The 461,373-nt window shown below is 42.0% G+C and carries 361 protein-coding genes, 2 tRNA genes, 3 rRNA genes and 5 pseudogenes (1 of these 371 running past the window's edge); 127 read left to right on the forward strand and 244 right to left on the reverse strand.

From position 1 onward, the window contains the following. Positions 1-10 precede the first annotated feature (10 nt). The 4 genes from cdd (at position 11) to CXF80_RS05720 (ending at position 5,092) form a co-directional block, all read left to right on the forward strand. Complete coding sequence (gene cdd, locus CXF80_RS05705) at positions 11-907, forward strand: cytidine deaminase (protein ID WP_101031969.1); 897 nt, start codon at positions 11-13, stop codon at positions 905-907. Between the two features lie 428 nt (positions 908-1,335). Continuing rightward, the gene (locus CXF80_RS05710) at positions 1,336-4,521 is read left to right on the forward strand and encodes a YdbH domain-containing protein (RefSeq protein ID WP_101031970.1); all 3,186 of its coding nucleotides are present in this window, start codon (positions 1,336-1,338) and stop codon (positions 4,519-4,521) included. 64 nt (positions 4,522-4,585) lie between these two features. After that, complete coding sequence (locus CXF80_RS05715; protein ID WP_101034683.1) at positions 4,586-4,744, forward strand: YnbE family lipoprotein; 159 nt, start codon at positions 4,586-4,588, stop codon at positions 4,742-4,744. 15 nt (positions 4,745-4,759) lie between these two features. After that, the gene (locus tag CXF80_RS05720) at positions 4,760-5,092 is read left to right on the forward strand and encodes a YdbL family protein (RefSeq protein ID WP_101031971.1); all 333 of its coding nucleotides are present in this window, start codon (positions 4,760-4,762) and stop codon (positions 5,090-5,092) included. Positions 5,093-5,143: 51 nt separating this feature from the next. Here the strand turns inward: CXF80_RS05720 and CXF80_RS05725 are convergent, their stop codons facing one another. The 4 genes from CXF80_RS05725 to CXF80_RS05740 all read right to left on the reverse strand — a co-directional run bounded on the left by CXF80_RS05725 (position 5,144) and on the right by CXF80_RS05740 (position 9,004). After that, positions 5,144-5,533, reverse strand: coding sequence for a hypothetical protein (locus CXF80_RS05725; protein WP_232772196.1), 390 nt, complete (start codon positions 5,531-5,533; stop codon positions 5,144-5,146). A gap of 33 nt (positions 5,534-5,566) precedes the next feature. Beyond that, positions 5,567-6,157, reverse strand: coding sequence for a GNAT family N-acetyltransferase (locus tag CXF80_RS05730; protein ID WP_101034684.1), 591 nt, complete (start codon positions 6,155-6,157; stop codon positions 5,567-5,569). Positions 6,158-6,353: 196 nt separating this feature from the next. Further along, on the reverse strand, positions 6,354-6,977 hold the full coding sequence (locus CXF80_RS05735; RefSeq protein ID WP_101031973.1) for a 2OG-Fe(II) oxygenase: 624 nt from the start codon (positions 6,975-6,977) through the stop codon (positions 6,354-6,356). 230 nt (positions 6,978-7,207) lie between these two features. Then, the gene (locus tag CXF80_RS05740; protein WP_443018995.1) at positions 7,208-9,004 is read right to left on the reverse strand and encodes a SulP family inorganic anion transporter; all 1,797 of its coding nucleotides are present in this window, start codon (positions 9,002-9,004) and stop codon (positions 7,208-7,210) included. Between the two features lie 405 nt (positions 9,005-9,409). Between CXF80_RS05740 and CXF80_RS05745 the strand changes: the two genes are divergently transcribed. After that, a complete protein-coding gene (locus tag CXF80_RS05745; protein ID WP_101034686.1) occupies positions 9,410-10,576 on the forward strand; it encodes a multidrug effflux MFS transporter in 1,167 nt (388 codons plus the stop codon). Between the two features lie 127 nt (positions 10,577-10,703). Here the strand turns inward: CXF80_RS05745 and CXF80_RS05750 are convergent, their stop codons facing one another. Then, on the reverse strand, positions 10,704-11,039 hold the full coding sequence (locus tag CXF80_RS05750; protein ID WP_101031974.1) for a hypothetical protein: 336 nt from the start codon (positions 11,037-11,039) through the stop codon (positions 10,704-10,706). A 423-nt stretch (positions 11,040-11,462) separates the two neighbouring features. Between CXF80_RS05750 and CXF80_RS05755 the strand changes: the two genes are divergently transcribed. Next, positions 11,463-13,181, forward strand: coding sequence for an acetolactate synthase 3 large subunit (locus CXF80_RS05755; RefSeq protein WP_101031975.1), 1,719 nt, complete (start codon positions 11,463-11,465; stop codon positions 13,179-13,181). Continuing rightward, positions 13,181-13,675, forward strand: coding sequence for an acetolactate synthase small subunit (gene ilvN, locus CXF80_RS05760; protein WP_101031976.1), 495 nt, complete (start codon positions 13,181-13,183; stop codon positions 13,673-13,675). Before CXF80_RS05755 ends, ilvN begins: the two co-directional genes overlap by 1 nt. 222 nt (positions 13,676-13,897) lie before the next feature. Here ilvN and CXF80_RS05765 read toward each other — a convergent pair whose 3' ends face one another. The 3 genes from CXF80_RS05765 to pdsO all read right to left on the reverse strand — a co-directional run bounded on the left by CXF80_RS05765 (position 13,898) and on the right by pdsO (position 17,626). Then, entirely contained in the window at positions 13,898-14,524 is a 627-nt protein-coding gene (locus tag CXF80_RS05765; RefSeq protein ID WP_101031977.1) for a class GN sortase, read from the reverse strand. Positions 14,525-14,538: 14 nt separating this feature from the next. Further along, positions 14,539-16,764: a marine proteobacterial sortase target protein gene (locus CXF80_RS05770; RefSeq protein ID WP_101031978.1), complete on the reverse strand. Its 2,226-nt coding sequence runs from the start codon at positions 16,762-16,764 to the stop codon at positions 14,539-14,541. 100 nt (positions 16,765-16,864) lie between these two features. Beyond that, positions 16,865-17,626, reverse strand: coding sequence for a sortase-associated OmpA-like protein PdsO (gene pdsO, locus CXF80_RS05775; RefSeq protein WP_101031979.1), 762 nt, complete (start codon positions 17,624-17,626; stop codon positions 16,865-16,867). A 247-nt stretch (positions 17,627-17,873) separates the two neighbouring features. Here pdsO and pdsR point away from each other — a divergent pair, with 247 nt between their 5' ends. The 5 genes from pdsR (at position 17,874) to CXF80_RS05800 (ending at position 23,264) form a co-directional block, all read left to right on the forward strand. Further along, entirely contained in the window at positions 17,874-18,563 is a 690-nt protein-coding gene (pdsR, locus tag CXF80_RS05780; protein ID WP_101031980.1) for a proteobacterial dedicated sortase system response regulator, read from the forward strand. 3 nt (positions 18,564-18,566) lie between these two features. Continuing rightward, positions 18,567-20,738, forward strand: a complete 2,172-nt coding sequence (gene pdsS / locus CXF80_RS05785) for a proteobacterial dedicated sortase system histidine kinase (RefSeq protein ID WP_101031981.1) — start codon at positions 18,567-18,569, stop codon at positions 20,736-20,738. A 165-nt stretch (positions 20,739-20,903) separates the two neighbouring features. Continuing rightward, positions 20,904-22,094 carry a cystathionine beta-lyase gene (locus CXF80_RS05790; protein WP_101031982.1) on the forward strand — a complete coding sequence of 397 codons (1,191 nt, stop codon included), beginning with the start codon at positions 20,904-20,906 and terminating at the stop codon, positions 22,092-22,094. Positions 22,095-22,242: 148 nt separating this feature from the next. Beyond that, entirely contained in the window at positions 22,243-22,668 is a 426-nt protein-coding gene (locus CXF80_RS05795; protein WP_101031983.1) for a hypothetical protein, read from the forward strand. Between the two features lie 332 nt (positions 22,669-23,000). After that, positions 23,001-23,264 (forward strand): hypothetical protein, encoded by a 264-nt coding sequence (locus tag CXF80_RS05800; protein ID WP_101031984.1) that lies wholly within the window; start codon positions 23,001-23,003, stop codon positions 23,262-23,264. A gap of 78 nt (positions 23,265-23,342) precedes the next feature. Here the strand turns inward: CXF80_RS05800 and CXF80_RS05805 are convergent, their stop codons facing one another. Then, the gene (locus tag CXF80_RS05805; protein WP_101031985.1) at positions 23,343-24,227 is read right to left on the reverse strand and encodes a hypothetical protein; all 885 of its coding nucleotides are present in this window, start codon (positions 24,225-24,227) and stop codon (positions 23,343-23,345) included. 405 nt (positions 24,228-24,632) lie between these two features. Next, positions 24,633-24,887 (reverse strand): annotated as a pseudogene (locus tag CXF80_RS05810) (IS4 family transposase); the annotation flags it as partial. Here CXF80_RS05810 and CXF80_RS05815 point away from each other — a divergent pair. Next, positions 24,888-25,333 (forward strand): annotated as a pseudogene (locus CXF80_RS05815) (transposase); the annotation flags it as partial. It abuts the pseudogene before it with no gap. 358 nt (positions 25,334-25,691) lie between these two features. Here the strand turns inward: CXF80_RS05815 and CXF80_RS05820 are convergent. The 7 genes from CXF80_RS05820 to CXF80_RS20065 all read right to left on the reverse strand — a co-directional run bounded on the left by CXF80_RS05820 (position 25,692) and on the right by CXF80_RS20065 (position 37,464). Beyond that, positions 25,692-25,958, reverse strand: coding sequence for a YihD family protein (locus CXF80_RS05820; protein ID WP_101031986.1), 267 nt, complete (start codon positions 25,956-25,958; stop codon positions 25,692-25,694). A 901-nt stretch (positions 25,959-26,859) separates the two neighbouring features. Beyond that, positions 26,860-27,543, reverse strand: a complete 684-nt coding sequence (locus tag CXF80_RS05825; RefSeq protein ID WP_101031987.1) for a DUF5677 domain-containing protein — start codon at positions 27,541-27,543, stop codon at positions 26,860-26,862. A 375-nt stretch (positions 27,544-27,918) separates the two neighbouring features. Then, the gene (locus CXF80_RS05830) at positions 27,919-28,965 is read right to left on the reverse strand and encodes an oxidoreductase (protein ID WP_101031988.1); all 1,047 of its coding nucleotides are present in this window, start codon (positions 28,963-28,965) and stop codon (positions 27,919-27,921) included. A 565-nt stretch (positions 28,966-29,530) separates the two neighbouring features. Next, positions 29,531-31,282: a PTS glucose transporter subunit IIBC gene (gene ptsG / locus CXF80_RS05835; RefSeq protein WP_101031989.1), complete on the reverse strand. Its 1,752-nt coding sequence runs from the start codon at positions 31,280-31,282 to the stop codon at positions 29,531-29,533. Between the two features lie 47 nt (positions 31,283-31,329). Continuing rightward, the gene (gene ptsP, locus CXF80_RS05840) at positions 31,330-33,912 is read right to left on the reverse strand and encodes a phosphoenolpyruvate--protein phosphotransferase (RefSeq protein WP_101031990.1); all 2,583 of its coding nucleotides are present in this window, start codon (positions 33,910-33,912) and stop codon (positions 31,330-31,332) included. A 497-nt stretch (positions 33,913-34,409) separates the two neighbouring features. After that, positions 34,410-35,705, reverse strand: coding sequence for a carbohydrate porin (locus CXF80_RS05845; RefSeq protein WP_101031991.1), 1,296 nt, complete (start codon positions 35,703-35,705; stop codon positions 34,410-34,412). A 937-nt stretch (positions 35,706-36,642) separates the two neighbouring features. Further along, positions 36,643-37,464 carry a hypothetical protein gene (locus tag CXF80_RS20065; protein ID WP_157822187.1) on the reverse strand — a complete coding sequence of 274 codons (822 nt, stop codon included), beginning with the start codon at positions 37,462-37,464 and terminating at the stop codon, positions 36,643-36,645. Positions 37,465-38,393: 929 nt separating this feature from the next. Here CXF80_RS20065 and CXF80_RS05855 point away from each other — a divergent pair. The 6 genes from CXF80_RS05855 (at position 38,394) to CXF80_RS05880 (ending at position 48,562) form a co-directional block, all read left to right on the forward strand. After that, positions 38,394-38,804, forward strand: coding sequence for a hypothetical protein (locus CXF80_RS05855; RefSeq protein WP_101031993.1), 411 nt, complete (start codon positions 38,394-38,396; stop codon positions 38,802-38,804). Between the two features lie 115 nt (positions 38,805-38,919). Further along, positions 38,920-40,302, forward strand: a complete 1,383-nt coding sequence (locus tag CXF80_RS05860) for a TolC family protein (RefSeq protein ID WP_101031994.1) — start codon at positions 38,920-38,922, stop codon at positions 40,300-40,302. Continuing rightward, positions 40,299-41,309 (forward strand): efflux RND transporter periplasmic adaptor subunit, encoded by a 1,011-nt coding sequence (locus CXF80_RS05865; protein ID WP_101031995.1) that lies wholly within the window; start codon positions 40,299-40,301, stop codon positions 41,307-41,309. The genes CXF80_RS05860 and CXF80_RS05865 overlap by 4 nt, the downstream gene beginning before the upstream one ends. 11 nt (positions 41,310-41,320) lie before the next feature. Beyond that, entirely contained in the window at positions 41,321-44,470 is a 3,150-nt protein-coding gene (locus CXF80_RS05870) for an efflux RND transporter permease subunit (RefSeq protein WP_101031996.1), read from the forward strand. 1,370 nt (positions 44,471-45,840) lie between these two features. After that, complete coding sequence (locus tag CXF80_RS05875) at positions 45,841-46,587, forward strand: HAD-IIA family hydrolase (protein WP_101031997.1); 747 nt, start codon at positions 45,841-45,843, stop codon at positions 46,585-46,587. Between the two features lie 316 nt (positions 46,588-46,903). Next, complete coding sequence (locus tag CXF80_RS05880) at positions 46,904-48,562, forward strand: M28 family metallopeptidase (RefSeq protein ID WP_101031998.1); 1,659 nt, start codon at positions 46,904-46,906, stop codon at positions 48,560-48,562. A gap of 134 nt (positions 48,563-48,696) precedes the next feature. Here the strand turns inward: CXF80_RS05880 and CXF80_RS05885 are convergent, their stop codons facing one another. Further along, positions 48,697-49,095 carry an ACT domain-containing protein gene (locus CXF80_RS05885; RefSeq protein ID WP_101031999.1) on the reverse strand — a complete coding sequence of 133 codons (399 nt, stop codon included), beginning with the start codon at positions 49,093-49,095 and terminating at the stop codon, positions 48,697-48,699. Between the two features lie 583 nt (positions 49,096-49,678). On the opposite strand from CXF80_RS05885, the gene asnB reads away from it, so the two are divergent. Both asnB and CXF80_RS05895 read left to right on the forward strand, forming a co-directional pair. Then, the gene (gene asnB, locus CXF80_RS05890; protein ID WP_101032000.1) at positions 49,679-51,343 is read left to right on the forward strand and encodes an asparagine synthase B; all 1,665 of its coding nucleotides are present in this window, start codon (positions 49,679-49,681) and stop codon (positions 51,341-51,343) included. A gap of 129 nt (positions 51,344-51,472) precedes the next feature. Further along, positions 51,473-51,988 carry a GNAT family N-acetyltransferase gene (locus tag CXF80_RS05895; RefSeq protein WP_101032001.1) on the forward strand — a complete coding sequence of 172 codons (516 nt, stop codon included), beginning with the start codon at positions 51,473-51,475 and terminating at the stop codon, positions 51,986-51,988. Between the two features lie 29 nt (positions 51,989-52,017). Here CXF80_RS05895 and CXF80_RS05900 read toward each other — a convergent pair whose 3' ends face one another. The 4 genes from CXF80_RS05900 to CXF80_RS05915 form a co-directional block, all read right to left on the reverse strand. Further along, positions 52,018-52,221 (reverse strand): DUF1289 domain-containing protein, encoded by a 204-nt coding sequence (locus tag CXF80_RS05900; RefSeq protein ID WP_164839495.1) that lies wholly within the window; start codon positions 52,219-52,221, stop codon positions 52,018-52,020. Continuing rightward, positions 52,196-52,546: a VOC family protein gene (locus tag CXF80_RS05905; RefSeq protein ID WP_101032003.1), complete on the reverse strand. Its 351-nt coding sequence runs from the start codon at positions 52,544-52,546 to the stop codon at positions 52,196-52,198. Before CXF80_RS05905 ends, CXF80_RS05900 begins: the two co-directional genes overlap by 26 nt. Before the next feature lie 190 nt (positions 52,547-52,736). Continuing rightward, the gene (locus CXF80_RS05910) at positions 52,737-53,438 is read right to left on the reverse strand and encodes a DUF445 domain-containing protein (protein ID WP_101032004.1); all 702 of its coding nucleotides are present in this window, start codon (positions 53,436-53,438) and stop codon (positions 52,737-52,739) included. Positions 53,439-53,596: 158 nt separating this feature from the next. Continuing rightward, positions 53,597-53,986: a GNAT family N-acetyltransferase gene (locus tag CXF80_RS05915; RefSeq protein ID WP_101032005.1), complete on the reverse strand. Its 390-nt coding sequence runs from the start codon at positions 53,984-53,986 to the stop codon at positions 53,597-53,599. A gap of 322 nt (positions 53,987-54,308) precedes the next feature. On the opposite strand from CXF80_RS05915, the gene CXF80_RS05920 reads away from it, so the two are divergent. The 4 genes from CXF80_RS05920 to CXF80_RS05935 all read left to right on the forward strand — a co-directional run bounded on the left by CXF80_RS05920 (position 54,309) and on the right by CXF80_RS05935 (position 59,212). Beyond that, complete coding sequence (locus CXF80_RS05920; protein WP_101032006.1) at positions 54,309-57,608, forward strand: DUF748 domain-containing protein; 3,300 nt, start codon at positions 54,309-54,311, stop codon at positions 57,606-57,608. Positions 57,609-57,727: 119 nt separating this feature from the next. Then, positions 57,728-58,084: a glutathione S-transferase N-terminal domain-containing protein gene (locus CXF80_RS05925; RefSeq protein WP_101032007.1), complete on the forward strand. Its 357-nt coding sequence runs from the start codon at positions 57,728-57,730 to the stop codon at positions 58,082-58,084. Between the two features lie 169 nt (positions 58,085-58,253). Then, entirely contained in the window at positions 58,254-58,703 is a 450-nt protein-coding gene (locus tag CXF80_RS05930) for a hypothetical protein (protein WP_124011710.1), read from the forward strand. A 308-nt stretch (positions 58,704-59,011) separates the two neighbouring features. Continuing rightward, positions 59,012-59,212 carry a DUF2986 domain-containing protein gene (locus CXF80_RS05935; protein WP_101032009.1) on the forward strand — a complete coding sequence of 67 codons (201 nt, stop codon included), beginning with the start codon at positions 59,012-59,014 and terminating at the stop codon, positions 59,210-59,212. 120 nt (positions 59,213-59,332) lie between these two features. Here the strand turns inward: CXF80_RS05935 and CXF80_RS05940 are convergent, their stop codons facing one another. Continuing rightward, the gene (locus tag CXF80_RS05940; RefSeq protein ID WP_101032010.1) at positions 59,333-60,871 is read right to left on the reverse strand and encodes an MATE family efflux transporter; all 1,539 of its coding nucleotides are present in this window, start codon (positions 60,869-60,871) and stop codon (positions 59,333-59,335) included. A gap of 60 nt (positions 60,872-60,931) precedes the next feature. Then, positions 60,932-61,762: an ion transporter gene (locus CXF80_RS05945; protein WP_101032011.1), complete on the reverse strand. Its 831-nt coding sequence runs from the start codon at positions 61,760-61,762 to the stop codon at positions 60,932-60,934. A gap of 166 nt (positions 61,763-61,928) precedes the next feature. On the opposite strand from CXF80_RS05945, the gene CXF80_RS05950 reads away from it, so the two are divergent. Both CXF80_RS05950 and CXF80_RS05955 read left to right on the forward strand, forming a co-directional pair. Beyond that, positions 61,929-62,432, forward strand: a complete 504-nt coding sequence (locus tag CXF80_RS05950) for a L,D-transpeptidase family protein (RefSeq protein ID WP_101032012.1) — start codon at positions 61,929-61,931, stop codon at positions 62,430-62,432. 51 nt (positions 62,433-62,483) lie between these two features. Next, positions 62,484-63,047, forward strand: coding sequence for a VOC family protein (locus CXF80_RS05955; RefSeq protein ID WP_101032013.1), 564 nt, complete (start codon positions 62,484-62,486; stop codon positions 63,045-63,047). Positions 63,048-63,220: 173 nt separating this feature from the next. On the opposite strand, the gene CXF80_RS05960 is transcribed toward CXF80_RS05955, so the two are convergent. Both CXF80_RS05960 and CXF80_RS05965 read right to left on the reverse strand, forming a co-directional pair. Continuing rightward, positions 63,221-63,823 carry a class I SAM-dependent DNA methyltransferase gene (locus tag CXF80_RS05960; protein WP_101032014.1) on the reverse strand — a complete coding sequence of 201 codons (603 nt, stop codon included), beginning with the start codon at positions 63,821-63,823 and terminating at the stop codon, positions 63,221-63,223. Positions 63,824-64,229: 406 nt separating this feature from the next. Continuing rightward, positions 64,230-65,111 (reverse strand): MYG1 family protein, encoded by an 882-nt coding sequence (locus CXF80_RS05965; RefSeq protein WP_101032015.1) that lies wholly within the window; start codon positions 65,109-65,111, stop codon positions 64,230-64,232. 574 nt (positions 65,112-65,685) lie between these two features. Between CXF80_RS05965 and CXF80_RS05970 the strand changes: the two genes are divergently transcribed. Continuing rightward, positions 65,686-66,513 (forward strand): MFS transporter, encoded by an 828-nt coding sequence (locus tag CXF80_RS05970; RefSeq protein ID WP_198554735.1) that lies wholly within the window; start codon positions 65,686-65,688, stop codon positions 66,511-66,513. Between the two features lie 9 nt (positions 66,514-66,522). Beyond that, entirely contained in the window at positions 66,523-66,921 is a 399-nt protein-coding gene (locus CXF80_RS20255; RefSeq protein ID WP_332871099.1) for an MFS transporter, read from the forward strand. Positions 66,922-67,163: 242 nt separating this feature from the next. Here the strand turns inward: CXF80_RS20255 and CXF80_RS05975 are convergent, their stop codons facing one another. From CXF80_RS05975 to CXF80_RS05985, 3 genes are all read right to left on the reverse strand, one after another. Further along, positions 67,164-67,820 (reverse strand): glutathione S-transferase family protein, encoded by a 657-nt coding sequence (locus CXF80_RS05975; RefSeq protein WP_269801256.1) that lies wholly within the window; start codon positions 67,818-67,820, stop codon positions 67,164-67,166. Positions 67,821-68,599: 779 nt separating this feature from the next. Further along, positions 68,600-70,546 carry a M48 family metallopeptidase gene (locus CXF80_RS05980; protein WP_101032017.1) on the reverse strand — a complete coding sequence of 649 codons (1,947 nt, stop codon included), beginning with the start codon at positions 70,544-70,546 and terminating at the stop codon, positions 68,600-68,602. A gap of 21 nt (positions 70,547-70,567) precedes the next feature. Beyond that, positions 70,568-71,164, reverse strand: coding sequence for a LemA family protein (locus CXF80_RS05985; protein WP_101034687.1), 597 nt, complete (start codon positions 71,162-71,164; stop codon positions 70,568-70,570). A 776-nt stretch (positions 71,165-71,940) separates the two neighbouring features. Between CXF80_RS05985 and norV the strand changes: the two genes are divergently transcribed. From norV to CXF80_RS06000, 3 genes are all read left to right on the forward strand, one after another. After that, a complete protein-coding gene (gene norV, locus CXF80_RS05990) occupies positions 71,941-73,446 on the forward strand; it encodes an anaerobic nitric oxide reductase flavorubredoxin (RefSeq protein WP_101032018.1) in 1,506 nt (501 codons plus the stop codon). After that, on the forward strand, positions 73,443-74,588 hold the full coding sequence (gene norW / locus CXF80_RS05995) for an NADH:flavorubredoxin reductase NorW (RefSeq protein ID WP_101032019.1): 1,146 nt from the start codon (positions 73,443-73,445) through the stop codon (positions 74,586-74,588). Before norV ends, norW begins: the two co-directional genes overlap by 4 nt. An 84-nt stretch (positions 74,589-74,672) precedes the next feature. Further along, complete coding sequence (locus CXF80_RS06000; RefSeq protein ID WP_101032020.1) at positions 74,673-75,008, forward strand: DUF1971 domain-containing protein; 336 nt, start codon at positions 74,673-74,675, stop codon at positions 75,006-75,008. 377 nt (positions 75,009-75,385) lie between these two features. Here the strand turns inward: CXF80_RS06000 and CXF80_RS06005 are convergent, their stop codons facing one another. Next, the gene (locus tag CXF80_RS06005) at positions 75,386-76,252 is read right to left on the reverse strand and encodes an endonuclease/exonuclease/phosphatase family protein (RefSeq protein WP_269801257.1); all 867 of its coding nucleotides are present in this window, start codon (positions 76,250-76,252) and stop codon (positions 75,386-75,388) included. Positions 76,253-76,519: 267 nt separating this feature from the next. On the opposite strand from CXF80_RS06005, the gene cls reads away from it, so the two are divergent. After that, the gene (cls, locus tag CXF80_RS06010; RefSeq protein WP_101032022.1) at positions 76,520-77,974 is read left to right on the forward strand and encodes a cardiolipin synthase; all 1,455 of its coding nucleotides are present in this window, start codon (positions 76,520-76,522) and stop codon (positions 77,972-77,974) included. A 66-nt stretch (positions 77,975-78,040) separates the two neighbouring features. Here the strand turns inward: cls and CXF80_RS06015 are convergent, their stop codons facing one another. From CXF80_RS06015 to CXF80_RS06025, 3 genes are all read right to left on the reverse strand, one after another. Next, positions 78,041-78,403, reverse strand: a complete 363-nt coding sequence (locus tag CXF80_RS06015) for a hypothetical protein (RefSeq protein ID WP_101032023.1) — start codon at positions 78,401-78,403, stop codon at positions 78,041-78,043. 144 nt (positions 78,404-78,547) lie between these two features. After that, positions 78,548-79,213, reverse strand: a complete 666-nt coding sequence (locus CXF80_RS06020) for a DUF3047 domain-containing protein (protein WP_101032024.1) — start codon at positions 79,211-79,213, stop codon at positions 78,548-78,550. A gap of 700 nt (positions 79,214-79,913) precedes the next feature. Beyond that, positions 79,914-80,165 carry a GlsB/YeaQ/YmgE family stress response membrane protein gene (locus CXF80_RS06025; protein ID WP_101032025.1) on the reverse strand — a complete coding sequence of 84 codons (252 nt, stop codon included), beginning with the start codon at positions 80,163-80,165 and terminating at the stop codon, positions 79,914-79,916. 800 nt (positions 80,166-80,965) lie between these two features. Between CXF80_RS06025 and CXF80_RS06030 the strand changes: the two genes are divergently transcribed. From CXF80_RS06030 to CXF80_RS06050, 4 genes are all read left to right on the forward strand, one after another. Next, on the forward strand, positions 80,966-81,412 hold the full coding sequence (locus tag CXF80_RS06030; RefSeq protein ID WP_101032026.1) for a c-type cytochrome: 447 nt from the start codon (positions 80,966-80,968) through the stop codon (positions 81,410-81,412). Positions 81,413-81,415: 3 nt separating this feature from the next. Beyond that, positions 81,416-82,804: a cbb3-type cytochrome c oxidase subunit I gene (locus tag CXF80_RS06035; RefSeq protein ID WP_101032027.1), complete on the forward strand. Its 1,389-nt coding sequence runs from the start codon at positions 81,416-81,418 to the stop codon at positions 82,802-82,804. Positions 82,805-82,907: 103 nt separating this feature from the next. Continuing rightward, positions 82,908-84,749, forward strand: coding sequence for a nitric oxide reductase activation protein NorD (locus CXF80_RS06040; protein ID WP_101032028.1), 1,842 nt, complete (start codon positions 82,908-82,910; stop codon positions 84,747-84,749). 267 nt (positions 84,750-85,016) lie between these two features. Then, the gene (locus CXF80_RS06050; RefSeq protein WP_101032030.1) at positions 85,017-85,385 is read left to right on the forward strand and encodes a hypothetical protein; all 369 of its coding nucleotides are present in this window, start codon (positions 85,017-85,019) and stop codon (positions 85,383-85,385) included. Between the two features lie 124 nt (positions 85,386-85,509). On the opposite strand, the gene CXF80_RS06055 is transcribed toward CXF80_RS06050, so the two are convergent. The 5 genes from CXF80_RS06055 to CXF80_RS06075 all read right to left on the reverse strand — a co-directional run bounded on the left by CXF80_RS06055 (position 85,510) and on the right by CXF80_RS06075 (position 88,281). Continuing rightward, entirely contained in the window at positions 85,510-85,797 is a 288-nt protein-coding gene (locus tag CXF80_RS06055; RefSeq protein ID WP_101032031.1) for a cytochrome C oxidase subunit IV family protein, read from the reverse strand. A gap of 41 nt (positions 85,798-85,838) precedes the next feature. Continuing rightward, complete coding sequence (locus CXF80_RS06060) at positions 85,839-86,471, reverse strand: cytochrome c oxidase subunit 3 family protein (RefSeq protein ID WP_232772051.1); 633 nt, start codon at positions 86,469-86,471, stop codon at positions 85,839-85,841. 11 nt (positions 86,472-86,482) lie between these two features. Beyond that, complete coding sequence (locus CXF80_RS06065; protein WP_101032032.1) at positions 86,483-87,292, reverse strand: CbbQ/NirQ/NorQ/GpvN family protein; 810 nt, start codon at positions 87,290-87,292, stop codon at positions 86,483-86,485. A 110-nt stretch (positions 87,293-87,402) separates the two neighbouring features. Continuing rightward, positions 87,403-87,660 (reverse strand): cytochrome C oxidase subunit IV family protein, encoded by a 258-nt coding sequence (locus CXF80_RS06070; protein ID WP_232772052.1) that lies wholly within the window; start codon positions 87,658-87,660, stop codon positions 87,403-87,405. Positions 87,661-87,663: 3 nt separating this feature from the next. Then, on the reverse strand, positions 87,664-88,281 hold the full coding sequence (locus CXF80_RS06075; protein ID WP_101032034.1) for a cytochrome c oxidase subunit 3 family protein: 618 nt from the start codon (positions 88,279-88,281) through the stop codon (positions 87,664-87,666). 405 nt (positions 88,282-88,686) lie between these two features. On the opposite strand from CXF80_RS06075, the gene CXF80_RS06080 reads away from it, so the two are divergent. Further along, complete coding sequence (locus CXF80_RS06080; protein WP_101032035.1) at positions 88,687-90,306, forward strand: NAD(P)/FAD-dependent oxidoreductase; 1,620 nt, start codon at positions 88,687-88,689, stop codon at positions 90,304-90,306. 168 nt (positions 90,307-90,474) lie between these two features. On the opposite strand, the gene CXF80_RS06085 is transcribed toward CXF80_RS06080, so the two are convergent. The 6 genes from CXF80_RS06085 to CXF80_RS06115 all read right to left on the reverse strand — a co-directional run bounded on the left by CXF80_RS06085 (position 90,475) and on the right by CXF80_RS06115 (position 96,656). Beyond that, positions 90,475-90,714, reverse strand: a complete 240-nt coding sequence (locus tag CXF80_RS06085) for a CDGSH iron-sulfur domain-containing protein (protein ID WP_101032036.1) — start codon at positions 90,712-90,714, stop codon at positions 90,475-90,477. Between the two features lie 498 nt (positions 90,715-91,212). Continuing rightward, entirely contained in the window at positions 91,213-91,614 is a 402-nt protein-coding gene (locus CXF80_RS06090; protein ID WP_101032037.1) for a GFA family protein, read from the reverse strand. A 242-nt stretch (positions 91,615-91,856) separates the two neighbouring features. Continuing rightward, positions 91,857-92,681 carry a M23 family metallopeptidase gene (locus CXF80_RS06095; protein ID WP_198554809.1) on the reverse strand — a complete coding sequence of 275 codons (825 nt, stop codon included), beginning with the start codon at positions 92,679-92,681 and terminating at the stop codon, positions 91,857-91,859. A gap of 126 nt (positions 92,682-92,807) precedes the next feature. Next, positions 92,808-93,680: a 6-carboxytetrahydropterin synthase gene (locus CXF80_RS06100; RefSeq protein ID WP_101032039.1), complete on the reverse strand. Its 873-nt coding sequence runs from the start codon at positions 93,678-93,680 to the stop codon at positions 92,808-92,810. Between the two features lie 769 nt (positions 93,681-94,449). Beyond that, on the reverse strand, positions 94,450-95,154 hold the full coding sequence (locus CXF80_RS06110; RefSeq protein WP_101032041.1) for a response regulator: 705 nt from the start codon (positions 95,152-95,154) through the stop codon (positions 94,450-94,452). Beyond that, positions 95,151-96,656 carry an ATP-binding protein gene (locus CXF80_RS06115; protein WP_198554737.1) on the reverse strand — a complete coding sequence of 502 codons (1,506 nt, stop codon included), beginning with the start codon at positions 96,654-96,656 and terminating at the stop codon, positions 95,151-95,153. The genes CXF80_RS06110 and CXF80_RS06115 overlap by 4 nt, the downstream gene beginning before the upstream one ends. A 136-nt stretch (positions 96,657-96,792) precedes the next feature. On the opposite strand from CXF80_RS06115, the gene CXF80_RS06120 reads away from it, so the two are divergent. Next, positions 96,793-97,056 (forward strand): hypothetical protein, encoded by a 264-nt coding sequence (locus tag CXF80_RS06120; RefSeq protein ID WP_101032043.1) that lies wholly within the window; start codon positions 96,793-96,795, stop codon positions 97,054-97,056. Between the two features lie 64 nt (positions 97,057-97,120). Beyond that, positions 97,121-97,483 carry a hypothetical protein gene (locus CXF80_RS06125; RefSeq protein WP_101032044.1) on the forward strand — a complete coding sequence of 121 codons (363 nt, stop codon included), beginning with the start codon at positions 97,121-97,123 and terminating at the stop codon, positions 97,481-97,483. A gap of 67 nt (positions 97,484-97,550) precedes the next feature. On the opposite strand, the gene CXF80_RS06130 is transcribed toward CXF80_RS06125, so the two are convergent. Next, on the reverse strand, positions 97,551-100,070 hold the full coding sequence (locus CXF80_RS06130) for a sensor domain-containing protein (protein ID WP_101032045.1): 2,520 nt from the start codon (positions 100,068-100,070) through the stop codon (positions 97,551-97,553). A 294-nt stretch (positions 100,071-100,364) separates the two neighbouring features. Further along, entirely contained in the window at positions 100,365-101,228 is an 864-nt protein-coding gene (gene htpX / locus CXF80_RS06135) for a protease HtpX (protein WP_101032046.1), read from the reverse strand. A 265-nt stretch (positions 101,229-101,493) separates the two neighbouring features. Between htpX and pepE the strand changes: the two genes are divergently transcribed. Continuing rightward, positions 101,494-102,201 carry a dipeptidase PepE gene (gene pepE, locus CXF80_RS06140; protein WP_101032047.1) on the forward strand — a complete coding sequence of 236 codons (708 nt, stop codon included), beginning with the start codon at positions 101,494-101,496 and terminating at the stop codon, positions 102,199-102,201. A gap of 103 nt (positions 102,202-102,304) precedes the next feature. Here pepE and CXF80_RS06145 read toward each other — a convergent pair whose 3' ends face one another. Next, positions 102,305-102,730, reverse strand: coding sequence for a VOC family protein (locus CXF80_RS06145; protein WP_164839497.1), 426 nt, complete (start codon positions 102,728-102,730; stop codon positions 102,305-102,307). Between the two features lie 97 nt (positions 102,731-102,827). Here CXF80_RS06145 and soxR point away from each other — a divergent pair, with 97 nt between their 5' ends. Further along, entirely contained in the window at positions 102,828-103,271 is a 444-nt protein-coding gene (gene soxR / locus CXF80_RS06150) for a redox-sensitive transcriptional activator SoxR (RefSeq protein WP_101032049.1), read from the forward strand. A 140-nt stretch (positions 103,272-103,411) separates the two neighbouring features. Here the strand turns inward: soxR and CXF80_RS06155 are convergent, their stop codons facing one another. Beyond that, the gene (locus CXF80_RS06155) at positions 103,412-103,858 is read right to left on the reverse strand and encodes an Hsp20 family protein (protein WP_101032050.1); all 447 of its coding nucleotides are present in this window, start codon (positions 103,856-103,858) and stop codon (positions 103,412-103,414) included. Positions 103,859-104,232: 374 nt separating this feature from the next. On the opposite strand from CXF80_RS06155, the gene CXF80_RS06160 reads away from it, so the two are divergent. Next, positions 104,233-104,463 (forward strand): hypothetical protein, encoded by a 231-nt coding sequence (locus CXF80_RS06160; RefSeq protein ID WP_101032051.1) that lies wholly within the window; start codon positions 104,233-104,235, stop codon positions 104,461-104,463. Between the two features lie 592 nt (positions 104,464-105,055). Here CXF80_RS06160 and rrf read toward each other — a convergent pair. The 20 genes from rrf to CXF80_RS06270 form a co-directional block, all read right to left on the reverse strand. Next, positions 105,056-105,171 (reverse strand): 5S ribosomal RNA (gene rrf, locus CXF80_RS06165). Between the two features lie 192 nt (positions 105,172-105,363). Beyond that, positions 105,364-108,267, reverse strand: a 23S ribosomal RNA gene (locus tag CXF80_RS06170). Between the two features lie 352 nt (positions 108,268-108,619). Then, a tRNA-Ala gene (locus CXF80_RS06175) sits at positions 108,620-108,695 on the reverse strand. Positions 108,696-108,832: 137 nt separating this feature from the next. After that, positions 108,833-108,909: transfer RNA gene (locus CXF80_RS06180), tRNA-Ile, on the reverse strand. A 217-nt stretch (positions 108,910-109,126) separates the two neighbouring features. Then, positions 109,127-110,669: ribosomal RNA gene (locus tag CXF80_RS06185) — 16S ribosomal RNA — on the reverse strand. The 16S, 23S and 5S rRNA genes sit together here with 2 tRNA genes alongside, the layout of an rRNA operon. A 1,212-nt stretch (positions 110,670-111,881) precedes the next feature. Next, on the reverse strand, positions 111,882-112,880 hold the full coding sequence (locus CXF80_RS06195; protein WP_101032053.1) for a tetratricopeptide repeat protein: 999 nt from the start codon (positions 112,878-112,880) through the stop codon (positions 111,882-111,884). A gap of 43 nt (positions 112,881-112,923) precedes the next feature. Next, positions 112,924-113,892, reverse strand: a complete 969-nt coding sequence (locus CXF80_RS06200) for a type II secretion system F family protein (protein WP_101032054.1) — start codon at positions 113,890-113,892, stop codon at positions 112,924-112,926. Position 113,893: 1 nt separating this feature from the next. Continuing rightward, positions 113,894-114,871, reverse strand: a complete 978-nt coding sequence (locus tag CXF80_RS06205; protein WP_101032055.1) for a type II secretion system F family protein — start codon at positions 114,869-114,871, stop codon at positions 113,894-113,896. An 11-nt stretch (positions 114,872-114,882) separates the two neighbouring features. Further along, a complete protein-coding gene (locus tag CXF80_RS06210) occupies positions 114,883-116,211 on the reverse strand; it encodes a CpaF family protein (RefSeq protein WP_101032056.1) in 1,329 nt (442 codons plus the stop codon). Between the two features lie 3 nt (positions 116,212-116,214). After that, positions 116,215-117,459 carry an AAA family ATPase gene (locus CXF80_RS06215; protein WP_101032057.1) on the reverse strand — a complete coding sequence of 415 codons (1,245 nt, stop codon included), beginning with the start codon at positions 117,457-117,459 and terminating at the stop codon, positions 116,215-116,217. An 86-nt stretch (positions 117,460-117,545) separates the two neighbouring features. Continuing rightward, a complete protein-coding gene (locus tag CXF80_RS06220; protein ID WP_101032058.1) occupies positions 117,546-117,980 on the reverse strand; it encodes a TadE/TadG family type IV pilus assembly protein in 435 nt (144 codons plus the stop codon). Next, positions 117,977-118,450: a TadE/TadG family type IV pilus assembly protein gene (locus CXF80_RS06225; protein ID WP_101032059.1), complete on the reverse strand. Its 474-nt coding sequence runs from the start codon at positions 118,448-118,450 to the stop codon at positions 117,977-117,979. The genes CXF80_RS06220 and CXF80_RS06225 overlap by 4 nt, the downstream gene beginning before the upstream one ends. Before the next feature lie 9 nt (positions 118,451-118,459). Then, the gene (locus tag CXF80_RS06230; protein WP_101032060.1) at positions 118,460-119,764 is read right to left on the reverse strand and encodes a pilus assembly protein TadG-related protein; all 1,305 of its coding nucleotides are present in this window, start codon (positions 119,762-119,764) and stop codon (positions 118,460-118,462) included. Positions 119,765-119,800: 36 nt separating this feature from the next. Then, a complete protein-coding gene (locus CXF80_RS06235) occupies positions 119,801-120,085 on the reverse strand; it encodes a hypothetical protein (protein WP_232772053.1) in 285 nt (94 codons plus the stop codon). A 15-nt stretch (positions 120,086-120,100) separates the two neighbouring features. Next, entirely contained in the window at positions 120,101-121,558 is a 1,458-nt protein-coding gene (locus CXF80_RS06240; RefSeq protein WP_101032061.1) for a type II and III secretion system protein family protein, read from the reverse strand. A 51-nt stretch (positions 121,559-121,609) separates the two neighbouring features. Beyond that, positions 121,610-122,446, reverse strand: coding sequence for a Flp pilus assembly protein CpaB (gene cpaB / locus CXF80_RS06245; RefSeq protein WP_101032062.1), 837 nt, complete (start codon positions 122,444-122,446; stop codon positions 121,610-121,612). Between the two features lie 44 nt (positions 122,447-122,490). Further along, positions 122,491-123,879 (reverse strand): AAA family ATPase, encoded by a 1,389-nt coding sequence (locus tag CXF80_RS06250; protein WP_101032063.1) that lies wholly within the window; start codon positions 123,877-123,879, stop codon positions 122,491-122,493. A gap of 1 nt (position 123,880) precedes the next feature. Continuing rightward, positions 123,881-124,453, reverse strand: coding sequence for an A24 family peptidase (locus CXF80_RS06255; RefSeq protein WP_101032064.1), 573 nt, complete (start codon positions 124,451-124,453; stop codon positions 123,881-123,883). A gap of 73 nt (positions 124,454-124,526) precedes the next feature. After that, positions 124,527-124,730 (reverse strand): Flp family type IVb pilin, encoded by a 204-nt coding sequence (locus CXF80_RS06260; RefSeq protein ID WP_101032065.1) that lies wholly within the window; start codon positions 124,728-124,730, stop codon positions 124,527-124,529. A gap of 920 nt (positions 124,731-125,650) precedes the next feature. After that, entirely contained in the window at positions 125,651-127,090 is a 1,440-nt protein-coding gene (locus tag CXF80_RS06270; RefSeq protein ID WP_198554738.1) for a L,D-transpeptidase family protein, read from the reverse strand. Between the two features lie 507 nt (positions 127,091-127,597). On the opposite strand from CXF80_RS06270, the gene CXF80_RS06275 reads away from it, so the two are divergent. Next, the gene (locus CXF80_RS06275) at positions 127,598-127,927 is read left to right on the forward strand and encodes a hypothetical protein (RefSeq protein ID WP_101032068.1); all 330 of its coding nucleotides are present in this window, start codon (positions 127,598-127,600) and stop codon (positions 127,925-127,927) included. 58 nt (positions 127,928-127,985) lie between these two features. Continuing rightward, positions 127,986-130,061: a sulfatase-like hydrolase/transferase gene (locus CXF80_RS06280; RefSeq protein ID WP_101032069.1), complete on the forward strand. Its 2,076-nt coding sequence runs from the start codon at positions 127,986-127,988 to the stop codon at positions 130,059-130,061. Positions 130,062-130,409: 348 nt separating this feature from the next. On the opposite strand, the gene gmhB is transcribed toward CXF80_RS06280, so the two are convergent. Beyond that, the gene (gene gmhB, locus CXF80_RS06285) at positions 130,410-130,961 is read right to left on the reverse strand and encodes a D-glycero-beta-D-manno-heptose 1,7-bisphosphate 7-phosphatase (RefSeq protein ID WP_101032070.1); all 552 of its coding nucleotides are present in this window, start codon (positions 130,959-130,961) and stop codon (positions 130,410-130,412) included. 202 nt (positions 130,962-131,163) lie between these two features. Here gmhB and CXF80_RS06290 point away from each other — a divergent pair, with 202 nt between their 5' ends. Together CXF80_RS06290 and CXF80_RS06295 are read left to right on the forward strand one after the other, a co-directional pair. Next, positions 131,164-131,838, forward strand: coding sequence for a GntR family transcriptional regulator (locus tag CXF80_RS06290; protein WP_101034690.1), 675 nt, complete (start codon positions 131,164-131,166; stop codon positions 131,836-131,838). 124 nt (positions 131,839-131,962) lie between these two features. Further along, on the forward strand, positions 131,963-133,039 hold the full coding sequence (locus tag CXF80_RS06295) for a ketoacyl-ACP synthase III (protein ID WP_101032071.1): 1,077 nt from the start codon (positions 131,963-131,965) through the stop codon (positions 133,037-133,039). 64 nt (positions 133,040-133,103) lie between these two features. On the opposite strand, the gene CXF80_RS06300 is transcribed toward CXF80_RS06295, so the two are convergent. The 4 genes from CXF80_RS06300 to CXF80_RS06315 all read right to left on the reverse strand — a co-directional run bounded on the left by CXF80_RS06300 (position 133,104) and on the right by CXF80_RS06315 (position 137,769). Then, complete coding sequence (locus CXF80_RS06300) at positions 133,104-133,793, reverse strand: exonuclease domain-containing protein (RefSeq protein WP_101032072.1); 690 nt, start codon at positions 133,791-133,793, stop codon at positions 133,104-133,106. Then, a complete protein-coding gene (locus tag CXF80_RS06305) occupies positions 133,793-135,640 on the reverse strand; it encodes a DUF294 nucleotidyltransferase-like domain-containing protein (protein ID WP_101032073.1) in 1,848 nt (615 codons plus the stop codon). Before CXF80_RS06305 ends, CXF80_RS06300 begins: the two co-directional genes overlap by 1 nt. A gap of 131 nt (positions 135,641-135,771) precedes the next feature. Continuing rightward, positions 135,772-137,490, reverse strand: a complete 1,719-nt coding sequence (locus tag CXF80_RS06310) for a sodium:solute symporter family protein (protein ID WP_101032074.1) — start codon at positions 137,488-137,490, stop codon at positions 135,772-135,774. A gap of 12 nt (positions 137,491-137,502) precedes the next feature. After that, complete coding sequence (locus CXF80_RS06315; RefSeq protein ID WP_101032075.1) at positions 137,503-137,769, reverse strand: DUF4212 domain-containing protein; 267 nt, start codon at positions 137,767-137,769, stop codon at positions 137,503-137,505. Positions 137,770-138,130: 361 nt separating this feature from the next. Here CXF80_RS06315 and CXF80_RS06320 point away from each other — a divergent pair, with 361 nt between their 5' ends. Beyond that, a complete protein-coding gene (locus CXF80_RS06320) occupies positions 138,131-140,293 on the forward strand; it encodes a diguanylate cyclase (protein ID WP_232772054.1) in 2,163 nt (720 codons plus the stop codon). Here CXF80_RS06320 and CXF80_RS06325 read toward each other — a convergent pair. Further along, positions 140,280-141,782: an alpha/beta hydrolase gene (locus CXF80_RS06325; protein WP_101032076.1), complete on the reverse strand. Its 1,503-nt coding sequence runs from the start codon at positions 141,780-141,782 to the stop codon at positions 140,280-140,282. The two genes, CXF80_RS06320 and CXF80_RS06325, sit on opposite strands and share 14 nt — an antisense overlap. 103 nt (positions 141,783-141,885) lie before the next feature. Between CXF80_RS06325 and CXF80_RS20260 the strand changes: the two genes are divergently transcribed. Beyond that, positions 141,886-142,548 (forward strand): DUF6942 family protein, encoded by a 663-nt coding sequence (locus tag CXF80_RS20260; RefSeq protein ID WP_198554846.1) that lies wholly within the window; start codon positions 141,886-141,888, stop codon positions 142,546-142,548. A 3-nt stretch (positions 142,549-142,551) separates the two neighbouring features. Here the strand turns inward: CXF80_RS20260 and nadE are convergent, their stop codons facing one another. The 6 genes from nadE to recR form a co-directional block, all read right to left on the reverse strand. Then, positions 142,552-143,382 carry an ammonia-dependent NAD(+) synthetase gene (nadE, locus tag CXF80_RS06335; protein ID WP_101032077.1) on the reverse strand — a complete coding sequence of 277 codons (831 nt, stop codon included), beginning with the start codon at positions 143,380-143,382 and terminating at the stop codon, positions 142,552-142,554. A 115-nt stretch (positions 143,383-143,497) separates the two neighbouring features. Continuing rightward, positions 143,498-144,802, reverse strand: a complete 1,305-nt coding sequence (locus tag CXF80_RS06340) for an inosine/guanosine kinase (protein ID WP_101032078.1) — start codon at positions 144,800-144,802, stop codon at positions 143,498-143,500. A 474-nt stretch (positions 144,803-145,276) separates the two neighbouring features. Continuing rightward, positions 145,277-145,921 carry an adenylate kinase gene (gene adk, locus CXF80_RS06345; RefSeq protein ID WP_101032079.1) on the reverse strand — a complete coding sequence of 215 codons (645 nt, stop codon included), beginning with the start codon at positions 145,919-145,921 and terminating at the stop codon, positions 145,277-145,279. Positions 145,922-146,056: 135 nt separating this feature from the next. Beyond that, complete coding sequence (locus CXF80_RS06350; protein WP_101032080.1) at positions 146,057-146,920, reverse strand: tetratricopeptide repeat protein; 864 nt, start codon at positions 146,918-146,920, stop codon at positions 146,057-146,059. A gap of 66 nt (positions 146,921-146,986) precedes the next feature. Continuing rightward, on the reverse strand, positions 146,987-148,900 hold the full coding sequence (gene htpG, locus CXF80_RS06355) for a molecular chaperone HtpG (RefSeq protein ID WP_101032081.1): 1,914 nt from the start codon (positions 148,898-148,900) through the stop codon (positions 146,987-146,989). A 281-nt stretch (positions 148,901-149,181) separates the two neighbouring features. Beyond that, the gene (recR, locus tag CXF80_RS06360; protein WP_101032082.1) at positions 149,182-149,781 is read right to left on the reverse strand and encodes a recombination mediator RecR; all 600 of its coding nucleotides are present in this window, start codon (positions 149,779-149,781) and stop codon (positions 149,182-149,184) included. A 571-nt stretch (positions 149,782-150,352) separates the two neighbouring features. Here recR and CXF80_RS06365 point away from each other — a divergent pair. Both CXF80_RS06365 and CXF80_RS06370 read left to right on the forward strand, forming a co-directional pair. Continuing rightward, entirely contained in the window at positions 150,353-151,189 is an 837-nt protein-coding gene (locus CXF80_RS06365) for a GGDEF domain-containing protein (protein WP_101032083.1), read from the forward strand. A 1,250-nt stretch (positions 151,190-152,439) separates the two neighbouring features. After that, entirely contained in the window at positions 152,440-152,916 is a 477-nt protein-coding gene (locus CXF80_RS06370; RefSeq protein ID WP_101034692.1) for a hypothetical protein, read from the forward strand. Positions 152,917-153,293: 377 nt separating this feature from the next. Here CXF80_RS06370 and CXF80_RS06375 read toward each other — a convergent pair whose 3' ends face one another. The 9 genes from CXF80_RS06375 to CXF80_RS06420 form a co-directional block, all read right to left on the reverse strand. Further along, positions 153,294-154,415 carry a zinc-binding dehydrogenase gene (locus CXF80_RS06375; protein WP_101032084.1) on the reverse strand — a complete coding sequence of 374 codons (1,122 nt, stop codon included), beginning with the start codon at positions 154,413-154,415 and terminating at the stop codon, positions 153,294-153,296. A gap of 407 nt (positions 154,416-154,822) precedes the next feature. After that, a complete protein-coding gene (locus CXF80_RS06380; RefSeq protein ID WP_157822189.1) occupies positions 154,823-155,485 on the reverse strand; it encodes a glutathione S-transferase family protein in 663 nt (220 codons plus the stop codon). Between the two features lie 613 nt (positions 155,486-156,098). Next, positions 156,099-156,431 carry a YbaB/EbfC family nucleoid-associated protein gene (locus CXF80_RS06385; RefSeq protein WP_101032086.1) on the reverse strand — a complete coding sequence of 111 codons (333 nt, stop codon included), beginning with the start codon at positions 156,429-156,431 and terminating at the stop codon, positions 156,099-156,101. Positions 156,432-156,576: 145 nt separating this feature from the next. Beyond that, on the reverse strand, positions 156,577-159,417 hold the full coding sequence (gene dnaX / locus CXF80_RS06390; RefSeq protein WP_101032087.1) for a DNA polymerase III subunit gamma/tau: 2,841 nt from the start codon (positions 159,415-159,417) through the stop codon (positions 156,577-156,579). Between the two features lie 150 nt (positions 159,418-159,567). Next, on the reverse strand, positions 159,568-160,119 hold the full coding sequence (apt, locus tag CXF80_RS06395) for an adenine phosphoribosyltransferase (RefSeq protein ID WP_101032088.1): 552 nt from the start codon (positions 160,117-160,119) through the stop codon (positions 159,568-159,570). A 132-nt stretch (positions 160,120-160,251) separates the two neighbouring features. Then, positions 160,252-160,617, reverse strand: coding sequence for a YbaN family protein (locus CXF80_RS06400; RefSeq protein WP_101032089.1), 366 nt, complete (start codon positions 160,615-160,617; stop codon positions 160,252-160,254). Between the two features lie 374 nt (positions 160,618-160,991). Beyond that, positions 160,992-161,753 carry an HvfC family RiPP maturation protein gene (locus CXF80_RS06410; RefSeq protein WP_101032090.1) on the reverse strand — a complete coding sequence of 254 codons (762 nt, stop codon included), beginning with the start codon at positions 161,751-161,753 and terminating at the stop codon, positions 160,992-160,994. Next, positions 161,753-162,610: an HvfB family MNIO-type RiPP peptide maturase gene (locus CXF80_RS06415; RefSeq protein WP_101032091.1), complete on the reverse strand. Its 858-nt coding sequence runs from the start codon at positions 162,608-162,610 to the stop codon at positions 161,753-161,755. Before CXF80_RS06415 ends, CXF80_RS06410 begins: the two co-directional genes overlap by 1 nt. A 124-nt stretch (positions 162,611-162,734) precedes the next feature. Further along, positions 162,735-163,196: an HvfA family oxazolone/thioamide-modified RiPP metallophore gene (locus CXF80_RS06420; protein WP_101032092.1), complete on the reverse strand. Its 462-nt coding sequence runs from the start codon at positions 163,194-163,196 to the stop codon at positions 162,735-162,737. Between the two features lie 326 nt (positions 163,197-163,522). Between CXF80_RS06420 and dusC the strand changes: the two genes are divergently transcribed. Both dusC and CXF80_RS06430 read left to right on the forward strand, forming a co-directional pair. Next, a complete protein-coding gene (gene dusC, locus CXF80_RS06425) occupies positions 163,523-164,467 on the forward strand; it encodes a tRNA dihydrouridine(16) synthase DusC (protein WP_101032093.1) in 945 nt (314 codons plus the stop codon). Positions 164,468-164,939: 472 nt separating this feature from the next. Then, on the forward strand, positions 164,940-165,245 hold the full coding sequence (locus CXF80_RS06430; RefSeq protein ID WP_232772055.1) for a TraR/DksA C4-type zinc finger protein: 306 nt from the start codon (positions 164,940-164,942) through the stop codon (positions 165,243-165,245). A 200-nt stretch (positions 165,246-165,445) separates the two neighbouring features. Here the strand turns inward: CXF80_RS06430 and CXF80_RS06435 are convergent, their stop codons facing one another. The 13 genes and pseudogenes from CXF80_RS06435 to trmJ all read right to left on the reverse strand — a co-directional run bounded on the left by CXF80_RS06435 (position 165,446) and on the right by trmJ (position 181,118). Beyond that, the gene (locus CXF80_RS06435; protein WP_101032094.1) at positions 165,446-167,974 is read right to left on the reverse strand and encodes a TonB-dependent receptor plug domain-containing protein; all 2,529 of its coding nucleotides are present in this window, start codon (positions 167,972-167,974) and stop codon (positions 165,446-165,448) included. Between the two features lie 813 nt (positions 167,975-168,787). Next, a pseudogene (locus CXF80_RS06440) lies at positions 168,788-169,029 on the reverse strand (nucleoside-diphosphate kinase); the annotation flags it as partial. 290 nt (positions 169,030-169,319) lie between these two features. Then, on the reverse strand, positions 169,320-172,085 hold the full coding sequence (locus CXF80_RS06445) for a TonB-dependent receptor (RefSeq protein WP_101032095.1): 2,766 nt from the start codon (positions 172,083-172,085) through the stop codon (positions 169,320-169,322). Positions 172,086-173,082: 997 nt separating this feature from the next. After that, on the reverse strand, positions 173,083-173,514 hold the full coding sequence (ndk, locus tag CXF80_RS06450; protein WP_101032096.1) for a nucleoside-diphosphate kinase: 432 nt from the start codon (positions 173,512-173,514) through the stop codon (positions 173,083-173,085). Between the two features lie 381 nt (positions 173,515-173,895). Beyond that, on the reverse strand, positions 173,896-174,231 hold the full coding sequence (gene fdx / locus CXF80_RS06455) for an ISC system 2Fe-2S type ferredoxin (protein WP_101032097.1): 336 nt from the start codon (positions 174,229-174,231) through the stop codon (positions 173,896-173,898). 8 nt (positions 174,232-174,239) lie between these two features. Further along, complete coding sequence (hscA, locus tag CXF80_RS06460; protein ID WP_101032098.1) at positions 174,240-176,099, reverse strand: Fe-S protein assembly chaperone HscA; 1,860 nt, start codon at positions 176,097-176,099, stop codon at positions 174,240-174,242. Between the two features lie 69 nt (positions 176,100-176,168). Beyond that, entirely contained in the window at positions 176,169-176,693 is a 525-nt protein-coding gene (hscB, locus tag CXF80_RS06465) for a co-chaperone HscB (protein WP_101032099.1), read from the reverse strand. 54 nt (positions 176,694-176,747) lie between these two features. Beyond that, positions 176,748-177,071 carry an iron-sulfur cluster assembly protein IscA gene (gene iscA / locus CXF80_RS06470; RefSeq protein ID WP_101032100.1) on the reverse strand — a complete coding sequence of 108 codons (324 nt, stop codon included), beginning with the start codon at positions 177,069-177,071 and terminating at the stop codon, positions 176,748-176,750. Positions 177,072-177,085: 14 nt separating this feature from the next. Further along, positions 177,086-177,469: a Fe-S cluster assembly scaffold IscU gene (gene iscU, locus CXF80_RS06475; protein ID WP_101032101.1), complete on the reverse strand. Its 384-nt coding sequence runs from the start codon at positions 177,467-177,469 to the stop codon at positions 177,086-177,088. Positions 177,470-177,540: 71 nt separating this feature from the next. After that, positions 177,541-178,755, reverse strand: coding sequence for an IscS subfamily cysteine desulfurase (locus CXF80_RS06480; protein WP_101032102.1), 1,215 nt, complete (start codon positions 178,753-178,755; stop codon positions 177,541-177,543). Positions 178,756-178,836: 81 nt separating this feature from the next. After that, the gene (iscR, locus tag CXF80_RS06485; RefSeq protein ID WP_101032103.1) at positions 178,837-179,298 is read right to left on the reverse strand and encodes a Fe-S cluster assembly transcriptional regulator IscR; all 462 of its coding nucleotides are present in this window, start codon (positions 179,296-179,298) and stop codon (positions 178,837-178,839) included. A gap of 257 nt (positions 179,299-179,555) precedes the next feature. Beyond that, on the reverse strand, positions 179,556-180,377 hold the full coding sequence (gene cysE, locus CXF80_RS06490; protein WP_101032104.1) for a serine O-acetyltransferase: 822 nt from the start codon (positions 180,375-180,377) through the stop codon (positions 179,556-179,558). Positions 180,378-180,401: 24 nt separating this feature from the next. After that, positions 180,402-181,118, reverse strand: a complete 717-nt coding sequence (trmJ, locus tag CXF80_RS06495; RefSeq protein WP_101032105.1) for a tRNA (cytosine(32)/uridine(32)-2'-O)-methyltransferase TrmJ — start codon at positions 181,116-181,118, stop codon at positions 180,402-180,404. Positions 181,119-181,268: 150 nt separating this feature from the next. Here trmJ and suhB point away from each other — a divergent pair, with 150 nt between their 5' ends. From suhB to CXF80_RS06540, 9 genes are all read left to right on the forward strand, one after another. Continuing rightward, positions 181,269-182,072 (forward strand): inositol-1-monophosphatase, encoded by an 804-nt coding sequence (gene suhB / locus CXF80_RS06500; RefSeq protein ID WP_101032106.1) that lies wholly within the window; start codon positions 181,269-181,271, stop codon positions 182,070-182,072. A gap of 316 nt (positions 182,073-182,388) precedes the next feature. Next, positions 182,389-182,793: a phosphate-starvation-inducible protein PsiE gene (locus CXF80_RS06505; protein WP_101032107.1), complete on the forward strand. Its 405-nt coding sequence runs from the start codon at positions 182,389-182,391 to the stop codon at positions 182,791-182,793. A gap of 241 nt (positions 182,794-183,034) precedes the next feature. Next, positions 183,035-183,337 (forward strand): PilZ domain-containing protein, encoded by a 303-nt coding sequence (locus tag CXF80_RS06510; RefSeq protein WP_101032108.1) that lies wholly within the window; start codon positions 183,035-183,037, stop codon positions 183,335-183,337. Between the two features lie 100 nt (positions 183,338-183,437). Beyond that, positions 183,438-184,106, forward strand: a complete 669-nt coding sequence (locus tag CXF80_RS06515) for an AAA family ATPase (protein ID WP_101032109.1) — start codon at positions 183,438-183,440, stop codon at positions 184,104-184,106. Continuing rightward, positions 184,093-184,443: a replication protein RepA gene (locus tag CXF80_RS06520; RefSeq protein WP_101032110.1), complete on the forward strand. Its 351-nt coding sequence runs from the start codon at positions 184,093-184,095 to the stop codon at positions 184,441-184,443. Before CXF80_RS06515 ends, CXF80_RS06520 begins: the two co-directional genes overlap by 14 nt. 436 nt (positions 184,444-184,879) lie before the next feature. Continuing rightward, positions 184,880-186,556 carry a sensor histidine kinase gene (locus CXF80_RS06525; RefSeq protein ID WP_101032111.1) on the forward strand — a complete coding sequence of 559 codons (1,677 nt, stop codon included), beginning with the start codon at positions 184,880-184,882 and terminating at the stop codon, positions 186,554-186,556. Then, entirely contained in the window at positions 186,553-187,263 is a 711-nt protein-coding gene (gene btsR / locus CXF80_RS06530; RefSeq protein WP_101032112.1) for a two-component system response regulator BtsR, read from the forward strand. The genes CXF80_RS06525 and btsR overlap by 4 nt, the downstream gene beginning before the upstream one ends. A gap of 131 nt (positions 187,264-187,394) precedes the next feature. Next, positions 187,395-188,867 carry a carbon starvation CstA family protein gene (locus tag CXF80_RS06535; RefSeq protein ID WP_101032113.1) on the forward strand — a complete coding sequence of 491 codons (1,473 nt, stop codon included), beginning with the start codon at positions 187,395-187,397 and terminating at the stop codon, positions 188,865-188,867. Positions 188,868-188,976: 109 nt separating this feature from the next. Continuing rightward, on the forward strand, positions 188,977-189,378 hold the full coding sequence (locus CXF80_RS06540) for a VF530 family DNA-binding protein (RefSeq protein WP_101032114.1): 402 nt from the start codon (positions 188,977-188,979) through the stop codon (positions 189,376-189,378). Between the two features lie 28 nt (positions 189,379-189,406). On the opposite strand, the gene CXF80_RS06545 is transcribed toward CXF80_RS06540, so the two are convergent. The 3 genes from CXF80_RS06545 to CXF80_RS06555 are packed head-to-tail and all read right to left on the reverse strand — an operon-like array spanning position 189,407 to position 191,365. Beyond that, positions 189,407-190,342, reverse strand: coding sequence for a hypothetical protein (locus tag CXF80_RS06545; protein ID WP_101032115.1), 936 nt, complete (start codon positions 190,340-190,342; stop codon positions 189,407-189,409). A gap of 20 nt (positions 190,343-190,362) precedes the next feature. Next, positions 190,363-190,971 carry a GTP cyclohydrolase II gene (ribA, locus tag CXF80_RS06550; protein WP_101032116.1) on the reverse strand — a complete coding sequence of 203 codons (609 nt, stop codon included), beginning with the start codon at positions 190,969-190,971 and terminating at the stop codon, positions 190,363-190,365. A gap of 37 nt (positions 190,972-191,008) precedes the next feature. Further along, positions 191,009-191,365: a YibL family ribosome-associated protein gene (locus tag CXF80_RS06555; RefSeq protein ID WP_101032117.1), complete on the reverse strand. Its 357-nt coding sequence runs from the start codon at positions 191,363-191,365 to the stop codon at positions 191,009-191,011. Positions 191,366-191,811: 446 nt separating this feature from the next. Between CXF80_RS06555 and CXF80_RS06560 the strand changes: the two genes are divergently transcribed. Further along, positions 191,812-194,289 carry a TonB-dependent receptor gene (locus CXF80_RS06560; RefSeq protein WP_101032118.1) on the forward strand — a complete coding sequence of 826 codons (2,478 nt, stop codon included), beginning with the start codon at positions 191,812-191,814 and terminating at the stop codon, positions 194,287-194,289. A 170-nt stretch (positions 194,290-194,459) separates the two neighbouring features. Continuing rightward, complete coding sequence (locus CXF80_RS06565) at positions 194,460-195,698, forward strand: NADH:flavin oxidoreductase/NADH oxidase family protein (RefSeq protein WP_101032119.1); 1,239 nt, start codon at positions 194,460-194,462, stop codon at positions 195,696-195,698. A gap of 34 nt (positions 195,699-195,732) precedes the next feature. Here the strand turns inward: CXF80_RS06565 and nrdG are convergent, their stop codons facing one another. From nrdG to rssA, 3 genes are all read right to left on the reverse strand, one after another. Continuing rightward, a complete protein-coding gene (gene nrdG / locus CXF80_RS06570) occupies positions 195,733-196,200 on the reverse strand; it encodes an anaerobic ribonucleoside-triphosphate reductase-activating protein (RefSeq protein ID WP_101032120.1) in 468 nt (155 codons plus the stop codon). Further along, positions 196,200-198,317, reverse strand: a complete 2,118-nt coding sequence (nrdD, locus tag CXF80_RS06575) for an anaerobic ribonucleoside-triphosphate reductase (protein ID WP_101032121.1) — start codon at positions 198,315-198,317, stop codon at positions 196,200-196,202. The genes nrdG and nrdD overlap by 1 nt, the downstream gene beginning before the upstream one ends. A 512-nt stretch (positions 198,318-198,829) precedes the next feature. Further along, a complete protein-coding gene (gene rssA, locus CXF80_RS06580; RefSeq protein WP_101032122.1) occupies positions 198,830-199,768 on the reverse strand; it encodes a patatin-like phospholipase RssA in 939 nt (312 codons plus the stop codon). Between the two features lie 185 nt (positions 199,769-199,953). Here rssA and CXF80_RS06585 point away from each other — a divergent pair, with 185 nt between their 5' ends. From CXF80_RS06585 to CXF80_RS20745, 4 genes and pseudogenes are all read left to right on the forward strand, one after another. Continuing rightward, positions 199,954-201,309: a DEAD/DEAH box helicase gene (locus CXF80_RS06585; protein ID WP_101032123.1), complete on the forward strand. Its 1,356-nt coding sequence runs from the start codon at positions 199,954-199,956 to the stop codon at positions 201,307-201,309. Positions 201,310-201,426: 117 nt separating this feature from the next. Continuing rightward, entirely contained in the window at positions 201,427-201,864 is a 438-nt protein-coding gene (locus tag CXF80_RS06590; RefSeq protein WP_101032124.1) for a DUF3010 family protein, read from the forward strand. A 116-nt stretch (positions 201,865-201,980) separates the two neighbouring features. Continuing rightward, positions 201,981-202,583 carry a YgjP-like metallopeptidase domain-containing protein gene (locus tag CXF80_RS06595; protein WP_101034695.1) on the forward strand — a complete coding sequence of 201 codons (603 nt, stop codon included), beginning with the start codon at positions 201,981-201,983 and terminating at the stop codon, positions 202,581-202,583. 339 nt (positions 202,584-202,922) lie between these two features. Beyond that, positions 202,923-203,157, forward strand: a pseudogene (locus CXF80_RS20745) (transposase); the annotation flags it as partial. A gap of 333 nt (positions 203,158-203,490) precedes the next feature. On the opposite strand, the gene CXF80_RS06605 reads toward CXF80_RS20745, so the two are convergent. The 6 genes from CXF80_RS06605 to CXF80_RS06630 form a co-directional block, all read right to left on the reverse strand. Continuing rightward, positions 203,491-203,997, reverse strand: coding sequence for a hypothetical protein (locus tag CXF80_RS06605; RefSeq protein WP_101032125.1), 507 nt, complete (start codon positions 203,995-203,997; stop codon positions 203,491-203,493). A 12-nt stretch (positions 203,998-204,009) separates the two neighbouring features. After that, positions 204,010-204,948: a C-GCAxxG-C-C family (seleno)protein gene (locus tag CXF80_RS06610; protein WP_232772056.1), complete on the reverse strand. Its 939-nt coding sequence runs from the start codon at positions 204,946-204,948 to the stop codon at positions 204,010-204,012. A gap of 1,057 nt (positions 204,949-206,005) precedes the next feature. Next, positions 206,006-207,289, reverse strand: a complete 1,284-nt coding sequence (locus tag CXF80_RS06615) for a peptidoglycan DD-metalloendopeptidase family protein (protein WP_198554810.1) — start codon at positions 207,287-207,289, stop codon at positions 206,006-206,008. Between the two features lie 326 nt (positions 207,290-207,615). Then, the gene (locus CXF80_RS06620; RefSeq protein WP_101032127.1) at positions 207,616-211,314 is read right to left on the reverse strand and encodes an AAA family ATPase; all 3,699 of its coding nucleotides are present in this window, start codon (positions 211,312-211,314) and stop codon (positions 207,616-207,618) included. Continuing rightward, positions 211,311-212,654, reverse strand: a complete 1,344-nt coding sequence (sbcD, locus tag CXF80_RS06625) for an exonuclease subunit SbcD (protein WP_101032128.1) — start codon at positions 212,652-212,654, stop codon at positions 211,311-211,313. Before sbcD ends, CXF80_RS06620 begins: the two co-directional genes overlap by 4 nt. 120 nt (positions 212,655-212,774) lie before the next feature. Beyond that, positions 212,775-213,536: a TSUP family transporter gene (locus CXF80_RS06630; RefSeq protein WP_101032129.1), complete on the reverse strand. Its 762-nt coding sequence runs from the start codon at positions 213,534-213,536 to the stop codon at positions 212,775-212,777. 276 nt (positions 213,537-213,812) lie between these two features. Here CXF80_RS06630 and CXF80_RS06635 point away from each other — a divergent pair, with 276 nt between their 5' ends. Then, on the forward strand, positions 213,813-214,490 hold the full coding sequence (locus tag CXF80_RS06635) for an SDR family NAD(P)-dependent oxidoreductase (protein ID WP_101034697.1): 678 nt from the start codon (positions 213,813-213,815) through the stop codon (positions 214,488-214,490). A gap of 83 nt (positions 214,491-214,573) precedes the next feature. Here CXF80_RS06635 and CXF80_RS06640 read toward each other — a convergent pair whose 3' ends face one another. Beyond that, entirely contained in the window at positions 214,574-214,777 is a 204-nt protein-coding gene (locus CXF80_RS06640) for a hypothetical protein (RefSeq protein WP_101032130.1), read from the reverse strand. A 94-nt stretch (positions 214,778-214,871) separates the two neighbouring features. On the opposite strand from CXF80_RS06640, the gene CXF80_RS06645 reads away from it, so the two are divergent. Next, positions 214,872-215,078 carry a hypothetical protein gene (locus CXF80_RS06645; protein WP_101032131.1) on the forward strand — a complete coding sequence of 69 codons (207 nt, stop codon included), beginning with the start codon at positions 214,872-214,874 and terminating at the stop codon, positions 215,076-215,078. 105 nt (positions 215,079-215,183) lie between these two features. Here CXF80_RS06645 and CXF80_RS06650 read toward each other — a convergent pair whose 3' ends face one another. The 8 genes from CXF80_RS06650 to smc form a co-directional block, all read right to left on the reverse strand. Beyond that, positions 215,184-215,570, reverse strand: a complete 387-nt coding sequence (locus CXF80_RS06650; protein ID WP_101032132.1) for a ribonuclease E inhibitor RraB — start codon at positions 215,568-215,570, stop codon at positions 215,184-215,186. A 10-nt stretch (positions 215,571-215,580) separates the two neighbouring features. Then, positions 215,581-215,814 carry an RNA-binding S4 domain-containing protein gene (locus CXF80_RS06655; protein WP_101032133.1) on the reverse strand — a complete coding sequence of 78 codons (234 nt, stop codon included), beginning with the start codon at positions 215,812-215,814 and terminating at the stop codon, positions 215,581-215,583. Positions 215,815-215,863: 49 nt separating this feature from the next. Next, positions 215,864-216,670, reverse strand: a complete 807-nt coding sequence (locus CXF80_RS06660; RefSeq protein WP_101032134.1) for an SDR family oxidoreductase — start codon at positions 216,668-216,670, stop codon at positions 215,864-215,866. A 27-nt stretch (positions 216,671-216,697) separates the two neighbouring features. Then, positions 216,698-217,897, reverse strand: coding sequence for an HD-GYP domain-containing protein (locus CXF80_RS06665; protein ID WP_101032135.1), 1,200 nt, complete (start codon positions 217,895-217,897; stop codon positions 216,698-216,700). A 166-nt stretch (positions 217,898-218,063) separates the two neighbouring features. Then, the gene (locus tag CXF80_RS06670; RefSeq protein WP_101032136.1) at positions 218,064-218,573 is read right to left on the reverse strand and encodes a DUF2919 domain-containing protein; all 510 of its coding nucleotides are present in this window, start codon (positions 218,571-218,573) and stop codon (positions 218,064-218,066) included. A gap of 54 nt (positions 218,574-218,627) precedes the next feature. Continuing rightward, a complete protein-coding gene (gene ligA / locus CXF80_RS06675) occupies positions 218,628-220,640 on the reverse strand; it encodes an NAD-dependent DNA ligase LigA (protein ID WP_101032137.1) in 2,013 nt (670 codons plus the stop codon). A 101-nt stretch (positions 220,641-220,741) separates the two neighbouring features. Next, a complete protein-coding gene (gene zipA, locus CXF80_RS06680; protein WP_101032138.1) occupies positions 220,742-221,791 on the reverse strand; it encodes a cell division protein ZipA in 1,050 nt (349 codons plus the stop codon). Between the two features lie 21 nt (positions 221,792-221,812). After that, on the reverse strand, positions 221,813-225,247 hold the full coding sequence (gene smc, locus CXF80_RS06685; protein WP_101032139.1) for a chromosome segregation protein SMC: 3,435 nt from the start codon (positions 225,245-225,247) through the stop codon (positions 221,813-221,815). A 160-nt stretch (positions 225,248-225,407) separates the two neighbouring features. On the opposite strand from smc, the gene cysZ reads away from it, so the two are divergent. Continuing rightward, the gene (cysZ, locus tag CXF80_RS06690) at positions 225,408-226,181 is read left to right on the forward strand and encodes a sulfate transporter CysZ (protein WP_101032140.1); all 774 of its coding nucleotides are present in this window, start codon (positions 225,408-225,410) and stop codon (positions 226,179-226,181) included. 1,151 nt (positions 226,182-227,332) lie between these two features. On the opposite strand, the gene CXF80_RS06695 is transcribed toward cysZ, so the two are convergent. Beyond that, positions 227,333-228,454 (reverse strand): beta-ketoacyl-ACP synthase III, encoded by a 1,122-nt coding sequence (locus CXF80_RS06695; protein ID WP_101032141.1) that lies wholly within the window; start codon positions 228,452-228,454, stop codon positions 227,333-227,335. Between the two features lie 398 nt (positions 228,455-228,852). Here CXF80_RS06695 and cysK point away from each other — a divergent pair, with 398 nt between their 5' ends. The 6 genes from cysK to pflA all read left to right on the forward strand — a co-directional run bounded on the left by cysK (position 228,853) and on the right by pflA (position 241,441). Next, positions 228,853-229,818, forward strand: a complete 966-nt coding sequence (gene cysK / locus CXF80_RS06700; RefSeq protein ID WP_101032142.1) for a cysteine synthase A — start codon at positions 228,853-228,855, stop codon at positions 229,816-229,818. 733 nt (positions 229,819-230,551) lie between these two features. After that, complete coding sequence (locus CXF80_RS06705; RefSeq protein ID WP_101032143.1) at positions 230,552-233,422, forward strand: TonB-dependent receptor domain-containing protein; 2,871 nt, start codon at positions 230,552-230,554, stop codon at positions 233,420-233,422. A 635-nt stretch (positions 233,423-234,057) separates the two neighbouring features. Next, complete coding sequence (locus tag CXF80_RS06710; protein WP_101032144.1) at positions 234,058-234,948, forward strand: LysR substrate-binding domain-containing protein; 891 nt, start codon at positions 234,058-234,060, stop codon at positions 234,946-234,948. Between the two features lie 1,461 nt (positions 234,949-236,409). After that, on the forward strand, positions 236,410-237,942 hold the full coding sequence (locus CXF80_RS06715; protein WP_101032145.1) for a DUF3360 family protein: 1,533 nt from the start codon (positions 236,410-236,412) through the stop codon (positions 237,940-237,942). Between the two features lie 401 nt (positions 237,943-238,343). After that, a complete protein-coding gene (gene pflB / locus CXF80_RS06720; protein WP_101032146.1) occupies positions 238,344-240,626 on the forward strand; it encodes a formate C-acetyltransferase in 2,283 nt (760 codons plus the stop codon). 77 nt (positions 240,627-240,703) lie between these two features. After that, positions 240,704-241,441 (forward strand): pyruvate formate lyase 1-activating protein, encoded by a 738-nt coding sequence (gene pflA, locus CXF80_RS06725; protein ID WP_101032147.1) that lies wholly within the window; start codon positions 240,704-240,706, stop codon positions 241,439-241,441. Between the two features lie 52 nt (positions 241,442-241,493). Here pflA and yfbV read toward each other — a convergent pair whose 3' ends face one another. Continuing rightward, entirely contained in the window at positions 241,494-241,931 is a 438-nt protein-coding gene (gene yfbV, locus CXF80_RS06730; RefSeq protein ID WP_198554811.1) for a terminus macrodomain insulation protein YfbV, read from the reverse strand. Between the two features lie 225 nt (positions 241,932-242,156). On the opposite strand from yfbV, the gene ackA reads away from it, so the two are divergent. Both ackA and pta read left to right on the forward strand, forming a co-directional pair. Beyond that, the gene (ackA, locus tag CXF80_RS06735; protein ID WP_101032149.1) at positions 242,157-243,359 is read left to right on the forward strand and encodes an acetate kinase; all 1,203 of its coding nucleotides are present in this window, start codon (positions 242,157-242,159) and stop codon (positions 243,357-243,359) included. 61 nt (positions 243,360-243,420) lie between these two features. Continuing rightward, positions 243,421-245,568: a phosphate acetyltransferase gene (gene pta / locus CXF80_RS06740; protein ID WP_101032150.1), complete on the forward strand. Its 2,148-nt coding sequence runs from the start codon at positions 243,421-243,423 to the stop codon at positions 245,566-245,568. A gap of 275 nt (positions 245,569-245,843) precedes the next feature. Here the strand turns inward: pta and topA are convergent, their stop codons facing one another. Further along, complete coding sequence (topA, locus tag CXF80_RS06745) at positions 245,844-248,483, reverse strand: type I DNA topoisomerase (RefSeq protein WP_101032151.1); 2,640 nt, start codon at positions 248,481-248,483, stop codon at positions 245,844-245,846. Positions 248,484-248,861: 378 nt separating this feature from the next. Here topA and astB point away from each other — a divergent pair, with 378 nt between their 5' ends. The 4 genes from astB (at position 248,862) to xthA (ending at position 252,896) form a co-directional block, all read left to right on the forward strand. Continuing rightward, a complete protein-coding gene (gene astB, locus CXF80_RS06750; protein ID WP_101032152.1) occupies positions 248,862-250,196 on the forward strand; it encodes an N-succinylarginine dihydrolase in 1,335 nt (444 codons plus the stop codon). A gap of 1,007 nt (positions 250,197-251,203) precedes the next feature. Next, the gene (locus tag CXF80_RS06755) at positions 251,204-251,755 is read left to right on the forward strand and encodes a septation protein A (protein WP_101032153.1); all 552 of its coding nucleotides are present in this window, start codon (positions 251,204-251,206) and stop codon (positions 251,753-251,755) included. Between the two features lie 35 nt (positions 251,756-251,790). Then, positions 251,791-252,090 (forward strand): YciI family protein, encoded by a 300-nt coding sequence (locus tag CXF80_RS06760; protein WP_101032154.1) that lies wholly within the window; start codon positions 251,791-251,793, stop codon positions 252,088-252,090. Continuing rightward, positions 252,090-252,896 (forward strand): exodeoxyribonuclease III, encoded by an 807-nt coding sequence (gene xthA / locus CXF80_RS06765; protein ID WP_101032155.1) that lies wholly within the window; start codon positions 252,090-252,092, stop codon positions 252,894-252,896. The genes CXF80_RS06760 and xthA overlap by 1 nt, the downstream gene beginning before the upstream one ends. Positions 252,897-253,708: 812 nt before the next feature. On the opposite strand, the gene CXF80_RS06770 is transcribed toward xthA, so the two are convergent. From CXF80_RS06770 to CXF80_RS06795, 6 genes are all read right to left on the reverse strand, one after another. After that, entirely contained in the window at positions 253,709-255,154 is a 1,446-nt protein-coding gene (locus tag CXF80_RS06770) for a methyl-accepting chemotaxis protein (protein ID WP_101032156.1), read from the reverse strand. A gap of 284 nt (positions 255,155-255,438) precedes the next feature. Continuing rightward, the gene (locus CXF80_RS06775; protein WP_101032157.1) at positions 255,439-257,682 is read right to left on the reverse strand and encodes a xanthine dehydrogenase family protein molybdopterin-binding subunit; all 2,244 of its coding nucleotides are present in this window, start codon (positions 257,680-257,682) and stop codon (positions 255,439-255,441) included. 2 nt (positions 257,683-257,684) lie between these two features. Beyond that, positions 257,685-258,137, reverse strand: coding sequence for a (2Fe-2S)-binding protein (locus CXF80_RS06780; RefSeq protein ID WP_101032158.1), 453 nt, complete (start codon positions 258,135-258,137; stop codon positions 257,685-257,687). 331 nt (positions 258,138-258,468) lie between these two features. Further along, positions 258,469-259,074, reverse strand: a complete 606-nt coding sequence (locus CXF80_RS06785) for a nucleotidyltransferase family protein (protein ID WP_101032159.1) — start codon at positions 259,072-259,074, stop codon at positions 258,469-258,471. Between the two features lie 28 nt (positions 259,075-259,102). Continuing rightward, positions 259,103-260,122, reverse strand: a complete 1,020-nt coding sequence (locus CXF80_RS06790; RefSeq protein WP_101032160.1) for an XdhC family protein — start codon at positions 260,120-260,122, stop codon at positions 259,103-259,105. Positions 260,123-260,245: 123 nt separating this feature from the next. After that, complete coding sequence (locus CXF80_RS06795) at positions 260,246-260,890, reverse strand: MBL fold metallo-hydrolase (RefSeq protein ID WP_101032161.1); 645 nt, start codon at positions 260,888-260,890, stop codon at positions 260,246-260,248. 269 nt (positions 260,891-261,159) lie between these two features. Between CXF80_RS06795 and CXF80_RS06800 the strand changes: the two genes are divergently transcribed. Continuing rightward, the gene (locus tag CXF80_RS06800; protein WP_101032162.1) at positions 261,160-262,449 is read left to right on the forward strand and encodes an alpha/beta fold hydrolase; all 1,290 of its coding nucleotides are present in this window, start codon (positions 261,160-261,162) and stop codon (positions 262,447-262,449) included. Positions 262,450-262,569: 120 nt separating this feature from the next. On the opposite strand, the gene CXF80_RS06805 is transcribed toward CXF80_RS06800, so the two are convergent. From CXF80_RS06805 to CXF80_RS06825, 5 genes are all read right to left on the reverse strand, one after another. Continuing rightward, positions 262,570-263,226 carry a nitroreductase family protein gene (locus CXF80_RS06805; RefSeq protein WP_101032163.1) on the reverse strand — a complete coding sequence of 219 codons (657 nt, stop codon included), beginning with the start codon at positions 263,224-263,226 and terminating at the stop codon, positions 262,570-262,572. Between the two features lie 240 nt (positions 263,227-263,466). Beyond that, the gene (locus CXF80_RS06810; RefSeq protein WP_101032164.1) at positions 263,467-264,012 is read right to left on the reverse strand and encodes a thioredoxin family protein; all 546 of its coding nucleotides are present in this window, start codon (positions 264,010-264,012) and stop codon (positions 263,467-263,469) included. 219 nt (positions 264,013-264,231) lie between these two features. Next, positions 264,232-265,701, reverse strand: a complete 1,470-nt coding sequence (locus CXF80_RS06815) for an ATP-binding cassette domain-containing protein (RefSeq protein WP_101032165.1) — start codon at positions 265,699-265,701, stop codon at positions 264,232-264,234. Positions 265,702-265,839: 138 nt separating this feature from the next. After that, entirely contained in the window at positions 265,840-266,130 is a 291-nt protein-coding gene (locus tag CXF80_RS06820; RefSeq protein ID WP_101032166.1) for a putative quinol monooxygenase, read from the reverse strand. Positions 266,131-266,193: 63 nt separating this feature from the next. Continuing rightward, the gene (locus tag CXF80_RS06825; RefSeq protein ID WP_101032167.1) at positions 266,194-267,219 is read right to left on the reverse strand and encodes a zinc-binding alcohol dehydrogenase family protein; all 1,026 of its coding nucleotides are present in this window, start codon (positions 267,217-267,219) and stop codon (positions 266,194-266,196) included. 122 nt (positions 267,220-267,341) lie between these two features. Here CXF80_RS06825 and CXF80_RS06830 point away from each other — a divergent pair, with 122 nt between their 5' ends. From CXF80_RS06830 to CXF80_RS06840, 3 genes are all read left to right on the forward strand, one after another. Next, positions 267,342-268,277, forward strand: a complete 936-nt coding sequence (locus CXF80_RS06830; RefSeq protein ID WP_101032168.1) for a LysR family transcriptional regulator — start codon at positions 267,342-267,344, stop codon at positions 268,275-268,277. Positions 268,278-268,672: 395 nt separating this feature from the next. After that, positions 268,673-270,097, forward strand: a complete 1,425-nt coding sequence (locus CXF80_RS06835; RefSeq protein WP_101032169.1) for a GMC oxidoreductase — start codon at positions 268,673-268,675, stop codon at positions 270,095-270,097. A gap of 5 nt (positions 270,098-270,102) precedes the next feature. Beyond that, positions 270,103-270,552, forward strand: coding sequence for a hypothetical protein (locus CXF80_RS06840; RefSeq protein WP_101032170.1), 450 nt, complete (start codon positions 270,103-270,105; stop codon positions 270,550-270,552). 583 nt (positions 270,553-271,135) lie between these two features. Here the strand turns inward: CXF80_RS06840 and CXF80_RS06845 are convergent. The 10 genes from CXF80_RS06845 to fabB all read right to left on the reverse strand — a co-directional run bounded on the left by CXF80_RS06845 (position 271,136) and on the right by fabB (position 286,913). Continuing rightward, positions 271,136-273,112, reverse strand: coding sequence for a DNA topoisomerase III (locus CXF80_RS06845; protein WP_101032171.1), 1,977 nt, complete (start codon positions 273,110-273,112; stop codon positions 271,136-271,138). A gap of 643 nt (positions 273,113-273,755) precedes the next feature. After that, the gene (gene purF / locus CXF80_RS06850; protein WP_101032172.1) at positions 273,756-275,270 is read right to left on the reverse strand and encodes an amidophosphoribosyltransferase; all 1,515 of its coding nucleotides are present in this window, start codon (positions 275,268-275,270) and stop codon (positions 273,756-273,758) included. Positions 275,271-275,303: 33 nt separating this feature from the next. Further along, on the reverse strand, positions 275,304-275,792 hold the full coding sequence (locus tag CXF80_RS06855) for a CvpA family protein (protein WP_101032173.1): 489 nt from the start codon (positions 275,790-275,792) through the stop codon (positions 275,304-275,306). A gap of 152 nt (positions 275,793-275,944) precedes the next feature. After that, the gene (locus CXF80_RS06860) at positions 275,945-276,559 is read right to left on the reverse strand and encodes an SPOR domain-containing protein (RefSeq protein ID WP_101032174.1); all 615 of its coding nucleotides are present in this window, start codon (positions 276,557-276,559) and stop codon (positions 275,945-275,947) included. 71 nt (positions 276,560-276,630) lie between these two features. Continuing rightward, a complete protein-coding gene (folC, locus tag CXF80_RS06865; RefSeq protein WP_101032175.1) occupies positions 276,631-277,908 on the reverse strand; it encodes a bifunctional tetrahydrofolate synthase/dihydrofolate synthase in 1,278 nt (425 codons plus the stop codon). A 93-nt stretch (positions 277,909-278,001) separates the two neighbouring features. Then, positions 278,002-278,787 (reverse strand): tRNA pseudouridine(38-40) synthase TruA, encoded by a 786-nt coding sequence (truA, locus tag CXF80_RS06870; RefSeq protein ID WP_101032176.1) that lies wholly within the window; start codon positions 278,785-278,787, stop codon positions 278,002-278,004. A gap of 142 nt (positions 278,788-278,929) precedes the next feature. Then, the gene (locus CXF80_RS06875) at positions 278,930-282,313 is read right to left on the reverse strand and encodes a FimV/HubP family polar landmark protein (RefSeq protein ID WP_101032177.1); all 3,384 of its coding nucleotides are present in this window, start codon (positions 282,311-282,313) and stop codon (positions 278,930-278,932) included. A 290-nt stretch (positions 282,314-282,603) separates the two neighbouring features. Continuing rightward, positions 282,604-283,620, reverse strand: coding sequence for an aspartate-semialdehyde dehydrogenase (locus CXF80_RS06880; RefSeq protein WP_101032178.1), 1,017 nt, complete (start codon positions 283,618-283,620; stop codon positions 282,604-282,606). A 178-nt stretch (positions 283,621-283,798) separates the two neighbouring features. Continuing rightward, on the reverse strand, positions 283,799-284,935 hold the full coding sequence (locus CXF80_RS06885; RefSeq protein ID WP_101032179.1) for a 4-phosphoerythronate dehydrogenase: 1,137 nt from the start codon (positions 284,933-284,935) through the stop codon (positions 283,799-283,801). A gap of 763 nt (positions 284,936-285,698) precedes the next feature. Continuing rightward, entirely contained in the window at positions 285,699-286,913 is a 1,215-nt protein-coding gene (fabB, locus tag CXF80_RS06890; RefSeq protein ID WP_198554739.1) for a beta-ketoacyl-ACP synthase I, read from the reverse strand. A gap of 132 nt (positions 286,914-287,045) precedes the next feature. Between fabB and mnmC the strand changes: the two genes are divergently transcribed. Further along, positions 287,046-289,136, forward strand: a complete 2,091-nt coding sequence (gene mnmC, locus CXF80_RS06895) for an FAD-dependent 5-carboxymethylaminomethyl-2-thiouridine(34) oxidoreductase MnmC (RefSeq protein WP_157822190.1) — start codon at positions 287,046-287,048, stop codon at positions 289,134-289,136. Positions 289,137-289,357: 221 nt separating this feature from the next. On the opposite strand, the gene CXF80_RS06900 is transcribed toward mnmC, so the two are convergent. The 18 genes from CXF80_RS06900 to CXF80_RS06985 form a co-directional block, all read right to left on the reverse strand. Continuing rightward, complete coding sequence (locus tag CXF80_RS06900; RefSeq protein ID WP_101032182.1) at positions 289,358-290,434, reverse strand: acyltransferase family protein; 1,077 nt, start codon at positions 290,432-290,434, stop codon at positions 289,358-289,360. Between the two features lie 150 nt (positions 290,435-290,584). Further along, the gene (gene galU, locus CXF80_RS06905; RefSeq protein ID WP_101032183.1) at positions 290,585-291,475 is read right to left on the reverse strand and encodes a UTP--glucose-1-phosphate uridylyltransferase GalU; all 891 of its coding nucleotides are present in this window, start codon (positions 291,473-291,475) and stop codon (positions 290,585-290,587) included. 57 nt (positions 291,476-291,532) lie between these two features. Next, a complete protein-coding gene (locus CXF80_RS06910) occupies positions 291,533-292,906 on the reverse strand; it encodes an O-antigen ligase family protein (RefSeq protein WP_101032184.1) in 1,374 nt (457 codons plus the stop codon). Next, a complete protein-coding gene (locus CXF80_RS06915; RefSeq protein WP_101032185.1) occupies positions 292,887-293,606 on the reverse strand; it encodes a hypothetical protein in 720 nt (239 codons plus the stop codon). Before CXF80_RS06915 ends, CXF80_RS06910 begins: the two co-directional genes overlap by 20 nt. Before the next feature lie 3 nt (positions 293,607-293,609). After that, positions 293,610-294,344 (reverse strand): tyrosine-protein phosphatase, encoded by a 735-nt coding sequence (locus tag CXF80_RS06920; RefSeq protein WP_101032186.1) that lies wholly within the window; start codon positions 294,342-294,344, stop codon positions 293,610-293,612. Next, positions 294,341-296,608 carry a GumC family protein gene (locus tag CXF80_RS06925; RefSeq protein WP_101032187.1) on the reverse strand — a complete coding sequence of 756 codons (2,268 nt, stop codon included), beginning with the start codon at positions 296,606-296,608 and terminating at the stop codon, positions 294,341-294,343. Before CXF80_RS06925 ends, CXF80_RS06920 begins: the two co-directional genes overlap by 4 nt. After that, complete coding sequence (locus CXF80_RS06930) at positions 296,608-297,144, reverse strand: polysaccharide biosynthesis/export family protein (RefSeq protein WP_198554740.1); 537 nt, start codon at positions 297,142-297,144, stop codon at positions 296,608-296,610. The genes CXF80_RS06925 and CXF80_RS06930 overlap by 1 nt, the downstream gene beginning before the upstream one ends. 7 nt (positions 297,145-297,151) lie before the next feature. Continuing rightward, entirely contained in the window at positions 297,152-298,357 is a 1,206-nt protein-coding gene (locus CXF80_RS06935) for an outer membrane beta-barrel protein (protein ID WP_101032188.1), read from the reverse strand. A 310-nt stretch (positions 298,358-298,667) separates the two neighbouring features. Next, complete coding sequence (locus CXF80_RS06940) at positions 298,668-300,068, reverse strand: undecaprenyl-phosphate glucose phosphotransferase (protein WP_101032189.1); 1,401 nt, start codon at positions 300,066-300,068, stop codon at positions 298,668-298,670. Positions 300,069-300,081: 13 nt separating this feature from the next. Next, positions 300,082-301,518: a phosphomannomutase gene (locus tag CXF80_RS06945; RefSeq protein WP_101032190.1), complete on the reverse strand. Its 1,437-nt coding sequence runs from the start codon at positions 301,516-301,518 to the stop codon at positions 300,082-300,084. Next, positions 301,511-302,944 (reverse strand): mannose-1-phosphate guanylyltransferase/mannose-6-phosphate isomerase, encoded by a 1,434-nt coding sequence (locus tag CXF80_RS06950; protein WP_101032191.1) that lies wholly within the window; start codon positions 302,942-302,944, stop codon positions 301,511-301,513. The genes CXF80_RS06945 and CXF80_RS06950 overlap by 8 nt, the downstream gene beginning before the upstream one ends. A 461-nt stretch (positions 302,945-303,405) precedes the next feature. After that, on the reverse strand, positions 303,406-304,143 hold the full coding sequence (locus CXF80_RS06955; protein ID WP_101032192.1) for a WecB/TagA/CpsF family glycosyltransferase: 738 nt from the start codon (positions 304,141-304,143) through the stop codon (positions 303,406-303,408). Continuing rightward, a complete protein-coding gene (locus CXF80_RS06960) occupies positions 304,144-304,458 on the reverse strand; it encodes a hypothetical protein (protein ID WP_157822191.1) in 315 nt (104 codons plus the stop codon). A 2,323-nt stretch (positions 304,459-306,781) separates the two neighbouring features. After that, on the reverse strand, positions 306,782-307,105 hold the full coding sequence (locus CXF80_RS06970; RefSeq protein WP_157822192.1) for a glycosyltransferase family 2 protein: 324 nt from the start codon (positions 307,103-307,105) through the stop codon (positions 306,782-306,784). Positions 307,106-307,819: 714 nt separating this feature from the next. After that, positions 307,820-308,032, reverse strand: coding sequence for an acyltransferase family protein (locus CXF80_RS20750; RefSeq protein WP_157822193.1), 213 nt, complete (start codon positions 308,030-308,032; stop codon positions 307,820-307,822). A gap of 347 nt (positions 308,033-308,379) precedes the next feature. Further along, positions 308,380-309,699 (reverse strand): lipopolysaccharide biosynthesis protein, encoded by a 1,320-nt coding sequence (locus tag CXF80_RS06975; RefSeq protein ID WP_101032196.1) that lies wholly within the window; start codon positions 309,697-309,699, stop codon positions 308,380-308,382. Between the two features lie 892 nt (positions 309,700-310,591). Next, positions 310,592-311,551 (reverse strand): phosphoribosyltransferase family protein, encoded by a 960-nt coding sequence (locus CXF80_RS06980; RefSeq protein WP_101032197.1) that lies wholly within the window; start codon positions 311,549-311,551, stop codon positions 310,592-310,594. A 177-nt stretch (positions 311,552-311,728) separates the two neighbouring features. Further along, positions 311,729-312,895, reverse strand: a complete 1,167-nt coding sequence (locus tag CXF80_RS06985) for a nucleotide sugar dehydrogenase (RefSeq protein WP_101032198.1) — start codon at positions 312,893-312,895, stop codon at positions 311,729-311,731. Positions 312,896-314,442: 1,547 nt separating this feature from the next. Between CXF80_RS06985 and CXF80_RS06990 the strand changes: the two genes are divergently transcribed. Genes CXF80_RS06990 through CXF80_RS20075 form a run of 3 tightly spaced genes read left to right on the forward strand, consistent with a single transcriptional unit; the run spans position 314,443 to position 317,630 of the window. Next, positions 314,443-315,060: a transglutaminase-like cysteine peptidase gene (locus CXF80_RS06990; RefSeq protein ID WP_101032199.1), complete on the forward strand. Its 618-nt coding sequence runs from the start codon at positions 314,443-314,445 to the stop codon at positions 315,058-315,060. Positions 315,061-315,102: 42 nt separating this feature from the next. Then, entirely contained in the window at positions 315,103-317,178 is a 2,076-nt protein-coding gene (locus CXF80_RS06995) for a bifunctional diguanylate cyclase/phosphodiesterase (RefSeq protein WP_269801270.1), read from the forward strand. Next, positions 317,178-317,630, forward strand: a complete 453-nt coding sequence (locus CXF80_RS20075; RefSeq protein ID WP_157822194.1) for a hypothetical protein — start codon at positions 317,178-317,180, stop codon at positions 317,628-317,630. Before CXF80_RS06995 ends, CXF80_RS20075 begins: the two co-directional genes overlap by 1 nt. A gap of 257 nt (positions 317,631-317,887) precedes the next feature. Here the strand turns inward: CXF80_RS20075 and megL are convergent, their stop codons facing one another. The 6 genes from megL to CXF80_RS07030 form a co-directional block, all read right to left on the reverse strand. Continuing rightward, entirely contained in the window at positions 317,888-319,072 is a 1,185-nt protein-coding gene (gene megL / locus CXF80_RS07005; protein WP_101032201.1) for a methionine gamma-lyase, read from the reverse strand. A 384-nt stretch (positions 319,073-319,456) separates the two neighbouring features. Then, positions 319,457-320,506, reverse strand: a complete 1,050-nt coding sequence (oleD, locus tag CXF80_RS07010) for a 2-alkyl-3-oxoalkanoate reductase (RefSeq protein ID WP_101032202.1) — start codon at positions 320,504-320,506, stop codon at positions 319,457-319,459. 43 nt (positions 320,507-320,549) lie between these two features. After that, on the reverse strand, positions 320,550-322,247 hold the full coding sequence (gene oleC, locus CXF80_RS07015; protein WP_101032203.1) for an olefin beta-lactone synthetase: 1,698 nt from the start codon (positions 322,245-322,247) through the stop codon (positions 320,550-320,552). A gap of 86 nt (positions 322,248-322,333) precedes the next feature. After that, positions 322,334-323,209, reverse strand: a complete 876-nt coding sequence (locus tag CXF80_RS07020) for an alpha/beta fold hydrolase (protein WP_101032204.1) — start codon at positions 323,207-323,209, stop codon at positions 322,334-322,336. Between the two features lie 59 nt (positions 323,210-323,268). Continuing rightward, complete coding sequence (locus CXF80_RS07025; protein WP_101032205.1) at positions 323,269-324,318, reverse strand: 3-oxoacyl-ACP synthase III; 1,050 nt, start codon at positions 324,316-324,318, stop codon at positions 323,269-323,271. 252 nt (positions 324,319-324,570) lie between these two features. Next, entirely contained in the window at positions 324,571-325,890 is a 1,320-nt protein-coding gene (locus CXF80_RS07030) for a methyltransferase (RefSeq protein ID WP_101032206.1), read from the reverse strand. 79 nt (positions 325,891-325,969) lie between these two features. On the opposite strand from CXF80_RS07030, the gene CXF80_RS07035 reads away from it, so the two are divergent. Further along, positions 325,970-326,197: a DUF1289 domain-containing protein gene (locus CXF80_RS07035; protein WP_101032207.1), complete on the forward strand. Its 228-nt coding sequence runs from the start codon at positions 325,970-325,972 to the stop codon at positions 326,195-326,197. Positions 326,198-326,724: 527 nt separating this feature from the next. Here CXF80_RS07035 and CXF80_RS07040 read toward each other — a convergent pair. From CXF80_RS07040 to CXF80_RS07065, 6 genes are all read right to left on the reverse strand, one after another. After that, positions 326,725-327,081, reverse strand: coding sequence for a YajD family HNH nuclease (locus CXF80_RS07040; RefSeq protein WP_101034699.1), 357 nt, complete (start codon positions 327,079-327,081; stop codon positions 326,725-326,727). Positions 327,082-327,329: 248 nt separating this feature from the next. Further along, on the reverse strand, positions 327,330-327,917 hold the full coding sequence (locus tag CXF80_RS07045; RefSeq protein WP_101032208.1) for a DUF502 domain-containing protein: 588 nt from the start codon (positions 327,915-327,917) through the stop codon (positions 327,330-327,332). Positions 327,918-328,061: 144 nt separating this feature from the next. After that, positions 328,062-328,766, reverse strand: coding sequence for a phosphate signaling complex protein PhoU (gene phoU, locus CXF80_RS07050; protein ID WP_101032209.1), 705 nt, complete (start codon positions 328,764-328,766; stop codon positions 328,062-328,064). 49 nt (positions 328,767-328,815) lie between these two features. Next, positions 328,816-329,634, reverse strand: coding sequence for a phosphate ABC transporter ATP-binding protein PstB (gene pstB / locus CXF80_RS07055; RefSeq protein WP_101032210.1), 819 nt, complete (start codon positions 329,632-329,634; stop codon positions 328,816-328,818). Positions 329,635-329,661: 27 nt separating this feature from the next. Next, complete coding sequence (gene pstA / locus CXF80_RS07060; RefSeq protein WP_101032211.1) at positions 329,662-331,323, reverse strand: phosphate ABC transporter permease PstA; 1,662 nt, start codon at positions 331,321-331,323, stop codon at positions 329,662-329,664. 58 nt (positions 331,324-331,381) lie between these two features. Then, complete coding sequence (locus tag CXF80_RS07065; RefSeq protein ID WP_101032212.1) at positions 331,382-333,637, reverse strand: ABC transporter permease subunit; 2,256 nt, start codon at positions 333,635-333,637, stop codon at positions 331,382-331,384. Positions 333,638-333,889: 252 nt separating this feature from the next. Between CXF80_RS07065 and CXF80_RS07070 the strand changes: the two genes are divergently transcribed. From CXF80_RS07070 to CXF80_RS07085, 4 genes are all read left to right on the forward strand, one after another. Continuing rightward, a complete protein-coding gene (locus CXF80_RS07070) occupies positions 333,890-334,396 on the forward strand; it encodes a glycine cleavage system protein R (RefSeq protein ID WP_101032213.1) in 507 nt (168 codons plus the stop codon). A 107-nt stretch (positions 334,397-334,503) separates the two neighbouring features. After that, complete coding sequence (locus CXF80_RS07075) at positions 334,504-335,322, forward strand: DUF2797 domain-containing protein (protein WP_101032214.1); 819 nt, start codon at positions 334,504-334,506, stop codon at positions 335,320-335,322. A 267-nt stretch (positions 335,323-335,589) separates the two neighbouring features. Next, positions 335,590-336,195, forward strand: coding sequence for a LysE family translocator (locus tag CXF80_RS07080; protein ID WP_101032215.1), 606 nt, complete (start codon positions 335,590-335,592; stop codon positions 336,193-336,195). Between the two features lie 29 nt (positions 336,196-336,224). Next, the gene (locus CXF80_RS07085) at positions 336,225-336,767 is read left to right on the forward strand and encodes a DUF1415 domain-containing protein (RefSeq protein WP_101032216.1); all 543 of its coding nucleotides are present in this window, start codon (positions 336,225-336,227) and stop codon (positions 336,765-336,767) included. 208 nt (positions 336,768-336,975) lie between these two features. Here the strand turns inward: CXF80_RS07085 and CXF80_RS07090 are convergent, their stop codons facing one another. The 14 genes from CXF80_RS07090 to metA all read right to left on the reverse strand — a co-directional run bounded on the left by CXF80_RS07090 (position 336,976) and on the right by metA (position 352,010). Beyond that, on the reverse strand, positions 336,976-337,803 hold the full coding sequence (locus CXF80_RS07090) for an alpha/beta fold hydrolase (RefSeq protein ID WP_101032217.1): 828 nt from the start codon (positions 337,801-337,803) through the stop codon (positions 336,976-336,978). A gap of 27 nt (positions 337,804-337,830) precedes the next feature. Beyond that, positions 337,831-338,196: a hypothetical protein gene (locus CXF80_RS07095; protein WP_164839502.1), complete on the reverse strand. Its 366-nt coding sequence runs from the start codon at positions 338,194-338,196 to the stop codon at positions 337,831-337,833. A 159-nt stretch (positions 338,197-338,355) separates the two neighbouring features. Beyond that, complete coding sequence (locus tag CXF80_RS07100; protein WP_101032219.1) at positions 338,356-339,948, reverse strand: ABC-F family ATPase; 1,593 nt, start codon at positions 339,946-339,948, stop codon at positions 338,356-338,358. Between the two features lie 505 nt (positions 339,949-340,453). Next, a complete protein-coding gene (locus CXF80_RS07105) occupies positions 340,454-341,377 on the reverse strand; it encodes a M14 family metallopeptidase (RefSeq protein ID WP_101032220.1) in 924 nt (307 codons plus the stop codon). A 38-nt stretch (positions 341,378-341,415) separates the two neighbouring features. Continuing rightward, entirely contained in the window at positions 341,416-342,351 is a 936-nt protein-coding gene (locus CXF80_RS07110) for a DMT family transporter (protein ID WP_198554742.1), read from the reverse strand. 8 nt (positions 342,352-342,359) lie between these two features. Continuing rightward, positions 342,360-342,566 carry a hypothetical protein gene (locus tag CXF80_RS07115; protein ID WP_101034701.1) on the reverse strand — a complete coding sequence of 69 codons (207 nt, stop codon included), beginning with the start codon at positions 342,564-342,566 and terminating at the stop codon, positions 342,360-342,362. Positions 342,567-342,701: 135 nt separating this feature from the next. Continuing rightward, positions 342,702-343,460, reverse strand: a complete 759-nt coding sequence (locus CXF80_RS07120; protein ID WP_101032221.1) for an SDR family oxidoreductase — start codon at positions 343,458-343,460, stop codon at positions 342,702-342,704. A gap of 12 nt (positions 343,461-343,472) precedes the next feature. After that, positions 343,473-344,372 carry a 3-hydroxyisobutyrate dehydrogenase gene (gene mmsB / locus CXF80_RS07125; RefSeq protein WP_101032222.1) on the reverse strand — a complete coding sequence of 300 codons (900 nt, stop codon included), beginning with the start codon at positions 344,370-344,372 and terminating at the stop codon, positions 343,473-343,475. A gap of 14 nt (positions 344,373-344,386) precedes the next feature. Then, entirely contained in the window at positions 344,387-345,505 is a 1,119-nt protein-coding gene (locus CXF80_RS07130; RefSeq protein ID WP_101032223.1) for an enoyl-CoA hydratase/isomerase family protein, read from the reverse strand. Next, entirely contained in the window at positions 345,505-346,287 is a 783-nt protein-coding gene (locus tag CXF80_RS07135) for an enoyl-CoA hydratase (protein ID WP_101032224.1), read from the reverse strand. Before CXF80_RS07135 ends, CXF80_RS07130 begins: the two co-directional genes overlap by 1 nt. A gap of 74 nt (positions 346,288-346,361) precedes the next feature. Beyond that, positions 346,362-347,519: an acyl-CoA dehydrogenase family protein gene (locus tag CXF80_RS07140; protein WP_101032225.1), complete on the reverse strand. Its 1,158-nt coding sequence runs from the start codon at positions 347,517-347,519 to the stop codon at positions 346,362-346,364. A 211-nt stretch (positions 347,520-347,730) separates the two neighbouring features. Beyond that, positions 347,731-349,224, reverse strand: coding sequence for a CoA-acylating methylmalonate-semialdehyde dehydrogenase (locus CXF80_RS07145; RefSeq protein ID WP_101032226.1), 1,494 nt, complete (start codon positions 349,222-349,224; stop codon positions 347,731-347,733). A 181-nt stretch (positions 349,225-349,405) separates the two neighbouring features. Beyond that, positions 349,406-350,596: a thiolase family protein gene (locus CXF80_RS07150; RefSeq protein ID WP_101032227.1), complete on the reverse strand. Its 1,191-nt coding sequence runs from the start codon at positions 350,594-350,596 to the stop codon at positions 349,406-349,408. 469 nt (positions 350,597-351,065) lie between these two features. Next, a complete protein-coding gene (metA, locus tag CXF80_RS07155; RefSeq protein ID WP_101032228.1) occupies positions 351,066-352,010 on the reverse strand; it encodes a homoserine O-acetyltransferase MetA in 945 nt (314 codons plus the stop codon). Positions 352,011-352,454: 444 nt separating this feature from the next. On the opposite strand from metA, the gene CXF80_RS07160 reads away from it, so the two are divergent. After that, positions 352,455-353,210, forward strand: coding sequence for an SDR family NAD(P)-dependent oxidoreductase (locus tag CXF80_RS07160; protein ID WP_101034702.1), 756 nt, complete (start codon positions 352,455-352,457; stop codon positions 353,208-353,210). Between the two features lie 101 nt (positions 353,211-353,311). Here CXF80_RS07160 and ompW read toward each other — a convergent pair whose 3' ends face one another. The 7 genes from ompW to phhA all read right to left on the reverse strand — a co-directional run bounded on the left by ompW (position 353,312) and on the right by phhA (position 359,806). Continuing rightward, a complete protein-coding gene (ompW, locus tag CXF80_RS07165; RefSeq protein WP_101032229.1) occupies positions 353,312-353,959 on the reverse strand; it encodes an outer membrane protein OmpW in 648 nt (215 codons plus the stop codon). Positions 353,960-354,270: 311 nt separating this feature from the next. Then, positions 354,271-354,930: a nucleotidyltransferase family protein gene (locus tag CXF80_RS07170; protein WP_101032230.1), complete on the reverse strand. Its 660-nt coding sequence runs from the start codon at positions 354,928-354,930 to the stop codon at positions 354,271-354,273. Beyond that, positions 354,917-355,567, reverse strand: coding sequence for a maleylacetoacetate isomerase (gene maiA / locus CXF80_RS07175; protein WP_101032231.1), 651 nt, complete (start codon positions 355,565-355,567; stop codon positions 354,917-354,919). The genes CXF80_RS07170 and maiA overlap by 14 nt, the downstream gene beginning before the upstream one ends. A 90-nt stretch (positions 355,568-355,657) precedes the next feature. After that, complete coding sequence (locus CXF80_RS07180; RefSeq protein WP_101032232.1) at positions 355,658-356,644, reverse strand: fumarylacetoacetate hydrolase family protein; 987 nt, start codon at positions 356,642-356,644, stop codon at positions 355,658-355,660. Positions 356,645-356,881: 237 nt separating this feature from the next. After that, positions 356,882-358,420, reverse strand: coding sequence for a transcriptional regulator TyrR (gene tyrR / locus CXF80_RS07185; RefSeq protein ID WP_101032233.1), 1,539 nt, complete (start codon positions 358,418-358,420; stop codon positions 356,882-356,884). 169 nt (positions 358,421-358,589) lie between these two features. Then, positions 358,590-358,925, reverse strand: coding sequence for a 4a-hydroxytetrahydrobiopterin dehydratase (locus CXF80_RS07190; protein ID WP_101032234.1), 336 nt, complete (start codon positions 358,923-358,925; stop codon positions 358,590-358,592). An 83-nt stretch (positions 358,926-359,008) separates the two neighbouring features. Continuing rightward, positions 359,009-359,806, reverse strand: coding sequence for a phenylalanine 4-monooxygenase (phhA, locus tag CXF80_RS07195; protein WP_101032235.1), 798 nt, complete (start codon positions 359,804-359,806; stop codon positions 359,009-359,011). Between the two features lie 311 nt (positions 359,807-360,117). Between phhA and galE the strand changes: the two genes are divergently transcribed. The 3 genes from galE (at position 360,118) to CXF80_RS07210 (ending at position 362,153) form a co-directional block, all read left to right on the forward strand. Beyond that, complete coding sequence (galE, locus tag CXF80_RS07200) at positions 360,118-361,140, forward strand: UDP-glucose 4-epimerase GalE (RefSeq protein ID WP_101032236.1); 1,023 nt, start codon at positions 360,118-360,120, stop codon at positions 361,138-361,140. A gap of 68 nt (positions 361,141-361,208) precedes the next feature. Then, positions 361,209-361,694 carry a ferredoxin-type protein NapF gene (gene napF, locus CXF80_RS07205; protein ID WP_101032237.1) on the forward strand — a complete coding sequence of 162 codons (486 nt, stop codon included), beginning with the start codon at positions 361,209-361,211 and terminating at the stop codon, positions 361,692-361,694. Between the two features lie 111 nt (positions 361,695-361,805). Further along, positions 361,806-362,153, forward strand: coding sequence for a bactofilin family protein (locus CXF80_RS07210; protein WP_101032238.1), 348 nt, complete (start codon positions 361,806-361,808; stop codon positions 362,151-362,153). 292 nt (positions 362,154-362,445) lie between these two features. On the opposite strand, the gene CXF80_RS07215 is transcribed toward CXF80_RS07210, so the two are convergent. The 7 genes from CXF80_RS07215 to fucP form a co-directional block, all read right to left on the reverse strand. Beyond that, positions 362,446-363,126, reverse strand: a complete 681-nt coding sequence (locus tag CXF80_RS07215) for a DUF2982 domain-containing protein (RefSeq protein ID WP_101032239.1) — start codon at positions 363,124-363,126, stop codon at positions 362,446-362,448. 129 nt (positions 363,127-363,255) lie between these two features. Beyond that, complete coding sequence (locus tag CXF80_RS07220) at positions 363,256-364,008, reverse strand: ElyC/SanA/YdcF family protein (RefSeq protein ID WP_101032240.1); 753 nt, start codon at positions 364,006-364,008, stop codon at positions 363,256-363,258. 172 nt (positions 364,009-364,180) lie between these two features. Then, the gene (gene mak / locus CXF80_RS07225; protein WP_101032241.1) at positions 364,181-365,086 is read right to left on the reverse strand and encodes a fructokinase; all 906 of its coding nucleotides are present in this window, start codon (positions 365,084-365,086) and stop codon (positions 364,181-364,183) included. Positions 365,087-365,159: 73 nt separating this feature from the next. Further along, positions 365,160-365,960: a 3'(2'),5'-bisphosphate nucleotidase CysQ gene (cysQ, locus tag CXF80_RS07230; protein WP_101032242.1), complete on the reverse strand. Its 801-nt coding sequence runs from the start codon at positions 365,958-365,960 to the stop codon at positions 365,160-365,162. A 344-nt stretch (positions 365,961-366,304) separates the two neighbouring features. Next, a complete protein-coding gene (locus CXF80_RS07235) occupies positions 366,305-367,396 on the reverse strand; it encodes a glycoside hydrolase family 16 protein (RefSeq protein ID WP_101032243.1) in 1,092 nt (363 codons plus the stop codon). Between the two features lie 136 nt (positions 367,397-367,532). Beyond that, on the reverse strand, positions 367,533-370,172 hold the full coding sequence (locus tag CXF80_RS07240) for a glycoside hydrolase family 3 protein (RefSeq protein WP_101032244.1): 2,640 nt from the start codon (positions 370,170-370,172) through the stop codon (positions 367,533-367,535). A gap of 10 nt (positions 370,173-370,182) precedes the next feature. Beyond that, the gene (gene fucP / locus CXF80_RS07245) at positions 370,183-371,490 is read right to left on the reverse strand and encodes an L-fucose:H+ symporter permease (RefSeq protein WP_101032245.1); all 1,308 of its coding nucleotides are present in this window, start codon (positions 371,488-371,490) and stop codon (positions 370,183-370,185) included. 353 nt (positions 371,491-371,843) lie between these two features. Here fucP and CXF80_RS07250 point away from each other — a divergent pair, with 353 nt between their 5' ends. The 7 genes from CXF80_RS07250 to CXF80_RS07280 all read left to right on the forward strand — a co-directional run bounded on the left by CXF80_RS07250 (position 371,844) and on the right by CXF80_RS07280 (position 382,937). Continuing rightward, positions 371,844-373,175, forward strand: a complete 1,332-nt coding sequence (locus CXF80_RS07250) for a GH1 family beta-glucosidase (protein ID WP_101032246.1) — start codon at positions 371,844-371,846, stop codon at positions 373,173-373,175. Positions 373,176-373,273: 98 nt separating this feature from the next. Then, entirely contained in the window at positions 373,274-374,602 is a 1,329-nt protein-coding gene (locus CXF80_RS07255; protein ID WP_101032247.1) for a glycoside-pentoside-hexuronide (GPH):cation symporter, read from the forward strand. A gap of 55 nt (positions 374,603-374,657) precedes the next feature. Continuing rightward, positions 374,658-375,659: a LacI family DNA-binding transcriptional regulator gene (locus CXF80_RS07260; protein WP_101034703.1), complete on the forward strand. Its 1,002-nt coding sequence runs from the start codon at positions 374,658-374,660 to the stop codon at positions 375,657-375,659. Between the two features lie 931 nt (positions 375,660-376,590). Then, positions 376,591-379,569, forward strand: a complete 2,979-nt coding sequence (locus tag CXF80_RS07265) for a TonB-dependent receptor (RefSeq protein ID WP_101032248.1) — start codon at positions 376,591-376,593, stop codon at positions 379,567-379,569. A 109-nt stretch (positions 379,570-379,678) separates the two neighbouring features. After that, positions 379,679-380,413, forward strand: a complete 735-nt coding sequence (locus CXF80_RS07270; RefSeq protein ID WP_101032249.1) for a SapC family protein — start codon at positions 379,679-379,681, stop codon at positions 380,411-380,413. Between the two features lie 9 nt (positions 380,414-380,422). After that, entirely contained in the window at positions 380,423-381,430 is a 1,008-nt protein-coding gene (locus CXF80_RS07275; protein WP_101032250.1) for a cupin-like domain-containing protein, read from the forward strand. A 16-nt stretch (positions 381,431-381,446) separates the two neighbouring features. Continuing rightward, the gene (locus CXF80_RS07280) at positions 381,447-382,937 is read left to right on the forward strand and encodes a tryptophan halogenase family protein (protein ID WP_101032251.1); all 1,491 of its coding nucleotides are present in this window, start codon (positions 381,447-381,449) and stop codon (positions 382,935-382,937) included. Positions 382,938-383,205: 268 nt separating this feature from the next. On the opposite strand, the pseudogene CXF80_RS07285 reads toward CXF80_RS07280, so the two are convergent. Continuing rightward, positions 383,206-383,445, reverse strand: a pseudogene (locus CXF80_RS07285) (transposase); the annotation flags it as partial. A gap of 134 nt (positions 383,446-383,579) precedes the next feature. Then, positions 383,580-384,050: a DTW domain-containing protein gene (locus tag CXF80_RS07290; RefSeq protein WP_101032253.1), complete on the reverse strand. Its 471-nt coding sequence runs from the start codon at positions 384,048-384,050 to the stop codon at positions 383,580-383,582. Positions 384,051-384,272: 222 nt separating this feature from the next. On the opposite strand from CXF80_RS07290, the gene CXF80_RS07295 reads away from it, so the two are divergent. Together CXF80_RS07295 and CXF80_RS07300 are read left to right on the forward strand one after the other, a co-directional pair. Then, the gene (locus tag CXF80_RS07295; protein WP_101032254.1) at positions 384,273-384,887 is read left to right on the forward strand and encodes a LysE family translocator; all 615 of its coding nucleotides are present in this window, start codon (positions 384,273-384,275) and stop codon (positions 384,885-384,887) included. A gap of 9 nt (positions 384,888-384,896) precedes the next feature. Beyond that, entirely contained in the window at positions 384,897-385,910 is a 1,014-nt protein-coding gene (locus CXF80_RS07300; RefSeq protein ID WP_101032255.1) for an oxidoreductase, read from the forward strand. Between the two features lie 12 nt (positions 385,911-385,922). On the opposite strand, the gene CXF80_RS07305 is transcribed toward CXF80_RS07300, so the two are convergent. From CXF80_RS07305 to CXF80_RS07325, 5 genes are all read right to left on the reverse strand, one after another. Beyond that, positions 385,923-386,309 carry a hypothetical protein gene (locus CXF80_RS07305; RefSeq protein WP_157822195.1) on the reverse strand — a complete coding sequence of 129 codons (387 nt, stop codon included), beginning with the start codon at positions 386,307-386,309 and terminating at the stop codon, positions 385,923-385,925. A 59-nt stretch (positions 386,310-386,368) separates the two neighbouring features. After that, on the reverse strand, positions 386,369-389,584 hold the full coding sequence (locus CXF80_RS07310; protein ID WP_101032257.1) for a DEAD/DEAH box helicase: 3,216 nt from the start codon (positions 389,582-389,584) through the stop codon (positions 386,369-386,371). Positions 389,585-389,827: 243 nt separating this feature from the next. Next, on the reverse strand, positions 389,828-390,118 hold the full coding sequence (locus CXF80_RS07315) for a hypothetical protein (RefSeq protein WP_157822196.1): 291 nt from the start codon (positions 390,116-390,118) through the stop codon (positions 389,828-389,830). Positions 390,119-390,263: 145 nt separating this feature from the next. Next, complete coding sequence (locus tag CXF80_RS07320; RefSeq protein ID WP_101032259.1) at positions 390,264-391,388, reverse strand: HupE/UreJ family protein; 1,125 nt, start codon at positions 391,386-391,388, stop codon at positions 390,264-390,266. 633 nt (positions 391,389-392,021) lie between these two features. Then, positions 392,022-393,974: a monovalent cation:proton antiporter family protein gene (locus CXF80_RS07325; RefSeq protein ID WP_101032260.1), complete on the reverse strand. Its 1,953-nt coding sequence runs from the start codon at positions 393,972-393,974 to the stop codon at positions 392,022-392,024. A gap of 161 nt (positions 393,975-394,135) precedes the next feature. Between CXF80_RS07325 and dgcS the strand changes: the two genes are divergently transcribed. Beyond that, the gene (gene dgcS, locus CXF80_RS07330; RefSeq protein WP_101032261.1) at positions 394,136-395,017 is read left to right on the forward strand and encodes a diguanylate cyclase DgcS; all 882 of its coding nucleotides are present in this window, start codon (positions 394,136-394,138) and stop codon (positions 395,015-395,017) included. Positions 395,018-395,097: 80 nt separating this feature from the next. Here the strand turns inward: dgcS and CXF80_RS07335 are convergent, their stop codons facing one another. After that, the gene (locus tag CXF80_RS07335) at positions 395,098-396,558 is read right to left on the reverse strand and encodes a RimK family protein (protein ID WP_101032262.1); all 1,461 of its coding nucleotides are present in this window, start codon (positions 396,556-396,558) and stop codon (positions 395,098-395,100) included. Between the two features lie 74 nt (positions 396,559-396,632). Here CXF80_RS07335 and CXF80_RS07340 point away from each other — a divergent pair, with 74 nt between their 5' ends. Beyond that, positions 396,633-397,724 carry a GNAT family N-acetyltransferase/peptidase C39 family protein gene (locus CXF80_RS07340; protein WP_101032263.1) on the forward strand — a complete coding sequence of 364 codons (1,092 nt, stop codon included), beginning with the start codon at positions 396,633-396,635 and terminating at the stop codon, positions 397,722-397,724. 796 nt (positions 397,725-398,520) lie between these two features. Then, the gene (locus CXF80_RS07345; RefSeq protein ID WP_101032264.1) at positions 398,521-398,808 is read left to right on the forward strand and encodes a hypothetical protein; all 288 of its coding nucleotides are present in this window, start codon (positions 398,521-398,523) and stop codon (positions 398,806-398,808) included. A 362-nt stretch (positions 398,809-399,170) separates the two neighbouring features. Here CXF80_RS07345 and CXF80_RS07350 read toward each other — a convergent pair whose 3' ends face one another. The 18 genes from CXF80_RS07350 to rpsB all read right to left on the reverse strand — a co-directional run bounded on the left by CXF80_RS07350 (position 399,171) and on the right by rpsB (position 421,151). Continuing rightward, positions 399,171-400,787 carry a M28 family metallopeptidase gene (locus tag CXF80_RS07350; protein WP_101032265.1) on the reverse strand — a complete coding sequence of 539 codons (1,617 nt, stop codon included), beginning with the start codon at positions 400,785-400,787 and terminating at the stop codon, positions 399,171-399,173. Positions 400,788-401,347: 560 nt separating this feature from the next. Continuing rightward, a complete protein-coding gene (tilS, locus tag CXF80_RS07355) occupies positions 401,348-402,820 on the reverse strand; it encodes a tRNA lysidine(34) synthetase TilS (RefSeq protein WP_101032266.1) in 1,473 nt (490 codons plus the stop codon). 9 nt (positions 402,821-402,829) lie between these two features. Continuing rightward, a complete protein-coding gene (dnaE, locus tag CXF80_RS07360; protein ID WP_101032267.1) occupies positions 402,830-406,306 on the reverse strand; it encodes a DNA polymerase III subunit alpha in 3,477 nt (1,158 codons plus the stop codon). A gap of 109 nt (positions 406,307-406,415) precedes the next feature. Continuing rightward, on the reverse strand, positions 406,416-407,054 hold the full coding sequence (rnhB, locus tag CXF80_RS07365) for a ribonuclease HII (protein ID WP_164839506.1): 639 nt from the start codon (positions 407,052-407,054) through the stop codon (positions 406,416-406,418). Between the two features lie 20 nt (positions 407,055-407,074). Further along, positions 407,075-408,223 (reverse strand): lipid-A-disaccharide synthase, encoded by a 1,149-nt coding sequence (gene lpxB / locus CXF80_RS07370; RefSeq protein ID WP_101032268.1) that lies wholly within the window; start codon positions 408,221-408,223, stop codon positions 407,075-407,077. Between the two features lie 9 nt (positions 408,224-408,232). Continuing rightward, the gene (lpxA, locus tag CXF80_RS07375; protein WP_101032269.1) at positions 408,233-409,003 is read right to left on the reverse strand and encodes an acyl-ACP--UDP-N-acetylglucosamine O-acyltransferase; all 771 of its coding nucleotides are present in this window, start codon (positions 409,001-409,003) and stop codon (positions 408,233-408,235) included. Continuing rightward, positions 409,000-409,461 (reverse strand): 3-hydroxyacyl-ACP dehydratase FabZ, encoded by a 462-nt coding sequence (gene fabZ, locus CXF80_RS07380; RefSeq protein ID WP_101032270.1) that lies wholly within the window; start codon positions 409,459-409,461, stop codon positions 409,000-409,002. The genes lpxA and fabZ overlap by 4 nt, the downstream gene beginning before the upstream one ends. 31 nt (positions 409,462-409,492) lie before the next feature. After that, positions 409,493-410,518: a UDP-3-O-(3-hydroxymyristoyl)glucosamine N-acyltransferase gene (gene lpxD / locus CXF80_RS07385; RefSeq protein ID WP_101032271.1), complete on the reverse strand. Its 1,026-nt coding sequence runs from the start codon at positions 410,516-410,518 to the stop codon at positions 409,493-409,495. Positions 410,519-410,523: 5 nt separating this feature from the next. Then, positions 410,524-411,021, reverse strand: a complete 498-nt coding sequence (locus CXF80_RS07390; protein ID WP_101032272.1) for an OmpH family outer membrane protein — start codon at positions 411,019-411,021, stop codon at positions 410,524-410,526. A 65-nt stretch (positions 411,022-411,086) separates the two neighbouring features. Beyond that, positions 411,087-413,576: an outer membrane protein assembly factor BamA gene (gene bamA / locus CXF80_RS07395; protein ID WP_101032273.1), complete on the reverse strand. Its 2,490-nt coding sequence runs from the start codon at positions 413,574-413,576 to the stop codon at positions 411,087-411,089. A gap of 31 nt (positions 413,577-413,607) precedes the next feature. Next, the gene (gene rseP / locus CXF80_RS07400) at positions 413,608-414,978 is read right to left on the reverse strand and encodes a sigma E protease regulator RseP (protein ID WP_101032274.1); all 1,371 of its coding nucleotides are present in this window, start codon (positions 414,976-414,978) and stop codon (positions 413,608-413,610) included. A 12-nt stretch (positions 414,979-414,990) separates the two neighbouring features. Continuing rightward, positions 414,991-416,181 (reverse strand): 1-deoxy-D-xylulose-5-phosphate reductoisomerase, encoded by a 1,191-nt coding sequence (ispC, locus tag CXF80_RS07405; protein WP_101032275.1) that lies wholly within the window; start codon positions 416,179-416,181, stop codon positions 414,991-414,993. Between the two features lie 5 nt (positions 416,182-416,186). Further along, complete coding sequence (locus tag CXF80_RS07410) at positions 416,187-417,044, reverse strand: phosphatidate cytidylyltransferase (protein WP_101032276.1); 858 nt, start codon at positions 417,042-417,044, stop codon at positions 416,187-416,189. Positions 417,045-417,064: 20 nt separating this feature from the next. Then, a complete protein-coding gene (gene uppS, locus CXF80_RS07415; protein ID WP_101032277.1) occupies positions 417,065-417,889 on the reverse strand; it encodes a polyprenyl diphosphate synthase in 825 nt (274 codons plus the stop codon). Positions 417,890-417,970: 81 nt separating this feature from the next. Continuing rightward, positions 417,971-418,513, reverse strand: a complete 543-nt coding sequence (gene frr, locus CXF80_RS07420; RefSeq protein WP_283107434.1) for a ribosome recycling factor — start codon at positions 418,511-418,513, stop codon at positions 417,971-417,973. 133 nt (positions 418,514-418,646) lie between these two features. Further along, positions 418,647-419,384, reverse strand: a complete 738-nt coding sequence (gene pyrH / locus CXF80_RS07425) for a UMP kinase (protein WP_101032279.1) — start codon at positions 419,382-419,384, stop codon at positions 418,647-418,649. A gap of 68 nt (positions 419,385-419,452) precedes the next feature. Continuing rightward, on the reverse strand, positions 419,453-420,304 hold the full coding sequence (gene tsf / locus CXF80_RS07430; protein WP_101032280.1) for a translation elongation factor Ts: 852 nt from the start codon (positions 420,302-420,304) through the stop codon (positions 419,453-419,455). A gap of 118 nt (positions 420,305-420,422) precedes the next feature. Next, positions 420,423-421,151 (reverse strand): 30S ribosomal protein S2, encoded by a 729-nt coding sequence (gene rpsB / locus CXF80_RS07435; RefSeq protein ID WP_101032281.1) that lies wholly within the window; start codon positions 421,149-421,151, stop codon positions 420,423-420,425. A 349-nt stretch (positions 421,152-421,500) separates the two neighbouring features. Between rpsB and map the strand changes: the two genes are divergently transcribed. The 4 genes from map (at position 421,501) to CXF80_RS07455 (ending at position 426,382) form a co-directional block, all read left to right on the forward strand. Beyond that, positions 421,501-422,298, forward strand: coding sequence for a type I methionyl aminopeptidase (gene map / locus CXF80_RS07440; RefSeq protein WP_101032282.1), 798 nt, complete (start codon positions 421,501-421,503; stop codon positions 422,296-422,298). A 24-nt stretch (positions 422,299-422,322) separates the two neighbouring features. Continuing rightward, complete coding sequence (gene glnD / locus CXF80_RS07445) at positions 422,323-424,896, forward strand: bifunctional uridylyltransferase/uridylyl-removing protein GlnD (RefSeq protein WP_101032283.1); 2,574 nt, start codon at positions 422,323-422,325, stop codon at positions 424,894-424,896. A gap of 50 nt (positions 424,897-424,946) precedes the next feature. Continuing rightward, the gene (gene dapD, locus CXF80_RS07450) at positions 424,947-425,771 is read left to right on the forward strand and encodes a 2,3,4,5-tetrahydropyridine-2,6-dicarboxylate N-succinyltransferase (RefSeq protein ID WP_101032284.1); all 825 of its coding nucleotides are present in this window, start codon (positions 424,947-424,949) and stop codon (positions 425,769-425,771) included. Between the two features lie 266 nt (positions 425,772-426,037). Beyond that, the gene (locus tag CXF80_RS07455) at positions 426,038-426,382 is read left to right on the forward strand and encodes a DUF3718 domain-containing protein (protein WP_101032285.1); all 345 of its coding nucleotides are present in this window, start codon (positions 426,038-426,040) and stop codon (positions 426,380-426,382) included. Between the two features lie 394 nt (positions 426,383-426,776). Here CXF80_RS07455 and purU read toward each other — a convergent pair whose 3' ends face one another. The 5 genes from purU to CXF80_RS07480 all read right to left on the reverse strand — a co-directional run bounded on the left by purU (position 426,777) and on the right by CXF80_RS07480 (position 431,342). Beyond that, a complete protein-coding gene (gene purU / locus CXF80_RS07460; RefSeq protein WP_101034705.1) occupies positions 426,777-427,628 on the reverse strand; it encodes a formyltetrahydrofolate deformylase in 852 nt (283 codons plus the stop codon). Positions 427,629-427,815: 187 nt separating this feature from the next. Then, positions 427,816-429,294: a PTS transporter subunit EIIC gene (locus tag CXF80_RS07465; RefSeq protein ID WP_101032286.1), complete on the reverse strand. Its 1,479-nt coding sequence runs from the start codon at positions 429,292-429,294 to the stop codon at positions 427,816-427,818. After that, the gene (locus CXF80_RS07470) at positions 429,246-429,710 is read right to left on the reverse strand and encodes a flavodoxin (protein WP_101032287.1); all 465 of its coding nucleotides are present in this window, start codon (positions 429,708-429,710) and stop codon (positions 429,246-429,248) included. The genes CXF80_RS07465 and CXF80_RS07470 overlap by 49 nt, the downstream gene beginning before the upstream one ends. A gap of 329 nt (positions 429,711-430,039) precedes the next feature. Beyond that, the gene (truC, locus tag CXF80_RS07475) at positions 430,040-430,921 is read right to left on the reverse strand and encodes a tRNA pseudouridine(65) synthase TruC (protein ID WP_101032288.1); all 882 of its coding nucleotides are present in this window, start codon (positions 430,919-430,921) and stop codon (positions 430,040-430,042) included. A 58-nt stretch (positions 430,922-430,979) separates the two neighbouring features. Continuing rightward, positions 430,980-431,342 carry a YqcC family protein gene (locus CXF80_RS07480; protein WP_101032289.1) on the reverse strand — a complete coding sequence of 121 codons (363 nt, stop codon included), beginning with the start codon at positions 431,340-431,342 and terminating at the stop codon, positions 430,980-430,982. Positions 431,343-431,390: 48 nt separating this feature from the next. Here CXF80_RS07480 and CXF80_RS07485 point away from each other — a divergent pair, with 48 nt between their 5' ends. Next, on the forward strand, positions 431,391-432,404 hold the full coding sequence (locus CXF80_RS07485; protein ID WP_101032290.1) for a DUF3549 family protein: 1,014 nt from the start codon (positions 431,391-431,393) through the stop codon (positions 432,402-432,404). Further along, positions 432,401-432,787, forward strand: a complete 387-nt coding sequence (locus CXF80_RS07490; RefSeq protein ID WP_101032291.1) for a DUF3301 domain-containing protein — start codon at positions 432,401-432,403, stop codon at positions 432,785-432,787. The genes CXF80_RS07485 and CXF80_RS07490 overlap by 4 nt, the downstream gene beginning before the upstream one ends. A gap of 182 nt (positions 432,788-432,969) precedes the next feature. Here the strand turns inward: CXF80_RS07490 and CXF80_RS07495 are convergent, their stop codons facing one another. From CXF80_RS07495 to CXF80_RS07515, 5 genes are all read right to left on the reverse strand, one after another. Continuing rightward, positions 432,970-433,677 carry a hypothetical protein gene (locus CXF80_RS07495; RefSeq protein WP_101032292.1) on the reverse strand — a complete coding sequence of 236 codons (708 nt, stop codon included), beginning with the start codon at positions 433,675-433,677 and terminating at the stop codon, positions 432,970-432,972. Between the two features lie 1,308 nt (positions 433,678-434,985). Further along, positions 434,986-435,567, reverse strand: a complete 582-nt coding sequence (locus tag CXF80_RS07500; protein ID WP_101032293.1) for a beta-class carbonic anhydrase — start codon at positions 435,565-435,567, stop codon at positions 434,986-434,988. Positions 435,568-435,752: 185 nt separating this feature from the next. Continuing rightward, positions 435,753-436,346 (reverse strand): peptide-methionine (S)-S-oxide reductase MsrA, encoded by a 594-nt coding sequence (msrA, locus tag CXF80_RS07505; RefSeq protein ID WP_101032294.1) that lies wholly within the window; start codon positions 436,344-436,346, stop codon positions 435,753-435,755. 1,117 nt (positions 436,347-437,463) lie between these two features. Further along, positions 437,464-437,781: a DUF962 domain-containing protein gene (locus tag CXF80_RS07510; RefSeq protein ID WP_101032295.1), complete on the reverse strand. Its 318-nt coding sequence runs from the start codon at positions 437,779-437,781 to the stop codon at positions 437,464-437,466. A 66-nt stretch (positions 437,782-437,847) separates the two neighbouring features. Continuing rightward, positions 437,848-438,477, reverse strand: coding sequence for a GNAT family N-acetyltransferase (locus CXF80_RS07515; protein WP_101032296.1), 630 nt, complete (start codon positions 438,475-438,477; stop codon positions 437,848-437,850). A gap of 174 nt (positions 438,478-438,651) precedes the next feature. On the opposite strand from CXF80_RS07515, the gene CXF80_RS07520 reads away from it, so the two are divergent. Continuing rightward, on the forward strand, positions 438,652-438,888 hold the full coding sequence (locus tag CXF80_RS07520) for a DUF2789 domain-containing protein (protein ID WP_101032297.1): 237 nt from the start codon (positions 438,652-438,654) through the stop codon (positions 438,886-438,888). Positions 438,889-438,922: 34 nt separating this feature from the next. Here the strand turns inward: CXF80_RS07520 and CXF80_RS07525 are convergent, their stop codons facing one another. Further along, positions 438,923-439,306, reverse strand: a complete 384-nt coding sequence (locus tag CXF80_RS07525; RefSeq protein WP_101032298.1) for a DUF3192 domain-containing protein — start codon at positions 439,304-439,306, stop codon at positions 438,923-438,925. 157 nt (positions 439,307-439,463) lie between these two features. Here CXF80_RS07525 and CXF80_RS07530 point away from each other — a divergent pair, with 157 nt between their 5' ends. After that, the gene (locus tag CXF80_RS07530; protein WP_101032299.1) at positions 439,464-439,832 is read left to right on the forward strand and encodes a hypothetical protein; all 369 of its coding nucleotides are present in this window, start codon (positions 439,464-439,466) and stop codon (positions 439,830-439,832) included. Beyond that, on the forward strand, positions 439,833-440,606 hold the full coding sequence (locus CXF80_RS07535) for a Zn-ribbon-containing protein (RefSeq protein ID WP_101032300.1): 774 nt from the start codon (positions 439,833-439,835) through the stop codon (positions 440,604-440,606). Positions 440,607-440,682: 76 nt separating this feature from the next. Here the strand turns inward: CXF80_RS07535 and syd are convergent, their stop codons facing one another. Beyond that, the gene (syd, locus tag CXF80_RS07540) at positions 440,683-441,333 is read right to left on the reverse strand and encodes a SecY-interacting protein (protein ID WP_101032301.1); all 651 of its coding nucleotides are present in this window, start codon (positions 441,331-441,333) and stop codon (positions 440,683-440,685) included. Between the two features lie 54 nt (positions 441,334-441,387). Between syd and queF the strand changes: the two genes are divergently transcribed. Then, on the forward strand, positions 441,388-442,245 hold the full coding sequence (queF, locus tag CXF80_RS07545) for an NADPH-dependent 7-cyano-7-deazaguanine reductase QueF (protein ID WP_101032302.1): 858 nt from the start codon (positions 441,388-441,390) through the stop codon (positions 442,243-442,245). A 98-nt stretch (positions 442,246-442,343) separates the two neighbouring features. Here queF and CXF80_RS20600 read toward each other — a convergent pair whose 3' ends face one another. Further along, on the reverse strand, positions 442,344-443,252 hold the full coding sequence (locus CXF80_RS20600) for a 4'-phosphopantetheinyl transferase family protein (protein WP_101034706.1): 909 nt from the start codon (positions 443,250-443,252) through the stop codon (positions 442,344-442,346). A 751-nt stretch (positions 443,253-444,003) separates the two neighbouring features. Here CXF80_RS20600 and CXF80_RS07555 point away from each other — a divergent pair. The 5 genes in view from CXF80_RS07555 to pfaD are tightly spaced (at most 28 nt apart) and all read left to right on the forward strand, a layout consistent with a single transcriptional unit that may run on beyond the window. Further along, positions 444,004-444,885 carry a helix-turn-helix domain-containing protein gene (locus tag CXF80_RS07555; protein ID WP_101032303.1) on the forward strand — a complete coding sequence of 294 codons (882 nt, stop codon included), beginning with the start codon at positions 444,004-444,006 and terminating at the stop codon, positions 444,883-444,885. After that, on the forward strand, positions 444,869-452,791 hold the full coding sequence (locus CXF80_RS07560; RefSeq protein WP_101032304.1) for a type I polyketide synthase: 7,923 nt from the start codon (positions 444,869-444,871) through the stop codon (positions 452,789-452,791). Before CXF80_RS07555 ends, CXF80_RS07560 begins: the two co-directional genes overlap by 17 nt. Next, positions 452,788-454,926 (forward strand): PfaB family protein, encoded by a 2,139-nt coding sequence (locus CXF80_RS07565; protein WP_232772057.1) that lies wholly within the window; start codon positions 452,788-452,790, stop codon positions 454,924-454,926. The genes CXF80_RS07560 and CXF80_RS07565 overlap by 4 nt, the downstream gene beginning before the upstream one ends. Continuing rightward, entirely contained in the window at positions 454,923-460,826 is a 5,904-nt protein-coding gene (locus CXF80_RS07570; protein ID WP_101032305.1) for a hotdog fold thioesterase, read from the forward strand. The genes CXF80_RS07565 and CXF80_RS07570 overlap by 4 nt, the downstream gene beginning before the upstream one ends. A 28-nt stretch (positions 460,827-460,854) precedes the next feature. Then, positions 460,855-461,373 carry the 5' portion of an eicosapentaenoate synthase subunit PfaD gene (gene pfaD, locus CXF80_RS07575; protein ID WP_101032306.1) on the forward strand. 1,107 nt of this gene lie beyond the right edge of the window, so the window shows 519 of its 1,626 coding nt (coding positions 1-519); it begins with the start codon at positions 460,855-460,857; its stop codon lies beyond the right edge, outside the window.

The following is a 461,373-nucleotide window of genomic DNA, read 5'->3' on the forward strand; positions in this document are numbered from 1 at the left end:
GATTAAGGGAATGCAAAATCGTTTTTTAAACAGCATTACTCAACTAGACAAGCCTTTGGCTACAGCACTTGTGCCATTATTACATGACCAATTTTGTGGTCATATTGATGCCAGCCAATTTGCAGGCCTTGTCAAGGCAAGCGGTAAACCAGAACAGCAAGTGCTCATGGACTTATTGCCCATTGCAGCAGCACTTGCAAACCCACCAATAAGCGAGTTTTACGTCGGCGCCATTGCAAAAGGAGCCAGTGGTGACTTGTACATGGGCGCCAATTTAGAATTACCCGGTGAAGCGCTATTCCACAGTGTACATGCAGAACAAAGTGCCATCAGTCATGCGTGGTTAAGCGGTGAAGCAGAAGTTGTTGATATTATTGTTAATTTCAGCCCATGCGGCCATTGCCGTCAATTTATGAACGAACTGGTCAATGGCAGTAAGATTAACATTCACCTACCAGAGCAAGAAACCCAAACGTTAGCCCATTATTTACCCTATGCTTTTGGACCGGCAGACTTAGATGTCACCATGCCACTATTAAGTAAACGTGAGCTAGAATTTAATTGTGATTCAGATGACCCAATGATCATCGAAGCCATTGACCAAATGGGGCTAAGTTATGCGCCATACACCAATAGCAATGCAGCTGTCGTGTTAGAAACCAACGATGGCGCCACTTTCTGCGGCCGCTATGCTGAAAGTGCGGCATTTAATCCATCAATGCAACCGATGCAAATGGCTTTATCCAATCTAATTCGCAACAATCGTCAATACAGCGAAATAAAGCGGGCAGTATTAGTGGAATCATCTGTAGGAAAGATTACCTTAGTCGGTGCCGCAATGGATGCCCTGCATGCCATTGCGCCAATTGAACTTCAACACGTGGTTGTAGAACCTTTGCTGAAATAAATAACATCATATTGATTATCTTAAAATGGTAATAACGATGTTTTGACAAAAAAAGGCGCTAATCAGCGCCTTTTTTATTAGGATTAACACTAGATTACACCTAGATTAATAATGTAATAGATTTAAACAATTTGATGTTAATACCATGCTAAGCTAATCAATTTATGGGTATAACATTTAATAAGTCACTCTTTGTTAGTCACTAATTATTAGTCACTTACTGATGAATTGAATTGTTTACCCCCATATGTTTTCATCTTAAGTTGCACTGGATAAACAATGTTTAATACCACTTACAAAGTGTTTGTCAGAAGCTAAGATAATGAATAGCATTGTTGTAATGAGTGATGTTATGAACCTCATACAACCAATTCATTATAACGAGCACCTTGTTACCATTGAACAAGCAAACGTAAAGCGAGTTACTATTGCGCATATCTAGCCTTAACAAGATCTTACTCTTTATCCTGTTTTGCACAGCCGCTTTAGTGTGGGCCATCATCGAAAATGCCAAGCCTCTTGCGGTCAAAATACTGAATAACTTATTGGCTGATAACCATATCGAAGTCCTTAACTTTGATGCGGAATATGTCTCATTCAATCATCTTTATATTCCTAGACTGGTATTGAAAATTGAAGACAGTCATATCGCGATTCAAGAGTTTAACCTTGAACTGCGAGACAGCCTGCAAATCCTTAAAAACCAACAAATCAGCGCTGACGATATTGTAAGTATCAAAACACAAAGTGTTTATGTTGATTTGGGTGACAGTTTTTTCATTCGTCAATCACAACAAACTGAAGAATCACCGGCTGCAATGCAACTCAACCTGGCTAAATTGCCGATGATTGAGTTAGGTGAAATTAACATTAAGCTTCCTGTGCTAGATAAAAATACCCCACAGCAACACACTTTAAAAATGGACCAGCTCACATTGACCCAAAAAGGTCAGCTAAATACTTTGTGGCGTTTTAATGACTTCCCGCTATTTAGTCTCAATGCCACCTTAGACAAACGTGTATGGCAATTTACCACCCTGGTTGATTTAGGCTTAAGCTATCAGGGGCTTGAGTCGTTAGAACAATATTTAAGTTTATTAACCAGCAAAGCGCACTCACAACAAGCGCAAACCAATAATATGCTTCATGGTTTACACAAACAGTTATCACAAATACTGCAACCCATTCGTCAGCAGCAAGTGACCATTGACGGCCTGTGGACAGCCAAGAGTAAAATAGATTTAATCAGCGGCGAGATGAGCAGTCAACAATCGATAGACGAGTTCTCCTTGCACTCTCCACTGTGGCCCAGTGTCTATTTTGCGCCGCAGCAACCGGTTAACGTCGTGCTTAATGTGGGTAACTACCCAATAACGGCATCGTTAGACAACAACAAAACCACTGACACATTCGCGATAAAAATCGACATTGCCCCAATAAACTATCAACTGTCACCCTCTGAGCACGACAGAAACCAGTTAATTGCATTATTAGCCGATGATCATGCTAGTCAAATAGTACACATCATTGAACAATTAACCCCTAAATCGGCTTCCCAGCCAGCCCACATTAATGTGCAGATGGCCTATCCTATTGAAGTTGTTCTTCCTCTGCAAAATGATGTTTTACCGCTGCAGATGTCAATCCCTGATCTGGCGGTCAGCATTGAAGGGTTATTGCTACAAAGCAAGCTGAAACTGGCACATACTATATTCAACAGCCATCAACAATTTCGCAGTGATGTCGACTGGGATCTAACCTTAGCGACGAGTAAAACGGCCAACAACAAGAGCGAACAACTAGTACAAAAATCTACCACCGACAAGGCTACGGTCATAAAACCAGTAACCGCCAGCGTAAATAAAAATGCATCCGTACTAGTCGCCACGCCTGCGCCAAGTGCTATAGATATTAAAGCCTTATTCCCTGAGCTCCCCTTAGATCAGCTTTCGTTGTCAGATGCAAAAGTGCATTTAGTCGGTCAAATATCACAGCAACAACATCAATTAACACTGTCATTACACCCGAGCTCCAGCCTAGCCGTCAACCACACAAGCTTCTCGCGCAGCATATCCAGTGATAATGAACAACACACCAAACAGACCAAAAACACCTCTACACAATTGGGTTCATTCGGGTTTACTATCAACGACACATCGACCATGACATTCAAACAACATAATACTCAAATCAACCTATCACCGTTTACCGTGCAAATTAGCCAACTTATCGCCCAACAAGCAATCCATTCGGACAAAAGTAAACTATCGACCACACAGGCCTCGGTGAGTAAAGCCGATATTAGTATCAACCAAGGTTTATCCTTAGCGTTAAATCAACATGATGCCATCGAAAAGTCGCTAGCACATTGGCTACAAATCCCGGCGACTAATGACATAAGCTGGCGCATCAATAAGCTCGACATAACAAAACAACTGGGCAAAAATCGCCGCCAACCTCTGCTTGCGCTGGATAAGCTTAACGTCACTCAGCAGCTTACCTTGTCCAAAGGATTACTGGTGGGTAGTGAGCAATGGCAACTCGATACACTTAACTTAAGCAGTTATCACTTACTCAAATTTGCCGATAAAAAAAGTCCATTATCATTAGCGGGTCAATGGACGTTTGATACCGACATTGAAGCAGCAATGAAGACATTACAAAAAGTCCAACCGTTACCCAGTGATTTGTCTATTCAAGGCCACAGTAAACTTGTAGCAGGCTTTGCATTAAGTGAAATAGACAACACCAGTCAGTTTGAAATGAAAATTCAACAGCAGTTATCATCCTTGTCAGGTCAATGGCAAGATAAATCATTTACCGGTGGAGACGTGTTTGCCCAATGCCAATATAACTGGCAGCAAACTCACGATGGTCCTAATACTCCTGCTGCTGAAAAACACTTTGCCCACAGTCAATTAGTCTGCCCACAAACCGCAATCAGTTTACAGCAAGCTAAGCTTGGGTTATCGCTAACAAACTTGAATCTAAATGCCGATATCGAACTCAATAAAGATGGCAACAAAACGCCGACCAACTGGTTACAGCAAGTCACAGGGCTAAGCGAAACCAACATTAATCTTACCGCCAGCGGTGACATGCTTGATGGACGCTTTTTATTACCTGAGTTTGTGCTAAAACTACATGATAAATCTTATGGATACTTGTTATTACAAGGGCTCAGTTTAGAGACGTTTTTACAAGAGCAACCGCAAGTGGGTGTTAAAGCCAATGGCTTATTTGATGGCGTATTACCTGCTGAGCTCGTTGACGGTAAAGTGACTATCGAAGGCGGGAAACTCGCCGCACGAGCACCTGGCGGATTAATTGAAGTTGCCGGAAATCCTGCAATGGATCAGCTAGAATTATCTCAACCTTATCTTGGATTAGTCTTTACCGCACTTGAGCATCTTAACTACAGTGAATTGGCGAGTACATTTGATATGACGCCAAGCGGAGAAGCGGTAATAAATATTGGTGTAAAAGGTAATAGCCGTGGAATTGAGCGCCCTGTTCATCTCAATTACACTCACCAAGAAAACTTAATTCAATTATACAAAAGTACCCAGATCAGCAATCAACTCCAAAACAAAATTGAAACAAAAGTCCAATAGCAGCATAAAAAGGATAGTCCACGTGAAATATTCATCGATATATTTAGTTAGTCTTAGCACCATAATGGCATCGTTATGGCTCTCAGCCTGTACGCCCACGGTAAAGATAGAACCACCCGATAAGCCTATTGTAATTAATTTAAATGTTAAAATTGAGCATGAAATTAAAATTAAAGTGGAAAAAGAGCTTAATAATCTACTTGAAAATGATGAGTTATTTTAAGCTGAGGTGATCAACATGAAATCGACATTCACTCTAGCAACTGCAATATGCTTAACCAGTCTATTATGGTGTGCCACCGCGTGGGCAATGACATTGCAAGAGGCCAAAACGGCCAGAATAGTGGGTGAGCAACCCAATGGTTATTTAGGCGTTGTCATTGAATCACCCGAAACGCAACAGCTAGTACTCACCATTAATGCCAAACGCAAACACTATTATCAAATCATCGCTAATCGCCATAATATTAGTCTTGATAAAGTCGCGACACTCGCGGCACAAAAAGCCATTGAAGCAGCCGAACCTGGGCATATGATCCAAACACCACAAGGGCTGTGGCTAAAAAAATAACCACGCGAGTTACCTCAACGTGGTTATGTCTTTTTACAAAAAATAAGCGGATTACATGGTCGCCATGGTCCAATAATCTAAGCGTTTTTGTGGGTTGGTTACGATCGATTTACAGCTATCTTTGTATTTTGACATCAATGCGCCTAAATTATTCGACCCAGCTAATTTATCAATTTGCTGTTGTTTAGCTTCGCTAACATCTGTTTCAACTTTTGCGGGTGCACGATACTTGCCCGCTATAGCGACAGCATCAATTGCAGATATTTTTAAACGATCTCCCACCGCTTTCATTTGTGGAGCGTTCATCGCACCAATCGCTTCTGAACTTATTTGATAATAAGCAGCACATTCTATTAACTCATCAGTAAATGCTTTTTCTGCAGCATCTTCTGCATATGCAGACATACTCACACACATAGCCGAAGCAGTAAAAATCCACATAGCAGATTTGTTCATGGTTGTTTCCCTTCATTTTTAGAAATTTGTAGATAATGTTAACGATTGATAATGCGCTAAACGAGAGCTTAAAAACTGTTCAACTTGAGGCCATTCCGTTTCAATAATCGAAAACACGACCGTGTCGCGAATGGTACCATCTGCTTGAATTTTATGATTTCGTAATATGCCATCTTGCTTGGCGCCCATCCGCGAAATAGCATTTCGAGAGGCATGATTATGCCAGTGAGTCCTAAATTCAACCGCAATGGCATCTAAGGTATTAAATGCATAACGCAGTAACAATAACTTGGATTCTGTATTAATAGCACTTCGTTGATAGGATTTAGCGTACCAAGTGTAGCCAATTTCAAGCCTACGATGGGGTTGTTCCCAATGACAAATACGAGTACTACCAATGATATTGCCTGATATTTTATCACGCACCGCAAACGCGACCGCTTCGCCTCTTTTTTCACAGGCTAGAGCATACTCGACATACGCTTTCATACCCTCGAAATTGGGGATTTGTGTATACCATAATTTCCACAACTCACCATCGTTAGCCGCCAGAATTAAGCCTGGAACATGCTCTAAAGATAACGGCTCTAAGATGACATGTTCACCCATCAAGCAATCTTGCCTATTAATCCAGCTCAAATTAACGCTCCTTTCGTTAAAAGGTTACATTACCTTAACTGCATATAGATTTACAGTCAGTACCAACAATGTTTATATCCATCCCCAAAAAACATTGTTTTGGGTTTGTTGCTAAAATGCGAGCTAAAAGCGCTTGCTAAATGCGGAGTTCATCACAATAGAGTGATTAAAAACCGTGATTGGCGTTACTCACCCTAAACCATCCGGCAATACTATTACGGGTTTTCATTGTTGGCCTGACTTCATGGGGGAAGCGTTCACTTAAAAACAGTACCAAGGTACCAATATTCGGATTAACGACTTCTAGTGGTAAATCAGACTCATCATAAAGAATCAATTCACCGCCGTCGTTTTCTTGCCAATCAGGGTTTAAGAAAAATACTGTCGATAAAATACGATTTTGGCTGCCATGAAGTGAATCAAGGTGTTTTTTATAAAACGCACCCGGCTCATACACGGCATAGTGACTTTCAAAATCAAATAGTCCCATAAACAAACGTCGATTTAGGCCATCTTTCAATTGGTTCATAACCAATATATATTCTCGGTCAATATGATCTTGATTGTCCAGCCAGCTAATTTTATCGCAACGAACTTCAGTATTGATTTGCTGTTCTATACCTCGACCGATAGCCGCTTTTTTAAATTCAATATTTTGCTCAGCTTGCATTTTTTCAAGCAAGGCTAAACTTACATAATCAGGAATGATATCTGATAAAAGGATATACCCTTTATCGACTAACGCATCGGCGATCACATCCAGCATTGCTTCACTTATTTGCGAAACCATACATGCCACATCCAATAGAAAGACTACGCTTTTTACTTTACTCAAGGGCCCATAAATAAAATTAAGGCCCTTATTTTCGAGGGGGCGTCATTACAAAGTATGATTACCATACCCTAGTTATTTGGGCGATGTTATAGAACAACATCGTCGTCGACACTATTTGTAAACATAAATAATTTGTAAAAAATTAAACAAAAAACCACAAGAGTATTTAACCCAAAGGGATAAATTTAATTGTGTGTCAATACGATCTCCGTTGATTCATCAGTATGACCACTATCGAGCTTTTGTGCTTCATTAGCCGCAATATGGCTTTGATGCATCTTCAATGCAAGATATAAATCAGACCGAATAGTGATCCCCTCATCCCCTGACACCATCTCTGTTTGTTCAAACCAACTCAATAATTGCCTTTTACGCCCAGCCAACACTAAACTAACCCCGCGCTTTTTGAGCAACACATCAATATCGGATAACATTGCCATCACACTCAAATCTAAATGTGTAAAGCAAGGTACAGCATCGATAATCACGCAATCGACCGTTTCAAGCTGATTTTGTCGTGCAAAACGCTCTAATAAGCGACGCTTAAAATAAGTAGCATTAAAATAGGTTAGTGGAGAATTAAATCGATAAATAAATATCCCGGGGATGGGAGCCGCTTTATCACTGCTGTCTAGGCTACGGATAATGCCTTTAGAATCAAGTCCAAGCACTTGGTCTGTAGGCCGCATTACCGTGCGAAGGAACTGAAACAAGCCTAATAAAACCGCCAGAGTAATCCCAGGGATAACCCCAATAAAAAGTACCGCAAGGAAAGTCGTTAAGGCTAAATAAAATGCTTGGCGATCGCGTAAACGTAAACCCCAAATAGCGTTTAGATCAATGAGGTGTACTGACGCAATCACTAACACCACCCCCAATGCTGCGCTGGGAATAAATTCTAATGGCGCCGTTAAAAACACTGCAACAATGGCAATCAATACTGCGGCAATCACGGACACTAATTGGGTTTTACCGCCATTGGCATCGTTTACTGCGGTGCGGGAATCAGCACCACTCACGGCAAATCCTTGCGATAAAGCGGAAGCAAGATTGGCTAACCCTAGTGCTTTAAACTCTTTGTCAGCATCAATGTCGTAACCGTTTTTGGCCGCAAAACTGCGGGCTGTCAGCATCATACTCACAAAACTGACCATGGCTAAATTCAGTGCCGGCATAACTAACTCACGCGCAATACCAATGTTAAACACTGGTGCTTGAAATGATGGCAAGCCTCCAGCCACGCTACCAATCACCGCAACATCATAATCGGTTAAATGAAAAATCCACACCAACCCGCCGCTCACAGCAATAGCAAACATTGATGCTGGCCATGTTGGTTTTAAGCGTTTCATCAAAAAATAAACTATCACAGTGAGAATGGCCATCAATAACGTCGGAACATGAGTTTGTGATAAATAACTCGGCGCACCGCCTAAACGCTCAAGTAAGTATTTTTCATCAAAGGTAAAGCCGAATATTTTTGAAAATTGCCCAACAATAATGGTAATCGCGACACCGTTTAGTAACCCCATTAAGATCGGTTTTGACAAAAAGTCCGCTAGCACACCTAATTTAAACCGACTCGCAATCAAGCACCAAAACCCCGTCATCACGGTCATGGTCATGACTAATTGCCAATGCTTAAGACTATCCCCAGCCGCAAGAGGTGTTACAACAGCAGCAATAACCGCACATGTTGCGGCGTCAGGCCCAACGATAAGTTGTCTTGATGTGCCAAATAAGGCATAAATTAGCATAGGTAACACACATGAATACAAACCTACCGCAGCATTGACGCCCGTCAACTGCGCATATGCAATTGCCACGGGCAAAGCGACGGCGGCAACAGATAAGCCTGCGCGAACATCATCTTTAAGCCAGCTTCGCTCGTAACGAGAAAAAGTCTCTAAACCAGGCATAAATCCATATAACCGACTCAGTAGCACAGTAACCTCAATAAAAATAATGTAGGCATTTATCATAGTTTTATTTCAAATTAATTACGACATATTCACGAGTGATAAATAAATATTTTGTAAACAAAAAACGCCAAGCGAATTAGGCTTGGCATTTTGTACAACAAGTCAGTCAGTAAACTAAAATTCGGTTACTCACCAAAGGGAGTGATTGGACCCATTAGAGTGGCGGGTTAATGACCTAAATACTGACCCTATGTATTCAAAAAAATTCCCTATTTGACTCTAATGCAAACACCATCCACCTATATTATTCATTACAAAATCAGCCTCAGTAAATGCCTAATAGCATGGTAGACTAATGTTGATTTAGCATTATCTGCAGCAACACCTAAAGTACACGAGGTTCACGTGGTATCGCCATCAAAGTTTAATTCATCTCCTGTATCAGCGGGTATCCCCCATTTAGCGATGCTAATCCCCATGCTTGCCGCCATTGTCGCCATTACACCTCTCGCTATCGACATGTACTTACCGGCAATGTCCACATTGGCATTAGGGTTTGATACCGACATCACCACGGTGCAACAATCACTCAGTATTTATTTGGCGGGCTATGCATTGGGCATGCTGATTTTTGGTCCACTGGCCGATAAAATTGGTCGTCGACCACTGGTTATTTTTGGGTTGTTAGGCTTCACATTGATAAGTTTGTTAATTGCACTGAGTACCAGTATTGAACAGTTTTTGATGCTGCGCTTTGCCCAAGCATTCATTGGCGCGGCGGCCACGGTTGTGGTTCCGGGCTATATTAAAGAAATTTATGGCGACAATACGGCCAAAGGTATGTCGTATGTCAGCCTCATCATGATGTTGGCACCATTACTCGCCCCGACGATGGGCAGTTTGATTATGGAACTCGGCGATTGGCACCTGATCTTTTTAAGTCAAAGTTGCTATGCCATTACGCTACTGGCTTTAGTGTTATTTAAACTTAAAATGCCCAGCGATAAGGACTTAGGCGGGCGCAGTCAAAAATCATTTTTACGCGCCTACTACACCGTATTTTCCCGTAGTGGGGTCAAACTGAATTTATCTAGCGGCGTATTAACCTCATTTGCCTTCTTTTGCTATTTAACCGCTTCGCCATTTATTTACATGGAAGTGTTTCATTTAGATAAATCGTTATTTGCTATTTTATTTAGCACCAATGTGGGCGCCTTGATGCTGGCTAACATTGTTAATTCCAGAATTGTGACTCGATTCGGGTCAAAACGCATGTTGCATGTAGCCACCTTTTTTTGCTCCATTGCCGCAACAGGCTTGTTAGCGGTTAATTTACTGGAGTTAAGTTATCACTTTACCGTGCTGATGCTAATCCCATTAATGGGCTCCCTAGGTGTAATGTCGGTCAATGCTGACGCCATCGTATTAATGAAATTCAAGCAAGAAACTGGCACAGCAACAGCCGTTATCGGTACCCTCAGATTTGGTTTTGGTGCTGTCGCGGGGCCATTACTGGCGTATTTTTATGACGGTAGCGCAGTGCCTTTTTCGGCGTTGATGCTTAGTGCAGTATTATTAGTTGGGGTGTGCCAGTTTTTTCAAAGTACCTTACCGAAAAATGATGCCGGCTAACTAACACTGCGGTAAACAAGGATAAGGCCATTAATATCGATGGTCTTGTCCTTATGTGAACGCCAAAATATTGAACCCTACCCTTCACTTAAATCAGTTCCATGAATAGCTTATCTAACGCTACAAATCACTTATCAGAACGACTTACTAATACGGAAAATCTACCCGTTACTCTGTGGCCTTTTTGTTTAGCACATATTAGTGAATAAATAACAAACGAAATCGCTGAACTAATCAAGCTGGTAATAAAAAAGCCTACAAACATGTAACCCATTATCCAGGTGTCTAATGTTGATCCGTCAATACCCGGCTCTGCGCCAATTATAACCACGGCTCGAAGTAAAATCGTTATCACAATGGCAAAGGTAAAACTAATCAATGCGGCTATTTTCATGTAAGAATTGAAACTCAATTGAACTCGAGCTTCATATCCATAAACTTGATTAAATTTCTGCGATTCCATGTCCGCCCTCTTAGTAACATTACCACCCCCCCCCCTTTACAGCAGTTCAGAGGCAGAGTTCATTAACCGACCTCACCCTACATTTGCAGTTTATCTAGTCTAAAACCGTTAGATTTTGATTATAGGTCTTATGGCGCCTTGCGATTACTTGTACATCTTATATACCGCCCCCAAATAAGTTCATAAACATGAAACTATTTCAAGCTTGAAAAATAATTAACTAAAGTAGTTGCAGTAAAAATAAATTTACATAAGATGGAAGGAAGAGCTAAGTCAGTCTCTGATGGACAAGTTGTTGAATTTAACTGCTGTTAATTCAATCCTCGAGTTTGAATTACCCTTCAAACTTATTTATTCAAACGATTACCGTCGTTGTATACAAGATACTGTTTACCATACGGTAACTTAACAAGGATTTATTTCATGGAAAAGCTTTCTGGCGCGAATATGATCGTGCGCTCATTAATTGATGAAGGTGTCAGCCATATCTTCGGTTATCCCGGCGGTTCAGTATTAGACATCTACGATTCTCTGCATACAACATCTGGTATAGAACACATCTTAGTTCGTCATGAACAAGCTGCGGTGCATATGGCTGATGGCTATGCACGAGCCACGGGTAAAGTGGGCGTAGTGTTAGTGACTTCCGGTCCTGGTGCAACCAATGCCATCACAGGTATTGCCACCGCTTACATGGACTCCATTCCATTAGTGGTGTTGTCTGGTCAAGTGCCAAGTAATTTAATTGGTAATGACGCCTTCCAAGAATGCGACATGATTGGTATTTCACGCCCTATCGTAAAGCACAGTTTTTTAATAACCGATGCTAAAGACATTCCAGAAACGGTCAAAAAAGCCTTTTTCATTGCCGCGACAGGTCGTCCCGGACCCGTCGTTATTGACTTGCCAAAAGACTGCTTAAGCCCAGATATACTGCATGAATATGTTTACCCAGACAGCGTTAAAATGCGCTCGTACAATCCAACGACAGCAGGTCATAAAGGCCAAATTCGTCGAGGCTTGCAAGCTCTACTGGCCGCTAAAAAGCCGGTGTTATATGTCGGTGGTGGCGCGGTTATCTCAGGTTGTGATGCACAACTCCTTGCCCTTGCGGAACGCTTGAACATTCCCGTAGTCAGCACCCTAATGGGATTAGGCGCCTTTCCTGGCACCCATAAGCAGAGTTTAGGCATGCTAGGAATGCATGGTTTATATGAAGCCAATATGGCGATGCACAACACCGATTTAATTTTTGGTATTGGGGTCCGTTTCGATGACCGCACCACCAACAATGTTGAAAAATATTGCCCCAATGCAACCATTTTACACATCGATATTGATCCATCGTCTATTTCTAAAACCGTCAGAGTCGATATTCCAATTGTTGGCTCTGCCGATAATATTCTAGATGGTATGTTAGATCTACTTGATGAGTCTAAAGCCACTAATGATGTTGCCGCTATTACCGCATGGTGGGGCGATATCGAAATTTGGCGCTCACGTAAGAGTTTAGAGTTCGATCGTACAACCGATAGGATCAAGCCACAGCAAGTTATTGAAACATTGTACAAACTCACTAATGGTGACGCTTATGTGGCTTCTGATGTAGGTCAACATCAAATGTTTGCCGCCTTGTATTATCCTTTTGATAAACCCCGCCGTTGGATTAACTCAGGTGGATTAGGCACCATGGGCTTTGGTTTACCTGCGGCGATGGGCGTTAAGATGGCCTTCCCAGAGGCAACCGTAGTGTGTGTCACCGGTGATGGCTCTATCCAAATGAATATTCAGGAGCTTTCAACGGCACTACAATATGATACTCCTGTTAAAATCATCAACTTAAATAACCGTTTCCTTGGTATGGTAAAACAATGGCAAGACATGATTTACTCTGGTCGTCATTCCCATTCTTATATGGATTCTGTGCCTAATTTTGCCAAAATTGCAGAAGCCTATGGTCATGTTGGTATGAACATTAATCATCCAGATGAACTTGAGTCTAAGCTGGCTGAAGCGTTAGCGATGAAGGACAAGTTAGTGTTTGTTGATATCAGCGTAGACGAGACCGAACACGTCTACCCTATGCTCATTCGCGGCGGTGCGATGAGCGACATGTGGCTAAGCAAAACGGAGAAAAGCTAATGCGTCGTATTATTTCTGTATTACTTGAAAACCAACCGGGCGCATTGTCACGAGTGGTGGGGTTATTTTCTCAGCGCGGTTACAACATTGAAAGCTTAACCGTTGCGCCCACTGAAGATATTACCTTGTCACGCTTAAATATTACCGTGATTGCCGATGCAAATATTCTTGAGCAAATTGAAAAACAATTGCATAAGCTTATCGATATTTTAAAAGTGGCTAACATTACTGAGTCGCCCCACATCGAACGTGAAATTGCCTTAGTTAAAGTTAAAGCTCAAGGCGATCAACGTGAAGAAGTTAAACGCACGGCGGATATTTTTCGCGGTCAAATCGTCGATGTCACCGCCAATATTTATACTATTCAAATGGTCGGAACCAGCGATAAAATTGATGCCTTTATCCATGCGATCACCGATATGACCAAGGTGATTGAAATATCACGTTCAGGTGTGGTCGGTTTAGCCCGGGGTGAAAAATCAATGAAAGCTTAATGGCAGCTTGGCTAATAGAAAAGCAGAGTCCTTTTGGGCGCTGCTTTTTTATTGACGATAAAGCGAAGTTACCGATAATATTTCACTGACTTCGCTTTAATTTGTACATTAGCCTTCAATCAAACATTTGGCTTCAACGCTAAAGACTTTCATGCCTCTGAACGTCCAAAACCGTCAAACTTTCCAGTCTCCACTATCAGCAAGTCATTAACCGCATTATCGCTAGCTGTATAACGGTTTTGCCTCCAAGGGTTTAGCTTCAACAATATATCGATATTCAGCATTACCGCTGAGTTGATCAAATGGATAACAGGTTATCAAGGTTAAGTGACTCTCTGGCGTGGGGGCAAGCACCTCAATGTCGGTTTCATGTACTACTTGTGTCGCGGTTATTTGATATAACACCCGTTCGCCAGCAGTACTATAAAGCTCAATAATATCGCCTATTTTAACGTATTGTAAACGCATAAAATGGCTGTCACGATGGCCCGCAATGATCATATGTCCCTGATCCCCCAACGCCGCGCCGCCTAACATCAACCCAGGACCAAAGGCTAAATTGCGCCCAGATGCCCCCGCTAACACATATAAGTCACTCCCCAATGGTTGTAAACCATCGGTTTGTTGTTGCAACACGCGCATTTTAGCCACCGGGTGGGTGTCAGCCCAAGACCAAGGTTTATGCGGTTGATTATCCACCAACGTTTTTTCAAATGCTCGCTCAATCAAAAATTGGGCAAAATGGGCCTTAGCTTGCATATAACCTCCCTGTATCAATAGTCCACACCCCAACACACTTGTCAGCACAATAACAATCCAGTGCTTGGCCGGTGATATTGTTCGCTGCATATTCTACCTCCAACTTACTCATTTGATTCAATCACTAACAATTGGCCCGGTAAGCATTGTCTTAACCATAAATAGTGCAGTAATCCTAAGCTCAGCATGCTAAAACCAATTAATAACCATAACCGACTGCTGGTCCCCGTTTGTGGCAACACTTGCGAAGACGACGGTGCAGCTTGTAAACCATGGGGCATATGAGGCTGCAATTTGACATCAATGGGGCTATCAATCAATGGATTCACCGGAGTGACATCCACTGCGACTAAACTCGTTTGGCTGGTCACTAAGTGATACAAGATCCCTAATGCTTCCACTTGTTTATTGACGCGGTCGCGGCTGGCATTGTCTTTATAAAGCTCAAGTGATGTTATTTGCGCATTTGCCCATAACAAATCAATGCCCTTAGCAGCTTGGTTATCTTCAAAATCAAGCTGTTGCTGCCAATACTGGCCATTAATATTGCCCGACACTATGATGGGTTGCTGTTGATGTGATGCAGATTTAATGCTTACCCAAATCGGTTCGTTTTGATATAAATCGCTAATCGTCGTCGGCCAATAATCTGGCACGCTGCCATCAAGGTAGTGCAAGCCAATATTGGTCAACACCGGCTGCTCAATTTTATTCAGCAATTGCTCAATTTTTTGCTGCACTTCTGACTCATCACCAATGTAGGTAAATGTGCCACGTCCCATAGTCGCGGCTCGGCGCATAAAATCTGAATTTGGCGCCGAGCCAATACCCACGGTGAATAAGCGGCTGTCACCCAATTGATCGTTAATAAGCTGATACAACTCATGTTCGTTGCCAACAGCGCCGTCGGTCATAAAAATCACTTGGCGCAACATATTACTGCGTATATCGGTTTGATCAGAATCTTGCTGCACACTATCCACCAGCGCGGTTTGAAGTGCACTGCGCATTTCGGTGCCACCATCAGCCTCTAATGCATAAATAAACCGCTTGGCTCGATCAATATTACGACTATTGGCTGGCAATGGTGTCGCTGACAACATGCTCACGTCACTATTAAATTCGATAATATTAAAGGTGTCGATATCACGCAGCCCCGCAAGCGCAAATGGCAACGCTTGTTTGGCTTGAGTGATTGACTGACCTGACATTGAACCTGAGGTATCGATCACCAAAATCAGTTCTCGAGCAATAAGATGTTGCTCACTGACCTCGACACTGGGCGGCATTAACATCACCAGCGAGTACAAACTGTTGTCGACGGGATGGGATTGTCCTTGCAATGGATCGGTGCCATTAACCTTGTTGATTTCAAAATAGCTTTTAACATCGGCTTCATCATGGGTTTTACCGGTTTGATAAAAGGTTGCCGCTTGCGGTAATGCGCCAACATTGGCTTGCCATTGCAACACAAAATCGCGGTCGGCAATTTGCTTACCAGCAAAACTCACACTGTATAGATGATCCTTGTTAGATTGTTTAATCGGATGATACAGACTGCTAAGGGATGTCAATTCAAAACCAGCATCAATGCTCACTTGCATATTGACCTGCGTATCGATCTGCGTGTTGATCTGCGTGTTGGCCATTAATTCAGGCTGAGCTTGCACAACGGGCATAGCCTCAATATGGCTAGCAGGCTGAGCTAGCGGCTCTGCACCATGATTATCTTGCGGGTTATAACGCGGAGTAATCGCTAATGGGAAACGTAAACTAAATACTCCATCGCTATATTCAATCTTTTGCTGATAACTGATTTCAACCACTAATTGTCCGTGCGGCGCTAAGTTAGCTACCTCTGATATAAACAAGTTACGTCGCTGTTGCTGTAACAAGCTAGCCTGTTTGCCTTGCTTTTTTGCGGTTTCAAAAGTGTGTAACGCTTGTTTTTTAGGTTGGATTTGTCCGCTAATGACTTTGTCACCGATGCGTAACGCCATGCTATCGACTGCTGCCGTTTCAGGTAACGGAAATAAATAGCGCCCATTAACCCATAGATCCGAGTCATTAATAAAAACTTGTTTAACCGTGACTCGATTAAGTAAGCCCGATACTTTCATACTGACTTGCGTGTCCAAAGCCAAGGCTTGTATCACCTGGCCTTGTTGAAAATACACTAAGCTGCCTTGGGTGATATCGTCATCTTGATATCCTGCCGGTGATGCATGCACAGTTGTAAAACTGGCATTAACAACAATAAATAGACATAAGTACAGCAACTTACCGACATGATGTACAGACAAACGTGTTACAAAAAAAAATGGCTGCATAGCGGATCCTTACCCATAGGCTGCAACACCATTGTTTGCGCCTATGGGTCATATTCAAAACAACAAAGAAAATTGACTGGGTATTTAACTCGTGGTGAGTTTAATTCGCGGCTAATTCAGCACCCGGCGCCATTAACTTGATCGTAACGCGACGATCAAAAAAGTCATTTTCAAAATTTTGTTGTTGGTGCATTGGCAAACTAGCGCCATAAGCTTGTCCGTGCAGACGTTGCCGTTCAATACCCTGTGCAACCAAATATTGAGTTACTTCAGCCAAACGTTGCTCAGACAAAGCTTGGTTAAAATCATTATCGCCACGGCGGTCGGCATAACCGGTTAAATCAATGGTCAGTTCTGGTGACAAGTTCATCATGTAAGCCACATTATCTAACTGCTGCTCGAATAATGGTTCAATATGGCTCGATCCTGTCTTAAACTGCACATGCATCCCAATAGTTAACTCATTAAGTGTTCGTTGTTGATTGGCTTTTTGTTCTGCTAAGCTCGACTGTAATTGATAGTATTTATCTGACACCTGCTCCAATGTTTGCTGTTTAGTGTTGAGTGCTATTAATTGCTCGTTGGTTTGAGCCAACTGTTGATTTTTCGCCACTAACTGTTGTTTTTGTTGGGCTAATTCGGCATCGTCTCCAACCGTTTTACCAATAAATGTGCCAGTTAATGCACCAATAAAGGCACCAACAGGGCCGCCAATCACAGCACCCAGTACAATCCCAGAACTTAACCCCACCAGTTCTTCAGTGTGTTCACGTTCAGCAGAAATGTCAGCGTCATTCGCCCAGCTCATATTTGAAACCATCATAGTGCTGATCATTGTTGCGGCAATAAGTTGCTTTTTCATAAAGAATCCCTTTTAGCGGTAGTTTAAAAATGAATGTCATCATCAATACATGAGTTAATGTGTGGCTGATTAACTCTATGTCGCTATTAAACACCCCATACATGGCTTTATTTGGGTTCAAAAATGGCAATGTGGCGATCAAATGTGGCAACAATATGGCAATTGCCGCTGACGGCTTTTTTGGTCGATAAAATCCTGTATAGTCAGCACTGTATCCATTTACCAGCTTATTGATTGAAATCAACTCATGAAACGAATTGCCATTGTTGAAGACGAAACCGCTATCCGCGAAAATTACAAAGATGTCCTGCAACTGCAAGGGTATAGCGTGCAAGCCTATGCAAATCGGCCAGCAGCCATGCTCGCCTTTAATGCACGTTTACCAGACTTAGCCATTATTGATATTGGTTTAGAGCATGAAATTGACGGCGGTTTTACCCTATGCCAAGCATTACGCGCGATGTCGAGCAGCTTACCGATTATCTTTTTAACCGCTAGAGACAGTGACTTTGACACCGTTTGCGGCCTACGTTTAGGCGCCGACGACTACTTATCAAAAGAGGTCAGCTTCCCTCATTTAATGGCCCGTATTGCAGCCCTATTTCGCCGTTCTGAATTGATCGGTTCAAGCCTAGTTGAAGACAACTTACTCGAGCGCGGTCACCTCACCATTGATGGCAACCGTATTCAGGTATATTGGAAGTCGCAACCGATAGAACTGACGGTCACCGAATTTTGGATGGTTCACGCAATGGCAAAACACCCAGGCCATGTGCGTAGCCGGCAAGATTTAATGCAAGAAGCCAAAATTTACGTCGACGACAGCACCATTACCTCACACGTTAAACGCATTCGAAAAAAGTTCATCGCCATCGACCCTGAGTTTGACTGTATCGATACCGTTTATGGCATGGGTTACCGCTGGGACAATATCTAACAGATGAATTTACCGATAGGGCTGCGTGCCAAAGTCGTCATTTTATCGCTGTTTTTACTCTGCCTACCTTGGTTAGGGTATGAATATGTATGGGAAATGGAAAAGTACCTCCGTTATGGTCAAGAAAAAACCCTCGAAGGCACCACCCAAGCCCTTGCGACTGCCCTGCATGAACGGCCTAAGTTATTTGACAACCAAGCCAGCTTTTTAAACCAAGTTGAAAAAGGTCGCGACTTATATGCCTACCCACTCGCAGGTCCTATTCAACTCGATGGCAAACTGGCTGATTGGGATTTATATCAACATCGCATCCTTAACTACTCTGATGAACATGTTATTTATCAACATAATGAAGCCGACCCTATTGATATTAATTTTACTCACATGGTGGGAAAATATGGCGGTTATCTCTATGGATTTTTTAACGTCAGTGACCAAAGCCTGATTTTTCGTAGTCGTAATAGTTTGCGGATTGATAGAAATGATCACTTAGTGATGGCAACTCAATCACCCGATGGTCAGTTCAGACGCTATATCATTGCCAATAGTAAAAGTGGTTGGTTAAGCGCATTTGAATTACCCGCCGATCCCAGCCAATCGATGCCCGTCAGCCCAGAAGTCCGCATTCAAGGCCAATGGCTAACAACAAACAAAGGTTACAATATCGAATTTAGACTGCCACTCGATATGGTTGGCAGTAAATTAGGGTTTGCGATTCATAATGTTAACGATGCTAAAACTCGTCAACTGGTCAATGTTATTGGCACATCCGCCACCGATTCAGTCGCCAGTTTAGGCACGGTATTAGTGCCCTCTCCTGAAATTGAAAAAATCATTAAAGGCATGAGCCATAACAGCTCACGGATCTGGGTGGTCGACAATCATGGCCGCGTATTGGCAAAATCGGGCGATATTCGTTCATCATCTAACACCTGGGCCGATGACCTTAACGTCAATCAACCAGACTCACTTTGGCTGCATTTTAAACAGCAATACATATTGCCGCTGTACTACAAAATATTGACTCGTCCACCGCAAAATTTTATTGATTCACTGCAAGACTCAACCGAGCTCACTGGTAGCCACATTGAAAAAGCCTTAAGCGGTAAACAAGGCTCAACATGGCGCCTAACCCCAGACAATAAAGCCGTGGTACTGGCGGCTGCTAGTCCTATCTGGATTGACGATAAAGTGATGGGAGTGGTGATAGCAGAAGAAACCACACACGGTATTCGTAGTTTACGTAATCGCGCGCTGGAAAAGCTGTTTAACGTCATTTTAACCGTGATGAGTATGGGCACATTAGCCTTGTTTATCTTTGCCTCGAGCATTTCAAGTCGCATTCGTCGTCTGCGCGACCAGGCCGAATTAGCTATCGACAGCCAAGGTCGAGTGAGACAACAAATTGTGGCATCAAAGAACCGCGATGAAATTGGCGACTTGTCACGCAGCTTTTCAAGTATTGTAAGCCGCTTAGGTCAATACACTCATTATTTAGAAAACATGTCGTCACGCTTGTCACACGAACTGCGCACCCCCGTTGCCGTAGTACGTAGCTCGCTTGAACATTTAGGCTTGCAGCAACTTGACGAGCAATCACAAAAGTACGTTAATCGTGCGCAAGAAGGCGTCAGCCGATTGCACCTTATTTTAAATAATTTAAGTGAAGCAACCCGTCTAGAAGCCAGTTTAACTCAAGCAGAAAATTGTCGTTTTTCATTAAAAAAAGTCATCAGCGGTTGCATCCAAGGTTATCAGATCACTTACCCGGACCAACGCTTTAGCGTCCACATTGAAGATAAAGCCATGTTTTGCGATGGCGTAGCTGAATACATTGCCCAATTAATGGATAAACTGATCAACAACGCAATTGAGTTTCACCACCCCGATAGCGCCATCACCGTCAGTCTGAGCCAATATCAAAAACAAGCGATATTAAAAGTCAGTAATATTGGCCCTTTACTGCCCAAAGACATGAACAGCCAAATTTTTGAATCTATGGTGTCAATCAGGCCTCAAGGCATTAATGGCAAGCCCCATTTAGGCTTAGGACTGTATATTGCGAGATTGGTAACCGACTTCCATCATGGCACCATTAAAGCAACCAACATCATAGAGGATGGCATCGAAGGGGTCGAAATGTGCCTCAGTTTACCGCTAAGTGATGAAAAATAATCAACCTCAGCATTTAGGCGCTATTAAATGTGCTCGTTGGTGCTAGGATGACAATCAATCGCAAACCGCTCACCGCAGCGCATTTATCCATGTCATTGATATTTGGTTAATAAATATTAGCTAAAGCACATACCATAGACGCTGCTAAAAAATGGAAATAACGATATGAGTAAAGACGATAAATTAGCGACCAAAATTATTAGCCTAGGTCGTGATAAAAAATTCACTAAAGGCATTATTAACCCACCGGTTTTTCGTGCCTCTACCGTGGTGTTCGACACGATGGACGAGATGCGCTTTGCGATTAAAAACAAAACCAATGGCGAAATGTTTTATGGTCGTCGTGGTACCCCAACCCACTTTTCGTTTCAACAAGCCATAAGCGAACTTGAAGGCGGCGCAGGCACCGCTTTGTACCCTTCTGGTACAGCCGCTATTAGCAGCGCATTATTATCATTCTTAAAAAGTGGCGACCACTTATTAATGGCTGACACGGCTTACGAACCCACTCGCGATTTATGCGACAAAATGCTGGCAGGGTTTGGCATCGAAACCACCTATTACGACCCCATGATTGGCGAAGGAATGAGTGATTTAATCCGCCCAAATACCAAAGTATTATTTCTAGAATCACCGGGCTCAATCACCATGGAAGTGCAAGATGTGCCTACGCTCAGCCGCATCGCCCACCAACATAATATTATTGTGATGCTGGACAATACCTGGGCATCACCGATTAACTCTCGCCCATTTGATATGGGTGTCGACATCTCCATTCAAGCAGCCACCAAGTATATTGTTGGCCATTCCGATGTGATGATGGGCACCGCCACAGCCAATGAACAATACTGGCCACAGCTACGTGAAAACAGTTATGTAATGGGCCAAACCACCTCACCTGATGACGTCTATTTAGCCGCTCGCGGTTTACGTACCTTAGGGGTTCGTATGGCACAGCATGATAAAAATGCCCTAAAAGTGGCAAACTGGTTGGCCTCTCGCCCAGAAGTGGATCACGTGCGTCACCCTGCGTTTGATACTTGTCCTGGCCACGCGTTTTTTAAGCGCGACTTTAGTGGTGGCAATGGCCTATTCTCATTTGTGCTAAAACAAGGCGACTTAGCGTCAGTCACTGCTTTTGTTGAAAATATGGACCATTTTAAAATGGGCTTTTCATGGGGCGGTTTCGAAAGCTTAATTTTAGGCATATTTGGCATTAACAAGATTCGCACCGCCACCCAATGGGATAGTAGCAAGCCCTTGATAAGGCTGCATATTGGGCTAGAAGATGCCGACGACTTGATTGCCGATTTAGACGCTGCATTTGACCGCTATAATGCAGTAATTAATCTGTAGCTTAAGTTTCGAGATAATAGCTTTGGGATGATAGCGTCGAGATAATAAGCGCTTATCAAACAGTCTATTATCCTGCTAACCTACTGTATTAATAGTGTATAAATAACGACAACAATATCTTATGGAATGTGGGTGTTAAAGGAATTAAATGAATTTTATCAAATTAGTACTATTTAGTCTGTGCATTAGCATTGGCTACTATGCGTTGACTATATTGGCAATAGGCCAGTCCGCTGCCGGCAACTTATTATGGTGGTTAAATAGCAGTCAATATCCTACCGCAATGCACTTAGCGCAAAACTTTGTTGGCATTGGCCTAGCCGCGTTAATTCCAACCTTTGTGGTGCGCAGCTATGAGCCTGCAAGACAATGGATTGCCATCACAATTATGATTGTGGCCACCATGTTTTTGCACGGCAATAGCCATTACATGCCATGGGATCCTATGGGCATTGTAAGATTTGTTAACAACACACTGTTTTATGGTGATATCGGCGCCAAAGCATTGTTTTTCTATATCTTACTGCTGCCTATATTGTGGTTGTTATTACTTAAGCGTATGGCGCGGATCTAGCCTCTGCCGAGTCAAGACACAGTAACTAGCTGTAGCCGGTAAGTATGATCATTACTCTAGAGCCCTGAGTCGTTGCGATTCTGGGCTTTTTTATTGTCGATTGTTGATTGTTGATTGTCTGTATTTGGCTAAAAACAACAGAATGACAATGTTTGCGCGCAATCGCTATAATTAGGTGTCAAAAACCTCTCACCCAATCACAGAACCAATCTCTGAACCAAATGTATAAGCAATAGCGACTCAACAGAACATGGTCATCATCAAGTGAAATATAATCCCCCTCAGCTCGGTCTATTAAGCACCCAATAGTCATTTAGCCGAAGTGAATCAGTATGTGCAGTTCACCCAAAAGCAATCTAGCTGCTGCTACGCCAAAAGTGCCCTTTCGCAGCTTTATGGCCAGCATGACATTAGCGCAGAGACAACATTTTGCACAAGTCGCTAACCGCGCCGATGACCATCGTCAAATAAGAGAAGATAGACTAAAAGGTCAACACAATATGCCAGAGGCTAAACCTGTAAACGTGACCGGACATAACAACAACTCATTCATCAATAAGTTGATTCACTTTTGTCAGCAACACTTAGTGGTGTGACGGCAAGCTTGCCGAGCTTTTTTTGATGAAGATAGGATAAAAAAGATAAAGGAAGGGTGAAAATAAAGTTTTACTAAATTACTCCTCTAATACTGAAATAAATATCCGCTCAGCATTCCACAGCTCGATTATTTTGCGCGTCTTCTTGGCATTCCAAAAACATTTACCAAATACAATAATCCCAGCGCCTTCCAGTTGCCTTGGTTCGGATATGTTAAAGTGGGATAATATTGTTGATTTATATTTAGACAAAGGTATGCCTACATCGTTGCAATCAGATGGGTTTAACCAATCAAGATCTTTGTCTAGATGGGAAATGGTGCCCCAGTACATTTTAGGTTTAGCCTGTTTTACGCTGTCACTGGGTTCGGCATCGGCAAAGTTAACAAACAAATTTTTGGCTTTGAATGTATAACCAGCATCAAGCTCAATCAAGGTACTAGACTGGGCTAAATCGCTACCCCGCATTAGGCTGTTGAGTATTTTTTCTAAGCCTAACCTCTTGATATTACTTTTCGGTTTTTCTTCAGCGTCTATTCGACTGCTAATGTCAGGCTTAGGATTTACTTTAGGATTGAGTACTGAGGCAGTGGTTTGCTCAGCGGTGCTTTTCTTATAGGTGCTTAGCTTGTCTTTAGATTTTTTGATCGCCTTTGATAATAGGAAATCAATACTAATTACATCAGCGCCCGCAATAATTTGATTCACTTCAAGACTATGGCTAACTTCCCGCTCCCGCTGCGTTGATGGCGAGCCTTCATCGCATCCTACTATATGATATCGAGAACCAAAACACGCCGCTTTACCGTCTGAGCTTCTCTTACGATAATACGCTTTGCCTTTGCACTCAGGGCATTCTAAAAATTGCCTAAATTGTTCAATTTCTATTTCGGGTAACGCCTGAAATTTCAAAATTGAGAAAGTGTGCCTTTCATCACCATAAGTACAAACTGCATCAATCATTTAATATCCACATTTCCTGTAATAAACTATCTATAAAAACTAGCCATAAAAAAACCTTTAAGTCCAACTGAACCATACCAAGTTATGAATAAAATGACTACTTTGCAATAGCGCTAACCGCTGTCGACAGACATGATCAATTAAATCACTTTTAAACGCGTTTTTTTGGAAATAAACGAGTTTAAGCTAACCTTTTAACATGATGATTTATATTGGGAAAGCATGCCAATCTGATATGTACTAACCCTGTCAGTAACAGCAGATGAAATGTCATTACTTTTGTCAGTTTTGGGAATAAAGATAGGCCTTTATGACTATCAGATTAAGGGCTGGAAATAAAGTCTACCCTGACCCTGAGGGATCCCCACGAATTTAACAGCATGTTTGTGGATCCTTGATTAAATCTTATAGCATCTTGATCCCTGTTAGCCAGTGAGACTTCAGCTGCTTCAAATGCCTATCTCTGTAGGCTCTTATTCCTATAAATTGGTTTGATAAAACATTACGATGTTTGATCGAATTCGCTTGGTATTACCTATGCTTATCAGCCACTTTGACTGCCAATCCTAGCAGGTACAACATAAATTGAGATAGACAGGCGATGAGCAGTAGAACGCTTAGTTTATGCATAATCCTTGAGCCACTCTCATTCATTTTTAGTGGGTGGCAGACTGCCAGCATGTGGGCAAGACTTACCAGCGCTACAATATCTATCGCGCTACCTTTATCGCGGCGTACTTCCCGACAAAAACATCATTAGTAATGTCGATGGACAAGTCAGCTTTGAGTATCAAGACATCAAACTAAGTCTACAAAAATACGCACGTTACCTACCACTGAATTTCTATGGTTAGTGCTCCAACCTGCTTTACCTAAGGGATTACGACGAGTGCGGGACTATTGTAACAAACAGTGGATGGTTCAGAGGTATCGCCAAGAAGCTCAGGTTACAGATACAGCTTATGTTGGCGATTGCTGGTGCGACATTTCCAATATTGACCGAGGTAAAGCGCAGATTAGCGACACGCAGTTGTCCATGTTGCCATCAATCCATGCGCTTTATGGGCATACACAAACGACCAACACAGTTAATACCCATCACCTAACACTGAAAATGATGGCTTAGGAAATGACTTAACGGATACTAAGGAGAAATTAGCTCAATACACTGATCTTTATATTCTTTAAATGATTAGCAATAGTGTTAAGGGGACGTGCTGGCTCAAGAAAGAAAGCGCAATAACTGTCACTTCAAACAGAACGTAATCTCGATCTGTTATTTACTTAATAAAGAGTAACATCGCAAGTGTTCGGGCTTGTTCAACACTTGCGATAAGGACACGGCTTCGCGCGGCCTATCCTTATTTGTATGAATCATTAATATAGTGGATAACTACATAAGATTGGCCACTTAACTACACGCCTCAAATTTACAGTGTAATATTGCTATAAAAGTGTAACTTTTTATTCAATTATACCTCTAGCCTTGAGTAAGGCCGTTTTGAAGTCATCCACCTGATCTTTTGCTAGCCCTGGAATCATTTCATCTTTTGGGCTATTGCGCATTTTTAAGTGATAGATGAGAACATCATCCGTTAGTTTTTCGATAGCATCTTTATATCCAGCTTCTTTGGATAGTTTAATAATGAATTGCATTAAGCTCAGATCCGAATCTTTTTGCCATTCAGGATTCATTAACTCGATAAGTTCATCAACACGGTGACACTTCATAAGATTCTCCGTTTTTAATTCATAAACTAAAGTATCAAACTTCGAGATAAACACCTAGGAAAGGTTTTGTAATAAATAACGACAGCCTATTAACAATTATTTTCTTGTTATATGTTCTTGTTATTTATTGTTTAATAGCGTGTTCTGCAAGGATTAATAGACCATAAGTAAATACATAGCCGTATATGGACGCTCCAAGTGAGTCAAGACAATAGAATGCTCACCGAAGGCCTTTGGCCTTCGTTTTTATTTCAACAGATCACTCTTGTCATTGCTTTTGATGCGACTCATTTACCGCTAAAGCGGTTGTACTGCTCTGATGTTTATAAAAAACGGGCTTAACAGTCTAGCTGCGCCCCTAATGAAATCCGTACCACTGCGCCTGTATATGTGAAACCCCCATGCGGATTAGGATTACTTATCATTGGCCTATTCGGGCTAGCACTGGTTGGACTGAGCCATTTCTATAAAGAATAATTAAAGCGTTGTTGAGTGTATGATATTTATCCAATTGGAATGGGTGGCCATATTTCACGCTAATAAAAAGACATGTAAAAATCCGAAATGCTGCCACCCCATTCCATCCCGAATTTGCTGACTACTTAAGGAAGCGAAAACAGACTAAGGAAAGCAGAAAATCGTGGTTTGAACCTGTCCCAACTGCTTTGTAGGTTACTGAGTAGCTAAAATGCCTTAGTGGAGGCTTGAGCCTAGTGCAGTGAAAGTTGCACGCTGGGTTCTTAGGAGGACGGCACTTGGCAACAAGTGTCGTCTATCCGACATAAATGATTTAGCCTCCTAACCCGTTTCTGGACAGTGACGAGCTAGACTTTCTGTTCTAGCTCACTGAACAGGGATTAGTAAAAGTATCTTGAAGCCTTAAACGTTTGTTATCTTGGAATTACTCCGTACTTTGACACTCTAAAAAAGCTTCACCTACTTCATCAGCATATCGCTTCAGTAAAACGAGGAAGAACATTGAATTCTGGTAATCAATTTCGGTCTCTTCGTTAATGTATGCTGTAACAAAGCTAGCAGTTATTTGAAGAAGAGAAATGACTGTTAAATGGGCAGGATAAGTAATACCTGAATTTGACTGTCCCACTAACAACACTTCTTCTGATGCTTCAGACATACCTAGTAGAGAGCGCATTTCGGTATAGTCAGCGTGGATATTTCGACTTGCCAATTTATAGTTATGAGACCAAGCCCCTAATCCTATGTATTCTCGTAACTTTTCGATTTTACTTCCATTTGCGTATTTTCTTGCCCAGTGGAAGGATTTCTCATCACCTGCAAGTTCAGCTTTCAAGGCAAGAGCTTGATTTAAATACTCATCAGAATAAGGTTCAAGATTCATGTCTTGTGCCGTTTTTTGATACTCTTCAATGCCTTCGACATTTTTGATTTGCCCATGACGTACAAAGTCGATGGCTGCATCCTTTCCATGCTTGTTAATTATTAAGCAATTTACCGATATTTCGAACAAGGTTCTCCAACGAGCAAGAGCTCCATCAGCATAGCCACCTTTCAGTAGATGAATTATTTCGGAAGTGATTCGACAAGCATGAGCGTGTTGTCGCATTAACACACCAAGTAGCGGATCGTTCTCTAAATCAGGAATAGATGTAAAATTCTCTTGGAATACAACTCCTGCCTCTTGAGCTGTAATATAAAATAGATCTAACTTATCAAAGCCACCTTCCCAACGGGCTAAATTTCGCTCGATAAAGCTTTGATGGTTTGCACCATGTTGAGCTATTTGAGCTTTTTCATTTGCTCGACTTTAATCGAGAAACAAACCTACGGCTTTATCTAACACATCATTAACGTTGTACTCTTTGCCATCTTTATTCAACAGGCTTTCTGCATATTTAATGACTTCATCAAACACTGTAATCTCTCCTTAATTGAGCAAGTATTCTTGCTCTAAAATAATATAAAAATTTAGTGCGTATACTCAGAGATCAAACACTCTCAACTTACGACCTTCTTCAGCGCTGTCAATGCCGAGTCCAATAAGTCTCATGACCAAAAGGGCCTGCTCTGCCATTACTGGATTTGGGCTGCCAAGACAAATCGCATCGCGAATGCCTTCATAATATGCTTGGTAATTGCCTGGTGTCGTTATGATGTCTTGATCGATAATCGCGTCTTTGTGTTTCAGCGATAATTTGCAAGAAAGTGGATCGTTTCCCCACCCCGGAGTTCCAGGCTGCTGACCTGACTTAAGCGCATTCTCCTGCGTATCAAGACCAAACTTAGTAAAGCTGCCACTAGTACCATGCACTGTCATACGTGGGCCAGGGTTAGCAACCAATGCACTACCATGAAGAATTACCCGCTTTTCGTCATATCCCAGCACGGCATGAAACCAGTCATCTGCGACTGCTCCATCACGTTGTTGGGCCAGATCTAACCACATTGTTTTTGGTGTACCAAACAACTGCAGTGCCTGATCGAGTAAATGCGATCCCAAGTCAAACCACAAACCTCCGCCTAGAGCAGCCGACTCACGCCAGCGCGTTTGAACTTCAGGCCTATAGCGGTCAAAGTGTGATTCAAAATGTGTCACACGGCCTAGTGAACCTTCGCGCAACACCTTCTTTAACGTCAAAAAATCGGAATCCCAACGGCGATTATGAAATACTGATAGCAGCCGATCATATTGATGAGCGAGCTTAATAAGCTCCTTACCTTCACTAGTAGTGAGAGTGAATGGCTTATCCAAAACTACGTGTTTACCGGCTGCTAGAGCCGCTGCCGCAAGAGGAAAATGCGTATCATTGGGAGTTGGAATAACCACCAAATCTATATCAGCGCAGGAAAATAACTCTTCGGGGGATGAGAACACAGCCAAATCAGGTTGGTCTATATGCACCTTTGCCGGATTGCTGGAGGATATTGCGGCGAGTTGTAGGCCCGATACAGCCTTAATCAATGGTGCATGAAACGTTTTTGCGGCATAGCCGTAACCAACGATGCCTGTTTTGAGTATCTTTGTCATAAATTAATTCCTAGCATGAGCAACCAAAATTTGATCATCGTCACAACCTATAAAAATTGCTCTATTTTGTGAGTTCCGTTACATAACAATTTGCTGACCGAATTTTTAATATTATAAAAATGAATCTGCCTTATTTATGTAAATGCATTTTTAACCTGTCGGTGTCACAATACCACTGCATAAATATTGTAGTTTGTAAAACTTCAGACTGGGGGGTTCTAGTGGTGTGAGGTATCGATAATTTAATGTTAGAACGTTGTCTTTATTACTGACACCCGGCAACTTACCAACAAGCTTACAAAGTCTTCAAACCATTTAAATTAATTTTTCAATAACTTACCCTCACCCGCTTCGGTGGGTTCATCGACATATTACTCATATAAACCTTGAGTATAAAATTATTAAAAAACCCCATCATTTCTGATGAGGCTTATTCTGTTCTACGCTAATCGAACACTTTCCTAAAAAGCCTTTTCAAATTCAATTGTTGGCTATTAACATGTGGTCAATACTGTCATCATATTGTAATACTCATATCTGACTGCATCACCTCTTCTTAACAGCTTCAGTCGGCAAAAGTCTCATTTAACACGCTGGCTAGTCCTGTTGTTTTCATACTAAAAATTAAATGAACCAAGTTCGGATTTAAAACCAACACAGCTTCAATGCCATGGGCTTGAAGGGCGGTACTGTCTAATAGACTGCCATCTTTCACTTCTAAGCGTAAACGATTATCGGCAATAGCACGACATGAACTCACGTCACCCAATAGTGGCAGGATGGCTTGAGCTTGCTCGCGATCCTTTGCTGAAATGTTAACCGTTGCTGTTGCTATTACAGGCGTGGGAGTCGCAGCAAGATAGCCACCTGACGCGAGCATTTCATCAATTTCGGTACGTGACACTTCGGCGATAGTCCCCACAATAGCTTGTACCGCATTTCCCGAAATCAACACGCCACTGGCGCCTAACTGCTTCAATCTAGCCTGATCCACTTTACTGGTATCGCGCACATCCATCCGTAAGCGGGTAATACAAGAATCCACATTGACTAGGTTCTCTGGTCCGCCGAAGGCTTCGATAAAGTTACGCGCTCTTTCTGTCCCTTCTGATGATACAACCTCTAATTCAATATCCATACGTCCAGGCGTTTTCAAGTCGAACTTTAAGATTAAGAATCTAAATACCATGTAATACAGCACAGCATAAATGAGGCCTAAAACAACCAATAACCAGATTTTTTGCGAATGACCTGAAAGAACAATGAAATCGATTAAGCCGTGAGAAAACGAGGTTCCATGAACCACACCCAACATATTTACTAGCACATAAGCAAGACCAGCCATTAACGCATGTACTACATAAAGTAATGGTGCGGCAAATAAGAATGCAAACTCAATGGGTTCAGTAATTCCGGTTAAAAATGCAGTTAACGCCGCCGAAATCATGATACTGCCTACCATCACTCTATTTTCTGGGCGCGCAGTATGCCAAATCGCCATTGCAGCAGCTGGTAAACCAAACATTTTAAATAAGTAACCGCCGGCTAATTGACCAAAACCATTACCCGCAGCTCGACTCGCATCGTCTGCTTGCAAATAACATGTCAGTACGCCTGTTGCAGGTTTACCTAAACTGTCAACACAATTACCCGCTTCGAAGAAGAAAGGCACGTTCCATACATGGTGCAAACCAGCTGGAATTAACGAGCGTTCTACCACACCGTAAATACCAAAGGCTAATGTTGGGTTTTGATCTGCCGCCCAATGAGAAAATTCAGCAATGGCATTGCCTATCGGAGGCCAAATAAACGATAAGATAACGCCAGCAAAAATCGCTCCAAAACCGGTAATAATAGGTACACTTCGTTTACCGGAGAAGAAGCCAAGATAAGAAGGCAATTGAATTTTAAAGAAGCGGTTAAATGTCGAAGCTGCAATTGCACCTGCAATCATACCGCCAAACACCCCTACATCTGTGCCTGGTTCAAGTACACCAATGGTTCTAACCATGATGGCGTATCCAACCAACGCCGCCATAGCAGCCACGCCATCATTTTTAGCAAAACCTAACGCAATACCTATCGCGAAAAGTAATCCCATGTTGCCAAAGATAGCTTCCCCAGCTTGGACCATTAACACATTGACGATATCGGGTAATACGCTAAAACCTGCGCTCCCAACACCTAACAGAATACCCGCTACAGGTAATACAGAAACCGGCAACATAACCGATTTGCCCACTTTTTGTAATACCGAAAATGCGCCACTCATCATGGCCTTCTTCGGCTTAGCTGTTTTTATTGTTTTAGATGTCATAATACAACCTTAGAAATTTCAATAGATAACCAAGTGATCAACGCTTTTTAGATATCGCCTTTAACGGCGATTAGCGTATTAGGATCTCGCATTAATGCTCGAACATCTTTGGCATCTGCGCAGCTCATCGCTTTAGCAGCGATAAGCTGACAAGCTTGCTGATTTAGATGACGTACTTGATGTTTCACTTCAGGGATCGAAGGCACACTCACAGACAATTCATCAATGCCTAAACCAACCAATATAGGCACTGCATCTTTTTCGCCAGCCAAACCACCACAAATACCAGCCCATTTACCTTTGGCATGCGCGGCCTTAACCGTCATATCGATCAGGCGTAATACTGCAGGATGCAATCCATCAGCAATGGCAGCTAACTTAGGGTGTCCACGATCAATCGCTAAGGTATATTGAGTCAAATCATTAGTACCAATAGAGAAAAAGTCGACATGTTCAGCCAACACATCTGCCATCACGGCAGCCGATGGCACTTCAATCATGATGCCAATTTGGATCCCACTAATATCGATAGCCAATTTTTCGGCTTCTTCTTTTACAACTTGTTTGGCTAACTTAAGCTCAAACAAAGACGCTACCATCGGGAACATAATGCGTAAGTTGCCCGCCTCAGCCGCTTTTAATAGCGCACGAACTTGTTGTCGTAATACTGCGGGCTTATCTAAACCGACACGGATACCACGCTCACCGAGGAATGGATTGTCTTCTTTCGGCAAAGGTAAATAGGCCAACGGCTTATCTCCTCCTACATCTAGCGTACGCACAACTAGAGGACGCTGTCCTAACGTTTGCAGTACCGCACGATAGACTTGTTCCTGATCATCCTCTGAAGGTGCAACTGATTGGTCTTGATAAAGGAATTCAGAACGCAATAAACCAACCGCTTCGCCTCCCATTTCAACTAATTTTTGGGCATCACTGACTTTAGCGATATTGCCGGCAATTTCAAATCGCACTCCATCTAAGGTAACGGCTGTCTCATCTTTGTGCGCGAAAGCCAAGGCTTTCTGCTGCTCAGCGGCATTTTTAATCACATCAAGTTGCGCAATTTCAGCTTCAGTTGGCGACAATAATAGATAACCTTTTGCTGTATCGAGTAACACCTCAGTACCGTGCAAGGTCATGATCTTAGCTTCAACACCAGCCATAGCAGCAATACCCATTGCTCTAGCTAAAATAGCACTGTGGCTCGATGCCCCTCCTAAAGTGGTGCAAATGCCTTTAACGAATGCGGGGTTTAGTTTGGCAGTATCTGAAGGGGTTAAATCTTTAGCGACTAAAATAGTATTTTCGGGGAGTTCAGCCGGAATAGTATCTTGAGACAATCCTGCCATAATGCGTGAAACCCGATTGCCAACGTCGATAAGGTCTGTGGCACGTCCTGCGAGTAATGGGTTTTCCATTCCAGCAAGTTTGTCCGCTTGGCGACAAATACTCTTACTCCAAGCATAAGGGGCCGACTTACCTTGCTGTAATTCAATAATACAGTCATCGTACAAATCAGGATCTGACATTAGCTCTTGGTGGGCTACAAAAATATCGGCTTTTTGCCCCATATCCTTGTTATGCAGCTCTTCAACCAGTTCGACTAAGGTTTGATTAGCCACCTTCATTGCATCGTCTAAAGTTTGCTGTTCAACCTGTGCATCGTCGGCAAAAGTGTCAAACTTAGGCACTTCAGCTTTAATCACGTATAAACGCCCTTTAACTTGACCGGGAGATGCCTCCACACCAATCAGCTGACGTGGATCTTGGCTCGTTTGTAGTAGTAGTGATGGTTCGGAAAAAGGATCGAAGTCGCTTTTAACGTTCTTAGTCACAAGTGAAGCATCGGCGCCCTCTTCACCTAAACCAGTGCTTATCGCCTCAGATAATGCTGCTATTGCCGCTTGCTGATCTTTACCTTTAGCGAGAATAACAATCTGCTCACCAAAAGCGATGTCTAACCCCATAAGACCAACCACACTTCGAGCATTTGCTTGCTTGCCTGCTTTATCAATCATCACGTCACAGTCAAATGCTTTAATCGCAGTGACAATGGCAGCAGCAGGCCGAGCATGAATACCGGTTGGATTAATAACCACTATTGGCGCAGAACTAACCATGTCATCTGACTTTGTTACAGCACGAGCTGCCGCTGATACCTCTGCACTAAATAACAGATCGCCCGCGTTGACAAATTGTTCAGTCGTTGGTGTTAATGTAATAATTCTGGTCATATCCGTGAGCAGTATGACGGTACGCAAACTTTTTACACCGCAACCCACTTTATCTAAATCCAGCTCAATCAGTGGCGTTTTAGCTTTTACAGCATCACCCACTTTCACTAATTCCTTAAATCCTTCGCCTTTCAATTTAACGGTATCGACACCTATATGAAGCAGAATTTCGATGCCAGTCGCCGTTAATAAAGTCACGGCATGCTTAGAAGGATGTATTTGAGTAACGGTGGCGTCACATGGGGCGTGAAGAATGTTTTCTGTAGGGTCTATCGCTAATCCATCACCCACCATCTTTTGAGAAAATGCGGCATCAGGAACCTGACTCAGTGGACAGCACACCCCCGTAAAAGGGGCCAGCAAATGAATTGTGGTTGAAGTTTTTTTATTCATTGGAACTCCGAATTAAACACTTAACTGAATAATATTAATGTTTTTTGTTTTTTGCAGTGAAAATAGTAAAAATGAAAAGCTGCTGCTTACATGATTACCCACTACTCCCTTATCAATCTGACTATTAGCACAACTAAATGAACGTTTTTAAGGAGACCAACGATTGCCACTCCTTAATGTGTAGGGACGACGATATTCTTTAGGTAAATATCACGGATAATCGCAGTGAATACCTTAGTGATCTGGCACTAATTTACCAAAGGTAAGATGTGATGTCCCAACCAGATCTCCAAGATATGATATTGGTAACAAAATTACTTAATTGTTACCAATATCCCAAAATGTTAACAACCCCCAGCGCAGATTGAAAACGTTACCTCTGTATTTAGCCTTGCGTTTATTCATCTATAATCGAATCTAAAACATCTACAATAACGGTTACTTATATTAGCGTTAATTTAAGCTGTTTTAGAGTGCATGTTGTATTTCAGCTTTAGTTAAAATGCAATATCACCTTTGAGAGTGACTACCCAAGCATCATTATTCTCACTGATACCACCTGGATTATGTATGTACTGAATTTCAGGACGAATAGCAGAATACTTAGTCACTTGAAATTTGTAATAGCTAGCAATGACCGTCTCTGTTTCCTGGATAGGCATATAAAGTGCGTGATTGTCATTATAAAGCTGAGCGCTATCAGCTATGCTATCGTTCACATGTAGGTATTTAGCGGCTAAGCCCCATTTATCTGTCGGACGAGCAGCAAATGGACCTTGATAATTCACCCCCAATGCCAATGATTTATCCACAGTAGTGATATCTTGATCGTTCAACGTCCCCATAAGGAACACACTAAGACCGCGGGCAGAATCACCATCTACAGAAGTAACCTGTTGCTCTGCGACAAAATAAGCGCCATCTTTACTGTCATGTTGACGTGCTTTGCCACCATCAATAATCAAGGGATTACCATCTTGATTGTAGTAAAGATCTTCACCTCCAACGGTATCATGCCAATAACCCAGTTTATAAGTACCTGGTAAGTCATTGAGGTTGGGCATCCAAGCAAGTTCTACAGGAATCGTCATTCCCAAAGTGCCATGAGGTCTGCCTAAATTAATATTTTGACTATTTTTAAGCCAGCTTGGGTTCATTTGGTAAACCCCGGTCTTTACATACCATACTGGCGCTAGCTGATACTTGACGACACCCGCCCATTGGCTTATAGGCCAGTTGTAAACCGTGGAATTAAAATTACCGAATTGGGATCCACAGAATCCAAGATAGGCAAATTCACATTGGAAAGCACCAAATTCAGCGCCAACATTCATACGGCCTAACTTAATATTGAGGTCGTCACTAAGTAGTTTTTGCTCATAATAAAACTCAGAAATACGGGTCACTCTGCCGCGGCCAAACACTTCTATAGATTGCATTAACTGGCCGATTTCAGCTTTATCATTAATATTCTGGCTCTGCCCACCTCTATTGGTCAGTGCAAAATGGAAGTTGGCATCGGATAAGTCTAATAATTTTTCGAGGTCGAAGTTAACACCAAGAACGGTTTGATCGGCATAACTAGTGGCATGATGTTGGCCACCTGTTAAGTTACCTCCGGTTTCGAAGGTATAACCTAAGCTAACGTCGATACCGGCATTATGCATCTGGCTACGAATACCACCAATATCACCGAACAAATAGTTATCCGCAGAGAAATTGTCGGCTTGTACTGAACTACTGCAAATAAGTAACAGTACTGAGGCTGTTATGAGAGAATTTATACTTTTCATTGAATACTTCTTTTAGTCAATAGGAAAGCGCAATGCATCGTCAAAAATAAATGCACTATTTGATGTAGCAAAATTGTTATTTTTTTTCAAAAAATAGTAATTACAAAACGAGAATACAGTAATTAATTTACATACCAATCTGAATGTGTTGATTATGAGCGCGTGATCTCATGTTGAAAATTGCCACTGTTCTTTCAGACACTCTTGAATTTAGTTGGCTTTTAGTTTGCATAACAAACAATGTTTCTAACGCAATATAGATTCTAGTGGGAGCGCATAGATGAACAGGATTGCCAACGGATACGTTGGCAGAAAAACTCACTTGGAAGGAGTTACAGGTGCTAGTGAGGCTATATATACCCGTGAGATGGAGTGATGGAGAGTTTGCGGTTATGAGTACCACTTACAAAGAATAAAACGCAACCTTACATCTGAGGCCATATCATCATGCCAAATATGTGGGTTTTATTGCTCTTATTGCGGACGATATTGATTGACTGATTAACCTGGGCAGTTAACTCACCAACAATTGTGTCGCTTCTACCATAATAATGCATAATGACAACAGTAAAATCAAACACTTATTATATTTTATAAACATAACCTTACATAAAATTAAAGCATAAACCCGCATAAAACTAAAACCATCAATTAGTATCATCCGGCGTATAGTTTTATTACAACATATTAATAGATCATTTTAAGTGTTGGCTTTAATCTAGCAAAGTAAGTATAGCAAGCTTTCTGGAAGTTAATACACACTGTTAATAAGTGTGGCTTAACTCATTTCTGGACATTTCCGAGTTAAAGCCTTAACTCTAACTCCTCAGTTTCGGATAAAAAATTCTATGGTTAACGCCTTTAGCAGCGGCACGAAAAACTGCTAGGCTTTTTGTGTCCGTTGCCTAAACTTGTTAAGTGTTTATCAAAACTAAAATTATATGGCTGCATCTCTCTGTTTCTTTATATTGAGGAGTTCGTGCTTTGAGTTCTTAAAACCGATAGCACCAAAGCACAACCCTTTTATTTCTTCTTTGAGTGCATAGCAAACTTTGGATTTTTTCTCAAACTCTTTAAGTATATATTCTTTTCCTTTTTGGCTTTTAGCAAAAAATATGGACTGCATGTCGCCATTGCATACATAGCCAAACTTAACGAGAGTTTTATTTACATACATAAAAGACTCACCTTGCTTAGGTTTGCTCTTTAGGTCGCAGTTTGAATTAACTGTAAGCAATGATATTTCAGGAGAATTTCCATCATTAATACTCAGAATTGCTTTTGAACCACCATTTTGGCTATAAAATACTGGATTGTTAGAAGGTAATTTCTTCCAGTCTAATGCCGCAGTAGTTTTTTGGGTTTTTGGATATTTTGGATATTTTGGATATTTTGGATATTTTGGATATTTTGGATATTTTGGATATTTTGGATATTTTGCCAAAATTGCATTTTTATTTGAATGTACCATATCAATAACAGAGGCTAAGACAGTGCAGTCGAATGGCTTTAGCTCTGTAGATTTTTTAGATAGATTATTTTCATGCTTGTCGTCTAGTCCTTCGCTGCCCAGAAAGGCAACTACTTTTCTTTGAGTGGCATTGGAGTCCCAGCAATTCTTATCTAAGCCATTATCATAAGCCGCCTTTATATATGCAGCAGCATCAGAATAGCTATTAATGCTCACATTCAGCTCATTAGCCCTAGCATAATGAGTAGATAAACTGATTAGAAATAGAATTAATAATATTCTGATCATGATGAATACTCTTTTTTACACTTAACGTCTTAGTATTTATGCGCTGCGCGTTTACCTCATTAGACCAGTGAAAGCGCGCACAGTTAACTACCTGTATTCCAAAGAAATTATCAGCTTTCTATCAAATACACCATCCTGAAAAACGCGCATGCGCGTTTTTCAAACCTATTAACTAATTTGGCAAAGATATATCCCAATGATTTTAATAGACTTTATTAATTTAAGGCTGGAAAAACACGCAAACGAATAAGCTTGGAAACACTCAAAACCCATTCGTTTTTAATACGACTGTATGCCTATCCAGTTTTGAACAATCAAATAATCAGATAAAGCGCTAAGAGCAGGGTTTATATATGAGATTTTGTAGGGCAACTCATTCGTCAGTTCGCGATTGTTTAAAGGTGTTATAACAAGCTTTGGGGCAGATATGTGTTAGCAAAGCTAACTTGAAAATGGACATTTACGAGTTTCACTAATCTAGGCACGGTGTTTTTTAGGATTAGCTTTAGTGCGACAATATGTACTACTTACTGACAAATAAATGGCCAGTTTTGCTAATCCACTATATTATGACCACTGGTATTAATCTCTTAGTTTGTGACCAAAATAACTATGCCACGACAATTTGTGATGGCTTAAACCGATCTCTGATTATTTACATATTTTTGGAATCAATAATTAGTTGGATAAATGACTATGATATGTAAACTTTTCTAGAGAATATCTCAATTTAAGCCGAGTTAAATATACAACTTAAAACGTGATGTTATAGATATTTTGGGATCTTTTAAGCATTTATAGCTGGTCATGCAAGCAAATGCATAGTGTTTTAAGTTTGGTTCACTTAAACTAGATGTATTCAACTTTTGTTAACGAGTAATTAAGTCAAAAATGTACAGCAATAGAGTTAAAAGGTGCGCTAAGGCCTAATGTCTAGTTTCTCGCGTTATTTACGAGTATTTATAACCTCTGCAGCGATGTTAGGGCGGATGGGGCTGATCATTATTTTAACGCTACAATCTGTTGCAGTTATGGCTGATGACTGTGGTTTTGCGCATAATGATTGCGATACTGATGTGATGCATTCTGTTCTGCAAACCGCTGAGCTTGACAACAATGTTGAGAAATGTAATGAGTCCAATACGGAAAGTCATGTAGAAGATAATTGCACTGAATGCGGTAATAACTGCTGTTCTTGTTGTTTGACCTTAATGCATCCGGTTGCGCTTATGCAAACCGTTACCGCAAGTCCTAAGTCTTTTGTGTTTAGCTTTAACTCAACCTCAGTTGAAGCCCCCTATTTTGCTTTTCTACGCCCTCCCAAAGCCTTAATCGTTTAATCAAAATTTTATTCCGTTAGCGAGTTTTTAAAGCTTGCTCAAGATCTGTTGCTCCTTTGAAGGTTTAGTAATCAACAGGTCTGGTATTTTGTATTAAATCGAGGCTTATTGTCTGATGTTTTATAATACGTATTGCACGAAGGCTGCCACTAAAATCGGCATGCTTTGTGTTTGGCGAGGTCTTTATTGCACCTTGTTACTTGTCACTTTGTTAGCGGCAGGCTCACTTGCTGCTGCGCCTACAGAACAATCTAATACCTTGTCATTAACCATGGTTATTGAGCGTGTACAGCAGCAACATCCTTCACTTAAAGTGTTTAAGTTTAGGCAACAAGCGCTCGACGGTGTAGCGCAAACTCAGGCGCTTACTCCTGGTTATGAAATTGGCTTTGATGCCGACAATATTGTCGGTTCGGGTGAATTTCAAGGGACCGATAGCGCAGAGTTTAGCGTGTCTTTATCGTCTGTTATTGAGTTAGGTGACAAACTTGATGCCCGCAGCACAGTGGTTAACGAGCAGCGTGCCTATCTAGAGGCTGAGCGTAAAATCGCAGCGCTGAATTTATTGGCTGAAACCACACGTCGCTATATTGATGTGCTAGCTACGCAATCACAATTACAACTGGCGATTGATTCATTATCGCTGGCCGAGCAAACCCTTAACGTTGTCACTACACGCGCCCAAGCGGGCATCACGCCTGACGCTGAAGTTAAGCGTGCCCAAGCTGCGGTGTTTAATGCCAAATTAGTTGCAGAAAACCAATTGCATCAACTTGATTATGCCAAGTTGGCGTTAAGTATGATGTGGGGCGAATCTCAGGTCAGCTTTGGTACGCTTGCTGGTAGTTTATTTGAGTTTACCGACGATGTAGCCTTAGCGCCGTTATATGAAAAGGTAAAATACAGTCCTGCAATTGCAGCCTACCTAACACAAGCTCAGTTGAAAGAAGCTGAACTGCGTTTTGCTAAAACCCAGTCGGGCACAGACATCAAGTGGTCAGTAGGAGTTAAACAGCTGCAACAAACCAATGATATAGCATTAATCGCAGGCTTTAGTATGCCGCTGTTTAGTGGTGAGCGTAATCGTGGTGCGATATTGTCAGCTCAAGCTGAAAAAGAGGCGGTATTTGCCAACCGAGAGGTTGCTTTGCTCGAGCTTTATAGACAACTATATCGCGCTTATGCCAGTCGTAAACAAGCAATATTAACCGTTAATCGCTTACAAGCCAGTATCATTCCGACTTTAACCTCAGCCCTTGAAGATACCGAAAAATCCTATGAGCAAGGATTATACAGCTACCTTGATTATCTTACGGCTAGAGAAGAATTGCTATTTGCTCGCCGGGCATTGATTGATGCGGCAGCCTCTGCGTTGCGTTACGGCGTGGATATAGAGCAGCTAATTGCTGAGCCTTTACCCGCTTCTCAACATACCTTTTTTAATGATTTTTCCAAGACTGCTGAAGTATCAAAAACAGCTACAGGACACGCAAAATGAATTTTGCCTTATTAAATAAATTCTCTTTGGCTCACGTTGCGGTAGTTGCTGCTGCATTAATGGTTAGTGGTGCAGTGAGCGCGTCATCAGAACATACGGTTCAAGATAAGCAACATGTAGAGCACGATGCTCACTCAGATAAGCCTGAAAATGAACATGCAGATGAACATGGCGATGAGCACGGCAATGAAGAATATGAAGAGGGACAAGTGCACATTAGCGCCGAACAGATCCTAGCATCGGGGATTACTACCCAATTAGCTCAAGCGGGCGATATTAAGCAAATGCTGATGCTATATGGCCGAGCTGTGTTGCCAGAGTCAGCGACGAGTCAGGTTAAAGCGCGCTTTGCAGGGCTTATTACTGCAATGAATGTCGAGGTTGGTGAGCGCGTTACGGCTGGGCAAGTGATTGCTGAAGTCGAGTCAAACTCAAGCTTAAAACGCTATTTAATCACAGCGCCTATCTCGGGTGTGGTTGAGAGTCGCAGTGCCAATGTGGGTGAGTTAGCAACCGATAATGTGCTGCTGAGTATTATTGATGATAGCCAGTTATGGGCACAGTATCAGGTGTTTGCTGGCCAATTAAGTCAAGTCCGCGCTGGGCAGGCGTTAACTATTGCCGCAGAGCAAAACCAAGTGGCATCAACCATCCAATATCTGCTTAGCGCACCTACTGCACAAACCTACAAATTGGCACGTGCACCGCTTGATAACACCAAAGGTCTGTGGGCCGTGGGTAAGTTATTGTCTGGCAATGTCACTCTTAGTACAGAAGCGGTCGCCTTGGTTATTAATAATCGTGCCGTGCAGATAATGGAAGGTGAGCAAGTCATTTTCATTCGTAACCAAGAGGGCTTTGAAAAGCGGGTTATTGAATTAGGCCAAAGCGATAGCCAAATGAGCCAAGTGTTTTCGGGGCTTGACGTCGGTGAGGAATACGCCATTAATAACAGCTTTGTACTAAAAGGCGACCTTGAGAAATCAAGCGCTGGACATGGGCACTAAAGGAGACACAAATGATTGAATCAGTTTTGCGTCTTGCCATAAATAGACGCTGGATGATGATGTTCCTCGCCATGCTGTTAGTTGCAGTAGGGCTCTGGAGTTATCAAAAATTACCGATTGATGCCGTGCCTGATATTACCAATGTGCAGGTGCAAATTAGCACGCGCGCCGAGGGATATTCGCCGTTAGAAACAGAACAGAGAATTACCTACCCAATTGAAAATGCACTAATGGGGATCCCGCATCTTTCTTACACTCGATCGCTGTCGCGTTATGGTTTGTCGCAGGTAACAGTGGTGTTTGATGAAGGCACCGATCTATATGTTGCCCGCAATCTTATCAGTGAACGCTTAAACGGTATTGAAGGTAAGTTACCAGCAGAGATTGAGCCCGAAATGGGGCCGATATCAACTGGGCTTGGTGAAATCTTCATGTACACCATCGAAGCATTGCCTGATGCTAAACAGGCTAATGGCAGTGATTACGATACAACCGTACTGAGGGAGATCCAAGATTGGATAATTAAGCCACAGTTAGCGCAGGTTGTTGGTGTTACAGAAATTAATACTATCGGCGGTTTTGATAAGGAATACCACATCACGCCAATACCGACGAGAATGCTGGCTTACGGTATTTCATTTGCTGATATTAAATATGCGCTGCAAAACAGCAATAGTAACCGCGGCGCCGGCTATATCGAACGTGATGGTCAGCAATTAACAGTGCGCTCAGCTGCGCAGTTAAAGACCATTAGCGACATTGAGCAAGTTGTGGTTAAGCATATTGATAACGCGCCAGTCTTTATTGCTGATGTGGCCGAGGTTGGCATTGGTAAAGCGCTGCGTACAGGTGCGGCTACCCGTGATGGCAAAGAAACTGTATTAGGCAGCGCCATGATGCTGGTGGGCGAAAACTCGCGTCAAGTATCACTCGCCGTTGCCGCTAAGCTTGAAGATATCAAAGCCTCTTTGCCATCGGGGATTAAAGTTGAGGCGGTGTATGACCGCACCACCTTGGTCGATAAAGCCGTTTACACCGTGCAGAAAAACCTAGTCGAAGGTGCGCTATTAGTGATTTTGGTGCTGTTTATATTGCTGGGTAATGCCAGAGCGGCATTGATTACCGCAGCGGTGATCCCACTGGCGATGTTGGCGACCATGACGGGCATGGTGCAAGCAGGTGTATCGGCTAACTTGATGAGCTTAGGCGCATTAGATTTTGGCCTGATAGTCGATGGCGCAGTGATTATTGTGGAAAACGCCATTCGTCGCTTAGGTCAGGCGCAGGTAAAGAATGGTGGCCATGTGCTGCCACGTAAACAACGTTTGCAGCTGGTGTTTGAAGCTACCAATGAGGTGATCCGCCCAAGCTTATTTGGCGTGTTGATTATTACTGTCGTGTACATTCCGCTGTTTAGCTTAACGGGTGTCGAAGGCAAGATGTTCCACCCAATGGCGGCGACGGTTGTGATGGCGCTATTGGCGGCATTAGTGCTGTCGTTTACCCTGGTTCCTGCTGCGGTTGCCCTATTTATGACAGGTAAAATTAGCGAAAAAGAGAGCCGTGTTATTACTGCGACTAAGTCGCTGTATAAGCCGTTACTGATTGGTGCGATGAAACTGCGTTGGTTGGTGTTAAGCGCCGCAGTGGCATTGGTTGGCTTCTCTATCTGGCTAGCAACGACCTTAGGCTCTGAGTTTATCCCGCAGCTCAATGAAGAAGATATCTTGTTGCAAGCTATCCGTATTCCGGGCACAGGACTTGAACAATCAGTTGATATGCAAATTTTGCTAGAAGAGCGCATCAAACACTTCCCGCAGGTGTTGAATGTGTTTTCTAAGATTGGTACCCCAGAGGTGGCGAATGATCCAATGCCGCCAAATATCGCCGACACCTTTATTATGCTTAAGCCCCGCAGTGAGTGGCCTAATCCTAAAATGAACCATGACGCGTTAGCGGCCGATATTGTGGCAGCTGTTGCAGGTCAGCCGGGCAATAACTTTGAGTTAACTCAGCCAATTGAGATGCGATTTAATGAGTTGATCTCAGGTTTGCGAGCAGACTTAGGCATAAAAGTGGTGGGTGATGACCTACAGCAATTACTGACTTCTGCTAATGCTATTCGCGAAGTGTTAGAGCAAATAGATGGCGCTGCCGACTTACAAGTCGAGCAGGTAACAGGCCTGCCTATGTTATCGATTCAGCCAGATCGTCTCGCGTTGGCGCATTATGGTTTAACGGTTAATGAACTGCAAGACTTTGTCGCGACGGCAATCGGTGGTGAAGAGGCCGGACTTATTTTTGAGGGTGATCGTCGCTTTAAAATGGTAGTGCGTTTGCCCGAACAGATTCGTCTGGATATTGAGCACTTGCATCAACTGCCCATCGTCTTGTCATCAGGTGAATTCGTACCCTTGTCTGAAGTCACTAAGTTAGCGATTGCGCCGTCACCAAATCAAATTGGACGAGAGAACGGTAAGCGCCGTATTGTTGTCACGGCCAATGTGCGTGGCCGCGACTTAGGCTCGTTTGTTAGTGAAGCCAAGCAGCAAATTAGTCAGAAGGTCCATATTCCTGCGGGTTACTGGCTAGAGTATGGTGGCACCTTTGAGCAGCTTGAGTCAGCAAGTCAGCGTTTATCTATTGTGGTGCCGCTAACGTTGGCGCTGATTTTAGGGTTGCTGGTGATGGCTTTTAGCTCGGTGAAAGATGCGCTGATTATTTTTACCGGTATTCCCTTAGCCCTAACTGGCGGGGTGATTTCACTGTGGCTACGGGATATGCCGTTATCTATCTCTGCAGGGGTAGGTTTTATAGCACTTTCTGGCGTCGCTGTACTTAATGGCTTAGTGTTGCTGAGCTTTATTCGCCAACTGTATCAAGAAAAAGGCGAGCTTGTGTCTGCGATTATTGATGGCGCGCTCACTCGACTGCGGCCAGTATTGATGACGGCACTGGTGGCTGGTCTTGGCTTTGTACCTATGGCGCTGAATATAGGCACTGGTGCTGAAGTGCAGCGCCCAATTGCAACGGTAGTGATTGGCGGGATTATCTCATCAACGATACTGACGCTGTTTGTACTGCCTGTCTTGTATGTTATGGCGCATCGGCGCAGTGAAAAAGCAAGCGACTTAAGAGGCCCGCGCGAGCTAATTAGTTGAGCTTTATTGCCATAAAAAATCTGCCTTCTGCAGAAGGCTTTGATTGAGCCCCCTTTAAAGGGGGCATTGTTTAATTCAACTATAAATGAGCTTGTTCTTACTGCTCTATCTAGTCCTGTAAAATAAACACTTCACCCAGATTGCTAGTGATACCAATGCGTTATGAAAAAATATTGGTATCGACCTGTTTTAGAGTCGTCTCCCAAAACAGTCCCGTCAGGCAACGTAGAAGACGATATAGCTATATTTTCTAGCCCAAATGGGCAATCGAATATCGTAATTATGGTAGTGGTCATTAGAGTGGGATTTCCAAAACCTAGTTCTCACTCTCGCTAAGAGCTCATGAAACTTTCTATCATAGACATTGGATTTATGTAAGCTTACTAGCGATGACTATGTAACCCTTGCATAAATATGTGACAGAAACAGTGCACAGATTCAAGTCCTGCTCAATAGTTCAAGTATTGCAAAGTAGCCATACTTAAATCAGGGCAAGCATCGGTGCCAACACGTTTTGGGGCAAAAACGAGTTGGTTTTTGATTTAAAAATGTACAAATTCAACTTTAAACTTGAGGGCGTTGAAGAAAATAGCGTGAAGCTCACATGGATGTGAGCTTAGCTTTCGCGGTACAGGATGTACCATCGGAAGCGTTAGCATTTTCGAATAAGTCCGAAGAACACTAAATGAAGTTAAAAGCTAGATCAATCCCCATGGCGACCTTTTCGCTGTTCAGAAAATGTTGCGGGGCGGCTGGGAGTTCCAAGAGGGAATAGCCGTTGATTTCCTCTTGGTCTGGTGTGGGTGAAGCGCCACGACGTTAGTGGCCGCAGGCCATATCTTAAAAACACTTCGGGGCATAAATGATTTGGATACCTAGCTTGCAATTGGTGTGATTCAACTCTGAACTTGAGGCCGTTGAAGACTCTTTTCAACAGAATGCGTTAGCCTGACAGGCTTTTCACGCACATCTGACCTATATGGATATTGGTAATGTCATTATGATGTCGGGAACATCATTGACCATGTGCTTCAACGCATCCTACCTATCAGAGTCAGGCTAGCTTCCGCGGTACAGATTGTTCATTGGCATCTCACCCATATGGATATGGGAAATATCATTATGATGTAAGGAACAGCGTTGACCATGCCGCCACAACGTTAGTGGCCGTAGGCCATAGCGTTAAACAACCCAAGGACTCGGTTAACACGATGACCGAATAAACGCTAAGCGGCAATCTATCGGCAACAAAAAGCTCACAAGGTGTTAAATCAAACTCTAAACAGCCCTTTTTTGGATTTAATCATTGTTTTCTCACCTGAATGAGCATTAGATATACAGAGGTTGTATTTGAAGGAAGAAATCATTGAATGAAAAATATTATTTGCGACATTGATGGTGTATTACTGCACGACAACAAGCTCATTCCCGGAAGTGACAAGTTTATTCACCGTGTGCTTGAACAAGGCAACCCGCTGGTCATCCTCACCAATTATCCGGTGCAAACCGGCAAAGACTTACAAAACCGTCTCGGCGCGGCAGGCATTAATGTGCCAGAAAGCTGTTTTTACACTTCAGCTATGGCCACTGCCGACTTTCTTAAACACCAAACCGGCAATAAAGCCTTTGTGATTGGCGAAGGTGCACTTACCCATGAGTTGTACAACGCAGGTTTCACCATAACCGATATTAACCCAGATTTTGTTATTGTCGGTGAAACCCGCGCTTACAACTGGGACATGATCCATAAAGCATCTCGCTTTGTTGCTGGCGGCGCACGCTTTATTGCCACCAATCCAGATACTCATGGCGCAGACTTTAGCCCTGCATGTGGCGCGTTATGCGCAGCGATTGAACGTATCACAGGTAAAATGCCATTTTATGTGGGTAAACCAAGCTCGTGGATTATTCGCTCAGCCTTGAATCATATTCAGGGGCACTCTGAAAACACCGTAATTATTGGCGACAACATGCAAACCGATATTCTCGCAGGCTTTCAAGCAGGACTTGAAACCATTTTGGTCACCAGTGGCGTGAGCCAAATGATTGATATTGACAAAGAACCTTTTAGACCTAATCACGTGTTTGCATGCGCCGCTGATATTGATGTCGTTTAATCGATATCTTTACTCAGTGACAGTTTGATTGTCTCGCCATTAAATTAATGCTCGATACTGATACGCGAGACACTATTTTATCGCAAGGTAAACCCTTTAATATAGAATAGTACTCATATGATTGCGGGAGTAAAACGTCCAATATCGCTTAAGCACTATTGATTCACGTCAACAAGATCAAATAGTTAATAAGATGAGTGTCAACGACACAATTTACATTAGGTAACACAATTCCAAGCCAGCAACCTTGTTTTCAAGCACTGGCTTGCCTCATTATGCTCGTCTGAAATAACAAATAATAATAACAGGACATAGCATGAAACGATTGTTGCCTTTTTGCGCCATTGCCTTGCTGACAGCATGCAATAGTGACGATGCTAAACACGCTTCGACCGAACAAATTGCCCCAGCTAAAGTCACTGCTGTGACGTTTAATGAACAACGCTTTAGAACCGACATTGAAACATTATCGTCTGATAAGTTTGAAGGTCGGGCGCCCACCACCCAAGGTGAAAAACTTACCCTAGAATATTTATCTGCCGCATTCACTCAAATGGGGCTTAAAGGCGCCTATAACGGCAGTTTTCTGCAACCAGTTCCAATGGTGAGCTACACCGCCAGCGAGCAACAACGAATTAATTTAGCTGGCATGGACATGCAGTATCGCCAAGATATTGTGCTAGGCAGTCGTCATGATAACCACCAAGTCAGTATTAAAGATGCGCCATTAGTGTTCGTCGGTTACGGTATTAATGCACCAGAATACGGCTGGAATGATTACCAAGACCTCGACATGAAAGGCAAAATTGCCATCATTTTAGTTAATGATCCAGGCTTTGCTCATCCTCAAGGGGCGAAGTTTAATGGTAAGGCGATGACTTACTATGGCCGTTGGACTTATAAGTTTGAAGAAGCCAGTCGCCAAGGAGCATTGGGCGCTATCATCATCCATGATACTGAACCCGCTTCCTATCCCTGGTCGGTAGTCGAAAATAGCTGGATTGGAGCTCAACAAGACTTAGTCCTTAGCCAAGCAGAACAAGATCAACGGGTTCAAGTTGAAGGATGGTTAACCCTAGACACTGCAACTGCCTTGTTTGACAAAGCCGGTCTATCATTAACATCGTTAATGGATCGCGCGGCCAACAGTTCACTCAATGTCAATTTAGCCCAAACTGCCAGCATTGAATTTGCTAACAAAACAGAGTATGCCGACAGTTATAATGTGGTTGCAACATTAGCCGGCAGCACGGCAGCCGAAGAACAGATTTTATTCACGGCCCACTGGGATCATCTCGGTAAAGATGACACCAAAGACGGTGACCAAATTTATAATGGCGCATTAGATAATGCCTCAGGCACTGCGGGCATTTTAGAAATTGCCCGCCAGTTTGCGCAGCAAGCCGAACAAGGTCAAGGCTTAGCCCGCTCATTAACCTTTATTGCCACTACGGGTGAAGAACAAGGCTTATTAGGCTCACGTTACTATGCTGCTAACCCTATTTATCCCATTGATAAAACGGTCGCTGTTTTTAACCTAGACAGCACCAATGTGTATGGCAAAACCAAAGACTACACCATAGTTGGCAAAGGTCAGTCTGAGTTAGAAAACTATTTAGACCGCGCTGCAGCTAAACAAAATCGGATTAGCAAGGGCGAACTTAACCCCGCATCAGGCGGTTTTTTCCGTTCAGACCACTTCAGTTTTGCCAAATTAGGTGTACCGGCAGTATTTGCCGGTGGAGGTAACGAACCGCTTGATGAAGCAACAGCACAATACAAAACCGCAATGCTGGTGAAAATGAAAGGCTGCTATCATAACGTCTGCGACGATTACCGTCCTGAATGGGACTTATCCGGATCATTACAAGATTTAGGCGTGTATTACCAAGCCGCAGCTGAGCTAGGTAATAATCAAGATTGGCCAGGATACTTTGCCGGGTCTGAATTTAATCAATTACGTCCTGCAGATTAATACAACACCACCCTATTCCGCCCCCCCAAACAAGGATTGGCCCATCATGTATTTGATGGGCTTTTTTATTGGTATTTGGTGCTATTAGCATTTATGTCATTAGTCTTTGAGTTAATCCTCTGGATAAACGGTACTCACACTTTACTAAATTCATTTAGCGCTTCGATGGCTAAAGCCGCCTTTTCTGTTTGCACAAAAATATGGTCATGATAATACGCGGCAATAACATTAGCGCTAATGCCTTTTTCGGTGAGTTTATTGGCCACTGCAGCCGTTAAACCGACGGCATCAAGGCTAGAGTGTACCGTTAAGGTAATGCCTTTAAATACTGATTCAAATGACAAACCGCCCTCAATAGCAGCCGCTTTGGTTAATACTAATGTCAGCCCTTCAGATTCGCGAAACGTCGCCAGTGGCGATAAAGTTTGGTAATCACCATATTGCCCCTGCACTGAGCAAAAAACATATTCGTCATCTAATAATACCGGTGACATCGATGCGAGTAGTGCCGTTAAATTTGTTTCACCAAGCATACTTTTTCCTTAAATAATTTCCGTTATAAGGCGATTTTATGAATCAAGGTATTCTTTTGCAAATAAAAAGGGGCTGCCTGACTAAAATGTCGCCTAACTTAAATGCAGCTTATGCCACCCAGCCACAACATAAGTGACCAAGGTAACCCTATCCAGTCTTAATATACTTAACAAGTTAAGCCTTGCTTGGTTGGCTATCACCGAGTGAACGGGAGCCCCAATATCGCGCATAAATAATCCTATTAAGCTTGGATATGGCTAACCAACAGCACAAAAACGACTATTCAACCTTCTTTTTGCTCAAATAACGATCAGGCGCACTGCCTTAGTGCAATTATCGTTTTAGTTGTATTTGATTATGGAATATCAAAATAAATCATCATAATCGCAGTAAAAATAAAGATATCTCATAAAAATAGAAGTTATTATTAGTAATGTTTAAATAAAAAGATATTTCGAAGAGAAAAAATCATTAAAACAACCAATTTTATGATGTTATCTTAAAAAACAAACTTGGCAGTTAACCAAAATGCTGGCAAAGTAGTGGTAGAAAAAGATTAGCCAACGCTGCTGGAGCCGTACTATGTGTTCAATATTTTCGATTTTAGATATCAAAACTGATGCAAGCCAACTTCGTCATGTGGCCTTAGAAATGTCAAAATTACTGCGTCACCGCGGTCCAGATTGGTCTGGTATTTATGCTGATGAACATGCCATTTTAGCTCATGAACGTTTATCCATTGTTGACGTTGACCATGGAGCGCAACCGCTTATCAGCACTGATGGCAACTTAGTATTAGCCGTAAACGGTGAAATTTATAACCACAAGCAATTAAAAGCTCAGCTTGGTGACAAATACCAATATAAAACTAACTCAGATTGTGAAGTGATTTTGTCACTTTACCAAGAATACGGTTGTGACTTTTTAGACAAACTGAACGGCATCTTTGCATTTGTACTGTACGACAAAGCCAAAGGCACTTACTTAATCGGCCGCGATCATATGGGTATAATCCCACTTTACACTGGCTTCGATGCATCTGGTAACTTCTATGTTGCCTCTGAAATGAAAGCATTAATGCCGGTATGTAAAACCGTTGCTGAGTTTTACCCTGGACAGTATTTATATTCTGCCGACGGTAAACCAACCCAGTATTATCAACGTGATTGGCGCGATTTTGATGCGGTTAAAGACAACCCTGCAAGCATTGAAGAGTTGCGTGAAGCATTAGAAGCCGCAGTAAAACGCCAATTAATGTCAGATGTACCTTACGGGGTATTATTGTCTGGTGGGTTAGATTCATCAGTGATATCTGCCATTACCCAAACTTACGCCAAACATCGTATTGAAAACGACGGCGAAACAGGCGCATGGTGGCCACAACTGCATTCATTTGCCGTAGGGTTAGCGGAATCTCCAGACTTAGTTGCCGCACAAAAAGTGGCTGACGCCATTGGCACCATTCATCATCCTATTGTCTATACCTTCCAAGAAGGCTTAGATGCGATTAAAGAAGTGATTTATCATCTCGAAACTTACGATGTCACCACGATTCGAGCGGCAACGCCAATGTATTTAATGGCACGTAAAATTAAAGCCATGGGCATTAAAATGGTGCTGTCTGGCGAAGGTGCTGACGAGTTATTCGGTGGTTATCTGTATTTCCATAAAGCGCCTAACGCGCAAGCATTTCATGAAGAGTTAGTTCGTAAGCTAGATAAACTTCACTTATTTGACTGCTTGCGTGCCAACAAATCCATGGCGGCATGGGGACTTGAAGCTCGGGTGCCTTTCTTAGATAAAGAATTTATCGACGTAGCAATGCGTATTAATCCAGAAGCCAAAATGTCTAAAGATGGCCGCATCGAGAAGCACATTTTACGTCAGGCATTTGAGGATAAATTGCCAAAAGAAGTGGTATGGCGTCAAAAAGAACAGTTCAGTGATGGTGTAGGTTACTCTTGGATTGATGGTTTAAAAGCACACGCAGCAGAAAACGTCGGCGACGTGCAATATGCTAACGCAAAATTCCGTTTCCCATACAACACGCCAGAGTCAAAAGAAGCCTATTTTTACCGCAGCTTCTTTGAAGAGTTTTTCCCATTAGCCAGCGCAGCTGAAACAGTGCCCGGAGGAAAAACAGTGGCTTGTTCAACCCCTGAAGCACTATTGTGGGATGCAAGTTTGCAAGGCCTTAACGACCCATCGGGCCGCGCAGTTAAAAACGTTCACGCTAGCGCTTACTAATTTTTCCTCGATAGCTAAACACCACCCTATTGGGTGGTGTTTTTGTTTGCCTCCATCTTGTAAGATAATGACAACAGCGTCCAGAGGCATAATGCTTAGCGTATTAATTGAGCAACAATAAGGTTTCCCATGACAGATATCAGTATTTTCAATCTTGAAATGACCGACCCTAGTCAATTAAAGCCTAAAAATGATCCCAACGGATTAACCGTGGTTGAGGTAAAAATAAAACAATATCAATTTAATCGGTTTCTATATCAATTTGTCGGTGCGGGGTGGGAATGGACAGATAAACTGACCTTGACCGATAGCCAGTGGCAAGAATATAGCGAAGCGGACAATTTACATTTGTTTGTGGCCTATAAAGATGGCGCACCAGCGGGATACTTTGAATTACAGCAGCAAGATGATGCGACTGTAGAGATTATGTATTTTGGCTTAGGCGAACGCTTTATCGGTAAAGGATTTGGCGGCTATTTACTGACCCAAGCCATTGAGCAGGCTTGGTTGTTACCCAACACCCGCCGAGTTTGGGTACATACTTGCTCGTTAGATCACCCCTGCGCATTACAAAACTATCAAGCACGCGGATTCAGTTTATTTAGAACTGATACCGAACCAAGAATGAACCCAAACTCTGCGTAGCGAAAAAAAGGTCATTGATAACTGTCGTACTAACGGTTTTTACACGCGATACTGCGTTGTTGTAATATTTCAAGTAACGCGCTTTTTTGTTGCTCGTTCATTGAGTGCCAAGCCAGAATTTCGTCGAGCGAGCGATGACACCCTAAGCAGACATCCTGTGCATCTAAACAACATTGCCTCACGCAAGGTGAGGCAATTTGATTAACGTTACTCTGACCATACGCCATATTCATTACCATTGGTGTCAGAAAAATGAAAACGTCTACCCCCAGGAAAACTGAATACGGCTTTGGTTATCTGTCCACCAGCCTGAATAATTTTGGCTGCGGTCGCGCCTAAATCTTGGCTATAGAGCACAATTAACGGGCTGCCTTTAGCTAAGGTAAATTGACACTCAGCTCGATAAAAACCACCATCAATTCCGACCCGCAAAAAGCAGCTGTATTCAGGACCATAGTCTTGAAACTGCCAACCAAAAACCTGAGTAAAAAAGGCTTTGGTTGCAATGATGTCTTTCACGGGTATTTCTAAATAATTAATACTATGATGTTGACTCATGCTCACCTCTATTACTCAGGGCTAAAACTAAGAACTAATGCTAGGAACGGATGCTAGGTACAATCACTCAGTACTCATATTTAGTACTCATATTTAGTACTCATATCCAGTACTCATACGATAGCGCAATACTATGGCTTACGACATTAATATGATGAATGATACGATAGCTTGATTATAGTCTGTCGCCCTATTGTTGCACCAATGCCGCAACGGCACCAATAACACCGCCAAACACACCACCCCATACAACTAACCAACCTAAATGGGTTTTAATCATATCTTGGATGATTTGTTTAACTAATTCAGGCGTAAGTTCATTTAAACGCTGTTCGACAATATTGGCCACCTTCGCTTGCATATCAGCGATGATATTTGGCTTTTCAAGTTCATTGACTAAAATCGCATTAAACTCTTCACTTTGAGCCAGTTCAACTAAAGACAGTTTCATTTTTTCAATAAAAGGCTCTTTTAGTGGGATCAACGCCTCTGTGCCACCAAACATTGCTATCATGGCACCAAATGATGACTTTTCGATGGTCGACACCAATGCATCGAATGACGGCGCCAAATCAATTTGTTCAATCACAGGTGTTAAATCAATACTGCTGGCACTGCTGGTTGTCAAAAAGCGATCGATATTCTCTTGGGTAAAAAATTGCTTCATCATTAAATGTTTAATGCCCAATTTAAACTCTTCGAAACGCGATGGAACCACTCCAGAGCCATACAAACCGGGGACCTTTTCAAACAACATATGGATCGCCAACCAATTTGTTAACGCACCCGATAATGCAAATAATCCTATCGTCAGCACAATCTGTTGTTCTAACACATACCCGACCAGCATAAGAATGGCCGCAATAAGGTTGGTTAATACACTCTTATTCAATCTTTGTTCCTTAACATCTACGATGAAAAAATAATAAAAAACCTCAGCTATTTTACCAGAAAAATAACTGAGGTTTAAAATAACTAACGCTTATATTTTGATAGTTTGAGCTAGCAAGGTCAAACAGCCGTCAATCGAGTTCACATTGGTGATTTATGCTAAAAACTAACTGATTCCGACTCAACAATGCCCTCTATATCGTGGCGATTAATTAATAATACTCCGGTACTTTGTGCCAATGCTTGTGCTTTTTGATACATCTGACTGATAATATCTAGCTGCTGATCCTGTGGTGAGACAAACACATCCTCTAAATACCACACAGGCGCCAGTCGTAATGAAGAAAACGACGGATACAGTTGAATAAAACCCATCATTTTATCTTCTTTGAACGACACAAAAATCATCGAATCATTTTCAGCCAAGCGATGTTTTAAAAAAGCATGGCAGGCACGATAGTCTGAGGCTTGGTGTAATTGCTGCCGATATTGATCAAATAGCAGGCTCAACGGTTCTAAATCTATGCTCGAAGCAAGACGAATTTGCATTTGTCATCCTTGAAAATTGAGGTTAAATCCGCGAATGGATACTGCAGATATTATGCTAAATAAATGATGCCATCACGCCATAAGGGCCAAGGATAACATCCCGCTATAACGACTTAACACTCCTAGTTAAAGTCAGATACGAAAATAAGTTAACAATAAGATAAAATAAAACCTATTAATTACATAAACTTAAACATAAAGCTACCATCAATAAACCTAAATGTAAATTAATCAGTTTTGCGGCCAAAATAATGATTTGCAAAGATAGTTTTTTTGCTAAAATAGCTACCTGTTACCATTGTTTGTATCAAGACTACTCCATATGACCTCGTTTTTTGCTCAGTTGCGCTCAGCGGTTAAACCGCGCTCTCGTATTCAAAAATTAACCCTTTATGGATTAACCATTTACCTATTGTCTTGTGCTGTACTCGGTGGATTAATTCCGTATATTGCCAAACAACAAGCACCAGAGATATTAGCCGAGCAATTAGGTAGAGACGTTAGTCTACAAGACATTAGTATCAATCCTTTTACGCTAGAACTAACGGTATCGGGTTTGGTTATCAATGAAGCTAATAGTCAGCAAACCTTTGCATCACTAGCCACGCTGTATGGCAACATTCAATTGTGGCAATCCATCACATCTTGGACATTAGTGATTGAAGATATCCGTCTAGCACAACCCACCATCCGAGTGTCGCGTACTCAAACCGATGATCAACAGGTTGTATTTAACTTTAGCGACATTATCAAGCGCCTAGGTAAAGACACTCAATCAACACCAGCCAATGCTGCACCGACGAGTCTACCGGCGATAAACATCGGTAGAATTGAGCTGCTACAAGGTGTGTTCACCTTAGATGACAACGTCACCGATACTCATATCAACTACCCAAATATCAATCTGTCATTGACACAATTTAGCAGCTTGAGTACCGCGTTAGAGGATAAACAAGACCAGGTTAATCGCTATAATCTGAGCATAGAAGATCAATTTAACGGCTCGGTGGCACTGCAAGGACAATTTCAATTATCGCCATTAGCAATACAAGGCGATCTCGACGCTGCTGGCGTTGATTTATCTCGTTATTGGGCTTTTGTTGATCAACTGTTTGCGATTAACTTATCTGAAGGCATGCTCAGCGTAAACGGCCAGTACACTGTGACGTTACAAGATAAAAACTTAGCCCCAATAAGCCACATTAATGTCACCAAAGCGCAGATAGTGATTAACCGTTTTAAAGCGCTACATCAGCAAGATGAAAAAATCGCCATTGATGTGTTAGCGTTAAAAAATATCAATGTAGATAGCCAGAAAAAACTTGTTAGCATTGATGAGTTTCATACTGAAAATGGTAAAATCAAACTCAACATCACCCCTAAAGGAGCTGATTTAGTCGCGTTACTGTTACCTCAAAATACTCAACTTCTCGACGATGCTGCTTCGAGCCAAACTGATACTAATGACACCACAGATACAACAGAGGTTGCAAAGGTCTCAAATATCACTGACGCCAGCATAGAGGCAGAGTCTGACATAACCACTGAACAAGTCACCCAAACCTCTGACGCTATTGTGACCCAAACACCGCAAACAAACGCAGGATCACCCCGCCCGTCACAAACTGAAATGACAAGCCAAAATGTTGATCCTAATGCTGTTGATGAGGTTGATTCTCCATGGTTAGTCAATTTACATAAAATCACTGTGGCACAGTACCAAGTAGACCTTGGGGAAGGCATTGCCAGTGATAACATCATCCTTTGGCAACTCGGTCCCATTGATTTCTCAACCGGCTTGGTAAAATCTGATTTATCCACCCCTATTGATTACCAATTCTCGACCGGCATCAATGCGCAAAGTCTATTAACGTCAACGGGGCAAGTCGATGCATTAACACAAACGATTAATGCTGATATCGATTTTAGTAATATGTTGTTGTCACGCTTGCAACCCTATATCGCGCCATACATTAATATCACAGTAGAAGACGGGGTATTTTCCACTAAAGGTAATTTACATGCCGATGCTAAAGATACCCTCACCTACACAGGCAGCGCTAACATCAACCAGCTGCACATTAACGATAATGTGCTAAATAAACCATTGCTGACATGGGAAACCATGGACATCAACCAGTTATCGTTTGATCGCCAACAAGCCATCATTGACATCGATGAAATAAACTTCGATAAGCTCTTTAGTCGCATCATTATTTCACCCGATCGAGGCACTAATATCAGCCAGCTGATCCACACAAAAAAAGCCTCAACCGATCCCGTGGAGATAAAGCAAGCTGTTGATAGCGTTGATCCGAGCAAATTGATAGTCGATCAGCGCAAAGCTGATGCCTCAACACTGAATTCATCAGCAGGCAGTGAACCGCCAATGACAGATTCACCGCAAATGCAGCTCAACATTAATAAAATAGGCATTAAAGACAGCTCAGCTTTTTTTGCGGATAACTCATTAACACCTAATTTTGCTTCAGGCATAGAAATGCTCAATGGCCAAATTAGCCATCTTTCATCGAAACCACAGACCACTGCATCGGTTGATTTGGCGGGTAAAATCGATAGATATGCTCCGGTGACGTTAAAAGGTGAGATCAATCCGTTACTCGACCAACCGTATCTTGATCTTAACTTGAATTTTGACAACGTAGAGTTAACCTCGGTCAATCCCTATTCAAGTACTTATGCCGGCTATTACATTGATAAAGGCCAATTGTCATTAGACCTAAACTACCAACTTAAAAACACTGCATTAGTTGGCAGTAATCACGTCGTCATTGATCAACTTAAACTGGGCAAACCCAGCAATAGCAGTTTAGCAACCAGTCTACCGGTGACGTTGGCGGTGGCATTATTGCAAGATCGCCACGGTGTGATTGATTTGGGCGTCGATGTATCAGGGGACCTTGATTCTCCCAACTTCAGCTTTGGAAGCATAATCGTGAATGCTTTGGGTAATATTATTACCAAAGCCGTGACCTCACCGTTTTCATTCTTAGCAGGCCTTGTGGATGGTGATGAGGAAATGGATAAAATCAGTTTTGATTACGGACTCAGCAGTCTTTCACTTAAACAAAAAAATACCCTCGACAAACTGGCTAAAGCATTAATAGACAGACCGCTGCTGAATCTAAATATTAAAGGCAGTATTGACTTAATTAACGATAAACAAGCGTTAGCTGAAATCAAACTGCATAAACAACTGGCTATAACAGCAGGGATAAAATTTAACGCGTTACCAAAAAGTTTATCTGCCAGCCAGTTCCCTGCAACAGGGCCATTAGCTGATGCACTGTATCAATTAGTTGAGCAAGAATTGTCGCAGCCACCATTAGCGATAAAACAATCTTTACAACAAGAAACTCCAGAGCTGACAGAAGTAGAGCTCGTTACTCGCTGGCACATTGGCTTATACAATATGCTTAAAAACCACCAGCAGATCACTACAGATGAATTTGGCCAATTAGCACAACAGCGGGCCAGCGCAGTTAAAGCGTATTTAATTGATCAAGCAGGCATTGATGCGGGAAAAGTTTTTGTACTAGAAAGCCGCATCAACACCGTAGAAGATGCCGCAGAGGCATTGCTTGAACTACAAGTAAATTAACCCGTCATAGCTATTAACGGCTCTCGACATCGGGTAGACTGCGCATACATTGTAAACGAGGAATAACAGGCGTTTGCAATCATGCCGTATCATTAATATTGTTAAGATTGAGGTTTTATATGTTTATCGTTCGCTGGATTTTAGGTCGAATTATTTTGTTGTTAAATTTTGTGTTTGCTCCTAAAAAGCGCCAACGTCCGCAAGATCAACAAGTCATTGTCGATCAACAGACTCAATCGCTGGCATTGTATCAATACGCCGCCTGCCCTTTTTGTGTCAAAGTTCGTCGTGAAATGCGTCGTCAAAACTTAACCATTAACTTAGTTGATGCCAAACAAGATGAGCACAAAAGCCTGCTAACCGAGCAAGGTGGCAAACTCAAAGTCCCTTGTCTACGTATCGAGCAAGATGGCAAAACCCAATGGCTATATGAATCAAAAGCCATTATGAGCTACCTCAACGAGCGTTTTGCGTAAACCACAATTCGTATTATTTCGCCACAGTTTAGCTTAATGCTGTGGCTAACAGATTGCTGTATATATTCTTTTGTTTTTTAGACCATTGTTGTATCAATAAATGGTTGATAATTATCTTCTGCAGCTTTTTCCAGATATCATTTAGGATAAAAAACTGATGAGGTTATGTGTGTCAAAAATCGGCTTAATCATTTGTAGCGCCATACTTCTAAGCGCCTGTAGCACCAGCGAACCAGACCCAATGGACTATGTTGGCCAGTTTCGCGACGCATTCAGCACGCAAATTAAAGGTAAAGGGATTAAGTTATTTGTCTATAAAGCCAAATTAGCTACCGCCCTTGATCGCAGCATTCCCGGTGATGCTCCTCGAGATAGAGTCATTCGCCGCAGTAAACAAGATGCCCAAAGCTATCAAATAGAACTACGTAAAGCTGAAAATCGCCTAGAACTGTGGCATCAACAAATCGATCTTGGCCTTAAAAAAACCATCGAAATGAACGGTTATTGTAAAGCCGGATTTATCGAATTAAGTCGTTATGTTGAAACTGAACGCGGTGAAATTCGTGGCGAATGTAACGATGGTGCTACCGCTGAAGATATCAAAAAATTCGGGGTTTAATGAGTAAACCCCGTTCGGGATACTAAACGGTTGTTAATCAGGTAAAATATTCTGATATTTACCGCTTTATCTCATCTTTTAACCCGAGTTGAGGTAATTTAGCTGATGATGTTTTACCTGACTTGAAAGACTAATACTGTCGCTGACGGATAAAACACTATATCCAGCTAAGCAATTAAGCTAAAATAGCATCCAAATTTTCTCGTGATGTTGCCGTTGGCTCTAAGACCAGTGTCATCACGCTTTGATAAGCTGTTTATCATCAAAAATGATATCAATAGCTTGTCGTTTACAAAGTAAGAAATCAGATGAATAGAAAGCAAGAGATGATCAAAAAGCTGGCTAAACGTGCCAAGGCTCGCCAAAACAAAGTGGTGCCGTCTAACCCTAGCAGCAAGGCTGTTGAGCGTTATATCTCTAAAGCTGAACGCGAAAAAATCGCGGTAACAGAAGCCGCAGAACAAGCCGCAGCAACAGAGACCAGCAACACTGAAACTGATAAAGACTAACGCCGCCTCACAAGGGTGTTAGTGACAAAAAGCCCCTATTTTGTTGGCCTTAGCCAATATAATAGGGGCTTTTTATTGCCTGTTAAATAGGTATTCATGATGTGTTAAATGCTGACTAGATCAATTAGTTTTATCGGCGCTCGTTTTGTCAGTATTGGTTTTGTCAGCAATAGTTTCATCGGCATTATCTTGTTGCGCAAATTGCTTACAAAAGGGCTCTTCATCCAATTGGGCCATCTGAGTGCGTCCTGGCATAGGTGATGGTGCTGCAACCATATCAATGTTTATCGCATCGTCTTCTAACAGTTGTTGGTTGGCACCAGCCGGCAACAAACCTTGGCGACTAATTTTGTCGACTAATCGGTATGCACAGAAAATACCTATCACACCGAAGATAATCGCTCCAATAACCTGGCCAATTAACACCCCAAACACGCCGCCCCACTGCGCGCCAAAATAGACAAAGGGTATGGTGCCGACGGTTGCTTTTCCGACGTTAAAAAAGGTGGAATATTTGGCCTTACCTAAATTATTAAATGAGGCGTTGGCAATAAACAAAATGCCCGAAAAGATAAAGAACACGGCAATGTACTGACAGAAAAATAAAATAAGCTCTGCCGCATCACCTTTCATAGCAAAGCTGCTAATAATGACATTGCGTAATAGATACAGACCAAGTGACATCACCAGCACATAAACCACACAAAATTGAATCGCTTTGGTCAAACTCAATCTAACTCGCTCAATTTCATTGGCACCAAAGTTTTGCCCCACAATCGGTCCAACGGCCCCCGACAGTGCAAAAATCATCCCAAACGATACGGGGATCAAACGACCTAATACAGCCCAACCAGCCACATAGCTATCACCAAAATCGGCGATAGCTCGCGTTACCACCGCATTACCAATGGGAGTTGCCACATTGGTCAGCATTGCCGGTGCGGCAATTGAAAAAATAGTCCCGAGGTCTTGTTTAAACTCATCAAGCGAAAATCGACCTAACAGCTTATGTTTTATCACTACGCCGCGGGCGGAGATAATAAACACAACAATACGAGCCAATACCGAAGCCGCGGCCGCGCCTTCTATCCCCATTGATAAGGAAAAAATGAAGATAGGATCTAATATGGCATTTACACCACCACCGGCGAGCGTCGACATCATCGACAATTTGGCATCGCCCACCGCGCGTAATGCACCGCCAAGTGCCATTGCTAAGCAAATAAACGGTAATGATGGCACCAGAATATATAAATAGCTTTGCGCTAATTCCGCCGTGCGCCCTGTTGCACCCACCAAGGCTAACAGTTCTGGAATAAACGCAATCACTACCGCAGCCACCAGCACACTGGTGATTAACGTCACGATGGCACTGTTTAAAAACAATCGTTTAGCTAACTTAATATTTTTAGCACCCACTGCTTTTGACACTAATGCACCCAGAGCAATAGATAAGCCGATGCCTATTGATGTGGTAAAAAAAGAAATCGTGCTGGCATAACCTGCCGCAGCGGCAAGTTCAACTTCGCCGAGCAGACTTAAAAAGAAAATATCGAGTAAGTCGACCACAAACAGTGCCGAAATCCCTACTGCAGCAGTAGAGCTCATCACTAGGATATGGCGTAAAATCGAACCCTCAACAAATTTAGCAGTGGTCATTAGTATCCTTGAGTGTAAATATATATAAGCAAACCCAAGCTCGCTTTATGGCCGATAACCCTAGAGTTTTTCCAGTTCGCTACCACAATGATTACAATATTCAGCATCGTTATCGTGGCCTTTCTTGCCACAATTACTGCATTTACGTAAATCACGGGTTCTGACCATTTCATGTGTAATTTCAGCGGTTAAAATGCCTGTTGGAATGGCAATAATCGAATAACCAATGAGCATAGTCAGTGCCGCAATCGCCTGACCTAATGGTGTTTGTGGCGTAATGTCTCCATAACCCACCGTGGTAATGGTCACCACGGTCCAATACATGGACTGAGGTATTGAAGTAAAGCCATTATTTGGGCCTTCGACTACATACATAATCACACTTAATACCATGATAATCAGGCTTACTGCGAAAAAAAACATAAACACTTTTCGACTCGACTGCATCATGGCTTTGAGTAATATATGACCATCTCTTAAATATCGAAGTAACTTTAATACCCTAAACACACGAAATAAACGCAGTACCCTTAGCGCTAACGCCACATTGGCACCTGGGAAAATCAAGTCTAAATAACTGGGTAAAATGGACACTAAATCCACTACACCAAAAAAGCTGCGTGCATAGTGTAACCGATTAAGCGAACAATAGATCCTTAATATGTACTCAACGGTAAAGATTACCGTAAAGGTCCATTCAGCAATTTGAATATAGTCACCGTACGGCGAATTAACTCGTTCTATCGTATCGATAAAAATTAATAACACACTCAGTACAATACAGACCATAAGGGCAATATCGAAGCGTTTTCCTGCTAAGGTTTCGGTACCAAAAATCACACTTCTAAGGTATTGTTTCAGTGGGCTGTCGGGTTTTTCTTCGGTATTCATCTTAATATTCACTGTCTTGGGCAATAAATTGCAAATAAACTTGGTTAACTAATATCAATTAACCCTTGTTGTCGTTAAAATCTAACATTGACTGTCGGATGTTAACATTCGAAATAAGGTCATTTTACAATAAAAATCAAAAAGGTCATTGGTTTACGGAGTTTTCATGCGCGCGTTGTACATATTATTTATAGCCTTAATTTTCTGCCCGTTATTAGCGCTTGCTTCGACAAGCCAAACAACAGCAAAAGTGGATTTAGTTGTGGTCAATAAATCCGAATCTCGTTTATCTGTCATGCGTGACGGAAAAGTGGTTAAAAGTTACCTCATTGCCATGGGCGATGTGCCCAGTGGTCATAAGCTTAAAGAAGGTGATCAACGCACTCCACAAGGCCGTTACGTTTTAGATTATAAAAAATCTGATAGTGCATTTTATAAATCGATTCATATTTCGTATCCCAATGAAGAAGATAAATTAAGAGCTGACGCATTAGGGATCCGAGCCGGTGGCATGATCATGATCCACGGTGAAAACCCTCGTTCAACGCTGCCGCCAAAAGAAGCACAAAAGTACAACTGGACCAATGGTTGCATTGCCGTCACCAACAAAGAAATGGATGAATTATGGCAAATGATTGATGCCGGTACACCGATTGAAATATGGCCATAGGCTGATTTAATCTCAACCATACCATTTTTGCTTTGTTTTTTGGGTCACAAAATGAATTACCAACACCTACAACATACTTGGGTCGACTTTGGTCAGCGCATTACGGCATTTATTGATCAGTTAGGCCTAGAGAACTTATCACTATACTGCGATCATGCCGCCTTACGTGTGAACGACAACCACATGGCGCAGTTATTAGCTGATGAATTTAGCCAACATGGCAAAATAATCTCCAATAATATCATTAACGGTCGGCCAATTTTAATCATTAAATTAACCGAGCCATTAGTTATTGGCGCAATGCACATTCAATGTGTTGAACTGCCCTTCCCATCCGACAAAGCTTATCCAGTTGAAGGCTGGGAACATGTCGAGTTAGTGTTTCCGTCACAGGCACAAACCTGCCAAGCACTCGCGGCTGAGCTTATCGAAAAAGTGCCACAACTGGCTGATATTATTGCGGGCAATAGTGACATTAAGGTTAAGCAAAGTTCGCCAAAAGGCGATAAAGAGCGCTTAGCCAACCCAACCATAGCGTTTAAGGCCAATGGCATTTGCGTTAAAGTACACCCGCACGATATTCAAAAGATTGTTGAAAGTGAACAAGCCTGCTAAGCATAGTACTAATAACGCTTTATCTGGAAACGGCAGCACTGATATAAAACAAGCCAAACCTCGATATGCCAATGCCATAACTGAGTTTGGCTTGTTTAGATCAATGACAAGAAAATGAGTAAGTAACGAACAACAGTCAACGGTGTTGTTCGTTTGATCAACTTGATACCTGCTTATTTCTTAGCCGTTAATAAAAATACCGCAAACTCTCCTTGTGACTTGTGCATCATACTAGCATCAACGACTTTAACCTCTCGAAAACAAGCTTGTTTTGCTGCAAGAGCAATCGCATCTCGGTCAAAACCGAAATGGTAGACACCAGTATCTTCTGTATGGAAACTTCCATCTTCCTTGTCAAGATCAGATATAGCGATTATTCCGCCATCATTTAGCAGAGAATAAAACTTAACGAACATTGCCCCAATATCTTTCACATGATGCATTGTCATTGAAGATATAATGCCATCAAATTTATCTGTGATATCTGTAGATTCTAAATCAATGGCCAATATATCAATTTCACAACTAAGACTGACTCGCTTCTTTTCAAGCTGATCATTCATCGATTTTGAAATATCAATCGCAGTAATTTTTCGTACAGACGGCGCAATGCGCTCAAGTAGCAATCCGGTACCTGAGCCAAAATCCATTAAGTGCATTTTTCGATCAAGGCTTACATTTTTAATGACAGCATTGGCAATGTTTTCGACATTTGAAACTCTATTATCATCGCTATCGAAAATATCTGCTTTATGCTCAAAAAAATCTCTACTCATCTTTGCTTCCTACTTCGGTAAAACGTTGAGCTCAGCCGCGATGTTGGCTACTGGATTGTTGAGGTTATCTAGACTTGTTATCGCCAATGAAGAGCGAATATATTCGTGTGATATTGAATGTCTCAGAATGATTTCGAATGTCTATAAACTAATAACATCTTTTGAATCGTTTACAGGCTCGCATTAGCATGATGTCATTGCGTTTAAAGATAACTCGCTAGTCTTTTTACTAACGAGTTTACGTAATGATGCTATGGCGCAGCAAATCCTTTTGATGCCGCCAACAATCTTGGCCATGTTTTGAGTACTACATTGGTTCACAGCCCTACGTTCAAGCTCGTTTAGGTCTTCACCTTTTACTGAGCACTGCTTACCAAATACAAACATTTATCATGGCGTTGTCGGTTTAGGCTTTAATGGCATCAGCGACTAACTTCATAGTTGACTGAAGTGAACCTGTTGCACAGATAAATAAGCCATGATGACAGAATACGCCATCGGGGATCTGTGCTACTTTTGAAAACGCTTCATCACTCAAACCAGCCCATGATGTTGGAAAATCTTTACGGTTAGAGAATTCTCCAGGAGCGGATGGAACGGTGCGGGCGTACCATTTTTCACCATTTGGAAATATTGCATAAAGTATCGTTTCATTTCCATTGCTGTTAAACAGGTGTTCTATCCACTTACAATCTTCAGGCACAATGATATATGAACGTTTTTCATTGTGAGCCACGTTAAGAGCAAGTTCCACCCCTTCCCGACTATCAATCCAGTGCTTCGCTTGTGCGATGGCAGTCTGAAGCATTAAACGAGCGCGCAATACTTCACCCTCAAAAACGTCATCTGTTTTAGAGTGGTCCTGAGGGTTCATCATAGAAATTGACCCCGATAGTGATATTTCGCGCACATCAGAAAAGTCTTCAATATGATGTGTTAATGTCACTCCATTATCAATTGCATCAAACTGCCTAATCAAACGTCGACTAATCCTATCTGCAATATCAGGACAGCCACAAATCTCAGTACCATAATGAGACCAAATAAGGCCGATAGATGACATTTTTAAACCATCATCGTATGTCGGACCGTTCTTAAAATGGTGGTCATATACCTTTTCATCGTGATTGTAGTAACCACCAACATCAACGAGGTAATCGCATTTTGCCCATACTTTGGGGTCACGTGAGCGATGTATTTCATACTCCGGATGCAACATCGACAACGCCGCAATGGCAAAAACATCATCGGCATGAAATGCCCCGCTGTGTGTTCCTAATATCTTCATCAAAATAATATATCCATTTACGTTATCACCAAAGCGCGCATTATTTATACGATACTTCAGTTAAGTGTTAGAAATTATAACGTTTCACTCATCAACAAGAAAACCCATTTCTGTAAAGAAAAAGTTTGCGCCGTATAGAGAGAGTAAAATCTATTTACGAAAAAATACTGCTTTGAACACAATCATTCATTCTGCTTCGTATACATCGCTTTTTTTATATCGGCTTTTACCAGATTGGCAGCAACAATCTAGCGTTGACGCTATGGCTCCTTTGATGCAAGGGCATTTAAAAAGATAGTTTATTATCCATCAATCAAGCCCCGTTGTGGCGGTGTGCTATCTTCAGATAAAAGCGACATAGAAACCTGCCATGCTAACATGCACATAAACAAAAATGACAAAGCCGCCTATCCTACAAAGGCAATAGAGTAAAAAGGAAATAGGTTCATTTGGCTATTTGGACTTGGAAACATAGCTAAATGTGAATAGCATAATAGTCATCCGCATTTCCCTTTGTTGACAAACCATCAAAAAAGTCAATTGTGTGAATTTTTTTAGGGAGCTTATATAATACATGATCCGCGAATATTTACTTTTTATAAGCCACAGCTGGCCAATTCTCATTTTTGGCGTGATGACCGTTTTCATGGGCAACTTCGGTCAGTCGTTTTTCATTAGCTGGTTCGGAGACAGCTTTAAAGAAAGTCTTGGTCTATCAGCCACAAGCTATGGAACCGCCTACTCTATGGCAACACTTGCCAGTGGCCTACTTATCATGTGGATTGGTGGGAGTATTGACAAGGTCTCGTTAGAAAAGTTTATCCTATTCTGCACAATTGGACTTTCTCTGGCAGCGCTCACACTCTGGCAGACCAATAACCTAACAACGCTTGTTGTCGGACTTTTTCTCCTGCGTTTTTTTGGTCAGGGACTTTTTCCACACACCGCCATAACCACAATGATGAAAAGGTTTTCTTTGAATCGTGGCAAAGGTGTAAGTGTAGCAACCACAGGGGTTCCCTTAGGTGAAATCATACTGCCTTCCATTGCAGTATTTTTTATTGCACAATTCGGGTGGCAACAAAGTTGGTTGATCATAGCAGTATCAGTCCCCTTACTTTATCTTCCTCTGGCACTTTTTCTTATTAAACGTGCGAGAAATCAAAAATATGCCGAACATGATCCAACTTTAGACTGTGAACCTTCTAAACCACTCAAAGAGGATGGATCGAGAAGAACATTACTTGCCGATTATCGTTTTTGGTTGGTACTACCCACAGTCCTTGCGGCACCATTCATCGTGACAGGAATATTTATTCATCAGGGATTTTTTCTTCCTCAGATGGGCTGGACACCCATGCTTTTTGCCAATTGCTTCGTCTTTTATGGGATAGCCCATTAGCTTTCATCAATGTATACGGGCGCATTGGTTGACAGATTCAGCGGGAGACAATTGTTAAAATATTACCCCATCCCAATGCTCATGGCTTTGTTGTTGGCCTCGCAACTAACAGGCAACTGGGTTGCTTACGCGCTACTTATTTTACTCGGCATCGCCATGGGCTCCGGTAGCCCAATCATTAATGCGCTTTGGGCTGAAGTCTATGGCACCAAGTATCTTGGGAGAATACGCGCACTCATGGTCTCTCTTGGTGTAATATCGACCTCGATTTCTCCGATTTTATTTGGTTATCTCATTGATAATGGGATCACAGGCTCTCAGCTTTTCTTCTGGCTCTCCATGTACATATTACTGGCAATGTTTCTCGCTTTTTTTTCATACTCTCACGAGAAGAAACTGAAAATTTAATTATGTAACCAACAAATAGACACCAAAAACAGTAATCACAGCCCTACAATTGCCTAATGGAAACATGCTCTTTATGAAGAAAAATGGGCCACTACCTTAAAATTATTTTCACCCTAGTTCTATCTCGCGTTGTGCCACTTTGCGTATATGGACTCCACGAGTGTTAAACATAATGAATTAATGGCCATAGGTACTTATTCACTGCAAAATTCTATTAAGTGCGCGAACCATCCCCCCTCGGATCAGCATTCCAATGTCAGTCCCTCCTGAGACATCATCTGTTGGATAGAGTCGCGTTGAAGCATGGCTTGCATGTGGCGGCGTAGGTTTGGCCAGTCTTGCGCTCGACTGCTATAGCGGCTGCTCCAGTAGGCCACCATAAACAAATGAAAGTCGGCGCCGCTTAGTCTGTCACCTAGAAGCCATGGGCCTTTGTTGCCCAGATCATCGTTGAGGATGCTCCAGCAGCGGCTCAGGTCTTGGGTTGCTTTATCCACCACGGGGGTCAAATCGATATCGCCTGCGACGTAGTGCTCCGGGTGGGCCCAGCGGTTAGCCGCTTCCTGCAAGGTATTCGACATCCAAGTGAGGTATTGGTAATAATGCCCTCGTTGCGGCGAATGCAGTGTGGGGGCCAAACCGGCATTCGGGTGCTGGTCAAGCAGGTACATCAGGATCGCCGCCGATTCATAAATGATTTCGCCCCGGTGCTGTAATGTGGGCACCTTGCCGTTCGGGTTGATCGCCAGGTACTCCGGTGTACGTTGCATTCGTTTAGCCAAATCGATCTCGATCAACTCGTAGGCCACGCCCAACTCTTCCAGTACGGCGTGAGTGGCCATGTTGGCCCCACCGCGATCCCAATACAGTGTGTAAATAATATGTCTCCTGTTGTGCAACGAAATTAACCAACTATACCACTGGGAGGCGGTTTTTATACTTCACCTTGCCGTTGGCCACCGATAATCCTCTGCCTACATCGACAGTGACTGCATCTGAGAATAAAAACGAAGACGCTTAATGCCCCGGGGCGCCTTAAAATAGCCTCTTTTGTTGGCCTTTACTTAACGACGCGCCAAAGCACCAATTGAGACAAGTATTGACGTCAAGCAATAGCCGATGGCTAGTGGGTTAATGGAGGGCTGCATTCCCTTTTACCTAAAAAGCATAAGCCACTATTTTTATTATTTTTTATTATTATTATTTTATTATTTTTTGTCTAAAAAATTGACTTAATCTCGCTATGGTACAGTAAATCATTGCGATGCCAGCAACACTCTTAATTCATCATTCTTGTGTCATTTCCATCTCAAATGTAATGGCTCTGACTTAAGCTAACCGTTACCCGTTTTTAAAATGGTGACCTTCAATTTAGCTTTTAGCTAAATTCTTATCAGCCCCAACCTATTTCCCATTAAGTAATGTTTCATTGCCGGTGCGCCGCGGCACATTTTCCCAAATGAATTCGATCTTTTTTTGTAGGTTTCGATCCATTTATCTAGATGGGTTTATTGCAACGCCGTTAATAATATGGCGGGAGATGCATTTAATTTGATGATCTAGTCGCTTATTAAAAAGACGAGCAAACGGTAGGTCCATTCCATTATTGGTGCATATTCTTATGAGTTAAGGCTAACGAGTGCAATCCATACTCAAGGTAAATTGAGCGATACAATGCTTAAGCATAAGAGATCAGTGGTGGCATTGGACAAGCCAGAACATCGGCAAAAGCCCGTAATAATTCAACCTCAACCGGATCTATCTTTTGATCGCGCATGATGCAAACGGCACAGGCGTGCAATAACATCGGTTTGGCCATAGGAGTTAACTTTTCCAGTTTTTGTAGCGCTGTGTCCAGATCTGATAGCTTGACTGCATTTTCGTTAACTAATTTGAGCTCGCTCATTCCCAATGCTTCTACCGCGGTGATAAAAACGTCCTCTCTGACAACCTGTTCTTGCTGACCGGCATAGGTCAACACTGATAGCAGCAATGCAATTTCGGGCTTAAGTTGCTCGCTATCTACGCTAGCCAGTAGGCTGCGCGGATGTTTGAAGAAGTGAGCATCCAGATGAATGAACAGAATTTTACGTAAGGTCCACTCCTTTAAGACAAGTTTAAAATCCATGTCAATCAGAGCATCCATATTGACTCTGAAAATCTGGTACTGAGACAGTGATAACTGTTTGAGAGCTGGGATGGCAATATCAATTAATGGAAGCCGAGAGCCAGCTTCTAACCTATCTATTTCAGACAGCAGTTTACGGGTAAAAACGGCAACATTTGCGTCGGCATATTGGTGTAAATAAGCTAATTGTTTAAGCCGAATTTGCTGATCCTTATCCAATAGCAGGGCATAAACAACAGCCCGAGCCCCATAGGGTTCACGAGCAGCATCCTTGATGACAGTGGGTAACTGCGCAATTAACGCCCGAACATAATCGACCGTTTCCCGCGTAGGATTGCCTATTTGACTAATACTATTGGCAACATCAACTATGGACGCCCCGGCAGCAATTGTGCTCATTTTTTTCGCCAGTTCTGGCTGAGCCTTGGATACTTTTCCATCGCCAGATTGCACACTTTGGTCTATTTCGAGCTTGTCGACAGTGGCAAATTTGCCATCCCAATGGGGATCGATGTGTAAGATACGCTTTGCCAGTGGAGGATGGGTAGCAGACAACGTTTGCATGAAACCTGAAACGCCTTGAGCAAAAAAAGCATGGCTGATTTCAGGTGCCCCTGGATCCTCTATCAAAGATCCAAACTCAAGCCCGCCGATGCGTTTCAATGCACCCGCAATGCCTTCTGGGTTACGGGTAAACTGAACCGCTGAGGCATCTGCTAGGTATTCTCTTTGTCGACTCACGGCCGCTTTTATTAAGCCGCCAAAAAAAGTCCCGGCAAAGCCGATGACAATGAGCCCAATCGCCAGGGCTAATATTCCTGCGGTCCCTTTACCATTGTCCCGTCCACGCCTAGAACGAGAAGTGGAATACAGTAAGTGGTAACCAATAATACCGAGGATCAGTATCCCGTTAAGAACACCGATCAAGCGGATATTTAGGCGCATATCACCGTTAAAAATATGACTAAACTCATGAGCTATGACACCTTGAAGTTGATCGCGACTTAGGTGATCAATCGCTCCTTGAGTCACGCCAATAACAGCATCTTTGGGGGAGAAACCGGCGGCGAATGCATTGATACCGTTCTCGTCAGCCAACAAATATACCGGTGGTGCTGGCGTACCAGAAGCGATAGCCATTTCCTCTACCACATTTAATAATTTTCGTTGATTCAGAACAGTGGTATTTTGTGCGATTAATTGTCCCCCTAGCCCTTCGGCAACAATCTTGCCACCAGCCGACAAAGCCATGATTTTATAAAGACTGCCTCCCAAGACCACCAGAACGACTGCCGAACTGATAGTGGCAAAAGTGCGCCAATCCATTTGCTGCCAAAAAGACTGACCCGCTGACATTTGCGCGTTGTCGATAAAACCGAACGCCAACATAACCAGCAGATTAACCATCACGATCAGGATGATCACCGCCAAGCTAAACAGCAAAATCAACTGAAAAGTGTTTTTACGTGCTCGGTCCTGGGATTCAAAAAAATTCATGTTGCATACCTAGAAAAATGACTAAAATGAGACTTTGGGTGCCGCCTGGATGGCCACAGTATCTTCAAACTCCAACAATGTTGCATCTTGCCCATGACCAAATCGCGCCGCAAAAAACACCGGAGGAAAAGTTTGTTTATAAGTATTATAAGCCATCACCTGATCGTTAAAGGCCTGCCTGGAAAAAGAGACCTTATTTTCCGTGGAGATAAGTTCCTCACTTAACTGCAGCATATTCTGATTGGCCTTAAGATCGGGATAGGCCTCCATCACCATGTTAAAGTTCATCATGGCCTCCCCCAGTTTACTTTCAGCGCCACTCAGTCCTTTTATGGCATCAGTGTTACTGGGATCGGCCGCCGCCTTTGACAACATATTCTGCGCCGTATTACGTGCCTCTACCACGGCTTCCAAGGTTTCCCGTTCATGTTTGATATAACCCTTGGCGGTCTCGACAAGATTAGGTATCAAGTCATATCGACGTTTTAATTGCACCTCGATCTGTGCGAAGGCATTTTTGTAGCGATTTTTCAGCGTAACCAGTTTATTAAATACCCCGGTCACATAAAAAAACACCAGTGCCACCAGAACCAGAATAACTATCAATGTGATTGACATATTTTTCACCTTTATCCAAATATTTACGCATCCTTTCGATGCTATTAGTCTTGTATACGCGTTGTAATTGAGTTTATAAACACTAGGCTCATCTAAAGCTTGTGCCAAATGAGCTATCACTAAAACCGAAATGAAAGACTCGAGTAACATTCAGACAATAGCCAAATCCATACATTAAGTACCTAATTACTAAAAAATCATCCAGTCTCAACAGTTGATAGGCATAGGCTGTCATTGTACAGCGACCTTTTCTAGCCTTGCTAGTCACTAACCCAAGCCATTCTTATAATCAATAACATAGCCTCTTTCAGCATTCATTACGATAGCCTTTTATAACTATACCAGCACATAAATTGGGTATTTTTCTCAATAGGTTTAGCTCTAGATAATGAGCGTTGAGTAATATGACCGGTTTACATCAGTAAAAGCGGCCTGCTTACTCATGGTTATTACCATAAGGAGTCTCTTCTAAGCTCACTATCATGTGCCTTGGTCTAGCCATGATTCATTACCACTAAGCGAATAAGGGTGACCAAAGACTAGGCGGCCAGTGATCAGGTCTTTATTAGACTCTTGAGAGGATGCCACCTTAAACATGTCATTTTGACACGCAAGTGTTATTAAGACACCTTTTAGGATTGTTAATATGACAATTACTCAACTTTAATTGAAATAATTAACTATTTAATCAGCTATTTAACTAGTTGGCATGCAGTCTGCATTAATATATTTAACTTTATGAATTTGTAACTTTTCAATTTAATACAGGTGTAAATATGACAATTCACATTAAAAATAATATCGACTGGGTTGGCCAACGTGATTGGGAAATATTGGACTTTCATGGCACTGAATATAAAACCACCAAAGGGACGAGTTACAATAGTTATCTTATTCGTGAACAAAAAAATGTCTTAATCGATACCGTTGACCACCGTTTCAGCCTGCAGTTTATTCAAAATCTTGAGATGGAAATTGACCTAGATAAGATTGATTACATTGTTATTAATCATGCTGAAGAAGATCATTCAGGCGCGTTAGCGGCTCTGATGGCTAAAATCCCCAACACCCCGATTTACTGTACCGAAAATGCTATCGATTCCATTACAGGCTTACATCATCATCCAGAATGGCATTTCAATATCGTCAAAACCGGCGACACGCTAGATATCGGTAACGGCAAGCAGTTGGTGTTTATTGAAACACCTATGCTGCATTGGCCAGACAGTATGATGACTTATCTAACCGAAGATGCCGTATTGTTTAGTAACGATGCATTCGGTCAACATTACTGCGATGAGCATTTGTTTAACGATGAGGTTGATCAGATTGAATTGATGGACCAATGTTTACGTTATTACTCCAATATTTTAACTCCGTTTAGCTCACTGGTTACCGCTAAAATTAACGAGGTGCTGAGCTTTAATCTGCCAGTTGATATTATTGCCACCGCCCATGGCGTAGTGTGGCGCGATGACCCTACCCAGATTATTCATCAATATCTGAAATGGGCAGACAATTATCAGGAAGACAGGATCACTATTTTTTATGATTCAATGTCTAATAATACCCGTATGATGGCTGATGCCATTGCTCAGGGGATCCACGATGTTGATCCTGGGGTGTCAGTTAAAGTCTTTAATGTGGCCCGCCATGATAAAAATGACATCTTAGCCAATGTGTTCCGCTCTAAAGGCATATTAGTGGGTTCATCTACCATGAATAATGTGATGATGCCGAAAGTCGCTGGGATGCTAGAAGAGATCACCGGCCTGCGTTTTAAAGATAAAAAAGCCGGTGCCTTTGGCAGCTACGGTTGGAACGGCGGTGCGGTCGATCGTATTCACACCCGTCTTACCGATGCCGGATTTGATACGATTGTGGGCCTAAAAGCAAAATGGCGACCTGATGGTAAAGCCATGCGCGAATGCCGCGACCATGGGCGACAGATTGCCAAAAACTGGGCATGGCATGATCTTAGTAATGTTAAATCCATTTCACCAGCATCCCTAGCCAAAAACAACCAAGCCACTGCCACCGCTAAGCCAGCAACTAAGTCTCGGGAAAGTAAACCTGAATGCGGTGCTGCTTCGGCAATTGATGATTCACAAAATATGTTATGCACTGTGTGTAACTGGGTTTATGAGCCAGTATTGGGCGAACCTAATCAAGATGTTGAACCAGGAACACCGTGGAGCGAAGTACCAGATGTCTTTCTCTGTCCAGATTGCGGCCTTGGCAAAGAGGTATTTATCCCTATTGAAGCAAGGAAAGTATCATGAGTGCACCCATCATCATTATTGGTAGCGGCTTTGGCTCATATCAGTTAATCAAAACCATTAGGCGCATAGATCAGCACATACCCATAACTGTTTTTACCCTCGATGAGGGCCACGATTATAATAAGCCTGATTTGAGCCATGTATTTAGTAATCAACAAAGCAGTGCGGATTTAATTCGCCTCAGTGCGCAGGAATTTGCCTCTGAGAATAATATTACTCTGCATGCTTTTACTCAGGTTGACTGCATTGATAGCGATCAACAGGCGGTATTTGTTAAAGGTGTCGCCTACCCTTACACAAAATTGGTGCTGGCAACGGGGGCAAAAACATTTGTTCCACCGATGCTTGGTAATGCAACAGACAAGGTGATCACCTTAAATAGTTTGCGCGAGTTTGAAACTGCGCAGCTGCAGCTACAGAATGCGCAGCGGATTTTAGTGATTGGCGCCGGCATTATCGGTACTGAAATAGCGATGGATCTTAACCGTTGCGGTAAAAGCGTAGTAGTTGTAGATCCAAGCAACGGCCTTATGGCAACGATGCTGCCAGATATAGTCGCCAGTGTATTACAAAAGAAGATGACCGAAACAGGTGTTGAATTTGAGTTTGGCCGCACCATTAGCTCCTTAAACCAAACCGGATCAGGAATTTGTGCCACACTCAGCTCGGGTAAAACACATATTGTTGATTGTGTCATTTCAGCGGCGGGGTTAAAGGCTAATGTGGGTTTAGCCCAAAAGTCGGGATTCAAGGTCAACAACGGCTTGGTGGTTAATCAGCAGCTGCAAACCTCAGTTAATAATGTGTATGCCTTGGGAGACTGCGCCGAGATAAACGGCAAGGTGATGTCCTACCTGCAGCCGATTATGTTAAGCGCCAATGCGTTAGCGAAAACCTTATTAGGCCAACCGACAGATTTGAAACTGCCTGCTATGCTGGTCAAAGTTAAAACGCCGCAAATGCCTATCCAATTAGGCGGTAATACCGTCATAGATGTTGCATCCTGGCAGGTTGATATTGATGCTTTAGGTTGCTCAGTAAAAGCGTATAACGAGCAAAAAGAGATCATCGGCTTTGTGGTAACAGAAGGACATATGAAAAACACCTTCCCACTACTGAGAGCCTTGCCAGCTAATCTTTAGAATTTAGTATTTAGTATTTAGTATTTAGTATTTAAACCAGTAGGCTCAACTAAGCCTGCTAATGTATCAATTTAGGAGAGAATTATGTCTCATCAACGTATTCCAGCAAACTGGACCATTCAACGCTCTACCCCATTTTTCACCACTAAAAATGTGCCTGATGCGCTACTTAACCACCACAATACCGCCGAAGGTGTCTTCGGCCAATTATGTGTGATGGAAGGTGTAGTCACGTATTTTGGTTTTGCAGACAGCGAAGCGACTGAGCCAGAAGTGAAAGTAGTGATTAATGCTGGCCAGTTTGCCACCAGCCCGCCAGAGTACTGGCACCGCATTGAATTAAGCCCTGATGCACAATTCAATATTAATTTTTGGTCCGATAAGGATAAAACTGGTCAAGCTATGTTTAATAAGAAGTAATAGGGTGAATTCCCCCGCGACTTCGCTTAGCTCTGATCACGGGGTTTTCTCTACAGATTAGATAAAGCAGTGACCCAACACTTTTTTACTCGAAAAACGACTTAAAGATAAGATTCAGATGTACCAAAATGAAGAGAATAGCAGGGAGAGCATAATGTAATATTATGCTCTTACCGTGCTAACGTGAGCAAAAAATGATGCGCCATAGGTAAACTTTGTAGGCGTTCCCTATTGAGATTTAAACGTGAACGATTTAGAGCGCTGTGTTTTCTACATTCGAATTTTTAATTTTAATTAAGTTTTATCAATACGTTAATAATTTAACCATAGTGAGCACTGTTCGCAAAAAAAACCAAAATCACCATAAGCTATGTGGTTTAACTTTCGCCTAATCTAAACTGTGCCAACAAAGGATGATGATCCGATGTTTGGGTGGTGATCACCCTTGCAGACTCTAACGTCAGTCCCCGGAAATAAAGGTGGTCAATGGGGTAGCCCATCACAGTTGTTCGGGTGTCTTCTGCTGGTGTTACCTCTTTCAACCCTAATGCCTTCGTCGTCTGAGCTAACATGGACAATCTAGCGGAGCGCCATGTATTTAAATCACCACCGAAAATGATTGGGCCTTTGTGGGCTCTCAATGCCGGTAACAGCTGCTGTAACTGCTCAGTGTAACTATCTAGAGCGTATTCAAAGTTAATACTGTGTAGATTTGCCACTAGCAAGGTTTCACCATTGGACAAGGGGAAGTAACTTAACAGACTCGACTTTGGAAATTGAATTAGGGGTTCGGCCGTCAAATATCCACAACTTTGACTCGCTGCAACGTCAGACATATTCATTACACCAAGCGGTATATCACCTTGACGAAAGGCTTGTACCATCGCCAATTGCTGCTGGTTTTGTTGGCGCCACTGTTGAAACTTGTCAGATAACTTGACCTCTTGCAGCAACAATAATTGATTCTGCTTGGCCAGTTGGCTTAACAGCGTTTGCCAGCCTGCATTTTGCTGTTTATAGATATTCCAGCTCGCGACAGCCAGTTGACCATCCATATCCAAATTGGCTTTAGGTATGGCATCAACACATTGAGCAGCAAACGACTCTTGCTCACTATTAATCACCTGAGGTTTAGTCGCAAATTGAATAAAAAATGGCACAACCACTACTGTCGTCATTATTAATATGACGATAACAAGACTCCCCCATCGAGTAAGCCCTAGCAGCTTGTGCTTTGGTTGCAATCTTGTTGTTGATGTTGGCTTTGAGCGAAAAATGCCGATTGACGATACCTCTATTCATTTTACGGGTGATGTTTGAACGTTATGCTTGAGCTTGGTTAACATTAGTTTGATTAAGACTAGCACCTTTATAATAAAACAAACTGTTTGATATACCCAGCCGTACAGATGGCAGGTGGTAGATGGTAGATGGTAGATGGTAGATCAAATAGTTTGAAACCTGATATGATAAATATATCTTTTTCTGCATGATTGATCCACTGGCTTGCTATGGTTGAGCTTTACAAAGTATTAACGTTAATCAGCGTGTTAGCCTATTGGCTGATCATTGCCGGGATCACCACTCGTATTGTCTATAAACGGCGCTCTGTGGGTGTATCCTTAGCTTGGATGATGCTTATCTATGTGGTCCCCATCATAGGCATTGTGCTTTATTTTCTCGTTGGCGAGCTGAACCTTGGTAAGAAGCGCGCAGCCAGAGCCAAAGAAATGTATATCCCCTATCGGAAATGGCTTAGCGGGCTTTTCACTACCCAGCAATATCGTCCGCAAAATTTAAATGATTACACCATTACCATAAGCCAATTATGCGAAAAACGCCTCGGGATCCCGACATTATCCAATAATCAACTCACGCTTAAATCATCACCCGACACAATTTTAACCACCCTGATCCAAGATATCCAACAAGCACAGACGTCGATTCATGTAGAGTTCTATATTTGGCATCCCGGTGGACTTGCTGACCAAGTTGCCCAAGTCCTTATCCAAGCCGCTCAACGTGATGTGGCAGTAAAAATCTTATTAGATGCAGCAGGAAGCCGAACATTTTTTAACAGCAAGTGGCCAAAATTGATGCGCGATGCAGGCATAATTATTATTTCGGCGCTATCCGTTTCTCTTGTACGTATGTTATTCCGCCGGCTCGACATCCGACTTCACCGTAAAATAGTCGTGATAGACAACCAAATCGGTTATACCGGTTCAATGAATCTCATTGATCCCAAGTTTTTTAATCAAAGTGCCGGAGTGGGTGAGTGGATAGATGTTATGGTCAGGATCACCGGCTCCAATGTGCCAGTGCTTAATTGTATTTTCGCGTGGGATTGGGAAACCGAAACCGACCAAAGAATGTTACCTGAGCCTCCAAAATGTTATCCCCATGAAGATAAAGCATCCGACATGGTTCAAGTCATCCCTTCTGGACCTGGCATGCCTGAGGACATGATCCAGCAAGTTTTATTGCTGAGTATCTATCAAGCGAAACACAGTATCACCATCACCAGCCCTTATTTTGTGCCCAGTGAAAACCTACTCTTTGCGTTGACTGCTGCATCCTTGCGTGGTGTACAGGTTAATTTAATCATACCCGACAAAAACGACTCACTGATGGTGGAATGGGCAAGCAGGCCTTTCTTTGGTGAATTACTTAATGCGGGCGTAAATATTCATCGTTTTGGTGGCGGCTTGCTGCACACAAAGTCAGTCGTAATTGATCTGCACCATAGTCTAATCGGTACTGTTAACCTTGATATGCGCAGCCTGTGGCTTAACTTCGAAGTCACTCTTTCTGTAGACAATGTAGAATTTACTCAGTCCCTCAGTCAAGTCCAACATCAATATATGGCCAACTCGATAAAAATGGATGCTCGTCAGTGGCGCAAAAGACCTTTGATCAAACGATTAGTGGAACAGTTTTTTTACTTATTCAGCCCACTGCTTTAACGATAAAACAAGCAATGCGGCTCACTAGAGGCCGCATAGCCAGTTCTAGCTTTCAACAATAGTAACTTAACAAATATCACCCGTATCAATCACAGGTTTAACGACTGTTGCACCGATAATGAGCAACATTAAAAAGGGCACTGCATGGCACAAAATCATCGGGTACTTGGCAACTAAAGCCCTTGTTGGGATGAAAAAGTAAGGGTCCACGTTACCTAATAACTTATAGGCAGGCATCAATATTGACTTAAACCAAGTTTGAAAATAATAGCCACTAACAGCCACTATCTGTACTTCAATAAGTAATAACAATAAATCAAGCCCAACAGCATCAACAAACACAGCTAAAGACACTAACTCTGGGTTAAGTAACAATACACAGATAACCGATATTGTGACTATCTTCCAAATCCACTTTTTGATGTTCATAAATCTTCCATGATTAAGCAAATCAATATTTTAAATGTAGTCAAATTACCCATAACATTACCGGCTGACTCGCTAGCTAAACGTAAGTACAAAATATTGTATTGATTTAATTTTATGCTATTTCAATCGCTGATTAACCGGTTGCTACATTGCACTGAATACTATGTCACCATAATAAGATTCAGCTTGTTTGCCACTATTATCGGTATCGGTCATAATCGCGATAATGTCTATATATTGATAAGCTTTCTGGTTAGCTTGCTCACTGCCTTTGTCACCAAAAATATCAATCAAGTCTTGGTATACATTACGTTTTTCTTGGTACCACTGACCCTGTTGCGCTTCCTTTCCTCGAACAGACATCATTTTGACACTTGAGCCAGCAAACGCATTATCCCAAACCAAGTCTTTATCTTGATTACTCGACCAAACATAGTTTAATGATTTGGTTTTCCACACCATAAAACCACCATCGATAACCACGTAAATTCGAGCGACAAAGTCATCACCATTTTTACTGCGCTCATCTAACTGCAGCAGCGTTTTTTCGACTAACCAACTCCAGTTTAGGTAAGGCGTTGCAGTAAGATCAATTTGCTGTTCTAACACTAACCCTGATGCGGCATTATGACTGAGTGCTTTTAGCGCCAAGCGCCCTTTATATTCATCTATGGTGTAAATTGATTCACCTGAGAATTCTTTGGGTTCCCAGCTATCAATCCCCTTGTCACTCAATGAGGTCAGGTTAGTAGCAGCGGTCACATTCAAGCAAACGATTATGCTAAAAAGTAAAATAGTCCATCGAAGCATGTGGTCCTCCTATCACTACACTAAGTGGTATAACGCCGAACACTGAGAAATTTATCAGTGAGTCTGATCTAAGCCATAATGATAACTAAAGACGACCAAGTCACATTTATAATCAATAACATAGTCTCTTTCAGTATCCATTGCGATAGTCTTTGTTTATTCAGGCACATACATAGGGCTCATTTCTCAGTAAATTGAGCCCTAGATAATTAACCATGACCACTATGGCTGGAGTAAACCAACAAAAGAGGCCGATTTACTCATACACATATTCATATTCATATTCAGAACAATACTCATAAGGCGTGTTGTATCGGCTCACAATAGTGTTGTCATGGTTATGCTATAGCAGTTTGCGTTTTTGAGTACTTATACCCAAGCCACTTCAACATGCTCTTTTCAGCGCTCCCGAAGGATAACTGGACAAGACAGTGATTGAAGAGACTGTATAGCAAGAGCCTAGATCGCTACGCTGCTAGGACGCTGCGCGGCGAGATCCTATAAAATCTTAGCAGCGAAGCTGTCGCTAGCCCTGAGATGACAAGCCAAGGGCCTAGGTGCCAGACCGCTCTATCCGTGAGGGCAGCGACCCTAGAACCTAGCAGACCGAAGGCTGCCCTATTCCTAGCACCTTGAACTCGGTCTCTTCTGGACATACACAACCCTGCATTTCGAGGTCGTTTGGGTATATGTTAGCTTGCTATAGCTTTTTAATAAGGCCAACAACAAATAACAAGATGACAGCACCCGCCGTTGCGGTAATAATTGAACCCAGTAGCCCTCCCATAGAAATGCCCAGTAAACTAAATACAAAACCCCCGACCACGGCCCCTACAATACCGACTACGATATTACCGAGTAGACCAAAGCCCATCCCTTTCATTAACGTCCCAGCCAACCAGCCAGCTAATGCGCCAATGGCTAACGTAATCAATAAGCCTGTTATATCCATAATTCACTCCTGTTAATAACCCATGTTGATATTTTTTTACAATCTAACACTTCCAACACAGAGGCAGCGTTACTGAGTCCCTGAGTTAACTTATTGACCACCTCTTTTACCTGAAGTCGCAGGCTATGGCGGCAACGTCAGTTTTGAAGGCTTATTCCTTGGCATAGGTGCTCCATCACACCATCAGCCGAATGGATAAATGACCTTTAAAAATTTATGCTCTATTGTTCAGCGATCAAATACTAAGATCCACTCTCAGCTACGACCTTCACGCCCCCCCCCTTATATTGGAAAAGTAAAAAGAGGAAAAGCAAAAAGAGGAAAAGCCAAAGGAGCATTTTTCTCGCTTTGTGTCATTTTTACGCTTAACCAAGTCACCCATTTTCATTTTATAAAAAAGCTTATTGAACAAGACCAAAGTGACACGTTTCTATTGAGTATTGTAGATACCCCTCCATCATCGCATCAACTTTAGCAGTATCAATTAGCATTTAACAGTCCCCAAAAACTTGCTATGTGGCTGGTGATGAACAAAGTCATAGGATCATCAAGCCTGTTCCCCTGGTGGTTAATTCTTAGAGTATCCAAATAACTGGGAGAGCAGCCCGGGATAGGCTTTTTTAGGGAGATATTTGATCAAAAAAATCAAGCTAAACAACTCTGGTTACAAATAGTGTCATGTCCCTGTGTCGATTATGTCTAATAACTCAAGTGAATAATTCAGTGTGCACTACACTTAGTTGACCTTTTAGCTAATCTTTGACCAAAAGTTAAAGTAAGTAAGTATAAGGGATAGCAATATGTCAGACACTTTTACGAAAGGTATGGCTCGAAATATCTACTATGGCGGCAGTGTGTTTTTTATACTATTGTTTGCCGGCCTCGCTATGCACACCACCAGAGAAATGCCCAAATCTGATCATCGAGAGAACCTCACCCAAGCTGTTGCAAACGGTAAAGCCGTATGGGAAGACAACAACTGTATAGGTTGCCATACACTCATTGGTGAAGGCGCTTATTATGCGCCAGAGTTGGGAAATGTTTTTTATCGCCGCGGTGGCGGTGATCTCGATGCATTTAAAGGCTTTATGCAAGGTTGGATGAAAATTCAACCTCTCGGTATCCCTGGACGTCGACAAATGCCTCAATTTAACTTAACGGAACAACAGGTTAACGATTTGGCAGAGTTCTTAAAATTCACCGCTGAAATAGACGTTAACAGCTGGCCACCGAACATTGAGGGTTAAGCAATGAGCACTTTAAAATTTCAATCACAATCAGTTGCGACACCTTACTTTATATTTGCGCTTATTTTGTTTACCGGACAAATTCTATTTGGCTTGGTGATGGGCTTGCAATATGTCGTAGGAGATTTTCTCGCGGGGATCATTCCCTTTAACGTTGCTCGAATGGTGCATACTAACTTACTCATCGTTTGGCTATTATTTGGCTTTATGGGTGCCGCTTATTTCCTTGTACCCGAAGAGTCTGAAACCGAATTGTATAGCCCTAAACTCGCTATCCTGCTTTTCTGGGTATTTGCAGTCGCTGCCACACTCACCGTGTTGGGTTATTTGTTGGTGCCCTATTCAAGATTGGCTGAGATCACGGGAAATGAGTATTTCCCGACGATGGGGCGGGAGTTCTTAGAGCAGCCCACAATCACTAAAATTGGCATTGTTATCGTCTGTCTCGGTTTTCTGTTCAATATCGGCATGACCATGTTGCGCGGCCGAAAAACGGTGATAAACATGGTACTGCTCACCGGGCTTATTGGTCTGGCTGTCTTTTTCCTATTTTCTTTCTACAATCCGTCCAACATTGCTATGGATAAGTTCTATTGGTGGTTTGTGGTCCACCTCTGGGTGGAAGGCGTGTGGGAATTAATTATGGGTGCGATCCTCGCCTTTATACTGATCAAGATCACTGGTGTTGACCGGGAAATTATTGAGAAATGGCTGTATGTGATTGTGGCGATGGCATTGATCTCCGGACTACTGGGAACTGGGCATCACTTTTTTTGGTTAGCCACCCCAGAATACTGGCAATGGGTGGGTTCGGTATTCTCCGCGTTAGAACCTTTACCTTTCTTTGCCATGGTGTTGTATGCATTCAACATGGTCAATAACCGCCGCCGAGAACATCCAAACAAAGCCGCCACGCTGTGGGCGTTAGGAACGGCAGTGATGGCATTTCTTGGCGCTGGTGTGTGGGGATTTTTACATACATTGGCACCAGTTAATTTCTACACTCACGGTACCCAAATCACTGCAGCACATGCTCATATGGCGTTTTACGGTGCCTATGCGATGATAGTACTCACCATTATTTCCTATGCTATGCCGAAGTTACGCGGTATCGGCGAAGCATCGAGTAAAAAAGCGCAAGTGCTCGAAATGTGGGGATTCTGGCTAATGACGGTTGCCATGGTCTTCATTACGCTGTTCTTAACTGGAGCTGGGATATTGCAGATCTGGTTACAACGTCTACCTGAAAGCGGCGAAGCACTCAGCTTTATGGAAACCCAAGATAAATTATCAATTTTCTATTGGGCACGAGAAGCGACGGGGGTCATATTTTTGATAGGCTTAATAACCTATATGTGTAACTTTATTGTCGATAGAAAGGTCGCTAAATAGCGAACTGAACAATGGACTGCTTTAATCGAATAGAGTTATCGCGGAGTCGTTATTGCCGCTAATTCCCCCCTATTTTTATCACCATGGAGGCACATAAACTAAAATGGAAGAATGGGTGGGAAGTATTTGGCATAAGTTCATTGTGCAAAAGAGCAACACTGAATTTGATCATGCCCGAGTTCAATTTGATGATATCAAGAAATCCGTTGGGGTGATTTTTCGCGCACTAGGAGGCTCACCGACAAAACGCGTCGAAGCCGCAGTGCCGCGTGATTATTATGCTCATAGAAATTTTATCGATAAAATTTCTGGCGCCAAACAACAAGTCAGCCTTGCTTGGCAAGACGAAACCAGCCTTCGTCTGCCGCAATCCATCGCTATTTTTGATACACCACAACTCAATAAAGAACTCTACCTCTGGCTTGCTGCCCTTGCTCCGCATTACCCAGAGCAGTTCACCCACTGGGCCAGAGACAATCAAGCTGTCGTAGCCAAAGTACTCAATAAATGCCCCGCTCTAAGGCCTCGTTATCAACGACTGGTGACAGCAATACTCAAGCAACGAGTTCCTGTTGAAGCATTGCCTAAATCCTTACAACCGCTCGAACGGGCAGTGATCCAAGCAATAACCCACCCTGGATCTATTATTGAATTTCCGGTAGCACACTATGCACCTCAAGCCATTCATATCTGGTTGTACCCCAATGAGAACGTCAAAGATAACCCCTTTAGCGCGGCAGATATTGATTGCCAAGAAGAGCAAGGTTCATCCGCGGCAACTAAGCAGCAAAGCGTACAGGCTAGAAAAAAATCACAGCGAATAGAAGAAGATGACACCAAAGACAGTCTGATGGTTTTTCGCTTAGAAAACTTGTTCTCGTGGAGCGAGTTTTCTAGGGTGAATCGCGCAGAGGACGACACCGAAGACGATGATGCCCAAAGAGTGGCTGAAGACCTTGATATTATTACGGTGGCAAAGGGCTCAAAGCAAAAAACCGCCAAGCTTAAAATAGATCTCGACTTACCTTCTGCAATTGAGGATGACTTGCCCTTAGGGAAAGGCATTACGCTGCCAGAGTGGAATTACAAATCGAATCAACTGGTGGCTGAGCGTTGTCTATTACAACCTATGTTGCCCCGCGACAGTAAGCCACAGCCATTGCCGCGGTCATTAGACTCAGCTGCCAAAAAGATCCGCCAACAATTCCAGCAACTGCAAAGTATTAAAAACTGGCAAAAATCTCAGCCGAGCGGAGATGAAATTGATTTAACCGCTTGGTTGGATTTCCATATTGAAAGTCAGACCTCTATGGCGCAAGAAACTGGACTCTACCTTAGGTTTCAGAACTGCCAGCGTGACATAAGCTGCTTGTTACTCTCGGATCTGTCTATGTCGACAGATGCCTACATCAATAACCAACTTAGGGTCATTGATGTCATCAAGGACAGCATGCTGCTATTCAGTGAAGCTTTGGCGGCTGTGGGCGATCCATTTGCGCTGTATGGTTTCTCATCGGTAAAGCGCCATCACGTTAGGTTTACACTATTAAAGAACTTTGCCGAACCCTACAATGATCATATTCGTGGCAGGATCCTAAGTTTGCGGCCAGGCTTTTATACCCGAATGGGTGCCGCCATCCGCCAAGCGAGCAATATTTTGGCGGAACAAACACACCACCGAAAGTTGCTGCTTATTTTGACTGATGGCAAGCCGAATGATATCGATAATTACGAAGGTCGATATGGCATTGAAGATACCAAGCAAGCGATTATTGCTGCCCGCCGCCTTGGACTCATTCCATTTTGTATCACCATAGATCAAAAGGCTGACCAATACCTGCCTTATATTTTTGGCCATAATGGCTTCAGCGTTATCTTTGACCCAAGCCAGTTACCGACAAAATTGCCACACTTATATCATCAGCTCACCCAATCTTCTTACTAGACTTTATTGAGCAAAGGAGACCTAAATGATTGAAAAAGTTCCCTGTTTGTATTGCCAGACTGAAAATACACTTGATAGTAAAACGGCGAGGTATTTGACCGACCCCGTGCCGGTCTGTTGCCACTGTGGTATGGCTTTACCAAAAGCGCACCCTAGTAGCCGTGTCTATAAAACCAGAGTTTTTTTATGGGCTTTTGTATTCATTGCGTTATTTTGCTTACTGATGATCATTTATTTACCCAGATAACCGCAGGCAGGTATGTAAACATGAAACTAAATAAATACGATCAAAAACAAATAAAACAAGCGTCTGCAATCGCCTTGTGGTCTCTGCTCAATCTCACCTTTTTACCCCTGCTATCGTTTATCGTGCTGCTTAGCAAAATCAATCAATTTGCATCCGACTCGTTTTCCGCTTATCACCTCAATTTTGCCATCAAGCTTAATTTAGCCGCTGCAACGGCATTAATACTGGTAAGTGCACTGATGATTTTATTTGGAGGCTTCAATTCGGGCATGACTTGGGTATTTGTGATTACCTATTTTATCTCTGTGCATGCCTTCTTTATTTTGATTGCGGTATGGATGTTAGTGCGGGCGTGGGCGGGTAATAAAATGGGCTACAAACAAGTTTAGTTGTTCATGTTATGGCGAAAAGACATCAACAAGTAATGCAAATATTATTAAATAACTTATTAAAAACTCATTAAAAACTCATTAATCATATTAATATGAGATTCAAGAGTGAACCACTGGGCACTCAAAATAAATAGTAAATCAATCCAATACCTATCGGGAGCAAGGTAACATAAGCCCGTAATAAGTTGCGCCACAATGCTGGCGCCGGTTTCAATTCCATATAGACATCAACAATCAGTAGTCCCTTTATCAAGGTCACCAGCAGAATGCTAGCTAACACAATATCTTCTACACCTTGCAACCAGGCATTACTTGCGCCCAGCGCAACACTGCCCACATAAGCAGAAGCGGCAGTCAGGATAATCAGATAGAGATATACCCGAAGAATGAGACCTTGATGATTGTTCATATTTTGCAGCCTCACATTAGCCTAGTTATGATTAGTTATGATTAATTAATGACGTACAACAGCGGGAAAATAATGATCCACACGAGGTCTACCATATGCCAATAACAAGCTCCTGACTCAAAACCCGAAAGGCTCTTGCCCTGATAGGCTCCTCTTGTTGTTTTGTATGCCATGGAGCCCAAGATAATCATTCCGAGAATGACGTGCATAAAGTGGAATGCTGTGATAAAAAAATACAAGGTAAAATAGGTATTGGTCGACAAACCAAATCCTTGTTGGATGAGCTCGTTATACTCCCATGACTTTACCGCTAAATAGACTCCCGCCGTGAGTAACGCACCGCCCAATAGCGCCGCAGCATAATCTTGGCGTGAATGCTTTACCGCATTTAAGCTGAGGGCGACCAAACAACTACTGGAAATTAACGAAATGGTGTTAATCCCACCGGCGACGGGATGCAGGTAGGTTTGTCCCTGTTGAAACATATCGGGATACAGCTGCCGTGTTACTGCAAAACCAATAATAAAAATAGCGAATACCGTTAGCTCTGCCAAAATGAAAAACCACATTGCCAAATCACCCGGCAAATGTGGCCGCTGGCTTGATGTCACACCCGCGACATCACCGGTTGGTACTTGATTGGATCCGGTATTGACCATATTATGACTTTTCATCTGCAAGGGCATTAACAATCAAAATACAGGCGTGCGACATCCATGAGCGCTTCAACGGTACTGAGATCATCAGACAATGGCTCCGCAAGGCAACTGCGACACGCGGCCAGTGGCGACATACCACTGGATATCATTCGCGCCGCATAAATTAATAAGCGCGTAGAAGCCACTTCATCTAAGTCACAGTCCAGTCTGCGCAGTGACCCGGCCAATTCAATCAGTTTACCCGCTAAATCTTGATCTATTTGACATTCCGTCATCAGTATTTGGATCTCGAGCTGAGGATTTGGATAGCCAAGCCGCAATGCGACAAAGCGCTGCCGAGTACTCGCCTTCATTCCTTTAAGAATATTTTGATAACCAGGGTTATAGGACACCACCAACATAAAACCTTGTGCTGCAGCGAGTTCTTCTCCGGTTCGTTCGATCGGTAATATGCGACGATCATCGGCAAGTGGGTGCAATACCACTGTGGTATCTTTACGTGCCTCGACGATTTCATCGAGATAACAAATACCGCCTTCTCTCACCGCCCTCGTTAACGGTCCGTCTTGCCAATAGGTACCCTTTGGACCAATCAAATGACGTCCCACTAAATCCGCGGCAGTTAAGTCATCATGACATGCCACAGTGTATAAAGGTCTGCCTAGTTTCTCCGCCATATAAGCCACAAAGCGCGTTTTACCACAGCCCGTAGGCCCTTTAATTAACAATGGCAGTTGATGAGAAAACGCGTACTCGAACAGTTGTATTTCGTTGTCTTGCTGCTGATAAAATATCTGTTCATTAATAGCAATTGCAGTGGTAGTTGATAAGGTCATATGGGTCCCTAGTATTCGACACTACTCGAAAAGAAAGCTATTTAAATATAGCATTTATTAACATTTTGGCTGAAAAACTCCCATCGCTGTTGGTTAATAACAAAGTTGATTCATAATAAAGTCGTCACCATAATCAAGGATGGGAAGAAAATAAGATAAGCTCGCATCAATAATCGCAAGTATCGATGGGCATGACGCAACTCCATAAAATGATCGATGATCATTAATCCCTTACACATCACGGTCAATGCAACCAAAATGCTAACCAGCGCTGAAGAGTTAAATTTTTCACCCAAAAACGTATTAAATAGCGTTATTCCAATCAGCGCCCACCAGCAATACTCCATTTTTCCAAAAAATTTCATCATGGCCTACCTTAGAACATACAAGAGTGGAAAAATAAGGATCCACATCAAGTCAATCGTGTGCCAGTACATGGCTAATGCTTCTAGACCTGAATGTTGTTTCGCTGAATAGGCTCCTCTGCGCACACGAAAAATCACCCATAAAACCGCGCATGCAGCCCAACCCACATGGAGGAAATGATTAAAAGTCATATAGTAATAAACAGTAAAAAACTCACTGCTACTGGTTCGAAAACCCTGCTGATGATTCCAATAGAATTCGCCCGATTTCACCAATAGGTACAAGCAACCACAAGCCAGAGTGAGCCACAGATAGACTTCACACTTGGCTCGATTGTCTAACCGAATATTGATCATGGCTTTTGCAATAAAGTAACTACTTGAAAGTAATATCAATGTGTTTGTTACCCCCGCGAGGGTACTTACACTTTGGGGGCCTTGAGAAAAAACTTCTGGGTAATGGTATTTGGCAATAAAATAAGCGACGAAAAAAATGCCAAATTCGGTGAGTTCAGATAGGATCCCCACCCATATCGGAATATTACCGGGGATTCGACCGGCCCGCTGCTCACTCCAGGAACGGGGGAAAATGCCCAAAGGTGCTTTGGGGGGCTCACTATTCATCGGGTAATAATCATCATAAGCCCTTTTGGCCAATGGTTGTCGGTTTACCTAAGTTTAGTTCAATAATACACAACAGGCGTGAGATCCCTTTTATTGACAGGGCTTACCCAAGACATAAATATAATCTAGCTATATAGCATGTTGTTAATGATGTTATTGACAGGACAACGATTGGGGCAGTTAAACGACATCCTGATAGTGACGAAAATAAAGGCCTAAAATTGGCCGCTTAATTAACCAATCGGCGCAAGAAATGTTAAAAACACCCTTTAACCTGTCCAGTAGCGATGATGAGCGTTCGCCAATCGCAGCCTAAATGGCATATGACATCGATAGATAATTTCATTTTAGAGCTAAATCACGTAAACTATGCGCTGTTTTTTAAGTCTCTTTTTTAGGTAAATCATGATCCGTTTAAACCAAGTACAATTGCCTCTCGACCATAATGAAGATGCGCTGCAAGATGTGGTATTGCAAAAGCTATCTATCTCCGCGGAGCAGCTGGTTGACATACATGTGTTTAAACGTGGCTACGATGCCCGTAAAAAGAATTTAATTTGGTTAATTTATACATTGGATGTGACGTTAACCAATGTAGACGAAGTGGCGTTATTGGCGTCGCTTGTTGATGATCACAACATCCGTGTTTCACCAGATACCGATTATAAGTATGTTGCTTGTGCTCCAGAAGGGTTAACGGAGCGCCCATTGGTGATAGGTATGGGACCATGTGGCTTGTTTGTCGGACTTATATTGGCGCAAATGGGCTTTAAGCCCATTATTTTAGAGCGCGGTAAATCAGTGCACGAACGCGCTAAAGATACCTTCCGTTTTTGGCGTACCAGTGAGCTAAACACCGAATCCAATGTGCAATTTGGTGAAGGTGGTGCGGGCACATTCTCTGATGGTAAGTTATACAGTCAAGTCAAAGACCCTGGTTTTAAAGGCTTAAAAGTAAAACAAGAATTTGTTGCCGCGGGCGCACCGGCTGAAATCATTTATGTCAGCAAACCACACATTGGTACCTTTAAGCTGGTGACTATGGTGGAGAAAATGCGTAGTGAAATCATCCGATTAGGCGGTGAAGTTCGCTTTGAAACCCGTGTCGATGAAATCAATATTAGCGATCGTCAGGTGACGGGTGTCACACTTAGAAATGGCGAAGTGCTGCATTCTACACATGTCATTGCTGCGATTGGCCACAGTGCCCGTGATACATTCCAAATGTTGCATGATAAAGGCGTGTATATGCAGGCGCAGTCATTTTCGATTGGTTTTCGTATTGAACACAAACAAGACATGATTGATAAAGATCGCTTTGGCAGTAACGCGGGCCACCCAATGTTAGGTGCTGCAGATTACAAGTTGGTCCATCATTGTAAAAGTGGTCGCAGTGTGTACAGCTTTTGTATGTGCCCTGGTGGTGTGGTTGTGGCGGCAACGTCAGAAGAGCATGCGGTAGTCACTAACGGTATGAGCCAATATTCGCGTAGTGAACGTAATGCTAACAGTGCCATTGTGGTGGGGATAGACCCAAGTGATTTTGATAACGATCCACTGCAAGGGATCGCGCTGCAACGTAAATTGGAACGCAATGCCTATGTTATGGGCGGCAGTAATTATGATGCACCTGCGCAAATGGTAGGCGACTTTTTAGCCGCGGGGGTGGGTAAACCGTTTGAAAATGTTGAGCCATCTTATAAACCCAATGTGAAAATGACTGATTTAAGCGATGCATTACCCCAATTCGCCATCGATGCGATCCGCGAAGCCATTCCCGCATTCGGTAAGAAAATTCGAGGTTTTGACAGTAAAGATGCCATGTTAACGGGCGTTGAAACGCGTACCTCTTCACCAGTGCAAATTAAACGTGGCGCAGATTATCAAAGTCTTAATACCAAAGGTTTGTACCCTGCAGGTGAAGGTGCCGGTTATGCAGGCGGCATTTTATCGGCGGGTATCGACGGCATCAGTATTGCCGAAGCCGTTGCATTAGACATGCTAAAACAGATAGCCAACCGTTAATGTCGTCTTAAATTAACAGCGCAACAACGCCACATATGGATAATCGCTTAATTGCCACTGCCGCAAGTGCTGAAATGTCCGCGCAGATTTAATGTTAATATCACTGGAAAACTCCCGCGTTTTGGCCCCGCCCCGCGAGTGATTTTCCTGTTGATGTTCCTGTTGATGTTATGTTTGTTTATGGCTTCCATCACACATTGGCTGAGTTCTTGTTGATTTACAGCCACAAAAGAACACTTTATTAGACTCTTTGGCAGTAAATTTCACTGGTGTAAATTCAGAACCTTTATGAGAACCATCACAAAAAGGCTGTTTTTTACTTTCCCCACATGAACACCAAAAATAATTTTTACCCGCTTCTACCTCGACGGCATAAGGGGTATCTGAAGCACGTATTGGTTTACTCATAATATATTCTCCATAACTAGCTAATAAACATAACAACGAAACTAACAACGAAACTAACAACGAAACTATAGAACGAAACTAAGCCACCCATTCTTATAATCAACAACATAGCTGCTTTCATCATTCATTTCGATAGCCTTTGATTATTCCAGCACATAAATTAGCAACATTGCTAATAAGATTGAGCCGTATGACCTGGTCAACTGTAATCGAAATAATCCCGATAACCTCAATGTAGATCCATGCTTAAACATCTTCAGTTGTAGTCTTATTCTCATTATATTGACCATAAACCTTAACCGTCCCATTTCACTCTTCTGACAACACCAGCGACCTAGTGGCTCAATCTCTTTGTGTTCTTACTATATACATGACATTGCGAGCGGTACCCTGACTTGACTGAGCTTTGAACGTCGGCAGCTATTGGCTGGGAAAACGTCTCATGCGAACAAATGAATGTGACACCCACGATTACTGTTAGTCAAATTTTACTTGTTGTTAAGCAGTCCGATCGGTTGGGTGATTGACACCATCGCCGGTGACCACGTTACCTAAATCAAATGGATTGACGCCGTCTAAACAGCCAATGTTAAAGCCATATTCGCTCGGGTTTGAGCGTCGTTGATGATGGGTATAGATACCACAGTGAGAACAGAAGAAGTGTTTCGCGGTGTTGGTATTAAATTGATATAGCTTAAGCACATCTTGGCCTTTTACCACTCGAATTCCATCGAGTTTAACCGAAGCAACAATGGCACCTTTTCTACGACAAATTGAACAATCACAGCGTCTCGGGTTTTCGATGCCGTTTGGTAAAGTGAGTTCAAGTTCAACCGCTCCACAATGACATGTCGCTTTGTGTTTCAGTTCAATGTTGGTATTGCCAACTCGTTTGATCATGCCAAGACCCTTTGTGCTTTATAATGTAACGATTGACTCGTGCTATCTATGTCGGTAACTCGAGGTAACATTAAAATATCACCAGACTGATGTGGCCAAATAACTACCGTTATCGTCTATTGACGTCCAGAGTGGTTCATTTAAACCGAAAATCGCGCCAGCTATAGTTCAAAAAAATGTAAACATAAACAAACTCTTCCAACTTAATCGCATTACTGGAACGATAAAATATAAGCTAAAAACTATTCTGCCGCTTTCTCCGCTGCCAACACGCTGGCCATTGACGGCACTATTGACACTGGATCTAGGCGCATTTGGAACCAATTTAAGCGCCAATCTAAATGCGGACCCGTAACACGACCGGTTGCACCAATTTCAGCAACTTTATCGCCCTGCACAACTTTGTCACCGACGGTTAAATACAATTTACTTAAGTGCAAAAATGTTGAATTAATCCCATAACCGTGATCGATAATCACAGTGCCACCAGAATAGAACATATCAGGCTCGGCTAAGGTAATAACGCCGTCTGCTGGCGCGACGACGACCGTGCCTGTTGGACGTGCAACATCAACACCAAAATGTGGGTTACCGGGAACGTCGTTATATACCCGTTGGCTGCCATAAACGCCTGAAATCCTGCCCGTAACTGGCCAAATAAAGGGCTGCATAAATGCCTGTTGCTGACTGAATAAGCCTCTGGCGGCGCGAGTCTGTTTGGCATCTTTAGCCGCCCTTTTTTGGGCGACAGGATCGGGTTTCATTATTTTTTGGCTAATGCCAGTGACCCGATCAATTTTGTACTGCCTCGCGGCAATTTTTAGCGGTTTAATTTCGGTTAATCCGTCTGGGTAAATGACTTTAAACACTTGCTCTGCTTTCGCATCTCTATCAAACCCAATGGCAAATTGACCATTTGGGGTGATTTTTACCGGTTGGCCATTAAGTAAAATTTTACTGCCTGCTGGCACGGCGCCGCGCACTAGTGCACCTTGTTCAAACTGACCTTGAAATGTCACCGCTGCAGCAGCGTTAGTACTGAGTCCGCATAGACTGATCACCAGCATTGTGGCCGTTGAAATAGATTGTAAAAGTGTCTTTTTTAATAACATAATCGAAATGCATTCCTTGTTAATTGCGACAAAAAACATAAAAAAAGGGCTACCGTATGGCAGCCCATTAATAATACTTGATTAACCTCTTACTGCAATGGCTCCTTTGCCAATACCTTCGAAAGCGATGACTTTAAAATGACTTTTGGGCTCTTTACTCGACAATGTTTTAGCCATGTATTCAGCCAATAACTCGACGGTGGTGTCATGGGGAATTAAGTCACAACAATGCTTAGGAATCGCTAATTGAAAATCACCTTGAGGGGCAACATAGTGAAAACCAAAATGCGTTTCGTCGCTGACTTTCGTTTGCTTAGACAAATGAAGTGTTTTGATAGACACTAAGTCTTCTTCGGTGCCAAGGTAAATATCTTGCCAACGTTCAGCCCAATAGTGGTCCCATTTAGGTGTCGCGATGCCATTTTCAAATACCGTTACCGGGCTCCGATGACCGTGAGCAATACGCTGACAATTACCGTCATGTTTACGTAGACCATGACTGTAATGATAAAACGGTGTATCAAGTGCTTCGTGGCGTAATGTCAGGCTGATACCTTGGACATTTTCTGGCAACACTTCACGTAAGGCTTTTTTCAAAAAGTCATTAACACTTTCATAGTCGATAACTTCGGTTGGGATCAGTGCAAAAGCTTGTGATGGACACGCCAGGTGGATATCACCTTTTTGGCTGCTAAAGTCCATCCATACTCGGTCGCCCTTTTGCTGCCAGCGCACTTCGCTGCAAGCAGTAGGGATTAACAAACGATGATCGGCAACATCATCGATGGTGTTTTTGATGGTACGCTTGACTTTGGCAAAGTCGAGCACCATATTTTGCTCATCTAAGCCGCCATCTAATAGCACATCGACAATCCAGCTTTCACCTACCATGCCGCGAATGGGGCAAAGATAAGAAAAATCAATAACAGTTAAATCTTTTACAAACAGTTGCATTAATGCTCCTAGGCAGAAAAACAGTCCACCTCAGTATAAATGTATTCCAAATAGCACATGCCAGTGGAAGCACTATCTTACCTGATCCACCTTGGTCCGACTATCAACTCTTAGTCTACAACCAATTGCGCTAATACCAATAGTTAAATACCGATAGTTAAATACCGATGCTCCACTGCCGATCGCCTAAATCAATGTCTCGTCAGTGTGTTCGATGTCAAAATAAGACCCAAATGAGATCAAAATGAGACCGCATTGATACCACATTAATACCGCGAATTATTTCAATGCCATATAAAACAAAAGCGAAGCGATGAGCGAGCAAATATCCTTGTAGATATAATAAATAAAAGTAAGTCGACTCAATAATATTTAATAACCAGATGACTACCGAAGAAGCGGAAAGTGGAGCGTTAATGATCTCAGTTAAGCATTGGCTAAACCGAGTTGACTGATGAATAAGGCGTTGTAGCGCACAGATAGTACCAAGTTATGATAGCTCTTAACGGCCCAACATAAATAGCACCAGTAAACTAAGCGTCATAAGTGAAGGCATACCACTGTTGCTTGTCAAAGCCCACCGCTATGGGCATCGCGGATAGCGATGTTCGCAAAAACGGGGCAGATTGAGGGCGTTTTATGTCGACAATACCAGGCCGTTTATCAATAAGGTGAGCAGCTAACAAGCTATATTCATCATAGCCAAACGGACTTACCACACGCTCAGCATGCCTCGAGCTAGCCACATGCGCTGGTATTATTTACCAGCTCATTCCACCTTATAGCCTACCCCATAAATTGAATGTAATAGTTCTTTTTGTTGACTTGCTTGGGCCAACTTATGACGTAGATTTTTGACATGACTATCTATGGTACGCGAGCTGACAATACGATCGTCAACATAGCAAACTTGCATTAGGCTGTCGCGAGAGTGCACTACTCCGGGTCTTTTTAGCAAAGTGTGCAGTAATCTAAATTCAACCGGTGTTAATTCAATCTCTTGTTGGTCGACCTGACATTTGAAACGTTCGATATTGATCTGCAGATATTTATAACGAATAATCTGTTCACTTTGACTGCCATAGGTATTTTCAACTCGTCTTAAAATCGTTTTGACCCGAGCGACGACTTCCCTAGCCGAAAATGGTTTACACACATAATCGTCTGCTCCAATATCTAAGCCCATTAAGCGGTCAATTTCATCTACCCGCGCCGTTAACATTAATACTGGCAGCATTGAAAATTGCCTCAACTCACGGCAAATGGTTAAACCGTCTTTATAGGGCAACATCAGATCTAAAATCATAAAGTCAATTTGTTGAGACTTAACCGTTTCAATCACTTCACGACCATCGTGTTGTACCAAGGTGTTAAAACCTTCAAGGGTTAAAAAGTCGACTAAAATCTGCGCTATTTTAGGCTCGTCCTCCACCACTAATATGGTCAAGGGTTGTTGATGAACATGTCCACTCATAATGATTCCCTGTGCATAGGTAATTGTACTTCAATACAAAGTCCACCCTGTGGTGATGGGATGGCCTTAATGGTGCCATCATGCGCTTCGACAATATTCTTACAGATGGTTAAACCAAGACCTGCACCACTACCACGGCGTGTGCGGGCACTGTCTTGGCGATATAATGGCTCAAACAGGTGTTCACACTCTTCAATGCTGGCACTGGGCTTGGTGTCATTAATGGTTAATATCATCGTTTTATTTTGTTGTGATAATCGCACATCAATTACCCCAGGACTGTCTGTGTAAGCCATAGAATTCATTAATAAATTAATAAATAGCTGTTCAAGACGAAGCATATCGGCAGATAAATACACCTCAGGCTGGAGCTTACTTTGTAGCGTTAGGCCTTTATCTTGTAGGCTGGTAGCCATACTATTAAGCGTGCTTTGTAGTGATTCACTGACGTTCACCCGCTGGAAATGATAACGTAATCCACCAACATCAGATAAAGATAGTTCATACAAATCATCGACTAAGTGCTTCATACGCAGCACTTCTTGTTCAAGTGAGATTAACTGAATGTGATTAAATGTTCTGATCCCCGCTTTAATCGCATCAATTTCACCGCATAAAATACTCAAAGGGGTACGCAATTCGTGCGAAATGTCCGCTAACCAACGATTTTTGGCACTACGATTTTTAGATAATGTCAGCGCCAGATGATCAATATTAGCCATTAGTTGGCCTAATTCATCGGTGCGCTGAGGCGATAAACGTTGATCATAATTACCCTGAGATAAATATGACACGCCCAGCATAACTTGCTTTACCGGAATAAGCAGAAAACGAGATAACCACCAAGCAATCGCACTCGCAAGCAGTAAACACAATAAACCAATTCCCATACTGGTCCAGCGTTGTTGCTGAGAAAATGCCGTAGCCGAAGAAGATTCAATGTCTCTAATAGGGCTGCTGTATAAATAACCGACGACCTGATCATCAAATATTAGCGGTAAGCTAATGAGAACGTCCGCATGGTCAATGTCGGCGCCGACGATAAATTGTTGCGCTGCTGAATATAACCCTGTCGGTGGACCAGAAGGTGGTGAAGCAAACGGAGGCCGTCGTCTAGGAGGACCTAATTGTGATCCCGGTCCCAGAGGAGGATTATCACCAATCGGTCTTGGGGGGGGCATTGCGCTGCCGTCTGGACGATATTTTTGTGGACGTGGCGCATGAAGCGCAATGGCTTGTGTTAATGCTTTTTGATTAATAGACTGCCACACTCGTGTAGATTGTTGCTCTGTCATTACTGATGGATCAGTTTGTGATACCGGATTAGCCGCATAAAGTGCCAATAGTTCATTCGATAAATACTGTAGACGCTCTTGTTCTAATCCGTTGATGTAGTCTAAAAAACCTTGGTCAAAACTCCACCTCGCTAATGATAACGTGGCGATAAGTACAATACTGGTAAGGCCAACGAAGGCTAAGAAAAGCTTTTGAGATATTTTCATAAAAGACATTATAACCAGCTATATACGCACAAACTAGTCGCGATAAATAACTGATAAAAATCTCCTCCAATTCTGCACAATTACTCCACATTGTTAGGTTATATTGCCATGAGTTACCTAACCAAGGAGTGTCACCATGACTCTTAAGCCAATCAGTATTGGTCTACTTAGCTTTATGTTATTAGTATCTGTCGGTGCTAATGCTAACCCACATGATAGAAAACCACCTAAAGAAGCTGTTGAAGCGTGTGCTAACAGTGCTGAAAATGATCAGGTTAGTTTTGACACCCCCCGTGGCGACACCCTTGAAGCAAGCTGTCAAATTATCGATGGCGAGCTTGTCGCTGTACCCGCCAATGGTCCTGACGATATGAAACAACCGCCAAAACAACGCAAATAACACTCGTGTGGTTAAGGGGTATTCTTGCCTAAAATAATTAATAATCAATGCTTAAGGAGTAAATATGCAAGTGACTAGTGGTAACAATTCGATGCAAATGACATCGGCCGAGAACACCCAAAGACCTCCGAGTCCTGATGGTCCGCCACCACCAAAAGGCGGTGTACCGCCTGGGTTAGATACAGCGGTGTCGACCTTGTCTGATGATCAACAGCAATTAACAACTGACATGTTGTCATCATTGACCGACGAGCAACAAGAGTCGCTGAAGTCTATGTTGGATGAATTAAAACCACTTACAGAAGGCTTATCTGACGAGGACATCGGCAGTATTTTCTTTGAGGCGTTGAGCAGTATTTATAATGGTGAAAACACCGAAACGGCTAACAGTAATTCAACCTCTGTGAACGTAGATATTTACGCTTAATACAGTACTAAAAAGTCGTAATGGTGATATAAAAGCAGCTTACATATTGTGTAAGCTGCTATTTTATTTACTTTAAGTTAATTTCAGTGGGCAGGTTAATGCTGTTACGGATCATAGGTAAAAACTCGTTAAGATCTTGTGGCAATTGCGGTTTGCTGTACAAATATCCTTGAGCAAAATCACAGCCATTGAGCCGCAGAAAATCTGCTTGATCGACGGTTTCTACTCCTTCAGCAATAATCTGCAAATTCAGTGCATGCCCAAGTGCAATAACAGCCTTTGCAATGACGGTGTTATTAGCATCATGAGGGATATCACGCACAAACGACTGATCGATTTTCAACGTATCAATCGGTAACTTTTTCAGATAATTGAGTGAAGAATAACCGGTACCAAAGTCATCGATGCTCAAGGCAATTCCCATAGCACCTAATAATTTCAAATCATGAATAATCGCATCGGGATCGATCATCATACAAGACTCGGTTACTTCTAATTCCAAATGTTTGGCAGGTAATCCGGTTTCTAATAAAATGGAGCGCACTTTATCGACAAAATCATTTCTTTGCAGCTGTAAGCTAGCCACATTAACTGAAATACGCTCAAACATTTTACCTTGAGTTAGCCATTCAACCCCTTGCAGGCAGGCTGCCTTTAATACCCATAAACCAATATCCCAAATCAAGCCAATCTTCTCAGCTAATGGAATAAACTCTGCCGGAGAAATATTGCCAAAGACAGGGTCATGCCAACGAATGAGCGCTTCAAAGCCACTGGGTGTCAGATCAGACAGTTTCAACTTCGGTTGATAAACTAAATAAAAATCTTCATTCACCAGCGCTTGGTGCAATGCTGTTTGCAGTTTTAATTGCGCCACAGCCTGTTTGGTCATTGACTCAGTATAAAAGGCATAATTGTTTCGCCCATCTAATTTTGCACGGTGCATTGCAGCATCAGCATTACGCAATAAGCTGTCATGATCATCACCATCACTTGGATATATCGCCACCCCCATACTGGCAGTAAGACGTACAGATTGGGAATTATCGAGAATAAATGGCTGTTCAAACACACTTCGAATACGGTCTACCGAAGAGGTAACGGAATCCGTGCCCGTGATGCTAGGCAACATAACCACAAACTCATCGCCACTTAAGCGTGCTAATGCGTCAAAATCAGATAATGCATAAGATAAACGATTGGCCAATTCAACTAAAACTTCATCGCCAATAACATGACCTAAACTGTCATTAATATGCTTAAAAAAATCGATATCTAAAAACACAATAGCCAACTGTTTTTTGGCCCTGTGAGAGTGATTAACCTCTTGCTCTAGCAGTGACATAAATTGCATCCGATTAGGCAATTGTGTCAGAGGGTCAAAATAAGCTAAGTTTTTGAGTTTTTCTTCATTTTGTTTCTGCGCTGAAATATCGGCAAACACTGCAACGTAATACTGAATGATATTTTGTTTATCAAATACCGCACTGATGGTAATAGCTTGCGGAAAAATAGCCCCATATTTACGACGATTCCAAATTTCACCATGCCATTTACCTTGAACAAGCAAGGTATTCCACAAACGTTCAAAGAAGCTTTTTGGGTGACGTCCCGAACTGAGTATTTTAGGGTTTTGACCTATTACCTCTTCACGGCTATAACCGGTGATATCAGTAAACGCTTGGTTAATTTCAGTAATATTACCATCACGGTCAGTTATAACGACTCCCTCGACCGCATTTTGAAACACGTTTGCAGCTAACGTTAACTGTTCTTCTGCCTCTTTATGTTTGGCTATATTACGAGTCATGCCGATGACACCGACCAAATGGCCTTGGGCATTAAGGATCGGAGCCTTGATGGTTTCGAGCCACACTTTGTTAAAATTAATGTCGAATTCTTCGCATTCAGAAACAACTACCGTTGCGCCGTTATTAATGGCTAATTTATCGCCCTCAATAAATTCTTCGGCGGTGCGTTGGTCAAAAAGATCAACGTCAGTTTTACCGACAATTTGCTCTTTAGATTTTCGCCAAGCTCGTTCAACACTTTTATTACAGGCAACATATTGCCCGCTAGCATCCTTAACCCAAACATGTTCATCAAAAGCATCAATAAAAGACTGTAAATCAACACCTGGGGACACTGACTCTGTGATATTTAAATCAACGGTTAAGGAGCTTATATAATAGCGAATGGCATTAGTTAACATATCCGCTATGCGCGCTTGCATCGCAGATAAAGGTTGAAATAAAGTCGCCTGAGTCGGTTCGATGTTATTGGCACTAAAGCTGATCACACCGATGATATGACCTTGAGGTGAACGAATAAGCTGATGATAAACACTAGTGTGTTGGTCTACTTCTTTTACGCTATTAGGGGGTGTTGCTTTAAGATGTTCTAACACGCTAGCGTCATGTTGTCGCTGAGTCATTTCATCAATATTTTGACTTGTACAAATAGCTTCAATACTGTTATCAGAATTGACATGGTAAAACATGATTGTAAGACGAAACTCGGCAGAAATATCATTTATTTCTAGCTGCCATTCTCTTAATTGTGCTGGAGAAATAGCTTTTTTCAGCATACCACCTTCCTGAATAGTGCTTATTGAGTAAGCTTTGATAAACCAAATCTTATGGGTACTATTATGAGTATTCTTATTAGCATTAGTGCCAAGTCAGATTATATCAGAACCGGCCTTATTAGCTGTAATTAAACAACCAATGCAATCGATTCGAGCGATTAATACTATAAGGACACTATAACTACCTGATTAACAACTCAGATTCAATCATAATATTACACAAAAACAAAAAAGGAGCCAAAAGACTCCTTTGTGGGATTAGTTACCGTCAGTGTGACGGTAAACTCCTGAATGCTAGCTATTTTTTAAAGCAGCAATGCGCTTTTCTAATGGCGGATGGCTCATCAATAACTCAGCCATTGAACGTTTGCCATTGATACCAAAGGCTGACATTTGTGCTGGCATAGCGCCAGATTCAGGCCCTTGACGTAAACGTTCTAATGCGGCAATCATTTTATTTTTGCCTGCTAAACGCGCGGCGCCTTCATCAGCCTTAAACTCACGAATACGTGAAAAGTAAGCTACGATAATCGATGCCAAAATACCGAATAGCATATCAAGTACAAATACTACAGCCATGTAGGCGAACATACCTAGGCCTTGACCTTCTTCGTCATTACTGGAAACAAAATTATTAATAATGCCAGCAACGACACGTGCTGCAAAAATAACAAAAGTATTCACCACACCTTGAATTAAGGTTAAGGTCACCATGTCACCGTTAGCGACATGACTGACTTCATGAGCGAGAACGCCTTCAATTTCGTCTTGAGTCATGCCATAAAGCAAACCAGAACTCACAGCAACAAGGGCATTATTTTTACTTGGACCCGTTGCAAATGCGTTCATCTCTGGTGACTGGTAAATTGCCACTTCAGGCATCTTAATTCCAGACTTTTCAGCTTGGCGTGCAACCGTTTCAACTAACCAACGTTCCATACTGTCACGTGGTTGAGTAATAACTTCACAGCCCATGGTTTTCTTCGCCATCCATTTTGAAATGGCTAAACTGATAAACGCACCACCAAAACCAAAAATGGCAGCAAATACTAACAGTCCACCCATCGTTGAGGTATTAACACCAAGAATAGACATTACAATTGAGGCAACCAGTAAGATGGCAAAGTTGGTTGCGATCAACAAAAATATACGCTTCATTTAAGCTCCTGTATGGCGAAAGTGCCGATTTTCAGTTGTTACTAAAGACATAATATGTCAATAAATCTAAAATTCAAGCTTAGTTATATTAAAAATATTTATCCTTCTTATATAGGCGGATTAAACATACTCTTGAATCTCTAGCGAGCAGATTTTAGGCAGATATTATTAAACCAAACTGAATAAAAACGACAAAAACCAACTAATTGTCGGTAATGATTAATTTTTGATAAACTATCAAAAACAAAATACCAAAGGACTTTTTATGACCATTAATGCACTAATGTTGAGTGCTTCACGTGTCGGAGATTCAGCTTATTTAACCCATACTCTCGAACTCATCCGCCCATTAACTCAACCTGGGCAGCAATGGCTGTTTATTCCCTATGCTGGCGTCAGTGTAAGTTACGATGACTATTTAATTAAAGTACAAACTGCGCTTGAACCACTGCCCATTATCATTACTAGCATTCATCAATTTTCCGATCCCAAACAAGCGATTAAAGATGCAGCGGGTATTTTGGTTGGTGGCGGAAATACATTCCAATTGCTCAACGAACTGTATCGTTATGACTTGGTGCATTTAATCCGTGAACAAGTAGAAAATGGCATGCCGTATGTTGGTTGGAGCGCAGGATCAAACATTACCGGTGCTAGCATTCGTACCACTAATGATATGCCAATTACTGAGCCTCCCTCTTTTACAGCCTTAGGCATTCTTCCGTTTCAATTAAATCCGCATTACACCAATTACCAAATGCCGGGGCACAATGGTGAAACACGCGCACAACGGCTATTAGAGTTTACGATGGTAGACCCATTAACGCCGGTGATAGCTATTCAGGAAGGCAGTGCATTGTGGCGTAGAGGGGAGACATTGCAGCTGATTGGCGATGAAGTAGCTTACTTATTCCATGGCAAGCAACAAGAAGTTGAGATAGCCGTTAACAGTGACTTATCACACTTCCTTTAATCAGCGTATTGTTAATAAGAATATCAGATTTTAGCTTGTTGCAATCGGCTTTAACCTAAATTATTGGGCTTACTCTAATAAGCCCAATGGTGCAGTATATCGGCTACTCACTATCGTACTGATTTCGCTCACTGGGTATATCCGTTGAGTATTCAACAAATTCTACTTCAAATCCATTCGGATCAATAAAGTAACGGCTTTTGTAAAAAGGGTCATGTCCACCCATAATGGCTACTTCAAAACCCACCAGTGCTAATCTTGCCACTAACGCATCAATGTTATCCACTGCATAAGCAAAATGAGCTAAGCCCAATGCATTGCTTTTAAGGTCGCGCACCTCACCCGTACCAGAATCATTAAATGATAAATAATGAAAATCATCGCCAAAGTGAAGCCATTTCCGTGGTGTGCCATGCCAAATCGACTCTCCGCCACCACGAACCCGCCAATGGGGAAATGCCGCCTGATAAAATACTAATGTTTCATCTAAGTCATGCACCACTAAATTTAAATGTTCTAATCTCATCACTTATCTCCTTATTATTGATACAGCACAGCTTAATACCTCAAGTTAACTTGAGGTAAAGAGTTAAATTTGCCAAAATGATAAAAAATTTGGAGTGCTAATGTCAGTAGAAACAGAATTAAGTGTGGGCCAAGTTGCAAAACGTTGCGGGATCAACATCTCTGCGATTCATTTTTACGAGCAAAAAGGTCTTATCAGCAGTTGGCGAAACCAAGGTAATCAACGCCGTTATGCACGAGAAGTTATCAGGCGGATTTCGCTCATCAAAGCTGCGCAGCAATTAGGGATCTCGTTAGATGAAATACACCTCGCCTTTACCAGTCTCCCTAATGGTAGAACCGCCACTAAAGAAGATTGGGCCGATTTATCAAATGCCTGGAAAAAGACGCTAACTCAGCGGATTGCTAAGATGCAAAAGTTGAAAGACTCATTAGAAGCTTGTATCGGCTGCGGTTGTTTATCGATGAAACACTGTCCACTGTATAACCCAGAAGATATTCTAGTCGAGCAAGGTCCAGGTCCGGTGCTGTTAAATAAAAATTAAGCACAAAAAAGCCTAGTTTAAAAACTAGGCGTAAGCAAAAACGCTAAATAGGGGGGGGAGATAAACTACAAGGTTAACAATGTAGGTTAAGTGGCAGTTAACACTTAGCCCGCCAATCATATCAGCCTAACAATATTGGCCTAACTAAGGGAGTTGGTTGAAACAATATCAATTTTACGTGGTTTCATTGCTTCTGGAATCTCACGAACTAAATCAATATTTAACAAACCATGTTCTAATTCCGCTCCTACCACGCGAACATGATCAGCTAATTGGAAGCTGCGCTCAAAGCCTCGCTCGGCGATACCTTGATGCAAATATTTACGATCATCACTTTTGGCTGTCTTATTGCCTTTTACTATCAGTTTTTCGCCTTCACTCATGATATCTAATTCTGGCATCGAAAAACCTGCAACGGCCATGGTAATTCGGTAACTATTTTCACCTAAAAGCTCAATATTATAAGGAGGATAACCACAGTTGGCATTATTCGCTGCAGCGTGTTCAGCAAGTTGTGCTAAACGGTCAAAGCCAATCGCACTTCGGTAAAGAGGAGTTAAATCTGGAGAAAGATTAAAATTGCGCATGTTCATACCCTTGTCTAAAGCAATATGTAAAAAATAACCACTGTCTATGTCAGTGGCGTACAGTTTTCACAGCCCTTACGGCACTGTGCTAGCAAGTTTACTGAAACCTCTATCGAGCATTTCGTTAATCATTCCTGCTACAGAGTTAGATATATGGACCGCCTGTATGATATCAAGTGCTTCAAGTAAATAAATTATATATTAATAGCGATTACTTATAAATACCCATTATAATCAGTAACTAATATGGAGTTAAATTAATGAGATAAACAATTCCGTGATATTAATTCCACAGTGATGACTTTTGTTACTGGTAATTTTGGCCTAAGTTGTCACAATAATGGGCAACGAATAAAAACAAATAAGGACATTTTATGAACCCAGCAACAATGGCATTACTGATCCCAATTTTGGCTATTTTGGGCAGCTTTATTGTTAGTATAATGAAACTTAGAGAACGCCAAGTACGTGCGACAACAGAACAAGCAACTAATAATAAAGCATTGCATGATGAAATAAGCTCCCTACGCCAACGAATTGAAGTACTCGAAAGGGTTGTTACCGAAGATGCATACGACTTAAAACAAAAAATTAATAACGCATAAGGTGATTGAGTACTGTTAAGTACAACTAATATTCAAAGCATAAAGCCACCGCAGTGGATGGCTTTACTGTCTTGAGCACGGGGAAAGTCAAACCAGTTCCAAAATCCTTTATCTCAGCGAAAATAGGTGGTTATAGCGACCAATGGCCACTTAGTCAAAATCTCAGATACACTGCGATCATATTTTGCTGAGTCAGCGCACGTTAACATCTCAAATCGTAGACGTAAAAAAGCCCGCTATATAATAGCGGGCTTTTTCACTACTCTTTCGAGTAAATTAGGCGCCTGGAAATGACTTACTCTCGCATGGGCATATTCGACAAACTGCTGTCTTGTTTTGGCCAATAACAAACTCTACACCATAAATTACAGACGTAAAAAAGCCCGCTATATAATAGCGGGCTGTTTCACTACTCTTTCGAGTAAATTAGGCGCCTGGAAATAACCTACTCTTTTATCCCCGCGCATGGGCATATTCGACAAACTGCTGTCATGTTTTGGCGAGTAACAAACTCTACACCATAAATTGAAGACGTAAAAAAGCCCGCTATATAATAGCGGGCTGTTTCACTACTCTTTCGAGTAAATTAGGCGCCTGGAAATGACCTACTCTCGCATGGGGAGACCCCAAACTACCATCGGCGCGATTGCGTTTCACTTCTGAGTTCGGAATGGGATCAGGTGGTGCCACAATGCTATGGTTTCCAGACAAATTTGTATATCTACCGCCTTTAAGGCCGTAAATAATAATTCGGAAAGCTGATTTTTTTGAGTCTACAAAACACTACTTAAGCGCTCTATTCTAACACTAAGGTTATGCTCCCTGTCAGTACGACCTCCATGGAAGGAGGAAGTGCTAGAAAATGTCGGGAACATTTTCAGTAAAACCCATCTGGGTTGTATGGTTAAGCCTCACGGGTCATTAGTACAAGTTAGCTCAACGCCTCACAACGCTTACACACCTTGCCTATCAACGTAGTAGTCTCCTACGGCCCTTTAGAGAGCTTAAAGCTCTAGGGATGACTCATCTTAGGGCTCGCTTCCCGCTTAGATGCTTTCAGCGGTTATCGATCCCGAACGTAGCTACCGGGCAATGCCATTGGCATGACAACCCGAACACCAGCGGTTCGTCCACTCCGGTCCTCTCGTACTAGGAGCAGCTCCCTTCAATCATCCAACGCCCACGGCAGATAGGGACCGAACTGTCTCACGACGTTCTGAACCCAGCTCGCGTACCACTTTAAATGGCGAACAGCCATACCCTTGGGACCGACTTCAGCCCCAGGATGTGATGAGCCGACATCGAGGTGCCAAACACCGCCGTCGATATGAACTCTTGGGCGGTATCAGCCTGTTATCCCCGGAGTACCTTTTATCCGTTGAGCGATGGCCCTTCCATTCAGAACCACCGGATCACTATGACCTACTTTCGTACCTGCTCGACGTGTATGTCTCGCAGTTAAGCTGGCTTATGCCATTGCACTAACCGTACGATGTCCGACCGTACTTAGCCAACCTTCGTGCTCCTCCGTTACTCTTTGGGAGGAGACCGCCCCAGTCAAACTACCCACCAGGCACTGTCCCGAACCCCGATTAGGGGCCGCGGTTAGAACATCAAAACTACAAGGGTGGTATTTCAAGATTGACTCCACTCAGACTAGCGTCCAAGCTTCAAAGTCTCCCACCTATCCTACACATGTAGGTTCAATGTTCAGTGCCAAGCTATAGTAAAGGTTCACGGGGTCTTTCCGTCTAGCCGCGGGTATACGGCATCTTCACCGCAATTTCAACTTCACTGAGTCTCGGCTGGAGACAGCGTGGCCATCATTACGCCATTCGTGCAGGTCGGAACTTACCCGACAAGGAATTTCGCTACCTTAGGACCGTTATAGTTACGGCCGCCGTTTACCGGGGCTTCGATCATGAGCTTCTCCGAAGATAACCCAATCAATTAACCTTCCGGCACCGGGCAGGCGTCATACCGTATACGTCATCTTGCGATTTTGCACAGTACTGTGTTTTTGATAAACAGTTGCAGCCACCTGGTATCTGCGACTGCCAACAGCTTAAGGAGCAAGTCCTATCACCGTCGGCAGCGTACCTTCTCCCGAAGTTACGGTACCATTTTGCCTAGTTCCTTCAGCCGAGTTCTCTCAAGCGCCTTGGTATTCTCTACCCGACCACCTGTGTCGGTTTGGGGTACGATCCCCACTAACCTGAAGCTTAGAAGATTTTCCTGGAAGTATGGCATCAACTACTTCATCACCTTAGTGACTCGTCATCAGTCCTCAGTCTTGCAATTAAATGCGTATCCCCGGATTTGCCTAAGAATACAACCTACCACCTTAAACGCGGACTACCAACGCCGCGCTAGCCTAGCCTTCTCCGTCTCTCCATCGCAGTTAGTGAAGGTACAGAAATATTAATCTGTTTCCCATCGATTACGCCTTTCGGCCTCACCTTAGGGGTCGACTCACCCTGCCCCGATTAACGTTGGACAGGAACCCTTGGTCTTTCGGCGAGGGAGTTTTTCACTCCCTTTATCGTTACTCATGTCAGCATTCGCACTTCTGATACGTCCAGTGTGGGTTACCCCTTCACCTTCAACCGCTTACAGAACGCTCCTCTACCGCGCAATTCTAATGAAATGCACCCGTAGCTTCGGTGGTATGTTTAGCCCCGTTAAATCTTCCGCGCAGGCCGACTCGACTAGTGAGCTATTACGCTTTCTTTAAATGATGGCTGCTTCTAAGCCAACATCCTAGCTGTCTGAGCCTTCCCACATCGTTTCCCACTTAACATACACTTTGGGACCTTAGCTGACGGTCTGGGTTGTTTCCCTTTTGACAACGGACGTTAGCACCCGCTGTCTGTCTCCCGAGTAGTACTCATTGGTATTCGGAGTTTGCAAAGGGTTGGTAAGTCGGGATGACCCCCTAGCCTTAACAGTGCTCTACCCCCAATGGTATTCGCTCGAGGCGCTACCTAAATAGCTTTCGAGGAGAACCAGATATCTCCGAGTTTGATTGGCCTTTCACCCCCAGCCACAAGTCATCCGCTCATTTTTCAACATAAGTCGGTTCGGTCCTCCAGTTGATGTTACTCAACCTTCAACCTGCCCATGGCTAGATCACTCGGTTTCGGGTCTACACCTTGCAACTAAACGCGCAGTTAACACTCGGTTTCCCTACGGCTCCGCTATTCGCTTAACCTCGCTACAAAATGTAAGTCGCTGACCCATTATACAAAAGGTACGCAGTCACGGTCTCAAGAACCGCTCCCACTGCTTGTACGTACACGGTTTCAGGTTCTATTTCACTCCCCTCACAGGGGTTCTTTTCGCCTTTCCCTCACGGTACTGGTTCACTATCGGTCAGTCAGGAGTATTTAGCCTTGGAGGATGGTCCCCCCATATTCAAACAGGATGTCACGTGTCCCGCCTTACTCGTTTTCATCTACGGTTAGTTTTCATGTACGGGGCTATCACCCTGTGCCGCTGTGCTTTCCAACACATTCCACTAACACCCCATAGACTTAAGGGCTAATCCCCGTTCGCTCGCCGCTACTAGGGGAATCTCGGTTGATTTCTTTTCCTCTGGGTACTTAGATGTTTCAGTTCCCCAGGTTCGCCTCATAACGCTATGTATTCACGTTATGATGACCACTTATGTGGCCGGGTTTCCCCATTCGGATATCGTTAGCTCAAATGCTTATTACTAGCTCGCCAACGCTTTTCGCAAGTTATTACGTCCTTCATCGCCTCTGACTGCCAAGGCATCCACCGTATACGCTTGGTCACTTAACCATACAACCCAAATGAGTTTCACTTGCGTGAACCTCTGAGTCATATCATGACCAGCTGGTTTTTACTTGTCTCACCTCCGGGTAGGAAGTGGACTCGCCTTAGTTTTTTAGAATATTCAAGACACTTAAACAGTGTTTTGAGAACTCAAGATACTAATGCTTTCGCATCAGTATTATTTTTCGCACTAACGTAATCACACCAATAACAACGAATCATTATTCATGCGCCTTTAGTTAGTACTATCAGCTTTCCAAATTGTTAAAGAGCGGGCTTAAAAAAGCCAAAGATAAAGTTTCATTTATCTTTGGCATCTCTAACCTATGCATATGCTTATCATCATGATAAGTGTAAATGGTGGAGCTATGCGGGATCGAACCGCAGACCTCCTGCGTGCAAGGCAGGCGCTCTCCCAGCTGAGCTATAGCCCCATTTACATGCAGTTGAGATAAATATCAAGTATCCAATCATAAGATTGGCGAAGCCAAATCGAATTTTAACAAGTTAATTCAATGCGACGTTTAGTTGACTAAACGAGTATTTAATTAACGCAGATAAAATGAAGATTTGGTGGGTCAGAGTGGACTTGAACCACCGACCTCACCCTTATCAGGGGTGCGCTCTAACCAGCTGAGCTACAGACCCATTCTTTTTGGTCTTTTAATCCTTACTCGGCGTTACTTTCTTCGTTTCTCAGTCATGTGCTAAAAGCACACTCCCTGCGAAACTCATCAAGTGCCTTGATTAAGAATCAAAATCCTCAAAAATACCTTTCGATATCTTTCTCTTTCTTCTATCAAGTAATCTGTGTGAACACTCACATGCATCGCTGCACTTTTAGGTATTGAGTTAGTCGTATAGGTAAGGAGGTGATCCAGCCCCAGGTTCCCCTAGGGCTACCTTGTTACGACTTCACCCCAGTCATGAACCACAAAGTGGTGAGCGTTCTCCCGAAGGTTAAACTACCCACTTCTTTTGCAGCCCACTCCCATGGTGTGACGGGCGGTGTGTACAAGGCCCGGGAACGTATTCACCGTGGCATTCTGATCCACGATTACTAGCGATTCCGACTTCACGGAGTCGAGTTGCAGACTCCGATCCGGACTACGACAAGCTTTGTGAGATTAGCTCCACCTCGCGGCTTTGCAACCCTCTGTACTTGCCATTGTAGCACGTGTGTAGCCCTACTCGTAAGGGCCATGATGACTTGACGTCGTCCCCACCTTCCTCCGGTTTATCACCGGCAGTCTCCCTAGAGTTCCCGCCATTACGCGCTGGCAAATAAGGATAGGGGTTGCGCTCGTTGCGGGACTTAACCCAACATTTCACAACACGAGCTGACGACAGCCATGCAGCACCTGTCTCACAGTTCCCGAAGGCACAAGTCCATCTCTGGTCTCTTCTGTGGATGTCAAGAGTAGGTAAGGTTCTTCGCGTTGCATCGAATTAAACCACATGCTCCACCGCTTGTGCGGGCCCCCGTCAATTCATTTGAGTTTTAACCTTGCGGCCGTACTCCCCAGGCGGTCTACTTAATGCGTTAGCTTGGGAGCCCAGTGACTAAGTCACCAAACTCCGAGTAGACATCGTTTACGGCGTGGACTACCAGGGTATCTAATCCTGTTTGCTCCCCACGCTTTCGTGCATGAGCGTCAGTCTTTGTCCAGGGGGCCGCCTTCGCCACCGGTATTCCTCCAGATATCTACGCATTTCACCGCTACACCTGGAATTCTACCCCCCTCTACAAGACTCTAGTTCGCCAGTTCCAAATGCAATTCCCAGGTTGAGCCCGGGGATTTCACATCTGGCTTAACAAACCGCCTGCGCACGCTTTACGCCCAGTAATTCCGATTAACGCTCGGACCCTCCGTATTACCGCGGCTGCTGGCACGGAGTTAGCCGGTCCTTCTTCTGTAGGTAACGTCACAGTAACGGGCTATTAACACGCTACCTTTCCTCCCTACTGAAAGTGCTTTACAACCCGAAGGCCTTCTTCACACACGCGGCATGGCTGCATCAGGGTTTCCCCCATTGTGCAATATTCCCCACTGCTGCCTCCCGTAGGAGTCTGGGCCGTGTCTCAGTCCCAGTGTGGCTGATCATCCTCTCAGAACAGCTAGGGATCGTCGCCTTGGTGAGCCATTACCTCACCAACTAGCTAATCCCACCTAGGTTCATCCTGTCGCGGAAGGCCCGAAGGTCCCCTCCTTTCCCCCGTAGGGCGTATGCGGTATTAGCAGTCGTTTCCAACTGTTATCCCCCTCGACTGGGCAGATCCCTAGGCATTACTCACCCGTCCGCCGCTCGTCACCTCAGGAGCAAGCTCCCTTGTGTTACCGCTCGACTTGCATGTGTTAGGCCTGCCGCCAGCGTTCAATCTGAGCCATGATCAAACTCTTCAATTAAAGTTTTTTGAAAACCCCACTCTTACAAGTAAGAACGATGCTTTCGGCTCAATGAATTCTGATTTCATTAATTAGACTCGGAAGAATCTAAATAATGTTTGTACATATTACTATGAACACTCATCGTTGCATTGAGTTGAAATTTTTTGATTGCCAACATTCCGAAGAACAGAAGACAATTTCGAATAACTCAATACCTGTGAATGTCCACACAGATTACTTGATAAATTGTTAAAGAGCGTTGATGCTATCTTTCATGCATCGCCGTAAGACGCTAGGTCATTGGCTTGGGCTGCGCATTCTACGCAATCCTTATTCAGCGTCAAGTGTTTTTTCAAACTTCTTTTTCGCTTTGTTATCTTGTCATATTATTCATTTTTGCAAATAATATTTAAGTCAACAAACTGCAGCGGCCTGTGCCGTTCCAGTGGTTGCGCATTATAGGGAGCTGAGGCTTTTGCGCAAGACTTTTTCCACCAAACACTTCTGAGTGGCGTTTATTCAGCCAAAATGTGGTATTTTTACTCGTTTTATCGTGATGAGGCCTAATAAACCTGAGTTGCGGATATAAATCGAACTAAAAGCCTAAGTCGTGAATGGGTCGCTTATCTATGTTGTTGTCAACTAAATTTGGCCACGGCTGTAAAATCTAACCAAGATCTTGACTCTGATTCATTTACGCTCAATCCTGCATTCTGATGATGAGCCTTAACTTGGCTAATCTTAATTTTGCTAATGATATAGTCGCTCAAATCTTGCTTGGCATAAATAACAATCTTGTCTCCCTGTCCCGCTATCGATTCTGTTTTTAAATACCTGAATAACCGCGCCACCGCTACATTAATAGCCGTTAACATGTTGACTCATGCTTTGATTATCTAGGGGTGCCATCATCGTTGATAGTATTTAAGGCTACTATAATGACAGCCTTCGACTGATCACTTATATATTTCAGCCGAAAAAGCTGAGCATTAAATATCTCAGCTTGAAAAGGCAATGCTTATGCGGATTTTAGGTTAATGACATTATCTTGATTCAAATTTGTGTAAATTTAACCTGTTAGGCTTAGCTACGGACAATCATCAACCACAGACCGCTCAACGTTTCGCGGTCAGTGGTCTAATTGATGGTATAGTCTCCTTAAGAAAGGAATGTAATTATTAGCCTTTAAAATCAAATAGATGCACAATAATACTTATCCATTTAGTTCATTTAGTTCAATTTCGATGCCAAAGCAATTTTTAAATTCTTTTGTGCCCGTTCAAAATACGATGGTGAACTGTCGATTGCTTTTTGAAACATTTCAATTGCCTTTTGATAGTGACCTTCCAGCATCAAGAAATACCCTAGGTCATTAAATGCATCAGCTTTTGTCATTGTCTGTTCAAAACTGACTAATGCTTTCCCATATTGTCCCTTGCGAATGTAAATCAATCCAAGATTTGACCAAGCCCGTCCAAAATTTGAATCGTCTTTCAATGCTTGTCTGAAATAATATTCCGCATTGACAAGATCGCCCGTCAGATAGTAAGAATAACCAAAATTTGTAGAAATTACTGCCGATTGTGGCTGAAAATCTAACACCAACCTAAAATAGTCTTTCGCTTTATCATGGTTATTTTCTAGGTCTTCCAAGATCGCAATGGCGTTATAGACCCTTAGTGGAGATAATTCATCAAGCGCAATAGAATGTTCTATCCCTTGTTCAATATCAAGACTATTCAGTCGCTGTTGGTCAATCGCGATAGCTTGTTCTAAATGCTTACGCGCTCGGGTATAGAAGCGTTGGTCAAACTCTAGTATCCCTAACTCTGCATTGGCTAGCAGGTGTTGAGGCGCTAGCATTAATGTCTCATTATAGGCACGGTTTGCAATATCATCATTTCCTTTTGCCATATGTATTCTTGCAATTTTATATAACGTCTCAGGATTAGACTTATTAAAGTCCAATGCCTGGATATAAGAATATAACGCCTTATCAAAATTACCTGTTCGTTCTTCATCCATTGCACGATCTAATGCCTGTAGTTCTGATTGAGGGGAACCTACACTCATGGCTACGTGAGATTGCCCTTGATACAAATCCTGACGATGAGGTTTTTCGGCTACTGCTGGTGTCACCTCAGAAGAAGCACAGCCGCTAAGATAGAGAAACGCGCCTATAACTAAAATTCGAAATACTTGCTCAGTCAGTTTTTGTAATATCAGCATTAATCTTTCTCCTTAATGATATTCTGTGAATAAAAACGCCTCGTTAAAAAGCTTGCCCCCACACTTTCATGACTTTAAGCACCGCGGGTCCCACTGCGACGATAAAAAATGATGGCCATATACACAACATCATAGGAAAAATCATCTTTACAGCTATTTTAGCAGCCTGCTCTTCCGCCTGTTGTAAGCGCTTGTCACGGTATTCATCAGAGAATACCCTCAACGTCTCCGCAATGCCGGTACCTAAACGGATACTTTGGGAAATGGCTGAATTTAATCCCTTAATGTCCTCCAATCCGGTTCGCTCAGTGAATTCATTCAGTGCGACCTTAATTGAAAGGCCCGCTCTAACCTTTTTGCAGACCAGATCCAGCTCTCCGGCTAAACTTGGATGACTTAATGACAGTACATTTGCCACACGCTGTAACGCCGCCATTAAACCAAGACCAGCCTCACAACACACTACCAGTAGATCCAATGCATCAGGAAAGCCTACTTTTAAGGTGCGCATACGGCTTCTTGCCATGGCAGTTAATATCAACGATGGAGTCAAAAAAGTCACACCCATGATAAAAAATCCTATGTACGCAATGATAATGCCCGATGCATTGGGCATTATCTGCAACACAATAACGGTTAGGATTGCACCAATAATTAATAGCAATAGTCTTACTGCACTAAAGATTGCCAAGGCATTTTCAGAATGTAGACCTGCATGGATTAATAATCGCCTAGTTTCATTATTGGACAGATTCAGATATGGCAACTTACCCAGTTTACCAATGCCATGCTCTAACGTTTTGTTTACCTCATAACGGTCTTCTAGACCTTGTTCTCCATCATTGTTGATATTATGCAAGCGTCTACGAATAGGCGAGTATATACCGCTCACCAAAAAAGAAATGGACAATGCCAGCGTGACGCCCGCCATTGCAGCTAAAACATAAATGGCCCATTCAGCATACTCTTGATTGCCGAATACTCCATTGAAGAGTCCTATTAAATAGTCCATATCACATATCAATCCTAATCAATTTGCTGAGCCAAAGCCCACCCAGAGTCATGCCAATGGCTCCCCAAATTAGCAAGCGTTTTCCATCCTCTGTTCCTGTCAGTTCCGACACATAACCAGGAGTCTGAAAATAGATCACCGCAAATAATACGAATGGCAATAAAATCAAGATCCAGGCAGATAATCTGCCTTCGGCTGAAAGGGTACGAACGCGGCGTTTAAACATAAATCGTTGCCGAATAACTTGAGACAAGTTTTTGATGTTCTCGGCGAGATTCCCCCCGGTCTCCTTTTGCACCATCACGGCACTAGAAAAGGCCATAGCGGAGACACTGGGAACACGCTCGATAAAGCCTAAAATGGCTCTTCTAGTATCTTTTGTGTAATTAATATTGGCGAACATTAAACTGAATTCTTTCGCTAACGGCCCATCCATTTCTTCTGTTACCAACTTCACTGCATCTGAAAATGAATATCCTGCCTGCAATGCTCTCCTTAATACATCGAGTGCGTCAGGGAAACTCGCCTCTATGGCATCCATTCTTTTGGTAGTATCTCTATTTAACTTAAAGTAGAACATCATGATGCAAATACATACAACAAATATGCTAACAAGTGGTTCTTTAAAATAATACCAACTCAGCCCACCCAAAATTGTCGCTGATACCAAGGCTAGAATGATAAATTGATGCCCTAATAATTTATAATCAGCCAACTCCATTCGATAACTTAAGTTATCAATAAATTCGAATTTTTCAAGAAACCTTCCTATAGGGCCTATTTTACTTAACTTATTCTTTCGCAATATTGATGTTTCGAGCAGCCCGTCACCTGACTCCTCTGACATCTTTTTAAGCCGCTTTCGAACCTGAGATGTATTTGTCCTTTGCGGACTATAAACGGGAAGGAATAATGCCTGTGAGAGAAACAGAACCGCGACAAAAATCAATCCTAAAAAGATAATTTCATTGGATGGCATTTATTACGCTCCTAAAATTTTGCAAACGGATCACCACAGTTAAAGAGATTAAAAGGTAATTCGATACCATGTTGCTTCAACTTGGCATGGAAACCTGGGATAACCCCTGTTGCCGAGAAAGTTCCCTTGATATAGCCTTCGCTATCTTTTCCTTCGCGTGAAAATCTGAATATCTCGGACATGGTAATGATGTCGCCCTCCATGCCGTTAATTTCCTGAATACTAATGATTCGACGCCGGCCATCCTCTTGTCGCTCCAATTGCACAACCAGATCGATTGCCGATGCAATTTGGGTTCGAATATTACTCACTGGCATGTCAAAACCTGCCATACAAACCATATACTCAAGCCTACCCAAAGCATCTCTTGGACTATTGGCATGAAGGGTCGTTAACGATCCATCATGTCCAGTGTTCATTGCCGTCAACATATCTAAGGCTTCGCCACCTCGAACTTCGCCCACCACGATTCTATCTGGTCTCATTCTCAAGCAATTTTTAACTAAATCTCGTTGACTAACCTGTCCCTTGCCTTCGATATTTTGAGGTCGGGTTTCTAATCTAACAGTATGAGGTTGCTGTAATTGTAGCTCTGCTGAATCTTCAATCGTGATAATTCTCTCATCCGATGGAATATATCCTGATAACATATTCAACAAGGTGGTTTTACCACTGCCAGTCCCCCCTGAAACCAAGATATTCAACTTCCCTTTAACGACAGCTTGCAAGAGCTGATCCATCTGCTGAGTCATGGAACCTAATTCAATCAGTTCTTTGGCTGTCAATTTATCAACTGCGAATCTTCGGATAGATAATGATGGTCCATCTAGAGCTAGGGGCGGAATGATGGCATTAACCCGAGAGCCATCGGCCAACCTAGCATCGACCATAGGAGATGATTCATCGATCCGTCGCCCAACACTAGACACTATTCGATCTATGATATTAAGCAAATGTGAATCATTGTGAAATTTAATGTTTGCTTTTTCCAGTTTTCCTTTGCGCTCAATATAAACTCTGTCATATGAATTAACTAAAATATCCGAGATTGAAGGGTCCGCTAACAAGGTTTCAAGAGGCCCTAATCCCAAGACTTCATCGATTATCAGTTTTATTAACTTACGTCTAGACGATAGATTAATGGGGATACGAAGATCATTAATAAGACGTTCACAAATCTCACTTATCTGTTCCCGAGCCTTATCTTTAGAAATAGTTTCAATTAGAGACAGATCCATCATGCTTAAGAGACTGTCATATAATTTGATTTTTATCTCTTGCTCCTCGGCACTCAAGGGTTGCAGAGAACTGTCATTGGATAAGCTATTGGTGTAATCCATAATTTATTTTCCCAAGAGACGAGACCAAAAACTAACCGTAGAATTACCCTGTTCATCTTCTCGAGGCATCATATCTTCAGTTAATGTTTTAAAGTCACCGTACATTCGTTGACGCTTGGCAACTTTATTAATAGGTTTACCCGTATCCTCACATTGACTCGCCAACTTATAATCATTGGCTACAATATATACAGAATCAATACCGGTAGCGTTCTTAATGTCGTTAATATTTATATTGGTATTTGATTTATCATACCTATTAACTAGTATATGTATTTTCCCCTTATCAACCCCCATATGATTGACTAACTGTTTCACTAATGCCTTGGTCTCACGAATTATCATTAAATTTTGTTGGGCGACAATTAAAATTTTCGCATTCGCCAGCAGTTCTCGATTCCAACTTTCAGGGCCACGAGAAATATCTAAAATAACTTGATTGAAATGTTGTCGGCACTTCCAAACTAAGTCAGAAACTTTACTCAAATTTATTCTATCGTGAGCATTAAGTAGCGAAAATGGTGCCGCTGCAAGTAAATTTAAGTTGCCCAGGTTGATCATCGAACTTCTAAGAGCAACTTCATCCATGTCGTCCAAAACCTGCAGGGCATCAGCAATGAAATACTTAGGCTCTACGCCTAAAATATGCGCCAAGGAGCCATTGTGTAAATCAGTGTCCAGAAGTGCGACCTCAAAATTATCTCTCTCGGCTGCAATGACCGCTAAACAAGCAGAAATAAAACTCGCACCAGCGCCACCCTTGCCATTTACAACTGCAAGCACAGGAGCCAATTCAGCTCGTTCACTCAAGCGATCAGACACCTTTGTTAATGAATTTAATAATTCAATATCAGGGGCATCGATTGGAATAAAGTCACTGACACCTAGTTGAATTGCGTGTCTTAAAATGGCCTGAGGGGTATCTCGTCCTAAAATGATAATTTCAACTTTATAGCCAACAGCACACGCTAATGCTTTCTGTGCTAATAATTCTTCATTTGGCAAAACGAGTAGCACTAAATTAAATGGCTTACCGAAGACATCCATCACCTTGTTGCCAGAGAGATCTGATGTTTTTTCCCAGGTTAAATTGACGCATTGAGTCAAGTTAGTCTCAATCTGAGGCAAAAATTCTTTTTGTGCCCCAATCAAAAGCACATTGATCGGAAAAGGCATATAAAAATTGATTAGCTGCTTCGAAGAAGTGTCAAAGGTTTCATTACCATCTGATCGTACAGATTTTTCCATGTGCTCAACCTTAAGTTATTTTTTATAAGACCTAATATTCACTATAGTATTAATTCTTAGATTAATTTTTATATTAATGGTTTTATTTATTGGCAATTTATGGTTCCTCCAGGAAACACGCCTAAACTCTCCCGGGACAAGGTGGTCGTGAAAACAGGGGAGTTTAGCGTCTTATGTAATCCAGGTACCCAGAAGTCGTGCTGGTAATTTAGGATCTCAGCCCGCACGATTTCAATATCGGAGCCGGTTACAACGCTACCATCGGCTGCCAAATAATGAATGACAAGATTGCTATTATTTAAATTTGGCACGAGTTTCACGCCTTTGAAGAGCGCCAGATTATTAATGTCTGTGCTTGCTTGGCACACTATGGCCAATCGTGCTGCTCGCCTAGATGCTTCCTGCAGCACGCTGTAGGTATAGATTAAGCGCCCCACCTCTATAGCACTAAAAAGCAGTACAAAAAACACCCCTGCTACTATGGCAAATTCAACCACATAAACCCCTTTTTCTTGCTTCATAGTGCTGTCACCGCATAGTGAGTATTGAGATTAAAACTGAGATCGACCGAGTCCCCCAATCCAAATGTAGTTAACCCTTCACCAAACAATGGCTGCCAGTCATAGCTGACATCAATAACCAAACGACGACTGCCAACCGGCGACTCAAGGATACTGACATTGCCAATGGTTAAACCACTGAGCAAAGGGATCCCACCACTGTTTATCGTGCCGTAAACCAATAAATTTTTTGCCTTAGATATACAATTGTTACATTCTGCATCTATCAGGGGATTGGGTAACCTTGATGTTTGTCTCGTGTCCGCGTTATGACTCAAGAAAATACCTGCATCTCGCACCAATTTAGTGAGCGTATTGTACTGGAACATTAATCGTCCCAATTCTGCAGTGGCAAACACCAGCAGTAACATAAAAGGCAATAATAGGGTCATCTCAATAGCTGCAACCCCTTTTTGTGACTGATAATTCATCTTTATCTCCTAGGAATCAGGACTATCAGGGTCTCGGTATAAGACAATGGTATGGTTATTACTGATAAAATCGGGGTCAGTAGAAGCATTACCCGTTCCCGTGCATTCTGAAACAAATTGCCCAATAACAAACGATTCTTGACCCCCTTGGGCAACATCTTGTACCAGGAAGAAACACCCTGCGGTTTTGACTTCGATATCATTTCGGCCATTGGTTAAGCCATCACAGACACCAATGACCACTGGCATTTCACGTCTATGGTTAATTTCAACAGTGGTGTCTATGCAAGCAGAGGGTCCCTCATCTGTGACATATTGGCTATGAGAATAAAATGCAGCGCCTGGATTGGCTATATCACCATTAGCATCAAGGTTGACACGTTCACCCTGACAGATGTTCCTGTCTCTGGGATGATCCGTCGAGTTCACGCCTCCGCCTTGGTATTGATCAAAACGGGTATTGAGTCCTTGAGAGACGGGTCCAACCTTATTACCCGGCTCGGTTGGTACCGTATCACCAGCACCGATACAAGCTTCGGTTGAGAACCCACCAGCCAAGGATTCACGAACAACTGAAGCACCAACACCGTCCAAGGCAAGCAGTTGAAAGTTTCCAGGACCAATGGCAGGACTTCCAGCCTGCGTTGAACCAGATTTCATCGCAAATAATTTATCTGTTTCTATGCCATAGGGCGCTGGAGTAACATTCCCATTAGCATCCGTTACCGAATAGTTTGGATCATCATTCATGGCGCACACCAATAAAGGCACTAACTTATTGTTACAGGCAAGGTCGGTACTGCGACCCGCAACGGCAGATGCTCTGACACGTTTATTGAAGCTCAGGAGTTGAGCCAAGTAATTATCTAGGCCAATATTCTCAACCCGTATACGTATATATTGACTTCCTTCGACGGTAACGGGCGTGAAAGGATAAGGTAATGCAGAAAACTCAACGGCGATATTACTGCTCACTTGAGTTGAATTAAAATTTACTGGGCTAAAACTTACGTTGGTTTCCAACTCATTGTTCTCTTGATATGAAAGATTATGGGCCAGCATAGTCACCGCAGCCTCGCGAGCCTCTTCAAGCGTTGCGCCACTGTCCAAAATTTTGGCAGCATGCAGGGAAGACGCATCGACCGCATTTTGCAATCGGCCTTTACTCAGCAGCATATGACTCCCATCTAGTGCCAATGCTGCAACAGCCAAAATTGCAAATAGGCCAATGGTAAACATTATCAAAATGGCACCCTTTTCACGACTTGGCAGTTTGTGCTTCAGTGATTGATTTTTTTTGGTCGTAATGTTCATATCGCCCTCCAAAAGATAGATCCCCAGCTTGCTATGCTAGTTATCTATAATAGACGACCCAATATCTTTCGATTCTGTCGGCTTCTGATTACTCTTTCGATACTCAAGCATCACTTGACGGCCATAATTACCTTCAAGACTCAGTACCACTCCGTTGTTTCGTTCTGTTGCATCTGGGTCAAGTATTTGTACTTGTTTTACTTGCTGATAACTTTCATTCATCGCAAAATCATACTGATTGGCGCAGGCTGATAACAAGAGAACACTTGAAGCCAAAATAAGCTTTTGTCGTAACGCGATTGTAGAGTTAAAAATAGTCATGACCTAGCCTCCAATTTAAAGTGAGTGTCCATACTTTTGCTGTGTGCCACTGTTCTCAATTGCAATGTCAGACACGACAGGTTCATAAGGCATATCAGATCTCTGTTTGGGTTGCGATTTAGTGGACATCTTACCTAACAAATAAAAATCGAGATCTGAAGGAGAAACAAAGCCATCCGTGGGTAAGGAAATGTCTTTTTTATTGAACGGTCTGACGAGACGAGGAGTGACCAAGATAATCAGTTCGGTCTGCCCACTACGAAAGTTCTTACTCGAGAATAACTGACCAAATATGGGGACATCGCCTAAGCCAGGTATTTTATCTATGTTCTCTCTTAGGTTGTCACTAATCAGCCCACTAATGGCGATAGTTTGACCATCGGCCAATTCTACTGTCGTCGCAGTACTGCGCTTAACCAAAGAGGGGACAACCAAAAGAGAACTTGTATTGCTGTTTGATATCCCGACTGCATTGGCATTACTGAGCTCACTGACAACGACACTGAGATTTAAATTAATTTGTCCCGAGTCCAGTACAGTGGGCAAAAATTTAACTCCTACCCCAAAGTCTCGATAACTAATGGTAGTACGACCATCCCTATCGGGGATCGGTACAGGGAATTCTCCACCGGATAAAAACTCGGCGGCCTGGCCGCTCATGGCTGTCACGTTAGGTTCAGCTAATACCTTGGCTAAGCCATTTTGCTTTGCCACATCGAGGGCAAAATTCATCAGCAAATCTTCATTTATATACTGAGCGAAAAATCCTTTACTGGTCACGCCACCTATCCCAGAGTCAACAAAACCACCGCCGCCGCCAACAATTCCGCCTGATAATTGTGACCCCTGATTGAACGCTAAAAATTTAGAATCAAATTGGCGTGCCACTTCACGCTGCACTTCTGCAACAACAACCTCAAGCATGACCTGATGCCCCCCCCCTATCGTCATCATATTCAGTACAGCGCTCTTTGGCTCACCTATTGTTGGAGCAGAATCAACATAGGCCTGTGCTAACTCGATAGCCGTATTCATTTTTTGCAAGTTAGAAGCCTGACCACTGAGCAATAACTGCCCCTGAGAAGTCTGTACCGCCAATTTCTCCGTTGGCAAAAACTCATGTAAACGTAACTTTAGACCGTTGAGGTCATGGGTGACTTCGATATCCATGACGCTACTAAGCACATCATTTTTATCCCAAACCATAATATTGGTGCTGCCCAATTTTTTACCTAGGATATAAAGCTCATTTTTGGGTAGCAACTTAATATCGGCAATACCTGGGTTGCCCACCGACACCCGGTGTACAGATTTAGGTAACTGGAGAACTCGTGATTTAAAAATGGGGATCAACTTAAGTTCTCTTGAAGGATCAAACGGGCCGCCAGAAAATGCTAAGCCATGAAACATCATTGAAAAAACAGCTAAAAAACAGCATCCTAGCTTGGAAAAGTTGCCAATTGAACTCAGCATGGTGCACTCCTTTTAAACGATCTTATTAATTGAGATAAGCAGTAAAATCGATCAATTATTTACTTTAATCTCTTGTTCTTGCATGCCTTTTAAAATCAATATTTTTTCATTTCGGTTAGGAGACTGTGCATATAGCACTTTTTCTACTGGCTTACTGACTTGAACCGGTGCGGATTTGGGGGCTAAGCCCATTAAAGGTGCACTTGTCGGTTCGGGCTTGTTTATTGCCGCAATATTTATCGGTTCATTATCATTGGGATTTCTTAGGGCCAACTGCAGTGTTCCACGTCCTTCGGCGACCAAAAGCGCTTCCGCTTGATCTAGGGTCAACTCCAGCGTCACAGCTCGCACCAACATAGGCTTATTTTCATCATTTGAAGCGCGTTGATCGATAGCCAAGATCTTAACGTTTGAAAGTACAATATCTGTTTTGTAGCCATCTTGATTAAACAGATTAATGACATCGACTCGATTGCCCGGCAACAAGAACCCTGCAACGCCGACGATATCATTGACCCGAATAGTGACGGCTCGCATTTTAGGCTGGATGAGACTGGCCAAGGAGCTCCCCTCACCCTTCTTATTCAACTTCTCTTCGCGTAATATCTCGCCCTGAAAGATTTTTTGATTAGTAATTTTACCTTCTGCATCTTCAAATTTCTTCACTGAGCCTTTAGAAATAATGGCATCAGGAAAAGAGCTCATTACAAGATGTTTTCTTTCAACTATGGTTCCCATAGGCACCATAGTTGCCATGGTTACCACACTTGCAGACTGATCAGAACTGGGTTGACTGGCATTAGACTTTAACCAGTTTTGTGCTAGATAAACGGCAAATATACCAAATATTAGTGATAAAACGACGAATAATAACGTTTTGCTCGTCATAATGAACTCCCTTTATTATCTGCAGTACGCCTTCGCCAGCAGGATTAAACAAAATAGATTGACCATGCCGAATCAATCAAAGATTGAGTCACCACCGGGGCTAATTTCATAAACTTTATTTGATCTGACATAATTCCCAGTAAATCTCTTGGGTAACATGGTATGAGAAGTTTGCCATGTTTTTTGTGTAATTCCAGAAGCAAATACTGGAACATCTCGTCACTACAACTCAGGCTTAAATCCTCACATACCTGAAACCAAATCTTGCGATACAATTTTGGCTCTAATGCATCAAAATGTATCTTGTAACCCAAACGACGTAAAAAAGCTTCATCAACCAACTCTTTAGGATTTAGGTTAGTAGAAAAAAGCAAAATCAACTCAAATGGGATCTCAAAATGTTCTCCTGATTGCAAACTTAAAAAGTCCCTTCGTTCTTCCATTGGAATAATCCAGCGATTGAATAACTGTTTAGCACTGATCCGCTGTCGACCTAAATCATCAAGTAACAAGATGCCATTGTTAGCCTTTAGCTGTATCGGTGCCATATAGTTACGACTGTGACTATCGAACTGTATTTCTAACATTTCAGAGGTTAACTCTCCCCCAGTGATACGAAGCGGTCTGTGACATTGGATCCAACGGGGATCATGTCCACGTTCCAAATCCAAGGGGTTAGTGTTGAGTGATTTTTCTACAGTATGATGAAGTTCTGGATCGAACACCTGAATGATGTCATTACCAATCGCCAACGCGTATGGGATAAGAATATCATCTCCCAATACTTGGTTAAGATGGCGACAAAGAAAACTCTTACCTGTGCCTGGAGGGCCGTAAATTAACACCGGACGACTGGAGTTCATTGCTGGACCAATTTTAAGCAGTAAGTCATCAGGCAAAACTAAGGACTTTAAGCCTTGTTTTAGCATGTCAAGGGTGATTGGATTTCCTCGGCTCGATTGCTGCCTGCATATTGGCACATACTGTTTCAGCGGTACGGGGGCAAGACCAAGATAACCGCTGCGACTAAAGGTTAGTTTTGCGTGAATATCCCCCGAGTTGCTGAGGGCATAGCGCATTTGGCCACTGGCTGTGGATTGACGATTTTCAACCCAAGCTAACTTCTTGGCAATGTCGAGTAATTGTTGCAATATGCCACCCGTTACACCGATTTTGGCAACCATCTGCTCTTTGGTTAATACCCCAGCGGTGAAAATATGTTTCACCATAAGATCCAACAACAAAGACTCAGACAAACCTGTGGCTTCAATGGTAGTGGGTTTTGGCGCCAATCGGTCACAGTGTGAGTTTTGATCAAGTGACGTTTTCTCAAGAGATTCTTGTTCTAGTGACTCTTTCTCAATTGGCTCTTTCTCAATTGACTGTGATGATGCTTGAACTAGAGGAGAATTTTGCTGCTCAAATTGGAACATACTATGCCCCCATACCCAGATAGTGACTCAGTTGTACATACACACCTGAAAAGTCGAGATTATAGCTACAAGCGAATAGCCAACCGATTGCCAATGCTGGCGCGTAGGGAACCTTCTGCCCGGCCGCTTCTCCCGCTTCGGGCTTAAAATACGTTTTGCAATAGATGCAATCCCAATATCGTCTCACTGTTTTTAATAGACCCGTCATGCCAGTCTTCCAGATGACCAAGAGTAAGCTGGTAACAGCTCCAGCCGCTATGCCGTAGAGCAAGCTGTAAGCCAACAGTTCTGGGCCCATTAGGGCACCAATTCCCATCATCAGCTTAATATCACCGGCGCCCAAGACACGTATAACGAAAATAGGGAAAAGCAATGCAAACGCCAACCCAAAACCAAGGCTTGCCAGCAATAGCCCATTTAACTGGGCAAAATATCCGTTGATAGCAAAACCGCAAAATATCGCCACAAGGCACAAATTATTGGGTATACGCTGCTTAGATAAGTCTGTGGCAATGGCTATGATAAAAAATAGTCCCGCCAGTCCAACCTGAAGCATCAACTGAATTTCTATCATAGCGTATTATCCTTAATAAACAGCAGGGACTCTATGCCTAGGCCTGCTCAAGGCCTAGGCATAGAAGCAGCCTTTACGGTGTTGCAGCCCCACAATTGGTGCTTGTACCATTAACAGCGGATGCAAGACAGTCAATTTTAGTGGTCGCATTCGTCCCTAAAGTGTTAAAAGCCGCAATCATTCCTCCCACGACTAATCCGCCTGCAATGGCGTATTCAACGGCCGTTAGGCCACTTTCATCTTCGATAAAATCTTTCAACAAGTTCATAATATTCATAAAATTATCTCCTAACGTCCGGATTAGACACATGTAGCTGATGGTAGAGAGTCAATATCCTTTTAAGAGCCGTCTAGCATCGATTATGTGTCATGGATTGTTATTAACGATTAAGTAGTTTCATTCAATTAATCAATCAATTATGAAACACGATAAATATGAGCTGTTGCTTCATATTCGTGTTCTATTTAAAGATAGCAAAGAATTAACATTTCGCACGCTGCAGAATGACTTAAAGAGCATATAAACGTATCTTCTTGAGCTGCTTTTTTATTTTAACTTATAAAACAACAACTTACATTATCCAAATCGATTTTATTTTTTTATTGCAAAAACAAAAACATAACGAAATTTGCTTCAATAATTATGCCATTGCGGTGAGTGCTATTGCGTTGAACTGGGTGGCGTTTAACGAATTGCTGGTAATCATAACCTGCTCAACGCTGAGCACGCTTAATGGCAGGGGGGGGAGTGACATGGAGGGGATGTAACATTACTTATTAATTTTGCGCCTAATACGAAAAATAGTCGATAACTCGTCATCGACACCAAAGGTTGCAGAGATATATTCTTTGGTTTGCTGAGCAGATAGTTGTCCAAAATAGTTATCCAAATAGTTCTCCAACTTGAGGGATTTTATTTTGTATAGCCAATTAATCGGCTAGTTGCTATTCAAGCTCAGCCGAGCGGTCTGCCGGTGTGCTTTTTCTCCGCCACCCTCGGTTAATCCTTGAGATAAATAGCGGCTTATCCACTTATTCACTTATCCACACGGGTTCTGCTGATCTTAAGATAACTGGCAATTTTGTGGCGTGATTTGCCTGCATAAAATAATGTTACCGCTCGCCGTTTTAAACGCATACGGCCATTTTTGTTGAAGAAGTAGACCTGTGAGCGCTAAGTGCTATTGTTGCATTGATTTACATCTCCTTATCTAAGTTGTACACATCAGGCCTCAGTTGAAGCACGCCATTGGCATCAATCCAACGGGTATGGTAAATCAAATAAACAGGTAATGGCTCCGGCAATGAAAAATGCCTAGGACGCTGGTGTTCTAAAGAGGCCGTAATCGCTGAGGTATGATGCTTAACCTGATCAGCCATTAGATATTTTAACAACCCAGGGGCATTTTCTAGGCGAACGCAGCCATGGCTAAGGGCCCGATCCAAGCCATTGAATAAGGATTTCACTGGGGTATCGTGAAGGTAAATGGCCTCTGTGTTAGGAATAGAAAATCTGAATTTCCCGAGGGCATTGTAATGGCCTGGTTCCTGAACCAATTTATATCCCGACAAGTAACTGATCACTTGCTGGCCAGAGAGCTGCCCCACATCAATAACTGATGTGGGGCCAGATACAAACTTACGTAATTCAAACCCTCTACTGGCTAAATAGCCAGGTTCAATAGTGTTCTGGGGCAGTAATTCATCAAAGATGATGCTCACCGGAGGCGTCCATGTGGGGTTAATCGTAAACTGGGTGAGCTGAGTGAACATTTGCGGCGTCGGCGTAAGTGGCTTGCCGACGATAACTCTCATATGCAAAACGCTGACGTCTTTTTCAAACACATCTAAGGTGAATGAGGCGAGGTTTACCCACACATATCGCCATGGAAGATCTGATGGCAGTTGAAACCAGCTAAAAATCGTCAGCCGTATTTGTTCAATACGTTCAGAAGGCGATACATTCAGTGCCAATAAGGTTTTCTCATTAAGTGTTCCTGTGACAGAAAGCCCATGTCTTTGTTGAAAATGTTTAATCGCGTTAATAAGCCCTACATCGAAAATGGCATCTCTGTAACCAGAGCTTTTTTTAATGGGAAAATCTCCAAGCTGAGTGAGCATCCATCTTAATTTGGCCACTTCAGGCGCTCTCTGACCTAAACTCAATGACATATTAGAAAATAGTGGCCAGATGAAAGGGGTCAGTTTTTGGTATTGCCTTATCTTAGTTCTGAGCAGCTTTACTTGTTCATGGTGCGGCACAATACTGTCTACCATCTCTGCCAACTGCCCTGCATCCGACACTTTCCTCAAATGCTCCTCAGTCAAACGAACGTCTTTGCCCTTATGCTGAGATATCTCATTGAACATCTCAATAAATATTTCACCATAGCGCTCATCTGACTCAGACTGGCTGAGAACAGACTCATTGTTCATGGCATCGAACGTATGCGGGGCAAAGCCCAGATCCTGAGATAAGGCGAGCATTGTTAACGTGAAGTCTTTTGGGCCAGAGTCATCAAACCAAAGCCAAGTTCGCTGACTCCCCGTCATTTGCTCACTAGGAATCCTAGTATCATCAATCTCAGCGTTCACCTGGGCATGGGCAAGCTGAGTCAGGCTGCAAACAATCAACAAAAAAGGTATCAGTAGACAAACCCGAGCGATAGACAGGCTAACAACAGTCAGATGAAAATGAATATATCGACAGTTGTTCAACCTGTTGATAAGCATTTCAGGCCAATCTCCCCTCGAAGCGATAATGGCTTTCGGGTAAATGGATGGCTTAAATGCTAATAGCTTGTAATAAAGGCATGGATTCATATAGTCCTAATAGGGCAGTATTCAGTCTTTTGTTATTAAAAATAATGAGCATTTAGTACTGAGGCTTATAATGAAACGAGTCGAGAGACAAATTTTCTCAGTGCGAATAAAATAGCCAATCAGTTCCTAAAACTGCTAAGAAAAAATTTAGTACAAAATACGGTCTACTGCAAACTCGATGTTAAGAAGATTTAACCGTAATCCTAATATAGAAAATGATGCCAATCTTCAGCACTCTTCTCATGGTGAGCTACAATGATAACGTTGGGCATAAAAAACCAACTAAATTAACTGGCGACTTTGCAACTTTAGGGGACTTAAATGACATTAACTAGGCTCGATGGCCTCCAAGTCGCATTAACATTTACCATAGTACTGCTGATAATAGTGATCCTCTACCCTTCATGGACAGTGGCGTCGGCACGTTTTACCTTAGGGTCAGCAGATGAATCGGGTTCCACACTAGCGGAGCGCTATCTTATTCTCGGCGACTGGCCATCAGGAAATGAAAATCAACTGATCAGGCACTTTGACGAATTTCAAGTCAATATCAGCACGCCTAATAAGCCCTCAAATACCTTAAGTCAAACACCTGTTATATTAGAAGAAGAGTCCGCTAACAATCTATCATCCAGCGAATTAATACCTTAAGGCCATCATTTAACTAGCAGGCTTACAGTGAATGGCCAAAGACATGGGGTAAGTGTGTATGAACAATGAGTCGGACCACAATAACAATAAAAGCAACAGTTCAATCTCACTCATGAGAACCTATATCAGGACACTGGCATTGCTGCTGCTTTTCATTGTTGTGTTCATCAACTATAAACAATTAATACAGTTTTACTCAGCTTTTTCTCTGGCCAATGCCATGACTCAGATTGAAATAGAACACCTGTCCAGCAAAGGGCTTTTACTGGACTTAGGTTATTTTCTTGGCATAGTATTTTTGTTACATGCCTGCTGGGCTGCAGTCATCACAGTGTCTTGCCGTTCTTGGTTTTTGCTCAGTGACAATGACAATGTTAAAACCCAATGCTGGCTTATTCTCTTATTACTGCATTATATCTTCATTCTGTCAGCCAACGCTTACTTCTACCCAACTTCATTACTGGGGATCTTTCGTGGGACCCCACTTGCTAATGGCGTGTTCATAGGCATTCTGGGAACGCTTCTGATCACTAATTTTATCTTCGCAATGGTGCAAGCCCTGTTACCCAGAAAACGCCTTTTTATTGCCAGCGCATTGGTGATGACCTTACTCACAACTGTGGTTATTTATAATGTATTGCGTACCACAGAACAGACCCTTGCCACATCGAGTGACAAACCCAATATCATTATTATTGGTATCGATGGCTTACGGCCGGATCATTTAGCTCACAAGGGCGCGGACAATAAACTGGCGCCCAACATTAATAAATTACTATCACAATCATTGATTTATGATAGAACCTATACACCACAGGGACGAACCTATGTCGCCTGGATGGGCATATTGACCGGGCAATACCCTATTACAAATGGTGCTAGATTCAATCTCGCCCCTCCAGAGCTAGTGGATCTCCGCCTGCCTCTGATCACCGCACTTAAGGCGCAAGGTTATCAAGCAACCTATGCCATGGATGAGAGACGCTTCAATCAGATAGATGAAAGCTATGGTTTTGATAAAGCCATTGGCCCCAAAATTGGTGCCGCCGATGCCATCATTGCTAGCTTTGCAGACTTACCTTTGATTAACCTGTGGGTTAATACTCCTGCTTCCCACTGGCTATTCCCCTACCTTTACATCAACCGAGCCTACGGGAAAACCTATAATCCCCATCTCTTCAATCAAGAGGTGCTAAATGGCTTAGCCGTGGACAAACCCAACTTTTTAGCGGTTCACTTTTGTCAGCTACACTGGCCCTTCACATCCAAGGACTTTATTGAACTCGACAAATCCCGCTGGGATGGCAACTACAATCATTACATGTACCAAGAAATGATTAAGAAAGTTGACCGGCAGGTAGATGAATTCATGAAGGGTTTGCAAGGTCGTGGTCAACTCAATAACGCTCAAGTCTACCTGTTGTCAGATCACGGTGAAGGCTTCATGCTAGCAAAAGACCGACTGACGCTTGATAAGCTACATTCAAGCCAAACTGAAGACTCAGATAACAGACTCAATGTTGCAGCTTGGGGGCATGGCACTAATAATCTGGCGCAGGAGCAATCGGAAGTACTATTAGCCAGTATCAGGTATAAACAAGGAAAACCTGTCAATCAGGCCGGAGTAGTCAAAGGGTTATTTTCCTTGATAGATGTGGCACCCAGCATATTTGAAATGCAAGATTTCAAGCTTGAACCTCAGGATAAGCCATTCGATGGTCGCCCGCTTAAGGCTCTGGACACCAATACTGGGGGAGAGGAATATGTGTTTGTAGAATCCTCCCTGCCTGTCAACGCTATTAACGCTAGTTTTATCGATGATAAAAAGGTCATGTCCGAAACGGCATCACATTATGAAATCAGAGACAATGGCCGGATCGTAATGAAGCCCGCGGCCTATCAGGCTAATATTAGGCTTAAACAACGTTCAGTTTATTATCAAGACTGGCAACTTACCCTCTTACCCAAAGACAACAACATTATTTTGGTTAATACTAGAGAAAAAAGCTGGCAGAGCCTAGCAAATTATCAGGGTGATGCTCCCTGGCGTAAGATGCTCAATTCAATGTGTAAGCACTATGAAAAGGATCTTGATTCGATGAGTGAATACAATGCCTCAAACTGTAATTTTTAACCATCACGCCACCTCGATTAAGATAATAACTGTGGTACTCATCGTTCAGGAGTAGAAAAAGCCAACGGCTGAACATTGGGAGTTTTATTTCGCTAAAGAATAGTGTTCATAATAGTGGATGTTTGGTTGTTGAGCCGTGAACCTTCAACCATTAATATAAGGTTCACATGAAATGCCACGATGAACTATATCCACACAATGTTTAAAATTAGCGTGTGATTCGAACATTCAATGATTCAGGAATTAGACTGTGATAGTCAATAATAGGATTAAAAATAGTTCTACCACAGTTTATTTATTGGCTAGTCACTCATTTCTTAGTTGGTTCCCTTTGCACTTAACCTAGCGTTAATGCGAGATTAAATAGCCAGGCACGTCGGCTATGCTGTCTAAGACAATATCGGCTAAGGTGCTGCCCGCTTGATCAATGACTTTGCCTGTTTTGACTAATATCGCTGTCTTAAGGCCTGCGGCTCTTGCGGCCCGAATGTCATCGGCTTTATCACCTACCATGACAGACTGGCTTAAATCTATTTTTAAAAACTGCGCTGCATCTACCAGCATACCCGGCTTAGGTTTTCGGCAATCACAATCTTGCTTATATTCGCCTAGGCCTTTTTCTGGATGATGCGGGCAATAATAGATACCATCAAGTTCGACACCTTTATCGGCAAAGTTCCAATCCATCCATTCAGTTAAATGATGGAAATCGTCTTCACTGTACATACCACGAGCAATACCAGATTGGTTAGTGACGACTACTAATAGGTAACCCATTTGCTTTAACGCTAAGCATGCCTCAAACACACCATCGATATATTCAAAATCATCCACAATATGAACATAACCATTATCTTTATTGATCACGCCATCGCGATCGAGAAATACTGCTTTATTCAACCTAACACTCCTTAAACTCTATACTGTTGTGATTATCCCATTGAGATGAATTGGGTGCTAGTCAATCTGCATATTTTTGTAAATTTGTTTATTTAGCGACTTTTATAGCCTTGATTTTCATAATTGCAGAGGTTTCACTTTATAAAACGGCGTCTAAGCGTTACTCTTGCTCGAAGAATTTAGTGATAAACTATTAGAGTACATGAGCAATATAACTCCTATTATTCATAAAACCCGCACGCAACTTGTTGTTGAAGTGCTCAGAGAACGGATCCTTTCTGGTGATATACAAGGAGGGGAACCCCTTAGGCAGTCTGCGATTGCAGATCAATTAAACGTAAGTCGCATTCCTGTACGTGAAGCGTTAGTACAATTAGAAGCTGAAGGCTTGATCAATTTCGAACCGCATAAAGGAGCCACAGCAACTCTTTTATCTGTTGAACAAGTCACTGAATTATTTGAATTACGCGCTATGATCGAATCAGATTTATTGGCTAAGGCCATTCCTAACTTAACTGACGATGATCTTGGTGAAGCTGAAGTCGTTCTCGCTCAACTTGAATTGGCATTTAAACTCAAAGAGTCAGTGGCCAGTTGGAGTGAGCTTAATACTCGGTTCCATACTCGTTTATATCAAGCCGCTAATCGCCCTCATACAATGGAAGTGGTTAACGGGTTAAACACCAATTGTGATCGCTATATTCGTTTACAGTTGTTGTTTACTGGCGGGATCCCTATTGCAGAAAGAGAGCATAGAGTGTTACTCGAATTGTGTAAGGATCGAGACATAGAGAAGGCAACTATTTTATTGCGTGAGCATATCTTGCATGCCTCAGCGTTGATAACGAAACTGGTAGAACAAAAAATCAAGTCATAAAAATAATAATAAATCTTAGCCATGAGCATTTAGCATCACAACTTAGTATCAAAAAATTAATATCAAGCTATTGATATTGTAAATAATTTTAATTAACTATTGAAACGTATTGAGAGAATTTCTTATGCATTATGCACACATTACCGGTTGGGGTAAGTCTGTTCCACCCGCAACATTAACCAATGAAGATTTAGCCACGTTCATGGACACAACGGATGAATGGATTAAAACACGCACTGGGATCAGTAAGCGTAACATTAGTCACGTTAATACTTCTGAAATGGCATCTGTTGCGGCTAAGCATGCTCTTGCTGCTGCTGGGATTGATGGCAGTGAATTAGATTTAATTATTTTAGCTACCGCCAGCCCTGATACCTTGATCCCCAATATTGCATCAACGGTACAGGCCGATATTGGCGCTACATGTGGTGCATTTGACATTAACGCTGCTTGCAGTGGTTTTTTGTATGGCGTTGGGTTAGCCAGTTCAATGATCAAAAGCGGTCAAAGTAAAAAAATTCTTATTATTGGCGCTGAACGTTTATCTTTTTACCTAGATTGGTCTCGTCGTGAAACAGCGGTGCTCTTTGGTGACGGTGCTGGTGCTGTGGTACTTGAAGCCAGTGATCAACCCGGTGGTGTATTAGGTTATGAGTTAAATAACGATCCTGAAGGTCGCGACATTTTAAAATCCAGTTTTGGCACCCAAATGGACAGATTTGATAATGACTCATTAGACTTTTATATCCACATTAACGGTCAAGAGGTGTTTAAACGAGCTATTCATGGCATGGGTAATCTCAGTAATAAAGTCTTGGAAAAATGTGGTATTGATATCAATGATGTTGATTTTGTCATACCACACCAAGCCAATGAACGAATCATTGATACCTTAGTGAGTCGGATGAAAATCCCTAAAGAAAAAGCTTTCATCAACATTGCTGATTACGGTAATACTTCAGCAGCTACAATCCCGATTGCCATCTGTGATGCGTTGTCTCAAGGGAGAATTGAAGCCAATCAAACAATTTTGTCATGTGCGTTTGGGGCCGGATTAACCTCGGCAGCTATGCTACTAAAGTGGGGAGAAAGAACAACCCCTATTACAATTAGCGATGCTAAACTACCTGACTGTGATAAAACGGCATTGGAACTAATCCAACCTGCTGTGGATTATTTTTTCACAAAAGCTGAAAAGTAACCTTATCGCATAGTTTAAAAAAACCAGCTTATTAGCTGGTTTTTTTATTGATGTTATTTCACTATCAACGGGCAATCTCGATGATTTCACTTATCGATAAACGTTGTACATCCCCCATAGCCGCAACTTGCGCCAACAATAATTCCGCACACGATAATGCATCGATTAATGCATTATGAGCAGCATAGACGGGTAACCCATAGCGCGCTCTGCTGGCACCTAAACGCAATGATCCTTCTTTGAGCACTTGGTGATGCATTAAACAACGTTTTCGCTCGATAGCTAAGGTATCGATATACACCATGGGTATCGATTGCCCAAAACAACGTTGTAATTTATTTTGAATAAAATGAATATCTAACGGGGCGTGATGAGCGACTAAAATATGCCCCTGAGTCTGGGCAAGAAACCAGTTCAACGCCTCATCAATTGATAATGCCATGTGTAATTGATTGTCGACTATCCCATGCACCGTTGCACTTACCCCCACGCTGCCATCAATGGCGATCATAATATGCTGGGCGCGATTAAGCGGAATTTGGCCATCAACGATGGGCACTAAACCGATGCTGATCACTTGGTCGTTCTCAGGATCAAGCCCTGTCATTTCAAGATCAATCGCCATCAAGGGAGCATCTCGATATAATTGCGACAATGCCGGAGTAATCTCATCGATATAGGTCTTCAATTGTAGCGGTAATGTGGTCAATTTTTTGCGCCAAAGTATGGCTTTTATCCACCACAAATTGGCCATTAAAAACTCCTCATAAATTTAAGCTTTAACCCCGTTTGAGCATCATGGACCACCTTAAAGGCATCTCGAAGCTGATGGCGCATTAATGAAGAAAGATGTTGTGGTTTTAAAAAATTATTCACCTGCAAATTGTGAGTCACCTGGTAACCTTGATTTGCTAAGCGCATGTGGGCGATAAACTCATGGGCATCCGCCAAGTTAAGTGCATCTTTACGATTAATAATATTAGCGTCCATTAACGCTCTAATACGTTTAGCAGTATTAACCTCCTTGATGCCGGCACTTAAAGCATACACTCTGGCAATGTCATTAATTAACGCACTGCCTTTATGTTTTAAATCCATGCCTTTCACTTCACTGCCATCACGTTCAAGGACAAATTTCCTAAAAAAGCCTAATGGTGGCGATTCTGCCAGCGAATTACCCGCCATCCCTGCCAAAAAAATATCGTTATCTTGAGTTGAAGCAAGCACCGAATCTTGTAATTCGCTAAACAAGGTTATAGGACCAAATACTGGGCGCATATCGAAAAAGATGCTCGCGTGCATTAAGGCTTTTGGCTCTGGCGTATTAACCCATTGCGAAAAAAGCCCTTTCCATTTGACCAATGACAATCGCCATTTAGGGTTTTGCGCCATAATGTCACCTGGGCAATAAATATAACCACATTGATCTAAGCCTTTACACACCGCTTTTGTTAAAGCTTCAAAATAGGCTGCTGCAAACTCATCGGGTTCGTGTGCCAACAATAAGCCATTATCTTGATCAGAACAGGCAACCTGATCTTGGCGGCCTTGTGAACCAAAAGCCAACCAGCAAAAAGCCATCGGAGCCTGACCTAGAAGTAGTTGATTTAGTTCGATGATCCGGCGAGTTAATGCATCGGTTACCGAGGTGAGCACCCGACCAATTTCTTCAGCTCTGGCATCGGCACTAATTAAATTTTGTAATAGTAGCGGGATCTGCTTACTGACTTGAATAAGATTTTCTATGCTGCCTTGTCGCCCTATCTCGCCGATCAAAAGCAGAGGCTGTGAGCTTTGCGAACGCAATATATCTGTGCTGGTGATAATGCCTACTGCAAGGCTGCCATCTACTACCGGTAAGTGATGAATATTATGCTCACTCATCGCGAGCATGGCCTCAAACACTAATGCATTGGCATGGGTTGTCACCGGGTTGACTGTCATGGCTTGACTCACCAGCGTATTCACATCTAACCCTTCTGCAATAATCCGATTACGTAAATCTCTGTCGGTCAAAATACCGGTTAATTTTTGATTATCGATAACTAACACTGATGAAACTCGATGTTCTCGCATCAGTTTGGCAGCATCGATCACACTCGCATGAGCGTCAATGATGATGGGCTTAGATGACATGATGGAAGTAATACGACTAGTTGTGGTTAAGTCTTTGGTGGTAAATTTAGCTTCATTGCGTAAACGTTTAGCAAAAGCGCGGGTAAAAAATTGATCAAATCCTCTATGTTGAGCTCGTAGTTGGCCAAACACAGTTTGCGGTACATGGTAGACTAAACCGTCTTCAAGGATCGCGACTTTATTGACTACCTTCTCACCCGATAATAAGGTGGAAAAACCAAAGCACTCCCCTTCACCTATTCGATCGACCAACACACCTTCGGGATCGCGCACTTCAAAAGCACCGCTACGAACAAGGTATAATTTGGGATTGTCTTTATCGAACTCAACAAATGCTGATGCCTTAGTGTAATACCCAATGGTAATCATTTTAGCGCAGTATTGGATGATCTCTTTTGGAAGAGTATCAAAAGGAGAATGGAGCGCTAAAAACTGTTCGACGGGTTGTAATTCACTGGCATCCATTAATCATTTCCCTATTGTGCATGGGTCAACAGTCTCACTATAGCAAAGCATTTCACTTAACGGCTATAGGACTTAAGACCAACAAAAAGAGCGCCTAAGCGCTCTTTTTAAACTGTGATAATTAAAGCTGATTAGTGATTTTGCGCTTCACCAGACCCTTTAGGGAAACGGATTGACTCCACCATCGCCACTATCTCGTCAGGAATTTTAGCGGTTACTTTACAGACCGCAAAGGCTATCGAAAAGTTAACAATCATTCCGACCATACCAATACCTTCTGGCGAGATACCAAATAACCAGTTTTCGGACGAATTGGCTGCCGGATTAATAAACTTGAAGTAAGCAATATAACTCGCAGTAAATAATAACCCGATCACCATACCCGAAATAGCCCCTTCTTTATTCATGGTTTTGGAGAAAATACCCATGATAATGGCTGGGAATAACGACGCAGCGGCGAGACCAAATGCAATAGCTACTACAGCCGCAACAAAACCTGGTGGGTTTATGCCAAAGTAGCCCGCCATAACAACCCCTAAGGCAGCGGCTATTCGCGCATACATTAACTCTTTCTTATCCGAAATATCCGGCATTAGATTTTTCTTGAGTAAATCGTGCGAAACAGACGTTGAAATCACCAGTAGTAAACCCGCTGATGTTGACAATGCTGCCGCTAAACCACCCGCGGCAACTAATGCGATAACCCATGCAGGAAGATTAGCGATCTCAGGCGTTGCCAGAACCATAATATCTCGGTCAATGGTCATCTCATTTTTTTCACCATTGGTGTAGAAAATGTTGCCATCGTTGTTCTTATCGTCCCACGTGATTAAACCGGTTTTTTCCCAGTTTTTAATCCACTCAGGTGCTGTTTCATAAGGTACACCGGTAGATTCTGGTCCGTTAATGGTTTCAATCATATTAACGCGTGAGAATGCCGATAATGCCGGAATAGTAGTATACATAATCGCGATAAACACGAGTGCCCAACCCGCTGAGATACGTGCATCTTTTACTCTAGGAACCGTAAAGAAACGTACAATCACATGCGGCAAGCCTGCTGTACCAAACATCAATGCTCCAGTAATAAAGAACACATCGATCATGGATTTAGAACCTTCAGTATATTGAGAGAAGCCCAGTTCAGCAGACAGTCCATCAAGTTTATCGAGCAAATATACCCCAGTACCATTACCTGCAGCGTCCACTAACTCAGCCCCAAAACCAATCTGCGGAAAAATATGACCTGTCATCATTACCGAGATAAAGATAGCGGGCACCATGAAGGCAAAAATAAGCACACAATATTGCGCTACCTGAGTGTAAGTAATCCCTTTCATGCCGCCAAGTACAGCATAAAAGAATACGACCGCCATCCCGATATACACACCGGTTTCTACCTCTACTTCCAAGAAGCGAGAGAACACTACGCCTACCCCCCGCATTTGACCTGCAATGTAGGTAAAGCAGATGAAAATGGCACAAATAACCGCAACAGTTCGAGCTGTTTGAGAGTAATAACGATCACCGATGAAGTCTGGAACGGTAAATTTACCAAACTTGCGTAAATAAGGTGCCATACACAAGGCTAATAGAACGTAACCCCCCGTCCAGCCCATTAGATAAACTGAACCATCATAACCCGTAAAAGACACAATACCGGCCAATGAAATAAACGATGCAGCTGACATCCAGTCCGCTGCGGTTGCCATACCGTTCATAACAGGGTGAACACCACCACCTGCAACATAAAACTCTTTGGTTGAACCAGCTCGGGACATAATAGCTATCCCGATGTACAGCGTAAAAGTCGCGCCGACAATAATATATGTTAGTGTTTGAACATCCATTTTTAGTGCCCCTTAGTCTTCGTGAACATTGTATTTTTTGTCTAACGCATTAGCTTTCGCTACGTAAACAAAAATCAGCGCCACGAATACATACATTGCACCCTGCTGCGCAAACCAGAAACCCAGTTTGAATCCCATGAAGGTAATTTCGTTAAGTACATCTACTAATATAATACCGCAGCCAAATGACACTGCAGCCCAGATGGCAAGCAAGCTAAGTACCAAGCGTAAATTCTCACGCCAGTAACCCGCTGCCTTTTCGTTATTTTCAAAACTCATTGCGACTCCCCTATGTTATTTTTTGTAAAGCCATTGTTAATTTAGCAACTTAGGGGGGGTCTACAATCAAGACCTTAGTCGTATCTCACGAACGAGCTACTGTTGCAAGCCATTAAATCACTTAATAATCAGAGTTATACAGTTGAAAACAAGTGAAAGCCTCGATTGCCCATTCCATCGAGTTAGACCAAGGTCGAACAAAATTACCGCACAAAGAGACTTAAATGACGATCAATTAAAACAAAATGAGGCATTTACTAACAAAAAAGTCATCGTTTTCGTTGAAATATATTCGATTTCTTGAGATAAGTACTCGTATATCAACGAATCTTTTGATAATAAAAATAATAAGGATATCTTTTTGACGTTACCACGCATTAACCAACAGCACCTTTTATTGTCGATTATCTTGGGAGTAGTCGGACTGCTGATCAATTGTTTCCCAATTCAATTTTTTGCCAATGTGCAATTTGTACTAGGTAATACGATGACAGTCATTGCTGCCGTTTTATTAGGACCTTGGTACGCATTTGTAACAGCAATGATGGCATCAACAGGATTAATGCTGGTATGGGATAGTCCCCATGTGTATTTATTTTTTGGATTAGAAGCACTATTTTTAGGCTATGCGAGACGCCATGATATCTATGCTTTATATGCCGACGCCGCTTATTGGTTATTAATTGGCGCACCAATGGTGTATTTATATGCGGTTTTATTGATGGATATTCCACCATCTCACTTAGGCTTTATCATTTCAAAGCAAGGGATCAACGGACTCATTTATACCAGTCTTGCATCACTGCTGATTTTAGCTATTCCAAAGCTATGGTTTTTAAAAGATAAAGTAAAAGACCGCCATCGCAGACAATTAAGCGCGCAACTGACCTATTTTTTCACGTTAATGGTCACGTTAACATTACTGTTTTCGGCGTTAATCTTTAATTTTTATTCTTTAGAGCGTCAACAAGTCATGTTAAAACAAAATATGACAGAAGCGGTTGTGCATATATCTACCGCGGCACAGAATCATATCGAAAACCATAAGGCCGTGATCCAAAATACCGCCAATCAATTAAATTTAATGGCCGATACGCCTGAGCAATGGCAAGCTATTTTATCGAGTTTGCATCAAAGCTACCCAAGCTTTATTAGCATGCTAATTGCCGATCCTGCCGCTAACATTGTCAACGCTAGCCCATTGTCAAGACTGCTCTCAATCCAAAAACAACAACAAAGCATCAATATTAAAGACCGCGAATATTTTATTGAATCGTTTTACAATCAACGCTTTTTTGTATCATCCGCCTTTCTGGGTCGCGGCTTTGGCAATGATGCCATTATTGCCATGAGTGCACCGTTTTATCTCGATGAGCAACACACAAAAATAGCAGGGATTATAGAAGGCTCGTTTGATTTGAGCCACTTTTCATATATTGATCAAGTCAATAAATACAGCACTGATGAGTCTGTAGTGATGGTTGATGAGCAAAATCAAATTATTTACGCTTCAGAAAAGCTTGCTTTTAAACCACTATCACAATTTAATTTTGTCATAAACAAAGGTGTGTATCGCGCCAACCTTGACCTTATCAATATTCACAATACGACCTCAATTGTGCCTGAGTATATTTATACTCACCGTGAATTGAATAATGGTTGGACTGTTTATATTTTAAAAGAGTTTTCACCATTACTAAAGTTGGCCGAAGAACAAATGTTTAGTAGTTTTATTCTGTTGCTGATTTTATTAGTGTGTACGTTTTATATATCAACAAAGCTGAGTACGTTATTGACCGTGCCATTAGAAGCAGTAGCCAATCAATTTAGTCAGCCCGATACAGGAAAAGCATCAACTATTGACGAAAATTCACCTAAAGAAGTGTTCAGCTTGTATCAACGCTTAGTGACCAGTAAACAACAACTGGTTGCTCATCAATTGGAGTTAGAACAGACCGTTGCTAACCGTACTGCAGAATTAGAAAAAGCCAACATAAAGCTAACTGAACTGGTTGATCGTGATCCTTTAACAGGCTTATATAATCGCCGTTATGCTGAACGTAAATTTGGTGAGCTATTGGATTTTTGTTTACGCAGTGAACAAGCTATTACCGTTGTCTTGCTTGACTTGGATTTATTCAAAAGAGTTAATGATAACTATGGGCATTTGGCTGGAGATGAGTGCTTACGAAACGTATCTCAATTAATGCAGACATATTTTAAACGTGACATTGATATTGTGGCCCGCTATGGCGGTGAAGAATTTCTACTGATTTTGCCTTTGTCCAACGCCTTACATATTGAACAACATCTCAATGGCTTTAGAGAAGCATTGTCACAATTAAATATCACCTCACCCGAAGATAAACAATCATTCAAAGTGACTGTTAGTATTGGCGCGATTACAGCAAATGCGGACTATAACGTGCAACTCGATAAGTGGATTAAAGTTGCGGATGATAATCTCTATCAAGCAAAACAGCAGGGACGAAACCGGACAATAATTAATATCATTTCTGACTAAACTTTAGCGGTTTATTATCCAATGATGACTCAGATTGATGTCCTTGAGTAAACGCATCAATTCGAGTCATCATATAAGGATAAAATGGATTCCATTTCTGACGTAACATGTCGTCGGCTGTCATACTAAAAATGCCCCGTTCACCTTGATAAATTGCTCTGCCTATTTGGATTTTGTCAGGATTATTGCCAGATTGAGGCCCATAAAGCGTATCTTCAATCGGAAAGTTTAACGCCACATGAGATAATGAAAACACATCTTTAGGCCAGGTTAAATTTAACGCTAATACATCATTAGTTATCGATTTATCGGCTAACTCCCTTACCTGGACATGATGATCACGTTGCGGGTCATTTTCAAGCAAACTTAGACGATAGGGTAACGGCTTAGACAGCCAAAAAGGGGCAAAAGATGCCAGTGGGTCTTGGAAAAGTAATTGGTTGTTGCTCCGAGTACGGTTGACGTCAAATAACACCAATTGATGGTTTTTGTTTGCCGGTAACCTTTGATATAACAAATCAACCACAGCAAGCGAAGATACCGTATCATCGACAACTGACTGAAACGTTAACATTGCCGGAATAGCATCTAACTGCTGCACCGATAATGACCCTAATAAGGTCTGATTACGCTGGGTTAACTGATACACAACATCACCAGCATTAACGGCAAACGATTGATATTTGAACGGATCATATTCTGTTTGAATGCTGTTCCAATACAGTTTATCTTGCCCAAGTAATTTCCCCAGTTTTGCTTGCCAGTAAGCACCTGCAGCAATAGGTGTAAGACCAATTGCTGGCGATAACATGATCATGCCATCAAAGCTCGTAGACTTATCCAAGCTGATATTCTCAAGTTCATGGTTTAACGCCAATGCAGCCCCAGTTGAAAAACCCACCACATAAATGGGTTTACCCGGCAGTTGTGTAGATAAGTGTGCCACGGCAAGTGACACCGCCCCAGCAAGATCAGGCCAGGTAATGTCGGTTAACCCAGACGGAATGGTACCGTGGCCGGGCAAACGCAATCCTAAAACATATGCCTGTTGCTTATAATGCTGTGCTAAATGCGACATCATATAGGGTGAATCAGACATGCCATGTAACAATAATAGGCCAAACTCTGCTTGTGGGTTTTTCCATTCAAATGAGCGATTCCAATTTTGCTGCCATAACCTAGGATCAGACAGACTATGACGCTCATAACGATTAATAGGAGACGCTATTTCAGGCTGATACTGACGATAAACTTGCTGTTCTACTTCAGCAAATAGTTTATCTTCTAATAGTAAATATTGATTAAAATCAGTTAAGCCTGACTGCTGATGATATTCAGAGGTTAGGTGTGTAGTGTGCCACAATGATAAATTAGGCCGAGCATTAAGCATCCAAACGGCAGCGATAATTAACGCTAAAGCAATCCCCAAAGCAGCATAAAATGCGGCAAACAAAAAATGTTTAGTCGACCCAATTACAATAGCGCGCATAGTAAACCTTATTGAAAATAAATATCAAATGAACAACAATATAGCTTAACATTTACCGTCAAACCGCCAAACAATAGCCATCCTTAACTATAGTGGAAATGATATGTCATCAGCTTTATTTAGCCATATATGGGGGCCCATGAATCCCGATATCATTTTTTATTTACCTACGCCTCCAGCGTTACCGGAACATTGGCAAGCCTCTCACGTTGATGCAGTAACACAACTCGTCGTATTGAATGGAAATCACTGGCGAAAAATTGTCACCATTATGGCTAAAATTTGCTGTTTAGAGCACGATATCAATGCTAACAAAGGGGCTTGTTGGAAGTTGATCCGCGACAATCTGTTTAGTGAATCTGCTGAACGGCATCAACCAAAAACCGACAAGAACATCAACAGTGACATTAAAACACCACGCTTACGTTGCCAATTACGTATTGTTAAAGCAGATGTTAATTATAGCGACGACTTAAAGCTGTCTTCTGTATGTTGGCATATTATATGTGGTAATGAAGCCCAGCTACGAATGGGGATAACGGATCGTCGGCAATATTCATCACTGGATGACCAGCAAAAAATACAACGCCAGCACCCAGTGTTACTGACACCATATTTAGATTATCGACAATATTCATCACTGGATGACCAGCAAAAAATACAACGCCAGCACCCAGTGTTACTGACACCATATTTAGATTATCGACAATATTCTAATGCGCTCATTGAACTGACACGACAACACATCGCCGCTACAAAACATTAGCGATTAGTCGTAAATAGTTGCAATAGGATCACGCTTATGTTGGGTACGTTTATAGATACTAACGAGTTTATCTTCAACTGATTGGGCAACGTCTTTACCTTCTAAGAAGTCATCAATTTGATCATAAGTCAGTCCTAAAGCGGCTTCATCCTCAAGTTGAGGTTTATTGTCTTCTAGATCAGCCGTAGCGGCTTTGTTAACTAATAGATCAGGTGCGCCCAAATAAGCCGCTAACTGACGTACCTGACGTTTATTTAGCCCAAACAACGGGGCTAAATCGCACGCGCCATCTCCCCACTTAGTATAGAAACCGGTAATATTTTCAGCACTGTGATCGGTGCCAACAACTAAACCACCTACTAACCCTGCAATATCATACTGGACTATCATGCGCATTCTAGCTTTGACATTACCTTTAAGAAAATCAATTTTGGCAGCATCTGTTGATGCTAAACCCACCGCGGTGAGACCGGCTAGTGTGGCATTATGGATGCCAACAACCCCATCATGGACATTCACTGTCACCAGTTGTGAAGGCTGAATAAACTGACAGGCTTGTTGGGCTTCAGCTTCATCTTTTTGCACGTGGTAAGGCAAGCGAACGCCAATGAACTGGTACTCGTCACTGACCTTTTCTTGATTAAGGCTATCCACTGCCAGCTGGCACAAACGCCCTGCAAGGGATGAGTCAACACCGCCGCTAATACCCAAAACTAAAGTACGACTGTTAGCTTCTATTAATTTTGCCTTGATAAAAGCAATTCTACGCTGGGTCTCAAACTCTGGCTCAATAGCCTTAAGTACATGCATCTCTTTTAAGATTTGTCCTTTCACGTGGCGCTCCTAATTGCTTATTAATAAACTAGATGTCGATATCTATTCTATAAAAATTAACACAAAAAAAAACGATAATGATGCTTCATTATCGTTTTTTTTTATCGACGACAGATCATCGTTCCCAATAAGACTCTTCTAGACTGTCTTCTCGCTCAGGCAAACCATGGGACAAACGTGGACTATGCTGAGCTAACACTTCGTATGCAACACGATTAGCGTATTTACACACTTGTGAAAATGATGAATAACATATGCCGTCTCGTTTATGTTTACTCGAGCCAGGTATATTGGTTTTATGGAAAGTATTGGCTGATAAATCATGAAGCAGCGCAGACAACGCACCATCGCCAGCACCATTGGTATTACGAATTAATTCCGGCCCACCCATATAAGGTGCAATATGTGCGTATACTTTTATCGGCGTGTCACAATCTGCTTGTAATTTCGGTCGAGAAAACTCATAACGATTGAACTCGGGAATGGCTCCAGGTAATAAGGTATGACTGGTTTCGCGTTTTTCATTATCCTCAGTATAACCTGCGGTATAAAGTCCTATCTCCCCCGCCGTGGTTAACACCATGTCACACCATTCAAGAGCGGCTTCGCTGGCAAGTAATGGGTCTTTAAAACCTGTTAACGCTTCGCCTTCATCTTCATTCATGGCTAAAATAGTGACATGTTCATTAATAAAATTTTGCCACCACTTTGGCTCTTCTTGAATTAAAAAACGCGTGCCTAAGGTTAACACGACTGGCACATCAGCCTCTTTGGCGTAATTAATCGCCGTCATTGCGGCATCAGTAATACCGTCACCGTCACTGGCACGCATTAAATATGCCGTGATGACTAATGCTGAACTGCCCTGCACCACCTCTTTATCGATATAGTCTGGTGTTAGTTTATCCATGCATCCTTTACTAATCGCAAACGTGCGCTCACCACTGTCGGAAATCAGCGTAAAACAACGACCAATAGGACCGTCGACAGGTTGTAAGAAGTTGAGGTCGACCTTTGATGAAGTATGACATAAATAGCGATAAGCGTAGCTACCTACCATAATATGTTGGCTCATAACCCCAAAAAGCACCGAGCGGTCATCGGCTAAAATAGAATAATTGTGTACTGTGTTACCAATGGTGCCACCAGCAAACTCATCACTGATGATCTCATTGAACTTAAGTTCATTATACAAATGATGGGCTTGCTCATCGTTAATGAGCGTTGAGTTGCCTTTAGGTAAACCGTAACGCTGAAGTAATTCATCATCAACTTTGGCTTCGATATCCACCAGCGTCTGGTCAATCCCACAAATATAAGTAGAAAAAGGTTGAGGCTGCTGCGTAAGTTGAGCTAATAAAGGATCACGACTGTTTACAGGGAAATAGTGCTTGGACTTACGTTGACCAGGGAACTTCATATTGGACTCTCATAGCTTGGCATCCATGCAAGTGTGAAATTAATGATTACTGACACCCATTGAATTTTTAATGAGTTGTCATCCGCGAAAATGGCGGCAAATTTTATCATAGGTAAGCGTTAATTCTATATCACTTTTATCATTTTCACGGCCTAAATAACCTTAACGCGGGATAAGAGATGGATAGAGAGCTAAAATGCACAGTGTTTTGAGCGATTTTATTTAAAACGTGCCTTTTTTTACTAGCAAGGGCAATCTGCGCGTCAATAGCAGGCCTATTGTAAGTCAATGCAGCGTCGGTATTGCCAGAGAAAAGAGCTGTTTGATAACCGTTTTCCCACCCCGTTCGGAGGTAAACAGAAAGACGTAGATGTCCAATATCTGTCTATCATTACGTTTTCGAGCAATTAGCTTGTCCATTAAGCAATAAAAAAGCCTGCAATGCAGGCTTTTTATTGAGGCGTTAATTAGCGATTATTTTAGAATATTGGCCAATTGCTCACTAACTTTAGCAACAGATTGAGTACCGTCAAACTTGTTGTACTGAGTTTTACCTTCTGCTGCCACTTTGCCATAGTAATCGACTAATGGTTTAGTTTGCTCATGGTAAATACCTAAGCGCTTACGTACGGTGCTTTCTTCATCATCTGGACGGATAGATAAATCTTCGCCAGTGACATCATCTTTACCTGCCACTTTAGGTGGATTGAATACCATGTGGTAAACGCGACCAGAACCAGAATGGACACGACGTCCGCTCATACGCTTAACGATTTCTTCGTCTGGCACATCAATCTCAATCACATGATCGATTTCAATTCCGTTTTCAGCCATTGCATCGGCTTGTGGGATCGTACGAGGAAAACCGTCTAATAAAAAACCTTTTTCACAGTCATCTTGGGTAATACGCTCTTTCACTAAACCAATGATAAGATCGTCAGAAACTAATTGACCTGCATCCATTACTTTCTTAGCTTCTAAACCTAATGCCGTGCCAGCTTTTACTGCTGCACGCAACATATCACCGGTTGAGATTTGTGGGATACCATACTGCTCCATAATGAACTGAGCTTGGGTACCTTTACCAGCACCTGGGGCACCCAATAAAATAATGCGCATCTCAAAAGTCCTCTTTTAAGTTTGTGTTCTTTTTAGGGCGGCGATTTTCGCACATTTACCACACTATTAATAGCGCTTTTGTTATAGCATTAGACCTAAATCTAATAAGGATTGTAACAAAATGGCTGCAATTGTTTAATACAATAAAGTATACAATTTACGCCGATATAAATTGGCTAACGCGTTGCCTTGGCCTATTGCAGTTAAAATGTCCATGAAGACTTGTTTAACGTTACCCTCTGCAGCGCTCATGTCTTTTTGTAAAATAGCGAACAATAATTCGAGTGCTTCTTCATTACGATGGGCAACATTTAATGCTTTGGCTAAGATTAACACCGCATCAATATTGTCAGGTTGGTCGGTAACATTCTGTTGCAGTTGACGAATTTCAGGCGTATCTGCCGCATCTTCCGCTAACGCTAATTTGGCCACTAAATTGTGATAGTAACTATCTTGATCAGCTAAACCTATACGGGCTAGCAACACTTTTGCTTCCGCTAATAAACCTTGCTGTAACGCCACATCTATCATCACCAATGCGACTTCAGGTTGCTGTTGCGCATCGTTATAAATGATTGTTAATTGGTCTGCTATTTTACCCAAGTCTTGCGACGATAACTCGCCTTGGGCTAATTGTTGCTTAACCTCATCAAACGCTTGTATCCACATAGGCGGTAAATGTTTGTCGAGTATGTCGCAAATTTGTTGTTGGCTTTGTTGCCCAGCAAAACCATCAATCGGTCTGCCTTTATCTAAAATTAATGTGGTCGGTACATCTTGGATTTGGAAATAGTTAGCAATTTCTAACTCTGTTTCACAATCCACTTTGGCTAAAATAAATCGTCCAGCTTGTGCCGTTACCAGTTGTTCCAGCGTTTGTAACATCTGTACGCTTTCGGGCTGTTGTTGAGTCCAAAATGCCAATACCACCATTTTTTGCATTGAGGTATCAACAACTTGCTGAATATTATCTTTAGTAAGATCGATGAGGTAGTCCATATTGCCTCCGCGGTATGACAAAAACAAAAGCGGACTTATTGTCCGCTTTTACTGCTTAAATCGAAGTTATTTTACACTCGCCAATAACATTTGATTGGTCAGTTTAATAAACGCTGATGGATCGGCCAGACTGCCTTTTTCTGATAACAACGCTTGTTGTAATAACAAGTTAGCCCAATCAGCAAACAGTTTTTCGTCAGCTTCGTTATTGAGATGTTCAACCAAAGGATGGGTTGGATTAATCTCAAATGTTGGCTTAGAATCTGGCACTGGCTGGCCTGCAGCTTGCATCAGTTTAATCATCTGAGTCGACATTTCACCTTCACCGGCTACCACACATGCTGGCGTGTCAGTTAAGCGTGATGTAACACGAACTGCCGATACGCGGTCAGCAAGTGCAGCTTTAACTCGTTCAACAAGTGCTTTTGATTCTTCAGCAACTTTGTCATGAGCTTCTTTATCGGCCGCATCTTCAAGCTCGCCTAATTCTAAATCACCTTGGGTGACAGAATGTAACTTCTTCTCTTTGAATTCAGTTAGGTGGTTCACTAACCATTCATCGATACGCTCTGACATTAATAATACTTCAATGCCTTTTTTGCGCAGTAATTCAAGATGAGGACTATTTGCTGCGGCTTCATGGCTGTCGGCAACAATATAGTAAATCTTGTCTTGGCCTTCCTTCATGCGCTCAATATAAGCAGCTAATGACACCGTTGTGGCGGCCGAATTGTCATCAGTAGAAGCAAAACGCAATAGTCCTGCAATGCGCTCTTTGTTAGCAAAGTCTTCTGCTGGGCCTTCTTTTAATACTTGACCAAACTCAGCCCAAAAAGACTGGTATTGTTCAGGCTCATCTTTAGCCAGTTTTTCAAGCATACCTAACACACGTTTGGTGATCCCCACGCGCATTGCTGTAGTTACTTGATTATCTTGTAAAATTTCTCGAGATACGTTTAGCGGCAAGTCATTTGAATCGATTAACCCGCGAACGAAACGTAAGTAAGAAGGCAAAAACTGCTCGGCTTCATCCATAATAAACACACGCTGAACAAACAGCTTCAAGCCATGTTTATGGTCACGATTCCACATATCCCACGGCGCTTTGGCTGGGATATACAACAAGCTGGTGTATTCTTGTTTGCCTTCGACACGATTGTGAGACCATTTTAATGCCTCGCTGTAATCGTGAGAAATATGTTTATAAAATTCTTGGTATTCTTCTTCTGTGATATCTGACTTATTACGAGTCCAAAGCGCGGTGGCTTTGTTCATCACTTTCCACTCACCTTCGGTTGCCGCTACTTTCTCGCCATCAGGGCCATCAGACTCTGGTGTACCTTCATTCCACATTTGTACCGGAACAGAGATATGATCAGAATACTTAGTGATAATTGATCGTAGACGATAATCGTCAGCAAACTCGGTTTCTTCATCACGTAAATGCAGGACAATTTCAGTACCACGTTCATTTTTAGTAATACTGTCTACACTAAATGAACCTTCACCTTCTGACTCCCACAATACGCCTTCATTAGCCGCATGACCGGCAGCACGAGTTCGCACAGTGACTTTTTTGGACACGATGAAAGCAGAATAGAAGCCCACACCAAACTGACCAATTAATTGTGTGTCTTTTGACGCTTCGCCAGAAAGGTTACTGAAAAACTCTTTAGTGCCCGATTTGGCGATAGTGCCTAAGTGTTCAATGACGCTATCACGGGTCATACCAATACCATTATCAGTAATGGTTACTGTGCCTTTTTCTTTATTGGCACTAACACGGACGCGTAAATCACCGTTACCTTCATATAAGGCATCATCGGTTAAGGCTAAATAGCGGAGTTTATCTGCTGCATCGGCCGCATTTGAGACTAGCTCACGTAAGAAAATCTCTTTATTTGAATACAGAGAGTGGATCATCAATTGCAGAAGTTGTTTTACTTCGGTTTGAAAGCCATGAGTTTCTTGTTGTGACATGAATATTTCCCTTGGTGTTACGTTGAAACAATCACGAGTCGATTAATCTACTCGCCTTAAAAATCGGTGTTAACCAAGAGATGGGGGAACGTTACAATATTTTCAAGGGGCAACACCGCCTTGTTGAATAATAAATCATCCGTTAGGCTCAAATCAGGCCAATATGGCGAATAATGTCCGCCCCTATTACCCCATTAATCACCCTTGATAGATGAAATAATGCCAGCAAACCTGATTAATGATCCGCTGGCACAGTGGTATTCAATGAGTAAGCCGCTTTTTTACAGCGGAATACGACCATTAAATGACAAGGCTAAGGTGGTGCTATCAACATATTCAAGCTCTCCACCGACAGGAACACCATGAGCGATACGGCTAATCACCACATTGTGTCTCCTAGCCATATCCGCAATAAAGTGTGCGGTAGCATCCCCCTCAACGGTAGGGTTTGTGGCAAGAATAAGCTCGCTCACCTCATCAGAGATCAAATGGCGCTCAAGTAAGGCCAGACCCAGTTCTTCAGGACCAACACCGTCTAATGGCGACAAGTGCCCTAACAATACAAAATAGCGACCATTGAAATGTCCACCCGCCTCAATGGCAAGCACATCGGCAGGGGTTTCGACCACGCAGATAATCCCTGCATTAATACGCCGATGGCTACTGCATATGGGGCATAAATCTTGTTCGGTAAATGTACGGCAACTTTGACAGTGGCCGACTTCAGACATGGCTTTTTGTAACGAATCGGCAAGCTTAAGGCCCACTTTACGTTCACGCTCAAGCAATTGAAACGCCATACGCTGTGCCGACTTAGGTCCGACGCCTGGCAAAGCGCGTAAAGATTGAATTAATTCATCGACCAAAGGACTAAATTTCATAAAATTGCCAATACCTTAATAACTAAACTCATTGTGATGTTATTGGTGAAACCCTTTTTGTGATCAGCCAAGCCAATCTGCGATAGCACCAATGCAGTGCGATTATTATCTGTGCTGCGCTCGAATGCAAAGATTAATGCTTTTTAGAATAAATAAAGCCAACAATCGAGCCATTACAAAGTGTTTTTATTTAATGCTTTAACCAAATGCCCAGAGTCATCGTTACATCGAAGATATGTAAAGAGCTCAATTAATACTTCTTCTACTAGGCTTGTTAATAATGATGAACACCGAAGCGGGTTCAAACAACCTCTGTTTATACTGCAGTAAAAATCTAAGTAACCGACCGAATTACAACAATATTCATTCATTTCATTAACGGGCTCACATAATCAGAAAAGAAGTTAATCTATTTTTGAGAGCTATCACTTTTCTGTTTAAACCATCTGATATTCTATCATCGTATCCCCGATATGTTCTGTGGTTCCAAGGACGATATTCACGACGATATTGAAAACATCTCAAGGTGAAGCGTTTTCAAATTGAAGTGACTCCAGAGTAAGGACTCAAAATGTACGATATTTTACCCGTATTAGGTAGCGGATTGGTTATTTGCGGAGCGCTATTATTGGCAATGGCCATCGGACCCGTATGGACGCTATTTCGCCAGCTACCAATAGGTGGATTACGCTATAGTTGGGGTTTTCTGATTCTGCTGATCCTGTTTTTTATCGCAGGTTATGTCGTATACGCAAAATTTAGCTTAGTTAAAGCTTATCAACCACTCGATCTCGTCGTGCCGATTATATTTTTTTGCGGAGCTATTTTTGTATTTGTTGTTTGTAGCCTGTCCCTCAAAACGACCAGCGACATCATGCAGTTGTATGCCCTCAAGCAGGAAAACATCACCGACTCACTAATGGGGATCTTCAACCGTCGTTACTTAGACCGTCGCCTTAAAGAGGAGACACAAAGGGCCCAAAGTTACTCTAAGCCTCTGTCTATCTTTATGATTGATATCGATCATTTCAAAATCATTAATGATAACTATGGTCATCAGATTGGAGACTTAGTACTGAAAAATATCGCCCAAAATATCAAAGAGTCATTAAGAGAGTCGGATGTACTTGCCCGATATGGCGGTGAAGAGTTTGTGGTCATTCTTCCTCGAACTCAAATTTCTACATCCTATAAACTGGCTGAACGACTCAGGCAGGTTGTGGAGAACACTCAGTTGCCACTGCCTGAAGAGCCTGGCATAGATATGCTTTCAATTGGGGTTACTGTGAGTGTTGGTGTCGCAGGACTAACGTCTGAGTGTAAAGACTACCTGTGTCTGATTAAAAATGCAGACAGAGCACTCTATCAGGCAAAACAAAATGGCCGCAACCAAGTGGTAATGGGGTAAAAATAGAAGCAAAGCAGCAATAAACGATACCCTAAACTATGACCTAAACTATGACCTAAACTATGCCCTGTTGCCGATAAAACCCTATCGTGAGGTCTAATGATAGCGCTCAACTAAAAACAGACACTTTTTAAGCTAGTTTACTTTCAAAAATTGATTGGTGATATATAACCTAAAATGAACGACTTGGTTCACTGATGTAATAACTGACATAAACCCAAGTCGCACATTGCACTAGTTTTTTGGCTAGCGTTAATATTGATACATGCATTCTGAGGTTAACGTTCTAAAGACGCGCTTGGTCAGTTAATTAACGCTCAACATTCTAACCGTTTGCTTTTTGATTCATGTGTATTCGGCTTTTTTAATAACCTTATCCTCGAAATAGTTTTCAGCAATGCATCATGACACTGGGGGTGACTATCAAGTACAAGGTTATGTCATTATTGAATAATAAGCCCTGGCGAATGCAGTTTATGGCTAACAATAAAAATACGCAGATTAAATCGGCATTTCAATTTCGTCTGGCAAGTGGTTGATTGTATATTACTAGCATTAACATACTATTTTATTTATTATTTTAATCTTTTAACCTCTTTATATTTTTAGGGTTATTTTATGTCATAAAAATTAATCCTAAAATTTCCAATATAGTTCCTAAATAGTTCCTAACTAACGTTGTCTATAGAGTGCATCGAAATTTTCTAATAAAAAATCGTAGTTTATAACCAAGCATACAGATTCAAAATCCGAACTTAAATGAACAGAAAACCAATGTTAAATAGCGGCCAGAATTGACGTCATAAAATGCAGCTGTGTTAACGACGAGTCATGCTTTAAAACAGTCTACATTTAAGCGTTAACATTATTTCACCTAAAAAAAGTTGATACCAAAACAGACGTTATAAGATTTTAGTATAAGGACTGTTCATTTAGCTTATAAGAAGTAAGCGTCATTAAATACTAATGTCATCGGCCTAATTCAACGTGACTAAAAATATCGCCACGCTAATGCTAAGGACGGAAATATTCTAAGCAATAGGAATAAGTTCATCTATACTTCAACACGAGCTTTAGTGTTTTTCATTCTAAAATTCATTAAAGGTCTTAATTATCATACTGCTAATATTAATATCAGACTAATGAGAGGCGTTAATTCCACTTCTTGAAAAATGGAGAGCCTCAACCTTCATGGAAATATAGCAACAGTCATGATAGATGGGTTAACAAATAACAAAGGAGATACAATAATGAAAAAACTATTCATTGCGCTAATTGGATTGTTAGTTATCACTGGCACATTTATTCAAACAGCGATGGCGACCGAGCAAGAGGTCAAAAAGACTATCATGGACGATAATGCTTATGTAAAAAAGAATCTCAAGGGGCTTGAAGGCACCTATTCGAACGAAGGCGCTATAGAGTTCTGGTCTAGTGGCGGACTGATCCAAACAATCAAAGCCGATGGACGGCTAGAAGAATATGACGCGTTCAATATCGATGTTAAACATATTCAAGTTACCATTTTGGTACCAGATAAGATTGCACTGGCCCATTATTATTCGGAGGGTTCTATGACTCCGAAAGGAAGTCCTGCTGTGGCAAATTATAGAACCCGAGTTAGCCAAGTATATACTAAGGAGGCTGGGGAATGGAAAGTACGGTCGTCACATTGGTCACCCATTATTGGTGGCTCTGGTACGAGTCAGACCGCACTAGTTGAATAAACCAACCTTTTTAAAAAATACGAAACCCCAAAGTTTTCTTATAAACAATAAAAGAACCGTGATGGGATCCTTAATAAAGGACAGCAGGTATTCCATTACGTACTTCAGCATAATAGTCAGTTTATTATTAAATTATTGACGTTAAATAACTTTGGACATGATTTCTTGGTCGCATAAATCATGCTCAACGGCTAAGAATGTTATAGTTCGTTGCTGGAAAAAACCTGTAAAATTTGCATCAATATTGCATCAAGAATTGGGTATGACTAGCTACATTTCTGTAGCAACTGTCCTGAACAACACCGTTATTCAGACCATGTTATTACACCAAACGAAAAAAGGGGATGTATCAACTACATCCCCATATGGCAAATTTACTACGCTTTATTTGGATTAATGAGGTATTTTTCACCGGTTTTCTTGGCGGTGTACTGCAAAATAATCGCCGGAGTCATGGCTTGTTCAAAACTTAATTCATCAGTAAATGCACTGGCAAAGGTGGTTTTGATTTCATTGGCCACTTGTTTTTGCAGCTGTCCGATTTGCTGAGGTTGCAGCTTACCCAAGAATCTCATTAATAACCACCCTCCTATGCTCCATGTCATCCCGTATGCGCGGTTCAAGATGGTAGGAGAAAAGTCCAGACCACCGTATATATAAACTTGTTTATTATATTCAGAGCCATAGGTATTAAAACCTACTGCGTCTTTACTGCCCGATTGTTCCATGGCGGTAAGTATATCGCTCACTACGTCGCCCCCACCTATGGCATCAAAGGCTAAGGTAGCACCGGTTTCATCTATGGCTTTATATAAGTCAGCCTTGAAAGTGTCACTGGACGAATCACAAATATACTTGGCACCAATCGCCTTGAGTATGTCCACCTGTTGCTGCTTTCTAACAATATTGACTAAAGGGACGTCTTGAGCCAGACAAATTTTATTTAGCATCTGTCCTAAACTCGATGCAGCGGCGGTGTGCACTAATGCAGTATGGCCTTCCATACGCATGGTTTCTACCATACCCAAGGCGGTAAGTGGGTTTACAAAAGAGGAAGCAGCATCATTGGCTGAGATGCCCTCGTTGTGCACAATACAAGCTTGGGCTGGCACACAACAATATTGCGCATAAGCACCACCCGATAAAATGGCTACGGTTTTGCCCATTAACGCTTGTGCTGCTTCACTATTACCTGCAGCCACTACTGTTCCGGCTCCTTCATTACCAATGGGGAGAACCTGATCTAAGCGAGATTTAATACGGGGTAACATGCCAGGATAAAGAGGTGCACTAAGAGTTGATTTATCACCACTGAGCTGTGCAGCGGCTAAATTTGAAGGGCCAAACATAGGCCACATATCGGAAGGGTTAATAGGTGCCGCCTCTATACGCACTATTACTTCATGTGGTTTAGGGGCCGGCACATCAACATCCTTTAAGGACATTTCAAGTTGTCCATCTGAGGAGATAAGGGTAAATAGTTGTTTTGATGTTGTCATTATCGATTGCTCTCTTTCTGGTGTGAAAAGGTAAGTTCAAGTCTAGCCGTATGGTGTAAATATATTTAAATTTTGCTTTAAATATCAAAAAACCGCTATTACATCAATGGTTAAAACGGTACAGACGATTGGTTTTGCAGCATAGTCGTCTTGATGAAGTGTATACTCAGGGTCGATTAATGGCTCATTCACTAACCCCTCTAGGGTATTAGGCCGAAGAGTAAGTCTTACTGAGCTTAATATAAGAAATCGTTCAGATTACGTATAACAGGTTATTGATACCGAGGGGATATATACCAATCCACTTCTTTATCTGAATTGGTATGACTTTTTTCATTAAGATGATATGAATATTACAATGGCTTCATCTAGTAAATATTTAGATATGAAACGTTATTAGTGAGGGCTTATTTAGCAGCCGCTTTTTGCAAAATGCCGATAAATTCTGGGAAAGACTCTTCAGCTTGAGTATCGACTATTTTTGAAATCGGTTCGTTGCTCATAATGTTCCACCACGCTTGTAGTTTTGGTGTTTTGTCCATAAAGTCTACTTCAAAGATTTTGTTCCCTACCATTACACCTGTCTTAAGACTGTATCGAACGACAAGATCTGTTTGCGTACACTTTTCACCCATCAAATAAGGGCCAAAGGCGGCCATGCTCTCTAGGCATGCAAAGGCCTTTATCAGTATGGGTAACATAACAGCACGGTTTGATTCTGATTTTGGCGCACCCATGAGTAATTCGGGTAAAAACCGTCTTGCGGATAGCTCCACATACAATTCGGCAATGCGCATCAATTCAAAGCCTTTTGCCCTTTGGAATGCATCGCTGGGCAGGATTGGCTTGTCTGGGTAATGATGCTCAATATACTCAAGGATGGCCGCAGTTTCTGATAGAAAACCGTGTTCTGTGCCAATACACGGCACTTTGCCCATAGGGCTTTTTTCCAAATATGAGGGATGGCCTGGATAAGTGCGCTCTTCATTAAAATCAATGCCTTTTAATAACAAGGCATGTTTTATCAAACCGTAATAGTTACTTGCGGGAAAGCCATATAAAGTGAGCATATTGTCATATTCCATAATTAAAGTGTCGATTAGCTTCTCATAAGGAATGTTAGAAATATAGGGTGTTAGTGAAATGGGCCGAGTTGACAATGTCCTAAGCAAAAAAGCCAGTTGGGGTCAGGTTGACATTAAATACCAATGATCACCTTTGGTGGCATAACCTTTACGTTTTTCAAGGCTGTAACAGCATGGATGTTGCACCCGTTATAAGTTGGTTTAGTGCGGATCAGCCATCTGATAATGCCTTTAAACATCAACGCGTAAAGACTTACATGCTTTCAGTTATGGTGAAACGCATCACCTAAAATATAAAAACAAATAAGTTGAGCGAAGACGAGTATTGCTAAGTCGTGAAATAAACCATATACGCGACCTGAGTTAAATACTGTCCCAAAAAATGGCTAGTACTGTTCCTACTTGGCTTGCGGATCAGATGGGGCATAGTGATAGGGAGGACTCAACAATCTATGGCAAATGGATCGCGGGTGAACGACCTGACCATAAAACTAAGAAGGCTAAGAATGAAGACCCAAAATTCCTTTATAATTCCTAATGTAATTCCCAAGAAATGATAACAAGGGAACTACACGAGGAAAAGTCAGCATCTTAGCTTCTAGAAAGGCATTTTCATCCCTGGTGGTAATTGCATACCGCCAGTCACTTCGGCCATTTTAGTCTTTTGATTTTCTTCAATGCGACGAGCTGCATCGTTACACGCTGCAGCGATAAGATCTTCTAGCATCTCTTTATCGTCTTCCATCAAGCTTGGATCAATTTCAACTGTACGCACATTGTGGTTACCTGTCATGGTTACTTTAACCAAGCCAGCACCCGCTTCACCTGTCATTTCTGTGCGAGCAATTTCTTCCTGCATTTGAGCCATTTTGTCTTGCATCATTTGGGCTTGTTTCATTAAATTGCCCATACCGCCTTTTCCACCAAACATAGTCGTATCTCTCTCTAATTAAGGTTGTTAGCAAGTCGTCATAGTGACGCTAATCTTACTGAAATAAAATCGATTGGCAATCTAGCAAATACACTTTTGAGATGAAGATATATTCATTTTAAGCTAAATCACCGTATTTGTTCATTTATAAAGCGTTAATTTGTGTAATATCCTGTGCAATTTGTCCTAGCTGTTCCAACGGATATTCAATACTGTCACTGTCTAATTGAGCCGATAAGCGTTGAACCATCCACTGAACGTTATCATCAAGCAAAATAGACTGTTGAGCCTGTGCGATAAGTTCACGATGAAAACGTTTACGTAACTCAAGGGGCGTTTCTCGTTTAGGCACAATCCCAATCTGGATCTGTACTTGAGTCGGTTGCCCAAGGTATTGAGATAACGCGTCTTGCAGTTGATCAATAGCTGTCTGGGCAGACAAATGTTTTTGATCGGGTTTCAACACCAATATCATAGGATTTGACAATGTCGAACACACAGAGTTCACCCCTAATTGCCGAACCCTACCGCCAACAGACACATTAGTCATCACTTTATACCAATGTAAATCAATCTCGTTTCCTTGAATACTGTGTGGCTCAAATTGGGCTTTTACATCTATGGGCGTCGCATCAGTAGGACCTCGAACGACAGACTCTGCGCTAATGTTGAGCGATTGGGCTGTCAATGAGCTCGTTTTATGTGCGTGATTATGTGCGTGAGCAGCTTGCTGATGACTGGCCGTGTCTGTCGGTTGAATAGTGGCTTCAGTGACGGGCTTATTCGCATCATGAACATCTGCAAATGCATTGATTGGTTCACCCTCTTCGGGCGCGACCCAAGGAGCCCTATCATAATCTGCCACTACTGGAGAATTGATTGTTTCGGTAGTCGATAACGCTTCAAAAGCTTTAGGATCAGTTTCAGTCACTGCAGGCGACTCATTGGCGCTGACAACGGATGTCACTGCAGGCTTGTTCACTCTTGAAGTGATTATTTTTGTCGATTCTTTTTTTGCCAGTTCATCTTTATGTTGTAATACCCCGACATCGGCAATAAGTGAATCACGACTGGCTAACACTTCGTCAAGAAAATCGTCTACATTATCCTCAGAATCAGTGAGGTTTTGGCGAGTATTATCAATGACATGATCAGCCGTTTTCGGTTCAGACCTTGAGTCAGTAACATCATTAACATTGTTAGCTTCAGTTGTTCCATTTAAAGCCGAAAAAGCCCCCTCTTCGTCATGATCAAATGGTTGATATTCCATTGACATGTCATCAGACACGTCATAATCCATAAAAGCATACGCATTGAGCGGAATATCGTCCGCATTACCACTCAATTGACTATTTTCTACAACATTGGTGTCTGCAGTACTCTGCGCTAATTGATGTTTTTCAACCACCTCTTCAGACGCAGCAGTATCCCTTTCCAGCGGTGCCGTTGTGATTTGAGTCGTCGTTTCAGCATCAGCACGAATATCGGCATTGTCTGATGCCGCAGTATGAATAATGTCGGCAGCAGTCTTATCAGCTGTCATATGGCTAACGTCACGATTAACGTCGTGGTTGATAACATTACCAATCGGCATATCGCTTTTGGGTGGCAATGGATCAAACCCCAAACTTTGCGCTTGGTCCAACAGCAAGGCTTGCTCAGCCACCAGTGCAGATGCGACTGGCTCATCGTCGATAGCATCAGCAACGTCGACCTCAGCCTCTGTGGTCGCTGCAGTTTCAGCCTGAATAGATAATACTGTTGTCGGTAAAACAATGTCTGTTTGCGGCTGAAGATCAGACTTTGGGCCTGTTTCAATGACCTCTTGCGTTGGAGATGATGAACCGTCAATAACGCTTAAATCAACGTTAGCAGGGGTCGTTGTTAGCCAGCGTTTTACTTGTTTTTCGGGGGTAAACGCGACTGCGCGAAGTAACGCCATTTCCAAGCCCGATTTAGGATCGGGTGCAAAGGCTAAATCTTTACGACCGTTAAGCAACATTTGGTAATAAAGCTGTACTTGTTCAGGCGCTAATTGCTGTGAGAATGCTAGAATTTGCTCACTAAACAGCGATTGTTGCGCTGCAGCGGGGGCAAACTGAGTTAAGGTGATTTGATGCAATAACTCTAATAAACTGCGCAATACTTCTTCAGCATCGGCACCGAATGCCAACACTTTTGCTACCGTTTGCATTAATGGCCCAACATCGGCATCACACAAGGCTTTTAATAAGGCCAGCACATGTTGTTCATCAATACTGCCCAGCATGGTTTGCACTTGTGTCAGCATCACTTGGCCACTGCCAAACGCTATCGCTTGATCAGTTAAACTGAGCGCATCACGCATACTGCCATTGGCCGCTTTGGCTAATAAGCTCAGCGCTTGTGGCTCAAAAGGCAATTGTTCTTGGGTGATCACATACTCGAGTTGCTTGCAAATTTCGTCTTGCGACAAACTTTTTAGATTAAACTGTAAGCAACGAGATAATACAGTAACAGGCAGTTTATGCGGATCGGTAGTCGCTAACAAAAACTTAACGTGCTCAGGAGGCTCTTCTAACGTCTTTAGCAATGCATTAAAACTGCTACGCGACAACATGTGGACTTCATCGATTAAGTACACTTTAAAACGCCCACGAGAAGGACGGTATTGTACATTATCAAGGAGTTCACGAGTATCATCGACTTTAGTACGCGATGCCGCATCGACTTCAATTAAATCAACAAATCGACCTTGAGCAATTTCAATGCAGCTAGAACATTCACCACAAGGATTAGCCGTTACGCCGGTTTCACAGTTGAGACCTTTAGCAAATAAACGCGCCAAACTGGTTTTACCCACACCGCGTGTTCCAGTAAAGAGGTAAGCGTGATGTAAACGTTGCTGGCTCAATGCATTAGTTAATGCCATTAATACATGGGATTGACCAACCATTTGTTCAAATTTAGCTGGACGCCATTTGCGGGCGAGTACTTGGTAAGACATGAAATTCCCCACACAGAGCTATCGGGACTCAATCCCTTTAAAGGGATTAACAATAACATGCCAAGGGCTGGCATGCTATTATTGAGCAAGTATTTGATAGAGCATAATGCAGTTAACTGCCTAATAAAAAAGCAGTTTATATTGCTTTGATTACTCGCCGTCAAACTCGCATAAACTTAATACTTTAATTCCCATACCTTGTAAGCGTTTCTCGCCACCAATTTCTGGTAATGAGATAACAAAGGCAGCATGGCTCACTTCTCCGCCTAATTGACGAATAAGTTTTACTGTAGCTTCAATCGTGCCACCGGTTGCTAACAAATCATCGATAACCAATACTTTGTCATTGGCATTAATGGCATCGGTGTGAATTTCTAAGGTATCTTTACCATATTCTAATTCATAGGTTTGGCTAATGGTTTCGCGGGGTAATTTACCTGGCTTACGTACCGGCACAAAACCAACACCTAGCTCTAATGCCAACGGCGCACCAAATAAGAAGCCACGCGCTTCGGTGCCGACAACTTTAGTAAAGCCTTTTGATTGGTAATGAGCAACTAAAATCGCAATAGTGGCTTTATAGGCGTCTGCGTTTTCTAATAAACTAGTCACATCGCGGAACATAATGCCTGGTGTAGGGTAATCAGGAATGGTTTTAATGCTCTGCTTAATAAGCGCTAAACTGTCTTGGTTCATCATAATTAGTTAACTCTGTATAAAAGTGATTACGCAATAAAAAAGTCCACGTAAATGGTGGACTCTGATAAAAATACTAAGCAGATTTTATGCCCGTTTAATCTCAGTTGCAACAGGCTTATATTAACTGGCTATTTATTATTCTAACTCTGGGATCCGCCACAAGAAAAATAATAAAACAAGCATCATGCACAACAACATAATTTTCACCCATACTATCGGCACAATAATAATACTAACCATAAAACTTAGGCCGCTCATTAGCATGGCTTTTCGCTTTAGTGATCGACTTAATGCCCGCTTTGATTGCCACTGATGAATACCTTCAGCAAACCAAGGATGAGTAATTAGCCAATAATGAAGACGCTCACTGGAACGCGCAAAACAAAACGCAGCCAGTAGAATAAATGGCACCGTAGGCAACAAAGGCAGCGCAATACCAATGACGCCTAACACTAGACTGCACAAACCAATAATAAGAAAAATTCCGCGTTTAACCGCCATAAGGCCCTCATACAAACAAAAAACCACTCTATCAGAGTGGTTTAATAAGACAATATCATCGCAGGTTAACCTGAAGTAAACGTTAAATTAATCCTGTTACGGTCAACCATGAAAGGCTTGCGGGTAATATAGGAATTAACAAAACTAAAATAAAACCAATAAGATAAAAGATGTTAAACGGGTCTTTAAACGGCTGACTCATGATTATTCCTACATTGAAGATGTTGTTACTGCGATTGCTGGCATCTTTCATTCGTTATGTTAAGTCAACATTTAGGTTAACTTTGCGGACAACGGATGTGATGCAGATTGCAAAAAGTGGCCTATCTTAGACCTATCCTCACAAAATAAAAACCTTAAATATACTAAGACTATTATGCCTCAATTGATGAAATAACAATGCCCTTTTGTGCCAATTGTTGCAATAGAGGTAAACAGCCAGATAACAGAGTTTCACTGGGCATTTCTGGGTAATGTTCGTTTAACCAACTAATAATGGCATCTACCGTTACACCTTGTTGAGAAAGGCTCATTTGTTCAATGTAAGCCAGCACTTGAGCGCTTAACGGTGTCAGTTGCAAAAAAGCGACTTCATCACCTGCATCTCTAAATACACAAAAAAACTGCGCTTGCGGTGTCGGTTCAATGGGTTGGTAGTCAAGGCTAATATGCTGAACATCAAAGGCATATTGTGCCACCTTGGCACAGGCCGCTAAGCACAACCTATGCTGGCTTAGTTCGCCGGTATTGATCAATTGAGACGTGGGCGTATCGGGCGCTACCGCTACACACAACTCTAGCCATTCATAATGTGCTAACGGCAACATAAAAACAGGATCATCTTCTGTCATATGATATTCGTGTTGTAAAAAGGCTAAAAACTCGCCCGCAATTTCAACAAATATTGGCGTTTGACAATCATGCTCCACAAAAAATTGCTGCACTAATGTCTGCCATTGCTCATCCTGATACAAACTTTTAAGCACCGGAAAAGCACTCGACACGAAACCGACAATGTTATTAAAAAATAGCTCTCGGTAAACTTGCATTCGCCGCAGCTCTATTCCTTCCGGTAAGGGTAAACTGGGATTACGGATATAATCCATAAATTGCTGTTGGATCGCGATAAAACTCATTATGCCTTCCTCACGAATGACTGCTGAGCTAAAGCATCTTGTTGGTATTGATGGATCTGATTGATCTCGTTCAGCAAAATTTTGGTTTTAGGAATATTAAAATCGCGTTCGAGTAATGTTGGATGCACACCGTGTAATTGATAGCATTGCTGTAATAATGCCCATACAGGATCAATAATATCCGCACCATGGGTATCGATCATTAAATCGATGTCTTGTTGGTAATGTCCTGCTATATGTAAATATTCAATACGCTCGGTCGGCATGGCAGCCAAAAAGGCATGGGCATCATATTGATGGTTAATTGAGTTAACATAAATGTTATTAACATCGAGTAGTAGTTTACAGTCCGCTTCTTGTAAGACTGCATTCACAAAATCGACCTCGCTCATTTGTGCACCAGGTGCCGCATAAAAAGAAACATTCTCTAAAATAAACGGACGCTCGAGTATGTCTTCGACTTGCTTTATCCGCTTAGCGGTATGGATGACTGCATCATCAGTAAATGGGATCGGCATCAAATCATACATATGGCCAGTACCAGAGCAATAACTTAAATGCTCTGAATACACGTCAATATTATGCTCATCCAAAAAGCGTTTTATATTGTGTACAAATTGACTATCGAGCGCTTCAGGACTACCAATTGATAACGAAAGCCCATGACAAAAAAAAGCATGCTGTTCGGTTAATTGCTTAAACTGACGTCCAAACTTGCCACCGAGCGTCATCCAGTTTTCAGGTGCGACTTCAAAAAACTCAATTGCAGTTGGCACATGCCGACAAAACTCATCCAGCATTTCGCGACGAAGCCCTAACCCGACATTGGCTAAGCCATCAGCATGATTTGTCGACATAATGCGTGTCCTTGAATTAATGAGTAATGCTAAAAATGAGTTAAAAAACAGATAAAACTAAGGCCTGAAATTCAGGCCTTAGTCTCTCAGATAAGTACAGGCTTTATCAAATAAACACAGCTAATTATTTCTGACCGCCGCACTTACCTTCTACGGTTTTTGCTGCAGAGTTCATCTTGTCGCCGCCACATTTGCCTTCAACGGCTTTTTCCGCTGACATTTTCATGTCGCCGCCGCACTTGCCTTCGCCACATTTGCCTTCAGCAGCTTTTTCAGCTGACATTTTCATGTCGCCGCCGCACTTGCCTTCGCCACATTTGCCTTCAGCAGCTTTTTCAGCTGACATTTTCATGTCGCCGCCGCACTTGCCTTCGCCACATTTGCCTTCAGCAGCTTTTTCCGCTGACTTTTTCATATCACCGCCGCACTTGCCTTCACCGCATTTGCCTTCTCCGCCATCAAGCTGATAACCAGAAGTTAATTGTTGAAAACCAAATGGGTTAGCTTCTACTTGAGCGCTAAAGCCAGCCGTCATCACAACAGTACCAAGTGCAACCGCTAAAGTCGTTTGTTTGATTGAATTCATAATACTTATCTTCCTTATTTCTTATTTGTATAGGGTGACCAACATCATTGCCGGCTTGCTTAAAGAGACCTGCAGTGAGTAAAGTTTATTGCAAAAAAACTAAAAAATGTGAAAAACATCCATTTATTTACCACAAATAATTGCTAGGCAACCTAAAAATAGACTTCCAAAAAAGTTAACATAAACACTACAACAGTGCTATCAATCTGATTCTTAATAATAATTTATTCAATACCTCGACAAAAATATGCGTATAGTCATTTAGTGCTGCTATCAGATAATAAACACGTTAAAATAGCTGACTTTTGACTTCAGCAAGGTGTACTGTGCGCGTTATTTTAGCTCCAATGGAAGGTGTGGTTGATGACCATATGCGTGAAATTTTATCTGCCATCAATCCATTTGACCTGGTTGTGACTGAATTTGTCAGGGTAGTAAACATACTATTGCCTGAAAAAGTCTTCTATAAATTGTGTCCTGAATTACATCATCAAGGCTTAACGGCATCTGGCACGCCAGTACGTGTTCAGTTGTTAGGACAAGAACCTGAGTGGATGGCACAAAATGCCATCAGAGCCATAGAGCTAGGGTCAAATGGCGTCGATGCAAACTTTGGTTGTCCAGCCAAAACCGTTAATAAAAGTAAAGGCGGCGCCGTTTTATTGCAATATCCAGAAAACATTTACAATATCGTCAAAGCCATGCGCGACGCTGTACCGTCTGAACACCCTGTTACCGCTAAAATCCGTTTAGGTTATGAAGACAAGTCGTTATTTATGGAGAATGCTTTAGCCGTATATGAAGCTGGCGCAACGGAGCTAGCGATCCACGCTCGCAGTAAAACCGACGGCTATAAGCCACCAGCTTATTGGGAGTACATTACTGAAGTCAGAAAACGCTTACCCATTCCCGTTATTGCTAACGGAGAGATCTGGAACGCAGCAGATGCACAACGCTGTATGGATGTCACTGGTTGTGACAGTGTGATGATTGGCCGCGGCGCAATATCCCTACCTAACCTCGGGGATACTATTAAAACCGGTGCAAGCCCTTTTAGCTGGCAACAAACATTAAGCTTGTTAATGGCATATACCGACAAGGAGCTGAGTGGCCGCAAATCAGATTACTATCCCTCACGAATTAAACAGTGGTTTAGCTACTTAAACCGCCAATATCCTGAAGCGGATGCCTTATTTAGAGAACTGCGGGTGTTTAAAACTACGGAAGAGATTGTTAAGGTTTTACAGCATGCTCACCGGACACTTATTTAATCCTCCCTCTTTGTGAATATTACTAACCTAAGCTCCTATTGATCTTTATCAAATGAGTCATCAATAGTTTTAGTTACATAGAGGTTGCCTTGAAGCGTATTCAACAAAGCATAGCAAGTATTGAACAGCAAAGAGCTAACAGATCTAAGTTAATCGCTGACGAATAAGCATTGGTATTGTCTTACCGCTATGCGTGGATGATCAATATGTCAATTCGGCATACCTAATCTGGATTGTCTAAACCAAAAACAACACGTGCAATGTCACAAAATGAATCAATAGTAAATTATTATTCATGTCTTTATCGCAAAAATCTAATCGAGAATTGATCTTAGTCATAACGTCTGAAATTTTTGTGCCTAGAATAGAATTTATACATTGGCATAGTCAATTAAGGTTATCTCAGTTGCACAACATTCAGGACATACAGCAAAGACTACAACAACTCGAAAATATTTTGAGGCGTGAGTTAATGCTACATATAAAGGATTTATCAAAAACAACTGAAGTAGCCCATATATCAATGGATACCTCCCTTGGGCAAGTTATTGATTACCTGTCAAAAGTAAAACTCGTTGACACAGAAATATTCACCAAGTTAATGAAGCTTGATGCCGCACATTGCCAGCTTGAGCTTGGTCTTTATGGACTCTGCTCTGATTGTGAAATGGACATAGAACCGCCACGCTTAATCGCCGATCCAACGGAACAGCGTTGTACTCATTGTGAACAAAGATACCGTCGCGAACATCGACATGAGTTACGCTTAAATCACTAGCAATCTTTAACTAACCACCACACAATTGTTTAATCTTAACAATATCTAGCGATAACAATATCCAGTATTAAAATATCCAGCATTAACAATATCTAGCATTAAATGGGTGCCATAAAAAAGACCTACACCGCTGTGTAGGTCTATTCGCTATAGAAAATAAAAATCAATCATACTTTCTAATGTCTAACAGCAGCGTTATCTTAGAACTTAACCGTTACACCGCCGTAGTACTGACGACCAATAGTGTCATACACTTCTGGCACCGTACCACCATCACTTCCATTAGATACGCCTGAAGGCTCTTCGTCAGTGATGTTTTTCACACCCGCACTGAAGGTAATCATGTCCGTAACATAATAAGTACCCGCTAGGTTGTGGTACAAAATCGCATCCACTTTTTCGCCAGTCCCTAAGTCGTCCATTTCACCGATATAACGGTTGAAGTAGTTAACACTCCAGCTGTCTTGACCCGCTTGAATACTGAAGTTGTTACGAACTTCTGCATACGCACCAAAGTTACCGTCAATCTTATTGGTGTAATCATTGCCTTCTTGTTCGAAGTTCAATAAGTAGGTGGTGTCATTACTGATCTTCCAATCTAAAGTTAAGGCTTCAAAATGATACGCTAAGTTGAAGTCTACACCGCTAGTATCTTGGCTACCTACGTTTGTTAACGAGTTAGTTACGTTAGACAGATCACCGTTTTCACCGATGTTAAAGGTTTCACAGGCAGCAGCAGAGGCGTTAGCAAAACACTCATTTAAGCCAGCTTGAACGTCTAAACGAGTGATCGCGTCGGTCACTTTAAAGCGCCAGTAATCAAGAGTTAATGATAGACCGTCAACATAGCTTGGTGAGTAAACTAAACCAGCTGTATAAGAATCTGACTCTTCAGCCTTTAGCTCATCATCGGAAGTGTAACGAACCAAGATCTGTGGATCTTGAGCGTTTTCCCATGGGTCATCTAAGTAATCGAAAGAACCTGTGTCACCACCGAATAGTTCACTGATACTAGGCGCACGGAAACCCGTTGCCGCGACACCTCGGAGCATTAAATCATCAGTGGCTTCATAGGTTAAACCGACTTTCCACGTTGACGCTTTACCAAATGTTGAGTAATCGTCATAACGCAGGGCAAATTCACCGGTTAATTTTTCAGTGAAAGGCACGCTGACTTCTTCAAACACAGACATGACATTGTAATTACCATCTGTAGCATCTTGTTGTGCAGCAGTGCTGTCACCCGCAACAGTCACTGGATCTGGATTGTAAAAGCCGCTTTCATAACGGTATTCAGCACCAATAGCAAATGCGACAGCACCAGCACTCAGGTCAAATAATTCACCATTTAAGCCAGCAGAAACAACGTGTTGTTCGTTACCGCCATCAGAATTTTCGGTAAAACTAATGTCATTAACAATTGCACCTGTTAATGGATCACCACTGAACCATGCATCTTGGTTAGCATAAACCGATTGCTTAAGATTGGTGGCATTGATTAAGTTTTCAACTTGAGAATCCGCTTTATTTTTACCATAGGTGTAAGCGATATCCCAGTTCATACCCGTATTGATATCAAAGTCACCGGCAAGGCCTGCAGAAAGGCGAAATGTGTCAGTGTCTTGAGAATAAATACGAGGACCTGCATCAGTTGTACGACGACGATAGTTAACTCGTCCAGTATCATCAGCTTCGATGCCAGCATCAGTCATGGCTTGATCAAGGGGAATACATGCCGCACCAGCAGTCACACCTGGAGCATCACAAACGTTTAGCATAACATCGGCAGGTTGTGCCGCCATTTGTTGGTTAGACTGACGCTTAGTGTAAAGAACATCGCCTGTTAGGACTAAATTATTGTCGAGTTCTTGAACCATGTTAGCAAATAAACTGTAACGCTCGTTTGGTGTTTGGAAATAGCTGCTTGTGGAGTAGTCATAACCAGTTGAACGATCAACCCAGTTCCCTGCATCATCACGTACTTTACCGCCTAATGAACCCGTTGGTAAAAATGAGCTATAACCAGGGGTTGTCCAATCACGATCGGATTGAATTATGCTTTCACGCTTTGAATACGCAGCACCAATAGTGTAGTTACCATCGTCAGTGTTAAAGCCATATAAACCACTGATCTCGCCAGTCTCACCATCGCTTTCGCTAGTCGTGCTTCCATTAACATCTAATTGAAAACCTTCAAAATCTTTTTTGGTGATGATGTTAACGACACCGGCAATCGCATCAGAGCCGTATACCGCTGAAGCACCATCTTTTAAGATTTCAACACGAGAGATCATCGCCACAGGGATAGAGTTCAAATCGACAGAGCTGTCCGCGCCAGAACCAGAGTTCACCATGCGACGGCCATTTAATAACACTAACGTACGTTGTGAACCCATACCGCGTAAGTCAACTTGTGCCACACCGTCGGCGCCATTGTTGGTGCTAGAACCAACTGCTGCACCCGCCATTGATGTTTGAGCTTGAAGTAGTTGGTCAACTGAAGTGAAACCTTCGGCGCGAATGGCTTCGGCTGAAATGATGGTTACTGGAGAAGCCGTTTCCATATCTTGACGTTGAATACGAGAACCCGTTACTTCGATTCTTTCCACTTTCTGTTCATCGGCTGCCAATGCGACTGAAGAAAATAAGCCTGTAGTGGCGACACTTGTTGCGGCCACAGCTAATAAACTGCGGCGAATAGCCTTAGCCGTTAATGTTATTGAACTCATGAATAAACTCCCTATAACTTGAATATAACTTGGAATAAAATAAAACAAGTCATTATATTTTTAATTATGAATAATTGGTCATTCCCAATCATTGAAAAACATTATTAATGAATAAAAATCCTTTAGTCAATATGGACAACATGTGAACAACATCACATTTAACATCTGGATTGATAATTAATTTGACTTAAACTGATTCGCCTAATAATCAATGACTTAAAACATTTAACTATCTTTACTAAGATTATTAATATTTTAAAACGTAGAAATAAAACAAATAAAATACGCAAAAAAAACAACCAAACACACAGAATAAAACACAACGAAAACTTAATTAACAACTACCACACAACTACCTATAAAATGCATCAACAATTAAATGGTAATATTTAAAAAATAAATTACTGATTGTCGTAAAAATAATCAGAATGACATTTCAAAATTACTGAGTATTTATTCAAAAAAATAACTCATTCGTCTTTTTTAGCCGATCTTTATTCAAATAACGATAATGCTTGCCTTGTAATGACTGTCGTTTAGGCCTACACAACAACCGATTCGCTTACGTTATGTACAGAGGAGATCACACTTGAGAGGAACACAAAACCGATTAACGAAGCGCATCAGTACTCAACATCTGAGTACAAATGTTAACTAAATGTTATCTTATTAGCTGCCATTATTCACCTACACTATATTGTGAATTGGGCCACATTGAACATTAAATAACAGGATTGACTAACCATTCAGCAACGTAAATAGCTAAGCTATCAAAGCACAAAAAACAAGCAAGGAGATAATGCTCCTTTTTGATTAACTGACAGCACAATTAAGAGTGCACACTTTATCTGCGCTGAAGCAGTAAGCAATTTCAAATGCTGCTGATTCAACTGCATCAGAACCGTGAACGGCGTTAACGTCGATACTTGCAGCATATTTCCACGTAAAGTGCCACGAGCAGCCTCAGCGGGATGAGTTGCCCCCATGATTTCACGATTAGCTAGAGCAGCGTTTTCGCCGGCTAACACTTGAACCATTTCTGGACCCAAAATCATCAATGAAATTAAGACGCAGAGGTGCTTTTTAGTAACTTGAGATCAATATTTATCAGCTTTGTTCTGATTGTGATATGAACATAGAACCACCAAACTTAATTGCCGGCCCAATAGAACAATGTTGTACTGATTAATCTTAAGCAAAAATACCCTCGCAAACATCGACATAAGTTACGCCTAAACCATTAGAGCCGTGTCTTAGCCATTCCATTTACTTATTTCTTATTCAATGCAAAACAAAAAGCCGGCTAATAATTAGCCGGCTTTTTACATTAACAATAAATGTTAAATTAGAACTTCACGCTTGCACGAACGAAGAAGTAACGACCTAATACGTCATAAGTATATGGATCGGTATTTGAATCTAAGTTACCGGTGTAATAAGGAGGCTCTTTATCAAAGAGGTTGTTCACACCACCAGATAAACGAACCGTACTGGTTAGATCATAAGAACCTGAAAGGTCATGATAAACAATGCTATCTACAGAAGGTGCATAACAAGCAGAGGTATCATCTTTACAAGCAAATGAATCCATACCATCAATATAACGAATTTCGTATGTCGCACTCCAATCATCAGCACTTGCCGTTAGGTCAAGGTTGGTTTTGATTTTAGCAAAGCCACCTGCGTTACCCGTTACAAAGCCACGGTAATCGACTGCATTACCATCTGGGTCAAATTCTTCATAGGTTTCTAAAATCGACGTATCTAGGTTTGCTTTCCAGCTTAACCCTACTGCCTCGAAGGCATACGCTACGTTGATATCATAACCAGACGTGTTGGTTGCACCAACGTTTTGTAAACCGTTATCAAACTTAATACGACCTGTCGCGTCGATTTCAATATTTGAAGCTTGGCATAATGCAGTATCGGTATTAATGGTTACACCACTTGCGTCTAAACATTGATTAGCCACATAATTAGAATCAACTGCGGTAATCGTGTTCGTGATAGCAATATCGTAATAATCAAACGTTAACGATAGCCCATCGACAAAGCTAGGTGAATACACCAAACCAGCAGTGGTAATATCTGCTTCTTCTGGCGTTAACAACTCATTACCCCCCACAGTCACTTCTGCTTGGCTTTGCTCTGAAGCTGGGTGAACTATTTGATTAAATGATGGCGATTTACCACCAAATAACTCATCTACAGTAGGAGCGCGGAACGCAGTTGAACGGCCACCACGGAACATTAAATCATCTGTCATGCGCCATGTTAAGCCTAACTTCCAAGTAGTGTCATCACCAAAAGTATTGTAATCGAAATAACGCATTGCAGCGCTCAAATCAACTTGTTGTGCAAAAGGTAAATCGCTTAACAATGGAATCGCCAATTCTGCATATACTTCGTTTACACTAAAATCACCCGCTGTAGCTTCAACGCGAGGGTCATTAGCAAGACCTTGCGCCGTTAATGAATCAGGGGTGAAATGAGCGGACTCTTTACGGTTCTCATAACCAGCAGCAAACCCTAGAATACCAGCAGGTAAATCAACGATATCACCGGTAAGTGTTGCCGCAATAATATCTAATTCACTACCACCACTGTTAACTTCAGTATAGACGAACGGTTCGATGCTCTCACCTTTCCAAGATGACTCTAAAAACGGATCAAAAGTGCCCGCTAATACTGCATCGTTAATAGAACCTATGTTATGCAGATTTGCAAGGGTATCGACTGAATCGTTTTTACCTTTGTTGTATGAAGCATCCCAAGTCCAACCGTTGTCGAACATGCCTTCTAAACCGAGAACAACACGAACCGTATCAACTACTTGACTAAAGTCACGGGTACCAGATTCAACCATACGACGGCCATAACTCAGTTCTTCACCATCTTGAACCCAAGGAAGTAAGTCATCAGTCATGAAACCACCAGCAGACTTAGGCTTGTATGCCCATGCAGCGCTGTTCCAAATAGGTTGTGGTGCCATTTGCTGTTCTGACCAACGCTTAGAATACATAGCTTCAGAAAAGAACGTAATATTGTCAGACAAATCATATGAGCCAGCAAAACTTAAGTTAATGCGTTCCATTGGCGTAGACAAATAGCTGTCTTTGGCATAGTTATATTTGTCATCACTAGTAAAATCATGGAAAGCGCCATCACGACCACTTACATCAGCTTCAGATTTACCATCAAAATACTCAAACTCTGGCTCACCCTTGTCATCAGCTACATACTGACCGTAATATCCTGAGTCACCAACAGCATAAGCATCGTCTGCGCCTGAAGGAGTGATGTTAAAGTTCTGATCACCCCAAACATGACCTCCTTGACTATATGAGCTACCACCACAATATAATGTTTTGCTACCTACCGCGCCGGTTTCAGAGATTGGGCAATCTGAAAAATCACGGTCTGCTTGGCTTGCATCACCACGTTTAGTGTACTGCGCGTTAATAACCACATTACCTTTATCAAACGTGTTACCAAGAGTAAAATCTATGCTCGTTTCGTCTGCGTCGCCTTGACCACTCATACCGGTTTGAGCATTCATTTCAAAACCGTCGAAATCACGTTTTAAAATAATGTTTACTACGCCAGCAATGGCATCGGTACCGTAAACAGCTGAAGCGCCATCTTTTAATACTTCAACACGTTGGATCATTGATACTGGAATAGTATTCAAATCCACTGTGGACGCGGGCCCTGTACCAGAGGCAATCATACGGCGGCCGTTGACTAATACGAGTGTACGACTCGTTCCTAAACCACGAAGGTTAATACTAGAGTTACCTTGAGAGCCATTGTTCACGGCAGCGTTAGTCATCGCGCCACCGGTAGAGGTCATTTGTTGTAAGACATCATCAATAGATGTTGCGCCAGAAGACACAATTGATGACGCATCAATGACACTAACCGGACTCGCAGTTTCCATATCGGCACGCTTAATACGTGACCCCGTTACTGCAATTCTTTCCACTTTCTGAACTTGTTCTTCTGCTGAAACCACAGCTGAAGAGAATAAACCTGTTGTAACGACACTGGTTGTTGCAACAGCCAGTAGACTACGACGAATAGCCTTAGCAGTTAATGTTACTGAACTCATGAATAACTTCCCTATAACTTATATAAAATGAATACAAGTAATTTATAATTTTTATATTTATATTAAACAATTGATTGAATTTAACAAAACCAATTATCGAGAAGCATTATTAATGAATTAAAAACCTTTAGTCAACACGGGCAACAAGTGAACAACATTAAGTTTAACAATTGGCCCAACCAATAGTTTGACTTTTGCTTTAATGATAATAACCAGTAAGTTAACTTGTAATATATTTTTATTAATATTATAAGTATTAAAAACCCTATGACAACTAACAAGATGAAGTCAAGAATAAAACAAATTGTAAAACAAAATTAAACATAATCCACCAATCTTTAACTGTATTGCAACGCCAAATAGGAGGATGTATTAATAAAATAAATTTTAATATTTAAAAAACCTTATTGATTGCCGTAAAAACAACCAGAATGACATTTCTAAATTATTGATTATTTATTCAAAAAATAACTCAATAGCAATCATTTAAGGGTTTTTATTCAAGAAAGTGATAATACTAGGCTAACAACATAGGGTGACATGCGTAAATAACAATCAATTTAATGAACGCTATTGGATTTAGCTCACGGGGTATTTAGACTGAGAACTGCATCATATTTAATAGATTTTAATACCACACTTTGCAACATAAATGTTAATAAAAAGTGTTTTCACTTATAAATATTCATCAATAACACGAGTAAAATATTGCCCCATTCTCTTAATAATACCCTTGACCAATCATAAGGAATATTAACAGCATGTTTACACTATATCTCACACACCCTAGCGTTCTGCTACTTTGATCTAAATAGAAATAATGCCAGTTTTACGATGTGATGATCAAAAAGAACAAAACTCTGCACTGATAATATAGTGAAAAAATTGGTATAAATTAGATATAGGAATTAATAAAGATAAAGATAAAAATAGATATTAGTGAAGCGAACACAAAAAAGGAGCCGAAGCTCCTTTTATGATCAACTTACAGCAACAATTAACGAGTGCGTGGGCACACTTCATCTGCGCTGAAGAAGTAAGCAATTTCACGAGCTGCTGATTCAACAGCATCAGAACCGTGAACAGCATTTTCGTCGATGCTTGCAGCGTAATCACCACGTAATGTGCCACGAGCAGCTTCAGCTGGGTTAGTTGCGCCCATGATTTCACGGTTAGCTAGAACAGCGTTTTCGCCTTCTAACACTTGAACCATTACAGGACCAGAAGTCATGAAAGAAACTAAAGCGCCAAAGAAAGGACGTGCGCTGTGTTCAGCGTAGAAACCTTCAGCTTGTTCTTTTGTTAGGTGTACCATTTTAGACGCGATGATCTTAAGACCAGCCGTTTCAAAACGGTTATAAATTGCGCCAATGTGGTTTTTAGCAACTGCATCTGGCTTGATAATAGAAAATGTGCGTTCGATCGCCATAACGAGCTTCCTTAATGTGAGCAAGTATAAAAAATTTTGCAAATTATACGTAATTTAAGAGTATATTCCTAGCCTTATCCGCTTTCTCAGTGATATTTCATCACTCGATTGGGTCATTTATATTAACATGGCGCAATTTATGCTCATAGGTGAACATTAATCTTAATCTGCAAGTTTTTAGACAGTATTACGATGTCCACAGAGTGCTCAACAAAGTGCTCAAAAATAAGCATTTCGCATATATGCGCTAAGTTTATGTAAAATGAATATCGGCAATAACCACCGATAAAAAAAGAGCCAATCTTAGTAGATTGACTCTTTTTTTGTGATCAATTACCCGCTATAAATAGGGCTGTTGATGGGTTAACACTCCGGCAAAGACTACCCTTCGCTGACCATATTGACCGTGTATTTAGGGATATCAATAATCATATCGCAATCCACGACTTTAGCTTGGCAAGATAAACGACTTTCAGGTTCTAATCCCCATGCTTTATCAAGCATGTCATCTTCTAACTCATCACTTTCGTCAAGCTGGTCAAAGCCATCGCGAACAATGACATGGCATGTAGTACAAGCACATGATTTTTCGCACGCATGTTCAATATGAATACCGTTACGTAAGGCTACGTTTAAAATGGTCTCACCGACTTCGGCTTCAAGTACTGCGCCGTCTGGACAAAGTTCTTGATGGGGTAAAAATACTAACTGTGGCATCATTTCACCTATATGTTGTCGACCGACTGCCCTTTTAGCGCCGCTCTAATAGAATTATCCATACGTCTTGACGCAAAATCTTGGGTTTTGTCATCGAGATTTGCAATCGCTTTTTCAATGGCATCAATATCGTCTTGTTGTGCTACTGCATCAAGTTGTGCCATCGCAACCACTAACTGTTCGCGTTCTTGCTCATCGAGTAAAGCAGCATCTTTAGCCAAAGCAGCATTAAGTGATTCAATCACCCGCGCCGCTTCCACTTTTTGCTCTGCCAGCATACGACGAGTAATGTCTTCTTTAGCATACTTCATCGAATCTTTAAGCATGGTCGCGATTTCAGTATCCGATAAACCAAATGATGGTTTCACTTGGATAGAAGTATTAACTCCGGTGGATTTCTCCATCGCGGTCACGCTGAGCAAGCCATCAGCATCCACTTGGTATGTCACTCGGATATGCGCAGCACCTGCCGCTAATGGCGGAATACCGTGTAGGGTAAAGCGCGCCAAAGAACGGCAGTCATCAACAAGCTCGCGTTCGCCCTGCACCACATGGAATACCATTGCCGTTTGGCCATCTTTAAAGGTGGTAAACTCCTGCGCACGTGCAACGGGGATGGTGGTATTACGAGTGACCACTTTTTCAACCAAGCCGCCCATGGTTTCAACGCCCAGCGATAATGGGATCACATCTAACAGTAACAAGTCTGATTCGGGCTTATTACCAACAAGAATATCAGCCTGAATAGCTGCACCTATGGCAACAACACGATCAGGATCAATTGAGGTCAATGGTGTTTTTTTAAAGAAAGCTTCAACTTGTTCACGCACTAAAGGCACGCGAGTTGAACCACCCACCATGACGGTTTCAATGACTTCATCCACACTCACGTCAGCATCGCGCAAAGTACGGCGGCAGCTACCTATGGTTTTTTTCACCAACGTGCCAATTAACGTGTTAAATAAGCTTTTATCCACAATGCAGGTTAATGTTTTTTCGCCAATAGTGACCAAGGCTTCAACGCTTTCACTGTCGGTCAACGCTTCTTTAACTCGGCGAGCTTCAATGAGTAATTGACGCGCTAATTGACTGCCTGGCTCGGTTATTTGCCACTCTTGTTGTAAATGACTCACTAATAAATGATCAAAATCATCACCACCTAGAGCTGAATCACCGCCAGTGGCTAACACTTCAAATACACCACGACTTAAACGAAGAACAGATATATCAAAAGTGCCTCCGCCTAAATCGTAAATGGCAATCACGCCTTCTTGCTTTGAATCTAGCCCATAAGCAATGGCAGCGGCTGTCGGTTCGTTCAGTAAACGTAATACTTTAACACCCAACAACTCTACCGCATCTTTGGTACCTTGGCGCTGTGCATCATCAAAATATGCCGGCACGGTAATGACCAAGCCTTCTAATTCGCCACCTAATGTCGTTTCTGCTCGCGCAATAAGCGGTTTTAAAATTTCGGCAGACACTTGGATCGGATTAACATGCCCCATAGGAGTAGTAAACACCGGTAAGCCATTTTCACTTGCGTGTAATGCGTAAGGTAATCGATGTACACCAGACTGAATATCAGTAAGGCTACGTCCCATAAAACGCTTAATAGAAATGATAGTATTTTGTGGATCTAAAGCCGATTGTTCTTGAGCCTCATAGCCCACTAACACACGGGTATCAGCATAATGCACCACAGAAGGCAACGAATGACGTCCTTGCTCATCAGGCAAGGTCAATGCTTGAGCACTTCTTACCGCAGCAACAAGTGAGTTGGTGGTACCTAGATCAATCCCAACCGCAAGACGATGCTGGTGCGGTGCGGCGCTTTGGCCAGGTTCTGCAATTTGCAACAGTGCCATAGTGTTCCAACTTGTTATGTTATCGATTAGTCGAGCTAATCATAAATAAGGTTTAGAATTTTGGGGAATTCAGTCGAGCAAGCCATCTTCAATCCGGGCTAACTCATCATGTAATTTTGCCATAAACTTTAGCTTACGAATTTGATCTGCCGCTAATAATGCATCTGCATTATCATCACTGACCAATAACGTCGCTAATTTAGCAGAGAGGACAGACTCAAACTCACCAAACGAATCATACAGTTCATCAATTGATGACTGCGGGTCACTGCTATGCGCGATGTCTTCAAGCGCTTCACGCCACTCCATTTGCTGCATCAAAAATGCACCATCTTTCAATGTGGTGGTTTCGTGACTTAATTCAATTCCGCGTAAGCTCAACATGTGTTCAGCACGGCGTAAGGGATTTTTTAACGTTTGATAACCATCATTAACTTGTGCTGTACGCTGAACTGACAAGCGCTTTTGTTGCTCGGTATCATTAGCGAATTTATCGGGATGGACCGCCCGTTGCAGTTCGCGGTAGCGCTCTGCAAGTAAGGCGGTATCGATATCAAAGGCAGGTACAACATTAAACAGATCGAAATAATTCATGGGCAGATATCATGCTTACTGTTTGATATAAACGGCTTAATAGGTAAGTAATCGTTAAACGGTGAAACTTTCACCACAACCACATTCACCCTTTGCGTTAGGATTATTGAACTGAAAACCTTCATTTAGGCCTTCTTTGACAAAATCAAGTTCAATACCTTGCAAATAAATAAAGCTTTTAGCATCGATGATGATATTCACACCCTCGATATTATAAAGTTCATCATCGTCATTGAGTTCGTCAACGAACTCAATGACGTATGCCATACCTGAACAACCTGATGTTCTCAACCCAAGGCGCAAACCAAGGCCTTCCCCGCGATTAGCAAGAAACGATCTAACTCGATCAGCAGCAGCGGGGGTCATTGAAATTGCCATCTTAACTCCAGGTGTTACTTAGCTTGTTTGCTTTTATACTCTTCAATTGCTGCTTTAATGGCATCTTCTGCCAAAATTGAGCAATGAATTTTAACCGGCGGCAATGCTAACTCTTCAGCGATGTCGGCATTTTTAATGGTCGCGGCTTCATCAACACTTTTACCTTTAACCCATTCTGTTACTAATGAGCTAGATGCAATTGCGCTGCCGCACCCATATGTTTTGAATTTTGCATCTTCAATAATGCCGTCTGCATTAATTTTAAGTTGCAACTTCATTACATCACCACAGGCTGGCGCACCAACCATACCCGTTACTATTGATGGATCGTTCTTATCAAATGAACCTACGTTACGTGGGTTTTCATAATGATCGATTACTTTTTCGCTATAAGCCATGATAGTACTCCAAAATCTGTGTCGTTATTAGTTTACGATTAATGGTATTACGCTCATTTAATGATATTAAATTAGTGTTGTGCCCATTGAACTTGGTCCAAATCGATACCATCTTTGAACATCTCCCATAACGGAGACATTTCGCGTAACTTATCAATAGATTCATTTATCGTTTTAATAGAGTGGTCAATTTCTTCATCGGTAGTAAAGCGACCAATAGAGAAACGAATTGAGCTATGTGCCATTTCATCATTTAAACCCAATGCACGTAATACGTAGCTTGGCTCTAAACTTGCTGAAGTACAGGCTGAACCGGAAGAAACCGCTAAGTCTTTTAAGGCCATCATTAACGACTCGCCTTCAACAAAGTTGAAACTTACGTTAAAAATACCACTGTAGCGTTGTTCCATATCACCGTTGATATAGGTTTCTTCGATATGTTTAATACCGTTCCACAACTTGTCACGAAGATGGGTAATACGTGCGCTATCAGCAGCCATGTCTTGTTTAGCAACAGCTGCTGCCTCACCTAAGCCTACGATTTGATGTGTTGCTAATGTGCCACTACGCATACCGCGTTCGTGTCCACCACCGTGCATTTGCGATTCAAGACGAATACGTGGCTTACGGCGAACATACAGTGCACCGATACCTTTTGGTCCATACATTTTATGGCCAGAAATCGAAATTAAATCTACTTTGGTTGTTTGGACGTCAATCGGTAGTTTACCCGCACTTTGCGCAGCATCCATGTGGAAAAAGATACCTTTTGAGCGGCATAATTCACCAATGGCATCGATATCATGTATGACACCAATTTCGTTGTTAACATGCATAATACTGACTAAAATTGTGTCATCGCGCATCGCCGCTTCTAAACGTTCCATTGGGATAATGCCGTTAGCATCGGGAACAAGATAACTGACTTCATAACCTTCACGTTCTAACTGTCTGCAAGTATCTAAGGTTGCTTTATGTTCAGTTTTACTGGTGATGATGTGCTTGCCCTTTTTATGATAAAAGTGGGCAATACCTTTAATCGCAAGGTTACTTGATTCTGTCGCACCTGAGGTAAACACAATTTCACGATGATCAGCATTGATTAAATCAGCAATTTGATTACGGGCGACATCAACCGCCTCTTCAGCTTGCCAACCATAACGATGTGAACGCGATGCTGGATTACCAAACACACCGTCCATTGTCATGTGTTGCATCATTTTTTCTGCGACACGCGGATCGACAGGGGTTGTGGCGGCATAATCTAAATAGATAGGAAGCTTCATAATACACTCCGTACTCAGCAGTCTCAGATGAGGCTACATACAACGTACAAATAATAATGATTTATCAATCAACATAGGGAGTTACAAACTCACTCTATGTTCCTTTTGTATTTCGTCTTGCTTTAACGAGATAAATTGAACGTCTCGTTTTTGCATTAAACCCGCAAGCGAAATACTGTCTAAAAACTCTGAAATTTGTTTACTTAAGTCACCCCATAAAGAATGGGTTAGGCAACGAGTACCACTTTGGCAGTTACCTTTTCCTTGACAACGAGTGGCGTCTACAGATTCATCAACAGCATGCACGACCATACCAATTGAGATATCGTTGGCTTCTAGACCTAGACGATAACCACCACCGGGCCCACGAAAACTCGACACCAGACCATGTTTACGTAACTTTGCGAAGAGTTGTTCAAGATAAGACAAAGAGATACCTTGTCTTTCAGAAATATCGGCTAAAGGCACGGGGCCAGTAGCAGAGTGAATCGCAACATCCAGCATAGCTGTCACTGCATAGCGACCTTTTGATGTAAGTTTCATAACTTGTACTGCTCCCAAAAAGTATGCAGTAATTTAAACATACCCGAGTAATTTAGTCAAGTATTTACCCTACTAAAACACTCAGGTATTAATACAACAAACGCACTCGGATATCATGGCATTTCTTATCACAAAAAGTTCCATATTTTCGCAGCAGGTATTTAACCTTTTTATCTTGTAAGATTCAATGCCGATAAGGCAATTAATCGCATTATCGGCCAATTGTTTGACATGAATCTACAATGACTTATTGATTTTTAAATACTCGGGTCGAACTTATCAATATCTTGTTTACGATTTGTGGCGGCTTCTCGAGAAACGTCATCGAATGCATCAACGTTTAATTCTGGCAACTTTTTAGTACACACTTCGCCACCCATAAGTTGAATGGCATTACACAGTTCTTCTACTTTAGAGTCCATTAAATGCATGTGGTCAAGCATTTGCCCTATGGCATTAGCCACTGGGTCGGGGTTATCGGGTGATACTGCGTACGCATCAAAGCCGTACTTTTTAGCTATTTCGGTGCGACGTTCAGTTTTTTCTGTTGACTGGTTGGTCGGTGAAGACACCACTCGCCCGGGTATGCCCACAACAGTATGATCACTGGCGACATCCTTAACAACGACAGAATTTGAACCAACACGAGCACCATCATGCATAGTGATAGGTCCAAGGACTTTGGCACCTGCACCAATAACCACATTATTGCCTAAGGTAGGATGACGTTTACCTGGCTGCCAGGTGGTCCCGCCCAAAGTAACGCTATGATAAAGCGTGCAATCATCACCAATTTCAGCTGTTTCACCGATAACAACACCCATGCCATGGTCAATAAAGAAACGGCGACCAATCGTCGCGCCGGGATGAATTTCAACACCCGTTAACCAACGGGAAAATGTCGATAAACACCTAGCAGTAAAGCGCCAGTTGGCGATCCACAGTTTATGACTAATACGGTGGATCCAAATAGCATGCATACCGGGATAATTAAATATTATCTCTAAGGTACTGTTTGCGGCAGGATCTCGATGATAAATCGATTCAATATCTTCTTTTAGCCTAGCGATGACGACCATGATGTGTTCCTTTACTGCTTAATCTTATTTATCCACTTTCTTATCAATAGAAGTCAAAATACCCCGTAGAATATTCATCTCTGGTGCTTCAATACGCGCACGAGTGTATAAACGACGTAGTTTAGTCATAACTTGTCCAGGATGATTTTTAATCACAAAACCAGTTTTAGACAACGTTGACTCTAAATGGACGAAAAAACGTTCCAGATCAGAGGTTAGTGGATATTCATCCGTCACTGCTGGAGTTTCAGTTTGCGCTAGGTGCGCGACTCGGGTTTCATAACAAATAATTTGTACTGCTTGCGCTAAGTTTAACGAGCTATATTCTGGGTTTGCTGGAATAGCCACGTGATAAGTACACTTTTGTAACTCTTCATTACTTAAGCCATGATTTTCACGGCCAAATACAATGGCAACAGGGCCATTTAAGCTTTCTTGATTCAGTTTTAAACCGGCTTCACGAGGATCAAGCATCGGCCAATCAAGGGTACGACTGCGCGCGCTAGTGGCAATCACTAAGCTACAATCGGCTATTGCTTCTTCTAACGAATCAACTCGAGTCAGGTTTTTAAGAATATCTGACGCACCTGCAGCCAGCGCTATCGATTGTCCATCAGGCTCAGCTCTTGGCTCTGCAAGATATAAATTTGATAAGCCCATGGTTTTCATTGCTCTAGCAGTAGAGCCAATATTACCAGGGTGCGAGGTACCAACTAAAACAACACGAATATTACTGAGCATGTAGCACTTTCTTTTAGCTAAAAATATTATCCACATATTAACACAATCGTTAAAAATTACGTTATATGAAAATCTGCATTTGATATAACTGTCAAATTAAGTATAATGCGGGCGCTATTTTACTCGTTCTTTAACATCCAGGGGATTGCAATGCATCCGATGCTGACTATTGCCACGCGCGCCGCACGCGCCGCAGGCCAAACTATTATGCGCGCCTATACTGAGCTTGATCGTGTTGAGGTAAGCAGTAAAGGTATTAATGATTTTGTGACTAGTGTGGACAAGGAAGCAGAAGCAACTATTACTTATCAAATTCGTAAATCTTATCCAGACCACACCGTCATTGGTGAGGAAAACGGTGAAAACCGTGGTGAAAACAAAGACTATGTTTGGATAGTTGATCCTTTGGATGGCACTAACAACTTCGTTCGTGGTATTCCTCACTTTGCGGTATCTATCGCAGTTCAATATAAAGGCAAAATTGAAGTTGCCGTTATTTACGATCCTGTCCGTGAAGAATTATTTTCAGCGGTTCGTGGCAAAGGCGCTAAGCTCAATGATTTCCGTATGCGTGTAACCAATGTCAATGATTTAAGCAATACGATGATCGGCACCGGTTTTCCATTTAAAGCACGCCAACACACAGAAAGCTATATGGCTATTCTGAGTGAAGTGTTCCCATTGTGTGCAGATATTCGTCGTGGCGGTTCAGCTGCGTTAGATTTAGCCTACGTCGCTGCAGGCCGTTTAGACGGTTTCTTTGAAATTGGCTTAAAGCCATGGGATATCGCTGCAGGCGACTTAATTTGTCGTGAAGCAGGCGGTACCGTTACCGACTTCATGGGTGCGCATAACTACATGATTTCAGGCAATATTGTTGCTGGCAGCCCGAAAGTGACGACTCAACTGGTTAAAACCATGCGTCCTTTACTAAATGAAGGCTTAAAACGTTAATCGTTAGCCATATATTATTGTATAGATCCTTAGCAATAATCGATTTAAACCGCTAAAGCACAGCTATAGCGGTTTTTTTATGTCTGTCATATAGAGCCCCTGCAATACTTGTAACACTTCTCGTTTTATCCCAGTCAACCTTAAAATGAGTCATACCAATCATATGGTGTACTTGATCAGTTCAGTACGGCTAACGTTTTTTAAGACAGAACTTATTAAAAAGCCATGATATATCTTGCAAAATAGAGCAACAATGCTGGGAAATCATCCCGAATTCGTCAATAATAGTATCTTGATTTTGTTAATGTAGAAGATTATGCGACAACTGCGAAACTTAGGCCTAAAATCCTTAAAAAGTATCGAATACTTAGTGTTATTTATTATTGCACTGGCGACCGTATTTGCCATTGGTGAAGAAATTCTTCATATGTTTGACATTAGAACCGTAGAACTAGCTGACTTACTCCTACTATTCATATATCTTGAAGTATTAGCTATGGTGGTCAATTATATCGAATCAGGTAAATTACCTATCCGTATGCCGCTTTATATTGCGATTGTCGCCTTGGCTCGGTATTTAATTTTAGACATGAAGGGCATGGAAGATTGGCGTATTTTAGCGATTTCGCTTTCGACCATTTTACTGGCGAGCACCGTTATCGTGATCCGCTGGGGCCAATTGAAAATGCCTTACCCTAAAAACCAAGACTACGATAATTAATCAACTTAACGGCTCAGCCAAATAAAGCCGAGTATCGATTACTTGGCATGTTAACCAAAGTTTGGTTTTGCTTAACAAAGTAACTATGCTAAAAGTTAACAGTAGAACGTTAAAAGCTGAAAATTATAGAATAAAACCAGAAAATTGTTAGATTAATAGATATTAAGTATTGTTGGTAATGAACCGTCACAAAGCAACAGATATAGATGCTGACAGATTAACCATTTCAAGGAGATACATAATGGGGCAAGAGCCAACAGGGTTCGAAGAAAAACGCAGTTCTTTACGTTTAGATATGGAAGCTGAGCGGATCCGTCTAGATTGGATTAATGCACAAGGCGAATCATGTATAGACCATGGTATCTGTATTGACCTCGCCCGCAAAGGAGTCTTATTTGACTTCAAAGCCAGTTTTAAAGTCGGTGATTTGATCGCATTAACGTTCAATGAAAATACCAATAAACAAAATACGATTAAAGGCCAAGTCTGTCGCTGTACCGAATGCTCGCCTTACAGTTACCATATTGCTTTACAGCTTATTTAATTGATTATTATATGCAGTACCCTATGGCTGCTCTGTACTAAAATAAAATACCAATCAATATTTTCGGTGCAACAAGGCGCCTAGCATCAAGGATCACAACATGATATTGCTCGTCGGCGGAGAAAAAGGTGGCAGTGGAAAAAGCTGTTTAGCACAAAACATTGCCGTACACATTAGTCAAAAATACGATGCCAATGTGCTCATGGTTGACTGCGATCCGCAACGAACCACATCAGACTGGATCCAAGCTCGCAATAATGACCCCAGCCTAAAAGCCATCAATTGTATTCAGCTTTATGGTAAAATCCGTAATGATCTGCTGAGTTTAAATGAACGGTTTGACTATGTCATTGTTGATTGTGGCGGCCAAGATAACCTTGCAATGCGAGCGGCCATGTCTGTAGCAACCTATGTTGTGATCCCGCTTCGTCCAAAACGTCGCGATCTTAAAACCTTACCTCATATGGAAGACATGCTCAGTACCTGTAAGATGGTCAATCCCAAAATGATTGCAGCCATTGTGATAACGCAATGCCCTGCACTGCCATCTCAAGGTAAACGTATTTTAGAAGCGAAGGAAGTCGTGGAGTCTTTTGGTTTACGTGCACTCAACTCAGTGACGTTTAGTCGTAATATCTATGATGATAGTGAAGAAAGTGGCTCTTCTGTACTAGAAATCGATCCTAGCGGTAAAGCTGCTGATGAAATTAGGGCCATTGCCGATGAACTTTTTGCCATTCCGCCAGAAAATAGCTATGAGTTTAACTGATCTTAAGCGCAAGAAAACTAAAGATACCCGAGTCAAGGTATCTGTTGACGACTTTATTGAAGATGCTAATAATTATGCGTTGGGTTTAGGGGCATCTCATGACCAGCCCGTTATCACCTCAACGACTCAAGACTTTCTAAAAGGGCTCGATAAAAAAAGTACTAAAATTTATCGTCATGCCACTTTTACATTAACCGAAAAAAGTATTTCACAATTAGATGAGATAGCCAAAAGCAACAAAGTGGCTAAATCAAAAATACTCAGAATACTCATTGATGATTTTTATCAGCAAAGCAACACCAAGCAATCTGATTTATTAAGAAAAACATCACGCTAACGATAGGACTTTTCGATTAGTATTCTCAACAGCTATGTTGGCAAGCACGATGTCCAATGATGTGATCAAATACCCATAACATTGACCTTAAATGGTTTCAACTTGTGGGCGCAGATATACTTGATTAGCAGAGGCAATTCATCATTGAAGACGATTCATTATTAGAGATCGGACCCGATAATAAGCTGCGCACCGAGAGACGTTATCTCTAATCTCTATTCGCTCATAGCCTTGAGTTGATAATCAATTACTGCTGATGCGTTTTAATATCATGCTAAAATTAAAGTAGTATTGTTTATATTGCACTCATATCTGTGGCAACGAGACGCCACTAGCGACCCCCTGCTAACCAGTAATGGCTCTCTTATCAGAGCAAAAAAACAATATATTTAGCCACCAAAACCTGACTGCCGTTAATGAATCCAAAAGAGAAAATATGCCGTTAATATTACTGCTAACACAACAGATGTGTGTTTATTTAGTTCTCGTTTACTTAGTCAGTAAAACGCCGTTATTTAAATTTTTTGCAGAAACATCAAAACGCTTACCTCATAAAATCTTTATCTACCTTGTGTTCTCCAGTTTTTGCATTATGGCAACTTACTTTGGTGAGCAAACATCAGGAGCCATTGCCAATACTCGGGCGATGGGGGCTGTATTAGGCGGATTGCTAGGTGGTCCAGTCACTGGTTTGTTGGTTGGGCTAACGGGTGGATTACACCGTTATTCTATGGGGGGATTTACCGATATTGCCTGCGCGATATCGACCACCTTAGAAGGCTTATCTGCTGGGATGATCAGCTATTATTTAAAAAAAGCCGGTAAACCTGAATTGGCTTATCAGCCTATTATCGTATTTGGGGTGACGTTTATGGCTGAAATAATGCAGATGTCAATTATTTTACTGGTCGCAAAACCCTTTGACCAAGCTTGGGAATTGGTCAAGCTAATCGCTCCACCTATGCTACTGATTAACTCCCTAGGCGCGGCGATGTTTATGAGTATTGTTCGCGACCAAAAAGCCATGTTTGATAAACTCTCATCCAGTTTTTCGACCAACGCGCTCAAAATAGCTGAACGCAGTGTCGGATTATTGTCCAAGGGCTTTGATTTGGAGTCGAGTAAAAAGGTTGCCCAAATCGTCATAGAAGAAACCCAAGTCGGGGCTGTCGCCATTACAGACAGACATAAATTACTCGCCTTTATTGGTATTGGGGCTGATCATCATATTCCTAATACGCCAATTTCATCTCAAATCACCCTTGATGCCATTGCACACAATCGGGTGATGTTTGCCGATGGTGTCGACACTAGCTATGCTTGCTCCATAGCCGCTAATTGCAGTTTAGGTTCAAGTCTAGTCATACCACTGCTCAGTAACGATGAGGTCATTGGCACCATTAAGTTATACGAACCTAAAAATAAGCTCTTTTTAAACATTAATCGCACCTTAGGCGAAGGGATTGCAAGGTTACTGTCAAACCAAATTCTCTACGGGCGATTTGAACAACAGAAAAGTTTATTGATGCAAGCAGAAATTAAATTGTTACAAGCGCAAGTTAATCCGCACTTTTTATTTAATGCGCTCAATACCATCAGCGCCATTATTAAACGTGACCCACAAATGTCGAAGCAATTATTACAGCAATTATCCCAGTTTTTGCGCATCAACTTAACTCGCACCACCGGGCTGGTTACCATGGCTGATGAACTTGAGCATATTGATGCTTACCTCTCCATAGAGCGGGCTCGTTTTATTGATAAACTGCAGGTTACCATTGATATTCCGGCAATTTACCATCATCTAAAAATGCCCGCGTTTACCTTACAACCTTTGATTGAGAATGCGGTTAAACATGGAACATCGCGCTTACTTGATGCAGGCATTATTAATGTAAAAGCCACACCCGATGGCGAAGACTTGTTACTCAGCGTGACCGACAATGCAGGTTTATATCAACCATCCACTAACACTGAGGGTTTAGGGATGAATTTAGTCCACAAACGGATCCAAAACTTATTTGGTGACCAATACGGGATTGAGGTCGAGTGTAAAACCGATCTATTCACTTGCATCAGTGTGCGTTTACCTCTGGAGGAAATGGACCAATGATCTCCTGTTTAATCATTGATGATGAACCTTTTGCTCGTCAAGAAATCGCCGATTTATTGGCACTACAAGCAGATATTCAGGTGTTGGGGCAATGCAGCAATGCGATTGAAGCACTGCAACAAATCAACCAATTAAAACCCGCATTAATTTTTGTCGACATTCAAATGCCGCGTATTAACGGCATGGAACTGATTGCCATGCTTAGCCCAGAAAATATGCCTAGAGTCGTCTTTGTCACTGCTTATGATGAATATGCCGTTAAAGCTTTTGACAACAATGCCTTTGATTATTTACTCAAACCCATTGATGAAAAACGCTTTAACCAAACACTCAATCGAGTCAGAGCCGATCTGTCACCACAAATGATGCACCCTATGATCCCAACTCAGTTAGCCCATTTACCCTGTTACAGCGGTAATAAACTCAAAGTAGTCGCAACGGCTGATGTTGAATATATTTTTAGTGATGTCGGTGGGATCCATGTGTGCTCAAATAAAAATTATTGTCACACCCAATTAACCTTGAAAGTGTTGCAAGAAAAAACCCCGTTAATCCGCTGCCATAAACAATATTTATTATCTCCCAACGCTATTTCTGAAATAGAACTCATTGATTCAGGCGCTCAAGTCACTACCCGTAGTGGTGCAAAAGTGCCCGTTTCACGCCGTTATTTAAAAGAGCTTAAATTATTACTGGGCTATCAATAACTAACTCATCTCGCCGCTTAGTCTGCCTATTTACCGCTTAGGCACCCGATCCGACCACTTAATTAACTGTCACCCTTTTTTGATAAAAACTGCTTTACAGTGATATCACTTAAAAATGGGGAGATAACAAAATGACGTGGTTTTTACTCTGTGTGGGCCTGCTAATTGGCGGCTACTTTATTTATGGGGCCTTTGTCGAAAAAGTATTCGGCATCAATACCCAGCGACAAACACCTGCTTTCACCCAAACAGACGGCGTCGACTTCGTGCCAATGTCCAAAGGTAAAGTGTATTTAATTCAACTGCTAAATATTGCCGGTGTGGGGCCAATTTTTGGTCCTATTTTAGGCGCATTATATGGCCCAGCCGCCATGTTGTGGATTGTATTTGGTTGTATTTTTGCCGGTGCGGTTCACGATTACTTCTCGGGAATGCTATCGGTACGCAATAACGGTCAGTCAGTACCCAGCTTAGCAGGTAAATACCTAGGTAAAAACGCCAAGCACTTTATGAACTTGTTTGCCATTATCTTATTATTGTTAGTCGGCGTGGTATTCATCTCTGCACCTGCTGGCTTACTGAGCAAACTGACTGGTTTAGATGTTACCCTCTTTGTTGGTATTATTTTTGTCTATTATTTAATTGCCACCATCGTTCCTATCGACAAGATCATTGGTCGCCTATACCCATTCTTTGGCGCATTACTGGTATTTATGTCAGTGGGACTTATCATAGCGTTAGCCATGTCAAGCGAACACACCATGTTAGCGGGTTTTGAAATGGGTGACTTCGTTACTAATTTAAACCCTAACGACATGCCATTATGGCCTGCCTTGTTCATCACCATTGCTTGTGGTGCCGTATCTGGTTTCCATGCGACACAATCACCATTAATGGCACGTTGTGTTGAAAATGAGTCAAATGGCCGCTTTGTGTTTTTTGGTGCCATGATTGGCGAAGGTATTATTGCGCTAATTTGGTGTGCCATTGCATTATCATTCTTTGGTGGTGTAGAAGGATTAAATGCCGGTATGGCAGGCAACCCAGCTAACGTAGTGTACGAAGCCTCTAACGGATTATTAGGCACATTTGGTGGCTTCTTAGCTATCTTGGGTGTCATTGTATTACCTATCACCTCTGGCGATACTGCATTTCGTTCAGCACGCTTAATCTTGGCTGAATTCTTTAACATTAAACAAATCGAGTTACCTAAGCGCCTTATGCTTGCTGTGCCCCTTTTTGTTGTAGGTGCGGTGCTAACTCAAGTCGATTTCGGGGTGATTTGGCGCTACTTTGGTGTCGCAAACCAAACTACCGCAGTGATGATGTTATGGACTGCAGCAGCTTATCTACTGCGCCATAATAAATTTCATTGGATTTGTACTGTACCGGCGATGTTTATGACCTGTGTGGTGATTAGTTTCATACTCAACTCATCAACATTAGGTGCAGGTTTACCGATGACAGTGTCAACGATTGCAGGTTTAGTCTCCACAGCAATAATCACTGCGATGGTGATTATAAAAACCAAAGGCAAAGGCGATGTTGATACGGACAATGATATTGACGATGATGATAAAGTTGAACTAGCCAACGAGCTATAACATTCAGCATGGTTAAATAAATGGCAGCCTTGGCTGCCATTTTTACGTTGATATCACTTTGGCGACAATGTGGGTATAATATTGCAAACTTAATTAGCTCGCACAATCCATGACCCAAGCAAACAATCCGCTTCACGGCATTAAACTAGAAACTATCGTTACTGAACTCGTTGAAAAGTACGGGTGGGAAGAATTAGGATCTAGGATAAACATTCAGTGTTTCAAAGATAATCCGAGTGTAAAATCAAGCTTGAAGTTTCTGCGTAAAACGCCTTGGGCCCGTGATAAAGTTGAATACTTATATCTTAAGGCCAACAAACTGCCCTTGCCGCCACCTAAAGACGATAACCGCGGTTCTTTTGCGGCTAAAACGCGGCCTGCCAAGGTAAAAACAATGTCAGCTAAACCCGTCTCAAATAAAACGGTTGCCGCTAAAACTGACTCTGACACAGCAAGTACAGAATCAACAACTCCAGTCAATGCCGATATTTGGGGATCAAGCTCAAATTAGCTTATCAATGGCTAAACACTGCCAGGGCTTATAGCGGAAATTCGAAAATTAATCGCCAAACTTTAAGCCCGCCACCCACTTGATAACTTAACCCAAAATGTTCAATTTTTACGCTGTCTAAGCCTATCGCACTGAAGCTGATGGGTTTTGAAAAGGCTAATGTCGTGCCGATTTCATAAGTGTATGAGGTTAAAACATCATTACCAACTGGGGTGACGAATTTTAGTTTGTCGAAATACCAATGTGCGGCAATAAAAAATCTCGGCGCTACAAGGGTATCTTGCCACTGCCAATCATAATTAACCCCAAAGTCGATACCGGTTTTAAATACCGAATAGCCTTCTGTGCTGTCATTTTGATTACTTTGATAGCCGGCATAATACACTCGGTTTACCCATACGGGGGTGAATAAAGGCGCATCAAGTTTGTAGAGGGCCGATATGCCTGTGGAAAAAACCCCGACATGGCTGTAAGTCGAAAAATTATGCCCATAGCCTAAATCAACATAACTCTCTAATGTTAGCTGATCATCCACCAGCCAATGATATTCAAGCCCTGGCGTTAAAGTGATAGTACCCACATTGTTAGGAAAACTGCCTTGAGGTAAGTCATTAAATGAATAATCAAAAAAGCCAAACGATGCCGTAAAACGTAACTTCAACACGTAATCATCTGCTGAATCAAGTTCAAATCCCATCGGGATATTGGCAACAGCAGCACTTTGGCCAGAGGTACGATAAATACCACTGCCTAAGTAATTGGCAAATGCATAATGAGAAGCATCTGGTTCAGAGATCAATTCAGGCGATGTAGCGGGAGATAATTCAGATGCTGGGCTAATATTACTGCCAAGAATGAATAATACCGTCACGGATATGACGCGAGAAAAAGGATATAAAAAACGCGTATAACTAAACGATGATGAACCAATGAGTGGTATGATCTGCCTTTGTTTCATCATCATCTAAACTTTATGTTGTCAGGCTATTCATCGTGGAAGTAGTGCTCCGACATCATATGACCCATTTCAGTTGACTTGGTCTTTAAATATGATTCGTTGTAACGATTTTTACCTACTTGTAATGGGATACGTTCAACCACTTCAATGCCAACATTTTGCATTGCCATGACTTTACGCGGATTATTGGTCATTAACTTCACTTTAGTGACCCCAATTTTCTCTAGCATAGGCAAAATCATGTCGTACTTGCGCATATCCGCTTCAAAACCTAAACGCAAATTAGCTTCTACCGTATTGGCGCCAGCATCTTGCAGCTCATAAGCACGAATTTTATTGAGCAAACCAATCCCACGTCCTTCTTGGCGTAAGTACAACAAAAAGCCTTGGCCTTTCTCAGCAATACTTTGCATTGCTGCTTGTAATTGAAATCCACAATCACAACGTAAACTAAATAATGCATCACCGGTCAAACATTCTGAATGAATACGACCTAGCATAGGTTGAGTGGGATCCAGTTGACCGAATGTCAACGCAACGTGTTCTTTACCCGTGGCGGTTTCTTCAAAACCGTGCATAGCAAAAACCCCCCAAGGAGTGGGTAACTTAGATGTTGCGATATACTTTATCGACATGAATTAACCTTACGACAACTAACTGTAAAAGAAAATATTAGAACTTAGCAGGAGCAAAACCTGTTACATCTTTAATGCCCATTTCACGGCCTAATGCCGTTAAAGGATGCACAACCACTAAGCCTTTAACTGATTTATTTAACTTGCCCATATCAGCTTGTTCTGCTTTGGTTAGCGTGCGCTTAAAGCCTAGCGCTTTCAACGCTGTACCTTCTTGGCTAAACTGACGTGTTTGTTGGCCTTTAATATTTGCGATTCGCTTAGTAACGGTTGCCACTTCTTTCTTAAACTGCAGGACAATCGCGGCATCACCACGTGCTTCAGCCGCGGCTAATTTGCGACGAAACTTGTCTAATTTATCATTCCAAGTCTGCAGCTCTTGCTTTAAATTCATTTGATTACCTTCAATGCTTTACTGTGTTAATGATTCATTTTCGCTTATGCGTTTATCACAACACCGTTTCGGAGGCAGATTATATACCCAAAACCCCCTAAGATGCGAATAGCAAACGCTTGATATATGAATGTACCAGCAAACTTTTTCACCCCATACAAATAATCAAGATATTATTACATTACAACAAACAATCAACACTATTGGACTGTGCACATTTTGCATGACTTACGCCAATGTGTTTTATGCCATCGTATATACCTAGTCGCCCCATGGTTTATGCCCTTCGCTGCCAAGTTAGTGATCCTCATTTCTCACTCACATTGATTAATTGATCAGCAACCAAATCACCTATATCCCCTTTTTACGACATTTGAGACAAATCACTATTGCAATGCTTATAATAATCATTATCATTCGCACTCTCGTAAGTAAAGGTGCCTGTTATGACGTTACTCCGTTTATCTCTCCTTGCCATTGCCTGTCAAAGTGTACTGTTTCCCGTTTATGCTCACGCACAAACCCCCATTAGCCAGCCCAAAGCAGGAACACAGGCATCAACTCATAAGGCCAATACATCATCTCCAGCTGATTATGAACGTATTACTGTTTACGGCAGACAAAACCACGTGGTGATGAACTCAGGACTGGCGACCAAATCGAATATGTCACTGATGGAAACCCCCGCAGCGGTGGTTATTGTTGATGAGGCATTAATTGACTCGCAAGGCATCACTAATATGCAAGAGTTGGTGCGTAATATCAGCGGAGTGACTCAAGCGGGCAATAATTATGGTATTGGCGACAACTTAGTGGTGCGCGGATTAGGTGCCAACTATACCTATGATGGTATGTATGGCGGCGCCGGTTTAGGTAACACCTTTAACCCAACACGTTCGCTGACCAACGTCAGCTCAGTCGAGGTGCTCAAAGGGCCTGCAACAGGACTTTATGGCATGGGCAGCGCAGGCGGCGTCATTAATCTTATTGAGAAAAAGCCAGCATTTGACAGTAAACAGTTGTTTGAAGCAGAAGTGGGTCAATGGGACACTTATTCATTGATGGCCGACAGCACAGGCGCAATAACCGACCATATGGCTTATCGAGTGGTGGCTAAAAGTGCCCGCAGTGATGGCTATCGCGATTTGGGTACCGACAGAGATGAAGTTTATGGCTCACTAAAGTTTGTATTAGACGACAACCAAAATCTGATGCTATCTGCTGCTTACATTAACGATGCCATTCCGGTTGACTCGATTGGCCATCCTATCCGTATTTATAATGCCGCTTCTGTCGATGGTAAAACTGCAGCTGACGTTAGCTGGCAAGATCTGGTTAACGACCCAACCAGCAAAGGTTTACAACTTAGCGATGAGCAGCGCCAACAACTGGCTGACTCGTTAAGTGCCAGTGACGGACAAACGCCATATGAGTTTGGTCCCAATGGGCTTATTTCACCGATGGCGAAAGACAACCAAGGTGAAGAGTTGCGCTTTAAACTCACCCATAATATTTACCTCACCGATAACTTATTCTTAAACCAACAGCTGCAATATCGTAATTACGAAACGGCTTTTGCTCGTCAAACGGGTGCTTATAACTATGTATATTGGCAACGAAATGGAGTGATTAACCAAAATCCTCGTGCGCCGCTTGTTGAAAATGATGTGTTATATCCCTACGCAGCACGTCGTCAGGAATACCGCAAAGTGTCCGCAGACGAAAAGTCATGGCAGTATTTTGCCGACTTACGTTATGACTTTGACATTGGCAACATTAGTAACGAATTACTGGTCAATGTTAACGTTGAAGACCGCGATATCCGCTTTAAGCAGTATTCGATTTACGACGCCGACTATACCTTGAAAGACCCCAACGGCAATCAATCCTATCAAGGCTCTCTACCTTTTATTTATGATATCCGTAACCCAAATTGGGGTGAAGGAGAATTTGAAGATTACGACCCATTATTAACCAGTAACTACAATAAATCTGTCACTGCATGGGGTTTGGGCGTACAACATGTGGGTTACTTAGGGGGCGGCTTTACTAGCCGTATTGGCGTTGCCTTTAATGAGATTAAACAAAGCTATGAACACTTAGGTGTTGATGCCCGCTACAGCAGTAGCCTAGCCGATCCTCAGCCAGAAGCCGACACCACAGATAACGGTGTAACCTACAATTTAGGCTTAACCTTTATGCCTACTGACGATATCTCTATATTTGTTAATCACTCCAAAGGCCGAACAGCATACAGTGTGTTAGGCGACGTAAAAGGTAATGAAGCTGACCGCGAAGATTCGCAATCAATCAGTAATGATTTGGGTATTCGCGCCAAAGCATTTGATGACCAATTATTGGCATCATTAGTATTGTTTAAAACCTCACGCACCAATCTGGCTTATACCAACCCAAATTACGACAGTAGCGCGGTCACGCCCGATATTGACCCATACTTTTATGATGGCAGCGAAGATACCAAAGGGGTAGAACTGGATCTTAATGCTTATTTAAGTGACCAGTGGAAAGTGAACCTTAACGCGGTTTACCAAGATGCCAGAGACAATCAAAATCCCAATAGTAGTGATTATGGCCAACGCCAAAAAGGTGTGCCTTATGTAACCGCGGGGGCTTGGGTAACTTATGCAGCAGAATTGGGCTTATCAGCGCCACTATCATTAAGCCTAGGAGCCAAATATGTGGATGAGCGTAGTACACACTCAAGTTCGTTTGGCATACCTGACGGCTACGTACCAAGTTACACCGTAATCGATTCAGCCATTAGTTATGATGTTGAGCGTTATAAAGTTCAATTGAACATTAATAACATCTTTAATGAAACTTATTACGATAAAGCCATGTTCTTAGGCGGATTGCCCGGCGAAGAGCGCAACGCGAAGTTAACGGTAACCTATCGAATTTAATGCAATAGTGGTTTGGGTTTGGTTTGATCAAAATCGAATGACAACATGATGTAAAGCACTGCCTTTTGCAGTGCTTTTTTATCCCTGTTTGATAAGGATAATTGACTATCTAGGCTACATGTAGGATAACCGAGACATTAATTCAAGCGGTTACCTTAGGATATTATTTGATGGCTAATACCATTTTTACCCCATACACCTTGACCAATGGCGCAATTATTCCTAATCGGTTGGTCAAAGCCGCCATGGAAGAAAATCTTGCTAATGCCCTGCAACAACCTGATCACGCATTGTTCAGCTTATATGATGCTTGGGCAAAAGGCGGCGTTGGATTAATGATCACCGGCAACGTCATGATTGATCCCTTAGCCATGACCGGCCCTGGCGGCGTGGTATTAACCTCTAGCAGCGCACTTGCCCCCTTCACTCAATGGGCCAAAACGGCTAAACAACATAGTGCCAGAGTATGGATGCAGATCAATCATCCAGGCAGACAGGTGTTTAAAACCATGGGCGGTAAGAATATTGCCCCATCAGCTATCGCACTCGATCTAGGTAAACATTCATCAATGTTTTCTGAGCCTAAAGCCATGACTACTGCAGATATTGACGACGTTATCCAACGTTTTGTTACCACAGCCAGCATGGCTCAACAAGCGGGGTTTGATGGCGTACAAATTCATGCCGCACACGGATATTTACTGGCACAATTTTTATCGCCATTAACCAACAGGCGCAATGATGAATGGGGCGGAAGTCTTCATAATCGTGCCAAACTATTAATGGAAGTGGTCAAGCAAGTTAGGCTGAGATGTGGTGCCGGTTTTGACATTGCGGTAAAACTCAATTCAGCCGATTTTCAACGGGGTGGCTTTGATGTCGACGATGCCGAAAAAGTCATTACTATGCTGGCGCAGCATCAAGTAGAAATGGTGGAATTATCAGGCGGCAGCTATGAAGCACCCGCTATGCAAGGTCGCAGTGCCGATGAACGCACCTTAGCTCGAGAAGCTTACTTTTTAAGTTTAACCGCGCAGTTGGTCCAGCGCAGCCCTATACCTTTAATGTTAACAGGGGGGATTTATCGCCTGCCAGTGGCACAACAAGTCATTGATACCGGCTTTGCCTTATGCGGTATTGCCAGCGCCCTCGCCTTTTATCCCAACTTAGCCAATAAGTGGCGAACACAGCCCGAGTTTATCCCGTCTATTCCAATGGTTAATTGGCAAAGTAAGCCCTTAGCTGGGCTGGCAACTATGGCTATCATTAAACGCCAACTTCGCCGCATAAGCCAAGGGAAACCACCACAAACCAATGATTCCCCCTTGTGGAGTTTAGTGGTCGATCAATTTAGAACGAAACAACGCACTAAGAGTTATCGACATGCTTTAGGCATCACGAACGCTTAAAACACTCATGCTTAACACCGTCTAGATTCAAACACTATCTGTTAAAACGATAAACCTGTTGATTGCTGCTACCGCGCCACAATAGCGCGGGATCAGCTTTATCTTGTTCAAACTTACCGTCAATCATTACATCCACCAAGTTCACCACGGTTTGTTGCTGCTCACTTAGATCAGCAAGTTGGTAACCGGTCCATAACCAAATATCTTTCTCGGGACATTCATCCTTTACCCGCATCACCAATTTCAATATCGCTTCAAGGTTAGCGGGATGCAGCGGATCACCACCGCTTAACGATAAGCCGCGACGGAAAATACGACTGTCGGTTAAATCATTAATAATCTGATCTTCTAACGCTTGGCTAAATACATGCCCAGCATCCACACGCCAAGTGCTTTGGTTATAGCATCCCTTACAAGCATGCTCGCAACCGCTGACAAATAACGTGCAGCGAGTGCCCTCGCCGTTGATCACATCAATACTATGATAAGCACTATAATACATTATAAATGCTTCACTCTGCGCTTCACTTCTTCTTGCTTACCAAAGTTAAACGGCCGTGAATCTGGGCTGCCCAAATAGCCACAAACTCGTCGAATCACAGACACTCGACTAGGTTCGTGATTACCGCATTTGGGGCAAACAAAGCCCTTGCTGGTACAATTGAACTCACCGATATAGCCACAATCGTAACACTCATCAATCGGAGTGTTGGTGCCGTAATATGGCACCCGACTGTAGCTGTAATCCCAAACATTTTCGAGCGCTTCAATATTGTGCTGCATGTTAGGGTATTCGCCGTAGCAAATAAATCCACCATTGGCGATAGCCGGATAAGGTTGTTCAAAATCAATCTTATCGTATGGATTCACTTGCTTTTCAACATCTAAATGGAAACTATTCGTGTAATAGCCTTTATCTGTCACCCCTGCCACCACACCGAACTGAGTCGTATCAAGCTGGCAAAAACGGCTACATAAATTTTCACTCGGAGTACTGTACAAACTAAAACCATAACCCGTTTCTTGCTTCCAAGATTCAGTGGCTTGCTTCAAATGATTAATGATCGCAACAGCTTTCTCACGTAATTGAGCGTTATCAAACACATGTTCAGCATTGCCATACAAGGCATTAATGGTTTCGTGTAGGCCAATAAAGCCTAACGAAATTGACGCACGACCATTTTTAAAGATCTCGCTAACATCATCATCGGCATTTAAGCGCACGCCACACGCCCCTTCCATATAAAGAATTGGTGCCACTCGCGCTTTAACCCCGGTTAACCGAGCAATGCGAGTATCTAACGCTTTGCGTGCAATCAGTAGTCGCTGGTCGAGTAATTGATAAAAACGCTGTTCATCTTGACCTGCTTCCAACGCAATACGCGGTAAGTTAAGGCTAACTACACCTAAATTATTGCGCCCTTCATGTACCAATTGGCCATCTTCTTCATAAGTGCCCAAAAATGAACGACAACCCATCGGAGTTTTAAATGAACCAGTGACTTTCACCACTTGATCATAATTTAAAATATCAGGGTACATGCGCATAGTTGAACAGGTTAATGCCATCTTTTTAATGTCGTAATTGACGTCAGCCGCTTTATGATTCACGCCATCTTTAATCGCAAACACCAATTTAGGGAATACTGCCGTTTTACGGTTTTTACCTAAGCCAGCCATGCGCACAGTTAACATAGATTGCTGAATTAAACGAGATTCCCACGATATCCCCAATCCAAAGCCAAAGGTAACAAAGGGCGTTTGGCCATTGGCGGTATGTAAGGTGTTGACTTCATATTCAAGCGATTGAAACGCGTCATGACACTCTTTTTCGGTTTGAGTCATCGCATAATCTTCCACGTCGGCCACTTGCCATTTTCTAGCCACTGCAAGGTGCTTTTGATAACTAATTTGTACAAACTCAGCTAACACTTCATCAATACGGTTAATCGTTGTGCCACCATAAATATGGCTCGCCACCTGTGCAATAATTTGCGCCGTCACAGCCGTTGCGGTCGAAATCGATTTAGGCGGTTCTATTTCAGCATTGCCCATTTTAAAGCCATGAGTCAGCATGCCGGCTAAATCGATTAACATGCAGTTAAACATCGGGAAAAATGGTGCGTAGTCTAAGTCGTGATAGTGGATTTCGCCCTTTTCATGTGCTTCGACAACATCTTTAGGTAATAAGTGAGTTTTGGCGTAATGCTTGGCGACAATCCCGGCAAGTAAGTCACGTTGAGTGGGGATCACTTTGGCATCTTTATTGGCGTTTTCGTTTAAAATGGCACTGTCTGATTGCTCAACCAAGCCGCGAATAGCACAATTTAATTTACTTTGAGTTTCACGATGGGTATCGCGATCATGGCGATATTCAATGTAATGACGTGCCACCGATTTATACGGCCCAGACATTAATAAGTTTTCGACTGCATGTTGTAGTTCGTGAATATCAACTTCGGTTTTCGCAGCCATTTGCTGTTCAACCGTTTGCGCTAACTGCTGCGCATATTGATGATCTGCTTGACCTGCAGACTCCATTGCTGCTACTACAGCCTCTTTGATCCGACATCCATCAAAGGCGGTTCGACATCCATCTCTTTTCACGACTACAAGCATACGACCATCCTTACAAGCACTATATATAGAACTTTAATTTACAAAAAACACAATATAGAGTGTATTAGACACATTAACGCTGAGCATTACTTTGATCCAGATCATAATTCTCAGCACTACTTAATATTGAAAAACATCTTGCTTTCAGCAATGGATATTGTAGGAATGTTCACTGATCCGTCGGATAAAAATACAAGGGGAGAGATGGTAAATTGTTTCACAATATGGAGTGTTTTCGTAAATCAATATTGCCATATTCAAACACCGCTAGCGCGGTACTCAACAAGCTAACATAACGCTTAAGCGCGCTACGCTGTCATCGAACACCATTCTAGTTGTCGTATCAACAAACTAAGTGACTTGCCAATGACTCTTTATAAAAGCGGCATTGAAAATAATGATGACAACAACCCAAATGGGACAATACCGTTATTGCATAAACATTACTCGAGCGGTATCGAACTCGTGCATCCGTAATGAACACATGACTCATATTCGACACCGCATAAGCGTTAATTTAAAGTCGCTTCAATTAAATGTTGAATATCTTTTACTGCCTGCTCACCCGCTTTAATGGCTTCTTTTGCACGATGAAATTCCATTGTGCCAATGTCATTAACATAAGGCACAATACAAATATCTGGTGGCTCGCCCATTAAACGCGAGCGTTTATGGCGTTGTTCTAAAATATCCATTGATTGTGACATAACGGCCAACATACCTGGATGGGATTTTGAACTGCCTATAGCAAGCTTGTCAGTTAAGACACTCATGTAGTCTTTGCCTTTGCCCCATAAATCCATAAAACCTGATTCAAGCTCTGCCTTTTCATCAATCGTCTCTGACTTACTCGCTTTTCGGCTTTTTACTTGCTCTGGGGCCTTATGAAGTTGATCACGGCGATGACCGTTTAAATCCACTGCAATAACCACATCAACCCCCATCGAACGGGCTAATGACACAGGTACCGGATTGACCACGGCGCCGTCAACAACCCAGCGATGACCTTGCTGTACCGGGGGTAAAAAGCCGGGCATAGAACATGAGGCGCGAACCGCATGGCGTAAGTCACCTTCTTTAAACCAAATCTCTTGTCCAGAATATAAATCGGTAGCCACTGCAGCAAAAGGACGGTTTAACTGTTCAATATTGATATCGCCAATGCGATTGGCTAAGACATCAAATACTTTCTCGCCGCTAATTAAGCCGCCTTTACGCCAGCCTAAGTCCATTAATCCGAGTACGTCCCAACTCGAAAAACCACTCACCCAGGTTTCAAGTTCACCCAAATGATTATTCGCATAGGCCGCGCCCACTAATGCACCCACTGAACAACCCGCAACTTTGTCAGGGTAAATACCTAACTTGGCTAAACCATTCAATACCCCAATATGTGCCCAACCTTTAGCGGCTCCACTGCCTAGGGCTAATCCCACGGTGAGCTTTGTCATCTTTTTTCCTTCCATGCTCAGCATATTAATCTTTACGAAAAGGTTCGGCAGAATCGACCAATAGCGATGCCGAACGAGGGCAATAATATAAAGCTAAAAAATAGCATAACTAAAGCGACTCTTGTTGGCTATAGCAAGGTGAAACAGCTATAATCACCGGCTTACATTTTTTAGGGGATTTACCTTTGCAATTTACCGATTTTTCGTTGGACAAGCGCCTGCTTGACAGTTTAAAGCACCTTGGCATTTCTACGCCTACCGATGTTCAAGCGCAAGCACTTCCCATTGCCTTATCAGGTAAAGATTTAATGGCATCGTCTAAAACGGGCTCAGGTAAAACCTTAGCGTTTTTACTGCCAGCAATGCAACGGGTAATCTCTTCAAGAGCATTGTCGAAAAAAGATCCTCGGGTACTCATCTTATTACCGACACGTGAATTAGCCCAGCAAGTTTATGGCCAATTACGCTTATTAGTCGCCAATACTCAATATAAGGCCATTAGCGTACTCGGTGGTGAGAACTTTAATGACCAAGCCAAAGCCTTATCGAGAGATCCTCACTTTATTGTCGCCACGCCTGGACGTATTGCGGACCACTTACAACAGCGTCACTTGTATTTAAATGGCCTAGAATTGTTGGTTCTTGACGAGGCTGACCGTATGCTCGATTTAGGTTTTGCTCCGCAGTTAAAAGCGATTAATGATGCAGCCGATCATAAACGTCGCCAAACCTTGATGTTTTCAGCTACGTTAGATCATGACAGCATTAATGACATTGCCGCAACGCTACTCAAAACACCGAGTCATGTATCGATTGGTGAGTCTTACACAGAACATAAAGACATTGAGCAGCGTATTATTTTGGTGGATCATTTAGACCATAAGCAAGCCTTGCTACAGCACATTTTAACTCAAGAGCAACACAAGCAAGTAATTGTCTTTACGGCAACACGTTCAGATACAGACCGTATAGCCACTTTATTAGCATCACAAGGCTTTACCACCTCTGCGCTCAGTGGTGATTTAAAGCAATCGGCTCGTAACCAGATTATGGATCAATTTGCTCGAGGCCAATCACAGATATTAGTGACCACAGATGTAGCATCACGCGGCCTTGATTTAATCAATGTATCGTTAGTGATTAACTTTGATATGCCAAAGTTTGCTGAAGAATACGTCCATCGTATTGGTCGTACTGGCCGAGCGGGCGCTAAAGGCGATGCGGTCTCATTTGTGGGTCCTAAAGATTGGGACAGCTTTAAAAAAGTACAACTGTTTTTACGTAAAAACTTTGAGCCCACTGTGATTGAAGGCTTAAAGGCTAAGTTTACCGGCCTTAAAGATAAGCCTCAAGCAGGTAAAGCAGCGGTTAGTACCAAAGGTGTTGAAGTCAGTAAAAGAGCCAGCGCCACTAAAAAACCTAAAGCGGCACCCAAGAGTGATAAACGCTTTATTACTGGCGTCGATGTCGGTGATGCGCCAGTACGCCGTAAAGTAAAACCGATTCAAGTTATTGAAGACGACGGCACAACAGAAGACTAAATCGCTCTCAAACTGCGATAACAAATGATGAATGTAGGGTAATCGTTACCCTACACAAATGAACAATAACGACAATGCCAACGGCACTCTCGTATGAATAAACCAGTAAGGATTAACATGAAAATTTGTGGTGTTGAATTAAAAGGCGGCGAAGCCATTATCTGTTTACTGACCTATGAAGGCGAAACGTTTAACGTGCCAGCATGTCGTAAAGTCTCATTCAGTATTTCACAATCGGCAAGCACTGAATCAATTCGTGAATTCAACTTTGCGTTTCAAAAATTAATCGCCGATTATAAAGTCGATGAAATAGCCATTATTGAACGCGAACAAAAAGGTAAATTTGCAGGCAGTGCCACCAGCTTTAAACTGGAAGCAGCCATTCAATTAAGTGATATCCCTGTTACGCTTATTTCTCCTTTGATCGTTAAAGAGCAATTAAAACGTAACCCACCACAAGTTGACTTTGAATCATTAGACCTAAAACGCGTCCAGCTTAATGCATTTGACGTTGCTTATGTTCAGCATAACCGACTCATCTTCGGTAAAGTGTAATCCACTGCTGCCACCGTTCTATATTGGCGTTACCGATACCGACACAGATAGCGGTAACGTCAAAAAAAATCAGTTGACCTATGTCAGACAATAAAGCGCCCAAAGCCCCACCTAAAATGCCCGTCAAATCGGCAAGCCAAGCATTAAAACCCAAAACCGATATAAGCCTGTTGATCACTAGCGCCGACATTAAAAAACAGCAAAATGAGCAAAGTGCGTTACGGTATTTAAACGGTTACCAGCCTGACGTGGTTGATAAAATTCGCCAATTGGTTGATGCAAACGCATTAGGCACCCACTTTTTAACCCGTTACCCGAAAGTACACGACGTTCGCACAGATAAAGCCTTGTACGATATGGCAATAGCATTAAAAAATACGTATATGCGTCAATCAGATCCATTAGCCAAAGTCATTTTTGATGACAAGATTAGCTTAAGCCATCACGCGCTAGGTTTGCATTCATTTGTTAATCGCCGTCAAGGTAATAAAGTCAAAGCTAAAAATGAAATTCGAATTACCTCGCGCTTAAAGCACATTCCGTTTGAGCTATTGCAAATGGTGGTAGTGCACGAATTGGCTCACCTGCGGGAGAAAGAGCACAACAAAGCGTTTTATCAACTGTGCACCTTCATGCTCGCGGATTACCATCAGTTAGAATTTGATATGCGAGTCTGGTTAGTAGCCGAAGAAGTCGGCCAATCGCCTTACGCGAAATAATCAATGAGCTTTTGGCTCAACTTTTTGCTTTTAAAAAGTTGCCCAGATACTGAGGGTTTGCAAAGAGAACACTCAACGCTGAACATAGCAAATTAACCCATAAATTGAGCGCAGGCCATATCTTAAACACATAATGGGGCAAAAAAGAGTTAGACTGAAAGTATGCCACCCACTTTTATGCAATTTTATTCGTCCGAAAAATAGGTTACTCCCCGTCTTTAGACGGGTAGCTTTCAGTTAGTAGTTAGTAGTTAGTTTTATCATGAGCTGAAAAAAAGAGACAGCTAATATATACCAAAGTCCGTGGTATATATTGTGATATCCACATGCTTAAAAACGAGTTTGGGCTGTGGTGTTTATTTTGCAGATCCTTATTGTTCTTGGCGACGAGGATTGAATGAAAATACCAATGGTCTATTACGACAATATTGGCCGAAATCAACGAACCTCAAGAAAGTATCGCGATCAGAAGTCCAAGGTGTAATAGTAGAGTTAATGATCGACCAAGAAAAAACTAAATTATAAAACACCAGCCAAATTAATGGCTGAACATATGGTAGCTATGACTGCTTAGGGGTTATGCACTTCAAAGTTGAATCTGCCAAGTTAAAAATAACCATTTTGGTTAAATTTGTAAAATACTCGCGAAGCAAGATAGGCCCGTGCAGGGTTGAACCATGCAATTTTAATCTGTTGTAGCCGTAGGCTACGGAAATACAAATAATAAAAAAGTGCAGTCCTTAGGCTGCACTCTCTGTTTCTATCACAACAAAACTGGTAATAATTAACTTTAGCGACTTAATCTCTGTTGATTAACCTACGTCACTAATCATAGTGTAAATAATCATAATGCAAATTCGTTGCACACACTAAAGCCATCGGTCTTAAAATCGGTGACTAAATTTATTTATCCCATTTCTGGAACAATAATTTCAGGCTTACTTTTAGCCAAAGCACCCACGACACTAACAGATATCTCTAAGTTTTGAGAAGCCTTGTCAAACACAGGTTGTTCGCTAGGCGTGAAAGTATAAGCACCAGGGCTTACTTCAACCAAAGGGTTAGCACAATCCGACTCTTGCGCATCGCAACTAAATTTGGTCGCACTATGCCAAGGCATACTAAATGATGACTGATTTTCTTTGGGCATCCCAAGATACATCACTTCAAAACTGTTGCTAGCATCGGTAATAGCTAGTTTATCTGCGTCGGTTAAGGTAAAGGAAATAGTATAATTTTCTTCATCGACCGAGCTTATATTGATATCAATACTGTTCGCCTGATCTAAGGTAACGCTTGTTGAAACAGGGTCGACTGGAACAACTGGGTCTACAGAACTTACTGGGTCATCGTCACCAGAACCACAGGCGGATAATAGTAAGGCCATGGAAGCGGTAATTAATAATTTACGCATCAGGAGTTCCTCCTATTTTGGATGGCATGTAGAACATGATTCTTCGGCATGATGCGGAATGGCGCCTATTTCATCATGGGGGGCATGACACGTCTGACATTCCATTTTTGAATTCACATCTGAGCCAATGTAAGCCCCAGGTTCACGTGTTGTGCCTGTATGGCAACTGACACATTCATCATTGTTCTTGGCATACCTTTCAAGTTCAGGATCGATTGTCAACTCGCCATTCAGTGACAGGTTTAAAAACTCGACCGTCTTAAATGCCACTTCGGCCGTCACCTGAGCACAACGCTCCGCCTTGGCGTCATGGTGACCACCAAACTGACTTGCGGCAGACCAGTTGGTGACCGAGGTGTGACATAAAATGGAGTGAGCAGTCGATTGACTAATCTTGTCTGCTGTCAACAATGCACCGGCATCATCCCTGCGAGTTGGGGCACCTATTTTAGTAAGGAAATTATCATCGCCACGTGGCATGGGGGTCTTTTCATAGTAACGATTCATCGCATCGATAACCGCAGTCTGTTCGACATCGAGAATATTAACGATCATTGCAGCCGCGTTGACACAACCACAGATAGAGCCCCAACCCTTGACCCCACCACCGCCATAGACGGTAATATTGGTTGGAATAGCGGCAAAGTTACAGGCATCATCATGCCCCTGAATAGCAAGCTCTTTGACGATGGCATCGAACACGCCGTACATACAACCACCTCGTCCATAGGCGGCATAGGCACGCTTGGCGACGGCAAAAGGATCGAGCTCAACATATGTCAGTAAGTTGGCTCCCAGATCTGCACCACCATCGCTGCCGACACCAATGGCACCATCGATCGGACATCCATCAGCAGCGAACACAGATTGGGACATTACAGCCGCCCCAGCGGCCATACCTGCAAAACCAACGATTTTCCCCATCGCTTCACGTCTATTTACGTTCATCATTATTCTCCATTGTAATTTTGTAATTCTGCAATTTTGCAATTTTGCAATTCTAGAAAATACATTTTCGAATATTTAAATTTAATGTTTTCAATGACATACAAAATGCGTAACAAAAGAGTAAACTTAATGCTAAATGAAAAATGTGAGCAGTAGGACATTTCAAACAAATGGTGAATATTTTAACAACTAACAACAACGGACTAATTTGTTAGTAGATTAGGTGGGAATTTAAGTTAATTTAACATCGAGTATGTTGCTAATTAGAGGCACTATTTAGTTTTGAAGATGAAACTAGTCTGCACGTAAGTAAATTAACGAGTTTACAGTACTACCTCAATATTAGTTTAGGCGCGACAAATGTTAACAAGACAACTAATACCAATCCTATTAACTATGTGATCTTTCAGCGGGAATTCAAAGTAATGTAGGCAAGACAGATGATTGAAGCGAATAGTTATTCTATTTCAAAAGCACCTAGCGAAGCATGCAGTATTTTGAAACCCACCAGAATGGAGACTCGCAGGTGTTCCACTTCTGTGTTGCATCGATTTAAAAGCGAACAACCATTTCTACATCAATGCCCTTGAATTGAAAAATCTGAGAGGCTCTGAACTGCTCAGATATTTAATGAGATTGGTGTAAGCCTATATACCTTAACCTTTAGTTTTTATATTAGGCTCTGTAAAAATAGACCTAAGGATGCTGAATTTTGAATATTTATCTATTTGTCTAGCTGATTTAGCTAAGATTTTACGTTGACATTAATAATAATGATGATGGTATTACATTATATATCTGTTATAAATTGTTGATTAAATATATAGAAGTTATACCCATCACATAGGCTATATTCACGTTTAGTGTGTTAGTACAGCCAGTACGATTGGTGTTATGAATACATTAAAAAATTCACAGGTTGGCTTTGAAGATTTTTTGCATGATTATGTAATCCAAGGCGTTAGAATCCACTAGTAGCATACCCATAAAAAAATGCAGCCAACTGGCTGCATTTACTATTGCTATCACAACTACACTCTATGTAATAAGCCTCAGCTTATTAACCCAAATCCATCATCATGCTGCGGCTTCGTACCAAAGCTTGAAAGGCGTGTAATTGCTTTTTAGGTAAGACTTTAGCTTCTGCAATATTGGCTTTCATTGCGTCGATAGGATGACCATTCACAATATACTCATAATGTAAGTGTGGACCCGTTGACGCACCCGTATTACCTGATAATGCAATCACCTGCCCTCGTTTTACACGTTGGCCTCGTTTAACTAAAAATTTCGACAGATGCAGGTAACGAGTGCGTACTTTATTGTTATGTTCAATCACAATATAGTTACCCGCGAAAGCATGCTTCTTAACCAGCGTCACTACACCATCACCCGGTGCCACCACTTGAGTACCAATAGGGGTAGCAAAGTCGGTGCCATTATGTGGACGAATCCGACCCGTAATGGGGTGTTTGCGGTTGGGGTTGAACCGAGAACTTAACCGCACCGTTCTATTTAATGGGATACGTTGGAAAGCAGGCGTTAAACTTTGACCTTTAATGTCGTAATAGTTGCCATCAGCATTTTGAAACGCGGTAATGTCCCGACGCCCGGTATTAATACGAATGCCTTCAATCGATGTGATACCTGTTGGTTCACCTTCAACAAATTGATCGTTGACTAAAACCGAAAATGTATCACCTGCACGTAACTCACGTGAAAAGTTTAATTTTGACTTTAACAGTGATTCGACTTTCTGAATCTCGGCAGCACTTAGGCCTGCATTTTTAGCCGATACATAAAAAGAGCCGTTAATTTCACCGCCCACAATGCGGTTTTGCCATATGCCATCGATATTAATGTCATTTACAGCGTAAGTTCCGTCTTTAAAACGAGTAAAAACCACTTGATGAGCAGGGTTAAAATACAGCTCTAATTTATCAAGTTCACCATCGGCATTATCCCAAAATTGGATGCGGTTACCCGGTAACAGGGTATCTAAAGCTAAAACTTCTAAATCAGCCTCAAGTACTTTATACATGGTTCGTTGGTCAATACCGGCTAATTCAAACAAACGACTTAAGGTATCACCACTTTCAATCACCCGATTTAAAATAGGTGTTGCAGGCTTAACGATGGTCAAAGCTGTATCTTGCTGAGCTATGTGTGGCAATAATGAATCAATATCAATGGCCACAGGAATACGTTGTGATGAAAACTCTTGTTGTGTTGGCCATAAAAGCGCAGCGCCTACAACAAATACACTTACTAACAAGACTTTCTTGTGCAGGTTTGTCACGTTTGGTAAGTTCAATTGACTTGCGGCTAGCCGCTGGAAGTCCATAACTTTACTTATTAGCAATATCTAATCCACCCTAAAAGACGACTCTTTATATTTATATTTATTTTTCTTTTACTGCACATTGTTATTGCGACACAGAGGGTAACGTTAGTTAACGCTATGTCATTATCTCATTTTTATAATGAAAATAACTCTACACTTGATACTACGCCATCCGGTAAAAGCGGTTTAACATACCGACTTTTGCACTCAAATTACATTCCAACACTCTTTTATATCAAAAAACAATCATATTACAAATATAAAATATTATTTATTTAATCTTTAATTTGAACTCGATTGCAGTAATCACGGGAGTTTGAGGCAGATCACCCTGCATTAATCGCAAATTCATTCTGTAATTTGCTAATACCGAGACCGTTCATTTTATTCACTTTTATCTGTACATCGATCCGCTCTTTCATGGCTTCAATATGGCTAATGACACCTATCATTTTGCCCGATGCATTTAAATTATCTAATGCATCTAATGCAGTATCTAATGTCTGGCTGTCTAAGGTACCAAAGCCCTCATCTAAAAAGAGTGAGTCAATGCTCGTTTTATGACTTACCAGATCAGATAACGCCAACGCAAGGGCTAAGCTAACTAAAAAGCTCTCACCACCAGACAGTGTACGGGTATCGCGCACTGTGTCACCTTGCCAGGTATCGAGCACTTGTAATTCTAATGCATCTGACTCTTTGCGTTCGAGTAAGTAACGGCCTTGTAAGCGTTCAAGCTGTCGATTCGCTAATGCGACTAAATGATCTAATGTAAGCCCTTGGGCAAATTTACGGAACTTATCGCCTTTTTGTGAGCCTATTAGTGCATGCAAATAAGCGAGGTCGTCGTAAACTTGCTGCTGTTGTGCCTGCTCTTTTAGCAATTGCTGCTGCCCTTCGCGCTTACTTGCATCTAGCTCTAGCTCATGCGTTAACCGCCAAAGCGTCTGCGTTAATTGTTGATGCTCAGAATCGAGGGCTTGATGCTGTTGGAGCATGACGGCTTGTTGGGTTAAATCATAGTTATGTTGTTGACCAAGCAGAGCAAGCTCCGCTTGCAACGCAATGGCTTGCTCAACTAAGGTATTTGCCTTAACAATGTCATTGTCTAACTGTTGTTTAAGCTGTTGCAACCTGTGACGCTCATCTGCACTGAGTAATGCTTGCTCGAAAGCTTGTTGGTCGGGAAATGGGCTCGCTTGTAGAGCACTATTCCATTGGCTTTGTAATTGCTGCCATTCTTGATTAACTTGTGTTGCCTGAACTTGCATGGATTGCTGCTGTGCACTTAAGCTGGCAAGGTGCTTATCTGCTATTTGTAATTGCTGCTGTACTAACTCAAATTGTTGTTGTGCTTGATCTAACACCGTTTGACTGCGTTGTTTTTCATTCTCAATGACTTTATCAGCAAAGACCTCGTTACGTTGAGCTAACACAGTACTGAGCTGCGTCTGTACCTTATCAACTTGTTCACTGATCGCGGTTAAATTGGCGGTCTGCTCGTCCGCTTGCTGATGATTGGCCATGAGCTTTTCAGCAGTGATACTCAATTGCTGCTGATTGTCGACAGCCTGCTGCTGCGCTAGAGTCCAACGCTCGAGTTGTTGTTGTAACTCGTTGAGCCATATAACGGCGTTCACTATTGTTGGCGGCGTTAACCCTGTAGCAGTAATTTGTGTTTCAAGCGCATTGATTAATGCAGTTTGCTGCGCAGTGACGGCCTCAATGTGCTGTTGATGGCTGAGTAAACCTTGGTGCAAGTTATCAAGCTGTTGTTGTAATAACCCTTGCTGATTGATCTGCTTAACGAGCGCTTGCTGTGCTTGAATCACATACTGTTGGTGTTGATGTAACGTTTTTTGACATTGGCTAAGCTCAGTAATGGTGACAGCCAATTGCTGTTGTTTGGTTTCGGTTTGGGCAATGTAATCGGTTAATGCTTGTTCTTGCTGCAAATCCAACTCAAGAGAGATTGATAATGTCTCAGTTTGCTGCCGCCACTGCTGCGCAATGGTCTGGATATCTGTGTGAGTTTGACTTAGCTGTTGTTGTAAATTGTCATCGTTAACTTGTAACGCCGTTTGCTGATGGTTAAGTTGCTCACCTTGCTGTTTAATCACATCAAGTTCAGCTTGTAACTGTTGCGCCCTTTGCTCGGTAACCGACACATTCAGCGCTTCATAGCGCTCAACTAGCGGATGATCGGTCGAGCCGCACAAGGCGCAAGGCTCACCCGCTTTTAGTTTGGCGCGCTCGATGGTTAAATTGGCAATTTGTTGCTCTTGCTGTAGCAACATTTGAACATCTTTAACTTGCTGATTTTTATCACTCCACTGAGTTCTCACCACAGTAAGAGACTGTAGCAGTGCCTGCAACTCAGTCTTAAATTGCGCCGATTGACGGGTTAACTGCTGACATTGCTGTTGCTGGCGTGCAAACTGGCTAAACAACTGGGTTAATTGATAACGCCCAGATTGCTGCTGAACAACTTGCTGATAATCATCATTAATTTTCGTTTCGTCTTGTCCAGCCAACAGCGTAATTAATGCTTTTTGGCTGTCATCTTGCTGCGCTGTCGCCTGAGTTAGCTCCGCTTGAGCCTGTTGTATTTGCGGCGCGAGCGCAGTGAGTGTGTCTTGAGTTTGTTTTATGCCGCCTTGTTGCTGAGTACATTGGTTATGAATTTGGCTACGTTGGTCACTCAGTTGCACAACTTGTGTGTATTGGGTTTGCCAAGCGGCAAACTTTTTAGCCACTTCTTGACCTTGAGGCAAACTATCAAGTTGATGATCAATTTGCTGCTTCGCCGCTGTCAGCGCCTGTTGCTGGGTCAATAACAGTTGTTGTTGCTCGCGGCCCTTTTGTTGCTGTTCATATGTTTGTTGATGGGTTAATTTGACCTGAGATAGCTGATAACTGTGCTGATTAATTTGTTGATCCAGCGGCAGTACTTGCTCATCGATCAACGACAGCAGTGTTTTATGCGCCTGATTAACTTGCGTAACCTGTTGCTGGCCTTGTGTGTGCTGGTGTTTATGGGTTTGCAGTGCAGTTTCAGCTTGCTCGGTTTGTTGGCTTAATTGACGGATCTGTGCGGTTAACTCTTGGACTTTTTTGTGCGCTTTTTGCTGTTGCTCAAATAATGGCAAAATGTGTTGTGCCGGCTCGCTGTGCTGCAATTGCATTAATGCTTCACTATGTTGCTGCTGGCACGTTAGCGCGTCTTGCTGTTCGCCCTGAACCTTAACCAATGCCTGCTGTGCTTGCTCAGAATTAGTGGCCCAAGTGATAAATTGGCTTAACTGAGTCAGTTGTAATTTTTGCTGCACCAACGTTTGTTTAAATTGTTCAATTTGTTGATTTTGTTGATCGACTTGTTGTTCATCAAACAACTCAACACTGCCCAGTTTGGCCTCGAGTAATTTCACATTAGTCTTGGCTTCACTAAAGTGCTGATGAACCCGCTCAGAAATAAGCCCGTAAATTTCAGTACCGGTGAGCTCTTCAAGTAATTCAGCTCGGTCATTGGCATCGGCATTCAAAAAAGCGGCAAACTGCCCTTGAGATAACATCATCGATTTAGTGAAGCGAGCAAAGTCGAGCCCGGTGATCTGTTCAATGAGTTCCGTTTTGCGCTTTATTTGACTGGCAAGAATTTTACCGTCACTCAGTTGTGCCAGTTCCACTTGAGCATCTTGCAAGTTACCGTCGGCTTTGTCGCGCGAGCGACGTTGGCTCCAAAAGGCGCGGTAAGCAATGCCTTTCACTTCAAATTCGACTTCGGCTAAACACTCTGCGGTGCCGCGAGTCATTAACTCGTTAGTGGTTTTAGAGATATTATTTAACCGCGGCGTTCGGTGGTAGAGCGCTAAGCAAATGGCATCGAGTATGGTGGTTTTACCTGACCCCGTTGGGCCTGTGATGGCAAATAGTCCGTTTTCAGCAAAAGGCGATTGGGTAAAGTCGATTTTCCACTCGTTTTTAAGCGAGTTAATATTTTTAAAACGAAGGCTTAAAATTTTCATGACTGTTCACCGTCTGTAGCACTTTTTGTTGCAACCTCTGTTTTACCATGATGGGTCATCGTTTCTTGCAGAACATGGCTCGCGGCGGTTTCTTGGGTGTTTCGCTCTGACTCCACCTCGGCAACTATTTGGCTAAAGCGCTGCTTAATTCGGCCTAATTGTGCCTGTTGGGGATCGCTGTCAAATTGCTCTTGGGCTAAACGGCGCGCAAACACTTCCTCGACACTCAACTCGGATAAGGTTTCATTATCAAGCTTTTTAATGTGTTGCTGTCGTTGACTACGGGCACGCTTTAACTGCAATACCTCAACCGCCTTGTCTTGAGTCATGTCAGCAATACGAGACTGTAGATCAGACAAATAGTCTTGCTGCGATACTTCAATGCTTAACCAAGTGGTTTTTGTCGCGGCTGTTTGAGAAGAAAATGCATTTATCTGCTGCTCAATGCTATCTAAATCACCTTTTAGCACCTGCATGGGCTGAAAAATAGGCACCATTAATGGCGTGACGAGGGATAATTGAGCATCAGTAAATTCAACCAAAAACACCGATTTATTACTGGTGTTATTGGTCGATAGTTCATCAAAACTTAATGCTATCGGTGAGCCGCTGTAACGAATATGCGCAGATTTCGCCACCACTTGTGGGCGATGAATATGGCCTAATGCAATGTAGTCTGCCGCGGGGAAAAGCGCCGCATTAAAGGCATCTAAACTGCCAATATAGATATCACGTACTGATTCTGAAGTGCTGGCTCCTACCGTGGTTAAATGACCTGTCGCCACAATGGGTACCGGCGTGGTAAATGTGCTATTGAGCTGCTTAGCTTGCTCAAAACAACGCTGATATAACGCACTAATGGCATCACCCAGTTTGCGTTGCTTATCCATTGAAGACTCACCAGATTCACTTAACACTACATCACGTGGGCGTAAAAAAGGTAACCCACATAAAATAGCCCCAATTTCACCTTGGCGGGTTTTAAGTGCAAATACATGCTCTTCAAAATGTTCTAATGCACCAGGGATCACGATAGTATTAAGGCAAGCCAGTAGATGTTTAGATTCATTCAAGGTCGAAACAGAATCGTGATTACCGCCCAGTAAAATCAGCTGGCAACCCGTTTGTTGAATTTGAACAATAAATTGATTGTACAGTGCTCTGGCATAACTTGGCGGAGTGCCAGTATCGAAAATATCGCCAGCAACAATAATGGCATCAACTTGATGGAGGCTTATTTGCTCAAGTAACCATGTCATAAAGGCTTGGTGCTCAGCTGCGCGGCTTTTGCCATAAAAATATTGGCCAAGATGCCAATCTGATGTGTGAATGATGCGCATAACATCCCTTTAAATATAAACAAACATGAACGTCAAATAATGATGGCGTGAATAAGCCCAAATTATCGATACTATGATCACATGTATTGCGATCACATATATTCGATCACATATATTCGATCACATATATTGCGACCACAATAATTTTCCGCTCATACCTAATGACATAACCACCACCAAAGGTTTAATAATTTTAACCCCTTTAGTGACCACTAAACGTGAGCCTAACGTTGCGCCAACCGCTTGGCCAACGAGCATAATTAATCCCAGCACGACCGCCACTTGCCCCCCGATAAGAAAGAAAATTAGCGAGGCGATGTTAGTCGCAAAGTTTAATAATTTAGCATGAGCAGTCGCTTTGGCTAAACCAAACCCGGCCAATGAGACAAACGCTAACGCAAAGAAACTCCCAGTACCGGGACCGAAAAAACCATCATAAAACCCAACGACTAATGCCGCAGTGAAGGCAAAAACACTCGGAGTAAGAATTTGCTGGCGATCTTGCTCGCTAATTTTTTTAGAGAATAAAAAATAACAGCCAATCGCTAAAATCAAAAATGGTAACACCACTTCCAGTAGTTTTGCATCGATCATTTGTACTAATATTGTGCCGATAGAGGCACCGATAAATGCGCATAACAATGACAGTTTTATGCTAGGCAAATCAACCATTCCTTTGCGCACAAAATATAAACTCGCAAAAAAGCTACCACCACATGCTTGCAGTTTATTGGTACCCAATGCGGCCGCAGGCGGCAATCCCGCCCACATTAATGCCGGTATAGTCAGTAACCCTCCGCCACCGGCAATCGCGTCAATAAAACCCGCAACCAAAGCAACAAAAAATAAAATAACCGCGAGCTGGAGCGTGAGTTCAAACATTACGTTTCTCGTTATTAGCAACAAGGGTGAAGTCGGTAAGACATAAGACGAGGCGTTATTAGACAATCTTTATCGTCAAAATACAAAGCGTTCCGAGATATTTATTCGATTTTACTTAACTAATAGCGACTCTGGAAAATAAATGATTATTAAATAGCTCAATGTTTGACTATTCACCTTGCATTGATAGTCGTTGATGCAACACAAGCACTTTGCGGTTCACTTATGCATTGGTATAGTAGCCAACCTAATGTAAATTTGGCTGAAGGTTTTATTATGATTGTTATTACGGGCGCGAGCAGCGGCTTAGGCGCTGCACTGACTCAACAATATGCAGCAGAAGATCATACCCTGTTGATCACTGGTCGCAGTGAGCAAAAATTAGCGGATATAATGGCCAGCTTGACTCCTCTTGAGCAAGCTAAGGTGCAGACTCACGCAGCAGACTTATGTGTGGCAGAAGAGGTCAGTGATTTATTTTCGCGTTTATCAACGCCACCAAGCAGCGTGATCCATTGTGCTGGTAGTGGTTATTTTGGCCCAATTGAACAGCAAACGCCGCAAGCTATTAATCAGTTGATCAACAACAACCTAACTTCAAGCATTCTGGTATTACGAGAGTTGGTAAGTCGTTATCGCGATCACAAGGTCACGGTTATAGTGGTGATGTCGACCGCAGCGCAAGCAGGTAAAGCCAATGAGTCGACTTATTGTGCCGTAAAATGGGCAGTAAAGGGATTAGTTGAATCGTTGCGATTAGAATTAAAAGATAGCCCGATGAAATTAATTGCGGTATATCCAGGAGGAATGGCAACAGACTTTTGGCAAACCAGTGGCAAAGACATTAATACCTCAAGCTTTATGACCGCAACAGAAGCCGCCGCCATGCTCAAACAAGCCTTAATAGCGACTGAACATGGTTATGTCTCTGACATCACCATTAACCGAGGTTAATATTCCGTTAATTAGTTAACCTAAAGTAGAACGAACGGTTTATTATCCCAAGTTAACTGCTAGTGATGTTCTTGAGTTTGGGTTTATTTGGGTAAAAATGGTTTGGTTGACCAATACCAGCAATATATCCACCCTGCGGGCGCAAAAATAACGTTTAACACTATGGCGTAAAAACCAACTAACGGTAAATTAGGGGTTTTACCTTTGGCAAACTTTAAGGTAAAGAACACCACAACCAAGGTTAAAACGAAAATAATTTGACCAATCAATGTGGCATTTAAATTCATGATGTTACCCTTTTAACCATCAAGCGCGTTATGCTGAAATAGCAACGACGTTGCTGATGATACCTCATCTTAGATTATTGATAAGGCTACTACAATGTGTAAAAAAGTCGTCGTAATACTGCTGTCGATAAGCCTTGTTCTGGGCTTGTCAGCTTGCGCTGAATTAAAACACACTGGCAAAGAAATTGGTCACACCACCAAAAAAGTGACCACTGCAATCGGTCACGGGACCCGCGATACCGTCAAGGCCATTGGTCACGGAACCAAAGAAGTCATTAATGACATAAAAGAAGATGACTAAACTCTGTCGCTTTATATCATCAAAAAGCCGTTAATGCTGGGCATTAACGGCTTTTTGATTTATTGAATGATTCATTCAATAAATCAATCTTTAGTGATGGCGATGTTAGTGCTTGCAATGCTCGCTGTGCACATGGTCATCATCAGCAAATTCACTATCGCTAGCTTGGTTTTGCATTACGCCCCAACCATCAGAAATACCGTCAAACTCTTGCGCAAAGCTATTTAACTCAGTTTCTTTGGCAACAAGTGCTGCGTAATCAGGTACCATTTGCAGGCAAACAATCACTTCCCACTTAGTGCTTTCTTCATCAAAGTTAACCTCAAGCTCACCTTGCATGTCGGTTTGACTTAATGCTTCTAACGCCGATTCGGCATCACGTTGGTCATCAAACACTAAGAAGAAATCTACTTCTATTGATTGAGTAAGGTCAATACCGGCATCAGCCATTGCAGCCAACATTTGGCCATTATCATCGTCTGGGAATTGCATTTATCAATCCTTAGTCTGCAGGAACAATTTCAATTGTCGCGTCATTGAACGAAATTATATCGCCAACAACACACTTTTTACGTTTACGAGTATCAACGTCACCATTGACGGTAACTTGACCTTCAGTAATGACATGCTTTGCTTCGCCACCGCCGTTCACTAAACCGAGTACCTTTAGTACTTTGTACAGTTCTACGAATTCATCACCTTGAAGTAATGCAAACGCTTGAGTTTGAGTCGTCACAATAATCGCCTTTTAATCAAATATGCTGGCTATTATAGCCTATGCCAGTTTAGCAAGCATCAAGCATTTTGAATGGGCTACTAAACGCATATTGAAACCCTAATTGATGACTGATTAATTGACCGTCGATAATTTTGCTTGGCTGTTGCTGCTGATTAAACTGCGGGGAAATTAATCCAAGATGCTCGGCGGCGGCAGCATAAAACGCTCCACGAGTAGGATGTTCATTTGCTGCGAGATTATAAATCGGTAACGTATCCGTACGTGAAAGGATCAAGCTAACGGCTGCAATACAGTCATCTAAATGCACTAGGTTAACCGCTACATTAGCGCCGCTAACATCGGTTTTACCCGCAAAAAAACGTCCAGGATGACGCTTAGGTCCAACTAAGCCTGAAAATCGCACAACACAGCTATTTGCCATTGCTGAAAATATGGCTTCAGCTTGCAATAAGGTGTCACTGGTATCATTAAATGCGCCAGCATCTTGTTCGGTTACCGTTTGATTTAGCGACGGATAGACCCCAGTGGAACTGATAAAAATAACTTTTTGATATTGGCGTTCACCCATCAAATTTTTCAACTGGGTTAAATAGCCAAGATAGTCAGTTTCACCTCGTCGCAGTCCTGGCGGTAAGTTAATCACAATGGCGTCAGCATCGAATAAAGTCGCCTTTTTTACCTGGGTAGTCACATTCGCCAAATCTAATTGATAAGCCTCAATACCAGCTTGCTGTAATTGAGCTAAATCATCAGGATGACGTTTTGACGCTTTAACCTGAAAACCTTGTTTCATTAATTGTGTGGCGAGCGGAAAACCAAACCAACCGCATCCGATAAGGGTAATTGTGTTCATGTATTCTCAATATTACTTCGTTAAGTCTTAATGATTGAAGTTATTGAAGTAAAAGCTGATTGGACTATTAACTTGCAATGTTTTCATTGCCCCATCAGATAAGTCATCTAACTTTACAACTTCTTTCACTTGGACATCTTCATTAATTAAAAATCGAAAGCTAGGCTCTGCACCGCTGACATTACAAGACCACACATGTGGCTGCTTGACATCGGCGGTAGTCATCATCACCTTGGCGATGCTGTCGTCAGTTAAGCGCACTATAGTGCCAGGTGGATAGATACCTAAAATTTTGACTAACACCGAAATCAAATTATCACTGTGTTTACTACTGTGAGTTTTAAATAAAATACCCAGTGCAATTTGCGGAGTCTGGTATTGGTGTAATAAGGTTTCATAGTCATTGGCTAATGACACTATTTGGGTGGTGAGTAAAATGTTGGCTTCAGTCAAATGATGAGGATAACCACTGCCATCAATAAACTCGTGATGATGCAACACAATGTCTAACATAGCGTCAGGAAATAACCCCGTCCGCTTAAGCATCTCATGGCCAAAATTAGGGTGCATTTTTAAAAAATTACTTTCATGATCGCTTAACTCACCACGCTTACGCCTGATAACATCAGGCACTTTGAGTTTACCGATATCGTGAAACAAGCTGCCTAATGCAACGTCACGGACATCTTTTTTAGGCAGTGATAATGTGTGGCCAATCATCATAGAAATAACCGCGACTGAAATACCATGTTGAGTCACACTCACATCCGTCTCACCACTGCTCACTAAGGTTAAGTGAGGGGTTTCGCTTTCATACAAATGTTCAACTAAATCTTCGACTAACGTAGCAGTTTCACGATAAGCGCCTTCGGGATCACTCACTATTTTACCAAATCCCGTTCTGATATCATTAACTGATTTCAAAAATCGCTGTTGACTGACTCGGATACTTTTTTTAGCCAATGGTCGATAATCAATGTCTTGATTAACGACTTCTTCGGGCTGTTCAATTTCAACAGGAACATCAATTTTAGGCAGTAAGTCATGCCCATCAACCACGTACACAAATGACACATCGAGACCTTTGATCATCTCGATTTGAATTTGTTGTTCAATCTTAACTTTACTGCGAAAAAAAGGATGGCTTGTCCATGACAAAGGCAGCTTAACGGTTAACCCGATAACCATTTGCGATACAGGTATTTGTGTTAATTCGACTTTAGCCAAAGTATTGATCCTTTTCACATTCGCCACGTTATAGCTAAGATGATAATGTCATTCTTACACTAACATTTTCAGTAATAGAGTTATGTGTATCAAGGCCTTACATCTTTACCTTTTGGATCACAGTTAATATAGAGCATTTATACCAAGCCGTACATTGTTTAGTATGTTACTTGATCTCGTCATCAGATGAGGTTTCAACTTTTACTGCGGTATCATCTGCTGTCCAGTCGGCAAAGTAGTAATATAGCCTCTTTGATTTAAACACATAAATGACTGACCAAAATAGAAAAAGTGCATCAATCGAATAGCTAATTTTAAACAAATAGTCATCGTGCACCATCCGCTGAAATAAAAATAGTCCATCAACAATGAGTAATCCCCATAACAACCAACCACTATATCGAAATAAAGGCATTAATATCGGCCAACTGCGTTTACGCTCGGCAATAATAAGTCCATAAATCAACACCGCACCGACACCGGTAATTAAGGCCAATATAAAATCGCTTTTTTCAGGATAAAACAACCGAACTAAACCTGATCGATCATTAAACTGGGTCAAGGATGCAATAAAAATACACCAGCCACGGGCTAAAAAAACCAGGATCAAATATAAAAACAAGGGTGGTTTTATGTGGCCGCGATCGTCAAGCCAAGTAATATTACTAAAATTCACAATAAACTCTTATCGGCGGCCACAAGTATAAATTAAGCATCAATATCATCAGCATTAGTTGGATGCATTCAGTAAATCCAGCAAACCTTGTTCATCTATCACAGTAACACCCAACGCCTCTGCTTTTGCGAGCTTAGAGCCAGCAGCCTCACCCGCGACAACACAATCGGTATTTTTAGATACACTGCCGGCTACTTTTGCCCCTAATGCCTGTAAGCGTGCTTTGGCGTCATTGCGATTAAGTTGCGTCAATGTACCGGTTAACACCCAAGTTTGACCTTTTAGGCTCAATTGCGACTCATCAGCTTTTTCTATTACAGGCCAAGTAATTCCGGCGTTAAGCAGCTGCTCAATCACTTCAATGTTATGGGACTGAGCAAAAAATTGACGGATGTGTTTCGCCACAATTTCACCCACATCTGCCACTTCAAGTAATTGCTCGACACTGGCACTGCAGATCAGCTCAAAATCGGCAAAGTGTTGTGCTAAGTTGGCAGCAGTAGCCTCGCCAACTTCACGAATGCCTAAACTATATAAAAAACGCGCCAACGTGGTCGTTTTAGCCTCTTTAATAGCAGCGACAATATTAGTCGCTGACTTCATTGCCATGCGATCTAACATAGTGACAGTCGAAGGCGTTAGCTTAAATAAGTCTGCAGGGGTTTTAACCAATTCTTTATCGATCAGTTGTTCGACAATTTTGTCACCCATGCCGTCAATATTTAATGCTTTGCGGGAGGCAAAATGTTTAATGGCCTCTTTACGCTGAGCTTCACAAAATAATCCTCCACTGCAACGCGCTGTGGCTTCGCCCTCTAAACGCTCAACAGTACTTTGGCAAACAGGGCAGTGATCGGGAAAGATTATATCTTGAGCCTCATCGAGACGTTTTTCTGGAACAATCGCGACAATTTGCGGGATCACATCACCGGCGCGACGAATAATCACAGTGTCGCCAATCTTAACGCCTAAACGGGCAATTTCATCAGCATTGTGCAAGGTGGCATTAGACACAGTTACGCCACCGACAAATACAGGTTTGAGACGGGCAACCGGAGTGACAGCGCCCGTTCTACCTACCTGAAAATCAACCGACTCTAACAGGGTCATTTCTTCTTGTGCTGGGAATTTGTATGCGATGGCCCATCGAGGTGCTTTGGCTACAAAGCCCAGAGTCAGCTGCTTAGCAATGTCATTGACCTTAATCACCACACCATCAATTTCATAGGCAAGCGCACTGCGCCTGGCCATAATATCAGCATAATACGCGTATACTTTATCGACTGAATCTGCCACTTTTACTTCACTGCTGACCGGGACGCCCCATTGTTTTAATTGAGACAACTGGCCAAAATGGCTTGTTTGCATCGGTTGTGATTCACCTTCCACCACGCCTAATGCATAAGCATAAAATCCTAATGCGCGTGCAGCGGTAATTTTACTGTCTAATTGGCGTAAACTGCCTGCCGCGGCGTTACGCGGATTAACAAATACTTTGTCGCCTTTACCGATTTGACGCTGGTTTAACGCCTCAAATGCCGCTTTGGGCATAAACACTTCACCACGAACTTCAACTAAATCCGGAAATCCTTCACCACGTAATTTAAGTGGGATTGATCTAATTGTGCGCACATTTTCAGTAATATCTTCACCCACACTGCCATCACCTCGTGTTGCTGCGCGTTCAAGAACGCCCAAACGATAGGTAATACTCACCGCGAGACCATCGAGTTTAGGTTCGCAAACATACTCAGTGCTATCGACTTTATCGATAATGCGCTTGTTAAATGCCGCAAAATCAACTTGCTCAAACGCATTGTCGAGGCTTAACATCGGTTTAAGGTGGGTAATTTGGGAAAATTTTTGTAAGGCCATCCCACCGACTCGTTGGGTCGGTGAATCAATGGCTTTACATTGCGGATAGTCACGCTCTAACTCAGTTAAGCGTTTAATTAATCTATCGTATTCAGCATCGGGTATCGACGGAGCATCATCAACGTAATAGCGAATATTATGTTGATTAATAGTGTGAGTCAGTTGATCCATTTCAGTTTGAATAGCGTGCATTGTGGTATCCGTCATACGAGTTGTAACCGTGATATTCTTGATAAAGAGTAAAGGCATAAAACAATTAAGGCCGCTGCTGCGGCCTTAATAAAAACATCTACCTACGCCGCATTCAGTCGTCGTAGATAGTCTTTTTTGGTCTCATCTGACCAAGGTTGACGTTGTCCGTCTAATAATTGGGCACCGAGATCATCGGCAATTTGATAGGCCGAGTTCAGCATTATGGTAAAGTTCATTAACGGATCGCCATAACAAGGTAATGTCATAAATAACACCACGCCTTGAGTGACAAACTGCTCCATTTGATCTGGGTCAAAGATACCAGGTTTTAACATGTTAGCGAGTGAAAACAGCACCTTGCCCGTGCCTGCATTGTCAATGTGGCGATGAAAAATATCCATCTCACCGAATTTAAAATTAAGCGACAACAAGCTTGGCAGTAATTCTGCACCCTGAATTTGCTCACCTTCTTTAGCAACAATATGCAGCACTAATACATCGGTAGGCTCAGCAAGTTCATTAACAGGCGCATCCGCAGGCGGATTAATGTTAACGCTAGGGTCAACTTCAGTATCAACTTCAGCATCAACTTTAGGCACTGCAGCTTGCCCCGTTGGCTTAATCGGATCCGGTTTGGTTACAGTAGGCTTACCTGTGTAGCTTTCTAACTTGGCCGTACTGGTTGAAGGATTAAATATCTTTTTAGGGGTGTTCATTGACACGTTTGCAGTGGGTTCGGGTTGAACCTCATCGTCAACAAATAACGCTTGTTGAGTGGGGTGCGCCGCTTTAGGTTCAACATGGGCAGGCTTAGACTTTTTAGGATCAGGCTGACGCAACGAGTCACGTAGTGGAGTGTCCGATAACCTAGCCTCGCTCGGATTGGATTTTTGGCTTAACTGGGTCTTAAGTATCGGCTTAACAACGGGTTCTTCAATGTCATCTGATTTGCGCACGCGCACTTTACCAATACCATCTGCGTCAAAACCTTCAGAGTCTGTACGTTCAGCTTGGTCTTTATAAAATCCAGCCATCGGACTTTGCTTCATTGATTTAGGTTGTTGTTTACGAATCGACCAAAAACCGTGCACTAACACCGCAATAATTGCGATTGCGCCTAATACGAACAACACAAGTTGTAAATCTTTCATTAGATTCCCTGTCTTCCTAATTTATACCGCGTCAGCCATGGCGACGGCGGCTTCAATGTCCACTGCGACTATCCTTGAAACGCCAGGTTCATGCATAGTAACGCCAATAAGTTGATCAGCCATTTCCATTGTTATTTTATTATGACTGATATAAATAAATTGCACACTTTGTGACATTTCTTTCAGTAAGCGACAAAAACGTTCGACGTTGGCGTCATCCAAAGGTGCATCGACTTCATCGAGCATACAAAAAGGTGCTGGATTCAGTCTAAAAATAGCAAAGACTAATGATAATGCGGTTAACGCTTTTTCTCCACCACTTAGTAAATGTATGGTGCTATTCTTCTTACCTGGCGGCTGTGCCATGATAGTAACACCCGTTTCGAGCAGGTCATCACCGGTTAATGCCAAATAAGCCTTTCCCCCGCCAAATACCTTTGGAAATAGTAGCCCTAAGTCATGGTTTACCGTTTCGAATGTGGCCTTAAAACGGCTTCGGGTTTCTTTGTCTATCTTACGGATAGCGTCTTCTAAGATCGCTAACCCTTTATTTAAGTCGTCGTCTTGACTGTCTAAATAGGCTTTTCGTTCTCGTTGCGATTCAAATTCTTCAATGGCGGCAAGGTTGATGGCACCTAAACGTAAAATGTTTTGTTTTACTTTTTCAAGCTGTTGCGCCCAAACATCAACAGATGCATGTTCAGGGATTTCGACAATGACTTGTTGTAGCTGAATTTGCTGTTCTTGCAGCAATTGCAGCTGCGCATTCGTCTGCCCTTTTAAGCCCTCACGACGTAACTTTAACGTGCTTATCGCTTGAGTCAAGTCTTGTAACACTACAAGCTGTTGTTTTTGCATCAATACTAAACTGTCTAAGCTAGTTTGAAGCTCTGCTTGTTGGGAACGATTTTGTTGTAATTGTCGCTGCAGGGCTTGCTGTTGCTCAAGAGCTTGTGCCAGTTGTGTTGATAATTGGCTTAAATGATGTTGACCTCGTTGTTGCTGATTGTCGAGCAGCATTTGTTGTAGCTGAGATAATTGGCTTGCTAATTCTGTCTGTTTTTCATGTTGTTGCTTTAATTTCTGCTCGCTTAATGCATGTTGGGTGGCATGTTGTTGCACTTGTGTTTGCTGGTGCTTAACACGATTAGCAGCATCACCGCGAATGGCTTTGGTTTCACGTAACTGAGCTTGACTCGTTTGCCAAGCTTGCTGGGCAACGTCGTGTTGATTCATCGCCAGTAACAATGCATCTTCTTGGGTCGAGACTTGTTCTTCAAAGACCTCTACTTGCATTTTTTTATCGCATATTTGCTGTTCGAGCTTGGCGATTGATTGACTGCATTGTTGTTGTTTATCGCGTTTTTCAACCATTTGCTGAGTTAAACTGGTCACTAACGAGTGCAGTTTTGTTTGTTGGATCTGTAACTGATGACAGCTTTGTTGGCATTGACTCAGTGCCACCTGAGTTGACGTGGCGATATGGGTTAACGATGTTAACGCTTGTTGAGACGATGACAGCTGCTGTTCAAGCACGGCTGATTGCTGGCTTAAGCTTAATCGTTCTTGGCTTAGGACAATCGCCGATTGCCCAGACTGAGTAGGGTTAAGTACAAAACCATGGCCAATCAACAAGCCTTCTTGGGTGGCAATATATTGATCAGATTGCAATGTCGGCAATATCGTTTTTGCTTCACGGACACTCGACGCCCACACCACTGTTTGTAACCACGGCGCTAAATTTACCGGGGTCGTTAATGCGGGATAAACCACTTGATGTTGCTGTTCAAAACCTACTAATGGTTCTGTAACACTTAACAAGGATGTTTGGTCCAGCGCTAAAACAGGTAATTGACTTAATCCTTGTAAGACGTTGTCGACGGCTTTTTCCCAACCTGGCACCACCTCAATTACTTGCCATAATTGTTGGCCATCATCTTGGGTATGATCCGCAAGCAGCTCATCAATAAATTGCAATCGTGAATGATGATGAGTCACCGATTGCTTTAGTGTTTGATAAGTATCGCTAGCTTGAGTCACGCCCTGCTGCTGCTCGATTAATGAGAGTTCAAGCTGACTGTGTTGCAGCTGTTTATCATTGAGTTGTTGTTCAATACTGGCTAATTCTGTGGCACTGCTTTGCAACTGTTGTTGCCCATCTTGTTGGGTTAACGCCGCCAGTTCAAGCTGTGATTGTGATAAATGCTGCTGGTCTTGAAGTAAACTTTGCTGCTGGTGACTGAGGGTTGATTGGCTCAGGGCTAACTGCATTTTATTGGCGGCTAAGGTTTCGGCATACTGGGTTAACTGACGTTGCTGAGCATCAAACGTCTCTTCAATAGCAAAGACTTGCTCATCGATCTGCTCAAGCGCCTGACTCGCCTGTTCATAAGCGGGTTGATGAGTATTAACTTGCTCAACCAATCGCTGATGAACATGGTTCATATCGACAATCTTATCGTCAGCTTGTTGGATCTGCTGCTGTAATAGTTGAATTTGTTGCTGCAACTGGGTGTCTTGTTGCTGCTGATGTGCAAGCTGTTGCTCAAGTTTGCTGATGGTATTACCGGTTTGGTAATACTGTTCCACCAGTTTATGTTCGGCATCACTGAGTTCTGCCAATTGCTGTTTCAGCTCGATAACACTGGTATCTGCTTGCTGCGCGGTCTTTGCTAACGCTTCAGCCTTGAGCTCACGTTCAGCGGTTTCGGCATCGAGTCTGTCGGTTTGCAGCAACAGTTGTTGGTATCGCATAACCAATAGTTGGCTATGTAACTGGCGTTCACTATTTTTTAATTCTCGATACTGCAGAGCCGCTGTTGCTTGTTGCGATAATTTGTCTAACTGGGTACCGAGCTCAACCCGGATATCATTTAAACGTTCGAGGTTTTCACGGGTATGACGAATACGGTTTTCGGTTTCTCGGCGGCGCTCTTTATAACGTGAAATGCCCGCAGCCTCTTCAATAAACACTCTTAACTCTTGAGGTTTAGATTCGATTAAGCGTGAAATGGTACCTTGCTCGATAATGGCATAGCTACGCGGCCCAAGGCCAGTGCCCATAAATAAGTCGGTAATGTCTTTTCGACGACATTTTTGGCCATTTAAAAAATAATTTGATTCACTATCACGATTAACTTGTCGTTTAACCGAAATTTCTTGATAACTGGCATACTGGCCAGTGAGCCTTCCCTGAATGTTCTCGAACACCAGTTCGACACCCGCAACAGAAATAGGCTTACGTGCCGATGAGCCGTTAAAAATCACATCGGTCATAGAATCGCCACGTAGTTGCTTTGCCGAACTTTCACCCAGCACCCAGCGCACGGCATCAATCACATTGGATTTTCCGCAGCCATTAGGGCCGATAATTGCCGACAAGGCATTATCAAATGGGATTTTAGTTGGGTCTACAAACGACTTAAATCCAGCAAGTTTTATGTGTTTTAATTTCATGTTGCCAGTTCAGGTACGCTATAAATGGAAAAAGCAGTTCACTTTAGCAATTGAGATCCATTTTGTAACGATTTTTATCCTTTAGACACCGTTTATCACTTGTTTTATTGCGCTAGGCTGGTCAAAATCAATTATATAAGTCACAAAATAGGCAGTCTTAATGGTCAGCAATTCGAAAATCGGTAACAAGAGTGGTGTAAATTATTTTATCCAAGGGTTTCAACTAATTAAACAACCGGGATTACGCTCATTTGTTTTTATTCCACTGATGATCAATTTAGTCTTATTTGCCTCCGCGATGTATTTTGCGCTAGGACAATTAACAGAGCTATTTACATGGATGGATAGTCAACTTCCAGAATATCTAAGCTGGTTGAATTTTCTGTTGTGGCCATTAGCGGTATTAACGATGTTAGTGGTGATGTCATTTCTATTTAGCTCAGTGATGAACTGGATTGCGGCACCTTTTAATGGCTTATTGGCCGAAAAGGTAGAACAACACCTCACAGGGAAAAGCTTAAATACCGGTAACTCCGTCGATATGATTAAAGATTTACCGCGTATTTTTGGCCGAGAATGGATAAAACTTAAATACTACTTGCCACGAGCATTATTGTTTTTAGTCTTATTTTGGTTACCTATTGTCGGTCAAACCGCAGCACCCATTTTATGGTTTATATTTACAGCATGGATGATGGCGATTCAATATTGCGACTTTCCATTTGATAATCATAAAGTCAGTTTTGATGACATGAAATTTGCTCTGAGAAATACCAAGGGGTCTAGTTTTAGCTTCGGTGCTACTGTGACACTGTTTTCAATGATCCCCATTGTTAACTTTGTCGTCATGCCAGTCGCCATTTGTGGTGCAACGGCAATGTGGGTCGATAAATATCGAGAGGCCTATAAAAATAACGCTATCGCCCCAGACTAATCCATAGGGGGCGAATCTATAAAAGAATAGCCCAAAGCGTCATCGCCTAGATTGCACAGCCTAAGCCCAATGCCTAGCATCGGGCTTTTTCATTATATCCCCCGCACTGATTTAACATTCCGAGACAATTTCACGATACTTCTAATACCCGTTGGGCCTAGGTGTTAATGCCTTTTTTACGCCACTTTTACGCCATTTTTTGCGACAACTGTCTGCGATAACTGTCTGCAATAATAAGGGCAATAATAAAAATGAAAAAGAGTTGCCAACAATAATAGTGATCAACGATTTAATCCCAGCTAACGACTTACTCCAGATAAACGACCTTACACTGGCTTTAGTATTGAGCCGTTTTCCTCTTTACCGCGTTGCCAGCTTCTAACCAGCCGTTTTATTTCACATACTCACCATCGATGAAGACATTGAATTTGATGGTGACGTTAATGGATCGGTATGGCAGCAAGCCTTAAATAACCTCAATGGTGGATAATAAAGGTTATCAAACAACTCTTTGTTCAATAATCGTTATTGTCTCGACTGACCGTATGCCAACTATTGATGCGTCAATTGGCCTTGTTAGCAAAACACGGGGCAAGTTTGATATTGCAGACTTGAAATAAACTCGTTGTTAACGATTTATCTCATCTTTTATCAGACTTGAAGCTAAATACAAAAAGGCCGTTGATGCTTAAGCATCAACGGCCTTTTTGTGTTTCTCTGATTAAAAATAGCTTATTGAGAAACGACTGTCATGTTTAGCTTTAGACAAATATTCATCCGCGCGCTGTTATTCATCCGCCATTCGCGCGAGGCAATGTGCGTGCAAATGTTTCATTACCCATGATAGACACGCCACCGTTAAATGAAATAAATACAGCTCCAGCACAATTCCCCATGGGATTGTTGCCACATTGCGGTCTACATTTATTGACCTATGTGCTTGCTTTAATGGCCTCTAAACCTTTAAAGGCAATAACTATACCGTATTGATTATTCCTAACACTACCAAAACACTCGACATATCAGGTGATGTCCACATAGAATCCAAAATCCTCAACAAGCATATGCGTTAATATTTTGGTTACTGTGGTGCTATCGTCTTTAATCAACACCACAATATATTCAGCTTTATTATCTAGAACTCGAGTCAATTAACACTTCTCAAGTACAATACTACCTATAGAGTAGCCTGCACCAAATGAGCACAACAAGCCCAGATCACCCGTTTTAAAATCTTGATTGAATTTATGAAAAGCAATAACCGATCCCGCAGAAGCGGTGTTGGCATACTCGTCCAATATGATAGGCGCTTGAGTGGGTTCAACATTATCACCAAGAAGCTTCTTCACCACAAATAAATTCATGTTTATATTGGCCTGATGAAGCCATAGACGCTTAAATTCTTCAGGTTTTATTTGCTCGTCGCTAAATTGGGCATCTAAATGTTGGTAAATCATCGGCAATAATTCTTTAAATACTTTGCGGCCTTGTTGATGAAACAATTTATCAGCTGTGGTCGCATTTTCAGGATCGCAGCGATTAACAAAACCAAAATTACTGCGGATATTGCTGGAATAATCCGTTGCACAACGGGTAGACAATACGCTAAAGGCATGAGTAGATGTCGATAATTCATCGCGTTCAACCACCACCGCGGTGGCAACATCACCGAAAATAAAATGACTGTCACGATCACGGAAATTGATTTGCGGTGATGTTAGTTCAGGATTGATTACCAGTACCCGATTAGCGGTTCCGCCTCGAATTGCATCAACGGCATTCACAATCGCAAAAGTAGCAGATGAACAAGCCACTAACATATCGTAAGCAAACCCTTTGGTGCCCATGGCTTGCTGGATCTCAATCGCAATAGCGGGATAGGCTCGCTGAGTATAAGCACAGGCAACAATCACTAAGTCGATGTCTTCAGCCGTTAAGTTTGCTTGTTGTAATGCTTGTTTCGCGGCTTCAATGCCCATTTCTGCTTGCATAGACAAGGATTCAGAAGGCTTATCAGCAATTAACGGCATCATGATGTTGGTATCGAGAATACCTTCTTTTACCATAACATAACGGCTTTTGATCCCAGAGGCCTTTTCGATAAACTGACTTGAAGAATACGCCAAGGCTAGCACTTTTCCAGCCTCAATATCTGCGGCATGCTGTTGATTAAACTGGTCAACATAACTGTTGTAACTGTTAACTAATTCGTCGTTAGATACACTGTAAGGTGGTGTATATAAACCACTTCCTGAAATCACAACTTTATTCATTTTACTCTACCATTTTTAGTGAATGAGTTAGCGAAAGCTCATCTGCGCCAGACACATCGACATCAATAAATCGAACTGTTTTATTGAAGGTTTGACTAACACTTATCAATATCATGACTCGTCAATTGGGTGGCACGACATAGAAACATTTTGCTGATTAACGCCATTCTAGTATTTTATAATTTATTCTTGGCATACTAAATTAAATTTTTCTAATGGTCAGACCATTAAAGGAGGCTAATTCGACTCAAAAGGCTATTAACGCGGCGCAAACAGGATATTTAGAATAAATATGCTACCATTAATAACTAAAAAGAATAAGGCAGAACAAACTTTCACTTCTAAATCCTGCTGAGCAGATTATGATTAGATAATGCAAACATAGGAGCAAATAATCCATGAGCAAAATTTTCGAAGATAATTCATATACTGTGGGCAACACACCGCTGGTTCGTTTAAATCGCGTCAGCAATGGCAGGGTGTTAGCCAAAGTAGAAGCTCGTAATCCAAGCTTCAGCGTTAAATGCCGTATTGGCGCTAACATGATTTGGGATGCAGAAAAAAAAGGTCTATTAACCAAAGATATTGAGTTAGTTGAACCTACATCGGGTAACACAGGTATTGCACTTGCTTATGTTGCTGCTGCACGTGGTTACAAATTAACCTTAACCATGCCAAATACCATGAGCTTAGAACGTCGTAAACTGCTTAAAGCATTAGGTGCAAACTTAATCTTGACTGATGGCGCCAAAGGTATGAAAGGTGCCATTAATAAGGCTGAAGAAATTCGCCAATCGGCACCTGAAAAATACTTGGTTCTTGGTCAATTTGATAATCCTGCTAACCCTGAAATCCACGAAAAAACCACCGGTCCAGAAATCTGGAATGATACCGATGGTGAAGTGGATGTATTTGTCGCCGGTGTCGGTACTGGTGGAACATTAACCGGTGTAAGCCGTTATTTAAAAGCACAAGGCAAGACTATAACGTCTGTGGCGGTTGAACCGGTTGACTCACCTGTAATTGCTCAAGCATTAGCAGGACAACCTATCCAGCCTGGTCCTCATAAAATCCAAGGTATTGGTGCAGGCTTTATTCCAGGCAACTTAGACCTATCCATTATTGACCGCGTTGAAGCCGTCACTAATGATGAGTCAATTGAGATGGCTCGTCGGTTAATGAAAGAAGAAGGGATCTTAGTCGGTATCTCTTCTGGTGCCGCTGTTGTTGCCGCGAACCGTATTGCTGCATTACCCGAGTTTGCAGACAAAACTATTGTGGTTATATTGCCTTCTGCTGCAGAACGTTATTTATCGACTGTATTATTTGCTGGTGAATTTAACGACAGTGAAAACGTGCAGTAATGTCAGTTGTTTGAATAATCGTTGCTTAACGGATCAATCTAATAACAATGATTATTAATTCTTTACATTATTAGTATTTAGTCGATGCCAGCATATTGCTGGCATTTTTATTACAGCAATTCACGTTATAAACCGAGTGTGTTGCGAAAAGTGGAATAAATCAAACGATTTATTCCGTTAAGTCAAGAGTCACCGGGTTATATAAAAAATCACAAAAAACATATAAATATTCACACTGTAAAGAGAAATTCACGGCCAATAAAATTAAAACTTATTGTTTGTAACATTATGTTTATATTCTCCAATTACACATAAATAGATTTTAAATAGGTTAAAACGGTGATTTACTTCAAAAAAAATCATAGATTAAATTTTTTCATCTAAAAATTAAAAATAATTTACAAACAAATTATTAACAATTTTATTTTTACCTACTTAAATACAAATCAAAAAACCTACAATCCTAAAACAAAGTCGCACCAATAATGAGCACGCCATTAACAACTTGGAAGATTACCTTTTAATTTCACACACATGTTGCCGATTGTTATTCTTATTGTTAATAATGTGACTATTGATTGTAACCACCAACTCGATACTCACTCGGCTAAACCAATATTGTTTTTTTATTTAGGTATGGTTATATCAATAGTGGTGTAACTTTGTTTCATTTTTATATTAAAAATGATCTGAATGATTACCTCATAATAAAAACATTTCTGGGAGTGATAAAATGCAAGTTAATTCACATTTAGCCAAAGCAATTCGCTTTGCGCTAATCAGTGGCGTTGCTGTTTCAGCAGCGACCACATTCAATACCTATGCTGAAGACGTTGCTAATACAGCGTCGCCTGTAGAAAGGATTTCAGTAACCGGTTCACGTATTATTCGCGAAGGCGCTGTTGCACCAACACCGGTAACCGTCATTACCGGCGACGAATTATTATCAACGGGTGTGACCAATATTGGCGAAGCCTTAAACCAGTTACCTGCGCTAGGTAATACTTATTCGCTCGCCAATTCTGGCCGCTTTATCGGTACTTCTGGGCTTAACTTGCTCGATTTAAGGAGCATGGGTACCGCCAGAACACTTGTGCTGGTGAACGGTAAACGTCATGTATCAAGTTCTGCGGGTACTTCATCTGTCGACATCAATACCATCCCAAGTGTATGGATCGATAAAGTTGAAGTGATTACCGGTGGTGCATCAGCCATTTATGGTGCCGATGCGGTAACGGGTGTGGTTAACTTTATTTTAAAGAAAAATGTTAATGGCTTAGACGTATCCGCCACCAAAGGTTGGGCGGATGATAGTGGCCATAACAAAGATCGTTTTTCATTATCTTATGGTACTAATTTTGCCCAAAACGATGGTAATGTTGCCTTTGCCGTTGAATACAGTGCCCAAGAGCAATTGAGAGCGTTTGACCGTGATCAGACGTCGACTGCTTTTACGAGCCTAGCAAATTCAGATCGTATTACCGATAACAATGACCCTAGCGATCCAGACAAGATCTGGACACCTAATGCGGGACATTACACCATTAGTAATGCGGGTAACGTTAATTTAGATGGTTGGAAAAGCTTTAATCCAGATGGTTCTCTAACAAATGTTTATTCAGGTCAAAATGTTGATGGCATTCGTTGTGCTGATTGTGATTTCACCAATTTAAACCAATTTGTTGAATTACAGCCAGAATTTGAACGTTATAACATTAACTTTAAAACTAACTATCAGTTAAATGATAACCATAACGTCTATTTTGAAGCTAAATACGTTAACAGCCAATCCACCGATGAAGGTCAACCTGCATTCTTCTTCGGTAACCCAGTTAACGATGTCCAAATTGATAATGCTTTTATCAATCCGGAACTGGTTGCGTTAATGAAAGCAAACAAAGATAGCGATGGTAATGCTGCCCCATTAGACTCGATTAATGTTCGCCGCTTTATGACTGATTTAGGTGTGCGTATTGAAGATGACACCCGTGAAACTCAACGCTATGTATTCGGCCTTGAAGGCTTAGTCTTTGATGATTGGGATTACGATGTTTATGCCATTTATGGTCAAACCGATCTAGAACGAGTTAATAAAAACAACCTAGTCTATGACAACTACAGCAACGCCCTTGATTCCGTGCTCGAAAACGGTGTTGCGGTATGTCGAGATCAAACGGCTAGAGATGAAGGCTGTGTCCCAGTCAACATCTTTGGTTTTGGCGCGCCAAGTCAAGATGCTATCGATTATATTAATACCACGTCAACAGGTACATCGATTATTAAGCAAACCGTATTAGGTGGGACATTAACAAACTCATACTTATTTGAACTACCAGCGGGTTATGTTGGTTTATCTACCGGTGTTGAATACCGTAAAGAAGAAAGTGAAGTCTTTGAACCTGACAATGCCGAAGGTACTTTCTTTAATGCATTAGGCGAAGATAAAGGTGATTTTGATGTCAACGAAATCTTTGCTGAAGTCACGCTTCCTTTGCTCGCCGATTTACCTATGGTTCGCCAGTTAGACCTAGATCTTGCAGTGCGCTATGCTGATTACAGCACCATTGGTAATGCGACAACGTGGAAAACAGGTTTAAGCTGGGAAGTCGATGATCAACTCAGACTTCGTACCACATACTCAGAAGCCATTCGCGCCCCCAACATCAGTGAGCTTTATGGCTCAGCAAGCCAAAATTTCTTCAACGTGAATGATTCTTGCCGTGCTAAAAACTTAAATGACCTAGCCGATCCAACCCTACGCCAAGCCAATTGTACAGCATTGGGGATCCCAGCTGGTTTTGATGCTGACTACGACGATAAAACCCTTGAAGGGTTAAGTGGTGGTAACCGCGAGCTAAAGGCCGAAGAGTCAAAAAGTTATACTTTAGGGGTTGTTTATCAACCTGATTATATCGATGGGTTATCAATCACCACTGATTATTGGAATATCGAGATCGAAAACGCCATCAGCGCCGTTGGTGCTCAGGATATTATCGATCGATGCGTTGATTCGCCATCAGGTGTGGATAACGAATACTGTAGTTTGATTACTCGTGACGCAACCAGTCACGAAATTACTCAAATTAGACAGTTCTCGTTAAATATTGCCTCGCTTGAAGCGGCTGGTATCGACTTTGATATTGGCTATATCTTTGAAGCCTTTAATGGTGATGTTCGCACGAACCTGATTGCGACTCGTCTCCTAAAACGTAAAGATTTCTCATTCCAAGATGAGCCTGATACATTTGAGGAACTTGCAGGCACGGCAGGCTATGCTGAATGGCAAGCAAACTGGAGTCTAGGTTACTCAATTAATAGCTGGGATGTTAACTGGAGAACGCGCTATGTTGAAGGTGTGAGCCTTTATACCGATAAAGAATTAGCATTAAACGCCAATCCTAACAGCAACATGGAATTTAGCGATTACTTTATCAGTGATGTCGCAGTTACCTATAACTTTGACTCGGGTATCAAGTTGAAATTTGGTATCGACAACCTGTTTAACCGTGACTTACCTTACGGCAGCACAGGTACAGATACTACCAGCTCAGCTTACGATAACGTCGGCCGTTTCTTCCATACGACCGCGACCTATAAGTTCTAAGCGGTAGGTTTATTGGTTGGTTAAAAACGGCATCTTAAGATGCCGTTTTTTTATCTACTCATTATCTCAATAGTATGCGCAAAAAAGAAACCGCAAAGTGGCCAACACACCTGGCCTCAGTATTGGCATTGATAACGGCTGAAATAGTGACTGAAAAAATAACGACTAACAATCATTAGTCGCACAATTGATATTAGCGATTCAAAATTATCCGCTCAATTTACGATGATAATTATTTATACCCAAGTTATCTCCACTCTGGATAATACACTGTCATCAAGCAATCCTTTGTCTTGCTAAGCTCCTTGTATTGACTTGCCATAGTGCCACTATTAACACGGCTATTAACACGGCTATTAACACGGCTATTAACACGTTAATACGCCTTGTTAACAAAACAAATGCTACTCTTTTACCTCTTTATTCCATCCCTTAATCCGAGCTGAGGTTACATAATTTAATTAACACCTAATATTGTTAATAATCCTAAGCACAATGAGTTTTTTTTCGACCAATAACACAGTATTCTTGTATCAAGCCCACAAATTATGAAGCATTACCTATACCTGCAATCAAAAATAGCAGATCATACTCATATTGTTTTATATATTGTTTTTCCACAGATAAGGTATTTCATGCATTATACGCTTAAGCAAATAGCCGTTTTCGATGCCGTCGCAAGTTTAGAGAGTGTCAGCGCTGCGGCCAAAAAACTGTCAATGAGCCAATCAGCGGTTAGCATGTCGTTAAGCCAGCTCGAACACTTATTAGACCGGCCATTATTTATTCGCCAAGGTAATCGACTTATTTTGAGTCATTGGGGCCGATGGTTACGCCCTAAAGCTCAAAAACTACTGCAAGATGCCCATCGAATTGAATCTGGACTTCATGAACAGCACATCATCAGCGGTACAGTAAAATTATGCTCTAGCCAAACGGCCGCGGAGCATTTACTCCCTGCTCTTATTAGTAAAATTGATAATGATTTTCCCGAACTTAGAATCGAAATTGCAGTCGAAAATAGCGATAAAGTGGCTCAAGAGGTCCTCGACTATCAATTTGATTTAGGCGTGATTGAAGGCCGCAATGACGATAGTCGATTACATCAAGAACCTTGGATTGATGATCACCTTGTGGTTATCGCCTCACCGAATCATCCGTTCGCGCAAAACGAACGCACTAGTATTGCCCAATTAGAACAAGCCAAATGGGTGCTAAGAGAGCCAGGGGCTGGCACGCGACGTATTTTTGATGCGGCAATACACGGCTTAATCGTTAAATTAAATGTCTGGAAAGAATACGAGCATGTCGGGCTATTAAAGGCTTTAGTCAAGAATGGGGTTTATTTAAGCTGCTTACCCTATTTAGATGTAGAAAAAGACGTGGCCAAAGGAGAATTAGTCATGCTGACCACGCCAGAGTTAAACTTAAACCGCCATTTATCGTTTATTTGGCGTCAAGATACCGGTGACAACCCACTACGAGATTGTCTCATTGCAGAAGCAAGGCGTGTCTCTCACAGTTAACGACCCATCGATACATCTACGTGTCGATCAATGGACTTAAGTAATCGAGTTGTTAACCGCTAGATTGCTTTTTTTCTCAGTTGCCAAATCAAACTTCGACACCGCAAAGCTGTTCATTTTACTCGATAATTTATGCTGATATTGGGTTGTTAGCCTAACGATTCCCCAACCGCTATTAAATCATTTTCACCTGTTATTGCTAGGGACTGAGCCGCAGCGGATTGAGCTGCCGATAGACCTCTGCATGACTCAAAGCCGCACTTATTACCAGCAAATGAACGCTCTGATAAATCAAGCTTATGCTTGTGTTTACAAACACAGTAAATACCGCTATTTAGTGTGACTGGGTAATATTTGTGATCATCCCCATTACGTTATCATTAACCATAGGGCCATAAAACGCCTGTATCCCTTTGACATTCAAATTATCAAACACCACGATAATCACTGGCCTTAGCTATAGTAAGATACTTGGTTGGCGATCCCAAAGCGTTCTGGGAGATTTTTACGTAAAGAGGATAAAGACGATTTATAGTTTTGTACTCGCGGTTTGAGCCCTGCTTTTTGCGGCTCAACGGGACTCAAATTTGGTTATTTTTTTTGACAACGTCTTTAGCAACTTAGGAATGTTAACCAATACACTATTTTAGCCGACAACAATATTAACGATTAATGCCGTCGCAACAACCGGAGACAGTCGCTATGTTGCCGTCTTACATTCAACTTCTTGCACCAATGAAACATGCCATTTATCGTGGCTCAATGGCACCGTTATCGTCTTAATGCCATTCTTTAGATTGCGGTGCTGGTTTATCAATACGTTACCCTCTTAGGGAATACTGATTTACCTATTCTCAATGCATATACAATCACAATGAGAATTAGAACTAGAATGGCAATATCTGCAGTTAACATAGATTGCTGTTGCAGCATGGCGCCTTTTGCACTGAAATGTTCTATATTTATAATCATGATCAAGATAGTGATGCCTGCAAATGCCTTTTTCTTTAGGCAACCTCAGGATACAGCTAACAAGGGTTAAGTGAAATTGAACCACACTGATACCCTGTATCAGTATTATTGATTTGGAATAATATTTTAAAGGCTGTCTTCCTAGAATCGATGACTATTATGCCAATTTCCCGTTCTAATTTTGCCATCGACTTGTTAACCAGCTCTCACTTCCAGCAAACAAAACAGTAACTTTCTTGAAACCTGAGTGATGCAACCTCATCGCTATGCTAAAATCGATGAGGTAAATTGGTATTACCAAAGAAAGGCCGAAATAAGGACGTCACTGTAATGCCTCGCGACAAAGGTATTGCAGCTGAACAAAGTGATAAGAGCCACTATAGGCTCGCTGGCAAGCTGCTCTCATAGACATCGCCGTCACTTCAAAGGAACACACTCAAACTTCATCATTTGATGGACTAACCTGTTCTTTTCGGAGAATGAGAAATTATGTCAGAAACTGTCAGCAATTCAGAAAAAAAAGCTCAAGAAGCTAGCTATAGCGAGCTTCATCGCCCCGCGAGCGAATTTGAAAGTCGCGATGCCTATTTAGAAAACGAACTCAAAATAATGAAGCCAAGACGCTGGAGACTCAATCTTCCTGGGCGTGATTTTCGCTTTGAATGGGAAGACTTAGTCCCAGCCATCGCAGGAACAATTGGGATTACTGTGATGTATTCAGCAGTAATGGCTGCTTGGGCTGCAGGCCTAAGTGATAAATGGGACCACGTGAGTCTTGGGGCAGAATTTGCTATCCAAATAGTCCGTGTAGAAATGCTAATACCAGCACTACTATTTTGTATCATTAGCTCTGGTTTTATTAATCCAAGAGCCAATCTCGGTGGCAACCATGGGCCGATGATCCCGTTAATTGGTACCATCGCACTCGCCGGCGCCCATCCCTTAGCATTGGCAATCCTCATTGGTATATTTGGCTTATTGTTAAGTTATTTCAAAGGTGGCTCTAAACTGGTTAACCTCACCAGTAGCGGTGTGGCTGGCGGCTTATTAGTGTTCCTAGGGTTTATGGGAGCAAAAAGTCAGATAGGCTCGTTATTTACTTGGGCAGGAGGACTTCAAGCTAAGCATGGCCTTGACTACTCACTCGGTTATGTCGCATTTGCCATATTATTAGTCAACGTGATTATCTATGCCGCATTAGCTAAATACGGTAAACGTTGGTTAGCCATTCCTTTGTGTTCTATTGCGGCTGTCGCATTGTCATTTGGTCTCGGCGCGGGCTTAGATCTGCAATTTACCACAGCTCCTGGCATTCCCAATCTCAATCCTGTTTATTGGTGGGGCTCAACTGATCAAGGTTGGCAGTTAGGTTTACCTAATATGGCGCATTTTATTGCATCATTACCGTTCGCCATTCTTGCTGTTGCCATGTGGTCGCCTGATTTCCTTGGTCATCGTATTTTCCAAGAATTAAATTACCCAAAAGGGGCTGAAAAGGTACTGATGGATGTCGATGACACCATGGCGACTTGTTCAGTCAGACAGATCGTTGGCACCGCAGTCGGAGGCGGTAACATTACCTCTTCTTGGGGAACTTACATGATCCCTGCCGCCATTGCCAAACGCCCTATTCCTGCTGGAGCAATCTTACTCGGTATCATGTGTATTGTTGTTGCTATCTTGGGTTACCCAATGGATATAACCGTATGGCGCCCTGTAATGGCGATTGCACTGCTAGTGGGTGTGTTCCTACCGTTACTTGAAGCAGGCTTACAGATGGTTAAAGACACTACGAGTAGCCAAGCTGCAGGTATCTGTATTTTTGCTTCATTTGTGGCCAATCCAGTATTAGCGTGGGCATTGACTATGCTGCTTGATAATAATGGCTTAATTGGTGATAAAGAACGTCCTAAAACCTTATCATTTGCCGACCGTATCGTCATCCCGAGTCTTGCATTTGTTATTTGTTTAGCGGCCATGTTAGCAGTAGGCATGATCGAAGGGATACCAGGGTTCTTATAATCCCGTCATGCTCAGCAATACCACAATATAAAGGCGAGATTGACAAGGGTTTCGCTTTTATATTTGCCGACAATTCTATGTTCTACTCTTAATTTTAGATAGATTTGTTAGGCAGCTAGCACTTTTAATATTTAAATATCAATTTTACCGATATGGTTAATCAGCTGTGTTATTATTAAGCATGGATAAATGGTCTTACCAATTATGTATTAGCTGAAACAATATCGATTAGCGTCATTACAAAAGTCAGGCGGAACATTTCTGACACCAATGTCGCAGAAGATGTTAACGGCTCAATCTAGCGAATGTGCCTAGACGACAGAATGTAAACACTTACGGATAACATCACCTTGTACTATTTGAGATGATGCCCGTAGAAAATCAACCAGAGGGTTAAATAAATGACAGATAAAACCGAACTATTTGCCAACGCGTGGGAAGGTTTCGTAGCTGGCGATTGGAAAACAGAAGTTAACGTACGTGACTTTATTCAACAAAATTACACACCATATGAGGGTGACGAATCATTCTTAGCTGGTGCAACTGCTGCAACATTAACTTTGTGGGACAAAGTAATGGAAGGCATCAAAATTGAGAACCAAACTCATGCTCCTGTCGATTTCGATACTGAGGTGGTCTCGACTATCACGTCTCATGATGCTGGTTATATCAATAAAGATCTAGAAACCATCGTTGGTTTACAAACAGAAAAACCGCTAAAACGTTCGATGTTGCCTAATGGCGGTATTCGCATGGTTGAAGGTTCATGTAAAGCTTATGGCCGTGAACTCAACAAAGATGTTAATTACGTTTATTCTGAATTACGTAAAACCCATAACCAAGGTGTGTTTGATGTTTATACCAAAGAAATTATGGCTTGTCGTAAATCAGGCGTATTAACCGGTTTACCTGATGCTTATGGTCGTGGTCGTATTATCGGTGATTACCGCCGCATTGCTTTGTACGGTATTGATTTCCTAATGCAAGATAAGTTTGCCCAATTCACTTCACTGCAAGCGCAGTTTGAAGCCGGCGAAGATTTATCAAGTGTGATCCAATTACGTGAAGAAATTGCTGAGCAACATCGTGCTTTAGGCCAAATGAAAGTTATGGCGGCCAAATACGGTTGTGATATTTCTGTACCGGCTCAAAATGCCAAAGAAGCGATCCAATGGACTTACTTTGGTTACCTTGCTGCAGTAAAAAGTCAAAATGGCGCAGCAATGTCACTCGGTCGTACCTCAACTTTCATTGATGCCTACATTGAGCGTGACATTAAAAATGGTGTTCTTAATGAGCAGCAAGCCCAGGAAATGGTTGACCATTTCGTAATGAAATTGCGTATGGTTCGTTTCTTACGTACACCTGAATACGATGAATTATTCTCTGGTGATCCAATTTGGGCCACAGAATCTATCGCAGGTATGGGTCTTGATGGTCGCACACTGGTCACCAAATCTAGTTTCCGCTTCTTACATACCTTGTACAACATGGGCGCAAGCCCTGAGCCAAACATAACCGTGTTATGGTCAACGCAATTACCACAAGGTTTTAAAAGTTACTGCGCCAAAGTGTCTATTGATACCAGTTCAATTCAATATGAAAACGATGATTTAATGCGCCCAGACTTTGAGTCAGACGATTACGCCATCGCCTGTTGTGTTAGCCCAATGATTTTGGGTAAGCATATGCAGTTCTTCGGTGCTCGCGCTAACTTAGCCAAAACCATGTTATATGCAATTAACGGTGGTGTTGACGAAAAACTTAAAACTCAAATCGCGCCAAAATCTGACAAAATCACTGCTGAAGTACTTGATTTTGATGATGTAATGTCACGATTTGACATCTCAATGGACTGGCTTGCAACACAATATGTGTCTGCACTTAATGCGATTCACTTTATGCATGACAAATACTCTTATGAGTCAGCGTTGATGGCATTACATGACCGTGATGTGCGCCGCACAATGGCCTGTGGTATTGCTGGTTTATCGATTGCCGCCGATTCATTGTCAGCGATTAAGTACGCTCAAGTTAAGCCTATCCGCGACGAAGATGGTATTGCGGTTGATTTTGATATTCAAGGTGATTATCCAAAATTTGGTAATAATGATCCTCGTGTTGATGACATAGCTTGCGATTTGGTTGAACGTTTTATGGCGAAAATTCGCACTAAAACAATGTATCGTAATGCGATCCCAACACAATCAATCTTAACCATCACTTCAAACGTGGTTTATGGTAAGAAAACCGGTAACACTCCTGACGGTCGTCGTGCTGGTGCGCCATTTGCTCCAGGTGCAAACCCAATGCATGGCCGTGATGAAAATGGTGCAATTGCTTCATTAACATCGGTTGCTAAACTGCCATTTGCCCACGCACAAGATGGTGTTTCTTATACTTTCTCTATCGTGCCAAATGCATTAGGTAAAGATGATACGGGTCGTCGTACTAACTTAGCGTCACTGATGGATGGCTACTTCTTAAGCAAGCCAAATCGTGAAGGTGGTCAACACTTAAACGTTAACGTGATGAACCGTGAAATGTTAGAAGATGCTATTGTTAATCCGGATAAATATCCACAATTAACCATACGTGTATCGGGTTATGCTGTTCGCTTTAATGCGCTCACCCCAGAGCAGCAGCAAGATGTTATCACTCGTACATTTACAAAAAGTATGTAGTCTCTGCTAAAATTGGCTGTATCGATGGGTGATTTCTTATCGATACAGCCTTTTTTATAGACATTTAAGGAACAACAATGACGTTAGGTCGCATACATTCAGTTGAATCATTCGGAACCGTTGACGGTCCTGGGATCCGCTATATCGCTTTTATGCAGGGGTGCCTTATGCGCTGCCAATATTGCCATAATCGTGATACATGGGATCTGGACGGCGGCAAAGAAACTTCTGTTGCTGAAATAATGGACCAAGTCATTGCTTATAAACCATTTTTAGAAGCCAGTGGTGGTGGTATTACTGCTAGTGGTGGTGAGGCTATTTTACAAGCTCAATTTGTGAGTGAATTATTTAAAGCCTGTAAAACTGAAGGGGTACACACCTGTTTAGACACCAACGGTTTTGTGCGTAAATATGAACCTGTGATTGATGAGTTGCTCGACAATACAGACTTAGTATTACTTGATATCAAACAAATGGACGATGCCAAGCACATCGAGCTGACAAAAGTCAGTAACCATCGAACACTACAATTTGCCCAATATCTTGCTAAACGAAATATCAAAACCTGGATCCGTTACGTGGTCGTCGCCGGATTTACAGAAGACGTTGAGTCAGCCATTGCATTAGCTGAGTTCATTAAACCAATGAATAACGTTGAAAAAGTTGAGTTATTGCCGTATCACCCTTTAGGGCAGCATAAATGGCAAGCCTTTGGCGAAACATACACCATGGCAGATGTTTCACCGCCGAGTACCGAAACTATGCAGAAAATTCAGCAGGTATTTTTAGATCGAGACATTAACGCGACATTTTAGTCACAATAAAAAAAATAGACTTAAATTAGCAGTGACTTATAAAAAAGAGCGATTACAGTTCATCCCAATAACTTTGATCTAAGCGTTCAAAAGCCAGTTTCAAAATGGCAGCCATATCTGAATAACAGGCTGTCGAGCCTAATGGTTGGCAATAGATACCCATCTCAGTCAATGTTGAACTGAGTTGATTGCTCCAATCGAATAACGATAAAGGCAATGGATGGCGTGCTCGCCAACCTAACCATAATAAGCCTTGTAATGGCAGGCTGATAAAAAACAGTAACATCGTTAATGCTTGCGGTAAATAATCCCAGCCCAATACATAGAGTTGGCTGGCCGCAACCACCAATGCCAATATCGGCATTGCGATAATAGCTAATTGAGTCGCTTTGACGACACGGTACTCTGGGAAATAGAACCCAAGTTGCCTAACCATTGGCCAGGTCTTCATATAACGTTGACCGTCGCCAAGTAATTTAACCAAATTCATGTTCAATATACGGCTACCTTTACAGCTTAGGACATGGGTATAACGATAACATAATACAGTGTCATGCCCAAAATGCACTGGTCGATTTGCCACTATAATGATTTAACTTACAGTCGCAAATCACAACAAGAACAGCGAAGTATGGCGTTTATGAATGATCATAAACCTTAATCAAAATGGAATTTTCCTTTTTCATTTAGTTTCATTGACTTAAAAGGCGTTAACATGTCAGACAAATTAGTACTCGTGCTCAACTGCGGTAGCTCATCATTAAAATTTGCCATCATTGATGCTCAATCAGGCGATGATAAAATTTCTGGTCTAGCAGAATGTTTTGGTTTAGAAGATTCACGCATTAAGTGGAAATTTAATGGCAACAAACATGAAGCCAGTTTAGGTGCCTTTACTGCACATCGCGAAGCGGTAGAATTTATCGTTAATAACATCTTGGCAGAACACCCAGAACTTGCGGCTAAAATTAAAGCTGTTGGCCACCGTATCGTCCACGGTGGTGAAAAGTTTACCCGCTCTGTTATTGTTACCCCTGAAGTCATTCAAGGTATTGAAGATTGTGCGTCGTTAGCTCCACTGCATAATCCGGCGCATTTAATTGGTATTCGTGCTGCAATAGCTTCTTTTCCTAACTTGCCACAAGTGACGGTATTTGATACCGCATTTCACCAAACCATGCCCGAAAAAGCTTATATTTATGCCCTACCTTACAAATTGTATCGTGAACATAGTATTCGCCGTTATGGCATGCACGGTACGAGCAATTTATATGTCTGTCGCGAGGCGGCCAAAGTATTAGGCAAAGACACAAAGGACATCAACGTTATTTGTGCACATTTAGGCAATGGCGCATCGGTAACAGCCATTAAAGGCGGCATAAGTGTTGACACGTCTATGGGCTTAACCCCACTAGAAGGGTTAGTCATGGGCACGCGTTGTGGTGATTTAGATCCATCGATTATTTTTCATCTCGTTAATCAACTTAATTATACCATTGATGAAGTTAATAACCTGCTGAATAAGCAAAGTGGTTTGCTCGGTATTTCAGAATTGACCAATGATTGTCGTGGTATTGAAGAAGGTTATCATGACAACCATAAAGGGGCCACGTTAGCCCTAGATATTTTCTGTTACCGTTTGGCTAAATATATCGCCTCTTACACTGTGCCACTAGGCCGTTTAGACGCCATTATCTTTACCGGCGGCATTGGCGAAAACTCAAAACTTATTCGCGAAAGAGTTCTTAATTTATTGGAAATATTTAACTTCAAAGTCGACGATGACTTGAATACAGCGGCTCGTTTTGGCCAACAAGGTATCATTACCAAAGAAGGCAGCCCTATTGCCATGGTCATACCGACAAATGAAGAGTGGGTCATTGCTGAAGATGCAATCAAGCTGGTCACAGCTAAATAAGCCCCTATTCGGTCTTATACTCGGTTAATTAACATGAACAATACGCACACAAGAGGTCGTTATGTCTCGTAATATTTTACTTATTCCAATCGGTATTGGAGTAGGATTAACATCACTTAGCTTAGGTATGGTTCGCGCCCTAGAACGTAAAGGCGTTAAAGTACAATTCTTTAAACCTATTGCACAGATCCGCTCGGGTGATACAGGTCCTGAACGTTCAACCACCATTTTAAGTACCTCACCAACGGTCAATCCGTTAGAGCCATTTTCAATGGAACACGCTGAAGCCTTAATCCGCACAGAGCAAGTTGATGTTTTAATGGAACAAATTATTGCCCGCACTGCAGAATGCGCCAGCAATACTGAAATCTTAGTCGTTGAAGGCTTGGTGCCTACACGTAGCCACCCTTTTGCTGATGACATTAACTACGAAATAGCTAAAGCACTAGATGCTGATGTTATTTTCATCGCAACACCAGGGGTTGATACGCCTAATGGGTTAATGAATCGATTAGAAATCACCTATAACTCTTGGGGCGGACAAAAAAACAAGCGCATAATTGGCGCCATCATTAATAAAATTGGTGCGCCAGTTGATAATGAAGGTCGTACTCGTCCTGATTTATCTGAAGTGTTTGTTAATAAGCAAATTAACGCCACTGATAGCGCGGACATGTTCCAACTACCCAGTAAAAGTCCACTGCGCATCTTAGGTAGAGTGCCATACAATTTAGAGTTAATTGCACCGCGCGCATCTGATTTAGCAAAACACTTAAATGCTAAAATCATTAATGCTGGTGAAATGAATACTCGCCGTATGCGCCGGGTTACATTTTGTGCTCGCAGTCTTCCAAACTTGGTTACTCACATCAAAACCAATTCACTTTTAGTGACTTCGGGTGATCGCTCTGACGTCATCGCATCAGCTTGTTTAGCGGCGATGAACGGCGTTAAAATTGGCGCACTATTACTTACTGGTGGCTACCAGCCTGAGCCAGAAATTATGAAGTTGTGTGAGCAAGCATTTGAAACCGGCTTGCCAGTGTTCTTAATTGAATCAAACACATGGGAAACGTCACTCAATATCCAACGTTTTGACCATGAAGTGCCTGTGGATGATGCGGTTCGCGTTGACAAAGTACAAGAATACGTTGCAGGCCATATCGACCAAACGTGGATTGAAAGCATCACTCAAGACTCTCCTCGAGAACACAGATTATCACCGCCAGCATTCCGTTATAAGTTAACCGAACTGGCCCGTGCAGCACGTAAAACCATCGTGCTTCCCGAAGGTGAAGAACCGAGAACTGTTAAAGCGGCAGCTATTTGTGCGGAACGTGGTATTGCTCGTTGCGTATTATTAGGTAACCGTGAAGAGATCTTGCGTGTCGCATTACAACAAGATGTCATTTTAGGTGAAGGCATCGAGATCATTGAGCCTGTTAGTGTGCGTGACAAATATGTTGAACCTATGCTCGAATTACGTCGCAGCAAAGGATTAACAGAAGTGGTAGCCCGAGAGCAACTAGAAGACAACATGGTGCTTGGAACCATGATGCTGGCACAAGATGAAGTTGATGGTATTGTGTCTGGTGCTGTTCATACTACGGCACAAACTATTCGCCCACCACTGCAATTGATTAAAACCGCACCAGGTTCTAGCTTGGTATCGTCGATTTTCTTTATGCTGATGCCAGATCAAGTACTCGTGTATGGTGATTGTGCCATTAATCCAGATCCAAATCCTGAGCAGTTAGCCGAAATCGCGATTCAGTCAGCGGAATCAGCTAAAGCCTTTGGGATTGAACCTCGTGTCGCGATGATCAGTTACTCAACAGGTACCTCTGGCACCGGGTTGGGTGTTGATAAAGTGCGTGAAGCCACTCGAATTGCCAAAGAAAAACGTCCCGATTTAATCATCGATGGTCCGTTGCAATACGATGCAGCCGTTATGCCTAACGTCGCTCAATCTAAAGCGCCTAACAGCCCAGTTGCGGGTAAAGCGACCGTATTTGTATTCCCAGACTTAAATACGGGTAACACAACATACAAAGCAGTACAGCGTAGTGCTGATTTAATCAGTATCGGTCCGATGCTTCAAGGTATGCGTAAACCGGTTAACGATTTATCACGTGGCGCATTAGTCGATGATATTGTTTACACCATTGCATTAACCGCCATTCAAGCAGCACAAAACAGTGCCAAATAAATTGCGGTATATCGGCTTAACGCCGAGGTAATTCGCAATAATTTACCACTAAAAAAGCACTGATAATTATCAGTGCTTTTTTGTGTCTGATTATCTTGAATTCGTTTGTTCGTTTGTTCGTTTGTTCGTTTGTTCGTTTGTCATAGTCTCCATAAATATGCCCACGAACCTATTCGCTATAGAAACAATAATAAATCCATTTGATGCACAAACAAAAACGCTACCCAATCGGGTAGCGTTAATGAACAGAGTGATGAAGCAACTAAAGCTAAAGGTTATTTCTTAGCTTTTTTCTTGGCTGATTCACTGACCCATTTACCGTTTATAAATTTAGAAGACCAGCCGGTCGCTTTGCCATCAACTTCAGTAGCAACATGCTGCTCCTTCGTCTTACGGCTAAATTTAACCGAGGCTTTGTTACCTTCATCATCTTCCACTGGTGCGTCAGCAAGATACTGATATTTAGGCCATAACAAATCACGATACTGAACTAACTCTTCCACTAAAGGCGCACGTGTTTCACGGGATTTAGGGAAAGTACTCGCCGCTAAAAATATTCCAGCAGCACCATCACGAAGCACAAAATGGGCATCGGATTTAGTACATTTTAATTCAGGTAGAAAAATTGGGTCTTCTTTTGGTGGCGCCGCTTCGCCGCTTCTCAGCAACTTACGGGTGTTCTTACACTCCGTATTGGTACAACCAAAATACTTACCAAATCGACCGTTTTTAAGCTCCATATTATTGCTGCAGCGATCGCATTCAATGATCGGACCTTCATAACCTTTAATCTTAAATTGTCCGGCTTCCACTTCGTAGCCATCACATGACGGGTTATTACCACAGACATGTAATTTACGGGTCTCGTCAATGAGATAACTGTCCATCGCTGTGCCACACTTTCCACAACGATGTTTAGCTCGTAGCGCTTCAGTTTCAGCATCTTCATTGTCACTAACCGCTTCTTCACCTGGGGTTAAGTTAAGCGTAGTCTTACAACGTTCTTTCGGCGGTAACTCATAACCAGAACAACCTAGGAAGACCCCTGTTGAACCCGTTCTGATCCCCATTGCACGGCCACAGGTTGGACACTTAATGTCGTCTGTCAGTACCATTTCATTGGGGCGCATGCCGCCTTCATCTGGATCTAACTCGGCCAACAATAATTGCTTGGTAAAGTCGCCATAAAACCCATCGAGTACTTTTTTCCAGTCCAGTTTACCTTGAGCAACATCATCTAATGTCTGCTCCATACTGGCGGTAAAATCGTAACTCATTAACTCTTTGAAACTGCCCACTAAGCGTTCGCTAACAATCTCACCCATTTTTTCAGCAAAGAAACGGCGATTATCAACTTTGACATAACCACGATCCTGAATGGTTGAAATAATCGTCGCATACGTCGATGGACGACCAATACCTCGTTTTTCAAGCTCTTTAACTAAAGAGGCTTCGCTATATCGAGGCGCTGGCTTAGTAAAATGCTGTTTTGGCGACAGGGTTTCAAGCACTAACTTGTCACCTTTTTCAACCACTGGCAGCGTTTTGTCTTCTTCGTTTTTCTTACCCATCTGCGGTTGAACCCGAGTCCAACCATCAAAGCGTAAGGTACGGCCACTGGCTTTTAATTCGTAATCACCCGCGGTTACCGTTAAACGTGTCGCATCATATTGTGCCGGTGTCATTTGACAAGACACGAATTGACGCCAAATAAGCTCATACAAACGCTGAGCGTCTCTTTCCATATCGGTTAAAGATGCTGACTGCACAGCCACGTTTGACGGTCTAATCGCCTCATGCGCCTCTTGAGCGCCCTCTTTACTACCATAACGAATAGGTTCTGCAGGTAAATACTTGTCACCAAACTCAGAACCAATCATTTCACGTAAATTTTCAACCGCTTCTTTACTCAAATTAGTTGAATCGGTACGCATATAGGTAATATGACCCGCTTCATACAAGCGCTGAGCCATCATCATGGTTTTCTTCACACCAAAACTAAGACGAGTACTGGCAGCTTGCTGCAATGTAGAGGTGATATAAGGTGCTGAAGGCTTGCTCGAAGTGGCTTTATCTTCACGGGCAGTAACAACAAACGTTGCATCACCTAGTGCATCAACCGCCACTTGCGCTTGCGCTTTACTAATCGGCTCAAATGCAGCAGATTGAAATTTCATCACCTGCATTTTTAAGCTAGCTGCGGTAGGGGTATTTAACTCAGCATGGATATCCCAAAACTCTTCTGGAACAAACGCTTTAATTTCACCTTCTCGCTCGACTACAAGGCGAACAGCAACCGATTGAACACGTCCTGCAGATAAACCACGAGCGACTTTTTTCCATAATAATGGTGACACCATAAAGCCAACAACACGGTCTAAAAAGCGACGCGCTTGCTGGGCATTGACCATATTGGTATCAAGCACAGTCGGTTTACTAAACGCATCTTGAATCGCAGTTTTAGTAATTTCGTTAAACACAACCCGCTGATACCGTGAAGCGTCACCACCAATAATTTCCTGTAAATGCCAGGCAATGGCTTCACCCTCACGGTCCAAATCCGTTGCGAGATAGATTTTATCAGCAGTTTCTGCTAACGCTTTTAGGTCTTTAACGACTTTTTCTTTGCCAGGCAATATTTGATATTTGGCTGCCCAGCCTTTATCGGGGTTCACACCCATTCGCGCCACAAGCGCTTGTTTGTCTCTGATCAGCTTATATTGAGCTTTTTCTTCAGGAGGTAATTTTCTAACTTCTGCAGCGGTTTTAGTCGCAGTTGTACCGTCAGAAGTAGACGAAGTTGGTAAGTCACGGATATGACCTACACTCGACTTCACGATGAAGTCTTTACCAAGATATTTATTAATTGTCTTGGCTTTAGCCGGCGATTCGACAATAACTAGCGATTTACCCATAGTTTTATTTGCGCCAAAAAGTCTCGAGAAAAAGAAAATTGATTCCATATATAGAGGGTTGAGACAAGATTTTCAAGTTAATCCCTCTTTTACACGGCTAGTAAGTCATTTTTTAATCAAAAATAAAAAATGTAAAAATAATATGCGTTTTTTAAACGTAATTTGTCACTTAATGATACTTACGAGCACCTTCAGTGCATTTTTAGTCATTCATACACATTTGTACAAATTAACCACACCTTGTTAACCCTTATAGCTCCAGTATACTGGCTTCAATTAGCGTTAACTGACATGAACAATCACGTTCCTTTTTTATAAGTAACACAAATATGCGTAACTACAATAATAATTATTCACTAAAATTCTCAAGGATCACGAATGAAGCATTTTGAAGCGAACTTTGATGGCTTGGTAGGACCAACCCATAACTATGCCGGATTATCGTTTGGTAATGTGGCCTCATTTAGTAATGCGGCCCAAACCTCAAATCCTAAAGCGGCAGCTAAACAAGGTTTGCAAAAAGCTAAGTCATTAGCAGATTTAGGTATGGTGCAAGGCGTATTAGCCCCACAAGAGCGCCCAGACCTTTACACATTGCGTCGAATTGGTTTTTCTGGGTCTGACGCTGAGGTTTTACAAAAAGCTGCTCAGCAAGCACCTGCGCTACTTAATGCTTGCTGCAGTGCTTCGAGCATGTGGACCGCTAATGCGGCGACAGTGTCACCCAGTGCTGACACTCGTGATGGAAAAGTACATTTCACACCAGCTAACCTAGTCGATAAATTACACCGTAGCATTGAACCTATCACCACAGGGCACATTCTACAGGCAACATTCAATAATGATCGCCATTTTAAACATCATCAGCATTTACCCGAGCACGCAAGTTTTGGTGATGAAGGCGCTGCAAATCATACCCGTTTGTGTTCTGAATACGGTCATAGTGGAGTAGAACTTTTTGTTTACGGCCAGTCAGCCACTCACCCTAACGCTCCAAAACCTACAAAATATCCTGCTCGACAGACATTAGAGGCTTCTCAGGCAGTAGCACGTTTACACCAACTTGAAGAGGAAAGCTGCGTATTTATGCAGCAAAACCCTGATGTGATTGACCAAGGCGTGTTCCACAATGACGTCATTTCAGTGGGTAACAAAAATGTGCTTTTCTACCACGAACAAGCGTTTTTAAATACCGAAGTAAAGTTCGATGAAATTCGCCGAAAAATGAACTCTGACATGCATTTTGTCAAAGTCACCACAGAGCAAGTATCAATTGATGATGCCGTTCGTAGTTACTTATTTAATACCCAAATCATCACCCTACCTTCAGGTGAAATGGCCATTATTGCACCCACAAATTGCCAAGAAAACCCTGCAGTATTTGCTTATTTAAATGAACTCGTGACATTAGGCACGCCGATCAAACAAGTGCGCTATTTTGATGTAAAACAAAGCATGCAAAACGGGGGGGGGCCAGCCTGTTTACGTTTACGAGTGGCGATGAACGAACAAGAAGTCGCCGCGGTTAACCAAGACACATTAATGAATGACGGTTTATTTACTCGCTTAAATACATGGGTTGATAGACATTATCGTGATCAACTGACCGTTAGCGATCTAGCCGATCCGCAATTGATTATGGAATCGCGCACCGCATTAGATCAACTCACACAAATCTTGAAGTTAGGCAGTGTTTATCAGTTCCAACGATAAAACACCTACTCATTAAAAACAAAAAAGAGCCATAAATTTGGCTCTTTTTATCGTCATCTATATCGATTGTTAATCAACCCATTACTCGGCGCAGTATGAAAAGTAACTGCATAAAGCTGCTAACACTCGCCGTACTGGGTTGAGTCTCTATTCAGCAGACTTTAGCAACCGATGTACAACCCAGGGTGATTAATGATGATGCCTCGGTTCAAAGTATTGCTGCCAAACAGGTCTATTTTATGTCGCTGTTAGCTCTTGCCTGAGATAAAAGCGCAGATTATTACCGTCGCGATAAAATGCAAGTCGCCATGATCAACCTACCCCAGCGCCGCGCATTTAAAATGTGAGCCGATAATAATATATGCTCGATGGAGTGTGAAGTATGAACAGCAAGAGCGGGAAGACCTACTGCAAGTTGCCTATATACTTGTCTTAAAGGCGATTAGTTGGTATCGAATTGGTATTATTCGTCACGCAATCAACACCAATTTAATCCGCTAACAACACGAGAAAGCATGACAACATCATTATTGTTCAAGGTTTAGACTGACCAGGCACGAGCATTTTACATCGCTATCGCTTTAACCATACCCTGTAACTGATCGCCGCTTAATCACCATGCTACATAAAGATCGATTTAACGATGACCCGGTTTTATTGATAAATCTTGGCGCAATTCCCTCGCGACGATAAGACGATAAGTCGGTATTTGAAAAAACATTCTGCTCAACTGCTTAGCGCCTATCTATTAAGCATACATAAGGTCATTTAAATAAGCTTAACGTGTCACAGAGTCAAATACACAGCAAGAATAGCTTGCTCACTAAGCTGCTTAGCGGAATTTACATCCTCTTGCAAAATAGCCTAGAGCAATAGTTTATAATCCACTCCATCACTGTCCTTAATTAATGCGAATGGCAATGACATCATGCTACAATCGGCCATCATTACGGTGGCAACATAACACCAACATTATGCAATAGTATTTTCCTAGCCTGAGATTTTTTATGAAACAACTGTTAGATTTTTTACCACTGGTCATTTTTTTTGCAGTCTACAAGTTGTATGACATCTATGCCGCAACGGCTGTACTGATTGCGGCAAGCGCGATCCAACTCGTCATCACTTACCTATTGTATAAACACATCGAAAAAATGCTCTTAGCTACCTTTGCCATGATCACGGTGTTTGGTTCACTTACGCTATTTTTTCACGATGATGCCTTTATTAAATGGAAAGTTACCATTGTTTATGCTTTGTTTGCTATAGGATTAATTGCCTCTCAAATGATGGGCAAACCTGCGCTAAAGAGCATGTTAGGCAAAGAAATGAAAGTTGACGATAAAATATGGACACAAATAACATGGTATTGGGTCAGTTTTTTTGTAGTATGTGGCATCGCCAATATCTATGTTGCGTTTAGCCTACCGCTAGAAATGTGGGTAAACTTCAAAGTATTTGGCCTAACCGCCCTAACCTTAATTAACACGGTTGTCACGGTATTGTACTTGTATAAACATATGCAAGAAGACACCACTCAACCCAATGATGACCAATAACTTATTTTATAACAACGATTAAAGGAAGTAGTGATATGTGGTATATGATTTCATCTCAAGACGTGGAAAATAGTTTAGAAAAGCGTTTATCCGTCCGCACCGAACATTTAGCCCGCTTACAAGCGCTAGCCGATGAAGGCCGTTTGTTAACCGCCGGCCCCCATCCTGCCATTGATAATGAAAATCCGGGTGAAGCCGGTTTCACAGGATCATTAGTTGTTGCTGATTTCCCTTCATTGGAAGATGCACAAGCTTGGGCTGATGTGGATCCTTATATTGGTGCTGGCGTGTACAAAAGCGTTATCGTTAAGCCATTTAAACGAGTGCTTCCTTAATGAAAATAGTGTCTTTTAATATCAATGGTATTCGTGCGCGCTTGCATCAATTGCAGGCCCTAATCGACAGTCATTCTCCTGATATTATTGGCTTACAAGAAACCAAAGTTCATGACGAAGTGTTTCCTGTCGCTGATGTAGAAGCCATGGGGTATCAGGTGCATTTTCACGGCGGTAAAGCCCATTATGGTGTGGCCATGCTATCAAAAGCCGTACCTGTTGAAATCATTAAGGGTTTTGAAACTGATGCTGAAGATGCTCAACGCCGATTGATTATTGGTAAATTTACCCAAGCTAACGGTCGTATATTAACGGTCTTCAATGGATACTTCCCACAAGGTGAAAGTATCCATCACGAAACTAAATATCCAGCTAAGCGTAAGTTTTATCAAGACTTGATGTTACATTTAGAAAAACATCATAACCCAAGTGAAGACATCGCGATTATTGGCGACATTAATATCTCACCAACCGATTTAGACATCGGCATCGGAGAAGTGAACGCCAAGCGTTGGTTAAAAACCGGTAAATGCAGTTTCCAGCCTGAAGAGCGTGAATGGTTAGCGCGTCTGCAGCAATGGGGCTTTATTGACAGTTTCCGTCAATTACACCCAAGTCGCACTGAACGTTACTCGTGGTTCGATTACCGCAGTAAAGGCTTTGTTGATAATCGTGGTCTTAGGATCGACGTCATATTAGTGACCGAATCATTAGTACCACGCTTAATTGAATCTGATGTTGATTATGATTTACGGGCTATCGAAAAACCGTCAGATCATGCTCCTATTTGGAGTGATTTTAGCTAAAAGCGGATAGGTAAAAACAAATAGCCTAACAACTAAATCGCTTCGCTACTACAAACGATAAAAGCTATGAGCGTGTCTCGCTTATAGCTACTTTTTACCAGCACAGCTTCCCTCAGAAGCGACTCACCTCAACAGGCTAATGCTAACCCTTGGTAACGAGCCGCCTTCTCGGGTCTAGCATATTGGTACTATACTTTTTTACTTATTCACTTATTCACTTATTCACAATAAGTTTCGACTCGACACTTGCATTTACACTTAACAGAATCAATAATTTAGATAGGATATCCTCTAAAAGGTCAATTTGAATCGATAAGATTGTACTCAAATTGAATAAACCCTAGCCAGTTAAGTGAGTATTGATAAGCAAACGTGAATAATTTGCCTTCTTGGTTATCATCACCACCAAGTCTTGTGTCATTGTCGGTAACCAAAAATCCTCAACAGGTAAATTATACTGTGCTGCGAATAATCTTTACTGAGTAAGATATCGCTCGATTGAAAATCCTTTTCCACCACAGATAGCCATCCGTGGTGTTCATTAAGCGGGTTGCTTAGATAAATTGACGGGGTAAACTGACACCATGAGGCAAATGCCAGTTTGCTTCAACATGACTAATACAAGTCAACAAACTCAAAAACCACCACTCAAAAACTATTACTAAAACACTAATACTAAAAAATCATACTCAAAAACTAGTACTTAAAAACCACCACTCAAAAACTGGGTAAGATAACAAATACCTAGGTGCTTTATGTCAGCTAATCAAAAAATATCCATGATCTTGGATTTGATAAACAGTCCGTCAAAACTAGATTTTATATTGACTTAAAATCGACGCTAATCCCTTAGACGATTGATTCAAATCGTTAGCTAATGCGCCTGCTTTTTTGGAAGTACTGCGAATAGTGTCCGATTGCTGCCGAATTTGATTGAGCTGTGAGCCAATATCTCCGGCAGACACACTTTGTTGTTCGGCAGATGCCGCTATTTGGCTGCTCATATCAAACACAGCATTAATAGACTGTGCCACATGAGTAATATCATCACCGACGGCTTTAATACTCGTACTACCTTGATCTGCTTCTTCAACAATCACATTAGTAATACTGGTCAGTTTTTTTGAGCCTTGTTGTAAGTCTTCAATCATGTTTTGAATTTCAACGGTCGCTTTTTGGGTCCGTCCTGCGAGGGTACGCACTTCATCCGCGACTACCGCAAAACCGCGACCTTGTTCACCTGCACGCGCCGCTTCAATGGCTGCATTTAATGCCAATAAATTGGTTTGCTTTGAAATACTTTCAATAGTGGTAACGGCAGCATTAATTTGGGTCGCATCGCGGGAGAGTTGATCTACCGATGAAAATGCTTCGGCAATACGCTCAGACAAATAACTAATACGTTTAACCGCATCATTAATCTTACTTTGGCTTTGATCCATTTGTTTAGCATTTTGCTTGGTATTTAATGACGTATCACTTGCGTGATGTGACACATCTGCAATGGCTGCTGTCATTTGATCCATGGCGTGTGCCACCGAGTCTAAGAAGTGATGCTGCTGATCAATTAACTCATCATTGGTGCTGGCTTGGTGAGTAAACTCATTGGCAGCAACCACCAATGTTTCAGCATTACTGCGGATCGCCCGCACCATTTCACTCATGTTATCAGCGCAGCGATCAATTTCGGTGGCGATTAAGCTAAAGTCATCAGTGCCAAAAAAGTGTAATCTCAACGTTAAATCACCATCGGCTAGACGTTTTATTGCCATGTACATGTCCCATAAGCCTCCGCCTAATGAGGTTGAGATCCAGTAACTCAATTGGAATAAGGGCAATAAACCAACCAGTGCCATTATCAACATAAAACTCGTTTGGCTTAACGGCTCTTGTTCCCACTGTTGAACATTTTGACTCGCGGTTAAAAACTGATTACCAACGCTCGCAGATGCCGTCACTAGATCACCGCGGCGAAAAGTATTGTCGCCACTAGATAGCTGTAATTGATTATCTTGTGCAAATTGCTCAAGGGCATCATTGTCTAAGTTTTGGTTATTGGCTACAGAGGCATAACTGGCAACACTTGCTTTAACCCGCTGCAACGATGTTTGCTCTATTAAGTCCTGAGTTTGTTGGTAATTCATTAGTGCGACAACACTGGTGATCAATGCAACCAGTGAGCAAACAACCCAAAATTTTCCATTAAGGCTAAATTTAATCAAAATTGCATCTATTTTTCTAAACTGGATTTGCTTCATATATAAGCTTCCTAAGGCAATTTACCACTATCTCAACAAACGAGAATAAGATTAAAAACGAAAATTACATTACACAAAAGTAAATTAATCAATAATATAGACGAGCCTAGTTAATCCGAGTTGAGGTTGGTCATTCACATTCACTCGCTATTCAACTTAACCTATTATCAACTATTGTTGCCCCAACATAATAATAATGCCCAAGTGCGAACACACTTGGGCATAGGCTAATATATTATCGGCTTAAGATGGGTAAACTTAAATACCATAGCTCAGGTAAATGGCTACACCGATAAATGTTTATTAAGCGGTAAATCGCGATATCTTACTCCCGTGGCAGCAAAAATGGCATTGGTTAAACTCGGTGCCACTGGCGGCACCCCTGGTTCGCCAACACCAGCAGGTTTTGCCGTAGACTCGATTATATAAGTCTCAATATCTGGACATTGCGGTAAACGTAATAACGGATAGTCATGAAAATTAGATTGTTCAACTTTGCCATCTTTAAAGGTTATTTCGCCCATGGTCGCTAAGCTTAATCCAAAAATGATAGCGCCTTCTAGTTGTGATTTCACCCGATCTGGATTTATCACTCTACCGGCATCAATCACCGCTATGGAGTTCAATACTTTAAGCTGTTTATCCACCACTTCAACTAAAGTTGCGACCGCAACATAACTGACAAAACTGCGATGAACAGCCATACCCCAGCCTTGATTTTTAGCCGCTTTCGGCGCATCAGCCATTACCGCTTCTAACTTATCCAACACAGTATGATAACGCCCCACATCCACCGGGTGATCGGCTAACTCTTCACCGTAATTTCCATAGGTGAAATTTTGATTTTCAAACGTTTCTAGCCTAGCGTCACCCAATAGATCACGCCACATTTGCACGCAGGGTTTATTGGCATTTACCGCTATTTCGTCGACAAAACTGCCAATACCAAAAGCATGTTGAATATTGCAGACTGATCGCATCCAACCAATACGTGTGTGCGCCGGTGCTTTAACCGCTTCAAGTTGAATATGTTTAAGGGCTAGCGGCACATCACTAAAGCCTAAATCCAGTTCGCCAGCTGAAGGATATTCAACCCCTTCAGCAAATGTTGAGCTGATTGACGGAAAGCCAGTACGCGCTAACAATGCGGTTGGCATCTTATTGCTGTCGAGTGAGACTTGGTACATTTGCGCACTGATCGCATGGTAATAGCCATTTTGAATTTCGTCTTCACGGCTCCAACATACTTTGACTGGTTTATTGAGCTTTTGCGATAAAATTGCCGCTTCAACACTAAAATCAGGCTTAGATTTACGCCCAAAGCCACCGCCCAATAAAGTCACGTTAACAGTAACTTGATCTTCTTTAAGCCCGAGTGCACCGGCTACATGTTGCTGAGTACTTTGTGGTGTTTGACTCGAGGCCCACAACTCGCAACCATCAGCAGTCACACTCGCCGTTGCCACTGGCGGCTCCATCATTGCATGGGCTAAATACGGTACGGTGTAAACGGCCTTAACCGTTGATGCTTGTGGCCAATCAGTGACTGACTCACCTAATTGGCGCATCACTTTACCCGGCAGGTTAACGCGTTCAACCAAACCTTGCAGGTAGGTGTCTGAATTATGGCTATCATTAATCGATTTAGACCAGGTAATGACTAACGCTTTACGCGCTTCAATCGCACTCCAGCTGTTAGTTGCAATCACCGCAACGCCGCCTAAAGCCTGAAATAATGGCGCCCCTTTAGGTACAGGCAAGGTAATAATATCGACTACACCGGCTATCTTACGGGCTTTAGTCTCATCGACGCTAACCACATCACTGCCCAACACTGGCGGACGAGTGATACTGGCATATAACATTCCATCGAGTTTAATGTCATAACCGTATATTGCTTTGCCTGTTAGCATCGCATCCATGTCGACAATGGTGTGCGATTGACCAATATGGGTAAATTCACTTTCAGGCTTGAGCACCACCGAATCTAATTCTGGCATCGGTAATGTCGACGCCGTGATCGCTAATTCGCCGTAAGTAAGGCTTTTGTTACTGCCCTTATGATGGACTTTATGCGCCTTAGCGTACACCTCGGTCACCGGAACTTGCCACACTTGAGCCGCGGCTTGTTCGAGCATGGTTCTAGCCGTTGCGCCCATTTGGCGCATACGATGATAGTGCTTACGAATACTGCGGCTACCATCAGTGTTTTGGCTGCCATAGCGTTTATCTGCTAAGCCTTGAACCACGACAACATTGTCCCAATCAGCCTCCAATTCGTCGGCTAAAATTTGCGGTATGCCAGTTCGGATCCCTTGTCCCATCTCAGATCGATGACAAGTCAAGTACACCTTATTGTCTTCACCAATGGCGACAAACAAGTTCATCAGCGCTTGCTTATCTTGAGCTAACGCCATTGGGCTCCAGCCTAAACCCGTTGCCCCTAATGCGAGTCCGCCACCGACCGCGCCAAATAACTTTAATACGTTACGGCGGCTAATATTTTCAATCGCTTTGAATGTGGTCATGATCACGCCTCCGAAGCCGATTGAATCGCAGCTTTTATCCGTGGATAAGTGCCACAACGACAGATATTGCCCGACATCGCATCAGCAATTTGGGTTTCAGTGGGTTTAGGCGTGGTGGTTAATAATGCTGCGGCAGACATTAATTGTCCCGCCTGACAATAGCCACATTGCGGTACATTATGTTCTAACCAAGCTTGCTTTAGCTTTTCAGCCTCAAGACCTTCAATAGTGGTCACCTGCTTGCCTTGTACTTGCTTTAAGCTGGTTAAACAGCCGCGCATCGGGCTGCCGTCAACGTGAATAGTGCATGCACCACATAGCCCAGCTCCACAACCAAATTTTGTCCCAGTCAGGCCAAGGATGTCACGCAATGCCCATAGCACAGGCATATTAGGGTCGGCATCAAGGGTAAAATCCTTTCCATTTACCATCAATTTTTGTGTTGGGGTTGTCATAATCACTCCTTAATTAGGGTCTATTGATCTTTTGTGGTTAACGTTTGTTCGACACAAACAGGCTAGCTCTTTTTGTGAATGTATGATGCGCCCAATGCTTAGAGATAAAGTCTCTAAGCTGGTTAATACCTTGCAACAAAGACCCATGTTTACAAAACATGGTTACAAAACGTGTTTACAAAATAAGTGCAGCCGTTTAGCCGGACCTTTCAGGGTACATTGGTTGCTTATTTCTACTTCGTAATCGCTTGTGCAGCTAAAATAACGACCCGCTATTCGCTCTGACTTGGATGAAATCGCCACAAACGGCTACAAGATTCATCTTAAAAGATCAGCCGGCACTGTCCAACCAACGTGCTAAGTCAGCCGGTGTATCAATATCAAATTGGGCTTGTTCCATATGAATAATATTCAAGCTATTATTTTTATCATGCTGTTTTAAAATACTTTTTGCACCTTTGTCGCCATCAATCGACAACAGAGCATTAATATCCTTAGCTAAAAAGATAGCAGGAACACCAACACGGTGCCGATAAAAAGCACAACTGGTTAAGTTATTGTGCCTATATGCTTGGATCAATTGCAGATAATCATCGCCTTGCAGTGCGACTTGGTCGGCTAACACAATTAACAACGCATCCGCCTGTTGGCTTTGAGCATAGCGCGCGGCGAGTTTCACCGAACTGGACAAACCTAAGTGCCAATCATGGTTGATAAGTCGATGATGCTTGGCGGTAATAGCTAACACTTCATCTGTTTGATGCGCACCTAACATCACCACCGCGGGGGCAATGCCCGCTGTTTGGGTAACGTGATCGAGTGTTTGCAGGCAATATGCGAGTAAGCTTTGTTCACCTTGCACTTTGGCGACAATTTTAGCGCCGTTAAAACGACTACTTGCGCCAGCGGCTAGGATCACCGTAATAATTTTTGGCATTATCAATGGCGCATTCTCTAGGTTGTTATTACAGCATTACCGTATCAAGACTGGTTAACTTACTTTGATAAAGCACGCCATGGCATTGGGATAAGATACTCAGTCCAACCGAACCAGACAGCTCGCCACCTAGCGCTAACCCTGCTGGCGCCGAAAAATAGCCACTAAAGTCGTCAACCGTTAACTCAGCCATGTTCAACACTTTGTCACGACGATGAGTTGGACCTAATAACGAAATATAAGCCAACGGTATGGTTTGGAGTACCTGTAATGTTTTTGCATCGATTTGTAAATTATGACTCATCACAAAAGCGGCATCTAAACTGGCCAAAAGTGTTTTTGACACTGCTGCCGTCGGTTTTTTAATAATCTGACATCCTGGGAAGTCATAAGTACGCGCATAGGCGGTACGTTCATCAAACACACTGACTTTCCAGCCTAGTGTTTGCGCCATTTGTGTAATCGGTTGTGCATCTAAACCGCCACCAAAAATACCAATATGTACTGGCGGTCTAAGCGGAATATGCAACACAGAGCTAGCTTGATCGATCACGGTGCGGGTTTTACTATTGAGAGTGATCGACGCAGGTCGCTCAGCATCTTGCTCAACAAAGTGACCTGCCAATTGGTGGGCCGGCGTACCATCCGCCACGATATCAAGTTGATATTCACCTGCATCACCACGCATTAAAGCATCATGAACACGAACTAAACCAAGATAATTGTTCGATTTATTTAACGACACCATCATAATATTAACGATACCACCACAACCCAGCTGATAACTGGTATCAGACTCATCGGTTGCGTCATAGGTTAACTGAATAACTTGCTGGGTTTGAATTGCACGCTGCGCGTGACGACGTAGATCCGCTTCAAGGCAACCACCACTTAACATCCCCAAGCTTTTACCCATTGGATGAAATAGCATTATGGCGCCAGGTTTACGGTAAGAAGAGCCTTGCACTTGAGTAAGAACGGCGACTACCCAGTCTTCTTGATAAGAAGGTAACCAGGTATCGAGTAAATCAACGAGGTGTTGAACCATTTGAACTGTCCATCATAGGTAAACGCAGTCTATTAAGCTAACAGACTCGCTATACAATGCAAAGAATCAATGGTTTCAACTTATTAATAAATAACCTCAATGATCTGATTACATAACAAATTATTAATCAAATAACTGATCGGCAACAAAAGGGTTATGTTGTCGTTCATCGGCAAACGTCGACATGGGTCCATGGCCAGGAATAAAACTCACATTATCCCCTAATGGCCACAATTTGGTGGTGATAGAGTGAAGTAAGTCCTGATGATTAGATTGCGGAAAATCAGTACGACCAATTGAGCCTCGAAAAAGCACATCACCCACCCATGCTAAGTTAGTTGTCTTGTTATAAAAAATGATGTGTCCTGGGGTATGCCCGGGGCAATGCAATACTTGTAAATGCTGCTCACCAACACTCACGTCATCATTTTCATTAAGATATTGGGTGGGTTTAAAGGCTTCAACACGCGGAAAACCAAAGTTCTGACTTTGTTTCACTAAATTTTCTAACCAAAATTTATCGTCAATGTGCGGACCTACGATCGGGATCGCTAATCTTTCTGCTAATGCCGCTGCGCCGCCAACATGATCAATATGACCATGGGTTAATAATATTTTTTCAACACTCAAGCCTAACTTGTCCACTTCAGCTAAAATTCGTTCAATGTTGCCACCCGGATCGACCACGGCTGCTTTCAAGGTTTTTTCGCACCATATGACACTACAATTTTGCTGAAAAGGCGTTACAGGGATGATTTGATATTTCATCGACAACCTCGTCCTTAATAATTATTAAGATAATTATCGGTTAATTTTATCTAGGCAGATTGGGTCTAGATAGCTATTAAACTTAATCTCCATCAAGTTACTGATTGTTAATATACAAGATGACTCATAAAATATGTGTGATTCGCATCGACATAAGCGTCTTTAATACCATACTAATTAGCTAACATTTACGGTGCGATTGTCGTCAATGACAAATCAAGATTGGATAGTATTAGTATCGCCATTAATCACCACTGAATAGGCATTTTATGCACATCGACCTTACTTTATCAGACATTATTGCCCGTAAGCACTTTTTCTCGGTGCCGTTAGACTACCAACAAAGTCCCAGTAAACAGATTACTGTTTTTGCCCGTGAAATTGTCAGTATTGAAAATCAACATAAACAGCTGCCTTATTTGGTGTTTTTTCAAGGTGGACCGGGGTTTGGCGCCGTAAGACCGATTAGCAACAACGGCTGGATAAAACGAGCCTTAACTGAATATAGAGTGCTATTACTTGACCAGCGAGGCACAGGATTATCAAGCCCAGTCAATGCCACCAGCTTAAGTGATATGAGTGCCACAGACCAAGCTGACTATCTAAGCCATTTTCGCGCCGATAACATCATCCGCGATGCAGAATATATTCGAGCCAAACTATCACCAGACGAACCTTGGAGTATTTTAGGCCAAAGCTTTGGTGGTTTTTGTGTGCTGCATTATGTGTCTGCCGCGCCAGAAGGCCTAAAAGAGGCTTACATTACTGGCGGTATTCCTTCGCTAACCCGCCCTGCTGATAACGTTTACCAAGCGACATATCAGCGTGTTATTACCAAAAATAATGACTTTTTTAATCGTTTTAGCGACGCTAGAATGCTGGTCGATAACTTAGCCAAGCACCTATATGAAAATAAAGTGTACTTAGCTACAGGTGAGCAGTTGACGGTAGAAATGCTTCAGCTACTAGGCGTTAATATAGGCATGGAACAAGGGCCCGAAGCCGTTTACTACTTGCTTGAACAAGCGTTAATTGACACGCCCCACGGTATTGATCTCAATCCGCTATTTTTACATCAATTTAGCCAATTCCTTAGTTACAATACCAATCCTATTTTTGCCTTAATGCACGAATCTATTTATTGTCAAAATAATGCTTCATCGTGGGCTGCTCATCGAGTACGAGCCCAGTTTGAACAATTCAATTACCGTCCAAATAGACCCTTACTGTTTACTGGTGAAATGATCTACCCTTGGATGTTTGCCCAATTCGAAGCATTGGTACCATTACAAGCTGCTGCAGACTTAATCGCTGCAAAAAAAGACTGGCCAGCATTATATGATCTTGAAAAATTGGCCAATAATAAAGTCCCGGTTTCGGCCGCTATTTACAGCAACGACATGTATGTTGAAATGCAATACAGCTTAGAAACAGCCAAACAAGTGAATAACCTCAAATATTGGCTTACTTCAGAATACGAACACAACGGCATCCGCATGGATGGCGAACGCATTTTAGATAAGCTAATGAGTCTTAATCGTGGTCATTGCTTACGCTAAAAGTGCTTGCGTTAAACGTGGCTTTTCTAAAAAAAATTGGCAAAAAAAAGCTTAAACATTAGATGTTTAAGCCGTTTTCTATTATTTTATACAAATGAATACTTGCAGCAAAACAATCAATTACAATACTTGTAATACTTGCTCTGCTGCTAAACGAGACTTAGGCAACTTGGCATTATAGTCTTCATCTGAATGGTGATAACCAAACGCTAATGCTACATCACATACATAACCGTCAAGTTCTTTGGCAAAAATTTGGCCAATCATCTCACTGTCAACGCCTTCCATCGGAGTAGAGTCGATGCCAAGACGTGCTAAAGAATGCATAGTGTTACCTAAGGCTAAATAGGTTTGTGACTTAGTCCAAGCCGCATTGTTACCCGCTTCATCAGTATTTAAGTCAACAAATGCATATCCACCAAACGCAGCTTCACGATCTTCAGCCTTAGTACGACCATCTACAATGCCTTGGTCAACCACTTTGGCATAGTCTTCACGAGTATACTTAGGGTTGTAAGCAAACAATACAATATGAGATGCCGCGTTAATGTGTGGTTGATTGAACTGAAATTTATTGGCAAAGGTATCATGCATACGTTGCTTAGCTTGATCACTTTCAATCACGATAAATTTCCATGGTTGAGAGTTGATCGATGAAGGCGACAGTCTCATTGCTTCATAAATCACCGCTAAATCTTCTTTTGGTACGCGCTTAGTCGCATCATAGCGTTTGGCTGTATAACGTTTTTCTAAATCAGTAATAATAGCGTTGGTCATGTCAGACTCCATATGGATTTGAAACAATCATTAAAAAGGTTGGCGATTAACAACACATAAAATGGTTATTAATTAACCTTCCAAGTTAATCACAATAAAATAGTGTGATTAACAAAATAAATTTAACTTGAAAATAAATAACAAATACAACTAATTAACAATAATATTTGCGTAGAAATATTAATATCTTGTTATTGTGCTAATAAATAATTTTTCAAGGTTATGAGTTAAATAAAATCATTATCGCCATTTAATTGAGCAGCCCATACTGGCCGTTTGTTGCTTAGGCCCTTTACCAATAGCGGCAATCAGTTGCATAGCATTAAGTAGTTCAGGCTCTCGATTAGGATCATTGTGCAAACGGGCATCATCTAGGCGGCCACGATATTGCAATTCACCAAGGTGATTAAACCCAAAAAAGTCAGGGGTGCACACTGCGCCATACTGCTTACCGACTTGTTGATCTTCATCAACTAAATACGGAAATTTAAATCCATACTGCTCAGCAAAGCGCAACATGTTCTGCGGCGAATCTGCTTCAACATGCTGATAATCATTAGACATTACCGCTAATACATTAATACCTTCGGCCATAAGCTGCTCTGTGTCCTCGGCTAAACGAGTTGCAATGGCTTTAACATAGGGACAATGATTACAAATAAACATAATCAACAAGCCCTTTTCACCTAAGTTTTTACTCATGGAAAAAACGTCACCGTTAGCATTTTTAAGCTTAAAATCAGGTGCTTGCCAGCCAAAATCACAAATGGGTGTATCGAGTAACATCGTTAACCTCATCTCGGAATAAAAAACGGTTATCAAATAGTAATATTGATTAGCAATGTTGTTGAACCGCGTTAATATCGCCATCATATACGATACTTTAGCTGCCATATACAGCATAATAATTGAAACATTATCAATTATTATTTGACAATTAAACGAGAAAATAAAAACAGCCAACAATTGTCAGCTGATTAACGTTAACGTCTTAGCCATAAAGCATTAAGCTTCAGTCACCACTGTACGATAACCACCTTGGTGTTTATCGATGATAAACTCAATAAAGTGCTTAATACTATCGAGGCTATCCTCTTGATAATGTGACACATACAACAATTGACTTAAATGCTCTTTCGCAATGAGTTCAAGGGCGTTTTTAATCAATCTACGCCCCAGATAATCTAAGCCTTGATAAGGCTCGTCGAGGATCAATAAGGTGGGTTGCTTCACAATGGCGCGGGCAATGAGTAATAACCGTTGCTGGCCATACTCTAATTGTCGAAAAGCGGATTTACTCAAATGGCTCATGTGTAAAATCGCCAACCATTCTGTTGCGATGGCCACTTGTTGTTTCGACGGTTGTTGATACAAACCAATGGAGTCATAAAAGCCCGATACAATCACATCAAGTGCACTGCAATTAACCCGATACTGTAAATGTAAGGCAGATGACACCATACCGATGTGTTTTTTTATCTCCCAGATGCTCTCGCCGGAACCTCTTTTTTTACCAAAAATATCAATGTCGTTGCTGTAGCATTGAGGATGGTCACCGAAAATAAGCCCAAGCAGAGTACTTTTACCGCAGCCATTAGGGCCTTTTACTTGCCAATGCACGCCATTATCGATACGCCAGTTAACACCCGAAAAAATCACTTTGTCGCTGTAAGCAACTCGTCCATTGTTTAACTGAAAAACCGGGTTCGCAAATAATGGCTTATGTCTGTGGCGACGAATAAGCGCCAACATATCATCGCTTTGTTGGCCCGCTTGCGCGGTTAATTGGGCGATAACAGGATGATTATCCCACTCTGACTGAGTCATTACGCTGTCTAATGTGCCATGACTAAACAGGGCAACATGCTCAATCCATTTAGGCATATCTTCTTCACGCGACACAATCACTAGCATTTGTATCGTTTGTGATAATTGCTGTAAATATTCAGTAAGAGTCTGTCTGTGCGCAACATCAAGCCCTGCATAAGGTTCGTCGAGCACTAAAAATGGCACTTGGGTTGCGACAGCACGGGCAAGCATAACTCTACGACCTTCACCCGTAGACAATTGAGTAAAAGGACTTAAGCTTAAATGAGTTAAATCTAATTGCTGCAGCAATTGATGGGTTAAACCATTGTCATGGCATTGATTAAAAATAACCCCAAATACGGTCGTTTTAGGATCAGTATATCCCAGTGACTCACTGTCATCTTGCTCTAAAATATCTTCAAGCAATAATTGTTGTTCAAGCAATGACACTAATGCCACACAAGATGGCGCGACACCGGTAATATCGCCACCATATGTTAAGGTCGGCGCATCAATTTTCTGAGTTAATAACTGGCCAAGCAACGCGCCGACATCACCTTCGGTGCTAAATACACCCCAAGATTGTTGTGGTTCAATCACCCATTGATCAATGTCGACAGTGACACTCGATGAACTGCACTGCAACTGCGTAAATCTGATTTCCATCTTGCCACTTATCCTAATCTTTAAAGCGATTCATCACTTGAGTGTCTCATAAGATGCTAAAAAAAATCGACAAAAAAGCAGAACATTCTATGTTCTGCTTTAGGATGCCACTCAATTGAATGGCCAACTCGAATACAACTAGCCGATAACGGTCATTTCATTCAAAATAAATTCATCGACAGCATCCTGGGTTGCAGCCACAAAATCGGCTAAATGCTGATTTCCCGTATGCACACGCCATAATTCTCGGGTCTGCCAAGTCTCATAAAACATAAAGTGGGCTGAGTTTTCATTGTCTCGGTGTAAGTCATAATTAATACACCCTTCTTCAGCGCGTGTGACTTCAATCAGCTTCAGTAATTCAGTTTTTACTAACTCAATTTTGTCCGCTTTTGCTTTAATATTGGCTACAATCGTTAAATGTGACATGTTTATTCCTGTTCGATAAAATAAGTACTTAACATTATTAAATAATACAATTAAAGGTATTAATTAAAACCCTTCTAAAACAATTTTACCAATGGCACGGCCTGCTTCTAACGCCTCATGTGCAGCACGAAGATTTGCAGCATTTATTGCGCCCATGTGCTGGCCTAACGTCGTTTGAATAAAACCTTGGTCGACAAGATCGGCTACTCGGTTAAGTAAACGTCCCTGCTCATCCATATCTACTGCGTTAAACATCGAGCGGGCAAACATAAACTCCCAATGCAATGACAAACTCTTGAGTTTTAACTTAGTGATATCTAACCCTTCTGGATCATCAATCATGGCAATTTTACCAAAGGGTGCTAGCAACTGAGTGTAAGCCTCAAAATAGGCATCTGTGCTGTTTAAACTGGCCACATGGGTGACAGACCCTATGTTTAATCCATCAATTTGAGCGGGTAACGGTTTGGTGTGATCAACCACATGATCAGCGCCTAACTTTTTCACCCATTCGGTTGAACTTTCACGCGATGCTGTGGCGATAATGGTTGCACCCGTCAAGGTTTTTGCTAACTGAATAAAGATAGAACCCACACCACCCGCAGCGCCTACGACCAAAATGACTTCGTTTGATTTTTCAGTTGAATGGGATGCTTGTTGTTTAATACATAGATGTTCAAACAGTAATTCCCAAGCCGTGATCGCCGTTAACGGCAATGCTGCGGCTTCGGCATCGGATAAACTTTTAGGTTTAATGCCTACTAAACGCTCATCCACTAATTGGTATTCAGCATTGCTACCCTGACGCGTAATATCGCCAGCATAATAAACCTGATCGCCAGGATTAAATTGGCTCACACTTTCACCTGTCGCAATCACTTCACCAACGGCGTCCCAACCGATCACTTTTACTTCACCCGCAGCAGGCGCCATATTTAAACGTACTTTATAGTCTGCTGGGTTAACGGCGATGGCTTTTACCTTGATTAATAAATCACGGCCTGATGCAATCGGTTGAGGTAACTCGACATCAATTAACGATTCAGGGTTCGAAATTTCAAGAGACTGTTTATATCCAATAGCTTTCATAAGGTTGTTCCTGTGATATATAAAATAAGGTTGCTCAAACTTGATGAAGCTATATTAGCGCTTGTTTTATCTTTCACAAACAGCATAATTATTGAAATATTATCAATTAAAAATGGATAATCATGTTATTAGAAGACCTTTACGTGGTACTTAAAGTCGCAGAGTTTCGCAGCATTACTGCCGCGGCAACCAATTTAGACATGCGTACAGCCACCGCAAGTGCAGCATTAAAACGCGTTGAAGCCAGTTTAGGCGTTGAACTTTTTATTCGCACCACCCGCCAACTTCGTTTATCAAGCGCAGGCGAAAAGTACATTCCACAGTGTGAACAAGCCATGCTAATGCTTGAGCAAGCCAAGCAAAACATGAAAGGTGAGCTAGACATTGTTGACGGCGACTTACGTTTAGCCATGTCGTCAGACCTTGGGCGTAATATTGTCATTCCATGGATTGATGACTTTATGGATACTTACCCAGAGGTCAGTATTCGAGCCAATATCAATGACAGTAATCTCGATTTTTACCGCGACTCCGTCGATTTAGCCTTGCGCTATGGTTCGCCAAATGACGCTAATCTTTACGGGTTTAAAATCTGTAATGTCCCCAGATTATTGTGTGCATCTAAAGCTTACCTAGCAAAACATGGCATGCCAAAACACCCACAAGACCTCGCCTCACATAACGGACTGTTATATCAACTCAATGACATTACTTACGATGTATGGGAGTTTTATCGCGGCGATGAGTTATTAAAAATCAAAATGAAAGGCAACAGAGTCTCAAATGACGGTGAATTAGTGCATCGCTGGTGTGTATCGGGTAAAGGCATTGGGCTTAAGTCTTGCCTTGATATATCAAGTGACTTACTCAACGGTAACGTGGTGCATGTATTACCAGAATACCAAGCCAAACCGACAGAATTATGGCTCATTTTCCCGAGCAGGCAATCCATTACACCCGCGGCGCGATTACTCAGAGACACCTTAAAACAAAAGACCCGCAGTATTTTACTGCAACTGATTGAGAAAGGCATAGTAGATAAAAGCGTACTAGATTGAAGCCTGTGCATGGCGAGATGACAAGCCGTAAAGAAAATATAACTAATCTTCTATGTCCCAATGAAGTGGCACACCATCAATGGCCATGTATACGGTTTAGTGACGGACTTTTTATTCTTCCTATACCCTCTGATACCGCTCGTGATGCGATTGTTAATTTATTACAACGACTTTCAACAATGAAAAATATTATACTTTTATATTTTGGTTTCCCCCACGATTAGCCAAACACGACTATACTTTAAATAAGCTCTAAAATGGTTGATTTATGAACAAACTAGAATTTACACAAGCTACAGATTTCACTATTATTTAATAGCGCAGCTTCTCCTGTTGATAGCAAGATTGCTTAAGAATATTTGAGAGTATTCATATAGTATAGGAAGTTTAATGACATGGATGACCATTACGAAATTGTTGTTATTGGGTCGGGTTTTGGCAGCCTCTTCTTTTTAAAACAATACTTGGAGAAGAAACCAAACGCGAAGATTGCTGTTATCGAATGGGGTCAGAACAGAGATCATAACTGGCAGATAGCAAATAAAAGAAATTCTGATCTTTCTCCTAACCAGACTCACGCACAAGATAAAAATCACAAGCCTTGGAATTATACTATTGGTCTGGGTGGTGGAACAAATTGCTGGTTTGGTCAATCACCACGCTTTATTCCAGCTGATTTTGAAATGAAATCGCGATTTAATGTTTCGGATGATTGGCCATTTTCATATGATGACCTCGAGCCTTATTATATGGCTGCAGAAAATATTATGTCTATATCAGGCTCTAATACTATGGGTAAAGTGTCACCTAGATCAGGAGCCTTTCCTCTTCCGTCACACCGCGTAAGTGCTATTGATGAAATAATGATGGCTGCGCAGCCTAATCTACATTTTCCTATTGCTACAGCTCGCTCTCCTCTGTCACTAAAAAATCGAAACCAATGCTGTGCAACAGCTCAATGTAATTTGTGTCCAGTAAATGCTAAATTCACTGCTTTTAATGGCTTCGCAGATATCCTTACCCATCCAAATATCACCTATATTATGAATGCACAGGCTCGCGAGATCATACATCATAATGGCGTTGCCACTGGTGTAATGTATATAAACCTTAGTGATGAAGAACAAAGCATCTATGGTGATCTTGTGGTTCTTGGTGCCAATGGAATTCAAAGTCCTGCAATACTTCTTAGATCCGGCATAAATCATCCACAAACAGGCGTCGGCATATGCGAACAACTTGGCTATGAGTTTGAAGTATTTTTAGATGGTGTCGATAATTTTGGTGGTAGCACAATTACCACAGGCCTTAATTACAGCCTCTATGATTCACACCCAGATCGTGAAAATGCCGGCGCTGCATTATTTTATTTTGAAAATCGGATCAAACATGGTTTGCGTTTAGAAGAGGGCCGTTGGCGCCAAGTTCTTCCACTGATGGTTGCCATTGAGGACTTACCACAAAATAGCAATAGAGTGACACTCAATGCCCGAGGTCAAGCTTATGTAACTCATGCAAGTGTATCTTCTTATGCTAGAGCAGGATTACAGTATGTTCATGATAATATTTCAAAAGTATTAGCTCCTCTGCCGGTTGAGAAGATAGTTTCTCTAAGGGAAAGACCGACAGAATCACATATTCAATGTTCTCTACGAGCAGGAAATGATGCGACAAGATTCGTTGTTGATGGTAACTCTTTGCATCATAAGATGAGCAATCTTATCGTTGTTGGCAGCTCTACATTTACAACCTGCCCACCTGCTAACCCAAGTTTAACCGTCGCTGCTATGTCGTTAAGAGCGGCAGATAAATTGGTATAGATATTATGAATAACGCTATTGAACGTCGTAAATTTCTCAAAATATGTGTTGGCACTGCCATTGTTGCTACATTGCCTTTAGGTGTTTATGTGCTAGATAGTAAGAGCCGTCTAAGCGCTTTTGTTGAAAATATATTAACTAAAACCCTTCCTGGGAGGATTATTTCTCAGACTGATATCAAGCAATTTTCAGAAGATTTTTTTGTTGAGCGATATGACATAGCCTTAAAAACCCATATTTTCTCGGTTTTAGACCCAGTAATTCGAGTCGCATCCGGGTTTGATGAAAATTTACACGGGAAAATTGATGATCTCGAACGAATGATTGTAACCAAGCTCCTGTTAAATAGTGACTTTTTTGAAAATAATACCAAGACGAAAAAAATTTCTTACTATGGGTCTACTGACACTATATGTAGGACTGCTAATCCATTTGCGCAATTTTTAACATCATAGGATAAGCATTGCCGGTACTACCCAAGAGTAGCAAACGATATTAATCAGTGACTTATAATAGATGCATAAGTGTGTAGTGAATTTATAATATTAGCAGGTCCTAACACCGATAGTGCTAGTGCAAAATCAGTGATAAACGATATGGTAAATAGTTATAATTGATAATGATGGCACAGGCGTAAAAATGATGTAGATGACATATTGCCCATTTTTTATCACTCCTTTGGTTAACAGAAACTATCAACGCCACTCATTTTTATCGTTAATGAGCCTAGTTTCTTTCAACTTAGATGACGATAACCTTTTATGACGATTCAAACAAAATAAAGATAGGTTTTATCAATCAATGACTCTCTAGATATTTAGTCTTAGGACATATGATTGATTTAACGCAGCAGATTTCGCCAGGTATATACTCTCGCCGTTATTCTCAAGTGTTTTCATTGGTGAGTCGCCAATGTTTAACTTTGCTTGTATAGCCTCTAGCCGCGAAGTGACCTAGCGCCTAGACTTTTGACTTAACAAAAAAGCGCAGCGTTCGCTTGTCACCGTTCGTTATCGCTTTTCACCACTTGTTACCCTCTTAGCTTTTCGATTTAGCTTTCTTTTTATAAGGCTTTTTAAAACTGCGTTTCGGTGTGGTACTGGCGACACCTTGTAATGCTGATGGTAACTGGCTCGATGCTTGGGTTATTAAACCATCTAACTGGCTGAGTAATGGCTGCATAAACGCATCGTACTTCAGTCTTTTTTGGCTGATGGCATCAAGGTTATTTTCCCATAACGCGGTCATGTCAGGTGTAGTTGCTGATTCTGGTAAGCTGCGGATCAAGCCAGTGCCAACCGGAGTGGCCAATATCGATTTACCTTGCCGAATAAGGTATCCACGCTTAAATAATAATTCAATAATCCCAGCACGAGTCGCTTCGGTGCCTAGGCCGTCGGTTTCTTTGAGGATTTTCTTAATTTCACTATCAGTAACATAACGACTAATTCCGGTCATGGCACCTAATAATGTGGCGTCGGTAAAATGCTTCGGCGCTTGAGTCGTTTTCTCCAATAATTCACCACGCTGACAATGCAACACCTGCCCGTTAACCAATGGCGGTAACGACTGAACGGCATCGTCGTTATCGTCTTCACTGTGAGTTGAACCAGTATTCGCTTGACTGTTATTAGCTTGATTTGCTGTGGCTGCCCGTTTAAAGAGCTGTTTCCAGCCTAAGCTTTTGTCTTGACGCGCTTTAGTGGTAAACAAGCCACCAGCAATCGTCACTTCAACTGCGGTTTCTGCATAAATATAAGCGGGATAAAACTGGGCTAAATATTGCCGCGCAACATGTTGGTACAACTTTGCTTCATTACCTGATAGTGCAGCTAAGTTAGCCACTTTCTCGGTAGGCACAATGGCATGGTGAGCATCCACTTTACTGTCATCCCACGCTTTAGATTTAAGCTTGGCATTAGGTGAGTCGCAACCATCAACCAAGGCAGAAACGCCTTTGAGCACAGCATTCAATACTTTCGGTGCCAAAGTATGCTGCTCTTTAGGTAAATAGCGACTGTCTGAGCGCGGATAAGTAATCAATTTATGTTTTTCATACAAACTTTGGCAGGTATCAAGCACCTCTTTCGCCGATAGCCCAAAGCGTTTTGCGGCATCGATTTGCAGTGCTGATAAACTATAAGGTAATGGCGGGTTTTGGCGCTTATCTTTGGCTTCAAGTTTTGTCACTTCAGCGGGTTTACCATTAATGCGGGCAACCACATTTTCGGCTAAGCCTTTAGCTAATACCCGTCCATCTTCGTCCATATAGGGCTGGCAAGCCTCACTAGGCTTCCATTTAGCACTAAAACCTTGTTGCTGATCGGTCAGCAAATGCGCTAACACTTCATAAAAAGGTTTTGAGGTAAATGCAGCAATTTCTTCATCGCGGCGTACGACTAACCCAAGCAAAGGGGTTTGAACTCGGCCAACTGATAATACGCCCTGATAACCGACCTTACGCCCTTGAATGGTATATGCGCGGGTCATGTTCATGCCATACAGCCAATCAGCACGGCTGCGGGCTAATGCAGAAGTCGATAAAGGAATAAACTCACGATTGCTGCGTAACTGCCCTAGCGCACGTTTGACCGCTTGGGGGTTTAAGTCGCTGATTAACAGCCGCTGTACCTGGTTAAGCTTGTCACCCTTTACGCCCAAATAAGAAATCACTTCATCGACCAGCAACTGCCCTTCTCTATCTGGATCGCCAGCATTAATTATCGATGATGCTTGCTTTACCAGTTTACGCAACACCGTAAGTTGACTGCGCGTTTTGGGTTTGGGCTGCAACTTCCACGTTTGCGGGACAATTGGCAAATGCTCGAGTTTCCACGACTTAAATGCATCATCGTACGCATCAGGCTCGGCTTGCTCTAATAAATGGCCAATACACCATGACACGCAATCACCATTGGCGGCAATGATATAGCCATCACCTTTTTTATGTGGCTTTGGCAACACATCGGCAATCGCACGACCTAGACTGGGTTTTTCAGCAATATATAAAATCATAATCCACTGTTGGGGCGTTAGCGTTCAATATGACAAACCGAACTGCGCCACTTAACTGTATAAATTTACAGTATAGATTAGCGTTAAATACGCCAAGCTGCAAATATGAAATAATTAACCCCTTATCGGCGTAAATCATTACAATAAAAGCATAACAGCGAAAAGCCTAGACCCTAGAGCGGACTGCGTCCTGCTAGGTCGCTTCGCGGCTATAAAAGCATAACAGCACAAAAAGAAGGAACGCTTCGCTTACGGTAACCACGATAAAGCGATAAAAAGCCTAGACGCTAGAACGGACTACGTCCTGCTAGTTCGCTTCGCGGCTATAAAAGCATAACAACACAAAAGAAGGAACGCTTCGCTTACGGAAACAACGATATGAGCAATTAAACACCTAGATGCTAGGGCGGGCTGCTTCCTGCTCGTTCGCTTGTTATCGATCTTTATCGCTCGTCATCGCTTGTTATCGCTCTTATAGCCTCTAGCAGCGAAGCGTCCTAGTAGCTAGGCATCTAGGCGCAGCGTTCGCTTGTTATCACTCTTATAGCCTCTAGCCGCGAAGCGACCTAGTTCTTAGTCTTTTAAAGCAAAAAAAACCAGCATAAATTATGCTGGTTTTTATCACTAACAAACAGTGGTTAACTTATGGATGACACTCATTGTGCATTTCTAAATTAGTGCCTATGTCCTTTGAGCGATTAGCTTTGGCATCATCGTTACGTAATTGGGTTAAATGATCCAAGTAAGCTTGGTCAACGTCATTGGTAATATAATGACCGTCGAACACTGATGTTTCAAAACGCTTAATCTCTGGATTTTCCATTCTTACGGCTTCAATTAAGTCGCTCAAGTCTTGGAAAATAATGCCATCGGCACCAATGATTTTGGCAATTTCGTCAGCATCACGACCATGAGCAATCAACTCATTAGAGGTCGGCATATCAATTCCGTACACGTTAGGAAAACGGATTTCAGGGGCTGCTGAAGCAAAATACACTTTCTTTGCCCCGGCTTCACGCGCCATTTCAATGATCTGCTCAGACGTGGTGCCACGAACGATTGAATCATCAACCAGTAATACGTTTTTACCTTTGAACTCAGTATTAATTGCGTTCAATTTACGACGTACTGATTTTTTACGTTCTTGCTGACCTGGCATGATAAACGTACGACCAATATAACGGTTTTTAACAAAACCTTGACGGTACGGTAAATCCATACAACGAGCAATTTCTAATGCGATATCGCACGATGTCTCTGGAATAGGAATAACGACATCAATGTCATGGTCTTCCCATTCTTTCTTAATTTTTTCGCCTAACTTAGCGCCCATGTTTACGCGACTGGCATACACAGAGATTTTGTCGATGCTCGAATCTGGACGAGCAAAATAAACGAATTCAAAAATACACGGAGCATAGCTTGGGTCTACAGCACATTGACGGGTAAATAACTGGCCATCAAGTGAAATATAAACAGCCTCACCAGGTGCTACGTCACGCATCACTTCAAAACCCACGGCATCCAAAGCAACACTTTCTGAAGCAACCATATACTCAGTACCAGTTGCGGTTTCATGCTTACCAAGTACCAAAGGACGAATACCAAATGGATCGCGGAACGCTACTAGGCCTTGGCCGATGATCATTGCCACTACCGCATAAGCACCACGGGTTTGCGCATGCACTTTGGCAACCGCATCAAACACTTCATCTGCACTTAAGGTTAAACTGCGCGTCTCTTGTAACTCATCGGCTAACAGGTTTAACAAGATTTCGGAGTCAGAGGTGGTGTTAACATGACGACGTTTTCTGACGAGGCTTTCCGCCAGATCAAGCGTATTGGTCAAGTTACCGTTATGCGCTAACGAAATACCAAATGGCGAGTTAACATAAAACGGTTGCGCCTCTGATGCACTCGAGCTGCCCGCGGTTGGATAACGAACATGTCCAATACCGGCATTACCTTGTAAACGCTGCATATGTTTAGGTTCAAACACATCTTTGACTAAGCCGTTTGCTTTACGTAAACGAAACGCATTCATGTCAACAGTCACAATACCTGCTGCGTCTTGACCACGATGTTGAAGCACAGTCAGCGCATCATAAATGGTCTGATTAACTGTTGATTTTCCTACTATTCCGACGATACCACACATGGGTAAGGTTCCTCACTGTAAAGTGTTTTATGATTATATTTTGGGTACAAAGCTTGAGGTATTTTCGACATAGTCAAAAAACCACTGAATAACCACGCCAAATTCAGGTACAAGTACAGAATCCTGCCACCATTTCGTGTCAGGGAATGCCGTAAAAGCATCCATAAAAAACAGTAATGCGCTAACAATTAACGCGCCACGAATGGCACCAAAACACAGGCCTAAAACACGGTCTGTGCCCGATAAGCCTGTTTTGGCCACTAACTGGCCTAACAAATAATTAACGAGTGCCCCTAGGATCAGGGTAATGATAAAAAGAATGGCAATCGCGACACCGTTTCTGACTAACTCGTCCTGCATTTGGGTTAAATGAGCAGCAAGATCAAGATAAAACTGGCTAGCAATAAAGAAAGCGGCAAACCAAACCACAAGAGACATGGCTTCTTTGGCAAATCCGCGGATCAAACTAATAATAGTTGATAACCCGATGACAATAATAATTGCGTAATCAATCCAAACCATGGAGATGGGGATCCGGTATAGGGTTCAAGACGGCGAGATTCTAACAGAGACAGAGATGTTTCTCACCTCTGATTGCACAAATTATTCTTGCGTGATTAAGAACAATCAAATTGTAAATATTAATCACCCAAGCATAATACCGTCTGAATAGGTTATTGTTCCTGTGGATTATAGGCTACGATTTTGCCTTTTAATCCGGTTAATTTGAATATAGGTTGCTGACGAGCTTTAAGTTTTTCTTCTGACACTTCAGGGCCTACAAATACTCGGGTTAATTTTCCTTCAACAGGTACTTTAGGCAGTGTATAAGCATTAAATCCTGCCTTACGTAGTTGAATAATTAAGGCTTTTACATTGGTAATATTATTAAAACCGCCTAATTGCAACGTAAAACCAGCCGTAACGGGTGATTTAGTTTTATTAGCAACGGGTGTTTCAGGCTTTTTTACTGCCGCAGTGGTTGCCGCTGACGGTTTAACCACTTGATTCACTTTTTTAGTTGGTTCTGCTTCACCTAATTCAACAATATCGTTACTGAGATCTTGAGGTTCAGCAATCGTTAACACTTGGAATTCTTCCGCGGGTTCGGCGATGTTGGCAGAACTGGCTCGATTTGAAGCACTTGATTGAACGGGACGTAAAGGAATTTCAGTGAACTCCTCAACCACCTGAGGTTTTTTACCGTCTAATAAATCGGGTAAAAAAATCACACCTAAGGCCACTAAGACGATGGTACCCACTAAACGATTTTGAAATTGACGATTCAAAGCTAATTCCCTTTTTTAACAAAACGACGTTAATGATGGCTTCTAAAACCGACGTCTAACATAAATAGTGTTTATAAAGATTTAAACCCTGCAACAGTATAAAAAGAGCCAAATATAATGACCACATCATCAGCCTCTACCGTCGCTTGTATAGCTTGCCATGCGCTGGCGATGTCAGTAAATTCACTGGCATGCTGACGACAACGCTCATTGGGCAATGCTTGACGCAGTGCTTGCGCTGTTGCGCCCCGTGGATTATCTAAACCAACAAAATACCAATGACGGATTTGTTCAGCCAATGTCGCCAATACCAACTTGATGTCTTTATCTTTAAGCATGCCACATAAGGCTACAATACGACGACCTTGGTACGCCTGCAATTGTTGTGCTAAATATCGTGCAGCATGGGGATTATGCGCTACATCTACCAGCACTAATGGTTGCTCACTCACCTGCTCTAATCGTCCGGCTAGTTGAGCTTGTTGTAATCCTTGGTTAATGTGTTGCTGGCTTATTTGCGGCCAAATATAACTTAGCAGCGCCACAACACTAGCAGCATTAGCTAGCGGTAACCTTGGCACAGCCAAACCAATATAAGATTGCTGCGCGGATTCAAAATGCCATAATGTAGGTGGGTTCTGGTCTTTATGGTAATGAAACTCATAACCAACACGATAAAGTGTTGTTCCAATCTGCTGAGCATAATCTGTCACGCTCAATGGTAAATCGGGTTCACCACAAATGGCGAGACAACCTGAGCGGAACACGCCGGCTTTTTCTCTGCCAACCAGTTCTCGGGTATCGCCTAAATATTCTTGGTGATCAAGATCGATAGAGGTCAAGATAGTGGCTGTGGAGTCGATAATATTAGTGGCATCTAGACGGCCACCTAAGCCCACTTCAAGAATAATCACATCAAGCTTAGCAGCTTTGAATAAGTATAAACCCGCTAACGTCGCATATTCAAAAAAGGTTAATGAAATATCACCTCGTGCCACCTCTATGGCACAAAAAGCCTCAATAAGAGAGCCATCACTGGCATCTTGTTGATTGATCTGCACCCGTTCATTGTAATGCAGCAAATGCGGTGAACTGTAGACGCCAACTGATAAGTTTGCTTGACGTAATATTGAGGAGAGCATCGCACAGGTCGTGCCTTTACCATTGGTACCGGCGACTGTAATCACTTTAGCTGGAGCTAAATCAATCACATTGAGTCGCTCGGCGACAGCACTGACTCGCGTTAAGCCCATGTCGATTTCGCTAGGATGAATTGCCAGCAAATAATCCAGCCATTGATTTAAGCTTGATTGTTGATTGGGTACAGTAATTTCAGACGCAATTGACATAATTCAATACCATTTAATTTATGCAAACCTTACCAGACGTGGCGAAAACATAACATTAGTTTTACATCCCAATAAATATGACTGAAAAACACTTTAATCGAGCATAAACAATGGACCGAGTGCTAACCTAGGCAATTGATGCTGCTCAGGGTAAGTCACATCGACCAAATACAATCCGTTGGGCTTAGCTGTCGCTGCCGCCTGAGTGCGATTTTTCAATGCCAAGAGTTCTGTTATCCACTCGATAGATTGATTACCTAAACCGATTTGAAGTAATGAACCGACAATATTACGCACCATATGATGTAAAAATGCATTGGCTTGAATATCCACCAACACATACATGCCTTGACGAGTCACATTAACTTGATGCACATCTCGACAGGGTGTTTTAGCTTGACAATGCAACGCTCTAAAACTGGTAAAATCGTGTTTGCCTACGAGAAGCTGTGCGGCTTGATGCATCAAGGTTTCATCTATATCGCCGTGATAATGGCTCACACCAGAAGCTAAAATACCAGGGCGCAATTGATGATTATAAATAACATAGCGATAACGTCTGGCCGTAGCACTATAACGGGCATGAAAACTGTCATCCACTTCTTTCATCCATCGCACGGCTATACTGTCGGGTAAATTAGCATTCACGCCTAGTGTCCACGCCGTCATTGGACGTTGAACATTGGTGTCAAAATGAACCACCTGTCCAGTAGCATGCACGCCAGTATCAGTTCGCCCGGCACACAATACTTTAATGGGCTCATTTGCCACGTAACTTAAGGCTTTTTCAAGCTGGGCTTGCACTGAATCGACATCGAGTTGGCGCTGCCACCCACAAAAACCACTACCATCATATTCAATACCTAACGCGACCCGCATGCCTATATCCTCTACTCAATAATGGCGCGCAGTTTACCACAAAAAAACGGCGCATGTATCTGCGCCGTTTGCATTTATATGGTTAACATAGGGCTATTTATTTTACCTATACCACATGAATTGACCGAGTTAATTATCCGAGTTAATTAAAGCTTTTAATTAAATTTTTGGCTTCTAATTGTTGACGTTCATTGCCATCCATTTGCACTTCTTTTAATAATGCTCGGGCACTGTCTTGATCTTCAATTTCAATATATGCTCTGGCTAAATCAAGTTTGGCATTAACGGAGTTTTCTTCATCATCAACATCAACCATGTCTGCATTGCTTATTAACGAATTGACTGAACCCATATTAACATTAACATCTTTATACTGATCGGTTTTATCGTCATCTTCATCAGCATCGTTTAACAATTTATCGATGTCGATATAGCTATTTTCACGCTCAAAACGCGTTACGTCATCATTACTGGCTTTATATTCAGCTGATTGGCTACGTTCTTTTTGATCAAGTGCCGCCAACGCTTCATCAACCGTTAAATTGTCATCGCTAAGGATATATTCGTCTTCAGAGGTATAGTCGTCAACGTTGTCATCCTCTTTTAATGACTGTGAAAATGCGGCCAGTAAATCATCATCACTGACCTCAGGTTCATCGACTTCTTTCTCGTCAGCGGCAGACTCGGCAGCTTTAAGTAAATCACTTTCCCAATCTAATAATTCAGGCTTAGGTTTGTTGGATTTTAGGTCATTAAAGAAGCCGGAATCTTTATTCGTTTTATTTTGCGCAGTAGACGAAGAAGTGTCTTTATCATCCATTTCTGCTAACAAAGCATCAAGAGCCTCTTCCGCTTCAGTTTCTGGAGTAGGAGAAGATGCTGCTGTGGATCCTTGCTCTAACTTAACATCATGACGACTAGTTAATGCTAGCGCGGCTTCAAGTTGAGCATCAAATAAGGTGTTATCTTGGTCTTTGCTATCGGCTTGTGTATCAACGTCAGACAGAGCATCTTTGTCCGCATCGACATCGTCTGCATTATCTGTTTTAGCTAAATCGACATCACTAAGATATTCATCAAACTCATCAAACAACTCAGTATCATCAATCTTGTCACTGATAGATTGTTCGCTGTTTGTATCGGTTGATGGTGTATCGCCGGCTTTTGTATCTTCTTTAAAGCTTGCCAATAAAGCATTAATATCATCATCGAGTGACTCATCATCGTCCAATATTAATGCTTCACTGGACGTATCGTCATCTAACTCCGCGGCAATCTGAGCTTGTACCGCTGCGTTGTCGTGATCATATGTCTCTGACTCAACCACAGGTTCGTTAAGACTGGCTAACAATGCATCGATGTCTTCGTCACTTGTTTCATTATCATCAGTAGAATCTGCGACATCTTCATCACTTAATTCAGCTGCAATTTGGGCTGCTAAATCATCACTTTCCGAGTTTTCCTGCTCATCTATTGGTAATTCATCGCTATTTTCGGCCATTGCGGAGTCAATAATAGGCTCTTCATTTTGGCCAACTTCATTCACATCATCTTCGCCGCTTGAGTCTGCTGACGTCTCTGGTGCTTTGACGGCCGCGGTAACATCATCAGACTCTGCCGGCATATCAAACTCGGCTAGTAATGAATCGATATCATCTTCAGTTGAGTCTTCAGTTGAGCCGGCTGATGCCTCTGGCACGTTGACAGCCGCGGTAACATCATCTGACTCTGCCGGCATATCAAACTCGGCTAGTAATGAATCGATGTCATCTTTAGTTGACTCTTCAGTTGAGCCAGCTGATGTCTCTGGCACGTTGACAGCCGCGGCAACATCATCTGACTCTGCCGGCATATCAAACTCAGCTAGTAATGAATCGATATCATCTTCAGTTGAATTTTCAGTTGAATCTGCTGATGTCTCTGTCGCGTTAACATCCGCAGCAACATCATCTGACTCTGCCGGCATATCAAACTCAGCTAGTAATGAATCGATATCATCTTCAGTTGAATTTTCAGTTGAATCGGCTGATGTCTCTGACGTTTTGACAACCGCGGCAACATCATCTGACTCTGCCGGCATATCAAACTCGGCGAGTAATGAATCGATATCATCTTCAGTTGAATTTTCAGTTGAATCGGCTGATGTCTCTGGGGTTTTGACAGCCGCAGCAGCAACATCATCTGACTCTGGCGGCATATCAAACTCGGCTAATAATGAATCTATATCATCTTCTGCAGATGCATCTAGATCATCAGTTTTATCTTTCGCCGTTCCTTCTGTATCTAAACCCACCAATAGATTGTTGAGATCATCGTCATCTTCAAGAGGTTCTAGATCAGAATCTTGATCCTCCATGGCCTCAGCCCATAAATCATCTAATGAAGTCCCATCTTCATCTTCTAATTCTTTTTCGCTAATGAACATATCAGATGCCATATCCATCTCGGTATCACCGCTCATTTGGATTTCTGGCTGTAAATCAACACTGTCTGAATCCAATAAATCATCAATTGACTCTTCATCATTTGAATCTAAATGGATCACCATATCGTCAGAGTCATCATTGGCTATTGCGGTAGTTGACTCTTTTCCTGGCTGGGTTTCAGTTTTTATTTCAGCCTGTTGAGTTTTTTTATTACGGCGACTGAGAAGCCAAAAAATAATGCAAAATATCGCTATAAGAGGTATCGATGCTGCAAGGATCAACAAAATAGTGTTGTCCATTAAGCTGCGCCAAAAGTCAGCGGGTTCTTCTACAACGGGTTCAATATTTTCAGTTTGGTCTACAAGTTTTTTATTTTCTAGCGTTAGACCTTCATATTTATCGCGTAATAGCTGTAAATCTTCTTCAAGCGAAGCAATATTTAATGACATTTGTTCAATTTTGTTTTTCAACACTTGATTGTCATTGTTGCTGATCATTAATTCATCTTGTGAGCGCGCCAACTCATCTGTAAGCATTAACGTTTTTGCATTGGCTTTATCTAGCGTGCTATTGAGATCCTTGACCACAACGGCATTAGCCTCAGTAATCGCTTTGGTTTGTAGCGTTACAGCAGGTGTTTGTTTGGCTATTTGCAACGATTTTGCTGCAGAGGGCTGATTAATAACAGTACGAGGCTGAGTTTGTTTGCTAACACGGCGGTCATCTTGCTCAGCACGGCGTTTAGCAACCTCGTTGGGAATGGCGGCTATCACATCTGCAGAAGGGACCAGTAATATCATCCCTCGCTCTAATGTATTGTAATTATTACCGCTAAAAGCGTGTGGATTAGCGTCAAATAACGCGGCCATCACCTGATAAACACTGACATTATTACTAGGCCTGACTTTTTGCGCAATACTCCAAAACGTATCTCTTGATGTCGTCGGACCATATTGCCGTTTAGCTTGTTGTTTAACCTCGCCATTGGGCCCAGTAATTTTGAGTGTTTCTGCCTGTGCAGATCCAATAAGTTGTACACTGGTTAAGCCAACGGCTGTGCAGGCAATCAAACCCACAATATATGAAGTACGCAAAGTCATCCAATCCTTCCCTTTTAGCGCTATTGAGTTACCGGTTTGGCAACAGGCTTGAGGCAATTTTTATCGTTAGTATTATGGTCGTTAACTATATCTGATCACATCCATGATGAGCCAATTTTGCAGGCGATTTCAATGCTATTGATGTTAAAAATGATATGTTTACGACTATAAACTAGATTTACCGGACCTGCTACTATTGGGGTCAGTTAAACGAAAAAAGCCTGCTCATTGCAGGCTTTTTAAACTAAATCGCGTTGTTGATAAAAACATTACTCATTATTAAAGTGTAATTAGTAATAATCTCTAATCAAAATCTCGGCAATTTGCACACTGTTTAACGCTGCACCTTTACGAATGTTATCGGCAGTAACCCATAAATTTATACCGTGAGAGTGCGAAATATCTTTACGAACACGACCAACATAAACAGCATCATTACCTGCTGCATCAGTAACAACGGTTGGATATTCGTCATCATTTTCAAATAACACAATACCCGGAGCATCACGTAAAACGGCTTTAACATCTTCAGCATCAACAGGTTGACGCGTTTCAATATGTATAGCCTCTGAATGACCATAAAAAACAGGCACACGAACCGCAGTAGGGTTAACGACAATTTCATCGTCGCCAAAAATCTTTTGCGTTTCCCACACCATTTTCATTTCTTCTTTGGTGTAGCCATTGTCCATAAACATATCAATTTGTGGTAAAACATTAAATGCTATCTGCTTTGGATAAACCGACGGATCTGAAGGTAAACCTTGGAGTAATTTTGCACATTGATCCGCTAACTCTTCAATCGCTTTTTTACCTGTTCCTGACACAGACTGATATGTCGCCACGTTAATACGTGAAATACCAAAAGCATCATAAATTGGCTTAAGTGCAACTAACATCTGAATAGTTGAACAATTAGGATTGGCAATAATATTGCGATTGCGGAAATCCGCAATGGCTTCAGGGTTAACTTCAGGCACCACCAGCGGCACATCAACGTCATTGCGAAAATGTGAGGTGTTGTCGATAACGACACAACCCGCGTCACCCGCAATCGGCGCCCATTTTGCAGACACATCGCCACCAGCAGAAAAGAAGCCTATTTGTGCTTGTGTCCAATCAAACGTTTCTACATCAAGAATTTCAACTTGTTTACCGTGAAAACTGACCGTTTCGCCAGCACTGCGACTGCTCGCTAATGGAAACAACTTAGCAACCGGGAAATTACGCTGCTCGAGGATCTCAATCATAGTTTGACCCACTGCGCCCGATGCACCTAAAACGACTACATTAAATTCCTGAGACATAATTAACGCCCGACTCCTATTATCCAGTTTGAATGATCAATTTACCTTAGTTTGCTTATGCTTTACTAGGGTTAATGTGCTAAAAAGCCTACTTTGAAGTGATTATTTCTCAACTGGCTAGAAATACTGTTTTTTACCCTCAATATGTCCCTCTATGGGTCATATCGGTCCTAGGTCATTAATTAAAGCCTAAAGCGCTGAGCATCGATTGATTAATCCCATCATCAGATAAAGATTGCGTAGATTGAGTTAACGAGATGGCGCTATACTCTCGACGGTAAGTATGATTTTTACGCATTAAATCAAATCCTGCCGTCGTTGCAAAACAACCTCTGAAGGTTACATCATCATCACGTAAGTCATAGACTAAACGTGATAATTTCAGCAATTGGCTTTCGGTTAAATCACCTTGACTCACAATTTGATTAAATTGAAAGGTCGGTAACAAACTCGCCAATGATTTGTCCATCGGTAAACCGAGTAATTCACACCACTTTTGATACAATATAAAGGTGCCGCGAGCTTTGCCTTCAAGGCTATAACCGGCAATATGCGGCGTAGCAAACTCTGCCAAGGCGACTAATTCTGCCATAGGGTTAGGTTCACCTTCCCATACATCGAGCACAAGTTTGATATCGTCACGTTGTTGCTTAAATTTGATCAACGCTCGGTTATCAATGACCTCGCCTCGACAGCAATTTAATAACCATGTATTGGGTTTCAACTGATTGAGTCGAGTGTCATCAAATAAATACCAGGTTTTATGCTCACCCTGTTTGGTAATAGGCACATGCAAACTGATAATATCTGCATGTTCAATCAGAGTGTCTAGTGACACAAAGTCACGTGTATCACCTTGTTCGGCCTTAATAGGGTCGCACAACAACACTTTTAAACCATAAGCTTGCAAACAGTTCGCGGCTGCAGTGCCGGTATTTCCTGCACCCACAATGCCCACAACTTTACCTGCTAATGACCCACCGAGACGCTGAGCCAACTCCAGCATCGCAATAAAGGCATACTCACCTACTGCCTTCGCATTACATCCTGGCGCATTAGTAAAAAAGATATTGCGCTCTGCAAGATAATCAACATCTACATGATCAGTGCCAATCGTCGCACTACCCACAAATTTAAGCTTATGCGCTTGTTCAATTAACGCTGCATTCACTTTGGTCACCGAACGCACCAGCAACACATCGGCATCCTGCACTTGAACAGCGCTTAAGGTTCGGCCATTTACGTATTCAATTTCCCCTAAGTCACCAAACAAGGCATCGACATAAGGCATATTTTCATCGGCAATTATTTTCATTTTGGTATCTTATTTACTGCGAGTTTAACGACATCACATTACGATTTTTTATGGAAGTATCTTATACCAAATGCCCCCACCTCGTCATTCCTAAGATTTTTTATTGGGGATCCAGCTTTTGATTTTGCTTGTAAGCCTAGATGTTAGAGTGGACTGCGTCCTGCTAGTTCACTTCGCGGCTATAAAAGCCAACCTGCAAATAAGCATCAACGCTAGATACTAGAGCGGACTGCGTCCTGCTAGTTCGCTTCGCGGCTATAAAAGCCAACCTGCAAATAAGCATCAACGCTAGATACTAGTGCGGACTGCGTCCTGCTAGTTCGCTTTGTGGCTGTAAAAGCCAACCTGCAAATAAGCATCAACGCTAGGTACTAGAGCGGACTGCGTCCTGCTAGTTCGCTTCGCGGCTATAAAAGCGAAGCCAATACCTGATGCGTCTTTACGCTGCCCTTTCCGTAAGCACAGCGTCCGCTTATTATCGCTTATCATCGCTCTTCAGCTTTGCTTGTATAGCCTCTCACCGCGAAGCGAACTAGCATCTAGGCATTTAGCCCTTTAAGCGCAGCGTTAGCCTGTCATCGCCTGTTACCGTTTGCCACCTCTTGTCATCGCTGTCGCTTTTATAGCAGCGAAGCGTTCTAGCATCTAGCCGCGAAGCGACCCCGACTCTAGGCATTTAGTTTAAAAGGCAAAAACAAAAAAACCAGCACTGTTTCCAATGCTGGCTTTCATATCATTCGCAAGTTAGCCCACAAATAACGTTTTACGCTTTATATTTACGCATCACTAATGTTGCGTTAGTGCCACCAAAACCAAAGCTGTTGCTCATCATGGTGTTCAATTCCGCTTGGCGCATTTCACGCACCACTGGCATGCCAGCAGCCTTCTCATCAAGGTTGTCGATGTTAATGCTTGGCGCAATAAAGCCGTCTTCCATCATAATTAAGCTGTAAATCGCTTCATGAACACCAGCCGCACCTAAAGCATGACCTGTCAGTGATTTAGTTGACGCGATTGGAGGCATATTATCGCCAAACACTTCACGTAACGCTTCAAGTTCGCGCATATCACCTACTGGTGTAGAAGTGCCATGAGTGTTGATGTAATCAATTGGTGTATCCACATCAGCTAATGCCATCTGCATACAACGCACTGCACCTTCACCAGATGGTGCAACCATGTCATAGCCATCTGAAGATGCGCCATAACCCACAATTTCTGCATAAATTTTAGCACCACGCGCTAGCGCGTGCTCTAATTCTTCAACAACAACAATCCCGCCGCCGCCAGAAATAACAAAACCATCACGGTCTGCATCATAGGTACGTGACGCTTTTTCAGGCGTGTCATTGTACTTAGTCGATAATGCACCCATAGCATCAAAGCCCATGGTTAATGTCCAATCAACTTCTTCAGCACCACCAGCAAACACCATATCTTGCTTACCCATCTGGATAAGTTCAACGGCATGGCCAATACAATGGGCCGAAGTGGCACACGCGGAACTGATAGAATAACTCATGCCTTTAATTTTAAAGGGTGTTGCTAAACAAGCGCTTGCGGTGCTAGACATAATGCGTGGCACAATATAAGGACCCACGCGCTTAACGCCTTTTTCACGCAATGTATCAGCAGCCTGAACTTGGTTTTTTGATGACGCACCACCCGTACCAGCAATCAAACCGACACGAAAATTTGAATATTGTTCTTCTGTCAAATTAGCATCAGCAATTGCTTCCTGCATAGCAATGTAAGCATATGCTGCAGCATCGCCCATAAAGCGAAGAGCTTTACGATCAATATAATCAGCGGGGTTCATTTTGATGTCGCCCCAAACTTTACTGCGTAATTGCATTTCTTCAAACTGCGCCGAGTGGGTAATACCGCTGCGACCCGCTTTCAATGACTCAGTCACTTCTTGCTTGTTATTACCGATACTTGAAACGACACCCATTCCGGTGATCACGACTCTTTTCATTTTTTTGCTATCCATTTGGTACATGTCGGTACTTAATTGCGGCAATCATAGCTGCTTTAAAGTAATTAAGTGGTCAGCTTTCCATAAATACAGGTAAAATAATGCCAAGTTATCGGCCCAGAGTAAAATATTTTGTATAAAACATCTTTATTATCTGTATCCCCCAATTTACACAATTTGTACATTTGTGATTTATTGGGCGACAAAGTTAATCAAAATAGCCGATATCCCCAACTCGCTAAACAGTATATAGACACAGTATTGCAAAGCGGTGACGGTAATAGAGCCGCCACGAATACTCAACCACGTTTATTAACGCTAGGCCAACTCGGTTTTGGAGATGGTCATGAAATAATACTCTTATTAGCAGCATTAGAAGCGGCTAACCTGCAAAAACCTTTGAAAAAGCATCAAACTCGAGTTCATATCAGTGTGTTTGAACATTGTCCAATAAACCGAAAGCAACTTGAACACCAGTGGCAACAGCAAGGACTACTTCATTCGGATCATCATTTATTCGATTTTGCTCAAGCATTACTTAAATGTGAAATAGCGGCTATCGAAGGTTGCCAACGACTGAGTCTACTCCAAAACACATTCATTATTGACCTATATCAAGGTTCGCCTATAGCACAAGCCAAAACCATTGCCACGCCGAATCAACAAAGGATATCACATTGGTTTGCTCTTCCCCATACGAGCCAAGTCAGCCATTCGGATCATTATTTCAGTCAGCATTTGCTGTGGCAATATGGCCGGATCAGTGCTGATAATGCAACATTTTTAGCCGCTAGCTCAAATGATGACGATGTCACCACTACCATCAAAAAGCAATTAGCACTTTGTGGATTTTTACACACTACTTCGTCTCAATCAACTGATGACATCGCTATCGCGGAACGTAACGCATTAAGACAACAAATACGCCAACAGTTTGCTTATAACCCAATGCCATCTCTAGATTCTAACGACCAACCCCCTATAGCTATTATAGGTGGAGGTATTGCTTCTGCAAGTCTTGCCTTGTCGTTGGCTGAACGCGGAAAAGATGTAGTAATTTATTGTAAAGATGACACCTTAGGGCAAGGAGCGTCAGGCAACAAACAAGGTGCCATTTATCCTTTACTGACTCCCGAAAATGATTCGCTAAGTCAATTTTTTCAACAAGCATTTCTATACAGTCGACGTCGTATCCAGGCATTAATTGATGATGGATATTATATTGGACATGACTGGTGTGGCGTATTACACACGGGTTTTGATCTACGCAGCCAAACAAGATTAGATAAAATTATTCATGGTCAGGCGTGGCCAAGTGAGATTGCTTTTGCCGTAAATCCAATCCAAGCCACACAGCTTGCTAAAGTAGATATCCATAAATCTGGTTTTTATTATCCATTGGGTGGCTGGGCTTGCCCGTTTGAATTAGCACAAGCCAGCATTGCCAAAGCACAAACATTAACCAAGGTTCGCATTCTCTATAATAGCGACATTCACTCACTTGAATCACACTCATCTGGCTGGCAGCTGTTTAGTGCCGAAAACAAACACATCGCAACACACGATCAGGTAATCATCGCCTCAGGAGATCAACTGACTCGCTACAAACAGACAAAAAACCTTCAAATCACTGGTTTTAGAGGTCAAGTGAGTCATGTCCCATCTCAAGGTGAACTGGCGCAGCTTAATACTGTAATCTGCGCTAATGGCTATTTGACGCCACAACATAATCAACTGCATTGCGTCGGCGCGAGTTATGTAAAAAACCCACAGCATCTTGATTTTTGTCCAATAGAGCAGCATGAAAACAGCCTTAAAATGCAACAAAGCTTTCCAAATTCAAACTGGCCTAACGATATTGATGTTTCAAACAATGACGCCAGGATCGGCGTAAGGATGGTCAGTCGCGATCACTTCCCGGTAATGGGTTGTGCACCTGATGTTGAAGAATTGTTTGCGCGGTATGCAGTCCAGAAGCAATCCAAAGATAAACCCAGTCAATGGCAACGATACTGGCAAACGACACCTGCACCGATTTATGATGGCTTATATGTACTCGGCGGACTAGGCTCTCGCGGCCTAAGCTCAGGCCCACTCGTTGCCGAGTGCCTCGCTGCAAACTTATGTGGAGAACTGTCTCCCTTAAGTTCAGATTTGCAGGCACGACTTAGTCCAAATAGAATGTGGCTGCGTAAGCTGCTTAAAGGCAAAGCGTTGATGTAAAGGAGAAAGTCAAAACTAAGAATGGGTCCCTGATACAAGCATTTGAGGATGATGGCAATAAGCGGAAGATTGAACGGTAAACAAAATAGAATAAGCTAACGCTTATATTAGGGTAAAAGCAACCAAATTCGCCATTGCGATAATGCTTCTCAGCCGAAAGTAAACATATTTGACAGTTAAGTAACAATGAAGCAGATGAGTCTTGCGGCAGGCTATACTTATTAATTTGATTTACGTTTTGAGTACAAAACACCATTAAATAAAAGTTTCAGGATCTGACTGTTTTTCACAAAAATGTTATGAAACAGATAAGAGATAAAGAAAACACCGATTATCATTAGTATGTACTCCTGAATGGGTTCAAAAGTTAATCTTTCAAAAACAAAAACATATAACAAAATAATTAGAGGCTGATGAAGTATGTAGACGGTATAACTTGAATCAGAAAAGTTCCTTATAACTTTCGAACGCCTAGAACCAACAACATATAATATTGACAGAATAGACAACATTAGACTTCCAGAAGACAGGCGATCTAAGACTTTGTTAATAATCTCCCCAGCGAATATATTGAAATACGACATCAAAAAGAAAGCAATAAATATCAATAAGGATAATAAAAAATACTTAACACATAAGAAAGATGAAAACAACGCCTTGTTGATAAAACAAAAACACCCAATAATAAAATAACTGTAATAATAGAAAAGATTATGAAATGTAATAAACAAAACCGTTCCATCAAATGTTAACTTAGCCACAGCCAAACCAGTAATAGCAACAGAAGGAATACCCAAGTAAATCATAAAAAGTAAAAAAACTGGGGACATTTCTTTACTAGAAAGAATAAATTTACATAAAGGAAGCGAAATAATAAAGTAAACGACCAAATTACCTAAGAACCAAAGATGGCCTAACCATTGGCCCTTTAACAAGTAATCAATGCTATCCCAATCGTATGACTTATTATAGCTGTAATAATTCATGATAGGGTTTAACAATAACCCACAAAACAACAGCGGCAACAGCGCTCTTAAAACTCTATCTTTGGCGAAACCATTCCTGCCTTTACTGAAAATTAACATATAAAAGAACCCAGATATTAGATAAAAAGCCTCCATCCTAAAAATTTGAATAAAATCTGATATATATTTAATAAACCAAGATGTTTCATTAGAGAGAACCCTCCAATCCTGATCAATGCCATAAATAAGTCCTACATGATAAAAAAGCCCCAGTACCATCAATACCGCTCTGCAAAAGTCAAGCCCATGTAGCCGATTAAGATTTGCATTCATATTAGACTCACTGAAAACGATTTAATAAAATAATTTTACTTATAGAAAATAAAAAAAGAATGAAAAAAAGCGAAAGCCCCAAATAGAAACCTCTGAGGATGATGGAAAACCATGAAGACGGGGCTGACACTATCCGGACCGAGCCTAGTTTTATCGATACTCTTCTAATAAATCAGCAAGTTCTTTCTTAAAATCGCTGCCCAATTTAGGATCACGCAAACCATATTCAACAAAAGCTTTCATATAACCCAGTTTGTCGCCACAGTCGTGTGACTTACCTGTCATATTAAAAGCTTCAACGGTATCAGACTCAATCAGCATATCAATAGCATCGGTTAGCTGGATTTCATCACCCGCACCAGGAAGCGTTTTTGCGAGTAAGGCCCAAATCTTTTCCGACAACACATAACGGCCAACAACGGCCAAATTAGACGGCGCTGTGCCTAACTCAGGTTTTTCTACCATGTTGAATATTTTAGTCGAGTCACCAGGGTTAATAGTTTCGCCACCGCAATCGGCAATACCATACTTATGGACTTGATCATCAGGAACAGGTGCGACCATAATTTGACTAGCAAGAGATTCGCGATAACGAATTAGCATCGACGCTAAATTTTCAGTGCGTTGATCTGCTGAGTACGAATCTAAAATCACGTCAGGTAACACAACGGCGAATGGATTATCACCAATACACGGCTTAGCACATAAAATGGCATGCCCAAGACCTTTAGCTTCACCTTGGCGTACATGCATAATAGTGACATTTTTAGGACAAATAGCTTGTACTTCATGCAACAACTGACGCTTAACGCGTTTTTCTAACGTTGATTCAAGTTCATAAGATTTATCAAAATGGTTTTCGATAGCATTTTTACTGGCATGAGTCACCAATACGATTTCTTTAATACCGGCGCTAACACATTCATCAACGATATATTGAATCAATGGTTTATCCACTAAAGGCAGCATTTCTTTTGGGATGGCTTTGGTGGCTGGCAGCATACGCGTACCTAAACCGGCAACAGGAATAACAACTTTCATAAATATCCTTATTTAGCTAGCGCTAAGGCTAAAATGGCTAAAATTTAAAAAGTAAAACTAAAATGGATCAGGCGCTGGATGAGAACGCATCTTGTAAGAAGGCAAATAACGCACCAACCAACATAAGGTTAAGATGGTTAAAAATAATAAGGTATTCGAGGGAGATTGCAGGCTAAAGTCGACAGAAATATGCAGTAACATATGCACAATGGCCATAGCACATCCAAAGGCTACCCCCTTATACAGTTTGTTGTTACGTAGGTACATGGTCCGGCATGCTAACCAAAACGAATACAAGATCCAAAAACCTAAAATGGCTGTCATTACAATCCCGTACTCAATCACAAACTGAACGTATTCGTTATGAGCGTGGTCATAAAAACCAGAATAAAACTGCGGTTGGTGTTGGGGGAATACGGTATAGAAACTGCCGCCACCCGTGCCGGTAAATAAGTGCTGTTTAATAATCGGTAGACTATCAATTACCACTTCATCTCGGGTTTCGGCACTAAACGAGGTGTCGTTTAAACGTTGTTTTACCTTATCGACACCAAAAATTGAGCCTACAATCAATAAATCTAAAATAAAAAGACTAACAACTAAAGGTTTAAATAACGTTGGCGGACGACGGTAAATAAACAAAGACAACAACGAAACCACAGCCAAAGCGGTAAAAAATCCGGCGTTGCCCATACGCGAACGGCTTAAGATTAAGCCAATCACCATGATCACTATCGCCAAGCGTAAAATAAGTTTCCGACTGAATAATGTTGATAGTAAATCTATTAACATTCCGCGCAAATCGAACTCTGTCTTGCTGGTTTTTAGCTCTGATAACAGCCAACCAAACGCAATAGAAAGGCATAACGCTAAATAATTAGCAAAATGGTTTTGGTATACAAACGATCCCTTGGCCCTGTCACCGTCATGATAGCCAAAAATTGGTGATACATCTAACTGCAATAAATTCAGTAAGGTGCCATAAAAAGCCTGTATACAACCAGAAACAATAATCGCAATGAGTAACCAACGCAACGCCTGTGCCTGCTGACAATACTGACTTAGTAATAAAATGAATAGGGTAAAGCAAAAGGTTTTTAGTAGTTGCTGGGCGGTTTGATAGGCATCTACCGTATCAATAGCAGGTATCCAATTAAGCAGTTGCAAACACAAATACGCCAACATTAATCCTGTTGGAATTAAAAGATGTTTTTGCCAACGATAGCGTAGCAATAAGTCATTATTTTTAAAACAATAAACTATATGAGCGATTGCGAATAACACAATACCAAACTCTAACATTGCTAATGACCAAATTCGATTGCTGCCTAACGGGATCGGCATCCAAATAATTAATCCGCATAACCCTAACAACATAACACGTTGAAATGGCCCAAAAGACGCTGTTACTTTATTTTTCTGAATATTCATTAAGACACATATCCTGTTTAATCCATTGTTCATCATTGGCGCTAAAAGCAGGAATTGAATATTTAAAATAGGTACATATTAATGGGGTTAATTGATATTGCTTAGTCAATTTTTTTAAATCATTACGCATTAACCAATTTGCACTTGCGGCATTTTTAGCGGTAGTAAACACTAACTTTTTTTGGTTCACTGTTAAGTTAGGCCAATATGCAAAGCCGATTGCCAACACTTGATGCATGACTTCTGGAGTATAAGGCCCATAATGTAAGGCTTGTTCTAAATACGGCCAAGCTTGAACAATATCATCCTGTATAAAAGCCAAATTGTAAGCATAGTCGCTATATGCATTTGGCCAATTGGGTCGCTGCACAATAGCATCTAAATACAATTGATTAAATACCGAATTATTCGATTGCGCTAGCTTCGAAAATATACCCCACTCCATGACCTTGGCTAAGGTTAGTAGATAATGCGGGTTTTTGCTGTCAAGACTAAATGCGTAATTTGCTGCCAATAAGGCATTAGTATATTGTATTAATGTTGGTTTGCTGCTTTGTTGCCATTGGTCAATATAATACCGAGACTTAAAGTGATATGCGTTAGCGAATCCTTTTTGTAGCAATATAGGTAATAACCCTAGTAACGCAACAATAATAAGTGAGTATATTATGCGTCTTGTAGACAAGGTTATTTTATTCATCAATTATCTCGGCGCATTAAATAACGAGCAGGAAATACTGTGTGGTATCAATGTCGTCATTGAATAAGCATAATCTTCATCAACTAACGCACTTATTACATCATGGGCTAACGCCAGCTTAGGAGGCCGACGTTTTAATGAATGACAATCGGACGCAACGATAGAATATATTCGTTTCTGCATAAAATATTCGCTCAATTGCTGTGGGGCTGGTCCCATATCCCCCAATAACGATGCTGCGGTTAATTGAAATAAGCAACCAGCCTGCACAAAAGGAGTGATCCGCTCAGGATGGGTTTGTAACTCGCGGTTACGCTCTGGGTGAGCAATCATGGGTAATACATTTTTTGCTAATAGCCAACTAATCAGCTTGTCTGTACCCGGTGGAATATGGCTGCTAGGCAGTTCTAGCAGCAACACATCTTTTTGCTGATAACGGCCTAAAAAAGGCAATTGCTGTTGCTCAATAAACAGCATAATTTCTGGCGAAATTCTTACTTCTGCTGCGGCGCGAACTTGTATTTCTAAATTTGTTAACGCCAACGCATCACACAATACACCATAGGCTGCGTTAATTGATTGTAGATTATTATCATAAATACCTAAATGAATATGAGGGGTCGCCACCATACGCGAGATCCCTTGCTCCACTGCTAGCGTAACTAAACCAATGGCTTCATCAATTGATTTAGCCCCATCATCAATATTGGGTAATATATGGCAATGCATATCAATCATGCCTTAGTGTTTTCCTTATGGTTGGCAGCAGGCTGTTTAATTGAAGAGTCTGCACCATAGGCTTGGTAGTAACCATAATCACCCTGATACCGTTGGGCATTTTTGGTATCAAAATAATTTAATACCACGCCAAACACTTTGCTCCGGGCTTGATTTAACTTTGCTAAGGTTAACTTAATGATTTCACTGCGAGTATGACCGGTTTTAACCACTAAGACCGTCGCATCGCATAATGAGGTAATAATCAGCGCATCGCTCACCGCATGAACCGGCGGTGTATCAATAATAATTTTACCGTATTGTGTCTTTAACACAGTCAACAATTCAGCAAACTGACTAGAGGTTAATAACTCTTGAGGATTTAACGGCACCGCGCCTGCGGGCATTACATCTACGTTGGGTTTGACCTCTTTGACGATACAGTTATGTATACTATCGGTACCCGATAACACATTGGCAAGCCCTGGCTGATAAGTGGCTAAACCAAAGCGCATTCCTAAGCTAGCTTTACGCAAGTCGGCATCAATAATTAACACTTTTTCCATGGTTGCGTAGGCAAATGCTATATTCATTGACGTAGAAGTTTTCCCCTCATTAGGAGTCGAGGATGTCACTTCTATGGTCGACAATTCACTGCCCATAGCCATAAGCGACATCGAAGTTCTGATGGTCCTCACGGCTTCTGCATGCAAGCGTAACTTAGGATTGTAGAAAGCAAAGTTAATATCGTCATAACTGGTGCCTCTTTTGGCTTTAGGCACATAACCTAATGCCCGTTGCGATAATAACTTTTCAACATCATCACTGGTTTTTATGGTGTCGTTTAATGTATCCAGCAACAACACCAACACCATGGAGAAACCCAAGCTGGCAATAAATGCCAAAATAATGATCACTTTCTTTTTTGGTTTTTCAGGTATTAACGGCACAACCGCGCGATCAGTAAAACGTGCTACCGGTGAGTCAAAGTCGCTGGTCACTTCGGTTTCTTTTTGGCGAGCTAAAAAGCTGTCAAATAACTGTCTATTGGTATCGACTTCACGTAGTAAGCGCTGGTAATCAGTGTCTTTGGTACTTAAGTTTTGATAAGCGCCTTTGGCTTGGCTAAATTGTGCTTCTAATGCTCTCAAGTTTTGCACCGCGGTTTGGGCTTCGTCTTCAATCCCTTGTACTAAACGGCTTACTTGCTTAAGTAGGTTTTGTTGCACCGCAGTTAATTCAGCCTGTGCGGCAATCATTTTGGGGTGTTTAGGGCCATAAACTTGCTGTAGTTCAGACACTTTTCGCTCAACTAACACCACCTCGCGCTTTACGTTTTGTACCGACTGATGCGACGTCACCTCAGGTAAGCTTTCTAGACGGCTAATGTCAGTGGCACCATAACGTCTCACTACTGCCATAAAGCTGTCAGCTTCGGCTTTACGCGATCTCGCTACAGTAATTTCATCACTTAAACGCTCTAGCTCTTTAGCATCTAATGCCGTAACCCCTTCTACGTCAATTAGGCCATTTTCAACCTTAAAAAGCTCTAATTTATATTCAGACTTATCCAGATTTAAGCGTAAATCTTCTAAACGGCCACCTAACCACACATTGGCCTTTTGGGTCATGCCCATTTTGGCTTCTAACTGGCTTATAATGTAAGTATCACCCACAGCATTTGCTACCTGTGCGGCAAGCTGCGGATCTGAGTTTTCATAACTAATTTTTACTATTTGCGTTTTACGCACCGGGGAAATACTAATATTTTGGGCGAAGGTATTAATTAATAAATGTTTGGCAATATCTTGGTTAATTTGGCTATCAACTATAACGAATTCTTGAGGGATAAAATTTAACTTTGATATAAGCTGTGACTTAAGCTCAGCAAACCAACTTGGCGGCTGGTTAAAAACCGGGTGGTTTATTAAATCCAGATGGTTAAATACCCGCTCGGCAATACTTCGCGATTTAATAATCTCAAACTGAGTTAAATAATATTCTTGCTGACCAGAATTAATACCATACACTTCATCGATTTTAATCGCTTTAGCTTGCTCAGATTCAATCAGTAACATCGATGAAGCCTTGTAAATCGGCGTCATGCTATACACCACAAACACGGTTAATGCAGTCACTAGTAGCGCAAATGTAAAAATGCGCCACTTAAAAAGCAATATAGGTAAAAGCAGTTTTTTAACATCGATAAGTTGATCAATTTGCATTGCTGCAGGGCTAATTACATTGCCAGGGGAAGCACTTTGGCGTCTTTCTTGGAAGATCATTAAAAAAATCTCTGTTCAATAGTAATGGTGTCGCCGGCTAGAATCGGACTATTAATATTGCCGCGTTCAGACTCGACTTTGCTTCCCTCACGGGATATGGCAATTTTATCTTCCGAGGCTCTTTCGGTTAAACCACCCGCTAAGGCAATTGCTTGGTTAACCGTCATCCCAGGTTGATAAGGGTAACCACCAGGCTGTTTAACTTCACCATGGATATAAAATGGTCGGTATTCGACCATGCCGACAAACACACTTGGCTCAACAAAATAATCGCCTTTTAACCCCTTGTACACCAACTGCTCAACCTGTTTAATCGTGAAGCCATTTAATTTCAAAGCGCCCAAAAAAGGGTAATTAATGGTGCCACTATTGGTTATTTTGGTTTCTAGGGTTAAGGCGTCTTCACCATAAACTTTAATCACAATGGTATCCCCTGCACCTAAACGGTAATTTTGGGTTTCAGCACTGGCCAATATAGGTTTTATCAGCAGAAACAGTGCCATAACACAGAGACATAAATGAGCTACATACTTCATGGGATTCCTATAGAGTCATTTCTGCATTAATGAAATAGACGTTGCGATCAAACGTATATTGTCGATCAGTAGAATCAACTTGAGCAATATTGACACCAGTTTCTAAAGTTAACCAACGGCTAACACTATAATTAACGGCAAATTGGTAAACTTTACTTTTGTCTTCGCGTTCAATACCAGTGTAATTATCGTTGACATGGCTAAAGCCAATTTTCGATCTGAATAACTCACTCCATTCATGATTCCACTTCACGCCATAGCTGGTTACCCTTACATAATCTCCTAAACCATTTGGATCGCGACTTTCGCGTCCCGTGGTGAAGTCAAATGCCGAATAAGTAAGAGGTTTCCAGGTAACTTTAGCATCCCAAGATAAGCCGCTAAAATCTTCCCGGTTTTCATTATCAAAACTTTTTTGCTGATAACCTACTTTTATACTGCCCTCTGTCGCAGCGGTAGCCTCCCATTCGACTCCCAGTCTTGCTGTATTCGTTTTACTGTCACGGTCGCCTGTTGGATCAATCAAATCGTAGGTAGTGTCAACACTTTGCAAATCAATAAAAATACTGGTTGCTGAATGGGTATCATAATAAAGTGTAGTCCCTAAAGTAGTGTTTTCATAATTACGATATTGGGTAACTGTTTCAAAATTACTGTATTCCTTGCTAAAGTATTTTGCATTAACTCTTACCCTTGCTGGAGTCGTCTTTGCTCCATATTCATAATAGCCACCCGCACTGAGCACATCATAAGTATTAGGTTCATCTTGGCTGTTACCGCTATTACCCTCAAAAATACCTGTACCACGGTCTTCATGACCAGCAATGTACATTGCTTCAAGATTAAAACGATTTGATTGGTTTAGCTCAACCTCAGAACGCGCCCGAAGTAACACATCTAAATAATTGTCATCACTACTATCGAAATAATCAGCATATTCAATCCCAGCCTCTAAGGTATGGATATTGTTACCATCCAATAGCTGGGCTTGCACTGCTGGGGTAACCGTTAAAATCCAGCTGTCTTGAGTATCAGTTGTAGCACTACTGATATTATCATCATATTTCAGGCCGCTATTTAATCCTGGGATAAAATCAATTCCCGATTCAGTTTGAATCATGCCAGCGTTTTCATCTACGGCAAAAGCTGGGTTAACAAGTACTATTGAAGTAACGACAGTGGCAATGCAACTTAATTTAAATGGTATTTTCATAACTTATATCCTTATAAAATAAATAGATGATTAACAGGGAAAATGAAAAGGCTCTCATCTAGCCTGTCGATTTCAGTTTTAAACTTCTAACTAAATTGTTAATCTTTCGGCGCTCTTCTAATGGATAATCGAAAGATACCATCTAAGAACTTAGATGCTGGCTCAGATGCATTATGCAATGGCATATGATGTAGTCATCTCCGAATGCTTGTATCGGAGATCCAGCGTTTAATTTAACGTCTTATACAAGCAACAAATTACAGCTTTAAAGAGTTAGCGGAATGACGAAAATAGTAGACTTATAGAGTCATTAATAAACGTTTTTACCAACAAAGCCCGTAAAGAAGGTCAAAAAGACAATTCTTACATCCCACCACAATGACCAATTACGGATATAGGCAAGATCAAATTCAACTCGTTTCTCCATCTTTTCTAAAGTATCGGTTTCACCACGCCAGCCATTAACTTGCGCCCAACCGGTAATTCCAGGCAATACCTTATGACGTAACATGTAGTAACTCACTAACTTACGATATTCTTCATTGTGTGAAACAGCATGTGGCCTAGGACCCACTACCGACATTTCGCCTCTTAATACATTAAAGAACTGAGGTAATTCATCTAAAGACGTTTTACGAATAAATGCACCAACACGGGTAATGCGTACATCGCCTTTACGTGCTTGAGTCACTGTTTCATCATTTTCAGTCACTGTCATCGAGCGAAACTTCCACACTTTAATTTTTCGACCATCTAAACCATATCGATCTTGCTTAAATAGAATCGTTCCCGGAGAGGACATATATACTGCAATCGCGACAGCAATTAACACCGGTGATATAACAATGATGGCGCATATACTGAATGCAAGATCAAAACTACGTTTATAAAAACGTTTCATACCATGAACAGGTGACTCAAATACACTAATAGTATCGACCTCACCTACACTGCCAATATGAGCATGCATTAGATTTTTCAATAAGAAATCGGGCGTAATCAGTACATCTACAGTGCTGTCACCTAAGGTAAGAATAATCCCCGCAATGCGCTTTTCGGCTAACATAGGCAAGCAAACATATAACTTTTGTATTTCCCCAGTGCGAGCAAGTTCGACAGCATCGTTTATAGAACCGGTAAGTAAAGATGCATCTAAATTTTCAATTCTGCTTGGTTCTCGATCATCGAAGAAACCAACACATTCAAAACCTAATTCATCATGTTTGATGATTTCGTCATATAAATTTTTACCGGTTTCAGTTAATCCCACAATGGCGATTTTCTGGACGCTATAACCTTTTAAACGACGGACACGCTTAACCTCACGAACACAATAACGCCAACTGACTAATGCAAATACCGACAAAAAATACCAGGCGGCCATGGTGAAACGAGAATAAACCTCACTGTATTTAAATAAAAATAACACTAAGGTCATTAATAAGAATGCTATGGTGACATTAAAAAAAATCAACCAAGACATGGTTGAAAAACGACCCAAGCGCCAAGATCTATATAGCCCAAGTGACTCCCCTATATAACTATAAAAAAACAGTACACCACTTAACACCAATAAATAGTCTTTATTAAAGGTAATGTTATAACCGTGCATAATAATTAATAATGCACAATAAATAATACCAATATCAATGATCCGTAACAAAAAATTATAACGGGCACCGACGAACTGAAATTTTGAAGACCGATCCATTTCATTCACCTAATTAGCTGTAAAAATTAATTATTGATAGCTGGGTTAATACTTTATTAACTAATTTTTTGGCATCAATAATTGAAACACTCTCGGCATAACATCTAAACTCAGGAGCATTTCCGGACGGACGTAAATGTATAATATTGCCATTAACAAAGATAAAGCGAAGTCCATCAATAACATTGACGCTCGACAATTCATCCCCCAAAAGGCCCAGTTGCCCTAACAGCACTTGCGAATTTTCTTGACCTATTGCAATGATTTTCTTACTGCGCTCAGTAGCAAACTCCGTCAAACGATCACTATGAGTATAACGTTGAGGTAAATCTGTCACTAAAGCGGCAACTGAACGAGAACTTGATATTGCATGGTATAACACCATCAACACAGGTAAAATCGCATCTCTCGTGGGTAGAGCTGCCAATGTGTTGCCATCAACTTCAATCGTGGACCCCAATAAAAAGCCGCCATTGGCTTCAAAACCCGCGACACACTTATAAAAATGGTTAAGTTCCTCAAAAGCCGCAATAACATAAGGTGAACCAATTTGAGTCCGAATCACGAACTGGAAAAAACCACTCTGTTCAATTGCAGTATTGCAGCTCACAGGCACAGCCAACGCTTCAATATTTAATGCTTTAGCACACAGTAATCCTAATATGTCACCACGCAACCAATGACCATTTTCATCAGCTAACATTGGTCGATCACCGTCACCGTCAGTCGAAAACAATGCATCTAGCTGATATCGCTGTGTCCATTCAATCGCTTTTTGGCAATCGGCTTCGGATACAGCTTCAGTATCGATTGCAACAAAAGTATCACTGCGACCAATTAAAATGATTTCAGCACCTAACTGTTGGAATAACTGCGGATACAAATCTCTCCCGGCACTGGAATGTTGATAGATACCAATACGTTTACCTGATAACCAAGGTCTGCTAAATAAGCTGCTATAACGAGTAATATAGTCATTACTAGCAGTATCATCGACACTAAGCTTTTGAAGCTGCTGGATCGGTTCATAGGTAAATTCGCCATTAATAATAGCGATTTCGTCTGATTTATTGATTTCTCCGTCGGGGCGATAAAACTTAAGTCCGTTTCGATCAAAAGGAATATGACTGCCCGTTACCATAATACAAGGAATACCTTGTGCCATCGCACAACTCGCTAACGCAGGAGTAGGAACCACGCCATAGAAAACAACATCTACATCACATTGCGCTGCTACAGTTGCACATGCCTGAGCCATAGCCAAACTACTAGGTCGATTATCAATAGCAATAGCTATCATAGAGAAACTAAAACGAGCTTTCATTACATGAATAAAAGACACCGTAAAAGCGCCGCACACATTGGAGGTAAAATCACTGACTAATCCCCTTGCACCACTGGTGCCAAAACCAATATTGCTTATGGCGATAATGTTTCTCGAATCAAGCATTGGTTATGCCTTTGGTATCAACGCGTCCATAACGATCATCAAAACGAACAATATCGTCTTCACCTAAATAAGAACCCGACTGCACTTCAATCAGTTCTAATGGCACTTTCCCGGGATTCTCTAAAGCATGGATTGCACCTACTGGAATATAAGTAGATTGATTTTCTGTTAACAGTAATTCATTTTCGCCATTAGTCACTTTGGCAGTACCTGTAACGACGATCCAATGTTCTGCACGATGATGATGCATTTGAACCGATAATTTAGCGCCAGGCTTAACAGTAATTCGTTTAACTTGAAAACGACCTCCGTGGTCAATAGAATCGTATTTCCCCCATGGTCTATAAACCTCTCGATGATGTTGCCATTCGTTTCTGTTCTCAGATTTTAACTGCTCGACCACTTGCTTAACTTGTTGAACTTCTGACTGCTTAGCAATCAAAATGGCATCTTTTGTTTCAACCACCACCACATCGTCTAAGCCGATAACGGTCACTAGTTTTTCAGTTGCGTTAACATAAGTATTTTGAGTATTGATACCAATCACATCTCCTTTAAAGACATTGCCATACTCATCTTTATCTTCAATTTCCCAGAGCGCAGTCCAACTACCTACATCACTCCAACCACAATCCATGGGTACAACAACCGCATGCCTAGTTTTCTCCATTACAGCATAGTCGATAGAATCATCTGGACATGCTTCAAAAGCTGAATTATCGATTCGAATAAAATCAGCATCATGAGTGGTATTAGTCATCGCAGCTTCACAAGCGGAAAAAATATCAGGACTATGCAAAGCAAGCTCTTGTAAATAAGCACTTGCTTTGAATAAGAACATGCCGCTATTCCAATAATATTGCCCTGTGGCAATATAATCTTGTGCGGTTGACAAATTTGGTTTTTCAACGAAATGAGCTACATTAAAACCGAATTCATTGGCTAATATGTCACCACGCTGAATATAACCATATCCGGTTTCGGGAGCCGTTGGCACTATTCCAAAGGTAACTAACTTGTTCTGCTCAGCTAAAGAAACAGCTTGCTTAACTGTTTCACAAAAAGCCGACTCATTTTTAATGACATGATCCGCAGCAAGCACTAACAATATTGGGTCATCACCGTCTTGAACCGCTAACATCGCAGCAAGCGCAATGGCAGGCGCAGTGTTACGTCCTACAGGTTCTAAAATTATACCGCTATTGTTTATATTTTTTAAACGAAACTGTTCAGCTACAGAAAAGCGGTGTTCTTCATTACAGATCACTAATGCGGGGGAGTGAGCAATACCTTGTAAACGATTTGCCGTCGTTTGCAACATTGAATGATTACCCAATAACGTTAGGAACTGTTTGGGAAATTGTTGTCGAGATAAAGGCCACAAACGAGATCCCGAACCACCAGCCATAATTATTGGTAAAATCATATTAAAAACCTTTAATTAAATTTAAGACATAATAATTTATAATAATCTAAAAATTACGATAACTTATTTTATTTAACAAACTAGTCTGTCAAATAAAGATAAGATTAAATCAAACTGTCATCATCTAATAGACACTAAGAGTAGAGATATCGTTTTAACATTAAGATAGAGAAAACATACCCTAAAGAACGCATTAGACAGATAATTATCACTAATAAGATTGCGTTCATAAATAAGTAAGGACTACTATAAACAGAAACAACACCAATAAAACAGCAAAAAATAACACCAACAAGATACGATTTAAAACCCTAATAATTCTAATAAAATCATGTAACGAAGTGAATATCACTTATGTAAAAACAACCCTAACAATAATGCAAAGTTAACATAGCCACACAAAATCCAACAAAATTACATTAGATTATCAAATCATCTATGTATCAAGTACAACTCAGAAGCTAATTTTTATTTTTTATATAGCTTACAAAAATTGGAAATATTTTTACGCCGTCAATAATATAACGTTTAAACAATCTTTTCGGAGACTGGGATAACCTATAAAGCCACTCTAAAGATAAGTTTTGCAGAAAAACAGGTGCTCGTTTTTCTTCACCACTTAAAAACAAAAAAGATGCACCAACACATAAAGCCACACCAGTAGCACCTGATTCTTTTAATTTAGTAGATAATATTTCTTGTCTAGGAGACCCTACACAAATAAAAATTAATTTTGCCGGATTATCTAAAACAAAATTAACACATATATCAACTTCGTCGTCATTATCAATAAAACCCATAGGTGGATTATAATGATTCACTGAAGCCAATCTATACTTGTCAGTAACAAATCTGATTGTTTCATCGGAACAACCAATAACCGTTATGGGATATTCTTTACTTGATATACTTTCTACTATCCTTTTAGTTAGATCACTCCCTGGTATCACATTACCAATATCAACACGTGCAACTTTAGATAACAAATTTAGAACTCTGCTATCATTTACCGTTATATCGGCCTGTTCATATACTTTTTTAAAATCAGAATTTGAATTTAACCTGACTACATGGTCAACATTAGGAGTGACTACTGTAACGTATTTTTCATTGAAGTTTAAAATAAGAGCAGTCAAACTTTCAATAGAAAACCTATTAAAATTAACACCTAAAAAACTTACCTTAGTTAAAGATTCCATTTAACTTTTCCCAACGAAAAAATCAGACATTTTTATTTTCCCAAATAATAAGAAAACAAAACCAACTAAAACTTTTCTTAATGTAATTAAAAATAACGAAACCGAACGTAAACAATGATTTTTCAGAACACCGAAGGAACCTTTGTAATATCTATACTTAAACTCAGCGACAGGATCTCTATGCCCAATTGAATCAGAGTTGCTAAATAAAATATTTTTAGATAAAAGCATCGCTCTTATAGCGAAATCAGTATCTTCCCCACCATTATTAATACTGCCAACACCGAAACTCTCATTAAATAACTTCAGTTTCATCACAATATCACTTTTATATAGTTGTGTTTGAAGAAGCATTTTTAACTAATTTATAAGTACTATGGTTCTCTGTTGAATGTGGAATATCTACAGGGTCTGAGCAAAACTTTGTATAAAACAACTGTACATCATCATTCTTTATTAACTTATCGAACCAGCCCCAAAACTCGGTTGGGTACCAACAGTCGTCATCAGGAAAAGAAATATAATCATAATCATCTAATTCATTATAAAATTGGTTTATCAAAAATTTCTGGCCTTTGATAATGAAATTATTTTTGCTATAATAGTACTTAGATAAATAAGTGGTTGAACTACTAAGAATCAACTTATTCTCTAGGTGAAAATCCTGAAATAGAACTCCGTGGACGAAGGTCACTTCATTATTTTGCGAAAACAAACTATTAGTTAATCTCATAAAATCTGAATAATTATCTTCATTGTATATGCATGTAGTTAATAGCAAAATTCTCATAAATTAATACCTAAATAAAAGCTGGAGAGTCAAAAACAAAATCCATAAACTTACCATAGTAAGAATAAGACGTATAAGTAAGTTTTAGATTAAAATACAAAATGATAGGGCGAAAGAAACAATAAAAATAAAAATCTGAATATCGATAAGCTGACAGCTTTGAACTAATAAAATTAAGCAAAATAAAATAAACCAACCATTTAAAAGAGTCGTAAAACGTCAAGAACCTTAATGGTAGAAATAAACTCGCGTGCGAAAAAGTAAGGCGACAAAGAATAACAATAAGAATCTGTATATATTCTATGTTTAGAATCATAAAGAAAACAACTATTGCACTCCAAGTAAAAGGGAAAAGTCAATTAACTTAACTATAGCCCCTCGAGACTGGTCTTCTAATTCCTCATAATTACCACTTAGGCTAAAATATGCTAATACATAAATAAATGATAAAATACTGGTAAACAAAAACTAATTTGTATGAAATATAATTTAGATTATATAGACAAAACAAAATATTATGGCGACAATTAATACCGTTGAATTATGAGTTAACACTGAAACGACTGCAAATAAGAAACAAAGCTTTGGTTTTTATATACATAAAATAAAATGATAAAACTATAAACGAACTAGCTACTTGCTGCCGAATTAAATTATATGCATTACCAAAGTCATAAAAACTAACATTTGAAATAAAACTAATGAAAACAAATCAAAACCGAAACTCGTTCAATTTTGCAAATTTGTATAATGACAAAGTGGTATTAGGTAAATAAAGCAATGGACCCAAAAATATAAAATGGATAATAACCATTAGTAAGCTTGCTCGATATATACCAATAAATGATAGAAGGGTTCGGTAGGTTTTAGAGAAATATTTGCTAGATCATCCTCAAAAGCACTAGTAAATCCTAATTGGTAATCAGCAAAGTTTTTAAAGTAAGAGTAATACCAAGCAAATCGTTACCAATATGAAAAATCTCTGTTAAAATTTATAACAATAAAAATAAAGTGAGAGAAATGGAATTGTTTTAAAATTTATAGTCATTTGTATAAACAACTAAAAAGTACAAAAACATAAAAGATAAAAGGGTGTAACAAAAAGAGAATAAAAATATAAATATATAAAAAGATACAAATTAAAATTACTAATATCATCATTAAAATTAGCGAGTTCAAAATAATTATTATGTGATAAATTGCTCACTTAACTTTTACCCTTTAACCTATAAGCCACTCTTTTATAATAAAAGGTAAGCCATCAATAGTTCTTAAGGCATAAAGAAATGATTTAAAAGTAACGAATAGACTACTCTCATCTTTGTTAATCGAGTAAAACAAACGTTTAGTGCCTATAAACCTTTTATAAAAGTATTTAACCTTGGCATTACAATATAATAAAACATAATAAGCTCTTCCTATCTGTAATAATACTTTTCAACCTAGCGTAGTCATCTCTTTCTAATTCAAGATTTTCCAGTAATTGATATTCATATTCAAATCTAAAGCTTTAACGGTCTGATAAGAACAAGTTTTATTAGAAATCCTGTATTCATCGTGATCTACGTGTATGAACGTAGGTTTGTTAAAATAAAATACATTTAAGTCATTTAAGGGATTTTAAGTATTAGCATTGATCTTGATATTTTTACAATTATCAAATCCGCCTATAAGCAACAAAAAGCTTCTTTTCTTGCCATGACCATCGGCGTGTAACAATTTCCATCTTCAAGTAAATCATATGATGTCACGCCTCTAAATTGACAGAAGTCTAACTGATAATTTTACCATTAAATTTAGAGAACATATCGCTACAACAGACGTCACATTCAGTCTGCTGAGTAAAAATCAAGCTTTATCTAAAGTTTCTTCAATTAAAAGCATATCATCGTCATCAAGAAAAGTAACAACTGATGTATTAGCAATTTCAATCCCTTTATTACGAGCTATACAAGCACCTGAGTTTACCTCTAATGCGTAATAAAGTAAGTTATTTGAAAATTCAGAAGAAATACTATCAATTAATTTCTTGGTTACAATTTGGTTAGTAGTATTTAGACCATTATCATCAATAACGACAATAAATATTCTTGGATGCATACAAGAGTATATTGATTGTAAAATCTTATCAGCTCTTCCATATGTGGGTATTACAACTGTTAATTTGTTCAAAACCACCTTGAAATAAATTTTACTTTCCCAATACAAAATATTTAACGTGAGTATTACTACTAAATATTTTATCAGTAACAATCGGACCTAAAACACCTAACACAAGTCCAATAAGGAATATTATTTCCATATCAAAAACCTATTTTATTTAAAATAATACGTGATGAAGCTGTAAAAACATGAAAAAGATAAATAGAAAATGAATACAAACCAATATATGCAAGTATTCTAACTCTTAACTTTAGTAAAAAGAAAAATACATGACATAAAACCTACAAGAATTGTCTCAGCTCTACCATCGAAATCAATAAAGATTTTAAATATAAATACAAATGAAACAACCAATAATAACAAATACAATTTATGACTAAAAGATTGATATCGTGTAGTCATCATTCCATAAAAAATGGCAATAAATAAACAAACCCTGAAAGTGAAAAGTAATTAACCTCAATGCCATACAAGTAAATTGATATGCAAATTAAGATTAAAAACATGATATAAAGAAGTTATCAAAAGCCTTATAATACTCCAATAAAACTACAAAACAAAACTAAGAATATTGCTTCTAAGAACCAATAATGGCCTACTGGAATGATATGAATAAATTTTAAATCAATATCACCACCGTTTGTCCCCTGAATGTAATACTGTAAAAGCGCAAATAGCGTTCCAACTGTCAAAAGAGGATAAAGCAGTCTGCTGGTTTTCTTTTTATAAAACAAAATAATCAGACTTTATTGGCCGAAAACCATATAAAACCCCAGATATAAAAGCAAACAAAGGCATTCGAATATAAACAAATAAATCATTAATTTCTCTGAGTAAACCTGTACTTATTTTCATTCCTTGCATCGGTGTTGAACCAATAACATGATAGCTGACTAATAATATACATGCTATACCTCTTAGTGTATCTATTTGCATTTTCTATTATCTATCACACACTAACCTTAATTTAATTAAAATATAAACCACCCTATAAACTAAATTAAGCTTTAAACATTAATGACATTATTTACGTTCATTAAAAACTCAAGTTAGTCGCCACTTTCTAATAGAAGAAAGACATCACCTAGCAAATAATTAACAATTAACAATTTATAACTCAATGACAACCATTCACAATTTTACTGCTTAATAGTAAAATATTTTCACAAAATACAGGTTAGCACTTGCAATTATTCTAATTAATTACTTATTTTAATATTTTAAATACTATGAGTATGGATGAAAATTATTAATAACAATTTAAGGATAATAAGTAAATAATCCTACTTAACAACCATAAAAAACATTAAAGCAACACCTATGAGTGTGGTTAATATTCTTTTTAAAGTGTGCCAAGCTCCTGATGGCAGCAAATATTTACCCATAATATAATAACATTGTATATAATTTACGAATGAACTAAATACGATTGCCCAGCTTAGCAATTCTAAATCGTTCATCAAAACACCAATGACTATCCCAGTTACATTTGTACAAAAAGCAAATAACCCACATTTAAGCATCAAATCAGTTCTACCTGCTGCTTGATAGAAACCGCCACTAGTACTCATAACTATTTGAATTGGAATTGATACGGATAATATTTCTAATAATGGAGTTACTCCATACCACTGCTCACCAAGCAAAATATAAACTATTTCTTCAGATAAAAAACAAATAACAACACCGACGAACAACCCTATTATTGAAATAACAATTATGAATTTATTGTGAAGCGTTTCAAATTTATAAAGATCATTTTTCAACTCCATCATAACAGGCTGTATTGCAGGTGACATAGCAAATGTGAGCAACAACAAAGGATAACGCATTAATTGATAAGCTTTATCATAAATACCTAAGCTAACTGTTCCTAAATACTTACCAACTAGAATATTATCTAAATTTCTTGAAAAATAATTTAAGAAATTAAATCCCGCCTGATGTTTTGAAAAAGCTAGTATTTTGTATGTATGCGATAACTCTTTACCAAACCACGGCATACCTATTTCTGTATTTTTTGAACCTAGAACGACTAAGATATACTTTATAAATGCTACTGTTAAAGGTTTTAATGACAATGCCCATATAGGCTCTAAATAATACAGTGATACCAATACGACAACAATTGAAATCACTTCAGCTATAGCTTCACATCTAGCTATAGATATAAATTTTTTATCGCGATTGAATGATGCTAAAGGAACAATAATAGCTGTATTAAAGATAATACTTATTGCGACAGGAATAACTAAATACTGATATATTTCATTATTATAAAACCATGAAATCAATGGTGATGCCGCAAAAAATAATATCGACACAAAAACACCTAAAATCCAAGTAAAGCTGTATATACCATCACGCATTTCTTTTGGAATTTTAGCTTCATTAACCAATGCAGGCCCAAAACCCATCTCACTGACTAAAGCAAAAAATACTGAAAACACTTGAATAATAGCAAATATACCAAACGTTTCAGGGCTGAACATTCTAGCTAATATCATCATCGATAATAACTGTACAGCATAAACCAAATATCTCCCCGTCATACTATGTAATATTGATTTTATTAACTTTTTATCTATCGTAACCTCAGGCATTTATTACTCTTTTGTTATTTTCAAGAACAAAATTCAAATAATAAGTAGCTAACAATCTCAATTAAATAGCGAGTTGACAACATAATAGACTTGCAGCTTAAAATTAAAACTTATTAGTTCGATATTCAGTTCAATTCTGTGTTGTATAATTATTTGCTAATTGACCAAGTGAAAACATGTGTTTTTTATAGCTTACAGCAATAACCCATTAACATTTTCATTTGTAAATTACGTCCGTTAGCTATAAGGGCATGTTGAGTTCACTTTTGTATACCGCATTAACCATTTTTTCATACTTGTTTAACTCGAATCATTGTCAATTCTGTTAATATGATTGAGGTATTTATACGGCTCGACATTCTACTCATTGCTTTCATAACATATTGTGAAGACTAATATTGACTTTCCTGAAAGTAAAAAAAATCACCTTATACTATAAAAATCGCTATTTCAAAAGTAGCCAAAATATTCTCTCGTATCGATGGCTAATGACGGCATCTGGAGACTATTTCATTGTGATAAACAGCGGTAAATTTTGCCTACTTGGAAATTATCTATTGATATAGCCTATAAATCCACTGATCACCATCAGCCGTTAGATAACAGCTCTAGCCTCCAATCATGTTTAATCGCGAAATATTTGGACGATATGTTGTCCTGGCAGCTTGTTTATTTTAGCCTTTGTAATACGGTGTGTATTATCGGGGCTGTACTGCCAGAATAACTTACCGTGTTCACATTATAAATATAACAGTAAGACTATTTAACTTTAGTTAAAAACCTCTTTCTCGGCAATTGGATGACGCTAAACATCTATAATGAGTATCGCAGTTATGTACTCATTATAGAGTGAGAATTTACTAAAATATTTATTTTTTATTTTAATCGTATTTTAGAACTTAAATGAATTATACAATGTACGTAGCACCTGTATTTTTGAAAGTTTGTATCTAACTTTAGAAAATAAGTAACTTTTATTTTTAAACCGACTCAAACCTCCAGGGGATATCATAATATTCTCGTCCACACAAAAAACAAACTTATTAGAACGATTTGCAATTTCAATTGCTTGATTGATATCGCTCTCTACAAAAAGAGAAGAATCACTACTTTTATAGAAATTAGCTTTATGCGAATAATAATCCGGTTGAGCTAGCCGATCTTCTTTTCCTGGTAAATCTAACATAATCAAATTATTAAATTTAACACCATTTTTAGATAACCACACCTCTGTTTGTGTACGATACTTTTCTAATCTATTAGTTACTAGATAATCAATTTTCTCAGTAGGAATAAATCGTGGCTTTGCATTACATAAAAATTGCACATATTTATCACCATCATCATTTTCTTCATTTGATGGGTCATAACAAAGTACACCATCAATATCAAAACACGAATTAGAAACTACTGGATGGTGATAAATATTCCATTCAAAAACACGAGGAGGCTCAACCTCAGTAAGAACAATATCTACATTTTCATGGTTTTTATGGCTAGAATATACCGCGGCAGTAGTTATCAACCCTTGAAATTTCGTTGGAATTTGTTTTAAAGAATTCAACATTGAATTTCCAGACAAAATACTATCATCAATAAGTAAAATATTTTTTGCATCATGTGAATTTACGATGTCTGTCCCTACATCACGAGTTATACCCTTGCAAAGCTTTTCATTTCTAATAAATGCAGGTAGATCTATACAATTAACATTAAGTAGCAATGAAACCATATAAGATGGAACCATTCCACTCCTTGGAATACCAACAATCAAATCAAAATTTTGAGTGTTTATCTTGTAAATATTATCACTAATATCTCTACTTAAATCACTATATGATTTATATTTCATTAATCCCTCAACAATCAAAACAAAGTCAAATTTTATTTAATTATGCTAAATACTTATCGATCAATATATTATTTTGACTTTACAAGATAATTTAAAATCCGAGTAGAACCTATTGATTTACAAAGCTGACATTAACACTGCACGTGCCAATTAATCATATATTTATCCGATATAATTTCAATCATTCCCAAACAGGTCTCTGGTATACACTTTATCGGCTACATCACTTAGCTCATCTGCAGCTCTATTAGATACAATCACATCCGCATCTGCTTTAAACTGTTCGAGATCACGATAGACTGTCGAATGATAGAATTCATCTTGCACTAATACGGGTTCGTAAATTATAACTTCAACACCTTTGGCTTTAATGCGCTTCATTACCCCTTGAATACTTGAAGCCCTGAAGTTGTCTGATCCTGACTTCATTATTAAACGATAAATACCCACTTTTTTAGGATTACGCTTTAAAATTGACTCGGCAATAAAGTCTTTACGGGTAGTATTGGCGTCGACGATTGCGCCAATAAGATTGTTGGGGACATCTGAATAATTTGCTCTAAGTTGCTTGGTGTCTTTAGGTAAGCAATAGCCACCATAACCAAAAGAAGGGTTGTTATAGTGATTACCAATCCGTGGGTCTAAGCACACACCATCGATAATTTGTTTACTGTCCAGGCAACGTGACTCCGCATAAGTGTCTAACTCATTAAAGTATGCAACACGCAATGCGAGATAAGTATTAGAAAAAAGTTTCACCGCTTCGGCTTCACTTGAGTGGGTAAATAAAACTTGAACATCTTTTTTAATTGCACCTTGCAACAGTAAGTTAGCAAAAATTCGCGCGCGCTCGCTTTGCTCACCCACAATGATACGTGATGGATACAAATTGTCGTGTAGTGCCTTACCTTCTCTTAGGAACTCAGGCGAGAACATAATGTTATTGGATGCAAACTCTTGCTTAATCCGTTCGGTATAACCTACAGGAACAGTAGATTTGATCACCATTATGGCATTCGGGTTAATGCTAATGATATCTTTAATCACAGATTCAACTGACGATGTATTAAAATAGTTCGCCACAGGGTCGTAATCAGTAGGTGTGGCAATGATGATAAAATCTGCTTGTTGATAAGCAGTGACTTTGTCTTGCGTTGCCGTAAAGTTAAGCTTTTTGTTAGCTAAAAAGTCTTCTATTTCTGTGTCGACAATCGGTGATATTTTATCATTAAGTTGGTTAATTTTTTCTTTAACGATATCGACAGCTACTACCTCATTATGTTGCGCCAGAAGCATGGCATTTGATAAGCCTACGTAACCAGTACCTGCGATTGCAATTTTCATATAGACAAACATCCTGTTGATCTTAAATATCTTTTTTATTCGAAACATCCAGAGCATATTGTTAAGTACATGCACTTATGAATCTCGTTAATAGTCAAAGGCAAACATTTAGAGCTGAGGTCGCTAACATAAATATTTAAAGATGACAGCGAAGAGTAAAACCGGCTCCTGCTATTTTATCAATCCATTGGAGCTTCTAATTTGTTGTTCCGATAATATTGTTAATCCTGAATCGCCCTTTGAATAAAATGACAACAAAGTCTTCAACGAAAAACATGTGAAGATGACGGCGTAAGATTTTAACGGACAGTAAAAAAAGACACGCTACCGCCACTAGATTGCAGCTTCCAGATTGCTGTGACACCTTTTAAGGTGTTGATTATATTGTTTTTATCTTTAACAACGAAAAAGTAAAATGAATCCTTTTCATGTGCTGTCTACACAATATAGTTGATGGTGAGTTTTAGGCATTATCGATACCTAAATAAAATCAGCCACCAACAACCATTTTTAGGTGAATTAACAACACGTATGACACCTAAAGTGATGTAGTGGGATGCAGCGAAACAATAATGATATGAGATCACATCAGTAAACTATCGAAACAACTCATCTGATGATTGGCTTCAACACAGTTATCATTTGCGTCATGCCTTGTTTAAAATTTCCATTTCTACTTTCTGTTTTACGTCGATATTTCTTCCGTCAATATGGTTTCATCTAGTATTAACTATAGTTTATACGTTAACTTGATGACTTTTTTTTGACGGTTATTAACGTTTAGTTATTATTCTGGCACTTTTTTATTACATATAAAATCAAACAATATCAACTTACTTCTTTAGTCGTAGTTGTACTTGGAGTATGTTATTCAAATGACTCCGTTCATTAATTCGAAAATTTATCAATCAGTCGAAAGTTCTTTTTAATATTTGTTATTGTGATTTTTTTTGCACCAGCATGTAGCTTAGATAAGCAACACGCACTGTTTTTGTGCCTAATATAAACATTAATTTAACCATACAGAATGGCACCTAGTTAATGGATAGCAACATAACAAGACCATCTAAAAAATTAAGCTACTGTTTTAATTAAAAACAAAAAACATATAAAATCTAACACTTAACACTGAAACCTTCCCCACGATTCCTTTCAATCAATCGTTTTGTGGCGAATGCTCGTAACACTAATTTATAAACCTTAAAAACACGTTTCTATATCTATTACATAACAATAAGCGTGCCATTATATTGACACCATCAAAATTCAATCCTTTTAATGAGTAAACTAGGTCGTTATTTAGAACGGCGTTTTTTTGTCGTACTTTCGAAGTATGCCTGCTATTAATGTTGAGCCTTTATGCACTCGTTTTGAAATTTCATCATCATTGCATTGTCGTTTATGCAAAAACTGACTTATGATATTTCTGATTTACATTATTTTGCTAACATCACCCTGTAATAACTAACCATAAACTGCAGTGGGAATTGCGTATTAAATTCGTGTTGTGTTGCATCGATAGATACCGCCATTGGCTTCTAATCTCAGTGGTATCTTCGGCTGTCTGCATTGCCACAATAACGGATGATTTATTTACTGAGGATTTTTTTAAACTTATCGAGCAGCGCTATAGTTCGGACAGCGTTGAGGACTTTAGTGACTGGCGTGACACTATTAATAAAGGCAGTACGTTAGGTGATTATGAGCGCTTGCATTTAGCCAACCAGTTTGCTAATCGGCGGATCCGTTTTGTGAGTGACAGTGACCATTGGCATAAAAGTGATTATTGGGCTACCCCGCTTGAATCATTAGGGACTAAAGGTGGTGATTGTGAAGACTTTGCTATTTTTAAATATTTTACCTTAAAGGCCATGGGTGTGGATGAAAATAAATTGCGCTTGAGGTATGTAAGAGCACTATTGATTAACGAACCCCATATGGTGCTGATTTATTTTGAAAACCCTAAGGCGATGCCTTTGGTGCTAGATAATTTAAAAACTACCATTTTACCTGCCGATCAACGCCGAGATTTAAAACCTGTATATTCATTTAATGGCCAAGGATTATGGTTAGCAAAGGCGCAAGGTCTTAGTACAACCAAGCCCACCAGCGGCGGGACAAAAAATTGGACTGATTTAGTCAATCGAATTGAAAACGGCGAATAAACTGAACAAAAGGAACCGGAGTGAGCCATGTTTAAACAAGGGATGTCTTTAAGGTTACAGCTATATCTACTCATAGGCTGTTTGTCTATATTTAGTTTTAGCACAGCGATATATCACAATGTGTCGAATATGCGCAGTTATTTAAATGAGCAACTGAGTTCCCATGCGCAAGGGGCTGCACACAGTTTAGGGTTGTCTATGTCACCTTATATGGATGAAGAAGGCTTGGTGATGGCTCAAACCATGACCAACGCCATTTTTGATTCGGGTTATTATCAACATATTTCCTTTACTAATATTGACGGGGTAAAACAGTTTGAGCGGGTCAACCCTGAAAGTAACTTCGCTGTGCCTGATTGGTTTATTAGCGGGTTTACCCTGCATCCTCCAGTGATGACCAGTGAAGTCAGTGATGGTTGGCGCATTGCTGGCATACTAGAAGTACAGTCACATGCGGGTACATCGTATTATGCACTTTGGGATCATGCGGTTAGCACATTTAACGTGACACTAGTGCAACTGTTAGTTGCATTAATGTTGGTATATTTTATTTTAAAAGCAGTGTTAACCCCCTTGAGCAGTATTGTTCAACAAGCTGAGTCGGTTATTCAAAAACGTTTTAGCTTGAATACTGTACGCCCTTTTACCTCTGAATTACGTACTGTTGTTAATGCAATTAACCGCATGGTTGAAAACATTCAACGATCATTTAACGAGCAAACTCAATTGGCTGAAACCTTGTCTAAAGAAGTGTATATCGACCCACACACAGGCTTACCTAATCGTCGAGCATTATTGAAAAAGTTTGAGTCTATTCAGGCTGAGTATGAACGGCATGGGGATCGTTTTTATTTAGGTTTGGTGTCGATGACATCATTACAAGTCATTAATGACAAAGAAGGCTACGGCTGTGGCGATGAATACATTTTACAAGGTGCTACTGTACTAAGTAAGCAAATTGAACAAATGCATGAATCGCAGTTGTATCGTATCTCTGGATCTGAATTTGCCTTTATATCATTGTTAACTGAAGAATCGGTGAAGGTAATCGACACCCAATTTGCTAACTCATTAACTATTGAGAATGGAGAATATTTTAAAAGTGGCTTTGCTAAGCACGCTCTCACCCGAGTTAATCACCATGAGTCGTTTACGGATGCAGTTAAGCGATTAGATAATCAATTGGTGCAAAATCAGTATTCTGAAGCCGTAAACGGGTTAGTAGACCCTGAGTCAATATATAAAAATCATTCTCGCGAAGAGTGGGTATCTATTTTAACGCAGTTCACTGAATACTTTAAAAACGAAATTAGTCACTGTGATCCAAAAGACTTTTCCATTAAATGTATTCCGTTTGATAAGATTTTTGACTTAATGCTACAACCTGTGGTGGATAGTAAACAGACGATTTTGTATGTTGAATCGTTTGTTCGCTTCAAAGTAAAAGGTGAAAACCTGTCGACGTTAGATGTATTTGCGATGGCAGAACGGCTGGGGGTGATACAAGAGCTTGAGCAAGCTGTCATTTGTTTCATTTTTTACAAATTACAACATATAGAGCATACCCAAGTGGCGATCAATATTAGTAAGCGTGCAATGCATAACCCGGTATTTACCGACTGGTTATTTGATTTATACCAGAAATTGCATAAAACCCTTCCACCACTTTTGTATGAATTTAATGAATCTGCGGCAATGCTTTCTTTAGCCTCAACAGAATTGTTTATTCGCCGAGCAAAACAATCAAATATTGATATTGTTATCGAACGCTTTGGCTCAAATTTAAGTTCATTTTGTTACATTCGTAACTTAGACATTGATTTTGTTAAGATTGATGCTAGCTACGTTCACGATATTGCCGAAGCTGACACACGTTTCTTTGTACAAACCTTGACCCAGATTTGTCATGGTATTGGCATAAAAATCATTGCACCACAGGTTGAATCAGCCACTATAGGTGCTTATTTTACCCTGATGAACATCGATGGCCTACAAGGCAATGGATTGTATGCTGTACAAAATTTGAGTACAATCATTCCTGCTAATACACCCCAGAATTGGACGTGCACTTTGCATCTAAACGACTTTAGCAATTCACTAGACAACGAGGCAGAATAATGAATAAGAATAAATTACCCATTTTATTAATGTCAGCATTATTGACGACAGGTATATCTGCAGGTGCAATCGCTAAAGACACCTTGTCTGCAAGTGCAATAGCTGAAGAGACGTTGATGGCAGGTGAAAAGGCTAAAGACACCTTGACTGCAAGCACACAAAATGCACCCATATCAGCGCAAGCACAGCAATTAGCGACTGCAATTCAAGCCGCTAACGGCGATGTAGCGCTAATTAAACAGGCATTGAAAGCGGCGGCGACGACTGGCATGAGCCCAGACGAGATCCTTGCCATTGCACTTGCCAACGGTGTTGACCCTGCCATTGTATCTGAAGCAGTTGAAGATACTCAAACTGCAGGTGGTGGTGGATTTGGTGCTGCACCTGCGCCAGCGGGTCCAGGCTTTGGTGGTGGTTCAGGCGGCGGTGCTGGAACAATCTCTAGTAACTAATATTTAGTCTTCTTACCGTTAAATGAACAATAAAAACTCGTGACTGTAAGCTCAAAAAAACAGTGCTAAACGCACTGTTTTTTTATGTCTATAATTCGTCATCCACAAGAGCTGAAGTCCCAGCTCAAAAACGTTACCAGGACGGATCCCGCTGTTATAGCAGCGCAGCGATCTAGCCGGACGAAGTCCGCCCTAGTTTCTAGGCTTTAATCGCTTGCAATCGTTCTTCAAAGATCTTCAGCTATGACTGCCCGTCTTCACTCTAACGCTTGTTCAATATCTGCAATCAGATCTTGTACATTTTCTAATCCTACAGAGATCCGTAATAGATTGTCGGTGATGCCTGCGGCGAATCTGGCTTCTGGGCTGTAAGGTGAGTGGGTCATTGAAGCGGGATGCTGAATAAGTGATTCGGCGTCACCAAGACTGACCGCTATCGTAAATAGCTTGAGACGATTAACGAAGTTGATTGCGTCTTGCTTATCACCGGTTAGCTCAAATGCGATGACCCCACCGGCGCGTTTCATTTGATTGCCGATGAAACGATGGCCTTGATGGTGTTCTAAACCTGGGTAAAACACTTGGCTAAATTTTGGATGTTTATCTAAATATTCAGCTAACACTTCGGCATTGTCGCAGTGGCGTGCTAAGCGGACATCTAAGGTTTTTAAGCCGCGTAAAATAAGCCAAGCATCATGTGGGGATATAACCCCACCAAAGTCTTTTAATATTTCATATTTTAACCTGTGCATCTGCTCTGCATTGCCGCACACAATACCTGCAATCACGTCGCCGTGGCCATTAAGATACTTGGTGGCACTGTGGATCACCATATCGATACCCATTGCCAGCGGTTGCTGCAATAGGGGCGTCATAAAGGTGTTATCGACGATTGAAACTAGCTTATGAGCTTTAGCGACTTTGGCTATAGCTGCTATATCGAATACTTGTAGATGTGGGTTGACTGGGGTTTCGCAAAATATCACTTTGGTATTGGGCTTAATAGCAGCTTCGATTGCACAAATATCGGTAAAATCGACCAAGGTGCTGGTAATGCCTAGACGGGTTAATTGGGTGGTCATTAAGGCAAAAGTGCAACCATATACCGCTTTTGATGCGACTAAGTGATCGCCTGCATGTAAATGAGTTAACAATGCACTGGATACGGCTGCCATACCAGATGCGGTTGCGGCCGCATCTTCTGCGCCTTCGAGTAGCGCCATTTTACGCTCTAATTCTGCAGTGGTCGGGTTTCCTAAACGAGTATAAATATAGCCAGGCTCTTCTCCGGCAAAACGCGCTCCGCCCTGTTCTACGTTATCAAACACAAATGTGGCAGTTTGATATAATGGTGTGGTGAGTGAGCCAAAGGCTTCACGCTGATGGCCGCCATGAATGGCTAAGGTCGCTAAATTCCATGTATTGTGCTTGTTATCTTGCATTGCTTCTCCCTGCGCCACCTTGTTATGAGTTGTTACCCTCTGTGGGGTGATTTTATGGTGGTCGGGATTTAAGATACAGCGGAATAAAATTTAACCAAGTGATTGTTAAAAAATAACTAAAGTAGTTGATGTAAAAACAATGTTACAAACAATTGTTTACATCATTTTTTTAGAGACAGTAGTGAAGACAAATTTTGTGTTATCTACTCGTGTGACTAAGGTAAGTCATTAACTTAAGGCGTTAATATTAGCCATTAGCAAAGACAGTTAATAAAAGCGGATAAAGTCTATTGCTAACTTAAGTCGCTATCTTAAACCCTAATCGTTAACGGCTAACTTGAATAACTAATGCAAACCGCTAGCTTAAACAACTAATCAGCACAATTAGCGCGAAAGCGATAACTTCAGCTTTTGCATACCTTGTTCGATACTCACAAGCGCTTGATAGCCTAAGTCTTGTTGTGCTGCACTAATATCAAAGTAATGACTGGTCGATAATTGCCTTGCTACAAAGCGAGTCATGATGGGTTCTTGCTGTATATTGAGCCAGCCGTAAAGTGTTTCAAGTACCACGCCTGCGGCATAAGCAACACCTGCTGGTACTCGCTTAGTCACTGGCGGTAAGTCGGCACAGGCTAAGATTTTATTGAGCATAGCTGACATCGTTATAGGCTGATCATTACTTAAAAAATAGGCTTTACCTGCGCACTTAGCCGCGGACACTAAATCCACTGCAGCTAAAATATGGGCGTAGGCAGCATTGTCGACATATATGGTATCGACCAGTTTATCTTGATATCCCACCAGCTTTAGGCGCCCCGCTTTGGCACGTTCAACCACTCTAGGGACAAGATGTGGATCGTTTGGCCCCCAAATTAAATGCGGCCTTAAGGCTGTGGTTCGAAGCGAAGCAGTATTAGCTGCAAGGATATTTTTTTCGGCAATGGCTTTAGACTCACCATAATAATTAAGGTATTGACTGGCGTAAGGGGCTGATTCGTTAATGCCATTTTCATCTGCACCGGCAAACGTCACACTTGGGGTGCTGGTATAAATAAGGTTATGAATATCAAGCGCTTTACAAGCTTTGACAACATTGGTCGCGCCATCAACATTGGGAGAATAAAAACTTTGTTTGCTGCCCCACACGCCAGCTTTTGATGCGACATGGAATACTAAGTCACATCCCTTCATGGCCTGTTTCACACTGTCAAAGTCGCTAATGTCGCCTTGACGCATATCGACGCCCAGTTCGACCAATTTAGGATAGTTGCTTCTGGCAAAGCCAACGACCTCAATACCGGCTGCCAATAAACGCTGACAAATAGCAAAACCTAAAAAGCCGCCGGCACCGGTAACAAATACTTTGTTGACCGATAGCGCTAATTGCTTCAGTGCGGTTTGCTCTAGGGGGTGTAAATCTGTCAGCGTCATTTTTATTGCCTTATAATTACCTTAATCTCACTTAAGAACGGCCTTATTCTTGCCATTGCTTTTGGGCCCATACAGCGAGTTTTTCTCTAAATATTTTAGCATTATGGCGCACATCGACCGGGAAATCGGGATGAATTAAAAAACGCCCGATACCTTGAGTATGGGGATACTGTTCAGCTAATTGGGTTAACTCTTGATAGAGCGCTTTAGAGGTTGAGCAAACAATACCTTTATGTAATTCGATACACATAACCGGCACTCTATCACCGCCCACATCCACGCCAACAATGGCAGAACGTTTAACTTGCGGATGGGTATTAAATACTCGCTCGCACGGCAGTGTATAAAAGCGTTTTAGCCGTTGCTGACCGCGAGTGGCATCGACAATATGACCTTTACGACCACACATCCACAAAAAGCCATTGTCGTCGAGATACCCCACATCACCCATGCGATGTTTAACGTGCTCACCGTCGTGAATTTTAGCGAGTTGGGTGGCTTGCTCACGCTGATAATAAGCCTGGCTGACCATAGGGCCGCTCACCACAATTTCGCCAATCTCATTAGCGCCAAGCTTATTCACATCAGCCCATTGTGGTTTGGCCACGTCAGTAACGGCAATAATATTCACGCTCACCGACGATATCGGTTTACCGACACAAATGCCTTTACCTTGATCGGTTAAGTCACTGGTAGCAAACAACGCATGGCTGCCAATCATACTAATAGGCAATGATTCAGTCGCACCGTAAGAATTGAGCACTTCAACTTGTGGGTTGAGCATTTTGCTAAAGCACTTGATTGAGCTAATGGTTGCCGGCGCGCCAGCTGATATAACTCGCTTAACGCTAGTGAGTTTATGCTGGGTTTGTTCGCCTGCTTGGCCTAAACGTTCTAACAAGGCGGGATTAACAAACATATTAGTGCATTGATATTGCTCGATAGCAGCAAACAAATTAGCCGGATTGGCGCTGATGGGTTTACTGGCATCCATGTCGGGTACAATTGATGCCATGCCAAGTGCCGGGCCAAACAAGGAAAACAGCGGGAATGTGGCTAAGTCACGTTCGCCTGGAATAATACCATAATCGTGTTTTAGCGCACTAATTTGCGCTTCAAACATCCCATGGCTGTATACCACGCCTTTTGGGGTACCTGTGCTACCACTGGTAAATAAAATGGCTGCCATATCATCATGATGAAGCAATGCCATATAAAGAGGTTGAGCCACATTACGGCCAATTTCAATAATCGTTTCAAGGCTAGTGGCATTGGCTAACCAACGCTGTAAACCTGAGCCGCCCACATTAATAACGTGTTTGACACTGCCTTTACCCCAACCAAGAATGCGCCTTGCAATGTGAGCCTTAGGTATACCGATAAAGGCGTCAGGTTGTGATTCTTCGAAACATTGCTTAAGGTTTTTTACGCCCATACCTGGGTCGACTAAAATCGGAATAATACCGGCTTTAAATAAACCAAAGGTTAATGAGAAAAATTCTATACTTGGCGTCACCATCAACACGGCTTTCATGCCACGCGTAATGCCGTACTGAATTAGCCCTTTAGCAATCATATCAGATTGCTGATGCAAGCTAGCAAAATCGATTTCTTGGTAATCAAATTGGCCTTGCTTTGCCTGCTGAACGGCCACGGCAAGAGAATTTGGAGTATGCTGAGCAGCATATTGTAAGTGCTGGCAAATATTGGCGTTAGCGTGCTTGTCTTTGAAGTTCGTCATGATTAACCATTATTGGCTCAGGTTGAAATGAACAAAAAGGCTCAAAAGAGCCTTTTATTTACTTTTATTAAACCTAGCACATTAGCTTAATTTGTCGCGATGAAATCTTTAATTAAGCCAATCACTTCGTCGCTGGCATCTTCAAGAATGTAATGACCACAATCGGCAAACTCGTGCACTGTGGCATGAGGCATTCGCAGTCGCCATTCCTCTAAAAAATACTTATCAAATACAAAATCTTGTAAACCAAAGCAAATAAGCGTTGGCACGTTAGCAAACTGGCTTAAGCTATCGCCAATGCTAGTGATTAAGTCGTAATTACGATCGCCAGGCTTAAGTGGAATATCTTGCACGAAGCGCAATGTCGAAATACGGTTTTTCCAAGAATTAAATGGCGCAACATAGGCTTCGCGGACATCTTTAGCCATCGGCTTACGTTTAACGCCAACATACGACGCCGCAGATGAAAATGCATTCAAACCGCGCACTAACAAGGTGCCAAGTAAAGTGTCGCGGCAAACCCATAATGCCCAAGGAAACGGTTTGGTTTTAGGTAAATGAAACGCTGCAGTGTTTAAACACACAATGCGCTTGATGCGCTCAGGGTGGCGCGCCGCAAAGCCCATACCAATCATGCCGCCCCAGTCGTGAACCACTAGCGTAATATTTTGTTTTACATCAAGGCTGTCGAGCAAGGCTTCTAAATCATCAATACGGTTAACTAAGGTATAATCGTATAGTGGATCATCCGGTTTATCTGATAAGCCACAACCAATATGGTCTGGCACAATACATTGGTGCTGACCGCTCAGTGCGCTGACTAAATTACGGTAGTAGTAACTCCAACTAGGATTACCGTGCACCATCACCACAGGCTCGCCTTGGCCTTCGTTTATGTAGTGCAATTTATTGCCGTTACGATCTAAAAAGTGACTTTTAAATGGCAGCAAGTTGTCTAGCATGATGCATCCTGTTAATTATTTTTATAATGAAATGCAAAAAAATTAGCGCAGCCAATGGCTTACCACTTAATTCCTAGCATCATGCAGTTTAAACCACTGCCAATCCCTAAAAAGCTGACTTGGTCGCCAACACGTAAAAAACCTTCATCATGTGCAATGGCAGCCGTAACAGGCAATGATACCGAGCCCATGTTGCCCAATGTTTGATAGGTGGGATATTCTTTTATGTGGGGGATATTTAATGCATTTAGCACTTGCCGACGGTTAGAGGCACCCACTTGGTGACAAATGACTTTATCGACCCGTTCGACGACCCAATCTCGTTGTTCTAAAAAATGCTCCCAAGTGTGCTTGGCAAGCTCTACTCCTTCTTTGAGTAAAGTCACGGCATCGGTACGCATAAACTCGCGATACAATAAGTGCCCAGCTTCTTGTAAGCCCCATTGACACAATTGGTGATGTTCTGGTGCAGACAAATGACTTGCACCCAACAGCTGATGTTGACGAGTGGTTTTAAGCGGCAAAGTCCCATCGGTTAAAATTACCGCTACAGCGCCTGAACCACCGGTTAATGTGGCCAATGACTGAGCAAAATTTTGCATGGTCGGCTCGGCTAGCATGTGGTCAATGGTTGCATCCACAATGTCTCGAGCCGATTCGCACGACACAACCATACCCGCTTTGATTTGACCAAGCTCGATTCGGTTGGCTATATCTAAAATACCCGACAACACCCCTAAACAGGCATTACTGATGTCATAAATTGCCGTGTCTTTTGACACGCCAAGTTCAGCAGCAATACGGCAAGCGGTCGCAGGTTCGTGTTGATCGCGGCACACCCCCGTGTAAACCACGGCACCTAAGTCGCTGACATCAATACCGGTTTCATTTAAGGCTTTTTGCGCAGCGGCAATGGCACCGTCAGATAAACGATGACCTTTTGGCCACCAGCGACGTTCGGTAATCCCGGTTAATGCGGCAAGTTGCCCCATAGGAATACGAAACTTTTGATATAGCGGTGCCAAGCGAGATTCTAAATCGCTACTCGACACTACTTGCGGTGCTAGCTCATAAGCCAGACTATTGATAAAGACGCGTGAATATTTCATTAAACCGTATAATTCGCTTCGCTCTAGCAAGCCAAAAAGGCACTAGAATAGTTGATATTCGTTATTAACCCGCCATTTGAACAAGAATGGCTTAATTATTCAATCAAAAACAGCAAGCCAATGCGGTAATTTGGATGATTTTTTATGGTTAAACTCTATTGTTTAATTAACCAGTTTGTTAATTCTTACAGTTTTAATAAAAATAAACCAGTGTAAACAATGGCTTAATTTGCAAATCTGTGACCAAGACTACTATTCGATTATTTTAATTGCTTGGATCAAGGCATTTCGTGGCGTAACACTGTTTGCACAAAATTCAGTCAGCGCAACTTGATATCCCTGCTCTTGTAAAAAACAGACACGATCGAGCAATAGCCAATGCTCTATCGTGCGGCGAAATAAATGTGTCACTAAAGCGATCCGCTTGGTGAGACGTTGTCGCTCAATCCCAAGGTGAAAATAATGGCTCAAATTAATAGCATTAGGTAGTAATAATTTCTTTTGATTTGCAGCCCATTGGCAAAAGTCGCTAAAACTGCCGCTAAGCTGACTTTGTTTAATGGTCGGCACCGGCAAATAAGCATCTATGCCCCGAATATCGCGCTGCAGGCTGTCAAAACCCAAACGCCATGCCACTTCTTGATGGCGCGATACTTGTTGCTTGGTACTGGCAATCACACTTTGCTGTGACGGTAGTTGTAAATTATGACGCGACAAGCGTAATTCACTGACCTTTGCTAAGGCCGATAGCGGTTGATAATGTGAATGCTCAATTAAATGATAACAACAGGGTGAAATAGAAATCACCCGCGTACCTGCCGATGCTGCTAGTTTGAGTAAACGAATGTGTAAATCACCACAAGCGTGCAATGCAATGGCATGTTGATCAATTAACAATAGCGGCTTACTCGGGTCGATTGGCGCAAAAGCATCGGCACAAATAAAGGTTTGTGGTAATTGCCATTGTTTGGCAATAAATTGGCCTTGTCTGCATAAACTCGCTTGCCACTCAAGACTTGTCACCTCAATGTGTTGCTGCTTAGCCACCAGGCGGCCTAAGTGTCCTTTACCTGCGCACCACTCTAAGATAGGTAACCTAGGTAACTTGGGGTGATGCTGTGGATCAACTTGATTCGCAAACATGATAATTTGTTGCCACTTTCGGCCTTTAATATGGGCACTAAAATGGGCTAAATCGTTATTTTGGCCTTTACTATTTTGCTGTTCACCGCCAGGCAAAGATTGAGTGTTTATTGGGTTAATAGCACTTGTAGGCGAAGTGATGACTAACAAGCTTAATTGACTAATTAATTCATCAACCTGTGGAAGTTTGCTTTGTTTAATGTCGCTAATCAAGCTTGGTAATAACATTTCGACAAGATGTTGTTGATCCATATCAAGGATATCTATTTCAGTATCATCAAGCTGCCACACCTTTTGAGCTAAATGTGGAAATTCCTGCTGCCAAGGTAAGTGGTTACACTCAAATGCGACGAGCTGCCACAAGGGTTTTAGGGCATTCAAAAGTGAGTCGACTTCGTTAAAGGTGTGTTGATAATCGATTGCTGACATATCGTTGCTTATTGTTAACCTTCGCTCATTGAAATGATAGGATGCGGGTCTTTAGATACTCGTATTGGAATTGTAAACTATGCACTCACCTTGTGTCGCCCGCTGCGGCTTAAATGATGACAATTATTGTATGGGCTGTTTTCGCCACGTCGATGAGATTGTGATTTGGTCACAAGCAAGTGATGCGCAGAAAAAGCAGATTGGGGATAGCCTAGCCGCCAGAAAACAGCAGTTTTTGGGTGACAGCAATAACCAAACTTTGTCACGGGCTAAATGGTTGGAAGCTGAAAAGCGGATTAAACGATAACGTTGAGATAAAGTGCGGTGACTAGCGGTGACAGGCGATTACGAGCTATTACGAGCTATTACAAGCCTAGAGTCTAGGGCGGACTGCGTCCAGCTAGTGCGCTTCGCTTCTATAACAGCGGTAAAGCGACCAGCAGATCCCTGATCAGAAGTATTACCATGATAGAACAAAGCCCCTATGCTTCTGTCTTTTGAATTTATAGTATATCGCAGCAAAGCGTCCTAGCTTTTGACTTTGCCTGTATAGCATCTCGCCGCGTAGCGAACTCGCTCCTAGGCTGTTTATCGCCCGTTATCGATTTTCATCAATCTAGCCAGCTTTTGACTTTGCTTGTATAGCCTCTCGCAGCGCAGCGAACTCGCTCCTAGGCTGTTTATCGCCCGTTATCGATTTTCATCAATCTAGCCAGCTTTTGACTTTGCTTGTATAGCCTCTCGCAGCGCAGCGTCCTAGCTTCTAGGCGGTTTCTCGCTTGTCATCGCTTGTTACCGCTTGTTATCGTTCTTACCGCTTCTACCGTCTCAGCTCTACTTCTTCATCATTGCTTTTAAATCTGCAAATGGATTGAACGTAGCAGCGTCTTGTTTGGATTCTTTAGTACTGCCGTAACGGATCAGCTCTTCAAAACGCGAATGTTCATTGTCGTGACAATACAGGCACAATAACTCCCAGTTCGTCCCATCTGATGGATTATTATCGTGGTTGTGATCGCGATGATGAACCGTTAACTCAGATAAATTTTTATGGGTGAATTCGCGAGTGCAGCGACCGCATACCCAAGGGTATAACTTAAGCGCTTGTTCTCGATAACCTTTTTCACGAGAGGCCTTATAATCCCTAGCTTCAGCTAATACTTTATCTAATTTACTTTCGTTGGCCGACATTGATTTATCACTCATATAAAGAATTACCTCAAGGATAATCACTGTTATCGCTTTGGGCAATTGTTTGGTCGATCTTATTTTACGATTATTCTGCTAATGGTGCAGATTAACAATAGCAACGCTTAAACCTAGCTGCCAGTTCGCTTTCGCACCGAGTCTTTCATCGCTTTTTTTACCGTAGGCGCAGCATTCGCTGTTATCGACTGTTGTCAGCTTTTATCGCGACTACCGGCGGTTACCCGCTTTACCTAGTTCTTGGCAACATTACTGTTGGTTATGCCGGCGGTTAAATTAAAGCGCATGGCATCTTCGAAGGACCAATCAACGATAATTAAGTCTTGGCGTTTAACTAAACTGGTCACGCCTGCCACTTGGTAACTTAATTGAAATAATACTGGGACCCAATCACCTTCAGGTAACGCATCAGTAAGTGGCTGAGGTACCGATTCGCTCATGATAAACCCGACGACAAAACCGCCATTAGCTTGTTTGACTAATACGGTTTTTTGAGTTTTCGGCTGGCCATCACGATTCATCAAACTCGCGATGTCGCGAATACTACCGTAGACAGATTTAAACAGTGGAAACTTCATCAGTTGGCTTTCAATCCAACCATACACCCACGCAATGGGGCTAACTGAAAATAACAGTCCGGCAATAAAAACTAAACTTGCGACCAAACAAAAACCGGCACCAACAAAAACAGATTCTACCCCCACAATATTGAGCAATAATTTACCTAAGCCATCGAGTGAGATGAACAATGACCAAAATAGCCAAATGGACAGCACCATAGGCAATAAATTAGTTAAACCACGAGCAAGGGTGTTTTTCATAAAAAGATTCTTCAACAATAGAGCAAATTAGCTAGCCAGCAAAGATAACAAATATCCATCAAAACCCCTAAACAAAAACGCCCTAATTTGAGCTGTTTATTAAATAAACAGTACAAATTAGGGCGTTTTAAAAGCCGTTATCTTTTACAGTTCTTTTTCCATTTCTTCATAAGAAATATGACGAACGTCTTTGCCTTTAACATAGTAAATCACGTATTCACAAATATTCTTACAACGGTCACCTACACGCTCAACCGCACGCGCAGCCCATAATACGTCTAACACATCAGGGATTGATCGAGGGTCTTCCATCATATAAGTCATTAATTGACGGATGATACCTTCATACTCTTTGTCTATTTTCGCATCTTGTTTATGCAACTCAAACGCTTCATCGGCATCCATACGTGCTAATGCATCTAAGGTTGAGTGCAACATGCGGGTGGCGTGACGGCCCATATTTTCAATACTGACCAATAGGGGTTGTTGACTGTTAGCGCGCTTTTCTACCGCCGCTTTGGCGATACGTACACAAGCATCACCTATACGCTCCAGATCAGTAATGGTTTTCGAAATGGCAATGATTAAACGCAAATCACTGGCGGCTGGTTGACGTTTTGCAATAATACGAGTGCACTCTTCATCAATAGCGACTTCCATACCATTGACTTTGTGATCGCCTTCGATCACCTGTTGAGCTAATTCTGAGTCAAGCGTTGCTAACGCATCCAATGCTTGTTCAAGCTGACGTTCAACTAAACCGCCCATAGCCAACACCCGATTCCGAATGTCATCAAGTTCGGCATTAAACTGGCCTGATATATGTTTACTTAAATTCATTTTTTCCATGATACCCACCTAATTTATATCTGTTAATTAAAAGCTTTTTTAACAAAGATCAACCGTAACGGCCGGTAATATAATCTTCAGTTTTACGCTTTTTGGGGGTCGTGAAAATGGTATTAGTATTAGCATATTCAACCAATTCGCCCATGTACATAAAGGCCGTTTGATCTGACACCCGTGCTGCTTGTTGCATGTTATGTGTCACAATAACAACGGTATATTTTTCCTTTAATTCTGTAATCAACTCTTCAATAATTAAGGTTGACATTGGATCCAGCGCCGACGTTGGCTCATCGAGTAATAAGACTTCTGGCTCAATGGCTATGGCACGTGCAATCACTAAACGTTGTTGCTGACCACCCGATAATCCGAATGCATTGTCGTGTAGACGGTCTTTCACTTCGTCCCAAATAGCTGCGCCACGCAATGAACGTTCAGCCGCTTCATCTAATTCACGACGGTTACTCAATCCTTGTAAACGTAAGCCATAAACCACGTTTTCATAGATTGACTTAGGAAACGGATTAGGACGCTGAAAGACCATACCTACGTTACGACGTAATGCTGCTACATCGACTTTCTTATCATAAATATTTTGACCATAAAGCAAGATTTCACCGTCAATTTTGCAACTATCAACCAAATCATTCATACGGTTAATACAACGCAAAAGAGTTGATTTACCACAGCCACTTGGGCCAATAAATGCGGTAACTTGTTTTTTAGGGATCTTCATCGAGACATCAAATAACGCTTGTTTATCACCGTAACGTAAATCAAGGTTACGGATCTCAAGGGCGGTATCCTGTGCCGGTAAGTTAACTAAATCAACGGCTTCTGTTTGCATTGCTGAACTATCAATTGAAATCATTTTTATCTTTCCTCAGGATATCGCTAATTAATGTTCTAGCGAACGGAATTTTTCACGTAAATGGTTGCGCACGCTAATAGCGGTTAAATTAAGGGCAACAATTACAGATACTAATAAGAACGAAGTTGCATACACTAAGGGACGTGCAGCCTCAACGTTAGGGCTTTGGAAGCCTACATCGTAAATATGGAAACCTAAGTGCATAAACTTACGTTCTAAATGCACAAACGGGAAATTCATATCAATCGGTAATGTTGGCGCTAATTTTACCACACCAACCAACATTAACGGCGCCACTTCACCGGCAGCACGTGCTACAGCTAAAATCAAACCAGTCATAATCGCTGGGCTCGCCATTGGGATGACAATACGCCATAAGGTTTCGGCTTTGGTGGCACCTAAAGCCAAACTGCCTTGACGAACCGCACTTGGAATCCGGCTTAAGCCTTCTTCAGTTGATACAATCACCACAGGCAAGGTTAAAATAGCTAAGGTCAATGCAGACCAAAGTACCCCTGGAGAGCCAAATGTTGGTGAAGGCAATGCTTCTGGAAAAAATAATTGGTCAATTGAGCCACCCATCATGTAGACAAAGAAGCCTAAACCAAAGACACCGTAAACAATTGACGGTACACCGGCCAAATTGATAACCGCAATGCGGATCAGCTTGGTAATAGGGCCTTTCTTAGCATATTCATGAAGGTAAATCGCGGCAATGACTCCAAATGGCGTTACAATAACCGCCATTAGCATCACCATAAAAACGGTACCAAAAATAGCGGGGAACACCCCACCCTCAGTATTGGCTTCGCGGGGATCGTCACTGACAAAACGGCCAATACCAACAAACCAGTGGCCAACTTTACTGAGCAAGCTCATGTGATTGACATAGCTGACGTCTAAAATAGAGTCCAGTTGCAAGGTGACTTCAACGCCACGCATATCTTTGACGACAACAGAATCGCGGGCGGCTTTAGCGCGTAAGGCAAACAAGTCTTTTTCAAGGACTAAGTAGTTTTGGTGAAGCTGTTCAACTTGCGCTTCCACCTCAGCTTTAAGCTCATCAGTTAATTCACCCTCTAGCTCATAACCACGCTCTTTTAAACGTAGACGCTCCATTTGATAATTAATTGAGCCAATGTCACTTTTTTGCAACGCTAATGCTTCATCAGCAATTGCAACCGCACGATCTATATGACCCATCAATGACGTTTCAATCGCAGCTTCATCATTGAGCGCTAAACGCTTACCGTCTTCAATAACCGCAACGGGGTAACCGTAAAAATTACCATTTTGTGTGCGCTCAAGCTTAGCAACATCTGCAGGCATTGAACGGCTAACGATATCTGTTGCTAAAATCCAACGAAAATCTAATCCCACAAACTCACGGTTACCTGTTTTAACCAAGTAACGCGTCACAAACTCACCAGGGTGCTTGGTAAATTTATGACCTGCTGAAATTAACCGTTCCGTAGGCACTTCTTCGCGGTTATAAATTTCACCAATAAGGGTGCTTTTAACGCCATTATTGTCTTCAAGTTGCCATTGGTAAACATCAGCAGGCCAGAAGTAACTCAAGCCACGCCACGCAATTAACAGTAATAAGCCTAGAACGGCAATTAAACTGATACTAACGGCACCACCGGTCATCCAAATCCACGGTGAACCTGATTTAAACCACTTACCCATTACACAAACCTCTCAAGGCGATTGGCGAAATAATCATTAATTGAGTCATCATCTTTCCTTACAGTGAGCTATAACGTTCGCGTAAACGTTGGCGAACAACTTCTGCAATGGTATTAAAGAAGAAGGTGAACACGAACAATACAAAGGCGGCTAAGAACAATACACGGTAATGCGTACTGCCAATGGCCGACTCCGGCATTTCTACGGCAATGTTTGCCGCTAAGGTACGCATACCCTCAAACACACTCCACTCAAGGATTGCGGTATTACCGGTTGCCATTAACACAATCATGGTTTCACCCACTGCACGGCCTAAGCCCATCATGATGGCCGAGAAAATACCCGGACTGGCGGTAAGCAATACCACCTTGGTCAGGGTTTGCCAGTTTGTTGCACCCAATGCCAAACTGCCGTTTGACAAATGACGTGGTACGGAGAAAATAGCATCTTCAGCAATCGAAAATATTGTTGGAATAACCGCAAAACCCATGGCAATCCCCACAACAAGCGCATTACGTTGGTCAAAGGTAATGCCTAAATCGTTGGTAATAAACTGGCGAGTATTACCGTCAAATAATGCCACTTCAATGACAGGGCTAATCGTAAATGAGAACCAACCGACAAATATAATCACTGGCAATAACATCAGTTCTTGATATGTTTCTGGTAGGCGATGCTTCCACGTTTGTGGCAATTTACTCCAAGCAAATGCGGTGATGAGTATTGATATGGGCATTGACAACAACAACACCACTATGCCGGGTAAGTTATCTTCAATCAGTGGCGCTAGCCATAATCCTGCCAAGAAACCCAAAATAACCGTGGGTAATGCCTCCATAATTTCAATGGTAGGCTTTACCACGTTGCGGACTTTTGGCGTCATAAAGTAAGCGGTATAAATGGCACCGGCAATCGCTAATGGCGCCGCAAACAACATGGCGTAAAAAGCGGCTTTCATGGTACCAAATGCTAACGGCATTAAACTTAACTTAGCCTCAAAGTCGTCAGAACCAGACGTCGATTGCCATACATATTGTGGTTCAGGGTAACTTTCGTACCACACTTTCTCCCACAGCGCGCTCCACGATATTTCTGGGTGGCTGTTTTCAACAGAGAAAAGGTTAAGTTTGTTATCGGCTTCAATCACCAAGGCATTTGAACGCGGGCTAAAGCTCATTTCCCCAGGGTTAGTTAACTGAAACTTCTCGTCGAATAACTCTCGTTCACTGGTAGTATAAAGCAGGGTTAACTCACCTTCAGGGCTTAAGACTGCAAAGCTTTTACGATAAAACTCTGTCGCCATAACACTCACTGGAGCAATATCATCAAACTCACGAATTTGCTCATATAAACGCCCTTTTTCGCTATTTACTTGGAAGTACTGACTCACAATGCCACTGTCATAACTGACTAAAATCGAGCTGGCACCCGCAAGTAAATTCACTTGCTTAACATCAGCATTAACTTTTTTTACATCAACGACTTGAAGCAACTCTACAGAGTGTGCATTACGAGTGTTGTAAATAAATAGTTTGTTATTCGCGCTCAAAATAAGCTGACGATGATCTGGGGTCATTAATACTGATACGACATCGTTTGGCGCATCTTCAATAAAGACTTCAACCGATGACCATTCAACTTCTTCAGTCATCATGTTTTCTTCGCCTTCTTGGCGATTTAGCTTCCAAGCACCATTTTTGTCTTGATAAGCAAAGCTCATGCGACTATCGCTATAATCAAACACCAGATTATACACAGCACCATCGCGATTAATGGTTAATGGCGCTTCCCCCATTGGATAACGTAAAGAAGGGGTAATCAGACGTTGATTGTCTGGGTAGGTCAAACCAAACTCAATCCCGACAACAATCACTTGACCGTTGCTTAGCCCTAATGCGAAGCGTTGCTCGCTTGGACTTGATTTGGTACTGCTAGTTACCGTTGCACCTTGAGGAAGTTTAGGAGTAAAAGACGAAATTAATTCACCGCTCGCGGCTGAATAAAAATCAACAGTACCCAATTCGGTCACCCGATATAGCACTTCGTTTTGTTCATCACTGCCGACCATTAAGGTTTTAGCATCAGCATGTTGATAGCTGACACTCGTAACAGGTTCTATATCTGCACCATCAAAAATGGGCTTGATGACATACAGCAAATAGAAAAATATTAATAACAAAGTGACAAACACTAAGGTGCCACCGATGGTTACCCCAATCTCAGCTGCTTTATCCTTAAATGCTCTGCGGGTTGCATGTCTATCAACGAGTAGACTTTTTTCAGCAGAACCAGGTTGATTGACCTGACTTTCCATTAAGAACCTCTAATAATTAATCGATGCCATAATTAGCGCTTTGATTGTGTAGTCTACTATGCTAACAATAAATATTTATGACTAAATAACTGTCTATTAGTTATCCTTTAGTCTCTAAATAAATTGTAGTAACACAACAGTAAACCTGTTGTAGGACAGCAATAAAAACATAACACAATCTTAAGTGGCTGAGATTATATGACGTAAAGATGACAGTTGTGTTACAGACATTATTTATAGGAGAAATATCGAATGATGCGTTATATTATTACTCTTCAAGCACCTGATAGGAAAGGCTTAGTAGAACAAATAGCCAATGTAGTAAGCCGACATAATGGCAACTGGCTAGACTCGGAAATGCGCCATCTAGATGGCGTTTTTGCCGCGATATTACAATTAGAAGTCCCAGCGCTAAAATGGGATGCATTAGTTGACGCCTTAGAATGCATTGACGGCTTAGCCTTAACCTTTGCTAAAACCACCTTAAGCACGAAACCGATTAAGCATCTGTATTACAACTTAATCGCATACGATCGCCCCGGGATTGTGTTGCACATCTCTAATAAAATGAATGCGTTAGGCGTAAACATTGAACAGTTTAGTAGCCAATACGAAACGGCCAGCCACACAGGCATTGCGTTATTTAGAGCGACAATGGCATTTGGCTTAACCGATCCCGCTCAAGAGGAGCAAATCACGGCATCACTTTATGAAATGGGTGATGATGTTGTATTAGATAAGCTCAGTAAATTAGCATAAGTTGAATTTAACGTTTAAGGCAAAAACAAACAAGGCAAATTAAGGCTAAAATCCGTTTTCATCATCTGCTAAACTGCCACATAATAATGACGATAAATGGATTAACCATGTTTGGAACGCTATCAAAACTGAAAACCCACCTCAATGATGACCATGAGGTGGAGTATCATTTACCTGTCGGAGAAGCGCGTTTAGCGCTTAACCCGCTTATTGGTAAGTCATTAACCATGACTCATACGGGTAATATTTTTTGCAGCAACTGCGGTAAAAAAACCAAGAAAAGTTATTCTCAGGGCCATTGTTATGTCTGCATGACAAAACTGGCCAGTTGCGACCTGTGTATAATGAAACCAGAAACATGCCACTTTGATCAAGGCACTTGCCGCGAACCAGAATGGGGCATGTCAAATTGCTTTGTGCCACATTATGTCTATTTGTCTAATACTTCAGGCATTAAAGTAGGTATTACCCGCCATACTCAAATCCCAACCCGTTGGATAGATCAAGGCGCGACTCAAGGCTTACCTATTTTTAAAGTGTCTACCCGTAAAATGTCGGGCTTAATTGAAGTTGAACTGGCAAAATTCATTAATGATAAAACCCATTGGCAAGCGATGCTAAAAGGTCATAATGATGATGTCGATTTGGTAGAGCAAGCTGCGCAGCTTATCCCGTTAATTGAAGATAAACTGCAAGCCCTCGCGGCCGAACATCAAGATATTGTCATTGAACGCCTAGACGCTAATATTCAGGCCATAAGTTATCCGATCACGCAATTCCCAGTTAAAGTAAAGTCGCATAATTTCGATAAAATTGCTGAAGTTAGCGGTATTTTACAAGGCATTAAAGGCCAATATCTTATTTTTGATACAGGGGTGATTAATATCCGTAAATTTTCATCTTACGAAGTAGATGTCAGTTATTAACCTACCTGGTTATTATCGAAATGCTCAAGTAACGAGCTCAGAGATAAACTCTGGCCTTGTTGCTTGATAGTAACGATCAACGATTACACTGAGTCACTAATAATTTACTTAACTTATAACAACAGCTTAATGAATAAATAGCCGTTGTGTTAATATTAAAACGATATATTTAGGCAAGCGTTAAAAAAATCATTATGGTGAATCATTCATTTCCCCTAGAATTCGACTTATCAAAATAGCTTATTAATCCACTACAGAGACCCTTTCATGGAGTTAGTATTCGCCATTGCGTTATTTGCTTTTTCTGCCGGCATTACTCCTGGCCCGAACAACATTATGTTAATGACCTCTGGAGTGAACTTTGGTATTAAGCGAAGTATTCCTCACTTAATGGGTATAAGCTTAGGTTTTCCGACCATGATATTGGCCGTCGGGCTTGGGTTAAGCGCAATATTTAAAGCTTATCCCTTCATCCATATTGTGATTAAAGTTATTGGTATCAGTTACCTGCTTTACCTATCATGGCTCATTGCCAATAGCAGCAGTAAAATGGAAGGCAAACCGGTGAGTAAACCGTTTAGTTTTTTGCAAGCGGCTGCGTTTCAATGGGTGAATCCAAAAGGTTGGATCATGGCTGTCGGCGCCATTGCAACATTTACCTCAGTGCAGCAAGAGCTCAATGGCCAAGTGATTACCATTGCCAGCGTATTTTTGTGTGTGGCATTTCCCTGTGCAATTGTCTGGCTTGGATTTGGGGTGGCGCTAAAACGACTACTTAAAAATGAGCGCCAACAACGTATTTTTAATGTCACAATGGCTTTATTATTAGTAGCATCGATTATCCCAATGATGTTGCCACCCACAACTCACTGAACCATTAAATAGGGTTAAAAGGTTACATAATGGAACCACATGAATGCCTCACTCACACTGAAAAATGGGTGAAAGATGTCATTATGAAATACAACATTTGCCCGTTTGCCCGTCGAGAGGTCGAACGTGCCAGCATTCGTTATGTTGCCATTGAAGAAACCAAAGTAGCAAAAGTGCTTAATGCGTTAATACAAGAATGCCAATACTTGGACAATCATCCTCAAACTGAAACCACACTGTTTATTCTGCCTCGTGGATTTGAAGGCTTCTACCCTTATTTAGACATAGTCGATTATGCAAATGATGAATTGGTTGAGCAAGGTTATGAAGGCATTTACCAACTCGCCAGTTTTCACCCAGACTATTGCTTTGAAGGTGAACCCCAAGACAGTCCGGCTAATTTTACCAATCGTTCTCCCTACCCTTGCCTGCATATTATCCGTGAAGCCAGTATGGAAATAGCGTTAGCAAGCTATACCGACCCCGAATCCATTCCTGAGCGGAATATTGCTTTTGCAGAGCGTAAAGGCAGCGATTTTTTTGTGACCTTATTGCAAAACTGCACCAAGTAGCCTTGGTACTCGGGTAAGAGCGATACAGGCCGATGACAAGCGGTGACAAGCGATTAAAGCCTAGAGGCTAGAGCGGACTTAGTCCTGCTAGATCGCTGCGCTAATATACAAGCAAGTAACAGCTAGATGAAACGATCTAGCATCTAGGTCCATTCATTCTTTCCGCTTTTCTAGCCTCTAGTAGCGAAGCTATTTAACATCTAGGTTCTTATCGTTCTTTCCCATTGTTGTCGTTATTGAGACAAAATTCACTGATCAATTTTGGCCATTCATTGACATCATCTATCGAGTGAGCAATGTGTAACGTCGAATGTGGTAATATTTTATGCAACTCAATGGCGGTCTCAATGGGGTGAGCCTTATCACCCTCCCAGGCTAAAATCAGGGTTGGCATAGTCAATGTGGCAATGTGTTGTTTATTTGGCAGATCATTGAGGGCGGCTGCGCGAAACAGTCGGTCAAGCGTTTGACGTGTCATCAATTTTAATCCATCTAACATGCCCAGCACACTGTGTTCATGGCCATTAATCAGCCAACTTGGTAGCATTTTATCCCAATGTTTGGCGATTATCCTGGCTAACCCTTTACCGCCAAAAATACGCGCTGCTTTGGCCATTTTAGGGTAAATATCCACTTGTGCCGCCCGTGCATCCCATGCTGTGGGCGGGTTCATCAGGATCAATCCTTTTACTTTTTCTGGATACTTCAATGCAGCATATAAGCTCGTGACACTGCCCATTGATTGACCGCCTAAAATAAGCTCTGATGGCGCGCTTAAATGCGTGGCGATGCTTATCATGTCATTCGCCAATTCTGGCCATAAATAGTCTTCAACGCACTTACCGGCTGAAGACAAGCCATGACCAACGGCGTCATAACGAATAAGCTGTAATTTTTTTGGAAATCGATGCCAGGCATATAAACCAATCGCATCTTCACTTTGGATGCTGCCGGTTGAGCCATGGGCCCAAATAAGGGTCTGTCCCATACCGCTAATGGAACAATTAAACTGATTAATATTAAATTGCTCTGTCATGGCCTATCGCGCTCCTAATGAGTCAACTTATCCTTTTACAATTTCAATCAGTCTATTGATAAATAGAATAACTGCATCTGTGGTATCAAACCGAAATGCTAGACCATAGTGAATTTCATTTAAGCCTTTGTTTCGACGGGTTGGAAATCGGGTCATTTGCGCATTATGGTAATAATCATATTTTGCGTGTACGCCATCTATAGTCGCCAATTCTGTCGAAAAAATTTCAAATGCCGGACGGATAATCAGTAATGGCGTTTGTCCTTCTACATGTAAATAAACCGGTTCTTTTAACTCAGGGAGCATGTATTCGGTAACATTCTTAATATTAAAATTAGTACGACATTTGAGTTCATTCAAGGTTGATGCGGCTTGTTCGAGGGTGATGCTCATAAAATAGATGCCTGTGCTGGGTAATACCATTGATTTATAACACTAGAGTATATGACTTAGGCAGGTAAATAAAAACAAAAAGCCCCGAACATTTGTTCAGGGCTAATGATGTTAATTCGTTAGTATTGGCTATAAACGATACTGGCTATAAAACCACAATTAAGCGTCGATACCTTTACTCGCCAATAACTCGTCGTAAGTGCCTTTGAAATCATTAATACCCTTGTCGGTGATTTCAATAATACGTGTGGCCAATGATGATACAAATGCACGGTCATGGGAGACGAAAATCAATGTGCCTTCGTACTTTTCAAGCGCATTATTTAATGACTCGATTGATTCCATATCCATGTGGTTGGTTGGTTCATCGAGTAACAAAATATTGGCTTTTTGCATGATAAGTTTACCGAAATACATACGGCCTTTTTCACCACCGGACAACACTTTAACGGATTTTTTAATGTCATCTGCGCCAAACAACATACGGCCTAAAATACCGCGAACAGACTGATCGTCATCGTTTTCTTTGCGCCATTGACTCATCCATTCAAATAAAGTCATGTCATTAGTAAAATCAGCTTCATGATCCTGGGCGTAGTAACCAAGATTGGCATTTTCAGACCAATTAATAGTCCCTTCGTCTTGTGGAATATCGTGCACTAAAGTACGTAGTAACGTGGTTTTACCAATACCGTTCTGACCCAAAATAGCAATACGTTCACCCACTTCAACCATTAAGTTCAGTTTGCTAAATAAGGGTTTGTCGTAACCTTTAGTTAAATTTTCGACGACCAGTGCATTTCGAAACAATTTCTTGTCTTGCTCGAAACGAATAAAGGGGTTGACGCGACTTGATGCTTTAATGTCATCAAGTTTAATTTTATCAATTTGCTTAGCGCGTGATGTGGCTTGTTTCGCTTTCGATGCGTTAGCCGAGAAGCGTGCTACGAAGGTTTGTAATTCAGCAATTTGCGCTTTTTTCTTCGCGTTGTCATTCATTAAACGTTCACGTGATTGCTGTGCAGCCATCATGTATTCGTCGTAGTTACCAGGGAACACTCGCAGTTCACCGTAATCTAAGTCAGCCATATGGGTACACACTGAGTTTAAAAAGTAACGGTCATGGGAAATAATAATCATGGTGCTGTTACGTTGGTTCAACATGTCTTGTAACCAGCGAATAGTATCGATGTCCAAGTTGTTGGTCGGTTCGTCAAGTAACAATAAATCTGGATTTGAGAATAATGCTTGCGCCAATAACACCCGCAATTTGAAACCAGGAGCGATTTCGCTCATTAGCCCAAAATGTTGCTCAGTGGCAATACCCACACCAAGCAATAAATCGCCTGCACGAGCGTCTGAGGTATACCCATCCATCTCAGCAAATTCCATCTCAAGCTCAGACACTTTGATACCGTCTTCTTCACTCATTTCAGGTAAAGAATAAATACGGTCACGCTCTTGCTTCACTTTCCACAACTCTCTGTGGCCCATGATCACAGTATCAATGACTGAAAAACTTTCGTAAGCAAACTGGTCTTGGTTTAATTTACCCATGCGCTCGTTAACATCTATCGAGACGTTACCGCTTGAAGGCTCTAAATCACCGGCAAGGATTTTCATAAAGGTGGATTTACCACAACCATTCGCGCCAATTAAACCGTAGCGATTACCGCCACCAAATTTAACTGATAGGTTTTCAAACAGTGGCTTTGCGCCAAACTGCATCGTGATGTTAGCTGTTGTAATCAAAATGAAATTCCAAATCGTGTTGTGTGTTAAAGCCCATATCAAATTATCGTGTAATCGTTTGAGTTGACGTCTAGACGACCCAAGCAAGCAAAAAATGATATTGAAACTGGCATACGGCAAAGCCGAGGTAAATACGAAGCGCAATATTGTAAGGATTTTCGGGCTATTTATCAACCTAAAATGGACCGATATCGATAACAAAACAAAAGCAAACACTAACCCGGCGTTGACGGTAAAAGCTTCAACAGCCTAGAGGCTATAAAATCTATAGCAAGAGCCTAGAGCGCTGCGCTGCTAGGACGCTGCGCGGCTAGATGCTATAAAATCATAGCAGCGAAGCGACCCTAGCAGGACGCAATAAAACAAACAGCCTAGAGCGCTTCGCTGCTAGGACGCTGCGCGGCTAGATGCTATAAAAGCAAACAGCACAGCGAAACGACTCTAGCAGGATGCAGTCCGCCCTAGTCTCTAGGCTTTGACCGCTTGTCATCGCTTGCCATCGTTTTTAAAGCTTCAAATAACCAACAATATAATCCAATCCACCAATGATGGCAGCGACTTGAGCGTCGTTACATTCTTGAACGGTGACAAGTGGGCTATCGGGATAGACTTCGGTGGTGGTGTTAAAGTGATTGACTGTAATGCCGGCGCATAAACTGAGTTTTTTAACCGGATAGTTAACCACCCCAAATTGTTCAATCGGCACTTCGATAAGTTGGTTTTTATCATCTGCTGGAGCAATATGAGTCACTTTTAAGACCGAGTCGATAACCGCTTTTTGAAATGCGGGTGTTGGGTTGTCACTGTCACCGACAAGGTAGAAACCGTCAGGAATAATACCTTTGTCATATTCCACACCATCGCGAGCAGATAATACCGGTCTGAACTCCAGCTCGTCAGTATCGGTAGTTTCATGTAGGTCAATATGCGCATAAATATCGCCCAGTGTTGCGACAAATGCCATCAGTGCAGCAGACTCTTCTGCTGGGCTATTAGGATAAAAAGAACGATTAGGGTCGATGGATTTAGGATTCCAACGATTAATAGTTTCATAACCCCAAGGACTGATGCAAGGCGCTACGACTACATTAAAATATTGAGCATAGTGTTGTGCTTTCGTGGCTAAGAATTGAATCGCACCTTGTACACCACTGGTTTCATATCCATGCACGCCACCCGTCACGAGAATGGTTTTTTTATTGCTATCCCACTGCTGAGGTTTAAACGCAAACAGTGGGTATTTGTCGGCATCATAAGATAACGCGCCGTATTGTACTTGTTCAAACTGAGCGGCCAGCGGGGTTAATTTACTCACCACTTCATCTTGATATGAACGTTTTATCGTCACTTGTGCTAACCATTGGCTTTTGTCAGCATCGGTCCACTTTTGCCCTGGTGTACCAATAGGATACGCTGTTGAATTGCTCATATAACCTCGTTAATCGTTTGTTTTATTGAGTTAATCTATTAAATCTTGATTTGTTTTGGCTTAGCTAAAATGACTAATGCTATGCCTAAAAAAATGATGCAGGCTGAGATGCTAAGATGAATACTGATCGTTTCACCTAAAAACAACACGCCACCTAAGGCTGCAATGACGGGAACGGTCAGCTGTAATACCGCTGCATGGGTTGATGTTAACCCACGTAATGCTTGATACCATAATGCATACCCGACACCGGATGCCGCGCCGCCTGACAAGATGGCCAGTAGGATCCCTAATGGTGATAATATGAAGTGGCTCATTGGTTCGGTAACGGTAAACACGGACAGCAACCATACTGCGCCTATCATCACCATAACCAACGGCAAGGTCCGAATAAAATTATATCCAGTGTCGAATAGCGGTTGGCGAGACTGTTTACCCAATAAAGTGTAGCCACCCCATGCACAGCCACTGATGGCCATTAACACTAAGCCGGTAAAGGAGGGAGCGCTAACCCCAGGTAACACTAAATAGCCAAAGCCAGCAAAAGCCAATAATGCCCCAATGAACTCGAGTAACGTCAGTCGTTGACCTTGAATATGGCTGATGACCATCATGCTAATTTGCACTGCTGCAAACAAAATCAACGCACCAGTAGCGGTGTCGAGCAGTACATAAGCGTATGAAAATGCCACAGCATAGATGAACAGTAATCCCGCAGCAAACAAGCTACCTCGGCGAGTTGAGTTATTAGTGTCGATTTTACTTGGTCGCAATAACATTAATAACCACAACACCAAGGCACCTGTGGTCAAACGAATGGCCGTAAAACTGCTTGGGTCAATTAATGGCGTTGTTTGCTGGGTCGATGATAACGCCATGCGGCACAATACTGAGTTAGCCGCAAATGCAACCAAGGCTATCATGGTATACAGGGGAATAGAAAACCGCGATAAAAACGCTGATAGAGCAGACATAAACGGGGCTACTTAGCGTTGTTTTTAAAGGTGAATTTATTGACAAACCATTGTATTACAGCCACTTGCTGCACATGTGTTAAACCAAAGTAGACGCAAATCCAAGGTGAGATAAGTAAAAACCACGGTAAAGCAGCCGTCGAACGATCGGAAAAGAATAAATACAAAAAGCCGCCATAGATGATTATCACCCCTAGCACTCCAACAATTAACATGATTTTTTTAATCAGAAATTCTAATTTGGCCACGTAATAGCATCCCTAAAGAGTGAAAAAATAACGCCAAGCTAATACGAATAGTATTAGCTTGGCGTGACAGCATCATAACAAACTTAAAGCAGATATCATCGCTTATAAACGAATACCACCATCAATTTCGAACACTCGGCCATTCACATAATCATTTTCAATGATAAAACGCACCGTTGAAGCAATTTCTTCTGGCTGACCTAAACGGCCAACTGGAACCATTTTTTCAAGGCGTTCTAACGCTTCTGGTTTCATGGCGGCGGTCATTTCAGTAGCAATAACACCTGGAGCAACTGCGGCACTGCGAATGTTATAGCGCGCGAGTTCTTTGGCCCAGCCTACGGACATGGCTGCTACGCCCGCTTTAGACGCCGAATAATTAGACTGCCCCATATTACCGGATTTAGCTAAGCTAGAAATATTAATGATCACCCCAGCTTGGCCCGTTTCAATCATGGCTGCAGCCGCTTCGCGACCACACAAAAAAGTGCCGGTTAAGTTTACGTTGATCACCGATTGAAATTGCTGATACGACATGCGGTCGATCACTTTGCCTTCTTTGGCTTTGACCATTAACCCGTCACGTAAAATACCGGCGTTGTTAATTAACACATTCACTTGACCAAAATCTTCAACAATATATTTAAAGCCAGCGACGACATCTTCTTCATCAGTAATGTCTAAGGCGTAGCCTTGTACTTCAGTTGTTGAACCTAAATCAGCACAGGCTTCTTCAAGCTTGGTTTGATCAACATCGATAAGCGCCAATTTAGCCCCTCGAGCAGCTAAATCGTGCGCCATTGCCAGACCTAGTCCACCTGCTCCGCCAGTAATGACGACAACCTTATCTTTTAATTCCATCAACTGAATCCTTTATTTTTTCTTTGAAAATTGTTCAAAAATACTCGAAAAATCGCGACGACCATGGCCTTGACGAGCATGATTAACATATAAGCTACGAGCCAGAGAACTCATTGGTGTGCTTGAATTAGAGGCGACTGCCGCTTCTTGCGACAAGCCTAAATCTTTGACCATCAAGTCAACCATAAAGCCACCTTGATAATCGTTAGACGACGGTACGTTTTCCATCACATCAGGGCATGGATTATACTTTTCTAAGGTCCAGTTACCGCCACTGCTGACTTTCATGATATCAGATAGCACTTTAGGATCTAAGCCATTATCCAAACCTAATTGTAATGACTCACTGGTACCGACCATTAACACAGACAACAGCATGTTGTTACAAATCTTGGCAATTTGACCTGCCCCTACCGCGCCAGCATGGAAAATATTGCCGCCCATAACCGTCAACACCGTTTGCGCTTGTTGATAAGCTTGGTCAGTCCCGCCACAGATAAAGGTTAAGGTGCCTGCTGCAGCGCCTGCCGTGCCGCCAGAGACTGGTGCATCCATAAACTCAATCCCTTTCTCGGCGGCTTTAGCACCCACTAAACGGGCGCTATCGGCATCGATGGTAGAGCAATCAATTAATAATGCCTGTTTTGACACCACCTCTAGTAGGCCTTTATTGTTGTCATCACCTAAATACAAACTGCGCACATGCTTACCTGCAGGTAGCATGGTAATCACAAAATCGGCCGATGCCGCTGCACCACACGCCGTTTTGGCGCTTAATGCACCTTGTGCAGTTAAGGCTTCTACTGCCGCCGGATTTAAGTCAAACACCTTAACGGTTAAGCCGGCTTTAACTAAATTGGCCGCCATTGGGCCGCCCATGTTACCTAAACCAATAAATGCTACTGTTGCCATATTGCTCATCCTTTTTAATTAAAGCTTGCTAATGGGTGTTTATCTGCAGCCCAAGGCGATGCGACTAACTGGGCAATCTTGTTTGCGTCCACAGCCTCTACATCAGTAAACAACCATTGTGGGCTTCGGTCTTTATCTATCAATAATGCTCGAATGCCTTCGCAAAAATCACCCATGGAGCAACAATTAACGCTCACGCCTAACTCCCATTTAAAGCATTCTGCCAAGCTAAGATCGTTACCCAATGCTGCCTGAGCAAAAATTAAATGCCAGCTAATCGGGCTGCCAGCTAATGCGGTTTTTTGCGCACGTTTAAGCCAATCAAGTTCAGTATTTAGGGTTGATAATTGGTGATGTACGTCAAGAATGTCACCGGCCATTAATAAATCGATTTGGCTTTGAAATTGTTGCAAAGGACTGGTTGGCAGCGATGCTAAATGCGGCTGAGTCATGCCAGTGAGCAAGTCACTCAATAAGTGATGATTCTGCTCACTATCTTGACTCCAAGCCAGTTCAGCCATGGCATCGAAAAATGGCTCTTTTTCATCGCTATTAAGATAATGATTACCCAAGCCAACATGCAGCGCATCTGCTGCCCCCATGTTGTAAGCCGTTAAGCCTAAAAACAGCCCAGTTTTACCCGGCATACGATTTAAAAAGTAGCTAGCGCCTACATCAGGGTATAGCCCAATGGTGACTTCTGGCATCGCAATACGGCTGCGTTCAGTGACAACTCGATGACTTCCACCCGCCATTAATCCTAACCCGCCGCCCATCACAATACCGTCGCCCCACACCAATACGGGTTTACCGAATTGATGCAGTAAATAATCAAGCTGATATTCTTGGGTAAAAAAATCACCGGCTTCTGCGGTCAAGTTATTCGGGTTTGCCACTGCAGCATGATAAATCGCTCGCACATCCCCCCCCGCGCAGAAGGCTTTGTCGCCTGCACCATCCATTACCACACAAGCAATACTATCGTCCTGCTGCCACTGAGTTAGCTGCGCTTGCATGGCTTGCAACATGTCGAGATTCAATGCATTAAGCGCTTTTTCGATATTGAGCGTGACCACACCAATTGATTGGCCTGATAGCGTCCCTAATGTTTGAAATATTACATCTTGAGTCATTAGCCGTTCTTCCATTTTGGGGTGCGTTTTTGAAAAAAGGCATTCACACCTTCAGTTTGATCTTCAGTATCAAATAAACCAATAAACCGCTCACGCTCAAGCGGCAGCGCTTGTGTACGCGCCATTGTGCGCCCAGCTTGAATAAGAGGTTTACATACGTTAACACTGCAAGGTGACTGTCTAGCTACTTTAGCTGCCAGAGCAACAGCGGCATTCAATGCTTGACCTTTTTCGACCATTTCTTCAACTAAACCGATTTTCTCTGCTTTAGTGGCATCAATAAGTTCACCACACAAAATCATCCGCTTAGCCCAACCTTCGCCAACTAATGCGGTTAAGTTTTGGGTGCCACCGGCGCAAGGCGATAATCCTACTGATGCTTCAGGCAATGCCATTTTCGCTTGCGCTTCAGCGATACGTAAGTCGCAAGCTAACGCCACTTCTAATCCACCGCTAATGGCATAACCATTAATGGCAGCAATCGACACACCGCGAAACGCACTTAAGGCTTCAAACGCTTCACCAAAATGTTCCGCCATGGAAGCTGCATTGACTTTATCGCCGTCGGCAAACAAATTTAAATCTGCACCTGCTGAAAAAAATTTATCCCCTTGACCTGTGATCACCAAAGCATAAATAGTTTTGTTTTGGTTTAGCTTAAGCACTGTGTGTTTCAGCGCTTGTAAACTATCAGCGGTCCAAGTATTGGCTGGCGGATTATTCAGGGTCAAAATAGCCGTATGGCCTATAATATGTTCAAGAATATCGGGTTGTGTAGTCATAACCTTATTTCCTTATGCTAGAAAATCAGTTGTGGATCATTCAGTTGTAGAATAGTCAGTAGTGAACCTGTTTGTTACAGGATAGGATGAGCATCGCTGGCTAACAAACGACGGGCAATAATTAAGCGCATTATCTCATTGGTGCCCTCTAAAATTTGGTGCACGCGTACATCGCGGAAATGACGTTCTAATGGATATTCGCGGATGTAACCGTAACCACCATGAATTTGCAACGCACTGTCACATACTTGAAAACCAACATCGGTGGCAAAGCGTTTTGCCATGGCACAATAGGCGCTGGCTTCAGGGTCTTGGGTATCTAATTTAAATGCCGCTAAACGCACCATTTGACGCGCAGCAACCAGTTCAGTCGCCATATCTGCAAGTTTAAACTGCAATGCTTGAAAAGCCGCTAATGGCTTACCAAACTGTTTACGCTCATTCATGTATTGGGTGGCGTGGGTTAATGCCGCTTGAGCGGTACCAATTGAACAGGTGGCAATGTTAATCCGTCCGCCGTCTAAGCCTTTCATCGCAAACGTAAAGCCTTGGCCTTCTTCACCGAGTAAATTGGCCGCTGGCACACGTACGTTTTCAAAACTGATCATTCTTGTTGGCTGAGCGTTCCAGCCCATTTTATCTTCAGCTTTACCATAGGTTACTCCAGCGGCATCAGCTGGTACCGCAATGGCTGAAATGCCTTTAGGGCCTGGCTCACCAGTGCGGCACATCACCACCAAAAGCTCGGTTTCTCCGGCGCCTGAAATAAACATTTTCGATCCTGTGATCAGGTAATCATCACCGTCACGCACGGCTTTAGTTTGCAGTGATGCAGCATCACTGCCCGCGCCAGACTCAGTTAAACAGTATGAAGCCAATAATTGTCCGGTAGTTAAGCCTTCAGACCACTGTTGACGTAGGGTTTCAGTGCCCCAAGTAGTGACCATCCAAGTGGCCATATTATGAATGGTTAACATCGCCGTAGTGGTGGTACAACCATGGGCTAATTCTTCAAAAATAATCGAGGCGTCTAAGCGAGATAAGCCCATGCCACCTTCAGATTCAGGCGAATACAATGAACAAAACCCTAGCTCGCCGGCTTTTTGAATCACGTCTTTAGGAAAATGATGCTCTTCGTCCCACTTGGCGGCGAATGGCGCGAGTTGTTCTGCGGCAAATTGACGGGCTAAATCAGCAAACTGACGCTGATCTTCATTTAAATTAAAATCCATGCTGGACTCCTGTTATTGTCTTGGATGACTCTTGGGTCATTTTATCTTTTGCCCGCCTGCAGCTTAAGCTGCTTAACCATTATAGTGTCTGGTCTTGCTACACCATCATAAAATGGCGCGAGTCAACATTGTCTTGTTGTGTTGGCAGATAAATGTTGCCGCGATAAATCAATAAACTATCGCGACAAATGGATACTAACCCCAATGGAGCTTATTTGAGATCAATGCTCATGTTAGGGCCGCTAACGGCTTCTGCATCAAACCAGCGCGAGGTAATGGTTTTAGTTTCGGTGCAAAAACGCACAGCTTGTTTGCCATAAGCGTGTTGATCACCATAGAAACTGCCTTTCCAACCGGTAAATGAAAAGAAAGGTAATGGCACTGGAATTGGCACGTTAATGCCCACTTGGCCAACTTCAATTTCGTGTTGATATTTACGGGCCGCCCCGCCCGAAGCGGTAAAGATTGAGGTACCATTGCCATAAGGGCTATTGTTCACCAGCTCGATAGCATCGTCTAAATTTTCGGCTTCCATACAACACAGGACGGGGCCAAATATTTCTTCTTTGTAAATGCTCATGTCGGTGGTGACATTGGTAAACATGGTTGGGCCAACCCAGTTACCTGACTCATACCCTGCAACCGTAAAGTCACTACCATCGAGTAAACATTCAGCGCCTTCGGCTTTACCTTGGGCAATTAATTTCAGCACCCGTACTTTAGCTGCTGGGCTAATGACAGGGCCATAGGCTGCGTCTTTGTCATCCCATAAACCCGGACGAACCTTGGCTAACGCTTGTTTTAATTCTGGGATCCACTCTTTGGCTTTACCGACAAAAATCGCTACTGAAATCGCCATACAACGCTGACCAGCTGCACCAACAGAGGCGCCAACCATGTTGTTGATCACTTGCTGCTTGTTCGCATCTGGCATGATCACGCAGTGGTTTTTAGCCCCCGCGAAGGCTTGCACGCGTTTTAGGTTGTCAGTACCGGTTTTATAAATATATTGGCCAACCCCCACCGAGCCTACAAACGAAATCGCTTTAATGGCTGGGTCTCTTAGCAAAATGTCGACTGCTGTCTTGTCGCCATGGATAAGTTGTAATACGCCTTTTGGCGCGCCAGCTTCAACAAACAATTCCACTAAACGTTGTGGCGTCATAGGATCTTGTTCAGATGGTTTTAAAATAAAGGTATTACCACAAGCAATCGATAACGGGAACATCCATAACGGGATCATCGCGGGGAAGTTAAACGGGGTAATACCGGCGCATACACCCAATGGTTGAGTGTAGCTATAGGTATCGATATTACGGGCGACGTTTTCAACGGTTTCGCCCATCATTAATGTTGCAACACCACAAGCATGTTCGGCCACTTCAATACCGCGCCATACATCACCTTTAGCATCTTCAAAGGTTTTACCTGTCTCTTGAGCCAAAATCGAGGCCAATTCGTCGTGATGTTCTTTGAGTAAATGTTGGTAACGCAACATGACCCGAGCACGCTCGGACACTGGCACTTCTTTCCAGGTTTTGAACGCTTGCTTGGCACTGTCAATCGCCAACTCTACTTCGGCAGTGGTTGCACAGTTAATTTTTGCGATAACCGTATTGTTGGCTGGGTTGGTGACGTCAATATTGCGATCGCCGCAACCATGAGTGAATTCGCCATCAATATAATGCTTAACTTGTGTGATCATGTTGCTTTCCTCGATCCTTGAATATCTTGTGAGTGAATAACATCACTCGTATTGAGTTACTGCACAGGTAATGCGGATTATTATGGTTGTCAGTATCACATTTAATGTGGCTGCGTTTGCTTCTACCTGTGCGGTAGTGTTGTTGAACTAATGCCTTGTTGAGCTTAGCTAATGTTGATTTTTACACTTCAATCGCCATGGCGGTGGCTTCACCGCCACCAATGCATAACGATGCCACACCACGCTTTAAGCCACGAGCTTTTAAGGCATAAATCAGTGTGACTAATAAACGCGCACCAGAACAACCAATAGGATGGCCTAACGCACAGGCACCGCCATTAACGTTGACTTTGTTGGCATCTAAGCCTAGTTCTGAAATCGCTAACATGCTCACCATGGCAAAGGCTTCGTTGATTTCATATAAATCGACATCGCCTTTATTCCACTGCACTTTTTCGAACAATTTTTGCATCGCGCCAACAGGTGCGGTGGTAAACATTGATGGTTCTTGTGAATGAGTGGTGTGGCCTTTGATGGTGGCTAATACGTTTAAGCCAAGTTGTTGTGCTTTGTCTCGGGTCATCAACATTAATGCTGCTGCGCCATCTGATATTGAACTTGAATTGGCTGCGGTGATGGTGCCGTCCTTGGTAAAAGCGGCACGCAGTGTTGGAATTTTTTCTGGCCGCGCGTTACCGGGCTGCTCGTCAGTATCAACGGTGACATCGCCGCGGCGAGTGCTGATATGAACGGGTACCACTTCGTCTTTAAATGCGCCTGACTGAATCGCACGATTGGCTTTTTCTAGTGAAGCCAAGGCAAACGCGTCCATTTGTTGGCGAGTTAAGCCAAAGTCGTCGGCCGTTTTTTGCGCAAACGTGCCCATAGCACCGCCAGTGTAAGCATCTTCAAGACCGTCTAAAAACATGTGGTCGATGACTTTACCGTGGCCCATACGCATCCCACTGCGCGCTTTGTCGAGTAAGTATGGTGCCTGGCTCATGTTTTCCATGCCTCCCGCAATAACCACATTATTGCTACCCGCTTTAATTAAATCGTGGGCTAACATGACCGCTTTCATGCCTGAACCACAGACTTTATTGACCGTAGTTGCGCCTACGCTAAAAGGTAAACCAGCCCCCATAGTGGCTTGGCGAGCGGGCGCCTGTCCAAGACCTGCTGGTAATACACAACCCATTAATACTTCGTCGACGCTATTGTCACTCACACCCGTTTGGGCTAATAAGCCTTTAATCGCGGTAGCAGCTAATACCGGAGATGCCACTTCAGATAACGCCCCTTGAAACCCACCCATTGGTGTACGCTTCGCAGCAACAATAACGATATCTTGACCTGTTTGCTCTGTACTCATAACCACTCCAATTTACTGCGCGTAAAAATTAACATCAATAATATGAATATCACTCTGACGTTGACGCGAACGTAAAGCAAGTAAAAAATGGTCTAAACTGTGATGTTAATCTCACTGAGTTGTCATTGAAGATTTACACTTGATAAAAACAGATCGGAATTGATAACTAATTAACTGTTTGTAATAGCGTTATTAGCTATAGGTGTTACTGAGGATAACTGAATTAAACTTTAGTCTATGAGGTATATCTATAAGGTAAGTCTACCGGAAGAAATGGAGCTCGGTAGGCTTTTAGTCATCGAACTTCAGCCAAAATCGACATTCACTCGAGTCACAATTATCTGAATGTCAGAGAAACAAAAGGCTACTACACGTTATCGCGTAATAGCCCCAATGTAAGTAACCCCATCTTTAAACCCGAGTTAAGGTTAAGTAAATTGGTTAGTTAGTTGATCAATATATCACTAGGTTATTTTTTATTTTCCCATGGCGTTTTGGCATTCATGTCTGATAAATCATAAGGTGTTAACTGATAAACGTAATAGTTAAGCCAATTACTGACTAATAAACTGCCATGGCTATGCCAACGGACAATAGGGTCTTGATTGGGATCATCTTGACGGTAATAATTTTTTGGAATATCAGGGTTAAGTCCCTGGCCCACATCGCGGACATATTCTTCGTTTAACGTGTCTTTTTGATACTCAGGATGACCCATAACAAACACATTATGGTTATCGCGACTGAGCACAATATAGGCCCCAGCTTCATCAGATTCTGCCAACACTTCTAAATCAGGATGTTGGCGAACTTGTTCGATGTCCATTTCAGCAAATCGTGAATGCGGCGCAAAAAATTCATCATCAAAACCACGTAATAATGGGTGCGGATCGCTGGTTCGGCGATGATTAAATACCCCTGTACGTTTGTTCGCTAATAACCGACGGTGCAAATCATATAGATGATAAAAACCAGCATGAGCAGCCCAACACAAAAATAATACTGATGTCACATGTTGTTGCGACCAATCAATAATCTCGCGAATATGGTCCCAATATTCAACATCTTTAAAATCAATTTGCCCTAGCGGCGCGCCCGTAATAATCAAGCCATCGTAATTGTTATGTCTGATGTCTTCAAAATCACGATAAAAAGTATTCATGTGATCCACTGAAGTGTGCTTCGATTCTTTATCATGAATGCGTAATAAATCAACCCCTACCTGCAATGGTGTGTTACCCAGTAAACGTAATAGTTGGGTTTCTGTTTCGATTTTATTAGGCATTAAATTCAAGATTAATACCCGCATTGGACGAATGTCCTGATTGGCTGCACGGGTTTCTGACATCACAAAGATATTTTCTGACTCTAAAATACTTGCCGCTGGCAGGTTATCTGGAATTCGAACCGGCATACTTGTTACCTTTTGTGTGGATTAAACAAATTATCTTGCGTTTGTAACCATAAGCATCTTACTTAACGATGAGCTTGTCGTAACGATCATATCGTCGCATAACCGACTTACATAGAATGTGCAGACATAATTAACGTATTTAACCCTGCATTTATTACCGATTGAGATCACAAAACCGATATAAATTTTTGCCAAAACACCGCCCAAACATCTGCATTATCATCGTCACATTATATTAAAAAAATAATGATCTACCTGTCTATAAGGCTTGTAACGCGCTCGACTACCCTATCATGGCCGTGAGTACTAAGCGCTCACGGTTAACAGCTTTTATCATACACAAGGATGTCTAGAAGTCTACACGTCTTAGTTGAAAAATTTTCCTGCTTGTTATCAATAACTGATATTCCTATTATAAGGCACCATATTACGATGATGTTTACTATGTTGACAACGACGTCTACCGCGACAGCAATGATTATTGGTGCCAGTTCGCAATTAAGCCAAGCGCTTGCACGGCAGCTATCTGAACAAAACGTATCCCTAGTACTTTTTGTACCTGAAGCTGATCAGCTAACTGAATTTTGCCAAACCTTACCAGGGGAAGTGACTGTATACCCTTTAAGTATTGGCCAACCTGAACGGTTAATTGAGCAGCTCACTACGGCATGGGAGCAACACAATGGCGCTCATCTAGTGATAGTGAATACGGGTGTGAATCACTACGATGCCACGCTACCTTGGCCGATTGAACAACATATTATTGATGTGAATGTCAGAGGATTTGCCGCCATCAGTAACTGTATTTTTAAATTAATGTGCCAACAAGGTTATGGTCAACTCGCCGCCATTAACTCTATTGCCGGCCAGCGCGGTGGACCAAATGTGGCTTACCATGCATCTAAAGCGTTTGCGGTTAATTATCTACAAGGTTTGTGCATGCATGCGCAACGATTGAAATTGCCCATTACCATCAGCGATATTCAATTAGGGTTATTTGACAAGGCTATGTTACTCAACACGGCATTTTTATTGTCGCCGATAGACAAGGTTGCCAAACAAATATTAACCGCCCTTAAAAAAGGTAAACGGCGAGTATATGTCACTAAACGTTGGCGTGTTGTTGCGTGGATGAATCGATTATTACCTGAATATATTTATAATACCCGTCATTGGAAACCGCGTAAAAAAACCAAGTAAGTCATACCAATAAAAACAGGAACATATTAGTTCCTGTTTTTTTATACTCTTTTTTTAGCTTCACTTATCTTGCTTACTTTTGCTTATTTTTTTACTGTCGCTTAATAAGTATAACCCACACTTATCATATAAACCCATGGATCAATATCGGTCTCCACTACCACATGATCCGCGCCTAAATCAAAGCTCACGTCGGTTGAGATTTGTGCATACCACACGGACGCATTAACTAACCATCTTTTGTCAATTTGATAATCAAGTCCAACTTGACCTGCCAAGCCCCAAGAGTTAGATAAACTTAAATTATTTAAACCAAGATCTTTCGCTTCTTGAGTAAATTCATTGTCATAGAAATTAGTAAAGTTAACCCCTAAACCAATATAAGGACGCAAAGCCGATTGTGGATCACCAAAGTAATATTGTGCTACCAGTGTCGGAGGCAATTGCTTAGAGTCAGCTATTTTACCTAATTCGCCCAGTGACACATCGTGGCTAAAAGGCGATGCGGCCAATAATTCAATACCAACATTATCAGTTAACATATAACCAAAATTTAGCCCTAACTGCACATCACTATCAACGCCAAATTCAGCAATATTGGCCACTACAGGGCTCGACTCATTAGGGGCTACCATCGCCACACCAGCCCGAACAATAATGTCACCGGCTTGATGGGCTGCGGCGCCAAATGATAAACCAGCAGTTAATAAAGAAACGGCAACTAAACTTAGGGTAATTTTCTTATTCATTTTTTAACACTCCTTGGTAATGACAACCGGATGCAAATCAATTGCATCCTCAACATTCGCAGTCAACCTACCTAAGTCATTGATGAATAACATTGATCTAGATCAGTTAAAACAGAATACCTCTAAAGTGGTAGTGCTTTGTTCAAATATACTTGATTTGGATCACAAGTTTCACAAAGTGGATCTGCATCTGAATCTCATATTAAGGAAAAGTGCGAGGCAAGAACGGGGGGTGTTGAGTGATAAATAGCCGTGACTGAAGATAACTTAATCGTTAAGCTCAGATCGTGATATTAAATGGTCTCTAACAGCTATTTCCCCTCGTTGAGCTTCGTTAACTTAGGGTATTGGGTTAGCCAGTTTTTTTGAACTAGTCTGGATTCAAAAACACTAATATCACGCTTGGGGTTGGCACATAACGTGAGAGCAAAAAGACCTTCTAATCCAAAAACAGCATCCACGCTTATCTCATGCTCATTGATTGAAATAGAAGGCGAGCTTAGGGTTAACGCTGTGGAGTTATCGACATTAACATTGACTAACTTAACACCCACAGCAGTTTGTTTTTCAGGCCAATAAGACATGGCGTCAAGGCACGAGGAATAAGCAGGATCGCCATGTTTAACATGCATTCTGGCTTGATTTTTAACTGACCAGGGTAAATCTGCTCGCTGCCTAAGTTCGGCTTCAATGGCGCGGTCTCGCTCCACTGACACATTGATATCACACCAATATATAACATCAATATCATTTAACGGCTGCGGCTTAAACTTGTGTAATTTATCCCATACCAAATTACGCACAAAGCCTGCAGCGATATACCAATCTGTAATATAAAGTGGTTGTAACACCGCACGGCAAATGTGCAAGGCATGCAGACGCTGAGCATCATCTAGCAACCATGTCGATAACTGCCCAGCTAAGTCATCTGGCTTCAATGGATGTAACGTTCGCTGACTAGCTGGCATCATGCTGTTGCTCTGGTGCTGCATCAGCAAAGGCCGCTAATTGTTGGCACTCATCCCAAATGCTGACAATATTTGGATATGCTGCAAGGTCAAGATTAAAGCGCTTGGCATTATATACTTGTGGGATCAGACAAATATCGGCCAGTGAAGGCGTATCACCAAAACAGAAACGTCCGCAGTGGTGGCTTAGTTGCACTTCTAACGCAGTAAAACCAAGGTGGATCCAATGATGATACCAGCGCATTTTATCGGCTTCTGACACGCCCATTTCATTGACTAAATATTGTAATACTCGCAAGTTATCTAAAGGGTGAATTTCACATGCAATCGCTTGGGCCATACTGCGCACAATGGCACGATCTTCAATATTGGTTGGAAGCAAGCGATGTTGCGGATACTTGTCTTCAAGAAACTCGATAATGGCCAGTGATTGTGACAATGTCAGTTCACCTTGCTCACCGTTATCAACCAATACCGGCACTAAATGCTGCGGATTGAGTTGATGATATATTGCAGAGTTTTGTTCACCGCCATTATTCACTAAATGCACCGAAATATGCTCTGCCGTTAACTGTTTTAAATTTAACGCAATCCGCACCCGATAAGCCGCACTTGAACGCCAATAGCCGTAGAGTTTCATGTCAATATCCCTGTTGTTTTATTATTAAAAAAGGCAATAACGATTTATCGCTATTGCCTTTTTATGTCGATTTACATCACTGCAATAATCTTAGGCTTTGTACTCAACCACTTTTTGATCAATAGAGCCAAAAATACTCACACCGTTATCATCAAACATTTCAATACAAACGCTGTCGCCAAAGTGCATAAAGGGTGTTGATGCTTTACCATCGGCAATAATCTCAAGCATACGCTTTTCCGCCAAACAGCTTGAACCCGCACTGCGATCATAATTTGAAATGGTGCCAGAACCAATAATAGCCCCGCTACCTAATGGACGCGTTTTAGCCACGTGTTCCACTAACTGACTAAAGTTAAAGGTCATATCAACACCGGCATTGGGTCGGCCAAACAATTCACCATTTAAGTGGGTGACTAATGGTAAATGTACTTTACTGTCTTGCCATTTATCAGCTAATTCATCAGGGGTAATAGCAATCGGCGAAAATGCACTTGATGGCTTAGATTGGAAAAAACCAAACCCTTTACCTAACTCGCCGGGGATCAAGTTGCGCAGCGATACGTCGTTGACTAACATCAATAATTTGATGTGTTTAGTGGCATTTTCGCTGCTAACACCCATGGCAACATCATCGGTGATGATGGCGATTTCTGATTCAAAATCAATTCCATACTCTTCACTTGTCACTTCGATATTGGCTTTAGGGGCAATGAAACAGTCTGAACCGCCTTGATAGACTAAAGGATCCGTCCAAAATGATGCTGGCATTTCAGCGCCACGTGCTTTACGCACCAGTTCAACGTGATTCACATAGGCACTACCATCGGCCCACTGGTATGCACGAGGTAACGGAGATAAACAACGTGCTTCATCAAAATCGGCTGCATTGTCCATTTGGCCATCGTTAAGCGCTTCATAGAGTTCATTTAATTGTGGATACAATAAATCCCAAGCATCAAGTAATTGCTGCATTGTATGGGCAATAGCAGGTACAGCGACCGCTTTGGTTAAATCTCTACTGACTAACATCAATTGGCCGTCGCGACGTCCGTTGTGATAACTTGCAAGTTTCATTATGGCTCCTAAATACTGGATGAACGTGGCGGATAATCCACACTACACGCTCAATTTGATCATACAAATAACCCATCACAGCAAAAAAGCCTATAGCGTATGCTAAATCACATTTTGCTGGCATTAATGGATATTTGTAAATTATTGGTTACTTTAATATAAAATAATCGAAAACACTGATTTACAGCGTTAAGTTGACTAAAATGCCATCAAAATAGTTGGCATTAAATCGTTACATTACTTTTTTTTACTAATACTGTAGTCGCGTAATTTATTGGCAATGGCGGTATGCGATACCCCCAGTTTTTTTGCTAATTGACGTGTACTTGGGTACGCAGGGTATAACCGACGCAATAAACCTGCTTCGTATTCTTTCATGGCTTGGTCTAGGGTGCCTTCAAATTCCTCATCGAAGTAACCAAAACCTTCAGCATAGGATGGTAATTTAAGCTGCTCGACCGTCAATTCAGTTGAACCGTCCCACATCGACACCGCTCTAAAAATCGCATTTTTCAACTGACGCACATTACCCGGCCACGCGTAGGTAAACAGGTAATCACGACAGCTTGCCGAAATACGCCTTAAGGGACTCGATAACTGCTGACTATAATGTTCTAGAAACATTTCAGTTAACGGGATCACGTCCACACGGCGCTCACGCAGTGATGGCATGTGATAACTGAGTACATGAATACGATAATATAAATCTTCTCGAAATTCGCCGGTTTGGCAAAGTTCAGCTAAATGTTTTTGGGTTGAACAGATAATCCGCACATCAGCGCGCACTTCTTCATCACCGCCAATCCGCCTAAAGGTTCCGTCTTGCAATAAACGCAGTAATTTGACTTGCGCCGCTTTGGACATCTCAGCAATTTCATCAAGAAACACAGTCCCGCCTTTGGCTTCTTCAAATAGACCGCGTTTAACGACAGTGCCATTACTGACAAAGCCAAATAATTCTTCTTCTGCAACGCTATCAGGCAGCGCGGCACAATTAATGGCAATAAAGGGATGTTCGCGGCGCATGCTGGCATCATGACTAGCACGAGCCATTAGCTCTTTACCCGTGCCGGTTTCACCGGTGATCAGCAAGGGGGCATCTAGTTGCGCCATCCGTTTAGCTTGCTTGAGTATCTCTTTCATTTTGTCACTAACGGCTAATACGTTATCAAACCCAGTAGTCTGGTTTTGCAGTGCATTAAACTGTTTACCCACTCGGGCTGGCGATTTCAGCGAGATAACCGCACCGGCTAAAATCGTTTTATCATTATCATCAGGCAAGAAAATTGGCAGCATTTCGGCTAGATATTCACTGCCATTAATTTGCACTCGAGTCGCCTGAGCCAATACCGGCGTTTCGCTCATCCAACGGGCAACGTTAAACCCTTGTACCCAATGATTAAGTGACTCACCCACTACCTCATGTTCACCCATACCGAGCGTCAATAACGCTGACTCATTGGCAATGCGGATCCGACCTTTAGCATCGGTTGAAAAGACTGAATCAGGTAAGGTTTTAAGTAAGGTTTTTAGAGCGTAATGCTCTTGCTCTGATGGCATAAATGACACAGTACGAACATCATTTACACTTTCAACCTTGCGGATTTGCGGCATTAACTCGCGTAGTGTTTCAAAACTAATCTCAGCAAATTGCAGAAATAAGAAACCCCGATTACTGGCATCAATAGCCATTAAGTTAATGCCGTGATTTTCAAGCACGACGAGGATGTCTTTCGCTAAACCCACGCGATCAATACAGCTGACTTCCAAACGCATAATGTAACGATTCCCTATTTATTAAAGGTTTGTTTCGGAAATTTGGCATAACGTTAGAGGGATATGGCTTCGGTGGCAAGTGAAGTTTACAGCAGAATTGTAACAGAGCAATTATTTCAGCATATTACGTTAACGTAATATACTGAAATCGATGGTGATCGTCATTAATCTACAGCAACTGGTCGCTCTTGGCTGCCATAATAAAATCATTCTTATGGAGCCCTTTAATAGAATGTGACCACCAGGTCACCGTGACTTTACCCCATTCAGTTAAGATCCCAGGGTGGTGAAATTCAGCCTCCGCTAAATCGGCCAATTTATTGGTAAAGGCCATGGCCAATTTAAAGTTTTTGAATTTATATACCCGCTCCAACTGCATAATACCGTCACGAACTTCCACGCCCCAATCGGGGATCATACCGATAAGCTCAGCTAATTCAGCCTCGGTCACTTTAGGTGCATCCGCTTGGCATGCTTCACATTTCATCTCAGTTAATGCGTTCATTTACACTCCTTGGCTTAATTAAATGGTTATCTTGCTTGCAGGCTGACGAGTCAAATGATGCTTACCTCAGCTGCAGTTAATCATTAGCTTGCTTTCACTTTAGGGGCAAACTTAGGCTCAAACATGCCTAATTGTCGCGCTTTGGTTACCATTGCCATAATATCCATACGCGCAACTTCATCAAGGTAGTCAATATTTTCAATCACGTAATAAATAGGCTGCATAATATCTATACGATAGGGTGTGCGTAATACATCCAGTAGATCAAAAGGTTTACGTTCTGGTGCATCACTTAGCGCATACAGGGTTTCTCCTGGTGAACTTAAAATACCGCCACCATAGATGGCTAATGGCTCATTTTTCGCTTGAACCAAACCAAACTCAATAGTGAACCAATATAATCGTGCTAAAAAGACCCTTTCTTCTTTTGACGCAGCAAGCCCTAATTGACCATACATATGCGAGAAATGAGCAAATGATGGGTTGGTTAATAATGGGCAATGACCAAATATCTCATGAAAAACATCGGGTTCTTGTAAATAATCAAACTCTTCTTTGCTACGAATAAACGTTGCTACCGGAAATTCTTTATTGGCCAATAATTCAAAGAAACGTCCAAATGGAATTAATGCGGGCACGGCTGCCGTTTTCCAGCCCGTGGCGTCTATTAACACTTTATCGATTTCAGGTAACTGTGGAATACGGTCAATAGACATGCCTAATACATCTAACCCTTGTAGGTAAGCATGACAGGCTTTGCCCGGCATATTGGCCACTTGGCGTTGATACAATTGTTGCCATAATTGATTCTCATGTTCTGAATAATCTATGTAACCCTGGGCATCAGGTTGATGTGCAATATAGTTTGTTGCTGTACTCATAAGCTCCACTTTACGTCAACTTTAGTTATGACATAGTGTGCCATGGTTAACGTTTTGTTAACTCCCTCACCGTTTTTTGTCGCTGGGATATGTTGCTTGAAATGTAAACAAATGGGTACAGGCACGATTAAAGGGTGTTTTATATGACGATTGCTTAATTATCCAACACTGATAGGGACAAGCTGTCATACGGTTTATAAGCCGACCCGTAATGATTTCAACATGACGGCTATAATTTAAATGGCTATTGAACTGTGATAATTTACAATAACCATTGAACTTGACTCATTAATTCACAGGACGATTTATCTATGGCAATTTTAGTAACCGGTGGCGCTGGCTATATTGGTACTCACACAGTAGTAGAGCTATTAAATGCCGGACAGGAAGTAATTATTGTTGATAATTTATCAAATTCAAGTGTTGAAGCCTTAGCCCGTGTTCATACTATTACGGGTAAAGATGTCACGTTTTATCAAGGTGATATTTTAAACAAAGCCTTACTGCAAAAAGTTTTTGCTGACCACAGTATTGAGTCTGTCATTCATTTTGCGGGATTAAAAGCCGTCGGTGAGTCAGTAAAAAAACCGTTGAAGTATTACGAAAATAACGTTACTGGCACCATCATCTTATGCCAAGTGATGGCAGAAAATAACGTTAAGAACTTAGTCTTTAGCTCATCGGCCACGGTTTACGGCGACCCTGCTAGCCTGCCCATTAAAGAAGACTTCCCAACAGGCGCAACCAACCCTTACGGCCAATCTAAATTAATGGTTGAGTATATTTTAGCTGACTTACACAACTCGGATAACAGTTGGAATATCGCCCGTTTACGTTACTTCAATCCTGTTGGCGCTCACGAAAGTGGCCTGATTGGTGAAGATCCTAACGATATCCCTAACAACTTAATGCCATTTATTGCCCAGGTTGCTGTTGGTAAACGTGAAAAATTAAGCGTCTTTGGCGATGACTACAATACTCCAGATGGCACCGGCGTGCGTGATTATATCCACGTAGTTGATTTAGCGGTAGGGCATTTACAAGCATTGAAAAAGCTGCAAACCAAACCTGGATTAGTGACTTATAATCTCGGTACAGGCATAGGCTACAGTGTATTAGACATGGTCAAGGCGTTTGAGAAAGCCTGTGGTAAAACCATTGCTTATCAAATCAGTCCTCGCCGTCCAGGTGATATTGCAGCCTGCTATGCAGACCCTAGTTTTGCCGCGACAGAGCTTAACTGGCGTGCAAGCCACTCAGTAGAGGACATGGCCAATAGCAGTTGGAAGTGGCAATCAACTAATCCTGATGGTTATAAATTGCCAAGCACTTAACAATTTTTTGCTGCAGCTAATGCTAATATTGGCTGCAGCAAGTCCGTTTCGGTCTAATTGGGATAATAATGAGTCAAAGCATCGATCAAAGTCGTCGGAATCTATTTAGTCGCAGAAAAACCAATGTTATCCGTCCGCCTTGGATAAAAACAGACCAACTGTTTACCGACAATTGTACCCGCTGCGATAAATGCATTACCGCATGCGAAACAAGTATTATCAAACAAGGCGATGGTGGCTTTCCTGAAATAGATTTTAGCCTTGGTGAATGCACGTTTTGCCAGAAATGTGTTGATGCATGTCCAGAACCAGTGTTTGAACGCGCTCAATCCTTACCTTGGTCAATTACCGCCAGCATAAAAGAGAATTGCTTAACCTATGAAGGCGTCTGGTGCCAGAGCTGTAAAGATGCCTGCGATCCGCGCGCAATTAGCTTTATCATGGCGGTAGGACAAGTGCCTAAACCCGTTATAGATACTGATGCTTGTAACGGTTGCGGTGCTTGCGTGTCCCCTTGCCCTGCGGATGCGATCATTATCGGCCACCCAAGCTAATTTTTATCCCAAAGCGTAGAAAGATATTAAGTATTCAATCAGCGATTTTGGTGTTGTTCATTAGCCTTTAGCGCTATATTACCCTCTCAACGTAGACATAAGAGCACTAAGATGTTTGGTCAAAAAAAACCTGCTAACTCACTAAGCTTTATCGCCCAAGAATGCCATTTAACCGGTAAACTCATTTTCAGCGGTGATGTGCTCATTGCGGGCCATGTCAGTGGCGATATCAAAGCACAAGGCAATGTGACCATTGAACCGAGCGGCACCGTCGATGGTGATGTCTTATGTCGCGAGTTGATGATTGCTGGGCAATTAACTGGCAAGGCACGCTGTAAAAAAATAACGCTTCATGATCAAGGTATTTTTGAAGGTGATGCATATTGTGAAAACATTGAAATTTTAGATGTTGGTCAGTTTTTAGGTTATCGTCACCGCGATCCTCTCACAACCGCCTAATGAGTGGCTTCGGCAGGCATTTTACCTGCAGCTTTAACTTGCACAATAATAGGGCCAACGGTTATCAATATTATGTCAGCTAACTTGCGATGGTTTGTCTAAAGAGGCCATCGATAATGTGGTGAATTACCGATAGTTAAGGAGGCTGCCTGTTAATGAGCTGGCACAATATTAACCACATCCACGATAAACTTCGTTTGATGAAGTGAGCTTAGTCAGTTGCCCTTGTAACCCAATAACATATTTTCGATAAAAATCCGTCCAGTTCATCACTTAACGCCCAAACCAATGCCTATTCATCATCACTGGTTTGAGCTTGTTGTTGCCATTGACGCAACAACGCCACAAATTCTTTGGGGTCTCGGTCTAAACTATCAATCGATAAATACACATGGTAACCCAACTGTTCATTCAACGTTTGACAACGATGGCCAAACATAGCCAGTACCCCACGATAACGTTCACCGTTAACCACTAACGGAGTGAACTCAGCACCTAAATAGCCTTCTAAACTTTGTAAGTCTTCATCCTGGGTGGCCGCGGTCATTAATAGTGGCCGCTGCTCGGTCAGTAATCCGGTGGCCAAGCGCAGTGAAATACAATCTAAAACGGGATTAATGTGTTTAAGCTTGACGCCAATATAAGGCAGTTCAATTAACTCCATGTTTTGATTTACTCGCACATTATCAAGCCGTTGAATATTGTGCCATTCAATAAACACTTGTCCGCGGCGATGAAAAAATGCTACGCCTGCTGTGGTTAGCTTAAAACTGACGGCTGGCTGGTACACTTTGGAGACACCTAAAACCAGCGCAACTGAACCTAAGGCAAAACACAACATACCGGGCACAAAAAAGCCTTTAAACCCGATAAAAATAATTAAGCTAGTTACTAAACTCACCGCCCCAACAACGGTGAGTGTAATGCCATTACGTTTAATAAAAGGGCTGATTAATAACTCGTCAGTGACCACGATTTCTCCTTTAAACTAATTGTGATAGAAGTCTATTTTATGACTAATAGGTTTTATGACTAATAGGTTTTATGGCTAATAGGTTTTATGGCTAATAGGTTTGTGGCTAATAGTTTTTAATTATGTGAATTAGCTTATCTCTTTGATCTGCAACCACAACATGCCGACATATTCATGGATAGCTTTCTGAGATGCTAATAACTGATCAGCACCTAAGCGCCACCAATAACTTTGCCTAGCAATAAAGTCACTGGGCGCCGGCTGTGGTTGCATATCCAGTGAGGTAAATATTTGCATAGATCTAGGCATGTGCGTAGCCGACGTCACTAACCTAAACGGTGTATAGCCAACAATATTTTTAAGTGCATAAGCTTCTTCAATGGTATCTTTAGGTTGATTAAATACGACTATATTGGCTGTTGGGATCCCTAATTCTTCTGCGGCTTGTGCCATAATCGTCGCATGGGCTGTCGACTGGTTTCCACCACTCCAACCACTGACAACTAAGGTACAATGTTGACCGAGACCAAACTGACGAATGCCTTCGGTTAATCGAGCCAGTGCCGTCGACGATAGTTGCTGTACTGCGGTATGGCCATATTGCTCACGATTACCCGATCCCAATACCATCACAACACAAGTGCCAGTAATCGGTTGATGATTAACTTGATACTCTGATTCTAATGAATCCGCTAAAAAATAACTCACTTGAGATTGGCTTGTTAATGCTAGCACCAATATAGAGGTGATCAAGGCGACTCGGCCAAATCGCAGTAGCGTGGCCCGTTGGGTTCGCCACAAGATGGCAGCAATAACAAGTAACATTATGCTAAAGGGGATCGGCATCACTAATTGCGATAAGATTTTTTTAAGCCAAAACATCGGTATATCACTTGATCAATTAACACTGCGGCTAGTTTATCGTTATCAGCTTCGAATACAAACCATATAGAGTAAACAAAAACGGCACTTGTTAAGTGCAGTTTGGTATAAGGAGCAGATTAACGCTCAATGATATGAATTAAGACTCGTTCTCACAGAAATGAAACTGAAGCTACGTCTGGTCTTTGCCCCACAGCCATGCTGCGCCGCGAACGCCTGAAGAAGCACCAAACTTATTCTTAACGACTTGGGTTCCGCATTCACGGCCAACAACATATTTGGGTAACACTTTAGGTAGTTCGGTATAAATGGCATCGATATTAGAGACGCCGCCACCGAGTACAATCATGTCTGGGTCCATCATATTAATCACGTGCGCAAGTGAACGCGCCAAGCGATCAATATAACGCTCAAATGCAGCTGTTGCCAATGGATCACCCTGTTGCATCATTTCAGCAATTTGAATGCCACTGGTTGCTTCACCGCCTACGGCGCGAAAATCACGCACAAAGCCAGTACCCGAAATAAAGGTTTCAATACAGTCACGATTACCACAAAAACAAGTGGTGGTATTAAACTCATCGGCCGTCATCCAAGGTAGTGGATTATGCCCCCATTCGCCGCCAATGCCATTACCACCGCCATGTACACGGCCGTTAATGGCAATACCTGCACCACAACCTGTACCGATAATGCCACCAAAAACAACACCTTTACCGGCGGCAGCGCCGTCAACCGCTTCTGATACCGCAAAACAGTTTGCATCATTGGCAACACGCACTTCGCGGTTCAGCAATTCACTTAAGTCTTTGTCTAAAGGATGACCGTTAATCCAGGTTGAATTTGAGTTTTTTACCAAGCCGGTAAACGGTGACACGACCCCTGGGATCCCAACACCTACAGAACCTATTTGTCCTGTGGCCGATTCAGCATCGGCAACTAAACTCACAATGGCTTCAATGGTTCCAGGGTAGTTTTTGGGAGTAGAAATGCGCTTCCTGAAAATTTCAGCACCATCTTCGGCTAACGCCACTATTTCAATTTTGGTACCACCGAGATCGACGCCCATGCGCATCATAACTTGTCACTCCATTTGCTGATTATTAATTGGGATTCCATATTTGACCAACAAAGGCTGAAAACGATTCCAACTACTTGCGGGCAAACCATGCCGATGATGCGGCAATAAAATACGGATTTAAAATATTTTCTTTCTGGTTATATTGCAGTGGTGTTAGTGCCGGATATTCAACAACCCGTCCACCCGCACTTTCCAATACCGCTTGCGCTGCTGCAGTATCCCATTCACTGGTTAGGCCTAGTCTTGGATACACATCGGCTTGGCCTTCGGCCACCATACAAAATTTCAATGAACTGCCGACGCTTAACATTTGGTGTTCGCCAATAGTCTGTAAATAAGCGGCGACATCTGGGCTAACGTGAGAGCGACTTCCAACTACAATAGGTGGCGATTGCACTGCTCGGTCATGAATATCTAATATCGATAACTGCCCGTTATGCTCAAGCCAAGCACCTTGGCCAACAATGCCGCTATAACATTTACCTAATACTGGCGCATAAACTACGCCGACTATCGCTTGTCCCTGGTGGATCAGCGCAATATTGACAGTAAATTCACCATTGCGTTTAATAAACTCTTTAGTGCCATCCAGTGGATCAATCAACCAATAGGTTTGCCAGGTTTGTCGTTCTGCCCAACTAATATCAGCATCTTCTTCACTCAACACAGCAATATCTGCAAAATGCTGTTTAAGGCCGGCAACAATCACATTGTGGCTAGCGATGTCAGCCGCGGTAACCGGGCTATCATCTTGTTTAACTTCAATCTGCAAATCAGTTTGAGCATAAACCTGCATAATCGCAGTACCTGCATCTTTAGCAATGGCGACTACCTGTTCTAGCTCAGCTAGAGAAAATGTAATGTTCGACAAATCAATTCCTTAAAATCTATAACGGCTTCAATACCATTAAGGTGCATTTGCTCCATTATGCCATTGTTGACATCATAAATTTATATAATCATTTGATCGCACTTAAACCAAAACACTCTGATCATGCCATCACATGCTTACAACATACTGACAACACCTCTAAACTTGCTCGATACTAAGCTAAACCACTCACCACTCAAAGCAAACAGTGCATCTTTGCATTCGTATTCAGTTAAAAATCAACATCATAAAATGACACTATTAGCTGGGATATCACAGTAAAAAACCATCGTCACTCACAGTGCTAGCTGATGATTATTGACTACATAAAACAAAATCCACTGTTAAAGCGCTGAGTCTAGTGACATAATTTCTGGTGCTATTTTGCCTAAGGTAACGTCAACACTGCCATCAATTGTTTCGCATCCAGCACCTGTTTTAGGTGATTTAGCACATTCATATACACGCACGTAATCCACTAACATCGACTGCGGAAAAATCGACTCATCGATACCGGTTTTATTCACATTCGCGGCCCATGCGCCACCCACAGCAAGATTAAGTAACATGTGAAATGGCTGATTAAACGGTGCATCATCAGGTGCGTTGACCACATCACCATTATCATCGACATACTGGCTAAACCAACCCGATGCTCGTTGAGTGGCAAAATGAACATCATCGACATACCAACGGATTTCACCTTGTTGCCATTCAACAGCATAAACATGGAAGTCGTCTGCAGGATTGAGGTCATGTGGTAAACGATATTCTGTGCCCGTATAAACATTGTTGGGCCATTGTTTACCGTAATGTAATGTGCCATGCACTGCAGATTCTGGCGCCTTATCGTCGGTAACAACCTTAAGGTTTACGGCCTCCATAATGTCTATTTCACCCGATCCAGCCCAAGGACCGTATACCCAATCTGTCGGTAACATCCATATAGCCGGCCAAGTCCCCTGACCTTGCGGTAATTTGGCGCGAATTTCAAAACGGCCGTATTTCCAATCACCTTTGTTTTTCGATACTAAACGAGCAGAGGTGTAATCTAATGTTTTCGATGTATCGTTTACGTCATAGCTTGGATCAGAATCATTTACTTCAGGCCCAGAAAAGGTTTCTCTTAATGCCGTAATCGCTAACAAACCATCACTAACTGCAGTATTTTCAGGCCGTGCGGTATAACACTGAGCCTCATCATTGCCACCACCATAACAATCAACGGCAAAGCTCCACTTAGCAGTGTCTATTTGGTTACCCTCAAACTCATCTTGCCAAACCAGTTGCCAACCTGATACTGCGGTATTGGGTATCACTGTATCTGTTGCTTGTTCTGTTACATCATCAGCATTACAGCCAGACAGAAATATGACCGACAAAGTTAACGCAGTTAAGCAGGATACAAATGAATGATGCTTATTGAGCTTGTTCATTTTTGTCCTTATCCATTTATCGTTCTCTCTTTGCCGCACGCAGTAGTAAAACAACAAGCGTCGCCAACCATTACTATTTAAAATTGAGTTTAACTAGCCCTATCTAATGACTCAGATAGGGCTAATTCGCTTTTAATTAGTTACATTGTATGGTGTTTTCTGCTGATGCAGCTTGAATGACCACATCACTGAAACGAATTTCCACTGCCGCGTCGGTGGCAAGGTAAAATGGCATCACAATTTTAGCAAAATCCATTGGTTCATCAGCAAAACATGCCAATGAAAAGCTTAAACGTTGCCATTCACCTAATTGAGTATTCACCTGCTTGGCAATATCGATTTGCTTACGACAATCACCTTCACATGCCATACCTAGCCATAACGGCTTTTGCAGTGCTTGTGTTGCATTAATACTCACTGATAACGTGGCATCACTATTACTGTAAGCCCTTAAATCACGAGGGAAATTACTAATTAACCCTACAGTGCCCAGCTCATTGCCGTTAAAAGATACTAAGCGCGCATCTTCTTGAACCATACGATCCATAGTACGAATGGTTAATGCACTATTTTGCGCTACGCTACTGGTTAACCCTTGGCGCTCAGAAGCGTTAGCGATGAACATTGACCAAGGCGATTTCACTGCGCGCTCAAATAAAGCTAAATCTTCTAGTGTTTGAGTTGCAGCTAAATTGTTTTCCGACAAATTGTCTAACACAACCGCATCACTGGCAGTAGATTGGTAAGTTAAGCCATAGCCATAAGGTATAAGCGGCTGATAATCAGCTTGTGCTTGTTTAGTGTTGTATTGGGCTAATGGCACATTAATCTGAGTTTGCTGAGGTGTCGCAGGCCATGAGAATGACAATTTGCCGACAAAATCATGAGCAACTTTGCCATCAGCCTGAGTAAATAACACATCTGCAACGCCTTGCCCTTCAGAACCCGGTAACCAGGCTGCGACAAATGCATCAGAACTGTTTAACTCAGCATTAACCCACATAGGACGGCCACTTATAAACACAGATACCACTGGAATACCTTGCGCTGTTAACTTCTGCAATAAAGCAAGATCACGCTTGTCTCCACGTTGATATTCTAAGTTATCAATGTCGCCGTTACCTTCTGCATAGGGCTCTTCACCAAACACAACAATCGCAACATCTGGCTTTTGCTGTGGTTCAAATTCACCCGTAACACTTAATGTTGTTGTACCACCAGCTTGAGTGACCAATTTATCAATACCAGCGTAAATTGACGTAGCACCAGGAAAGTCACTATTTTGGTTATCAGTGCCCTGCCACGTAATGGTCCAGCCACCGGATTGTTTACCGATATTATCCGCAGCATCACCTGCAACCAACACCTTAACATTCGGCGCTAACGGCAATAAGCCTTGGCTATTTTTAAGCAGCACTAATGATTCTCGTACCGCTTGACGTGCCACATCACGGTGACTTGCTTGGCCAATTAATTCAGTTTTACCCGATAACGGCCGATTGGCAGGGCTAGGTTTGTCAAACAAACCTGCACGGAACTTAACCCGTAAAATACGTTTAACTGCATCGTCAATACGCGCTTGGCTTATTTCGCCATTATTCACCTGTGCAATGGTGTTTTCATATAACGGTTTCCACGCGGCAGTTGGCACCATAAAGATATCTAAACCGGCATTGACGGCTTGCGCACACGACTCATTAGTACAATTTGCGATTTGTCCGTGACCGTTCCAATCACCTACCACAAAACCATCGAAATTTAATTTATCTTTAAGCACATCTGTTAATAGATATTTATTGCCATGATTTTTAACCCCATGCCAGCTATTAAATGATGCCATAACACTTTGTGCTCCAGCATTGAGTCCACCCACATAGCCTTGTGCATGTATGTCATATAAGTCTTGTTCGCTGGCAATATTATCGCCTTGATCTATGCCATTTTCAGTGCCGCCATCGCCTAAAAAGTGCTTAACCGTTGAAATCACATGTTGATCAGATAAAAAGTCATCGTTAACAGAACCTTGCAGGCCCTCAACGATGGCATAAGAATAGGCTTTGACGATTTGTGGATCTTCAGAATAACCTTCGTAAGTCCGGCCCCAGCGATCGTCTCTCACTACCGCAACGGTGGGAGCAAATACCCAATCTATCCCCGTCACCATCACTTCTTTTGCCGTGATAGCGGCAATATTTTCAATTAACTTAGGGTTATTAGCCGCCCCTAAACCAATGTTATGCGGGAACAAAGTCGCGCCGATAACATTGTTATGACCGTGTACGGCATCGGTGCCCCACATGGTTGGAATATTAATGCCGTCAACACTGTCATCAATTGATGCTTGATAAAATGATTCAGCTAACGCAATCCAATCTGCTGGGGTCGCGTGCTTGTCATTATTAGGGTAAGCACCGCCACCATTAAGATAAGATCCAAAACCATATTGACGCATATCTTCAACGGTAATATCACGGATTTCTGGCTGGATCATCTGAGCCACTTTTTGTTCAAGCGTCATCTTGGCCACTAATGCATCAATCTTGGCTTCTAATGCTGGATCTTTTGCTATGGCTGGGGTTAATTGAGGCCAAATAGCTAATGACTTTGATGCGGTGTTCTCAGCGGTAACAGCAATAACAGCGGCTTCTGTAGCAAGCTTGTTTGTGGGTTGACTGTCGCTGCACCCGCCGAGGCTAAACAAAATACCTAAGGCAATCAAGCTGGTTTTTGTCGACGTTATGGCTATCGAGACACGCTGCAATTGAGTTAGTTTCATTGTATTTCCCTTACGCCATTTCTGTTGACACGGGGCGTTTTACATCACACCCTATCAACCCGTAATAACCAATAAAGCCGTAACATAAAAGAGGCACAATAAACGCTAATTGAATGCCAATACTGTCCGCTAACATACCTTGAAATAACGGCAATACCGCGCCACCCACAATGGCTAAGCATAAAATGCCCGAACCTTGGCTAGTGTGTTGTTTTAAATCATGTAACGCTAAGCTGAAAATAGTGGGGAACATAATTGAGTTGCATAATCCGACTAGCAATAACGCCCACATGGCAACGGTGCCAGCACTTAACATGGCTGCAGCAACCAAAATACAAGCACATACCGCGTTAAACGCTAGCACTTTACCCGCTTTAATTTTTTGCATCACAGCAGCGCCAATAAAGCGCCCTACCATCGCACCACCAAAGTAGTAAGCAATATAATGTGCGGCCTGCGATTCAGACACCCCGCCAATATGATCTTGAGTTAAAAAACTGATCAAAAAACTGCCAATACCGACCTCAGCACCAACATAAACAAAAATACCTACCGCGCCCAATACCAGATGTGGATATTGCCACGCACTCCCCGATCCTGCAGTTGAAGACTGAGGGTCTTTTTTACCCAGTAACGGCAGTTTTAACAGCATGAAAATCAACGCTAATGCGAACAATGCCACCGCTAGAATTAAGTAAGGTGTTTGTACTGCACTGGCTTGTTGCTGCACCGACAACTGACCAATCACTTCGCCAACTTCTGTGATTTTATCGTCGTGTTCCACCGTCGACAAAATTAACCAACTACCGAAAAATGGCGCCACTGTAGTGCCTAAGGAATTAAATGCTTGGGTTAATGTTAACCGAGATGATGCAGTTTCAGCAGGGCCTAACGCACTGACATAAGGATTGGCTGACACTTGCAAAATAGTAATACCTGATGCTAATACAAAAAAAGCAAACAAGAACATATTGTAAGAGCCATAACTAGCCGATGGGTAAAACAGTAAACAGCCAATACAGGCAATAATTAATCCAGTAATAATACCTTTCTGATAACCAATCTTACCCACTAGCGCACCCGCCGGGATCGACACAATAAAGTAGGCCCCAAAAAAGCAAAACTGCACCAGCATCGCTTGGGTGTAATTAAGGTCAAACATATTTTTTAAGTAAGGGATTAAAATGTCATTGAGGCAGGTTAGAAAGCCCCACATAAAAAATAACGATGTTAACGCCACTAACGCAAAGCGAAAGTTCCCCTGCTGATGGGTTGAATTAACCTGAGTTAATTCTGATTGAAGCTGCGAAGTCGCCATGACATTCCCTTATTGTTGTTAATCGTTATGTTGGGTTGCAGTACCTTACGTCAGTGAAAACATCACCAAAAATAATCTCCACATCGTCAGCTCAACACCGACAATGTTGCATTTGGTTCATTGGTAATAATTAGCCGAATCAATTATTGACCTTTGGATAATTAATCACTAATCTCAATGTAAGCGCTTTCATTTTTAACATATCGATAACTGATGTCAACGATTTTTTAAACACTAGAGCATAATTTTTACTGTGTAGCTAACACGTCACAATGGCTTTTCTCGGTGTGTTTCAACCTAATACGTTAGTAATAAAAATAGACAACATTAATCAATACTAAGTGAATAAATATATGAAAATTATGTTACCAGCCAATTCCAAAATGCATTCAACAGCGTTCACCTTTGGTGTGGCGACTGCTTCTTTTCAAATTGAAGGCGCAGTGGCAGCACGCCTCCCTTGTATATGGGATACATTTTGTGCCACTAAAGGTAAAATTCGTGATAACTCTAACGGTGAGCAAGCTTGCGAGCACGTTAAATTATGGCGTGAAGACATTGATTTAATTGAATCATTAGGGGTTGATGCCTACCGTTTATCGATTTCTTGGCCTCGGGTTATGCAGAAAGATGGCAGCCTTAACCCACAAGGTGTTCAGTTTTATACCGACTTACTTGATGAGTTAATCCGTCGCGGTATTAAACCTTTTGTCACCTTATATCACTGGGATTTACCGCAACATATTGAAGATAATGGTGGTTGGTTAAATCGTCAAACAGCCTATCAGTTTGCGGACTACGCCGACAAAATCACTCAAGAGTTCGGTGACAGAGTGTATTCCTATGCCACCTTTAACGAACCTTTTTGCAGCTCTTACTTAGGCTATGAAATTGGCGTTCATGCACCTGGATTAGCGAAAAAGGCTTATGGTCGCCAATCGGCGCATCATTTATTACTGGCACATGGCCTAGCCATGAAGGTACTGCAAAAAAACAGCCCAAATAGCCAAAATGGTATTGTGCTTAACTTTACCCCTTGTTATAGCGCAACCGACAGCGTTGCAGACGTACAAGCCGCCGACAAAGCCGACCAATACTTTAATCAATGGTACATAAAACCGTTATTTGACCGGTGCTACCCAGACATCATCAATGATTTTGCCGCAGAAGATGTACCCATTATTGAAGACGGTGATTTTGATATTATCGCCCAACCCATCGATTTTTTAGGGATTAACTTCTATACCCGCGCGGTTTACAAAGCCGATACGGAAAATGGCTTTAGCCAAATAGACATGGCTGGCAAACCTAAAACCGATATGGGCTGGGAAATTTATCCACAAGCCTTTACTGATTTGCTAACCTCATTACATGCGCTTTATCCATTACCACCGATTTACATTACTGAAAATGGTGCGGCAATGGATGATAAATTGCTAGATGGCAAGGTAGATGATGTTGACAGAGTCAAATATTATGCCGCCCACTTAAATGCAGTAAACGATGCCATTGAACAAGGTGTTAATGTTGTGGGTTACTTTGCTTGGAGTTTGATGGATAATTTTGAGTGGGCAGAAGGTTATTTAAAACGCTTTGGTATTGTCTATGTCGATTATGCTAACCAACAGCGCACCTTAAAAACCAGTGCACACGCATATCGAGACTTTATTAGGGCAAGAAAATAAACTAAACATAAAATGGAGATTAAGTCGTTATCTAAATGACTTAATCTTATTCAAACAGTTGCATCATTTTAAAATATAAAATAATAATTGAGGCATGTATGATCAGTATAAGAGAAAAAGTAGCCTACGGACTTGGGGACACCGCCAGTAACATTGTATTCCAAACGGTAATGCTATTTTTAACCTTTTTCTACACCGATATTTTCGGTATTTCACCTGCATTTGTTGGCACCATGTTTTTAGCCGTTCGCTTAATTGATGCCATTACCGATCCATTAATGGGTGCATTAACTGACCGAACCCATACTCGTTGGGGCAAATTTAGACCCTATCTATTATGGTTTGCCCTGCCCTTTGGAATAATCAGCGTACTCGCCTTTACCACCCCAGATTTGTCTGAAGATGGCAAAATGATTTATGCCTTCGTGACCTACACTGCATTAATGATGGTGTATACCGCTATTAACATTCCTTACTGTGCCTTAGGCGGTGTATTGACTGCCGACCCTAAAGAGCGGGTATCAGTGCAATCATATCGTTTTGTGTTTGCGATGCTGGGCGGATTATTGGTGTCTGGCCTAACCTTGCCATTAGTGGAGTTTTTAGGCAAAGGCGATCAGGCGAAAGGATATCAACTGACAATTGCCGCGATGAGCGTTTTGGGTGTTGCGATGTTTTTAGTCTGCTTTTGGGGCACCAAAGAACGCCTACATCCGCCCGTTGATCAGCAATCAAGCTTTAAAAAAGACTTTGCCGACATGCTCCACAATGATCAATGGCGTGTGTTAGCCATAGCGGCGGTATGCTTATTATCAGGAATGGTATTGCGCACCAGTTTAGCGATTTACTACGTTAAATATTTCTTAAACATGCCTGATTATATTACCCTTTTTATTACCCTTGGCATGGTCGGTAACATTTTTGGCTGCATTTTGGCTGAGCCTTTAGCGAAGCGTTTTTGTAAAGTAAAAGCCTACATCACCTTGCAACTGCTGGCTGCGGCGATGTGTGTCATAAGCTACTTTGTGCCAAGTGACCAAGTGGTGTTAGCTTTTGCGATGTTTATTGTGTGGGGATTTACCTTCAATATGGCTACCCCGTTACTCTGGGCCAAAATGGCTGATGTAGTCGATTACGGTCAATATAAAAACGGCGTGCGTATTACCGGGATGATTTATTCATCGGTAATTTTCTTTATCAAACTTGGGGTCGCTATTGGTGGCGCTGCAGCGGGTTGGTTACTGGCGGGCTATGGTTATCAGCCAGATATCATCCAAACTGAACAGACTCAACAAGGAATATTACTTTCATTCACTATATACCCTGCTATCGGTTCATTGGTAGTGGCCTTTGTCATGCGTTGGTACACTTTAGATAATAAAAAAGTGGACCAAATTCACTTAGAATTAAATAGAGAAGCGAAATAAAAGCATGTTAGTCTTGGAACCATGTGATCCAAGACGGCTTTTAAAAACTAATTATATGGCAACAATTTACGATGTATCCGTAATGGCTGGTGTGTCTCTGGCGACAGTGTCTAGAGTGATGAATAACAACACCAAAGTCAGCGATAAAACCAAACAGAAGGTTCTCGATGCGATGGCCTCTTTAGGCTATCGCCCCAATACTATTGCCCAATCATTAGCCTCAAATTGCTCCAACAGTGTTGGCGTTTTAGTGTCCCAGCTTGATGGTCCGTATTATGGTCCAATGATGACAGAAATCGAAACAGCCCTTCGCAGTGCTAATAAGCATGTCATTATTGCTGCTGGCCACAGCGATGAGAAACAAGAAAAAGAAGGGGTAGAATTTTTATTAAGTCGTGGCTGTGATGCACTGATTTTGGACGTTGAAGCTGTATCAGATGAGTATTTGGTTCAGCTAAGCCAAGCTTCAACACCTGTGGTATTTATTAACCGCTATATCGAATCAATTAAAGATCACTGTATTTATTTAGAAAATGAACTCGGTGGTTATATGGCGACTAAATACATCCTCTCTCTTGGTCATAAAGATGTCGCCTATATTTCTGGGCCGTTATATAAACTCGATGCCAGAGATCGTCTAAAAGGGCATAAACGAGCATTGCAAGAACACCAGATCCCATTCGACCCAGCATTGTGCTTTGAAGGTAACTTCCGCGAATTTGGTGGCAGTGATGCTATGGAATATTTACTGTCACAGAATAAGCAGATCACCGCAGTGGTATGTGCAAGCGATCAAATGGCCTCTGGCGCGATATCAGTCTGTTTAGAACGCGGTTTGCGTGTTCCTGATGATATTTCATTTATGGGCTACGATAATATTCCGTTTCCACAATACATCTCACCTAAATTATCAACTGTTAACAACCCTATTCACGAAATGGGCAAAATGGCTGCTCTTTGGGTATTACAACAAGTGTATAACGATAAAGCCGTCTCAGTTGAAAGCTCGTTTACACCAGAGCTATTTGTGCGTGATTCAGCTAAAGCAATCAATTAGCAAGAGTCAATCGAACCATTTAGCGGTTAACCTATCCTGCTGCAATATCGAAAAACGATACCCAAAAAAGCCAGATGTTAAGCCCCTGTTCCGATAAGCGGATCCCTCAAGTCAGTAAACTATCAAGAGTGAGTCAACGCTACCCTATGCAGAGGTGATAATTTATCATACTGATTAAAAAGTACTGATACTGACCATTTTCACTGCGACGAGCAATGAAGCCATCGGCTCGCAAACGAACAATCCAATATGCGCTATAGACTGACAACTTAACCACTCATAAACGCACCTTATCAGTAACGAGAGGACAAGCGTGGGCAAAAAATACCGCAATAGTGCGATTTCAACCGACTTATCCAAGCTATCAGCCGAGCAATGACTAATAAGTTGACCTTTCGATAATATGTTGCCTCCATTCCTGTGGGTCATTCACATGCGTCTTAATAACTCATACTTTGGTTATAGATAACGATGAAATGAAGCCTAATACCATAAACCAAAACCACATCAAATCACTGTCGCCACATGCAACAAAATAATAACCCGCTAGAAAGTTAGTCTGGAATAACCTTATTAGTTTTCAATAACGGATAAAACCCAATCTAAGTGGTAACAATTTAACCAACAAAAGAAGCCGCTTACATTATTTATTTGAAATATTCGTAAAAAATAAAAATCTTATTAAACAATGGCTAATATAATAACCCATAAACTACCTACCACTATAGTTAATAAAATGTAACATTTAAATATTGTTTTTGTTGACTGCGGTCACAATTTGCACTAGTTTTATGTAAGCGCTTACATTAGCTGTTTTATAACATAACCATTATAAATAATGATTGCAGCGTTGATGAAGAATTAAAAAAACGATTTGCGCCTAACCCTCAATATTGAGAGAAGCAAAATCTAGTCAATGGGGATTTCCTAGATGAAAACAACAAAATTTACAAAAACCAAGCTAGCAACCAGTTTATCGCTAGTGCTTGGTGTAAGCAGTATGTTACCTGCCTACGCAGCTGATGAAGCCGCTGAAGAAAATATTGAAGTGGTTCAGGTTAAAGGCATACGTGGTAGTTTAATTAAGTCAATGGACATTAAACGAAGCTCTCAGGGTGTAGTCGATGCCATTAGTGCTGAAGACATGGGTAAATTCCCAGACACTAACTTAGCCGAATCATTACAGCGTATATCGGGTGTATCAATCGACCGTTCAAACGGCGAAGGATCTAAGATTACTGTTCGTGGTTTAGGGCCAGATTTCAACTTAGTTACGTTAAATGGACGTCAAATGCCGTCGTCCAACTTAGAAGCAACCACAACAAGCAGCTCACGTTCATTTGACTTTGGTAATATTGCTTCAGAAGCAATCAGTGGTGTTGAAGTTTATAAAACAGCAAAAGCCGATATTTCAAGTGGTGGTATTGGCGCTACCGTTAATATCCAAACAGCAAAACCATTCGATAATCCAGGGCAACAAGCCTCTTTTGGTGTTAAAGGAGTAATGGACCAGTCGACTGATGAAGGTGATAATATTACCCCTGAACTGTCTGGTATCTATAGTAATACCTTTGCTGATGACACCTTTGGTATTGGCATTTCATTTAGTCACCAAGAAAGAAATGGTGCCACAAAAGAAGCCGTTGTTCCTCAATGGCATACTCAAGCAGTCGCTCCAGTTGATGGTTGGAATGGTGGTATCAATAATACTGACTGGGATGAGGGTGATACCTTTAACCGTCCACAACAATTCCGTTATAATTTTACCGAATTTGAACGTAAAAGAGATAACGGTCAGGTTGTTTTCCAATACGCACCAACAGATGACCTAATATTGACAGCTGATTATACAATGTCACAGCAAACCGTTTCATCGACCTCAAACGGTATCGGTGCATGGTTCTGGGAAGGCGAAACGATTGATGGTAATTTAAATAAATTTAGCGATGGTCCAAATCATTCACCACTTGTATGGCATTCTGGTGCGGGTCCTGATTTATCTTTTTCTACTTCTGAATCTGGCCAAAAGAACGAAAACGATTCAATCGGTGTAAACTTAGAGTGGAATGTTAACGATAACTTAACCTTAGAACTTGATTACCACAATTCTTCAGCCACCTCAAAATCAGATAGCCCATACGGAAACAGTTCTGTAATCGAATATGCTGTTAACTCACGTCAAAGCACGACAATTGATTTTAGTTCAGACTTTCCTGTTATGTCTATCGCTCAATTAGATGGTTTAACTGGCGCACCATCTGAACTAATTACTACCGGTAGCTCATTAAGAAACAGTCAGTTTACTAATGATTTAGACCAAATCCAGCTACGCGGTAAATATGTATTTGATGATGGCTTCATTACTAGTGTCGATTTTGGTGTATCTAAAACTGATAATGATGTCAGAGCATCAATTATGACGGCTCAACGTGATACTTGGGGCGGCGAAGGCAGTGTTGATGATGTTAGTGATAGTCTATTTACACCAGGCAGTAGTTCTGGGCAATTAAATGACCTGCCGACAACTGGCCAAAATGCTGCTGGTGACCAGATAAATCTTTTCGACTTGTTCTACAACTTTAGTTTTGCAGACGCAGCACGCGAAATCGCTTCTTATGCAGCGCCTGATAATAGCGCTAATCAAGTATCACCTGGTATATGGCCTTGTAGCGATCGTTTCTGTGTCAATGACAACTGGACAAGGGATGAAATGATATCTGAAGAATATCAGGCTATTTTTGCTCAAGTTAACATGGAATTTGATATTTCAAATATGCCGTTAAATGTCTCTGTCGGTTTCCGATATGAAGATACAGATGTTAATGCTAGTGCAATGGTGCCAGCTTATACAGGTATTGATTGGGTTTCTAATAATGAATTTGCAACCATAGATACTGGTGAAAGTGCGTTTACCAATTTCAACGGTAGTTACGACAACTTTTTACCTAATCTTGATGCTAGCTTAGGTATTACTGATGATTTAATTGCAAGAGCATCAATCGGAAAAACCCTTTCAAGACCAACTTACAATCACATTCGTGGTGGTGTAGGTATTGGTGAAGTAAGACAAGGATTCGCTACAGCAAACAGTGGTGACCCAGGGTTAGTGCCTTATGAATCAACCAACTTTGACTTTTCCCTAGAATGGTATTTTGCTCCTGCGAGCTACGCATCTGTTGGATACTTCAAAAAAGACATTGAAAACTTTATTGGTACTCGCACGACCAAGGGTAATTTATTTGATTTAAGAAATCCAACTAGTGGACCTCGTTATGCAGAAGCCCTTGCTGCGGTAGGAAGCAGTGATAACGCAGCAATTAGACAATACATTTTCGAAAATTATCCAGAATCCAGTACAGTCACAGGTGCAGACTCAAACGGAAATCCAACGGGTAACATCCACTCAACGGCTGAAGATAGCCTAATTGATTTCGATATTACTAAACCATTTAACGAGCGTGATGCTTCGATTGATGGTGTTGAAATTGCTTTCCAACATACATTAGAAATGGGTTTTGGTATGCAAGCTAACTATACTTTTGTATCCAGTGATGCAGAGTATGACCCTAATGTATTTGATAGCCAGTTTGCACTACCTGGCTTAAGTGATACTGCAAACGTTGTGGCTTTCTATGAAAACTACGGGGTTTCACTTCGTGTCGCTTATAACTGGCGAGACGAGTTCTTAGTCTCGACCAATAACAACCTTAATAATCCACGCATTAGTGAGGCTTATTCGCAAATCGATATAAATGCTAGTTATAACATAACTGAAAACTTCATTATTTTTGCTGAAGGCATAAACATTACCGATGAAACACAGCGTATGTATAGCCGTCACAGCAGTGAATTACTGAATGCTATTCAGTCAGGTGCTCGTTACAACATTGGCGCACGCTATACTTTCTAAAAGTGAGCTATATTTAAAAAACCGCCTTCTGGCGGTTTTTTAATAATAAAAACAAGTGCAATTTTTACATTATTTCATATTAATGAATTTAAATTATAAGAGATAAATTATGTCAAACCACCAGATGTTAAATAATGAGCAACATAAAAACTTAAAGGTTTACACCAAAAGAAGTTCAGATTTAGGTGATAATGTAATGATTACACTCACTTTTCCTAGTGAGTTTTACGCTATTCAGTCTTACTATCCAATTGTCTTTTATAAGACCGAATCAACCGAAGAATTTCAAGCGTTCGCATTATTAGGTTTAGAGAAAAAAGAAAATCTATTTCTTTCATCAGATGAACGTTGGGATTGCGGCTATGTTCCGCATACTATTAAGGCACAACCATTTTTAATTGGTTATCAAAATCAAGAAATAAATGGTCAGATTCAAAAACAAAAAGTCATCCACCTTGATGTTGATAGCCCAAGATTAAATGAACACGAAGGTGAAAGTATATTTACTCAATATGGTCAAAACACACCATTTATAGAACATATAGGTGATATTTTAGGGGAAATAGACCAAGGATTCGAAGATAGTAAACAATTTTTCCATTTATTAAACCAATTTAATTTACTTGAAAAATTTGTTTTCGATATCAAATTGAATGACCAAAGTAACAATAGATTGTCTGGATTCTATACCGTAAATGAAGATATTTTAAGCAGCTTATCTTCCCAGCAACTTTTTGAACTAAACCAGAAAGGTTTTTTAAAACCTCTTTATATGGCTAGTGCTTCTATGCTAAATATGAGCGAGTTGATAAAAAGAAAAAACCAGAGATTACAAATAAAATAGAGGGTAGACATGTTAGATACGCTGAAAAAAGTGGTCACTGTAGAGGGCATATCTGCTTCTGATGTCCCTTCTTTTGTAGTTAATTCTAAACAACCCCTGATACTAAAGGGCTTCATCAACGAATGGCCTATAGTCAAAAAAGGGCATGAGTCTGAAGATGCTTTAAAAGACTATTTATTAAAGTATGCTAACAATTTAGAACTCACTGTTGGTCATGGTTCCCCAGATATCAATGGCCGAATTTTTTATAATGATGAGTTTAGCGCGATAAATTGCAAAGCGTACAAAATGTCATTAACCGAATTGTTTAAGCATACTGCTCAGTCTAAGGGGAATGAAAAACCTCCGTTGTACTATATGGGCACAACATCTGTTGACAACTACTTTTCGAGCTTAAGAAATGAAAATGATATCCATATAGAAGGTAAATTTCCAACAATGAACTTTTGGATGGGCAATCAAAGTACCATACCAGCTCATTATGATGTACCTCATAATATTGCATGTAACGTTTACGGTAAGAGACGATTTACTTTATTTCCGCCAGATCAACTTGAAAACCTTTATATTGGTCCGCTTGATTTTACCCCTGCGGGACAATCAATTAGTCTAGTTGACATGACAAAGCCCGACTTTAAAAAGTACCCTAAATTTCAAGATGCACTGCAACATGCTCAGGTGGCAGAACTGGAAGCTGGAGATGCATTATTTTTACCCAGCATGTGGTGGCATCATGTAGAAGGCTTATCTCACTTAAATTTATTAGCGACCTTTTGGTGGTCCTCAACCGATTACGCTACCGACGAGTCAGGTAATGCTTTGCTTTATGCTGTAATGGCATTAAGACATTTACCTGAAGAAAAGAAGCAGATTTGGTTAAACCTTTTTAACCATTATATTTTCGATGCTCAGCCACTGGATCATATTCCAGAACATGCTAAAGGTATGCTTAATCCGCAAAGTGAAACAACACTTAGAAATTTTAAAGACTACCTAATTAAACGTTTACAATATTAGAAAGGATAATAAATAAATGAATAATTTATCAGCTGTAAAAAATGTTGTAATTGCAGGCGGAGGAACCGCAGGTTGGATGGCAGCAACAGCACTAGCAAAACTTATTGGTAATAAAATTAATATTACGCTAGTAGAATCAGATGAGATTTCTACTGTTGGTGTTGGTGAAGCAACAATTCCTCCTTTAGTGACGTTTCATAAAATGTTAAAAATTAATGAAGCGGATTTTATGAGTAGTGTCAATGCAACATTTAAACTGGGTATTAATTTTGAAAATTGGAAAGACACTAGCAGTGAATATTTCCATTCTTTCGGTACAACTGGCAGAGATTGCTGGGCAACGACTTTTTTGCAATTTTATAATCGCAGCAAGCAGGAAGGTTATCAGGCAAGTTATGAAGACTACTGTTTAGAGCTTCAGGCGGGAATGAGTCAAAAATTTGCCCATTTACCTGATAGTGGTTTGAAGTATGCCTACCATATGGATTCGACTTTATACGCACGGTTTTTACGCACTATATCGGAACAGCACGGTGTAAAAAGAATAGAAGGTACTATTGATAAAGTTAATATCGATGAAGTATCTGGGTTTATCACCTCTTTAAAATTGACTTCAGGACACATTATAGAAGGTGATTTATTTATTGATTGTACCGGCTTCAGAGGTGTTTTGATTGAGCAGGCTTTGCATACCGGCTACGAAGATTGGTCACACTGGTTACCCTGTGATCGGGCTGTTGCCGTTCAAACAGAAAGTATTGAAGACCCTAAACCTTATACTCGATGCATTGCTCATGGGTCTGGATGGCAATGGCGAATACCGTTACAAAATAGAACTGGTAATGGCCTTGTTTACTGTAGCAAGTATTTAAATGATGAAGATGCCGAACAATTATTACGTAACAATGTTGAAGGGGAAATATTAAAAAAACCACTTTTTATTAAATTTTCCCCAGGCCAACGCAGAAAGCATTGGAATAAAAACTGTGTCGCATTAGGTTTATCTAGTGGATTTATTGAGCCTTTAGAATCAACAAGTATTCATTTAATTCAACGCGGTATCATTAGATTGATGCAAATGTTTCCCAAAACAGGGATTACTGACAGTGTAATAAATGAATATAACTTTCAAGCAAAAGAAGAAGTTCAATATATTCGGGATTTTATCATTCTGCATTATCATCTCACCAACAGAAATGATTCAAACTTCTGGCGTTATTGTAGCAAAATGGAGGTTCCAAGTTCATTAACACATCGAATTGAACTATTCAAAGACCATGGCTATGTATTTAAAGCTCCTTGGGACTTATTTGCAGAAAACTCTTGGATTCAAGTGATGCTAGGTCAAGGTTTATCCCCAAAAATGCACCACCCTATAGCGGATATGATGTCTGATAAAGAACAAGATATCCTTATGAATGGGATCAAAAATTCCATTTCACAAACAGTTCAGTCGTTACCAACTCATAAGCAATATTTAGATCAATATTGTAAATCAAAAGGCTAACTGGCTTTGATATGAGCATTAACATTATTTTTAATGCTCAATTTTGCAAAGTGAAAGCTCTATTAATTGCACTATTAATTTTTTATACCAATATCAACATTTTTAACAGCGCGGGATAAACCAACGTAGAATCTGGTGAATGCTTGCCACTGATACATTCAATTATTTCAGGTAATGCAAAAAATTGGCTAACCAGTAACATGCGTACAATGACACACTCTTGAGTTTAGTATTAACTGGAATGAATACAGGGCATCCGCATGAGTGTTTAACTTTTAACCTCTGATGCAAACCCAGCCAGCAACACACGCTCTAAAAACTCGGGATTCATCATGCAACGCTTTTGTTTCATCGGAACGCTTATCTTGCTCGATTCGCTTCGAAGCATATTTAAAGACATGTGCCTCAGGCAAGCTAGGTTCTCGGCAGCATTTTCTCGATAAATCTGACAGGCATCCTCTTGCAGACTGACATCTAAAATCCAATGCATCGATTCAATCCCCCATGCGGAGGCCCTGGTATTGAGGGACTCTTTGCTGGATGAATGTTGCTTAGGTTACTAGGCGGTAATCCACTAGCCTCGATTAAAACACTATTATCTCAAATGCAACTCAACCATTAAAAACAGATCCTAGCTAAACATTAACGTCCAATAAATGTCATAAGCAGCTCCATTAGCTGAGTCGACAATGCAGACTCGCCCGCATGGTTAAGCAATAAGGCAGCACATTCTGCTGTACATAAACCACCTTCAATTTGATTCCGTCTAAGTGGATATATCGACTTTGGCGCATCAACCAATGACACTTTAGGTAATGCTTTTAAATAAGGGCTTTGATTAAACATCTTGCGTGCCTCTTGCCAAGTGGCATCGATAATCACCAGATATTCATACGTAACTAATGGCAATATTGCCTCTTGCGAAGTTTCATCACTTGGAAATACCAATCCAACTTTTTCTGCTTCAATTGCAGTCAATAATTCAGTATCGGGTTGTTTGCGGTGCCACTCAACCACCCGAACATTATCTCCCAAGACTTGTTTAACTAATTGGCCAGTATTATTAGCGCGGGCCATTTCTCGCGGGTGAGTTAGCAAAATAATTTTCAACATAATTTTAAAAAAAATACCATAAAATAAATGACTTAACTGTGAAATTTAACACAGCTGCGCAAGAGTAATAAAAAACATAACGTCAATAAAACACTATTCAAGCATCTGAAACGACTGCTTACGATAGACCGATACATTAGCAATATAAAAGTACGATATAATCTCGCAAAATTGATGAGTTAGCCCCGTATTCTACCCATAAACCCAAGTTCAGGTTATTTAATGATACTACAGCAAGTTATCGCACTATTTTTCACCATGCTCATTTTAGCGATTGTCCCGGGTCCGGCAGTTTTTGCGGTGGTGTCGCGCTCATTCTCAAATGGGTTTACACATGGGGCTGCGATGACCTTTGGGGTGCTGCTCGGAGATTTTCTGTATATCCTGTTAGCACTGTTTGGTTTATCGACGATTGCTCACGCTATGGGGCCAGCGTTCGAGCTAATAAAATACGCCAGTGCGCTGTATTTATGCTGGCTTGGGGTCAGCATGTTGCGCACTACAGCAAACGGCGTGCAATTAGCCGCCGCGCCGAAAGTCAATCTGGCCAAAAATTTATTAACCGGTATTATAATCGCCTTAGGCAACCCTAAAGCATTGATATTTTATGTCAGTTTTTTCCCTGCTTTTGTGCCGATGAACCAAGTAGACTTTACCGATGTCATTATCATACTAACCATTGCAACCCTCTCTTTTGGTTCAGTTAATCTCATTTATGCTTATTTGGCAACAAGTGCAAAGCTCATATTTACCTCACCCAACGCTGTAATGATAATGAATAGAACTGCAGGCAGTATTATGCTGATAGCAGGCATATTAGTTGCTATAACAATATAGGATATTGCGATGACCGCGTTACGCTTTGCCCCATTGACGTTAATCAATGGATTAACCTTAAAAAACCGTGTTGTGGTGCCACCAATGGCATCGCAAACCGCAGACAATAATGGCTTGGCCACCGAGCAAACCCTAACTCATTATCAAAACCTAGCCCAATCGGGTGCTGGGCTGGTGATGGTTGAATACAGCCACGTGAATCTTGCTGGTCGCAGTGAATCGAATCAATTAGGCGCTCATGATGATGCCTGCATTGCGGGACTTAGCCTCATAGCTAGCGTGTTACACCATGCAGGCGCGACAACAGGTCTACAAATTACCCATTGTGGCGGTAAAGACAGTGCAGGAATTAGCTCAGATGTGATGGGCCCTTCAGGCATTATAGTGCCAGCCTATGACCGCGTATTGCCGACACCAAGAGCCATGACACTCGATGACATAGCACAATGGCAGCAAGACTTTGTGAGTGCCGCTATTCGTGCCGATAAAGCGGGTTTTGATTTAGTCGAAATTCATTGTGCCCATGGCTACGGCATTAATCAGTGGTTATCGCCATTGACCAATCAACGCGATGATCAATATGGTGGTAGCCTTGAAAACCGAACTCGAATTTTGCTAGAAATTGTCCGCGCAATAAAACAAGCCACGCCAAGATTGGCTGTGATGACGCGGATCCCTGGTCAAGATGGCTATCCAGGTGGATTATCCCATATGGATATGGGTCAAGTCGCTCAGTGGTTAGTGGGTGCTGGGGTTGAAATTTTGAATGTATCATCGGGAATTGGTGGTTGGAATCGGCCTAAAGATAAACGTGGCGAAGGTTTTTTAGTTGACGATGCAGCGCCGCTTAAAGGCAAAACCTCTGCTGCCGTCATTGGCGTAGGCGGTATTGAAACGGTTGATTATATTGAGACCATACTCGCCACAAAACAAGTTGATCTTGTTGCCGTTGGTCGCGCTATTTTGGCCGGACCCGGTGAATTTGCCGCGCGGGTGATGGTTACCGAATTAGCCTTGAGTTAACGCGAAAGACGATTAATCTTTAATGAGATCAGCATCGACATTACTGCCGGCGACACTGTCGGCATTAATATTAATAATCCCCTTAAAAATCAGCGGGTAGCGTCTCACTCGCAGCGCAATATCATCATCACTCATCACTTGGCGATACAAGAGTTCGATGTCGTTATCGTCTTCAAACACCAACAATAAACGATCAATTGCCGTGTGCAGACCTTTTTTCAGATATGGCTGTGCTTGAAACTGAGCAATATTGTGCCTAACAATGGCTATCTTTTCAGGGTGAAGGCGAAGCTCGGCAAACACTTGCTCAAAATACGTCATATGCTGAGCAGGTGTTGTGTGATTTGAGCGCCGTTGTCTCGGCGCTGATGAGCCTCGCTTAAAGTATACTGGCGGCAATAGCGTTACCTCATCAAGCCTAAAACTTATACAATTAGAATAGACTCAATAGCAGCAAACTAGCTTAATAGAGCCATTAAATCGTCGGCATTACCTTGCCATGGACCTTGAGTGCCATCGGATAAAATACTGTCAGCTAAACCTTGTTTGTGTTGCTGCATTTCCTGGATTTTTTCTTCCACTGTGCCTTGGGCAATCAGTTTATAAACAAACACCGGATTTACCTGACCAATACGATGAGCGCGATCGGTGGCTTGTCTTTCAGCAGCGGGGTTCCACCAAGGATCGAAGTGGATCACGGTATCGGCAGCGGTTAAATTCAACCCGGTTCCGCCGGCTTTTAAACTGATCAAAAACACCGTGTTATCACCCTCTTGAAATGCATCAATTTGGGTTTGGCGATCACGAGTTTGGCCGGTCAACTTGCTATAACTAATGGACAATCGTTTTAACTCATCTTCAATGAGCGCTAACATGCCGGTAAATTGGCTGAAGATAAGAATTTTACGACCCTCTTCAATCATTTCTGGCAGGGTTTGTATTAACCACGTCATTTTAGCGTTATCTTTGACTTGTTGTGCTTGCTCAAGTTTAACTAAACGGGGATCGCAGCAGGCCTGACGTAACTTCAGCAAAGCATCTAAAAACTCAATATGACTGCTTGATACGCCTTTTTTGGCAAACAACTCACGCAGCTTTTTCTCCATCACTAAGCGGATAGACTCGTACAAATTACGTTGGTCTTTTTCGAGTTCCAAGGTTTGAATTATCACGGTTTTTTCGGGTAATTCTGACACCACTTCTTTTTTTGTACGGCGCAGCATAAACGGCGCAATACGTTTACTCAGGAGCACTGATTTCTCGACATCGGCTTGCTTTTCAATCGGGCCACGGAACTGTTTATTAAAGTAGGTGTGCTGCCCTAATAAGCCTGGCAGACAAAAATCCATCAATGACTTCAATTCGCCTAAATGGTTTTCAAGCGGCGTGCCAGACAAACACAAACGGAAGCGGCCTCTAAGGGTTTTAATGACTTGGCTGACTTTGGCTTGAGCATTTTTAATCTGTTGTGCTTCGTCCAAAATAATATGGTCGAACACATATTCACTGTAAATAGATTCATCACGCAGCATTAATGGATACGTAGTTACCACCACATCAAACTCGCTAATCTGATCTAATAATGGCTGGCGTTTGTTACCGTGGATCACCACCACATTCAACGACGGAGCAAATTTATTGGCTTCTTTTAACCAGTTGCCCACTAAGCTAGTGGGACAAACAATTAAACTGGTGCGATGCTCGGTGGCCTCTTGCTTAGCTTTAAGTAAAAAAGCCAAAGCTTGAACCGTTTTGCCTAAGCCCATGTCATCGGCCAAAATACCACCTAATTGATATTCTTTAAGAAAACACAACCAATCATAACCCTGCTTTTGATAATCACGTAACGTCGCATTTAAGCCATCGGGTAACGCAATCGGGATCACCCCTTTAAACTCTGCCAGTTTAGTGGCTAAATTGCGCACTCGCTCGCCATTAAGTAACCGTACATCGCTGGCCGATAAATCATTCAAAATATGGGCACGGTTACGTGGTATCGCGATAACATCTCCAGAATTTCGATGAAATAGTTCTTGGATAATGCTGATCAGTGGCTTAATGGTTTTGGCTTTGATTTTAATAAATCCGCCATTCGGGCCGGGTAAAATTAATTCATCATCATCGGCTGGCTCACCATTTTGTTGTAACCAACGAGCCACTAAGGCCAATAACGGCACACTTTGACCATCGATATCGGCGCTGAGTGATAATGAAAACCACCCTGACTCATCATCGTCGACTAAGTCGACATCTAACTGCGCATCGGTGATTTGTAAGTCAAAGTCATCATCAAACTGAATGTCCATGCCTAATGCACTTAATGCATCAAAACCATCACTGGTTAACTCAGACCATTCGAAGATTGACTCAGGTAGTAAGCCAACACTGACATAATAGGGTTGCTGTGAACTGGCCAGCACAGGATCAGGTTCAAGGGTAATCAAGCCAATATCAGTTAATGACTGCAGCGCGGTTAACTCTTGATCTACATGCCGATGTACTTGATATTGCACCTGATTTTTTTTAACTAGACTAATACGTTCAGGTTTAGTTGAGGCATTAAAGATTATGTCACCGTAACAATGATCAACCCGAATAACCGGTTGCATAATCTGACTACTGCTAAAAAACTCACGAGTAAAGGTTAAGCGAGTATTCAGAGGTTCAGTAATCTCACAAAAATCAATTTCACTTGGCACTGGCACCGTTTTAGGTGAAAAGTGCTGTAGCATTTTATGGCTAATGGCATCCACTTGAGCAAGAGGAACTGGCGGCATATGTTGCAGCAAACTCAACTTTTTAATCGGTAAATCAGTGTCAATTTTGCCTAAGCGCAGATAGTCTAATTCAACATACAATGGCGGCTCGGTAGCAATAAATTCCCAGTTATCCAACCCAGGCATGCGCATTTGCATTTGGGTGTGTTTTTTATCAAGTTCGCACCAAATAAACTCTGGTGTAATGGATTTAGCCCACGTCAATGGAGTACGATTTTCCTCCCAAAAACACACTTCGGCAGCGAGCATTTTCGTGACAGCTAAAAATGAAATTTCGCCTTCGATGTAAATTTTAGAACCATGGTTATTTGACGACAACAACAAACTAATAATTTGTTTATCTTCAGGATCAATCCACCAGGGAATACTATAACGGATATCGGTCAGAGCCAGCTTACCGCCTTTATTATATTGACCTTTTTTATTTAATTTACTGCGTTTAAATTCAACAAAAATACCGTGAGGATCACTGGACAGCACATAGATAATGCGGTCTTTGTCTTCTTGATCGTCATCATCAAACTCAGCAACGGTTTTTTGCTCGTCAAGTTGGCGCAACCATTGGTTAATACGTTGCTCTTCAACCGGTTTTTTATCAACCAGTGCCAGCATCGCCGCGGCAACATGTTTACAGTTGGTTCTGACAGGACAAGTACAATGAGATCGCATCACAATCTTGTGATTAACATTCACAAGGGTAATTTCTTGCCGATACGGTTCTGCAGCAGATCCTTCAACATAAGCTTCAATGTCATGGTTATCACTGCTAGCAGTCACTTCTAGCACTCGGCCTTGGATCAAATAGTTTTGAGCTTTTTGAATTTGCGTGGCCGAAAACAGTTTCGCAATCATCTCTAATGAAAGCTTAATGGGGAGATTAAACAGTTTCGCCGACATCAATATACCTAATAAAACCGCAGCAAAATAAACCGTGGCTGCTGATAAAAAAGTTAACTTGTCATTCTATGGGAGAAAGCGCGCAATATCTAGGGTTTGCTGAACTATTGAACATAAATCTTGCTCAAATTGATTATATTATTGCAATTGCGCAGCTAAGGCTTCGCCAAAGCACAACAAAGGTTGAAAAGTGCTTTTGATACGAGATTAAACAGAAAAAAGTTTACCCTTATCAGATGAGTGTCATCCATAGGGGACTATGGTCATCACTATCATTAATAGAAAAGGCGAGAGTACAAACAAAATTTTTGAGCGAGATAATTGTTGTCTTAACTGCTCCAAAGCGGGATCTTGCAGCAACAACACGTTACCGGAATGAAAAGACTCCATCAGCTGAATTTGAGTGTCCTTGTGCACTGGGTCCATTTTGCTGCTCATTTGATCACAATGTGCATACTCTTCAGGATAGTGATGTTGAATATATTGGCAAATATTTTGGGTAATAACATTCAATTTATATACAAAAAAACTCATTATTATCAATGATAAAATAACCCAAGTAATCACAATCATTATGACGCCTCTGTTTGTACATCGTAATAAGTTCAACAATCTCATTGGATCAATCATGCGAAAAAAGTAGATCTCGTTTGAAGGTGGCTATAAAAATTCATGCCACCTAAAAACGTTCAACGGACCATTGTATGGCCATAATGCCGATCGCAACCGATCCAAGCTGCATGCCCCAGTTTCTATACCAGAGTGAGTGGCGAACAAATATTAACAAGGGCAGCACCACAGCCAAAATGGCCAACTGACCTATTTCTACACCGACATTAAAGGCTAAAATCGCTAATAGTTTTTGATTTTCAGGCAGCCCAAGTTCTCCTAATACTCCAGCAAACCCCATGCCGTGCAATAAGCCAAAAACAAACGTTATCCACCCTAAGCGCAATACTATTGGCCAAACATTATTTAGTGCCGCAAATAGCACTGATAATGCAATGCCAAGTTCAACCCAATGGCTACTAAAATTCAATATACCCAGTGCAGTCGCCGTCAATGTGACCGAATGGGCTAAGGTAAAGGCAGTGATAATCCATGCGGTGTCTTTAAATATTTGCTTTGGATTATCAATAGAATGCCATTCTCGCTGTTCACGGACCAATACGCAAGTTAACAATAACGCCAGTAAAAATAAAACATGATCCGTGCCTTTCCAGATATGAATAACGCCTTGATAAACATATTCAGCAAAGGTATCACTGGCCTGACTTTCGCCTAAGTTAATCAATATTATTGGATTAACCTTGCTGATCACTCGAGCGTATTGATGATCGGGCGCCCCAATGGTGGTGATAACGTTATGATCGGTATCTATGTTAAAAAAAGCTAGATAATTAATGGTTAACACACCAAGGCTATCGCACTCAGCCTGAAATGATCCCAGCAGATAGTCTTCGCTAGCGTGCTGAACAATTTGTTGCATTGGATCAAAGCTAAGCGGGCAATCTTGTTGTCGACTGATAGCTAAAGATGATTGTAAATAATCAATTATCGCCACCTGATGAGCTTGTAGCTCTGCCAAAGTGAGTTCACCATCTTGATTATCATCAAGAGGGACAACTTGGTTAATGTCAAACAAACGTACTTGCCAAGCACCCTTAATTTGCCCTTGCTTATCCAAGTCGACAGACAAATAACTGGTGCTCATTTGATGGGCTAAACAGCCATAACTGAGCAGCAACAATAACAATAATAAACAGCCTTTAAACACCAAAAAAAATCGGGTGAATACCTTCACTACTTTATCCTTAACTTACTACATTGTTGACAGAGAGATTGCGACTGACTGGTAGTCACTTTTTAGCATTTTTAGTGCGACTCAACAATGCCTTAGCCTGCTCTAAACGTATTATCTTATTGACTTGACGTGCTACCTGCCAGTTTATTTTGGCCAAGTAAAGTAATTTTTTGGGCTGTACATCAACCTTTAGATACTATGTTGTCTGCTCAAATGCCAGGTGTTTTGTGCTATCACTAGGCACAGCAACTAGCACATTGGAGCCACTTAGACAAAGTGAGCGACTCATACGCCACTGAGTGTCGAACAGCGGGTGTTCTCGATGAATATGATAAAAAAACACCATTACATTGAAGTATGGTGTTTATCTCTATCGTACTGCAGGTAAAACCAATGAATAGCTAACCTCAACTCGCTATAAGTGATGGGGTAAATCGACAACAATAAATTGATCCAAATCTGCAATATCAAACTTGCTATTTGTTTTGCTAACAAGGCGTATTCAGGTAGTGAGTCGCTGCGTCAATAGCGGGTCTACTGTCAGTCAAGCAAGTCAATGCAACACAGTCAGCAGGACCGTTAGCAGGACAAAGGATTACTTGATAACCACTTATTATCCCAAGATGAGGTTAGCTATCCCTGTAGCAAATACTCTTCGGCTTTTTCGATACTGCGTGGTTTACCCACCAGCATTAAAATATCGTTACGCCTTATTATCCAATCCGGTGGTGGAGGATCGATCTCCTCCCCTTTACGCCGCACAGCACGAAGTTCAACATCCAAGGCTTGCCATGGAATATCGGCAACGGTTTTACCGACCGCACTGGCTCCAGATGCCAGCGACACGGCATGGAGTAAATCCAAGGTGAAATCGGTTTCTGTGCCCGAAAAGAAACCGTGTAAATATTGATAATGGTTACGACGCTCAGATTCTAAGCGTTTAATTATTCGCGGTAATGGTACGCCACATTTGTACAGCACCTGTGAAACCAGCATCAAACTTCCTTCAAGTGACTCTGGGATAACTTGGGTTGCACCAGCTTCTTTAAGCTCATGTAAGTTTGCATCATCGCGAGTGCGCACCAATATTTTTACATCGGGAGCAAGCTTACGCGCCACCGCTAAACACTCTTCAGACTGCCTTGGCTCACAAAATGTCACCACCACTAAACTGGCTTGGCGTATGCCTATTTTTTTCAATAGTGCCATTTTGCAGGCATCACCAAAATGAATATTTTCACCTGCCGCTCTGGCTTCAGAGACCCGGGTGGGATCTAAATCAAGCACCATGTAAGGCACCGCTTCAGTTTTCAAAAAGCGGGCAATCGTTTGTCCTACGCGGCCATAACCTAAAATCAGTACCACATCACTTTCATCAGAATGAGGCAATACAATCTCTATCGGATCTTGTTTAGATGGCTGCTTATTACCGCTGACCTTTTTGGCAATATCAACGCTATGGCGGATCAGCCAAGGCGCCATCGACATAGAGATCACCGCCACGGCCACTAACACAGTGCTCACTTCAGTGTCGAGCAATTGATAATTTACCGCCAATGCCAGTAACACAAAACTAAACTCACCGACTTGACCTAAACTAATAGCGGTACTAAGGGCAATTTTAACATTTTCACCCACTAGCCTTAGTAATCCATAGATAATCAATATTTTGGTCAACACCACACCGACCAAAATCAATATGACTTGCCACCAATATTGCATCACCAGATTGAAATCCAGCAGCATGCCGATAGAGATAAAAAATAAACCCATTAATAAATCACGAAATGGCCTAATGTCGGCTTCTAACTGGCGTCGATATTGGCTTTCGCCAAGTAACATACCTGCAATAAACGCCCCTAATGCCATCGATAATCCAAGCCATTGCGTAAAAGCACCTGTCACCAAGGCCACAACTAAGGTTGATAACACAAATAACTCATTTGAACGTGAGCGTGCCACTTCGTCAAAAATTCGTGGCAATATCCATTTACCGAATGACATCAAGCCTAAAAAGGCCAAAATACCGGTGAGCAATCCCCATGCGATACTATTGAAGCTCATTTTGGTACCGCCATTGGCTAATAACGGCATTAAAATCAATAGAGGCACCACAGCTAAGTCTTGAAATAACAACACGCTGACCGACAGCTCGCCGTGCCTGCGCCTTAACCAGTTTTGTTCATTAAGCAACTTCAACACAATGGCCGTTGACGACAAGGCAATGGCAGAGCCAATGACTACCGCTGCCACTAAGTTTTGCCCAACTAACATGGCAATACCGCCCGCAACAAAAGCCGTTACCAGCATTTGGGTACTACCCAAACCAAAAACCGTTCGGCGCATCGCCCACAACCTAGGGACAGAAAACTCCAGTCCAAGAGTGAACATGAGTAGCACCACGCCTAACTCTGCTACGGACTGCATTTGTAACTGAGTAAACCAATGAAAACCACTGGGACCACTGACCACTCCCGTTAGCAAATAAGCTAAAATGGCGGGTAAACCCAGTCGACGTAACAATGCAATCGCCACAATCGCAATCACAAGCATCGACAAAATATGGATAAAAATGCTGTGTTCCATTCTGGCTTTGGCTCCTCGTCAAAAAACTGTCGAAAGGGGGTTGAACATTTTGTTAGCCCTACAATAAAACAACAACCAACTAATAACTATAGAAAAATTTTCATAGGCACGATTATTGCTAACAATACAGTAATTAGTTGTAACGTACTGGAAGAAATACAATGGATTTTTCAATAGCAACAGAATTATATCCTGATGATTACTGGTACCGTTCAGACGCTTACTTGAATATAGAGCCTGAGTTAGACCTTGTTCAAGTGATTCAACAACTACATGGAAGTTTAGATCCTCGGACAGTTTTTGCCTGTTTTGGCAAGATCCTAGGACAATATTTGCCGGTTAAAGGACTGCAGTTGATCCTAGATAAACAAAAATTTGTTTGGGGACGTCACTACGGTATTGAATTGAAACGTACTATCAACGATAACCAAGATACCTTTACTATAGCGTATCAATTGTCTGCGCCACTGAGTTCGTCGCAAAAGAAAACCTTGGGACAACTAGAGAGTATATTAATTCAACCGTTGAATAATGCGTTGAAGTATCAAAACATGTCTAATCAAGCCATGTTTGACGCACTAACAGACCTAGGTAATCGTTATTATTATCGCCAAGCTATCGACATCGCATTAGCACGAGCTAATCGCCAACAAGGTAAAGTGTCATTAATTGTATTAGATTTAGATAAATTTAAACAACTTAACGATGCATATGGCCATAAAGTGGGTGACTACGTATTAGTGGGTTTTGCTGCGTTAATTAATCAAGCCATTCGTAATACTGACCAAGCCTTTAGAATTGGCGGTGACGAATTTGTGATTATTACCCAAGGGGATGTTAATGCGGCGGCAATAGTATGCCAACGTATTATTGATATGATGCCGAAACATTCTGAGCTCACCGAATATAACATTCAGTGCAGTTTAGGCATTGCGGAGTCGTTACCGCAGCAACATGCGGAAAATATATATGAGCGCGCCGATAAAGCCATGTATTGCGCAAAAGGCGCTGGTAGAAACTGCTTCCGAATTAGCGCTAATTAGCGCTACCTTATTTCCACGCCATACTGACAACTAATTGCCTAAAAAAAAGCCCTTCTTTAGGGGCTTCTTGGTTGATCTCTTTATCTTAATGACATCCCTCGAAGCTGAATACGCCTTAAAAACTCCGTCATCACCCGATCGTAAACTAAATCACCTAAAAACAAATCCTCTACCCCATGATCAATACTGGGATTGTCGTTCACTTCAATCACATAAGCTTTACCGTCAATTTCTTTTAAATCGACGCCATACAATCCCGCACCAATTAAATTAGACGCTTTGACTGCTGCATCGACAATATTTTGCGGTACCATTTTTAAATCGATACAGTCAAAGTCACCACTGCTGACACGGCCACTCTGATGATGTTGATATATCTGCCAATGACCGCGGCTCATAAAATAACGACACGCGTAAATAGGTTGACGATTTAACACGCCGATGCGCCAATCATAATCGGTTGGCATAAACGCTTGCGCCAAAATAAGCGCGCTGTGCTCAAAGATTATGGCAGCTTGTTCAAGCAAGGTTTCACGGTCGTTAACTTTGACCACCCCGAGCGAAAACGCACCATCGGGTACTTTAAGCACAATAGGCAATCCTATGGTGTTAATGACATTTTCTGCCCAGTTTTTATCTGATGCTTTAAAGATTAAACTTTTGGGTACAGGCACTTTATGTTTGTTTAATAGCTCAGTTAAAAACACCTTATTAGTACACTTCATAATGGATTCAGGGTCGTCCATTACCACTAGCCCGAGCTGCTCTGCCGCCTTAGCAAACCGGTATGTAAAATTACTGATATTAGTGGTTGAGCGGATAAATAAGCCATCAAACTCGCTTAGCCGAGCGAGATCATGAGAACCAATTTGGACTAAATCCATACCAATACGATTAGCCGACTTAGTAAATAGTTTCAGTGCCGCTTTATCTGATGGCGGCATTTTCTCATGTTCATCCACCAACATGGCAATTTCGTAACGATAGCGTTTTGACGGTTTCGGTAAACGCCACACTTTTTGTGAAAACACTTCGAGGTACTTAGCAAATAAATCTTGTTCGGGCTCGGTTAAATCTTGAAATGCAGCAGGCTCAATTGCATCCACTTGCCATTTACCCGCCATTTTTAATAAACGTACTTGTAATACGGGAACGGTAAAACGTTCAAAAATTTTACGGGCAAGCTTATCAAGTGATGGATTATCGCAATAGCCAAAATACAGCTTCATGGTGATTTCGTTCAGCGTATCTGACAGTTTATCTAAACCGACTTGCGGTAAACTAAAAAAACGGTCCTGAGATAAATCATTAATGGTCATTACCCTAGGGATCACTCTGTGACCGCGAGCTTCAGCCATTAGCGAGCAGTAATAGCCCGTGCTTAAATAATCATAACTGCGGCACAAGTTAATCACTTGCATGGCACTCTTATCTGAAAATGCCCCCATTTCTAAATAATCATGAACCGTGACCATATTGTCACTGGGTAAATAGGGACGCCAATCATTAACATCGTCGGTGACAATTAAAAACTGAGCCATAAATATCTATTGCCTCTTGTGCGGTTTAGCGCGAAAATTAACCCACTATCATGTTTGCCAACTCGAGCCGACTCATGCTGCTTCGTCAAGCTGTCCCCAGCGATTTACCCCAACTTAACCATATCGAACACAATGCTTTTAGCGGCGATAAAATCAGTTCTCGGCAGATGAAACGCTTTGTTAATTCGCCACTAGACAGCTTATTAGTGGCCGACATAGACGGCACACTTGCAGGCTATGCACTAGTGTTGTTTCATCGTGGCACGCGACTAGCTCGACTTTATTCTATTGCCGTTACTGCCGAGTTTAGAGGCCGCAACATTGCCTTTGAGCTGGTCACACAATGTGAACACACTGTCATCGAGCGAGGCTTCATTACATTACGCCTAGAAGTGCGAAACGACAATATAGCGGCCAAAAATCTTTATCTGAAAATGGGCTATAAGGTGCTAAAAACCTTAGTGCATTATTATGACGACTTAGCTGATGGTGTGCGCATGCACAAACGCTTAGACCCACCAGGGCCAAGCAAAGTTATCAAAATTCCTTTGTACGTACAAACCACGCCATTTACTTGTGGCGCGGCTTGTTTAATGATGGCCATGAGTGCCGTAAAGCCACAATATCTCCCTAGTCGAGTTGATGAGCTGAGCATCTGGCGCGAAGCCACGACTATTTTCATGACCAGCGGTCATGGCGGTTGCAGTGTTCATGGTTTAGCCTTGGCGGCCATTAAACGCGGATTACAGATTGAGATGTACAGCCAATCAACGTCGGTACCGTTTATTGATAGTGTTCGTGACAGTAATAAAAAAGCCGTTATCACCATTGTGCATGACGACTTTTGTCAGCAATTGTCAGAGCAAGACATTGAAATACATGACGCATCGCCGACACTGGCACAACTTCGCCACTGGATAGACAGCGGCTATGGGGTGTTATTAATGATAAGTACTTATCGATTCAATGGTGAAAAAGGCCCTCACTGGGTGGTATTGAGCGGCTATAACGAGCAGTTTATGTTTATCCATGACCCGTTTGTTGAAGCGCAAAAAGACGCCATTAATGCGGCTTATGTACCGATTAGTCAATCTGAGCTGGCGCAGGTGATGCAGTATGGCAAACAGAAACAAGTGTCGTGTTTAGTGGTGAAGTCCGCATCCTAGCGCTGTGATTTATAGCCTGCGGCCACTAACGGCATGGCACTTCGCCCACACCAGACCAAGAGGAAACTAACGCCAGTTCCCTCTTTACTCTTGATAAAAAAATTAGCCACGATAAGTCGCCCGGCTACATTTTTCAAAGCCATATTCACAATCATAGCGAAAAGGTCGCCATAGGGATTAATCCAGCATTTGACTGCAAATTTAGACGGCTTTGGCTTATCTTATTATAAAGCCTGAAAGTCTTAGAGCATACGGGGGCATGAAATGTTGTAAAATGAGCGGTAAATACCATTTATCGAGATTATCCAAACCAACTAATCGTGAATGTATTGATAATATTTAAGATGGCTTTGACTTGCCACAACAGATAAAATGCAAATACATTAAAAAATAATACAATTAAATCAATAACATATTTAGTTAATGACGATGTTAACAATAACTTAAGTGGTCGACTTTATCGGGCTTAGTTCAATAATCTGATAAACTAAGCCGTGGCGTATAGCCAAAAGAAGCTTCAATAGAATTTACCCCTCATTGGATCCGCTAGACTCAAAGATGTATGATAGCAATATATGATGAAAAGGAATTTCAATGAAAAACCGACCCACTACACGATATCTATTGATCCAAATCTGTTCTGTAGCCCAGATCCAGCATCAAAAAACGCCAGTTTCCCATTGCATAAGCCATAAAGCAGACCCATTAATTTAGACTAGGCGTCGGTCAAGTCCAACAAGCGATTTGTGCCTTGCAAACAGCACAAATACTACAACGTTATACCTAAGGATAATTTGTGAATAATAATCAATTTTCTGACAGTTGTTACCTTTGTCATTCGGATTCAAATTACATGAAAACGGACCATGAAAACAAACGGCATTATTTATGCTCAAATGAAAACTGTGGTGAGTATGAAATCTCGTTAAGTGCGATGGAGAACTTAATTGATAATAATGATTTTAAATCTCAATTATTACCATTAGCTAAAAGGTGTAAAGGTACAGACCGTTTATTAGAAATCACCGTACGTGGTTCAGCTATAGAAGCAAAAACCAAATCGAGAGCTGAGGATGTCATTTAGGGGGGAGTTATTATTCAGGATAAGTGGGGGCTGAGCAGTGGGGGCAGTGTAAACTGTATTTTTCGCCCTTAATCTGACAGCAAAAAAACCTCATTTTCGCCATATTGACAGAAAATAACGACATTTCCCCTGCTGTTACTGACCGCGTTAGTAACGACCAGATTGGCATGCTTTGGCTAATGCAAATCGTCATTTAAAGCGCTTTAGAGCTAACACCTTGGAGTCCAAAGACAAGAGATAAAATGCTCTAAATTTATTGTCCTATAGCATCATTAACTGACGCTTTGGACTGTTCAAATAATAGATTTAATGACTCAAAAAAGGAGGCTTTCGCCTCCTCTTTTTATCAAATAATATTGCGACTATTTACCGTCTTGAGCGCGACGTTTTTTAAAGTCTGACTCTTCGAGCCATTTTGGCCAGTCATTGTTATTGGCTAGCTGTGCAATAATATCACTTATTAAGGCTAAGTCTTGCTCAACCCCACCCAGATCCCAATTGGCATCATAGTCGTCAGCAGCTTGATGGTATTTATGGGCAATATAATCTGGATCGGTATCGCCTAAACTCATAAACATCAACCCAGGCACACCCTGCTGAGCTAAGGCGAAGTGATCTGAACGAAACATCAAGCCATTTTGCGGCCGAGGATCGGCTTTAACCGTGCGACCTTGTGCTTTGGCAGCATTATCTAAATAGGTTTCTAACTGCGATACGCCTTGGCCATAGCGCAAAATATAATCCACACCTTTACCGACATTCATGCCATCAATGTTTAAAAACGCCACTAATTGCTTAGTTGGCACCGGCGGATTGGCAGCAAAGTATTGCGCGCCAATAAGACCGGTTTCTTCGGCGGTAAACGCAGCAAATAAAATAGACCGTTTTGGCGCTTTGCTTTGCTCTTTAAAATGACGAGCAAGTTGTAACACGCCTGCTACACCAGAGGCATTGTCGACCGCACCGTTATAAATGCGAGTCTGGCCATCTTGAACTGTTTTACCCAAGTGATCCCAATGCGCATGCATCACCAACCATTCATCGGCTTGGCTGGTGCCAGGTAATAGCCCTGCTACGTTATAGGATGTGGCTAATTCGATAGTATTTTTTACCGCTAAATTAGCGTTAAGCTTGAGCGGAATAGACTTAAATCCAGCTTTGGCTGCAGTCAGTTTTAGCTTATCAAAATCAAGCCCCGCGGCGTTAAACACTTTTTGGGCTACATTATGTTGAACCCAACCCATCACGCCAATATGTGATTGATTTTTATTATTATCGACTAATGTGAACTTGGTATTGGTATTGCTGTTTTCGACCACATTCCAACCGTAAGCGGCGGGTGCAGTTTCGTGGACAATAAATACCGCTTTAGCCCCCTGCCTTGCCGCTTCTTCGTATTTGTAAGTCCAACGACCATAATAGGTCATGGCATTACCTTTAAAAATGTCAGGATCTTGCGTAGCAAAACCAGGATCATTCACTAGCACAATGACGGTTTTGCCTTTTACATCAATGTTAGCGTAATCATTCCACTGATATTCAGGGGCATTAATGCCGTAACCAACAAACACCACGTCGCTATTATCTAACACAACTTGAGGCAAAACTTGCTCAGTGCGCGCGGTGAAATCAGTGCCATTATTAAAAACCAACTCACCAATGTTAAGCTGCATGGTTTGGTCAGCAGTAATTTTTGCCATCGGCACAGCTTGACGGTAACTATCACCAAAGCCCGGCTTAAGCCCCATGGCCTTGTATGCATGTTCTACATACTCCACCGTCAGCTTCTCACCATGTGACAAGGGCCCACGACCTTCAAATTTATCGCTGGCGAGGGTTTGCACATCTTGACGATAGGTTTTTTGATCAAATTGAAATGGCGCAGCATTCACGCTTGGCAACAAAAAAACACCAAACACGGCCAATAAACGAAAAGTATTCACGGACAACGTCCCCTGTTGAGTATTGAGAAAAATCATTGTAGCAGCAAAAAAGCACGCTGCGCTGATGGAAAAATGAAACAACGTCAAACAGTTGGTAACAAGAGATGACAGGCGGTAACAAGCGATGGCTGGCGATAAGAGCGACTAAGCGCCTAGAAGCTAGGGCGGACTGCGTCCTGCTAGAACGCTGCACTGCTATAAAAGCTTAACGGCAAATAGGTGATGGTAGGCGGCAGGCGAACGCTGCGCTCATGGAAACGGCGGCTAAGAACCTAGAAGCTAGAGCGGACTGCGTCCTGCTAGAGCGCTGCGCTGCTATAAAAGCTTAACGGCAAACTGATGGCTCGAGGGATGGTAGGCGGTGGCAAGCCATGGAAAGAGATGGCAAGCGATAACGAGCAATGGCTAAGAACCTAGTAGTTAGGGTGGACTGCGTCCTACAGTAAAATTGACTATGACAAACAGTCTTTACCGCCTTTACCTCGGGCTATCGCTTTTATAGTTTCTAGCAGCGAAGCGCTCTAGCGCCTAGCCGTTGTTATAGCCTTTACCTCTTGTTATCGCTTTTCATCGCCGTTATCTGGTTTTATCGCTCTTTATCGTTTTTTAGCGCTTTTTATCAAAAAACTAATACCTTGTTCACCGGTTTGCGCTACATAACGTTTATCTATCCATAAGCCGATGGCGGCGACTAACACTTCATCATAAAAAATCAGTGGGATTTGTTGGCGTCGCCAAGGTGGAATATTGCATTCTTGCCATAGCTTTTTTAACTCACGCGGTTTTTGACGTTGTGACGAGGCAAATTGCGGCTGGCACTTAATAGAGCCGACGCCGCCGTAGCGAAGGGTCACTTTGCTATTCGTTGGCGGCAAAACTAATAAAGGCTTATCAACCCTTGTTTGTTGGGTTAAATGATATTGATGCTGGCAGACATCCATCAGCATATCGGCCACATCGCCATTTAATAGGCTATTAAAATCAGCGCTGAGTTGGGTGGACGCTAATGGTTCAAGCTCACTATTGTTAAGCGCGTATGCCACGCCTGCAAACCGTTTAACTTGATAGTCGCCCCATTGGATCGACATATTGGCATCATCTTTTGCCGCTAGCAGTTGTGACAGTATCTGCTGTAATTGCGCTTGCGAAGGTAAACTGACGCCACAATGGATGAGATAACCGCGAAACAGTAATGCTTGCCATGCGCCACTTAATTGACCAAACCCAGTGAGCTTAAACCCAGTTGATTCGGTCATTAGTGCATTTGTATCGCTTGGCACTATTAGCCAGTCGGGTAAGCGATGACTCACTTCATCATCTATAACACCTTGCTGCTCAGCACATAATGCCGCACTTCTGGCTGCAGTAGCTGCAATACTGGGCCAGCGCTGCTTTAAGCGTGGAATAATATCGAGTCGTAAAAAGTTACGATCATAGCTGTCGTCTTGATTACTTTCATCTTCGATATGGATTAAACGGTATTGAAGTGCAAATTGCTCTATTTGATCACGGCTGATCTCTAATAACGGTCTGACTAACCAAGCTTGTTGGTATGCTTGTATCGCGCCCATTGCCGCCAACCCTTTTGGCCCTTGGCCGCGTTTTAACGCCAATAATAGGGTTTCGAGTTGATCGTCTTGGTGATGGGCGGTCAGTAAAATATCACCCGGATTGAGGTAGCGGTCAAAAGCGTGGTAACGGGCCTCGCGTGCTTGTGCTTCTAAGCTTTGTCTTGGGCCTTTATCAACCTTGACTCGCTCAATTTGCAGCGGTAATTGGTAATGCCCTGCTCGCGTTATACAGTGTTGTACCCAAGTGTCTGCATTGGCGCTGAGTCCATGATGCACATGAATAAGTAAGCAGGCTATGTGCGGGTATTTTTGCGCAAACGCACTGAGTCCATACGCTAATACTTCAGAATCAACCCCACCACTGTAAGCCAACACGACCTTAGGCGTATGTTCATGTTGCGATGCTGTCACGTGAACAAGCGGCATTAACGCTTGTTCAAGTAAATGGAGCAATTGTTCTACCGTCATTGGTTCTGAGGCCGAGGATTTTACGGTCATGGTATGCGCCTAGTTAAATACGATTTTAACATTAGTCGAGCCGAGCATACTTTCAAGCGCTAATATCAACTCGTCACTGGGATTGACTCGCCATTCATCACCTAAGGTAATTTTACCGCTGGCTTGGGGTTGCGCATAATCAATAGTCACAGGCACCACGCCATTTCGCCAAGGGGTTAAGGTTTGCTCAAAGGTTTCTAGCCATTCAGATGTCACTTGCGATGCGTCAACCTTGATTTCAACAGCTTTAGCAAAATGACTGCGTGCTTCGCCGATTTCGATAATGTTACGGGCATTCATGCGATTGCCACCAGAGAAGTCATCGAAACTGACATCGCCTTCACAAATTAAAATACGATCTTTTTCAATCAGCTGGCCAAATTTTTCAAACGGCTCGGTAAATAACATCACTTCTAAGCGGGCACTTTTATCATCTAAGGTGACCAGACCCATTTTAGACCCCCGCTTAGTGAGCAACACCCGCGTAGCGACCACTAACCCTGCCACTTTAACGGTTTTACCGCGCTCTGTTGGGTGAATATCTTTTAAGCGGCCGCTGGTGTATTGCTTAAGCTCTTTTAAATATTGATTTATCGGGTGACCCGTTAGGTACAAGCCTAATGTTTCGCGCTCACCATCAAGCCAAATTTTATCAGGCCAAGGCGTGCACTCAACAAAGTTTTGTTTGCTGTCTTCAGGTTCGCTATTCAATAAACCGAACATGTCATTCTGGCCAATGGCTTCGGCTTTGGCATGTTGCGCCGCGGCGCTGATGGCTTGTGGCAAGGTCGCCATCATTGATGCGCGATGTGGGCCAAGGTGGTCTAATGCCCCCGCAAAGATCAGTTTTTCAATCACTCGCTTATTGAGTTTTTTCAAATCAATTCGAGCACAAAAATCAAAAAGATCGATGAACGGTCCACTTTTACGGGCTTCTAAAATAGAGTCTACTGGGCCTTCACCAACCCCTTTAATCGCGCCAATACCGTAAACAATATTCAGATCATCATCAACGGTAAACTTAAATAAGCCTTTGTTCACATCGGGTGGAATTAACGGCAAGCCCATTCGCTCACATTCATCCACTAAGGTGACAATTTTGTCGGTATTGTCCATGTCGGCAGACATTACCGCTGCCATAAATTGAGCGGGATAATGGGTTTTAAGCCACAAGGTTTGATAGGAGACTAACGCATAAGCGGCAGAGTGAGATTTGTTAAAACCGTAGCCAGCAAATTTTTCTACCAAGTCGAAGATTTTCATCGACAGGTCGCCGTCTATGCCGTTATTAATGGCCCCTTCTTTAAATGTGCCACGTTGCTTGGCCATTTCTTCAGGTTTTTTCTTACCCATTGCACGACGCAGCATATCCGCGCCGCCCAAGGTATAACCCGACAATACCTGAGCAATCTGCATCACCTGCTCTTGGTACAAAATAATACCGTAAGTCGGTGCTAGCAGCTCTTTTAAAGACTCATGCTGATAATCGGCATCTGGGTATGAGACTTCCTCACGTCCATGCTTACGTTCGATAAAGTTATCTACCATGCCTGACTGAAGAGGCCCTGGGCGGAACAAAGCCACCAGTGCAATCATATCCTCAAAACAGTCGGGTTTCAGACGCTTAATCAAGTCTTTCATGCCGCGAGATTCCAGCTGGAACACGGCCGTTGTTTCGTAACGCTGTAACAGTTTAAAACAGGCAGGATCATCCAATGGGATCGCGTCGATACGGATATTATCGAGGCCTTTTTGCTTTTGCACTCGGTTAACCATTTTGAGTGCCCAGTCGATAATCGTTAGGGTACGCAGCCCCAAGAAATCGAACTTAACCAGACCGGCCGTTTCTACATCGTTTTTATCAAATTGAGTCACCGGGTTTAAGCCTTCGGCATCGCAATATAATGGTGCGAAATCAGTAATTCGAGTGGGGGCAATAACCACCCCGCCCGCATGCTTACCGGCGTTACGAGTCACCCCTTCTAAGCGACGACACATGTCGATAAGCTCTTTTACATCTTCATCACCATCATAGGCTTCAGGAAGCGATGGCTCGACTTCAAAGGCTTTAGCCAGTGTCATTCCAGGTTCTGCAGGGATCATTTTGGTTAGACGTTCAACAAAACCGTATGGATGACCTAACACGCGGCCAACATCTCGAACAACCGCTTTGGCCGCCATAGTACCAAACGTAATAATCTGCGATACCGCTTCTCGACCGTATAACTCGGCAACGTGGTCAATGACTTCGTCACGACGATCCATACAAAAGTCGACGTCAAAATCGGGCATCGAGACTCGTTCAGGGTTCAAGAAACGCTCGAACAGTAAGTCGTATTCCAGTGGATCTAAGTCAGTAATCTTTAGTGCATAAGCCACTAACGATCCGGCTCCAGAACCACGACCAGGTCCAACCGGAATGTCATTGTCTTTGCCCCATTGAATAAACTCCATCACAATAAGGAAGTAACCAGGAAAACCCATTTGGTTAATCACTTTCAGCTCAATTTCGAGACGTTCATCATACCCGCCACGGTTTTCGGCGCGAACGAGTGGATCAGCAAATAAAAATTCGAGACGCTCTTCTAGGCCTTTTTGTGACACATTAACCAAAAAATCTTCGATGGATAAGTCACCCGTAGGGAAATTGGGCAGAAAATATTCGTTTAATAGAATGGTGACATTGCAGCGTTTGGCAATTTCAACGCTATTTTGGATCGCCGACGGAATATCGGCAAACAGCGCGATCATCTCATCTTCGGTTCGCAGGTATTGTTGATCGCTATAGGTTTTGGGACGGCGTGGATCGACTAAGGTAAAACCATCATGAATAGCCACCCGAATTTCATGGGCCTCAAAATCGTCTTGCTTTAAAAAAACCACTTGGTTGGTGGCGACAACAGGTAAGCCTTTTGATGATGCTAACCCAACCGCCATGTGTAAATAGCGTTCTTCATCTGCACGGCCTGTGCGGATAAGCTCGATATAATAACGGTCTTCAAAATGCTGCTGATAAAATTCAATTAATGAGTCAACTTGGTTTTGATTGCCTTTTAATAATGCCTTACCCACGTCGCCATCTCTGGCACCCGAGATAATAATCAAGCCAGTGTTAAATTTAATCAGCCAGTCTTGGTCTATCACCACTCGATTTTGGACATGACCGCGAAGATAGGCCTCACTGATCAATTGCGTCAGATTTTGGTAGCCTTCATTGTTCATCGCGATAATGGTTAAGGCACAAAATTCTTTTTCAAAACCTGGGGTTTGCACCCAAAAGTCGGCACCAATAATAGGTTTAACACCAGCGCCATGACAAGCACTGTAGAACTTTACCAAACCACAAAAGTTGTTTTGATCGGTTAACGCTATCGCTGCCATACCCTGATTTTCAGCAGCAGCAATAATCGGTTTCACTTTGGCAACGCCATCTGACATTGAATAATCACTGTGGACGCGCAAATGAACAAAACGAGGATCGGACATAGATTAATTTTCTTCGAAAAAGATGAATGTAATAACACGAAAAAGCGGGATTTAGACTACCAAACTAAGCGACTTTCTCCAACGATTTAGTCGGTTAATCTGGGTATTATCAAAATGTATCCTGAAGCAAAATGCGCTGGGCGACAGGTTTAAAACTCTTACGATGTTCCGCTAACACGCCATACAAGGCTAATGCTTCAAAGTGCGCTTTGGTCGGATAACCTTTATGCTTAGCAAAACCATACTGTGGGTGCTGACTGTCTAAGGTGTCCATCTCTGCATCACGAGTGACTTTGGCAATAATGGATGCTGCACTGATGGCGGCCACTAATCCGTCACCTTTTATGATTGCATGACTGGCTATACCAAAATCGGGCACACGATTACCATCGACTAATACTCGTTCTGGTTGAAGGCTTAAGCCAGCAACGGCGCGCTGCATTGCCAGCATGGTGGCATGTAAAATATTTAACTGATCAATTTCAACAGGGCTTGCACGGCCGACACTGACACATAATGCGTTTTCCATAATCACTTGATATAAAGCATTACGGCGTTTCTCACTCAGTTTTTTTGAATCATTGAGTCCAACAATGGGGTTACTCGGATCTAAGATCACAGCAGCCGTTACCACATCGCCAACCAATGGACCACGTCCAACTTCGTCAACACCGGCAACCAGCCCTTGTGAAATGATGGCCACTTGTTCAGGGGTAATATTTTTTATCACAACCGGTAATGTCAACATATTAACTTATCCTAGTCAGGTTACTGCGTTTGCAATAATGCCACCACGGCATCGGCAGCTCGCTCGCTGGCGTTACACTTAAGTAATTGATGCATCTGTTCGAACTTTGTATTAAGTGGCGTAAAATCTTGGTTGAGTTGCTTGATCACCTCATCTGCAATCAACTGCGGCTGGCAATTAGCTTGCATACATTCTGGTACTATCGTTTCGTTTGCCAATAAGTTGGGCAGCGAATAGTTGGTGATACTCATCATACGGATGCCAATCGCGTAGGTAATGGGGCTTACACGATAAGCCACCACCATTGGGCGTTTAACCAGCATAGCCTCTAGAGTCGCAGTGCCAGAGGCCAATAAAATACAATCAGCGGCAGCCATCACCTCACGAGATTGACCTTCAATAATGGTGACTTCTAAATCGGGAGCAAACTGCGCAAGCGCAGCAATAAATTGTTGCCGGCGAGCATCATTAACTACTGGAGTGACAAATTTGATGTCTGGATAGGCTTGTTTAACGAGCTGAGCGGCTTTGACAAACGGTTCAGCTAATTGCTTTAGCTCACCGCCTCTGGATCCTGGCAATACCGCCAAGTATTCAGCATTGGGATCCAATCCTAATAGCTGCCGTGCGGCCAGCTTATCACTGTGCATCGGAATATCGTCCGCAAGTGTATGGCCAACAAAGGTACAAGGCACTTGATGCTTGTCATAAAAGGCCTTTTCAAACGGCAATAACGACAACACCATATGAGTGGCTTTGGCAATTTTAAATATCCGTTTTGGACGCCAAGCCCACACTGACGGGCTGACATAATGCACGGTTTTAATCCCTTTGGCTTTTAATTTAAGCTCTAGGCCAATATTAAAATCGGGCGCATCAATACCAATAAAACAGTCTGGCGCTAATTCCGTAATGTGTTTCACGAGACTTGAGCGAATATGAAGCAGTCGAGGTAAATGTGATAACACTTCGACTAAGCCCATGATCGACAGTTCTTCCATTGGGAATAGACTTTCAAACCCAAGAGCTTGCATACGAGGGCCACCAATGCCAATAAAACGCGCATCAGGATAGCGTTGCTTGAGTGAATGAACTAAACCGGCACCTAAAATATCGCCGGAGAGTTCTCCGGCGACAATGGCAAATACTTTTGGGGAAGAGTTGGTCATCGTTTCCGTCTATCGAATGATGCCGCGAGCGGAGTGATTTACAAAATCCACGAACGCTTTTACATTTACGTCCTTTTCAGCAGACTCAGCCAATTCGGCATTGGCTTCTTCAATGGTTAAGCTCTTACGAAATACTGCTTTATACGCATTAAAGATTGCCCGCTGGCTTTCTTTGGTAAAACCACGGCGTTTTAGGCCTTCTAAATTTAATCCACGAGGTACAGCAGGGGAACCCGCTGCCATCACAAATGGCGGTACGTCTTGTAAAATAAGTGACGCTCCAGCGGTAAAAGCATGGTCACCGATATGTACAAACTGGTGCACACCGGTCATGCCGCCCAAAATAACCCAATCGCCAACGTGCACATGACCCGCAATTGACGCATTATTAGCCATAATAACGTTATCACCAACAACACAGTCATGGGCAATATGTACATACGCCATTAACAGGTTATTAGACCCTATGCGGGTTTCACCCTTGTCTTGGGTGGTACCACGGTGAATAGTGACCGACTCACGAATAATGTTATTGTCACCGATAATTAAGCGCGTTTGTTCGCCGGCGTACTTTTTGTCTTGACACTCTTCGCCAACCGAAGCGAATTGAAAAATACGATTACCTTTACCGATAACCGTTGGCCCCTTAACCACAACATGCGAATTTATCCATGTGTCGTCGCCGATTTCAACATTCTCACCAATATAGGTCCAAGGACCAATAGTGACATTGTTACCAATTTTGGCTGTTGGGTGAACAAATGCTAATTTATCTATCACTTTTTAATCTCTCTGCGTGCGCACATAATTTCAGCTGAACAAACCAGTTCACCATCAACCAAGGCTTGACCAATAAACACACCAATACCACGACGCTCTTTAATCATTTTAACGTGAAAATGTATTTGATCACCCGGCTCAACAACACGTTTAAAACGCGCTTTATCAATACCGGCAAAATAATACAATACTTCTGGCGACGGCTCAGTGCTCATGGTTTTAAAAGCAAGTAAACCCGTTGCTTGTGCCATGGCTTCTAAAATAAGCACACCTGGCATAACGGGTTGTATAGGGAAATGTCCCTGAAAAAATGGCTCATTAATCGTGACATTCTTAATCGCATGTAATTGCTCACCCACGGTAAAATCCAATACACGATCAATCAACAAAAATGGATATCTATGAGGTAGATATTTAAGGATCTCTTTAATATCCATGGTGTTTAATTGATTTGACACACTACATTCCTTTAATAAGGCAGAATTACAATTATTCTGTGCCCTTAGCACTTTTTTCGAGGGTTTTCACGCGGTTAAATAGTTCATCTAATTGACGAAAGCGCACCGTGTTCCGACGCCACAGTTTGTTTTCCATTGCGACAGTCGCGGACGAATACACACCTTTATCGCGAATAATGCTAGTCACATTGGTTCCTCCGCTAACATGGACACCGTCAGCGATACTAAGATGTCCAGCAACAGCACTACCACCACCAATAATGCAGTATTTACCTATGGTAGAACTCCCTGCAATTATAGACCCACCTGCAATTGCGGTGTTTTGCCCAATGATGACATTATGGGCAATTTGAATTTGATTGTCGATGATCACACCATCGTGTATCTCGGTGTGCGACAGCGCGCCACGATCAACACTGGTGCATGCACCTATTTCGACATAATTACCAATGCGCACGCCACCTGTTTGGGGGATTTTAATCCAATTACCGTGCTCATTTGCATACCCAAATCCATCCGAACCAATAACAGAACCGGAATGAATGATGCAATTGTGGCCAATATGTACATTATGATAAACGGTAACATTCGCCCAAAGGCGTGAATCTGAACCAATAATACTGGCTTCACCTACGACGCAACCTGGACCAATCTGAACATTTTCACCCAAAATAACATTGGCACCAATCACCGCATTTGCACCAATAGCCACACCGTCACCTAAAATGGCTGACGAGTCTATTTGTGCCGAAGGGTGTATACCTAATGCCGCTTTAGGTGTCGTATCAAGTAATTGCGCCACACGGGCAAACCCCACGTAAGGGTCACTGACAATAAGGGCATTACCATGATAACGGCTTGCTTCTTTTTCGCTTAGCAACACCGCGCTAGCTTGAGTTGCCTCAAGCTTTGCACGGTATTTACTATTGGCTAAAAAAGAGAGTTGACCTTGGATTGCATGTTCAAGGGTGGCTACACTAGTAATTTCCAGTGATCCATCACCTTTAACCGTTGCGCCCAATAATTGGCTAAGCTCTTTTAAAGTCACTTTCTGCATACTTATTATTTGCCTTTGCTTAAGGCTTCTACCACTTTGCTGCTAATGTCAGCTTCTGGCTTAACAAAAATAACTGCGCCACGTTGCAGCACCATGTCGTATTTTTCTTTACCAGCAATGGTATTAATGGCTTTTTGAACTAGAACTAATAGCTTGTTTTGCTCTTCACCTTGACGACGACGCATGTCTTCGTCTAATGCTTTGCCTTTTAATTGGAATTCAGATTTTAATGATTCCATTTTACGGACTAAATCAGTCTTTTGTGTGTCGCTCATTAAGGCGCCGTCACGTTGTTGCTTTTCGACCAAAGAACGCATTTCCTCCTGCATTTTTTGGACTTCAGCAACACGATCACCAAACTCAGCTTTTAATGATTTAGAAATTTGTTCGCGCTGTGGCAGCTGTTCAAACACCTCACCCATATCAACCACCGCGAGTTTTTCCGCTTGGGCTAGCATAGGGGTAGCAAATAATGCCAATGTAATTAATGCGCGATTTACCATCTTTTTCAAAGTAGACTCCTTGTTAAAATTGTCGTTATCAGCAAAACATGCCGAGTGTATTTGTTTTAGAACGTTTTGCCAATATTGAATGAGAAAATCTCTGTCTCATCATCTTCATACTCTTTGAGTGGCCAAGCTAAACTGAATACCATAGGACCCATTGGCGATAACCACTGTACGCTCATACCCCACGAGGCACGTATGCGCTCAGGATCACTATAATCTTCTAACTTAATAAACTGATCTGCTGGCAGAGTGCGATACGAATCATAATCGAACTCGGTATCCCATACGTTACCGGCATCGACGAAGAAACTGGTCCGCACTGAGTTAGTGTACGCTTCATCGAGGAATGGCGTCGGCACGATCATTTCAAAGCTGGCTGTCGCAATCGCATTACCACCAATTGAACGACCAGAACTCACCTGAACCTTAGTTGGGTCACCAGGCGAAGCTATACTACAACCATCACCAGCAATGTCCGGAGAACATGGCTCACTACCACGGTATGCATAGAACGAACGTGGACCGACTGAGTTCGACTTAAAGCCACGTAACGAGCTGCTACCACCAGAGTAATAGTTTTCCCAGAACGGTAAGATTTGATCGTTGTCGTTAAACTGACCATAACCGTTTGCATAACCTAAACGGGCACGAGCCAAAAATACAAACCCATGTTGAGGTGTCAGCGGGAAGTAGAAATTAGTGTCAAAATCCGTTTTAAAGTACTGTAAGTCAGAACCCGGCACGGTCATTTTACCGCTTAAACGTTGCGATGAACCGTCTGTCGGGAACGTACCACGGTTAAGTGTGCTGCGATACCAACCGGCATTCAATTCAAAGTTATCAAAGCTTAAGTCTGAGTTTGCATCATCCGTTTCACGATACACATTATAGAAACGCAATGCTTGTTCATAAGCCGATATTTCTGAAATAGTATTATGACGATAACCAATACCACCGTTTAAACGGTTGGATTCATTAATCGGAAATCCTGAGTTTAATGCAACACCATAAGATTGATTCTTATAGCGCTCAAGGTTAGCCTCGTTGGCATCAAATTCGTTCCAATACACACTGCCGCCTAAACTAACACCATCTTTAGTAAAGTATGGATTGGTGAAAGACAAGTTAGCACTGCGCGAGTATTTATTAGTATTGATACTAATACCCGCTTGGTTACCTGTACCAAGGAAGTTATTTTGTTCAACCCCAAACTGCAAGCTCACACCTGATTCAGTACCATAACCCACACCGGCGTTAAACGAACCTGATGGCTGCTCTTTTACTGCGATGGCCACATCGACTAAATCGTCACTGCCTGGCACTTGAATTGTTTCGGCATCAACGGTTTCAAAATAACCTAAACGGTTAAGGCGAAGTTTAGACTGCTCAATCTGAGCAGAATTCAACCACGCCCCTTCCATTTGACGTAATTCGCGACGCAGTACTTCGTCTTTGGTTACCGTGTTACCGGTAAAGTTAATTGAGCGAACATAAACACGCTTACCTGGCTTGATATTGATGTTGAGCACCACTTCTTTGGATTCATCATCAATTTCAGGATAGGTTTTCACTTCAGGATAAGCATAACCAAAACGGCCAAGATATTTGCTGTACATTTCTTCGGTGAATGTTACATCGGCACCGTTGTACATATTGCCTGCTTTGATTGGTAAAATACCTTTCATTAACGCTTCGCGGCCCATAAGGTCACCAATTAAGTTAACTTCTTTTACCTTGTACGTTTCGCCTTCATCCACATTAATAGTGATGTACAAACCTTTACGGTCCGGTGTCATCGCCACTTGTGTTGAGGTGACTTCAAAACGAATATAGCCTTGATTATGGTAATAGGTTTTGATTGTTTCTAAGTCAGCTTGTAGCTTTTGCTTTTGGTAGCGACGCTCACCAAATAAATCCCACCATGCCACATAGTCTTTAAGCTCAATCATGCTGATGAGCTCAGAGTCAGAAAACACTGTGTTACCTACCACGTTAATTTGGCGAATTTCAGCCGCTAAACCTTCGGTAAACTTAAATTTAAGCTCAACACGGTTACGGGGTAAGTTGATGATTTGAGCTTCAACTTTGGCGCCGTATTTACCGACACCGTAATAGAAATCTTGCAAGCCTTTTTCAATGCCTGACAACATGGTTCTATCAAGTGATTCGCCCGCTTTAACACCAGAACCGTCAAGACTTTCTTGTAACTGTTCGTCTTTGATATCTTTATTACCTTCAAACGAGATAATACTGATAGTAGGACGCTCTTTAACCGTGACAAAGAGTATACCGTCTTCATGACTGACACTGATGTTTTCAAAATTGGTTGAACCGTAAAGGCTCTTAATCGCTTGCTGTAATTTAACTTCATCTACCGTGTCACCTACTTTCACAGGTAAACTCAATAGTGCTGCACCGAGAGCAACTCGTTGCAGACCTTCTACTTGGATGTCGGTCACTTCAAAAGGTTGGAAAGACTCTGCCCAACCATTCCCTGAAAAAGACGCGCCGACGAATAACATCGAGGCAAAAATTTTATTAAATCTCATAGAGCACTTCTAATTATTAGTCTGTCCTTGCTCAGAGTCGGGCAAAATCGTTGAATAAGGCAACACCCATCAACATTAGCAGCATAGCTGCGCCAAACCTGAAACCTATTTCCTGCACCTTTTCGGGTACAGGCTTACCAGTAATCACTTCTATAAAGTAATACAGCAAGTGTCCACCATCGAGCACTGGCAGAGGCATTAAGTTAATAATGCCTAAGTTAACGCTGATGAGCGCAATAAAACCTAGAAAGTACACTAAGCCGTAACTTGCACTGGCGCCTGCGCCTTGTGCAATCGAAATAGGACCACTAAGATTTTTCACCGATACATCGCCGGTAAATAATTTCCCGATCATCTTAAAGCTGACGACAACGAGTTGCCACGTTTTGTCAGCTGCAGCAATAACCGAATCTACTATGCCATACTCAAGCTCAAAGCGCATATTATCAGGCCATGGGTCTTGGGTTGGGCTAATTCCAACAATCCCGATAGTCTCACCGTCAGTATTTTGTTGTGCTTTTGGCACAACATTAACATTGATGAGTTCACCTTGACGTATCAATGTCATATTAATATTTTTGTTAGCAGAGCTTTGTACCACATCAACAAACGTATTCCAATCGCTGTATTGCGTGTCATTAATGTTGACCAATTTATCGCCAACTTTAATACCTGCTTGCTCTGCCGCACTGTTTTTACTGACAGCGGCAATGGTTGGATCGATCCCAGGGCGAAAAATACCCAAACCTAATGAGGTTATAGGAGATTCTTTTTCGGGATCAAACACCCACTGGCGGGTATCAAGTTTTACGGTGCGAGCCGGCATATCCATGCCTGATAATTCAGATAGTGGCGCCAAGGTTAACTCAATACTGTCGTCACCAATATGACCGACTAAGGCTAAGTTAACCTCTTGCCAAGTGCGTACCTTGCGTCCTGATACTGCCATAATCTGTTGCGGCTCAACCAAGCGAATAACACTGGCAGGGCTATCTAACTTGGTACTGTCAATGACCGGCTTTATCGACGGAGTACCAATAAGGTACATGACATATAGGGCCAAAATAGCAAAAATAAAGTTAGCAATGGGGCCCGCTGACACAATCGCAATACGTTGCCACACTGTTTTACGGTTAAACGCTTGATCAAGTAGATGTTCAGGCACCTCTTCAACGCGCTCATCGAGCATTTTGACATAGCCACCGAGTGGGATCATGGCGACAACATATTCAGTGCCATCTTTACCCACTTTGCGCCAAATCGCTTTGCCAAAACCAATAGAGAAGCGCTCGACTTTAACACCACAGCGACGGGCAACCCAAAAGTGGCCATATTCGTGTGCGGTAATCAAAATACCTAAAGCGACAATAAAAGAACCTAAGCTCCAAAAAAAATCTATCATTATTCCTCTGAACTAATTAAGTGCTTTAATGGCAGACATTGCTGTCGTGCGTGTTTGTGCATCTAACTGTAAAATATCGTCAATACTGGCTAAGCGAGTTTGCTGGACCTGGTCTAAACAACGTGCGTTTATAGTTGCAATATCAGTAAAACGGATCTGACCCTTTAAGAAAGCATCAACGGCAACTTCGTTAGCAGCATTTAATACTGTGGTGGCTTCTTGCCCTTGTTCACAGGCTTGCATGGCTAAACGCAAACAGGGAAAACGACTGAAGTCAGGTTCACAAAAGCTTAATTGTCCGACTTTGAAAAAGTCTAAAGGTTCAACGCCAGCGTCAATTCTTTGCGGATAGCTCATAGAATGAGCAATGGGTGTACGCATATCGGGGTTACCCATTTGCGCAATAACAGAGCCATCTCGGTACTGCACCATTGAATGAATCACGCTTTGCGGGTGAATGACCACTTTGAGTTGTTCAGCCTGCGTGTTAAATAACCAGCGGGCTTCGATAAACTCTAAACCTTTATTCATCATAGTGGCTGAATCAACAGAGATTTTAGGTCCCATAGACCAATTAGGGTGATTACACGCCTGAGCAGGCGTCATCGCACTCAGGGTGGTTAAATCAGTGTTTAAAAACGGTCCACCGGAACCGGTTAATAAAATATGTGATATGCCATTGGCAGTCAGATCGCAATAGCCTAACTGGGCTTGTACATTAGTCGGTAAACATTGAAAAATCGCATTATGCTCGCTGTCGACAGGTAAAACGGTTGCTCCCGATGCTCTAGCCGTGTGCATAAATAACTCACCCGACATCACTAATGCTTCTTTGTTGGCTAACAACACGCGTTTACCCGCTTTAACGGCATCAAATGTCGGCACTAAACCAGCAGCGCCAACAATGGCCGCCATAACGGTATCCGTACTGCTGTCTGTCACTAACGCGTTCAGAGCCTCAGCCCCTGTAGTCACTTGAGTAATGCAGTTTTTAGGTAATAATGCTTTCAGCTGCATAGCGGCGCTCTCGGCCACCATATGAGCATATTCAGGCTGATGGGTGATGCACAAGGCCAGCATTTTATTAACACTGGCATTGGCCACTAATCCATGGACATGAAAATCGGTAGGGTTATTTACAATCACGCTTAAAGTGCTTGCACCTATTGAGCCTGTTGCCCCTAAAATCACTATATTCTGCATTGGTATTACATCCACAGGGTGATATAGATAAAGGTAAATACTGGCAGTGCTGCGGTTAAACTGTCGATACGATCCAAAACACCACCGTGACCAGGTAAAATAGAGCCTGAATCTTTAATGTTAGCAGCACGTTTAAACATGCTTTCAGACAAATCGCCAAAAGCAGATGCCAGCGCAGTGACTAACGTGACCACAATGAGCAAGCCTAACTCTTGTTCTGGCGCGACATACATAATACCCGCAACTACAACCATAGTGGTAATTAAGCCACCCACTAAGCCCTCAAGTGTTTTAGCTGGGCTCACACTCGGCATCAATTTATGCTTACCTAACTTACGGCCAGCAAAATAAGCCCCCGTATCCGTAGCCCAAACCACTAGCATGACAAGAAACACTAATGCACCACCATAATAGGGGTGAACGTTGCTGCTTAATGATTTAAGCGCGATCAAAGAGGCAAAACACGGTATGAGTGTTAACTGGCCAAACATGGATTTCAGCATTGGGCTGTCTTTCCATATTTTGGCACTTTTAGGAAAACTAAACACCAATACGCTGCTGACTATCCACCAAAATACCCCGATAGTGATAATGGCAAGGTACATAGGGTGTAATTGCCCTTTAAACCACAACACATCAATGGGTACAGCTAAATTAAGCGCTATGAGTAAAAGACCGAGTGTCGCGGTAAAAGACCACTGGGTGACATTACAGCTTGGGTCAATAAAACTGCCCCACTCTTTTGCTGCAATTAAAAATACTGGCACTAACACCCAAGCAAACACATTTGCTGATAGTAAAAATATTGCCCCGAGTACAATTGGGATTAACCACAATGCTGTTATTATTCGTTGTTTTAGCAAAAAACTAATCCTCTTAAGATTTATATTGCGCGTATCTCTTCAATTTGACTCCCGGTCAAACCAAAACGGCGCTGCCGACGGGCAAAAATGGCAATGGCATTTCGAAATGCTTGCTCATCAAAGTCAGGCCATAGAGTGTCAGTAAACACAAACTCGGCATAGGCGGCCTGCCATAATACAAAATTACTAATGCGGTAGTCACCGCCAGTTCGGATCATTAAATCAACTTCGCTCTGACTTTGCATGCACAAATGTTCATTTAATGCTTCTTCAGTCATCTGACTGCTGCTGATTTCACCACTTTCAACTTTTTCGGCTAATTTTTGTGCTGCTTGCAAGATATCCCAACGTCCGCCATAGTTCGCCGCCACATTTAATATCAAACCGGTATTGGCAGCCGTTTTGTCTTGAGCCGACGCAATTTGCTTTTGTAAGCGAGGCGAAAAGCGACTGATATCACCAATAATATTGAGCTTAACTTGGTTTTTGTCGAGTAATTTTAATTCACGTTGTAACACTGTAAAAAACAGTTCCATTAACAAACTGACTTCTTTATCTGGTCGGCGCCAATTTTCACTGGAAAATGCAAACAAGGTTAATGATTCAATACCAAGTTGACTTGCAGTACTTACCGCACGACGCACCGCTTTAACACCCGCTTTATGACCAAAAACCCGCGCTTTACCCTGCAGTTGTGCCCAGCGGCCATTGCCGTCCATAATAATCGCAACATGCTTAGGCAGAGATTGTTTTACCGCATCAGATAATTGTCCTGGCAGCAATTGCGAAGTCATTAACTCCGAATCGGCTTTAGGGTCTGATTCAAACTCAACTGTAGAAGACATCTACGACAATCCTTTATAAAAACAAACGCCGTGTAGTATACCCTTACACGGCGTGTTAACTCTAGCGTCTAAATTGACAGATTATACTTCCATCAACTCTTTTTCTTTCGTTGCTAGAATTTGATCAATATTTTTGATAGATGAATCAGTGTGCTTTTGCACTTCATCTTCACTACGACGAACATCATCTTCAGTACAGTCTTTGGCTTTTTCAAGCTTCTTGACTTCACTGATCGCATCACGACGCACGTTACGAATAGCAATACGGCCGTTTTCTGCTTCGTTACGGACCACTTTGATGAAGTCTTTACGACGTTCTTCAGTTAACGAAGGTAACGGAATACGTAGCGTTGCACCGGCAGTCATCGGGTTTAAGCCCAAATCAGAGCTCATGATTGCTTTTTCTACCGATTGAACTATCGATCTATCGAACACGTTTACAGTTAATGTACGAGAGTCTTCTACACCCACGTTAGCCACTTGATTAAGGGGTGACGTAGAGCCATAGCAAGAAACCTGAATAGAATCTAATAAACTTGGGTGTGCACGACCGGTGCGAACTTTCGCCATTTGGTTTTTAGTAGACTCAACGCATTTACTCATACGCTCACGCGCATCTAACATTATAGTATCAATCACAATAATTTCCTTTTTGTCACAAATTCATCTGTGTCTGAGCATTAGCCTAAGAATGACACATGCAATAAAACGGCTCAAACATTTAAATTATATAATGTAATATTTTTTGTGTCTGTGATTAGGCAGGTTTTTTACTGCTAATAATCGTACCTTCTTGTTCACCCATAATCACCCGGCGAAGTGCACCTGGCTTATTCATATTGAAGACAAGAATAGGCATATTATGATCACGCGCCATAGTAAATGCAGCAAGATCCATTACTTTTAATTCTGATTCAAGGACTTCCGCAAAAGTAAGCGTTTCATATTTAACCGCTTCAGGGTTTTTCATCGGGTCTGCAGAGTATACACCATCTACTTTAGTGCCTTTTAGTACCACTTCAGCTTCAATCTCAATACCACGTAGACATGCTGCAGAATCCGTTGTACAAAATGGATTACCGGTACCCGCGGCAAAAATCACCACTCGACCAGACTTTAATAAACTAATCGCTTCTGTCCAAGTGTAGTCATCGCATACACCTTTGAGCGGGATAGCAGACATAAGGCGGGCATTAACATATGCACGGTGCAAGGCATCACGCATGGCTAAGCCATTCATTACGGTTGCTAACATACCCATGTGATCGCCCACTACGCGGTTCATGCCTGCTTTTGCTAAGCCTTCGCCACGAAATAGATTACCACCACCAATAACCACACCAACTTGAATCCCAAGTTCAACAAGCTCTTTCACTTCTTGTGCCATACGATCAAGTACTTTTGGGTCAATGCCGAAGCCTTCCTCACCCATTAATGCTTCACCGCTTAATTTAAGCAGAATGCGTCTAAACGCTGGTTTTGGATTGGTGCTCATAATTTTCATCCTGATCATAACAAAACCGCAGCGGTTGCTGCGGTCTTAGGGTATTTAGATAAAAGCGATTACGCTTTTTTAGTCGCTGCAATTTGTGCAGCAACTTCAGCAGCAAAATCTTCTGCTTTTTTCTCGATACCTTCACCCACTTCTAAACGAACAAAATTGGTTATTTTAGCGCCTTTCGATTTAAGAATTTCGCCAACCGTTTTCTTAGGTTCCATGATGAAAGCTTGACCAGTAAGAGATATCTCACCAGTGAACTTCTTCATACGACCGAAAACCATCTTCTCAGCGATTTCAGCAGGCTTGCCTTCATTCATCGCGATTTCGATTTGAAGCGCTTGCTCTTTTGCTACAAGTTCAGCAGGAACATCTTCAGGGTTAACGAAATCTGGCTTAGAAGCAGCAACGTGCATTGCGATGTGCTTTAGCGTTTCTTCATCAGCTTCGCCGGCTACAACAACACCAATACGATCACCGTGACGGTAAGATGCTAGGTTTGCACCTTCGATATACTCAACGCGACGAACGTTGATGTTTTCACCGATTTTAGTTACTAGCGCAACACGCGTTTCTTCAAACTGTGTTTTTAAGTCTTCGATAGTCACTTTAGATGCAGCAGCAACGTCTAACACTGAGTTAGCGAATGCTAGGAAGTTTGAATCTTTTGCAACGAAATCAGTTTGGCAGTTAACTTCTAATAGTGCAGCGAAACCGTCGCCATTCTTGATTAGAATTGTACCGTCAGCAGCGATGTTACCTGATTTTTTAGCAGCCTTCGCGGCGCCGCTTTTACGCATGTTATCAATCGCTAGTTCGATGTCACCGTCAGTTTCAGTCAGTGCATTCTTACAGTCCATCATGCCAGCGCCAGTGCGGTCACGAAGTTCTTTAACTTGGGCAGCAGTAATTGCCATTGTTAAATCCTCTAATTTAATTCGACTAATATTGCATTTATAAAACAGGGGCCGATTGGCCCCTGTTCACCAATTATCTTATTGGCAAATAAGGGGGGATGGAAACCATCACGCCTTATTAAACAGCTTCTACGAAACCGTCTTGCTCTGCTTGTACCGCTAAATCTTGACCACGGCCAGCATTAGCAGCTTCAGCAACAGTAGAAGTGTACAAACGGATAGCACGCATCGCATCGTCGTTACCTGGAACGACATAGTTAACACCATCTGGTGCAGAGTTAGTATCAACAACTGCAACCACTGGGATACCTAGGTTGTTTGCTTCTTTAATAGCGATATGCTCATGGTCAGCACCGATAACGAATAATACGTCAGGTAAACCGCCCATGTTCTTGATTCCGCCTAAAGACTTTTCTAACTTGTCTAATTCGCGAGTACGCATTAGCGCTTCTTTCTTAGTTAACTTGTCGAAAGTACCGTCTACAGACTGACTTTCTAGCTCTTTAAGACGCTTGATTGACTGACGAACAGTTTTCCAGTTAGTTAACATGCCGCCTAACCAACGGTGATCAACATAGTACTGATCACAAGAAAGTGCAGATGCTTTGATAGCTTCGCCGGCAGCGCGCTTAGTACCTACGAATAATACTTTACCTTTCTTAGAAGCAATGTTGCTAATGAAAGCTAAAGCTTCGTTGAACATTGGCACGGTATGCTCAAGGTTGATGATGTGTACACCATTACGAGCGCCGAAGATGAAAGGCTTCATCTTAGGATTCCAGTAACGAGTTTGGTGACCGAAGTGAACACCAGCTTGTAGCATGTCGCGCATTGAAACAGTAGTCATTGTATATACCTTAATGTAAGGGGTTAGACCTCCACGCATCCCATGTCTCGACTTTCTAACTTCCGTTAAGAATGAGAAAGCACCCCGAAAAATGTGTCGATACGTGTGTGATTTAGTATTTAAGTTAATTGCCATGTATAATGACCGCAATATTTTACGATTTGCCGAACAAGATGTATATCTAGCTTAAAAAAGCCGCGATTGACATCATATTAACTCGAACCGTACAACAACGATTTTACACATAACGGCGCGCTTTATACCATAAACGGCATGTAAATACAACTTTCTGCCGTAAAACCTTGGATAAAACATGCCTATTTTGACCGTCAAAGGATAGAGAGTTTTCATGAGTATTGTGATCAAAAATGCAGACGAAATAATAAAGATGCGTGCAGCGGGTAAATTAGCGGCGCAAGTATTAGAAATAGTGGCCCCACATGTTAAGGCTGGAGTGACCACAAATGAATTAAATGAGATTTGTGCTCAATATACCGAAGAGCAAGGGGCTATTTCTGCGCCATTGAATTACCACGGATTTCCGAAGTCTATTTGTACCTCGGTTAACGAAGTCGTCTGCCACGGCATCCCTTGTGAATACGTCTTAAAAGATGGCGATATGATCAACCTTGATATTACTGTCATCAAAGACGGTTATCATGGTGATTGCTCAAAAATGTTTTTAATCGGCGAAGTGTCAGCAAAAGACAAGCGTTTGAGTCGCATTGCCCAAGAAAGCTTGTATTTAGCCATTCGTAAAGTACGACCTGGTTTAAAATTAGGTGAAATTGGCACAACCATCGAAAAATTCATTAAGACAAGCAAAACAGGGCTTGATAAGTACTCCATCGTACAAGATTATTGTGGTCACGGTATTGGCACAGGGTTCCACGAAGAACCTCAAGTTGTTCATTATAAGAATAATGATAAAATCGTGCTAAGACCGGGTATGTGCTTTACGATCGAGCCAATGATCAATGCTGGTCGTCATACTACAGTATTGGATAAAAATGATAATTGGACAGTCACGACCTCTGATGGTAAGAATTCAGCGCAGTGGGAACATACACTGTTAGTGACCCAAACCGGTGTAGAAGTGTTAACTTTGCGTGAAGAAGAAGACTTCCCACGGATCATTAACCACTAAAGACTTAAATTAGTAAGGACATCAATGAATACTGCGCTGGCCGCCAAAAACGCATTAATTGACTTAAACCAGCGCTTGGTTGAGCAGTACACAGCAAAACACCCTATTGCTGATATTGTTAAACACCGTTGTCAATTTGTTGATGCTTTACTAATGCAAGCTTGGCAAGATTTCTCATTAAATAATGGTCATCTTGCCCTCGTTGCCGTTGGCGGCTATGGCCGTGGTGAGCTGCACCCACATTCAGACATTGACTTACTGTTTTTAGTTGATGATGAACAACTATCGCCAGAGATTGAAAACCAGCTGAGTCAACTTATTACCTATCTTTGGGATACTGGGCTTGAAATAGGCCACAGTGTTCGCACTATCTCGCAAACCATTGAGCAAGGTAAAGCAGACATCACCATTGCGACCAATCTGATCGAAGCCAGATTACTCACCGGCAGTGAATTCCTATTTGACGTGTTATATGACGCCGTCCGTCAACAAGACTTTTGGCCCTCTTATGACTTTTATAACGCCAAGAAAGATGAACAAACCGCACGCCACAGTAAAGCCAGTGCCTTTGATTTAGAACCTAACATTAAAACCTGCCCTGGCGGATTACGCGATATTCAGACCATAGCATGGGTCGCGATGCGCCATTTTGATGCCGCTAAATTAGAAGATTTAGTCGAGCACGATTTTCTAGCGCCAGCCGAATTAGCTGAATTACTGGAATGCCAAAATTTTCTGTGGGAAATCCGTTTTGCACTGCACATCACCGCTAATCGTAACGAAAACCGTTTATTGTTCGATTTACAACGACAAATCGCCAGTTTATTAGGTTACGAAGATGCAACCCAATTAGCCGTCGAGCAGATGATGAAACGCTACTATCGCACGGTTCGCCGTGTGATGGAGCTTAATCAGATGCTGCTGCAATTGTTTAAGCGCGCCACATTAGGTCACACTCAAGCGTTAGAAATACAGCCCATTAGTGAGGTTTATCAACGTCGAGGTCGTTATATCGAAGTATTGGATGACGATTTGTTTAGCTGTCATAACGAAGAAATATTGCGTTTATTTCTACTGGTGGCTAAAAATTCCAATATCCAAGAAATCTATGCGCCCACGTTAAGATTATTGCGTAACACTCGTAGATCACTAACATCACCCTTACAGGAAAACCCCGCGTGTCGAAAAGTGTTTATGGAGATCCTAAAACATCCACGAGGTATTGCTGCATTTTCATTAATGCACCAACACGGTATTTTATCGTCTTACTTACCGGCTTGGCGCAAGATTGAAGGCCAGATGCAGTTTGATTTATTTCATGCCTATACCGTTGATGAACACACCCATAGATTACTGCTCAATATTGACCGTTTTTCACACGTTGAACAAAAAGATGAATTCCCACTGGGCGCCATCTTAATTAATCAATTACCGAAAAGAGGTTTATTGGTACTCGGGGCAATTTTTCATGATATTGCCAAAGGCCGTGGCGGCGATCACAGCAAATTAGGCTCAAAAGATGCCATCGATTTCTGTAAATTACATGGCATGAATGACCATGACGGACGTTTAGTGGCATGGTTAGTTGAAAATCACCTCGTGATGTCGATCACAGCTCAACGCAGAGATATTTCCGATCCAGAAGTGGTTGCACTGTTTGCTGAAAAAGTCCGCGACGCAGCGCATTTAAGTTATTTATATTGCCTCACTGTCGCCGACATCTGTGCCACCAATGAGAAAACTTGGAATAATTGGAAAGGATCATTGCTGCGCGATTTGTATTTTTCAACCCAAAGAGTATTAGCTCGGGGTAAAGAAAAACCAGTCGATGTTAAAGCGCGAGTTAAAGAGATCCAAGCCAAAGCTAAAAAAGAACTTATTCGTCGTGGCCTAAAAGAAAAAGACATGGATGCACTCTGGACACGTTTCAAAGCAGAATACTTTTTACGCCATCAACCGACTCAAGTGGCTTGGCACGCAGAAGCCATTTTAAAACATCATCACGACGAGCCATTAGTGTTAATGTCAAAGCATACCACTCGAGGTGGTACAGAACTCTTTGTCTACAGCAAAGATAAACCCAAACTTTTTGCCACCGTGATGACGGTTTTAGACAATAAAAATATCAATGTTCATGACGCTAACATCATGACATCAAAAGATGATTATGCACTCGACACCTTTGTGATTTTAGAACAAGATGGCGAACCGATTATCCAATTATCGCGCATTCAAAGTATCCGTAAAGCACTCGAAAAAGCCTTGGCTACTGAAAACCCAAAACTGCCGAAGTTTAGAAAATTGGCGCGGATCATGAAACCTTTTAATGTTGCCACTCATGTGAGTTTCTTACCCAGTGCTCGCCATGGTACAAGTATGATGGAATTAATCACCTTAGACACGCCTGGCCTATTGGCCAAAGTCGGTGACATTCTCTATCGTTGTAATGTGACACTATTGGCGGCTAAAATTACCACTATTGGTGAACGTGCAGAAGACTTTTTTATTTTACAAAACCAAAGTGCTTCAGCCCTAGATGAGCAACAACAACAACAATTGTCTGCTGCGCTAACACTTGCACTAAAATCATCTAACTAATTTTTAACCTTACTATTATGCTACTAATCATTTAATACCGGGAGAAAACAATGGAGGCTTTACGCCAACGCATTGAAACAGCATTCGAAACACGTCAAAACATCTCACCATCAAACGTAGAACCAAGTGTTCGCGCCGATGTTGAAACCGTGATCAATATGCTCGATAAAGGCCAAGTTCGTGTTGCAGAAAAAATTGCTGGTGAATGGCATGTCCACCAATGGCTCAAAAAAGCCGTACTACTATCTTTTCGCATCTTTGATAACAGCGTGATTGACGGTGGTGACACCAAGTATTTCGACAAAGTCCCGCAGAAATTTGCCGATTATGACGAAGCTCGTTTTAAAGCAGAAGGGATCCGTGTTGTGCCACCCGCAACCGTTCGTAAAGGCTCATTTATCGGTAAAAATACTGTATTAATGCCATCTTACGTTAACTTAGGCGCTTATGTTGATGAAGGCACTATGGTTGATACATGGGCAACGGTTGGTTCCTGCGCACAGATTGGTAAAAACGTTCACTTATCTGGTGGGGTTGGGATCGGTGGTGTATTAGAGCCGTTACAAGCTGGCCCAACCATAATTGAAGACAACTGCTTTATTGGCGCTCGCAGCGAAATCGTTGAGGGTGTGGTGGTTGAAGAAGGTAGCGTGATTTCAATGGGCGTTTACATTGGTCAAAGCACCCGAATTTTTGATCGCGAAACCGGCCAAGTGCATTATGGTCGTATTCCAGCAGGATCGGTTGTGGTATCAGGTAACTTGCCATCGGCTTGTGGCACTTACAGCTTATATGCGGCGATTATTGTTAAAAAGGTCGATGCGAAAACCCGTGGTAAAGTCGGGATCAATGAACTATTACGGATCGTTGATTAATTGATCTTTGATGAAATAATAAGGCTCAATGAATTATTGAGCCTTTTCATACAATTAGCTTTTATTCACTAGAACAAACATTATAATAAAAATAAGCCCTTTTCTTTCAACTAGTTATGTGGCGACACACCGAATGCGACACAATTTGTTACTCCCAGTTACATTTTGTCGAACTGAGGGGGTTTTGTTACACAAAGTGACACTAATTAGGCTTCATTTCTAGGTGAAAATGGCCTTTACTTTAAAGGTTAGGTAAAGGAGTCACTATGAAAACTATTATCGTACTTACAGCCTTATCCTTGTCACTTTGGTCAATGAATAGCCAAGCTGCTATGGATCCCAATGTAGAAAACACCTTAATTGCCGTCTGTAAAGCTGGCGCTAGCAATAAGGTATTCCAATTTAATGACACAATGAAAAGCTATCGTATCAATAAGGCTAGGATCTTTCCTCGCCTCGTTTGTAACGGCGAAAGTTTTCATCAATTTACCCTTAGTCGCAATGCCGACAAAACAGCCCGTTTAATTGCGCCCTATGCCGAAGCTCGCGTCAGCATTCGTGACTTAGCTTATCTAGGTGAGACCCAGCCTTTATATGATGTTCGCTATTAACAATAATACTTGTAATAACCCTTAACCGCCTAACAATGAAGACAATCCGTATTAACCCGTATACACGTAAGGCAATATTTCCCCCTATAAATCATCAAGCTAAATCCATCAATCGATAGCGCCGCAGGGATGCGGCTCCAGGCGCTATAAAGCATCTAATAATGAGTCTATCAACATTAATAAGCGTTAAATGACCATTAATAAGAGAGTTGCAATGCCTCCCCCCTGAAGCCTAGTCAAACATCGAGTACCGTCATTGCAACGCAATGAATTTTTAGTCTATTTTTAAATACTAATCCTAAAAAGAGATTGTTTGAGTCTGTAAATCATCTTGGTTAAAAATGTTATTGCTGCAATGCTATGATTTAGATGCTGTGCTTTAAAACACTTTATTTTAAAATACTACGGTCTTATTACCGTACACCACAACTTGCTCGTTGAGAACTAATTGCAATGCTTTGCTTAATACACTTTTTTCAACATCACGGCCATTATGAGCTAACTCTTCAGCGCTAAAGCTGTGGTCAACCGAAATCACATCTTGTTTAATAATAGGCCCTTCATCAAGATTGTTATTCACAAAATGAGCGGTGGCACCGATGATTTTAACACCGCGATCCCAGGCTTGTTTGTAAGGTGATGCACCAATAAAAGCCGGCAAAAACGAATGATGAATATTAATAATTTTATCTGGAAATGCTGACACAAACTCAGGCGTTAGCACTCGCATATATTTAGCTAACACTAAAAAGTCGGTATCATAAGATTTAATCACCGCTAACATCGCCTGCTCATGTTCCTGGCGATTTAAGCCTTCATGACTAACATAATGAAATGGAATATTAAACTTTTCAGTTAATTGTTGCAGCACATCATAATTACCTACTACAGCAGCAATCTCAACATCTAAGCCGCCGTAATAAGACTTCATTAAAATATCACCTAAACAATGCGCTTCTTTGGTCACCATGATAACAATGCGCTTTTTACCCGTATCGACTAGCCTCATGCGATTTTGAGCAGGCAAGACATCACGTAATTCAGTTAATAGGCGCTCATCATCAAACAGGCCTTCAAGCTCTGCGCGCATAAAAAAGCGACCTTGAGTATGGTCAACGAATTCGGTGTTTTTAATAATATTTAATTGATGAGCGAAACATACGTTGGTGATTTTGGCAATTAACCCCTGAGCATCAGCACAATCGGTAATCAACACTTTTCGCTGTAATTTGGCTGGATTAATCATGGTTTTATCTTGATGGCTCACGCGTACAACTCCTGTTAAATGACGGCCTAACAGTGTGCCATTGAAATACAAATTTGGGGGATGTTTTTAATGGGAATGACTCATAAAAGATGAAAAAAGGTTTGTTTAAAAACAAAAACCTCAAAAATGCACTACAAGTGAATCAAAAATGCTACAACCATCCGAGCTAACGTCGAGAGTCTAGATATTTTTGCAGTAATTTACGCAGTGTTTCAGCCTTGGTGCCATAGACCACTTGTACGCCTTTGCCCATGACCACCACGCCTTTGGCCCCTAAACGCATTAATCTCGCTTTATCGATTAAATCAGCTTGATTAACACTAATACGTAAGCGGGTTAAACACGCATTAATCTCAACAATATTCTCGCGACCACCTAAGGCTGAAATCATCGCGCGTAAACTCTCTTTTGGCTCTACAGGGTGATGACTTGGCTCTATTCGCCCTGGTGTTTTTAAATTAAAGGCTAAAATACTGGCCCTGAAGATAGCGTAATAGATTAATGCTGTCAGCGGCCCAAGCAACCAGATCCAATGGGTATTGGCAGACCGAGAAAACAATAAACTAAAATCGACTAAGCCGTGGGAAAACACAATGCTGTGATGTACTTCGAGTAAAATACACACGCTATAAGCAATACCGGTCAGTAATGCATGCACAATAAAGAGAATGGGCGCGACAAACATAAAGGCGAATTCTATTGGCTCGGTCACTCCAGTCAACCAACTTGCCGTAGCCGCAGATAACATAATCCCTGCAACCCGATTGCGCTGAGGTTTATCTGCGCAACGCCAAATAGCTAGCGCTGCAGCAGGTAAGCCCCACATTTTAATTAAGTAACCTCCGGCGAGATTTCCCGCTAACGGATCACCGGCTAAATAACGAGCCACCTCACCTTTTACCACGGTGCCTTGGTTAATGTACTGTCCTACTTCAAGATAAAATGGCGCATTCCAAATATGATGTAATCCGAGTGGAATTAATAAACGTTCAACGGTGCCATAAACACCAAACGCAATGGCGGGATCTTGGTATACAGACCAATCAGAAAGATTTTCAATAACATGCGACAAAGGCGGCCAGACATGGACCAGTAAATAGGCCAGCACCATAGACAGAGGAATAACAATTATGGGTGCGCTACGACGACCTTCAAAAAATGAAAAAATAGCCGGTAATTTAACATGTTGACTGATTCTAACCGCTAGGCAAGTGATCGCCCCAACTAACATTCCACCCGCAATACCGGTATCAATAGTTTGCATGCCCCACAGTGGCCGTGAGACTAAACCATATATGTCGGTCAGGGCACCCATGGTGGATAAAAACACCCCAAAACCAAACACGGCAGAAAATGCGGCAATGCCTTGATCTCGACAAAATCCGATGGCCACCGCGACACTAAATAATAAAGGCATCATAGTAAATACCAGATTACCTACTGCAAACAACACAGTATTTAATTCTGGCGGAATAAAGGACAATGGATTGACAGTTAAGCCTAGCATTACCCCTGCTGCAGGCAAGATCGCAATCGGGATCAATAGCGCCTGGCTTAGGCGCTGGGCAAACTTAAACCACTGCTGGGTAATAAAATTTACACTACGTTTTCCGATGTGACGGCGTTGTGCCAACTGGCTATCCATTTTTTAGCTTCTGTTTCTGGTTCCATCGTTTCACAGGCATCAATCTCTAATCGTTCAGTAAGCGGTGTGGCTCCTAGCTCTATTAACAATTGATCAAATTGCTTTATAGCCCCGCAAAAAGTGTCATAACTTGAATCACCTAATCCTATTAGGCTGTATTGCAATAATGGTAAATACGGTGCACTGGATTTAAGCTCGTTAAACCAAGGGAAAATATCTTCGGGTACCTCCCCTTCGCCAGTGGTTGACGACACGATAATCAATAGCTCGTCTTGAGGAGGTGCAAAACCAGATAATTCATTAGGTTGCCAAAGTTTAGTCGTAAAACCTAACGTTGTAATTGCCTTAGTCACTGTTTCAGCTGTAAATTGTGCACTACCATAAACGGTACCAAAAACAACGTTGACCTTTTTCATGGTATACTTTCCCCTTAAATGAAATGCGATATAAAATACCTTGAGTCTTAATAACTTACCTTACTGTATTCTTTTGGTCTCTCGCAAGTGTCTTTTATAGTATGTTCTTTAATTGGACCGCCCAACGCAGATTAGTTTAATATAAAGCAACGCAGTAACGGAACCAAGACGATGCGACAACTGAGCAGAAAGCGAAAATTAAAACTCCAACACAAATTCGCCCACATTCGCCGCAACTATTATTTCCACATGGAGCAAAAGCAACACGAGAGCTTACCGCCCATCGCGGAATTTGAAAAACTCAAAGCCTTGCTGGCTGATCGAATGAATTAGCTTAATAAGATACTTGGTATCGATGATAATTGATCATCACCCCAGCCAAACTCGCTGAAAATATCTAACCACTCAGACTCTAGTTCCGTCTCTATGTGCATTGCTTGCTGCGTTACAGGATGTACAAACTGTAAGCTTTTTGCTATCAGCCATAGTCGATTAACATGGAAGTGCTCACGAAAAAACTTATTTTGCTTGCCATCGCCATGGGTGGTATCACCGACTATTGGATGACGTAAGTGCGCCATATGGCGACGTAACTGATGCTTTCGCCCTGTGTGGGGACTGAGTCTTACCAATCCGTAACGACTAGTTGGGTAGCGACCTGAACTAAAAGGTATTTCGGTATTCAATAATGGTTGATACTCCGTCACCGCTTCTTGTGCCGCTTTATTGGGATCAACATGCTTATCGCCCAAATCATCAAACTCTTGTTTAAGGGCATAATCTAAGGTGCCAGACTCATGCATGTTGCCACGAACGATGGCTAAGTATTGCTTCTTAATACTGTGATCGGCAAATTGTTCACACAACAGCCGGGCCACCTCACTGGACTTAGCAAACAGCAACACTCCAGATGTAGGTCGATCAAGGCGGTGCACCGGAAAAACATGACACCCCACCAAATCACGGGTCATCTGCATCGCAAAAAAGCGCTCTCTACGGGCTAAATAACTGCGATGAACTAATAAACCCGCCGGTTTATGTATCGCAACAATATGCTCGTCTTCAAATAATATATCGATATGAGGAGGCGGTAAGTCATCATCGAGTTCGGAGTCTGCAGCAGAGGCATCATCAATGTCGTCTGAGCTTCTTTGATCACATAAGTCATCATTATCCAATGAGTATTCAACATCGTTATCTTTTGAGATCATGTTTATCACTTTCTTATTTTGTATTGGCCAAATGTGATGACGTTTATGGGTAGTTCGCTTAACGCTGACTTAGCAAGGCGTCAAATTGTTGCAGCTGGGTAATCATAACACTACCATGGGGCTTACTTTGCCACACATGTTCAGCCATTGGGGCCAAGGCCATATTGGTCGGCAAAGGTTGTCGCTGCATAATTAGCTCAGTCATTTTGGGAATGAAAATAAACTGCAGCCATTGCTCAAATGCCATTACATCACAGCAAAATGGCGCCGTGCTGGTCATAGCAGATACAGATGGTGAAATATCAGACCAAAGCTGAAAATCTTTAAGCAATTGTTCTAATTTAATTAAATGATTTTTACTGGTTAAATAAAGCATAAAAGTGAACAACAACATCAAGGCTAAGTCGGAATATGATATCATTTAGTCAATTGAATACCCATCCAACTTCATTGATTTAGTGACAACACCATGACCGAGATAACCACCTTAAGCCAGTTTCTAACGACCGCAAATACTCAATTCCAAATATATGATTTAGGTCGCCGGGTGCAACATATCGATATGGTCGCATTTCAGCAAATTGACTCTTTACTGGCGCCATATCCTTATCCCATTCAAGGTCATGCGCAGTTTGCTATCGTATTTTGGCAACAACAGCAATTACCTTATATTTGGTTTGTAAAATTACCGTTAGATGAGCAAGGCCTATTATCACCGGCGCCGCGGACTCAGTTTATTAAGATGATCTTAGAAGCGCTAGGGCGTAATCCAACCCAAGAGTTAACGGATGAGCAGCAAGAGCAATTAGCCAATCATCCTTTTAGCTTTAAGCCTAATCAGCACAAATTGGCATTATTTAATGCATTAGTCAGGCTTCAACTTGGCCAAGCTGCATCGAGCCAATATGAATTTGCCGCACAATATTTGTCTGGTCAAGCAGCACAAGACACTTGGCCACAACTGGGTTTACAAGGTTTAGCCGATATTTGCGTTCGCGCACATCAATTTAACCATCTTAATGACATGATTAACGCACTTGATCATGCTCCAATGGAAGTGCAAGCCGCACTTTGCCAATGCTTAGAACACATTAATATTGGTAAACGCCTTGCAGAGCATTTATTTAACCAATTAGAACAAGCTGAAGATCATATAAAAGTCATGTATTTAGCGGCATTGGCGTCTGATGTTCAATACAGTATGACAGCGATTAATCAGTTAAATGATCAACGAGGGTTAGACAACAACACGCTAATAACCATTGCGGCACGTAATTGGTTAGCCTTAAAAGATGATGCCATTCGTAAACACTATTTGGAAGCGCTAGCAAAACAGCCACAGCCCTTCTTTAATCAAGTTTTTGCTGATATCGTGGCAATACCTAGCTTGCGTCAAGGATTATTAGCCGACTTAAGGCATCCAGACAGAAGCGTTCAATTAGCAACCGCTATTGGCGGATTATTTAGAGCAACCAGCCTATGATGAGTGATTTTTTATTAATTGTTGCTTTAGTCGTGGTAGCGGCTTTTTTTTGGCAGCTAAGACAAATGGCAGAGTTAAGCAGGACCCTTACAGAACAAGCCTGTAAAAAACAAAATGTACAATTGCTCGCTATTGCAATGGTGTCAGCCCGTCCAAGCATCGGTGGCAGTACCGGTATCTGTTGGAAAGCAACATTTATGTTCGAATTTAGTACCGATGGCCTCAACCAATATCAAGGCCATATTTTAATGCATGGTAATCGTGTAAAAAAAATCGAATGGCCCATTTTTCCAGAACCAGAATGGATGGATGCCCCTATGGCCAGTGGTAAATTTGGCGGATGCGGCAGCAGTAAAAGTTGCGGTTCAGGCAAATGCAACTAGTGAGTCAAATGAGTAAGGTTCATTTAAGCATTATAAGGGCACGTCAAGCCGCTTTTACCGAGTAAGCTCACCTCTTCCCGAGTTGAGGTTCATTTAACGCTATTTTGCCATTCATGAGCAAAATAGCGTTTTTATTGTCGACCCGATTTACCGACAAAGGAAATGCATTATCGATCTCGCCATTAGGCTTTAGGCTTATCAATCACTTTATAATCGAGATAAGTCACCGTTTGGATGCTATCAAGAGATTTAAAAATTGCCGCAGTACCGTTAATGATGGTTGATGTATGTTCAGGCATCACTAAACCTTCAAAAACACCAAATACCAACTCTAATTCAAATTTAGTCAGCGTGACGGTAAATGCCGGATTCAACTCATCGGTATTGCTGATCAAAATTTTTCTTAACTGCTTAGACGCTTTATCTAAATAAAGCACGCCAGTTAGGGCTTTATTATCGAGTTCTTCAATATGGGGTACAAATTTAAACACTAGGTTGGAGTTGTCATCACCAACAAATACAAGTGTGGTTACATCAATAAGATCAGAAAATGCCACTTCATAGCTGTTTTCATCTTTGTCTTGATTAAGATCTTGTTGATGTTGTTGATATTTGTCTACGCGTTTTTTATCCGGTGTTTCACCATTTTCAGACACTAACGTCCATCGTTGTGTTTCAGGCTGTGAAGCATCAAATTGCTCTATCCGTGTTAAGTCAGGCATCACCGTATGCTGTGCGTATTGCCAACGTACATTTGAGTCATCGGTATTATGATTAATATCGCTTAAAGCCTGCTCAACCCATTGTTGCTCCTCTGGAGTCACCTCGGCATTAGCGCTATAGCAAATAAAACCAAGACTCATCGCCATCACTAATTTAAACAGCTTCATGTTTTCTCCTTAATCAAACCCAATATCAACCTAACGTCATGCTTAAGTTCAAACATCATAGTGTTTACAATTTGACAACATAACAACGATAAGTTCCAGTCATCACGGAAAAAAAGCAAAAGAAAGGCCGCGACAGTAACTGCCGCGGCCTCTTGATCTCTTGTTAAGCTTTCCAGCTATAAATGTGCTCCCTGCACCATCCATACGTATCGCTTGCTTCCTGCTCTATCCTTGTTCAATCCTTGATGTTCCATGTACAATAAAGTACTTTCCCTCTTACTCGATTATCCTTTTACCGAGCCTGCTCCATCCTAAGCGTGTCCTTATATCATCCATGAAATTCTTACTCTATCCTGTCGCAAATCATTTGCGTACAATCTGGCATCCATTGCACACTATCATCCTGATAATGTTATAAAACCCGCTTAATCCGCTATTGCGTCCATTGAGCAAGCCTAACGTTTCATCCTGAAACTTAATACCGTCCATTATATCCATATACTCATGGTCTTCCACGACCACTTTACTACCTTGTAATGTCCCTTCCCTAGGAACGAGATAAATAATAATTCATTTACCTAGACGTAAACAGGTACCTCTAAATGATTAAAATATTTCACAGACAACATAAATTAAAATAACGAACAAAATCAATAAATTAAATTTTCAATAGACATATAAGCTATCAATTAGGTGGTTCGGCTCACACACTTTGTGAGATATATCTCACAAGGCGGCAGGCAAAAAAGGTAAACATCTAGTTAGCGATGACTATTAACTAAACATCCTAAACCAGCAAACCGCTCAAACCCTGGCTTAAATCCGCTATTTTTCTTAACCTTAATCCATATAACCGAAGGAGAGTTGGTATTGATGAGTGCGGCAAACCAGCAAATCGCGAGAGCAACCGTAATACGCTAATAATGAGTATACCATGCCACTTCAAGATGCTCGTTTCAGAGCTGTCGTAGGGTAACGGATCAAGGCAGTGATTGAAGAGAATGGTGACTCCCTTTTAATATCACTATTCCTAGCGCCTAGTCCTAGATCTTAAGTCCTAGATCCTAGAATCGAAACGTCCTCGAAGGACAGCGTCCGCCCTAGAATCTAACACAAGGATAATTTCGCGGGCCTATTTTCGACAAGTCATGCTTGGAAAAAAATAAAGTAAACGAAGTTCCTCACTCGAGAAATGTTGCTGAGAAAAATATGCTTAACGCTGCAAATCATCGACAGCTAAAAGCGGTGTGGCTGCAGTGAAAGCCGCACCGTTTTTTAATCATCTGAGTGAATTTGCTTTGTTAGGTTCTAACTTGCCTTTCCCGCTTCTGTTGCTTCAGGAACCTCAACAAGACTCCCCGTTTTACAATCATAAATATACCCATAAATAGGGATATCACTTGGCACCATTGAATTATGTCTAATTCTTTCTACATCAGATAACACGCTTTTAGCTTGATCACTAATAGTCAGCCACTCAATAAACTTGCCGTCTGTAGTGCCACCACCAGCATGACTATCATGCCAGCCTGATCCGTCAACACTTGATGCTTTTAGACTGGCAGACAACAAATCAGCCATTATCTCATTATTAAATGTTTCCATTCCGCAATCTGTATGATGAATAACAAACCATTCTTTTGTGCCAAGTAATTTGTAAGAAATGACTAATGAACGGATGGCATCATCACTTGCTCTGCCGCCTGCGTTACGAATTACATGGGCATCACCTTCGGCAAGACCTGCATATTTAGCAGGATCTAAACGAGCGTCCATACATGTCAGGATGGCAAACTGCCTGCCAGGAGGCATTGGCAAATTGCCTTTATCCCCAAAACCAGCTACATAATCAGCATTTGCTGATGTTATTTCTTGTACTATTTTACTCACCTTTGTTCTCCTTTGTGGTGAAGCGTATTTTATTATGCGTCCACTACATCGCAATTATGAATGTCGCGGTTATTATCTCAATTCTGGGGTAGTTACACAGAATCTGTTACAGACTGATATAAGCAATGACATAAACTAACCAACTATCAATCGACCCCATAGGTGTTTGACTAACATCAATCAGATTAATGTGTCGCTTTATGTCCCCAAATGTCTGTTAACCTTTGGTCTCGACCACAATTCCAGCGATAAGCATGATACCGAATGGGACTGTTCTTATAGTAATCCTGATGGTAACTTTCATCGCCCTTAATTGGGTAAAAAATAGAAGCATTTAAGATTGGCGTAATAACGTTATTATTGGGAAATTGCTTTTCAATGTCCCTTTTAGACTGTTGGGCAATTTCCCTTTCTTTATCGTTTGCCACGAAAATCGCGCTTAAATAGCTTGTACCTTTATCACAAAATTGCCCCTTTGCATCAAAGGGATCAATGTTAACCCAGTAATAATCTAACAACTCTTTGTAACTCACCTTGCTAGGATCATAGGTTATTTGAACCGCTTCAAAATGACCGTCATGGTTGCCATTGTATGTGGGGTCTTTTAAGATTCCGCCTGTGAATCCTGAGATCACATCGGTTACGCCATCAAGTTTTTCAAAGTCTGATTCCATACACCAGAAACATCCTCCGGCCAAAATGGTTTTATCTGCAGTGGCATTAGCAGCATAAAACAATAAGCTTGCTGCTAATATTATTAACACTAGTGTGTTTTTCATAATACCCTCCATTGTTTTTCCGAGTTTACTGATGTGTTTGTATCTAAGATATTTACATTACGAAGTTAATGATTTAGAGGTTCACTATGCCCGAGAGTCGCGATGATTACCTCGGATTTGTTGTCTATTTCTACATAATAGATAGTTTTACTGCTAAATCAGCGTTGTTAACGCAATAGGTTAATCATTGAATTATTATTTAGGCTAAGGGTCACGCGCGTCAGAATGCTCAAGATGACGAATTCAGGGTATCAATATAGAAATAGGCAAACTCACTGTATGAATTAGGTCATAGGGCAAACATAATACTCCACAAGGATAGATAAATAATCATCGTAGTTAGTGCGCTATTAAGCTGCATGCCTATATTATGACATCCTAAATCAGTTTACACCTTTGGGACTTATTATGAATCTTGGATTTGTTATTTACACAACCTTATTCACAGGATCCAAATGCCAAAAACTTTTCGCCAAAAAGCAAAAAGGCACAACCTTAAGTTATAAGGTTGTGCCCATTAAACGCTTTTGTCAGCAATCCGGCTGAAAGTTTGCTCCCTGCACCATCCATGTAATCATGCTTCCTGCAGTCCTTTTCCCTGTTCTCATTTCCTTGTCTATTTGTGTATAACAAAAGACTCATGAGTGTCATTCCATTGAACAGCCTGTCCATTGACTGAGCGTTAAATCCATATCAATCCGTTGAATCATCCATACTGCTTCCTGCAGTCCTGTCCTTTACCCTTGTGTCGACATTTTACTGTCTACACTCTTCCTTGATCCGGCTATCCATCTGCCGAGTTTATGCCCTAATCCGTGAGCATGTCCTTCCTAGTCTCATCCTTGAAATTCTTAAGCATCATTCGTTTTATTTCTCATCCTAAGAAAAGCAACTGATGACTCGCTTTCGATAACAATATTCTAACCACATAAAACGCCATGAAAAGACACACAACATTTAACAAACAAATAATTAACATTCAAAAAAGCATAAAAAGTTATAAGAAGCTGATTTTGTATGGTTAAAAATAATTGATAACGTTAAACACTGACAGCTTAAAATAGGATCCCCTACAGACTTGTAGGATATGGCTTACAGAAGTGTGAGCAAGTTATTCCTATCGGTTTTGTTTACGCCATAAACGCATTAACATTTGACCAAACATGACCCAATCCCCCCACAAACTGTATAACGGATAAGTGAATGTAGCCGGCCGATTTTTTTCAAACATAAAATGCCCTAACCATGCAAAACCATACCCGACTACAGGCAACCACAACAGCTGCCACCAATGCTGGTTAATTAAGGTATTAACAACAATCACCAAAATAATGCTACTGCCAATGTAATGCAGTCTTCGACAAACAGGATCTTGATGTTGCGACAGATAAAATGGGTAAAACTCTGCAAATGAAGAATAACGTTTAGGTTGCATTACTCACTCCTTTTTAATCACCAGCTAATCATATGCTCTGTTAATATTGGATTATGTAGTCTTGAGTTATACCTTATTGTAAAATAATATTTCACCCTCAACATTGCCAACGTTAACGGTGGCAATACTAGTAAACCCTTGTTGTACTAATGCTTTATGATGTGAAGGATTACTGACAAATACCCCGATCCCATCGAGCCTACGTTGTTCATCACACCAACTCAATACCGCTTGAATGAGTTTGGCACCATAACCTTTATGCTGCTCATTAGGTGATAAGGCAATAAATTGTAAAATTCCACATTTTTGGGAAGGAAGATGTTCTAAAATACAGGTTTCTTTTTGCATTAATCCCTGAGTTGATTTCCAGCCAGTCCCTAACATCATTTTGAAACGCCAATGCCAATAACGTCCCTCGCCCAGCGGCACTTGTTGAGTAATAACACACGCAACACCGATTAAACGGTCACCGTCAAATAGGCCAATCAAAGGTTGTTCTTGTTGCCATAATTCATTTAATTCTTCACGAATAGCGGCACGAAGTTTTTGTTCATATTGTTGAGTATCTTGTTGGCCGAGTACCTCGATAAAATAAGGGTCATCATGATAAGCATTATAGAGAATGGAAGCTGCAACCCGTATGTCTTCAGCGGTTAAATACACTGCACGTAGGGTTTCCAAGGTGTTATTGTCCATTATTATTCCTTGTTGATTAACTCTCTGAACTTAATTTAACAAGTTTGAAACAATCTACAAGTTTTGTTTATGCGTTTGACCTACAAAACGGTTATATACGACAGTTGTTTGCATTTTTTCTCATCAAGATTGATACTGAATTTATCGACTTAACCATTACAAGGAATGCATCAAATGGACACAACATTAAATGACCTAAGTCACTTATTTAAGCAATTAGGTTTGCCTCATCATCAAGAGGGCATCGATGACTTTGTTATCCAAAATAAACTTGATAAGCACACATTAATCACTGATGCTAATTGCTGGAACCCAGGTCAAAAAGCATTTTTAAAAGAGGCATTATTAGAAGACGCCCAATGGTCAGAAGTGATTGACCAATTGGACGTGATGATGCGAGCTGAAGCGTAATTGATTGTTAATGTCAGATGACGTGACTCAATGACTAAATTTGTTTATAGGCGGCGTCACCCCAGCCCACTAAAACGTCGTCTCGGAACACAATTGGCGTGCATTCGTCTTTAGTTGTTTTACCATCTCCTTCAGCCCATTGGGTGCGATAGAACAACACTTTGATAGACTGATCGGCGCGGTCTTGAGTCGGCTTAGCATAAGCTTCGCTGAAATCTGCTATGCCCATCAGGGTTGTCACTTGATCACTGCTCATTCCCATAGACAATTTGGTGATTAGTTGACGATTTTCATCCTGTTGCTCTTGCCAATAGTCAGCACTTTTACCCGATTCATGACCACCAACACTGATCACACAACCACTTAACATCAGTGATGTTGCGCCAATTAATCCTGCTGCGATAAGTTTTAATTTCATGTTGCGTCCTTTTTGTTAAAATATAATCCGAATTGTATTTACATAGTCTTTAAGCCAAAATCGTGCCACAATTAATGCATTGATTTATATGGGTTTATTTTTAATACCACATGAGTTAGTTAATCTCACTATAAAACATTAAGGAATTTCACCAACAATGAGTCCAATTGAACAGGTGCTTGCAGCAGCTAAATCGATTGCCAACAATGGACATACTCCCAGTTTAGCGCTAATAAAAAGTCGCTTAGGTAATCGAATTTCAATGCCAATCCTGATCCAAGGTTTACAACAATTTAAAGCGTTACCTAAATCTGAATGGCAGCACATAGCAGAATTAACGGACATACAATCAATGGCAGATGTGCCAACTGATGAGCAACCCGATCCTATCGCTCAAGTCACCCAACAGGTTATCGCCATGCAACAACAGATTAATCAGCTGAGCCAACGAGTCGCTGAGCTAGAACGCCAATTAGCAAACCAGGTCGTCCAAAGCAATATAATTAATAATAAGGTCGACCAATAAATGTTTGTCTTCGAACTGCGTTTTGAATGTTTTGCCGACACCACCATTGAGGCGGCAGAAAAAGCCATTAATGCGTTTCTTGAAGCTCTTCGGGCTAATGGACAAATTCTTGGACGTGAATTTGCGGTCGCCTTTAATGACGGCGAATTTAGGGCTCGTTTGTTATTACCCGAAAAAACCAGTCTGGCTAATCGCTATAATAGCCCTTGGGTAAAAGTGACATTAGCAGGCTTGACGGCAGCCAAACTATTGGCGCCTAGAGAAAAATTCATCGGCCAAGACATCAACTCTGAAGCCAGTAATACCGACGCCCCGTCATGGCAGGTGTTGTATACCAGTTATGTGCATATGTGTTCACCGCTTCGCAATGGCGATAATCTGCTGCCAATACCTTTATATCAACTGCCAGCAACTTTTAATGGCGATCATAAACGCATCATAAAATGGCAAACAGAATGGCAAGCGTGTGATGAACTGCAAATGGCAGCCGCCACAAAAGCTGAGTTTGCAGCATTAGATGAAATAACTCGGACAGACAGTGACCTATTTAGACGCGGTTGGGATTTACGTGGCAGGATAGAATATTTAACTAACATCCCCACCTATTATTACTTATACCGTGTGGGTGGTGAGTCATTAGAAAGCGAAATGAACAGGGAGTGTCCACGTTGTGGCTCACAGGCTTGGAAGCTGGAACAACCGCTTTTAGATCTATTCCATTTTCGCTGTGAACCCTGCCGCATAGTGTCGAATTTATCTTGGGATCATCAATAAGCAGATAAAAACACTCAGTAACCACATCATTCAAAAACTGAACGATGTGTTTTGCTGCCATTTCAAAGTGTATATATTATTGTTTACCGCGTAACGATTGCCACATGGTTTTAATCCGCTGCCAGATACCCGGATGATCGGCAACAATCTCAGTTTCTTCGATCGGTTTAACCGGCGGTTTTATCAACGGAGATAGTTGCTGCAGAAATTCAGTTAATGATGGCGCAATTTGAGTGCTTTGTTTCTGGCCTGGTATTTCGATCCATACACTGCCATCATCGTTGTTTACCGTTAGCATTTGATCATCATCACCTGTTACACCAATAAACCAAGTAGATGGTTGTTTAAGCTTTTGTTTCATGATCAAATGGCCAATTACATTTTGTTGCAAATTCTCAAAGTCGGCTTGATTCCACGCTTGAATTAATTCACCGTCGCCAAACGAGGCCGTAAACGGTAATGGCGCTGAAAAATATTGGCCATAAAATGCATGAATATCTTGGTGTAACTGAATATTTAATGCATGTTCCACATTGCTAAAATCAGCTGTATTATCCCGTTTAACAGGCTGCCAGAACACTATTTCATCGCGATTTGCATCAAACGTTCCTTGAATACATATTGAGTCTTCGCCCAAAGGATAATAGCGCGGAAATTCAGATAAAGTATCTTGATAAGATTTAAGATAGTTTTTTATAAAGCAATCTAATGCAGATGAACAAGACACTTAAGCCACTCGTAGTTTATAATAAAACTATATTTTGACACGGAATCCGATTAGATGACACACAATCACGACCCTTATAGTGATGCAGCAGCATTAAAAGGCCTAACATTAGGCCAAGCAACTGCTTATCAAGCTGAGTATGACGCGTCACTGCTGCAAGGGGTTCCACGTAAACTTAACCGAGATGCTATTGAATTAAGTGGTCAACTCCCTTTTCACGGTACCGATATTTGGACCGGATATGAATTGTCTTGGCTTAATGCTAAAGGCAAGCCTGTTGTTGCCATTTTGGAAGTTCAGTTAGATATCAACAGTGTCAATTTGATTGAATCTAAATCTTTTAAACTGTACTTAAATAGTTTTAACCAAACTAAGTTTGACAGTGTCGAAGCCGTACAAGAAACCTTAAGCCGCGATTTAGCCGCTTGTGCCCAAGGTGATCTGACCGTAAAAGTCATCGAACCTAAGCATTTTAATCTTGAACGTATTATTGATTTACCGGGTACTTGTATTGATGACTTGGATATTGAAGTCGACGAATACGCATTTAATCCAGATCATTTAATCGGTGGTACAGATCCTGACAAAAACGTGGCGGAAACACTAAATTCAAATTTATTGAAGTCTAATTGTTTAATCACCTCACAGCCTGACTGGGGCAGTGTGATGATCCGTTATCAAGGCCCTAAAATTGATCGTGAAAAACTGCTGCGCTATTTAATCTCTTTCCGCCAGCACAATGAATTTCACGAGCAATGCGTTGAGCGTATCTTTGTCGACTTAAAAAAATACTGCCAGTGCACTAAGTTAACCGTTTATGCGCGTTATACCCGTCGCGGTGGCTTAGACATCAACCCATATCGCAGTGACTTTGAAAACCCACCAGAATCAAACCGCCTTGCGAGACAATAATCGCCGTAGCGATTATCAGTATTCGCTAAAAACCAATCTCACTGAGGTTGGTTTTTTTGTGAGTGATGAGTGAATAATAGAGTTAAGCATTTTTAGCTTTATGGCAATATATCAGCGAGGCTTAATTGATAACATAATGGTGTATCAAAAATCGCAAGCGGGTTGGGTGTAGTTGTCGCCATCAATTGATTCGCCAAACCTAAGGTAACGGCAAAACGGTATGTTTGATCAAGTCGTCCCATCACAGTCTGCCAAGTTATCTTTGTCGCAACATCTTGAGGATTAGTAAAATGCAGCTTAACGGCTTGGCATAATGCTATTAATTGACTCTGATTATCAAGCATTTGTTTATCAACTGAGAGTAAATCAATACTGCGCGGTGTTGCCTGACTAAAATCAACCGCAAACGATTTAAGCGACAATGCCAGCCCCAAGCCGCGTGCTTTTATGTAAGACTCTTTCACCGCCCATAAATCAAAAAAACGTTGCCGCTGCAATGATGGTGGTAATTGCAACAAGGCATCAGTTTCAGCTTGGGTGAAATAATGATTTAAAATAGGCACAATATCTGTACTGCCTCGCTCACGTTCAATATCAACCCCAAAACTCACATCGGAGTCGGCTTTAAACGCTTGTCCACCTGTAACCACGCCAATCATCAACCACTCGCCGCTGTGGCTTATATTAAAATGTAGCCCAGTTTGAGCCAATAAATCATCGCTAAGCGCTGGTTTACCTTTGTCACCATAACGAAAACGCCACTCGTGGGGTTTTCGCTCACTATGCAGTGATAATACCGCCCTAAGCGCGATACGAACTTGCAACGCATTATGACGCGCCGACACGCTTTTATAGCGGCCAACCTTGGCGACTTCGTCAGCGGTTAACCAACCTAAGGCTAAACCTGCATCATAATCTGCAGTTGAAAACCCACCATCAAGTCGCACAAAGTAAATATGCGGCTTAGCAAGCGAGTCTAATTGGGATATCGAAAAAGTGGCAGGCATTAAAGCAAACAAAACTCAGTTAAATGGCGATACGGCTAAATTACCTTAATAAGCCCTCTTCAGCGAGGAATTTGTCAATAATCGCGATGATTCTCAATTGGCGCGAAAAATAGTATTAGCATTAACATAATGCTAATTTCCATGGGTAACCACCAGACTTCACGCCTAAGGTGAATGCTAATAATCTCATACGAAGATTATGTGCTTACCCACATTCTAAACAGTCTGTCCTCCGAGTAAAATCATTGTTAGTAGAGGATAGCTAATAATTCATTACGAATAAATTATTGATCTACTTTACAATATACCAATAAACCTAATCAATTTTATGAGCAAATAAAGGGTGATATTAATCCATCCGTTATAATACAAAAAGTCAGCGTTGAGTTAGCATGTTAAACCACAATAGAACATTGAACCACCAACAAGCGATTCGATTAATAACCATATATAACAGTAGTATAAGCATGGACTATATTGTTCTACCTACATAAGGGATAATAGAATTTCACAAGGCACCCGTTTCAAATTACGAGCTTTGTATCTATAAAGAGGGCTTTTAAGCGACACGTTGCGTGTTTTTAGTCTCGGGTGATTGTATCGAAGTGAAACCTCAGGTAATCTGCTTTCTGTTAATATGCATAAATGGATATTTAGACTAATTTTTATCTTCTTTAAGTATGACTTAAGTAAGTATGGGTAAGTTTAAATGCGCTAAAGTCTCAATAGATTATTTGGAATCCCTGTCTAGATGACAAAAAAGATAACTACACATCCAGAGTCGAGTCTATTTGAGGGTAAGCCTCGTCAAAAAACGGTTAATCACCGTAACGCGACGACAACGCCGGAGATGCGTCAATTTATTCAGCAATCCGATTACAGCGTCAGTCAATTATCCAAAATCCTCAATATCAGCGAAGCCACCGTGCGTAAGTGGCGTAAACGTGACTCAATTGATAACACCCCAAACACCCCGCACAAACTCAACACGACACTATCCCCAATGGAAGAGTACGTGATGCTGGGCCTGCGTTATCAATTAAAGATGCCCTTAGACAGGTTATTAAAAGTCACCCAACAATTTATCAACCCCAATGTCTCTCGCTCCGGCCTTGCCCGCTGCTTAAAACGCTTTGGGGTGTCAAAACTCGACGAATTTGATAGCCCTTTTGTGCCAGAAAAATTCTTCAATCAGCTGCCGATCACTCAGGGCGCAAATATTCAAACCTATACCGTTAACCCGCAGACTTTAGCTGACACCTTGGCCCTACCGAGTCCAGATCCGGACAACGTAGTGCAAGTGGTGTCGTTAAGTATTCCGCCTCAACTAACAGAACAACATGCCTATTCCGTTCTGCTTGGGGTCGATTTTAAGTCTGACTGGGTTTACCTCGATATTTACCAAGACAGCCATACCCAGGCGAGTAATCGCTATATTACGCATGTCTTAAAGCACGGACCGTTTCATTTACGTAAGTTATTGGTTCGCAACTATCACACTTTTCTTGCTCGATTTCCTGGAGCAGGTCAACCAGCCGCAGTATCCACTAGCACCACTCATGCAGCTGGATCCCAACACCAGATAACTGAACCTCAGTTATCAAACGGAGACTCATATGAGCCAATCCAGTAATATAGATAAGCGTTTAAACAAACGCTTAAAAGACATGCCTGTCGCCATTGTCGGCATGGCCAGTATTTTTGCAAACTCACGCTATTTAAACAAATTTTGGGATTTAATCAGCGAAAAAATTGATGCCATTATCGACGTTCCAGAAACCCATTGGAATGCTGAAGATTACTACAATGCCGATAAATCAATGGCCGATAAAACTTACTGTAAACGCGGTGGTTTTTTACCTGAAGTCGATTTCAATCCAATGGAATTTGGCCTGCCACCTAACATCCTCGAACTAACAGACACCTCGCAACTATTATCGTTAGTGGTCGCCAAAGAAGTGCTGGCTGATGCTGGCATTGATGCACAGTACGATACCGATCGCATCGGTATTACACTGGGCGTCGGCGGTGGTCAAAAGCTCAATCATAGCCTAAGTGGTCGTTTGCAATACCCTATACTCAAAAAAGTATTTAAAAATAGCGGTCTAAGCGACGAAGACACCGACATGTTGATCAAAAAGTTTCAAGACCAATATATCCATTGGGAAGAGAACTCATTTCCAGGATCCCTTGGCAATGTGATTGCTGGTCGTATCGCTAACCGCTTTGATTTAGGCGGCATGAATTGTGTTGTTGACGCCGCTTGTGCGGGATCGTTGGCGGCTATGCGTATGGCCATCACTGAGTTAGTTGAAGGTCGCAGTGACATGATGCTCACCGGTGGCGTGTGTACCGACAACTCTCCATCAATGTACATGAGCTTTTCAAAAACACCGGCATTTACCACTAATGACACCATTCAACCTTTCGATATTGATTCAAAAGGCATGATGATTGGTGAAGGTATTGGCATGATGGCGCTTAAACGCCTTGATGATGCTGAACGCGATGGTGACCGCATTTATGCTGTTATCAAAGGCGTTGGCTCGTCATCAGATGGTAAATTTAAAAGTATTTATGCACCTCGCCCAGAAGGCCAAGCTAAAGCATTAAGACGTGCTTATGATGATGCCGGTTTTGCACCGAACACTGTTGGCTTAATTGAAGCCCACGGTACCGGTACTGCAGCTGGCGATGTGGCAGAATTTAATGGCCTGAAATCGGTGTTTACTGAAGATAATGATACCCAACAGCACATTGCCCTTGGGTCGGTTAAATCGCAAGTAGGTCACACTAAATCGACAGCAGGAACCGCTGGGGTCATTAAAGTCGCGCTGGCGCTGCATCATAAAGTCTTGCCTCCGACCATTAACGTCAGTAAGCCGAATCCAAAATTAAACATTCAGGACTCGCCATTTTATTTAAACACTGAAACCCGTCCATGGTTGCCAAGAGCAGACAATACCCCGCGACGCGCCGGTGTTAGTGCTTTTGGTTTTGGCGGCACTAACTTCCACATCGTATTGGAAGAGTATCGTCAAGAACATGTTCGAGGTGATAAGTATCGTCAACGTTCAGTGCCACAAACGCTGTTAATCCATGGGCAAAACAAAGCCGCATTACAGGCTCAATTAACGGCACTTCAAGCTGAAGTTAATGGCGTTGATACCACACAGCAAAATCGTCAAGAAATTGTCTTAGCCGACTTAGGCAAACGATTTGCCTTAAATACCATCGCCCCGAATGCGGCACGCATAGGCTTAGTCGTTGCTTCATTAGCAGACTTAACCGTTCAGCTAACGCAAGCGCAAGCGCAGTTAAGCTCAAATACTGCCGACAGCTGGCAATTACCTTCAGGCACAAGTTATCGCGCGCAAGCATTGATCCATCCTGAATCGGCAAGCCATAAAGTGGCGGCATTATTTGCCGGACAAGGGGCGCAGTATCTAAACATGGGTGCAGATTTAGCCTGTTTGTATCCAGAAATGCGTCAACAACTGATGCAGGCCGACAAGGTATTTGCCCAACATAAGCAAACACAATTGTCGCAAGTTATGTACCCAAATCCTGCTTTTGAAGCCGACGATATTGCCGCACAACACGCAGCATTAACCAATACAGCTAATGCCCAAAGTGCTATTGGTGCGGTCAGCATGGGCCAATATGCATTATTGACTCAAGCAGGTTTTACCGCCGACATGGTTGCTGGTCATAGTTTTGGTGAATTGTCAGCATTATGTGCTGCAGGCGTTATTAGCCAAGCTGATTATTATCAATTGGCCTTTGCTCGTGGCCAAGCAATGGCTGCCACGCCTAAAGATCAAGACGCTGGGGTAATGTACGCGATTATTGTTCCGGCTCAATCGGTTGAGCAAGGCACTGAACAAGTTGAAAAGTGCATCAGTGCATTTGAAGGCGTAAAGGTGGCTAATTATAATGCACCAACCCAACTTGTTATTGCAGGGCCAACAGCATCATGCGCCTTAGCGGCACAAGCTATCAGCACCGAGCTTGGCTTTAAAGCGATTGCCCTGCCCGTTTCTGGCGCGTTCCACACCCCATTGGTGGCACATGCTCAGCAACCCTTTGCTACCGCAATCGGCAAGGTCAAATTTGCCAAGCCAAAATTGAGTCTTTATGCCAACGGCACCGGCAAAGCACATCCTAATGATCCCAAAGCAATCAAGGCGGCATTGACTGATCATATGCTGCAATCGGTTCGTTTTAGCGAGCAATTAACAGCTATGTACGACGCTGGCGCACGGGTATTTGTTGAGTTTGGTCCGAAAAACATTCTCCAAAAACTGGTTGAGGCAACATTAGGCAATAAAGCTGAGCCTGTGAGTGTGGTTAGCTTAAATCCTAATCCAAAGGGCAGCAGTGATACCCAACTGCGTCAAGCTGCTTGCCAGCTTGCAGTGTTAGGTGTGACGTTAACTGAGGTTGACCCATATCAAGCGCCTATCGCTGAGCTTGCAAAAGTCTCACCGATGAACGTCAAGTTAACTGCCAGCAATTATATTAGTCCCAACACCCAAGCCAAAATGAACAAGTCACTGCAAACTGGCACAGTTACCAGCCAGACAGTGGAAGTGCCTGTCGAGAAAGTAGTGGAAAAAATTGTGGAAAAAGAAGTCATTAAAACTGAATATATTGAAGTGCCAGCAACATCCGCACCAGCTCAAGCACCAGCATCTGCAGTAGCTGCACCTTTAGCTGCAGCCGCTCCTGTAGCTAAAGCTCAACCGGTTCGCTCAAATGTGTCAGCGTCGGCCGATAGTATCGGTGCATTTTTTGCAGCGCAGCAACAAACAGCTGAATTACATCAGCAGTTTTTAGCTATCCCACAGCAATATGGTGATACCTTTGCTCACCTGATGACAGCCCAAGCACAAATGGCGTCATCGGGATTAGCCATTCCAGAAAGCTTGCAACGTTCGATGGAGATGTTCCACCAGCATCAAGCACAAACATTGCAAAGTCATACTCAATTCTTAACACTGCAAGCACAAGCAAGCCAAGCTGCATTAGCCATGTTGCAAGGGCAAACGCCAGCGGCTATGCCTGCATCAGTATCTGCTGCATCAGTACAGCCTGCTTTTGTGCAGTCAAACCACATAGATCAAGCAGCAATACCTTCGCCAGTGGTAGCACCTGTTGCTCCAGCTTCAGCTCAGGTTCAAACAGCTCAAGCGGCTCAAGCGGTTCAATCTCAACCGACAGCCAGTATACCTGTTCAAGCTCCTGTGGCTCAGCAAGTTAGCTCAGCAGCGGTTTCTGTACCAACAGCCGGACTAACACAGCAACAAGTGTTAGACACTATGCTCAATGTGGTCGCCGACAAAACCGGTTACCCAACTGAAATGCTCGAGCTTGGTATGGATATGGAAGCCGATTTAGGTATCGACTCCATTAAGCGCGTTGAAATTTTAGGCACAGTGCAAGAAGAGCTTCCAGGCTTACCTGAACTGAGCCCAGAAGATTTAGCTGAATGTCGCACCTTGGGTGAAATCGTTAGCTACATGCAAACCAAATTGCCTGCTGCTAACGCGGTTGCTGTCGCGTCAACGGGATCAACCTCGGTAGAAACTGCTGCACCGGCATCAACTGACTTAACAGCTGAAAACGTCCAGCGTACTATGCTCAATGTGGTTGCCGACAAAACTGGTTACCCAACCGAAATGCTTGAACTTGGCATGGACATGGAAGCCGATTTAGGCATCGACTCCATTAAGCGCGTTGAAATTTTAGGCACAGTACAAGATGAACTTCCAGGTTTACCAGAACTGAGCCCAGAAGATTTAGCCGAGTGCCGCACCTTGGGTGAAATCGTTAGCTACATGCAAACTAAATTGCCAGCTGCTAATGCGGTTTCAGCCTCAACCACAGTCGACACTGCCGCACCTGCTAGCTCAACTGGCTTAAGCGCTGAAAGCGTCCAACGCACTATGCTCAGCGTCGTCGCCGACAAAACCGGTTACCCAACTGAAATGCTTGAACTTGGCATGGACATGGAAGCAGACCTTGGTATCGACTCGATTAAGCGCGTCGAAATTCTAGGCACAGTACAAGATGAGCTACCAGGCTTACCTGAGCTGAACCCAGAAGATTTAGCCGAGTGTCGCACCTTGGGCGAAATCGTCAGCTATATGCAAACCAAACTGCCTGCGGCCAGCACAGTCGCTCCAGTAGCAACGGTATCTTCATCAGCACCTGCAACAACGGGCTTGAGTGCTGATACTGTATTAAGCACCATGATGTCAGTGGTAGCCGACAAAACCGGTTACCCAGCTGAAATGCTTGAACTGAGCATGGATATGGAAGCCGACCTCGGCATCGATTCCATCAAGCGGGTTGAAATTCTAGGTACAGTGCAAGACGAACTACCCGGTTTACCAGAACTGAACCCAGAAGATTTAGCCGAGTGTCGCACCTTAGGTGAAATTGTCAGCTACATGCAGACCAAACTGCCTGCGGTTAGCACGGTTACTGTAGCGTCAACGGGATCAACATCGGTAACAGCAACAGCAGGGTCTATCACTGCTGCACCTGAATCAACCAGCTTAAGCGCAGAAAACGTCCAGCGTACGATGTTAAGCGTGGTCGCCGACAAAACCGGTTACCCTGCTGAAATGCTTGAACTGAGTATGGACATGGAAGCCGATTTAGGTATCGACTCCATTAAGCGCGTCGAGATTTTAGGCACAGTGCAAGATGAGCTGCCAGGCTTACCAGAACTGAACCCTGAAGATTTAGCCGAGTGTCGCACCTTAGGTGAAATTGTCAGCTACATGCAGACCAAGCTGCCTGCTGCTGGCATAGTTGCCGAAGTAGTAACCCCAGCATTAAGCGCAAACAAGCTTGAATTAGACACCACAACATTACCTCCACATAGCGAGGTAGCGCTAAAAAAGTTACCAGCGGCGGATAAACTCCTGGATTGTTTTTCAACAGCAACTTGTATTGTCATCACAGACGATGGCCACAACGCAGGTTTACTGGCTGAAAAGCTCAATGCAAAGGGATTAACCGTCGCCGTTATTCGTCACCCACAAACCATCAGTGTGGCGCATTCGCCATTAAGCAGTGATATTAAAAGCTACACCTTGAATAGCATTGATGATGCACAAATTGCCAAGGTCATTGCCGATATTAAGGCCGACATTGGTGCTGAACAGGCCATTGCGGGCTTTGTTCATTTGCAGCCGCAAGCCACAGCCAACAGCAGCGAATTAATGTCGTGCACGGTTGCCGCTAAAGCTGCGGTCGACAATGCATTTTTATGGGCCAAGCATCTGCACCCAGAATTCGCTAAGCCAACATCTTCACGCTTATGCTACTTTACTGTGAGTCGTTTAGACGGTGGGTTTGGTTACTTAGATAATAGCCAATTAGCGACAGCAGAACTTAACCAAGCAGCCTTGTCTGGGCTTAGCAAAACCTTAAGCCATGAGTGGCCACAGGTGTTTTGCCGCGCCTTAGACATTGCTAATAACCTTGATGCAAGCGCCTTTGCTGATGCTATCGTAGCAGAGTTGTTTGATATCGATGGTGCCAATGCAAGCGAAGATCGCATTAACGAAGTGGGGATCAGTCAGCAAGGCCGAGTGACATTAGTTGCAGCCAATGCCAGCGAGCAATTTGCGCCAGCAACACTTGATAGTAATGACACTATTTTGGTCACCGGCGGCGCAAAAGGCGTAACGTTTGAATGCGCCCTCACCTTAGCCAAACAGTGCCAATCACATTTTGTGTTAGCAGGTCGCAGCCAACATTTTGCTAGCGACTTACCGGTTTGGGCTCAAGGCAAGCAAGCCTCTGAGTTAAAAGCCGCTGCCATTGCTTATATTCAATCGCAAGGTAATAAACCCACGCCAAAACAGATTGATGCGCTAGTGTGGCCGATAAGCAGCAGCCTAGAAATCGATCGTGCGTTAGCCGCTTTTGGCAAGGTCGGTGCCAGTGCCCAATATGTATCGATGGATGTCAGCGATGCCACAGCGGTAACAGATGCACTTGCTGGATTAACCGCTGCCAACGGCAAAAAGCTAATTATCAATGGCATTATCCACGGCGCCGGTGTGTTAGCCGACAAGCATATACAAGACAAAACCTTGGATGAGCTTAACCGCGTCTACCACACCAAAGTGACTGGGCTTGCGAGCATCCTTAACGCACTCGACCCACAACAGATTAAGCTTATTGCGCTGTTTTCATCGGCTGCCGCTTTTTACGGTAATAGCGGTCAGAGTGATTATGCTATGTCCAATGAAATCCTCAATAAAACCGCACTGAAACTGGCGCACACTTTACCGCAAGCTAAAGTGATGAGTTTTAACTGGGGCCCTTGGGATGGCGGTATGGTCAGTTCAGCATTAAAGAAAATGTTTGTTGAACGTGGCGTTTACGTTATTCCGCTACAAACGGGTGCCGAGTTATTTGCCCACAGTTTATTAAGCCAACAAGGGGCGCAACTGCTCATTGGCTCTGATATGCAAGGCTCGTCAGAACAGGATAATGCTGCAAAAAAGCCTAATGCGGACGCTTTGCTTATCGCCAAGGGTTCGCTGAAATTTGCTACTAAAGCATTTACGACTAAGACATCTGAGACTAAGACATCGGCTACTGATCCTATCAGCATGACGGTGACTCGAGTCTTAACTCCGGCTGAAATGCCTTTTGTTAGCGACCATTGTATTGCTGGCAATCCGGTATTGCCGACAGTATGCGCCATGCAGTGGATGCGTGATGCGGCAGAAATTTTATGTCATGTGCCTGTCAGTATTGCTGAATACAAATTGCTTAAAGGGGTTATTTTTGACACCAATGAGCCACATTTGTTGCAACTTGAGCTAAGCCAAACGGAGGCTGGGATCAGCGCGCAGATCTCCTCTCGTCTGCTCAATGAGCCAAGTGCAGCCATGAAACCGCAATACCAAGCGACATTGGTGATCAATAGTGCCATTTTGGCAACTGAGATCACCAAGCCAGCGATTGATACTGCGAGTCTGACAAAGTGGTCGCACATGGTGCCATTGAACTCAGGGGCTGAACTGTATCAAAACGGAACCTTGTTTCATGGCCCGCGTTTGCAAGGGATAAATCAGGTGCTAGCATTTGATGATGCTCAGCTACTGTGCCGAGTGCAATTACCGCAGATTAATGCCGCAGACTGCCAAGGTTTTATCCCGTCATCGGCATTAGGTGGCAGCCAAATTTTCGCTGAAGATTTGCTGCTACAAGCCATGCTGGTATGGGCGAGACTGAAATACGGTGCCGCAAGTTTACCGTCATCAACCGGTGAATGTGTCACCGCTTGGCCATTTGCTAATGGTGATAAAGGTTATATTCAACTGAATGTGGTTAAACACAGTGGCAGAATGCTAATCGCTAACGTGAGTTTATATCATCAAGATGGCCGCCTGAGTTGCCAAATGCTTAACGCTAAAGTGACCATTAGCAAAAGTTTGAATGGGGCATTTATTGCACATCAAGCTGCTGGTGCTGAACTTTCTCACCACAGCAAGGAAACAGTGTGACGGCATCAAGCAACATAACGCAGAGCAGTATTAGTGAGCGTATTGCGGAGCAACAAACCAAGCCAATGCGCTTGGCATTGTTGCTAAGCAAGCCTGATGTTGACTCGGTAAATGAGCACTTCATTGCCATTGACACTCAACGTGTCGATGGCTTTGAATTGGCGTTATTACACAGCTTTGAGACACTATCATCCACCCACAATGACATGGTCAATATTGGCGATCGACTGTGGATAATGCCGGGGCTGATTGCCGCTAAACACGGCGTGCATGCTCATGCTTATATCAATGGCATTGCAGTTGGTGACAATCAAGTTGAAGCGGTAACACTCGCCCTTGCCCATGCAAAACGTCTGCATGCTCAGCCGCAGATTGTCGCGCTAGATGGCAGTGCTACTTCCAGTGCTAATGCTAATGCTGGTACTCATGCCAACACTCATCCACAAACAGCGCTGACGACAATGGTAAACCTGGTCGAGTCTATCGCCAGTCGCTGTATACCATCCAAAGACAACAGCAACAGTCAATATTGGTTTAGCACACTACACCAAAGTCGGGTGGCGGCCTTATGTTATCCAGCGGCCGCGGGTGTTCAGGCAATGATCCTAACCCAAGGACGTGCGCTAATCGCCGCCAAGGCATTGATCAATACTCAGCGTTTATGGTTGCCACTCTGCGCAGCTTCATTAGCGCAATTACGCACTAAGCTGATGGACTTTTCTACGCAGTTAAACTCAACTGCTGCTGACGACCTTAGCCTACTCAAGCTTATCAACACCACATTGGTAGATTATCAAACGGATGCGCCCCTAGCCTTGGTATTAATGGCAGCGGACCGCAGTGGATTGGTGCAAGAAGTCAACGCAATGATGTCAAAGATGTCGGCTAATGGCGATCTTGCCCAAAGCTCAAATGCAGCCATAGAATATAAAACCCCTGCCGGCAGTTGCTTTTATTCAGCGCCGCTTGGTCATCATGGCTTAAGTTTTGTTTATCCCGGCGTAGGCACCGTCTATCCAAACATGCTTAGTCAATTGGGACTGGTTTTCCCGGATTTATATGCCGAACTTGAAAACCAAGGTGACATGCAATCGATGTTACAAACTGAATATCTCTATGGCGCAGATAACAGCCGTGCAGCACAGATGAGTCTGAGTCAATTGGCGATTGCCGGCGTTGGAGCCAGTTATATATTAACTAAACTGTTGCAGCAAGAGTTTGCCATTGAGCCCCGCTTTGCTTTGGGTTACTCCATGGGTGAAGCGGCCATGTGGGCCAGTTTAAACGTATGGCAGGCACCGCACAGCATGATTGCCGCGACGCAAAACAGCAGTATTTTTAGCCAAGATATTTCTGGCGAGCTCCGCTGTGTTCGCCAGCAATGGCAATTAGCCGATGACGAAACCATTGTGTGGAACAGCTTTGTCACTCGTGCGAGCATCGATGAACTCACGCCCCATTTAGCGGATCACCCGCGGGCTTATATTGCCATTATCCAAGGTGATACCTGCGTTATCGCTGGCTGTGAATCCAGTTGTATAGCCTTGTTAAAACAAGCGGGTAAACGCGGCATTGCGGCTAATCGCGTCACCGCTATGCACACACCTGCGGCACTGAATATTACCACGTCTGTTAGCCAGTTTTATCAGCAACCGCTTGTGGAGAATTTACCCCACCAATTACAGTTTATCTCAGCCGCCGAGGCAGATCCGGTTGCGTTAACCTCACACGCCATTGCCCAATCGATAGCCGATACCTTTTGTCATCAATTGGACTTTACTCAATTGATCCATAAAGCTCGCCACCATGGCTGTCGTTTGTTTGTTGAAGTCGGTGCAGATCGTCAAATAACCACTTTAATTGATAAAATCAATGCTCAGAGTAGCGATTCGTCTCCAGCGAAGGTCCATGCAAAAGTCAATGCGATGGCTGTTAATGCAAAAGGCGGCGACGATATTAGCAGTTTACTTAAATGTCTGGGGCAATTAATCACTCATCGAGTGCCGATGTCATTAAGCCCCTTTATCCGCAGCCTTAACGATACAATTAACACATTATCCCAGCAGGCGGCGTTAGCCGACGGCTCATCTCTCATTCGTAATAGTGAAACATCATTAGAAGGAGAACCTCATTGAGTTCTCAAGCGATCCCTAAAATAGCCATTGTTGGCTTAGCCAATCAGTATCCAGATGCGGATACCCCTGCATCGTTTTGGCAAAATTTATTAGAAAAAAAAGACTCACGCAGCCAAATCAGTGCCAACAAACTCAATGCTTCACCGAGTGACTACTTGGGCGTTCAAGGCGAGTCAGACCGGTTTTATTGCGATAAAGGCGGTTATATCCAAGGGTTTAGCTTTAATCCAAACGGATATCGTATTGCGAGTGACGCCTTTGATGGTTTAGATGAAAGCTTCTTGTGGGCAACCGACACTGCGCGTAATGCTTTAACGGATGCGGGTATTGATCTAGACAATAGCTTGCTCAAACGCACAGGTATTGTCATGGGAACCTTATCATTTCCTACGGCAAAATCTAACGAGCTATTTGTGCCGCTTTATCATAGTGCGGTAGAAAAAGCCCTACAAACCAAACTACAACAGCCAAACTTCAGCCTGCATTCTTTTAATGAGCGCTATGATAAGCACTTTGATCAGCAATCTGTTGACCAGCAGCCACAAACTAATGCACATGCGAAAGCTCAGACAGTTAATTTGCGTAATGGTGCCATTGCCCATAACGCCTCAAAAATCGTTGCCGATGCTCTGGGGTTAGGTGGTACGCAGCTCAGTTTAGATGCGGCATGTGCCAGCTCGGTTTACGCCTTAAAACTGGCGTGCGATTACTTGCATACTGGCAAAGCAGACATGATGCTTGCCGGCGCAGTGTCAGGTGCCGATCCCTTCTTTATCAATATGGGATTTTCGATATTTCACGCCTATCCCGACCACGGCATTTCAGCTCCGTTTGATCAAAACAGTAAAGGCTTGTTCGCTGGCGAAGGTGCTGGGGTATTAGTGCTTAAACGTCTTGAAGATGCTGAGCGTGATGGCGACCATATTTACGCTTTAGTCAGTGGTATCGGCTTATCAAACGACGGTAAAGGCCAGTTTGTGTTAAGCCCAAACAGTAAAGGCCAAGTACAAGCATTTGAACGTGCTTATCGCGATGCAGCGGCAATAGACCCAAGTATTACCCCCGCCAGTATTGAAGTGATTGAATGTCACGCAACCGGTACGCCATTAGGTGACAAAGTTGAACTCACCTCAATGGAGCGGTTTTTTGAAGATAAGCTTCAAGGCAGCGCGACACCACTGATTGGTTCAGCAAAATCCAATTTAGGCCATTTACTCACCGCCGCAGGCATGCCCGGGATCATGAAAATGATTTTTGCGATGCGCCAAGGCGTGTTGCCACCCAGTATTAATATTAGTGCGCCTATCGCCTCGCCTAATGGATTATTTGGTCAAGCAACCTTACAAAACGTGGTGTTGCCTTGGCCCGATAAAGCAGGCAATAAAGCCCGCCATGCGGGGGTATCGGTATTTGGTTTTGGTGGCTGTAATGCCCATTTACTGATTGAGTCATATCAAGCTCCGGCTCCGGCTCAAGCCGTCGCTACCAAGGCTTTGCTCAATAGTAGCCAATCTAATAATAGTGCATTAGTCAATGCCGAAACGCCGATGCACATTACCGGTATGGCCGCGCATTTTGGCCAATGCAGCAGTATCGATGCACTGGCTGATAACATCATCGCCAAGCAAGCACTGTTTATCCCATTGCCAAAAAAGCGCTGGAAAGGCTTAGACAAACACCCAGAGTTATTGGCCCAATATGGCATTAATCAAGTACCACAGGGCGCGTATATTGATCAATTCGATTTTGATTTCTTACGTTTTAAAGTGCCGCCTAATGAAGATGACCGGCTGATCTCTCAACAGCTGCTGTTAATCAAGATAGCCAATGAAGCCATTGTCGATGCCAAGTTAACACCAGGCAGCAAAGTGGCCGTGTTAGTCGCCATGGAAACCGAACTTGAGTTACACCAATTTCGCGGACGAGTTAACTTACACAGCCAAATAGCTCAAAGCCTTAATGCCCAAGGGATCCAGTTATCCAGTGCGGAATATAACAGCTTAGAAGCGATTGCAATGGACAGTGTGTTAGATGCAGCCAAGCTTAACCAGTACACCAGCTTTATTGGCAATATTATGGCGTCGCGGATCGCCTCATTGTGGGATTTCAATGGTCCAGCGTTTACCATTTCAGCGGGCGAGCAGTCAGTTAATCGCTGTATTGATGTAGCACAAAACTTGTTTGCCCTTGGCTCGTTACAAGAGCCTTTAGATGCAATCGTTATTGCCGCCGTGGATCTGTCTGGCAGTATTGAAAACATGTTGTTCAATACCGCTAAACTTAATGCCAAAGGCTTGGGTTCAACTGATTGGCTAGTAGGCGAAGGGGCTGGCGCGCTAGTGCTGCAACAAACCAATGCCGAACACACTAGCCTTCACAGCTATGCCAGTATCGACAGCATTGATTTTGATCCATTGTCGCAAGAGCCCGCCACCATTGCGGCAGACCTTATCGAGTTAAACCAAGCGCCGGAATGCTTATTCTCAGAGCAAGGCCAGCAGTTTGCCCAAGGGATAGCGGATGCATCGACAGCCGCTAATTCGGCGACGCTAATCTGTAAAGCGCATGACATTCTCGGTCATACATTTGCCGCCTCTGGCATGGCCAGTGTGCTGCATGCTTTAGTGCAAACACGTCACATCAATAAAACCGCTATCAATGCCAGTGTCTTCACCAATAGTGAAAAACAATACTCACAAGTGAATTTGTCGGTTTCGGCGGCGCAACAACAAGCATTGCACGCTCGACTGAGCAATAATTTAACTCAACAATTAGCCACGGGCAGTAAGGTAAGTTTAATTAAGCAAGTCAGTTTAGGCGGTCGCGATATCTATCAGCATATTATTGATAGTCCACTTGAATGCCTCGACAGCATTGTGGGTCAATGTGCCAATATAATAGCCCCAGCAACAGCTAACAACATTGATATTACTAAGCCACAAACCACCTGTGACAGCAGCCATTTTAGTGTTAATCATAGCGAGCAAATCGCCGAGTCTCTTATGTCAGAAAAAACCATTTCAACGCCAGAGCAACCAAGGGTCGCCAGTGTGGCCAAGCTTACTATTCCACTCGCACATTTAAGCGCATTTCAGCAAAACCAATGGTTAGCGCAACAAGCGCATTTAGCCTATTTAACCAGTCGAGATGCAGGTTTAAAAGTGGCGGACAGTTTATTACGCTCGCAATTAGCCGGTTTTACCGCCCAGCCAGCGCCTCTGGTTTCAGTTGCTTCACAGCCTGTTGTAAATGTTGACGTTAACGCCTCAACAGCTATTCCTGCGCAGTTAATCCAGCCCAATCATGCCTTCGTACCTGCTTACACTGCGCCGACGCCGGCAGACAAACCCTGTATTTGGAACTACGCTGATTTAGTCGAGTATGCTGAAGGTGATATTGCCAAGGTATTTGGTCCAGATTACGCCATTATCGACAGTTATTCTCGCCGAGTAAGACTGCCAACCACCGACTATTTATTGGTGTCGCGCGTCACTAAACTTGATGCGACCATAAATCAATACCAACCCTGTTCAATGACCACAGAATACGACATCCCGGTTGATGCGCCCTACTTAGTCGATGGTCAAATCCCTTGGGCTGTAGCCGTTGAATCAGGTCAGTGCGATTTAATGTTGATCAGTTATTTAGGCATCGATTTTGAAAACAAGGGTGAGCGGGTTTATCGATTACTTGATTGCACCCTGACCTTCTTAGCTGATTTACCTCGCGGCGGCGATACCCTGCGTTACGACATTAAAATCAACAACTTTGCCAGCAATGGCGACACGCTATTATTCTTCTTCTCGTACGAATGCTTTGTTGGCGACAAGATGATCCTCAAAATGGATGGCGGCTGCGCAGGCTTCTTTACCGACCAAGAACTGGCCGATGGGAAAGGGGTGATCCATACCGAAGAGGAAATTAAACTTCGTCAACAAGTACTTAATAATCCGAATAAACCGACCTTTACACCATTACTGCATTGTAACCAAACGGCGTTTGACTATGGCCAAATTCATCATTTATTAACCGCTGATATTGGCAGCTGTTTTGGCGGCGAACATGTTGGTCACCAACTGCAAAATGGGCTGCAAAAATCGCTTTGTTTTGCCTCAGAAAAGTTCTTAATGATTGAGCGTGTTAGCCAGCTTCAAGTGCACGGTGGCGCGTGGGGCTTAGGCTTACTTGAAGGTCATAAACACATTGCGCCAGATCACTGGTATTTCCCGTGTCATTTCCAAGGCGACCAAGTCATGGCTGGCTCGTTAATGGCAGAAGGTTGTGGTCAATTACTGCAATTCTTTATGGTCCACATTGGGATGCACACTCTGGTTGACAATGGTCGCTTCCAGCCACTGGAAAATGCCTCACAAAAAGTGCGTTGTCGTGGCCAAGTGTTGCCACAAACCGCTGAGCTGACTTATCGCATGGAGGTCACCGAAATAGGTATTCATCCTCGTCCCTATGCCAAAGCTAACATTGATATTTTGCTCAATGGCAAGGTGGTGGTTGATTTCCAAAATCTTGGGGTGATGATTAAAGAAGAAGCTGAATGCACTCGTTACCCGCTTCTGTCGTTAGATACAGCAGGCACTACCCCTGCTGTAAATTCAAACGCTAGCAGCAAAATTATTGCCAACAAAGCCCCATTAATGTCGCAAGTTCCAGATTTAAATGCCCCAAGTAACAAGGGCGTTATTCCACTTAAACATATTCCCGCGCCGCAAGTGAGCGCCGATTCAAAGTATGCCAACCGCGTACCCGATACCGTGCCATTTACGCCATACCATATGTTCGAATTTGCCACTGGCGATATCGAAAAATGCTTCGGGCCTGACTTTAGTATCTACCGCGGACTGATCCCACCGCGCACGCCTTGTGGCGATTTACAGTTAACCACTCGCGTGGTTGACATTAACGGTAAGCGCGGCGAACTGAAAAAGCCATCGTCTTGTATCGCTGAATACGAAGTGCCGGCAGATGCCTGGTACTTTGCTAACAACAGCCACCAGACTGTAATGCCTTATTCGGTGTTAATGGAGATTTCATTACAACCTAATGGCTTTATTTCCGGCTACATGGGCACCACTCTTGGTTTTCCTGGGCAAGAACTGTTTTTCCGCAACTTAGATGGTCACGGCACCCTACTGCGCGAAGTCGATTTACGCGGCAAAACTATCGTCAATGACTCACGTTTGCTGTCTACTGTCATCGCTGGTAGTAATATTATTCAAAGCTTCACATTTGAGCTAAGCGTCGATAACGAGCCGTTTTACACCGGCAGCGCAGTGTTTGGCTACTTTAAAGGTGACGCACTTAAAAACCAGCTCGGCATAGATAACGGCAAAATAACCCAGCCATGGCACCTCGACAATAATGTGGCTGCAGATGTCAGCGTCAACTTACTGGATAAGCAGTCGCGATTATTTAATGCTCCTGCCCACCAGCCACATTATCGTTTAGCCGGTGGCCAACTTAACTTTATCGACACGGCTGAAATGGTGCTTAAAGGCGGTAAATATGGTAACGGTTATTTGTCGGCATCTCGCACGATTGATCCAAGTGATTGGTTCTTCCAATTCCATTTCCATCAAGATCCGGTAATGCCAGGTTCATTAGGCGTTGAAGCTATCATCGAGTTAATGCAAACTTACGCCATCAGTACAGACTTAGGTAAAGGTTTCACTAACCCGAAATTTGGGCAGATATTATCTGACATAAAATGGAAATATCGCGGTCAGATTAATCCATTAAACAAACAAATGTCGCTCGATGTTCATATCAGTGCCATTAAAGATGAACACGGTAAGCGCATCATTATTGGTGATGCCAATTTAAGCAAAGATGGCCTGCGTATTTACGAAGTCAAAGATATCGCAATTTGTATTGAAGAAGCTTAGCCGCTTGCTTTTCAAGGAAATAAAAATAATGTCAACTCAATTACAACACGAAAAGCTTTCACCTTGGCCATGGCAAGTTAGCTTGCAAAACTGCTGTTTTGATCACGCTGGGATGAACAAAAAGCTCAAAGATTTATCGCAACCATGTTATGTGGTTAACGATACACAGCAAGGCTTAGGTGTGGCGCAACAGGCTCAAGTGGTGACCGATGCCGTAGCGGCCCATGCACTACCTGTCAGCGCCTTTGCGCCTGCACTAGGCACCCAAAGTTTAGGTGACAGTAATTTCCGCCGCGTGCATGGGGTAAAATACGCCTATTATGCTGGCGCCATGGCGAATGGTATTTCCTCTGAAGAGCTGGTTATCGCATTAGGTCAAGCCGGTATTTTATGCTCATTTGGCGCCGCGGGGTTAATTCCATCACGAGTTGAACAAGCCATTAAGCGCATTCAAACGGCGCTGCCTAATGGCCCTTATGCGTTTAATTTAATTCACAGCCCGAGTGAGCCCGCACTAGAGCGTGGCAGTGTCGAGCTGTTTTTGAAG

The organism is Shewanella sp. Actino-trap-3, from assembly GCF_002836275.1.
GTDB lineage: Bacteria > Pseudomonadota > Gammaproteobacteria > Enterobacterales > Shewanellaceae > Shewanella > Shewanella psychromarinicola.

Excerpts from the sequence above, each read along its gene's own strand:
- cdd (WP_101031969.1), top strand. The coding sequence starts at position 11 with ATGCAAAATCGTTTTTTAAACAGCATTACTCAACTAGACAAGCCTTTG.
- CXF80_RS05715 (WP_101034683.1), top strand. The coding sequence starts at position 4,586 with ATGGCATCGTTATGGCTCTCAGCCTGTACGCCCACGGTAAAGATAGAA.
- CXF80_RS05720 (WP_101031971.1), top strand. The coding sequence starts at position 4,760 with ATGAAATCGACATTCACTCTAGCAACTGCAATATGCTTAACCAGTCTA.
- CXF80_RS05725 (WP_232772196.1), bottom strand. The coding sequence starts at position 5,533 with ATGTGGATTTTTACTGCTTCGGCTATGTGTGTGAGTATGTCTGCATAT.
- CXF80_RS05730 (WP_101034684.1), bottom strand. The coding sequence starts at position 6,157 with ATGGGTGAACATGTCATCTTAGAGCCGTTATCTTTAGAGCATGTTCCA.
- CXF80_RS05735 (WP_101031973.1), bottom strand. The coding sequence starts at position 6,977 with ATGGTTTCGCAAATAAGTGAAGCAATGCTGGATGTGATCGCCGATGCG.
- CXF80_RS05740 (WP_443018995.1), bottom strand. The coding sequence starts at position 9,004 with ATGATAAATGCCTACATTATTTTTATTGAGGTTACTGTGCTACTGAGT.
- CXF80_RS05745 (WP_101034686.1), top strand. The coding sequence starts at position 9,410 with ATGCTAATCCCCATGCTTGCCGCCATTGTCGCCATTACACCTCTCGCT.
- CXF80_RS05750 (WP_101031974.1), bottom strand. The coding sequence starts at position 11,039 with ATGGAATCGCAGAAATTTAATCAAGTTTATGGATATGAAGCTCGAGTT.
- CXF80_RS05755 (WP_101031975.1), top strand. The coding sequence starts at position 11,463 with ATGGAAAAGCTTTCTGGCGCGAATATGATCGTGCGCTCATTAATTGAT.
- ilvN (WP_101031976.1), top strand. The coding sequence starts at position 13,181 with ATGCGTCGTATTATTTCTGTATTACTTGAAAACCAACCGGGCGCATTG.
- CXF80_RS05765 (WP_101031977.1), bottom strand. The coding sequence starts at position 14,524 with ATGCAGCGAACAATATCACCGGCCAAGCACTGGATTGTTATTGTGCTG.
- CXF80_RS05770 (WP_101031978.1), bottom strand. The coding sequence starts at position 16,764 with ATGCAGCCATTTTTTTTTGTAACACGTTTGTCTGTACATCATGTCGGT.
- pdsO (WP_101031979.1), bottom strand. The coding sequence starts at position 17,626 with ATGAAAAAGCAACTTATTGCCGCAACAATGATCAGCACTATGATGGTT.
- pdsR (WP_101031980.1), top strand. The coding sequence starts at position 17,874 with ATGAAACGAATTGCCATTGTTGAAGACGAAACCGCTATCCGCGAAAAT.
- pdsS (WP_101031981.1), top strand. The coding sequence starts at position 18,567 with ATGAATTTACCGATAGGGCTGCGTGCCAAAGTCGTCATTTTATCGCTG.
- CXF80_RS05790 (WP_101031982.1), top strand. The coding sequence starts at position 20,904 with ATGAGTAAAGACGATAAATTAGCGACCAAAATTATTAGCCTAGGTCGT.
- CXF80_RS05795 (WP_101031983.1), top strand. The coding sequence starts at position 22,243 with ATGAATTTTATCAAATTAGTACTATTTAGTCTGTGCATTAGCATTGGC.
- CXF80_RS05800 (WP_101031984.1), top strand. The coding sequence starts at position 23,001 with ATGTGCAGTTCACCCAAAAGCAATCTAGCTGCTGCTACGCCAAAAGTG.
- CXF80_RS05805 (WP_101031985.1), bottom strand. The coding sequence starts at position 24,227 with ATGATTGATGCAGTTTGTACTTATGGTGATGAAAGGCACACTTTCTCA.
- CXF80_RS05820 (WP_101031986.1), bottom strand. The coding sequence starts at position 25,958 with ATGAAGTGTCACCGTGTTGATGAACTTATCGAGTTAATGAATCCTGAA.
- CXF80_RS05825 (WP_101031987.1), bottom strand. The coding sequence starts at position 27,543 with ATGCGACAACACGCTCATGCTTGTCGAATCACTTCCGAAATAATTCAT.
- CXF80_RS05830 (WP_101031988.1), bottom strand. The coding sequence starts at position 28,965 with ATGACAAAGATACTCAAAACAGGCATCGTTGGTTACGGCTATGCCGCA.
- ptsG (WP_101031989.1), bottom strand. The coding sequence starts at position 31,282 with ATGACATCTAAAACAATAAAAACAGCTAAGCCGAAGAAGGCCATGATG.
- ptsP (WP_101031990.1), bottom strand. The coding sequence starts at position 33,912 with ATGAATAAAAAAACTTCAACCACAATTCATTTGCTGGCCCCTTTTACG.
- CXF80_RS05845 (WP_101031991.1), bottom strand. The coding sequence starts at position 35,705 with ATGAAAAGTATAAATTCTCTCATAACAGCCTCAGTACTGTTACTTATT.
- CXF80_RS20065 (WP_157822187.1), bottom strand. The coding sequence starts at position 37,464 with ATGATCAGAATATTATTAATTCTATTTCTAATCAGTTTATCTACTCAT.
- CXF80_RS05855 (WP_101031993.1), top strand. The coding sequence starts at position 38,394 with ATGTCTAGTTTCTCGCGTTATTTACGAGTATTTATAACCTCTGCAGCG.
- CXF80_RS05860 (WP_101031994.1), top strand. The coding sequence starts at position 38,920 with ATGTTTTATAATACGTATTGCACGAAGGCTGCCACTAAAATCGGCATG.
- CXF80_RS05865 (WP_101031995.1), top strand. The coding sequence starts at position 40,299 with ATGAATTTTGCCTTATTAAATAAATTCTCTTTGGCTCACGTTGCGGTA.
- CXF80_RS05870 (WP_101031996.1), top strand. The coding sequence starts at position 41,321 with ATGATTGAATCAGTTTTGCGTCTTGCCATAAATAGACGCTGGATGATG.
- CXF80_RS05875 (WP_101031997.1), top strand. The coding sequence starts at position 45,841 with ATGAAAAATATTATTTGCGACATTGATGGTGTATTACTGCACGACAAC.
- CXF80_RS05880 (WP_101031998.1), top strand. The coding sequence starts at position 46,904 with ATGAAACGATTGTTGCCTTTTTGCGCCATTGCCTTGCTGACAGCATGC.
- CXF80_RS05885 (WP_101031999.1), bottom strand. The coding sequence starts at position 49,095 with ATGCTTGGTGAAACAAATTTAACGGCACTACTCGCATCGATGTCACCG.
- asnB (WP_101032000.1), top strand. The coding sequence starts at position 49,679 with ATGTGTTCAATATTTTCGATTTTAGATATCAAAACTGATGCAAGCCAA.
- CXF80_RS05895 (WP_101032001.1), top strand. The coding sequence starts at position 51,473 with ATGACAGATATCAGTATTTTCAATCTTGAAATGACCGACCCTAGTCAA.
- CXF80_RS05900 (WP_164839495.1), bottom strand. The coding sequence starts at position 52,221 with ATGAATATGGCGTATGGTCAGAGTAACGTTAATCAAATTGCCTCACCT.
- CXF80_RS05905 (WP_101032003.1), bottom strand. The coding sequence starts at position 52,546 with ATGAGTCAACATCATAGTATTAATTATTTAGAAATACCCGTGAAAGAC.
- CXF80_RS05915 (WP_101032005.1), bottom strand. The coding sequence starts at position 53,986 with ATGCAAATTCGTCTTGCTTCGAGCATAGATTTAGAACCGTTGAGCCTG.
- CXF80_RS05920 (WP_101032006.1), top strand. The coding sequence starts at position 54,309 with ATGACCTCGTTTTTTGCTCAGTTGCGCTCAGCGGTTAAACCGCGCTCT.
- CXF80_RS05925 (WP_101032007.1), top strand. The coding sequence starts at position 57,728 with ATGTTTATCGTTCGCTGGATTTTAGGTCGAATTATTTTGTTGTTAAAT.
- CXF80_RS05935 (WP_101032009.1), top strand. The coding sequence starts at position 59,012 with ATGAATAGAAAGCAAGAGATGATCAAAAAGCTGGCTAAACGTGCCAAG.
- CXF80_RS05940 (WP_101032010.1), bottom strand. The coding sequence starts at position 60,871 with ATGACCACTGCTAAATTTGTTGAGGGTTCGATTTTACGCCATATCCTA.
- CXF80_RS05945 (WP_101032011.1), bottom strand. The coding sequence starts at position 61,762 with ATGAATACCGAAGAAAAACCCGACAGCCCACTGAAACAATACCTTAGA.
- CXF80_RS05950 (WP_101032012.1), top strand. The coding sequence starts at position 61,929 with ATGCGCGCGTTGTACATATTATTTATAGCCTTAATTTTCTGCCCGTTA.
- CXF80_RS05955 (WP_101032013.1), top strand. The coding sequence starts at position 62,484 with ATGAATTACCAACACCTACAACATACTTGGGTCGACTTTGGTCAGCGC.
- CXF80_RS05960 (WP_101032014.1), bottom strand. The coding sequence starts at position 63,823 with ATGAGTAGAGATTTTTTTGAGCATAAAGCAGATATTTTCGATAGCGAT.
- CXF80_RS05965 (WP_101032015.1), bottom strand. The coding sequence starts at position 65,111 with ATGAAGATATTAGGAACACACAGCGGGGCATTTCATGCCGATGATGTT.
- CXF80_RS05970 (WP_198554735.1), top strand. The coding sequence starts at position 65,686 with ATGATCCGCGAATATTTACTTTTTATAAGCCACAGCTGGCCAATTCTC.
- CXF80_RS20255 (WP_332871099.1), top strand. The coding sequence starts at position 66,523 with ATGTATACGGGCGCATTGGTTGACAGATTCAGCGGGAGACAATTGTTA.
- CXF80_RS05980 (WP_101032017.1), bottom strand. The coding sequence starts at position 70,546 with ATGAATTTTTTTGAATCCCAGGACCGAGCACGTAAAAACACTTTTCAG.
- CXF80_RS05985 (WP_101034687.1), bottom strand. The coding sequence starts at position 71,164 with ATGTCAATCACATTGATAGTTATTCTGGTTCTGGTGGCACTGGTGTTT.
- norV (WP_101032018.1), top strand. The coding sequence starts at position 71,941 with ATGACAATTCACATTAAAAATAATATCGACTGGGTTGGCCAACGTGAT.
- norW (WP_101032019.1), top strand. The coding sequence starts at position 73,443 with ATGAGTGCACCCATCATCATTATTGGTAGCGGCTTTGGCTCATATCAG.
- CXF80_RS06000 (WP_101032020.1), top strand. The coding sequence starts at position 74,673 with ATGTCTCATCAACGTATTCCAGCAAACTGGACCATTCAACGCTCTACC.
- cls (WP_101032022.1), top strand. The coding sequence starts at position 76,520 with ATGGTTGAGCTTTACAAAGTATTAACGTTAATCAGCGTGTTAGCCTAT.
- CXF80_RS06015 (WP_101032023.1), bottom strand. The coding sequence starts at position 78,403 with ATGAACATCAAAAAGTGGATTTGGAAGATAGTCACAATATCGGTTATC.
- CXF80_RS06020 (WP_101032024.1), bottom strand. The coding sequence starts at position 79,213 with ATGCTTCGATGGACTATTTTACTTTTTAGCATAATCGTTTGCTTGAAT.
- CXF80_RS06025 (WP_101032025.1), bottom strand. The coding sequence starts at position 80,165 with ATGGATATAACAGGCTTATTGATTACGTTAGCCATTGGCGCATTAGCT.
- CXF80_RS06030 (WP_101032026.1), top strand. The coding sequence starts at position 80,966 with ATGTCAGACACTTTTACGAAAGGTATGGCTCGAAATATCTACTATGGC.
- CXF80_RS06035 (WP_101032027.1), top strand. The coding sequence starts at position 81,416 with ATGAGCACTTTAAAATTTCAATCACAATCAGTTGCGACACCTTACTTT.
- CXF80_RS06040 (WP_101032028.1), top strand. The coding sequence starts at position 82,908 with ATGGAAGAATGGGTGGGAAGTATTTGGCATAAGTTCATTGTGCAAAAG.
- CXF80_RS06050 (WP_101032030.1), top strand. The coding sequence starts at position 85,017 with ATGAAACTAAATAAATACGATCAAAAACAAATAAAACAAGCGTCTGCA.
- CXF80_RS06055 (WP_101032031.1), bottom strand. The coding sequence starts at position 85,797 with ATGAACAATCATCAAGGTCTCATTCTTCGGGTATATCTCTATCTGATT.
- CXF80_RS06060 (WP_232772051.1), bottom strand. The coding sequence starts at position 86,471 with ATGAAAAGTCATAATATGGTCAATACCGGATCCAATCAAGTACCAACC.
- CXF80_RS06065 (WP_101032032.1), bottom strand. The coding sequence starts at position 87,292 with ATGACCTTATCAACTACCACTGCAATTGCTATTAATGAACAGATATTT.
- CXF80_RS06070 (WP_232772052.1), bottom strand. The coding sequence starts at position 87,660 with ATGATGAAATTTTTTGGAAAAATGGAGTATTGCTGGTGGGCGCTGATT.
- CXF80_RS06075 (WP_101032034.1), bottom strand. The coding sequence starts at position 88,281 with ATGAATAGTGAGCCCCCCAAAGCACCTTTGGGCATTTTCCCCCGTTCC.
- CXF80_RS06080 (WP_101032035.1), top strand. The coding sequence starts at position 88,687 with ATGATCCGTTTAAACCAAGTACAATTGCCTCTCGACCATAATGAAGAT.
- CXF80_RS06085 (WP_101032036.1), bottom strand. The coding sequence starts at position 90,714 with ATGAGTAAACCAATACGTGCTTCAGATACCCCTTATGCCGTCGAGGTA.
- CXF80_RS06090 (WP_101032037.1), bottom strand. The coding sequence starts at position 91,614 with ATGATCAAACGAGTTGGCAATACCAACATTGAACTGAAACACAAAGCG.
- CXF80_RS06095 (WP_198554809.1), bottom strand. The coding sequence starts at position 92,681 with ATGCTGGTGATCAGTCTATGCGGACTCAGTACTAACGCTGCTGCAGCG.
- CXF80_RS06100 (WP_101032039.1), bottom strand. The coding sequence starts at position 93,680 with ATGCAACTGTTTGTAAAAGATTTAACTGTTATTGATTTTTCTTATCTT.
- CXF80_RS06110 (WP_101032041.1), bottom strand. The coding sequence starts at position 95,154 with ATGAGTGGACATGTTCATCAACAACCCTTGACCATATTAGTGGTGGAG.
- CXF80_RS06115 (WP_198554737.1), bottom strand. The coding sequence starts at position 96,656 with ATGAAAATATCTCAAAAGCTTTTCTTAGCCTTCGTTGGCCTTACCAGT.
- CXF80_RS06120 (WP_101032043.1), top strand. The coding sequence starts at position 96,793 with ATGACTCTTAAGCCAATCAGTATTGGTCTACTTAGCTTTATGTTATTA.
- CXF80_RS06125 (WP_101032044.1), top strand. The coding sequence starts at position 97,121 with ATGCAAGTGACTAGTGGTAACAATTCGATGCAAATGACATCGGCCGAG.
- CXF80_RS06130 (WP_101032045.1), bottom strand. The coding sequence starts at position 100,070 with ATGCTGAAAAAAGCTATTTCTCCAGCACAATTAAGAGAATGGCAGCTA.
- htpX (WP_101032046.1), bottom strand. The coding sequence starts at position 101,228 with ATGAAGCGTATATTTTTGTTGATCGCAACCAACTTTGCCATCTTACTG.
- pepE (WP_101032047.1), top strand. The coding sequence starts at position 101,494 with ATGACCATTAATGCACTAATGTTGAGTGCTTCACGTGTCGGAGATTCA.
- soxR (WP_101032049.1), top strand. The coding sequence starts at position 102,828 with ATGTCAGTAGAAACAGAATTAAGTGTGGGCCAAGTTGCAAAACGTTGC.
- CXF80_RS06155 (WP_101032050.1), bottom strand. The coding sequence starts at position 103,858 with ATGCGCAATTTTAATCTTTCTCCAGATTTAACTCCTCTTTACCGAAGT.
- CXF80_RS06160 (WP_101032051.1), top strand. The coding sequence starts at position 104,233 with ATGAACCCAGCAACAATGGCATTACTGATCCCAATTTTGGCTATTTTG.
- CXF80_RS06195 (WP_101032053.1), bottom strand. The coding sequence starts at position 112,880 with ATGCTGATATTACAAAAACTGACTGAGCAAGTATTTCGAATTTTAGTT.
- CXF80_RS06200 (WP_101032054.1), bottom strand. The coding sequence starts at position 113,892 with ATGGACTATTTAATAGGACTCTTCAATGGAGTATTCGGCAATCAAGAG.
- CXF80_RS06205 (WP_101032055.1), bottom strand. The coding sequence starts at position 114,871 with ATGCCATCCAATGAAATTATCTTTTTAGGATTGATTTTTGTCGCGGTT.
- CXF80_RS06210 (WP_101032056.1), bottom strand. The coding sequence starts at position 116,211 with ATGGATTACACCAATAGCTTATCCAATGACAGTTCTCTGCAACCCTTG.
- CXF80_RS06215 (WP_101032057.1), bottom strand. The coding sequence starts at position 117,459 with ATGGAAAAATCTGTACGATCAGATGGTAATGAAACCTTTGACACTTCT.
- CXF80_RS06220 (WP_101032058.1), bottom strand. The coding sequence starts at position 117,980 with ATGAAGCAAGAAAAAGGGGTTTATGTGGTTGAATTTGCCATAGTAGCA.
- CXF80_RS06225 (WP_101032059.1), bottom strand. The coding sequence starts at position 118,450 with ATGAATTATCAGTCACAAAAAGGGGTTGCAGCTATTGAGATGACCCTA.
- CXF80_RS06230 (WP_101032060.1), bottom strand. The coding sequence starts at position 119,764 with ATGAACATTACGACCAAAAAAAATCAATCACTGAAGCACAAACTGCCA.
- CXF80_RS06235 (WP_232772053.1), bottom strand. The coding sequence starts at position 120,085 with ATGACTATTTTTAACTCTACAATCGCGTTACGACAAAAGCTTATTTTG.
- CXF80_RS06240 (WP_101032061.1), bottom strand. The coding sequence starts at position 121,558 with ATGCTGAGTTCAATTGGCAACTTTTCCAAGCTAGGATGCTGTTTTTTA.
- cpaB (WP_101032062.1), bottom strand. The coding sequence starts at position 122,446 with ATGACGAGCAAAACGTTATTATTCGTCGTTTTATCACTAATATTTGGT.
- CXF80_RS06250 (WP_101032063.1), bottom strand. The coding sequence starts at position 123,879 with ATGTTCCAATTTGAGCAGCAAAATTCTCCTCTAGTTCAAGCATCATCA.
- CXF80_RS06255 (WP_101032064.1), bottom strand. The coding sequence starts at position 124,453 with ATGATAGAAATTCAGTTGATGCTTCAGGTTGGACTGGCGGGACTATTT.
- CXF80_RS06260 (WP_101032065.1), bottom strand. The coding sequence starts at position 124,730 with ATGAATATTATGAACTTGTTGAAAGATTTTATCGAAGATGAAAGTGGC.
- CXF80_RS06275 (WP_101032068.1), top strand. The coding sequence starts at position 127,598 with ATGACATTAACTAGGCTCGATGGCCTCCAAGTCGCATTAACATTTACC.
- CXF80_RS06280 (WP_101032069.1), top strand. The coding sequence starts at position 127,986 with ATGAACAATGAGTCGGACCACAATAACAATAAAAGCAACAGTTCAATC.
- CXF80_RS06290 (WP_101034690.1), top strand. The coding sequence starts at position 131,164 with ATGAGCAATATAACTCCTATTATTCATAAAACCCGCACGCAACTTGTT.
- CXF80_RS06295 (WP_101032071.1), top strand. The coding sequence starts at position 131,963 with ATGCATTATGCACACATTACCGGTTGGGGTAAGTCTGTTCCACCCGCA.
- CXF80_RS06300 (WP_101032072.1), bottom strand. The coding sequence starts at position 133,793 with ATGGCCAATTTGTGGTGGATAAAAGCCATACTTTGGCGCAAAAAATTG.
- CXF80_RS06305 (WP_101032073.1), bottom strand. The coding sequence starts at position 135,640 with ATGGATGCCAGTGAATTACAACCCGTCGAACAGTTTTTAGCGCTCCAT.
- CXF80_RS06310 (WP_101032074.1), bottom strand. The coding sequence starts at position 137,490 with ATGGATGTTCAAACACTAACATATATTATTGTCGGCGCGACTTTTACG.
- CXF80_RS06315 (WP_101032075.1), bottom strand. The coding sequence starts at position 137,769 with ATGAGTTTTGAAAATAACGAAAAGGCAGCGGGTTACTGGCGTGAGAAT.
- CXF80_RS06325 (WP_101032076.1), bottom strand. The coding sequence starts at position 141,782 with ATGCGCGCTATTGTAATTGGGTCGACTAAACATTTTTTGTTTGCCGCA.
- CXF80_RS20260 (WP_198554846.1), top strand. The coding sequence starts at position 141,886 with ATGTCATCAGCTTTATTTAGCCATATATGGGGGCCCATGAATCCCGAT.
- CXF80_RS06340 (WP_101032078.1), bottom strand. The coding sequence starts at position 144,802 with ATGAAGTTCCCTGGTCAACGTAAGTCCAAGCACTATTTCCCTGTAAAC.
- adk (WP_101032079.1), bottom strand. The coding sequence starts at position 145,921 with ATGCGCATTATTTTATTGGGTGCCCCAGGTGCTGGTAAAGGTACCCAA.
- CXF80_RS06350 (WP_101032080.1), bottom strand. The coding sequence starts at position 146,920 with ATGGACTACCTCATCGATCTTACTAAAGATAATATTCAGCAAGTTGTT.
- htpG (WP_101032081.1), bottom strand. The coding sequence starts at position 148,900 with ATGTCACAACAAGAAACTCATGGCTTTCAAACCGAAGTAAAACAACTT.
- recR (WP_101032082.1), bottom strand. The coding sequence starts at position 149,781 with ATGAAATTTAGTCCTTTGGTCGATGAATTAATTCAATCTTTACGCGCT.
- CXF80_RS06365 (WP_101032083.1), top strand. The coding sequence starts at position 150,353 with ATGTACGATATTTTACCCGTATTAGGTAGCGGATTGGTTATTTGCGGA.
- CXF80_RS06370 (WP_101034692.1), top strand. The coding sequence starts at position 152,440 with ATGAAAAAACTATTCATTGCGCTAATTGGATTGTTAGTTATCACTGGC.
- CXF80_RS06375 (WP_101032084.1), bottom strand. The coding sequence starts at position 154,415 with ATGACAACATCAAAACAACTATTTACCCTTATCTCCTCAGATGGACAA.
- CXF80_RS06380 (WP_157822189.1), bottom strand. The coding sequence starts at position 155,485 with ATGCTCACTTTATATGGCTTTCCCGCAAGTAACTATTACGGTTTGATA.
- CXF80_RS06385 (WP_101032086.1), bottom strand. The coding sequence starts at position 156,431 with ATGTTTGGTGGAAAAGGCGGTATGGGCAATTTAATGAAACAAGCCCAA.
- dnaX (WP_101032087.1), bottom strand. The coding sequence starts at position 159,417 with ATGTCTTACCAAGTACTCGCCCGCAAATGGCGTCCAGCTAAATTTGAA.
- CXF80_RS06400 (WP_101032089.1), bottom strand. The coding sequence starts at position 160,617 with ATGGCGGTTAAACGCGGAATTTTTCTTATTATTGGTTTGTGCAGTCTA.
- CXF80_RS06410 (WP_101032090.1), bottom strand. The coding sequence starts at position 161,753 with ATGAGTTTTATCGCGATCCAACAGCAATTTATGGATTATATCCGTAAT.
- CXF80_RS06415 (WP_101032091.1), bottom strand. The coding sequence starts at position 162,610 with ATGTCGACAAATCATGCTGATGGCTTAGCCAATGTCGGGTTAGGGCTT.
- CXF80_RS06420 (WP_101032092.1), bottom strand. The coding sequence starts at position 163,196 with ATGAATTCAATCAAACAAACGACTTTAGCGGTTGCACTTGGTACTGTT.
- CXF80_RS06430 (WP_232772055.1), top strand. The coding sequence starts at position 164,940 with ATGCTACATATAAAGGATTTATCAAAAACAACTGAAGTAGCCCATATA.
- CXF80_RS06435 (WP_101032094.1), bottom strand. The coding sequence starts at position 167,974 with ATGAGTTCAATAACATTAACGGCTAAGGCTATTCGCCGCAGTTTATTA.
- CXF80_RS06445 (WP_101032095.1), bottom strand. The coding sequence starts at position 172,085 with ATGAGTTCAGTAACATTAACTGCTAAGGCTATTCGTCGTAGTCTACTG.
- ndk (WP_101032096.1), bottom strand. The coding sequence starts at position 173,514 with ATGGCGATCGAACGCACATTTTCTATTATCAAGCCAGATGCAGTTGCT.
- fdx (WP_101032097.1), bottom strand. The coding sequence starts at position 174,231 with ATGCCACAGTTAGTATTTTTACCCCATCAAGAACTTTGTCCAGACGGC.
- hscA (WP_101032098.1), bottom strand. The coding sequence starts at position 176,099 with ATGGCACTGTTGCAAATTGCAGAACCTGGCCAAAGCGCCGCACCGCAC.
- hscB (WP_101032099.1), bottom strand. The coding sequence starts at position 176,693 with ATGAATTATTTCGATCTGTTTAATGTTGTACCTGCCTTTGATATCGAT.
- iscA (WP_101032100.1), bottom strand. The coding sequence starts at position 177,071 with ATGGCAATTTCAATGACCCCCGCTGCTGCTGATCGAGTTAGATCGTTT.
- iscU (WP_101032101.1), bottom strand. The coding sequence starts at position 177,469 with ATGGCTTATAGCGAAAAAGTAATCGATCATTATGAAAACCCACGTAAC.
- CXF80_RS06480 (WP_101032102.1), bottom strand. The coding sequence starts at position 178,755 with ATGAAGCTTCCTATCTATTTAGATTATGCCGCCACAACCCCTGTCGAT.
- iscR (WP_101032103.1), bottom strand. The coding sequence starts at position 179,298 with ATGAAACTTACATCAAAAGGTCGCTATGCAGTGACAGCTATGCTGGAT.
- cysE (WP_101032104.1), bottom strand. The coding sequence starts at position 180,377 with ATGGTCGTCATCGCTAGGCTAAAAGAAGATATTGAATCGATTTATCAT.
- trmJ (WP_101032105.1), bottom strand. The coding sequence starts at position 181,118 with ATGCTCAGTAATATTCGTGTTGTTTTAGTTGGTACCTCGCACCCTGGT.
- suhB (WP_101032106.1), top strand. The coding sequence starts at position 181,269 with ATGCATCCGATGCTGACTATTGCCACGCGCGCCGCACGCGCCGCAGGC.
- CXF80_RS06505 (WP_101032107.1), top strand. The coding sequence starts at position 182,389 with ATGCGACAACTGCGAAACTTAGGCCTAAAATCCTTAAAAAGTATCGAA.
- CXF80_RS06510 (WP_101032108.1), top strand. The coding sequence starts at position 183,035 with ATGGGGCAAGAGCCAACAGGGTTCGAAGAAAAACGCAGTTCTTTACGT.
- CXF80_RS06515 (WP_101032109.1), top strand. The coding sequence starts at position 183,438 with ATGATATTGCTCGTCGGCGGAGAAAAAGGTGGCAGTGGAAAAAGCTGT.
- CXF80_RS06520 (WP_101032110.1), top strand. The coding sequence starts at position 184,093 with ATGAGTTTAACTGATCTTAAGCGCAAGAAAACTAAAGATACCCGAGTC.
- CXF80_RS06525 (WP_101032111.1), top strand. The coding sequence starts at position 184,880 with ATGCCGTTAATATTACTGCTAACACAACAGATGTGTGTTTATTTAGTT.
- btsR (WP_101032112.1), top strand. The coding sequence starts at position 186,553 with ATGATCTCCTGTTTAATCATTGATGATGAACCTTTTGCTCGTCAAGAA.
- CXF80_RS06535 (WP_101032113.1), top strand. The coding sequence starts at position 187,395 with ATGACGTGGTTTTTACTCTGTGTGGGCCTGCTAATTGGCGGCTACTTT.
- CXF80_RS06540 (WP_101032114.1), top strand. The coding sequence starts at position 188,977 with ATGACCCAAGCAAACAATCCGCTTCACGGCATTAAACTAGAAACTATC.
- CXF80_RS06545 (WP_101032115.1), bottom strand. The coding sequence starts at position 190,342 with ATGATGATGAAACAAAGGCAGATCATACCACTCATTGGTTCATCATCG.
- ribA (WP_101032116.1), bottom strand. The coding sequence starts at position 190,971 with ATGTCGATAAAGTATATCGCAACATCTAAGTTACCCACTCCTTGGGGG.
- CXF80_RS06555 (WP_101032117.1), bottom strand. The coding sequence starts at position 191,365 with ATGAATTTAAAGCAAGAGCTGCAGACTTGGAATGATAAATTAGACAAG.
- CXF80_RS06560 (WP_101032118.1), top strand. The coding sequence starts at position 191,812 with ATGACGTTACTCCGTTTATCTCTCCTTGCCATTGCCTGTCAAAGTGTA.
- CXF80_RS06565 (WP_101032119.1), top strand. The coding sequence starts at position 194,460 with ATGGCTAATACCATTTTTACCCCATACACCTTGACCAATGGCGCAATT.
- nrdG (WP_101032120.1), bottom strand. The coding sequence starts at position 196,200 with ATGTATTATAGTGCTTATCATAGTATTGATGTGATCAACGGCGAGGGC.
- nrdD (WP_101032121.1), bottom strand. The coding sequence starts at position 198,317 with ATGCTTGTAGTCGTGAAAAGAGATGGATGTCGAACCGCCTTTGATGGA.
- rssA (WP_101032122.1), bottom strand. The coding sequence starts at position 199,768 with ATGACAAAGCTCACCGTGGGATTAGCCCTAGGCAGTGGAGCCGCTAAA.
- CXF80_RS06590 (WP_101032124.1), top strand. The coding sequence starts at position 201,427 with ATGAAAATTTGTGGTGTTGAATTAAAAGGCGGCGAAGCCATTATCTGT.
- CXF80_RS06595 (WP_101034695.1), top strand. The coding sequence starts at position 201,981 with ATGCCCGTCAAATCGGCAAGCCAAGCATTAAAACCCAAAACCGATATA.
- CXF80_RS06605 (WP_101032125.1), bottom strand. The coding sequence starts at position 203,997 with ATGCGTAAATTATTAATTACCGCTTCCATGGCCTTACTATTATCCGCC.
- CXF80_RS06610 (WP_232772056.1), bottom strand. The coding sequence starts at position 204,948 with ATGATGAACGTAAATAGACGTGAAGCGATGGGGAAAATCGTTGGTTTT.
- CXF80_RS06615 (WP_198554810.1), bottom strand. The coding sequence starts at position 207,289 with ATGGACTTCCAGCGGCTAGCCGCAAGTCAATTGAACTTACCAAACGTG.
- CXF80_RS06620 (WP_101032127.1), bottom strand. The coding sequence starts at position 211,314 with ATGAAAATTTTAAGCCTTCGTTTTAAAAATATTAACTCGCTTAAAAAC.
- sbcD (WP_101032128.1), bottom strand. The coding sequence starts at position 212,654 with ATGCGCATCATTCACACATCAGATTGGCATCTTGGCCAATATTTTTAT.
- CXF80_RS06630 (WP_101032129.1), bottom strand. The coding sequence starts at position 213,536 with ATGTTTGAACTCACGCTCCAGCTCGCGGTTATTTTATTTTTTGTTGCT.
- CXF80_RS06635 (WP_101034697.1), top strand. The coding sequence starts at position 213,813 with ATGATTGTTATTACGGGCGCGAGCAGCGGCTTAGGCGCTGCACTGACT.
- CXF80_RS06640 (WP_101032130.1), bottom strand. The coding sequence starts at position 214,777 with ATGAATTTAAATGCCACATTGATTGGTCAAATTATTTTCGTTTTAACC.
- CXF80_RS06645 (WP_101032131.1), top strand. The coding sequence starts at position 214,872 with ATGTGTAAAAAAGTCGTCGTAATACTGCTGTCGATAAGCCTTGTTCTG.
- CXF80_RS06650 (WP_101032132.1), bottom strand. The coding sequence starts at position 215,570 with ATGCAATTCCCAGACGATGATAATGGCCAAATGTTGGCTGCAATGGCT.
- CXF80_RS06660 (WP_101032134.1), bottom strand. The coding sequence starts at position 216,670 with ATGAACACAATTACCCTTATCGGATGCGGTTGGTTTGGTTTTCCGCTC.
- ligA (WP_101032137.1), bottom strand. The coding sequence starts at position 220,640 with ATGCACGCTATTCAAACTGAAATGGATCAACTGACTCACACTATTAAT.
- zipA (WP_101032138.1), bottom strand. The coding sequence starts at position 221,791 with ATGAAAGATTTACAACTTGTGTTGTTCGTATTAGGCGCAATCGCAATT.
- smc (WP_101032139.1), bottom strand. The coding sequence starts at position 225,247 with ATGAAATTAAAACACATAAAACTTGCTGGATTTAAGTCGTTTGTAGAC.
- cysZ (WP_101032140.1), top strand. The coding sequence starts at position 225,408 with ATGGTCAGCAATTCGAAAATCGGTAACAAGAGTGGTGTAAATTATTTT.
- CXF80_RS06695 (WP_101032141.1), bottom strand. The coding sequence starts at position 228,454 with ATGAATAAAGTTGTGATTTCAGGAAGTGGTTTATATACACCACCTTAC.
- cysK (WP_101032142.1), top strand. The coding sequence starts at position 228,853 with ATGAGCAAAATTTTCGAAGATAATTCATATACTGTGGGCAACACACCG.
- CXF80_RS06705 (WP_101032143.1), top strand. The coding sequence starts at position 230,552 with ATGCAAGTTAATTCACATTTAGCCAAAGCAATTCGCTTTGCGCTAATC.
- CXF80_RS06710 (WP_101032144.1), top strand. The coding sequence starts at position 234,058 with ATGCATTATACGCTTAAGCAAATAGCCGTTTTCGATGCCGTCGCAAGT.
- CXF80_RS06715 (WP_101032145.1), top strand. The coding sequence starts at position 236,410 with ATGTCAGAAACTGTCAGCAATTCAGAAAAAAAAGCTCAAGAAGCTAGC.
- pflB (WP_101032146.1), top strand. The coding sequence starts at position 238,344 with ATGACAGATAAAACCGAACTATTTGCCAACGCGTGGGAAGGTTTCGTA.
- pflA (WP_101032147.1), top strand. The coding sequence starts at position 240,704 with ATGACGTTAGGTCGCATACATTCAGTTGAATCATTCGGAACCGTTGAC.
- yfbV (WP_198554811.1), bottom strand. The coding sequence starts at position 241,931 with ATGAATTTGGTTAAATTACTTGGCGACGGTCAACGTTATATGAAGACC.
- ackA (WP_101032149.1), top strand. The coding sequence starts at position 242,157 with ATGTCAGACAAATTAGTACTCGTGCTCAACTGCGGTAGCTCATCATTA.
- pta (WP_101032150.1), top strand. The coding sequence starts at position 243,421 with ATGTCTCGTAATATTTTACTTATTCCAATCGGTATTGGAGTAGGATTA.
- topA (WP_101032151.1), bottom strand. The coding sequence starts at position 248,483 with ATGGGTAAATCGCTAGTTATTGTCGAATCGCCGGCTAAAGCCAAGACA.
- astB (WP_101032152.1), top strand. The coding sequence starts at position 248,862 with ATGAAGCATTTTGAAGCGAACTTTGATGGCTTGGTAGGACCAACCCAT.
- CXF80_RS06755 (WP_101032153.1), top strand. The coding sequence starts at position 251,204 with ATGAAACAACTGTTAGATTTTTTACCACTGGTCATTTTTTTTGCAGTC.
- CXF80_RS06760 (WP_101032154.1), top strand. The coding sequence starts at position 251,791 with ATGTGGTATATGATTTCATCTCAAGACGTGGAAAATAGTTTAGAAAAG.
- xthA (WP_101032155.1), top strand. The coding sequence starts at position 252,090 with ATGAAAATAGTGTCTTTTAATATCAATGGTATTCGTGCGCGCTTGCAT.
- CXF80_RS06770 (WP_101032156.1), bottom strand. The coding sequence starts at position 255,154 with ATGAAGCAAATCCAGTTTAGAAAAATAGATGCAATTTTGATTAAATTT.
- CXF80_RS06775 (WP_101032157.1), bottom strand. The coding sequence starts at position 257,682 with ATGACCACATTCAAAGCGATTGAAAATATTAGCCGCCGTAACGTATTA.
- CXF80_RS06780 (WP_101032158.1), bottom strand. The coding sequence starts at position 258,137 with ATGACAACCCCAACACAAAAATTGATGGTAAATGGAAAGGATTTTACC.
- CXF80_RS06785 (WP_101032159.1), bottom strand. The coding sequence starts at position 259,074 with ATGCCAAAAATTATTACGGTGATCCTAGCCGCTGGCGCAAGTAGTCGT.
- CXF80_RS06790 (WP_101032160.1), bottom strand. The coding sequence starts at position 260,122 with ATGGTTCAACACCTCGTTGATTTACTCGATACCTGGTTACCTTCTTAT.
- CXF80_RS06795 (WP_101032161.1), bottom strand. The coding sequence starts at position 260,890 with ATGAAATATCAAATCATCCCTGTAACGCCTTTTCAGCAAAATTGTAGT.
- CXF80_RS06800 (WP_101032162.1), top strand. The coding sequence starts at position 261,160 with ATGCACATCGACCTTACTTTATCAGACATTATTGCCCGTAAGCACTTT.
- CXF80_RS06805 (WP_101032163.1), bottom strand. The coding sequence starts at position 263,226 with ATGACCAACGCTATTATTACTGATTTAGAAAAACGTTATACAGCCAAA.
- CXF80_RS06810 (WP_101032164.1), bottom strand. The coding sequence starts at position 264,012 with ATGTTACTCGATACACCCATTTGTGATTTTGGCTGGCAAGCACCTGAT.
- CXF80_RS06815 (WP_101032165.1), bottom strand. The coding sequence starts at position 265,701 with ATGGAAATCAGATTTACGCAGTTGCAGTGCAGTTCATCGAGTGTCACT.
- CXF80_RS06820 (WP_101032166.1), bottom strand. The coding sequence starts at position 266,130 with ATGTCACATTTAACGATTGTAGCCAATATTAAAGCAAAAGCGGACAAA.
- CXF80_RS06825 (WP_101032167.1), bottom strand. The coding sequence starts at position 267,219 with ATGAAAGCTATTGGATATAAACAGTCTCTTGAAATTTCGAACCCTGAA.
- CXF80_RS06830 (WP_101032168.1), top strand. The coding sequence starts at position 267,342 with ATGTTATTAGAAGACCTTTACGTGGTACTTAAAGTCGCAGAGTTTCGC.
- CXF80_RS06835 (WP_101032169.1), top strand. The coding sequence starts at position 268,673 with ATGGATGACCATTACGAAATTGTTGTTATTGGGTCGGGTTTTGGCAGC.
- CXF80_RS06840 (WP_101032170.1), top strand. The coding sequence starts at position 270,103 with ATGAATAACGCTATTGAACGTCGTAAATTTCTCAAAATATGTGTTGGC.
- CXF80_RS06845 (WP_101032171.1), bottom strand. The coding sequence starts at position 273,112 with ATGATTTTATATATTGCTGAAAAACCCAGTCTAGGTCGTGCGATTGCC.
- purF (WP_101032172.1), bottom strand. The coding sequence starts at position 275,270 with ATGTGTGGTATCGTCGGAATAGTAGGAAAATCAACAGTTAATCAGACC.
- CXF80_RS06855 (WP_101032173.1), bottom strand. The coding sequence starts at position 275,792 with ATGGTTTGGATTGATTACGCAATTATTATTGTCATCGGGTTATCAACT.
- folC (WP_101032175.1), bottom strand. The coding sequence starts at position 277,908 with ATGTCAATTGCGTCTGAAATTACTGTACCCAATCAACAATCAAGCTTA.
- truA (WP_101032176.1), bottom strand. The coding sequence starts at position 278,787 with ATGCGGGTCGCGTTAGGTATTGAATATGATGGTAGTGGTTTTTGTGGG.
- CXF80_RS06875 (WP_101032177.1), bottom strand. The coding sequence starts at position 282,313 with ATGACTTTGCGTACTTCATATATTGTGGGTTTGATTGCCTGCACAGCC.
- CXF80_RS06880 (WP_101032178.1), bottom strand. The coding sequence starts at position 283,620 with ATGTCTCAGGAATTTAATGTAGTCGTTTTAGGTGCATCGGGCGCAGTG.
- CXF80_RS06885 (WP_101032179.1), bottom strand. The coding sequence starts at position 284,935 with ATGAAAATAATTGCCGATGAAAATATGCCTTATGTCGATGCCTTGTTT.
- fabB (WP_198554739.1), bottom strand. The coding sequence starts at position 286,913 with ATGAAAAGAGTCGTGATCACCGGAATGGGTGTCGTTTCAAGTATCGGT.
- CXF80_RS06900 (WP_101032182.1), bottom strand. The coding sequence starts at position 290,434 with ATGAATGCAAATCTTAATCGGCTACATGGGCTTGACTTTTGCAGAGCG.
- galU (WP_101032183.1), bottom strand. The coding sequence starts at position 291,475 with ATGAAAGTTGTTATTCCTGTTGCCGGTTTAGGTACGCGTATGCTGCCA.
- CXF80_RS06910 (WP_101032184.1), bottom strand. The coding sequence starts at position 292,906 with ATGAATATTCAGAAAAATAAAGTAACAGCGTCTTTTGGGCCATTTCAA.
- CXF80_RS06915 (WP_101032185.1), bottom strand. The coding sequence starts at position 293,606 with ATGAATAAAATAACCTTGTCTACAAGACGCATAATATACTCACTTATT.
- CXF80_RS06920 (WP_101032186.1), bottom strand. The coding sequence starts at position 294,344 with ATGATTGATATGCATTGCCATATATTACCCAATATTGATGATGGGGCT.
- CXF80_RS06925 (WP_101032187.1), bottom strand. The coding sequence starts at position 296,608 with ATGATCTTCCAAGAAAGACGCCAAAGTGCTTCCCCTGGCAATGTAATT.
- CXF80_RS06930 (WP_198554740.1), bottom strand. The coding sequence starts at position 297,144 with ATGAAGTATGTAGCTCATTTATGTCTCTGTGTTATGGCACTGTTTCTG.
- CXF80_RS06935 (WP_101032188.1), bottom strand. The coding sequence starts at position 298,357 with ATGAAAATACCATTTAAATTAAGTTGCATTGCCACTGTCGTTACTTCA.
- CXF80_RS06940 (WP_101032189.1), bottom strand. The coding sequence starts at position 300,068 with ATGGATCGGTCTTCAAAATTTCAGTTCGTCGGTGCCCGTTATAATTTT.
- CXF80_RS06945 (WP_101032190.1), bottom strand. The coding sequence starts at position 301,518 with ATGCTTGATTCGAGAAACATTATCGCCATAAGCAATATTGGTTTTGGC.
- CXF80_RS06950 (WP_101032191.1), bottom strand. The coding sequence starts at position 302,944 with ATGATTTTACCAATAATTATGGCTGGTGGTTCGGGATCTCGTTTGTGG.
- CXF80_RS06955 (WP_101032192.1), bottom strand. The coding sequence starts at position 304,143 with ATGGAATCTTTAACTAAGGTAAGTTTTTTAGGTGTTAATTTTAATAGG.
- CXF80_RS06960 (WP_157822191.1), bottom strand. The coding sequence starts at position 304,458 with ATGAAACTGAAGTTATTTAATGAGAGTTTCGGTGTTGGCAGTATTAAT.
- CXF80_RS20750 (WP_157822193.1), bottom strand. The coding sequence starts at position 308,032 with ATGCAAATAGATACACTAAGAGGTATAGCATGTATATTATTAGTCAGC.
- CXF80_RS06975 (WP_101032196.1), bottom strand. The coding sequence starts at position 309,699 with ATGCCTGAGGTTACGATAGATAAAAAGTTAATAAAATCAATATTACAT.
- CXF80_RS06980 (WP_101032197.1), bottom strand. The coding sequence starts at position 311,551 with ATGAAATATAAATCATATAGTGATTTAAGTAGAGATATTAGTGATAAT.
- CXF80_RS06985 (WP_101032198.1), bottom strand. The coding sequence starts at position 312,895 with ATGAAAATTGCAATCGCAGGTACTGGTTACGTAGGCTTATCAAATGCC.
- CXF80_RS06995 (WP_269801270.1), top strand. The coding sequence starts at position 315,103 with ATGTCTTTAAGGTTACAGCTATATCTACTCATAGGCTGTTTGTCTATA.
- CXF80_RS20075 (WP_157822194.1), top strand. The coding sequence starts at position 317,178 with ATGAATAAGAATAAATTACCCATTTTATTAATGTCAGCATTATTGACG.
- megL (WP_101032201.1), bottom strand. The coding sequence starts at position 319,072 with ATGCAAGATAACAAGCACAATACATGGAATTTAGCGACCTTAGCCATT.
- oleD (WP_101032202.1), bottom strand. The coding sequence starts at position 320,506 with ATGACGCTGACAGATTTACACCCCCTAGAGCAAACCGCACTGAAGCAA.
- oleC (WP_101032203.1), bottom strand. The coding sequence starts at position 322,247 with ATGACGAACTTCAAAGACAAGCACGCTAACGCCAATATTTGCCAGCAC.
- CXF80_RS07020 (WP_101032204.1), bottom strand. The coding sequence starts at position 323,209 with ATGCTAGACAACTTGCTGCCATTTAAAAGTCACTTTTTAGATCGTAAC.
- CXF80_RS07025 (WP_101032205.1), bottom strand. The coding sequence starts at position 324,318 with ATGAAATATTCACGCGTCTTTATCAATAGTCTGGCTTATGAGCTAGCA.
- CXF80_RS07030 (WP_101032206.1), bottom strand. The coding sequence starts at position 325,890 with ATGTCAGCAATCGATTATCAACACACCTTTAACGAAGTCGACTCACTT.
- CXF80_RS07035 (WP_101032207.1), top strand. The coding sequence starts at position 325,970 with ATGCACTCACCTTGTGTCGCCCGCTGCGGCTTAAATGATGACAATTAT.
- CXF80_RS07040 (WP_101034699.1), bottom strand. The coding sequence starts at position 327,081 with ATGTCGGCCAACGAAAGTAAATTAGATAAAGTATTAGCTGAAGCTAGG.
- CXF80_RS07045 (WP_101032208.1), bottom strand. The coding sequence starts at position 327,917 with ATGAAAAACACCCTTGCTCGTGGTTTAACTAATTTATTGCCTATGGTG.
- phoU (WP_101032209.1), bottom strand. The coding sequence starts at position 328,766 with ATGGAAAAAATGAATTTAAGTAAACATATATCAGGCCAGTTTAATGCC.
- pstB (WP_101032210.1), bottom strand. The coding sequence starts at position 329,634 with ATGATTTCAATTGATAGTTCAGCAATGCAAACAGAAGCCGTTGATTTA.
- pstA (WP_101032211.1), bottom strand. The coding sequence starts at position 331,323 with ATGGGTAAGTGGTTTAAATCAGGTTCACCGTGGATTTGGATGACCGGT.
- CXF80_RS07065 (WP_101032212.1), bottom strand. The coding sequence starts at position 333,637 with ATGGAAAGTCAGGTCAATCAACCTGGTTCTGCTGAAAAAAGTCTACTC.
- CXF80_RS07070 (WP_101032213.1), top strand. The coding sequence starts at position 333,890 with ATGATGCGTTATATTATTACTCTTCAAGCACCTGATAGGAAAGGCTTA.
- CXF80_RS07075 (WP_101032214.1), top strand. The coding sequence starts at position 334,504 with ATGTTTGGAACGCTATCAAAACTGAAAACCCACCTCAATGATGACCAT.
- CXF80_RS07080 (WP_101032215.1), top strand. The coding sequence starts at position 335,590 with ATGGAGTTAGTATTCGCCATTGCGTTATTTGCTTTTTCTGCCGGCATT.
- CXF80_RS07085 (WP_101032216.1), top strand. The coding sequence starts at position 336,225 with ATGGAACCACATGAATGCCTCACTCACACTGAAAAATGGGTGAAAGAT.
- CXF80_RS07090 (WP_101032217.1), bottom strand. The coding sequence starts at position 337,803 with ATGACAGAGCAATTTAATATTAATCAGTTTAATTGTTCCATTAGCGGT.
- CXF80_RS07095 (WP_164839502.1), bottom strand. The coding sequence starts at position 338,196 with ATGAGCATCACCCTCGAACAAGCCGCATCAACCTTGAATGAACTCAAA.
- CXF80_RS07105 (WP_101032220.1), bottom strand. The coding sequence starts at position 341,377 with ATGAGCAATTCAACAGCGTATCCTATTGGTACACCAGGGCAAAAGTGG.
- CXF80_RS07110 (WP_198554742.1), bottom strand. The coding sequence starts at position 342,351 with ATGTCTGCTCTATCAGCGTTTTTATCGCGGTTTTCTATTCCCCTGTAT.
- CXF80_RS07115 (WP_101034701.1), bottom strand. The coding sequence starts at position 342,566 with ATGTTAATTGTTGGAGTGCTAGGGGTGATAATCATCTATGGCGGCTTT.
- CXF80_RS07120 (WP_101032221.1), bottom strand. The coding sequence starts at position 343,460 with ATGGAATTAAAAGATAAGGTTGTCGTCATTACTGGCGGAGCAGGTGGA.
- mmsB (WP_101032222.1), bottom strand. The coding sequence starts at position 344,372 with ATGGCAACAGTAGCATTTATTGGTTTAGGTAACATGGGCGGCCCAATG.
- CXF80_RS07130 (WP_101032223.1), bottom strand. The coding sequence starts at position 345,505 with ATGACTCAAGATGTAATATTTCAAACATTAGGGACGCTATCAGGCCAA.
- CXF80_RS07135 (WP_101032224.1), bottom strand. The coding sequence starts at position 346,287 with ATGACTACACAACCCGATATTCTTGAACATATTATAGGCCATACGGCT.
- CXF80_RS07140 (WP_101032225.1), bottom strand. The coding sequence starts at position 347,519 with ATGGATTTTAATTTAAATGAAGATCAGCGTCAGTTTGCTGATTTAGCC.
- CXF80_RS07145 (WP_101032226.1), bottom strand. The coding sequence starts at position 349,224 with ATGATCACACAAGTTAAGCATTATATTGATGGCGAATTCACTCATGGT.
- CXF80_RS07150 (WP_101032227.1), bottom strand. The coding sequence starts at position 350,596 with ATGAGTACAGAGCAAACAGGTCAAGATATCGTTATTGTTGCTGCGAAG.
- metA (WP_101032228.1), bottom strand. The coding sequence starts at position 352,010 with ATGCCGGTTCGAATTCCAGATAACCTGCCAGCGGCAAGTATTTTAGAG.
- CXF80_RS07160 (WP_101034702.1), top strand. The coding sequence starts at position 352,455 with ATGTTGACAACGACGTCTACCGCGACAGCAATGATTATTGGTGCCAGT.
- ompW (WP_101032229.1), bottom strand. The coding sequence starts at position 353,959 with ATGAATAAGAAAATTACCCTAAGTTTAGTTGCCGTTTCTTTATTAACT.
- CXF80_RS07170 (WP_101032230.1), bottom strand. The coding sequence starts at position 354,930 with ATGATGCCAGCTAGTCAGCGAACGTTACATCCATTGAAGCCAGATGAC.
- maiA (WP_101032231.1), bottom strand. The coding sequence starts at position 355,567 with ATGAAACTCTACGGCTATTGGCGTTCAAGTGCGGCTTATCGGGTGCGG.
- CXF80_RS07180 (WP_101032232.1), bottom strand. The coding sequence starts at position 356,644 with ATGAAACTTGCAAGTTATCACAACGGACGTCGCGACGGCCAATTGATG.
- tyrR (WP_101032233.1), bottom strand. The coding sequence starts at position 358,420 with ATGCGTTTGGAAGTCAGCTGTATTGATCGCGTGGGTTTAGCGAAAGAC.
- CXF80_RS07190 (WP_101032234.1), bottom strand. The coding sequence starts at position 358,925 with ATGAACGCATTAACTGAGATGAAATGTGAAGCATGCCAAGCGGATGCA.
- phhA (WP_101032235.1), bottom strand. The coding sequence starts at position 359,806 with ATGAGTACAGCAACAAACTATATTGCACATCAACCTGATGCCCAGGGT.
- galE (WP_101032236.1), top strand. The coding sequence starts at position 360,118 with ATGGCAATTTTAGTAACCGGTGGCGCTGGCTATATTGGTACTCACACA.
- napF (WP_101032237.1), top strand. The coding sequence starts at position 361,209 with ATGAGTCAAAGCATCGATCAAAGTCGTCGGAATCTATTTAGTCGCAGA.
- CXF80_RS07210 (WP_101032238.1), top strand. The coding sequence starts at position 361,806 with ATGTTTGGTCAAAAAAAACCTGCTAACTCACTAAGCTTTATCGCCCAA.
- CXF80_RS07220 (WP_101032240.1), bottom strand. The coding sequence starts at position 364,008 with ATGTTTTGGCTTAAAAAAATCTTATCGCAATTAGTGATGCCGATCCCC.
- mak (WP_101032241.1), bottom strand. The coding sequence starts at position 365,086 with ATGATGCGCATGGGCGTCGATCTCGGTGGTACCAAAATTGAAATAGTG.
- CXF80_RS07235 (WP_101032243.1), bottom strand. The coding sequence starts at position 367,396 with ATGAACAAGCTCAATAAGCATCATTCATTTGTATCCTGCTTAACTGCG.
- CXF80_RS07240 (WP_101032244.1), bottom strand. The coding sequence starts at position 370,172 with ATGAAACTAACTCAATTGCAGCGTGTCTCGATAGCCATAACGTCGACA.
- fucP (WP_101032245.1), bottom strand. The coding sequence starts at position 371,490 with ATGGCGACTTCGCAGCTTCAATCAGAATTAACTCAGGTTAATTCAACC.
- CXF80_RS07250 (WP_101032246.1), top strand. The coding sequence starts at position 371,844 with ATGAAAATTATGTTACCAGCCAATTCCAAAATGCATTCAACAGCGTTC.
- CXF80_RS07255 (WP_101032247.1), top strand. The coding sequence starts at position 373,274 with ATGATCAGTATAAGAGAAAAAGTAGCCTACGGACTTGGGGACACCGCC.
- CXF80_RS07260 (WP_101034703.1), top strand. The coding sequence starts at position 374,658 with ATGGCAACAATTTACGATGTATCCGTAATGGCTGGTGTGTCTCTGGCG.
- CXF80_RS07265 (WP_101032248.1), top strand. The coding sequence starts at position 376,591 with ATGAAAACAACAAAATTTACAAAAACCAAGCTAGCAACCAGTTTATCG.
- CXF80_RS07270 (WP_101032249.1), top strand. The coding sequence starts at position 379,679 with ATGTCAAACCACCAGATGTTAAATAATGAGCAACATAAAAACTTAAAG.
- CXF80_RS07275 (WP_101032250.1), top strand. The coding sequence starts at position 380,423 with ATGTTAGATACGCTGAAAAAAGTGGTCACTGTAGAGGGCATATCTGCT.
- CXF80_RS07280 (WP_101032251.1), top strand. The coding sequence starts at position 381,447 with ATGAATAATTTATCAGCTGTAAAAAATGTTGTAATTGCAGGCGGAGGA.
- CXF80_RS07290 (WP_101032253.1), bottom strand. The coding sequence starts at position 384,050 with ATGTTGAAAATTATTTTGCTAACTCACCCGCGAGAAATGGCCCGCGCT.
- CXF80_RS07295 (WP_101032254.1), top strand. The coding sequence starts at position 384,273 with ATGATACTACAGCAAGTTATCGCACTATTTTTCACCATGCTCATTTTA.
- CXF80_RS07300 (WP_101032255.1), top strand. The coding sequence starts at position 384,897 with ATGACCGCGTTACGCTTTGCCCCATTGACGTTAATCAATGGATTAACC.
- CXF80_RS07310 (WP_101032257.1), bottom strand. The coding sequence starts at position 389,584 with ATGTCGGCGAAACTGTTTAATCTCCCCATTAAGCTTTCATTAGAGATG.
- CXF80_RS07315 (WP_157822196.1), bottom strand. The coding sequence starts at position 390,118 with ATGAGTTTTTTTGTATATAAATTGAATGTTATTACCCAAAATATTTGC.
- CXF80_RS07325 (WP_101032260.1), bottom strand. The coding sequence starts at position 393,974 with ATGGAACACAGCATTTTTATCCATATTTTGTCGATGCTTGTGATTGCG.
- dgcS (WP_101032261.1), top strand. The coding sequence starts at position 394,136 with ATGGATTTTTCAATAGCAACAGAATTATATCCTGATGATTACTGGTAC.
- CXF80_RS07335 (WP_101032262.1), bottom strand. The coding sequence starts at position 396,558 with ATGGCTCAGTTTTTAATTGTCACCGACGATGTTAATGATTGGCGTCCC.
- CXF80_RS07340 (WP_101032263.1), top strand. The coding sequence starts at position 396,633 with ATGCTGCTTCGTCAAGCTGTCCCCAGCGATTTACCCCAACTTAACCAT.
- CXF80_RS07350 (WP_101032265.1), bottom strand. The coding sequence starts at position 400,787 with ATGATTTTTCTCAATACTCAACAGGGGACGTTGTCCGTGAATACTTTT.
- tilS (WP_101032266.1), bottom strand. The coding sequence starts at position 402,820 with ATGACCGTAAAATCCTCGGCCTCAGAACCAATGACGGTAGAACAATTG.
- dnaE (WP_101032267.1), bottom strand. The coding sequence starts at position 406,306 with ATGTCCGATCCTCGTTTTGTTCATTTGCGCGTCCACAGTGATTATTCA.
- rnhB (WP_164839506.1), bottom strand. The coding sequence starts at position 407,054 with ATGTTGACATTACCGGTTGTGATAAAAAATATTACCCCTGAACAAGTG.
- lpxB (WP_101032268.1), bottom strand. The coding sequence starts at position 408,223 with ATGACCAACTCTTCCCCAAAAGTATTTGCCATTGTCGCCGGAGAACTC.
- lpxD (WP_101032271.1), bottom strand. The coding sequence starts at position 410,518 with ATGCAGAAAGTGACTTTAAAAGAGCTTAGCCAATTATTGGGCGCAACG.
- CXF80_RS07390 (WP_101032272.1), bottom strand. The coding sequence starts at position 411,021 with ATGGTAAATCGCGCATTAATTACATTGGCATTATTTGCTACCCCTATG.
- bamA (WP_101032273.1), bottom strand. The coding sequence starts at position 413,576 with ATGAGATTTAATAAAATTTTTGCCTCGATGTTATTCGTCGGCGCGTCT.
- rseP (WP_101032274.1), bottom strand. The coding sequence starts at position 414,978 with ATGATAGATTTTTTTTGGAGCTTAGGTTCTTTTATTGTCGCTTTAGGT.
- ispC (WP_101032275.1), bottom strand. The coding sequence starts at position 416,181 with ATGCAGAATATAGTGATTTTAGGGGCAACAGGCTCAATAGGTGCAAGC.
- uppS (WP_101032277.1), bottom strand. The coding sequence starts at position 417,889 with ATGTCTTCTACAGTTGAGTTTGAATCAGACCCTAAAGCCGATTCGGAG.
- frr (WP_283107434.1), bottom strand. The coding sequence starts at position 418,513 with ATGTTAGATGCGCGTGAGCGTATGAGTAAATGCGTTGAGTCTACTAAA.
- pyrH (WP_101032279.1), bottom strand. The coding sequence starts at position 419,384 with ATGAGCACCAATCCAAAACCAGCGTTTAGACGCATTCTGCTTAAATTA.
- tsf (WP_101032280.1), bottom strand. The coding sequence starts at position 420,304 with ATGGCAATTACTGCTGCCCAAGTTAAAGAACTTCGTGACCGCACTGGC.
- rpsB (WP_101032281.1), bottom strand. The coding sequence starts at position 421,151 with ATGACTACTGTTTCAATGCGCGACATGCTACAAGCTGGTGTTCACTTC.
- map (WP_101032282.1), top strand. The coding sequence starts at position 421,501 with ATGAGTATTGTGATCAAAAATGCAGACGAAATAATAAAGATGCGTGCA.
- glnD (WP_101032283.1), top strand. The coding sequence starts at position 422,323 with ATGAATACTGCGCTGGCCGCCAAAAACGCATTAATTGACTTAAACCAG.
- dapD (WP_101032284.1), top strand. The coding sequence starts at position 424,947 with ATGGAGGCTTTACGCCAACGCATTGAAACAGCATTCGAAACACGTCAA.
- CXF80_RS07455 (WP_101032285.1), top strand. The coding sequence starts at position 426,038 with ATGAAAACTATTATCGTACTTACAGCCTTATCCTTGTCACTTTGGTCA.
- purU (WP_101034705.1), bottom strand. The coding sequence starts at position 427,628 with ATGATTAATCCAGCCAAATTACAGCGAAAAGTGTTGATTACCGATTGT.
- CXF80_RS07465 (WP_101032286.1), bottom strand. The coding sequence starts at position 429,294 with ATGGATAGCCAGTTGGCACAACGCCGTCACATCGGAAAACGTAGTGTA.
- CXF80_RS07470 (WP_101032287.1), bottom strand. The coding sequence starts at position 429,710 with ATGAAAAAGGTCAACGTTGTTTTTGGTACCGTTTATGGTAGTGCACAA.
- truC (WP_101032288.1), bottom strand. The coding sequence starts at position 430,921 with ATGATCTCAAAAGATAACGATGTTGAATACTCATTGGATAATGATGAC.
- CXF80_RS07480 (WP_101032289.1), bottom strand. The coding sequence starts at position 431,342 with ATGATATCATATTCCGACTTAGCCTTGATGTTGTTGTTCACTTTTATG.
- CXF80_RS07485 (WP_101032290.1), top strand. The coding sequence starts at position 431,391 with ATGACCGAGATAACCACCTTAAGCCAGTTTCTAACGACCGCAAATACT.
- CXF80_RS07490 (WP_101032291.1), top strand. The coding sequence starts at position 432,401 with ATGATGAGTGATTTTTTATTAATTGTTGCTTTAGTCGTGGTAGCGGCT.
- CXF80_RS07495 (WP_101032292.1), bottom strand. The coding sequence starts at position 433,677 with ATGAAGCTGTTTAAATTAGTGATGGCGATGAGTCTTGGTTTTATTTGC.
- msrA (WP_101032294.1), bottom strand. The coding sequence starts at position 436,346 with ATGAAAAACACACTAGTGTTAATAATATTAGCAGCAAGCTTATTGTTT.
- CXF80_RS07510 (WP_101032295.1), bottom strand. The coding sequence starts at position 437,781 with ATGCAACCTAAACGTTATTCTTCATTTGCAGAGTTTTACCCATTTTAT.
- CXF80_RS07515 (WP_101032296.1), bottom strand. The coding sequence starts at position 438,477 with ATGGACAATAACACCTTGGAAACCCTACGTGCAGTGTATTTAACCGCT.
- CXF80_RS07520 (WP_101032297.1), top strand. The coding sequence starts at position 438,652 with ATGGACACAACATTAAATGACCTAAGTCACTTATTTAAGCAATTAGGT.
- CXF80_RS07525 (WP_101032298.1), bottom strand. The coding sequence starts at position 439,306 with ATGAAATTAAAACTTATCGCAGCAGGATTAATTGGCGCAACATCACTG.
- CXF80_RS07530 (WP_101032299.1), top strand. The coding sequence starts at position 439,464 with ATGAGTCCAATTGAACAGGTGCTTGCAGCAGCTAAATCGATTGCCAAC.
- CXF80_RS07535 (WP_101032300.1), top strand. The coding sequence starts at position 439,833 with ATGTTTGTCTTCGAACTGCGTTTTGAATGTTTTGCCGACACCACCATT.
- queF (WP_101032302.1), top strand. The coding sequence starts at position 441,388 with ATGACACACAATCACGACCCTTATAGTGATGCAGCAGCATTAAAAGGC.
- CXF80_RS20600 (WP_101034706.1), bottom strand. The coding sequence starts at position 443,252 with ATGCCTGCCACTTTTTCGATATCCCAATTAGACTCGCTTGCTAAGCCG.
- CXF80_RS07555 (WP_101032303.1), top strand. The coding sequence starts at position 444,004 with ATGACAAAAAAGATAACTACACATCCAGAGTCGAGTCTATTTGAGGGT.
- CXF80_RS07560 (WP_101032304.1), top strand. The coding sequence starts at position 444,869 with ATGAGCCAATCCAGTAATATAGATAAGCGTTTAAACAAACGCTTAAAA.